This window comes from Enterobacter sp. 241F3, assembly GCF_034106785.1.
Classification (GTDB): Bacteria; Pseudomonadota; Gammaproteobacteria; order Enterobacterales; family Enterobacteriaceae; genus Enterobacter; species Enterobacter vonholyi.
The window spans coordinates 1-330,555 of the sequence record NZ_JAWNDD010000005.1 but is presented as its reverse complement, the minus strand read 5'-3'; the positions used below and the strand labels follow the sequence as shown (position 1 = coordinate 330,555).

Sequence of the window (330,555 nt, the reverse complement as noted above, 5' to 3'; positions counted from 1 at the left end):
TGCCGCTCGACTTGCATGTGTTAGGCCTGCCGCCAGCGTTCAATCTGAGCCATGATCAAACTCTTCAATTTAAGTTTGATGCTCGTGAATTAAACTTCGTAATGAATTACGCATGTTCACTCAGAGACTTGGTATTCATTTATTGTCCGAAGACATTAAGAATCCATGTCACTTTGAGTGCCCACACAGATTGTCTGATAAATTGTTAAAGAGCAGTGCAACGCGGCTTTCGCTCACCGTTGCGAGGTGGCGTATATTACGCTTTCCTCTTTCAGAGTCAACCCGTTATTTCAGGATTTTTTTCTCTTCAACCGACCGGCTGTTTGTGAAGTGATTCACATCCGCCGTGTCGATGGAGGCGCATTATAGGGGGCCGCCGAGGAATGACAAGCGGAAAAATGCATTTTTATTTCAACCGCTCATCTTTTCACCAGAAAGGCTATTTTTGGTGCTTTTTAATCTCTTTTGGCAGATCGGCCAGACTATTAATTACCCAATCCGCAGCATTCTCAGCTTCTGGCGTCACTGGCTTGCCGGTGCGTACTAATATTTTGGTCCCTACACCCGCTGCTGTGGCTGCCTGCATATCTTCCAGTTTATCGCCCACCATATAAGAAGCCGCCATATCAATGTGCAGGAACTCCTGCGCAGAGATGAACATCCCCGGATGCGGCTTACGGCAATCACAGGTCTGACGATACTCTTCTACGGTTCCCTGTGGGTGGTGCGGACAATAATAGATGCCATCGAGATCCACACCGCGGTCGGCCAGCGACCAGTCCATCCATTCCGTCAGCGTTTCGAACTGCGCTTCGGTGAATTTACCGCGTGCAATACCGGACTGGTTCGTCACGACCACCAGCGCATACCCCATCTCTTTCAGCTGGCGCATGGCATCTATTACGCCCTGGATAAACTCGAACTCATCAATCTCATGGACATAACCGTGATCCACATTAATAGTGCCGTCACGATCGAGGAAAATTGCGGGTACTGATTTTGCCACCGGTTTGCTCCTGAAAAAGGCATGTTCGACTAGTATCTCATGAATCGCAGCGCAATAAAGTGCTCATCGTACAGAGTTGGATTGATTTAGACGTCTGGATGCCTTAACATCCGTTTTGTTTACGGTCATCACCCGTATCTGGCAGAAGAAAATGCCACGGCTAACTTACATACGATAAAAATAATCTAATGATTAAACTTTCCAATATCACCAAAGTGTTCCAGCAGGGGAACCGAACCATTCAGGCTCTGAACAATGTCAGCCTGCATGTTCCTGCTGGTCAAATTTATGGCGTCATTGGCGCATCGGGTGCAGGTAAAAGCACGCTGATCCGTTGTGTTAACCTGCTTGAGCGTCCAACCCAGGGCAGCGTAGAAGTTGGCGGTCAGGAACTTACCGCCCTTTCAGAGAAAGAACTCACCAAAGCGCGTCGTCAGATTGGCATGATTTTCCAGCACTTTAACCTGCTGGCTTCCCGCACCGTGTTCGGCAACGTTGCCTTACCGCTTGAGCTGGATAACACGCCGAAAGAAGAAGTGAAGCGTCGCGTCACCGAGCTGCTCGACCTCGTGGGTCTGGGCGACAAACATGATAGCTACCCGGCAAATCTGTCCGGCGGGCAAAAACAACGTGTGGCCATCGCCCGCGCGCTGGCCAGCAATCCTAAGGTACTGCTGTGCGATGAGGCCACCAGCGCACTGGATCCCGCAACCACGCGTTCTATTCTGGAACTGCTAAAAGACATTAATCGTCGTCTGGGCCTGACGATCCTCCTTATTACGCACGAGATGGATGTGGTGAAACGCATCTGCGACTGCGTGGCGGTCATTAGCAACGGTGAACTGATCGAGCAGGACACGGTAAGTGAAGTGTTCTCGCATCCGAAAACCCCGCTGGCGCAGCAGTTCATCCAGTCCACCCTGCATCTGGATATCCCGGAAGACTATCTGGATCGTTTGAAGACCGAACCCGCTGCTGACAGCGTCCCGATGCTGCGCATGGAGTTCACCGGTCAGTCCGTTGATGCTCCCCTGCTTTCCGAAACCGCGCGTCGCTTTAACGTGAACAACAACATCATCAGCGCGCAGATGGATTACGCCGGTGGCGTGAAGTTCGGCATCATGCTGACAGAAATGCACGGCACACAAGAAGAAACCCAGGCAGCCATTGCCTGGCTGCAAGAACATCACGTAAAAGTAGAGGTACTGGGTTATGTCTGAGCCGATGATGTGGCTGCTGGTTCGCGGCGTTTGGGAAACGCTGGCAATGACCTTTGTCTCTGGCTTCTTTGGTTTTGTGATTGGCCTGCCGGTCGGCGTGTTGCTGTACGTGACGCGTCCGGGTCAAATCATTGAGAACGCGAAGCTGTACCGTACGCTCTCTGCGCTGGTGAACATCTTCCGTTCTATCCCGTTCATTATTTTACTGGTGTGGATGATTCCGTTTACCCGCGTGATCGTCGGAACGTCTATCGGTCTGCAGGCGGCGATCGTTCCGCTGACCGTTGGCGCTGCGCCGTTTATCGCCCGTATGGTGGAGAATGCCCTGCTGGAAATCCCAACCGGTTTGATCGAAGCTTCCCGTGCGATGGGTGCCACGCCGATGCAGATCGTCCGCAAGGTTCTGCTGCCTGAGGCGCTGCCAGGGCTGGTGAATGCGGCAACCATTACGCTTATCACCCTGGTCGGTTATTCCGCGATGGGCGGTGCCGTTGGTGCCGGCGGTTTAGGTCAGATTGGTTACCAGTACGGCTATATTGGATATAACGCTACCGTGATGAATACCGTTCTGGTATTGCTGGTTGTTTTGGTTTACTTAATCCAGTTCTCTGGCGATTGCATCGTCCGGGCTGTTACGCATAAATAACGTTACACACAACACAAACTCTACGAGTTAAGGATAAAACATGGCGTTTAAATTAAAGACCTTCGCAGCAGTAGGCGCGCTGATCGGCTCTCTGGCACTGGTGGGTTGCGGTCAAGACGAAAAGGATCCAAACCACATTAAAGTGGGCGTTATCGTAGGTGCAGAACAGCAGGTTGCGGAAGTTGCTCAGAAAGTGGCAAAAGAGAAATATGGCCTGGACGTGGAGCTGGTGACCTTCAACGATTACGTTCTGCCGAACGAAGCGCTGAGCAAAGGCGATATCGACGCGAATGCCTTCCAGCATAAGCCATACCTGGATCAGCAGATTAAAGATCGCGGCTATAAACTGGTGGGTGTCGGTAACACCTTCGTGTATCCGATTGCCGGTTACTCTAAGAAAATTAAATCACTGGACGAACTGCAGCCGGGCTCTCAGGTTGCCGTACCTAACGACCCAACTAACCTTGGTCGTTCCCTGCTGCTGCTGCAGAAAGTGGGCCTGATCAAACTGAAAGACGGTGTTGGCCTGCTGCCAACCGTTCTGGACGTCACCGAGAACCCGAAAAATCTGAAAATCGTTGAACTGGAAGCACCGCAGCTGCCACGTTCTCTGGACGATGCACAGATTGCTCTGGCCGTTATCAACACCACGTACGCCAGCCAGATTGGCCTGACGCCAGCCAAAGACGGTATCTTCGTTGAAGATAAAGACTCCCCGTACGTTAACCTGATCGTGACTCGCGAAGACAACAAGGACGCGGAAAACGTGAAGAAATTCGTTCAGGCCTATCAGTCAGATGAAGTTTACCAGGAAGCCAACAAAGTGTTTAACGGCGGCGCTGTTAAAGGCTGGTAATCTCACCTCAGTGTAATATCATCAGGACGGGCTTATGCCCGTCTTGTCATTTGTGCAGTCAACTGATTCAATATCTGACGTTTTGATTATCCATTGAGGAAATATTATGCGTGCTTTACCGATCTGTCTTTTAGCACTCATGCTGAGCGGCTGTTCTATGCTAAGCAGATCTCCCGTTGAACCTGTTCAAAGCACGGCAACCCCGCCAAAGACCGAGCCTGCGAAACCGAAAGTGGTTCGCCCTGCGCCGGTTCGCATTATCACGAAAGCGGACGAACTCGTCGGTAAACCGTTCCGTGAGCTGGGCGAAGTGAGCGGCGAATCCTGTCAGGCGACCAATCAGGACTCACCACCAAATATTCCGACAGCGCGTAAACGCATGCAGATTAATGCCGCAAAAATGAAAGCTAACGCGGTTCTGCTGCACAGCTGTGAAGTCACCAGCGGCACGCCGGGCTGCTACCGTCAGGCGGTTTGCATCGGTTCTGCGCTGAACATCACGGCGAAATGAGTGCATTTCAGTTCGAGCAGATAGGCGTTATCCACTCTCCTTATAAAGAGAAGTTCGCCGTCCCTCGCCAGCCCGGTCTGGTCACCAGCGGAAGCGGTGAGCTTCACCTGATTGCGCCTTACAATCAGGCCGATGCGGTACGCGGGCTCGAGGCTTTCAGCCATTTATGGGTGGTGTTCGTGTTTCACCAGACGATGGAAGGCGGCTGGCGACCTACCGTGCGTCCTCCTCGTCTTGGCGGCAATGCGAGAATGGGCGTGTTTGCAACGCGCTCGACCTTCCGTCCAAACCCGGTTGGCATGTCGCTGGTTGAACTGAAAGGCATACGCTGCCAGAAAGATCGGGTGATACTGGAGTTAGGTAGCCTGGACCTGGTCGACGGCACGCCGGTTATCGACATCAAGCCCTATTTGCCCTTCGCCGAAGCGCTCCCGAACGCGCGTGCAAGTTATGCTCAGGACGCACCACAGGCGGACATGCCGGTGTATTTTACGCCTGAGATAACCGCACAGCTCGGTCAGCTGGAGAAACGCTATCCTCGCTTACGGGATTTCATCACCGAAGTTCTGGCACAGGACCCGCGCCCGGCCTACCGTAAAGAAGAGGAAGCAGGAAAAACGTACGCCGTCTGGCTGATGGATTTTAACGTTCGCTGGCGCGTCTCCGGGGCAGGTTTTGAAGTGTTTGCCCTTGAACCCAGGTAATTTTGTTCTCCTCTCTTTTGGCATCTTTGCCACACTGGTAAACTAAACCACTTTTTTTGTGTCAGGCTGGTGTTTCAGCCTGTTCCAATCGTCGAAATGGAACCGTAACAACATGCGTACTAGCCAATATCTGCTCTCCACTCTGAAGGAGACGCCTGCCGACGCCGAAGTGATCAGCCATCAGCTGATGCTGCGCGCCGGGATGATCCGCAAGCTGGCCTCCGGGTTATATACCTGGCTGCCGACCGGCGTGCGCGTCCTGAAAAAAGTCGAAAACATCGTGCGTGAAGAGATGAACAACGCCGGTGCTATCGAGGTGTCCATGCCTGTGGTTCAGCCCGCTGACCTGTGGCAGGAGAGTGGCCGTTGGGAACAATATGGTCCTGAACTGCTGCGCTTCGTCGATCGCGGCGAGCGTCCGTTCGTTCTCGGCCCAACGCATGAAGAAGTTATTACCGACCTGATTCGTAATGAGCTGAGCTCTTACAAACAGCTGCCGCTGAACTTCTTCCAGATCCAGACCAAGTTCCGTGACGAAGTTCGCCCGCGTTTCGGCGTCATGCGCTCTCGCGAATTCCTGATGAAAGATGCCTACTCTTTCCATACCTCTCAGGAATCACTGCAAGAGACTTACGACGCAATGTACGCGGCATACAGCAAAATCTTCTCCCGCATGGGTCTGGATTTCCGTGCTGTGCAGGCTGATACCGGCTCCATCGGCGGTAGCGCATCCCATGAGTTCCAGGTACTGGCGCAGAGCGGTGAAGACGATGTGATCTTCTCTGACTCTTCAGACTACGCGGCGAACATCGAATTTGCAGAAGCGCTGGCGCCAAAAGAACCGCGTGCTGCGGCAACGCAAGAGATGACGCTGGTTGATACGCCAAACGCGAAAACCATCGCTGAGCTGGTTGAGCAGTTCAATCTGCCAGTTGAAAAAACCGTGAAAACGCTGCTGGTGAAATCCACCGAAGGCAGCGCTTACCCGCTGGTTGCCCTGCTGGTGCGTGGCGATCACGAGCTGAACGAAGTGAAAGCCGAGAAACTGCCGCAGGTCGCCAGCCCGCTGACGTTTGCCACGGAAGCGGAAATCCGCGCCGTGGTCAATGCGGGTCCAGGTTCACTGGGTCCAGTCAATCTGCCGGTGCCTGTTGTTATTGACCGCACTGTAGCGGCGATGAGCGACTTCTCCGCTGGTGCGAACATCGACGGTAAACACTACTTCGGCATCAACTGGGATCGCGACGTGGCGACGCCGGAAGTGGCTGACATCCGTAACGTGGTCGCAGGCGATCCAAGCCCGGATGGTCAGGGTACCCTGATGATTAAGCGCGGCATCGAGGTCGGTCACATCTTCCAGCTGGGCGATAAATACTCTCGTGCGCTGAACGCCGCCGTTCAGGGCGAAGATGGCCGTAACCAGATCCTGACCATGGGTTGCTACGGTATCGGGGTGACGCGCGTGGTGGCTGCGGCGATTGAGCAGAACTACGACGAGCGCGGCATCGTCTGGCCGGACAATATTGCGCCGTTCCAGGTCGCCATTCTGCCAATGAACATGCACAAGTCTTACCGCGTGCAGGAGCTGGCCGAGAAGCTGTATGCCGAGCTGCGCGCTCAGGGTATCGAAGTGCTGATGGATGACCGTAAAGAGCGTCCGGGCGTGATGTTCGCCGATATGGAACTGATCGGCATCCCACACACCGTCGTTATCGGCGACCGTAACCTCGACAGCGATGAGATTGAATACAAATACCGTCGCAGCGGCGAAAAACAGATGATCAAGACCGGCGACATCCTTGATTTCCTGGTGAAAGCCATTAAAGGCTAAACAAAAAAACCCCGCTCAGGCGGGGTTTTTTAATGGTGCTACGTCAGCTTATTTACTGTTACAGTCTTTACCCGCAATAAATTTCGCGCCTTTATCCGCCACCAGCGTTTTCACCATCTCTCCGCTATCCGGGTTTGGTTCAAGCGTAAAGTGACCGTCAACCGTCAGCAATACCGGCTTGCTGTCATTACCGCGTGCCACGGCGTAATCACGTTCAAGCTGCGCATTGTTTGCCACGCTAACCTTCCTGCCGGTTGCGCAGTCGGTAAAGATCGCCGCATCCGCCATATAGAAGTACATCCCCCGCATTGCCATAGGCGTGGCAGGCAGAGCCGCTTTTACCGGCGCAAGCGTGTAGTTGAACTGGGATTCAATCGGGTTGCCTTCGCGGTCAAGCATCTCCATTCCCTCGCCTTTGGCGCGGAAAAAGGTTTTCTCACCGGAAGTATCCGTCAGAACCAGCTTCTCAGCCGTACGCGCCCATGTTCCGTAAGTTGCAAATGACGAGGGTTCTTTAGCGCCCTGATAGCGCTGGTTCATTACCCAGGTGCCGTCTTTTTGCAGGAACAGAGACGTTTCAATGCCTTCGCAGTCTGCGCAAGGCAATACGCCGCGCCAGCTCTGCTGCATTGGTTTTAACTCTTCCGTTTGCGTGGGTTGTAACATCTGCGTTTCGGAGCGGTTGTTACACCCGAAAAGCGCAAACAGCGTGCTCACTGCCAGCGCTGACCATAATGCTTTTTTCACAATGAATTCCTTATGAAAATTGTGTTCCCTTTCGTCACTCTGTTGGGCGACGAACTTTACCGCGTAGTGCTTTCACTGTGGATTTTTGGGCCTTCGAGGACAGCCGACGCTCTTTCGATGCGCGGGTTGGCCGCGTTGCCCGGCGGCTTTTTTGTACTGCCGTTAATTCTTTGATGACCGCCACCAGCCTGGCTATCGCCGCTTCCCGGTTGAGCTCCTGGCTGCGGTACTCCTGGGCTTTGATCACAATCACACCATCGCTGGTGATCAGGTGATGGCTGGCAGCAAGCAGGCTTTCTTTATAATACTCTGGCAGGCTCGAGGCCCGAATGTCAAAACGCAAATGGATAGCCGTCGACGCCTTGTTGACGTGCTGCCCACCGGCCCCCTGAGCACGGATGGCGGTAATCTCCAGCTCGTTGTCAGGAATGCTGACGTTACGGGACAAGACGATCATGACGCGGGCTGCCACGCCGTCAAATGAATTTCCAGATTATTCTGAGAACCAGAGAGCCAGATGGCGCCATCCTGAATCGTCGCCTGCAACACCATGGTCCGGCTGGCAAACTCGCTCAGCTGAGCCAGCTGCTCATCATCCAGATACCAAACCGTGAGATTTTTAAACTGTCCGCACTTGCTCTTGTTTTGCTGCCACCAAATCTCCGCAGCACGCTGATTATACGCGAATAAGGCCACTTCAGCGGACTGGGTGCAGGCCTTCTTAATTCTGCGCTCGTCAGGCAGGCCGAGTTCGATCCACAAGTCGATACCCAGATGATCGTTGCGCAGCCAGGCTTCAGGCTCGTCTTCTGCGCTTAACCCACGGGTAAACTGCAGACGCTCGTCGGCGTACTTAATCCACGCCAGCAGGCGCAGCATCATGCGCTCCTGGGTTTCGGAGGGATGGCGTGCCAGCGTAAGCGACGCGTCGAGGAACTGGTTGCGATCAAGATCGGCCACATTGACCACTGCTTTATAAATTGTCGCTTTCAGCGCCATGAGAGAACTCCATTCGAATCAGGCGCTCATTGTAGCTAAAACCGCGGCAAAAGGCTGTTATGGGGTGATAAATACACCGCTATCAAGGCGCTGATATTGCTTAAATGAGTATGGTATAGTCACCTTGCTAAACCGAGTTTATCTTCGTAGGCTTAATGATATCTCACAGTAAGTCAGTGCGCTGGCGGGAGGGGATGTGAATAATTATTGTGAGTTAATTCGCAAACGGTATGCGGAAATCGCCAGCGGAGATCTGGGGTATGTCCCGGACGCGTTGGGCTGTGTATTGAAAGTGCTTAATGAAGTGGCCTCTGATGAGAGCCTTTCAGAGTCGGTCAGGGAAAAAGCAGCGTATGCTGCGGCGAATTTACTGGTGAGCGATTATGTCGATGAATGATACTTATCAACCCATCAATTGTGATGACTATGACAACCTCGAACTCGCCTGCCAGCATCATTTATTACTGACGCTGGAGCTAAAAGATGGCGAAGTGTTGAAGGCAAAAGCCAGCGATCTGGTTTCACGCAAGAATGTGGAATACCTGATAGTGGAAGATGCCGGTGCGACGCGTGAGCTGCGCCTGGACAAAATAGCCAGCTTCAGCCACCCGCAAATCGGCACCGTCGTGGTGAGCGAATCCTGATGACACTAACGGGCAGCCTGGCTGCCCGTTACGCTTTCTGCCACTCAAAACGGACACCCTCTTCTGTCCAACCCTCTTCCGTAATGAAAACCCCTGCCGCAGCAATCAACGTTTCACCATAGAACAGCAGCGGCGTGGTGTCGCGCAGCCACGGCGGCACGTTGCACTCCTGCCAGATTTTCTTCAGCTTGCGTCCCCCGTTGCGCCCGACGATATGCAGCATGCCGCCAGCCTTAAAGCGCACGGTGACCGGTTCACCGGGCTTCGGCAGCCGCACATGACCAGACGACAGGAGAGAAACGCGTCCTGCCTCACCGGGCAATACCAGCGGTGCGTCAGGAGAAAGCCAGTCGAGCACCACATCGGTCAGTGAAGGCGTTGATTTTATCCACCAGAGTTCCCCTTTATAGCGTCTAACGTCAAAACCGTTAAGGTGGACGCACGGGGAAGCATCATCCCGCGCCAGGGCAACCTCGTCCCAGATACGGCTCAGCATCGCCCGCGACGGCATCGCAGCGTGATGAGAGGCAAGCCAGCGTCGTAGCAGCGCGGCGCGACGTACCGGGCTCATCGCTGTCAGCGGTACAATGGCTAGCGCTCCGTCTTCAGAAATCAGTTCCGCCAGCTCGTCGCTCAACAGCTCGTCCAGCAACGACTCCTGTTCGGCGCACAGCATGGCACTTCTTGCCGTCGCGTCGGCGAAATGCGGCCAGCGCTCGCTCAATAGCGGGAGGACGCGCAGACGCAGAAAGTTACGATCATACCCGTCATCCTGGTTGCTCTCATCTTCAATCCAGCTCAGCTGATGTTCTCGCGCCCAGGCTTCAAGCGAGGCGCGCGTCTCGCCAAGCAGCGGACGCAGTAACGTTGTGCCGGCAAATGCCGAACGCGCCGGCATGGCAGAAAGCCCCGCCGGTCCGCTTCCCCGCTTAAGCGCCAGCAGAAAGGTTTCACACTGATCGTCCAGATGCTGGGCCGTAACCAGTGCTTCTCCAGCACGTAATGCCCCGGCAAAGGCGGCATAGCGGGCTTTACGTGCCTGCGCCTCGATGCCCAGCCCTTCCTCTACCAGCGTGACGCGCTCGACGAGGAGCGGGATCGCCCATGCCGCACACAAGGCTTCGCAGTGCGCCACCCACTTCTCTGCGTGAGGACTTAATCCGTGATGAATATGTATCGCCCGCAGCTGGACGTCAGGCTCCTGGTCGCGCCAGCGCTTAAGGCGATGGAGCAGAACGGTGGAATCCAGGCCACCGCTAAACCCCACCAGCAGCTGGCGGTACGGTGAAACGGCGTGTGCGATAGCGGGTAAGGTCATAGGGAATTACACATAAAAAATGCCCGAACTGAGCGGGCATTATCACACAGCACGAAGATTACTGCTGATAAAGCTCCAGCGGCAGGCCGTCCGGGTCGTTGAAAAAGGTAAAGCGCTTGTCGGTGAACGGATCGACGCGAATCGCTTCGCACGTCACGCCGTGCGCTTCCAGATGTTTTACTGCGCTATCCAGGTCATCGACGCTGAAGGCGAGATGGCGCAGGCCGCAGGCTTCCGGGCGGGACGGACGCGCAGGCGGAAAAGGAAAAGAGAACAGTTCAATCACATACTGCCCGTTTAACGCCAGGTCGCCCTTCCAGGAGTCGCGATCCTCGCGGTACGCCTCGCTCAACAGCGTAAAGCCGAGAATGTCGCAGTAGAAGGCCTTACTCTTCGCGTAATCGGTCGCAATGATCGCAATATGATGAACCTGTTTTAAACCCAGCATAGCTTCTCCTTTTTATGATGCCTGAACGTTACAACCGAAAACCCGCACCATGCAAGCGGTCACCCTTATTTTAGGACTCGCACCCAGTAAACGCCGTTTTCGTCGCGCTTCGCACCGTGGATATCCGTCTCAAAACCGGGATAGTGACGCCCTACCGAACAGAGCATCAGCAGGAAATCGAGCACGGCCCGACTCTCTTCGGTAATCATCTCTCCCGGCATCAGGAGCGGTACGCCCGGCGGGTAGGGCAGGATCATGTTCGCCGATACGCGCCCGACCAGGTTTTCCAGCTCAACGGTTTCGACCTCCCCTTTCACCTGGCGCTGCCATGCCTTGTGAGGGGTAAACTTCATCTCCGGTAAGACATCGAACGCCTGAAGCATCAGACGCGGCAAATCGTGCTGACGGATCAGCCTGTGGATCCCCTGGGCCAGATCCTGAATGCGCATATTACGGTAGAAGTCAGGATCCTCCGCATAGAGATCCGGCAGCATGTTCTTCACCCGCAGGTTGAGATCGTAGGCTCGCTTAAACTCCATCAGCCCGCGCAGCAATCCCATCGCCCGGGTTTTGTCGATCCCGATGCTGAACAGGAACAGCAGGTTATAGGAACCGGTTTTCTCCACCACCACGCCACGTTCATCAAGGAATTTCGCGACCAGCGCGGCCGGAATACCTTCATCGCTCATCCTGCCCTGCTCGTCCATGCCCGGCGTCAGGATCGTCACTTTTACCGGGTCGAGGAACATATGGTCGCTATCGGCATCCCGGAAGCCATGCCAGTCTTCGCCGGGCGAGACGGGCCAGCATTCTGCCTCATCAATCTCTTCCGGCTGCCAGATATCAAAGAACCAGCCGTCGGCTTCATCTTTCAGCCGCTGCACCTCTTTACGGAAATGCAGCGCGCGGTCCACCGAACGGTTGATGAGACGTTTACCCGGGTTGCCGCGCAGCATCGCCGCGGCCGTTTCGATAGACGCCACCAGCGGATAGCTCGGCGAGGTGGTGGTATGCATCATAAAGGCTTCGTTAAAGGTCTCCTCGTCGTACTCGCCTTTAATGTGAATAAGCGAAGCCTGGGAAAACGCGGCCAGCATTTTGTGCGTCGACTGCGTTTCGAAGAATACTTTACCCGGCACGCGCTCGCCGCTCATGCCGCTTTTACCCGCGTAAATCGGGTGGAAATTAGTGTAAGGCACCCATGCGGAATCGAAGTGGATCGACGGCACGTCCAGCGTCTTTTTGATCCAGTTCGTGTTGTACAGCAGACCGTCATAGGTCGAGTTGGTGATCACCGCATGGACAGGCCAGCTTGCGCCAGGGATCGCCGCGACCTTGCGTTCAATCGCGTCATGCGTGAACTCCCGGCGTGGAATGCCGCCAAGTATACCGAGCGCGTTGCGTGTGGGCGACAGCCAGAGCGGTACGACGTCGCTCATCATCAGCAGGTGCGCCAGCGACTTGTGGCAGTTACGGTCAATCAGCAGGGTACTGCCCGCAGGCGCGGCGTACATCCCGACGATTTTATTCGAGGTCGAGGTGCCGTTGGTCACCATATAGCTCTGCTCGGCCCCAAAGGTGCGGGCGATGTACTCTTCGGCTTCCAGATGAGGGCCGGTGTGATCCAGCAGAGAGCCTAATTCGGTGACTGAAATGGACACGTCCGCTTTCAGCGTGTTGCCACCAAAGAAATCATAGAACAGGCAGCCGACCGGGCTTTTTTGGTAGGCCGTTCCCGCCATATGGCCCGGCGTACAGAAGGTATATTTTCCCTCTTTCACGTAGGTGAAGAGCGCCCGGGTAAACGGTGGCGTAATGTTATCGAGATATTCATTCGTGTACTGCTGAATGCGGGTCGCAATGTCTTCCGCCACGCCGAGTGAATATTCAAAGAACCACAGCGCCATACGCATATCATTGGCGCTGACGTCCATGGTTGAGTGAGTATTAATAAATGCGTACAGCGGGAGGTATTCGTTCAGCTTGTTGATGTCGCTGCACAGTTCGAGATCATATTCGTCCCAGTCGAAGATCACGCCGCAGATACGCGGGTTGTGCTCGATGAACTTCAGCAGGTCGGCGCTGTTGTGCGGCCAGATTAGCTGATACCCACGCGACTGCAGGGCTTGCTCCAGCTCCTTAATCGGCTCATCTTTATAAAAGACGCCGTGTGGCCCCATAATGGCAATGATATTCATGGGCTTCCTCCTTTAAAAACATTAGCTAAGCATAGCCCGGCTAAACCGCAGGTATAAAAAAAGCCGCAACAGTGTGCGGCTTTTCAGATAATTGTGAAGCTTACGCGTAACCGTAGGTCATCAGGCGCTGGTAACGGCGGTTGAGCAGATCTTCTGTGCTCAGCACGTCCAGGTCCGCCAGGTCTGCCAGCAGCTGCGCTTTCAGAGACGCTGCCATCACTTCCGGCTTACGATGTGCACCACCCAGCGGTTCCGGGATGATGGAATCGATCAGCTTCAGCTCTTTCAGGCGTGGCGCAATGATGCCCATTGCTTCTGCAGCCAGCGGCGCTTTGTCGGCGCTTTTCCACAGAATGGACGCACAGCCTTCCGGGGAGATAACGGAATAGGTACTGTACTGCAGCATATTCACTTTATCGCCCACGCCAATTGCCAGCGCACCGCCGGAGCCACCTTCACCGATAACGGTACAGATGACCGGCACCTTCAGACGAGACATCTCGCGCAGGTTGCGCGCGATGGCTTCAGACTGACCGCGCTCTTCCGCGCCCACGCCAGGGTAAGCCCCCGGGGTGTCGATGAAGGTGATGATTGGCATGTTGAAACGCTCAGCCATCTCCATCAGACGCAGGGCTTTACGGTAGCCTTCTGGTGCTGGCATACCGAAGTTACGACGGATTTTCTCTTTGGTTTCACGACCCTTCTGATGACCAATGATCATCACCGGGCGTCCGTCCAGACGCGCGATACCGCCAACGATAGCTTTATCGTCAGCGTATGCGCGATCGCCTGCCAGTTCGTCAAATTCGTCAAACGCCAGGCGGACATAATCCAGGGTGTACGGACGCTGTGGATGGCGAGCCAGCTGGGCCACCTGCCATGCGCCGAGATCGGCAAAGATTTTGCGCGTCAGCTCTACGCTTTTCTCGCGCAGACGATGCACTTCTTCGTCGATGTTAATATCCAGTTTTTCATCCTGACGGCTTACCGCTGTCAGAGAATCGATTTTCGCTTCCAGCTCAGCAATCGGCTGTTCGAAATCAAGGAAATTCAGACTCATAGTATTCCTGTATTAGTCAAACTCCAGTTCCACCTGCTCCGAACCAATGAGGCCACGGAGATCGTTCAGTAAACGATCGCTCGGAGAGACACGCCACGTTGCACCAAAGCGCAACCGCGCACGTGCATCCGCCCTCTGATAGTAGAGATGTACTGGAATTGTCCCCGAGCGGTGGGGTTCCAGAGACTGACGGAGTCGGTTTAAAAGCTGGTCATCAATTTGCCTGTCCGTCAGCGAGATAGCAAGCCCGCGAGCATATTTTTCCCGGGCTTCGTCAATGTCCATCACTTCGCGGGCGGTCATTTTAAGCCCCCCACTGAAGTCATCAAAGCTGACCTGTCCGCTGACGATAAGTATGCGGTCTTTTTCCAGCAATTGCTGGTATTTATCCAACGCGTCGGTGAACAGCATCACCTCCAGACGCCCGGAACGGTCATCCAACGTACAGATGCCGATACGATTGCCGCGCTTGGTGACCATAACCCTTGCAGCAATCACGAGCCCCGCAACCGTGGTGATTTTACCACGTTCTGTCGGATGCATGTCTTTAAGCCTGTGGCCGCCGACATAGCGCTCAATTTCTTTAATGTACTGGTTGATCGGGTGCCCCGTCAGGTACAAGCCTAACGTTTCACGCTCCCCATCCAGTACCACCTGTTCTGGCCACGGCTGGCAGTTGGAATAAGATTGCTCGATCTGCTCTGGCTCTTCCGCCAGCACACCGAACATATCCGCCTGACCAATGGCTTCCGCTTTTGCGTGCTGATCCGCCGCTTTCAGGGCGTCGCCGAGGGAATTCATCAGCGCGGCGCGGTGCGGCCCCAGCCTGTCAAACGCGCCGGACATGATCAGTTTTTCCAGCACGCGACGGTTCAGTTTTTTGGTATCGGTACGGGCGCAAAGATCGAACAGCTCGCGGAAATACCCGCCGTTGTTACGCGCCTCGATGATCGCCTCGATCGGACCTTCACCTACGCCTTTGATCGCGCCGATCCCGTAAACGATCTCTCCGTCATCGTTGACGTGGAAGTGGTAGAGCCCTGAGTTAATATCCGGCGGCAGGATCTTGAGTCCCATGCGCCAGCACTCGTCCACCAGGCCAACCACCTTCTCGGTGTTATCCATATCGGCCGTCATTACCGCCGCCATAAATTCAGCAGGATAGTGCGCCTTCAGCCACAGCGTTTGATACGACACCAAAGCATAGGCAGCGGAGTGAGATTTGTTAAATCCGTACCCGGCGAATTTCTCCACCAGGTCGAAGATTTTCATCGCCAGCTCGCCGTCAACGCCGTTTTTCTTCGCCCCGTCTTCAAAAATGGAGCGCTGCTTGGCCATCTCTTCCGGCTTTTTCTTACCCATCGCACGACGCAGCATGTCCGCGCCGCCGAGCGTATAGCCGGAAAGCACCTGGGCGATCTGCATCACCTGTTCCTGGTACAGGATGATGCCGTAGGTGGGCTCCAGCACCGGCTTCAGGCTTTCGTGCTGCCACTGAACGTCCGGATAGGAAATCTCTTCTCGCCCGTGCTTACGGTCGATAAAGTTATCTACCATCCCTGACTGCAGCGGGCCCGGACGGAACAGGGCGACCAGTGCGATCATATCTTCGAAGCAGTCGGGCTGCAGACGCTTAATCAGATCCTTCATGCCGCGGGATTCAAGCTGGAAGACGGCGGTGGTCTCCGAGCGCTGCAGCATGTCGAAACTTTTCTTGTCATCCAGCGGGATGGCCGCGATATCCAGCGGCGGCTCGCCGTTCTTCTCGCGGCGGGCGTTGATCATCTCCAGCGCCCAGTTAATGATGGTCAACGTGCGCAGGCCAAGGAAGTCGAACTTCACCAGCCCGGCGTATTCTACGTCGTTCTTGTCAAACTGGGTAACCGGGTGTTGGCCCGCTTCATCGCAGTAAAGCGGTGCAAAATCCGTAATTTTAGTCGGGGCGATAACCACGCCCCCCGCATGCTTACCGGCGTTACGCGTGACGCCTTCAAGCTTGCGCGCCATGTCGATCAGCGCTTTGACCTCTTCGTCCGCCTCGTAGATTTCCGGCAGCTGCGGCTCGGCTTCAAACGCTTTTGCCAGCGTCATGCCCGGATCGGGCGGCACCAGCTTAGAAATGCGATCGACAAACCCGTACGGGTGGCCCAGCACACGGCCCACGTCGCGGATAACCGCTTTTGCCGCCATCGTACCGAAGGTAATGATCTGCGATACCGCATCACGGCCGTACATATCGGCGACGTGCTCGATCACCTGGTCGCGTTTCTCCATGCAGAAGTCAACGTCGAAGTCGGGCATGGAAACACGTTCCGGGTTGAGGAAACGTTCGAACAGCAGGTCGAATTCCAGCGGATCGAGGTCGGTAATTTTCAGCGCATACGCCACCAGCGAACCTGCACCGGAGCCACGCCCCGGCCCGACCGGCACGCCGTTATCTTTCGACCACTGGATAAACTCCATAACGATCAGGAAGTAGCCCGGGAAACCCATCTGGTTGATCACCTGGAGTTCAATGTCCAGGCGTTCGTCATACTCAGGACGACGCTTTTTACGCTCTTCTTCATCCGGGAACAGGAATTCCAGACGCTCTTCCAGACCTTCTTTTGATTTCGCGACCAGGAAATCTTCCGTGGTCATGTCACCCGTCGGGAACTGCGGCAGGAAGTATTCGCCGAGGCGAACGGTAACGTTGCAGCGCTTGGCGATCTCTACGCTGTTTTCCAGCGCTTCGGGAATATCGGAGAAGAGTTCACACATCTCCTCCTCGCTGCGCATGTACTGTTGAGCGGAGTAATTACGCGGCCGCTTCGGATCGTCGAGCGTAAAGCCATCGTGGATCGCCACGCGAATTTCGTGCGCGTCAAAATCTCCCGGTTCGAGAAAGCGTACATCGTTTGTCGCGACGACGGGCAGACCGCGTTCTTCCGCAAGTGCGACCGCCGCATGAAGATAGCTCTCTTCGTCCTGGCGACCGGTGCGGATCAACTCCAGATAATAACGATCCGGGAAATACTCTTCGTAGAACGAGACGCATTGATCCACCAGCGCGCTGTTACCGCGCAGCAGTGATTTGCCGACGTCACCCATACGGCCACCGGAGATCAGCAGCAGCCCTTCGTTGAGCTCGGCCAGCCAGTCGCGGTCGATCCACGGGCCCAGCGCACCATATCCGCGCTGATAGGCTTTTGAGATAAGCAGCGTGAGGTTTTGATAACCCGTGTTGTTCATCGCCAGCACGGAGATTTGCGTCAGTTCATCCCCGATGAGGTCGCTCTGCACGTGGAAATCCGCGCCGACGATGGGCTTTATCCCCGCGCCGTGCGCTGTTCCGTAGAACTTCACCAGGCCACACAGGTTGGTAAAATCGGTGATCGCCAGCGCAGGCATGCCAAGGGAGGCCGCCTTTTTTACCAGCGGCCCGGTCTTCGCCAGCCCATCGATCATGGAGTAGTCGCTATGCACCCGCAGGTGTACGAAACGTGGTTCAGCCATCTTCAGATTCCGCGTTACTTAATTGCTTGCGTATTGATTCAGGACACCCGTCCCAGCGCGCGTTTCACCGGGCCGAAACTGCGCCGGTGGTGTTCGGTTGCGCCATGTTCAGCCAGCCTCTCCAGGTGGAAAGGTGTGGGATACCCCTTGTGCTGGGCGAAACCGTACTGAGGGTAAGTGAGGTCCAGCGCGGCCATTTCGGCGTCGCGCGTCACTTTGGCAATAATAGAAGCTGCGCTAATTTCTGCGACCCGGCTATCGCCTTTGACGACCGCCATTGAAGGCATGGGCAATGCCGGACAGCGGTTGCCGTCAATCAGGACATATTCCGGGGAAATTTTCAGGCCCGCTACCGCACGCTGCATCGCCAGCATCGTGGCGTGCAAAATATTCAGTTCATCTATTTCATGCGGTTCAGCGCGCCCCAGGCTCCAGGCCAGCGCCTTCTCCTGAATCTCACTAAACAGCGCCAGCCGGCGCTTTTCAGACAATTTTTTAGAGTCGTTCAGCCCGACGATCGGCCGAGCCGGATCGAGGATCACCGCAGCGGTCACCACTGCCCCGACTAACGGACCACGACCCACTTCGTCCACGCCCGCCACAAGGTGGGTGTGAGGATAAACAAATTCCATCATTTCGCTAGCTCCAGCACCGCATCGGCCGCTTGCTCATCAGCATTACAGCGGATCAGTTGATGCAGTTCGCGGAAGGTATCGTGCATCTGGTGGCTGGTCTTGCCGTTGGCGAGCAGCGGCAGCAGCGCATCGGCAAGCGCCTGCGGCTGGCACTCATCCTGCAGCAGTTCTTTCACCAGCTCGCGCCCGGCAAGCAGGTTCGGCAGGGAGACATAATCCGTTTTCACCAGACGTTTTGCCAGCCAGAAAGTGAACGGCTTCATGCGATAACCGACCACCATCGGACATTTCGCCAGCATGCATTCCAGCGCCGCCGTGCCGGAGGCCAGCAGTGCGGCATCGCTCGCATACATCGCTTCCCGCCCTTTGCCGTCCAGAAGACGGACGTGGAGATCCGGGGCGACGTCAGCTTTGATGCGCTCAAACTGCTCGCGGCGTTTGGCATTCACCAGCGGCACGACAACTTCGAGATCGGGGTACGTCTGGCGAAGAATTTGCGCTGTCTTGAGGAAATCGGCGCTCAGCATCTCCACTTCTGCGCCACGGCTGCCCGGCAGCAAGGCCAGACAGTGCACATCATGGGGAATGCCCAGCACGTCGCGCGCCGCGTTTTTATCCGGATCCAAGGGCATCGCATCAGCCATGGTATGACCGATAAAACGGCACGGAACATTAAATCTGTCGTAAAACGCTTTTTCGAAAGGCAGAAAAGCCAGCACCAGGTTGGTGGACCGTCCGATTTTGAAAACGCGTTTCTGTCGCCACGCCCAGACGGACGGACTGATGTAGTGAATCGTTTTGATACCCTGCTTTTTCAGATTCCCTTCGAGGGTAATGTTGAAATCAGGTGCATCGATACCGACAAACACATCGGGTTTGAGTTCGGTAAAACGACGGGTGAGATCGGCGCGGATGTGCAGCAAACGGCGTAGCCGCCCCAGCACCTCAACGATGCCCATCACGGCGAGCTCTTCCATTTCATACCAGGCTTCACAGCCTTCGGCCTGCATTAGCGGGCCAGCAACGCCGACAAAACGAGCATTGGGTACACGCGCCTTAAGCGCGCGGATGAGACCGGCACCAAGAATATCGCCGGAGGTTTCTCCGGCGACCAGGGCTATCGTAAGCGGACGACTGTCGACCATTAACGAATCAGACCCCTTGTGGAACGGTCAAAGAATTCCATGAACGCGTTCACTTCCGGGTGCTTATTCGCCAGCTCGGCAATTTCCGGCTTCGCCTCTTCCAGCGTTTTACCGCTACGGTACAGCAGTTTGTACGCGTTGCGGATGGCAGTAATCGCTTCGCGACTAAAACCACGACGCTTGAGGCCTTCGATGTTCACGCCAAACGGCGTGGCATGGTTGCCCTGCGCAATCACATACGGTGGGACGTCCTGCGCCACACCGGAGCATCCGCCAACCATCACGTGCGCACCAATGATGCAGAACTGATGGACAGCGGTCATGCCGCCAATAATTGCGAAGTCATCAACCGATACGTGTCCTGCCAGCGTTGCGTTGTTGGCAAGAATACAGCGGTCACCTACGGTACAGTCGTGCGCGATATGCGCATTAACCATAAACAGGTTATCGCTGCCCACCTTCGTCAACCCACCACCCTGTACTGTTCCACGATGAATGGTGACGCTTTCGCGAATACGGTTACGATCGCCAATTTCCAGTCGGGTCGACTCACCAGCATATTTCAGATCCTGGTTAACTTCGCCGATGGAAGCGAACTGATAGATCTCGTTATTGCAGCCAATGGTCGTGTGACCGTTCACGACAACGTGAGATTTCAGTACTGTACCCTCACCAATTTCGACATGGGGTCCAACAATACAAAACGGGCCAATATGGACGTTAGCGCCAATGATGGCACCGGTTTCCACAATAGCGGTAGGATGAATAAAGGCGGATTTATCAATCACGTATCAGGACTCCCGGCTACGAGCACACATCATCGTCGCTTCGCAAACAACTTTGCCGTCAACCAGCGCTACGCCTTTGAAGCGAGTCAGGCCACGACGCGTTTTTTCAAAAGTGACTTCCATGATCATCTGATCACCAGGCACGACAGGGCGCTTAAAGCGCGCTTCATCAATACCCGCGAAGTAATACAGCTCACCTGGCTCCAGTTTACCGACGCTTTTAAACGCCAGAATACCGGTAGCCTGAGCCATCGCTTCCAGAATCAACACACCCGGGAAGATAGGCTTACCAGGGAAGTGCCCCTGGAAGAACGGCTCGTTCACGGAAACATTTTTCACTGCGCGCAGAAAACGACCTTCTTCAAAATCCAGCACACGGTCTACCAGCAGAAACGGGTAGCGGTGCGGCAGAAGTTCTAAAATCTCTTCAATATGCAGAGTATGAGTGTCAGTAGTCAAAATACTCTTCCTGTCAAAATGTACTGATAACAATAATAACACGGCCTGCCGGTTTATTAGAAAGCCGACAGGCCGGGAAAAATAGCGTTAAACGGATGACGCTTAATCTTGTTGATCGATCTTACGCTCAAGAGACTTGAGGCGCTTGTTCATATCATCAATGTTCATCACCAGAGCTGCTGTTTTACGCCATACCTTGTTGGGTTGTAGCGGAATGCCCGAGGAATAAACGCCAGGTTCAGTGATAGGACGCATCACCATGCCCATTCCCGTCACAGTGACCTTGTCGCATATTTCCATATGGCCATTAATCACGCTCGCGCCGCCAATCATGCAATAACGGCCAATTTTCAGGCTGCCTGCCATGATGACGCCACCCGCAACCGCGGTATTGTCGCCAATCACAACGTTATGCGCAATCTGGCACTGGTTATCGATGATAACACCATTGCCAATGATCGTGTCGTCAAGCGCGCCACGGTCAATGGTGGTACAGGCGCCGATCTCTACGCGATCGCCAATAATAACGCGACCAAGCTGCGGGATCTTAACCCAGTTACCGCGATCGTTAGCGTAACCAAAGCCATCAGAACCAATCACGGTGCTGGACTGGACGAGGCAATTTTCGCCAATTTCAACGTCATGATAAACGGACACGTTGGCCCATAAACGGGTCCCGGCGCCGATTTTCGTATTTTTCCCAACGAAGCAACCTGGGCCAATGACGACGTTATCGCCCAGCACAACGCCGGATTCGATAACCGCATTCGCGCCAACGGCGACGTTGTTACCCAGCCTGGCCGTCGCATCAATCGCTGCACTGGCAGCAATGTTCTGGGCCGGCTGCGGCGTAGTATCGAGAATTTGAGCCATGCGTGCATACGTCAGGTAGGGGTTTTTCACTACCAGCGCGCTTACAGTGGCAAATGGAAGATCGTCCTGCGTCAGTACAACAGCTGACGCCTGGCATTGAGCCAGTTGCTCACGGTACTTAGGGCTTACCATGAAGGTAATCGTGCCAGCTTTAGCAGATTGCATGGACGCAACAGCGGTGATGACGATATCGCCATCACCGTGTAATTCTGCATCCAACTGCTGAGCTAAATCAGCCAGTCGAATTGAAGGCATTACTTATTTAACCTGTTTCAGAACATCAGCAGTGATGTCTTTAACATCTTTGCTGTTGAAAGCAACGGCGTTCGCATCAACAACCAGATCGATGCTCTGATCGGCAGCCACTGCTTTAACAGCGGTCTGAATGCGAGTCACCAGCTTGCCGCGTTCTTCGTTAGAACGACGCTGACGATCCTGCTCGAAAGCCTGCGCTTTCTGGGAGAACGTCTGGCGCTGAGCCATTACGTCTTTTTCCAGCTTGCTGCGGTCGCTTGCCTTCATGGTAGAACCATCACGCTGCAGACGCTGCATTTTGGACTGAAGATCGTTTTCCATACCCTGCAGTTCGCTTGCACGGCCTTTGAATTCGTTTTCCAGAGTCGCAGAAACACCCGTTTTCTGTGCAACCTGCTGGAACAAATTACCCATGTTGACGATTGCAATTTTGTCTGCTGCCTGAGCAGAAGTTGCCATCGCTAAACCGAGACCTGCAGCTAATAACCACTTTTTCACAATTAACTCCTTACCATCCCATTGGCACCAGAAGGTACCGTTCTTTGCGTGGCAAGGCGACCGTATTACCGATCGCCAGTTGTCAGCGCTACACTGCCAACGCATTCCTTTGCAGCGGATTATTACCAGGTTTTACCAATGTTAAACTGGAATTGCTCCGCTTTGTCTCCATCGTATTTCTTAAACGGCTGGGCGTAAGAGAAGACCAACGGCCCCAGCGGTGACATCCATTGTAATGCGATACCGGCAGACATGCGAATATTGCTCGGATCGCTGTAGTCAGGTATGCCTTCTGCGCGCATCTGGGCTGTATTCTGCCAGTTGGTATCCCACACGGTACCCGCATCCCAGAAGAAGGACGTACGGACCGAGTTCGCGTATTTATCACTGATAAACGGCGTTGGCGTGATGAACTCCAGGCTGGCAACGGCCATAGCGTTACCGCCCACCGCGTCATTGGAACCACAGACTTCGGAAGAGGAAGACTTATTACAGTTATCTTTGTCGTTTCCGCCGTAGTAAACCGCTTTCGGACCAATGTTGTTGGACTGGAAACCACGAACGGTGCTGGAGCCACCCGCATAGAAGTTTTCATAGAACGGCAGCTCTTTGCCACCCAGGCCATCGCCATAGCCCCAACGGGTACGACCCAGTACCACCCACTTATGATCGTCATCGATCGGGAAGTAGGATGCGGTATCCAGCGTGACCTTATAGAACTCGTTATCGGAACCTGGAACTGTAACTTTACCGTTCAGGTTGACGCGAGAACCTTCCGTTGGGAAGTAACCGCGGTCGAGACGGTTATAGGTCCAACCGTAGTTAAAGGTGAAGTCATCCGCCGCGAAGCCATTGTCATGACCAGTTTTGCTGGTTGACTGGCCGATAGAGTCCAGATAACGCCACATCGCCACCTGAGGTTGCATGTTGGACAGGTCGTTATGCACGTAACCTAAGCCCGCACGCAGGGTGTTGTATTCGTTAACCGGGAAGCCAAGCGTACCGTCTACACCGTAACTCTTGTTGGTGTAAGAAGACAGATCCGCGTCGTCTGCTTTAAAGTCGTTATAGAAAATACGACCGCCCAGGCTCACACCGTCTACGGTGAAGTATGGGTTAGTCACAGAGAACTCAGAGTAGGTCTGGTAGTCGTTTTTGGTGCCGTTAATACCGACAGAGTAACCTGTACCCAGCCAGTTATCCTGCTGCACGCCGACCTGGAAGCTGACGCCGCTTTCAGTACCGTAGCCCACACCGAAGTTGAAGCTACCGGTGTTGCGCTCTTTCACTTTATAAACGACATCAACCTGATCCGGGCTGCCCGGTACGCGCTGGGTATCGGTATCCACCGTTTCAAAATAACCCAGACGGTTCAGACGCTCTTTACCCTGATCAACGAGGTCGCTACCCAACCATGCGCCTTCCATCTGACGCATTTCGCGACGCAGAACGGAATCTTTGGAGGTGTCGTTACCGACGAAGCGGATCTTACGCACGTAGAAACGGTTGCCCGCATCAACATTTACATGCAGCTTAACGGTTTTATCCGCGTCATTGATTTCAGGCTGAGTCTGTACGCGCGGATAGGCATAACCATAGCGGCCGAGCAGCTTCTTAATGCTGTCTTCCATTTTGGTTACTTTGGAACCGCTATACAGGTCGCCTGGCTGAATTTTGGTCAGCGATTCGATTTCAGCAGAATGCCCCGCCAGATTACCACTCACTTCAACACCAGAAAGCTTGTACTGCTCGCCTTCAGTGATGTTAACCGTAATGTAGATACCTTTCTTGTCCGGAGTCAGACTGACCTGAGTCGAGTCGATGTTGAAACGCGCATAGCCACGATCGAGATAGTAGCTGCGCAGGGTTTCAAGGTCGCCCGCCAGTTTCTGTTTCTGGTATTTGCGATCGCCTACCACGTTCCACCATGGCACTTCATCGCGCAGCTGGAAGGTGGAGATCAGTTCGTCGGTGCTGAACGCATGGTTGCCGACAATGTTGATCTGCTGGATCTTCGCAGAAACACCTTCCTGGAAGACCAGCTTCAGGTCAACACGGTTACGTGGCAGCGGAGTAACAACCGCTTTCACGCTGGCGCTGTATTTACCGACGCTGTAGTAGAAGTCTTCCAGACCTTTTTCAATGTCTGAAAGGGTTGTGCGGTCCAGAGATTCACCCACACGAACACCCGATGCTTCAAGGTTTTGCTTGAGCATGTCATCTTTCACCGACTTGTTACCGGAGAAAGTGATACTGGCGATCGTTGGACGTTCTTTTACCTGTACCAGCAGCGTATCACCATCGCGCAGGACGCGAACGTCCTCAAAGTTGCCGGTGGCAAACAGAGCACGGATGGTGTTACTGATATCATCATCATTAACCGTATCGCCGGGGCGTACAGGCATACTGAGGAGGGCCGCACCAACGGCGACACGCTGGAGGCCTTCGAAATGAATGTCTTTCACTACGAACCCGTCAGCACCGTATACGGTGGCGCTGCTAAACAGCAGCGACGCTATGAGCAACTTTTTCATCGCCATCGTTATTATGCGTTCTTCCTAACACTCTCTTACAACCGAGAGAAATCATTGAAAAGTGCAAGCCCCATTAACAGCACCAGCAGAATCGAGCCAATGCGATAACTAAAGTCTTGAACTCGCTCGGATACCGGTCCGCCTTTTAGCTTTTCAATCGCTAAAAACAGCAGATGACCCCCGTCTAAAACGGGAAGCGGGAACAGGTTGATTATCCCAAGGTTCACGCTAATGAGCGCGAGGAACATGAGATAGTAAATCACCCCGAATTCCGCTGACATCCCAGCCCCCTGAGCAATCGAAATTGGCCCACTGAGGTTGTTCAGTTTCACATCACCGGTTATCAATTTCCCCAACATGTTGACCGTCAGCTTCATCAGTTGCCATGTTTTATCCGTGGCTTCAAGGATGGCGCTGAACGGCCCATACTGGCGTATTGTCTTGTACTCATCTGGCAGCGGGATCACTTTTGGCACAACGCCTGCAAACCCTTCTGCCTTTTTGCCGACCGACTTCGTATCCGGAATCAGCGTCAGCGAAAGCGGACTACCCTGCCTTTCAACTTCCAGCGCGAGAGACGTTCCCGGATTATCGCGCACCAGAGTAACAAAGGTCATCCACTCTGTTAATGGTTGACCATCGACTTTAACGATCCTGTCGCCCGCTTGCAAACCCGCTTTGCTCGCTGCCGAATTTGCCTGTACTTCGGCTAATACCGGCTCGATCTGCGGGCCGCGCGGACGAATGCCCAGCGCAGCGACGGGATCCTCTTTGTCTGGCTCGAAACGCCAGTGGCGTAAATCAAGTACTTTGTCCTGACGCGTATCAGAACCAAACGGCGATACGCTGATGGTGGTCTGCGGATCGCCAATTTTGGCTACCAGCTGCAGTCGCACGGCATCCCAATCAGGGGTTTCGATGCCATCAATCGCTTTAAGTTCCATACCGGATGTAATTTGCACACTCGCCGCGATGGAGTTGGGGGCAATTTCACCCACCACAGGACGTACGCCAGGGACGCCGATGATAAACACCAGCCAGTACGCAAAAATCGCAAAGATGAAGTTGGCTACCGGTCCGGCAGCAATGATGGCGGCGCGTTGTCCAACGGTTTTATTGTTGAATGCGCTGTGTCGCAGCTCAGGAGCGACAGGCTCGACGCGTTCGTCGAGCATTTTGACGTAGCCGCCCAGCGGAATAAGGGCGATGACAAATTCTGTGCCATGACGGTCTGTGCGCGTCCAGAGTGATTTACCAAAACCGATGGAAAACCGCTCTACGCGCACGCCACAGCGGCGAGCAACCCAGAAATGGCCAAATTCATGCACGGTAATCAGTACACCCAGTGCAACAATGAACGCCGCCAGATTCCAGAGAATGCTCAGCATAAAACCTTCCGTTAAATCGTCCCGAATACCAGTAAAAGCAAACACGCAAACACTGGAACAGCCGCTGTCAGGCTATCAATGCGATCCAGTATACCGCCATGCCCTGGAATCAGGTGTCCGCTATCCTTAATCCCTGCTTCGCGCTTAAACATACTTTCGGTCAAATCACCGAGCACGGAGGCAAGCGCAGCAAAAATCGAGCACACCAGCAGTATTGACGGTGCCACTTCAAGATTCGCCCAGACGCCGTAGCCCCAGGAGATGATTGCTGCCGTAAACAGGCCGCCGATGAATCCTTGCCAGGTTTTGCCCGGAGAAACCTTCGGTGCCAGCTTATGTTTGCCAAACAGTTTACCAAACATATAGGCCCCGGAGTCAGCACCCCAGACCAGAATCATTACATAAAGCAGCCAGATCGCACCGCTGTAGTGGTTTTCGTCGTAGTGCCAGGCTCGCAGCGCAACCATACCCCAGAAAAAAGGAATAATTGTGAGCAAACCAAAAATCAGTCGCAGCACTTTTGAATTACGCCATAATGCCGCAGAACCTGGATAAAAAAGAACCAGCAACAGCGCGGCAACCCACCAGGCCAACGATATCCACAAGGAACCGGCAACCAGTGGCTGATGAATATCATGGTGATATTCAGGCAACGTAAACAGCATTATGGCCAGGATAAAGCCACAAAGTACCGCAAGCCATACTCGCTGAGTGCGCGAGGTAAAGCCGCTAAACTGTCCCCATTCCCACGCGGCGAGCATACACACCACCAGCGTGACAATAGCGAATCCCACCGGGGGCAGTAAAAACAGCGCCGCAATGACAATGGGTATTAATACAAAAGCGGAAATCAGGCGATACTTCAGCAAAAGCTACCCCCATCAGGCTTTGTCGCCACCAGGCTCGGTGCCGCCGAAACGACGCTCTCGATTGGCAAAGGCATGCAGCGCACCTTCAAAGTCTTGTTCATCGAAATCGGGCCAAAGAACATCCGTAAAGTAAAGTTCGGCATAGGCAATTTGCCATATCAAAAAGTTACTTATGCGATGTTCCCCCCCTGTCCTAATTACCAAATCCACGGGAGCCTGTTCATTCATGCAGATTTGCTTGCTCAGCGCCTCTTCATCAATTTGGTCGGGTCTCAACAGCCCTTCCTGAACCTGTTCGGCTAGATGCCGAACGCCCTGGATAATATCCCAGCGTCCGCCGTAATTCGCCGCAATATTCAGCGTAAGACCGGTATTATTTTCCGTCAGCGCTTCTGCTTTACGAATCCGTTCCTGCAAACGTGAGTTAAAACGACTGGTATCGCCAATGATACGCAGGCGGACGTTGTGGCGGTGCAGGCTTTTTACTTCGCTGTCTAGCGCCCACACAAACAATTCCATCAACGCAGTCACTTCCTGCAGAGGCCGATTCCAGTTTTCACTGCTAAAAGCATAGAGCGTTAACGCATCAATGCCGTTGTTGGCGGCAAAAGAAACGGCGCGGCGAACGGATTTCGCCCCCGCTTTATGCCCAAAGGCTCGTATCTTCCCTTGTCTTTTCGCCCAGCGGCCATTGCCATCCATAATGATTGCTACATGACGGCAGCCATGAGCTGGCAAATTTTCGCTTATTGGTTGATTCGCAGACAACATAACGCGTTTTTTGTCCCTGAAAAGGATTTAACGGTACTCAGGAATACTGAAGCCTATACATAAAAAAGCCGTGTCAAACCACGGCTCACCTGACCACATTAAGTCAAATACCTGCGATCAGGTGGCGCAGACTATATCACTGAAGCCCAACGCTAACAAATAGCACGACGACTAGTGCTTGCTTTATCACCAGCTTGCGAGACGTGTCACCTGTTGGCGCGCAATATTACGCGCAGCTGCATCCACCGCCAGCACCTCTTCCACGCTTTGTGGTTCGCGCAAATCCATCATCTCCAGTACCGATAAATTTAACGACGCGATATCGGTAAAACGAATTTGCTGATTCAGAAATGCCTCAACGGTAATTTCATTGGCTGCATTCAGTGCCGTTGTCGCCGCCTGCCCCTGGTCAAAGGCAGTCATCGCAAGCTTCAGACAAGGATAGCGATCGTAATCTGGTTCACTGAACGTCAGGGAACTTAGCTTGCAGAAATCAAGCGGCTTCACGCCGGATTTCACTCGATTTGGCCACGCCATTGAATGGGCAATCGGCGTACGCATGTCCGGCTCGCCCAACTGCGCCAGCACGCTGCCATCCTGATAACGCACCATCGAATGAATGACCGATTGCGGGTGAATCAGTACTTCCATCTGTTTCGCTGACGCATTAAACAACCAGCGCGCTTCAATGTATTCCAGACCTTTGTTCATCATGGTGGCAGAGTCAACGGAGATTTTACGCCCCATCGACCAGTTCGGATGACGGCACGCCTGATCCGGCGTCATGGCGCGCAGTTCAGACAGTGGCGTTTCACGGAACGGGCCACCAGACCCGGTAAGCAGAATCGACACTACGCCATTCTGCTCCAGGTCAGCGTACCCCAGGTTCTGTTGAAAAGGTTGCGGTAAACTCTGAAAAATCGCGTTGTGCTCGCTGTCGACCGGTAGAAGACGCGCGCCGCGCTGCTTCACCGCGTCCATAAACAGGCGTCCGCAGGTGACTAGCGACTCTTTATTGGCCAGCAGAACGTCCTTACCGGCATCAATCGCGGCAAGCGTCGGCAATAATCCTGCCGCCCCGACGATAGCAGCCATCACCTGATCCACCTCATCCAGCGCCGCCATCTCGCAGGCCGCCTGTTGGCCACTCAGCACCTCGGTTCGACTGCCCTTTTCACGCAACTGTGCTTTCAGCAGGCGTGCGCTCTCTTCGTCATCCATCACCGCATAGCGGGGCGCAAACTCCAGGCACTGTTCGACCATTCGCTGCACATTCTTACCGGCCACCAGCGCTGTCACGGTGTAAAGTTCAGGATTATGGCGAACGACGTCGAGAGTGCTGCAACCGATAGAGCCGGTTGAGCCGAGGAGTGTTAAATGCTTCATGAGATGCCCGAAAAAAGTTAGACCAGATAAAAGCAAAACGCCGCCAGCAAGACCCGAAGTCCCTCTGAACGGCGTTTATCAGTGTACGACAGAAATCAGAACTGCATCAGTTCCGCTTCTTTATCTGCCAGCGCCGCATCAATTTTCTTGATGGCAGCGTCGGTCATTTTCTGAATGTCGTCCTGAGAACGACGATCGTCATCTTCACTGATCTCTTTTTCTTTCAGCAGCGCTTTTACTTTATCGTTCGCGTCGCGACGGACGTTACGCACGGATACACGACCCTGCTCAGCTTCGCCACGAACCACTTTGATCAGATCTTTACGACGCTCTTCGGTCAGCGGTGGCAGTGGAACGCGGATGTCAGCACCCGCAGAGCTTGGGTTCAGACCAAGGTCAGACGCCATGATCGCTTTCTCAACCGCCGGGCCCATAGAACGATCGAACACGTTGATTTTCAGCGTACGGGTATCTTCTACCGTTACGCTCGCCAGCTGACGCAGAGGAGTTGGCGTACCGTAGTACTCAACAATGATGCCATCCAGCAGGCTTGGAGAAGCACGGCCAGTACGGATTTTGCTGATTTGGGTTTTGAACGCTTCTACGCATTTTTCCATGCGTACTTCAGCATCTTTTCTGATGTCGTTAATCACGTTACGAATCCTTGAAAACTTGTCTCAGGCAGACTATCCGCCAGCACAGCGCTACAGGTGTGCTAAGTATAGTCGCGTTTAATTCATGACAACGCCAAAGGCGTGCCCGGGTAAGATACCACTACAAAATAAAGCGGAATCTTACCTGTATTTATCGTCGACGGAAATTATTCCGTGATCAAAGTGCCTTCTTTTTCGCCCATGACCACGCGACGCAGTGCGCCTGGTTTGTTCATGTTGAAGACACGGATCGGCAGTTTGTGGTCGCGAGCAAGCGTGAAGGCGGCAAGATCCATCACTTTCAGCTCTTTATCCAGCACTTCGCTGTAGCTCAGCTGATCGTACATGGTGGCAGAAGGATCTTTTGCCGGGTCGGCAGTAAACACGCCGTCAACTTTGGTCGCTTTCAGTACCACATCGGCTTCGATCTCGATACCGCGCAGACAGGCAGCGGAATCGGTCGTAAAGAACGGGTTACCCGTACCGGCGGAGAGGATCACCACACGGTTGTTGCGCAGCAGGCTGATGGCTTCTGCCCAGCTGTAATTATCGCATACGCCATTCAGTGGAATAGCGGACATCAGGCGGGCGTTCACATAGGCGCGATGGAGCGCATCACGCATCGCCAGGCCATTCATCACGGTTGCCAGCATACCCATGTGGTCGCCCACAACGCGGTTCATCCCCGCTTTCGCCAGACCAGCACCACGGAAAAGGTTGCCACCGCCAATGACCACGCCAACCTGGATACCCAGTTCGACCAGTTCTTTGATTTCCTGTGCCATGCGATCAAGGATGCTTGCGTCAATACCGAAGCCTTCCGATCCCTGCAGCGCTTCGCCACTCAGCTTAAGCAGAATGCGTTTGTACACGGGTTTTGCATTGGTAGCCATGTTTCTTTCCTGAGACTGTCAACGATTAAGATGGGGGTTAATTCTGGCGACATGATATGCCGCAAATCAGTACAGCGATACTGGAGCCTGTCTGATTTCCTGTGACGGGTGACAAAAAGAAGCCGCCCTCAGGCGGCTCCTTTTCAATCATTAAGACTGCTTGGACATTGCAGCAACTTCTGCTGCGAAGTCAGTCTCAACTTTCTCGATGCCTTCGCCCACTTCGAAGCGGATGAAGCCAGTTACGTCAGCGTTGTGCTCTTTCAGCAGCTGAGCAACAGACTTGCTTGGGTCCATTACGAATGGCTGGCCAGTCAGAGAAACTTCACCGGTGAATTTCTTCATGCGGCCTTCAACCATTTTCTCTGCGATTTCTTTTGGTTTACCAGACTGCATCGCGATGTCCAGCTGAACCTGGTACTCTTTCTCAACCACTTCAGCAGACACGTCTTCTGGCTTAACGAATTCTGGCTTGCTTGCAGCGATGTGCATTGCCAGCTGTTTAACCAGCTCTTCGTCAGCGCCTTTAGCCGCAACCAGAACACCGATACGTGCACCGTGCTGGTAAGAGCCCAGAACGTCACCTTCCAGAGAAGATACGCGACGGATGTTGATGTTCTCACCGATTTTAGCAACCAGCGCAACACGTTCTTCTTCGAACTGTGCTTTCAGAACTTCAACGTCAGTGATTTTACCAGCAACAGCTGCGTCCAGAACTTTGTTAGCAAATGCCTGGAAACCGCCATCTTTAGCAACGAAGTCAGTCTGGCAGTTAACTTCCAGAATGATGCCGTAGTTGCCGTCGATCTTAGTGATGATCACGCCGTCAGCAGCAACGTTGCCTGCTTTTTTAGCTGCTTTGATCGCACCGGATTTACGCATGTTTTCGATTGCCAGCTCGATGTCGCCGTTCGCTTCAGTCAGCGCTTTTTTGCAATCCATCATGCCTGCGCCAGTACGTTCGCGCAGCTCTTTTACCAGGGATGCGGTAATTTCAGCCATTCTTAAATCCTCGGGAGATGTGAACTGCCCGGCCGGGGGCCAAACAGTGTAAATTGAAAAAAGGGGCCGGTAATGGGCCCCTATTCATACACGGTACTAATAAGGGGTAAAACCTTATTATTCAGCTTCTACGAAGCTTTCTTCCGCCTGAGAAGCCAGATCCTGGGAACGGCCTTCACGAACGGTAGCAGCTACAGCGCTCAGGTACAGGCTAACAGCACGGATTGCGTCGTCGTTACCCGGGATAACGAAGTCAACACCGTCCGGATCGGAGTTGGTATCAACGATAGCGAATACCGGGATACCCAGGTTGTTAGCTTCTTTGATAGCGATGTGCTCGTGGTCTGCATCGATTACGAACAGCGCGTCTGGCAGGCCGCCCATATCTTTGATACCGCCCAGGCTGTTTTCCAGCTTGTCCAGTTCACGAGTGCGCATCAGCGCTTCTTTCTTAGTCAGCTTGTCGAAAGTACCGTCCTGAGACTGGGTTTCCAGATCTTTCAGGCGCTTGATGGACTGACGAACAGTTTTCCAGTTGGTCAGCATGCCGCCCAACCAGCGATGGTTCACGAAGAACTGGTCGCAGCTGTTAGCAGCATCTTTCACAGCTTCGCTTGCAGCGCGCTTAGTACCAACGAACAGAATCTTACCTTTACGGGAAGAGATCTTGTTCAGCTCAGCCAGGGCTTCGTTGAACATTGGTACAGTTTTCTCAAGGTTGATGATGTGAACTTTGTTACGCGCGCCGAAGATGAAAGGCTTCATTTTCGGGTTCCAGTAACGGGTCTGGTGACCAAAGTGAACACCAGCCTTGAGCATGTCGCGCATGGAAACAGTTGCCATGTTTAAAACCTCTATATTGAAAGTTGGGGTTATGCCTCCACGTATCCCATATTACCGACCCCGAAGGGCACCCCGGAATATGTGCCGATACGTGTGTGTTGTTACACAAAGTGAGATTTGTCGCTTCCGTCCAGCCTGTGTATCTGAGATGGATCGGAAGTCCGGCGCGCTTTATACCACAAAACACGACCAGAAACCAACAGTTGTTGGCGGAGTGTGCTGTTAATGATTCTCAATTTGGCACGGAGCGTGCCTGACTGATACCATTGACGACACTTAGACTAGTATTGTCGAAAAAATCGACACCGATGGACAGATTACATGGCTATCTCTATTAAGACACCTGAAGAAATTGAAAAGATGCGCGTCGCCGGTCGTCTGGCCGCGGAAGTGCTGGAAATGATCGAGCCGTTCGTGAAGCCGGGCGTCAGCACCGGTGAACTGGACCGTATCTGTAACGACTATATCGTGAACGAGCAGCACGCGGTTTCCGCCTGCCTCGGCTACCACGGTTTCCCGAAATCCGTCTGCATCTCTATTAATGAAGTGGTGTGTCACGGTATTCCGGACGATGAAAAACTGCTGAAAGACGGCGACATCGTTAACATCGACGTGACCGTCATTAAAGACGAGTACCACGGTGACACCTCAAAAATGTTCATCGTTGGCAAGCCGACTATTCTTGGCGAGCGTCTGTGCAAAGTGACGCAAGAGAGCCTCTATCTGGCGCTGAAAATGGTTAAACCGGGTATTCGCCTGCGTACCATCGGTGCGGCAATCCAGAAGTTTGTGGAAGCAGAAGGTTTCTCCGTGGTTCGCGAGTACTGCGGTCACGGCATTGGTCGCGTCTTCCATGAAGAGCCGCAGGTTCTGCACTATGATGCAGACGACGGCGGCGTGGTGCTGCAAAAAGGCATGACCTTTACCATTGAGCCGATGGTCAACGCGGGTGATTACCGCATCCGTACCATGAAAGACGGCTGGACGGTGAAAACCAAAGACAGAAGCTTGTCTGCACAGTACGAGCATACTATTGTGGTAACAGACAACGGCTGCGAAATTATGACGTTGCGCAAGGATGACACCATCCCGGCGATACTGACGCACGACGAATGATAAAAAAGCCGGCAAATGCCGGCTTTTTTAATGGCTATAGCTTTTTCTTATGGGTGGCGCACGATGAGTAATCTTTTACCCGAACAGTATGCTAACACAGCACTTCCCACCCTCCCCGACCAGCCCGATAACCCGGGCGTCTGGCCGTCGCACGAGCTGACCTGTGCCGGCATCAAGGCGCACATGGATGTCTTTCACCGCTGGCTGGGCAGCGCATTTGATGCGGGCATATCGGCAGAACAGCTGATTGAGGCGCGCACCGAATTTATCGACCAGCTGCTGCAGCGCCTGTGGATCGATTATGGGTTTGGGCAAATCAGCGATGTTGCGCTGGTTGCCGTCGGGGGCTACGGCCGCGGTGAGCTGCATCCGCTTTCCGATATCGATCTGCTGATCTTGAGCCGCAAAAAGCTGCCGGACGAACAGGCGCAAAAAATTGGCGAACTGCTGACGCTGCTTTGGGACGTGAAGCTGGAGGTGGGCCACAGCGTGCGCACCCTGGAAGAGTGTCTGCTGGAAGGGTTATCGGACCTGACCGTCGCCACCAACCTGATTGAAACCCGCCTGCTGATTGGTGACGTTGCCCTGTTCCTGGAGCTGCAAAAACACATCTTCAGCGACGGCTTCTGGCCGTCAGAAAAGTTCTTCGCCGCGAAGGTCGAGGAGCAAAACCAGCGCCACCAGCGCTATCACGGCACCAGCTATAATCTTGAACCCGATATAAAAAGCAGCCCCGGCGGCCTGCGCGACATCCACACTTTACAGTGGGTCGCCCGCCGCCATTTTGGCGCCACCTCGATGGACGAGATGGTCGGCTTCGGCTTTTTAACCGAGGCCGAGCGTAACGAACTAAACGAGTGCCTGCACCTGCTCTGGCGCATCCGCTTTGCCCTGCATCTGGAAGTTACGCGCTACGATAACCGTCTGCTGTTTGACCGCCAGCTCAGCGTGGCTCAGCGCCTGAATTACCAGGGCGAAGGTAACGAGCCGGTTGAGCAGATGATGAAGGATTTCTTCCGCGTCACCCGCCGGGTGACCGAGCTGAACCAGATGCTGTTGCAGCTGTTCGACGAGGCCATTCTGGCCCTGACGGCCGACGAAAAGCCGCGCCCGATTGATGACGAATTCCAGCTGCGCGGCACGCTTATCGATCTGCGCGACGAAACGCTGTTTATTCGCGAGCCGGAAGCGATCCTGCGGATGTTCTATACCATGGTGCGCAACAGCACCATTACAGGTATCTACTCCACCACCCTGCGCCATCTGCGCCATGCGCGCCGTCATCTGACGCAGCCGCTGTGCTATATCCCGGAAGCGCGTTCGCTGTTCCTGAGCATGCTCCGCCACCCGGGTGCCGTCAGCCGCGGCCTGCTGCCGATGCACCGTCACAGCGTGCTGTGGGCCTATATGCCGCAGTGGTCGCACATCGTCGGGCAGATGCAGTTCGATCTGTTCCACGCCTACACGGTGGATGAACACACCATCCGCGTGATGCTCAAGCTGGAGAGCTTTGCGAAAGAAGAGACGCGCTCCCGCCACCCGCTGTGCGTGGAGCTGTGGCCGCGCCTGACCCATCCGGAACTGATCCTGATTGCCGCCCTGTTCCACGATATCGCCAAAGGTCGCGGCGGTGACCATTCGGTGCTGGGCGCGCAGGACGTACTGAAATTTGCCGAACTGCACGGCCTGAACTCACGTGAAACGCAGCTGGTGGCCTGGCTGGTGCGCCATCACCTGCTGATGTCGGTCACCGCGCAGCGCCGAGACATTCAGGACCCGGAAGTCATTAAGCAGTTCGCCGAAGAGGTTCAGACTGAAAACCGTCTGCGCTATCTGGTCTGCCTGACGGTGGCCGATATCTGCGCCACCAACGAGACCCTGTGGAACAGCTGGAAGCAGAGCCTGCTGCGCGAGCTGTACTTCGCCACAGAAAAACAGCTGCGTCGCGGGATGCAGAACACGCCGGACATGCGCGAGCGCGTGCGTCACCACCAGCTTCAGGCGCTGGCGCTGCTGCGGATGGATAACATTGATGAAGAGGCGCTACATCAGATTTGGGCCCGCTGCCGCGCCAACTATTTTGTCCGCCACAGCCCAAACCAGCTGGCGTGGCACGCGCGGCACCTGCTCAAGCACGATCTGTCCCAGCCGATGATCCTGCTAAGCCCGCAGGCCACGCGCGGCGGAACGGAGATTTTCATCTGGAGCCCGGACCGGCCTTATCTGTTTGCTGCCGTCTGCGCCGAGCTGGACAGACGTAACCTGAGCGTTCACGACGCGCAGATTTTCACCACCCGCGACGGCATGGCCATGGACACCTTTATCGTGCTTGAGCCGGACGGCAGCCCGCTCTCGGCGGACAGGCATGAAGGGATACGTTTTGGCCTGGAGCAGGCGATTACCCAGCGCAGCTGGCAGCCTCCACAGCCGCGTCGCCAGCCTGCGAAATTGCGCCACTTTACCGTCGATACCGAGGTCAATTTCCTGCCGACTCACACCGACCGAAAATCGTTCCTGGAGCTGATCGCGCTCGACCAGCCAGGGCTGCTTGCCCGCGTCGGCCAGGTTTTTGCCGATCTGGGAATTTCGCTTCATGGGGCCCGAATTACAACCATTGGCGAGCGAGTAGAAGATTTATTTATAATCGCCACCGCCGACAGGCGTGCCCTTAATAATGACCTGCAGCTTGAAGTGCAACAACGGTTGACAGCAGCCCTCAATCCAAACGATAAAGGGTGATATGTTTTTTAGTGAAATGGAAAGAGTAAACAATGCAGCAGTTACAGAACGTTATTGAGTCCGCTTTTGAGCGTCGCGCCGAGATTACCCCGGCAAATGTGGATACCGTGACCCGTGAAGCGGTAAACCAGGTGATTTCCCTTCTGGATTCCGGCGCGCTGCGCGTGGCAGAAAAAATCGACGGTCAGTGGGTCACTCATCAATGGCTGAAGAAAGCCGTGCTGCTCTCTTTCCGCATCAACGATAACAAGGTTATCGACGGAGCTGAAAGCCGCTACTTCGATAAAGTGCCAATGAAATTCGCTGACTACGACGAAGCGCGTTTCCAGAAAGAAGGTTTCCGCGTGGTACCGCCTGCAGCAGTACGTCAGGGCGCATTCATCGCACGCAATACCGTGCTGATGCCATCCTACGTGAACATCGGTGCCTACGTTGACGAAGGCACGATGGTTGACACATGGGCGACCGTCGGTTCCTGCGCGCAGATCGGTAAAAACGTTCACCTGTCCGGCGGCGTGGGCATCGGTGGCGTTCTGGAACCACTGCAGGCTAACCCGACCATCATCGAAGACAACTGCTTCATCGGCGCGCGCTCTGAAGTGGTAGAAGGCGTGATCGTTGAAGAAGGCTCCGTGATCTCCATGGGCGTTTACATCGGTCAGAGCACCCGTATTTATGACCGTGAAACCGGCGAAGTTCACTACGGTCGCGTTCCGGCTGGCTCCGTGGTGGTTTCCGGTAACCTGCCGTCAAAAGATGGCAAATACAGCCTCTACTGTGCGGTTATCGTGAAGAAAGTGGATGCGAAAACGCGCGGTAAAGTGGGCATCAATGAATTGCTGCGCACCATCGATTAATCGGGTATAACAAAAAGCGGGGGCAACCCCGCTTTTTTTATATCTGAGGGTGGCGAAAATAGATTTTTTCGTTAATTATTCAAAGGTTATGTTGAGATCAAGGGTACCGCTATGTACGATAATCTGAAAAGTCTGGGCATTACCAATCCTGATGAAATTGATCGTTACAGCCTCCGCCAGGAAGCCAACAACGATATTTTGAAAATCTATTTTCACAAGGACAAAGGAGAGTTTTTCGCCAAAAGCGTGAAGTTTAAATACCCACGCCAGCGTAAAACCGTTGTTGCTGACGGCGTAGGTCAGGGATACAAAGAAGTACAGGAAATCAGCCCTAACCTGCGCTATGTGATCGATGAACTCGATCAGATCTGCCAGCGCGACCGCACCGAAGTCGATCTCAAGCGTAAGATCCTTGACGATCTGCGTCACCTTGAAAGCGTTGTGACTAACAAGATCAGCGAGATTGAAGCGGATCTTGAGAAATTAACCCGGAAATAAAAGCAAAACGGCAATCCTTGATTGCCGTTTTTAGTGTTTGCGCCCTCTCCCCGTGGGAGAGGGATGGGGTGAGGGCACCAGACCACACTCAGTCATCTCTGTTCGTCCAGCTGCAGCGCCACATACAGCAGCAGCCTGTCGTCGAAATTCCCCAGGTCCAGCCCCGTCAGCTCCGAAATCCGGTTTAACCGATACTCCAGTGTATTGCGGTGAATAAACAGCGCCTTCGAGGTCGCCAGCGGCTGCACGTTATGGCGGAACCATGCCTGCAGCGTCCGGCGCAGCAGGCCGTTGTTGTCCATGGCTTTCAGACGCGCTAATGGCCGCGCCAGCTCATTGGCCTGCCAGCCCCCGCGCAGGCTGTCGAGCAGCACCGGCAGCATCAGATCCTGATAGAAATAACTGCGGCTCTCCGGCATCCGCTGCTTGCCCACCATCATGGTGGTTCGCGCGGTACGCCAGGAGCGGGCGATACTGCCCGGCCCGGTAAAGTAGTTGCCCAGCGCAACGCGAAAACGCAGCTGACCATTCTCCTTCATCCGGGAGATCAGCAGCTCCACGCGACGACGATGATCGTCCGCATCCCAGCGGCCAAACGCATTGAGCGCCGGTTTGAGCACCACCATTTCCGTCAGAGAAACGATCGCCACCAGGTTATCGCGCTCCGGCGTCGCCAGCGCATTTTGCAGCTGCTGCAGCTCGGCCATCGCGCTGTCCACGCCAAGCTGGCCGCTATCGACCTCAATCACCGCCACCACGCGCGGCTGGTTTAGATCGATCCCCAGACGCTGGGCCCATTCACTCAGTGCAGGCGTATGCTCTTCCGCCTGAATAAGGTTCATCACCAGCTCTTCGCGCAGGCGGCTGTCCTGAGCGAGCAGGTGCATCAGGCGCGACTGTTCCAGCATCATCTCTGCCGTCATGCAGACCAGCTCACCGTATTTTCGCAGCGACTCCGGCTCGCCGGTCAGGCCAATAACGCCGACTATCTCCCCTTCCAGACGCAGTGGTAAGTTGATCCCCTGACGGACGCCGTGCAGGTGTTTCGCTACCGCATCGTCGATATCCACTACCCGCCCCTGAGAAAGCACGAGCAGCGCACCTTCGTGCAATTCCCCAATACGCTCGCGATCGCCGCTGCCGATAATGCGCCCGCGAGCATCCATCACGTTGATATTGGTATCGATGATGCGCATGGTGCGCGCCACGATATCCTGCGCCATTTTGGTATCAAGATGCCAGCCAGCCATAGAACCCTCCCGTGAGCAGAGCTCAAGCATAGGGAAGTTCAGCGACGGCTGCATTGTGCGAATGCACAAAGAGAGAGGGAGAAGTATGGAGTTGTGGTTACAGTCACAGAAACGAGAAAGCCCCTGCGAACAGGGGCTTCAGAGGATTACTGCATCAGCAGATAAAGAGAGGTATCACCACGCTGGATATTCAGCGCCAGCACGGAAGGCTTGCTGTCGAGAATTTTGCGCAGTTCAGCGATGTTTTTAACCGGCTGCTGGTTAGCGCCCATGATCACATCGCCTTTTTTCAGGCCGATACGGGCTGCCGGTGAATTTGCTTTCACGTTATTCACCACCACGCCTTTGTCTGCGCCTTTATTGCTCATCTCGGCACCTTCAATCCCGCTGAAGATGGTGCTGGAATCCACCTGATTCTGGCTGCTCTGCTGCAGCTCAAGGCTCACGTTAACCGGCTTACCGTCGCGCAGCAGGCCGAGGGTCACTTTGCTGCCAATCGGCATTGAGCCCACTTCGGCACGCAGGGCGGCAAAGCTGCTGATCGGCTTACCGTTCAGGGAGGTGATCACATCCCCTGCTTTAATGCCCGCTTTCGCCGCAGAGGAATTCGGCATCACCTGGCTGACGAATGCCCCGCGCTGAGCGTCAACTTTCATTGCCTTCGCCAGTTCGGAGTTCAGCTCCGTACCGAGGATACCCAGCTCGCCGCGTTTCACCTGGCCATACTGAACCATCTGCGCGGTCAGGTTTTTCACCATGTTACTTGGGATAGCAAAGCCGATCCCAATGTTGCCGCCGTCCGGAGCCAGGATCGCGGTGTTGATACCGATCAGCTCACCGTTCAGGTTCACCAGCGCACCGCCGGAGTTACCGCGGTTGATCGCTGCATCCGTCTGGATGAAGTTTTCGTAGTTTTCCGCGTTAAGGCCGCTACGACCCAGCGCAGAGACGATACCGGATGTCACGGTTTCACCCAGGCCGAACGGGTTACCGATCGCCACGGTGTAGTCACCCACGCGCAGCGCGTCGGAGTCGGCAATTTTAATTGCCGTCAGGTTTTTCGGATCCTGAATCTGGATCAGAGCGATGTCGGAGCGCGGGTCTTTGCCGACCACTTTGGCGTCAAACTTACGGCCATCGCTCAGCTGAACCTTAATGCTGTTAGCGTTATCGACAACGTGGTTGTTGGTAACGACGTAGCCTTTCGCTGCATCAATGATTACCCCCGAGCCAAGCGCCATGAATTTCTGCTGCTGACCGCCGCCCTGGCTGTCATCCCCTGCACCGCCGCCCTGACAGAAAGGAGAGCTCTGGAATGGCGAACCGTCCTGGCAGAACGGCGAATTGTCGCCGAAGAACTGCTGGAAGTTACGCGGCATACGCGGCGTATTGACGGTCGTGCTGCCCTCAACGTTAATACTCACCACCGATGGCATCACTTTTTCGAGCATCGGTGCCAGGCTTGGCATCTGCTGCGCGGTTGCTGCCGACGACGCAGTCTCGGCTGCAGTAGCAGTCAGAGGAGACAGCGCTAAACCTAAACTCAGAGCCAGTGCACTCATTGCTAATGTGGTTTTTTTCATGTTTCTCAATCTCGATTTACAGGTAACGCAAAATTGCTGTGTAACTCAGATTCGTTTTATACCGCTTAGTTCCGGCGATAAGTTTATGGAAAAGGTAAAAATTTATTGGCCGTCTTTACAAAACTCCGGGATTATTCCACCGCCATCAGCTTGCGGTATTCATCCCAGGCATACAAATCCGTCATGCCGCTGATATAGTCCTGGATAAGACGACAGCGATAATAATATTCCATCACCGGCCATTCGGGAGAGTTGCGTTCCAGCTTGCCAATCGCTTCGACATACGCCAGACGATGCCGGGTAGAGAGTTTTTGATAAAGCCGCGATTCGATGGGTATTCTGCGCACGCGCTCGTGTTCCACCAGCTCGCTGAATTCGTCGACCGAAAGCTGGAGCAATGGGGAATAAATTTCCAGTAACCCACTGATTACCCGATAGCCCTGCAGCTCTAGCTGCTCGACATCCGGATGGCTGAATACATGCCGCATCGCAACATGTTTATAAAGCTCAAGGAGCTGGCTGAAACTGCTGTCATCTTCCAGCAGCGCGTGGTTGAATTCACCGCTGAAAATCAGCGGCAAATTATCAATAAAGCGCGACGCCGCGTATGGCACCAGTTTATTTAATGTATTGACCCGCAAATACATAAAGAACTGGTCTTCCGTACTGCGGCTTAATGTATTTGAGCGCGATTTTTCCCAGGCATTTTCGACAACCTGCGCAAACAGCGAACCTTTTTCATGAGTACCCCAGGCCGCATAAAGATGCTGATAAAGCTCCTCGACGCTGAAGATTCTTTTCTCAACGGCATCTTCAAGATCGGCCACGCAATAGGAGATATCATCTGCGGCTTCCATAATCCAGGTCAATGGGAAGCGGCCGTTTGGCGTCAATGAAAGTTCTTTACGTAACCGTTCAATATAGGCCTCTTCGGAAAGGTAATAGCCCGGTTTTTTCATTAAATAACTGTGGGACGCGGGCGTCTCCCCCATCCACCACGCGGGGCGGGTATATTTCAGAATGCAGCCGACCTGTGCCCAGGTCAGGTTCATACGCATCAGTGAATGGACCAGCCGGATGCCCTGGGCATTACCCTCGAAATGACAGAGATCCTGGCGCACTTTACGCCGCAGATCGTTCAACCCCTCTTCACCTTCACGCAGGCGGAGATCGCGTACGATGCAGCGGTCATCACTGAGAGGCTGACTGACCGCATCCGAGGGGTAAAGCCGTTGTTTAAACCAGTCATTAATTGCCGCCTCACCAAAGTGACCGAAAGGCGGATTGCCGATGTCATGCATCAGACAGGCCATCTCAACGATGCTCTCGAAGGGTCCCGTCAGTTCGTCCAGACCATAGGTTTCCAGCAAACGCTGCTCTTTGAGACGGCTCAAAACCTCCTTGGCAATGTAGCGCCCGACCTGCTGCACCTCCATGGAGTGGGTTAAACGCGTGCGCACCGCGGCGTTACGTTCCAGCGGAAAGACCTGGGTCTTTTGCTGCAGACGGCGGATGGCGGGCGAGTTAATGATCCGCCCGCGATCGCTTTCAAAGATACGCAGGATCTCATGTTCGCTCTTGTCGCCCTGCGGCGAACGGAAACGTCGGTGCCAGTTAATTTTGGTGCGAAAATCGATTGGTGACATGTGCTCCCCCGCGTGAGAATGCGTTTCCCCTTAACCGCATGATAGACTATGCATCTTAACAAGGCACATCGCGAGTAAATCTATGAAAATCGGCATTATTGGTGCAATGGAAGAAGAAGTTACGCTCCTGCGTGACAAAATTGAGAACCGTCAGACCCTCTCTCTGGGTGGTTGTGAGATCTATACCGGTCAGCTAAACGGTGTTGACGTGGCTCTGCTGAAATCAGGCATCGGTAAAGTCGCTGCGGCGCTGGGTGCCACCCTGCTGCTTGAGCGCTGCAAGCCGGACGTAATCATTAATACCGGCTCTGCGGGCGGCCTGGCGCCGACGCTGAAGGTGGGTGATATCGTTGTTTCCGACGAAGCGCGCTATCACGATGCGGACGTCACCGCGTTCGGTTACGAGTACGGCCAGCTTCCTGGCTGCCCGGCAGGATTTAAGGCTGACGACAAACTGATTGCGGCGGCAGAGACCTGCATTACAGAGCTCAACCTCAACGCGGTACGCGGTCTGATTGTCAGCGGTGATGCGTTCATCAATGGTTCCGTGGGTCTGGCGAAAATCCGTCATAACTTCCCTCAGGCGGTAGCCGTTGAGATGGAAGCGACCGCGATTGCTCACGTTTGCCATAACTTCAGCGTACCGTTTGTGGTGGTTCGCGCCATCTCTGACGTGGCAGACCAGCAGTCCCACATCAGCTTCGACGAGTTCCTGACCGTTGCGGCAAAACAGTCCACCGTGATGGTGGAACGCCTGGTGCAGAATCTGGCACGTGGCTAAACATACCCTCAGGGCGCTTGCCGCCCTGCTTCTTTTCGCACCGCTGTGGCTCTATGCGCTACCGCGCGTAATTACCCTCTCTCCCGCGAATACGGAACTGGCATTTGCCGCCGGGATCACCCCCGTTGGCGTGAGCAGCTTTTCCGATTATCCGCCGCAGGCCGCGGGGATTGAGCAAGTGGCTACCTGGCAGGGGATGAACCTTGAGCGCATCGTGGCGCTTAAACCGGATCTCGTGCTGGCCTGGCGTGGCGGCAACGCCGAGCGGCAGGTCAACCAGCTCACTTCCCTTGGCATAAAGGTGATGTGGATAGATGCCGTCAGCATTGAGCAGGTCGCTCAGGCGCTCCGCGCCCTGGCACCCTATAGCCCTACGCCCAAAAAAGCAGAGGCTGCGGCGAAACAGATGTTGAGCGACTATGCGGCGCTGAAATCCCGATACGATACCCCTGTTAAAAAGCGCATCTTCCTTCAGTTTGGCAGCCAGCCGCTGTTTACCACCGGAAAAGGGTCGATTCAAAACCAGGTGCTGGAAGTCTGTGGCGGTGAAAACATCTTTGCAGCCAGCCGGGTGCCGTGGCCTCAGGTAAGCCGTGAGCAGGTTCTGGCGCGCCAGCCGCAGGCCATCGTCGTGGTCGGAAATGCGAGCGAAATTCCCAAAATTGAGCAATTCTGGCAAAAGCAGCTAAAAATACCGGTAATACCCCTCAACAGCGACTGGTTTGAACGCGCCAGCCCGCGTATTATCCTCGCCGCAAAACAGCTCTGTGCCGCGCTGGCAGAGAGTCACTAACATAAGACCCTTTTCGAGGATTTAACGATGCTCGTTTATTGGCTGGATATTCTTGGCACAGCCGTTTTTGCTATCTCCGGCGTCCTGCTCGCCGGAAAACTACGCATGGATCCGTTTGGCGTGCTGGTGCTGGGCGTCGTGACCGCCGTCGGCGGCGGGACTATCCGCGATATGGCGCTGGCGAATGGGCCGGTGTTTTGGGTGAAAGATCCGACCGATCTGGTGGTCGCAATGGTCACCTGCCTGTTAACCATTGTGCTGGTTCGCCAGCCCCGCCGATTACCAAAATGGATATTACCGGTACTGGATGCCGTCGGTCTGGCCGTGTTTGTCGGTATTGGCGTCAATAAGGCGTTTAATGCGGGCACCGGTCCGATGGTGGCAATCTGCATGGGCGTATTAACCGGCGTGGGCGGCGGCATCATTCGCGACATTCTGGCGCGTGAAGTGCCGATGATCCTGCGTACTGAAATTTACGCGACGGCCTGTATTGCGGGCGGCATTGTTCACGCGACCGCGTACTACACCTTTGCAATTCCGCTGGAAAACGCCGCAATGCTGGGGATGGTCGTGACGCTGGTGATACGTTTAGCGGCGATACGCTGGCACCTGAAGCTGCCGACGTTTGCGCTGGATGATAATGCAAGATAAAAGCAAAACGGTAACCGTCAGGTTACCGTTTTTAGTATTTCTCCCTCTCCCTGTGAGAGAGGGCCGGAGTGAGGGCATCAGCCCGCACTCTCTTAGATACTGAACGAAGATCCACACCCACAGGTGCTTGTCGCATTCGGGTTAGTGACCACAAAGCGCGAACCTTCCAGACCCTCGGTGTAATCCACCGAACCGCCCACCAGATATTGCAGGCTCATCGGGTCAACCACCAGCGCGACGCCCTGTTTCTCGATAGTCATATCGCCATCGTTAACCTGGTCGTCAAAGGTAAAACCATACTGGAAGCCGCTGCAGCCACCACCGGTAATATAAACACGCAGTTTCAGATCCGGATTGTCTTCGTCGGCAATCAGGGTTTTCACTTTGTTGGCTGCTGCTTCGGTAAATTCCAGCGGCACAGCTACGTCATCACTCATCTTATGCTCCCATGAATACTGCTATTGGGTAAAATTCACCCAATTCTTTTCGTCATTATCTAATACCCTGGTAATTCATTCAAGTATTCTGCGCGGCGGCCCGCTCCGCCTCTTGTTTTGCCAGAGTACGCGCAAGGATGGTGGAGTATAGCGGTTTTCCACCCAGGAACTGGGCTAATAGTGTCGCGCCGAGACAGGTAATGATCATTGGCAAAATGAGCTGGTAATTGTCCGTCATCTCCAGCACCAGCACGATCCCGGTCAACGGCGCACGAAGGGACGCGGCCAGCAGCGCCCCCATTCCGGCGACGGCAAACGTCCCGGCGTCAAGATGATAGGCGGGAAACCCCGCTTCAGCCGCCATACCAAACGCGGTGCCGAGCAGCGTACCCAGCGCCAGCATCGGGGCGAAAATCCCTCCCGGCGCGCCCGAGGAGAAGCACAATACCGTGGTAATGACGCGGGAGATAAACATAAACAGCAGCAGACCCACGCTGAAATTCCCCGCCGCCGCAATGGGAATCAGCCCGAACCCGCCGCCTGCGGCATTCGGCTCGATGAACCCAAGCACGCCGCACATGCCGCCCAGCAGGCCGCCCATCAGCACCCATTTCGTCGTGTTGCCGCCGTGAATGCGCTGAAACATATCCTGAGCGCGCAGGATAAAGGTGTTAAACAGCGGCCCCACCACGCCAAAAATCATGCCGAGGATCAGATAAAGCCACAGGGTGTTGACCGGCGCATTGGTCAGTTTCCCCACTTCAATTACCGCCCCTTCGCCATTAAAAAGGCGGAAGACAATGCTCGACATAATGACGCCGGTAAACACCGCTTTAATGGAGATCAGGTTGTAGCGAAACTGCGCGCGCATCTCTTCGATGATGAACAAAATGCCCGCCAGCGGCGCGTTAAACGCCGCCGACAGCCCCGCCGCCGCGCCGGTCGCCAGCAGCGTATGGCGCGCTTCGGCGCTGCGCATCCGAAAGAGATCGCCCACCATGCGACCGACGTTCCCGCCCAGCTGAACCGTGGGTCCTTCCCGTCCGAGTACCATTCCCGCGCCCAGAGTTCCCATGCCGCCGATGAACTTAACCGGAATCACCCGCCACCAGCGCACCGGACGCAGCTCCTCCAGCGCGCCTTCAATTTCCGGGATGCCCGATCCCCCTGCTTCCGGCGCGAATTTACGCACCAGGAAATACCCCACCATGGCAAACAGCGCAGACAGCCCGAATGCCCACACCCAGACCAGCCATTCGCTATTGGCGAAACCGGCCACGGTGCCCACTCGCCAGTTGAGCACGGCATTAACCGCTTTTTCAAACGCCACGCCCACCAGCCCGGCGAGTGTTCCCACCACGGCAGCAGCCAGAAGGATCGCCAGCGGCGTTTTATCGCGGTTAAGCAGCCGCCGAATGCTGATTCGGTGCTGAGCGCGCGTAAACTGTTGTTCTTCAAAAGACGGAGAATCTGATTTCATGTCCTGCACTTATTCGTCATACAAAAGCCGCGTGGATTTTACCAGAGACTGCCCTACCGTCTCCTGAAAATTACTTAACAAATCTTAAAGCATTACCCGGCTAAAAATTTCATAACCATCCCCGAATCACTTAGAATAGTGGGCTTAACCATTTTATACGAACCAGGAACGACGCCATGAGCAAGTCTGAAAACCTCTACAGTGCAGCCCGCGAGCTTATTCCGGGTGGCGTGAACTCACCTGTGCGCGCCTTCACGGGCGTGGGCGGTACGCCGCTGTTTATCGAACGTGCTGACGGCGCGTATCTGTATGATGTCGATGGCAAAGCCTATATCGATTACGTCGGTTCCTGGGGCCCGATGGTGCTGGGTCACAACCACCCGGCTATTCGTAACGCGGTAATTGAAGCCGCCCAGCGCGGCCTGAGCTTCGGCGCGCCAACCGAAATGGAAGTGAAAATGGCGGAGCTGGTGACTGAACTGGTGCCTACCATGGACATGGTGCGTATGGTGAACTCCGGTACCGAAGCCACCATGAGCGCCATCCGCCTGGCGCGCGGTTTTACCGGTCGCGACAAGATTATCAAGTTTGAGGGTTGCTACCACGGTCATGCGGACTGCCTGCTGGTGAAAGCGGGTTCCGGCGCGCTGACGCTCGGCCAGCCGAACTCCCCGGGCGTACCGGCTGACTTCGCGAAGCATACCCTGACCTGCACCTACAACGATCTGGACACCGTTCGCGCGGCGTTCGAGCAGTATCCGCAGGAGATCGCTTGCATCATCGTTGAGCCGGTTGCGGGCAACATGAACTGCATTCCACCGCAGCCTGACTTCCTGCCGGGCCTGCGTGCCCTGTGCGACGAGTTCGGCGCGCTGCTGATCATCGATGAAGTCATGACCGGCTTCCGCGTGGCGCTGGCGGGTGCCCAGTCTTACTACAACGTCGAGCCGGACCTGACCTGCCTCGGCAAAATCATCGGCGGCGGCATGCCGGTCGGCGCATTCGGTGGGCGTAAGGACGTGATGGAAGCTCTGGCGCCAACCGGCCCGGTTTACCAGGCGGGCACGCTCTCCGGTAACCCAATCGCCATGGCGGCGGGCTTTGCCTGCCTGACCGAAGTGGCTCAGCCAGGCATTCACGAAACCCTGACCGACCGTACCACGCAGCTGGCAAACGGCCTGCTGGAAGCGGCAGAAGAGGCCGGCATTCCGCTGGTGGTTAACCACGTAGGCGGGATGTTCGGGATTTTCTTCACCGACGCGAAAACCGTGACCTGCTATCAGGACGTGGTGAAGTGCGATGTTGAACGCTTCAAGCGATTCTTCCATCTGATGCTGGAAGAAGGCGTCTACCTGGCACCGTCCGCATTCGAGGCGGGCTTTATGTCCGTGGCGCACAGCGAAGAAGATATCAATAATACCATTGACGCGGCGCGTAAGGTGTTTGCGAAACTGTAAGATGTGCGGCTTGATGCCCTCACCCCAACCCTCTCCCACGGGGAGAGGGAGCAAACACTAAAACGGCAATCAAAGGATTGCCGTTTACTTTTATTACCTACTCTGCTTTCTCAACAGATAAATAAAGTACGGCGCACCGATAAAGGTCGACAGCAGACCCGCCGGGAACTGATACGGGAACAGCACCATTCTTCCGCACCAGTCCGCAAACACCAGCATCACCCCGCCCGTCAGGGCCGACATAACAATATGCGGCATCGTCCGGCGGAATCCCATCATTCTGGCAATGTGCGGCGCCATTAACCCGACAAAGCTCAGCGGTCCAATCGTCAGGGTTGCCACAGCCGTCAGGCACGCAGCCAGCAGCAGCAAGGCCACACGCGCTGGCGTCAGCGCCATTCCCACCGCGCGCGCGGTTTCGCCGCCGAGCGGCAGAATGGTCATCCAGCGGCGGCACAGCGGCACAAACGCCAGCAGCACGAGCATCACCATCCCGGACCAGATTACCTGGCTGCCGGTGGCGCCGTACGTTGAGCCGGAAATCCAGGTCAGGATCTTCGCCATACGCGGATCGCCGCTCGCCTGCAGCATCATCAGCAGCATCGTGAACGCGGTGCTGAGCGCCATCCCCGCCAGCAGCATGCGGTGCGGTGAAAACCCGCCGCGACCGGCGGCAATCAGGATAATCATCAGCGTAACTGCCGCACCGAGACTGCCGGCAGGCATCAGCCAGCCAAACGCATTCCCCGGCACAAAGAACAGCATCAGCACCACGCCAAAGGCGGCGCCGGAGCTGATCCCAAGCACTTCCGGGCTCGCCATCGGGTTGCCGGTAAGACGCTGAATAATGCACCCCGCTACCGCCAGCATTACCCCTGCGATCAGCGCAGCAAAGATACGCGGCCAGCGCCACTGCAGCAGGTCGTTGAGTAAATCGCCCGTTGCCCAGTGCCAGCCCGAGGCATCGCGTCCGAATGAGAGCGCCGCGAACGAGGCGATAATCAGCACCGCCAGACCGGCAAGGCTAAACCACAGCACCGACTGACGTTCAGCGTAGACTTTGTCGCCAGCGTCCATCGCCGGTGCGCTCATGCTGCGCAGGCGCGGGAGCAGCCACAGCAGCAGCGGCGCCCCGATAAGCGCGGTCACAGAGCCGGTGGACACTTCCCTCCAGACCTGCGCCAGCCAGAGAATAAGCTGATCGGAAAGCCAGAGGATCAGCGCCCCAATCAGCGGCGCCAGCATCAGACGCGCCAGCAGGCGACGCGCGCCGAGCATTTTCGCCAGCAGCGGCGCAAACAGGCCGATAAACCCGATGATGCCGACCGCGTTCACCAGCAGGGCACTCAATACGATCGCCAGCGTCAGCGCCGCCAGGCGAGCCAGCGACAGGGCCAGACCGAGATTGCGCGCCACGCCATCGTCCAGCCCCATGAGCGTCAGAGGGCGCAGGAGCAGCAGCGTCAGCACGACACCGCCAGCCAGCTGCGGCCACAGGCGCAGCACAACGCTCCAGTCGGTCTGGGTGAGCGTGCCGGTACTCCACAGGAACATGCTTTGCAGCCGATCGTGATGGAACAACACCAGCAGCTGGTTAATCGCCCCGCAGTACAGGCTCACCACCAGCCCGGCCAGGATAAGCGTCACGGGAGAAAGGCGTTTGCCCCAGGCCACGCCAAAGACCAGCGCGCCCACCACGCACGCACCCGCGAGTGCCGCAAACTGCGAGGTTAACGCTCCCGGCAGCGTCCACAGGGTGGTGATGGTGATCCCAAGCTGTGCGCCGGTCGCGACGCCGAGCGTGGTTGGCTCTGCCAGCGGGTTACGTAAAACCTGCTGGAACAGCACGCCCACCAGCCCTAAACCGGCACCGACTAACAGGGAGATTGCCAGACGCGGCAGCAGGCTGTAGTGGAACAGCATCTGCTGAATATTGTCGATATCCGGCGAGGCCAGCGCGGCTCCCCATTGCGCGCGAGGTAACGCGGCAGAGAGGTTGAACCCGGTTAACGCCAGCGCGGCAAGAAAAATCAGCATCAGCAGAAGCGCCGGGAAACGGGCGATACGCGTACTCATGCTTTACCTCCCAGAGCGTTATCAAGCACGCGGGCAAAATGCATGGCCGACAGCGTCGCGCCGTAGAACCAGACCGCTGGAGCGCGCTGGAAGCGCTTCTCGCGCACAAACGGCATCGCCTGCCAGAGCGGAGTCGCCATCAGGGTTTGCATGTCGCGTTCGTTGCCGTGGTCGAAACACAGCACGTCCACGTCGCGAAACGCCGCCAGACGGTCGATACCCACGGCGGTACTGCCCCAGAACGTCATCTCCCCTTCCCAGGCATTACGAATGCCGAAGCTGTCCAGCACCTCCTGGAACAGACAGTTTTTACCGAAGACCAGCATATGGCGGGCATCCAGCAGCGTCACCATCAGCAGCGGACGATCGCCCCGGTGAGCAAAGCGCGGCTTCAGGGAGTCGAGCAGGGCATCAAATTCGTCGAGGTGTTTTTTGGCCTCCACCTCGCGGTTGAGGAAATGCGCCATCTCGTTAATCGAATTTTTCGCTACGGCCAGCGGTTTTTTACCGTCGCTGAAAGCGAATCCGCGCCCGGGCGCAATGCGCGCCATGACCTCCTCTGAGGGACCGTAGCCCGCAGACCAGAACAGGAACGAGGGTTTCATCTGGGTGAGCAGCTCAAGGTTTGGCTCCGTTCGCAGGCCGACGTCGATTACCGAGTCCGGCAGCTTCGGCTCGTTCACCCAGAGGTTATAGTTGGGAATGTCCGCGACGCCGTAGGGCGTGACGCCGAGCGCCATCATCAGTTCGACCGGCAGCCATTCCAGGGCCACAATACGGTGCGGATCGACGGTGGCAGCACGCGCCGTATTCATTTTTAACAGCAGCGGTGAAAGGGCCATCGCCGTCAGCAGGCGACGGCGGCTAATGCGTGTGTTATTCAGCATCAGTAGACAAAGCTCACCGGTGCAGCCCCGGCCGGGTGAGGCAGAATACCCATCGGAATACCGTAAATATGTTCCAGCGTTTCGCTGCGCATCAGCTCGGATGGTGTACCCTGCGCAATCATTTCGCCACCGCGCAGCGCAACAAGGTAGTCACAGTAGCGTGCCGCCATGTTGATATCGTGCAGGACCGCAATGACCGTCAGACCACGTTCCTGGCTTAAGCGGTGCACCAGCGCCAGCACGTCGACCTGATGGGCAATATCCAGCGCGGAGGTTGGCTCATCCAGCAGCAGGCAGCGGCTGTCCTGCGCCACCAGCATCGCAATCCACGCGCGCTGGCGTTCGCCGCCGGACAGGCTATCCACCAGACGGTGCGCCAGCGGTTTCAGCCCGACCAGCGCAATCGCCTCTTCCACTTTCTCTCTGTCAGCAACGCCAAAGCGCCCAAGCGCCCCGTGCCAGGGATAACGCCCAATTGCCACCAGCTCACGCACCGTCATCCCTTCCGCCTGCGGCAGCTGCTGCGGCAGATAGGCCACTTTGCGGGCAAACGCTTTGCTGCTCCAGCTCTCCAGCGGCTGGTCATCCAGCAGAATATCGCCTTCAGAAGGCGGCTGATGGCGCCCCAGCATCTTGAGCAGCGTAGATTTACCGGAACCGTTATGACCAATCAGGCCAGTGACTTTACCTGCGGGAAACGTCAAAGAGAACGGATGCAGCAAGGTGCGCCCGGGTACGCGAAAGGAGAGATGGTTAAGCGTAAAGGTGGTGTCGGGTTGCGTTTGATTATCCTGCATATCAGCCAACTTAAATAAAAAGGGCACGGCGAACCGTGCCCGAAGAGAGATTAGAAGCGGAAGGTCGCGGTGGCAACAACCTGACGTTCAGCACCCCAGAAGCAGCCGTAAGTATTAAAGCAGCTGGCAACGTACTCACGATCGAACAGGTTGTTCACGTGTAGCGCGACGTTTGAGCCAGCCATGCCAACGCGTGCCAGATCGTATCTGACCAGCGCATCGACAACGGTGTAGCTGCCTACTTTAAAGGAGTTCGCCGGATCGCCATAGCTTGAACCCGTGTAACGCACGCCGGTACCCAGCGTCAGGCCAGACAGCGCACCGTCAAACAGCGTGTAATCACCCCACAGCGATGCCATGTGTTTTGGAACCTGAGCAGGCGTGTTGCCTTTATAAGTGGTGTCTGTGGTGTATTCGGCATCGGTATAGGTATAAGAACCTACCAGGTTAACGCTCGCAGACAGGGCCGCTTTCGCTTCCACCTCTACGCCACGCGCGCGGATTTCACCGCCCTGTACCGAGAAGAAGGAGCCCGCCGGGTCCGCCATCAGGTTGTTGGTTTTGGTCAACTGGTACAACGCACCGGTGACGACGATCGGACGATCGTTCGGCACGTATTTCACGCCCGCTTCGTACTGTTTGCCTTTAGACGGTGCAAAGACGTTGCCGTTCGCTCCGGTCTGAGAAGCCGGTTCAAACGACTCGCTATAGCTAAAGTACGGGGTTATACCGTTATCAAACAGGTAGTTAACGCCACCGCGCCAGGTGAACTGGGTATCATCACGTTTGGAGGTGGTGTTCGTCACGCGGTTGTAGGATTCCTGATCGGCCCAGTCATAACGACCGCCCAGGGTTACCAGGACTTTGTCCCACTCAATTTGATCCTGAGCGTAAACGCCGGTCTGTTTTTGCTTGTTCAACACCTGATAGGCACCTGACGGTCCAGGATGTGAAGCGAAATCGAAATCGCTACGATCGAGGTTATAGATATCAGATGGCGCAACGGAACCGGCATAGCCGAACCACGAGTCGATGTCATTACGCATGCGCATGAAATCCACCCCAGTCAGCAGAGTATGATCGAGTGAACCTGTCGCGAACTTGCTCTGCAACTGCGTATCAACAGTGAAGTTTTCCAGCTTCTCGTTATCGATCACATACTGGCGAGTCAGCGTATGACCCCACTGCGACTGAGGAACGCTCGCGCAAGGGCTGGATGCCGGATTACTCGAGTAGAGCGGATCGGAACACATGCCGTAGCCGTAGACGCTGTTTTGGGAAGTTTTATTCTGCGCATAGCGCAGGTTCTGACGCACGGTAAAGGTATCATTGAACTCGTGGTCGAAGCTGTATCCCACCATTTTCTGGTTACGGGAATAGGTATTGTTCTTCGCGCCTTCGTTGAAGTTCGTCGGCAGACGATCGCCGTTCGGCAGCGGATCAACCGTTCCCTCTTTTGGCAGCCAGCCGTAGTAGCCCGTTTCAGGTTCGTTCTGGAAATAGGAGAGGAACGTGAAGGTGGTTTTATCATCCGGACGCCAGGAGAACGATGGCGCGATGGCGTAACGCTGCTCGCCCTTACCTTCCTGCTGGGAATTATTAGAACGCGCAACGCCCGTTAAACGGTAAGAGTAAACGCCGTCATCGTCGATTGCATCGCTAAAGTCGAACCCGGTCTGGAACAGGCTGTCCGTGCCGACTTTGAACTGGATCTCTTTCAGGGGCTCGGTTGTTGGGCGCTTACTGACCATGTTCAGCAACCCGCCAGGGCTGCTTTTACCGTACAAAACGGAAACCGGACCGCGCATGATCTCGGCGCGCTCCAGCATATAAGGATCAATCACCGCGTCGTTATAGAAGTTCCCCTGCATTTTCATGCCGTCGAGGTAGTTATTCTGCGTCTGACCATCGGCTGCGAAGCCGCGAATAATCAGATAGTCATAGGTGTTAGACGCACCGCGCGTGCCTACCGCAACGCCCGGCGTATAGCTCAGGGCTTCTTTCACCGAGCGCGGCTGATGCAGCGCCATCTCTTCGGCAGTGACGACAGAAATAGACTGCGGAACCTTTTGAATAGGGGTATCCGTTTTGGTTCCGGTCGCGGATTGCCTTGCGGCGATGGTAGCAGCAGGGCCCCAGGCACTTTCCTGTGCCGCAGGAGCTGCTGTTACCGTAATGGTTTCTTCTTTTTTCGGGGTTTCGGCAGCATGTGCATAAGTTGACATGCCGGCAACCGCTGTGGCGACGACGACCGCGAGTTTACGCAGCGACGTGTTCATTGGCTGAGCAGTATTGGAAAGCGCCATGTTGAATCTCTGATGTGAAAGTGAATGATAACGTAAACGAGAATTATTATTATGAGCGCCAGAATAATATGCGAAACGCTGGTTGCATAGCAAGCAGTAAGCGGCCCTATGAGAATTAAGGGTTTAAGAAATCATCAAGAGAAAACGAAGGGTTAATCAGAGTTAAAACGAGGGTTAACTAAATGAGGTCTACGGGTAAAAAAAGCCCCCTTCCGGGGAAGAGGGCTTTACAAGGTTAGTTACCGCCGAACATGTCTTTAATCCAGCCCGCAACACCGTCGCTGTCTTTCTTCTCATTCTGCTGCTGCGGCTGTTGCTGCTGCGGCTGCTGTGGCTGAGAAGACTGGTCGAACGGGTTACCGGTCGGCTGTTCAGGCTGGCTCTGCTGGCACAGGGAATCCGGGTTGGTTGTCCAGACCGGCAGAGTACGCATTCCGCCGCCGCAGACGAAGTTACCGGAGCTGTCCACGCCCATATCGACGATATCTTCCGGCGCAACCAGATTCAGCGGCACCGGGGACTGATTTGCCAGATAGCGCTGGTAAATCGACATCGCCCCGCTCGCCCCGTACAGCTTGGTCGGCTGGTTGTTATCGCGGCCTACCCAGGTGATCACCACTTCACGGCCATCAATCCCGGCAAACCAGGTATCGACGTTATTGTTGGTGGTCCCGGTCTTACCTGCCAGATGCAGGCCCGGATACTTCGCACCCAGCTGACGCCCGGTACCACGCTGCACCACCTGCTGCATCGTCCACAGCGTCATGTAGGCGGCCTGAGCAGGAACGGCACGCTCCGCCTGCGGGAAGCTCTGATACAGCACGGAGCCATCTTCGGCAATCACCGAACGCAGGGCGGAGAGCGGCGCGCGGTTACCGCCGCTGGCGATGGTCTGGAACGCCTGCGCCACTTCGATTGGCGTCAGGTTAAGCGCGCCCAGGATCATCGCCGGTACCGGGTGAAGCTGATCTTTCGCCACGCCCAGCTTCTGCCAGGTATCGACAATGGCCGGCAGGCCCAGCGACATGCCCAGGTTCACCGTTGGCACGTTCATAGAACGGGTCAACGCATCCACCAGCATCACCTGCCCGCTGAACTGCTTATCGTCGTTCTGCGGTGACCACACCTGGCCGTTAGGCTGGCGCAGGGAGATAGGCGCATCCGCAATCCAGGTATTCAGACGATACTGGTTTGGCTGACTCAGGGCAGTGAGATAGGTTGCTGGTTTTGCCAGAGAGCCGATCGAGCGACGCGCCTGCATGGCACGGTTGTAGCCTGCAAACTGGGGCTCGGCACCGCCCACCATCGCACGAACTTCGCCGGTGTTACGGTCAACCACCACCATCGCGGTTTCCAGATCGGAGAGCTTACGCTGTTTCTTCAGCGCCGGAATGCCTTCTACCGCCGCTTTTTCTGCCGCATCCTGCGCCACGGAGTCAAAGGTGGTGAAGATCTTCACGCCGGAGAGATCTTTGACCTTATCGCCAAGCTTGCTTTGCAGTTCCTGACGCACCAGCTGCATAAACGCAGGCTGAGGCGAGATCACCCCACCGCGCGGCTGAACGCCAAGCGGACGTGCGCTCAGCATGTCGTACAGCTCCTGGTCAATCACCTGCTGTTGTTGCAGCAGACGCAGCACCAGGTTACGACGCTCCAGGGCCAGTTTCGGGTTACGCCACGGGTTATAAATGGACGCCCCTTTCACCATGCCCACCAGCAGCGCCTGCTGATCCAGGCTCAGCTCTTCCACCGGACGGCCAAAGTAGTACAGGCTCGCCAGCGGGAAGCCGCGGATTTCGTTATCGCCGCTCTGACCGAGATACACCTCGTTCATATACAGCTCAAGGATACGATCCTTACTGTAACGCGCGTCCATCAGCACGGCCATATAGGCTTCGTTCGCTTTACGCCAGTAGGAGCGTTCGCTGGAGAGGAACAGGTTCTTCACCAGCTGCTGGGTCAGCGTACTCGCCCCCTGCACGGTCCGACCGGCAGTCAGGTTCGCCAGCACCGCACGACCAATCGAGTAGAGGCTGATGCCATCGTGCTCGTAGAAGTGACGATCTTCGGTCGCCAGCAGCGTATCGACCAGCAGATCCGGGAAGCCGTTACGCGCCACGAACAGGCGCTGCTCGCCGTTTGCCGACGAAAGCATGGTGATCAGACGCGGATCGAGACGGAAGAAACCGAACTGGCGGTTGTTATCCATGTTCTCGATGGTATCCAGACGATCGCCGTCAAAGGTCAGACGCGCGCGCACCTGCCCTTCTTTGCTGTCCGGGAAATCAAACGGGCGACGGATCATCTCAATGCTGTTGGACTGCACGGTAAATTCGCCAGGCCTCGTCATTTTTGACACCTGACGATACTGGGTGGCTTCCAGCAGTTTTACCATCTCGTTCTTAGTGATGGACATATCTGGCTCAAGGTTCACCATACGGCCATACACTGCCGCAGGTAGCTGCCAGACTTTACCGTCGATACGGCTGCGGATCTTCTGATCCAAATACACGCCGTAAATTGCCATCAGCACGACAAAAACAATAAACAGCTTCAGCAGCAGCCAGAACCAGCCGCGCTTGCCCCGAGGCTTACGCCCTTTGCCTTTCCCTTTACGCGGCATCGGTTCTTCATCCTCATCATCGTCTTCATAGTCATCGTCATAGTCCTCATCTCTGAGGCGACGACGGCTTACTTTTTCTTTCGCCGGACGCGTTGGTTTTCCCTTACGTCCTATTGGCTCGCGGTCATTCCCCGCCATGCTTTTTCTCCGCAACTTTCAGGCGCAAAGGCCAGATTTTCTTTTCTTTCACAGGCCTGTGAAAGAAGAAATCTCTCAAAATTAGTTCTCCCTCTCCCTGTGGGAGAGGGCCGGGGTGAGGGCATCAGGCCGCACATCCCTTTCACGAATATTTCTTCGTTCGCCGCGTCGGCGCCGTATTCGCCGGATCGTCCGGCCAGACGTGTTTGGGGTATCGCCCCTTCATCTCTTTCTGCACGTCACGGTAGCTCCCCGCCCAGAACGCCCCTAAATCTCGGGTGATCTGCAAGGGGCGATGCGCAGGCGACAGCAGTTCAAGCACCAACGGCACGCGCCCTTCCGCAATGGACGGCGTGGTGGCTTCACCAAACATCTCCTGCATCCGAACCGCCAGCGCCGGCGGATTATCCTCATGATAACGGATACTAATCCGGCTTCCGGTCGGCACAGTGTAATGCCCTGGCAGTTCACTATCCAGACGTTGACGTAATGACCAGTCCAGTAAATTCTGTAACGCGGTCTTAACATCAAGCGCCTTAAGGGCTCGCAGAGAGTGTACGCCGCTCATTTGCGGCAGTAGCCAGCGCTCAAGCGTAGCCAGCAGCGTCTCGTCATCCACCGCAGGCCAACTATATTCCGGTAGCCACTTCGCGGCGCAGTGCAGACGAATGCGGTACTGATCCGCTTCCGGCGTCCAGTTCAGGGCACTCAACCCTTTTTCCCGAATGCCGTTCAGCATCGCCTGATGCAGCTCTTCTTCCGACGGCTTCGCCAGCGGCTTCGTTCCAAGCGTCAGCTTTCCAATCTGGCTGCGACGAAACGCCTTAAGCGTGCCCTGGGCGTCATCCCACTCCACGGTATCAGATTGCTGAAGCAGCTGCGGACAGGTAAGCGTCAGAGCGTCAATATCTACGGCTATCGCCTGCAGGATACGCGCATCCGGAGAATGGCTGCCCTGCAGCAGGAGCGGCGCAATCAGCCACTCGTGACGCGTCAGGGCGTCATCGCTGTCCAGCATCGCACCCATGCCGTTTGCCAGCTGGTAGCGACCGTCCAGCCCGCGCCGACGCGCAATCCTGTCCGGGAAGGCCTGGGCCAGCAGGAAGGCAATCTTATCGCTGTCAGGCACTCCTCCCCCGCTATTCAGGCGTTTGCACAACTGCTGCGCCCGCTGCTGCCAGTTTCCCTGATTGCGCGAAAAAGCCTGCCCCAGATCGCTGTTGCCTCCACGCGGCGGCTCCTCAAGAATAGCCGCCAGTTTTGCCGCCGTGGCAATTTCATCTTCCCCTTGCGCAGCCACCAGCATCGCAGCCAGACGCGGATCGTTGCCCAGCGCCGCCATTTTCTGGCCGCGTACCGTCAGACGCTCGCCTTCCAGCGCGCCAAGCTGCGTCAGCAACGTGCGCGCAGCGGCGAGGTTAACGACAGGGGGAGAATCAAGCCAGGTAAGCTGTCCAGGATCCGGACAGCCCCACTGCAGCAGATCCATCACCAGACCCGACAAATCACTTTGTAAAATTTCTGGCGTGCTTTGCTGCGCCGCGCGTTCAGCCTGTTCCGCGCTGGTCAAATGCAGGCAGATACCCGGCTCAAGACGCCCCGCACGGCCCGCGCGCTGCACCATCGACGCCTGGCTGATGCGCTGCGTCAGGAGTTTAGTCAGCCCGGTACGCGGGTCAAAGCTTGCTACCCGCTCCTGCGCGCTATCCACCACCAGGCGAATACCTTCAATGGTCAAACTGGTTTCAGCAATGTTGGTTGCCAGCACCACCTTGCGCTGCCCAACCGGAGCTGGAAGGATAGCTTTACGCTGATCCTGCAGCGACAGCGCGCCGTAAAGCGGGCAAAGCAGCACATCGCCGCCTACGCGGGTAGAAAGCTGCTGCTGCACGCGCTGGATCTCACCGACACCCGGCAAAAACAATAGCAGCGAGCCGGGTTCCTGACGCAGCAGTTCTGCGGTTGCGATGGCGACCGCTTCGTCAAAACGCTGATGGGTCGGAAGCGGTTGATAGCGGCGTTCAACGGGATACGCCCGCCCTTCAGAGCTGATAACAGGCGCATCGGGTAGCGCCTGCCGTAGCCGCTCATTGTCCAGCGTGGCCGACATTATCAAAAGCCGGAGATCGTCGCGCAGCCCCTGCTGAACGTCCAGCAACAGCGCGAGGGCCAGATCCGCCTGCAGGCTGCGCTCGTGGAATTCATCCAGGATCACCAGCCCAATGCCGTTCAGCTCCGGATCGTTTTGCAGCATACGGGTAAGAATGCCCTCGGTGACCACTTCAAGACGCGTGGTCGGGCCAACGCAGGTCTCGGCACGCATCCTGTAACCTACCGTTTCGCCCGGTTTTTCATTCAGCAGCTCCGCCAGGCGCTGCGCCACGTTGCGCGCGGCCAGCCTGCGCGGCTCCAGCAGGATAATTTTCCCGCTGATGTTCCCGTCTTTCAGAATCTGCAGCGGCAGCCAGGTGGACTTACCCGCCCCCGTCGGGGCATTCAGCAAAACCTGCGGGGAGTGGCGTAAGGCAGCGAGAAGGTCAGGAAGAACGGCGGCGACCGGCAATGAGGACACTAACAGCTCCAGAGGGTTAACATTAGTCGGCGTACATTGTAGCATCGGCGCATATCATTACCGAGTCCTCCGTATGCCTGAGTCGAAACGGCTGTTTTTTGCCATTGAATTGCCCACCACGATACAGCGTCAAATTGTTCGCTGGCGTGCCGACAACTTCGCGCCGGAAGCAGGCCGTCCTGTTGCGGCGGCTAACCTGCACCTGACGCTGGCCTTTTTGGGCGACGTCAGCGCCGAAAAACAGCGGGCATTAGCCGCAATGGCCGGGCGTATTGCCCAGCCGGAATTTACGCTGCAACTTGACGACGCGGGTCAGTGGCTGCGTTCGCGCGTGGTCTGGCTGGGAACGCGCCAGCCGCCGCGCGGATTATTGCAGCTAGCGAACATACTGCGCGCGCAGGCGGCGCGCAGCGGCTGTTATCAGAGCCCACAGCCGTTTCATCCACATATCACGCTGCTGCGCGATGCCGGTCAGGCCGTTGCCATCCCGCCGCCGGGTTTTCACTGGGCGTTTCCGGTCAACACATTCGCGCTTTATGAATCCGTCTTTGCACAGGGACGCACCCGTTATACGCCGCTACAGCGCTGGACGCTGGGCAACACCGAAAGGAATTCTGATGAAGTTTAGTCCTCCTCTGCAGCACGCCACGTTAATCCAACGCTACAAACGCTTCCTCGCCGACGTGATTACCCCCGAAGGGGTTCAGCTCACCCTGCACTGCCCCAATACCGGAGCCATGACGGGATGTGCGACGCCGGGTGACAGGGTCTGGTATTCCACATCAGAAAATAGTAAACGGAAATATGCCCATACCTGGGAAATGACCGAAACCCAAAACGGGGCATTTATTTGCGTTAATACCCAGCGCGCCAATCAGCTGGTTAAGGAAGCGCTGACCCTTGGCACAATTCCCGAACTGCTGGGATATGGCACGCATAAAAGTGAAGTGAAATATGGCGATGAGGGCAGCAGAATTGACTTCATGTTACAGGCGGAAGACAGGCCGGAGTGCTATATTGAAGTGAAATCAGTGACGTTAGCGGAACAGGAAAATGGCTACTTCCCGGATGCGGTAACGCTACGTGGCCAGAAGCATCTGCGAGAGCTAATGAGTGTTGCGGCGGCGGGCAAACGCGCCGTATTGCTGTTTGCGGTGTTGCATTCAGCCATTGAACGTTTCTCCCCTGCCCGCCATATTGACCCTAAATACGCGCAATTGTTGAATGAGGCACAAAAGCAGGGGGTAGAGGTTTTCGCTTATAAAGCGGAACTTTCTGCCGATAATATGACTCTGAGATCCTCTCTTCCCATTGTCTTATAAGGGATTAGACGATTGACGAATAAGTGTTCTGGCCGCGTGCGCAAATACGCTTTTCCTCACAGGCTTGTCAAGTGTTACGTTTAGATAATTGCCATACGGAAAAGCATCTGCTATTTATAGCGACCTGATTTTTCCCCCAACACGGGGATCGATAGTGCGTGTTAAGGAGAAGCAACATGCAAGAAGGGCAAAACCGTAAAACATCGTCCCTGAGTATTCTCGCCATCGCTGGGGTGGAGCCGTATCAAGAGAAGCCGGGCGAAGAGTATATGAACGAAGCCCAGCTGTCGCACTTCAAGCGTATTCTTGAAGCATGGCGTAATCAACTCAGGGATGAAGTCGATCGCACCGTTACTCATATGCAGGATGAAGCTGCCAACTTCCCGGATCCGGTAGACCGTGCCGCTCAGGAAGAAGAGTTCAGCCTCGAACTGCGTAACCGTGACCGCGAACGCAAACTGATCAAAAAGATCGAGAAAACGCTGAAAAAAGTCGAAGACGAAGATTTTGGCTACTGCGAATCCTGCGGTGTTGAAATCGGTATTCGTCGCCTGGAAGCGCGTCCAACCGCCGATCTGTGCATCGACTGTAAAACGCTGGCCGAAATCCGCGAAAAACAGATGGCCGGTTAACACCAGCGCTGTTTACACACTCCAAAGGCGGGAGTCTCTCCCGCCTTGTTACTGTTGATATGTCTGAATCACACTATATTGGGCGCTTCGCGCCATCTCCTTCCGGTGAATTACACTTCGGCTCATTAATTGCCGCGCTCGGCAGCTACCTGCAGGCTCGCGCCCGCCTGGGAAAATGGCTTGTCCGCATTGAAGATATTGACCCTCCGCGTGAAGTTCCCGGTGCAGCAGAGACCATTCTGCGTCAGCTGGAACATTACGGTCTTCACTGGGATGACGAGGTGCTCTGGCAGTCAAAACGTCACGATGCTTATCGGGAACGTCTGGCCTGGCTTCGCGATCGGGGGCTTGCCTATAACTGCACCTGCACCCGCGCCCGTATCCAGAGCGTAGGAGGGGTTTATGATGGTCACTGTCGTACGCTCAACCTTCCCCCGGAAAATGCCGCCGTGCGCATCAAGCAGCGCTCCCCGGTGACGCGCTTTAACGATCTCCTCTCCGGTGAGATTCATGCCGATGAACGTCTGGCGCGTGAGGATTTTATTATTCACCGTCGTGACGGCCTTTTCGCCTACAACCTGGCCGTGGTCGTCGACGATCGTTTTCAGGGCGTGACGGAGATTGTGCGCGGGGCGGATCTGGTCGAGCCGACCGTGCGACAAATATCGCTGTATCACCAGTTTGGCTGGACGGCCCCGGATTACATTCATCTGCCGCTGGCGGTTAATCCGCAGGGCTTAAAATTGTCAAAGCAGAACCACGCCCCGGCCCTGCCAGAGGGCGATCCGCGTCCTGTTTTGATCGACGCGCTGCGGTTTCTCAACCAGAATGTAACCAACGAATGGCAGGATCTGCGTATTGACGAACTGCTGAAAATGGCCGTTGCCAACTGGACGCTCGCGGCAGTGCCAAAAATCCAGCATTCTCAAATGCGTTGCGCTGAGCTATGATTAGCCGCTTTTTTCATAACAAAACACACTACGAGGTGTACCATTTTTACCCGAGTCGCTAATTTTTGCCGTAAAGTGCTAAGCCGCGAAGAGAGCATGGCGAACGATGCTATTGCACAGCCACACATGTCGGTTATCCCGCGTGAGCAGCACACAATTTCCCGCAAAGATATCAGTGAAAATGCCCTCAAGGTGCTCTATCGTCTGAATAAAGCGGGCTACGAGGCCTATCTCGTAGGCGGTGGAGTGCGTGATTTACTGCTGGGCAAAAAACCGAAAGATTTCGACGTGACGACCAGCGCCACGCCTGAGCAGGTGCGCAAACTATTCCGTAACTGCCGTCTCGTTGGCCGCCGTTTCCGTCTGGCTCACGTGATGTTTGGGCCAGAAATTATCGAAGTGGCGACCTTCCGCGGACACCACGAAGCGGGCGCGTCCGATCGCACGACGTCACAGCGCGGCCAGAACGGTATGCTGCTGCGTGACAATATCTTCGGATCCATCGAAGAAGATGCCCAGCGTCGCGACTTCACCATCAATAGCCTTTATTACAGCGTGGCGGATTTCACCGTGCGCGATTACGTCGGCGGCATGCAGGACCTGAAAGAAGGTCTGATCCGTCTGATCGGCACGCCGGAAACGCGCTATCGTGAAGATCCCGTGCGTATGCTGCGCGCCGTGCGTTTCGCCGCCAAGCTGAACATGCGCATCAGCCCGGAAACGGCAGAGCCTATTCCGCGTCTGGCGACGCTGATTAACGACGTGCCCCCTGCCCGCCTGTTCGAAGAGGCCCTGAAGCTGCTGCAGGCCGGCCACGGCTTTGAAACCTACAATCTGCTGCGCGAATACAACCTGTTCCAGCCGCTGTTCCCGACCATTACCCGCTACTTCACCGAAAACGGTGACAGCCCAATGGAGCGGATGATTGCGCAGGTGCTGAAAAATACCGATACCCGCATTCGCAACGACATGCGCGTGAACCCGGCGTTCCTGTTTGCCGCGATGTTCTGGTATCCGCTGCTGGAAACGGCCCAGCGCATTACCCAGGAGAGCGGACTCGCCTATTACGATGCGTTCGCGTTGGCCGCCAACGACGTGCTGGACGAAGGCTGCCGCACGCTCGCCATTCCGAAACGGATTACCACTCTGGTGCGCGACATCTGGCAGCTTCAGCTGCGCATGTCCCGTCGTCAGGGCAAACGCGCCTGGAAGCTGATGGAGCATCCTAAATTCCGCGCGGCCTTCGATCTCCTGTCGCTGCGCGCGGAAATTGAACGCAACCAGGAGCTGCAGCGTCTGGCGCAGTGGTGGGCTGAATTCCAGGTCTCCGCCCCGCCAGAGCAGAAAGATATGTTGACCGGGCTGGATGAAGAGCCGGAACCGCGTCGCCGTCATCGTCGCCCGCGCAAACGCGCGCCGCGTCGTGAAGGAACAGCATGACCCTCGCGTATATCGCCATCGGCAGCAATTTAGCCTCTCCGCTGGAGCAGGTGAATGCTGCCGTACAGGCGCTGGGTGAGATCCCGCAAAGCAAGATTGTGGCTGTCTCCTCGTTCTACCGCACTCCGCCGCTGGGTCCGCAGGATCAGCCTGATTATCTGAACGCCGCCGTGATCCTTGAGACTGAACTGAGCCCAGAAGAGCTGCTGGACAACACCCAGCGCATCGAACTGCAGCAGGGCCGCGTTCGCAAAGCCGAGCGCTGGGGACCGCGCACGCTGGACCTCGACATTATGCTGTTTGGTCACGAGACCATTAACACTGAACGTCTCACCGTTCCGCATTACGACATGAAAAATCGCGGGTTTATGCTCTGGCCGCTGTTTGAAGTCGCCCCCGATCTTATCTTCCCGGATGGCACCCCACTTAAGTCCATTCTGGACTGCCTCAATGCGGAAAGACCCGCTCGCTGGTGATCGGGTTCCCCTGCTGATTAGCCTCAAAGTAATTGTGGCTAATCGATTACCTAAAATCATTGTTCCCTCGAATGTTACTGTTAGAATGCGCAAAGATTCGCTTTGGGCTATCAGGAAACAGTATGAAACCAACCACCATCTCCTTACTGCAGAAATGCAAACAGGAAAAAAAACGCTTCGCCACCATCACCGCGTATGACTACAGCTTCGCCAAACTGTTTGCCGAAGAGGGGATCAACGTCATGCTGGTCGGAGATTCGTTAGGGATGACGGTACAAGGACATGATTCCACCCTGCCGGTGACGGTTGAGGATATCGCTTACCATACCCGCGCCGTGCGCCGTGGCGCCCCAGCCTGCCTGCTGCTTTCCGATCTGCCGTTTATGGCCTACGCCACGCCGGAGCAGGCATTTGAAAACGCGGCAGCGGTGATGCGTGCGGGCGCTAATATGGTCAAAGTTGAAGGCGGCGCATGGCTGGTGGATACGGTGAAGATGCTCACCGAGCGTGCCGTGCCGGTGTGCGGCCATTTGGGTTTGACGCCGCAATCCGTCAACATCTTTGGTGGATATAAAGTGCAGGGCCGTGGTGATGCAGCCCAGACGCTGCTGGATGATGCCCTGGCGCTGGAAGCCGCAGGTGCCCAACTGCTGGTGCTGGAGTGCGTGCCGGTTGAGCTGGCGAAGCGCATTACTGAAGCTCTGTCGATTCCGGTGATTGGTATTGGTGCGGGCAACGTGACTGACGGTCAGATTCTGGTGATGCACGACGCCTTTGGCATCACTGGCGGACATATTCCAAAATTTGCCAAAAATTTCCTCACCGAAGCGGGCGACATGCGCGCTGCGGTCAGGCAGTATATTGCCGACGTTGAATCCGGTGTTTACCCGGGTGAAGAACACAGTTTCCATTAAGGAGTCTCGTTGTGCTAATCATTGAAACCCTGCCGCTGCTTCGCCAGCATATCCGTCGTGCGCGTCAGGAAGGTAAACGTATCGCACTGGTCCCGACCATGGGCAACCTGCATGACGGCCATATGAAGCTGGTTGACGAAGCAAGAGCCCGTGCAGATATCGTGGTGGTCAGTATCTTCGTTAACCCAATGCAGTTTGACCGCGCCGACGATCTGGCACGCTATCCGCGCACCCTGCAGGAAGATTGCGAGAAGCTCAAAAAACGCCATGCGGATATCGTCTTCTCACCTGCACCGGCGGATGTTTACCCGCAGGGTACTGAAGAGGCAACCTACGTTGACGTCCCGGGCATTTCCACAATGCTCGAAGGCGCGAGCCGCCCGGGTCATTTCCGCGGCGTTTCCACTATCGTCAGCAAGCTGTTCAACCTTGTGCAGCCGGACGTTGCCTGCTTCGGTGAGAAAGATTTCCAACAGCTGGCGCTGATCCGCAAGATGGTTGCGGATATGGGTTACGATATCGAGATTGTCGGCGTACCGATTGTACGCGCCAAAGACGGTCTGGCGCTCAGCTCGCGAAATGGCTACCTGACCGCCGACCAGCGTAAAATCGCGCCGGGCTTAAGCAAGGTCATGAATACCATGGCAGAACAGCTTCTGGCGAAAGAGTTAACTGCCGAAGAGATTATTGCTCTGGCTGAACAGGCGCTGAACGATAAAGGCTTCCGCGCTGATGATATTCAAATTCGCGATGCCGACACGCTTCTGGAGCTTACACAGACCAGCAAACGTGCGGTCATTCTGGTGGCGGCATGGCTTGGTCAGGCCCGCCTAATCGACAACAAAGTGGTTGAACTGGCGTAGGTTTCTCTACCCGGAAGATGAAAGGTAAACGTAATGATTCGCAAAATGCTGCAAGGTAAGCTTCACCGTGTGAAAGTCACCCAGGCCGACCTGCACTATGAAGGCTCCTGCGCCATCGACCAGGATTTCCTTGATGCCGCGGGCATCCTTGAAAACGAAGCGATTGATATCTGGAACGTTAACAACGGCAAACGTTTCTCAACCTATGCCATCGCCGCCGAGCGCGGGTCTAAAATCATCTCCGTTAACGGCGCGGCAGCGCACTGCGCGGACGTGGGCGATATTGTGATTATCGCCAGCTTCGTGATGATGTCTGATGAAGAGGCACGCCGCTGGCAGCCGAAAGTCGCCTATTTTGAAGGCGACAACGACATGAAACGTACCGCGAAGGCGATTCCGGTTCAGGTTGCTTAAGCATTATCCCTGCGGCTGATTGCTGATCAGCCGCGACATTGTTTCCAGCGAATCCGTTCTTAAGATGTACAGGCGTTTCAGTAAGAACGGATTATCCCCCGGCTTCACCTTCCCTTTCACCGTCGTCACTGCCAGATGGAAACCGGCATCATTTGCCGCCTTTATCGCTTTATTGTCGTAGCCGCCAAACGGATAGGAAAGATAGAGCACGCGCGGGTTAAACTGCGCCAGCGCGCGACGCGAGCGTTCAAAATCAAACAAAATCACGTGATAGCTGCGGCTCAGTAAAATCGGGTGCTTATACCCATCCACGCGGTGCAGGAAGTGGGTATGTGACTGAATATCAAACACATCCTGAATGCCCTTTATCTCCTGCACGCTCATAAACTGCAGCGATTTGGGGTCCCATTTCTGCGGGTGGCCTTTAATGCGGGAAGAGATAATAAATGCGGTAGCCTTGAAGCCGTATTCTTTCAGCACAGGATAGGCATAGCGGCTGACAGATTTCAGGCCGTCGTCAAAAGTTATTACCACCGATTTTGCAGGCAGGTTCATTTTGTTACGCACGTACCCTTCCAGCTGGTACATCGTCAGGGTGGTATAGCCCTGATCGCGTAACCAGGCCATCTGGTTGTTAAACGCACGTACGCTGGTGGTCGTGGACGTATGTCGAAAGCGCGTGTTTTCTTCATCACGCAAAATATGATGGTAGGTCAGAACCGGAAGTCCATTATCTTCCTGCGCATCCAGGCTGCTGATCCACGCCAGACGATTGCCGATGCGGATCTGAAACCAGGTCTGATTCAGGCGGTCTTTCAGTTTGTTTAATATGGGATAGCGAAGATTGGCGCTTAATGTGCCGAACGGCACGCTACCGCTCGACGGCGCGTTATAGACCGGCGTGTCTTTCCAGGTAATGAGATTCTGATTGCTCAGGGGTTTATTGAGATCGCCGAGGCTGTCCTCAACGCGCTGTTTCCCCTGAACCGGCTCCAGGTGCCCTTTATCGATAAAACCCGTGCCAAAACCGAAGCGAAATTCATAGTAGTCCGCCGCCGCGGGCACGACGGCCAGGATCTGCCCGGCGCGCACGTTACCGACGTTGATCACGCTGTTTCCCACCTGCGCCCAGATCGCCGCGTCTTCGGTGGTTTGCATGTACTGGGCAGGCAGCGTTTGCTGGCTGAGTAAACTGGCTGAGCTGACGCCGGAAATGAGCATCAATAGCAGGAAAAGAATGCGCGGTAGCATGGTGTCTTAATCGGTGCGGAAAACTGCCGCTATTGTAACAAATGAGACATCAATACCAACGTTTAATTCTTATACAAATCGTGGAGCAGGACGAAAGGAGGATTTTTTTGCTGCTGATGCCACAAGCTGCTGACGCCCGGAACGCCCTGCGCCACGATGGCCTGGCGAAACTCAGCGCTGCTTAAGGATCCACGCTGCGGATACATTAACGCCAGCAGGGAGAGGTTAATACCCGAGATCACTTCACAGCACGCGTGCTTATGGCTGAGCAAAGCGGCTGCGCGGTAAGGCGCCGCGCCCGATTTATCGGTAAGGAAAATCACACCATCACCGGTGTCGGTTTCATGCAGGGCATCGCACATCATGCGGCTAAGCATGTTGGTGCTCAACCCGCGCCAGTAGTTTACCGCCCGGCATTGCACCAGCGGGCCAAATCTGGCTTCAAGCTTATCCAGCATTTCCTGCGCCTGTTCATCGTGGCAGGTGATAACCCATCCCAGCATAACTCTCTCCTTAGCAGGAAAGTAGTTTAGCGAAGTGAAGGTTAGCTTTCGGTGATAACTGTCAAAGAAAGTGCCCGGCAAACAGAACGTCGCCGGGCAAAAGATTAGCTGCGCAGACCGCGTCCACGCTGGATCAGATACCAGCAGAGCAGGTAGAAGGCGATGATGAACACCACCAGCACCGCAACCGTGGTAAACAGCGGCACATCGGTAATACCGAGGAAGCCAAAACGAAAACCGCTGATCATGTAGACAATAGGGTTCAGGTGCGACAGCGCCTGCCAGAACGGTGGCAACAGCGTCAGGGAGTAGAACACCCCGCCGAGATAGGTCAGCGGCGTCAGCACGAAGGTCGGAATCAGGCTGATATCGTCAAACGTCTTAGCGAACACAGCGTTCAGTAATCCGGCCAGCGAGAAGAGGATTGCCGTCAGGAGCAGCGTCAGCGCGACGAACAGCCACGAGTGGACCTGGAACGGCACGAAGAACAGCGAAATCGCCGTGACCAGGATCCCCACGCACAGCCCGCGCGCTACGCCGCCGCCAACATAGCCCGCGATAATGACGTGCGTCGGCACAGGCGCAACCAGCAGCTCTTCAATATTGCGCTGGAACTTAGCGCTGAAGAATGACGACGCTACATTGGCGTAGGCGTTAGTAATCACCGCCATCATAATCAGTCCCGGCACGATAAACTGCATATAGGTAAAGCCGTGCATTTCACCAATCCGGGAACCAATCAGGTTACCGAAGATGATGAAATAGAGCGTCATCGTGATGACCGGTGGCACCAGGGTTTGCACCCAGATACGCATAAAGCGGTTAATCTCTTTCGCCCAGATACTTTTCAGCGCGACCCAGTATAGATGCGTCATGCCTTGTCTCCTTGTTTGTCCTGTACCAGAGAGACAAACAGCTCTTCCAGTCGGTTCGCTTTGTTACGCATACTTAAGACCTGAATCCCCTGCGCGCTCAGCTGCGAGAACACGCTGTTAATCCCCTGCTCGCGCAACACTTCCACCTCCAGCGTCGAGGTATCGACGAGGCGATACTGATACCCTTCAAGCTTCGGCAGCGGGCTTTTAGCCGCCAGATCGAGGATGAAGGTTTCTGATTTCAGCTTGGAGAGCAGATTCTTCATCGAGGTGTTCTCCACCAGCTCACCGTGCTGGATGATGCCGATGTTGCGGCAGAGCATTTCCGCCTCTTCAAGGTAGTGGGTGGTCAGAATAATGGTGGTGCCTTTGTCGTTGAGATCCTTCAGGAAGCCCCACATGGAGCGTCGCAGCTCGATGTCTACGCCCGCCGTTGGCTCATCAAGAATCAGCAGTTTTGGCTCGTGCATCAGCGCGCGGGCAATCATCAGGCGGCGCTTCATCCCGCCGGATAACATCCGTGCGCGTTCGTTACGCTTTTCCCACAGGTCGAGCTGCTTGAGGTATTTTTCGCTCCGTTCGAGGGCCTCTTTACGCTCGACGCCGTAATAGCCCGCCTGGTTAACGACGATCTGCTGCACCGTCTCAAACGGATTGAAGTTGAACTCCTGCGGCACCAGACCCAGCTGACGCTTGGCGTTCACCACATCTTTTTGCAGGTCATAACCAAAGACGCTCACCCGTCCGGACGTTTTATTGACCAGCGAGCTGATAATCCCAATGGTGGTCGATTTCCCCGCGCCGTTCGGCCCCAGAAGCGCGTAAAAATCACCGGCCTCTACTTTTAGATCTATTCCGCGCAGCGCCTGGACGCCGCCCGGATAGGTTTTTTTAAGCTGCTCAAGCTCCAGTGCAATTGCCATGAAATTAACTTACCTTCAGTTCTGACACACGTTGTGTGGTTTCATTAAAAGTCGGGTTACCCTATAGTAGCGCAACGCAATTACTCGGTTACAGGTCGCTAACCTCCATGAACAACATAGATACACTCATCAGCAACAATGCACTATGGTCAAAAATGCTGGTGGAGGAAGACCCCGGATTTTTTGGAAAACTCGCGCAGGCGCAAAACCCACGCTTTCTCTGGATTGGATGCTCCGACAGCCGCGTACCGGCGGAGCGCCTGACCGGCCTTGAGCCCGGCGAACTGTTCGTTCACCGCAACGTTGCCAATCTGGTGATTCACACCGATCTCAACTGTCTTTCTGTTGTTCAGTATGCCGTTGACGTTCTGCAAGTCGAGCACATCATCATTTGCGGCCATTACGGCTGCGGCGGCGTGCAGGCGGCGGTTGAAAACACGGAGCTGGGGCTCATTGATAACTGGCTACTGCACATCCGCGATATCTGGTTCAAACATAGCTCACTGCTGGGTGAAATGCCGCAGGAGCGTCGCATGGATACCCTTTGCGAACTCAACGTGATGGAGCAGGTGTATAACCTGGGCCACTCAACGATCATGCAATCAGCCTGGAAACGCGGGCAGAAGGTCTCTATCCACGGCTGGGCGTACGGAATTCACGATGGTCTGCTGCGCAATCTGGAAGTGACCGCCACCAACCGCGAAACGCTGGAGCAGCGTTACCGTTCGGGGATTGCCAACCTTCAGCTTAAGCATGTGAATCATAAATAAAGCCGGGGATGTTCTCCCTCTCCCTGCGGGAGAGGGCCGGGGTGAGGGCATCAGCCCGCAATTACTCGTCCAGCAATACCACTTTCCCAACATACGGCAGATGGCGATAACGCTGCGCGTAGTCAATGCCGTAACCGACGACGAATTCGTCAGGAATTGAGAAACCCACGAACTCTACCGGCACCTGTACTTCACGGCGGTCAGGCTTATCCAGCAGGGTGCAAATCGCCAGCGATTTTGGCTCACGCAGGCTCAGGATCTCGCGCACTTTTGACAGCGTATTGCCGGAGTCGATAATGTCCTCAACGATCAACACATCTTTGCCACGAATATCTTCATCCAGGTCTTTCAGGATTTTCACATCACGGGTGGTGGACATGCCGCTGCCGTAGCTGGAGGCGGTCATAAAATCGACTTCGTGGGGCACATGCACTTCACGGCACAGGTCTGCCATGAACATGAAAGAGCCACGCAACAGACCGACCAGCACCATTTCGCTGCCGCTGTCCTTGTAATGTTCGGTGATTTGACGACCCAGTTCGGCGATACGCGCTTTGATCTCGGCTTCCGGGATCATCACTTCAACAGTATGTTTCATATTACTAACCAAATGATTTTAATGAAAATCTCTCAATACGGATGAGTTAATATCCAGCACTGATACGCAAGCCCCTCATTATATCAGCAAATGGATAAGCCTGGCGTATGAGTTATAAAAAGCAAATATTGTGATTCCGATCACACTTGTTAATACCTATAATTAGTTGCTAGCAAATTATTAACAAAAACTGACGAGTACACTTTCTATGGCTGAAACAAACTCTAAACAGCCGCGTCTACTGGTGACATTAACAGCGCTATTCGCCGCCTTCTGCGGCCTGTACCTGTTAATCGGTGGCGTCTGGCTGGTCGCGATCGGCGGCTCCTGGTACTACCCGATTGCGGGCCTGGTTATGCTTGGCGTAACCGTCCTGCTCTGGCGTAGAAAACAATCTGCACTGTGGCTGTATGCCGCACTCCTTCTTGCCACCATGATCTGGGGCGTCTGGGAAGTCGGCTTTGACTTCTGGGCGCTGACGCCGCGCAGTGACATCCTGGTCTTCTTCGGTATCTGGCTGATCCTGCCGTTCGTCTGGCGTCGCCTGATCGTGCCGTCCAGCGGTGCCGTTGCGGCGCTGGTGGTAGCGCTGCTGATCAGCGGGGGTATCCTGACCTGGGCCGGCTTTAACGACCCGCAGGAGATCAACGGTACGCTGAATGCAGAATCGACGCCTGCGGCAGCGATCTCACAGGTCGCTGACGGCGACTGGCCTGCCTATGGTCGTAACCAGGAAGGCCAGCGTTACTCTCCGCTGAAGCAGATCAACGCGGACAACGTTAAGAACCTGAAAGAAGCCTGGGTATTCCGTACCGGCGACCTTAAGATGCCGAACGATCCGGGTGAACTGACCAACGAAGTGACGCCAATTAAAGTCGGCGATATGCTTTATCTGTGTACGGCGCACCAGCGTCTGTTCGCGCTCGACGCGGCCACCGGTAAAGAGAAATGGCACTTCGATCCGCAGCTGAACTCCAACCCGTCCTTCCAGCACGTGACCTGCCGTGGCGTCTCTTATCACGAAGCGCGCGCCGATAACGCGAGCCCGGAAGTCATTGCCGACTGTCCTCGCCGCATCATGCTGCCGGTCAACGATGGTCGCCTGTTCGCCATCAATGCCGAAACGGGCAAGCTGTGTGAAACCTTTGCCAACAAAGGTATCCTGAATCTGCAGACCAATATGCCGGACACCACGCCGGGTCTGTACGAGCCAACCTCGCCGCCAATCATCACCGATAAAACCATCGTGATTGCCGGTTCGGTAACGGATAACTTCTCCACGCGTGAAACCTCCGGCGTTATCCGTGGTTTCGACGTGAATACCGGTAAACTGCTGTGGGCCTTCGACCCGGGCGCGAAAGATCCGAATGCGATCCCGTCGGACGAGCACACCTTTACCTTTAACTCGCCAAACTCCTGGGCACCTGCAGCGTATGACGCGAAGCTGGATCTGGTCTACCTGCCGATGGGCGTTACTACGCCAGATATCTGGGGCGGTAACCGCACGCCGGAGCAGGAACGTTATGCCAGCGCTATCGTGGCATTGAACGCGACCACCGGTAAGCTGGCCTGGAGCTATCAGACCGTTCACCACGATCTGTGGGATATGGATATGCCGTCCCAGCCGACGCTGGCGGACATTACCGTTAACGGCAAAACCGTACCGGTGATTTACGCTCCGGCGAAAACCGGCAACATCTTCGTACTGGATCGCAGCAACGGCAAGCTGGTTGTGCCGGCACCGGAAAAACCGGTTCCGCAGGGTGCGGCGAAAGGCGATTACGTCAGCAAAACCCAGCCGTTCTCCGATCTGAGCTTCCGTCCGAAGAAAGACCTCAGCGGGGCAGACATGTGGGGCGCCACGATGTTTGACCAGCTGGTGTGCCGCGTGATGTTCCATCAGCTGCGCTATGAAGGCATCTTCACGCCGCCTTCTGAGCAGGGCACGCTGGTCTTCCCGGGTAACCTGGGGATGTTCGAGTGGGGCGGGATCTCCGTTGACCCTAACCGTCAGGTCGCTATTGCTAACCCAATGGCGCTACCGTTCGTTTCCCGTCTGATCCCACGCGGTCCGGGCAACCCAATGGAGCAGCCGAAAGACGCGAAAGGCAGCGGTACCGAAGCCGGTATTCAGCCGCAGTATGGCGTACCGTTCGGCGTAACGCTGAACCCGTTCCTGTCTCCGTTTGGTCTGCCGTGTAAACAGCCTGCCTGGGGTTACATCTCCGGTCTGGATCTGAAAACTAACCAGATCGTGTGGAAAAAACGTATTGGTACACCACAGGACAGCATGCCGTTCCCGATGCCGGTTCCGGTGCCGTTCAATATGGGTATGCCAATGCTGGGTGGCCCAATTTCCACCGCCGGTAACGTGCTGTTCATCGCGGCAACCGCAGATAACTACCTGCGCGCGTACAACATGACCAACGGTGAGAAACTGTGGCAAGGCCGTCTGCCAGCGGGTGGACAAGCCACGCCGATGACCTATGAAGTGAATGGCAAGCAGTACGTTGTCATCTCTGCGGGCGGTCACGGTTCGTTTGGCACGAAGATGGGCGACTATATTGTCGCGTATGCGCTGCCTGACGAAAACAAGTAACTGAAAAGCCCGGTGGCGCTTACGCGCTTACCGGGCCTATGGATACGCTATGTAGGCCGGGTAAGGCGAAGCCGCCACCCGGCTTTTTTACACGGTAAAGCCCAGCATCATCCCCGTATCTTCATGTTCCAGCAGATGGCAGTGCGCCATGTAGGCAAACTCCTTCGGCGCGTCGTGGTCAAACTTCACCAACACCTCGCTGACGCCGCCCTCCACCTTCACCGTATCCTTCCAGCCCGCGCGATGCGCGTCCGGCGCTTTACCGTTCTCAGAGAGAATGCGGAACTGGGTGCCGTGGATATGGAACGGATGCAGCATCATGTCCCCTTCGCCTGAAATCACCCAGCGCTCAAACTGGCCCTTTGTCGCAGCAAACATCGGCGTATTCATGTCGAACGCCTTGCCGTTGATCATATTGGCGTTGTGGAAATCAAAGCCATGGTCGCCGTGATTCATGTTCCCCATGCCGCCCATTTTTCCATGGTCCATATTCATATGGCCCATCATCTGCCCGTGATGCATTCCCGCCATCGCCTTATCGCCATATTTCGCCATCAGCGCCTGCATGCCCATCATATCGAGCATCGGGTTCATAGAAAGCTGCAGCTTGCGTTGCGTAAGCCCATCAAGCGACGGAAGTGCTGGCATAGTGGTTAACGTATCAGGGAGCGTGCCGGAAGCGGTCACCAGTAAAGGCTGGATACGCAGCACCGGATGCGGCTTGTCAAACGGCGCGACCGCCATCCCCATCTGGCTAACCGGCAGCGTCACGAGGTCAAACGCCTTGCCGTCGCTGATGTCCACCAGCACCTCAAAGCGTTCGCCCATCAGCATCGGCAGCTCACTCACTTTCACCGGCTCCGGTAGCAGGCCGCCGTCACTGGCGACCACGTACAGCGGACGCTTATCGCTGGTGGCGAAGTTGAGGGAACGCGCGTTACAGCCGTTAAGCAGACGCAGGCGCAGCCAGCCCTTCGGTGCGGCGTGCTGAGGATAAATGGCGCCGTTGGTCAGCAGCGTGTCGCCAAACCAGCCTACCGCCGCGCTCATCACATCCAGCTGGTAGTCAATTTGCCCGTCAGCGGTGAATTTCTTGTCCTGCACAATCACCGGCACATCGTCGATGCCCCACTGCTTCGGCAGGCGCAGCAGGCGGCTTTCGTCGTCTTCAATCAGCACCAGCCCCGCCAGCCCCATCGCCACCTGATGGCCCGTCTTACCATGCTGATGCGGATGGAACCAGCAGGTCGCCGCGCGCTGGTCGGGGGTAAAAGTGACGCTGCGCGAGCCGCCCGCTTTGATGATGCCCTGCGGCCCGCCGTCTACCTCTCCCGGCACTTCCAGCCCGTGCCAGTGCAGCGTCGTCTCTTCGGCGAGCGTGTTGTGGATATCCACCGTCACCGCTTTCCCTTTACGCAGCTGAAGCGCCGGACCGAGCAAATTGCCGTTATAGCCCCACGTCGTGGCGTTGTGCGCACCGAATGTTGTTTTGCCTGCCTGAACCACAAGCTGGATACGGCTGCGGGCGTCAGCGGTCACCAGGTCAGGGATGGGTAAGGCAGGCCTGTCAGCCGCGAAAACCGCGCGGCTCCAGAGGGGTAATGCGCTGGCAGCCCCCAGCACAGCGGAATATTTTAAAAAATCACGACGTTGCATGTTCATTTCCTTATTTCCAGCAGGCGATCTTTTGAGCATAAACCCTCCCCTTACCGGAAGGTCAAGTAAAGCGGCAATAATAAAGATCGTCGCACTGGCATCAAGTATGCTAACGTTAATTTTCCGTGAAGAAGTGGTAGAAGCAATGAAGACGTTTTTCAGGACAATTTTGTTCGGTAGCCTGATGGCAATGTGTGCGAACAGCTATGCGCTAAGTGAAAATGAAGCGGAAGATATGGCCGATTTAACGGCGGTTTTTGTATTCCTGAAAAATGATTGTGGCTACCAGAATTTACCCAACGGGCAGATTCGCCGCGCGCTGGTCTTTTTTGCCCAGCAGAACCAGTGGGATCTCAGCAACTACGACAGCTTCGACATGAAGGCGCTCGGCGAAGACAGCTACCGTGACCTAAGCGGTATTGGCATTCCCACTGCTAAAAAATGCAAAGCGCTGGCTCGCGACTCACTCAGCCTGCTCGCCTACGTTAAATAACCTTCCCGACGCCTCCTGTTGAACCTCTGGCCGTGCAACCACGGTTAGAGTTAGCTATCATGTTTCGCTCATTTTTTGCGAGCGTAACGGATGTTTACACAGGAGGAGTTCGCTATGGCCGACCACACGTTGTGGCATGAAACATTGCATGACCAGTTTGGTCAGTACTTTGCCGTTGATAACGTGCTCTATCATGAGAAAACCGATCACCAGGATCTGATCATCTTCGAGAATGCTGCCTTTGGCCGCGTGATGGCGCTGGACGGCGTTGTGCAAACCACCGAGCGCGACGAGTTTATTTATCATGAAATGATGACCCACGTCCCGCTCCTGGCGCACGGTCACGCGAAGCATGTTCTGATTATTGGCGGCGGCGACGGCGCAATGCTGCGTGAAGTGTCCCGCCATCGTTCCATTGAAACCATCACCATGGTGGAAATCGATGCGGGCGTCGTCTCTTTCTGCCGCCAGTACTTGCCCAACCACAATGCCGGCAGCTATGACGATCCCCGCTTTAGCCTGGTGATTGACGACGGCGTTAACTTTGTTAACCAGACCTCGCAGACCTTTGACGTGATTATCTCCGACTGCACCGACCCTATTGGCCCAGGCGCGTCGTTGTTCACTTCCTCGTTCTACGAAGGCTGCAAGCGCTGCCTGAACCCGGGCGGGATCTTCGTCGCACAAAACGGCGTCTGCTTCCTGCAGCAGGATGAAGCGCTGGACAGCCATCGTAAACTCAGGACCTATTTCGAGGATGTCAGCTTCTATCAGGCGGCCATTCCGACGTACTACGGTGGGATCATGACCTTTGCCTGGGCGACGGATAACGACGTATTACGCCATCTCTCCACCGAAATTATTCAGGCCCGCTTCCATCAGGCAGGTCTTCAGTGCCGATACTACAATCCGGCTATTCATACCGCAGCGTTTGCTCTGCCGCAGTACCTGCAAGACGCATTATCCACTAAGGGGGTGAGCTAATTGAAAAAGCTTAAACTGCATGGCTTTAACAATCTGACCAAAAGCCTGAGTTTTTGTATTTACGATATCTGCTATGCCAAAACAGCGGAAGAACGCGATGGTTACATCGCCTATATCGACGAACTCTACAACGCCAACCGTCTGACCGAGATCCTGTCAGAAACCTGTTCCATTATCGGCGCAAATATCCTGAATATCGCCCGACAGGATTATGAACCCCAGGGCGCGAGCGTGACCATTCTGGTCAGCGAAGAGCCGGTTGACCCGAAGCTTATCGACAAAACGGAACATCCGGGCCCGCTGCCGGAAGTGGTTGTTGCCCACCTGGATAAAAGCCATATCTGCGTCCATACCTACCCGGAGAGTCACCCGGAAGGTGGGCTGTGTACGTTCCGCGCCGATATTGAAGTGTCGACCTGCGGCGTGATTTCCCCGCTGAACGCGCTGAACTATCTCATCCATCAGCTGGAATCAGATATCGTCACGATTGATTACCGCGTGCGCGGTTTTACTCGTGACGTCAACGGCATGAAGCACTTCATCGACCACGAGATCAACTCCATACAGAACTTTATGTCCGAGGACATGAAATCGCTGTACGACATGATGGACGTGAACGTGTATCAGGAGAACATCTTCCATACCAAGATGTTACTTAAGGAGTTCGACCTTAAGCACTATATGTTCCACACGAAGCCGGAAGATTTGAGCGAAGAAGAGCGTAAGGCTATTACTGACCTGCTCTGGAAAGAGATGCGCGAGATTTACTACGGCCGTAATATTCCGGCCGTGTAAGAACAAGCCGGAGCAGGGATGCTCCGGGCTGTTATTTCTGTTTCATGAAATCACGGTATGCGTTCACCACCTGAAGGAAGTCTTCTACGCCACACATCGACAGGCTCTCTTCGTCATAGTAGCTCATTCCCTCTTCCATCTCGTCACCTGAAAACTCGAGCTGGTTGGCACGCACCATGACCTCTTCACCATCCATCCACAGCGTATATTCATGCCCGGCGCGCTGCCAGGATCGTTCACTGCCTTTTACCGTATTTGCCGCCTGTTCAACCTCATCAAGAAGTGCGAGGTTTTCTTTCACCTCTTCGTTAAACCAGTGTCCAACGGCTTCGTGGCCCATCGACATACGCACTTTCACCACTCCGGTGATGTCGCGCAGAAATTCGTAATCCATAGTGTTTTCCTCTGCAAAGCCATTAAGGTAATTATCGCAGCAGCGAGGAAGAAAAAAAGCGTGAGAGGTGGGAGGAATGAAAATAAAAAGGTGAGAGCAAGACCCTGCGGCCTGATGCCCTCACCCCGTCCCTCTCCCACAGGAGAGGGTGCAAACACTAAAAACCGTCTCGTGGAGACGGTTTTGCTGTTTATACTGCCGTCTGGAAGATAACCCCGTCAGCCTTCTCGGTGTACTGAGAGAGCTGATCAAAGTTCAGATAGCGGTAGGTATCAACCGCAGTCTTATCCACCTGAGCCACGAAGGTCTGGTACTCTTCCGGCGTTGGCAGTTTGCCAATCAGCGCCGCAACCGCCGCCAGCTCAGCAGAAGCCAGGAAGACGTTCGCACCGGTACCTAAACGGTTCGGGAAGTTACGGGTCGAGGTGGAGACCACCGTCGCGCCGTCGGCTACGCGCGCCTGGTTACCCATACACAGGGAACAGCCAGGAATTTCGATACGCGCACCGCTCTTACCAAACACGCTGTAGTATCCCTCTTCGGTCAGCTGAGCCGCGTCCATACGGGTCGGCGGAGCCACCCACAGACGGGTTGGCAGCTGTCCTTTGTGGGTATCCAGCAGCTTACCGGCTGCGCGGAAGTGACCGATGTTGGTCATGCAGGATCCGATGAACACTTCGTCGATCTTCTCGCCCTGAACTTCAGACAGCGGACGCGCGTCGTCCGGATCGTTCGGTGCACACAGGATTGGCTCTTTGATATCCGCCAGATCGATGTCGATCACCGCCGCGTACTCTGCGTCGGCATCGGCTTCCAGCAGCTGCGGATCGGCCAGCCATTTCTCCATGCCCTGGATACGACGCTCCAGCGTACGACGATCGCCGTAGCCTTCTGCAATCATCCACTTCAGCAGCACGATGTTAGAGTTCAGATACTCAATAATCGGCTCTTTATTGAGCTTGATGGTACAGCCCGCAGCTGAACGCTCGGCGGAGGCATCGGTCAGCTCGAACGCCTGCTCAACCTTCAGATCCGGCAGACCTTCAATTTCCAGGATACGGCCAGAGAAGATGTTTTTCTTCCCTTTCTTCTCAACGGTCAGCAGACCCTGTTTAATCGCATACAGCGGGATCGCGTGAACCAAGTCGCGCAGGGTGATACCCGGCTGCATTTTACCTTTGAAGCGCACCAGCACCGATTCCGGCATATCCAGCGGCATTACGCCGGTCGCCGCAGCAAACGCCACCAGACCGGAACCCGCCGGGAAGGAGATACCGATTGGGAAACGGGTATGGGAGTCACCGCCGGTACCCACGGTATCCGGCAGCAGCATACGGTTCAGCCAGGAGTGGATTACGCCGTCACCCGGACGCAGGGAAACACCGCCGCGGTTCATGATGAAGTCTGGCAGCGTGTGGTGCGTGGTCACGTCAACCGGCTTCGGATACGCCGCAGTGTGGCAGAAGGACTGCATCACCAGATCGGAAGAGAAGCCCAGGCACGCCAGGTCCTTCAGTTCGTCGCGAGTCATTGGGCCAGTGGTGTCCTGAGAACCTACTGAGGTCATCTTCGGCTCGCAGTATGCGCCAGGACGAACGCCGGCGACGCCGCAGGCGCGACCGACCATTTTCTGTGCCAGAGAGTAACCGCGATTGCTCTCCGCTACGTCTTTCGCGTGACGGAATACATCACTGTGCGGCAGACCCAGCGCTTCACGCGCTTTGGTGGTCAGGCCACGGCCGATGATCAGCGGAATACGACCACCGGCACGCACTTCATCGATCAGCACGTCGGTTTTCAGCTCAAAGCTTGCCAGCAGTTCGTTGGTTTCGTGGTTACGCACTTCACCTTTGTAAGGGTAAACGTCAATCACGTCGCCCATGTTCAGGTTAGAGACGTCCACTTCGATCGGCAGTGCGCCCGCATCTTCCATGGTGTTGAAGAAGATTGGTGCAATTTTGCCGCCGAGGCACAGACCGCCGCCGCGCTTGTTTGGCACGTGCGGAATATCGTCGCCCATGAACCACAGCACGGAGTTGGTCGCGGACTTACGGGAAGAACCGGTACCCACAACGTCACCCACGTAGGCCAGCGGGAACCCTTTTTTCTGCAGGGCTTCGATCTGTTTGATCGGGCCAACGCTGCCAGGCTGATCCGGCTCAATGCCTTCACGGGCGTTTTTCAGCATCGCCAGGGCGTGCAGAGGGATATCCGGGCGAGACCACGCGTCCGGTGCCGGAGAGAGGTCATCGGTGTTGGTTTCACCGGTCACTTTGAAGACGGTAACGGTGATTTTTTCAGCCAGCGCTGGACGGTTCAGGAACCATTCGGCATCAGCCCAGGACTGCATCACCTGTTTCGCATAGACGTTGCCAGCTTTGGCTTTTTCTTCCACATCGTAGAAGTTATCGAACATCAGCAGCGTAGACGAGAGCGCTTTAGCGGCAATCGGTGCCAGCTTGTCGTTATCCAGCGCGTCAATCAGCGGATGAATGTTGTAACCACCCTGCATGGTGCCGAGCAGTTCAATGGCTTTTTCAGGAGTAACCAGTGGGGAGGTGGCTTCGCCTTTGGCGATAGCAGCAAGGAATCCGGCTTTTACGTAGGCAGCTTCATCTACGCCAGGCGGTACGCGGTTGATCAACAGATCTAACAGGAATTCTTCTTCGCCCTTAGGCGGGTTCTTCAGCAGCTCGACGAGCGCGGCCATTTGGGTTGCATCTAAAGGTTTGGGTACAATTCCCTCGGCGGCACGTTCTGCTACGTGCTTACGGTATTCTTCTAGCACGACGGTTCTCCTCGCTCTCATTGTCATATGCGGCGGGCGTTCTCTTCACGCTCCTGTGAGACAGCAGTTTGTAGGGTAAATGCCCGATACCGCGTCGGGCAGCATAGCAGGATTTCTGCACAGTGTTAATCCGTTTACAAAAAAGCAACATTAAAAAATTTGCTGAATCGTTAAGCATGGTGTAGCGGGGATTTAGGCCATGATTTGCGGTTTCTTCTGCACCGTGACGCTTCAGTTTTTCCTTCATCAGATATAATTGTGTAATAAATACTCACACTCTTTATCCGGACGTACCGGACGCTTCCCAATAAAAGTCAAAACGGTAAAAGGCGGGTGAATAATACTCACGCCAACCGTAACGCCTCACGGCACAGCGCTTGTCTCGTTGGAGTCATTTTATGAAGTTGCCCTTTAAGCCACATCTGCTCGTCCTTCTGTGCAGTGCCGGGCTGCTTGCCGCCTCGGGCGTCATGTTTGTCAAAGGTCGCGCAACGGAACCCGTTGCGACAGCCCCCGTCGCCCAACAGCCGGCTGCACCGGCGGTGCCTGCCGCAGCGCAGCCCGCCCCTGCTGTCGCGCCAGCCTACACAGCCGCACAAATCGATCAGTGGGTTGCCCCCATTGCGCTCTACCCTGACGCCCTGCTTTCACAAATTCTGATGGCCTCGACCTATCCGGCCAACGTGATTCAGGCGGCGCAGTGGTCCAAAGACAACCCTAAAATGGAAGGAGACGCCGCGATTCAGGCCGTTGCCAGCCAGCCTTGGGATCCGAGCGTGAAATCGCTGGTCGCGTTTCCTCAGCTTATGTCCCTGATGGGTGAAAACCCGCCGTGGGTACAAAATCTGGGCGATGCGTTTCTCGCGCAGCCGAAAGACGTAATGGATTCCGTTCAGCGCCTGCGCGCGCTGGCACAAAAGACCGGCGCGTTACAATCCACGCCTCAGCAGACGGTTACCACCGTGACTAAACCGGCACCAGCGAAAACCAGCGCCACCGAGGCAACAACAACAACCACGTCTGCGCCCGCCCCTACGGTTATCAAAATTGAATCTGCCGATCCGCAGGTCGTTTACGTCCCCACCTATAACCCCAACACGGTTTACGGTACCTGGCCAAATACCGCCTATCCGCCCACCTATCTCCCGCCCACGCCCGGAGAGCAGTTTGGCAACAGCTTCGTTAACGGCTTAGGTTTCAGCCTGGGCGTTGCCACAACCTATGCCATTTTCAGCAATATCGACTGGGATGACGACGATGACTGGGACCACCATCATGACGGTGACTGGGATAATCACGGCGGCTATAACCGCAACGGTGATAACAACATCAATATCAACGTTGAGAACTTCAATAAAATCAGCGGACAGCGTCTGACGGACGCCAACCGTACCTGGCAGCACAACCCGGCCTATCGGGAAGGCGTGCCCTATCCGACTAACCAACTCAACAGTCGTTTCCACTCCACCAGCACGGCGACAGGGCTCAGTTCAACGCAGCAAAAACCGGTTAATCGCGATAGTCAGCGTCAGGCCGCACTGAGCCAGATGGAGAAATCCACGGGTAAAACCTTCCCCCAAACGGCGCGCACCGGCACGAAAGATGTTCAGCGTCAGGCCTCAAGTGAACAGCTGAAGCAGATTTCCCAGCGCAATAACTACCGTGGCTACGACACCAAACCGCCGACGACGAAGCGCGCCACCACGCAGCAGCGAGAAAATCGCCAGACCACCGCTCAGAGGCAAGAGAAACGGGTTTCGCAGCCCGCGCAGCAACGCACTCTGCAGCAGCGAAACAGCCAGCCCCGGGCCAATGCGCTGAGCGGCAACGACAGCCGCTCCGCGAGCTGGCAGGCGCAGCAGCAGCGCGGTGCGCAAAGCAGACAGTTCGCTGCGCGCCAGCAGCAGCAGCGTCAGGCGTCTGGTGGACGCGCTGAACGCCGTGAAATTCGACATCGCTAAGGGAACCGACATGAAAAGTAAACTACTCAGCGGAATGGTGTTGTTCATGCTTTCGGCCCCGGTAATGGCGCAGCAGTCCTTCAGCACGCCCGATCGGGCGACCGATGCGCTGGCCAACGCCATCAGTGAGCAAAATGAGAGCGCGATGAGCAATCTGCTTGGAGAGAACTGGCGCGATTTTCTGCCCCCTGAAGGCGTTGATCCTGATGCCGTCGATCGCTTCCTGCGCGACTGGAAAGTCCGTCATAAGACCGTTATCGAAGGGGATACGGCGCATCTGGTTGTCGGAGACAGCGGCTGGCAGCTTCCTATCCCGGTGATCAAAACCACTGCAGGCTGGCAGTTCGATATCAAAGAAGGGGCTGAAGAAATCCTGACCCGCGAAATTGGGCGTAACGAGCTCGCCGCCATTGAAGCCTTACATGCCTATGTTGATGCGCAGCAAAGCTACTTTGCGATGAACCAGAAATACGCGCAGAAGATTGTCAGCTCGAAGGGGAAAAAAGACGGTTTGTACTGGCCCGCCTCCCCCGGCGAAGCGCCCAGTCCGCTCGGACCGGCATTTAGCCCAAAAGAGCCAGGTACTGGCTATCACGGCTATCGCTTCCGCATCCTGCCGGATAATAACGGTTTCGCGATGGTGGCCTGGCCGGTCAGCTACGGCCAGACGGGCGTCATGAGCTTTTTGATAAACCAGGACGACAAGGTGTACCAGTCCGATCTCGGCAGCGATTCAGAGCAGAAAGCCCGTGCGCTAGCCGCCTATAGCCCTGATAAAACCTGGCAGCCTGTAGCACCCTGAACGCAGCGCATAAAAAAAGCGGCCATTGGCCGCTTTTTTCATCTGAAGAAACTTATTTCTTCTTCGCTTTCGCGTTTGGCAGGTCGGTGATGCTGCCTTCAAACACTTCTGCCGCCAGGCCCACGGACTCGTGCAGAGTCGGGTGAGCGTGGATGGTCAGCGCGATGTCTTCAGCGTCACAGCCCATTTCGATAGCCAGACCGATTTCACCCAGCAGCTCGCCGCCGTTGGTACCGACAATCGCACCACCGATCACACGGTGAGTCTCTTTGTCGAAGATCAGTTTGGTCATACCGTCTGCGCAATCGGATGCGATAGCACGGCCAGAAGCAGCCCACGGGAAGGTGGCGGTTTCGTAGCTGATGCCTTTCTCTTTCGCTTCTTTCTCAGTCAGACCAACCCATGCCACTTCTGGCTCGGTGTACGCGATAGATGGGATCACTTTCGGATCGAAGTAGTGCTTCATACCGGCGATAACTTCAGCGGCAACGTGACCTTCGTGAACACCTTTGTGCGCCAGCATTGGCTGACCGACGATATCGCCGATAGCAAAGATGTGCGGCACGTTGGTGCGCAGCTGCTTGTCAACGCGGATGAAGCCACGGTCGTCCACTTCCACGCCAGCTTTGCCCGCGTCGAGGTTTTTACCGTTCGGTACACGACCGATAGCCACCAGCACGGCGTCGTAACGCTGTGGTTCGGATGGGGCTTTTTTGCCTTCCATGGAAACGTAAATACCGTCTTCTTTTGCTTCAACGGCAGTCACTTTGGTTTCCAGCATCAGGTTGAATTTCTTGCTAATGCGTTTGGTGAAGACTTTAACGATGTCTTTATCAGCAGCCGGGATAACCTGGTCGAACATTTCAACCACGTCGATCTCTGAACCCAGCGCATGGTACACGGTACCCATTTCCAGACCGATGATACCGCCGCCCATAACCAGCAGACGCTTAGGAACGGTTTTCAGCTCCAGCGCATCGGTGGAATCCCACACGCGTGGATCTTCATGCGGAATGAATGGCAGTTCGATTGGGCGAGAGCCTGCCGCGATGATCGCGTTGTCGAAGTTGATCACGGTTTTGCCGTTTTCGCCTTCCACTTCCAGGGTGTTCGCACCGGTGAATTTACCCAGACCGTTTACCACTTTCACTTTACGGCCTTTGGCCATACCCGCCAGACCGCCGGTCAGCTGAGTGATAACTTTCTCTTTCCAGGTACGAATTTTGTCGATATCGGTTTTCGGCTCGCCGAAGACGATACCGTGTTCAGCCAGCGCTTTGGCTTCTTCGATAACTTTCGCTACGTGCAGCAGCGCTTTAGAAGGGATACAGCCGACGTTCAGACAAACACCGCCGAGGGTGCTGTAACGTTCTACGATGACGGTTTCCAGACCTAAATCCGCGGCGCGGAATGCTGCGGAGTAACCTGCCGGGCCTGCCCCAAGTACTACGACCTGAGTTTTGATTTCTGTGCTCATCATGACCTCTTAATTTATACCCGTCGTCCACCGGGTCGTTCTATCCGCCCGCAGTTTACAAAATTGTTAACAATTTTGAAACAACAAACGGCTCACGAATTGTCGCTTTCGCCAATAACCTCACAAACACCATGAGATTATCAGAAAAAAGCCGGCCGACTGGCCGGCTTTTCGATTACATCACCAGGCGGCGAATGTCGCTCAGCATGTTGTTGATGATGGTGATGAAGCGAGCACCATCAGCACCGTCGATCACGCGGTGGTCGAAGGACAGAGAGATTGGCATCATCAGACGCGGTACGAACTCTTTGCCATTCCACACCGGCTCCATCGCGGACTTAGACACACCGAGGATAGCCACTTCCGGCGCGTTCACAATCGGCGCGAAGTGGGTGGTACCCAGGCCGCCGATGCTGGAGATAGTGAAGCAGCCGCCCTGCATTTCGCCGGCAGTCAGCTTACCATCGCGCGCTTTCTTGGAGATCACGGTCAGTTCACGGGACAGCTCAGTGATGCTCTTCTTGTTCACGTCTTTGAAGACCGGAACAACCAGACCATTTGGCGTATCAACCGCAACACCGATGTTGATGTATTTCTTCAGCGTCAGCTTCTGGCCGTCTTCGGACAGGGAGCTGTTGAAGCGTGGCATCTGTTCCAGAGCCGCAGCAACCGCTTTCATGATGAAGACCACTGGGGTGAATTTCACGTCCAGTTTACGCTTCTCAGCTTCGGCGTTCTGCTGTTTACGGAACGCTTCCAGATCGGTGATATCGGTTTTGTCGAAGTGCGTAACGTGCGGGATCATCACCCAGTTACGGCTCAGGTTCGCACCAGAGATTTTCTGGATACGGCCCAGCTCCACTTCTTCGATCTCGCCGAACTTGCTGAAGTCCACTTTCGGCCATGGCAGCATGCCCGGGATACCGCCGCCAGCGGCTGCAGCTGGTGCAGCTTCGGCGCGTTTCACCGCGTCTTTCACGTAGGTCTGAACGTCTTCGCGCAGGATACGACCCTTACGGCCGGTCCCTTTCACTTTCGCCAGGTTAACACCGAATTCGCGCGCCAGGCGACGAATCAGCGGGGTAGCGTGGACGTAAGCGTCGTTTTCAGCGAACTCTGATTTTTCTGCTTTTGCAGCAGGGGCAGCGGCTGGTTTAGCAGCCTGAGCCGGTGCAGCAGCCGGTGCTGGAGCAGCCGCGGCAGCCGGAGCAGCGGCAGGCGCAGCGCCTTCCACTTCGAAGACCATGATCAGAGAGCCGGTAGACACTTTGTCGCCGGTGCTGATTTTGATCTCTTTAACGGTACCCGCGAATGGCGCAGGGACTTCCATAGAAGCCTTGTCGCCTTCAACGGTGATCAGTGACTGTTCAGCGGCAACTTTGTCGCCCACTTTTACCATCACTTCGGTGACTTCAACTTCGTCACCGCCGATGTCCGGTACGTTAACGTCTTTCGCGCCGCCAGCAGCGGCTGGTGCTGCGGCCGGAGCCGGAGCAGCGGCCTGTGCAGGCGCGGCAGCAGGGGCAGCACCCGCCACTTCGAAGATCATGATCAGGGAGCCGGTAGACACTTTGTCGCCAGTGTTGATCTTGATCTCTTTAACGGTACCCGCGAACGGAGCCGGCACTTCCATAGAGGCTTTGTCACCTTCTACGGTGATCAGTGACTGCTCGGCCGCAACGGTATCGCCCACTTTCACCAGGATCTCAGTGACTTCAACTTCGTCACCGCCGATATCCGGCACGTTCACTTCTTTTGCAGCTGCGGCAGCTGCTGGAGCAGCGGCGGCCGGAGCGGCTTTCTTCTCTTCCTGCGCAGGTGCAGCAGCTGCTGCACCGTCGGCGGAATCGAAAATCATGATCAGTTTGCCAGTCTCGGTTTTATCGCCAACAGAGACTTTGATCTCTTTAACGATGCCAGCCTGAGGAGACGGGACTTCCATAGAGGCTTTGTCGCCTTCTACGGTGATCAGCGACTGTTCAGCTTCAACTTTGTCGCCTACTTTGACCAGGATCTCGGTGATTTCAACTTCATCAGCCCCGATGTCCGGTACATTGATTTCGATAGCCATTATTCTTTTACCTCTTACGCCAGACGCGGGTTAACTTTTTCTGCATCGATGTTGAATTTGGTGATTGCGTCTGCAACCACTTTCTTATCGATTTCGCCACGTTTAGCCAGTTCGCCCAGTGCTGCTACAACCACGTAAGAAGCATCAACTTCGAAGTGGTGACGCAGGTTTTCGCGGCTGTCAGAACGACCGAAGCCGTCAGTACCCAGTACGCGATAATCATCAGCTGGAACGTAAGTACGAACCTGCTCAGCGAACAGTTTCATATAGTCAGTAGACGCCACCGCTGGCGCGTCGTTCATCACCTGAGCGATGTAAGGAACGCGTGGGGTTTCCATTGGGTGCAGCATGTTCCAGCGCTCACAATCCTGGCCATCACGCGCCAGTTCAGTGAAGGAGGTAACAGAGTACACATCGGAACCGACACCGTAGTCTTTCGCCAGGATCTGCGCTGCTTCACGAACGTGACGCAGGATAGAACCGGAGCCCAGCAGCTGAACTTTACCTTTGCTACCTTCGATGGTTTCGAGTTTGTAGATACCTTTACGGATACCTTCCTCGGCACCTGCTGGCATTGCCGGCATGTGGTAGTTTTCGTTCAGGGTGGTGATGTAGTAGTAAATGTTCTCCTGCGCTTCACCGTACATGCGCTGCAGACCGTCATGCATGATGACCGCCACTTCATACGCGTAAGACGGGTCGTAAGAGATACAGTTAGGGATAGTCAGAGACTGAATGTGGCTGTGACCATCTTCGTGCTGCAGACCTTCACCGTTCAGGGTCGTACGACCGGAAGTACCACCGATCAGGAAGCCGCGAGCCTGCTGGTCGCCTGCCTGCCAGCACAGGTCACCGATACGCTGGAACCCGAACATGGAGTAGTAAATGTAGAACGGGATCATCGGCAGGTTGTTGGTGCTGTAAGAGGTCGCAGCAGCCAGCCAGGATGCGCCTGCGCCCAGCTCGTTGATACCTTCCTGCAGGATCTGACCTTTCTCGTCTTCTTTGTAGTATGCAACCTGCTCACGGTCCTGCGGGGTGTACTGCTGGCCGTTCGGGCTGTAGATACCGATCTGACGGAACAGACCTTCCATACCGAAAGTACGCGCTTCGTCGGCGATGATTGGCACCAGGCGATCTTTGATCGACTTGTTCTTCAGCATCACGTTCAGGGCACGAACAAAAGCGATAGTGGTAGAGATCTCTTTGTTCTGCTCTTCCAGCAGCTGAGAGAAGTCTTCCAGCGCTGGCAGTTCCAGCTTCTCGGTGAAGTTTGGCTGACGAGCTGGCAGGTAGCCTTTCAGCGCCTGACGACGTTCGTGCAGGTACTTGTGCTCTTCAGAACCTTCCGGGAAGGTGATGTAAGACAGGTTTTCTACCTGCTCATCGGTGACTGGAACGTTGAAACGGTCGCGGATATAACGCACGCCGTCCATGTTCATTTTCTTAACCTGGTGAGCGATGTTTTTACCTTCTGCGGTATCACCCATGCCGTAACCTTTGATGGTATGGGCCAGGATTACAGTCGCTTTACCTTTGGTTTCACGCGCTTTTTTCAGTGCAGCGTAGATTTTCTTCGGATCGTGACCACCGCGGTTCAGGGCCCAGATCTGCTCATCAGTCCAGTCTGCAACCAGGGCTGCGGTTTCTGGATATTTGCCGAAGAAGTGCTCACGAACGTAGGCACCGTCTTTGGATTTGAAGGTCTGGTAGTCACCGTCAACGGTTTCGTTCATCAGCTGGATCAGTTTACCGCTGGTGTCTTTACGCAGCAGTTCGTCCCAACGGGAACCCCACATCACTTTGATCACGTTCCAGCCAGCACCTGCGAAGATGCCTTCCAGTTCGTTGATGATCTTGCCGTTACCGGTTACCGGACCATCCAGACGCTGCAGGTTACAGTTGATGATGAAGCACAGGTTGTCCAGCTTCTCACGGGTTGCGATGGTGATCGCACCTTTGGATTCTGGCTCATCCATTTCGCCGTCGCCCAGGAAGGCGTATACGGTCTGCTCAGAGGTGTCCTTCAGACCACGGTGTTCCAGATACTTCAGGAATTTAGCCTGGTAGATCGCACCGATTGGGCCCAGACCCATAGATACGGTTGGGAACTGCCAGAATTCAGGCATCAGTTTAGGGTGCGGGTAAGAAGACAGACCTTTACCGTGAACTTCCTGACGGAAGTTGTTCATCTGCTCTTCAGTCAGACGACCTTCCAGGAATGCACGTGCATAGATGCCCGGAGAGATGTGGCCCTGGAAGTACACCAGATCGCCGCCGTCTTTCTCGTTCGCTGCACGGAAGAAGTGGTTGAAGCACACTTCGTAAACGGTCGCAGAAGACTGGAAGGACGCCATGTGGCCACCCAGTTCCAGGTCTTTCTTGGATGCGCGCAGAACGGTCATAATGGCGTTCCAGCGGATTGCAGAACGGATACGACGTTCCAGATCCAGATTGCCCGGGTATTCCGGTTCGTCTTCGACGGCAATCGTGTTTACGTAGTTGCTAGCCCCTGCACCTGAAGCAACCTTCACGCCGCCTTTGCGGGCTTCAGAAAGCAGCTGATCAATCAGATACTGAGCGCGCTCAACACCTTCTTCACGGATGACCGATTCGATCGCCTGTAGCCAGTCGCGAGTTTCGATCGGATCCACGTCATTTTGGAGACGTTCTGACATGGGGGTATTCCTTATCTATCTAATACGTTGATTTGTCTGGAACCTGTCCCATTGTGCTCTTGGGCAAGAACACAATAAGACAGGTTCTGCGTTTAGTTGCCGCGCTCTAAAAGTACCTGGCGCTTAATCCTTTCGTTGCTGTATGCGGCGTAATGAACGTTCGCGACGCGATTGTTCACGGCTGCGGTCCAGCAAGATTTCCTCAATGAAAGCCAGATGGCGGTGCGACGCTTCGCGCGCCTGCTCCGGTTCCCCGGCCATTATCGCCTCGAATACTCGGGTGCGATGGTTGCTTACCAGTGGGAGCATGTCCCGACGGGCATACAACAATTCAAAATTTTGACGAACGTTCTGGGCCAGCATCGGCTCCATGCAGCGTAGCAGATGGAGGAGCACCACGTTGTGGGCCGCTTCGGTGACGGCGATTTGATACTGGACGACGGCGCTGGACTCGGCGTCTAAATCGCCGGACTGCTGTGCCCGTTCAATGGCCTGATGCAGTTCGCGGATACGCACGCGATCTTCATCAGTGCTGCGAAGGGCGGCGTAATAGGCCGCAATACCTTCCAGCGCGTGACGGGTCTCAAGCAGGTCAAACTGGGATTCTGGGTGGTCAGAGAGAAGTTCTACCAGCGGATCGCTGAAGCTCTGCCACAGGCTGTTTTGCACAAAGGTTCCGCCGCCCTGACGACGAAGCAGCAAGCCCTTTGCTTCGAGACGTTGAATCGCCTCACGCAGAGAAGGACGTGAAACGTCGAACTGTTTTGCCAGCTCGCGTTCTGGCGGAAGTTTCTCACCCGGGCGCAGAGTCCCTTCGAGGATTAAAAACTCCAGCTGCTGCTCAATCACATCAGATAGTTTTGGTTGGCGAATTTTGCTGTAGGCCATATTCCCTGTCTTACGCCTTTTTGCCCGGAGTCAATTGGTCTTACCAATTTCTATTTCGTATCGCTAAAGTAACAAAGTATTCACCTTCTGTCCATATTGGTTTTGATTGAAATCAGTAAACCCTGCACATTTTAACAACCTTACAGAAATAACGTTTCAGAAATGTAACTTTGCACAAATGAGTTGATTACTCCCAAAGAGGGAGTTTTAACCATAATGAAACGAGGGTTTTTGCAATCTGAAGCGATTCAACAAGGCAAATAATGAAAATTCGCCCACTTACGGAGCATTTCTATTCTATAGGTTGGGAGAGGAACAACGAGCGGGCCGATTTACAAATGCTTTCTTTTTATTCAAGTCGTCATCACCCCTTCATAAAGCAGGTGCATTCGCAGGCACTTACCACTATTCTGGCGCTTACGGAAGTCACCTCCGCTTTTTTCGGTCTCGTTAACCGTAAAGAAATAAATACAGAATATGGATTTTCATAATTACACACGCTCAGCGTGAACATAACAACCACACACGAGGTTTCAAATGGAAGCTCAACAGCACGGCGATCAGCTAAAGCGCGGGCTTAAAAACCGCCATATACAGCTCATCGCACTGGGCGGTGCGATTGGTACCGGCCTGTTTCTGGGCAGCGCATCCGTTATCCAGTCAGCCGGTCCGGGCATTATTTTGGGTTACGCGATTGCGGGTTTCATTGCTTTTCTGATCATGCGCCAGCTGGGTGAAATGGTGGTTGAAGAGCCGGTCGCCGGCTCCTTCAGCCACTTTGCCTATAAATACTGGGGCAGCTTTGCCGGTTTCGCCTCGGGCTGGAACTACTGGGTGCTGTACGTTCTGGTTGCCATGGCTGAGCTTACCGCCGTCGGGAAGTACATTCAGTTCTGGTACCCAGAAATCCCAACCTGGGCTTCTGCTGCAGCCTTCTTCGTCATTATCAACGCCATTAACCTGACGAACGTTAAAGTGTTCGGGGAGATGGAGTTCTGGTTTGCCATCATCAAGGTCATTGCCGTGGTGGCGATGATTATCTTCGGCGGCTGGCTGCTGTTCAGCGGCAACGGCGGCCCGCAGGCCACCGTGCGCAACCTCTGGGAACAGGGCGGATTCTTGCCTCACGGCATGACCGGTCTGGTGATGATGATGGCCATCATTATGTTCTCCTTCGGCGGTCTGGAACTCGTGGGAATCACCGCCGCTGAAGCCGACAACCCGGAGCAAAGCATTCCGAAAGCCACTAACCAGGTTATCTACCGCATTCTGATCTTCTATGTGGGCTCATTGGCCGTGCTGCTCTCCCTGCTGCCATGGACGCGCGTCACCGCCGACACTAGCCCATTTGTGCTGATCTTCCACGAGCTGGGCGACACCTTTGTCGCCAACGCCCTGAACATCGTGGTACTCACCGCCGCGCTCTCCGTTTACAACAGCTGCGTATACTGCAACAGCCGCATGCTGTTCGGCCTGGCCCAGCAGGGTAACGCGCCAAAAGCGCTGCTCAACGTCGATAAGCGCGGCGTGCCGGTAAACACGATTCTTGTTTCGGCGGTCGTGACCGCGCTGTGTGTGCTCATTAACTACATGGCACCGGAATCGGCGTTTGGCCTGCTGATGGCGCTGGTGGTCTCTGCCCTGGTCATCAACTGGGCGATGATCAGCCTGGCGCACATGAAGTTCCGCCGCGCAAAACAGCAGCAGGGTGTCACCACGCGCTTCCCTGCCCTGCTCTATCCGCTGGGTAACTGGATCTGCCTGCTGTTTATGGCAGCCGTGCTGGTGATTATGCTGATCACCCCGGGTATGGCGATTTCCGTCTACCTGATCCCGGTCTGGATTGCGATCCTGGGCGTGGGCTATCTGTTCAGTCAGAAAAGCCGTAATGCCATGAAGGCACACTAAGCCTCTCTTCGCGGCACCTGCTTTTGCGGGTGCCGCGCGTTGTTACCTCCTTCACACTTTCACGTCCACAGCGCATTTATCCATATCACCGCCCTGATACTGCAACGCATATATTCCTTTGCCAGCAAATAATTCTCTCCATACCGTAAACCGGAGAGCTGTCGATGGATAACAACAAACTGTCAGTAAAAGAAAAGATCGGCTATGGGATGGGCGACGCGGGATGCAACATCATCTTTGGCGCCATCATGTTGTTTGTTAATTATTTTTATACGGATATTTTTGGCCTCGCCCCTGCGCTGGTCGGCGTGCTGCTGCTTTCCGTGCGCGTGATTGACGCCGTAACGGACCCGATCATGGGCGCGATTGCTGACCGTACCCGCAGCAAATATGGCCGGTTTCGTCCATGGCTGCTGTGGATCGCCTTCCCCTACGCGCTGTTCAGCATCCTGATGTTCACCACGCCTGAGTGGAGCTATAACAGCAAAGTTATCTATGCGTTTGTCACCTATTTCCTGCTGTCGCTTACCTATACCGCCATCAATATCCCCTATTGCTCGCTGGGCGGGGTGATCACCAACGATCCAAAAGAACGTGTGGCCTGCCAGTCCTATCGCTTCGTGCTGGTCGGCATCGCCACGCTGCTGCTCTCATTAACGCTGCTGCCGATGGCCGACTGGTTTGGCGGGGACAACAAAGCCAAAGGCTACCAGATGGCGATGACCGTTCTGGCGCTGATTGGCACATGCATGTTCCTGTTCTGCTTCGCCACCGTGCGCGAGCGCGTGCGTCCGGCGGTGCAGACCAATGACCAGCTGAAAAATGACCTGAAAGACGTGTGGAAAAACGACCAGTGGGTGCGCATTCTGCTGCTGACGCTCTGCAACGTCTGCCCGGGCTTTATCCGCATGGCGGCCACCATGTATTACGTGACCTGGGTGATGGGTCAGAGCACTCATTTCGCCACGCTGTTTATCAGCCTGGGCGTCGTCGGCATGATGCTCGGCAGCGTGCTGGCAAAAGTGCTGACCGACCGCTGGTGCAAACTAAAGGTCTTCTTCTGGACCAATATCGTGCTGGCGATTTTCTCCTGCGCCTTTTATTTCTTCGACCCGAAAGCCACCGTCACCATCGTGGTGCTCTACTTCCTGCTGAACATCCTGCACCAGATCCCGTCTCCGCTGCACTGGTCGCTGATGGCCGACGTGGACGACTACGGCGAGTGGAAAACCGGGAAACGCATTACCGGGATCAGCTTCTCCGGCAACATCTTCTTCCTGAAGCTGGGGCTGGCGATTGCCGGGGCGATGGTCGGCTTCCTGCTCTCCTGGTACGGTTATGATGCGGGAGCAAAAGCGCAGAGCGCGGACGCCATTAACGGGATCGTGCTGCTCTTTACCGTCATTCCCGGCATTGGATACTTAATTACCGCGGGTGTAGTACGACTGCTGAAGGTGGATCGTGAAACCATGAAGCAGATCCAGTCCGATCTGGAAAAACGCCGCAACAACTATCAAGAGCTGAACGATTATCAGGAACTGAAAGCTGCTGAGACTAAATAAGGAAAGCCGAATGCAAACCTGGCCAAACCCGTTTATCGAACAACGCGCCGATCCGTACATTTTACATCACGAGGGGCAGTACTATTTTATCGCCTCCGTGCCGGAGTACGACAGGCTGGCGATCCGCCGCGCAGCGTCGCTGGAAGGCTTACGTCATGCCGAAGAAGTGGTGGTCTGGCGTAAACCCGAGACCGGACCAATGAGCCAGCTGATTTGGGCGCCGGAACTGCACCACATTGACGGGAAGTGGTACATCTATTTTGCTGCGGCGCACACCCAGGCGCTCGACGCGCTCGGGATGTTCCAGCACCGCATGTTTGCCATTGAATGTGCCGACAGCGATCCGCTTACCGGCACGTGGGTGGAAAAAGGGCAGATCAAAACGCCTTTCGATACCTTCGCCCTGGACGCCACCACCTTTTTGCATCAGGGGAAACGCTGGTATCTGTGGGCGCAAAAAGCGCCGGATATCACCGGGAACTCCAACCTTTATCTGTGTGAAATGGCGAACCCGTGGACGCTGAAAGGCGAGCCGGTGATGATCAGCAAGCCGGAATACGACTGGGAGTGTCGCGGGTTTTGGGTCAACGAAGGCCCGGCGGTACTGGTTCACGGCGATAAGCTGTTTATCAGCTATTCCGCCAGCGCTACCGACGAGAACTACTGCATGGGGCTGCTGTGGATAGACCTGAACGCGGATCCGCAAAACCCACTGAACTGGCAAAAATCTCCGCACCCCGTATTCGTGACCAGCTACGAAAACCGCCAGTTCGGCCCGGGCCATAACAGCTTTACGCAAATGCCGGAAGGGGGCGATGTGCTGGTGTATCACGCGCGGAATTACACCGAAATTGAGGGCGATCCGCTGTACGATCCGAATCGCCATACCCGCCTGAAGCTTGTCCGCTGGAATGAAAACGGGATGCCTGATTTCGGCATCCCGCCCGCGGATACGCTTTAGACTTTGCGGCGCGCTGGCTTACACCAGCGTGCCGTAGATAGTCAGCAGCGCCACGATAACCACCACCACAAACGACGTTTTCTTCGCCATGGAGACAGCGGCTTTCGGCGTTTCAATCTTGTCGGTATGCGGCTCACGTGCCAGCGAGAACTGCGCCAGACGCGTTAGCACCTGATACTGCGACGTATGGCGATCGGCAAGAGAAGCAAACCACGCGGGCAACGCTTTTTCACCGTGGCCAATTAACGCGTAAACCACGCCCACCAGACGCACCGGGAGCCAGTCTAGCACGTGCAGGATGGCATCGATGCCGGACAGCAGGCGTTCATGCGGGGTCAGATAGCGGGCAAGCCAGGTCTGCCAGGCGCGCAGGAACGCATACCCCATCAGCAGTACCGGCCCCCACGGGCCGCCCACTACGAACCAGAATAGCGGCGCCAGGTAGTAACGGAAGTTAATCCACAGCAGCGCGTTTTGCAGCTCGCGCAGAAACTCGCGCTCGTCGCAGTCAGGCGGCACGCCGTGGATCATGGTCAGTTCGCTCGCCATGGCACTGCGCGCATGGGCATCATCACGGGAGGCGGCTTTCAGGTAGGCGTGATAGTGCAAACGCACCTTGCCCGCACCAATGCACAGCACGCCGAGCAGGATCCACACCACCAGCAGCGGCACGTTGAAAAACAGTCCGTACAGCGAGCGCAGGAGCAGGAACGTAATCACCATCACACCCGCCATCATCAGCAGCGTGCGCAGCATGGAAAAGTGCTTGATACGGCGGAATAACACCTCCAGCCGGTGATCCAGATGCCAGTGCTCACCGAGCTTGAACAGGCGTTCAGCGATGATGACCAGCAGCATGGTAAACAACGTCATGGTATCTCCTTATTCTGACGACGCGGTGAGCATGGCACGAAAGCGGGGCCAGTCGAATGCCGGGCCGGGATCGGTTTTTCTCGCCGGGGCAATATCGCAGTGCCCGGTAATATTGTCGGCGATTGCCGGGTAAAGTCCGATAAGCGTGCGGGTCACAGCCGCTAGCTGTTGATACTGTGAATCGGTGTAGGGCGTGGTATCCGTGCCTTCCAGTTCGATCCCGATAGAAAAATCATTGCACCGCTCGCGCCCGTGATACACCGACACCCCGGCATGCCAGGCGCGCTTATCAAAAGGAACATACTGAACCACTTCACCATCGCGACGAATCAGGCAGTGAGCCGATACGCGCAGATGTGCAATTTCAGCAAAGAAGGGATGAGCATCGGGATCAATCGTTCCCGTGAATAACGCATCAATCCACGGGCCGCCAAATTCACCCGGCGGGAGACTAATATTATGAACCACCAGCAGTGTGGGCTTTTCATCCTCCGGGCGGCAATCGTGGTGCGGCGAGGGCACACGCCGCGCATCCACCAGCCATCCGTTTTCTAACAACATGCTGGAACTCCTTCTGTATGGTGCAATGACTCGGTTCAGAGTAGCATGTTTCAATATTATGATTCGTTACCAATTTGGAGTTTTATCATGCCGCCTCGCCGCTACAACCCCGACCACCGACGTGAAGCGCTTCTGGAACGTATTAATATGGATATTCCGGCAAGCGTCTCCCATGCTTTGAAAGAAGATCTGGGCGGTGATGTTAATGCCGAAAAGGATATTACCGCACAATTGTTGCCGAAAGAGACGCGCTCCCACGCGGTCATTATCACCCGCGAAGAGGGTGTTTTTTGCGGCAAGCGCTGGGTTGAAGAGGTCTTTACTCAACTGGCGGGTGATGATGTGCAGATTATCTGGCACGTTGAAGACGGCGATGCGATTACGGCAAACCAGCCGCTGTTTGAACTGGACGGTCCTTCCCGCGTCTTGCTGACTGGCGAACGTACCGCGCTCAACTTTGTACAAACGCTCTCTGGTGTCGCCAGTGAAGTACGTCGCTACGTTGACCTGCTGGCAGGCACCCGCACCCAGCTGCTGGATACCCGCAAAACGCTGCCGGGCCTGCGCACGGCGCTGAAGTATGCGGTGCTGTGCGGCGGTGGCGCAAACCATCGTCTGGGCCTGTCCGACGCCTTCCTGATTAAAGAAAACCATATTATTGCCTCTGGCTCCGTGCGTCAGGCAGTGGAGAAGGCCTTCTGGCTGCACCCTGATGTGCCGGTTGAAGTGGAAGTGGAAAACCTGGACGAGCTGGAGCAGGCGATTAAGGCCGGGGCCGATATCATCATGCTCGATAACTTCGAAACCGAGCAGATGCGCGAGGCGGTAAAATTGACTAACGGCCGGGCCCAGCTTGAAGTGTCCGGGAACGTCACCTTCGAAACGATCCGTGAATTCGCCGAAACCGGCGTGGATTACATCTCCGTCGGCGCGCTGACCAAACACGTTCGCGCCCTCGACCTCTCAATGCGCTTCAAATAATGCATTCTCCCCTCTCCGCCCGGAGAGGGGAATTTCAGCCCCGCTCGCATATCCGCTGTTCTTCCCTGCAACGCGGCATAAATTCTCTGAATGTGCTTTCCCGTTCACTTTTTTGCCCCTCGTATCTGCCCTTTCGCGCTGACAGAGTAGCTCCACTAAACGTAAGGAGCAGATATGAACAGACAACACGGATTCACTCTCATTGAGCTGATGGTGGTCATCGGCATTATCGCGATTCTGAGCGCCATCGGCGTACCAGCCTATCAGAACTACCTGCGCAAAGCGGCGCTGACCGATATGCTGCAAACCTTCGTTCCTTACCGCACGGCCATTGAGCTTTGCGCACTTGATCACGGAGGCGTGGAGAGCTGCGATGCCGGCAGCAACGGTATCCCTTCCCCCACCACGACACGCTACGTTTCAGGAATGAGCGTGGCAAAAGGGACCGTGACCTTAACAGGACAGGAGAGTCTTAACGGGCTGACGGTAACCATGACGCCACGGTGGAACGACGGCAACGGTATGACGGGCTGGACGCGCGACTGTAAGATCGGTGCTGATAGCGCCCTGAAACAGGCCTGCGAAGACGTTTTCCGCTTCGACAACAACTGAGGAGCGGATAATGAATACCGAGCAACTCGTGGCGCTTTGTCTGCGCCACCGCGCGCTGCTGCTCACCAGCGACAGTGACATGGTCAGCATTGCCGTCGTGGGAAGCCCCGCGGCTGAACTCATGGAGGCGCTGCGCTTCGCCACCCAGAAACGAATTGATATTGAGTGCTGGAGCGCTGAGCGCATGGAAAAACACCGGCAGCTAACGTCCCAATCACATCTGCCCGGCATTACGCAAACATACTCAACAGTTGATGTCCTCAACCACACGCTGCAGCAGGCAATCAACCGACGCGCCTCTGATATTCATATCGAACCGATGGAGCACGCGTGCCAGATTCGTTTACGTATCGACGGCGTACTTTGCCCTCAGCCTCCCCTTGCCGCTGAACTGGCAAGCCTGTTCAGCGCACGTTTAAAGGTGCTGGGTAACCTGGATATTGCAGAACGTCGTTTGCCCCAGGACGGTCAGTTTACGATTGAGCTGGCAAACGAGCCGGTCTCATTTCGGATCGCGACGCTTCCCTGCAGCGGTGGTGAGAAAATTGTGCTGCGTCTCTTGCATCAGGTTCAGCAGGCCCTTGAGCCTGAAGCGCTTGGTATGAGTGCTGAACAACTGGCCCGTTTCAACGAGGTGCTCCACCAGCCGCAGGGGCTGATTCTGGTCACCGGCCCTACCGGCAGCGGCAAAACCGTGACGTTGTACAGCGCGCTGCAGGCGCGTAACACCCCTGACGTCAACATATGCAGCGTGGAGGATCCCATTGAGATCCCCCTTGCGGGTTTAAACCAGACGCAGATTAATCCCCGGGCGGGTTTAACATTCCAGAGCGTGTTAAGGGCGCTGCTACGTCAGGATCCCGACATCATTATGGTCGGCGAAATCCGTGACGGTGAAACGGCAGAAATTGCCATTAATGCCGCCCAGACCGGTCATCTGGTACTGTCAACGCTGCACACCAACTCGACGACAGAAACCCTGATTCGACTGGAGCAGATGGGCGTCGCGCGCTGGATGATATCTTCCGCGCTGTCGATGGTGATTGCCCAGCGACTGGTCCGGCGCCTGTGCCCACATTGTCGTCGGGAAGCCAGCGAGCATGCTGAATTACCGCGCGCCGTATGGTCCAGACCACTTCCTCGCTGGCAGTCCACCGGCTGCGATCGCTGTTATCACGGTTTTTATGGCCGCGTGGCTATTTTTGAAGTACTTGCGGTCGACAATGCGCTGCGACAGGCCATTGCCAGCGGAGCGGGAACAGAATTGATAGAAGCGAGCGCCCGGCAGGCGGGAATGATTTCTCTTTTCGAGCACGGTTGCATGGCCGTCGAACAAGGGCTGACCACGCTCGAAGAACTGGTGCGCGTGCTGGGAATGCCAAATGGCGGCTAATCAACTCTGGCGCTGGCGAGCGCTCACCAAAGAAGGTGAACTCCGAAGCGGGACACTCTGGGCCACAGACCGCAATGCCGCCTTCACCCGGCTAGTGCGGAGCGATCTCCATCCTTTGACGCTGACCCGATGCGCTCAGCAACACCGCTGGCGGCCACATCACTGCTACGAGATGTTTCGCCAGCTTGCAACGCTTCTGCAGGCCGGGCTGACGTTGTCCCACAGCCTGCAGATGCTGGCAGAGCAACATCCGTTAAAACCGTGGCAGGCACTGCTGCAAAGTATTGCCGATGAGCTCGGTGAGGGAGCCCCCTTTTCTGAGTCGCTAAAAAAGTGGCCAGCCGTTTTTAGCCCACTGCATGTCTCGATGGTGAAAACCGGTGAGCTCACAGGGAAACTGGAGGAGTGTTGTCGCCAGCTCGCGCAGCAGCAAAAAGCGCAGCAGGAGCTCAGAGCAAAGGTAAAAAAAGCCCTGCGCTATCCGGCGATTGTCCTGACGCTGGCCGTGCTCGTGGTGCTGGCGATGGTTGTCCTGGTCTTGCCCGAGTTTGCCGCGATCTATAAAACGTTTAACGCTCCGCTTCCCCTGCTGACACAGATGGTCATGGGGATGGCCGCCTTTATCCAGTCCTATGCCCTCGCGTTGTTCGCCGCGTTATTAGCGCCCTTGGCCACTGCCTGGGCTCTGCGGCAGAACCCTCGCTGGCAGCGCATGCTGATGTATACGCCCGTGATGGGCGCGCTGGCAAAAGGGCAAAAACTGGGACACATCTTTACCGTGCTGTCACTCACGCAGCAGTCCGGAATCCCCTTTCTACAGGGCCTGGAGAGTGCAGAGGAGACCGTTGAAAGTCGGTACTGGCAGGGAATACTCCGTGGCGTTCGGGAGGACATTGAAAAAGGTCTCCCCGTCTGGTCATCCTTTAATAAAGCGGGCATCTTTACCCCGCTGTGTATTCAGCTTTTACGAACCGGCGAAATATCAGGTGCGCTGGATATCATGCTGGCAAACCTCGCCCGGCATCACACGGAACAGACCTTTCAACGAGCAGATAGCCTGGCGGCCCTTCTGGAACCGGTGCTTCTGATTGTGACAGGGGTCATCATCGGCACGCTGGTGGTGGCAATGTACCTGCCGATTTTCCATCTGGGGGATGCGTTGAGTGCGGGATAGTACAGCAGGGCTGGCGCACGGGCATGCGCCAGCGAAAGCCATTACAGGCTATTGAATACGCGGTTTTCTTGTTCCTGAACGCGAATAAACGTCGTACGCTTTGTCAGCTCTTTCAGACGGGATGCTCCAACGTAGGTGCAGGCAGAGCGCAGGCCGCCGAGGATATCGCGTGCGGTGTTTTCAACCGGGCCGCGCAGAGGCAGCTTCACGGTTTTGCCTTCTGCCGCACGGTATTTTGCTACGCCACCGACGTGACGGGTCATCGCAGACTCAGAGCTCATACCGTAGAACAGCATGAATTTCTCGCCGTTCTCTTCAACTACGGTACCACCGCTCTCTTCGTGACCTGCCAGCATACCGCCGAGCATCACGAAGTCCGCGCCGCCGCCGAAAGCCTTTGCGACATCACCCGGCATGGTGCAACCGCCGTCGCTGATGATCTGTCCGCCCAGCCCGTGCGCCGCATCGGCACATTCAATGACGGCGGAGAGCTGCGGATAACCGACGCCGGTTTTGACGCGTGTCGTGCATACAGAGCCCGGACCAATGCCCACTTTCACGATATCGGCACCGGAGAGGATCAGCTCTTCACACATTTCACCGGTCACCACGTTGCCCGCGATGATGGTTTTCGTCGGCCAGGCCTCACGCGCCTTGCTGACGAACTGCACGAAGTGCTCGGAGTAACCGTTCGCCACGTCAATACAAACGAAGTTGAGCGCCGGGTTAGCGTTCAGGATCTGTTTGGTCTTCTCGAAATCCGCATCGGAGGTGCCGGTAGAAACCATCACATGCTTCACTACGTCAGCAGATGTGGACGCGACAAACGCATTCCACTCTTCAGGGCTGTAATGTTTGTGCACGGCGGTGAGAATATCAAACTGTGCCAGGGCGGTTGCCATCTCAAAGGTACCCACAGTATCCATGTTGGCAGCGATGATCGGCACGCCAGACCAGGTCTGACCGGAATGCTTAAAGGTGAATTGACGTTCGAGTTCAACGTCTGAGCGACTTTTCAGTGTAGAGCGTTTAGGGCGGATAAGAACGTCTTTGAAACCTAACTTCAGATCTTCTTCGATACGCATGTGCGGATTCCTGGGGTTAGAGGCAAATATGTAAAAAGCACAACTCCAGTGACGCTATCATACGCACTAATACCTGCTCCGCAAGACTGCGAAATTCTCTTTTTTTACGCTACAATCCTATAAATTTACCTGGTCAAAAGCCGGTAAACAGGGCTAAACAGTTGCTGGTGCATCTGAGAGTTTTAATCCACTGATTTTAATAATGAATAATTCCCAGGATTTGATTTAATGGGGTATATCGTTGCATTAACCGGCGGCATCGGTAGTGGTAAAAGTACCGTTGCGGACGCGTTTTCTCGTTTGGGTATCACGATTATCGATGCCGATATCATTGCCCGCCAGGTGGTAGAGCCCAATACACCCGCGCTTAAAGCCATCGCAGAACATTTTGGCAATGCAATCATCAATGCCGATGGCACGCTAAATCGCCGTCAGCTTCGCGAATGCATTTTTTCTGATTCTGCGGAAAAAGCCTGGCTTAATGCCCTGCTCCACCCCATCATCCACCAGGAAACTCAGCGTCAGATAGCCGCAGCCCGCTCGCCCTATGTCCTGTGGGTGGTTCCGCTACTGGTGGAAAATCAGCTGCATCAGAAAGCCGATCGGGTGCTGGTGATTGATGTTGAACCCGAAACGCAAATCCAGAGAACCATGACGCGCGATCGCGTTTCGCGGGAGCATGCTGAACAAATTCTTGCCGCTCAGGCTACGCGCGCTCAGCGTCTTGCCGTCGCGGATGATGTTATTGATAATAACGGCGCACCAGATGCCATTGCATCGGATGTTGCCCGTCTGCACGCGCAGTATCTGACGTTCGCCGCGCAGGCCGTTGCACAGGAAAAACCATAATGTCGACACACATCCTTTTTGAGCATCCGCTCAATGAAAAAATGCGCACCTGGCTGCGTATCGAATTTCTTATTCAACAACTTTCACAACATCTGCCGGTTAACGATCATGCCACCGCATTGCACTTCTTCCGCAACGTAGGCGATCTGCTGGATGTGATTGAACGCGGTGATGTCCGCACAGAATTACTCAAAGAGCTGGAGCGCCAGCAGCGTAAATTGCAGGCATGGACAGAGGTCCCCGGCGTAGATCAGAGCCGTATCGACGCGCTCCGCCAGCAGTTGAAAAGCAGTAGCGCCGTCCTGATGGCCGCGCCACGCGTCGGGCAGTTTTTGCGCGAAGACCGCCTGATTGGTCTGGTGCGCCAGCGTCTGAGCATCCCTGGCGGCTGCTGTAGCTTCGACCTGCCGACGCTGCATATGTGGCTACATATGCCACAGGCTCAGCGTGACGCGCAGGTGAACAGCTGGCTGGCAAGCCTGCAGCCAATGCACCAGACGCTGTCGCTGATCCTCGACCTGATACGTAACTCTGCGCCGTTCCGCAAGCAAACCAGCCTGAATGGTTTCTACCAGGACAACGGTGATGATGCCGATCTTCTGCGTCTCAATCTGTCTCTCGGCGAACAGCTTTACCCACAGATTTCCGGGCATAAGAGCCGTTTTGCGATTCGCTTTATGCCGCTGGACAGTGAAAATGGCACCGTGCCGGAACGTCTCGATTTTGAACTGGCCTGTTGTTAAGGAGTGCCGATGTCTGATGTCACCACCGTAAGCTGCCCAACCTGTGGTAAAACCGTTGTCTGGGGCGAAGTCAGTCCGTTCCGCCCATTCTGCTGCAAGCGCTGTCAGCTCATTGACCTGGGCGAATGGGCGGCGGAAGAGAAACGCATTCCAAGCAAAGGCGATCTCTCGGACAGCGATGACTGGAGTGAAACCCAGCAGTAATCTGTAAAGCCTGCTGGCACTTCGCTCAGCAGGCCTACGGTTGTGCGACTAACCGCAGGATCACGGGCTCATTAGCTGGCGGGAATTTTTCGGCATCACTTGCCTGAAGCTCTACCCAGTTACCCGGCTGTCCCTCTTTTCCCCAGGGTTCACCTTCCCATTTTTCCACCAACCAGAACCACAGCGTGATGTGCCTGTCCGGAAACTGGTACTCAAGCTTATCAAACAGCGTTGCGCCAAGCGGAGTGATCCCCACCTCTTCCTGAAGCTCGCGAACCAGCGCCTCTTCCGGCGTTTCACCTGACTCGATTTTACCGCCTGGAAACTCCCACTTGTTCGCCATATGGGCGTCGGCAGCGCGCTGGGTGATGAAGATTTGGTTTTGCGGGTTGCGAATAATCCCGACGGCAATTTGCAGTATTTTCATATTGTCACTTCCATAAAAAAGGCGCAGATTTCTGCGCCTTTTTGTTTTTTTATGAACTTAGCTCAGGCGGCCGTGGCACGCCTTGTACTTTTTACCGGAACCACACGGGCACGGATCGTTACGACCCACTTTACGATCGCCGGTCTGCGCGGCGATCGCCGCTGCAGCTTCGCTGTCGTCGGCCTGGTGGCTCAGCTGTTGCATTTGTGCCAGACGCTCGGCTTCTTCACGACGCTGCTGCTCCATCGCTTCTACCTCTTCCGGCATGCGCACCTGAACCTTGCTCAGGGTGCTGATCACTTCATACTTCAGCGACTCCAGCATAGACGCAAACATGGAGAAGGATTCACGCTTGTATTCCTGCTTCGGATCTTTCTGCGCATAGCCACGCAGGTGGATACCCTGACGCAGGTAGTCCATAGCCGCCAGGTGCTCTTTCCACAGGGAATCCAGGGTCTGCAGCATCACGCCTTTTTCGAAGTGACGCATCATCTCAGCGCCAACGACCTCTTCCTTACGCTTGTATACGTCCAGCGCGGTTTCAAAGATACGTTCACGCAGGGTCTCTTCGTGTAGCTCAGGCTCTTTATCCAGCCACTCTTTGATTGGCAGATCGAGGTCAAAGTCGTTTTTCAGGCGTTCCTGCAGGCCTTCGATATCCCACATTTCTTCCAGAGACTGCGGTGGAATATGCGCGTCGATGGTGGCTTTAAACACATCTTCACGAATGCTGTTAATGGTTTCGCTCACGTCGGAGACGTCCAGCAGTTCGTTACGCTGGGTGTAGATCGCACGACGCTGATCGTTAGCCACGTCATCATATTCCAGCAGCTGCTTACGAATATCAAAGTTGCGGCTTTCCACTTTACGCTGTGCGTTAGCAATCGCTTTAGTCACCCACGGGTGCTCAATGGCTTCGCCAGGTTTCATCCCCAGCTTACGCATCATGCCGGACACGCGGTCGGAGGCGAAAATACGCATCAGCGCATCTTCCATAGACAGGTAGAAGCGGGATGAACCGGCATCACCCTGACGACCCGCACGGCCACGCAGCTGGTTATCAATACGACGAGATTCATGACGCTCTGTACCGATGATGTGCAGACCGCCGGAAGCCAGAACGGCATCATGACGAACCTGCCAGTCGGCTTTGATCTGCGCAATCTGTTCTGGCGTTGGGTTTTCCAGCTCCGCCACTTCAGCCTGCCAGCTACCGCCCAGCATAATATCGGTACCACGACCCGCCATGTTGGTGGCGATGGTGACGGCAGCCGGATAACCCGCCTGCGCAACAATGTCTGCCTCTTTAGCGTGGAACTTGGCGTTCAGAACGTTGTGCTTGATGCCTGCTTTGGTCAGCTCGTTGGAAACCACTTCAGATTTCTCGATGGAGATGGTCCCCACCAGAACCGGCTGGCCTTTTGCGGTACGTTCGCGAATGTCTTCAATGATTGCCTGGATTTTTTCCGCTTCGGTCATGTACACCAGATCCGGCATATCCTTACGGATCATCGGACGGTTGGTTGGAACGACCACGGTATCCAGCTTGTAGATAGAGCTGAATTCAAACGCTTCGGTATCAGCAGTACCGGTCATGCCCGCCAGCTTCTCGTACAGACGGAAGTAGTTCTGGAAGGTGATAGACGCCAGCGTCTGGTTTTCATTCTGAATATCCACACCTTCTTTGGCTTCCACAGCCTGGTGAAGACCGTCAGACCAGCGACGTCCCTGCATGGTACGGCCGGTGTGTTCATCGACGATGATCACCTCGCCGTCTTTAACGATGTAATCGACGTCGCGGGTGAACAGCGCGTGGGCACGCAGCGCGGCGGTCACGTGGTGCATCAGCATGATGTTGCTCGGGGAGTACAGAGACTCGCCCTCTTCCATAATGCCTTCAGCAACCAGCAGTTCTTCAATTTTCACCAGACCACGTTCGGTCAGGTTCACCTGGCGCGCTTTTTCATCAACGGAGAAGTGGCCTTCACCCTGGAAGGTATCCGAGTCCTCTTTCTCCTGACGCAGCAGGTGTGGAATGATTTTGTCGACTTTACGGTACATCTCGGAGCTGTCTTCAGCCGGGCCGGAGATGATAAGCGGAGTACGCGCTTCATCGATCAGGATGGAGTCCACCTCATCCACCAGCGCGTAGTGCAGCTTACGCTGGACGCGCTCTTCAGGGCTGAACGCCATGTTGTCACGCAGGTAGTCGAAGCCGTATTCGTTGTTGGTGCCGTAGGTAATATCCGCGTTATACGCTTCACGCTTGGCTGGCGCAGGCAGGCCGGACATGTTGATGCCGACAGTCATACCGAGGAATTCGAAAAGTGGACGGTTGTTTTCGGCGTCACGCTGTGCCAGATAGTCGTTGACGGTAACGACGTGAACGCCTTTACCGGTCAGCGCGTTCAGGTAAGCCGGCAGCGTTGCGGTCAGGGTTTTACCTTCACCGGTACGCATTTCCGCGATGCAGCGCTCGTTGAGCACCATACCACCCAGCAGCTGAACGTCGAAGTGACGCATGCCGAATACACGCTTACTCGCTTCGCGCACGACAGCAAACGCTTCCGGGATCAGGCTTTCTAAGGTTTCACCTTTTTCCAGACGCGCACGAAATTCCGCTGTTTTCGCTTTAAGCTCGTCATCAGAGAGCTTCTCCATCGCCGGTTCCATACCGTTGATGACGGCAACTGCTTTGCGCATACGGCGCAGGGTACGATCGTTACGACTACCAAAAACTTTAGTTAACAATTTGATTAGCATAATAAATTCTCAAACGCCCCATTGTGGGCAGATAAATTAAGGTATTGAAAAAGTTAATTTAGCTGAGGCGTTGCGGCCCGGCGCGAATGCCGTGAGCCTGGCTAATCCAGGTTGAAACAGAGAATGAAACAGGTGAAACAAACTCACGTTGCGTCGACTGACGAACTATGACCGGCGGCTGGCTGTCCTGCGTGAGCAGCGCGTTAAGCGTGTCCAGCAGGGCAAGATGCTGAGCCTGCACCGGCAGCGCCTCTTCCGCAACAGGCATGGCCTGCGGTGCCATCGCAAACGACAGATGGCGGATAACCGTGCGGATAGCGTGCTGGTGCCAGTAATCGACGGTGAAGTTTGGACGGCGGCTGGCTTCAAGCCACGCAAGGTTAGTAAAGTTAACCCGCGTGTTGAAATCGTGTTTAGTCGTGGAGGTTTTTGCGGGCGTCGCCGCTTCGGCACTGTTGCTGAGCGCAGGCAAGCCAAAGCTTGCCGCGACCATCCCTAATAAGAGATGCGGCCAGAAGTAACGTCTGCCAAATTGTCGCCAGCGCGTCAGTATTCCGCTCACCTGCTCCACCCAATAAGCCAGCCTTGCAGAGGCTGAGTTCAGTTATTCTTTTAGCGCCCAGATAGTATCACTAAAGCCAATGCACATCAGCAGGAATGAGGTGCCGCTGCGGGGAAAAACGGTCAAGAATGCAGCTAACGCACACATTTTCTGCGAAGGACAAACAAGAGATAACGCTGGGGCAAACTAAGAAGGGTAAAAATAAAAACGACTGGTCTTCCTGGTCGGAGAGAGTACCAGGTTAACCAGTCGATTTTTTTACGAAACGGCGTGAACCGTTACGCCAGAACCATGCTCGGTGCTTTGAAAGCCAGCGGCAGCTCAGCTTCGTCTTCGAAGGTCACATATTCCCAGGCTTCCTGTTTTGCCAGGACGGCCTGCAACAGTTTGTTGTTCAGCGCATGACCGGATTTGAACGCGGTAAATGCACCAATGATGTTGTGACCACACATGAACAGGTCGCCAATAGCATCCAGCATTTTGTGACGAACGAATTCATCTTCGAAACGCAGGCCGTCTTCGTTCAGTACGCGATAATCGTCAACAACGATGGCACAATCGAAGCTGCCGCCCAGGCACAGGCCGCGGGACTGCAGATATTCGATATCACGCATGAAGCCAAACGTACGGGCTCGGCTGATCTGGCGCATAAACGCATCGGCAGAGAAGTTCATCGCATAGCGTTGGGTGCTGGAGTCAATCGCCGGATGGTTAAAGTCGATGGTAAAGTCCAACGAGAAACCATTGTACGGTTTGAATTCAGCCCATTTGTCGCCATCTTCGACGCGAACGGTCTCTTTGATGCGAACAAATTTCTTCGCGCAGTTCAGTTCTTCGATGCCAGCATCCAGCAACAGATAGACGAACGGTGCAGCACTGCCATCCATAATCGGGATTTCTGGCGCATCGACTTCAACAATAATGTTGTCGATACCCAGTCCCGCCAGGGCGGCGTTCAGGTGCTCAACGGTAGAAATCCGCACGTCATGCTCGTTCACCAGACAAGTACAGAGCATAGTATCACGCACAGATTTGGCATCGGCCGGAAAATCTACCGGTGGATTCAAGTCGGTGCGACGATAGATGACCCCGGTATTGGCCGGCGCAGGGCGTAACGTCAGCGTGACTTTCTTGCCGGTATGTAAACCGACACCCGTCGCCTGAACGATACGTTTAAGTGTCCTTTGTTTGATCATCGTATAATCTCGCCAAATTAACTATCCAACCGAGAGTGTACATCACTAACGGTGGGCCAGTTTAGCACAAAGAGCGCAAATCCCCAAATTCCAGCCAATTCTTAGTCAGCTTGCTTACGCAGGAACGCCGGGATATCCAGATAATCTGGCTCTTTCGCCGTTTGCGGCGTTGGGTCGTTCACCACTTTCGCGGCCGGTTTCTGCTCCTGAGTCAGAGGAGACATACCGTGCTGCTGGTAACGATCCATTACCGGTTGCTGAGTCTGCTTGTTAGTCACTAAGGTGATCTCAGGACGTTTGTCCATGCCGATACCGGTAGCAACAACGGTAACACGCAGCTCGTCGTTCATTTCAGGGTCAAGAGAAGTACCGATTACCACGGTAGCGTTGTCAGAGGCGAACGCACGGATAGTGTTACCCACGGTTTCGAACTCATCCAGACGCAGGTCAAAGCCAGCGGTAATGTTGACCAGCACGCCGCGCGCACCAGACAGATCGATATCTTCCAGCAGTGGAGAAGAGATGGCCATTTCAGCCGCTTCTTCTGCACGATCTTCACCGCTCGCCACGCCAGAGCCCATCATCGCGTAGCCCATTTCGGACATCACGGTGCGAACGTCTGCAAAGTCAACGTTCATCAGGCCAGGACGGGTAATCAGTTCAGCGATACCCTGGACCGCGCCTTTCAGCACGTCGTTTGCTGCGCCGAATGCGTCCAGCAGGGAGATACCGCGCCCCAGAACCTTCAACAGCTTGTCGTTAGGGATGGTGATCAGCGAGTCCACATGCTTGGACAGCTCGGTGATACCCTGCTCCGCGAATGCCATACGCTTCTTGCCTTCAAAGTTGAAAGGCTTGGTCACGACAGCAACGGTCAGGATACCTAAATCTTTAGCTACTTCAGCCACAACAGGTGCTGCGCCGGTACCCGTACCGCCACCCATACCTGCTGCGATGAAGACCATGTCCGCACCTTCCAGTGCAGCGCGCAGCGCTTCACGATCTTCTTCAGCCGCATTGCGACCAACTTCCGGGTTAGCCCCTGCTCCCAGCCCTTTGGTGATACCACCGCCGATCTGGATAGTCTGGCCTACAGCCGTCTTACGCAGTGCCTGCGCATCGGTGTTAACTGCGAAGAATTCAACACCTTCAATGCGTTCACGCACCATATGCTCTACGGCGTTACCGCCGCCGCCACCGACGCCGATGACTTTAATCACCGCGTCGTTGGTCAGTTCCATAGGTTCAAACATAATTTCTCTCTCCGTTGTGCCTGTCGCCCGAGACCGCTAATTCTCTCCGGTCTCTTAAAAAAATTAAAACTCTTTTCGCAACCAGTTGTTCAGTCGTTTGACCCACGACCCCACTGAGACGCGTTTTTCCACTTCTGCTTCACCACTGAGATGAGATTCCTTCCCGTAGTGAAGCAGGCCCACAGCCGTTGAATAATACGGCTCCTGAGCATAATCCGTTAAACCGGTGATATTCAGCGGCGCACCAATACGCACCTGCGTATGGAACACGCGCTGAGCACAGGCCGCAAGACCTTCAATTTGCGCTGCACCGCCGGTTAATACAATCCCCGCCGCAAGATGATGCTTAACACCCTGCTGACGAAGCTGTTCCTGCAACTGTAAAATCTCTTCGTTGACCAGGTTGAGCAGCTCGGTATAGCGCGGCTCAATCACCTCTGCCAACGTCTGGCGCTGCAGGCTACGCGGTGGACGACCACCGACGCTCGGCACTTCAACGCTCTCATCTTTGCCAACGATAGACCCCAGCGCACAGCCGTGGCGCACTTTAATCGCTTCTGCATCGCTCGGCGGCGTACCAAAAGCGTAAGCAATATCGCTGGTCACAACGTTCCCGGCATAAGGGATCACTTTAGTGTGGCGCAACGCACCGCCGGTATAGACGGCGATATCCATTGTACCACCACCAATATCGACCACACAGACACCCAGTTCACGTTCATCTTCTGTCAGCACGGAATAACTTGCCGCCAGACCCGCGAAAATAAGTTGGTCAACTTTCAGGCCACAACGTTCAACGGCTTTTACAATGTTCTTCGCCATATCGTTGTGACATGTGATCAGGTGCACTTTTGCCTGCATACGTACGCCAGAAAGACCGACCGGGTTCTTGATCCCTTCCTGGTAGTCAATCGCATATTCCTGCGGGATCACGTGCAATACGCGATGCTCATCGCGGACACGCACGGATTTCGCCGTGTGCACTACGTTTTCAACATCTTCCTGCGTCACTTCTTCTTCGGAAATCGGCACCATACCAATTTCGTTCTGGCAGCTAATATGCTTACCAGAAAGGGCCAGATAGACAGAAGAAATCTGGCAATCTGCCATCAGTTCAGCCTGATCGATGGCGCGCTGAACGCATTTCACCACCGATTCAAGATCGTTTACCCCACCTTTATCCATACCACGGGAAGGGCAACTGCCTACGCCAATGATATTGACCATACCGTCGGGCAGAACTTCCCCTACTAAAGCGGCAACCTTCGCGGTGCCAATCTCCAGTCCAACTACCAGTTTTCTGTCCGTCGCCTTGATCATTGTTGTTCTGCCTGTACCTGTGCCTGATTCTGTTGCTGATTAGGTTCCTCGACCGGAGCCGGTACCCAACCGACTGCTGCGCCTGAGTCATAGCGCAAATCAACGTAGCTTATCCGTTTGCCGTCAGTCTGTGCCTGCTGCTGTAAAACCGGGTAAAGTTCGACAAAACGCGCCAGACGCTTCATGGTGTCCCCGCGTCCCAGGTTGAGCTTAATGCCGTTCGTTAACGTCAGCTGCCAGGAACGGCGCGCCGTCATGGCAGCATCTTTTAACGTAAACCTGTCCTTCGCCAGCACCTGACCCATTTCGCGAAAACCCTGTAACACTTCGTTTTCGCTGCCTTCAGGGCCATACAACATCGGTAAATTTTGCTTGTTGACACGATCGGCCGGGACGCTGAAGGAATTTCCGTCTGCGTCAACCATGTGCTGATCATTCCAACGCGCAATGGGCACAAATTCAACCAGATGAATCTTCAATTCATCAGGCCATTGCTTTCTTACGCTCGCCTGTTTTATCCATGGCAGACGTTCAATCTGACTCTGGATAATATTGACGTCCTGAGTCATGAAAGTGCCAGGCGAGCCCAGCGCCAGTATTGACTGGCGAATATCGTCGTTACGCGTATAGTGACGCTCACCGGTGACCACCAGCTTAGAGAGCGGCAACCGCTGCGCATCTTCCATCCAGCCCAGGACCATCCAGCCGCTGATAAACACGGTGCACAGCACCCCGAGCAGGAAAATGATGCCTGCAAGACGCGTTCCATTACTGCGGCGTGAAGAGGTGTATTCGTCCTCGTCATCGCGGTTGCGCGTGTTCAATGCAGCCTGAGACATATCAGCCCGCCTGGTCCAGAATGCGCACGACTAACTGCGAGAAACTCATCCCCGCCTGACGCGCGGCCATCGGCACAAGGCTGTGGCTCGTCATACCCGGAGAGGTGTTGGCTTCCAGCAGATAAAATTGTCCATCTTTGTCCTGCATCACATCGATGCGTCCCCAGCCCTGGCAACCCAGAACATGCCAGGCTTTAAGCACCAAGGACTGTAAATCGGCTTCACGCTCAGCTTCAAGACCACTTGGGCAGAAATATTGCGTCTCATCAGAGAGATACTTCGCCTCATAATCATAGAAGACTCCAGCGGGTTGGATACGGATTGACGGTAAAATTTCTTCGCCAAGCATCGCGACGGTAAATTCCGGCCCGCTGAGCCATTTCTCTACCAAAACTTCATCATCATGTTGAAATGCCAGCGCTAAAGCGGACGAAAGATCTTCAGCTTTGTCGACTTTGGACATTCCCACGCTGGAGCCTTCCCGGCTTGGCTTTACAATAACCGGTAAGCCCAGTTCAGCAATGCGTGCATTAACGCTATCCGGCAGGCCCAATTCAAATTCGCGACGCGTCAGTGCCACCCATGGCGCGACAGGTAAACCTGCGCCCTGCCACAGCAGCTTGCTGCGCAGTTTATCCATAGAGATAGCAGACGCCATCACGCCGCTGCCGGTGTATGGCAGACCGATCAGATCCAGAAGCCCCTGCAGGGTGCCGTCTTCGCCGCCACGACCGTGTAAAGCGATAAAGACTTTATCGAAGCCCATGGCTTTTAACTGCGTCACGTCGACCTCTTTTGGATCGACCAGGTGCGCATTGACGCCACCTTCACGCAGGCCCGCCAGTACAGCGGCGCCGGAATTCAGGGAAACCTCGCGCTCGGCGGAGGTGCCGCCAGACAGGACAGCAATCTTATCAGCCATGATGCTCATCCTCCTGGGTTTGCGGCTTCAGTTTGATTTCAGCTAAGGTACGGGCGATTTTGCCGATATTTCCCGCGCCCTGAATCAGAATCAAATCGTTACCCGTCAGGACCGGTGCCAGAATTTCCGCCACCTGCGCAGGGTCAGAAACCAGAATAGGGTCAACCTTACCGCGTCCACGGATTGTACGGCACAGGGAGCGGCTGTCAGCCCCTGGAATCGGCGTCTCGCCTGCGGCGTATACGTCCAGCATTAACAGGGTGTCTACCTGTGACAGGACGCTGGCGAAATCGTCATACAGATCGCGCGTACGCGTGAAGCGGTGCGGCTGGAAGATCATCACCAGATTTTTGTCAGGCCAGCCCGCGCGTGCGGCTTTAATGGTGGCGTCCACTTCGGTCGGATGGTGGCCGTAGTCGTCCACCAGCATCGCTGAGCCGGCTTTACCGTTCACGGCATCCAGCGGGAATTCACCGAGGAAGTCGAAACGGCGACCGGTGCCCTGGAAGCTTTCCAGCGCGCGCAGAATTGCATCATCATCAATGCCTTCTTCCGTCGCGACGGCCACTGCCGCTGCGGCATTGAGGGCGTTATGGCGCCCTGGTGCATTCAGCGTGACGTGCAGCAGTTCTTTGTCCTGACGCGCCAGCGTGAAGTGTCCCTGCGCGCCAATCTGTTTGTACTCCTCCACGCGAACGTCAGCGTCTTCGCTGAAGCCGTAGGTGGTGATTTGACGACCCACGCGCGGCAGCAGCTCGCGGATCACCGGATCGTCTACACACATCACCGCACGCCCATAGAACGGCAGGTTATGCAGGAAGTTGATGAAAGTCTGCTTTAAGTTCTCGAAGTCACCCTGGTAGGTATCCATATGGTCAGCTTCGATGTTGGTGACAATCGCCACCATCGGCTGCAGGTGCAGGAACGACGCGTCGCTCTCATCCGCTTCGGCAATCAGATAACGGCTGTGGCCCAGACGCGCATGTACGCCTGCGGCTTTGACCAGACCGCCGTTGACGAACGTCGGATCGAGCCCCGCTTCCGCATAAATACTGGAGACCATCGCCGTGGTCGTGGTTTTACCGTGTGTCCCGGCAATGGCGATGCCGTGACGGAAACGCATCAGTTCCGCCAGCATTTCTGCACGGCGGATCACCGGAATGCGCGCTTCGTGCGCAGCAACGATTTCAGGGTTGTCAGAGGAGATGGCGCTTGAGACCACCACCACGCTCGCATCGCGCACATTTTCCGGACGATGGTTGAAATAGATAGTCGCCCCAAGCGACGCCAGCTGCTGCGTAACAGGGTTTGGCGCCAGGTCAGACCCGCTGATCTGATAGCCTTCGTTAGCTAACACTTCGGCAATACCGCCCATGCCAGCACCACCGATGCCAACAAAGTGAATGTGCCGGACGCGACGCATCTCGGGCACGATTGAACGCAGTTTTGCCAGTTGTTGTGTATTCATTCTCTAAACGCCATCGACTACTTAAAATTCGTGCAGCGCAACACGCGCTGCGAGGGTTAAGCCTGGGCTGCCAGGCTCACTTCTTTTGCCACCCGTTCCGTCGCATCAGGGATAGCGGCCGCGCGCGCGCGTTGTGCCATCTCCAGCAGTGCGTCTCTGTTCCAGCCCGCCAGGGTGGTGGCGACCGCGTCGGCGGTAAATTGTGGCTGCTCAAAAATTTTCGCGGCACCGGCTTTCTCAAGCGGCAGCGCATTCCAGTACTGCTGTCTGTCTTTGTGCTGGAACGGCACAAACAGGGCCGGCAGACCCGCGGCGGCGATCTCACTCACCGTCAGCGCGCCTGAGCGACAGACCACGACATCGGCCCAGGCATACGCTGCCGCCATGTCGTCGATAAACTCAGTGACTTTATGCTGCGGCTGACCTTCGTCTGCATAAGCTTGCTCAACGGTCTGCTGAGCGCCTTTCCCGCTCTGGTGCCAGATGGTCACGGTATCGCCCAGCTTTGCGGCAACCTGCGGCATCGTCTGGTTTAAAATGCGTGCGCCCTGAGAGCCCCCGACGACCAGTACACGAACCGGCCCTTCACGGCCCGTCAGGCGAGCATCCGGCAGCGGCAGCGCCAGCACGTCGACACGCACCGGATTACCCACCACGTCCGCTTTCGGGAACGCGCCGGGAAACGCCTGCATAACTTTGGTAGCGATTTTCGCCAGCCACTTGTTGGTCAGACCGGCAATACCGTTCTGCTCATGCAGCACGACGGGAATACCTAACGACCACGCCGCCAGCCCGCCAGGGCCCGAGACATAGCCGCCCATGCCCAGCACCACATCGGGCTTAAAGCGCTTCATGATGGTGCGCGCCTGACGCCAGGCGTTAAAAATACGCACCGGAGCCAGCAGCATTGCCTTGAGGCCTTTGCCCCGAAGGCCGGAAATACGAATAAAGTCGATCTCGATACCGTGCTTCGGTACCAGATCGGCTTCCATGCGGTCTGCGGTTCCCAGCCAGCGTACCTGCCAGCCCTGATCCATTAAATGGTGCGCAACCGCAAGTCCCGGGAACACGTGTCCGCCGGTACCGCCTGCCATCACCATTAACCGCTTCGGTTGATTCATCGTGAACCTCGTGTAAACGCCTGGGCTTTCTCCAGACGCGTTTCATAATCTATGCGCAACAACAGCATGATGGCCGTCGACATAATCAACAGACTGGAACCACCATAACTGATCAACGGCAACGTCAGACCTTTGGTCGGCAGCATACCCGCTGCGGCCCCGACGTTAACCAATGCCTGGAAGCTAAACCAGATACCAATTGAGCAGGCCAGGAAGCCTGAGAAGCGGTGATCGATCTCCAGCGCTTTCCGGCCGATGGACATGGCGCGGAAAGCGACGAAGAATACCATTAATAGCGCTAATACCACACCGATATAACCCAGTTCTTCCGCAATAATGGAGAAGATGAAGTCAGTATGCGCTTCCGGTAAATACTCGAGTTTCTGTACCGAGTTCCCCAGCCCCTGTCCCCAGACTTCACCGCGACCAAAGGCCATCAGCGACTGCGTCAGCTGATAACCGCTGCCGAACGGATCTTCCCACGGGTTCCAGAACGAGGTCACACGGCGAATACGGTAAGGCTCGGCGAGGATCAGCAGCACAACCGCCGAAATCCCCATCCCGATAATAGCGATGAACTGCCACAGCTTCGCGCCCGCCAGGAACAGCATGGCCAGGGTGGTAACGAACAGCACGACAACGGTACCGAGGTCAGGCTGCGCCAGCAGTAATACCGCCAGCACCAGAATCACGCCCATCGGTTTTAAGAAGCCGCGCAGGTTGTTACGCACCTCATCTACCTTACGCACCAGGTAGTTAGCCAGGTAGCAGAACAGGGAGAGCTTGGTAAATTCCGCAGGCTGAATACGCAGCGGACCGAAGGCGATCCAGCGGGATGCCCCGTTAACGGAGCTGCCCACCACCAGTACGATCAGCAGCATAATAATCGACGCGATCAGCATCGCCGTACTGTGCCGCTGCCAGAACTCCATCGGCAGACGCAAGGTCACCAGCGCCAGACAGAACGCCAGGATGATGTAAAGACCATCACGTTTGGCAAACAGGAAAGGATCGTTCGCCAGACGCTGCCCGACGGGCATTGATGCCGACGTCACCATAATAAAGCCTACCGCCGCCAGCCCCATCGTGAGCCAGAATAGCGTGCGGTCGTACATGATCAGGCTGTCGTTATCTTTTTGACGAGAGCCCATCACCCAGCCTTTGAGCGCCGCAAACAGCCATGCCAGGATCCCAAATCCTGGCAGGCGCGGCATTTTCAGGCGAGGGAGAGATAAACGCATCAGCCTAACTCCTTCGCCAGGCGGGTAAAGACATCACCACGCTGTTCGAAATTCTTGAATTGATCGAGGCTGGCACAGGCCGGAGAGAGCAGCACCATATCGCCTGGCTTCACGCGAGGGGCAATCAGCCGCATCGCCTGTTCCATGGTTTCAGTTTGCTCGGCAACCTCAGGGCGCAGTTCAGCAAGCTCGCTGCCGTCACGGCCGAAGCAGTACAGGCGGATGTTATCGCCGGAGAGATACTGCTTCAGGGACGAGAAATCAGCAGACTTACCGTCGCCGCCCAGCAGCAGATGCAGGGTGCCGTCAACGTGCAGCCCGTTCAGCGCGGCCTCCGTGCTGCCCACATTGGTGGCTTTGGAGTCGTTGATCCAGCGCACGCCGTTGTGCTCCAGCGCCAGCTGGAAACGGTGCGCCAGACCTGAAAACGTGGTTAACGCTTTCAGGCTGGAGGAGCGCGGCAGCCCTACAGCATCCGCCAGCGCCAGCGCCGCCAGGGCATTGGTGTAGTTGTGCTGACCTGTGAGCTTCATCTCTTTCACGTTCAGCACTTTCTCACCCTTCACGCGCAGCCAGGTTTCACCCAGCTGGCGGTTCAGATGATAATCACCCATGGTGATGCCAAAACTAATGCAGCGGTCGTCTGCGCCACGCACCGGCATGGTCAGCGCATCATCGGCGTTCACTACGCAGACTTTGGCATTCTCATAAACGCGCAGCTTGGCGGCACGATACTGCTGCAGGCCAAATGGATACCTGTCCATATGATCTTCAGTCACGTTGAGGATCGTCGCAGCCGCAGCATGCAGGCTGGAAGTCGTTTCCAGCTGGAAGCTGGAGAGTTCCAGCACGAACAGCTCACAGCCTTTGTCCAGCAGCATCAGAGCAGGTAAACCAATGTTACCGCCAACGCCGACGTTCATGCCTGCCGCTTTCGCCATTTCACCCACCAGAGTGGTGACGGTGCTTTTACCGTTAGAACCGGTAATCGCGATAACGGGCGCCTGCACTTCACGGCAGAACAGCTCGATATCGCCGACAATTTCCACACCCGCATCCGCGGCAGCGCTCAGCGAAGGATGCGCCAGCGCCATACCTGGGCTTGCGACAATCAGATCGGCTGCCAGCAGCCAGTCATCATTCAGACCACCAAGGTGGCGTTCAACCTGTTCCGGCAGTTTGTCCAGACCCGGCGGAGAGACACGCGTATCCATCACGCGCGGCGTCACGCCGCGTGCGAGGAAAAAGTCCACGCAGGAGAGCCCCGTAAGGCCCAACCCGATGATAACGACTTTTTTGCCCTGGTAATCTGCCATGATTAACGTACCTTCAGCGTTGCCAGGCCAATCAGCACCAGCATCAGCGAAATAATCCAGAAGCGCACAATAACGCGCGGCTCCGGCCAGCCTTTCAGTTCATAGTGGTGGTGAATCGGCGCCATGCGGAAGATGCGCTGACCGCGCAGCTTGAAGGAACCGACCTGCAAAATCACCGACAGGGTTTCAACCACAAACACGCCGCCCATGATCACCAGCAGGAACTCCTGACGCAGCAGTACGGCGATAATGCCGAGCGCACCGCCCAAAGCCAGAGAACCGACGTCACCCATAAAGACCTGAGCCGGATAGGTGTTGAACCACAGGAAGCCCAGCCCCGCGCCGACAATCGCGGTACAAACGATCACCAGCTCACCCGCATGGCGCAGATAAGGGATGTGCAGATAGTTCGCGAAATTCATGTTACCGGTCGCCCACGCCACCAGCGCAAAACCGGCGGCCACAAAGACGGTTGGCATAATGGCCAGGCCATCCAGACCGTCGGTCAGGTTAACGGCGTTGCCGGTGCCGACAATCACAAAGTAGGCCAGCAGAATGTAGAACAGCCCCAGCTGCGGCATCACGTCTTTGAAGAACGGCACAACCAGCTCGGTGGCCGGTGTGTCTTTGCCTGCCAGATACAGCGCGAAGGCTACGCCAAGCGCGATCACCGACATCCAGAAATATTTCCAGCGCGCGATCAGGCCCTTAGTATCTTTACGAACGACTTTGCGGTAATCATCAACAAAACCGATGATCCCATAACCCACCAGTACCGTCAGAACGCACCAGACGTACGGGTTGGAGGGATACGCCCACAGCAGCACGGAAACGACGATGGCGGTCAGGATCATGATCCCGCCCATGGTCGGGGTACCGCGTTTGCTGAAGTGCGATTCCGGACCGTCGTTACGCACAACCTGGCCGAAAGAGAGTTTTTGCAGACGGGCAATCATGCGCGGGCCCATCCACAACGAGATGAACAGCGCAGTCAGCAGGCTGACGATGGCGCGAAACGTCAGATACGAAAAGACGTTAAAGCCTGAATAATATTTGACCAAATGTTCGGCCAGCCAAACTAACATGTCCCGTTCTCCTGTAATGCGTGCACAACCTCTTCCATGGCGGCACTACGTGAACCTTTAACTAATACAGTCACAATTTGTTTTTCTGTAATTAATGCCTTAAGGCGCTCGATCAATGCCGTTTTATCGGCAAAATGCTCACCAACGCCGCTGGCCTGGCTAATCGCCTGGCTCAGTTTTCCTGCGCTCAGTACACAGTCCAGCCCCGCAGCTTTCGCCGCTTCGCCAACCTGGGTATGACAGGCTTCGCTTTCGTCGCCCAGCTCAGCCATGTCGCCAACCACCATGATGCGGTAGCCCGGCATTTCTGATAACACCTGCACCGCCGCCGTCATTGAACCAACGTTCGCGTTGTAGGAGTCATCCAGCAGCAGTTTGTTTTCCGAAAGCTGAATCGGGAACAGACGACCCGGCACGGCTTTCAGGTTCGCCAGCCCGGCTTTGATCGCCTCATGTGAAGCGCCCACCGCCGTTGACAGCGCCGCCGCCGCAAGGGCATTGGCGATGTTATGGCGACCCGGCAGCGGCAGCAGAACCTCCACGCCCCCCGTTGGGGTCGTGAGGGTGAACTCGGTGCCGTGGGACGTCACATGGATATTGGTCGCCGTAAAATCACTGTTGGCCGCATTTGGCGAGAAGCGCCAGGTTTTACGCGAGCCAATGATGCTCTGCCAGTTCAGCCAGTCGTTGTTATCGGCGTTCAGAATAGCGATACCGTTATCCGGCAGGCCGGTATAAATCTCACCTTTCGCTTTCGCCACGCCTTCCAGCGAGCCAAAACCTTCCAGGTGCGCAGCCGCGAGGTTATTCACCAGCGCCGCTTCCGGGCGAGTCAGGCTCACGGTCCAGGCGATTTCGCCCTGGTGGTTTGCTCCTAACTCGATCACCGCATAGTCATGTTCTTTGGTCAGGCGAAGCAATGTCATCGGCACGCCGATATCATTATTGAGGTTGCCCGCGGTATAAAGCGTATTACCGCACTGGCCGAGGATCGCCGCCGTCATCTCTTTCACTGACGTTTTGCCTGAGGATCCGGTCAGCGCGACGACGCGAGCAGGCACCTGCTGACGCACCCAGGCAGCCAGCTCACCGAACGCGAGGCGCGTATCTTTCACCACAATTTGCGGCAGATCGATATCGAGCCTGCGGCTGACCAGCAGCGCACCGGCGCCGTTCTCTTTGGCCTGTTCAGCAAAATCATGCGCGTCAAAACGTTCGCCTTTCAGCGCCACAAACAAACAGCCTGCAGCGATTTTGCGGGTGTCCGTCGTTACGGCATCAATGGTCAGGTCTTGCCCGTGCAGGTCGCCCTTCAGGATTGCAGCGGCCTGACGTAACGTGATGCTAATCATGCCACGACTCCCAGCAGACGAGCTGCCGTTACGCGGTCCGAGTAGTCCAGACGGCGATTGCCAACGATCTGATAATCTTCATGCCCTTTGCCCGCTAACAGGACAACATCATTCTCCTGCGCCTGCATAATGGTATTGGTCACGGCTTCCGCACGGCCTTCCACCACGCGAGCACGGCCCGCGTCCAGCATGCCCGCCAGAATGTCATTGATGATGGCGCGCGGCTCTTCCGTACGCGGGTTGTCATCGGTTACTACCGGAATATCTGCGAACTGCTCGGCAATAGCCCCCATCAGCGGGCGTTTGCCTTTATCGCGATCGCCGCCGCAGCCAAACACGCACCAGAGCTTCCCGGCGCAGTGCAGGCGCGCCGCTTCGAGCGCTTTTTCCAGCGCATCCGGCGTGTGGGCGTAATCAACCACAACGGTCGGTTTGCCCGGCGCGCTGAACACTTCCATACGGCCGCAAACCGGCTGCAGACGCGCTGAGGTTTTCAGCAGTTCAGCCATCGGATAACCCAGTGCCAGCAGCGTCGCCAGCGCCAGCAGCAGGTTGCTGACGTTGAACGCGCCCATCAGGCGGCTTTCAATTTCGCCTTCACCCCAGGAAGAGGCAAAGCGGATTGTCGCCCCGCTGTCGTGGTAATTCACCTCAACCGCCTTCAGCCAGCGGCCGTGGCAGTTCGGATTGATATGGTCTTCCATCGACACCGCAACCGCATCCGGCAGCTTCGCCAGCCAGCGGCGGCCCACTTCGTCGTCGGCGTTGATGATGGCTTGTCCGTAATGGTGAGTGGAGAACAGCAGCCATTTCGCGGCTTCGTAATGCTCCATATCACCATGATAATCAAGATGATCGCGACTCAGGTTAGTAAACACTGAAGCGGCAAATTTCAGCGCCGCAACCCGATGCTGTACCAGACCGTGCGAAGAGACCTCCATCGCAGCAAAGGTTGCCCCCTGCCCAGCCAGACCTGCAAGCACATGCTGTACGTCTACCGCCGAGCCGGTGGTGTTTTCCGTCGGGCTCACTTTGCCCAGCAGGCCGTTACCTACGGTACCCATCACTGCACCGGTTTCACCCAACAGCTGGGCCCACTGCGCCATCAGCTGCGTGGTGGTGGTTTTACCGTTCGTGCCCGTCACGCCGACCAGACGCAGCTGGTCGGAAGGTTCGTGATAAAAACGTCCCGCCAGCGCGGAGAGACGCTCGTTTAACTGGCTGAGATAGATAACCGGCACCCCGTGCATTTCACGGATCTCACCGTCGGTTGCCTCATCTTTGGCCTCAGCAATAATGGCAGCCACACCTTGCGCAATCGCCTGCGGGATATAACGACGCCCGTCCGCCTGATGACCGACCACCGCCACAAAAAGATCGCCAGAAGCAGCCACGCGGCTGTCCAGTACCATCTCTCGCAGTGCTCGCTCCGGTGCATTTGGCACCCACGGAGCGAGAAGGTCGCGCAAATTACGATCTGCCACCTGTACCCTCGCCTTGATTAATTACAAATTCACTTTTTTCGCCCGTCGCCAGCGCATCCGGTTCAATGTTCATGGTGCGTAACACGCCGCCCATGATAGCCCCGAACACAGGCGCGGAGACGGCGCCGCCGTAGTATTTACCCGCCTGTGGATCGTTTATTACGACCACCAGCGCAAAACGCGGATTGCTTGCAGGCGCAACGCCTGCGGTATAGGCAATATATTTGTTGATGTAGCGGCCGTCTGGCCCCACCTTTTTCGCAGTACCGGTCTTGATGGCAATGCGATAACCTTTGATCGCCGCCTTCACGCCGCCGCCGCCAGGCAGCGCAACGCTTTCCATCATGTGCACCACGGTACGAACGACAGATTCCGGGAAGATACGCTCGCCCGGAACCGGTGGATCAACTTTAGTAATCGACAGCGGACGATAGACGCCATAGCTGCCAATCGTTGCATAGACTCGCGCTAGCTGTAACGGAGTTACCATTAGCCCGTAGCCGAAAGAGAAGGTGGCCCTCTCTATGTCAGACCACCGTTGTTTTTGAGGATATAAGCCACTGCGTTCTCCGACCAACCCCAAATTGGTCGCCTTTCCAAGTCCAAAACGTGAGTAAGTCTCTACTAACGCTGAGGACGGCATCGCTAACGCCAGCTTTGAAACGCCGACGTTACTCGACTTCTGTAATACCCCGGTCAGGGTCAATTCGCTGTAGCGCGCCACGTCTTTGATTTCGTGACCGTTAATTCGGTATGGAATGGTATTCAGTACGGTATTTTCGTTGACGATACCGCGCTGAAGTGCAGTCATGACCACCATCGGCTTAACCGTCGAACCCGGTTCGAACACGTCGGTGATGGTACGGTTACGCATAACATCCTTCTGCGTGCCGGTAAGATTATTAGGGTTGTAGGACGGGCTATTGGCCATCGCCAGCACTTCACCCGTGCTGACATCAACTAACACAGCACTGCCCGATTCCGCTTTGTTGAAGGCCACGGCATTGTTCAGCTCGCGGTAAACCAGCGCCTGTAATCGCTCATCGATACTCAGCGCAAGGTTGTGTGCGGCCTGGCTGTCCGTTGAGGAAATATCCTCGATCACGCGACCATAGCGGTCTTTACGCACAATGCGCTCGCCGGGCTGGCCGGTAAGCCATTTATCAAAGCTTTTTTCAACGCCTTCAATCCCCTGGCTATCAACGTTAGTAAAGCCAATGAGGTGAGCAGTCACTTCGCCGGATGGATAGTAACGACGGGATTCTTCACGCAGATGGATCCCCGGCAGCTTCAATTTTTTGATGTAGTCCGCCATGTCAGGGTTCACCTGACGTGCCAGATAGATAAAGCGCCCTCTCGGGTTCGTATTCACGCGTGAAGCTAACTGGTCCAACGGCATCTTCAGCGCATCCGCAAGGGCCTTCCAGCGGTTATCAAGTGTGATACCGCCAGCATCATGCAGTTCTTTAGGATCGGCCCAAATCGCCTTCACCGGCACGCTCACCGCTAGCGGACGCCCAGAGCGATCGGTAATCATCCCACGGGATGTCGACACTTCCTGAACGCGCAGGGAACGCATGTCACCCTGGCGTACCAGCATGTCAGGAGCGATGATTTGTAGCCAGGCCACGCGTCCAAGCAGAAAACCCAGAGCGAGTAGAATGCAGCCGCAAAGCAACGCAAAACGCCAACTGATAAAGTTGGCCTGTTCTTCCTGACGTTTTGGTTTTAGCGTTTTTGCCGCTGCTTTCATGCGTCGCGTTTTCCCTTATTTTTGTACTACGATATTTTCCTGCGAAGGATCAACATGCTGCAGTTGCAGCTTTTCCGTTGCGATCCGTTCAACCCGGCTGTGATCGCCGAGCGCGTTTTCTTCAAGGATCAGATTTCGCCATTCAATATCCAGCGCATCGCGTTCCAGTACCATCTGCTCGCGTTGCGCAGTCAATAAACGTGTATGGTGTGCGGTGGTCACCACCGTAACAGCCGTGACAATGATGCAAATGAACAGACAGAGTGGCAGTTTCCCAAACCGCAAAAGATCGTCGCCGATCACGCCAGGCAAGGCATGGCGCTCGTTGCTTCCTAACGAATCCTTAACTTTGCTTAGGGTCTCTGTCACTCTGCCGATCATGCGTTCGTCCTCTCTGCAACACGCAGCACTGAACTACGGGCGCGTGGATTCTCTGCCACTTCTTCTTCGCCCGGCATCAACTTGCCTAATGCTCGCAACTGACGGCCACCCAGCTTCCTGAGTTGTTCTTCCGTCATCGGCAGCCCCGCTGGTACCTGTGGACCGCGGCTTTGTTCACGCATAAAGCGTTTCACAATACGGTCTTCCAGCGAATGGAAGCTGATGATGGATAACCGCCCCCCCGGGGCCAGCACGTCGAGCGAGCTTTTTAGCGCCAGCTCTATTTCCTCCAGTTCACTGTTTACCCAGATGCGAACCGCCTGGAAGGTACGGGTCGCGGGATGTTTGTGCTTATCCTTCACCGGTGTCGCCGCCGCGATCACTTCGGCCAACTCTTTGGTGCGGGTCATTGGTTCAATGCGATTACGCTCAACGATGGCGCGCGCGATTCGTTTGCCAAAGCGCTCTTCGCCAAACGTTTTGATGACCCATGCAATATCGGCTTCGTCAGCGGTCTGTAACCACTCAGCGGCAGACTGACCGCGCGTCGGATCCATCCGCATATCCAGCGGACCATCACGCATAAAGGAGAAACCACGTTCGGCATCATCAAGTTGGGGTGAAGAGACGCCAAGATCGAGGAGAATCCCGTCGATCTTGCCCGTCAGGCCGCGCTCAGCAACATAATCTGCGAGCGCAGAGAAAGGTCCATGCACGATGGAAAAGCGTGGGTCATTGATGGTCTGTGCAACCGCAATTGCCTGCGGATCGCGATCGATTGCCAGCAGACGTCCTTCCTCTCCAAGCTGGGAGAGAATCAAACGCGAGTGACCACCGCGACCAAACGTGCCATCAATGTAGATGCCATCCGGACGAATATTCAGACCGTTTACGGCCTCGTCCAGTAACACCGTTTTGTGTTTATAATTTTCCATCATATTTATAGAGACAAGTCCTGCAGCCGTTCCGATAATGTCGCGGAATCAGACTGCTCAGCGTCGATATCTTCCTTGACCTGTTGATACCAGGTCGTTTCATCCCACAGTTCAAATTTGTTGAACTGCCCGACCAGCATCACTTCTTTGGTCAGACCGGCATGTTGCCGTAACACAGGGGCAATCAGTAACCGCCCTGCGTTATCCATCTGACATTCACTGGCATGTCCCAATAACAGCCGCTGCACGCGGCGTTCCTGCGGGTTCATGCTCGACAGTCGCGACAGCTTTTGCTCAATAATTTCCCATTCAGGCAAGGGGTAAAGCAGCAGGCAGGGGGAGTTAATGTCAATGGTGCAAACCATTTGACCCGCAGCGTTCTCAATCAGCTGGTCGCGGTATCGGGTTGGTACCGATAAACGCCCTTTGCTGTCGAGATTGACTAACGTTGCTCCACGGAACATGCCAGTCTCACCCCTCCTCACCACTTTAACCCACAAATTCCCACCTAAAGGAGTTTACGGAGCGAGGGAAAAGCTTGTCAAGCCAGGACTCTCCCTGTAAGGACTCGAAAGCCCTCTATTTACAGAGTTAAACAGTCCTGGTTAATAACTGCACAACTGGCGAGGCAAAATTAACGTTATGAATATTTGTAAGAAAAAAACCGAATATGCACACTAGCGTTAAAGCTCACTCAATATCATCGCAGGTAAATATAAAGTGTCAGTTTGCGACGCGGGCAGCATTTTATGACAGATTCTCAGGGGATAACAGCGCCAGATTCACTCTGGCACCGGGTAAGCGCGGCAGTTGCCACGTAAGCAGCTACAGGAGGAGGAAAAACGTCTGAATATTCATCGGCCGAATAGGGTTTGTAACAAAATAATACAAAGATAGCTGTTTAAAATCGCTGAGATGTTCTTTAAAGGACAATTTAAGAGCCAAAATGAATTAAGAAAAATAGGCGATTATGATCTCACAAGAATTATCCTAATTTCTCTCCGGGAATTATCCGCACGATTTATCGCAGCAAAATGGGGCAGACTTCCCGCCCCGGTCATTTCATTTTTGGCGGCTTAAAATTCCGCGATGATAGAGATTACGTTTGATACGCGTCAGGCCCGGCTTAGGTTTGCGCGGCTCATCCAGGCTTGCCAGCACAATCTCCAGCACGCGTTCAGCCACATCACGGTGACGCTGTGCTACCGCCAGCACCGGACACTGGAGGAAGTCGAGCAGCTCGTTATCCCCAAACGTGGCAATCGCCAGGTCAGAGGGAAGTTTACCTTCACGGCGTAAGGTTACATCCATGACACCCTGCAACAGCGCAAACGACGTGGTGAATAGCGCCTGCGGCATCGGGTGTGTCTCCAGCCATTTTTCGAACAGCTGCGCTGCGGCTTCACGCTCGTAACTGTTGGCATAGAGGTAATGAACCTCGCGCGGATCGTCTTTCCAGGCGGTTCTGAACCCCTGCTCACGCAGGAAGCTAACGGAAAGCTCGGGCAGCGCGCCAAGATACAGCACAGTTTCAGCGGGGAAAGTTCGCAGCTCTGCGGCCAGCATTTCTGCATCGTCCTGATCCGCACCCACGACGCTGGTGAAATGCTCGCGATCGAGCGCACGATCCAGCGCAACGATTGGGAACGGGTCGTTCGCCCAGCGCTGGTAGAACGGATGTTCTGGGGGTAGGGAGGTCGAAACAATAATGGCATCCACCTGGCGCTGGAGAAGATGTTCAATGCAGCGCATCTCGTTGTCGGGCTGATCTTCAGAGCAGGCAATCAGCAGTTGATAACCGCGCTGGCGCGCCTGACGTTCGAGATAGTTGGCGATACGGGTATAGCTGGTGTTTTCCAGGTCAGGGATCACCAGACCAATAGAGCGGGTGCGCCCGGCGCGCAGACCGGCTGCGACAGCATTCGGATGGTAGTTATGCTCACGAACCACCGCCATAACTTTTTCAACGGTCTTGTCGCTGACACGGTACTGCTTTGCTTTACCGTTAATCACATAGCTGGCCGTTGTTCGTGACACGCCGGCTAGCCGGGCGATTTCATCCAGTTTCACAATTGCCCCTTAAAAAAAGAAAAGAGTCCATGGCCCTGTCAAGGTTATGGTTAAATCTTTTAACATCTAAACGCAGAAAAGCCTTCGCGGCAACCGCTTTTATCTGCGTTGTCGGCTGATTACGCAAAAAAAAGCCCGGCTTTGGTGACCGGGCAGAAAGAGGCGAACCTTTTTGACAACTAACGCATGATTTTCTCGCCGCGTGACAGACCCACTACACCCGATCTCGCGACCTCGACAATTTTTGCCACATCCCGCACGGACGTCAGGAAAGCATCCAGCTTGTCACTTGTCCCGACCAGTTGAACCGTATAAAGAGAAGGCGTAACGTCGATAATTTGTCCGCGGAAAATATCCGCATTACGTTTAACTTCTTCGCGCCCGTAGCCGCTGGCCTGGATTTTCACCAGCATGACCTCACGTTCAACATAGGCCCCCTGCCCCAGCTCGCTCACGCGCAGCACATCAACCAGCTTATGCAGCTGTTTTTCAATCTGTTCAAGCACTTTGGCATCGCCGACAGTTTGGATCGTCATGCGTGACAGCGTTGGGTCTTCCGTCGGGGCAACGGTCAGGCTTTCAATGTTATAGCCGCGCTGCGCAAAAAGGCCAATGACGCGCGACAGTGCGCCAGACTCATTTTCCAGTAAAACCGATAATATCCGGCGCATATCAGGTTCTCTCCGTTTTGCTTAACCACATTTCATCCATACCGCCGCCACGAATATGCATCGGATAAACGTGCTCGGTCCCATCAACAATCACATCCATAAAGACGAGGCGGTTGTTTTTAACGTGCTCAAGCGCTTGCGCGAGCTTTGTTTCCAGCTCTGCCGGATCGGTCACCCGCATGCCAACATGGCCGTAAGCTTCAGCAAGGCGAACAAAATCCGGCAGCGATTTCATGTAGGATTGAGAGTGACGGCCAGAGTAGATCATATCCTGCCACTGCTTCACCATACCGAGATACCCGTTATTCAGGTTCAGCACCAGTACCGGCAGTTCATATTGCAGCGCAGTAGACAGCTCCTGAATGTTCATCTGAATACTGCCGTCCCCCGTTACGCAGACGACGGTTTCATTCGGCAGCGCCAGCTTCACGCCCAACGCGGCAGGCAGACCAAAGCCCATTGTTCCTAAACCACCGGAGTTGATCCAGTGTCGCGGTTTATCAAACGGGTAATACAGGGCGGCAAACATCTGATGCTGCCCAACATCTGAGGTTACGTACGCCTCACCTTTCGTCAGTCGCCACACCGCTTCAATGACCGCCTGCGGCTTAATATTTTCACTTTGTGTGTCATATTTCAGGCACTGACGCGCGCGCCACTGTTCAATCTGCTGCCACCAGTCGCGGATCTCATCCAGCGGCTGGGTCGCACTCTCCTGGGCCAGCAGATCCAGCATTTGCTCCAGAACCTGCCGGGCATCACCGACGATAGGCACATCAGCCGATACCGTTTTTGAAATTGACGTTGGATCGATATCAATATGCAGCACGGTGGCGTTAGGGCAATACTTCGCCAGGTTGTTTGTGGTGCGATCGTCAAAACGCACGCCAACGGCAAAAATCACATCGGAATGATGCATCGTCATGTTGGCTTCATAGGTACCGTGCATACCCAGCATACCCAGCGCCTGACGATGGGTTGCGGGGAACGCCCCCAGTCCCATCAGCGACGACGCCACAGGAAGGTTGAGATTTTCAACCAACTCGCGAAGCTGGGCTTCACAGGCAGCGTTGATCGCCCCGCCTCCGACATAGACCACCGGTTTTTTGGCTGCCAGAAGCGTTTGCAACGCTCGCTTGATCTGCCCTTTGTGCCCCTGCGTTGTTGGGTTATAAGAGCGCATGCTGACCGCTTCCGGCCAGACATACGGCAGCTTGTTTGCCGGGTTGAGGATATCTTTAGGCAGATCGACCACCACCGGTCCAGGGCGTCCGCTCGCCGCCAGCCAGAAAGCTTTCTTCAGTACGCCGGGAATGTCTTCCGTTTGCTTGACCAGGAAGCTGTGCTTCACTACGGGACGCGAAATCCCGACCATGTCGCACTCCTGAAACGCATCGTAACCGATCAGTGAGGTTGCCACCTGCCCGGAGAGGATCACCAGCGGGATAGAGTCCATATACGCTGTCGCAATGCCGGTAATGGCGTTTGTCGCGCCGGGGCCGGAAGTGACTAACACCACGCCCACTTCACCCGTCGCCCGCGCCAGACCGTCAGCCATGTGTACCGCCGCCTGCTCGTGACGTACCAGAACATGGTCAATGCCCCCTACCGTGTGCAGCGCATCATAAATATCGAGAACCGCGCCGCCAGGGTAGCCGAACACTTGCTTTACGCCCTGATCGATCAGCGACCGAACGACCATTTCCGCGCCAGACAACATCTCCATGGTTTGCCTCCAGGCATTTTGTTATAGACGGAATGCCGAATTCATTTCCGCACCGTCTTACGATTGGGAGAAACCAATCTTATATTTTGCAGAGTGTTCTTTACCTTAACCGCTCGTTATGAGGCAGGCAATTAGCAAACCTGGAGAGATAAACGGTGCGTAAAGCAGAAAAAGCAGCCGTTAACTGAAGATATGGTTAATTCCTCTGGGAATAGAGGATGGGGTGATAAATCATCACTGAAAAGCGCGACAACGCAGGAAATCATCTATTTTTGCGAGCCGGAGAGCAGCCCAAAAAAAAGAACAACAGAACAAAATATCAATTATCTAAAAAAAATCAGGATAAATCACATAATCCGATGCAATTTATCCTGATGCGTTTACCGACGGCAAATGCCCACCAGCAGCTCTTCCATCCACTGATGTCCTTTATCCCGCCCCGCTGCTTCATGCCAGGAAAGATAACAGGTACGGCTATTTAGTTTGAGTGGCAGAGGTAAAATTTGCAGATTTAGAGAGTCAGAAAACTCTTCTGCCAGCCAGCGCGGCGCAATCGCCACCAGCTGTGTCTGTGAGACCACGTTTAATACGCTGACCATAGCCATGCCCTGATAAGCCACGCTTGCCTGTTTATCCGCAGTGTCATACCACGGCAGGCTAAAGGAAGCATATCTGTCGAGTGCAACAACGGCATGCTGCTCGTTATAAACATCGTTTTCGCGCAGCGGAGAATTCAGGCGTGGGTGTTTTTTACTGGCGACCAGAACCATTTCATCTTTAAACAGCGGCACGCAGGAGAATTCCGGACGACGGAACTCTTCATACCCGAGAACGAACTCGATCTCCTGATAGCGTAACTGATGTTCCGTGTTTTGATTCAGGGATGATTTAAAAACAAGATTGATATTTGGTGCGATCTCTTCAACTTTATTATAAATAATTGACGTTAAATAATTATCTAATGGGCTACAGACACAAAGATGGAATACGCGCTCGCTGCTTAAGGGTTCAAAGCCCGATCCCGGCAGCTCATTTTGAACCAGTTGCAACGCCTGGCGAATAGATCCGAACAGCTGGAACGCGCGAGCCGTAGGCTGGATACCCCTCCCGTATCGAACGAATAATTCGTCGTTAAACATGAGCTTAAGCCTGGCAACGGCATTACTCACGGCGGGTTGTGACATCCCCAACGTTTGGGCCGCTCGGGTGATATTCTGTTCCTGCATGACAGCATCAAACACCGTCAGAAGATTCAGATCCACCGTGCGTAACTGCGGTTTAATCCCATCAGTAGCTTGAGGTTGTTTAATATTATTTTCTGGCACTTCTGACTCCACTGTCACGCTACACTCCCTTTGCCATCGTACGGTAATAATCTCGAAAAATATGATTTATCATGCAAATACGATCAGCGAAAGAGAATTATTTAAAATTCGGAATATATAAAGACTCTATATAAATGAAAATTAATGAGCGCAAATGATATGTTTGACTTTAGGATCTGAATGAAACCATAAACTAAACAAATATACAATTACCATCAGGTTAACGATGACTTAAGTATTATTAAACTGTTAATGCTATCGATCTACAGTTACTTAACATCCTGTTATCTCTTTTCGTTTTTCAACGTTCTGGAATAGATTCACTGCATTTATAACTTAATGATATCCAAACTCTTTAAGCACAAAGCATTCTCTTCAACACATTTCACTCATTTTAAACAATTATATTTATTTGTTTCTGCAACTCTTTTATTAAGTCCAAAATTAGACAATTAGTCGGGCTACGAAAGCTAAAACCAGCACAATTAGCTAAAGTTAATAACCTGTTGATTCCGTCTCTCGGGCCCGTTTTCATCTTCAGGGGTTGACATGAACAGCCGTATCCAGTACCACTAAAAGCATATTGAATTTAACGGAGCACGATTCATGACACGCACCATTCGTTTCACCGGTCTACTACTACTAAACGCATCCACTGTGCGCGGTAGACTGGCGGGCGAAATTCAGCGTTGAATCGTCACCAGTAAGACTAAAAACCCGCGCCACTGCGCGGGTTTTTTTATGCTCGTAGCAAGGCGCCCTAAGACTGACAAGGACCTAACCCATGAGCCAGCAAGTCATTATTTTCGATACTACTTTACGTGACGGTGAACAGGCATTACAGGCAAGCCTGAGTGTTAAAGAGAAACTGCAGATCGCGCTGGCTCTCGAACGTATGGGTGTCGACGTGATGGAGGTCGGTTTCCCTGTCTCGTCTCCGGGTGATTTCGAATCCGTCCAGACTATCGCCCGCACCATTAAAAACAGCCGCGTGTGTGCCCTGGCGCGCTGCGTAGAGAAAGATATCGACGTTGCCGCCGAGTCATTGAAGGTGGCCGAAGCGTTCCGTATCCACACCTTTATTGCGACCTCGCCCATGCACATCGCAACCAAGCTGCGCAGCACGCTGGATGAGGTGATTGAGCGCGCGGTTTACATGGTTAAGCGCGCACGCAACTATACCGATGACGTTGAATTCTCCTGTGAAGATGCGGGCCGTACGCCAATCGAAGACCTGGCGCGCGTCGTCGAAGCCGCCATCAATGCTGGTGCCAAAACCATCAACATTCCGGACACCGTCGGCTACACCATGCCGTTTGAGTTCTCCAACATCATCACCGGCCTGTATGACCGCGTACCAAATATTGATAAGGCAATTATCTCCGTCCACACCCACGATGATTTGGGTCTGGCCGTGGGTAATGCCATCGCCGCCGTCCACGCCGGGGCGCGTCAGGTTGAAGGCGCGATGAACGGCATCGGCGAACGTGCGGGCAACTGTTCGCTGGAAGAAGTGATCATGGCGATCAAAGTACGCAAAGACATCATGAACGTGCACACCCGCATCAATCACAACGAAATCTGGCGCACCAGCCAGACCGTCAGCCAGATTTGCAACATGCCCATTCCGGCCAACAAAGCGATTGTCGGCACTGGCGCCTTCGCACACTCCTCCGGTATTCACCAGGATGGCGTGCTGAAGAACCGTGAAAACTACGAAATCATGACCCCGGAATCCATTGGTCTGAACCAGGTGCAGTTGAACCTGACCTCCCGTTCAGGCCGTGCGGCGGTTAAGCACCGTATGGAAGAGATGGGTTATAAGGACAGCGATTACAACATGGATCAGCTGTATGACGCGTTCCTGAAGCTGGCCGACAAAAAAGGCCAGGTCTTCGACTACGACCTGGAAGCACTGGCCTTTATCAACAAACAGCAGGAAGAGCCGGAGCACTTCCGTCTGGATTACTTCAACGTGCAGTCCGGGTCCAGCGACATCGCTACCGCCTCGGTCAAGCTGGCCTGCGGAGATGAAATTAAAGCAGAGGCAGCTAACGGTAACGGCCCTGTCGATGCGATTTACCAGGCGATTAATCGCGTCACCGAGTACGACGTTGAGCTGGTCAAATATGACCTGACGGCCAAGGGCCACGGCAAAGATGCGCTGGGTCAGGTGGATATCGTGGTCAATTACAATGGCCGCCGCTTCCATGGCGTGGGCCTGGCGACAGATATCGTTGAATCCTCCGCGAAGGCGATGGTGCATGTTCTGAACAACATCTGGCGCGCCGCCGAAGTCGAAAAAGAGTTGCAACGCAAAGCTCAGAATAAAGAGAACAACAAGGAAACCGTGTAATGTCGAAGAATTACCATATTGCTGTGTTGCCGGGTGACGGTATTGGTCCGGAAGTGATGGCACAGGCGCTGAAAGTACTGGAAGCCGTTCGCGCGCGTTTTGCGATGAAAATCACCACCAGCCACTACGACGTGGGTGGTATTGCGATTGATAACCACGGTACACCGCTGCCGAAAGCGACCGTGGAAGGCTGTGAAAATGCCGATGCCGTGCTGTTTGGTTCCGTCGGTGGCCCGAAATGGGAACACCTGCCGCCAGCAGAGCAGCCAGAGCGCGGCGCGCTGCTGCCGCTGCGTAAACACTTCAAGCTGTTCAGCAACCTGCGTCCGGCGAAGCTGTATCAGGGTCTGGAAGAGTTCTGCCCGCTGCGCGCGGATATCGCCGCCAACGGTTTCGACATTCTGTGCGTGCGTGAACTGACCGGCGGGATCTATTTCGGTCAGCCAAAAGGGCGCGAAGGCAGCGGTCAGCATGAAAAAGCGTTCGACACCGAGGTGTATCACCGTTTCGAAATTGAACGTATCGCCCATATCGCCTTTGAGTCTGCGCGCAAACGCCGCCACAAGGTGACCTCCATTGACAAAGCGAACGTGCTGCAGTCTTCTATTCTGTGGCGCGAGATCGTCAGCGAAGTCGCTAAGCAGTACCCGGACGTCACGCTGTCGCACATGTACATCGATAACGCGACCATGCAGCTGATTAAGGATCCGTCCCAGTTTGACGTGCTGCTGTGCTCCAACCTGTTCGGCGATATTCTCTCTGACGAGTGCGCAATGATCACCGGCTCCATGGGAATGCTGCCATCCGCAAGCCTGAATGAAGAAGGTTTTGGCCTGTACGAGCCTGCGGGCGGCTCCGCGCCGGATATCGCCGGCAAGAACATTGCCAACCCGATTGCGCAGATCCTCTCCCTGGCCCTGCTGCTGCGCTACAGCCTGGATGCAGACGATGCAGCAGCCGCAATTGAACACGCCATTAACCGGGCGTTAGAAGAAGGCGTCCGTACCGGCGATTTAGCACGCGGCACGGCGGCAGTCAGTACCGATGAAATGGGCGACATCATTGCCCGCTATGTCGCTGAAGGGGTGTAATCATGGCTAAAACGTTATATGAAAAGTTGTTTGATGCACACGTTGTTTACGAGGCACCAAACGAAACCCCGCTGCTGTACATTGACCGTCATCTGGTACACGAAGTGACCTCTCCTCAGGCATTTGACGGCCTGCGCGCGCACAAGCGTCCGGTACGTCAGCCGGGTAAAACCTTCGCGACGATGGATCACAACGTTTCCACCCAGACCAAAGACATTAATGCCTCGGGTGAGATGGCGCGTATCCAGATGCAGGAGCTGATTAAGAACTGTAAAGAATTTGGCGTTGAGCTGTACGACCTGAACCATCCTTATCAGGGCATCGTCCACGTGATGGGGCCTGAGCAAGGGATCACTCTGCCGGGCATGACCATCGTCTGCGGTGACTCCCATACCGCAACACACGGCGCGTTTGGCGCTCTGGCGTTCGGGATTGGCACCTCAGAGGTTGAACACGTTCTGGCGACGCAGACCCTGAAGCAGGGCCGTGCCAAAACGATGAAGATTGAAGTGAAGGGCAAAGCGGCACCTGGCATTACCGCGAAAGATATCGTGCTGGCGATTATCGGTAAAACCGGCAGCGCAGGCGGTACAGGCCACGTCGTTGAGTTCTGCGGAGACGCTATCCAGGCGCTGAGCATGGAGGGCCGCATGACTCTGTGCAACATGGCCATTGAGATGGGCGCCAAAGCCGGTCTGGTCGCGCCAGATGAAACGACCTTCAACTATGTGAAGGGCCGTCTGCACGCGCCGAAAGGTCACGATTTTGACGACGCGGTAGCGTACTGGAAAACCCTGAAAACCGACGATGGGGCGACGTTTGATACCGTTGTCACGCTGCAGGCAGAAGAGATTGCGCCGCAGGTGACCTGGGGGACCAACCCGGGTCAGGTGATTTCCGTCAACGACGCCATTCCAGATCCTGCTTCCTTCGCCGATCCGGTCGAGCGCGCCAGTGCGGAAAAAGCGCTGGCCTATATGGGGCTGAAGCCCGGCGTGCCGTTGACCGACGTGACCATTGATAAAGTCTTTATCGGTTCTTGCACTAACTCCCGTATCGAAGATTTGCGCGCGGCGGCAGAGATTGCCAAAGGCCGTAAAGTGGCACCGGGCGTGCAGGCGCTGGTGGTACCTGGCTCCGGTCCGGTGAAGGCCCAGGCGGAAGCCGAAGGTCTGGATAAGATCTTTATCGAAGCGGGCTTCGAGTGGCGCCTGCCTGGCTGCTCCATGTGTCTGGCCATGAATAACGATCGCCTGAATCCGGGTGAGCGCTGCGCCTCCACCAGCAACCGTAACTTTGAAGGCCGTCAGGGCCGCGGTGGGCGTACCCATCTGGTAAGCCCGGCAATGGCCGCCGCTGCGGCAGTCACCGGCCATTTCGCCGATATTCGCAGCCTGAAATAAGGAGACAATCATGGCAGAGAAATTTACCCAACATACGGGCCGGGTTGTCCCGCTGGACGCCGCTAACGTCGATACTGACGCTATTATTCCGAAACAATTTCTGCAGAAGGTGACGCGTACCGGCTTTGGCGCGCACCTGTTCAACGACTGGCGTTTCCTGGACGACAAAGGCGAAGTGCCTAATCCGGAATTCGTTCTGAACTTCCCTGAGTACAAAGGCGCCTCCATTTTACTGGCCCGAGAAAACTTTGGCTGCGGCTCATCCCGCGAACACGCCCCGTGGGCGCTCACCGATTACGGCTTCAAAGTGGTCATCGCCCCAAGCTTCGCGGATATTTTTTACGGTAACAGCTTCAACAACCAGCTGCTGCCGGTGACGCTGAGCGATGAACAGGTCGATGAGTTGTTCGCGCTGGTTAAGGCGAATCCGGGTATTTCGTTTGAAGTGGATCTGGAAGCGGAAGTGGTGAAAGCCGGGGATAAAACCTACAGCTTCAGCATTGATGCGTTCCGCCGTCACTGCATGCTGAACGGTCTGGACAGCATAGGTTTAACTCTCCAGCACGAAGCGGCGATTGCCACTTACGAAAACAAACAACCTGCATTTATGAAGTAATCCTCCGGCCTGCAGTGCACTCTGCAGGCCGCGTTTTATCCCAATACCCGCCCTCCTTCTGTAAATATTCCCAAACCCAGCCAATAATGACATTATATTTAACGTCAATTTAATGTTTCCTGCGCAGAATAATCGCTCAATCAGTTGGTAGCGGAAATCATCATGGAAAAGAAAAATGGCAATGAGTCTCACATCCGTTCTCGGGAAATACACAAATGCACATTAGTAAGCGTGATAATAAATATTTTACTCACTTGCTTTCAGATAGTTGCAGGAATATTCTCCGGTTCACAGGGATTAATTGCTGATGGGATTCATTCTCTTTCCGATTTATCTTCTGACTTTGTCGTTCTGATTGCGAATAAAAAGAGTCAGAAAGCCTCTGATATCGATCATCATTACGGTCATCTGCGTTTCGAAAACGGTGCAAAGCTTATTATTGGCGCTATTCTGCTGCTCGTGGGGGTCGGGATGCTCTGGTCCGCTGGCAATAAACTGCTTAATCCCGAGACGCATCAGATAGTAAAAGGGGCCGCTTTGTGGGTGGCGATACTGGCGCTGGTGGTGAAGGAGAGTCTGTTCAGATACATGTTTGCCACGGGAAAACGTATTCAGTCCTCGCTGCTGATAGCCAATGCCTGGCATGCCCGTTCTGACGCAGCGTCGTCAGTGGTTGTCGCCATCGGTATTGCCGGGAATTTAGTGGGTTTTCACGCGATGGACCTGATTGCGGCCCTGATTGTCGGAGTGTTCATCGCCCATATGGGTTACAAATTCTCTGCCGATGCCCTGCACGATCTGATGGACCGTTCGCTTGAACCCGAGCTGGAGCACGATATCAAAACGTGTCTTCTCTCAACCGAAGGCGTCACCGGACTCCATGATTTAAAAACCCGCAAGATGGGCGATTTAGCCCTTGTCGATGTCCATCTGGAAGTGAACGGCGAATTAAGCGTAAAAGAAGGGCATCAGATTGCCGTCAATGCCAGAAACAACGTGATGCAAAAATTCAATGTGCTGAACGTGATGACGCATATTGATCCTGCTCGCTAATCAGAACGCATAAATACAGTGTGACGCTACTCATCGTTAAGGTTTCGTTAATTAATCTGCGTCACACTGCATCGCATCAGCTCTCTCATTATTGAGGTAAAAAGCGATGAACCCAACGCTACGTAATACGCTTCCCCATAAAGAAACGCCTTTTCTTCGCGTACTGCACATTCTTGTAGCCATACTGGTGCTGGCCCAAATTATCAATTCTAATTTCACCGAAAGCGAGGCCCTCCACGAATCCGGACTGAACGGAATTGTCACCTGGATCCATGTTATCTCAGGGTTTGGTTTAATTTTTTGTGGTATTGCCATGATGGCATGGATGTTAACCCAGCGCGGATTTAAGTATTACTACGCCTGGCTGGCGCTGGATTTTCGTGGAATCGTTGAAGATATTCGCACCCTCGCGCAGCGTCAGTTACCTGACGCGCATGCTGGCGGTATGGCGGCAACGGTGCAAGGTCTGGGTGTGCTGGCGCTGCTGGGCGTTGCACTCTGCGGCGCGGCCTGGTTCGTGCTGAACGCCACGCTTGGGCCGGTTTCGTCCGTCACGGAATCCGTCTTAGATTTGCATAAATTCCTGACAGTTTTTATTGAGACATATTTCTGGGCACACGGCTTCATGGGACTCGTTCATATGTACCTGACGCTACGCGCGCAGCGTAAATATCAGTATTCCGAATAAAACGCTTCACAGAGCCCGGTGCTCCCGGGCTCCGTTTCACTCATCCGATTACACGTCTTTTACGCGGCAGGTCAGCAGTAGCGTCACGACAGATAGCGCCGCAATCATCCAGTAGACCGACGCATGACCATAGTTTTGCGCCAGCGCCCCCTGAATCACGCCCGCCAGGATCACGCCGGTTGAAATACTGTTGGTAAAAAGCGTCGTTGCCGAGCCTGCACGGCCGGGCATCAGATCCTGGAACCAGAGCATGCCGATCCCGGCAACAATTCCAATAAACACGGCGTTAAACAGCTGCAGCGCCAGCAACGCTTCACGCGAATGGAAAAGGATCAACCCCGCGTAGAACAGTACCCCGGCCGCCACGGCGACGATCATCATCCGACGCTTTCCAAAGCGCTTAACGTAATAGCCCGCCAGAATCATCGCCGGAATTTCCAGCCCGGCGGCGGTCCCCATTAAGATCCCCGCGAGCTTGTCCGGTAAGCCCAGATCGCTGCTGATCCACAGCGGCATATCAATAATGTACATGGTGTTGCAGGTCCACATCAGCGTCGAGGCAATAAACAACATGCGGACGTTCTTGTCCTGCCAGCCGCTCACCTGGGTAACAGGTTTATCCGTCGCCTGTTCGACGCGGGCCACGGACGGCAGTGCGAAGGCTATCAGCGCCAGGCTGATGACAAAAATCCCTGCCGCAATGGAGAACATGGTGGTAAAGCCATAGTTCAACGCCAGCATAAAGGCCAGCGGCGGACCAATGACCCACGCCAGCGAGAGCTGGGCACGCATCACCGAGCTGAACATCACCACTTCCCGCGCGGAGTTATCCGCATATTCACGGGCCAGGGCGAACAGCTGCGGCATAGCGGTGTTCGCCAGCGACGCCAGCAGCACGCCGCAGGTAATGAGCGTCAGATAATGACGATTGAAGGCAAAGAGCAGCGCGTTGCCCACGGCCATGGCGCAGCAAAAGAGGATTAGCCTGCGGCGATCGCCCTGACTGTCCGATCGTTTCGCCAGCGCGAGGCTGACCAGGATCCCGGCAATGGCGTTGACGGTATAAAACAGGCCGACCCAAAACGGCTGAGCCCCCACCTCGCGGCTGAGAAACAGGCTCAGCGTCGGCGCCTGAAGCGCCCCCGCCACGCCCATCATAAAGGCCACCAGCATAAAAGCGGCATACACGCCGTTCAGGCGTCGCCCCATCGTCATCAACCACAGCATGCGCAAGTCCTTGTGAAAGCGAATCGAAATTGGGTGAATAGTAAACGAAAAAAGCCAGCAAAAACATTTTGCTGGCGGGTGATATGCACCAATACTCAGTCACACATGATCGAGGCGAGTTAGCGGGAAGAGGTCGGTGTCGTAACGTCCCACTGCATCAATTCTTCTAACGTTTTCAGCCGTTGCTCTGCACACCGGCGGGCCAGCCAGGACGATCCTTTTGTCGCTGAAAAGTACTGCTGATAAAACTGACGTGCGGTAGACCTCTTCATAATTTACCTCCTCGCTTCATCGAGGAGAATTATTGGCCTAATATAGGGATAAATAAATTGCTGGTTTTTTGTCAGGAGTTCCCCTTTTATGCCTTCCGGTCGTCTGCAACAACAGTTTATCCGCCTCTGGCAGTGCTGCGAGGGGCAATCGCAGGAGACCACGCTCAACGAGCTGGCGGACCTGCTTAGCTGTTCCCGCCGCCATATGCGCACGCTGCTCAACACCATGCAGCAGCAGGGGTGGTTAAGCTGGGAAGCGGAAGCGGGACGCGGCAAACGCTCGCGACTGACCTTCCTGTATACCGGACTGGCGTTGCAGCAGCAGCGCGCAGAAGATCTGCTCGAACAGGACCGCATCGATCAGCTGGTCCAGCTGGTGGGCGACAAGGCCGCCGTGCGCCAGATGCTGGTTTCCCATCTCGGACGCAGTTTTCGTCAGGGCCGGCACATTCTGCGGGTGCTCTACTATCGGCCAATGAAAAATCTGTTGCCCGGCACGGCGTTACGCCGCTCTGAAACCCACATGGCCCGACAAATCTTCAGCGGCCTGACGCGCATAAATGAGGAAAACGGGGAACTGGAGGCGGATATTGCCCATCACTGGCAGCAGCTTTCCCCGCGCCACTGGCGCTTCTTCTTACGCCCCGGCATCCACTTTCACCACGGCCGCGAGCTGGAAATGCATGACGTCATCGCCTCTCTGGAACGCGCCCGCAGGCTGCCGCTCTACTCGCATATTTCGCGCATCCACTCCCCCACGGCCTGGACGCTAGACATTGAGCTGTCGCAGCAGGACAAGTGGCTTCCCTGGCTGCTGGGCTATGTACCGTCGATGATTTTGCCCGGCGAGTGGGAATCATTGAACAATTTTGCCAGCCTGCCGATTGGCACCGGGCCCTACTCCGTGTCCCGCAATAACAGCAACCAGCTGAAAATCCGCGCGTTCGATGACTACTTTGGCTATCGGGCGCTGATCGACGAAGTGAACGTGTGGGTATTGCCTGATCTCAATGAAGACCTGAGCTGCGGGCTGACGCTTGAAGGCCCCACCACCGGAGAAAAGGCCGTGGAGAGCCGCCTGGAGGAGGGATGCTACTATCTCCTGTTTGACCGCCGCACCCACCGCGGGGCAAACCAGGGCGTCCGCAAGTGGATCAGCCACGTGCTGTCCCCTTCCAATCTGATCTACCATGCGGAAGAGCAGTACCAGACATACTGGTTTCCGGCCTACGGCCTGCTTCCGCGCTGGCACCACGCCCGGCCGTCGCACTGCGACAAACCCGCAGGGCTGGAGTCCATCACCCTGACCTACTACCGCGAGCACGTGGAGCATCGTTTTATCGCGAGGATCATGACCCGCCTGCTGGCAGCCGAGGGGGTCAAGTTAGAGGTAAGAGAAGTGGACTATGACGAATGGCATCAGGGAGAGATCGCCAGCGATATCTGGCTCAACAGCGCTAATTTTACCCTGCCGCTCGATTTTTCATTATTTTCACACCTGTATGAAGTCCCGCTGATCCAGCACTGCATCGACCGTGACTGGCAGCAGGACGCCGCCCTGTGGCGAGCGGGCGAGATGAATCTTGCCGTATGGTGCCAGCAGCTGCTGGCCGAGCAGGCGATCGTCCCGCTGATCCACCACTGGCTGATGATTCAGGGCCAGCGCAGCATGCGCGGCCTGCGGATGAACACCCTGGGCTGGTTTGATTTTAAATCCGCCTGGTTTGCGCCCCCGGAGCCATAACGCTTTCGTAATATTCACCAAATCATTACAATAGCGCCGTTCTCAACGGGGTGCTGCATCACAGATGTGCGCTGAGATAATACCCGTCGAACCTGATCCGGATAACGCCGGCGAAGGGATTTGAGGCTGTCGCTCAAAATCCTTTGCCACTCAACCCTGAGGTGCAAAGTGTTAAAAAAAGTTCTCCCCCTGCTGGCGCTGTTCGCGCTGCCTGCTTTTGCCAAACCCGTCCTGACGGTCTACACCTACGACTCCTTCTCTGCCGACTGGGGCCCTGGCCCGGTCGTCAAAAAAGCCTTTGAAGCCGACTGCAACTGCGAGCTGAAGTTCGTGGCGCTGGAAGATGGCGTTTCGCTGCTCAACCGCCTGCGCATGGAAGGGAAAAATAGCAAAGCCGACGTGGTGCTCGGGCTGGATAACAACCTGCTGGAAGCCGCCTCGCAAACCAAACTCTTTGCCAAAAGCGGCGTCGCGGCAGAGGCCGTTAACGTGCCGGGCGGCTGGAAGAACGACACCTTTGTGCCGTTCGACTACGGCTACTTTGCTTTCGTCTACGATAAAAATAAGCTGAAAAACCCGCCAAAAAGCCTGAAAGAGCTGGTGGAAAGCGATCAGAAGTGGCGCGTAATTTACGAAGATCCACGGACCAGCACGCCGGGCCTGGGCCTGCTGCTGTGGATGCAGAAAGTCTACGGCGATAAGGCGCCGGAAGCGTGGCAGAAGCTGGCCGCCAAAACCGTCACCGTGACCAAAGGCTGGAGCGAAGCCTATGGCCTGTTCCTGAAAGGCGAAAGCGATCTGGTGCTGAGCTACACCACCTCCCCGGCCTACCACATTATCGCCGAGAAGAAAGACAACTATGCTGCGGCTGATTTTGCGGAAGGGCACTATCTGCAGGTGGAAGTGGCCGCGCGTACCGCCGCCAGCAAACAGCCGGAACTGGCCGAGAAGTTCCTGAAGTTTATGGTTTCACCGGCATTCCAGAATGCCATTCCAGCGGGCAACTGGATGTATCCGATCACCAGCGTTGCGCTGCCCACTGGTTTTGAGCAGCTGACCAAGCCGAAAACCTCGCTGGAGTTTACGCCGCAGCAGGTCGCCGCGCAGCGTGCCGCATGGGTAAGTGAATGGCAACGCGCCGTCAGCCGTTAATTCCCGGCTGGTTACTCCCCGGATTGCTCGCCGCCGTCGTGATGGTGGCGGTCAGTCTGGGAGCCTTTCTTGCGCTGTGGTTTAACGCACCGGAGAGCGACCTGCTCGCCCTCTGGCACGACAGCTACCTCTGGCACGTTATCCGGTTCTCCTTCTGGCAGGCGTCTCTTTCTGCCCTGCTGTCGGCGATCCCGGCTATTTTTCTTGCTCGCGCGCTCTATCGGCGGCGTTTCCCCGGCAGGCAGGCCCTGCTGCGCCTGTGCGCCATGACGCTGATCCTGCCCGTGCTGGTTGCGGTATTTGGTATTCTGAGCGTTTACGGTCGTCAGGGCTGGCTGGCCTCGCTGTTCGGCCAGCTTGGTATTGAGTGGTCATTCTCGCCTTACGGACTGCAGGGCATTCTACTGGCGCACGTGTTTTTCAATATGCCGATGGCAACGCGCCTCTTTTTGCAGGCGCTGGAGAACATTCCCGGCGAGCAGCGGCAGATTGCCGCCCAGCTCGGCATGCGCGGCTGGTCGTTCTTCCGTTTTGTCGAATGGCCGTGGCTGCGCCGCCAGCTCCCGCCCGTGGCGGCATTAATCTTTATGCTCTGCTTTGCCAGCTTTGCCACCGTGCTGTCACTTGGCGGCGGGCCGCAGGCCACCACCATTGAGCTGGCGATTTACCAGGCGCTGAGTTACGACTACGATCCCGGTCGCGCCGCGCTGCTGGCGATAGTCCAGATGGCGTGCTGTCTGGTGCTGGTGCTGTTGAGCCAGCGGCTGAGTAAAGCCATTCCCGCAGGTAGTCATCAAATAACCGGCTGGCGCGATCCGCAGGACAGCCTGCACAGCCGCATCAGCGATGTTATCCTGATCGCGCTGGCGCTGCTGCTGCTGCTGCCGCCGCTGCTGGCCGTTATCGTTGACGGCCTGAACCTCAATCTTATGTCCGTCCTACAACAGCCCGTTCTCTGGCAGGCGACCTGGACCTCGGTACGCATAGCGCTGGCTGCCGGACTGCTGTGCGTTATGCTGACCATGATGCTGCTGTGGAGCAGCCGTGAGCTCTACGCCCGCCAGGCGCAAAAAGCCGGACAAATGCTGGAGCTGACGGGCATGCTGATCCTGGCGATGCCGGGCATCGTGCTGGCAACGGGCTTCTTTTTACTGTTTAACAGCACCTTCGGCCTGCCGGAAAGGGCCGATGGCATTGTGATTTTCACCAACGCCTTAATGGCCATCCCCTACGCGCTCAAGGTGCTGGAAAACCCGATGCGCGACGTCAACAGCCGCTACGGTTTACTGTGTCAGTCGCTGGGCATGCAGGGCTGGCAGCGGCTGAAGGTAGTCGAACTGCGCGCGCTAAAACGCCCGCTGGCGCAGGCGCTGGCCTTTGCCTGCGTGCTCTCTATTGGAGACTTTGGCGTCGTGGCGCTGTTCGGCAATGACGATTTCCGCACGCTGCCTTACTGGCTTTATCAGCAAATTGGCTCTTACCGCAGTCAGGATGGCGCGGTTACCGCGCTGTTACTGCTGCTGCTGTGCTTTGCCTTATTTACCGTTATCGAAAAACTCCCGGGGCGTGATGTTAAAACTGACTGATGTAACCTGGCTCTATCAGCATCTGCCGATGCGCTTCACGCTCTCCGTTCAGCAGGGCGAGCGGATTGCGGTGCTTGGCCCAAGCGGTGCCGGGAAAAGCACCTTGCTCAATTTGATCGCCGGCTTTCTGCAACCTGCCAGCGGGTCGATAGCCATCGATAATCGTGATTTCACCAACGCCCCTCCGGCTAAACGTCCTGTGTCGATGCTGTTTCAGGAAAATAACCTCTTCACCCATCTGACGGTGCGGCAAAACATCGCGCTGGGAATGCATCCGGGGCTCAGGCTGAACGATGCCCAACGCGAAAAACTTGAAGTGATTGCCGGACAGATGGGGATCACCGAATTTATCGACAGGCTGCCGGGCGAGCTCTCCGGCGGCCAGCGTCAGCGCGTGGCGCTGGCGCGTTGTCTGGTGCGCGAGCAGCCGCTTCTGCTGCTGGATGAGCCCTTCTCGGCGCTCGATCCCGCGCTGCGTCAGGAGATGCTCGCCCTGGTGCAGGAGGTCTGCCAGCGCCAGCAGCTGACGATGCTGATGGTTTCGCACAGTATTGAGGATGCAGCACGGATTGCGCCGAGATCGGTGGTCGTTGCCGAAGGGCGGATTGCATGGGATGGGAAGACGGAAGAGCTGCTCAGTGGTCAAGCGGGGGCGTCTTCACTGTTGGGCATTCGTGCGGTCTGATGCCCTCACCCTTGCCCTCTCCCACTGGGAGAGGGCAATAGTCCTTAACGACTGACCACTTTTAACAAAATCTCACCGTACACCGGCATCAGCGGGTGACGAATCAGCGCGACCAGGGCTACCGCAGCCACACCCAGCGTCAGCGGAGCCAGCCAGAGCAGGCGAGTACGCGGGAGGTAGCGCGTCAGGCGATCGACACTGGCTTTCGCGCTGCGCCACAGTCGCCAGCAGAGCCAGACCGCCAGCCACAGCAGCAGCGCCGTGCCCAGCAGCAACCACTTAAACTCACCGCTTTGCATCCCGTCAGGAATATCTATCGCCGCCCCTGCGAGGATCCCCGGCAGGAAGTAGAACGGCGGCCAGAAGACGCAGCCGATAATGTTCGGCACCACGAATTTCGCGACGGGCAGATCCAGCATCCCGGCCACCATCGGCACCAGCGGACGCGTTGGCCCGACAAAGCGCCCGACGAGGATAGTAAACATGCTGTGCTGATGCAGCGCATGCTCGGTTTTATCCAGCAAGGCTTTGTTCTTTTTCATGAACGACCAGCGGTGCAGCGGCTTTTTAAAGCGCCAGCCCAGCCAGAAGGAGATCCAGTCGCCAAGCAGGCAGCCGATAATCCCGGCCAGCCACGCCTGCCAGAAATTAACCTCGCCGCTGCCAATCAGCGCACCAAGCCCTGCCATCATTACGGTGCCGGGCAGGATTAACCCGACGAGCGCCAGTGATTCCAGAAACGCCACCAGCGCCACGGCGATGAGCGAGTACATAACGGACTGGGTAATAAAGTGTTCCAGCAATGCCTGCATAACTATTCCGGTCAGAAAACGAATCAGCGATTCTGCTTAGCGCCCCGCACCGCGTCAAGGCAACAATTGTCTGAATAGTTTACAGGTTGCTTCCCGCATTCACCTGCTTGTTTATCTTTTTTTACCGTTTATTCACATCCCGCGCGGAATTCACTCGGGCTGGCACCGGTGCATTTTTTAAATACCCGGGAGAAATAGAGCTGGTCCTCAAAGCCCACGTTGCGCCCCACGGTGGCGATGGGCATCCGGGTGGTGCTGAGCAGCAGCTTCGCCTGGCTGATGCGCTGATCCTCGCGCCAGCTCAGTACGCTGACGCCCAGCTGCTGGCGGAACAGATGCGACAGCCGCGACGGCGACAGGCAGACGTGCTGAGCAACGCTGGCGATATCAAACTGGCTATCGGCCAGGTGGTCGCTGATGTACTGGCAGGCGTCGCGCACGCGGTTATCCAGCGGCGGGTTAAGCGACTCGTTAATCGCCTCCATCCGCCGCAGCAGCAGCTGTTCAAGGAGGTTTATCGCCAGCAGTTCGGCATAGCGACCACCGGCCTGCCCCGCCTCGATAATCTGGGCAAAAAGCTCGCGAAACTGCGCAAGATGAACCTCGTCCGGGCGATAAAAACCGGTGTGCGCAAAAATTGCTGGCCAGGAAAGCCACTCCTGCCAGTAGGCGCGCGGACGGAAGTAAACCCACTGGTGATACCACTCTTTGGCATCCGGATGACGGCCATAGTGGTGGATCTCCCCCGGCGGGAACAGCAGGATATCCCCTGGGCGGCAGACAAACTGCTGGTCACCGTTCTTGATGATTCCTTCCCCTCGCACGGTGAGGTTGAGGATATACCCTTTCATCCCAAGCGGTCGGTCGACGTAAAAATCGAGATATCCCTCAGCCTCGATAGGGGTCAGTCCCGCCACAAGGTGCGCGTTAAACGAGTATCCCGGCAGCAGGGGATCGTTTTGCGTTTCGGCCATAGATTCAGTTCTCCCAAGGGTCCTGAAGGAAACCAATTGTCCATATCACTAAAAGCAGCTTAAAAATGGCCCGCGTAAAGATCTAAAAAGCATCACGCCGCTTTTACGTGCGCCATGTTTCAGCCTTTCCCCCTGATTTCTTCGCCAGAGCAAGCAGATAACCAGTAACAAAAGTGTCTATAAGTGCGGCAGAAATGTCCACATTGAATATTTGCACGGCGTCACACTTTCCGTTGTAACAGCAATTTAGTCCATAAGATTAGCGGATCCTGCCTGACGACTTTTTCCCCCAGTCTCTAATGTTCTTCCATACCTGTTTTTTCGATGGAGCAACACCATGGCAATTGCGATTGGCCTCGATTTTGGCAGCGATTCGGTTCGCGCGCTGGCAGTGGACTGTACGTCCGGCCAGGAGATAGCAACCAGCGTTGAGTGGTACCCGCGCTGGCAAGAGGGGCGCTACTGTGATGCGCCGAACAACCAGTTCCGCCACCACCCGCGTGACTATATCGAGTCGATGGAAGCGGCGATCAAAACCGTCCTGGCCGAACTGACTGACGCCCAGCGAGCTGAGATTGTGGGGATTGGCGTCGACAGCACCGGCTCCACGCCAGCCCCTGTGGATGCCGAAGGACGCGTGCTGGCGCTGCGCCCGGAGTTTGCCGACAACCCGAACGCCATGTTCGTGCTGTGGAAAGACCACACCGCCGTGGAAGAGGCCGAAGCCATTACGCGCTTATGCCATCAGCCCGGCAAAACAGACTACTCGCGCTACATCGGCGGGATTTACTCCAGCGAATGGTTCTGGGCCAAGATCCTCCACGTCACCCGTGCCGACGACTCCGTTGCGCAAGCTGCCGCGTCATGGGTTGAGCTGTGCGACTGGGTGCCTGCCCTGCTCTCCGGCACCACCCGCCCGCAGGATATCCGCCGCGGTCGCTGCAGCGCCGGGCATAAATCCCTGTGGCATGAAAGCTGGGGCGGCCTGCCTCCGGCAGCCTTCTTCGATGAACTCGACCCGATTATCAACAAGAGCCTGACATACCCGCTGTTTACCGACACCTTCACCGCCGATGTTCCCGTCGGCACCCTCTGCGAAGAGTGGGCGACGCGCCTCGGCCTGCCGCGAAACGTGGCGATCTCCGGCGGCGCCTTTGACTGCCATATGGGCGCCGTGGGCGCGGGCGCACAGCCAAACACGCTGGTCAAAGTCATCGGGACTTCCACCTGCGACATCCTGACGGCGGATAAAGCCACCGTCGGCGACCGCGCGGTAAAAGGCATCTGCGGGCAGGTTGACGGCAGCGTGGTGCCGGACTTCATCGGCCTGGAAGCCGGTCAGTCCGCGTTTGGTGATATCTACGCCTGGTTTGGCCGCGTGCTGGGCTGGCCGCTAGACCAGCTGGCGGCGGCGCATCCTGAACTGAAAACACAGATAGCCGAGAGCAAAAAGCAGCTCCTGCCGCAGCTCACCGAAGCCTGGGCAAAAAATCCGTCTCTCGATCACCTCCCGGTGGTGCTGGACTGGTTTAACGGCCGTCGTACGCCGTTCGCCAACCAGCGTCTGAAAGGGGTGATCGCGGATCTCAACCTGGCAACCGACGCGCCTGCGCTGTTCGGCGGCCTGATTGCCGCAACGGCCTTCGGCGCCCGCGCGATTATGGAGTGCTTCACCGGGCAGGGCATCGACGTGAATAACGTGATGGCGCTGGGCGGTATTGCCCGTAAAAACCCGGTGATCATGCAGGCCTGCTGCGACGTGCTGAACCGTCCGCTGCAGATTGTGGCCTCCGATCAGTGCTGCGCGCTGGGCGCGGCGATTTTCGCCGCCGTGGCCGCAGGGGTCCATGCGGATATCCCGACCGCGCAGCAGCATATGGCGAGCGCCGTCGAAAATACGCTCCAGCCGCGTGCCCAGCAGGCACAACGCTTTGAACAGCTTTATCAGCGCTACCAGCAATGGGCAAAAAGCGCCGAACTTCACTATCTCCCTGTCGCCGCCCCGGCCAAAAGCGCCGCGGACACTACGGCAACCCTGACCCATTAAGGACACGATGATGACCATTTTTAATAACTATGAAGTGTGGTTTGTGATTGGCAGCCAGCATCTGTACGGACCGGAAGCGCTGCAGCAGGTGACAAAACACGCGGAACACGTCGTTAACGCGCTGAATGCGGAAGCCAAGCTGCCGTGCAAACTGGTGCTGAAACCCCTGGGCACAACGCCGGACGAAATCACTCACATCTGCCGCGACGCCAACTACGACGATAAATGCGCCGGTCTGGTGGTGTGGCTGCACACCTTCTCCCCCGCAAAAATGTGGATCAACGGCCTGTCTATCCTCAACAAACCGCTGCTGCAGTTCCACACCCAGTTCAACGCCTCCCTGCCGTGGGACAGCATCGACATGGACTTTATGAACCTGAACCAGACCGCGCACGGCGGCCGCGAGTTCGGCTTCATCGGCGCGCGTATGCGTCAGCAGCATGCGGTGGTCACCGGCCACTGGCAGGATGGCAAAGCGCAACAACGTATCGGCTCCTGGATGCGCCAGGCGGTCTCTAAGCAGGATACCCGCCACCTGAAAGTGGTGCGTTTCGGCGACAACATGCGTGAAGTGGCGGTCACCGACGGCGACAAAGTGGCCGCGCAGATCAAGTTCGGCTTCTCCGTGAATACCTGGGCCGTGGGCGACCTGGTGCAGGTGGTGAATGAAATCAGCGATGGCGACGTGAGCGCGCTGGTGGACGAATACGAAAGCAGCTACCGCCTGACGCCTGCGGCACAAATCAACGGCGACAAGCGCCAGAACGTGCTGGACGCGGCGCGCATCGAGCTGGGCATGAAGCGCTTCCTGGAACAGGGCGGTTTCCACGCCTTTACCACCACCTTTGAAGATCTCCACGGTCTGAAACAACTGCCGGGTCTGGCAGTACAACGCCTGATGCAGCAGGGCTACGGCTTTGCGGGCGAAGGCGACTGGAAAACTGCCGCTCTGCTTCGCATCATGAAGGTGATGTCGACCGGTCTGCAGGGCGGCACCTCCTTTATGGAGGACTACACCTACCACTTCGAAAACGGCAACGATCTGGTGCTCGGCTCACACATGCTGGAAGTCTGCCCTTCCATCGCGGTAGAGGAAAAACCGATCCTGGACGTGCAGTACCTCGGTATTGGCGGTAAAGCCGATCCGGCGCGTCTGATCTTCAACACCCGCACGGGCCCGGCCATCAACGCCAGCCTGATCGATCTCGGCGATCGTTTCCGCCTGCTGGTGAACTGCGTCGATGCGGTTGAAACCCCACATTCTCTACCGAAACTGCCGGTCGCCAACGCCCTGTGGAAAGCACAGCCGGATCTGCCGACCGCTTCAGAAGCCTGGATCCTCGCAGGTGGCGCGCATCACACCGTCTTCAGCCACGCGCTGGATCTGAACGACATGCGTCAGTTTGCCGAGCTGCACGATATCGAGCTGACCGTGATTGATAACGATACCCGCCTGCCCGCCTTTAAGGACGCGCTGCGCTGGAATGAAGTCTATTACGGTTCAAAACGCTAAAGCACGGAATGCCCGGTGGCGCCGCGTTTACCGGGCCTACGATCCTGTAGGCCGGATAAGCGAAGCGCCATCCGGCACTGGAGACAACAATGTTAGAAGAGCTCAAACGCCAGGTGCTCGAAGCCAACCTGGCGCTGCCGAAACATAATCTGGTGACCCTGACCTGGGGCAACGTCAGCGCCGTTGACCGCGAAAAAGGCGTGTTCGTGATCAAGCCTTCCGGCGTCGATTACTCGGTAATGACCGCAGACGATATGGTCGTTGTCAGCATCGAAACGGGTGAAGTAGTGGAAGGGAACAAAAAGCCCTCCTCCGATACGCCAACCCACCGCCTGCTGTACCGCTCATTCCCGACCATCGGCGGTATCGTGCATACCCATTCGCGCCACGCCACCATCTGGGCGCAGGCGGGCCAGTCCATCCCGGCGACCGGCACCACCCACGCGGATTACTTTTACGGCACTATTCCCTGCACGCGTCTGATGACCGATGCAGAAATCAACGGCGAGTATGAGTGGGAAACCGGCAACGTGATCGTTGAAACCTTCGAAAAACGGGGAATCGACGCGGCGCAAATGCCCGGCGTGCTGGTGCACTCCCACGGCCCGTTTGCCTGGGGGAAAAACGCAGAAGACGCGGTGCATAACGCCATCGTGCTCGAAGAGATCGCCTATATGGGGATCTTCTGTCGCCAGCTGGCGCCGCAGCTGCCGGATATGCAGCAAACCCTGCTGGATAAGCATTACCTGCGCAAGCACGGCGCGAAGGCCTACTACGGGCAGTAAACTGTATATAAACCCAGCATTAAAATCTTAACCAGGCTATAATCAGGCCTGGTTTTGTTTTCTGGGATAACGGCGTGGCGCAGGCGCAAGAAGGCTTTTTACTGACCCGACACTGGCGGGATACCCCTCAGGGCACCGAGGTCGCGTTCTGGCTGGCGACGGACAACGGTCCGCTGCACGTTACGCTCCCCCCGCAGGAATCCGTGGCTTTTATTCCGGAAGCGCACGTCGAAAAAGTGAAAGAGCTGCTGCGCGGCGAAAACGGCTGGCGCATCACTCCGCTTGAGCTAAAAGATTTCCACCGTCAGCCGGTTTACGGCCTCTACTGTCGCGCCCATCGTCAGCTGATGCGCTATGAAAAACTGCTGCGCGAAGCAGACGTGACGCTCTACGAAGCGGATATCCGCCCACCGGAACGCTTTCTGATGGAGCGGTTTATTACCGCGCCCGTCTGGGTGGACGGCACCGCGCATAACGGCAGCCTCGTTAATGCGCGGCTGAAGCCGAACCCGCACTACCGCCCGCCGCTGAAGTGGGTATCACTGGATATCGAAACCACCCGCCACGGCGAACTGTACTGCATCGGTCTGGAAGGCTGCGGCGATCGGGTTGTCTATATGCTCGGGCCGCCGAATGGTAATGCCTCCGCGCTGGATTTCCGGCTTGAGTACGTCAACAGCCGCCCGCAGCTGCTGGAAAAGCTTAACCAGTGGTTTGCCGACTACGATCCCGACGTCCTGATCGGCTGGAACGTGGTGCAGTTCGACCTGCGCGTGCTGCAAAAGCACGCCGAGCGTTACCGCATTCCGCTGATGCTCGGGCGCGGCAACAGCGAGCTGGAATGGCGCGAGCACGGTTTTAAGAACGGCGTCTTCTTCGCACAGGCGAACGGGCGCCTGATTATCGACGGCATTGAGGCGCTGAAATCCGCCTTCTGGAACTTCTCTTCATTTTCCCTCGAAGCGGTGGCGCAGGAGCTGCTTGGTGAAGGTAAATCCATCGACAACCCCTGGGACAGAATGGACGAGATTGACCGGCGCTTTAACGAAGACAAACCGGCGCTCGCCACCTATAACCTGAAAGACTGCGAGCTGGTCACGCAGATATTCCATAAAACCGAGATTATGCCGTTCCTGCTGGAGCGCGCGACGGTGAACGGCCTGGCAGCTGACAGACACGGCGGTTCCGTGGCGGCTTTCAGCCACCTCTATTTTCCGCGGATGCACCGGGCAGGATACGTCGCCCCCAACCTTGGGGACGTGCCGCCGCAGGCCAGCCCCGGCGGATATGTCATGGACTCCCGGCCAGGATTGTATGACTCCGTTCTGGTGCTGGACTATAAAAGCCTCTACCCGTCGATAATTCGCACCGTCCTGATCGATCCCGTCGGGCTGGTTGAGGGCCTGGCCCAGCCGGATGATGAACACAGCACCGAAGGCTTCCTCGGCGCACGCTTCTCGCGGGAAAAACACTGTCTGCCTGAGATAGTGGGAAACATCTGGCACGGCCGAGATGAGGCCAAGCGCCACGGCAACAAGCCGCTATCGCAGGCGCTGAAAATCATCATGAACGCCTTTTACGGCGTGCTGGGCACCAGCGCCTGCCGCTTCTTTGACCCGCGGCTGGCGTCGTCGATCACCATGCGCGGACACGAGATCATGCGCCAGACTAAAGCGCTGATTGAGTCCCGGGGCTATGACGTCATCTACGGCGACACGGACTCCACCTTTGTATGGCTTAAGGGCACTCATTCAGAAGAAGACGCCGCGCAAATCGGTAAAGGGCTGGTCGCCTTCGTGAACGACTGGTGGCAGGAACATCTGCAGAAAGCGCGCTTAACCAGCGCGCTGGAGCTTGAATTTGAAATCCATTTTGCCCGCTTCTTAATGCCCACCATCCGCGGTACCGATCAGGGCAGCAAGAAGCGCTATGCCGGGCTGATTCAGGAAGGCGACGCGCAGCGGATGGTCTTTAAAGGGCTCGAGACAGTGCGTACCGACTGGACGCCGCTGGCCCAGCAGTTCCAGCAGACGCTTTATCTGCGGGTGTTCCGCAATGAGCCGTATCAGGACTACGTGCGCGAGACGATAGCCAGCCTGATGGCGGGCGAACTTGACGCGCAGCTGGTGTATCGCAAGCGTCTGCGCCGTCCGCTGGCGGAGTACCAGCGTAACGTTCCTCCGCACGTCCGCGCCGCGCGCCTGGCGGATGAAGAAAACGTCCGCCGCGGCCGCGCGCCGCAGTATCAGAATCGGGGGACCATCAAATACGTCTGGACGATTAACGGCCCGGAACCTGTGGATTATCAGCACTCGCCTCTGGATTATGAACACTATTTGACGCGTCAGCTTCAGCCGGTTGCCGACGGAATTTTGCCCTTCATCGACGATGATTTTGCTACACTGGTTACAGGGCAACTTGGCCTATTTTGACGCGTGACGAAATGGCTGCCATCCAGTACCATAGCGCCCTTTCCATTCCCGGACCCATTTTTCGATGACCGTTTTTTCTGACGGTAGTCGAACTATTGCCTGCAATTAAAGATTAGAGCCGAACAACTATGCCTTTTACACTTGGTCAACGCTGGATCAGCGATACAGAAAGCGAACTTGGATTAGGAACCGTCGTAGCAATCGATACGCGTATGGTTACCCTCCTCTTCCCTGCCACCGGTGAAAACCGTCTGTACGCTCGCAATGACTCCCCTGTAACCCGCGTGATGTTTAATCCGGGTGACACCGTGACCAGCCATGACGGCTGGCAGCTCAAGATTGAAGACGTAAAAGAAGAGAATGGACTGCTCGCCTACATCGGGACTCGCCTGGATACCGACGAGTCAAATGTCATCCTGCGTGAAGTGTTGCTCGACAGCAAGCTGGTGTTCAGCAAGCCGCAGGACCGCCTGTTTGCCGGGCAAATCGACCGTATGGATCGCTTCTCCCTGCGCTATCGCGCGCGTAAGTTCCAGAGTGAACAGTACCGCATGCCGTGGAGCGGCCTGCGCGGCCAGCGCACCAGCCTGATCCCCCACCAGCTGAACATCGCCCATGACGTGGGCCGTCGTCACGCGCCGCGCGTGCTGCTGGCAGATGAGGTGGGCCTGGGTAAAACCATTGAAGCGGGCATGATCCTGCATCAACAGCTGCTTTCCGGCGCTGCCGAACGCGTGCTGATTGTGGTGCCAGAAACCCTGCAGCACCAGTGGCTGGTTGAAATGCTGCGCCGCTTTAACCTGCGTTTCTCCCTGTTCGACGACGAACGCTATGCCGAAGCGCAGCATGATGCGGACAACCCTTTTGAAACCGAACAGCTGGTGATCTGTTCCCTGGACTTCGTGCGCCGCAGCAAGCAGCGTCTAGAGCACCTGTGCGATGCCGAGTGGGATTTGATGGTGGTCGACGAAGCGCACCACCTGGTCTGGAGTGAAGACGCGCCGAGCCGCGAATATATGGCTATCGAGCAGCTTGCCGAGCGCGTGCCTGGCGTCCTGCTGCTGACCGCAACGCCGGAACAGCTGGGTCTGGAAAGCCACTTCGCCCGTCTGCGCCTGCTCGATCCAAACCGTTTCCACGACTTCGGGCAGTTTGTGGAAGAACAGAATAACTACCGTCCGGTTGCGGATGCCGTCGCGCTGCTGCTGGCGGGCAAGCGTCTTTCTGATGATGAACTCAACACCCTGAGCGATCTGATTGGCGAGCAGGATATCGAGCCGCTGCTGCAGGCCGCTAACAGCGACAGCGAGAACGCGGAATCCGCGCGTAAAGAACTTATCGACATGCTGATGGATCGCCACGGCACCAGCCGCGTCCTGTTCCGTAACACCCGTAACGGTGTGAAAGGGTTCCCGAAACGCGAGCTGCACACCATCAAGCTGCCGCTGCCGACGCAATATCAGACGGCCATTAAAGTTTCCGGCATTATGGGCGCGCGCAAAACGCAGGAAGAGCGCGCTCGCGACATGCTCTACCCGGAACAAATCTACCAGGAATTTGAAGGCGATACCGGCACCTGGTGGAACTTCGATCCGCGCGTAGAGTGGCTGATGGGCTACCTGACCGCGCACCGTTCCCAGAAGGTGCTGGTGATCTGCGCCAAGGCGGCCACCGCGCTGCAGCTGGAGCAGGTCCTGCGCGAGCGCGAAGGCATTCGCGCCGCCGTGTTCCACGAAGGCATGTCCATCGTTGAACGCGACCGCGCCGCAGCGTGGTTTGCCGAAGAGGACAGCGGCGCTCAGGTTATGCTTTGCTCTGAAATCGGTTCTGAAGGCCGTAACTTCCAGTTCGCCAGCAACCTGGTGATGTTCGATCTGCCGTTTAATCCCGATCTGCTGGAGCAGCGTATCGGCCGTCTGGACCGTATCGGTCAGGCCCATGATATTCAGATCCACGTGCCGTATCTGGAAAAAACGGCCCAGTCCGTGCTGGTGCGCTGGTTCCACGAAGGTCTGGACGCGTTTGAACATACCTGCCCGACGGGCCGCACCATTTACGATCAGGTGCATGGCGATCTGATCGGCTACCTGGCCGCGCCGGAAAACACCGACGGCTTTGACGATCTGATTAAGTCCTGTCGTGAGAAGCACGACGCGCTAAAAGCGCAGCTGGAACAGGGCCGCGACCGCCTGCTTGAGATCCACTCCAACGGCGGTGAAAAAGCGCAGGCGCTTGCCGAAAGTATTGAAGAACAAGATGATGACACCAGTCTGATCAGCTTCTCCATGAACCTGTTCGACATCGTCGGCATCAACCAGGACGACCGCGGCGAGAACCTGATTGTCCTGACCCCGTCCGATCACATGCTGGTTCCGGATTTCCCGGGCTTGCCGGAAGATGGCTGTACCATCACCTTCGAGCGTGATGTGGCGCTGTCCCGCGAAGATGCCCAGTTTATCACCTGGGAACACCCGCTGATCCGTAACGGGCTGGACCTGATCCTCTCCGGCGATACCGGCAGCAGCACCATCTCCCTGTTGAAGAACAAGGCGCTGCCGGTGGGTACCCTGCTGCTAGAGCTGATCTACGTTGTGGAAGCGCAGGCGCCGAAACAGCTTCAGCTCAACCGCTTCCTGCCGCCAACACCTGTCCGCCTGCTGCTGGACAAAAACGGTACGAACCTGGCGGGACAGGTTGAATTCGAGAGCTTCAACCGACAGCTGAGCGCGGTGAACCGCCATACCGGCAGCAAGCTGGTTAACGCGGTCCAGCAGGACGTGCATGCCATTCTCCAGCAGGGTGAAACCCAGATTGAAAAAGCGGCCAGAGCGCTGATTGACGCCGCGCGCAGTGAAGCCGACGAGAAACTGTCTGCAGAGCTGTCGCGTCTGGAGGCGTTGAAGGCCGTGAACCCGAACATCCGTGACGACGAGCTGGCGGCGATTGAAAGCAACCGTCAGCAGGTGCTGGAAAGCCTGGATCAGGCAAGCTGGCGCCTGGATGCCCTGCGTCTTATCGTTGTGACGCATCAGTAAACGGAGCGCAAGATGGTGATGGAGCCGTACAATCCGCCGCAGGATCCCTGGCTGGTCATTCTGTATCAGGATGAACACATTATGGTGGTCAACAAGCCCAGCGGGCTGTTGTCCGTGCCGGGTCGTCTGGACGAGCACAAAGACAGCGTGATGACGCGCATTCAGCGCGATTATCCTCAGGCGGAGTCTGTCCATCGCCTGGACATGGCGACCAGCGGCGTGATTGTGGTGGCGCTGAACAAAGCGGCGGAACGCGAGCTGAAGCGCCAGTTCCGCGAGCGCGAGCCGAAGAAGCAGTATGTCGCCCGCGTCTGGGGTCACCCGGCGCAGGCCGAAGGGCTGGTGGATTTACCGCTGATCTGCGACTGGCCGAACCGGCCAAAGCAGAAGGTGTGTTATGAAAGCGGCAAGGCCGCGCAGACCGAGTATGAAGTGCTTGAGTACGCGCCGGATAATACCGCGCGCGTCCTGCTAAAGCCGATTACCGGACGCTCGCACCAGCTGCGCGTGCATATGCTTGCGCTGGGTCATCCGATTCTGGGCGACAGGTTTTACGCGCCGCCTGAAGCGCTGGCCTTAGCGCCACGTCTGCAGCTGCACGCGCAGACGCTCACCATCACCCATCCGGCCTTCGGTAACGCGATGACGTTTAAAGCCCCGGTGGACTTCTAAGAAAAAGCCCGACATCGTCGGGCTTTTTCTATTTGAAACCTTTCTTCTCTTTAATCAGTTCGTACGCTTTCTGAATTTCCTGCGCTTTTTGCTTTGCCATCTCCATCATTTCTGGCGGTAAGCCTTTCGCGACCAGCTTGTCCGGATGGTGCTCGCTCATAAGCTTACGATAGGCACGTTTGATCGTGGTCTGATCGTCAGAGGGCTTAACGCCAAGCACATTGCAGGCATCTTCCAGCGTTGGACCACGCTGCGCCTGCTGCCAGGCACCGCCGGACGACTGCTGGTGATAGCCACCGCCAAACTGTGCCCCGCCCTGCATCATGCGCAGGAACTGGTCGAACTGCATGCGGGAGATGCCCAGCTCTTCCGCAATGACGTACAGCACGTCACGTTCATTAGGGTGTAGTGAACCGTCCGCGAAGGCCGCCTGGATTTGAATTTCCAGAAACATCCGAATTAAATCAAAACGTCCAAAACAGATGCTGCGGAACTGACGCATTTTTTCGCGAAGCGGATAGTTATCGGATTTCCCGATGCGAAACGCATTTTGCGCTTCCAGACGGGAGTCGCCGTGCAGGTTCATGCGATCCATAAAAACGCTGGCAATCTGAATATCGGCTTCTGTGACACGCCCTTTGGATTTGGTTAAGTGCCCCATGACCTCAAAGGTGGTGGAGAAAAAGAGTGACTGACGCTCGCGCTGATTGGCAAACCAGGCCATTTTGCGGCTGCGCGCCTTATCAAACATATGGCCAATAATAAGCCCCAGCACAATTCCCCAGAACCCGGCACCCATGATGATGGCGAACGCAACGCCGATTATTTTACCCCAATACTGCATATACTCCCCGGATAGTCATATTCCTTGCCGACGCAACGTCATCATCACTGTGTTCAAGTCACGGTCAATTGAAGGACATCGCCTATAATTTGCTTTATCATACTCGTCATTCGATAGCGAGCCTAACACTCTGGCACGCAAACGGGCAGGATTAACGCTGGTACTGCGCAGATGAGTAAGATAGTCTCTGAGCGTTTATAAGCCGTAGCCACTGATGACGGAACAATAAAATACAACGTATGAAAAAACGTATCCCCACCCTCCTGGCCACAATGATTGGCTCAGCCCTGTACAGTCAACAGGGTCTGGCGGCCGATCTCGCCTCGCAGTGTATGCTTGGCGTCCCAAGCTATAATCGCCCACTGGTGAGTGGCGATACAAATAGCTTGCCGGTAACCATTACTGCCGACAGTTCAAAAGGGACTTACCCTGACAATGCCACGTTTACGGGCAATGTCGATATTAACCAGGGCAATAGCCGCCTGCAGGCAGATGAAGTGCAGCTGCACCAGAAACAACCGGAAGGTGCGGCCGAGCCGGTACGAACGGTGGATGCGCTGGGTAATGTGCACTATGACGACAATCAGGTCATCCTGAAAGGTCCGAAAGCCTGGTCAAACCTGAATACGAAAGATACCAACGTCTGGAAAGGTGATTACCAGATGGTGGGTCGCCAGGGGCGCGGTGACGCAGACCTGATGAAACAGCGCGGTGAAAACCGCTATACGATCCTGGAAAACGGTACGTTCACGTCATGTCTGCCGGGTTCAAATACCTGGAGCGTGGTCGGGAGCGAGGTTATCCATGACCGCGAAGAACAGGTCGCAGAGATCTGGAACGCCCGCTTCAAGCTGGGTCCGGTGCCCATATTCTATAGCCCTTATCTGCAGCTTCCCGTGGGTGACAAACGTCGCTCCGGTTTCCTGATCCCGAATGCCAAATACAGCACCACGAACTACTTTGAGTTCTACCTGCCGTATTACTGGAACATCGCGCCAAACATGGATGCGACGATCACGCCGCACTATATCCACAAGCGCGGCAACATCATGTGGGAGAATGAGTTCCGCTATCTGACCCAGGCTGGTGCGGGTCTGATGGAGCTGGATTATCTGCCGTCGGATAAAGTTTTCCAGGACGAGCATCCAACCGAAGGCGATAAGCACCGCTGGATGTATTTCTGGCAGCATTCCGGGGTGATGGACAAGGTCTGGCGTTTCAACGTCAACTACACCAAAGTCAGTGACCCGAACTACTTCAATGATTTCTCATCCAAATACGGTTCGAGTACCGATGGCTATGCCACACAGATTTTCAGCGTTGGCTACGCGGTTCAGAACTTCGATGCGACGGTAACCAACAAACAGTTCCAGGTATTCTCCAGCCAGACGGCAAGTACCTATGGCGCCGAGCCTCAGCTGGACGTTAACTGGTACCAGAATGACGTGGGTCCGTTCGACACTCGTATTTATGGCCAGGCCGTGCATTTTGTGAACACCAATTCCAATATGCCGGAAGCCACCCGTGTTCACCTGGAGCCCGTTATCAACTTGCCATGGTCGAATGACTGGGCAAGCCTGAATACGGAAGCCAAGCTGATGGCGACCCATTATCAGCAAAAAAATATTGATGATTACAATACCAGCAACAACGCCCATCTTGAGGAATCCGTAAACCGTACGCTTCCGCAGTTCAAAATGGACGGTAAGCTGATCTTCGAACGCAATATGGCACTTCTGGCGGATGGCTATACCCAGACGCTGGAGCCACGTATGCAGTACCTGTACGTGCCTTATCGCGACCAGAGCAACATCAATAACTATGACTCCTCTTTACTGCAATCTGACTATAGCGGCCTGTTCCGCGATCGTACCTACGGCGGCCTTGACCGCATCGCCTCAGCGAACCAGTTAACGACCGGGGTCACATCGCGCGTTTATGATGACGCTGCCGTTGAACGTTTTAACGTTTCTGTTGGTCAAATCTACTATTTCACCGAGTCTCGCACGGGCGATGACAATATTAAGTGGGAGAAAGATAACAAGACAGGTTCGCTGATTTGGGCTGGTGACACCTACTGGCGTATGACCGATCGTTGGGGTCTGCGCGGCGGCGTCCAATATGACACCCGTCTCGACAATATCGCCAACAGTACGGCGGCGATTGAGTATCGCCGGGATGAAGATCGTATGGTGCAGTTGACCTATCGTTATGCCAGCCCGGAATATATTCAGGCGACGCTACCGAACTATGGTACTGCCGAGCAGTATAAAGACGGTATTTCGCAGGTGGGTGGCGCAGCGAGTTGGCCAATCGCCGACCGCTGGTCAATCGTAGGCGCGTACTACTTCGACACTAACGCCAATAAAGCTGCTGACCAGATGGTGGGCCTGCAGTATAACTCCTGCTGTTACGCGCTGCGTCTCGGCTACGAACGTAAGCTTAACGGCTGGGAAAACAATCAGAGCAAATACGATAACGTGATTGGCTTTAACTTCGAGTTACGCGGCCTGAGTTCCAACTACGGCCTGGGTACTCAGAAAATGCTGCGCTCGAATATTCTGCCGTACAGTAGCGCCTTGTAATGTGCTTGATTTGCAACGTAATCCGCTTTGCGGTTAATTGAAATGGAAAAAGTATGAAGAACTGGAAAACGCTGCTGCTCGGTGTCGCTATGGTTGCGAATACCAGCTTCGCCGCCCCCCAGGTTGTTGATAAAGTCGCTGCTGTGGTTAACAACGGCGTCGTGCTTGAAAGTGACGTTGACGGTCTGATGAAATCGGTGAAGCTCAATTCGGGTGAAGCCGGTCAACAGCTTCCGGATGACGCCACGCTGCGCCACCAGATCCTGGAGCGTCTGATCATGGATCAGATCGTTCTGCAGATGGGGCAGAAAATGGGTGTGAAGATCACTGACGAGCAGCTCGATCAGGCGATCGCTAACATCGCGAAGCAGAACAATATGTCTTTAGACCAGATGCGCAGCCGTCTGGCCTATGACGGCATCAGCTACGCCACCTACCGTAATCAGATCCGTAAAGAGATGCTGATTTCGGAAGTGCGTAACAACGAAGTGCGTCGCCGCGTGACTATCCTGCCTCAGGAAGTGGACGCGCTGGCAAAACAGGTGGGTAACCAGAACGATGCGAGCACAGAGCTGAACCTGAGCCACATCCTGATCCCACTGCCAGAGAACCCAACTTCCGATCAGGCTGCGGAAGCTGAAAGCCAGGCGCGTTCTATTGTCGAACAGGCGCGTAACGGCGGAGACTTTGGCAAGCTGGCTATCACCTACTCCGCTGACCAACAGGCGCTGAAAGGCGGCCAGATGGGCTGGGGACGTATTCAGGAGCTGCCATCCATCTTTGCTCAGGCGCTGAGCACGGCGAAGAAAGGGGATATAGTGGGTCCAATCCGTTCAGGCGTGGGCTTCCACATTCTGAAGGTGAACGATCTGCGTGGCCAGAGCCAAAATATCTCCGTCACCGAAGTTCACGCTCGCCACATTCTTCTGAAACCGTCACCGATCATGACTGACGATCAGGCGCGTGCGAAGCTGGAACAGATTGCAGCAGACATTAAGAGCGGTAAAACCTCTTTTGAGAAGGCAGCAAAAGAGTTCTCTCAGGATCCAGGCTCTGCTAACCAGGGCGGCGATCTGGGCTGGGCGGCTGCGGATATTTACGATCCTGCCTTCCGCGATGCGTTGATGAAGCTGAACAAAGGCCAGATCAGCGCGCCGGTCCACTCTTCGTTTGGCTGGCATCTGATCGAGCTGATGGACACCCGTAACGTTGATAAAACGGATGCGGCACAGAAAGACAGAGCCTACCGTATGCTGTTTAACCGTAAGTTCTCTGAAGAAGCAGCCACCTGGATGCAGGAACAACGCGCCAGCGCATACGTGAAAATTCTGAGCAACTAATGAAACAGCATCGTGTTGTGATCACGCCCGGCGAACCCGCCGGGATTGGGCCTGACCTCGTTGTCCAGCTCGCCCAGCGCAGCTGGCCTGTAGAACTGGTTGTCTGCGCCGATGCAACACTGTTACAAGACCGGGCAACGCTGCTCGGTCTGCCTTTAACGCTTATCCCTTACGTTGAAGGCCAACAGCCTGCACCGCAGCAAGCCGGTACACTCACCCTTCTTTCTGTTCCGCTTCGTACACCGGTTATTCCGGGACAACTCAGCACGGAAAACGGCCACTATGTCGTGGAAACCCTGGCGCGCGCCTGCGACGGTTGCCTGAAGGGCGAATTTGCCGCCCTGATTACCGGTCCCGTCCATAAAGGCGTCATCAACGAAGCGGGTATACCGTTTACCGGGCATACGGAGTTCTTCGAAGAGCGCTCACGTAGCCCGAAAGTGGTGATGATGCTGGCGACGGAGGAAATGCGCGTTGCGCTGGTGACCACCCATCTGCCGATCAAAGCCATTCCGGATGCGATCACCCCTGAACTCCTGCGCGAGATCATCGGGATTTTGCACCACGATCTGCAGACAAAGTTTGGGATACCGCAGCCGCATGTGCTGGTCTGTGGCCTGAATCCGCACGCCGGCGAAGGCGGGCACATGGGCACCGAAGAGATCGACACCATTATTCCGGTGCTCAACGAAATGCGGGCGAAGGGGATGAACCTCAGCGGGCCGCTCCCTGCAGATACTCTTTTCCAGCCGAAATACCTGGATAATGCCGACGCAGTGCTCGCGATGTACCACGATCAGGGCCTGCCCGTGCTAAAATACCAGGGCTTTGGCCGCGGGGTGAATATCACCCTCGGTTTACCCTTTATTCGAACGTCCGTTGACCATGGTACTGCGCTGGATCTGGCAGGCCAAGGGAAAGCGGATGTCGGCAGTTTTATTACGGCGCTTAATCTCGCCATCAAAATGATTGTTAATACTCAATGACTAATCGAGTCCATCAGGGCCACTTAGCCCGTAAACGTTTCGGGCAAAACTTCCTTAACGATCAGTTCGTGATCGAAAGCATTGTCTCGGCTATTAATCCGCAAAAAGGTCAGGCGATGGTCGAAATCGGCCCGGGCCTTGCCGCGCTGACCGAGCCGGTAGGCGAACGCCTTGACGAGCTGACCGTCATCGAACTGGACCGCGATCTGGCCGCTCGCCTGCAAACGCACCCGTTCCTCGGGCCGAAGCTGACCATCTATCAGCAGGACGCCATGACCATGAACTTTGGCGAACTGTCGGAAAAAATGGGCCAGCCGCTGCGCGTCTTCGGCAACCTGCCGTACAACATCTCCACGCCACTCATGTTCCACCTCTTTAGCTATACTGATGCCATTGCCGACATGCACTTCATGTTGCAAAAAGAGGTTGTTAACCGTCTGGTTGCAGGCCCGAACAGTAAAGCGTATGGTCGTTTAAGCGTGATGGCACAATATTACTGCAACGTGATCCCGGTACTCGAAGTACCGCCGTCAGCGTTCACACCACCACCGAAAGTGGATTCAGCGGTTGTGCGCCTTGTACCGCACAAAACGAAACCGTATCCGGTTAAAGATCTGCGTGTACTGAGCCGCATTACCACTGAAGCCTTTAACCAGCGTCGTAAAACGATCCGTAACAGCCTCAGCAATTCCTTTACCGTTGAGGTGTTAGCCGAACTGGGAATCGACCCGGCAATGCGTGCGGAGAACATTTCCGTAGAGCAATACTGCAAGCTGGCTAATTACATCAGCGATAATGCGCCGCCGAAGGAGAGTTAAGCCATGATTGATTCGCCCCGCGTATGTGTCCATGTACAAAGCGTCTATGTTGAATCACAGTCATCACCGGACGAAGAACGTTTTGTCTTTGCTTACACCGTGACCATTCGCAATCTGGGGCGGACGCCCGTGCAGCTGCGCGGACGCTACTGGCTTATCACCAACGGCAATGGCCGCGAAATCGAAGTTCAGGGTGAAGGTGTGGTCGGTGAACAGCCCCACATCGCCCCTGGCGAAGAGTACCAGTACACCAGCGGCGCGGTGATTGAAACGCCGATGGGTACGATGCAGGGCCATTATGAAATGGTCGATGTCGATGGCAATGATTTCCGCGTTGCCATTCCCGTGTTCCGTCTCGCCGTAACCACACTTATTCATTAATCTAATGTCTACATATCTGATTGGCGACGTTCACGGTTGCTACGATGAACTGATCGCATTATTAAAACAGGTCGACTTTACGCCAGGACAGGACACGCTCTGGCTTACGGGCGATTTAGTCGCGCGTGGCCCCGGCTCCCTTGAAGTATTACGTTTCGTCAAATCGCTGGGCGACAGCGTCCGCATGGTGCTGGGCAATCACGATCTGCATCTGCTGGCGGTGTTCGCCGGGATCAGCCGCAACAAACCTAAAGATCGCCTCACTCCGCTGCTGGATGCGCCGGACGCGGACGATCTGATTAACTGGCTTCGCCGTCAGCCGCTGCTGCAGGTCGACGAGGAGAAAAAGCTGGTCATGGCGCATGCCGGGATCACCCCGCAATGGGATCTTGAGACGGCGAAAACCTGCGCGCGCGACGTTGAGGCGGTGCTGGCAAGCGACTCGTATCCTTTCTTCCTCGATGCCATGTACGGCGATATGCCGAACCACTGGAGCGAGGATCTCAGCGGTCTGGCCCGTCTACGCTTTATCACCAACGCCTTTACCCGCATGCGCTTCTGCTTCCCGAACGGACAGCTGGACATGTATTCCAAAGAGACGCCGGAAAGTGCGCCCGCTCCGCTGAAACCGTGGTTTGCCATTCCGGGGCCGGTGACAAGCGAGTACAGCGTGGTATTTGGTCACTGGGCGGCACTGGAAGGAAAAGGAACGCCGGGAGGGATTTACGGTCTGGATACCGGATGCTGCTGGGGCGGAGAGTTAACCTGTTTACGCTGGGAAGATAAAGCTTACTTTGTGCAGCCGTCCAACCGACAGCTGGACTTAGGAGAAGGCGAGGCAGTCGCCTCCTGATACGCTATTCCCTCTCCCGGCCGGGAGAGGGAAAATCACTTAACGACGTTCCAGAATCTCGAAGCAGTAGCTGTGGGAGTTCTGTGCATCCGCGTCGTGGAATTCACTGAATACCGATTCCCACTCGTCCGGATCGTAGTCCGGGAAATGAGTATCCCCTTCCACTTCTGCATCAATGTGGGTCAGATACAGCTTCTGCGCTTTTGGCAGGAACTGCTCGTACACGCGCCCACCGCCGATCACCATGATCTCTTCGGCATTGCCGCATGCAGCAATCGCCTCGTCGACTGATTTTACCCATTCGACGCGATCGTCAGTGCCCGGCTGGCTGCTGATAACAATATTCTTACGGCCCGGCAATGGACGACCAATCGACTCCCAGGTCAGGCGGCCCATCACTACCGGCTTGTTTAACGTAGTACGTTTAAACCATGCGAGATCGGCAGGCAGGTTCCACGGCATGGCATTTTCCATACCGATAACGCGGTCCACCGCCAGCGCTGCAATCAGACTGATCATTGAAAATTTCCCGGATGCAAAAAATTGCCGCCACTATACGGAAAGCTTAATCTTTCGTCGACTGGCGGCAGAGTAAAGATAAAGAAATTTTTTAATATTGCTGGCAACTCCACTTCACGCGGAAGGTTTACTCTCCGGTTCGTCAGACGGATCGCCGGTATGCTTGCCCTCTTCCGTGCCCTGCCAGCCGTGACGCTGGATCAGCGACAGGTGATTACGGTCCTCGTTAATGATTTCCGTCAGCATGGCGCTGGTGCGTTTAAACACCGCCGCGCGCTCGGTGGCCGTACTCCCGGCCATCGCCGCCATCTCTTCGACCATCTCGGTGTTAAAGCGGCGGAACAGGTCCGCCCGCTCGCGCGCTTCATACGCGCCGAGCCCCAGATTTTCCAGCGCCATACGGCCAGATTTCAGCGCGCCTTCGAAGGTTTCACGCTCAGGGGCTTCTACGCCCGCTTGCCTGAGACGGATATAATGATCCACATCGCGGGCACGGGAAATAATGGTCAGATCCGGGAAATGTTCTTTCGCCATTTCCACCATCTGCATGCTGGTCTCCGGATCGTCAATCGCGTTAATCAATACCTCCGCTTTGGCCGCACCGGCGGATTTCAATAGATCGACGCGGGTCGCATCGCCGTAAAATACCTTCATATCAAATTTACGCAGAGTATCGACATGGTCGGGGTCGTGATCGAGGATAACCATCTTCACCCCGCTGGACAGCAGCAGACGGCCAACGATCTGCCCGTAGCGGCCAAATCCGGCAATAATGACGCGCGGCTGTTCTTCGTCAATTTCATCGGCTTCGCGCTCCTGCTCGCTACCCGATTTTTCCAGACGCGTCAGCACCACCAGCAGAACGGGCGTTGCGGCCATCGAGAGCGCGACCGCCAGCGTCAGCGCTTTCGCCCACTCGGGATCGAGCACGTTTGCCATCTGCGCAGCGCCAAAAACCACAAACGCAAATTCGCTCCCCTGCCCCAGCAGAACCGCAAACCAGCTGCGCTGCTTATTTGGAACCTTCAGCGGACGCGCAATCAGCCACAGCATTACCATTTTAATGATCAGGAAGCCGACGAGCAGGATGACGATCCGCAGCGGGTGCGTCACCAGCGTGCCGAAGTCGACGGACATCCCCACGCCGATGAAAAACAGCCCCAGCAGCAACCCTTTGAACGGCTCGATATCGCTTTCCAGCGCGTGACGGTATTCCGAGCTCGCCAGCAGGACGCCTGCGAGGAACGCCCCCATCGCCATCGACAGCCCGGCTTCTTCCAGCAGCAGACCAAAGCCAAACACCAGGAACAGCGCCACGGCGCTGAACACTTCGCGCAGGCCTGAACGGGCAACAAACCGCAGCAGCGGGCGGGTCACGTAACGGCCAAGCAGCACCACCAGCGCCAGCGCGCCCGCCACCTTCAGTGCCGACAGCGCGAAAGCGCCCAGCGTGGTAGAGGAACCGCTGGCTGCCAGCAGCGGGATCATCGCCACCAGCGGAATAGCGGCAATATCCTGGAACAGCAGCACCGAGAACGCGCTACGTCCCATCTGGGATACCGTCAGATTTCGCTCGTTCATCGCCTGCATGGCAATAGCCGTTGAGGAGAGCGCCAGCGTCATGCCGATGAGCTCTGCCACTTTCCAGTCCATACCCAGCAGGATGCAGAACCCACCCAGCAGCAGGCCGCAGGCCACCATCTGCAGTGCCCCTCCGCCAAATACCGAGGCGCGAAGCTTCCACAACCTCTGGGGATCGAGCTCCAGGCCAATCACAAACAGCATCAGCACAACGCCGATTTCAGCAAAATGGAGAATCGCCTCGGCATCCGTGACCAGTCGAAAGCCCCACGGCCCAATGACGCAGCCCGCAATCAGATAGCCGAGAACAGAGCCCAGCCCCAGGCGTACCGCCACGGGCACAATCAGCGCCGCCGCGCCGAGGTAAATCAGCGCCTGTATCAGCGTATGGCTATCCATGGTGCGTCTCCTGCCACTCAAGTAAGCGTTGTTTATAATGGCGAGCCTGCGCCTGCAGCGTTTCATCGTCGCAAACAAACGTGCAGTGCATCGCAAAAGGCGGGAGCCAGTTCAGACCGCAATAGAGCGCTGTCGCCTGCAGCGGCTGCGCCAGGACGTCAAAACCCGGGAAGGAACCGATATCAAAATGGCTTTCCCCACCGCCGGTGGTGACCGCCCACATCAGGCTTTTCCCTTTTAGCGCATGGCCGTTGTGTCCATACGCCCAGCCGTGGGAGAAGACTTTATCAATCCACAGTTTCAGCAGCGGGGGCGTGCTGTACCACTGCATGGGGTGCTGCCAGATAATCAGATCGGCACGGGAGAGCGCCTCCTGTTCGGCGGCGATATCGATATTAAAATCGGGATAAAGTTGATAGAGGGAACGTATCTCTACGTTATCAAGCGTCCTTACCTGCTCAAGCATCCGCTTATTCGCATGCGAGTGCTGCGGATAAGGATGGGCATAAATTATCAGAATCATTGATTAGCCTGTTGTTACTGCTTTCTTTTAACAAAAGAGTGTAGTCAGTAATTCAACAGGCTAATAGTGAATATTATTGACGGGCTTACGTCAGAATTCTGAATTAGTTATCCAGCTCGCCCATGGATTTCACCTGGTCACGGTTAATCTGCTCGGTTTGGCCGGTTTCGGCGTTTTTGTACGACACCAGACCGGTATCGTCATCCACCTGCGGTTTGCCGTCGGTGACGATGGTTTTGCCATCGGTGGTTTTTACGGCCTGATTAGACGAACAGCCCGCAACGGTAAACATTGCCGTAGCAGCCAGAACGGAAGCGATCAGTAATTTATTTTGCATGGTGTTTTCCCCTGCTCTCAGTTGAATTTCGTTATCGACCTAACCATTTTAGGCTAACTGACTGAAACCGGATGAAAAACCAGAAGGTTCTGAAGATGGGGAGAATGCCCGGCAGCCGAACGGCACCGGGCATTTTTACTTACTTGCTAATCTGCGCGTGCATTTCCTGCACTGAAATCACCTTCTCGGTGGCATCCGCGTTCAGCGCCATAGCCGTTGCGAAACCGCCGTTCAGGGTGGTGTCGTAGTGCACCTTGTACTGCAGCGCGCTGCGGCGAATCAGCTTGGAGTCTTCAATCGCCTGGCGGCCTGCGGTAGTGTTGATGATGTAGGTGTATTCGCCATTCTTGATACGGTCCTGAATGTGCGGACGACCTTCATGCACCTTGTTCACCAGACGCGGATTGATGCCGGCTTCACCCAGCACAATCGCCGTACCGTGGGTTGCGTCCAGCTCGAAGCCCTGTTTCAGCAGCTTGGCGGCCAGGTCAACCACGCGCTCTTTGTCGCCTTCGCGAACGGAGAGCAGCGCACGGCCTGATTTTCTCATGGTAGAGCTACTGCCCAGCTGCGCCTTCGCGAACGCTTCGGCAAAGGTGCGGCCCACGCCCATCACTTCACCGGTAGAGCGCATTTCTGGCCCTAACAGCGGGTCAACGCCCGGGAATTTGTTGAACGGCAGCACCACTTCTTTCACCGAGTAGTACGGTGGAATGATCTCTTTGGTCACACCCTGCTGCGCCAGCGTCTGGCCCGCCATCACGCGCGCCGCCACTTTCGCCAGCGGTACGCCGGTGGCTTTGGAGACGAACGGTACGGTACGTGCCGCACGCGGGTTGACTTCAATCAGGTAGACTTCGTTGTCTTTCACCGCGAACTGGACGTTCATCAGGCCGCGAACCTGCAGCTCGAAGGCCAGCTTCTGCACCTGCTGGCGCATCACGTCCTGAATCTCCTGGCTCAGGGTGTACGCTGGCAGAGAACAGGCGGAGTCGCCGGAGTGCACGCCTGCCTGCTCGATATGCTCCATGATGCCGCCAATCAGCACCATTTCGCCGTCGCAGATGGCGTCAACGTCTACTTCCACCGCGTCGTCGAGGAAGCGGTCGAGCAGCACTGGCGCATCGTTGGAAACGCTCACTGCGGTCTGGAAGTAGCGACGCAGGTCGGCTTCGTCATAAACGATTTCCATCGCGCGGCCGCCCAGCACGTAGGAAGGACGCACCACCAGCGGGTAGCCAATCTCTTTCGCCTTCTCAACGGCCTGCTCGATAGCGGTCACGGTGGCGTTCGCCGGCTGTTTCAGCTTCAGACGGTCAACCGCCTGCTGGAAACGCTCGCGGTCTTCCGCGCGGTCAATCGCATCCGGGCTGGTACCGATAACCGGTACGCCCGCCGCTTCCAGCGCGCGCGCCAGCTTCAGCGGGGTCTGGCCACCGTACTGCACGATAACGCCTTTTGGCTTCTCGATGCGCACGATTTCCAGCACGTCTTCCAGGGTAACCGGCTCGAAGTAGAGGCGGTCAGAGGTGTCGTAGTCGGTAGAAACCGTTTCAGGGTTACAGTTGACCATGATGGTCTCGTAACCGTCTTCGCGCAGCGCCAGCGAGGCGTGTACGCAGCAGTAGTCGAACTCGATGCCCTGGCCGATACGGTTTGGACCGCCGCCCAGCACCATAATCTTGTCGCGGTCGACTGACGGGTTCGCTTCGCACTCGTCTTCATAGGTGGAGTACATGTACGCGGTGTCGGTCGAGAATTCAGCCGCACAGGTGTCCACGCGCTTGTAGACCGGGTGCAGGTTGTACTGGTCGCGCAGCTTGCGGATTTCTGCTTCACGCACGCCCGCCAGCTTAGCCAGACGCGCGTCGGCGAAGCCTTTACGCTTCAGCACGCGCAGGAAGTCAGCGTCCAGACCGGTGATGCCCAGCTCGGCAACCTGTTCTTCCAGACGGACCAGCTCTTCAATCTGCACCAGGAACCAGCGGTCGATGTTGGTCAGGTTGAACACGCCGTCCACGGACAGGCCCGCACGGAAGGCATCGGCGATGTACCAGATACGCTCTGCGCCCGCGTCTTTCAGCTCGCGGCGGATTTTAGTCAGCGCTTCCGGGTCATCCAGGCTCACTTTCGGGTCAAAGCCGGTCGCGCCCACTTCCAGGCCGCGCAGCGCTTTTTGCAGGGATTCCTGCTGGGTGCGGCCAATCGCCATCACTTCACCGACAGATTTCATCTGGGTGGTCAGACGGTCGTTCGCGCCCGCGAATTTCTCGAAGTTGAAGCGAGGAATTTTTGTCACAACGTAGTCGATGGACGGCTCGAAGGACGCAGGCGTGCGGCCACCGGTGATGTCGTTCATCAGCTCGTCGAGGGTGTAACCCACCGCCAGTTTCGCCGCCACTTTCGCAATCGGGAAGCCGGTCGCTTTAGAGGCCAGCGCGGAGGAACGGGACACGCGCGGGTTCATTTCGATAACAATCAGGCGGCCGGTTTTCGGGTTCACCGAGAACTGCACGTTAGAACCGCCGGTTTCCACGCCGATTTCACGCAGTACCGCCATCGAGGCGTTACGCATGATTTGATACTCTTTGTCGGTCAGCGTCTGGGCTGGCGCAACGGTGATGGAGTCGCCGGTGTGGATACCCATCGCATCGAAGTTTTCGATGGAGCAGACGATGATGCAGTTGTCGTTTTTATCACGCACCACTTCCATCTCGTACTCTTTCCAGCCAATCAGCGATTCATCAATCAGCAGCTCTTTGGTTGGGGAGAGATCAAGACCGCGCTCACAAATCTCTTCGAACTCTTCACGGTTGTAGGCGATACCGCCGCCGGTGCCGCCCATGGTGAACGATGGACGGATGATGCACGGATAACCCACTTCTGCGGCAACGGCCAGCGCTTCTTCCATATTGTGTGCGATACCGGAACGCGCGGTGTCGAGGCCGATTTTCTTCATTGCCACGTCGAAGCGGCGACGGTCTTCTGCTTTATCAATGGCGTCGGCGGTCGCACCGATCATGGTCACGCCGAACTCTTCCAGCACGCCCTGACGCTCCAGCTCCAGCGCACAGTTCAGCGCCGTCTGGCCGCCCATGGTTGGCAGCACCGCGTCCGGACGCTCTTTCTCGATGATTTTACGCACCACTTCCCAGTGAATCGGCTCGATGTAGGTTGCATCTGCCATTTCCGGGTCGGTCATGATGGTTGCCGGGTTGGAGTTCACCAGGATAACGCGGTAACCCTCTTCGCGCAGGGCTTTACACGCCTGCGCGCCGGAGTAGTCGAATTCGCAGGCCTGGCCGATCACGATCGGGCCAGCGCCAAGGATCAGGATGCTTTTTATGTCTGTACGTTTTGGCATTGTCTTCTCGGCTCCTGATTATTTAGCTGTCTTACGGTATTGCTCGATAAGTTCGATGAAGTGATCGAACAGCGGCGCGGCGTCGTGTGGACCCGGGCTGGCTTCAGGGTGGCCCTGGAAGCTGAATGCTGGCTTATCGGTACGGTGGATACCCTGCAGGGTGCCATCGAACAGCGACTTATGGGTCACGCGCAGGTTAGCCGGCATTGAGGCTTCATCGACGGCAAAGCCGTGGTTCTGCGCGGTGATCATCACCGTGTTGTTATCGATGTCTTTCACCGGGTGGTTACCACCGTGGTGGCCGAACTTCATCTTAACGGTGTTCGCACCGCTAGCCAGCGCCAGCAGCTGATGGCCGAGGCAGATGCCGAATACCGGGATGTCGGTTTCCAGGAAGGACTTGATGGCGGCGATGGCGTAATCACACGGCGCCGGGTCGCCAGGACCGTTGGACAGGAAAATACCGTCCGGATTCATCTTCAGCACGTCTTCGGCAGACGTTTGTGCAGGAACCACCGTCAGGCGGCAGCCGCGGTCAACCAGCATGCGCAGGATGTTGCGCTTGGCGCCGAAATCGTAGGCCACCACGTGGAACGGCAGCTCGCTCTCTTTTTTCGCTTCCGGCAGGTCGCCTTCCAGCGTCCAGCTACCCTGAGTCCAGCTGTAGGCTCCAGCAGTAGTCACTTCTTTCGCCAGGTCCATGCCGTTCAGGCCAGGGAAGGCTTTCGCTTTTTCCAGCGCCAGCGTCGCATCGAGGTTATCACCCGCGATGATGCAGCCGTTCTGTGCACCCTTCTCGCGCAGCAGACGCGTTAGCTTACGGGTATCGATATCGGCAATCGCCACTATGTTATGGCGCTTCAGGTAAGAAGAAAGATCTTCGGTATTGCGGAAGTTGCTGGCAATCAGCGGCAGGTCGCGGATGACCAGGCCTTGCGCATGTACCTGAGAGGATTCTTCGTCAGCCGCATTGGTGCCGACATTGCCGATATGAGGATAAGTAAGAGTAACGATTTGGCGAGAATAGGAAGGATCAGTGAGGATTTCTTGATAACCGGTCATTGAAGTATTGAAAACGACTTCCCCAACCGCCGAACCCGTTGCCCCTATGGCCCGACCGATAAACTGGGTTCCGTCTTCCAGAACCAATAGCGCTGACTTAATCAAAACACCCTCCAGAGAATATTCACTCACTTTATTTGCATATTAATTCATAACCGTGTCATGAATCAATGCAAATGTGTTGCCAGCGGATTTTTGGCAAACGGCGGCATTCTGGAGATTTGGTGGGTAAAAGTCAACTTAAAACGGATATTTTGTTTAGTGTTTTGCAGCCCTGGTGAGAGTAATGCGGCTTAAGCGACAAAAAGATCAGGTAAATCACCGCGGAAAACGCTTGCGCGCCTGGTTTAATAAAAAATGTCGTGTTGGAGCATGAAAAAGTGGACCGGATGGTCAAAATTTACATTTCAGTAACGTTAAAACGCTACAAGATAAAGAAATTTAGATGCTTAATTAAAAATAGCGCATGTAACAGATAAAATAAAAGGGCAATAAAATATTGCCCTATGCAATCAAACAATTACGACTGCAATAACCACATCACGATGGGTAATAATGCTTACAAATTGTTGAGATCGAGCACATCTCGCATATCAAAAAGACCGCTTTTCTTGCTTTTAAGCCACAAAGCGGAACGTACGGCGCCGTTGGCGAACGTCATTCGGCTTGAGGCTTTATGCGTAATTTCGACACGTTCGCCAATATCGGCGAACATCGCCGTGTGTTCGCCGACGATGTCACCCGCTCGCACGGTTGCGAAACCGATGGTGCCAGGTACGCGTTCGCCGGTGTAGCCTTCGCGGGTATAGACCGCGCAGTCTTTTAAATCTTTATCAAGTGCATGAGCAATCGCTTCGCCCATCGCCAGCGCCGTGCCAGATGGCGCATCAACCTTGTAACGGTGGTGAGCTTCTACAATCTCGATATCGGTATAATTGCCCATCACCTTCGCGGCCTTCTCCAGCAGCTTCAGCATGACGTTAACGCCCACGCTGAAGTTTGCCGCGAAGACAATCGCAATCTCTTTTGATGCATCCTGGATAGCCTGTTTGCCCGCATCGTCAAAACCGGTGGTGCCGATCACCATCCCCTTGCCGTGTTGACGACAAAACGCCAGATGCGTGAGCGTCCCTTCCGGGCGGGTAAAATCGATGAATACATCGAAGTCCTCTTTTACCGCTTCCAGACTGCTTTGCACGGTAACACCCGTGTGGCCAGCGCCCGCCAGCTCACCGGCATCGGTCCCCAGAAGCGAAGAACCTTCTCGCTCCAGTGCCGCGCCAAGCGCTACGCCATCCATCTGAAGTGCCGCCTGAATAAGCTGACGGCCCATACGTCCACCCGCGCCCGCAATGGCGACACGGATCTGTGCATCATGCATAGTTATTCTCTTACGTTAAAATGATGTAAACCGTTTTCAGATTAACCAGCCTTGAGAAGCACTGCCAACTGAAAACACCGATAATTAGAATTTAACGTGAAACCGACTTAAATATCAGTAAAAGACATGATTTTGTCGTCACGATAAAGTAACGGGTAAAAAAAAGGCCAGCACAGGAGGTGCTGGCCTTTCATCAGAAAAAGGACTATTCAACTTCGCGGGCGTCGATGCGCAGTTCTTTCGGGACTTCGAAAACGATGTTCTCTTCACGACCTTCCAGCGGCACCGCTTCGCCACCGCCCAGCTCCTGCAGACGGGAAATGACGTTCTGAACCAGAATATCTGGCGCAGACGCCCCGGCCGTCACGCCGACACAGGCCGCGTCTTTAACCCACGCTTCCTGAATATCCGACGCGTCATCAATCAGGAAAGCCATTTTCCCCATGCGTTGCGCCAGTTCGGCCAGACGGTTGGAGTTAGATGAGTTTTTGGAGCCGACCACGAGCACCACATCCGCCTGTTCAGCCAGCGCGCGCACCGCTTCCTGACGGTTAGTGGTTGCGTAGCAGATATCATCCTTACGCGGGCCGACGATTTTCGGGAAGCGCTGACGCAGGGCGTCAATCACGTCTGAGGTATCGTCTACGGAGAGCGTCGTCTGGGTCATAAACGACAGACGCGCTTCGTTTTTCACGTTCAGCGTAAGGACATCTTCAGGCGACTCAACCAGATACATTCCCCCTTCCGGGTTGCTGTACTGGCCCATGGTGCCTTCAACTTCCGGATGACCGGCATGGCCAATCAAAATCGACTCTTCACCACGACGGCTGGCGCGCGCCACTTCCATATGCACTTTTGTCACCAGCGGACAGGTGGCATCGAAGACGGTCAGGTCGCGGCTTTTCGCTTCGTTACGGACCGCCTGCGAGACGCCGTGCGCGGAGAAGATCAGGATCGCACCGTCCGGCACTTCGCTGATCTGCTCAATGAAGATGGCGCCGCGCTCGCGCAGGCTGTCGACCACGTAGCGGTTGTGCACCACTTCGTGACGCACATAAATCGGCGCGCCGTAAATCTCCAGCGCGTTTTCAACAATGCTGATAGCGCGGTCTACACCGGCGCAGAAGCCGCGCGGGTTAGCCAACAGGATCTGCATTTCAGGCCTCCAGTGCAGGATCGATTTCCAGCACTTCAACATCAAAATGAACGGTACGCCCGGCAAGCGGATGGTTGAAGTCAACGGTAATGGAGTCGCCGTTGATTTCGCGGATCACGCCAGGCATTTCGCTGCCGTCCATAGCGGTAAAGAGCATAATCGCGCCGATTTCCGGTTCACCCGCATCCATAAACTCGCGGCGCGAGAAATACTGGATCAGGTCCGGACTCGGCACGCCAAACGCGGCATCCGGCTCCAGCGAAAAGGCTTTTTTCTCTCCCTCTTTCAGGCCCAGAAGCTGCTGCTCAAGACCTTCAGACAGGGAGGTATCGCCAAGACGAAACAGGGCCGGTTTGCCGTTATTGCGGGTGGATTCGGCCGTAGAGCCGTCATCCAGCTTCAGCGTGAAGTGAACGAGAACCGCGCTGTTGCTCTGTACGGATTTAGACATGCAAATTGCTCGCTTGTTTTGCCCGGTGGCATTACACCACCGGGCGAGTGTGTTACGCCTGCTCTTTCGCAGCCGGTTTAGGCAAGAAGCCTTCCAGCACGATTAACGCCGCACCGATACAAATTGCCGTATCGGCCAGGTTAAAGGTCGCGAAATGCCAGTCGCCGACGTAGAAGTCAATCATATCGACCACAAAGCCGTGCCACAGGCGGTCAAACAGGTTGCCCAGCGCGCCGCCAATGATCAGCGCGTAGGCGATGTTATTCAGCTTTTGCGTGGCCTTCGAGCGGTACATCAGCACCGCCAGGATCACGCAGATACCGAGAGCGATACCTGCAAAGAACCAGCGCTGCCAGCCACCGCTGTCGGCAAGGAAACTAAACGCTGCGCCGTAGTTACGCGCGTAGTGCAGGTTAAGCGACGGGAACAGCGGGACCGTCTCCCCCAGAGAAAAATTCTGGAGGATCAGGAATTTGCTGCCCAGATCGATAATCAGCACCACCACAACCAGCCACAGCCAGCGCAGTCCTGTTGAACAGAGAGTTTTACTCATCAGGCAAACTTACGTTTTTCGCCGTCACCGGCGACGTTGCTTACACAGCGTCCGCAGATGTCTGCGTGTTCCGCCACCTGACCGACATCGGTAGTGTAATGCCAGCAACGCGGGCATTTCTCACCGTCGGCTTTGCTCAGCGCGACTTTCAGTCCTTTGAGCAATTCGCTCTGCTGAGCATCAGCAGAAGCCTCGGCATAATCCGCAACTTTCGCACCGGAGGTCAACAGGACAAATCGTAATTCATCGCCCAGCGCGATCAGCTTCGCCGCCAGCTCCGGTTCAGCGTACAGCGTGACTGCCGCTTCCAGAGAGCCGCCGACTTTCTTGTCTGCACGCGCCTGCTCGATAACCTTGTTCACTTCGCCACGCACCTTCAGCAGCTCGTCCCAGAAGGCATCGTTCATCGCTTCGGTGCTGGAGAGATCGAACAGACCTTCGTACCACTCACCCGTGAAGACATACTTCTCACGGTCGCCAGGCAGATAGCCCCAGATTTCATCCGCGGTGAAGGACATGATCGGCGCCATCCAGCGTACCAGCGCTTCTGCGATGTGGAACAGCGCGGTCTGGCAGCTACGACGCGCCACGCTGTCCGCTTTCGCGGTGTACTGGCGGTCTTTGATGATGTCGAGGTAGAACGAGCCCATCTCGATGGAGCAGAAGCGCATCAGGCGCTGCACCACTTCGTGGAAGTCGTAAGACTCATAGGCTTTCAGGATATCGTCCTGCGCCGCTTTCGCGCAGCCTACCGCCCAGCGGTCCAGCACCACCATCTCTTCCGGTTTCACCATGTCTTTTGCCGGATCGAACCCGTTCAGGTTCGCCAGCAGGAAGCGCGCGGTGTTACGGATACGACGATAGCTGTCGGCAGCACGCTTCAGGATCTCGTCAGACACCGCCATTTCGCCGGTGTAGTCGGTCGACGCCACCCACAGACGCAGGATGTCTGCGCCCAGTTTGTTCATCACATCCTGCGGAGAAACGGTGTTACCGATAGATTTGGACATCTTACGGCCCTGTCCATCCACGGTGAAGCCGTGAGTCAGTACCTGACGGTAAGGTGCTTTACCCTTCATGGCGGTGGAGATCATCAGAGATGACATGAACCAGCCGCGGTGTTGGTCCGACCCTTCCAGATACATATCGGCAGCGTGACCGGCGAATTCCGGACGCACGTCAACCACGGAGGAGTGGGTAGACCCGGAGTCGAACCACACGTCCAGGGTATCCGGCACTTTCTCGTAGTTATCTGCATCAGCGCCCAGGATGTCGCGGGCGTCGAGATCCCACCACGCCTGAATGCCGTCAACTTCGACGCGCTTCGCCACTTCTTCCATCAGTTCCAGGGTGTTCGGGTGCAGTTCCTGCGTCTCTTTGTGCACGAACAGAGACATCGGTACACCCCAGGTACGCTGACGGGAGATACACCAGTCAGGACGGTTAGCTACCATGGATTCGATACGCGCCTGGCCCCAGTCAGGGATCCACTGCACGCCTTTGATCTCTTTCAGAGACTGCTCACGCAGGCCTTTCTGATCCATACTGACGAACCACTGCGGGGTCGCACGGAAGATGATCGGGGTCTTGTGACGCCAGCAGCACGGATAGCTGTGCTGCATTTTTTCTACGTGCAGCAGCGCGCCGCTGGTACGCAGCATGTCGACGATAATGTCGTTCGCTTTGAAGACGTTGATACCATCCAGCGCCGGGTAGGTGCCAGGCAGATAAGAACCGTCCGGGCCGACCGGGTTAGCGATTTCCAGACCGTACTTCAGGCTGATGTTGTAGTCGTCAGGACCGTGGCCACCGGCGGTATGCACCGCACCGGTACCCGCTTCCAGCGTCACGTGATCGCCCAGGATCGCCGGAACGTCGAAGTCCAGGAACGGGTGCTTGAAGCGCATCAGCTCCAGGGCGTCACCTTTCACGGTGCCCAGCACGGTGTAGTCACTGATATGCGCGCGCTTCAGCACGCTCTCAACCAGATCTTTCGCCAGGATAACCGCCTGACCGTCAATCTGCACCAGTGCGTATTCGAACTCACCGGACAGGGAGATCGCACGGTTGGCAGGCAGAGTCCACGGAGTGGTGGTCCAGATCACCAGAGAGATCGGGCCGTTTACCGAGGAGACGCCAAATTTAGCCTTCACCGCATCCTGATCGACGGCATGGAACGCCACGTCGATAGATGGGGAAGTTTTGTCGTAATATTCCACTTCCGCTTCTGCCAGCGCAGAGCGGCAGTCCACGCACCAGTGCACCGGCTTAGCGCCTTTGTGCAGGTGACCGTTACCGATGATTTTGCCCAGCGCACGGATGATGTTGGCTTCAGTTTTGAAATCCATGGTCAGGTACGGGTGCGACCAGTCGCCCAGCACGCCCAGACGGATGAAGTCAGCGCGCTGACCGTCGACCTGCGTGGCTGCATATTCGCGACACTTCGCACGGAACTCGGCGGCGGTGAACTTCTCACCCGGCTTGCCAAACTCTTGCTCCACTTTCAGCTCGATTGGCAGACCGTGGCAGTCCCAGCCTGGAACGTAAGGCGAGTCATAGCCCGTGAGCCCTTTGGACTTCACGATAATGTCTTTCAGAATCTTGTTAACCGAGTGACCAATATGAATGCTGCCATTCGCATATGGAGGGCCATCATGCAGAATGAAGGTTTTTTTGCCTTTTTTGGCTGCACGAATGATGCCGTACAGGTCATCATCGGTCCAACGCGCCAGCATTCCCGGTTCGCGCTTGGCGAGATCGCCGCGCATCGGGAACCCTGTTTCCGGCAAATTCAGGGTTGATTTATAGTCACTCATCAGATTCTCGGTTCCGTATTTATCACGTAGGCAGTTAAGCCGGGTTCAAAGCCCAAAAAACTCGCGGGCCGTCAATTCATCTCGCGCAATTTGCGCTTTTAGTTCATCCAGCGAACCAAATCGCTGCTCGTTGCGTATTTTTTTACGCAGTATCACATCTATATGGCGACCATACAGGTCCATTACAACGTCCAGCAGGTGCACTTCTAGCTGTTGACGCACACCCGCGACGGTCGGACGCGTGCCAATGTTGGCGACGCCGTAGAACGGCTTATCGCCCAGTCCTGCCACTTCCACCGCATAAACCCCTTTAACCGGGGAAACCTGACGACGCAGCGGTATATTCGCCGTCGGGAAGCCTATCGTGCGGCCCAGCGCATCGCCATGGACCACGCGGCCAGAGATAGTAAACGGATGCCCCAGCAGGGTTTCAGCCGTATCCAGTTCATCATCGGCCAGTGCCCGGCGAACCGCCGTGCTGCTGACGCGCACGCCGCCTTCGCAGAAGGTCATCGCGCTGGTGACGTCAAAACCGTACTCCAGACCAGCCTTCTGTAATAGCAAGAAATCGCCCTGACGACCAGCGCCAAAGCGGAAATCATCGCCCACGGCGAGAAACTGCACGCCAAGGCGCTTAACCAGCAGGTCGCTGACGAAATTTTGTGCTGTCAGCGCGGCAAAGCGGCGATCGAAACGTACACACAATACATAGTCCACGCCGGACTCCGCCAGATAGCGCAACTTCTCGCGCAGGCGAGTGAGGCGGGCGGGAGATTTATCGCCCGCGAACAGCTCCAGCGGCTGCGGCTCGAAAATCATCACTACAACAGGCAGGCCGCGGGCCTCCCCTTCTTTACGCAATCCCTGCAACAGCGCCTGATGACCACGATGCACGCCGTCGAAATTACCAATAGTCAGCACGCACCCGTGCGGTGCGCTGCTGAGATTATGTATGCCGCGTATCAGCTTCATGTCTGGCTCAAAACAGTGAAAATCGCCAAAGTATACCTTGTACAGCGGTTAAGGTTAACCGGCGATTGTTCGCGCAAAACAGAAAGCCGTAATGATTTCATCAGGCTGACCTTTCGCAGCGAAAAAATCTGCTCGTGAACTGCGATTTTTATGCCGAAAGGCTGTATTCAGGGAAGACAAGCTGGTAGAATCCTGCGCCATCACTACGTAACGTAGCGTCGCTAATTAACGGCGCTTATTTGCACAAATCCATTGACAAAAGAAGGCAAAGAGGGCATATTCCTCGGCCTTTGAATTGTCCACATAGAACATATTTGGGAGTTGGACTTGGCTAATATCAAATCAGCTAAGAAACGTGCCGTTCAGTCTGAAAAGGCTCGTAAGCACAACGCAAGCCGTCGCTCTATGATGCGTACTTTCATCAAGAAAGTATACGCAGCAATCGAAGCAGGCGACAAAGCTGCAGCGCAGAACGCATTTAACGAAATGCAACCAATCGTGGATCGTCAGGCTGCTAAAGGTCTGATCCACAAAAACAAAGCAGCGCGTCATAAAGCAAACCTGACCGCGCAGATCAACAAACTGGCTTAATCGCTACTTGTTGTTGCTTGTTTAAAGAACCCGCTTAACGCGGGTTTTTTTATGCCTTCAGATTGCCGGTGGCGTAAACAGCGCCGAGTAGTCACGGTTACAGATTCGCTGCACCGCCGGGTGCTGAATCATCCTTTCGGCAAATATGGCGTGATACTCCTCCATCACGTTATCCACTCTGCCTATCTCCGTAATCTTATCGTCCGAATAGAGATCGTGCGCGTACAGCGTCGGCGCAACGAAGATGGCGTTATGCGCTTCGCCAAAGGCTTTCATCAGCGCCGCATCGTCAAACTCGCCGAGGATTTCTACCTTTAGCCCCTGCGAGTTAAACCAGTTCAGCAGCTTGCGTCCCAGCATTGAGCGTCTTCCCGGCACCAGCAGGCGGCGCTCTTCAAGGCACGCGGGGAACGGTTTTTCCGGCGGCGGATTAATGCACCAGAAGCTCACGCCGCATTCGCCAATTTTTACCGAGAACAGCCCTTCCTGCTGGGTGGAATCAATCGGACAATCCGAGATAATCATATCCAGCTTGTGCTGGCTCAGCTGTTCGAGCAGCATCTCGTGGGTGGATTCAAAGCAGCGCAGATGAATTTGTTCATCTTCAACCACCGCCGCGTCCAGCACGCCGCTCACCAGCCGTTTGGACAGCGCATCCGCCACGCCCACGTCAAAGAGCAGGTTCGACTCTTTGCGGTAGTTGACAATATCCAGCATCTCCTGGCTCAGGGTGAACATCTTGTCCGCGTAGCGAAACACCAGCTCGCCCAGTTCGCTGGGTTCAATCCCACGCCCCTTACGCTTGAACAGCTTGCCCTGCAAACGCTCTTCCAGCGCCTTGATTTGCCCAGTGATGGTTTGCGGCGTCAGGTAGAGCGCCTCTGCCGCTCCCACCACCGAGCCCTGCTTATAGACGTGCCAGAAGTAGTACAGATGGTTGTAATTTAAATGAGACATCTCGTCTTCTCTCCCTGAGTGTGTATCGGGAGAAGGATCGCCTCCTCCCGGTGTTCCGTTATGCCCGGACGGCCTGTCCGGACAATTTTACCTTCAGCAAGGTATAACCGATTACCGCGGCCAGTAATGACCCGATAAGAATGCCGAGTTTCGCCCAGACGATAAGCTCAGGCGCATGCGTACCAAACGCCAGCGTCGAAATAAAGATCGACATCGTAAACCCGATTCCACACAGCACGCCGACGGCCATAATCTGCTTAAACGTGGTGCCGTGCGGCAATGACGCCAGCTTCAGCTTCGTCGCCAGCCAGCAGAAGAGGCTAATGCCCAGCGGCTTACCGATAAACAGCCCGGCAATGATGCCCAGCGGCAGTACGGACGTCAGCCCGTCCAGCGTCACGCCGCCGAGGGAAACGCCCGCGTTGGCAAACGCAAATAGGGGCAGGATCATAAAGGCGACCCACGGGTGCAGCACATGCTCCAGCTGCTTAGCGGGCGACTTGCCGTCCTGCGGCTTAAGCGGCACGAGGAAGCCGACGATTACCCCAGCCAGCGTGGCATGCACGCCGGATTTCAGCACCGCCGTCCACAGCACCATCCCCACCAGGATATAGATTCCAATACGGCGCACATTAAAGATGTTCAGCAGCGCCAGCACCGCAATCGCCCCGGCAGCCACGCTCAGGGACAGGATCGACAGATCGCTGGTGTAGAACAGCGCGATAATCACAATGGCGCCCAGGTCATCAATGATCGCCAGCGCCATCAGGAAAATTTTCAGGGCCACCGGCACGCGGCTTCCCAGCAATGCCAGCACCCCGAGCGCAAAGGCGATATCCGTTGCGGCCGGGATCGCCCAGCCGTGACGTGCAATCGGATCCTGCCAGGTGAATGCCATGAAGAGCAGCGCCGGCACCACCATCCCACCGAGCGCGGCAATGACCGGGAACGCCGCGCGCTGGCGGCTGGCAAGCGAGCCCAGTACCAGCTCACGCTTGACCTCAAGCCCCACCAGCAGGAAGAACACCGCCATTAGCGCATCGTTGATCCACAGCAGCATGTTCTTGTTAATTTCCAGCGCCCCGACCTTCAGCTCAACGGGCGTTTCCAGAAATGCATGGTAGAGATCCTGCGTGATGCCAAGGTTAGCCAGCACCATCGCGGCCGCTGCGGCAATAATCAGGATCACGCCACCGGACGCCTCACTGCTAAAGAAACGGTGTAGTAATTTCATTTAAGTTCTCTCTTTTACAACAATACCTCGATAAAACCATAATACCAAGCCTAATAGCTCGGCAAAAACAGATTAATATTGAGTATAAACTCAGTTTAACCGAGCTATACGCGCAAATAAAAAAGCCCGGAATCGCTTCCGGGCTTTTGCGGATGAAAACCAGCTGATCGATTAGCGGGTTAAATCATCGAAGAATTTTTTGACGCCATCGAAGAAGCTTTTGGAGCGCGGGCTGTTTTTCTCACCCGTCGGGCCGCCGAAGCTCTCCTGCAGCTCTTTCAGCAGCTGTTTCTGCTTGTCGTTCAGGCCAACCGGCGTTTCCACGACGACGCGGCAAAGCAGGTCGCCCTGCGCACCACCACGAACGGATTTAACGCCTTTCCCGCGCATGCGGAACAGCTTACCGGTCTGGGTCTCGCCCGGGATCTTCAGATTGACGCGACCATCCAGCGTCGGTACTTCGATTTCACCGCCCAGTGCCGCCATCGCAAAGTTGATCGGCACTTCGCAGTACAGGTTGTTCCCTTCACGCTCAAAGATAGCGTGCTGTTTCACCTGCACCTGGACGTACAGATCGCCTGCCGGTGCGCCGTGCTCGCCTGCTTCGCCCTCACCTGCCAGACGGATGCGGTCGCCCGTATCCACGCCGGCCGGGATCTTAACGGACAGGGTCTTGGTTTTCTCAACGCGACCGTGGCCGTGGCATTTGGTGCACGGATCTTTGATCAGCGTACCGCGACCGTGACAGTGCGGACAGGCCTGCTGCACCGCAAAGAAGCCCTGACGCATCTGTACCTGACCCGAACCGTGACAGGTTGGACAGGTTTGTGGCTGCGTACCCGCTTTCGCACCGCTGCCGTGGCAAACGTCACACTCTTCCAGCGTTGGAATACGGATCTCTTTGGTTACGCCGCGAACGGCCTCTTCCAGCGTCAGTTCCATGTTGTAGCGCAGGTCCGCGCCGCGCGCCGCGCGCTGACGACCACGGCCGCCGCCGAAGATATCGCCGAACACATCGCCAAAGATATCGCTGAAGTCAGCACCGCCGCCAAAGCCGCCACCGCCGAATCCACCGCCGCCCATGCCGCCCTGTTCAAAGGCTGCGTGACCGTACTGGTCATAGGCCGCACGTTTTTGTGCATCGGTCAGGACTTCGTAGGCTTCTTTGATCTCTTTAAATTTGGCTTCAGCCTCTTTGTCACCCTGGTTACGGTCCGGGTGGAATTTCATGGCCAGGCGCTTATACGCCTTTTTGATTTCACGCTCTTCCGCAGTTTTCGGAACGCCTAAAATCTCGTAATAGTCTTGCTTTGCCATTGGTTTTTTTAAGCCCCTTAACATGCGAGCACGGGCGTGGAGAGTTCTCCTACGCCCGTGCCGATTAATTACCCTGCATCAGGGCGATTATTTTTTATCTTTAACTTCTTCGAACTCAGCGTCGACAACGTCGTCGTCTTTCGCGTTGTTCGCCGAAGCGTCAGCGCCCGCCTGCTGTTGAGCGTGCTGCTGCTGAGCGATTTCCATCAGCTTCTGAGAAGCCTGTGCCAGTTCCTGCATCTTCGCTTCAATGTCCGCTTTATCTTCACCTTTCAGTGAGGATTCCAGCGCACTCAGTGCAGCTTCGATAGCAGTCTTGTCTTCCGCTGGCAGTTTATCGCCTGCTTCTTCAACCTGCTTACGGGTGCTGTGCAGCAGATGGTCACCCTGGTTACGGGTCTGAACCAGCTCTTCGAACTTACGGTCGGATTCCGCGTTAGCTTCGGCATCGCGAACCATTTTTTCGATTTCAGCTTCGTTCAGGCCAGAAGATGCCTTGATGGTGATCTTCTGCTCTTTACCGCTGTTTTTGTCTTTCGCAGACACGTGCAGGATACCGTCAGCATCGATATCGAAGGTGACTTCGATCTGCGGCATGCCGCGCGGTGCCGGGTTAATACCGTCCAGGTTGAACTGACCCAGAGATTTGTTATCCGCCGCACGCTTACGCTCACCCTGCAGCACATGGATGGTTACCGCAGACTGGTTGTCTTCAGCGGTAGAGAACACCTGGCTGTGCTTGGTTGGGATGGTGGTGTTTTTGTTGATGAGCGCAGTCATCACACCGCCCATGGTTTCGATACCCAGAGACAGCGGGGTAACGTCCAGCAGCAGTACGTCTTTAACTTCACCGGTCAGTACGCCACCCTGAACCGCAGCACCGATAGCCACTGCTTCGTCCGGGTTAACGTCTTTACGTGGCTCTTTACCAAAGAACTCAGCCACTTTCTTCTGCACCATTGGCATACGGGTCTGGCCACCAACGAGGATAACGTCGTTGATATCAGACACGGACAGGCCAGCGTCCTGCAGAGCAACTTTCAGCGGCTCGATAGAACGGTTCACCAGGTCTTCTACCAGGCTTTCCAGTTTCGCACGGGTCACTTTGATGTTCATGTGTTTAGGACCGGTCGCGTCTGCAGTGATGTACGGCAGGTTAACGTCGGTCTGCTGAGCAGAAGACAGCTCGATCTTCGCTTTCTCAGCGGCTTCTTTCAGGCGCTGCATAGCCAGCGGGTCGTTACGCAGGTCAATGCCCTGATCTTTCTTGAACTCGTCAACGAGGTAGTTGATCAGACGGGTATCGAAGTCTTCACCACCCAGGTGGGTATCACCGTTGGTTGCCAGAACTTCGAAGGTTTTTTCGCCGTCAACTTCGTCGATTTCGATAATAGAGATATCGAAGGTACCACCACCCAGGTCGTAAACCGCGATAGTACGGTTGCCGACTTCTTTATCCAGACCGTAAGCCAGTGCAGCCGCGGTTGGTTCGTTGATGATACGTTTTACTTCCAGACCTGCGATACGGCCAGCATCTTTGGTTGCCTGACGCTGAGCATCGTTGAAGTAGGCTGGTACGGTGATAACAGCTTCAGTTACCGGCTCACCCAGGTAATCTTCAGCGGTTTTCTTCATTTTTTTCAGCACTTCAGCAGAAATCTGCGGTGGTGCAGTTTTGGTGCCTTTCACATCAAGCCATGCATCGCCGTTATCTGCCGCGATGATTTTGTAAGGCATGATGGAAACGTCACGCTGAACTTCTTCATCCTGGAAGCGGCGACCGATCAGGCGTTTAATCGCAAACAGGGTGTTTTGCGGGTTTGTCACTGCCTGACGTTTAGCCGGCTGACCAACCAGAGTTTCACCATCCTGGGTATAAGCAATGATAGAAGGCGTGGTGCGATCGCCCTCGGCGTTCTCCAGCACGCGTGCAGTAGTGCCATCCATAATCGCTACACAAGAGTTGGTAGTACCCAGGTCGATACCAATAATTTTACCCATCTAAACGTCTCCACTAAAAATTCAGTCAACATGTGGTTGTGTACCTGTAATAAGGGCAGAACGTGCTTTTTCAACTGCCCAGATTTGATTTTTTTCAGGTCCACACACTGCGGTTGACTACAAGATGGGGTCGCGACGGCATCCATCAAGGGGCAAGCATAAAAAAAATTTTAATTTAACCCTGATGAGATCATAGACGCCATTGATTGCGCCCATTATGATGCCGCGCCCAGTCAGGGAGAACTGACGCGGGTTTAACCATTTCACCATGTTAATGATGATTTTTTTGAGGACTTATGGGCAACACTAAGTTGGCTAATCCGGCTCCGCTGGGCCTGATGGGTTTTGGCATGACCACTATTCTGCTGAACCTGCACAATATCGGGATGTTCCCGATGGATGGCATCATCCTGGCGATGGGCATTTTTTACGGCGGTATCGCACAAATCTTCGCGGGCCTGCTGGAATATAAGAAAGGCAATACCTTCGGCTTAACCGCATTCACCTCTTACGGTTCTTTCTGGCTGACCCTGGTTGCCATTCTGCTGCTGCCTAAAATGGGCATGGCAGACGCGGCAAACGCCCACTTCCTGGGCGTTTACCTGGGTCTGTGGGGCGTTTTCACCCTGTTTATGTTCTTCGGTACCCTGAAGGGCAACCGCATGCTGCAGTTCGTTTTCCTGAGCCTGACCGTCCTGTTCGCCCTGCTGGCGATCGGTCACCTGGTGGATAACGAAGGCATCGTTCATGTTGCAGGCTGGATTGGTCTGGTTTGCGGCGCAAGCGCTATCTACCTTGCAATGGGTGAAGTGCTGAACGAGCAGTTTGACCGCACCGTTTTACCGATTGGTGAAAAACACTGATCCTTCTGTCGTGTCCGCCTCGCGGGCACGACATCCCCGCTTCTGCCCCAGCCAAATCCCTAATCCCAGCCCCATCATCGACAGCGCCAGCACGTACCAGGCCGGAGCCATGGGAGACACGCCCATCAACACCGTCACCGCAATCGGCGTCAGCCCACCGAAAATGGCATACGACACGTTGTAGGAAAACGAAATTCCGGTGAAGCGTACCTCTGGCGGGAACGCGCGCACCATCACGTACGGTACAGCCCCGACAACGCCCACGCACAGGCCTACCACGCCGTACAGCAGGAACAGCTGTTCAGGATGGCTGCCAGCCAGATGGTAAAACGCCCAGCTTGATGCGGCCAGTAACAGGCTCCCGACAACAAAGGTAACGCTGGCACCGAAACGATCCGCCGCCAGCCCGGCGGCAAGACAGCCAAAGCAGAGCATGATTGTCGCGATACTGTTCGCCTGTAACGTCACGGCAGGAGCGAAACCATACTGCTTTTGCAGCCACACCGGGGACATCAATATCACCACCACGATGCCCGCCGAGAGCAGCCAGGTAAGCAGCATCGACACCACTACCGCTTTTTTATGGCGTACCACGACCGCCTTCACCGGCAGCTCCTGCGCCAGCGCCTTGCGCTGCTGCATTTCGAGGAAAATCGGGGTCTCCTGCAGCCAGCGACGCAGGTACATCGCGACCAGGCCAAACGCTCCGCCCAGCAGGAATGGAATACGCCAGCCCCAGTCGTGCACGGCCTGCTGCGTCATGCTGGTATTAACGATCGTTGCGACGACGGACCCGAGCAAAATCCCTACCGTTAAGCCCGCGGTTAAGGTTCCGCAGGCGATACCAATGCGGCGCGCCGGAACATGTTCCGCGACAAACACCCACGCGCCCGGCACTTCACCGCCAATCGCCGCGCCCTGAAGAACGCGCATCAGCAACAGCAGCAACGGCGCAAGGATACCCATCGAGGCATAGGTGGGCAGCAGACCAATGGCCAGCGTCGGCACGGCCATCAGCAGGATGCTAAGGGTAAACATCTTCTTACGCCCGACCAGATCGCCAAAGTGGGCCATGATGATGCCGCCCAGCGGACGCGCCAGATACCCGGCGGCAAAAATGCCGAAGGTTTGCACCTGACGCAGCCATTCCGGAATATCCGCCGGGAAGAAGAGCTCTCCCACCACGGCGGCGAAGAAGACGAAGATAATGAAGTCGTAAAACTCCAGCGCGCCGCCTAAGGCCGCAAGCGTGAGGGTTTTGTAATCCTGTCGATTCAGAGGTCGGGCGTTATGTGACATAGCGAACCATTATGCGTGTGTTGTGGATTTATTTTTACAGCAATCGTAAAGAAAAAATTACTATACCGTAAAACCTTGCCCACGCTATCGCCGCTTCAGCTTATGTCACACATTGATTAATTTCAGGAGATTGTTTCGCGACGCGCGTTTTTAGGACGAAAAGCTGCTACCACTTTCTCATCGGTTTCGACATACGGGCCGTCAAGAAGCTGTATACAATACGGTACACTTGCAAAGATACCGTGAACGATGACGCTGCCGTCTTCCGCTTTAAGCCCTTCCAGGGTCTCTTTGATCGACTTCGGCTGACCCGGCAGGTTCAGAATCAACGCCTGCTTGCGGATCACCCCCACCTGGCGGGAAAGAATGGCCGTCGGAACAAAGTGTAGACCGATCTGGCGCATCTGTTCACCGAAGCCCGGCATTTCGCGATCGGCGATAGCCAGCGTCGCGTCCGGCGTCACGTCACGGCGGGCGGGGCCGGTTCCGCCCGTCGTCAGAACAAGGTGGCAGCTCATCTCATCCACCAGCTCGCAGAGCGTCTGCTCGATGATCGGTTGTTCGTCAGGAATCAGGCGTGTCTGAATCTCAAAAGGGGTGGTCAGCGCGCTGCTCAACCATTCTTCCAGAGCGGGGATTCCTTTATCCTGGTAAACACCGCTGGAGGCGCGGTCAGAAATCGACACTAAGCCGATGCGTAAGGTATTCATATCCATTCCATTCAAAGAGTACTGATTAAAGGGAATGATACACGCAGAGAGGAGATTCAGACAGGGGACGAAAGAAGTCGCGTGACCGGGAGCCCGGTCACGCAGAATGATTACAGCAGGTCGCCGATCATTTTTTCCAGTTTGCCCTGGTCAACAGCAAACTTACGGATACCATCCGCCAGCTTGTCTACCGCCATTGGATCCTGGTTGTGCTGCCACAGGAACTCGGATTCAGTGATGCGCTCTGGACGTGCTTTTACTTCACCGGTGTAAGACAGTTTACGCTCAATGGTACCTTCGCTTTCTGCCAGCTCTTTCAGCAGCGCAGGAGCGATGGTCAGGCGGTCACAGCCAGCCAGCTCGATGATTTCACCGACGTTACGGAAGCTTGCGCCCATAACCACAGTCTCATAACCGTGCTGCTTGTAGTATTCGTAGATTTCAGTAACAGAAACTACGCCTGGATCTTCAGCCGGTGCGTACTCTTTCTTATCAGTGTTGGCTTTGTACCAGTCCAGAATACGGCCCACGAACGGAGAAATCAGGTATACGCCCGCTTCTGCACAAGCACGCGCCTGCGCGAAGGAGAACAGCAGGGTCAGGTTACAGTTGATACCGTCTTTTTCCAGCTGCTCTGCCGCGCGGATACCCTGCCAGGTGGAAGCCAGTTTGATCAGGATACGGTCGTTGCTGATGCCCGCGTCGTTGTACATTTTGATCAGACGTTTCGCTTTGGCGATAGACGCTTCGGTGTCGTAGGAAAGACGCGCATCTACTTCGGTAGAGATACGGCCAGGAACCAGTTTCAGGATTTCCAGACCGATGTTCACTGCCAGTTTGTCGGTGGCATCCACAACCTGCTGCGCGCGGTCGTTGCTCTGTGCTTTCGCCCAGGTCACTGCGTCGTCAATCAGTTTGCGATACTCAGGGATCTGTGCGGCGTTAAGGATCAGAGAAGGGTTAGTTGTGGCATCCTGCGGCTGGTACAGCTTCATTGCCGCGATATCTCCGGTGTCAGCTACGACAGTGGTGAACTGACGAAGGGAGGTCAATTTATCCGTCATGATAGTGTTTCTCTTTTAACGTGCCCTGGATAATTCACGCTACCGACAGCATGCCTGCAGCGGAAAAATGACAGGTTTACTTGTTAGGGGGATGTAACCGGTCTGCCCTGATGATAACACGACGGAGGGGTAGCGCAACCGCAGACAGTGCGCTTAGGTAGAGTATGGTAAACTCGGAATATTAACAGGCTGCTAAGCAACAGCATGCCCAATCAGTGGTAGCGCTTACATATTCACTTTGGCATCAACAAGAGGGACGTTAATGCCTGATTTCTTTTTCTTTATTAACGAAGTCCTGTGGGGTTCGATAATGATTTACCTGCTTCTGGGAGCAGGTATTTGGTTTACGCTACGCAGTGGGTTCATCCAGTTTCGTTATATTCGCAAGTTTGGCAGAAGTCTGAAAAACAGCGTCACGCCTCAGCCGGGCGGATTAACGTCGTTTCAGGCACTTTGTACCAGCCTGGCGGCACGCCTCGGCAGCGGGAATCTTGCAGGCGTTGCGCTGGCCATCAGCGCCGGTGGGCCAGGCGCAGTCTTCTGGATGTGGGTGACGGCGCTTCTCGGGATGGCCACCTCCTTTGCCGAAAGTTCGCTCGCCCAGCTTTATAAAGAGAAAGATAAAAACGGCCAGTTTCGCGGCGGTCCTGCCTGGTACATGGCGCGTGGCTTAGGGATGCGCTGGATGGGCGTCCTGTTCTCGCTTTTTTTACTGCTCGCGTACGGCCTTATTTTTAATACCGTCCAGGCGAACTCGGTCGCCAACGCCCTGCGCTATGCCTTCTCCTGCCCCGAGTGGCTCGCGGGTCTCGCTTTAGCCATCGTCGTTCTGCTTACCATCTCGGTCGGTCTCAAGGGCATCGCCCGTCTGATGCAGTGGCTGGTGCCCATTATGGCGCTGCTCTGGGTTGCCGCGAGCCTGTTCGTTGCCGCCCAGCATCTCGACCAGGTGCCGGGCGTGATTGCGACCATCGTCAAAAGCGCCTTTGGCTGGCGCGAAGTGGCCTCCGGGGCGCTGGGCTATACCTTCAGCCAGGCGCTGATGGCGGGTTTTCAGCGGGGCATGTTCTCTAATGAGGCCGGTATGGGGTCAACCCCCAACGCGGCAGCCGCCGCCTCTTCCTGGCCGCCGCACCCGGCCGCGCAAGGCATTGTGCAGATGATTGGCGTCTTTACAGATACCATTATTATCTGTTCCGCCAGCGCCATGATTTTGCTGCTGGCAGGCCCCGTACCGCACGCGTCGGGCACCGTCGGAATACAGCTTCTCCAGCAGGCGCTGGTGAACCTGACCGGCGGCTGGGGTGCAGGGTTTGTCTCGCTAATCCTGGTTTTGTTTGCCTTCAGCTCGATAGTGGTGAATTACCTTTACGCCGAAAATAACCTTATATTCCTGAAGCTCGACTCCCGCGCCGCAATCGGAACCCTGCGTCTGGGGGTCATCCTGATGGTGATCGCTGGCTCCCTGCTCAGTATGCCGCTGGTCTGGCAGCTGGCCGATATCATTATGGCGCTGATGGCGATCACTAACCTCACGGCGATCCTGCTGCTCTCGCCCGTTGTGACCCTGATTGCCAGAGACTATCTGCGCCAGCGCAAACTCGGCGTTCCGCCGGTATTTGATCCCGCCCGTTATCCCGATATTAAGGCGCAGCTTGCCCCCGGCACGTGGGATGATTTGCCGCGGCAATAACAGCTATCGATCAATTCAGGGCGATTTTTTGCTAAAGTCGCTCTAAATTTCCTGCAAGGACTGGATATGCTGATTCTGATTTCACCTGCAAAGACGCTCGACTACCAGAGCCCGCTCGCTACAGAGCGCTATACTCAGCCTGAACTGCTGGACTACTCGCAACAGCTGATCCGCGAAGCGCGTAAGCTCTCTGCGCCGCAAATCGCCTCGCTGATGAGCATCAGCGACAAGCTGGCAGACCTTAACGTGACCCGCTTTCATGAATGGCACCCGGATTTCACCCCGGCTAACGCTCGCCAGGCGATTCTGGCATTTAAAGGCGATGTCTATACCGGCCTGCAGGCGGAAGATTTTAGCGAAGCCGACTTCGATTTTGCCCAGCAGCATCTGCGCATGCTGTCGGGTCTGTACGGCGTACTGAGACCGCTGGACCTCATGCAGCCGTATCGTCTGGAGATGGGGATTCGTCTGGAGAATGCCAAAGGCAAAGACCTGTACCATTTCTGGGGTGATATCATCACCGATAAGCTGAATGCGGCGCTGCGCGCGCAGGGCGATAACGTGGTGATTAACCTGGCATCCGATGAATACTACAAGTCGGTGAAGCCGAAAAAGCTGGATGCGGAGATTATCAAACCGGTGTTCCTCGACGAGAAGAACGGTAAGTTCAAAGTGATCAGCTTCTACGCCAAGAAAGCGCGCGGTCTGATGAGCCGCTACATTATCCAGAACCGCCTGACGAAGCCGGAGCAGCTAACCGCCTTCAACAGCGAAGGCTATTTCTTTGACGAAGAAGCGTCAGGGAAAGGCGAGCTGGTGTTTAAGCGCCACGAGCAGTAAAAACAAACCCCGCCGGCTGGCGGGGTTTTGCATTAGTGGTGTTTCCAGTCCGGGCCCGGACGATGATCGTCATGGCGACGGTCGTCATGATGGTGGTCACGCTCGCGATGCTCATCATGTGGACGCCAGTGGTTATCGCGCCAGTCATAATGCGCCTTCCACCAGTCGTGGTCGCGCCAGCGGCCACCGTCCCAGTAGTGCCCGTTATTATCCCGGTCGCCAATCTGCAGTTTTACCGCAGGTACGAGGGTGATTTCGGATGCCTGTACCGCCATGGGAGCGACCAGCATCAGTGAAAGCGCAATCAGCACAGGTTTCAGTGTAGACATCGGTGACTCCTTATTATCTTTGCCCTACGTGGGCCGATGTAAGGAGATTACGCGAGGGAAACGGGGGATGTTATTCTCTGCAATCCTAATCGCTAAGTGACCGCATTTATTGGGAATTTCTGCTTTTTCCCTGCTATTTTCCTCCTTAATTTCTCCATAAAAAAAGCCGGGTAGCGGCTACGCCTTACCCGGCCTACGTTCTGAGCCGTTGTAGGTCGGGTAAGGCGAAGCCGCACCCGACAAAAATTATGCTAGGGACATCATCAGCTTACGCAGCGCGGCAAAGTCTGCCGGCAGTTCATGGGACAACAGCGGCAGGTCGGCACGCTCGGCCAGCTCTTTCGGCAGCGGCAGCGTTTCGCCCAAGATTTCTTCCACGCTCTCTTTGAACTTCGCCGGATGCGCGGTGCCCAGGAACAGGCCATATTCACCCGGGTTAAGCTGGTCGCGCAGCGCGCGGTAGGCAATCGCCGCGTGCGGTTCAGAGGTATACCCGACCGCCTTCAGCTCGCGCATGGTGGATTTGGTAGTTTCATCCGTCACAGCGGCATAGCCCAGGTCGCCCAGACGCCAGATCTTACGGCGGAACAGCTCTTCCACGCGCGGCCAGTTGTTCGGCTGAGACACATCCATCGCATTGGAGAGGGTCGCCTGCGTGGCGTTCGGCGCCCACTTCCCGTCTTTCAGGAAGCGCGGCACGGTGTCGTTGGCGTTGGTCGCGGCGATAAAGCGTTTCACCGGCAGACCCAGGGATTTTGCCAGCAGGCCCGCCGTCAGGTCACCGAAGTTACCGCTCGGCACGGAGATCACCAGCTGGTTGCGCGCTTCCTGCGGCAGCTGCGCCACCGCTTCGAAGTAGTAGCAGATCTGCGCCAGCAGACGGCTGATATTGATGGAGTTCGCAGAGTTAAGACCCAGAGCTACCTTCAGCTCTTCGTCGTCGAAGGCCTGCTTGACCAGCGCCTGGCAGGCATCGAAATCACCGTCAATTGCCACGGTTTCAATGTTGCCGCCGAGGGTGCAGAACAGTTTCTCCTGCAGCGGGCTGATTTTGCCTTTTGGATAGAGGATCACCACGCGGACGTTTTTCAGGCCGTAGAACGCGTGTGCCACCGCCGCGCCGGTATCGCCGGAGGTTGCGGTCAGGATGGTCACCGGCTTGTCGCCGCTGATGTGGGTCAGCATCTGCGCCATAAAGCGGCCGCCGAAGTCTTTAAACGCCAGGGTTGGGCCGTGGAACAGCTCCAGACAGCCCACGTCAGGCTCAACCTGCTGAACCGGCGCCGGGAACGCGAATGCCGCACGCACGCGCTCTTCCAGCAGCTCCTGCGGAATTTCATCGCCGATAAACGCGGACAGAATTTTGGTGCTGCGGGTGACAAAATCCTGCTTCAGCAGGTCATCAATCTCGGTCAGCTGGAATTCCGGCAGGTCATGCGGGAAAAACAGCCCCTGATTTTTGCCCAGTCCCTGAGTCACCGCCTGCGCGAAGCTGACCTGCTCGTTATGATCTTTAAGGTTGTAGAGTTTCATTAATTATCCCAGTACTCGTGCGCCAGCCGTGTCCAGACGGCAAATATGAACAAAGCCTTCCTGATTTTGCAGGTAGTGTTTAGAGAGCCAGTCCGCCACGCGCTGCGCAGTGTCTGCCTTGTCGCACAGGGCGAACAGCGTCGGGCCGGAGCCGGAGATGCCGCACGCCTGCGCGCCGATATCCATTGATGCCTGTCGCGCCTCGTTAAAGCCGGGTAGCAGCTTCGTGCGATACGGCTCGGCAATGACGTCCTTCATCAGTTTTGCTGCCAGCTGCGGCTGACGGGTGTAGCAGGCGTGGATAAAGCCCGCCAGATGACGCCCGTGGGCGATACAGTCCTGACGACGATATTGCGCGGGCAGGATCGCACGCGCTTCCGCGGTAGAGACCTTAATGCCCGGATAGGCCAGCACCCACAGCCACTCATCAAACCCTGGCACCTGCTGGCTGATGATGCCATTTTCTTCGATCATCAGCTGCATGCCGCCGAGGAAGCACGGCGCCACGTTGTCATAGTGAATGCTGCCGGAGATACGCCCTTCCAGCTCGCCCATTAAGCCCAGCAGGCGGTTGTTGTTCAGCGGCTTGCCGCAGTGCTCATTCATTGCCACCAGAGCGGCGACCACCGAACAGGCGCTGGAACCCAGCCCCGAGCCAATCGGCATACTTTTTTCCAGCGTCATAGTGACCGGCACGTTTTTACCGATCTCCTGACAGAAGCGTTCCCAGCACTGATAGACGATGTTCTCGCGCGGGTCGGACGGTAGCTTGCTGGCGAAGCGGCCCACGTTATTCAGGCTGAAGCTGTCTGCCGCTTCCACCGTAACCGTATCGCCCAGCAGCGAACCATCCACCGGCGTCACCGCCGCACCCAGCACGTCAAATCCGACGCTCATATTCGCGCTGGAAGCCGGGGCATAAACTTTGACCATGTTAAACTCCTAACTTCCATGACAGGGTACGCAGCAGATCGGCAAACACACCCGCCGCCGTAACATCGTTCCCTGCGCCATAGCCGCGAAGCACCAGCGGCAGTGGCTGATAATAGTGGCTGTAAAACGCGAGGGCGTTTTCGCCGTTTTTGACTTTGTACAGCGGGTCGTTGCCATCCACTTCGGCAATCTTCACCCGGCACACGCCATCTTCTTCAATGTTGCCAACATAGCGCAATACCTTACCTTCATCACGGGCTTTCGCAACGCGCGCGGCAAACGCGTCGTCAAGCTGCGGCAGTCTGGCCATAAAGGTGCTGACGTCACCGCTGCTGTCAAATTCTGCCGGCAGGACCGGTTCAATCACGATATCGGAAAGCTCAAGCTCACGGCCCGTTTCGCGCGCGAGGATCAGCAGCTTACGCGCCACGTCCATACCGGAGAGATCGTCACGCGGATCCGGCTCGGTGTAGCCCAGCTCGCGCGCGGCGCGGGTGGCTTCGGAGAGGCTCATCCCTTCATCCAGCTTGCCGAAGATAAACGACAGCGAGCCGGAGAGAATGCCGGAGAAACGCTGCAGTTCATCACCCGCGTTAAGCAGGTTCTGCAGGTTTTCGATAACCGGCAGACCAGCCCCAACGTTGGTGTCGTACAGAAACTTGCGGCGCGACTTGCTCGCCGCCAGACGCAGCTGGTGATAGTAATCCATCGACGAGGTGTTGGCCTTTTTGTTCGGCGTCACCACGTGGAAACCTTCGCGCAGGAAATCGGCGTACTGGTCCGCCACCGCCTGGTTCGAAGTGCAGTCGACGATGACCGGGTTAAGCAGATGGTACTCTTTCACCAGACGGATCAGGCGGCCCAGGTTGAACGGCTCTTTCGCCTCGTTCATCTCTGCCTGCCAGTTTTCCAGGTTAAGGCCGTGGACGTTGGTAAGCAGCGCTTTGGAATTCGCAATCCCGCAGACGCGCAGGTCGATGTGTTTCTTCTTAAGCCACGCCTGCTGACGCTTCACCTGCTCCAGCAGCGCGCCGCCTACGCCACCCACGCCAATCAGGAACAGCTCGATGACCTGATCGGTGTTGAACAGCATCTGGTGAACCACGCGAACGCCGGTGGTCGTATCATCATTGTCCACGACAACAGAAATTGAACGCTCCGACGAGCCCTGAGCAATCGCCACGATGTTGATATTGGCGCGCGCCAGCGCGGCAAAGAACTTGGCTGAGATACCGCGCAGCGTGCGCATGCCGTCGCCAACCACGGAGATAATCGCCAGACGCTCCTGAATGGAGAGCGGCTCGAGCAATTCTTCTTTGAGCTCCAGATAGAACTCTTCTTCCAGCGCGCGACGGGCGCGCAGGCAGTCGCCCTGCGGCACGCAGAAGCTAATGCTGTATTCGGAAGAGGACTGGGTAATCAGCACCACCGAGATACCGTTGCGGGACATGGCCGCAAATACGCGCGCTGCCATGCCGACCATCCCTTTCATCCCAGGGCCGGAGACGCTGAACATCGCCATATTGTTCAGGTTGGAGATGCCTTTCACCGGCAGACCGTCCTCATCGGTACTCGCGCCAATCAGCGTACCCGGCGCCTGCGGGTTACCGGTGTTTTTAATCAGGCAAGGGATCTGGAACTGGGCAATCGGGGAGATGGTACGAGGGTGAAGCACTTTGGCGCCGAAGTAGGAAAGCTCCATCGCTTCCTGGTACGACATCGATTTCAGCAGCCTGGCGTCCGGAACCTGGCGCGGGTCGCAGGTATAGACGCCGTCGACGTCAGTCCAGATCTCACAACAGTCCGCGCGTAAGCAGGCAGCCAGCACGGCGGCGGAGTAGTCGGAACCGTTACGGCCCAGCACCACCAGCTCGCCCTTCTCGTTACCGGCGGTAAAGCCTGCCATCAGGATCATGTGGTCAGCGGGAATTTTGCTGGCGGCGATACGGCGGGTTGATTCGGCAATATCAACGGTGGATTCGAGGTAGTGGCCCACCGCAAGCAGTTTTTCAACGGGATCGATCACGGTCACGCTATGGCCGCGCGCTTCCAGCACGCCGGCCATAATGGCGATAGAGAGTTTTTCACCGCGACAAATCAGCGCCGCGTTGATGCTGTCCGGGCACTGGCCGAGGAGGCTGATACCGTGCAGAACGTGTTTGATTTGCGCAAATTCCTGCTCAACGAAGGACTTCAGCTGAGCGTGCGGGAAGCCAGGCAGCGCCTCTGCCAGCCCTTGCAATAAGTCAGCGAATATACGCTCTGCGTCGCTGATGTTCGGGAGTGCGTCCTGGCCACCGATGGTTTTTTCGATCATCGCCACCAGATGGTTCGTGATTTTTGCCGGGGCAGAGAGCACGGTCGCAACCTGCCCCTGCCTGGCGTTGCTTTCCAGGATATCGGCAACTCGCAGAAAACGTTCTGCATTTGCCACTGATGTACCGCCGAACTTCAACACTCGCATGGTTCTACCTCGTTTCCTTTAGCCGAAAAAAAAGCCCGCACTGTCTAGGTGCGGGCTTTTTTTTGTTTTTCCTGTACGCGTCAGCCCGCATCGTTACCAGTGGTAATGATGATGGTTGTGGTAATGGTGGTGATGCTGATGCGTTTCATGGATGTTGTGTACTCTGTCATTATTATCTGTCTGTGCTGTATTCTTTTAGGGTTAAAGGATCGGGCTCGTTAAGTCAACGAATTTTTAATTTGATCACAATTCGGAAGACTCTCACGTCCCGCTGCGTGCAGATTTATTTTCATCCGATTCCCCCAGATGCAACCCATACAGACAGACTTATTCGCTATAGTAAAAACTTATGGCAGTATTTTACTCGGCCAATTTTTTTTCAATATCATGCAGCAAACGGTGCAGCATTGCGGTGTCCCGTTGCTCAAGACGTCCCAAACGCTGCTGCAGCCAGTCAGCCATTTTTTGATCGTCCGCTACTTCCAACTGAGATAACAGCTGCTCAACGCGTGCGCGCAGCGCAGCCAGCTGATTTTCATCAGCCCTTTCAGCCTGAGGCTGGGGGATTTGTATTAGGGAGGCTAATTGATAGCAGTACACCATGACCGCCTGGCCCAAATTCAGGGAAGGATAATCGGCCACCATCGGCGCACCGGTGAGCACGTCCGCCAGTTCCAGCTCCTCGTTGGTTAATCCGGAATCTTCACGACCAAATACCAGCGCCGCTTTCTCCAGCCACTGGCTTTTCTCTTCCAGCATCGGCACCAGCTCCGCTGGCGTCGCATAGTAGTGGAACTTAGCGCGACTACGCGCCGTGGTTGCAACGGTAAACGAAATGTCGTGCAGCGCGTCGGCAAGTGTAGCGTAAGTGGTTATATTATCGAGAATATCTCCCGATCCGTGCGCCACCCAACGCGCGGCTGGCTCCAGATGGGCCGTGCTGTCCACAATGCGCAAATCGGTAAAACCCATGGTCTTCATGGCACGCGCCGCTGCGCCTATATTTTCTGCTCTGGCTGGGGCAACCAGTACAATCGACAGATGCATTTATGCTCTCTTTTTAATCAGTTAGCCGGTAAAAATGTGATGCACTTCAACATATTACGCAGCGCGAATTTACAAAATTGCAACACAAATTACCGAAATAGCGTTTCATAACAAATTAAAAACGCTAAACTATTCTGTGTCTGAACAATCAGTTAGAATGTTAATAGAACACCATTATCCCTATGTTTTATAATGATAATGGCAGCATGAATACCCTATTCTGATTGGATTCGCTTCGTTTATAAATCAATGTCCGCAACTAGTTGGTTTATTGAAAAATTGTGACAAAGGCTAGCATTCAGCTACGATGATTTCATCAAACTGTTAACGTGCTACAATTGAACTTGATATATGTCAACGAAGCGTAGTTTTATTGGGTGTCTGGTGTCACTTAGCCTGTTATGTTGCTGTTAAAATGGTTAGGATGACAGCCGTTTTTGACACTGTCGGGTCCAAAGGGAAAGTACCCAAGACCAAGCTAATGATGTTGTTGACGTTGATGGAAAGTGCATCAAGAACGCAATTACGTACTTTAGTCACGTTAAGCCGATCATGTTAATTTGCGACATGCATCAGGCAGGTCAGGGACTTTTGTACTTCCTGTTTCGATTTAGTTGGCAATTTAGGTAGCAAACATGCAGACCCCGCACATTCTTATCGTTGAAGACGAGTTGGTAACACGCAACACGTTAAAGAGCATTTTCGAAGCAGAAGGCTACGATGTCTTTGAAGCGACCGATGGCGCAGAGATGCATCAGATCCTTTCTGAAAATGATATCAACCTGGTGATCATGGATATTAACCTGCCGGGCAAAAACGGTCTTCTTCTGGCGCGCGAACTGCGCGAGCAGGCGAACGTCGCGTTAATGTTCCTGACGGGCCGTGATAACGAAGTTGATAAAATTCTTGGCCTGGAAATCGGTGCGGATGACTACATCACCAAGCCATTCAACCCTCGCGAGTTAACCATTCGTGCACGCAACCTGCTGTCCCGCACCATGAACCTGGGTACTGTCAGCGAAGAGCGTCGTAGCGTAGATAGCTACAAATTCAACGGCTGGGAACTTGATATTAATAGCCGCTCGCTGATTAGCCCGAACGGTGAGCAGTATAAACTGCCGCGCAGTGAATTCCGCGCGATGCTGCACTTCTGCGAAAACCCGGGAAAAATTCAGTCCCGTGCAGAACTGCTAAAGAAAATGACCGGCCGTGAGCTGAAGCCGCACGACCGTACCGTAGACGTCACCATCCGTCGTATTCGTAAACATTTCGAATCTACGCCAGATACGCCGGAAATCATCGCCACCATTCACGGCGAAGGGTACCGTTTCTGCGGCGATTTGCAGGAATAATCCCGCAGTTAATGCATTAAAAAACGGCGCTTATGCGCCGTTTTTTTTATTCCCGCCAGGGCATAATCGGCACCGCGCTGATCGCGTTTTTCGGTGACCCTTCCACCACTTTGTCAGAATAGGCCAGGTAGGCCAGCGTATTGCGTTTGGCATCGTAGAAACGCACAACCTGCAGCTTTTTGAACACCAGCGAGGTCCGTTTCTGGAATACCACGTCGCCCTGCGCTTTGCCGTTTTTAATTTTGTCGCTCAATTCAACCGGGCCCACCTGCTGACATGAGATCGCCGCATCGGAGGTATCTTCCGCCAGCCCCAGTCCGCCTTTGATGCCGCCCGTTTTCGCGCGGCTGACATAGCAGGTGACGTTTTTCACGTCCGGATCGTCAAACGCCTCCACCACGATTTTGTGGTCCGGGCCAAACATTTTGAACACGGTATCGACGGAACCAATCTGTTCCGCCTGTGCAGCGCGCCCGACCATCAACATCAGCGCGGTGAAGAGCAAAGTCTTGTATTTCATATTGTTACCATTCTTTAAAATTACACTGAGCAATTATTCAACACTTTAGACAAAAATGTAGCAAGATCACAGGATTAGAATATATCTGCCTGTAATGTGCTAGAAAAAGCATGAATGCGCAAAAAAAACACTGAATGCTAAAACATCAAAAAATGCTATTATCCGCTAACCTGTTATCAGGCACCTGCTGTTTTAAGGATGAGGATAGTATATGGATCAGGCTGGAATTATTCGCGACCTGCTCACCTGGCTGGAAGGTCATCTCGACCAGCCTTTGTCACTGGATCATGTGGCGGCTAAAGCAGGCTATTCCAAGTGGCATCTGCAAAGGATGTTCAAGGATGTCACCGGTCATGCTATCGGGGCCTATATTCGCGCACGTCGTTTATCAAAATCTGCTGTAGCATTGCGCCTCACCGCGCGGCCGATTCTGGATATTGCCCTGCAATATCGTTTCGATTCACAGCAGACATTCACCCGCGCCTTTAAAAAACAGTTCTTGTTGACGCCAGCGCTTTATCGTCGCTCGCCTGACTGGAGCTCGTTTGGCATGCGTCCGCCGCTGCGTCTGGGCGAGTTCGCAATGCCGAAGTACGACATTATTACACTGCCGGAAACCCATCTGATCGGCACAACGCAGAGCTACTCCTGTTCACTGGAGCAGATTTCCGAGTTCCGACATCAGATGCGCGTCCAGTTCTGGCGCGACTTCCTGAGCCACGCGCCGGCGATCCCGCCTATCCTGTATGGCCTCAACGAAACGCATCCAAGCCAGGAAAAAGACGACGAGCAGGAGGTGTTCTACACCACCGCGCTGACGCCAGAGATGGCCAACGGGTATATTCAGGGTTCGAAGCCTGTCGTGCTGGAAGGGGGCGAATACGTGATGTTCGCCTATGAAGGGCTGGGAACGGGGGTACAGGAGTTTATCCTGACCGTTTACGGTACCTGCATGCCAATGCTGAATCTTAATCGCCGTAAAGGTCAGGACATTGAGCGCTACTACCCGGCGCAGGATGCCAAACCGGAAGAAGGCCCAATCAATCTGCGTATGGAATTTTTGATTCCAATACGTCGTTAACGCTGCAGTTCGTCAAGCGCAGGGGCATCGAGATGCGAAATGTCCCCTGCCATCTCCACGACCCATCCTGACGCCAGCCACGCGCTTTCCTGATAATCAATTCGGGAAATGGAGCAGTTACGCAGACGCAAACGGCGCTCAGCGTAAGCCGGTAATCCCAGAATGGTGCTCACCAGGCATCCCAACGCAATCCCATGACTCACCAGCAGCGGACGGCTTCCCGCCGGAAGCTTCAGGCATTCCGCCAGTGCGGCATGCATACGGACGCTGAGCTCCTGCATGGATTCGCCCTCAGGAATACGGCCATCTTCGGTACCGTTCACCAGCGTGCGGCGCCAGCCCTCTTCCGTTTCCGTCAGCGTATCGATATGGCGTTTTTCCAGCACGCCCATATCCAGCTCGCGCAGGCGCGGCTCAAGCATGACGTCACAGCCGCAGGCGTCTGCAATGATGCGCGCCGTCTGCTGTGTGCGACCTAAATCGCTGGTAATGACGTGGGTAATGCCCAGCGTTCGGGCGCGTTCTGCCACCTGCCACGCTTGCTGCACGCCCTTCTCTGTAAGAGGACTGTCTGACTGGCCTTGAATACGTCGCTCGGCGTTCCACTGCGTTTCACCGTGGCGAACAAGGTATACCTGTAACATGCTTTTTTTCCGTTATACTGCGATGAGTTTTTTTTGAATCGAGCTTAATTATGCACCATGTTGTCTCTGCTACCACTAATCCTGCCAAAATTCAGGCAATTCTAAGGGCATTTGAAGAGATCTTCGGCGCAGGATCCTGCCATATTGAAGCCATCGGCGTCGAGAGTGGCGTTCCTGAACAGCCGTTTGGCAGTGAGGAAACGCGCGCTGGCGCACGAAACCGCGTGGCAAATGCCAGGGCTGCGGCACCGGATGCGGACTTTTGGGTGGCAATTGAAGCCGGTATCGACGAAGGCGCAACCTTTAGCTGGGTGGTGATCGAAAGCCGTGAACAGCGCGGTGAAGCGCGTTCAGCCACCCTGCCGCTGCCGGAGATTATTCTGGAAAAAGTCCGCGCGGGTGAAGCGCTTGGGCCGGTGATGTCGCAGTACACCGGCATTGATGAGATTGGCCGTAAAGAAGGGGCGATTGGCGTCTTTACCGCAGGCGCGCTGACGCGTTCAGGCGTTTATCATCAGGCGGTGATCCTGGCGTTAAGCCCGTTCCATAACGCGATTTATCGTTAGGTATTTTTCAGCAATACCGCTTCCAGCCACTGGCGCAGCTCAACGGGTGCCGACTTCAGGCTGTTCGATCCGCGGGTAATCGTTGCGATGCCCGCGCCGAGCTCATTTTTCAGCTCGCGCTGGCTCATCTCGCCGCGCAGCAACTCTTCAATGATGCGCACGCGCGTGCCCAGCGCCTCACGCTCGTCCGGCGTGAGCATCAGCTGCATAAGGGGTAAGTGCAAATCCTGCTCGTAAGACTGGCGAAGCAGCTCCACAAAACGAAGCCACTCCTGATGACGTTGTTCGGCCATTGCCGAGGAATACGGGGAATGCTGGGTCATGTTATGCTGCCTCTTGTACTCATTAGCGAGTACAGCATAACACAACCCGCGCCGATCAGTAACGTCTCTGCCACTCGGCATCACTCATCAGGGTATCTTTCTGCCCCATGAAGTAGCGATAGTAGGCGTCATAGGCCAGCACGTTCTTCACATAGCCGCGCGTTTCCGAGAACGGGATGCTCTCGACAAACGCCACGGCGTCAATGCGTCCGGCGCTGTTGCCGAGCCAGGTACGCACGCGACCCGGCCCCGCGTTATACGCCGCCGACGCGAAGATGCGGTTATTGCCGAACTGCTGATACACGTACTGCAGGTAGCTGGTACCGATGTTGATGTTGGTATCCGGATCCAGAAGCTGTGACGGGCTGCTGTAGCCAGGAATATTAAACATCTTCACCGTGTGCGTCGCCGTGCCCGGCATAATCTGCATCAGGCCGCTGGCGCCCACCGGGGAACGGACTTTCGGGTTCCATGCGCTCTCCTGACGGGCAATTGCCATCGCGTAGCTTTGCGGGATATCTTTGCCGCTGGTGTAGCGATCGAACAGATCCTTGTAAGCCAACGGGAAACGCTCTTCGAGATGATCCCAAAGCTTACCGGCGATCGTCGCCTGCACGCTCAGATCCCACCAGTGGTTATCAAAAGCATAGCGGGCAAGCTGGGCTTTCTCGTCGGTGCTGCGGCTGGTCACCAGATTCGCCCACTCGCTGCGCGCGGTATTATCCATATTCCAGTACATCAGCTCGCGCACGCGCGCCATTTCTGGCCCCTGCGTCAGCGCCGGGTTCGCGTTGGCTGGCGCTTTATCAATGCGGAAGGTGTACTCCTCGCCCAGGCGCTGCGCGGCTGCCATCGGGTAGAACCCGCGCTGCTGCATCAGCGTATGGAGAATTTCTTTGGCCTCGTCATCACGACCGCGCTCCATCAGCAGATCGGCCTGCCAGTAGCGCCATTCGTCCTTCTCTTTGGCCTCCATAGGCAACCGCGCAAGCCAGGTATTCAGCCCACGGCGATCGCCCGTACCCAGCGCCATGCGCACGCGACGTTCCACCAGAGACGTGGAGTTCGAACGCATAATGGCATCGTCACGCCAGCGCGCCTGTTCATCGGTCACATCCGTGCCCATCAGTCGCCACGCCACGATATCGCGCAGCTCTTGGGTTTGTTCCTCATTAAGCTGCTGCGCCTGCACCAGCTGCGGGATCATCAGCCGCGCGTTTTCCACATCGTCACGCGCCACGCTGGCAAAGGCCACCGCCGCCATCTGGCGGGTAAAATCGGTCGCGCCCGTACTGCGGGCAAAGGTCAGCACGCTGTTGGGATCGTTTGCCAGCGAGATAACCGCGGTGGAGATCGTCTGGTAATCAGACGGCATCTGTCCTGCCAGCGTGGTCACCAGACGCGTGTTGCCGGCTTTCATCGCCAGACGGATGCGCTCAAGGTAGGACAGCGGATCCTGCTTGCCGGATGCTCGCCACGCGCCGAACAGGGAATCACAGGCGTTCGGCTGGTTTTTCCCGGTCAGCCAGAGCTCTTTCGCCCCGGCCCAGGCCTCTTCCTGCTGGCCGGTCGCCCATTTCGCGTAGTAGTAGTTACACTGCGCTTCGGTGGTATTCGGCTTTTCAGGGCTAAACGCCAGCAGTCCGCGCCAGTCTTCGCGTCGCGCCAGCTCATTCACAAAACGAGACTGAAGATTCCGGGCTGGCGGCAGGGTCGGGTTCGCCTGAATGAAGTTATTCACAGTAACGGTGGGTTGATTCATGAGATCGTCCGTAATTTGACGATACTCGAGATACGGATACAGCGGATAATCCTTTAGCGTCGGCATCAGCGCCTGCACGGTATCCATCTGCTTGTTGTCCCACGCCTGTTTAATCTGGGCGTAGCGGTTGCGTTGTTCATCCAGTGAATCGGCATGCACCGCCTGGCTTACCGCCATTACGCATACGCTGGCAGCCAGCAGACGCCAGACCACCCGTTTGGCTTTTTCCACAAGCTCTTCCTCATTGTTTTTTCGTCAATTGCAGCGTCTTGCCACGTCAAAGTCTAATTAACTTATGCTAACCAGGCATCCTTCAACGCGCCACGTCGTGGACACTTTTTTACCTTTCTTGCGCGTTTTAACACTCCCGACGTTCCTGGCTGGGATTAGGACGTGAAAAAGGCTACACTTCGAGGCTGAAATTCCTTCTCATTACGATAAAAGAGGCGAAGTCCAACGTGGCTCAATTCGTTTATACCATGCATCGTGTCGGCAAAGTTGTCCCGCCGAAACGTCATATTCTTAAAAATATCTCGCTGAGCTTCTTCCCGGGCGCAAAAATCGGTGTTCTGGGTCTCAACGGTGCCGGTAAGTCTACCTTGCTGCGCATCATGGCCGGCATTGATACAGACATCGAAGGTGAAGCCCGTCCGCAGCCTGGCATCAAGATTGGTTACCTGCCGCAGGAACCTCAGCTGAACCCGGAACACACCGTGCGTGAGTCTGTCGAAGAAGCCGTTTCCGAAGTGGTTAACGCCCTGAAAGGTCTCGATGAAGTGTATGCCAAATACGCCGAGCCGGATGCGGACTTCGACAAGCTGGCTGCACAGCAGGGCAAGTATGAAGAGATTATCCAGGCGCACGACGGTCACAACCTGAACGTGCAGCTGGAGCGCGCGGCGGATGCCCTGCGTCTGCCGGACTGGGATGCGAAAATCGCGAACCTCTCCGGTGGTGAACGTCGCCGCGTGGCGCTGTGCCGCCTGCTGCTGGAAAAACCAGATATGCTGTTGCTCGACGAACCAACCAACCACCTGGATGCGGAATCCGTGGCGTGGCTGGAGCGCTTCCTGCACGACTTCGAAGGCACCGTTGTGGCGATTACCCACGACCGTTACTTCCTCGACAACGTCGCTGGCTGGATCCTGGAGCTGGACCGCGGTGAAGGTATTCCGTGGGAAGGCAACTACTCCTCCTGGCTGGAGCAAAAAGATCAGCGTCTGGCTCAGGAAGCGTCTCAGGAAGCGGCCCGTCGTAAGTCTATCGAGAAAGAGCTGGAGTGGGTGCGTCAGGGCGCGAAAGGCCGTCAGTCTAAAGGCAAAGCCCGTCTGGCACGCTTCGAAGAGCTGAACAACACCGAATACCAGAAACGTAACGAAACCAACGAACTGTTTATTCCACCTGGAGCACGTCTGGGGGATAAAGTGGTTGAAGTGACCAACCTGCGTAAGTCTTACGGCGACCGTGTGCTGATCGACGACCTGACCTTCTCCGTACCGAAAGGCGCTATCGTCGGCATCATCGGTCCGAACGGCGCGGGTAAATCGACCCTGTTCCGCATGATGTCCGGTCAGGAACAGCCTGACAGCGGCTCTATCACCCTGGGTGAGACCGTGAAGCTGGCCTCCGTTGACCAGTTCCGTGACGCGATGGACAACAGCAAAACCGTGTGGGAAGAAGTGTCCGGCGGCCTGGATATCATGCGCATCGGCAACACCGAGATGCCAAGCCGCGCCTACGTTGGTCGCTTTAACTTCAAAGGCACCGATCAGGGCAAACGCGTGGGCGAGCTGTCCGGCGGTGAGCGCGGTCGTCTGCACCTGGCGAAGCTGCTGCAGGTGGGCGGTAACGTTCTGCTGCTCGATGAACCAACAAACGACCTGGATATCGAAACCCTGCGCGCGCTGGAAAACGCCCTGCTGGAGTTCCCGGGCTGCGCGATGGTTATCTCGCACGACCGCTGGTTCCTCGACCGTATCGCGACCCACATTCTGGACTACCAGGACGAAGGTAAGGTGGAGTTCTTCGAAGGTAACTTCACCGAATACGAAGAGTACAAGAAACGCACGCTGGGCGCCGACGCGCTGGAGCCGAAGCGTATTAAGTACAAGCGTATTGCGAAATAAAAGCAAAACGGCAACTTCGGTTGCCGTTTTTTATGGTTGTTCCCTCTCCCTGTGGGAGAGGGCCAGGGTGAGGGCATCAGGCCGCACAGTGTGTAGGCCGGGTAAGGCGAAGCCGCCACCCGGCTTTTTTATTTGCCCACGTAATACCGCTTCACCTCGTCAAACTGCATCGCAAACTCGATATAGCTCATCAGCGCGGGCGAATTCAGCTTGCGGCTCGGGTAGGCCAGCCAGAGGTCGTTGCCTTCAACGTTCCACTCCGGCAGCACCTGCACCAGCGCGCCCTTTTCAACCTTATCTCCCAGCAGAAATGCAGGAAGCAGCGTGATCCCCGCCCCGGCCATCGCGCACTCGCGGGCGTACACCAGATTATCGGTCATGTGCGCGTTATCCGGCAGGTAGCGGTAATCCTCATTCTCGCTTCGCAGAAGCCACTCCGACCAGGCTCTGTGCGTAATGCTGCGGTGCTCCACCAGCTGACGGGGATGCGTTAGCGGCGCCCGGCGCGCCAGATAGTCCGGCGAGGCCAGCATGTAGCGCGGACAGTGCCCGATCATTCGGCCAATCAGAGAGGAGTCCTGCGGCTTGCCGGTACGCAGCGCCACGTCAAAGCCGGACTCGACCAGATCCACCACATCATCAGAGATCGACACGTCCAGCGAAACCTCAGGATAGCGAAGCTGGAACTCGGCATTCATATGCGCCAGCAGCGTCGCGCCAATCCCAGCCGGACAGGTGATGCGCAGCCGCCCGCTCGGGTTTTCGCGCAGGCGCTGAATGGCATACTCCGCCCGCTCGCTGGCCGCCAGCATTTCGCGGCAGTGCACCAGATAGTGCTCGCCCGCAAACGTCAGGTTCAGCCTGCGCGTGGTGCGGTTAAGCAGGCGGATACCCACCTGCTGCTCCAGCTGGCTAATTCGCTGGCTGACGCTGGATTTCGGCAGTTCGGCTTTCTGGGCTGCCGCGGTAAAGCTGCCCATCTCCGCCACCAGCGCGAAAAGCGCCATATCCTGCAGCTGTTTAAACATGATTGTTCATCCTGTACGAACGCTGAGTTCTTGATTGTCCATCTTATCATGCAGCTGGCCACTTAATAGACTAGCCTCAACAAAACGCACGCCATTGAGGAGCACACCATGTCAGTTAAAGCGATTGCCGTTAACCCAGAAAATCCCGCAACGTTCATTGAAATCACCCCGCCGATGCCGCATCCCGGCGAGCACGATCTGCTGGTGGAGGTGAAAGCCGTCTCCGTTAACCCGGTCGATACCAAAGTCCACGCGGGCATTGCCAAAAACGGACTGAACGAGCCGCGCATTCTCGGGTGGGACGCCAGCGGGATCGTCAAAGCCGTTGGGACGGACGTCACCGGATTCAAACCGGGAGATGAAGTGTGGTACGCGGGCGACATCACCCGCCCGGGCAGCAACACCACGCATCAGCTGATTGATGCGCGCATTGTCGGGCGCAAGCCTACAAGCCTCGGCTGGGCGGCTGCCGCTGCACTGCCGTTGACCGCACTCACCGCGTGGGAAGGCCTGTTTGAACGACTGAACATTCAGGATGCCGGCGCGGACAAAACCCTGCTGATCATTGGCGGCGCGGGCGGGGTGGGATCGCTGGCGATCCCGTTTGCGAAGCACAACAGCAAGGTGAAGATCGTCGCAACCGCGTCCCGCGAAGATTCCGCCCGGTGGTGCCGCGATCGCGGTGCAGATGTGGTGGTGAACTACCGCGATCTGAAAGGCGAACTGGCGAAACACGGGCTCAAATTTGTGGATTACATTTTCATCCTCAACGACACCGACGGGCACTGGGATGCGGTCAGCGAACTGATTGCCCCACAGGGGCATATCTGTTCCATCGTGGAGAATGAACACCCGCTGAACCAGGACAAGCTGAAGTCGAAATCCGCCGCCCTGCACTGGGAATTTATGTACACCCGCAGCATGTACCAGACCGCGGATATGGCGCGTCAGGGTGAGATCCTCAATGAGGTGGCGAAGCTGGTAGATAATGGCGTGGTGGAAAGCTCACTGAGTGAAACGCTGCACGGGCTGAGCGTGGAGAGCATTACCGAGGCGCACCGTAAGGTGCTGGACGGGCATATGCGCGGAAAAGTGGTGGTTGAGTTCTGAGTGGCTTGATGCCCTCAACCCGGCCCTCTCCCGCAGGGAGAGGGTTAGGGTGAGGGGTAAGTTTTTACCCCTGCTCCCCCATCATCTCCTTCACCAGCTCTACGCAGCGCAGGAAACGGGAGTCGTAGTCCGACTCTTCCACGTGCACAAACTCAACGTTGTTTTCGTTGAGCATCTCCACCAGCATGGACTGGAATTCACGCCTGTCAACGGAGCTGCCGAGGCTGCGCATGCCGTCGGCCACCCACGGGGTGTTGTTTTCCAGCAGGATCACCAGGTCAAAGCGATATTCGTCAATCAGCGCCTGCACGAACGGGTGCTCGCGCCCTTCGTATTTTTTACAGAACGCCTGAGTGGTGACGAAATCGGTATCGATAAACGCCACCTTGTTGGCATATTTCACTGCGAAATCAATGTACTGAGCGTGGCCGAGCGCGATTTTGTCATAGTCGGAATACTGCAGCGCCATCTCGTCGCCGCCCAGGTGCGAGAAGACATAATCGCGGCCGTACTCCCATGCGCTGGTGGTATTGAAGATATTCGCCAGCTTGTTGACCAGCGTTGATTTACCGCTCGACTCGCCGCCCAGGATCGCGACGGTGCGCACAAAGAACGGCTTCACCTCGGTCGGGATGTAATCCCAGTAGCGGAACGGGTTTTCGCGGATCTGCGCTCCGCTGATGTTCATGAAGGTGCGTTTCGGATCGATCAGCACCGTCTCGATGCCCAGATGCTCGCGGAACTGCGGCGCATCGGACTCTTCAGAGGTGTAGATCCAGTTAGGCGCAATGCCCTTCTCTTCCATAAACGCTTTGATGCCGTTGCTCCACACGTCCCAGCCGTGCGGATACGGCTCCATGCCCTCTTCGTTAAAGGCATGAATGCGAATGTTTTTCTGGTACTTGAAGGTCTGAAGCAGCCAGCGCAGGCGGTCCGGCACGGTCGGCTGCTGCGACATGGCGCTGTCCTCAAACAGCTGGCGATCGCGGGTTTCATCGTAGCCCATGATGATGTGCAGCTCGTCAACCTGGCTACAGGCTCGCTGGATCAGATAGATATGCCCGGTATGCAGCGGGTAAAACTTGCCGAACACCACGCCGATGTTCTTTTGCATACGCGGGAATTCCAGCCCCAGAAAGCGGTGCAGCGCTTCCAGCTTCTGCGCGCTGGGGCTTTTGATTTTGGCGTTCAGCAGCTGGCTCAGGTAGCCCTTAGTCATGCCGCTGGCGTCCGCCACCTGCTGCAGCGTGCAGCCCTTCTGGCGGATAGCGGTCTTGATGTAGTCAAATGATGACATAAATTACGGTGCCTCCTGCAAAATCGAATACGTAATTATAAGTCGTCAAAGACATTTAACGCATCTGCGAGTTTCTTCACGCCGAAAACCTGCATCCCTTCCGGGATTTTTTTCGGCACGTTAGCAGCGGGAACGATAGCCCGGCGGAAACCGTGTTTTGCCGCCTCGGAGATACGCTCCTGGCCGCTAGGCACCGGACGGATTTCCCCGGCGAGGCCCACCTCACCGAAGACGACCAGATCCTGCGGCAGCGGCCTGTCGCGCAGGCTTGAGACCATCGCCAGCAGCAGCGCCAGGTCTGCGCTGGTCTCAGTGACTTTCACGCCACCCACCACGTTAACGAAAACGTCCTGATCCGCCATCTGCAGCCCACCGTGACGGTGCAGCACCGCCAGCAGGATCGCCAGACGGTTCTGTTCCAGACCGACCGCCACGCGCCGCGGGTTGCCCATCATCGACACGTCCACCAGCGCCTGAATTTCGACGAGCAGCGGGCGCGTGCCTTCCCACAGCACCATTACTGAACTTCCGGAGGTGATTTCATCTCCCCGACTCAGGAAGATCGCCGACGGGTTGCTGACTTCGCGCAGCCCCTGCTCGGTCATGGCAAACACGCCTAACTCGTTCACCGCCCCAAAGCGGTTTTTATGGCTGCGCAGGGTACGGAAGCGGGAGTCCGCGTCGCCGTCGAGCATCACGGAGCAGTCGATACAGTGTTCGAGCACTTTAGGTCCGGCCAGCGAGCCGTCTTTGGTCACGTGGCCGACCATCACAATCGCCACGCCGCGCGTTTTGGCAAAGCGCGTCAGGTAGGCCGCCGTTTCACGCACCTGCGCCACGCTGCCCGGCGAGGACTGAATGTCCGCCATGTGCATCACCTGGATGGAGTCGATCACCATCAGCTTCGGCTGCTCTTCTTCGGCAATCATGCAGATCTGCTCGATGCTGGTTTCGGAGAGCATGTTCAGATTGCCGGTCGGCAGGCCCAGACGGTGCGCGCGCATCGCCACCTGCTGCAGTGATTCTTCGCCCGTGACGTACAGGGTTTTCATCTGTTCGGCGAGCTTGCAGAGCGTTTGCAGCAGCAGGGTCGATTTACCCGCGCCCGGGTTACCGCCGATCAAAATGGCGCTCCCCGGCACCACGCCGCCGCCGAGCACGCGGTCAAACTCTTTGAACCCGGTGGAGAAGCGCGGCAGCTCTTCGAGGCTGATGTCCGAAAGTTTTTGCACCTTCGCCACGCCCGCATTGCCCGCGTAGCCGCTCAGGCGTTCATTGCGCGCCACGCTCGGCGAAGCCGCCACACCACGCACTTCGGTGATGGTGTTCCAGGCATGACAGGCGCTGCATTGCCCCTGCCAGCGCGGATAATCCGCACCACATTCATTACAGACAAATGCGCGTTTTGGAGCTTTCGCCACGGTTTACCTCTTTATTTCTGATTAAGGCTGCCGGAGAGAATGCAGAACACCCCCATCAGGTCAGCGTGACGGATAGTGACTTCCGTCTTTTCATTCACTTTTGGCTTGGCGTGGTAGGCAATGCCCAGGCCGGCCGCTTTGATCATCGGCAGATCGTTCGCGCCGTCCCCGATAGCGACGGTCTGGATAACCGGAATTTCATATTTTTCCGCCAGACGCGTCAGCGTATTGGCTTTGTACTGGGCATCAACAATATCGCCGATCACCTGGCCGGTCAGCTTGCCGTCCATGATCTCCAGCTCGTTGGCCACCACGGTGGTCAGATGCAGTTTCTCCCGCAGATAATCCGCGAAGAAGGTGAAGCCACCTGAGGCGATTGCCACCTTCCAGCCGAGGGACTGCAGCTTCAGCACCAGCTGCGTCAGCCCAGGCATCAGCGGCAGTACGTCGCGTACCTGGCGCAGAATGTTGGCATCGGCCCCTTTCAGGGTCGCCACGCGCTGGCGCAGGCTGGCGGTGAAGTCCAGCTCGCCGCGCATCGCACGTTCGGTGACTTCCGCCACCAGCTCGCCGCTGCCCGCCAGCTTCGCAATCTCGTCAATACACTCGATCTGAATGGCGGTTGAGTCCATGTCCATCACCAGCAGGCCCGGGGTTTTCAGGTGCGGAATTTTGCCCAGCGGCGCGACGTCCAGCCCGGCGTCATGCGCCAGACGCGTTGCGCGCTGCGTCAGGGAACCCGCCAGGCGAATAACCTGGTAGTCTTCCACGCACCAGGCGGCGACGATGACCATTGCCGCACCGAGCTTGCTTTGATACTGGGTCAGGCGTTGCTTATCCAGACCGCGTCCGTAGAGGAGCCAGCCGCTACGACCGGCGTGGTAATCCAGAGGCATCACCTCATCGCCACTTAAAGAGAGCGGCAATCCTGGCCATAAAGAGACATCCGTTGGCAGGTCACACCAGGTAATGTTCGGCATTAAAGCTCCTGTAATTTCGTTCGCGCCGGAAGGTTGCAGAGGGAAAATAACGCATGAGGCTACCCTGTAACCATCACTTCTGGCAACATTAAGCCGTAAATTTTCAGCAGGTGGAATATGGCTCGCGCAAAACTGAAATTCCGGCTTCATCGCGCCGTGATTGTCCTTTCCTGTCTCGCACTCTTAGTGGTGCTGATGCAGGGGGCATCGTGGTTTAGCCAGAATCATCAACGGCAACGCAACCCGCAGTTTGAGGAGTTGGCCCGCACGCTGGCGCGCCAGGTGACGCTCAACGTCGCACCGTCCATGCGTACCGAAACGCCGGACGATAAGCGGATAGGCCAGGTTTTACGCCTGCTCACGGAGAACAGCCGCATTCTTGATGCTGGCGTCTATGATGAGCAAGGCAACCTGATTGCCCGCGCGGGCGAGCACGTCGACGTGCGCGACAGGCTGGCGCTGGACGGGAAAAAAGCCGGGGGCTACTTTAACCAGCAGCTTGTTGAACCTATTCAGGGGAAGAATGGCCCGCTGGGCTATCTGCGCCTGACCCTCGATACCCACACCCTGCCTACTGAAGCCAAACAGGTCGATAATACCACCAATATTCTGCGCCTGATGCTGCTGCTTTCACTCGCCATCGGCGTTGTGCTGGCGCGCACCCTGCTTCGCGGCAAGCGCTCGCGATGGCAGCAATCACCGTTCCTGCTGACCGCCAGCAGATCCGTTCCCGAAGACGAAGAGAGCGAGAAGAAAGAATAGTGATAAAGTAGGCGAACGATTCGGAAAAGGAACTTTGCCATGACGACGTTACGCCTGCTTATCTCTGACTCTTACGATCCCTGGTTTAATCTCGCGGTAGAAGAGTGCATTTTCCGCCAGATGCCTGCTACCCAGCGCGTCCTGTTTCTCTGGCGTAACGCCGATACGGTGGTCATTGGCCGTGCGCAAAACCCGTGGAAAGAGTGCAATACGCGGCGTATGGAAGAGGATAACGTCCGCCTCGCGCGCCGGAGCAGCGGCGGTGGCGCGGTCTTTCACGATCTGGGCAATACCTGCTTTACCTTTATGGCGGGAAAACCGGAATACGACAAAACCATCTCGACGTCCATCGTCCTAAACGCCCTTAACGCGCTCGGCGTGACGGCTGAAGCCTCCGGACGTAACGATCTGGTGGTCAAAACGCCCGACGGGGATCGCAAGGTGTCCGGCTCCGCCTACCGCGAAACGATGGATCGCGGGTTCCACCACGGCACCCTGCTGCTGAATGCCGATCTCAGCCGTCTGGCGAACTACCTTAATCCTGATAAGAAAAAGTTACAGGCCAAGGGCATTACGTCCGTACGCGGGCGCGTGGCAAATCTGGTGGAGCTGCTGCCGGGGATTACGCACGAGCAGATTTGCGACGCGATCCGTGAAGCGTTCTTTGAACATTACGGCGAGCGCGTGGAAGCAGAAGTGATCTCCCCAGACAAAACCCCGGATCTGCCCAACTTCGCCGACACCTTCGCCCGCCAGAGCAGCTGGGAGTGGAACTTCGGTCAGGCACCTGCGTTTTCCCATCTACTGGATGAGCGTTTTACCTGGGGCGGCGTGGAATTGCACTTTGACGTGGAGAAGGGCCACATTACCCGTACGCAGGTCTTTACGGATAGTCTCAATCCGGCACCGTTAGAGGCGCTGGCCGCTCGTCTGCAGGGCTGTTTGTATCGGGCGGATATGCTGCAGCAGGAGAGTGACGCGTTGATTGGGGATTTCCCTGAGCAGGAGAAAGAGTTAAGGGATTTGTCAGCATGGATTGCGCAGGCCGTGCGCTAGGTGCGGTCTGGTGCCCTCACCCCAGCCCTCTCCCACAGGGAGAGGGAGGGAAGAGACAGAATTACGCTTTATCGCCCAGCAGAACGGATTCCAGCGCGATTTTGATCATGTCGTTGAAGGTAGTCTGACGCTCGGCAGCGGTGGTCTGCTCGTGGGTACGGATGTGGTCAGACACGGTACAGATGGTCAGCGCTTTCGCACCAAACTCAGCCGCGACGCCGTAGATACCCGCCGCTTCCATTTCCACGCCCAGGATGCCGTATTTTTCCATCACGTCGAACATCTCGCCGCCGTCCGGGGCATAGAACAGGTCAGCAGAGAAGATGTTACCCACGCGCGCTTCAACGCCCAGCGCTTTTGCTGCGTCAACCGCATCGCGCACCATGCCGAAGTCAGCAATCGCTGCGAAGTCATGGTCTTTGAAACGCATACGGTTAACTTTGGAATCGGTGCAGGCCCCCATACCGATAACGATGTCGCGCAGCTTAACGTCCATGCGCACCGCGCCGCAGGAGCCAACGCGGATGATTTTCTTCACGCCGAAATCGGTGATCAGCTCTTTAGTGTAGATAGAGCAGGATGGGATACCCATACCGTGGCCCATAACGGAAATTTTGCGGCCTTTATAGGTACCGGTGAAGCCCAGCATGCCGCGAACGTTGTTCACTTCACGCACGTCTTCCAGGAAGGTTTCTGCAATGTGCTTCGCGCGCAGCGGGTCGCCCGGCATCAATACGACGTCAGCGAAATCACCCATTTCTGCGTTAATGTGAGGAGTTGCCATCTTCAGTTCCTTTAACATTGTTTATTCTTTTCACCCTCTCCCTGCGGGAGAGGGTCGGGGTGAGGGCATCAGACCTCACCCAACATGATTCAGAACATGGCCTTGCCATATTCCATGTCAGACGTACCAAAGTATTTGGCGATAGTCTGGCCGATGTCCGCGAAGGTTTCACGGTGCCCCAGCGAGCCCGGCTTCACTTTCGGGCCGTACACCAGCACCGGAATGTGCTCACGGGTGTGGTCGGTACCGGTCCAGGTTGGGTCACAGCCGTGGTCCGCGGTCAGGATCAGAATGTCATCTTCACCCACCAGTTCCATCAGCTCCGGCAGACGGCGGTCGAACAGTTCCAGACCGGCCGCATAGCCTGCGACGTCGCGACGGTGACCCCAGGAGGAGTCGAAGTCCACGAAGTTGGTGAAGACAATGGTCTTGTCGCCCGCTTCTTTCATCTCTTTGATGGTGGCATCGAACAGCGCATCCAGACCGGTCGCTTTGACCTTTTTGGTGATGCCGCAGTTAGCGTAGATATCCGCGATTTTACCCACGGACACCACGTGACCGTCCTTCTCTTCAACCAGCTTCTGCAGCACGGTTGGCGCCGGCGGCTCAACGGCCAGATCGTGACGGTTACCGGTACGCTGGAAGTTACCCGCTTTGTCGCCGATAAACGGACGCGCGATCACGCGCCCAATGTTGTAGCCGCCTTCGGTCAGCTCTTCACGGGCGATTTCGCACAGCTCGTAGAGTTTATCCAGGCCATACGTTTCTTCATGGCACGCAATCTGGAACACGGAGTCAGCAGAAGTGTAGAAAATCGGCTTGCCGGTTTTCATATGCTCTTCGCCGAGCTGATCCAGAATCACGGTACCGGAAGAGTGGCAGTTACCCAGGTAACCCGGCAGGTTGGCACGCTTCACCAGCTTATCGAGCAGCTCCTGCGGGAAGCTGTTCTCGTGATCGGAGAAATAGCCCCAGTCGAACAGCACCGGCACACCGGCGATTTCCCAGTGGCCAGACGGGGTGTCTTTACCGGAGGAGAGCTCGTGAGCCCAGCCGTAGGCGCCCACGACTTCCGCGTTGCCGTCCATACCGGCTGCGATTTTACCGGTAGAGCCTTCATGCGCTTTCACCAGCCCGAGGCGGGTCAGGTTAGGTAGAGTCAGAGGGCCTTTACGACCGTTGTCCGCTTCGCCTTTCGCACAGGCTTCCGCGATGTGACCCATGGTATCGGAACCCACGTCACCAAAACGTTCTGCATCTTCGGTTGCGCCGATGCCGAATGAGTCCAGCACCATAATAAATGCACGTTTCATAATTGTTCTCCGTACGTAGTGCTTCAAAAATTATCGATCAGATCAGTATACCGCTATTCGGTGATACGGCGATAGACAGTCGGTGTGGTTTCCGGTGCTTTATCGTCAAGCGTAATAGCCGCTTTCACCGCTTTAGCCGCTTCCTGCCAGCTGGCTTCATCTTTGGCGTGGATCACCGCCAGCGGACGTTGACCGTCAACGCTGTCGCCCAGACGGGCCATATCGGTAAAGCCGACGCTGTAATCAATGGTGTCCGATGCCTGACGGCGACCGCCGCCCATCGAGACCACCGCCATACCCAGCGCACGGGTGTCCATCGCAGAGACAAACCCTTCGCTATCGGCATACACCGCTTTGCTGAGCGTCGCGGTCGGCAGGTACTTCGCATAGTTTTCGACGAAATCGGTCGGGCCTTTCTGGGCTGCTACCATGCGGCCGAAAATGTCCGCCGCTTTGCCGTTATCCAGCACCGCCTGCAGTTTCGCGCGCGCTTCCGCATCGTCTTTGGCCAGCTTGCCGGAGATTAACATCTCAACGCACAGCGCCATGGTGACGTCGAACAGGCGCGGGTTACGGTATTCCCCGGTGAGGAACTGGACGGCTTCACGCACTTCGACGGCGTTACCGGCGCTGGAGGCCAGTACCTGGTTCATATCGGTGAGCAGTGCGGTAGTGCGCACGCCTGCGCCGTTGGAGACGCCAACGATCGCTTCGGCCAGCGCCTCAGAGAGTTCATAGGTTGGCATAAACGCGCCGCTGCCTACCTTCACGTCCATCACCAGCGCGTCCAGCCCTTCTGCCAGCTTCTTCGCCAGGATAGAGGCGGTGATCAGCGGGATGGAGTCAACGGTCGCGGTGATGTCGCGGGTCGCGTAGAAACGCTTGTCTGCCGGAGCAAGAGAGCTGGTCTGGCCGATAATCGCCACACCAACGTCTTTAATAATGTCGCGGAAGCGGTTGTCGTCCGGGAAGATATCGAAACCCGGGATGGCTTCCAGTTTGTCGAGCGTACCGCCGGTGTGGCCCAGGCCGCGTCCGGAGATCATCGGGATGTAACCACCACAGGCTGCCACCATTGGGCCAAGCATCAGGGAGGTCACGTCGCCCACGCCGCCGGTGGAGTGTTTATCCACAATCGGGCCGTTAAGATTGAGGCTTTTCCAGTCCAGAACGGTTCCTGAATCTCGCATCGCCATGGTCAGCGACACGCGCTCAGGCATCGACATATCGTGGAAGAAAATGGTCATCGCCAGAGCCGCAATCTGCCCTTCTGAGACGGTGTTATCACGAATGCCGTTGATGAAGAAGCGGATCTCTTCGTCGCTTAATGCATGACCATCACGTTTTTTACGAATAATTTCTTGTGCGAGAAACACGGTAACCTCCATGCGGAATCGGGGGAGTTGTGGCGGGTGGCGTTACGCTTACCCGCCCTACGATCCTGTAGGCCGGATAAGCGAAGCGTCATCCGGCGTTGTATGGCAATCAGTAGCTGCTTGCGCTCTTACCGTCGCCGTGACCCAGCGCTTTCAGCAGGCTGGCCAGCAGGCTGGAGGCGCCGAAGCGGTAGTGACGGGAATCGGCCCAGTCGGCGCCAAACAGCTCGTCGGCAATCGCCAGGAACTGCTGCGCGTCTTCCGCGGTACGCACGCCGCCCGCAGGTTTGAAACCGACGGTTTTGGACACGCCCATGTCGCGGATAACTTCCATCATGATGCGCGCGCTTTCCGGGGTCGCATTTACCGGCACTTTACCGGTAGAGGTTTTAATGAAATCCGCACCGGCTTTGATGGAGATTTCAGACGCTTTACGAATCAGCGCCTCTTCTTTCAGCTCGCCGGTTTCGATGATCACTTTAAGCAGCACGTTTGCCGCCGCACACGCGTCTTTACAGGCCTTCACCAGGTCAAAACCGACCTGCTCGTTACCGGCGATCAGCGCGCGGTAAGGGAACACTACGTCAACTTCGTCTGCACCGTAGGCAATCGCCGCGCGGGTTTCTGCCAGCGCAATCTCGATATCGTCGTTGCCGTGCGGGAAGTTAGTCACGGTTGCAATGCGCACGTCCGGGGTGCCCTGCTCTTTCAGCGTTTTACGGGCAATCGGGATAAAGCGCGGGTAGATACAAACGGCTGCGGTATTACCCACCGGCGTTTTCGCCTGATGGCACAGGGCGATGACTTTCTCATTGGTGTCGTCATCGTTCAGGGTAGTCAGGTCCATCAGTTTCAACGCGCGCAGGCTGCTTGCAGTTAAATCGGTCATAACATTCTCCAACGGCAGTGCCGTATAAATTTTACCTTGCGGGTCTGTGAGTATTCTAACATTCACCCGCATCCACACTTCGACATTCATCACAGTTAATGAAAACTGCGTACAAATTTGCATTACTGTAATGAGATCTTCTTCAAACTTTAGTGCGCAAATTGCCGACTAAAGCAGCAATACCCCCTGTGGGATCAAAAGCGCCAACAGGCAGGCTTTCTACAATCCGTTCATCATCCGCAGAACATTCAAGGAAGCGAATATGCCCCACTCCAGCCCCGACGCCCTGCAGCAACGTTGCCAGCAGATTGTGACAAGCCCGGTGTTAACCCCGGAACAAAAACGTCATTTTCTGGCGCTGGAAGCGGAAAACAACCTGCCGTATCCGGCACTTCCTGAAGCTGCGCGCGCCGCGCTGGACGAGGGGTTTATCTGTGACATGTTCGAAGGCCATGCGCCTTACAAACCCCGTTACGTTCTGCCGGATTACGCAAAATTTCTGGCTAACGGTTCAGAATGGCTGGAGCTGGAAGGGGCAAAAGATCTCGACGATGCCCTCTCGCTGTTAACCATCCTCTACCATCATGTTCCGTCCGTCACATCGATGCCGGTCTATCTCGGTCAGCTTGATGCGTTGCTGCAACCTTATGTTAGAATTCTAACACAAGAAGAGATCGATAGCCGAATAAAACGTTTCTGGCGCTATCTCGACCGTACGCTGCCGGATGCGTTTATGCACGCAAACATCGGGCCTGCTGACGGCCCCATCACCCGTGCCATTTTGCGGGCCGATGCAGAGCTGAAGCAGGTCGCGCCAAACCTGACCTTTATCTACGATCCCGATATCACCGCGGACGACTTGCTGCTTGAGGTAGCAAAAAACATATGTGAATGCAGCAAACCGCATATTTCTTATGGCCCGGTGAATGATAAAATTTTCACAAAAGGCCGTTACGGCGTGGTGAGCTGTTACAACTCCCTGCCGCTTGCAGGCGGTGGCAGCACCCTGGTGCGCCTTAACCTCAAAGCCATTGCTGAACGCAGCACATCCATTGAAGACTTCTTCACCCGCACGCTCCCGCACTACTGCCAGCAGCAAATGGCCATCATCGATGCACGCTGCGGTTTCCTGTACGAGCAATCTGGCTTCTTTGAGAATAGCTTCCTGGTGAAAGAGGGGCTGATTGATGCCGATCGGTTTGTGCCGATGTTTGGCATGTACGGCCTGGCGGAAGCGGTAAACTCGCTTTGTGAGAAAGCAGGAATAGCGGGACGCTACGGAAAAGATGAGCAGGCCAACGCGCTGGGCTATCGCATCAGCGAACAGCTTGCGGCGTTTGTCGAAAACACGCCGGTGAAGCACGCCTGGAAGCAGCGCGCGATGCTTCATGCCCAGTCGGGGATCAGCTCCGATTCGGGTACCACGCCAGGCGCGCGCCTGCCCTACGGCGACGAGCCGGATCCCATCAGCCACCTGCTGGCGGTGGCTCCCCATCACAAGCACTACTCTTCCGGGATAAGCGATATTCTGACGCTGGATGAAACGGTAAAACGCAACCCTCAGGCGGTGGTTCAGCTTTGCCTGGGCGCGTTCAGGGCCGGTATGCGTGAATTTACCGCCAACGTAGCGGGTAACGATCTGGTCCGCGTGACCGGCTATATGGTTCGCTTGTCGGATCTGGAGAAATACCGGGAAGCCGGATCGCGCACCAATACCACGTGGCTGGGGGAAGAAGCCGCACGCAATACCCGTATTCTGGAACGTCAGCCGCGCGTGATAAGCCATGAACAGCAGATGCGCTTTAGTTAGTCAGGTCATCCCTTTTTCCTGCGTGGACGGGCCGGGCAGCCGCCTGGCCCTGTTCCTGCAGGGCTGCAACCTGCGCTGTAAAACCTGCCACAACCCGTGGACGATCGGCCGCTGCAATGACTGCGGGGACTGCGTGCCCCACTGCCCGCACGACGCGCTGACCATTCAGGCCGGGCGCGTCTGGTGGCAGGAGAGCGACTGCCAGCAGTGCGACACCTGCCTGCACCTGTGCCAGCAGCAGGCCACGCCCATGGCGCACCGCTTCAGCGTGGAGGAGATCCTCACCCAGGTCCGCAAATCCGCACCGTTTATCGAAGGGATCACCGTAAGCGGCGGGGAAGCCACAACTCAATTGCCGTTTTTAGTGACGCTATTCTCTGCGATCAAAGCCGATCCCGCCCTGAATCATCTGACCTGCCTGGTCGACAGCAACGGCTTGTTAAGCGAAACCGGCTGGCAAAAGCTGCTGCCGGTACTGGATGGCGCGATGCTGGACCTGAAGGCGTGGGGGAACGAACACCACCGCTTCCTGACCGGGCGCGAAAACCCGCAGATTAAGCAGAGCATCCGCTGGCTGGCAGATCGTCGCCGTTTGACGGAGCTCCGCATGCTGGTGATTCCGGGGCAGTGTGACTATCTGGAAAACCTCAAACCGCTAACGACCTTTATCCACGGGCTTGGAAACGTGCCGGTACGCCTTAACGCGTTTCATGCGCACGGCGTATACGGTGAGGCAGCGTCATGGCGCAGCGCCACGCCGGAAGACGTTGAACCGCTGGCGCGGGCGCTGGAAAAACAGAAAATAACGGTGATCCGCCCGGCGCTTTATCTATAGCGTGATGCCAAATACCGAACGCGTATTTTCCAGCAGCGCATCGGCAATCACCTCTTCCGGCTCTTGTCGCAGTTCACACAGGGTGGTGAACACACGCGCCGCCTGTTCCGGGCGATTCGGCTGTCCCTGAAAACCGTTCAGCGGCATATCCGGCGCGTCAGTTTCCAGCAGAAGCGCCGACAGCGGCAGCTGTGCCATCACGTCACGGGTTTTACTGGCGCGCGGATAGGTGATGGTGCCACCCACACCAATTTTATAGCCCAGTTCAATGAAACGCTGCGCCTGCTGCAGGCTGCCGGAGAAACCGTGCACGACGCCCCTGCGCGGCAGATCGATGCGTTTCAGGTGCATCGCCAGCTTATCGTGCGTGCGTCTTGAGTGGAGGATCACCGGCAGATCGTGGCGCTTCGCCAGCCTGAGCTGCGCGTCGAGGATCGTCTGCTGGCGCTCAAACTGCGGATCCTCGCGATAAAGATCGAGGCCGATCTCACCGATGGCGACAAGCTTGTCGACTGCGGTCTGCACGATCTCATCAAGCCTCTCAATGTGCTCATCCCGATGCCGCTCAATCACAATCGGATGCAGGCCGAGCGCGGCATAGAGCGCGGAGTGCCGCATGGAAAGATCCAGCACGCGGGAAAAATAGGCCGCTTCCACTGAAGGAACAATGATGGCCTGAACGCCTGCCTCGGCCGCTTTCGCAATACTGTGTTCTTCATCTCCCGTAAACGGCGGGAAATCGAAGTGGCAGTGGGTATCAATAAAGCGGTGCGTCACGCCAGATCCTCGTTATCCAGTAAAGCGTCATTCGCCTGCGGAATATCCACAAGCGGCATCGTCAGGGCATCGTTAGCGACAATCGCAGGCGGCGTAATAATGCGTTTATGGCGATGAAGAGGCGGTTGCTCTGCCAGCATTTTACCCACCGTCGCCAGGAAGTAGCGTCCGCACAGCCGCCCCGTTTTGTAATCCATGCGCAGCGCAGGGACGCGGCTGCCCAGCGCCATGCTCAGCAGCGGCTTAGGCGGATAAATTTCAAAAATACGCAGCTTACCCGGCGGCTTTTCAATGAATCGCTGCATCGCGCCGTAGGTTGTTTCATGCTGCTTCGCGATGTTCACCAGCGGCTGAAGGCTGCTGTCGCCCAGCCAGCGCTCCATCCGCTTAAACCACTGCGGGGTGTAATACATTTGCGACGGCACGGTGCGGATCACCACGATGGTTTTCGCCCCGCGCCGTGCGGCTTCCTGCACCGGCACCGCATCACTGATCCCGCCGTCAAGATAGCTAATACCGTCCAGCAGGGCGCCGGTACGATAAAAGCCGGGGATCGCGCTGGAGGCGCGGATGATGTCCAGCCAGTTCTCTTTCTGAGGCGAAAAATAGCCCGGCGAATAGTCATCGCCCCGGCTGGCGCACATCCAGAACTCTTTGCCGCTATCAAACAGACGCGCGGCGGTGTCCATGGCCAGCGGCATCTGGCTGGAGGTCGACTCCAGCAGCCAGTCGAGATCGATCAGGTTGCCGCCGCGCACAAAGCGCACCGGATTAAAAAATTCTTTCGCCGTGGTATAGCGCATGATGACCTTTCGCGCGTAGCCGGGCTGGTTGCAGACATAGGCAGAGAGGTTCTGCGCCCCGGCAGACGTGCCGAAATAGAGGTCAAACGGGTTGAACTGCGCGCGCATAAATTCGTCGAGCACGCCAGCGGTGAAAATGCCGCGCTGTCCGCCACCCTCGCAGACCAGCGCGAGTTGACCTGCGCGGAACGGTTTTAACGTCAGCGGCGCAATATTGCCGAGCGTAACGGGAATTCGTTGCCCCACCTCTGCTTTCCTGTTTTGATTATTTTATAACACCACAGTAACGCACCCGACCTGTTCCGCAAATAAGAAAAAGCCAGTCACAGTGACTGGCTTTATTTTGTTGAAGGAATATTGCGTTTGCTACGGACGTCGACGTCCCGTAAACAGGCTGACCAGGAACAGAATAATACCCACAACGAAGACAATTTTAGCTGCCCATGCCGCTGTACCTGCCAGTCCACCAAAGCCCAATGCGGCGGCAATTAACGCGATAACCAGAAATATAATGCCCCAACGAAACATAAGCTTCTCCTTTACCATAGTTAATGTCGGCCGCTAAACGTGAGCGCTCAGGTCACTCACCGGCGTTTTTCCAGAGTCGTTCTTATTTCGCCCGCTGGTGTTAGCCAGACGGGCGAATGGTCGAGATTTACTTCGTTTTCAGATCGTTTTTAACGCTTTTCACACCATCAATCGCTTTCGCGATAGACTCGGCACGTTCACTTTGCGCCTGCGAATCTACCGTACCGGAAAGCTGAACCACGCCATCGGTGGTTTCCACTTTCACCTTACGGGACGGCACGATGTCATCTGCTAAAAGTTTAGCTTTGATTTCGCTGGTGGTGGCTGCATCACCGGCATAACCTTTCACCGACGCGTTTTTGCCGTCACGGACGTGCAGCTTATCGCTGACGGAGGCAACGCCTTCGACGCCTTTCGCCACTTTTACCGCCTGTTCAGCCTGAGCCTGGCTTTCGACAAAGCCGCTCAGCGTGACCACTTTCTTGTCGGTCTTAACGGAAATGTCGGTGCTCTTAATGGCTTCATCATCCACCAGTGCGGCTTTCACTTTTGCTGTGATTGAGCTGTCATCCATGAAGTTGCCGACTTTATTCATAGAGCTATCGATTTTTTGCCCTGCGTTATCGGCCGTGGATTGTGCTTTATCCATGGTGCTGCTTTCCGCCAGGGCGGAGCCGCTCACCAGAACGCTACCCAGAGTTACAGCCAGCAGAGTTTTAGAAATCTTCAGTCTTGTCATATTCATCGATCTATTCCTGTGTTGACCCGTTATTCGGGCTGCATACTTCCTTAGTAGTTTTATATATTGCGAATAAACACGCGGGCAAAATGGATAACCTAAAGTCATGCATTGAACAGTTAATTTATCCACGCCCGGTGTTAAACACTGAGTTAAATATAGATCACTCTCACAGAGCCGCTTTCAGAATTGGGCAAAAAACGCGCGAATAGCGTGAAATTGCGTTGAATTAAGAACATTCCGCAAGGGATTAATAAGACAGGAATTAAAGAAGAGCACGGCGGGAGCCGTGCTCAGAGAGGGGATTAGTGCTCGCGGGTTTTACGGAACTGAACGTCAGGGTAACGTTCCTGCGTCAGGTTCAGGTTCACCATCGTTGGCGCGATATAGGTCAGGTTATCGCCACCATCCAGCGCCAGCTGAACTTCATTCTTACGCTTAAATTCTTCGAATTTCTTCACGTCAGAACACTCAACCCAGCGCGCAGTCGCGACGTTCACTGATTCGTAAATCGCCTCCACGTTGTACTCGCTCTTCAGACGCGCAACGACCACGTCAAACTGCAGCACGCCGACCGCGCCAACGATCAGATCGTTGTTCGCGATTGGGCGGAAGACCTGCACGGCGCCCTCTTCGGAAAGCTGGACCAGGCCTTTCAGCAGCTGTTTCTGCTTCAGCGGATCGCGCAGACGAATACGACGGAACAGCTCCGGCGCGAAGTTCGGAATACCGGTGAACTTCATCATTTCGCCCTGGGTGAAGGTATCACCGATCTGGATGGTGCCGTGGTTGTGCAGCCCGATGATGTCGCCCGGATAGGCCTCTTCAACGTGCGAACGGTCACCCGCCATAAAGGTCAGCGCGTCGGAGATGACAACGTCTTTCCCGATACGCACCTGGCGCAGCTTCATGCCCTTTTCATACTTACCGGACACCACGCGCATAAAGGCCACGCGGTCACGGTGTTTCGGATCCATGTTGGCCTGAATCTTAAAGACGAAGCCGGTGAACTTCTCTTCTTTTGCTTCCACTTCACGGGTGTCGGTTTTGCGCGGCATCGGCTGCGGCGCCCACTCCACCAGGCCGTCGAGCATGTGGTCAACGCCGAAGTTACCCAGTGCGGTACCGAAGAAGACCGGGGTAATTTCGCCGCTCAGGAACAGCTCTTTGTCGAATTCGTGAGACGCGCCCTTGACCAGCTCCAGCTCGTCGCGCAGCTGCGCGGCCAGCTCTTCGCCAACCGCCGCGTCCAGATCCGGGTTGTCCAGACCTTTAACAATGCGCACTTCCTGAATGGTGTGGCCTTTACCGGTCTGGTACAGGTAAGTTTCGTCTTTATAAAGGTGATACACCCCTTTGAACAGCTTACCGCAGCCAATTGGCCAGGTGATTGGCGCACAGGCGATCTTCAGCTCGTTTTCTACTTCATCCATCAGCTCCATCGGATCGCGGATGTCACGGTCGAGCTTGTTCATAAAGGTGAGGATCGGCGTATCGCGCAGACGGGTGACTTCCATCAGCTTACGGGTCCTGTCTTCTACACCTTTCGCGGCGTCGATCACCATCAGACAGCAGTCCACTGCCGTCAGGGTACGGTAGGTATCTTCGGAGAAGTCTTCGTGGCCCGGGGTGTCCAGCAGGTTCACCAGGCAGTCGTGATACGGGAACTGCATCACGGAGGTGGTAATCGAAATACCACGCTGCTTTTCCATCTCCATCCAGTCGGATTTTGCATGCTGGCTGGAGCCACGGCCTTTCACTGTACCCGCAGTCTGGATCGCCTGTCCAAACAGCAACACCTTCTCGGTGATGGTCGTTTTACCGGCATCCGGGTGAGAGATAATGGCAAAAGTGCGGCGCTTGGCCACCTCTTGCAGATAAGGAGACAACGTCATAATTAAATCTTCTTTTATAAGCGCGGCAGCACGCCACGCATCATGGAATACAAAATTGCGGCTATTTTACCCATCAACGGGGGGCAGGCAATCATTGTTTACACAGGAGTTGCTCCAGTTCGTTCAACGACGTCACGGTCCAGGTCGGCTCGATGCCTTCAGGCTTCACGCGGCCATGCGCGTTGAGCCACACGGTCGACAGACCTGACTTGATGCCGCCCAGGATATCTGACTCTGCCGTATCACCCACCATAAGGACGCGATCGCGGTCGGGATTTCCGGCCTGCGCCAGCGCATAATCGAAAATACGCGGATCCGGCTTCGGCACGCCAACCTCTTCCGAGATCACCAGCGCGTCGAAATGATCGCGCAGGCCGGTGCGCTCAAGGCGGATCTGCTGCAGGGCGGTAAAACCGTTGGTGATGATCCCCAGTTTCACCTTGCCTTTCAACGCATTCAGCAGGGAAACCGCGCCCGGCAGCGGCGCACAGATATCGGCCATCGCGTTCAGGAACGCATCGTTCAGCGTCCCCGGACTGACCTTTAAGCGTTCCGCCCAGACGTCAAAGCGCTGGTGCTGAAGCTGTAACGCGGTGATGGCACCGTTCTGGTAATCCACCCACAGCGGCTTATTTACCGCCTGATAGTCCTGAAAATCTTCAGCGGTGAAGGTCACGCTATAGTCGAGAAACATCCGCTGCAGGCCGCCGAACGAATCAAACGTAAACAGCGTTTCGTCGGCATCAAAGAAAATCCAGTCCCATTTCATCGTTACAACCTTATATTCGTTATCCAATCGGCAGAGCCATGATAATGGCGTCTTCACGTCCCTCTGCGGTGGGGTAGTAGTTACGGCGGATTGTCGCCTCGTTAAAGCCTAAGCTTTGATAGAGCGCGATGGCGGCGACATTCGACGCGCGCACCTCCAGCCACAGGGTGAAAACGTCACGGGTTTCGAGCTCACGGATGAGGTGCTCAAGCAGTTCTCTTCCCAGCCCACGGCGCTGAAACGCGGGATCAACCGCGATATTAAACAGCGTCGCTTCATCAAGAACAACCTGCGTGATCGCGAAAGCGGCCATGGTGCCGTCAACGTCCAGGCGGTAGTTCAGATACCGTTCGCCCTGATTGCTGGCGAAAGTTTTTTCGCTCCACGGAAACGCGTGGGCGCGTGTTTCAATCGCGAACGCGGTGGACAGGTCAGGCGTCGTGAGGGAAGAAATCGTGTTCATATTCGCAGATTTGTTGCCATAGCGCGCTGCGCGCTTTTGGGTTGGCTTTCAGTTCGTCCAGCGCTGGCGAGCAGATCTGGCTCCCCTGAAGAGAGATCTCATTTGCCTCTCCGATACGCCAGCTGTTACAGCGGCTATCAGGAGGCAGCATCGCGACACGCTCTGGCGTCAGCGGTAAAACCTGGTCGGCCGTCAGCTTCAGGCTGCGAAGGACATCACCGATCAGGGGGTCATTCAGGGCAGGCAGTTCTTCTGCCACCATCACCAGACGAACGTGCGCCGGGATGGAGATGGCGATTTCGCCCTGCAACGCCGTCGGGCGACGCAAAGCCCACTGGGTAATGCCCAGCTGCTGCAACTGCCAGTCTCGTCGGGATGTCATAGGGAAAACTCCTGTCTCTCAGGCGCGCAAATATAGCAAATGTGTCGAAAGTGCGCCATCTACCTACTATAATCCCCGCCTGAGTTTATTGAGGAACAATTCATGTCTGCATTTACCCCGGCAAGTGAAGTCTTGCTGCGTCACAGTGATGATTTCGAAGAAAGCCGTATTCTGTTTGCCGGAGATATGCAGGATGACCTGCCTGCGCGTTTCGACTGTGCTGAAAGCCGTGCCCATACCCAATACTACCACCACTGGCAGGTGCTGAGCCGCCAGATGGGCGAGCGCGCGCGCTTTAGCCTGGTGGCAGAGCAGAGCGATATTGCCGAATGCGATACGCTGATCTACTACTGGCCGAAGAATAAACCTGAGGCCCAGTTCCAGCTGATGAACCTGCTCTCCCTGCTGCCGGTCGGCTGCGATATTTTCGTGGTCGGTGAAAACCGCAGCGGCGTGCGTAGCGCTGAACAGATGCTGGAAGGCTACGCGCCGTTGAATAAAGTCGACAGCGCTCGCCGCTGTGGTCTCTACCATGGCCGTCTGGAAAAACAGACAACGTTTGATGCGCAGGCTTACTGGGACGAGTACCAGCTTGACGGCCTGACCATCAAAACCCTGCCGGGCGTGTTCAGCCGCGACGCGCTGGATACGGGTAGCAAGCTGTTGCTCTCCACCCTGACGCCGCACACCAAAGGCAAAGTGCTGGACGTAGGATGCGGTGCGGGCGTGCTCTCTACCGTGCTCGCCAGCCATTCACCAAAAGTGCGCTTAACCCTGTGTGACGTGAGCGCTCCGGCGGTAGAAGCCAGCCGCGCAACGCTTGCCGCAAACGGTATTGAAGGCGAGGTGATTGCCAGCAACGTCTTCTCCGACGTCACCGGTCGCTTCGACATGATCATCTCTAACCCGCCGTTCCACGACGGTATGGAGACCAGCCTGGAAGCCGCGCAAACGCTGATCCGTGGCGCGGTCCGTCACCTCAACAGCGGCGGTGAGCTGCGTATTGTCGCGAACGCCTTCCTGGCGTACCCGAAAGTGCTTGACGAAACCTTCGGTTTCCACGAAGTGATCGCCCAGACCGGCCGCTTTAAGGTCTACCGTACCGTGATGACGCGTCAGGCCAAAAAGTAATCTCCACTCATGCAGGCCGGATAAGTGCAAGCACCATCCGGCTCCGCATGGCGCCTGCATCGGCCATTTTTGCAGCAATCAAGGCGTCGCGCGCACTTTTCTGTTGACGTAAAGCTGAAAACATCTAGAATGCGCCTCCGTGGTTACGATACTTTTACAGTATCGATGGTATGCGAAGGTGGCGGAATTGGTAGACGCGCTAGCTTCAGGTGTTAGTGTCCTTACGGATGTGGGGGTTCGAGTCCCCCCCCTCGCACCATAAATCACAATGATATTGCTCGCACTGGGCGAAGGTGGCGGAATTGGTAGACGCGCTAGCTTCAGGTGTTAGTGTCCTTACGGATGTGGGGGTTCGAGTCCCCCCCCTCGCACCAACGAGGCGATATCAACAATAGTAAGATGACTGTGCGAAGGTGGCGGAATTGGTAGACGCGCTAGCTTCAGGTGTTAGTGTCCTTAGGATGTGGGGGTTCGAGTCCCCCCCCTCGCACCAATTATCTTACATCCCTTCTGTAGTTCCTCTTCTTTTCCCTGTTATTTCAAGCTCATCAGTATCACCAGAATTCCACTGACCAGTGCTACACATGATGGTAGTAAAACAAAGTGGCGCAGTTGCTTATGCCAGATCATGCCTGACGTGACTAACAGTCCTGACACAATGATCGCTTTCCATGTATCAAGGGAGAGATCGGCAAACGTCAACCCGCCGAGAATGGCTCCCGGTAGCAATACCCCCCAACCACTGCCAAGCGCCCTGTTCAACATGCTCTGCCCTCTCAAAGCGATAATGATAACCAATATCATATGACACGGATTATCATTTGTCAGCTGAATGAATCAAAATCCATCGTCCTTTACCTTTCCCGTAATGACAGGAATTGCCTAAGGTGATAAATTGCACACCTGTTAACAACATCTAAAGATTTTCTGATAATTACTCTTTGAGTTTTTTTCATATTTTATTGCGATACAGCACCTACTTATTTGTTTTAATTAAATTTTAATAAAAACGCACGACTATGACATCACAATCCTGGCGGTCTTTGGTTCACAGAAAATATCAATTGTCGTTACGTTTATTTTTATTTCTGAACGCAACCTCGGCAGTGTTCTCGGTAACAAATCCGCTCAATTCTGTACGCCTGTTATCAGCCCCACTTATTGCTATTTTCTCCATCAGCACCGGCCTGTTCGTCTGGCACTGGAGAAAGCGCGCGCGGAAGATAAATATTCCTGTTGTTTCAGGGATATTCGGTATTTTGTGGGCCTGGCAAATTGTGTCTAAATTCGCCTTAATTACCCACGATCACGCGACGTATTTGTTAATCGCCCTATTAACGGTGCTTTTTATCGGAACGCTGGCATTCGCCAGTAATATCAAAGCCTTTACGCTGCACTCACTGCCTACGTTTATTGTCTGCCTGTGGTTAAGCGATCACGATATATGGCTGAGAATGACCTATTCTTTCGCACTTCCTGTGGTGGCAATTGCTATTCATAACATTTTGCAAACACGTAACGACCGTTTTGCTCAGGAGCTGCTCTCACGTCTTCTGGAAGAGCGAGAAACCCTTACCGATCTCAGCATGATGGACCCGCTTACCGGGCTTTATAATCGTCGCGGTCTGCAAAGCCGTCTGGAGAATCTGCCGACGGTTGAAAATGGCGAGCATTTTGTCCTGCTGATGGATATCGATCACTTCAAAGCCTATAACGACCATTATGGCCACATGATGGGCGACCAGGCGCTGAAGCGTGTCTCTGCGGCAATCCGCGACGCCGTGCGTTCTCGCGATATTGTGGCGCGTTTTGGCGGGGAAGAGTTTATGGTGCTGTTGACGAATATTTCTCTCGAACATGCTCGCCAGACGGCCGAGCGGATCCGTCAGAAAGTCTACGATTTGAAAATCCCGCATCTGTTTAACGAGAGCGTAGCGACAAACGTCACCATCAGCATTGGTATTGCCATTTTCGAGGATGAAGACGTAGAAGGCGCGCTGGAAAAAGCGGACAAAGCCCTCTATGAAGCCAAGCATATGGGGCGCAATAACATTCTGCTGAGTGAAGAGCTGCAGACGGCTTAAACATCACGACGATGTCACCCGGACAAAAGTCTTGCCATTGGTATAAGCAATAGTTAGGATTGGCAATCATTATCATTTAGATTTCTATCTATACTATGGCTACGCATACCGCACACATCGTCGAACCACTCCTCTGGCGAGCGCCCCTCACCAGCGGGAATGTTTCGCTTGCGGATGCCGTACGGGATAAGATTGCGGAGACGCGCGCCCACCTGCTGGACTTCATCCGGCTTGATGAAGCGCACCCGAATCACGCCATGACGCTCTCAGAGTGGCGTCACCCGACAAAACTGCAGTCTCTGCTGGCTACCTATTCCGACCATATCTATCGCAATCAGCCCACCCTTACGCGGGAAAATAAACCCCTGCTCTCTCTATGGGCGCAGTGGTATATCGGGCTGATGGTGCCCCCCCTCATGCTGGCGCTGTTAACCCAGAAGAGCATGCTGGAACTCTCGCCGGATAATTTCCACGTCGAGTTCCACGAAACCGGGCGTGCGGCCTGTTTCTGGATTGATCTCCACGAAGACCAGAACGCTGAACGCCTGACGGCTCAGGAACGTATGGAGCAGCTTATCATCCAGGCCCTGATCCCGGTGGTGGAAGTGCTTGAAGCGACGGGAGAGATTAACGCAAAGCTTATCTGGAGCAATACGGGCTATTTAATCCACTGGTATTTAACGGAAATGAAGCCTCTGCTTGGTGATGAGAATGTTGATGCCCTGCGTCAGTCCTGTTTCTTTGCAAAACAGCTTTCCGATGGCCGTGACAACCCGCTATTCCGCACCGTCGTGCTCCGTGATGGGCTTCTGGTTCGCCGCACCTGCTGCCAGCGCTATCGCCTGCCGGACGTTAAGCAGTGTGGGGACTGTACGCTGAAGTAGAGCAGTGAATTGCCCGGTGGCGCTTTGCTTACCGGGCCTACAAAACCGGGCCCGGCCTAAACCCTCTCACACAAGGAGAGGGAATAACCACTAAAAACGGCAACATGCGTTGCCGTTTTGTTTTTACCTATGCCACCTGCTGATTGTCCTCTTCCGCGTTACGCTGCGCTTCTTCCGCTTCCTGCTCCAGCAGCTGTTTCTCGTATACTTTGAAGAACGGGAAGTAGATGATTGCCGATACGCAGGCAAGAACCACAACCAGAATAGCCGCGCGGAAATCCCAGCCCAGAGCCCACGCTGCACCTATTGGCGCCGGTGCTGTCCAGGGGACTACTGAGATGACGCGTCCAATCAGGTCAAACGTCATCGCCGCCCAGGCCAGCACGGCATTTACCATCGGTGCCAGCAGGAACGGAATAAAGAACACCGGGTTCATCACAATCGGCGTACCGAAAATGACAGGTTCATTGATGTTAAAGAAGCTGGGTACCACGCTCAAACGCCCGATAGAGCGTAAATGCGCTGAACGGCTACGCAGATAGCAAATCACCAGCCCCATCGTGGCGCCCGACCCGCCAATCACGATAAAGAACGTCCAGAACGCCTCCATAAAAATATGCGGCAGAGGCTGGCTGGCGGCCAGAGCGGTCTGGTTCGCGCCGAGGTTCGTGAGCCAGAACATCTGAAGCATCCCGGAGACGATGGCGGCTCCGTGGATCCCGGCGAACCACAGCAGATGACCAATCAACACGGCCAGCAGGATCGCAGGCAGGGAATCCGCTGCGGAAACAAGAGGTTTAAAGACCGACATAATGGCCTGCGGGATCAGCATGCCGAACTGAGACTGAATGACCAGGCTCAGAGGGTAAAGCGTCAAGACTACCACCAGCACAGGGATGAGCAGATCAAAAGAGTTTTTGATCATCGGAGGTACTTGGTCTGGCAGGCGAATACCGATGTTGTGCGCCTTGAGGAAACGCATCATCTCAACGCAGTAGATCGCCACCAGAATCGCGGTAAAAATCCCCGTTCCACCCAGGCTGTCGACAGGCAGCGTGCCTTTGGTTTTCGGTGCCGCGACCAGCAGAAATGCCATCAGCGACAGCATGGCGCACATAAACGGGTCTAACTGGTGCGATTTGACATAGTGTTTGCCAAGGTTATAGGCAATGGCCGCACAGATATAAATGGACATAATGCCCATCGTCATATCAAACGGCGTCAGGATCTGACCTTCAAACTGCTTCGCCATATCCAGCCAGGCGCGGGCGAAACTCCAGGTGGTATCAGGCGAAAATGGCGGGTATGCGAACACTAACAAAAATGAACCCACAATCATGAATGGCATCGCGGAGATGAACCCATCACGAATGGCCATCACATGACGCTGGGAAGAGATCCGCCCGGCAATCGGGCTGACGTAATTTTCAACAAAACGGAATATTAGGTTAAACGCAGCATGGTTGGCAGACATGGCAGATCTCCTGTCAGACGTTTGTTACGGGCACATTTGCGCCGCACGTTGTTCCATAAATCACCTTCACAACCTTGCTGGCTTGTGTACCAGTAGTACTGCTAAGACGGAATGGTTTCATAATTTGCTCTTATTATTAGATACAGGGGACGTTACGTACTCAGTATTAATCGACGCATCACGCTCTGCAACCGGTTACTGTAACCGGTTTCCGTGATTGTGAAGAGGATCCAGAAATCAGCCGTTCGGTATATTTGTTACTGAAGAGATATTTACAGAGCATAAATTCTTATGACAGATTACGCAGGATATTTGTCAGGAGGAAACAATGAGTTTGCAGTCTGTACAGCAGTTTTTTGCCGACAACGCGCCGGATATAGACGTCATTGAACTTAGCCAGAGTACCGCTACCGTTGCGTTGGCTGCTGCCGCCCACCGTGTGGAACCGGGACAAATCGCCAAGACCTTGTCACTAAAGGTGAAAAATGAGGTGATTCTGGTGGTAGCGAAAGGCGATGCGCGTCTGGATAACAAAAAGCTGAAAGACACCTTTGGTGCAAAAGCGCGCATGCTCAGCAGTGATGAAGTGGTGACCATAACCGGTCACCCCGTTGGGGGCGTGTGCCCGTTTGGCCTGGAAAACCCGCTCGCGGTTTACTGCGATGTCTCGTTAAAGCAGTACGCCGAAGTGCTGCCCGCCGCAGGCGCAATTCACAGCGCTGTGCGTATCTCACCTGACAGAATGGCAGAGCTGACTTCCGCAAAATGGGTGGATGTTTGCATCTGATTGATGCGCCAGAGCCTGTCTGGCGCGCAACAGGCAGGTTATAAAAAGGTCGGCTTGCTAAGCGTCGGACTTCGCGGTTCTCTTGCCGAAAGGTGGGTAATAATATCTGCCGCATCGAGCAACCCTACGTCAGAGTTCACCCCCAGCTTCACCATCGCATTAAACTTATGCGCCCGGATGGTCTTAATATTGCGTTCAAGCCGTGCCGCGATTTGAGGAATGGAATACCCGCAAGACATATAACGCAATATTGCCCTTTCCGTTGGGCTTAACATTCTGCTTTGACTCCGGTACCAGTGATTCATCATATTGTCATTGATGCACAAGGTTTCACTCAACAACACCATGAGTTCCTTCTGCAGGAGCTCAAGCGTCAGCGATTTACTAACCACACCGTGAAGGCGTGACGGGGAAAGATAGCTAATTAATCTTGCTTCCATCTCGTCAGCGACCAGGATGATGCGCTGGATATGACCATGCGTAAACGCAAAATCCCACAGGTGCGCCAGGCAGCTACGACGCTCTTCCCGCGCATCGGAATATGAATAGATCAGCGAGAAAAAATTGACGTGCTGAAGTGCTTTCTTAAAACTGTCAAATTCACTAAACAGATGCAGTTGGTAATGATTCAGGCCGGGCATCGCAAAAAGATGCTTTAGCCCAACAGCACTCATCGTGCAATTTTCGACGATGGCAATATGGCTTGTTGAATCGGTTTTTTCCATTCTTCGAACTCTCCATAGGCTGACATCAAACTCAGCTCTCGCATTCCCTGTGTACTGTTTATCCAGGCGTACATATCGGCGTTACTGCGTAATGAAAGTCGTCGCATCGCACTGTTTTTCTGCGCACTGATGGTTTTATTGCTCTTCTTGAGCAATGTGGCGATTTGGTTGATCCCCCATCCTTTACCTAACAGTCTCAATACCTTGCGTTCGGAGTGCGTGAGCGCGATAACATGTTCGTTTTCCTCCTCTGAACTTAGAGGTTCCGGGGTTAACAACATCTGGCTTACTCGCTCTGCGCGTTCGCGACCTGCCCGTACAGCGTTAACCAGGCCTTCAATGGGTTCCATATCAGAAAGCAACGTACTTTCAGGGCGCACAAGTAACTCAACGGCAATAGGGTTAAGTGGCCGCGAAACTAAAAAGATCCAGTGAATATTCCGGTATTGATTCAATAAACTGAAATACTCTTCAAGCGCCCCTCGAGGATTCCAGTATTCGCCTGAAATGTCGGCAATGATGACGTCAGCGCGGCGTAGCTGGAGCAGCGTTAACTCCTGCAATGAGTTGCAATAGGTCAATTCAAAATCGGGGAAATGGCGAGTCATCACGCCCCCTAACCCGTTTTGCATCACAGGTATCCGGCTGATGATAACGCTATGCTTACCGTGCAAAGACAACATAGACCCTCCGTGTCCATTCTTCATTTGATGAGTAACGTTAAAACGCATCAACGTATGAGTATTTTTGTCCCTGAGTGTAATGCAGGTTAATACAAGTAGAAGATGAGATGTATTCTTAGTATAAGAAATGCCTAAACAGCACTAATATCTCACAAAGCGAAACAAAATTTAATTGCAGTGCCATTAAAATAACTACAATATAAAATTAGAATAACTAAATATAAATAACTTATCTTTCAATATTAATTATTCATGAAAATGATAAATTAATCCCAAGCTCTTCCGCACTAAGGGACGGCAACTGTTTGCATAAACCTTGATCTGGCCCACAGCAAGAGACACTGCACTTTGTGTTAAAAATAATTGCTATGGCCCAACCGGCAACTTTCACCCTTTTTCAGGACAATACATGCAGGCAGATCGGTCAACGCAGCGTGCTATCACGCGGCTATGTATCCAGTGCGGTCTTTTTCTGCTCCAGCATGGCGCGGAAAGCGCGCTGGTTGAGGAGCTTTCCACCCGACTGGGACTGGCGCTGGGTATGGATAGCGTTGAAAGCGCTATTTCATCCAACGCCATTGTGCTGACCACGATTAAAGATGGTCAGTGCCTGACCTCCACCCGCAAAAACCATGACCGTGGCATTAACATGCACGTCGTGACCGAAGTGCAGCACATCGTCATCCTTGCTGAACATAAGCTTCTCGAACTTCGGGAGATTGAAAAAAGGTTCAGCCAAATTAAGCCATTACGTTATCCGCGCTGGCTTGTCGTGTTGATGGTAGGGCTGTCGTGCGCCTGCTTTTGTAAGCTCAATAAAGGCGGCTGGGACGGTGCGATCGTCACCTTTTTCGCCAGCAGTATCGCCATGTATGTTCGTCAGTTGCTGACGCACCGACAGCTGCATCCGCAAATTAACTTCTGTATTACCGCGTTTGTCGCCACCACGGTTTCCGGTCTGCTGCTGCGCCTGCCGCAGTTTGCCAGCACCCCGACGATTGCTATGGCCGCCAGCGTGCTTCTGTTGGTCCCGGGCTTTCCGTTGATAAACGCCGTCGCCGACATGTTTAAAGGGCACATCAATACAGGTCTGGCACGCTGGGCTATTGCCAGCCTGCTGACGCTGGCGACCTGCATCGGCGTGGTCATGGCCATGACACTCTGGGGGTTACGCGGATGGGCGTGATAGATTTTCTGCTGGCGCTGGCACAGGACATGCTTCTGGCCGCCATTCCTGCCGTCGGCTTTGCGATGGTATTTAACGTTCCGCAACGCGCGTTGCCATGGTGTGCACTGCTGGGCGCGATTGGTCATGGCTCGCGAATGGTGATGATGACGGCGGGTTTTAACATCGAATGGTCAACATTTATGGCTTCCATGCTGGTTGGCAGTATCGGCATCCAGTGGTCGCGCTGGTATCTGGCGCATCCAAAAGTGTTCACCGTCGCCGCCGTTATCCCGATGTTCCCGGGCATATCTGCGTACACAGCGATGATTTCCGCGGTGAAAATCAGCCATTTTGGCTACACCGAACCTCAGATGATCCTCCTCCTGAGCAACTTTCTTAAGGCGTCGTCCATCGTTGGCGCGCTCTCTATCGGGCTGTCGATCCCCGGGCTGTGGCTGTACCGCAAACGCCCACGCGTTTGATATTTGTGTTATTTCGCTGCCGTGGAGATAATCCTTCTGGTCCGTTTGGTGAAAATAAGGAAAGGATGTGGCTAACCCTGGCAGCGAACACCCCGAGCACAGCGAAGAATCTAGCCTGAAAGAGAAAATCTTTCAGAGCGCCATCGCGCTTTTTGCCGAGTATGGATTGAACGGTGCCCGCATGGAGCAGATCGCGGAGAAAGCGGGTACGACCAAACGCATGGTGGTTTACCATTTTAAGAATAAAGAGAACCTCTATCTCCTGGTCCTGGAACATGTTTACACTCAGATTCGCGCCAGTGAAAAAGCGCTAAGCCTGGCGGGAATGCCTCCCGTCGAAGCGCTGGTCAATCTGGTTGAAGCTACCTTTGACTATCATGCCGACCATCCGGATTACATCCGTATTATCTGCATGGAAAACATGCAGCGCGGCCGCTTTATGCAGCAGTCGAACTATCTTCGTCAGGTCAACCGTAGCGCGCTCGACCTGCTGGAGGGCATCCTGCACCGGGGCAAAGAAAAACAGCTATTCAGCCAGACCGTTGACGCCCGCGATCTTCACCGCCTGATAAGCAGCTTCAGCTTTCACTACGTTGCCAACAGCTACACCTTTACGCTGTTGTTTGAAGATGGCGCAGACGAACAGGCTCAGCGCGAGCACTACCGCAAAATGGCCGTTCAGGTAGCGCTCCGTTACACCTGCCCATAAAATTGCTTGCAATTAAATTGCACACTATCTATATTCATCTCATGAACGCGAAAACGAACGACGCAACCGCTGCGCTCAAGCTGGATAACCAGCTCTGCTTTGCCCTCTATTCGGCAAATCTGGCGCTTAATAAGCTGTACCGGCAGCTGCTGGCACCGCTGAACCTGACTTACCCGCAATATCTGGTGATGCTGGTGCTGTGGGAGCAGGATGACATAACGGTGTCGGACATCGGCGAACGGCTGTTTCTGGACTCTGCGACGCTGACGCCGCTGTTGAAGCGGCTGGAAAGTGCCGGCCTAATCAACCGTCACCGTTCGCGTAAAGACGAACGTCAGGTCGCCGTCACCCTGAGTGAAACGGGACGTGAACTTCAGCAGCAGGCACGGGGTATCCCCGATGCGGTGGGTTGCGCAGCGCAGTGTGATACTGACACTCTGGTGACGCTCAAACAGGAGCTCGAACTTTTGCGACAACAGCTACACCGCGCGTAACGCTATACTTTAGGCGTTATTATTTGCCCATATATATCGCACGCTATTTAATAGCACATATCAAAACAAGATGAGGAACCTGCCATGTCTTTAGAAAAAGTTGTTTATACCGCCAAAGCAAAAGCCACCGGTGGCCGTGACGGCCGTGCCACCTCCTCCGATGGCGTACTGGACGTCAAACTGGGTGTGCCAAAAGAGATGGGCGGCATGGGCGGAGAAGTGACTAACCCTGAGCAGCTGTTTGCTGCGGGCTACTCTGCCTGCTTCCTCGGCGCGATGAAGTTCGTGGCCGCACGCGACAAATTCACCCTGCCAAAAGATGCCTTTATTGAAGGCGAAGTGGGGATTGGCCCGCTGCCAACCGGTTTTGGTATCGAAGCAAAGCTGAACATCCATGTTGAAGGTATGGATCCTGCGGAAGCTAAAAAGCTGGTCGATGCAGCACACATTGTTTGCCCGTACTCTAACGCGACCCGCGGCAACATCGACGTCACGCTGAACATCATTGCGTGATAACTGCCTGATGGCGCTGCGCTTATTCGGCCTACGACTGTAGCCTCGGTAAGCGCAGCACCACCGGGGAAATCCCCTCCTTCCCTTTCCCCTCTCTGTGCTACCATAAGCCCATATCACGCCCGTAGTAATCAGTAGAGTAAGCGTTATGTCCTCCAGAATTCTGACCACCAGCATTGCTGGCATTGATGCCTTTATGCGCGACCCACGCGGTGTGTTGACCCACGCTGAAGGCGGCACGGTTGCCGTTTTTGCCGACAACGCGCCGGCGTTTTACGCAATCACACCGGAACGTCTGGCACAGCTTCTGGAGATTGAAGCGCAACTGTCACGCCCGGCGAGCGATGTCACGCTGGACAACCAGTTCTTTGATGAGCCGGTCAACGTTCCCGTGACCGTTCCAATGGGAAAATTTGCTCTTTACACGGGCTGGCAGCCGGATGCGGATTTTCAGCGGCAGGCCGCGCTGTGGGGGATTGCGTTAACCCAACCGGCCACCGCGGAAGAGCTTGCCGCGTTTACTGCCTGGTGGCAGGCGGAAGGTAAAGTCTTCACCCATATTCAGTGGCAGCAAAAGCTCGCGCGTCATCTGCAAATTACTCGCGCCGGCAACAATGGCCAGCCAAAACGCGACATCAACGCGTTTTCAGAACCGGATAAACAGATCCCCAGCGGATTCCGAGGTGCGAAATGAAGAACGTCGGCGACCTGATGAAACGTCTGCAAAAAATGATGCCTGCCAACGTGAAGCCTGCTTTCACCACCGGTGAAGAGCTGCTGGCGTGGCAAAAAGAGCAAGGCAAGATCCGCGCCGCCGCGCTTGCCCGCGAAAATCGGGCAATGAAAATGCAGCGCACCTTTAACCGTTCCGGTATCCGTCCCCTGCACCAGAACTGCTCGTTCGATAACTATAAAATTGAGACCAACGGGCAGATGAACGCCCTTGCCGCCGCCCGTCAGTACGTGGATGAATTCGACGGCAATATCGCCAGCTTCATTTTTAGCGGCAAGCCGGGCACCGGCAAAAATCACCTTGCTGCCGCCATCTGCAACGAGCTGCTTCTGCGCGGTAAATCGGTCCTCATCATCACCGTGGCCGATATCATGTCCGCGATGAAAGACACCTTCAGCAACCGCGAAACCAGTGAAGAGCAATTGCTTAATGATTTAAGCAATGTCGATTTACTGGTCATCGACGAGATTGGCGTTCAGACGGAATCCCGCTATGAAAAAGTGATCATCAACCAGATTGTCGATCGCCGCTCTTCGTCCAAACGCCCCACCGGCATGCTGACGAACCACAACATCGACGAAATGACCCGCTTATTAGGTGAACGCGTCATGGACCGCATGAAGCTGGGTAACAGCCTGTATGTCATTTTCGACTGGGAAAGCTACCGCAGCCGCGTTACCGGCAAAGAGTATTAAGACAGTTCCAGGAATCGCCGACAGGGCATAGGTATATACTGGAACCCCTCGGCCCAAAACGGACCTTTTTGAGAGAGCCATAATGAAAAAACAGATTCTAATCAGCACCTTTTTAGGCGCGCTGCTGGTGACCGGCGCAGCGCAAGCGGCGTCCTGGCAGGAGTCCCTGTCAAGCGCAGCAAATGAGCTGACCAAAGAGAGCGGCAGCTCTCAGGGTGGACTCTCCGCCTCTTCTCTTACCAGCCTGCTGGGCAACAGCTCCCAGAGTCTGAGTGCGGGCACGATGAACAACGCGGCGGGGATTCTGGAATATTGCGCGAAGCAAAAGCTGGCCTCCGTGACCGACGCGCAAAACGTGAAAAACCAGGTGTTGGGTAAACTGGGTCTGGATACCCAGGAGCAAAAAGCGGACACCAACTATATGGACGGCATTCAGGGCCTGCTTAACGCACAAAACGGGCAGCAGCTGAATCTGAGCACCCTCGGCAACTCTTCTCTGGCAAAACAGGTGAAAACCAAAGCCTGCGATCTGGTGCTGAAACAAGGCGTTAATTTCATCTCCTGATCCATCCCATTTTCTGCCACAACACGCCGCGTTTAATGCGATAGTCTTGCAGCGCGGCGCTAAACGAGCGTTTTCCCCACCTGCCACCGCCTCAGCGTCCGTTTGTCAGGATGTGCACGTCTTCATAAAAACGATTTTCTAAACCAAATCCTAACAACAGCACACTTTCGTGACACTAAAATTGCAGCTTAACGACATCGCAATTACATTGTATGACCCAAAAAATAAACAGTTAGCCAGCGAATTATCTGGCATCACGAGGATATGCTGTTGTCTGAATTCATGTCTCTTATCCTTTTTCTGGCTTCTGTCGGCGTTTACGCGTGGAAAGCCGGCCGTAACACCTGGTGGTTTATCGCCACGCTGGTGGTGCTCGGCATTTTTATTATTTTAAACATTACCTTATACGCCAGCGATTACTTTACCGGTGACGGTATTAACGATGCGGTACTCTACACGCTGACGAACAGCCTGACGGGCGCGGGTGTGGGCAAGTACATTCTGCCTGGGCTCGGCCTTATCGTCGCGCTGGTGACGATATTTGGCGCGCTGGCCTGGGTGCTGCGTCGACGTCGCCATCATCCGCACCATCATGGCTACAGCCTGCTGGCGTTATTCCTGGCGCTGGCCTCCGTCGACGCCAGCCCGGCGTTCCATCAGATCACCGAGCTGGTGAAATCGCAGTCGCGCGACGGCGATCCGGATTTCGTGGCTTACTACAAAGAACCGTCGAAAACGATCGCCAACCCGAAGCTCAACCTGGTCTACATCTACGGTGAAAGCCTGGAACGCACGTACTTTGATAACGATGCATTCCCGAACCTGACGCCGGACCTGGGTGCGCTGAAAAATGAAGGGCTCGATTTCAGCCACACCATGCAGCTGCCCGGTACGGATTATACGATTGCCGGGATGGTTGCCTCCCAGTGCGGTATTCCGCTGTTCGCGCCTTTTGAAGGTAACGCCTCAGCCTCCATGTCGACCTTCTTCCCGCAGAATATTTGCCTCGGCGATATCCTGAAAAACTCCGGCTACGAAAACTATTTTGTGCAGGGGGCAAACCTGCGCTTTGCCGGAAAAGATGTGTTCCTGAAATCCCACGGTTTTGACCACCTGTATGGCTCAGAAGAGTTAAAAACGACGGTTGCCGATCCGAACTATCGCAACGACTGGGGCTTCTATGACGATACGGTACTCGACGAAACCTGGAAGAAATTCGAGGAGCTGTCCCGCGCGGGCAAGCGTTTCTCTCTCTTTGCGCTGACGGTGGACACACACCATCCGGACGGGTTCGTCTCGCGCAGCTGCAAGCGCAAAAGCTATGACGTGGACGGCAAAAACAACAAATCTTTCAGCGCCGTCACCTGCAGTCAGGAGCACATTGCCGCGCTGGTCGAGAAAATCAAAGCCTCGCCCTGGTTTAAAAACACCGTCATCGTCGTTTCGTCTGACCATCTGGCGATGAAAAACAGCGCATGGGATCAGCTCAATAAGCAGGATCGCAGCAACCTGTTCTTCGTCCTGCGCGGCGACCAGCCGCAGCAGGAGGTCATTGCCACCAAACGCAACTCCATGGATAACGGCGCAACCGTGCTGGACATTCTGGGCGGCGACAACTTTATTGGCCTTGGCCGCAGCACGCTGTCGGGGCAGTCCCTGTCGGAAGTGTTCCTCAACATGAAGGATAAAATCCTCGCCTGGAAGCCAGACATTATCCGCCTGTGGAACTTCCCGAAAGAGATGAAGGACTTCACCGTCGATCGGGATAAAAACACGATTGCCTTCTCGGGCAGCAGCTTCCGTCTGCCGCTGCTGGTGCGCGTGTCGGAAGGGCGCGTTGAGCCGCTGCCGGAAAGCGAATATTCCGCGCCGCTGCGCTATCAGCTGGCCGATTTCGCGCCACGCGATAATTTTGTCTGGGTCGACCGATGCTACAAAATGGGCCAGCTCTGGTCGCAGCCGCTGGCGCTTTCTACCGACTGGTGCGTCTCTCAGGGTCAGCTCGGCGGGGAGCAAACCGTGCAGCACGTTGATAAGGCGCAGTGGAAGGGCAAAACCGCGTTCAACGATACGGTGATTGATACCGCGCGCTATCAGCACAACATCGACATGCTGAAAATCAACGATAACGATATTCGTTACAAAGCGGATAGCTTTATCTTTAACGTGGCCGGCGCACCGGAAGAAGTGAAGCAGTTTAGCGGCATCTCGCGTCCGGAGTCCTGGGGGCGCTGGTCCAACGCGCAGCTGGGCAATGAGGTGAAAATTGAATACGCCCATCCGCTGCCGGAACAGTTCGACCTGGTGATCACCGCCAGAGCGTATGGCCCCAATGCTAACAAGCCCGTACCCGTGCGCGTGGGGGATCGGGAGCAGACGTTAACGCTTGGATACGACGTGAGCACACAAACGCTGCATTTTGAGAACCCTTCGCGCAGCAATACCCTGGTGATCGTGCCGCCGGACCCGCAGTCCACGAATGAGGGAAATATCCTTGGGCATTCACCGCGCGAGATCGGAATTGGCATGGTCGAAATCAAAATCATCAGCAAAGCGGGTTAATGCGCGTCGCGCCCGGCGTTCCGCTGGGCGCTTGTGAAAATAAATAATCCTTTATAAGCCTTATAAATTAGATAAAAACACTTTATATAAGCCTTTTTTATCTATAAATATCCCGCCAAAAACCAAATAAATAAAATGTGCAGCTCCTGAAATCACCACGGAGCGTTACGCACTTTTATCATGCTAACCGGCTATAAGTTCGAATCCATCCGGGCACTGTGCAGCGAAAATGTGATTGCCTGGGAGGTATTGTCCACGGCAAAGCCCCACGTCGATCTTGAAGACTACTTTGGCTCGATGTCCTCGACGCTGCGTAAGGCGCACTTCTTTGCGCAGCTTCGTCATGCCATGTTTTGCGAAGAGGGCGACAAGTTTTACCTCAATGCGACATCGGATTTACTGCTGGAAACGGATTTCCTCGACAGGCTCAAAGAAGAAACACCCTGCCCGGAGAGACTTGCTATCGAGGTCACCGATCTCCATACGATGGTACAACTCGACGATACGCAAAGCCGGGCGCTGAGGAAATGCATCGCAACGCTCCATCAGTGGGGAATAGAAGTGTGGGCAGACGATGTTTGCGAAGACCTTCTTCCCGAACTTTTGACCAGCCAGATCCGCTTCTGCGGCATCAAAATTGACAAACATACCTTCTGGAACGGACGGATCGAGCAGGCAAAGTTTCTGCATCTCACCCGCCAGTGCAAGCGCATCGCCAGCAAGGTACTGATCGAAGGCATCGAAACCGCGGGTGATTTCGCGCTGGCCCGCGCCAGTGCGGCCGATTACGGCCAGGGCTATCTGTGGGGTAGAAAATGACCCCTTTCATTCTGAATGCTGGCTATCAGGTTATCGTTCTGAGCGGGAATACGTTTTTATGGCTTGGCCTCACTTCGATGATCTCGACGGCCGTTACCCCTCGCCCGGAGATGTATTGGATCCATGACGTTAATCCGGAAGGGCTTTTTCGCCTGCAGGAACGGCTGCTCAATACACACGCTGGAGAGAACTGGCTGGTATTTACGGATGCAGCGCGGGTCTGCGACGTTCACGCCTTCCTGCGCAACGAGCGGGTCCGAGTGGTCGCGGACAACCTCTCTTTTGCGCAGCTAAGCCACTGTTTTAGCGACACGACATTCGCCTTCGAAAACGCCGCCATGCTCTCGTATCAGGAGAGACGGGTTTGCATGTTGCTCCATAAAGGATTCAGTCCGGTTCGCATCGCAAAAATCATGAATAAGTCCCCTAAAACGATCTACACCCACAAGCGTAACGCGATGAACAAATTTTGCTGCCACAGCCTGGCGGAATTCCATCGAAAACTCTGCCTGCTGGACGCTCAGTCATTCGCTTTGTAATTCCACTGTTACTCACGTCAGGAAATAAAATCATGAAAATTATTCCCACCGTTGCATGTTGTTCCGTTCTCCTGCTTCCTGCTGCTGCGATCGCCGCAGACAGTAGCGCAAGCGCGACGATGCACGTATCACTTGAGGTCGTAAAGTCGTGCACCCTCAAAGCCAACGACCTCAACTTCTCGCGTCACGGCTCCGATGAGTCGAGCGAAATCCAGGCCAAAACGCAGGTCGATATCGTCTGTACCAACGGCACGCCTTTCACCCTCACCGCCACCAGCAACGACGGCGAAAACGGAACCTTCTGGCTGAAACCGGAAAACGGCGAAACGGGCGCACAGAAGATTGCGTGGAAACTCTTTGCCGACGAAGGCAAACAGACGCAAATCACCGGCACGAATGGCCTGGACGATACCGGCAACGGTGTGGAACAGGAGGAAACGCTGTATGGCGTCATTGAAGCCGGGGCGCTGACAACCGCCCAGGCAGGTACCTACAGCGACGATATCACGTTAAAACTGGAGTACTGATCGTGCGTCGCTACCTTCCCTGCTTCATTCTATGGCTCATGATGCTGGCGCTGCTGTCACGCTACGCGCTGGCCGCCACGCTTCAGGTGGCCCCGGTAACGCTCGATCTGCAGAGCGACCAGCGGGCAGCGGCGGTCTATCTCACTAACAGTGGGAAAGCGGCCATCCATGCGCAGATTCGGGTGTACGAATGGACGCAAAAAAACGGTAAAGATGTTCTGGTGAACACCGGGGAGGTGGTCACCAGCCCGGCGATGACATCACTGGCACCGGGCCAGCAGCAGCTGGTGCGCATTATCGTCATGCAGCCAGGCAACCGTGCACAGGAGCAAAGTTACCGGCTGGTCATCGACGAACTGCCGGACGCCACGTCCCGCGCCGCCAATCCCACCGCGGTGCACTTCCTGCTGCGCTACTCGATTCCGGTGTTTATTGCCGGGAACCAGAGCGCGCCCGTCAGCCACGATGCCCTGAGCTGTGAGCAGGCAGACATACCGGCCACTCTCCGCTGCTTTAACGCCGGAAACCGCCATATCCGCCTGAGCCACCTTGAGGCCCTGACGGCCGATAGGCAGGTTGTAGGGTCGATTAAAGGCCTGGCGGGCTATGTGCTCCCGGGACAAACCGCTCTTCTACCGCTTAAACATGCTTCACGTCACGCGCTCAGCTCGCTGCGCGTCTATCTCAATGATGACCATCATGCCAGCCAGATACCCCTGCGCCCGCTCGCTTCTCGCGCTCCTGTTTTGGCTACCGCTCATGCTGTCAGCCCGGGCTGAACCCGCCGACACCGTACAATGGCTGGCCATTACCGTGAACCACGCCCCGCGAGGCGAGCTGTGGGCCTGCCGGGTGGTGGATAATGCGCTATGGATAAGCCGCAGCGACATAAAAAAGCTGGGGCTTCACGCCCCGGACGATCGCGCAGAGTGGGTTGAGCTAACCTCCCTGCCGGGCCTGAAGGTCAATCTCGACGTGCTGTCCCAGCAGGTGTCAATTACCGCAGAAGCAGACGCGCTCGAGGGCCAGCAGCATCTGACCGTCTCAAGGCCCACGCCGATGTACCGCTATCCTGATGCGCAGCCCGTCAACGCCTATACGCTCGGATACGCGCTTTACGCCAGCGACGTGCAGGGGAAGCGCCAGCTTAACGCCCAGACCATGCTGACCGCGTCCGGTGGGCTACCCGGAACGTTCAGCAGCAGTTTTTCAAGCCATGCCGGGGAGGAAAACAGCGCCGGTCGGCCTACCCACACGCGTCTCGAAACCCGCTGGCAGTGGGACAACACCGACTCGCTGACCACGCTGGCGCTGGGCGACAGCATCACCACCGGCACCCGCTGGAGCCGGCAGGTACGCTTTGGCGGTCTGCACTGGGCACGTAACTTTGAGCTTAATCCCCAGCTCAATACCGAACCGCGCAGCCGCTACAGCGACACGGCCGTGCTGCCTTCCACGGTCGATTTGTATATCGACGGCCTTAAGCAGAGCAGCCAGCGCGTCACGCCGGGAGACTTTCTGCTGGATACCCTGCCCTCCTTCACCGGCAGCGGGCAGGCGGAGGTGGTGATTACCGATATCAACGGCCAGCGTCGCACCGTACAGCTCGATCTCTACGGCGCGCCGGGCATGCTGGCGGAAGGGCTCAGCAGCGGTTCGCTGGACATCGGCTGGATGCGGGAAAACTACGCCCTGCACTCCGACGACTATGCCGCCTCGCCGCTGCTGGACGCGGGCTGGCGCTATGGGGTGAATAATCACCTGACGCTGGCGCTGCATACGGAGCAGCAGCGCAGGCTGCACAACGTGGGTACGGGCGCTGACTGGCTGGTCTCCCCCGCCGTAGGGGTGGTCAGCCAGCACGTTGCCGTGAGCGACAGCCCTTACGGGCAGGGCGTTCAGTGGGGCCTCGGCTGGCAGTGGAACGGCAGAGGAACGGGCATTTCTGCCAGCACCGTCCGTACCGGGGCGGATTTCGCCGACAACGCCCGCATGAGCGGTGCCGCGCCCGTCAGACGCAGCGACAGCGTGTGGGTAAGCCAGTCCATCCCCCACTTCGGCACCGTGGGTGCGGGCTGGGTACAGCAGAACATTCAGGGCAGCACAGAGCGCTACCTCAACGCCTCCTGGTCGGTGTCGCTGCCGGCACACATCTCCACCACGCTGAGCTATACCCGCTCGTTTACGGACGCGTCGAGCCACGTTCAGCTGCTGCTTTCCGTCCCATTGGGTCGCGAGGACACGCTCTCCGCTCAGGCCAGCCGGGATACGTCGCGCATGGATTACCGCCACCAGCCAGACGATGAGGCCGGCGGCTGGTCATGGGAGCTGGGCCAGGGCTTTGGCGAACGACGTGAAAGATATGCGGACGTAGGCTATCTGGGCCGAGCGGGCGAATGGCACGTTGGGCTGCAGCAGGGTGCCAGCCAGGGCAACCAGTACGCCTCCGCCGAAGGTAGCCTGACGCTGCTGGACGGCAGCCTGCACGCGCTGCGCTACATCCAGCAGGGCATGGCGCTGGTGTCCACGCACGGCATTGGGCACGTACCGGTGATGCTGGAAAACCGCCCGGCCGGTGAAACGGATGAGGACGGTTATCTTCTGCTGACCGACCTGCCGCGCTACCACAACAGCAAAGTCAGCATTAACCCGCTCGATCTGCCCGCCGATGTGATCGCCCCCGTCACCGACATGCATGCCAGACCGGGCAACAGCAGCGCGGTCAAAGTCGATTTTAACGTCCATCATGCCGTCACGGTTCAGGCCCGGCTGGTCGACAGCCGCCGCAGGCCGCTCCCGCTGGGCAGCGTCGTGTCAACGCCGCAGGGTGCCACCATCGTGGGACGCGATGGCTTTATCTGGCTTGAAGATCCGCCCCTGCCGGGTGAACTGGTGGTGAAAACCGGTGAGGAAGAGTGCCGGGTCACGCTTCCGGCGCCGCGCACCGGGTCATCTATACAGAACATCGGAGAACAACTGTGTCATTAAGAGCACCGTTATTATTGCTGCTCGTCCTGTCCGTGAAGGCGATGGCGGCAGCCTGCTGGATAACCTCCATGCCCGCCATTAACTTTGGCAACGTCGTGGCGGGCAATACCACCTCCGTCAACACCGAGGTCAAATTTAGCTGCCAGGCCGACAACGAGGGCAGGACGGAATATCTTAACGTCTGCCTGAGCAGCGTAGACGCCCCGCCCTTTGAGATGATCTCGCCGGGGGACCAGGAGGGAAAACAGTACACCCTCCTCTTCCGCCTGCTGAACGGCGCAGCGCGCTCTCAGGAGCTGGGGCCTGCCAGCAGCGGGAACCTGATTCAGCAGACTCTGGCCGCGCAAAGCAATGCCAACGTCAGCGGTACCTTTCCGCTTATCGCTACCATTCCGGCAGGGCAAAGCCAGCTTCCGGCCTACCACTATTACAACTACAACATGAATCTGCGTATCGCCTGGCACAGCGCCCTGCGTCAGGATGCCCTGCAAAACTGCTCGGACGGTTCCGCAGAGGGGGAGCAGGTGCAGGGCGGCACCAGCGCACAGGCCGAAATCAGCCAGGGATGCTACATCGAGCGCGTGACGCCCCTTAACTTCGGCACCCTGACCAGCACCGCAACCCTGCGTCCGACACGTTCCACCGCCACCCTCACCACGCGCTGTCCGGCCGGAACCGCGTTCACCCTTGCCATGGGCAAAGGCAACCATGCCAGCGGTAACCAGCGGCAGCTCTGCAACAGCGAGGGCCAGTGCCTGCGCTACGGGCTCTGGCAGGATGAGGCGGCCACGCAACGCTGGGGAGATCGAAGCAGCGGCGATGCGCTGCAGGTCACCAATCCCGCAGGCGGCACCCAGAACTACACCGTTTATGGCGAGGTTCCGGCACAGCCGCTAACCGGTACCGGGGAATTTATTGATGACGTGATTATCACGCTAACTTATTAAACCACCCAAAATCCTGTCTGGATCAATGTTATCGGTAACAGTGGCGTTAAAATAGCCAGCAATGCAGCCCGGAAGGCGTAGACCTTCTCTTTTATTTTTATCTCTGTTTTTATTACAACAACTTATGAAATACCTGCTTGCTGACGCCATCGTCTATAACGACGAGGACGGTTCTGTTTCTCTTATCAATGCGCCGGATGAGGATGCGCAGCTCCTCACCTGTACGGCCAATACCATCATGAAGCTGCTGGTTCAGCATCATGGGAACGTGGTTGAACGGGAAACCTTTCTCCAGGAAGTCTGGGATCGGCGAGGGCTCCAGGGCTCTAACAACTCCTTAAACCAGTACATCAGCATTCTGCGCAAGATGCTGGCGGCCCTGCTTCCCGACGCGCTGCTTATCGTTACCGTACCGAAAACGGGCTTTATGCTCAGCGCGGACGTCACGGTCACCCCGCTGGAGGAGGCCCCGCCGGCCGCCGAAACGGCAAAACCTGCATGGCGCGTTCGCCCGGAATGGCTGTTCTGCGGCGCGCTCACGCTGATCGTCGTTGCGCTATGCCTCTGGATCGCGCTGATCAAGCCAGAAAATTCACAAAGGGAGATCCATCTGCTGACGCATATCGGCACCTGCCCGGTCTACACCTTTACGCCGCTGGCGGATGTATTTCACGGGAAGGCAATAACGCTGGCGCAAACGCTTCAGAAGGACGGCCATCTTCCGTGCCTGAAAAATTCAATTTTCTACATGCACATTCAGAGAACGCTTTTCTACGGCCACGAAGGGCGGCTGGTGCTCTCCCAATGTTCCCTCACGCGGGGTAAAGCCAGCGCCTGTCGTACGCTTTACTATTACGAGTGGTGATATGAGACACAAAAAAGTTTGGCTAATCCTGTTCCTCAACCTGCTGCTGCTGGGCGCCGTGACGGCGTGGTACTTTCACACGCCCCCGCTGTCGGTGGCCTGCGATGGAAACCTGACCTTCTCCGACCGGCGCGACAGCCACGATTTCACCTTTGACGGTGAGATCATTATGCGTTTTCATCCCGACAAAACGGGGTACATCACGGTTAACGGCAGCGTAGTGAATGCCCCGCGCAGCTGGGAGGTTTCCCGCCAGGAGATGTTTAAATGGCGTCACGTGGAGGGCGAACTGTATGAGATTGCTATTCAAAAAGTGGAGCGTTTTAGCCATGACGCCATGCCGCCCGGGGTCTTTGAAAAATACGTTGCCGGCCTGACGCTGGGCAATAAAAGGCTCCTGACAATAGAGCGCACGCCGGAAGACGCGCTGGTGATCAGCAATTTCTATTCGCCGGTGCTGATCTGCTCGGAATAATGTCGACGGGTCAGGCTATACTTGCCGCCATGACTATTCGCATTCGCCCTACCACCCGCAACGACGTTGCCGCCCTGCCCGCCATTGAACGCGCGGCGGGGGAGCGCTTTCGGGAAGACCCGGAACTCGCCTGGCTTGCCGATGGCGAGGTCATTTCAACTGACCAACACCTCGGCTATGTCGAACGCGGGCTAAGCTGGCTGGCGCTGGCAAACGACCACCCCGTCGGGTTTATCCTCGCCGAAGCCCATTCGTCATCACTGTTTATTGTCGAACTCTCGGTCGATCTGCACTCGCAGGGAAAAGGGATCGGCAGGCAGCTCATCGCCTGCGCGGCAGACCATGCACGTAACAGGGGGCTGACAGCGCTGACGTTGACGACGTTCAGGAACGTACCGTGGAATGCGCCGTTCTATGCTCGGCTGGGGTTTGAAAAAATGACGACGCTGACGCCTGAACTGCGTCGGAAAAGGGAAGAAGAGACAGCGCACGGCTTCGCGTATAAAACGCGCTGCGCCATGCGCCTGCCTCTGTAATATCGCCCGGTGGCGCTGCGCTTACCGGGCCTACAAAACCCTGAACCGTAGGCCGGGTAAGGCGTAGCCGCCACCCGGCACAACATACGGCGTTAGAAGGTTTCCCAGTTATCACCTGCGTCAGCGGTAACCGCTTTACGCGTCATCGCCGGTGCTGCAACGGTTTTCGCAGAAGCGAATTCGCGAGCTTTCATCTGCTCCTGCTGAATGCGGAACACCGCCACGGCCTGCGTCAGACGGCTTGCCTGCTCTTCAAGGGCGGCCGCCGCTGCGGCAGATTCCTCAACCAGCGAGGCGTTCTGCTGGGTCACGCGATCCATCTCTGCTACCGCCAGGCCCACCTGGTCGATACCGCGGCTCTGCTCGTCAGACGCAGAGGCGATTTCACCCATGATGTCCGTGACGCGTGTTACCGCATTCACGATCTCACCCATGGTTTCACCGGCGCTCTCGACAAGCGTTGAGCCTACTTCCACGCGGCCCACGGAGTCTTCAATCAGGCTCTTGATCTCGCGTGCCGCCTGGGCGCTGCGCTGGGCCAGGTTACGCACTTCACCTGCCACCACCGCAAAACCACGACCCTGCTCGCCCGCACGCGCCGCTTCTACCGCCGCGTTCAGTGCCAGAATGTTGGTCTGGAAAGCAATGCCGTCGATCACGCTGATAATGTCGGCAATTTTCTGCGAACTACCCGCGATATCGCGCATGGTCTGCACCACGTTGTCCACCACTTTGCCGCCTTTCTGAGCGGTTTCAGAGGCGCTCAGGGCAAGATGGCTTGCCTGACGGGCGTTTTCGGCGTTCTGCTTAACGGTCGCCGTCAGCTGCTCCATGCTGGCAGCGGTCTCTTCCAGGGAAGCGGCCTGCTGCTCAGTACGGGAGGAGAGGTCGTTGTTGCCCATCGCAATTTCGCTCGCGCCGCTGTAGATCGCATTCGCGCCGTTACGCACGTCGCCAACGGTACGCACCAGTTCGCCCTGCATATGACGCAGCGAGTCGGCCAGTTCACCCATCTCGTTGGTGCCCTGAACCTCAATACGCTTCACCAGGTCGCCGCTGGCGATATGGCGAATGTTGTCGATCAGACGATTCAGCGGAGAGATCAGCGTCTGCTTAATGTTCAGCCAGACGGCCACGATCACCACCAGCACGGCAATCAGGACGCTAATCAGCACCCAGATAGCCTGGCTGTAGGAGCTGTTGCTGTCTTCGACCGCCGTCTGATACAGCTTGTCGTTCTGCTGCAGGTAGCTCACGTACTGCTTCTCAAAACCGTCCTGATAGCTCTGGGTCGGCTGGTCGAAGAAGGCGTTGATTTTGCCCGCGCCCAGCAGCTGAATCAGCTCCGCCAGCGCGCCGTGGTAAATATCATAGTTACGCTTGATCTCCATGGCATCCGCATCGCTTTGACGCGGATCGCGCGGCAGGGCTTCATAGGCAGCCCAGTTTTTTTCCGCCTGTTTCAGAGACGTAGACGCGATTTGCATCAAATCGTTAACGGTCGCGCCGCTGCCGATATTGCTCTGATCCATCATGTAGCGGATACCCGCACGGTTCAGGGTATTACGGGTTTGCAGCAATGCTACCCAGCTGGCGTTCAGCGTGGATTGTTGCTGGCGAATGGTTTGCAGGACGGTGAAATTCTCTTTGTCATTCTTAAGGGCATTAAAGAAAAGACCACCGGACGTGAGTTGTAAAAGGCCAAATATCGCTAAAACCAGCATTAAGCTGGTGACAATCTTGATACGGTTTAACATGTTTTCTCTTTCCTCAGACAGATACAGAATTTTCGGCCTGGAAAGGGAAAACTTTACGAAAATCATCCTGGAATTTGTGGTTTTTACTCTTCTTCCCGCGCTGCGTTATGCCGGTTTCCGAGTTCAATAAACTCTTCCAGCAGCGCCGTCAGCTGTTTCATCTTCTCCGGCGTGTATTCCGCCTCGATCTGCTGATACGCCTCTTCGACCTGCGCCTGGGCGTGTTCATACAGCGCATTTCCCTCTTTGGTCAGCGATACGTACAGCTTGCGCTGGTCGTTCACCGGCTTCAAGCGCAGCACCAGGCCGTCGCGCTCCATCCGCGTCAGGATGCCGGTCAGGCTGGGACGCAGGATGCAGGTGCGAAACGCCAGATCGTGAAAATCCATCGACGGATGTTCAGCCAGCACGCGCACAATGCGCCACTGCTGCTCGGTCAGGTTATGGCGCTTCACGATTGGGCGGAAATAGGACATCGCCGCTTCCCGCGCCTGCAGCAGCGCGATGGTTAATGAATCATGCATAGCGTCTCCCCTTCACATCATTAACAAGTAAACAATCACTAAAAGATGTTTTTATAAACAACGCGTTTTCCGTCAAAAAGTCTAACAGAAACCCGTCAATTTTATTAACTCTATGATTTAAATATTAATAAAATCCAACATGTAAATTTATTGTTATTCATATCACAAATTTTTCACTTCTGATTGCGAAATAAACAGCAAAAGCATAAAACCAAATCATTAACATATTAATGAAATCCAAACCGGACATCCGGCCTGAGGAGTATGTGAATGAAAGGTACCGTTTTTGCCGTCGCCCTCAACCATCAAAGCCAGCGTGAAGCCTGGCGTGAGGCCTTTGAAAAAGCCCCCTACAACACGCCGCCGAAAACAGCGGTGTGGTTTATCAAACCGCATAACACGGTGATCCGCGCGGGCGAGCCCATTTCGTTCCCGCAGGGGGAAACGGTGCTGAGCGGCGCGACGGTGGCGCTGGTCGTGGGCAAAACCGCCAGCAAGGTGCGCGTGGAGGACGCCGCGGAGTACATCGCCGGATATGCGCTCGCCAACGAGGTGAGCCTGCCGGAAGAGAGCTTCTACCGCCCTGCCATCAAGGCGAAATGCCGTGACGGATTTTGCCCGCTCGGTGAAATGGTCGCCGTTGGTAACGTGGATAACCTGACCATCATCACCGAGATCAACGGCCGCGAAGCGGACCACTGGAACACGGCCGACCTTCAGCGTAACGCAGCCGAACTGCTGAGCGCCCTGAGCGAGTTCGCTACCCTCAATCCCGGCGATGCGATATTGCTCGGTACCCCGCAAAGCCGCGTTGAGATCCGTCCGGGCGATCGGGTGCGTATTCTGGCGGCAGGTTTTCCGCCGCTGGAAAACCCGGTGGTAGATGAACGCGACGTCGCTCACACGCACCGCACGCCGCCGCACGCCACGCTGTTTGCCCTCGGTCTGAACTATGCCGATCACGCCAGCGAGCTGGACTTCAAGCCGCCCACCGAGCCGCTGGTATTTATCAAAGCGCCAAACACCTTCAACGGCGACAACCAGACGTCGGTGCGCCCGAACAATATCGAGTACATGCACTATGAAGCGGAGCTGGTGGTGGTCATCAGCAAAACGGCGCGTAAGGTGAGCGAAGCCGAGGCGATGGACTATGTTGCGGGCTATACGGTCTGCAACGACTACGCCATCCGCGACTACCTGGAAAACTACTACCGCCCGAACCTGCGGGTGAAAAGCCGCGACGGGCTGACCCCCATTTCCCCAAACGTCGTGCTAAAAGAAGCCATTCCCGACCCGCACAGCCTCGCCCTGCGCACCTTCGTCAACGGCGAGCTGCGTCAGGAAGGCACCACGGCGGATCTGATCTTCAGCATCCCGTACCTGATCGCCTACCTGAGCGACTTTATGACCCTGCAGCCGGGCGACATGATTGCCACCGGCACGCCGAAGGGGCTGTCCGACGTGGTGCCGGGCGATGAGGTGGTGGTTGAAGTGGAAGGCGTGGGACGCCTGGTGAACCGAATTGTGAGTGAGGAGACGGCAAAATGAAAAAGATTAACCACTGGATCAACGGTAAAAACGTCGCGGGCAGCGACTACTTCCACACCACTAACCCGGCCTCCGGCGAGGTCCTGGCAGAAGTGGCCTCAGGCGGAGAAGCCGAAATCCATCAGGCCGTTGCCGCCGCCAAAGAGGCGTTTCCGAAGTGGGCTAATCTGCCGATGAAGGAGCGCGCGCGCCTGATGCGTCGTCTGGGCGATCTGATCGACCAGAACGTGCCGGAGATCGCCGCCATGGAAACCGCCGATACCGGGCTGCCGATCCACCAGACCAAAAACGTGCTCATTCCGCGCGCCTCGCACAACTTCGAGTTCTTCGCCGAGGTGTGCCAGCAGATGAACGGTAAAACCTACCCGGTCGACGACAAGATGCTCAACTACACCCTGGTGCAGCCGGTGGGCGTCTGCGCGCTGGTGTCGCCGTGGAACGTGCCGTTTATGACCGCCACCTGGAAGGTCGCGCCGTGCCTCGCCTTAGGTAATACCGCGGTGCTGAAAATGTCTGAACTCTCCCCGCTAACCGCCGACCGTCTGGGCGAACTGGCCCTCGAAGCGGGTATTCCGGCGGGCGTGCTGAACGTCGTTCAGGGCTATGGCGCCACGGCAGGCGACGCGCTGGTGCGTCATCACGACGTGCGCGCGGTCTCCTTCACCGGCGGCACCGCCACCGGGCGCAACATCATGAAAAACGCCGGGCTGAAGAAGTACTCCATGGAGCTGGGCGGCAAATCCCCGGTGCTGATTTTTGAAGACGCCGACATCGAGCGCGCGCTGGACGCCGCCCTGTTCACCATCTTCTCCATCAACGGCGAGCGCTGCACCGCGGGCTCTCGCATCTTTATCCAGCAGAGCATCTACCCGGAATTCGTCAAGCGCTTTGCCGAACGCGCCAACCGCCTGCGCGTGGGCGACCCGACCGATCCGAACACCCAGATTGGCGCGCTGATTAGCCAGCAGCACTGGGAAAAAGTCTCCGGCTACATCCGCCTCGGCATCGAGGAAGGCGCAACCCTGCTGGCGGGCGGCCCGGACAAACCGACCGACCTGCCTGCGCACCTGAAGGGCGGCAATTTCCTGCGCCCGACCGTGCTGGCGGACGTCGACAACCGCATGCGCGTGGCGCAGGAGGAGATCTTCGGGCCGGTGGCCTGCCTGCTGCCGTTCAAGGACGAAGCGGAAGGGCTGCGCCTGGCCAACGACGTGGAGTACGGCCTGGCGTCGTACATCTGGACCCAGGACGTCAGCAAGGTGCTGCGTCTGGCGCGCAATATCGAAGCGGGCATGGTGTTCGTCAACACCCAGAACGTGCGCGACCTGCGCCAGCCGTTTGGCGGCGTGAAGGCCTCCGGCACCGGCCGCGAGGGCGGCGAGTACAGCTTCGAGGTATTCGCGGAGATGAAGAACGTCTGCATCTCCATGGGCGACCATCCGATTCCAAAGTGGGGGATCTGAGCATGGGTAAATTAGCGTTAGCGGCGAAAATCACCCACGTACCGTCGATGTATCTCTCCGAACTGCCGGGCAAAAACCACGGCTGCCGCCAGGGCGCTATCGATGGGCATAAAGAAATTAGCAAGCGCTGCCGGGAGCTAGGCGTCGATACCATTATCGTCTTCGACACCCACTGGCTGGTGAACAGCGCGTACCACATCAACTGTGCGGACCATTTTTCGGGCGTCTACACCAGCAACGAGCTGCCGCACTTTATCCGCGACATGACCTACGACTACGACGGCAATCCGGAACTCGGCCAGCTCATCGCCGACGAGGCGGTGAAGCTCGGCGTGCGCGCCAAAGCGCACAACATCCCGAGCCTGAAGCTGGAGTATGGCACGCTGGTGCCGATGCGCTACATGAACGCGGATAAGCACTTCAGGGTGGTCTCCATCTCGGCGTTTTGCACGGTTCACGACTTCGCCGACAGCCGCAGGCTGGGCGAGGCCATCGTCAGCGCCATCGAAAAATATGACGGCACCGTGGCGGTGCTCGCCAGCGGCTCGCTGTCGCACCGCTTTATCGACGACCAGCGCGCCGAGGAAGGGATGAACAGCTACACCCGCGAGTTCGACCGCCAGATGGACGAACGCGTGGTGAAGCTGTGGCGCGAGGGTCAGTTCAAAGAATTCTGCAGCATGCTGCCGGAGTACGCCGACTACTGCTACGGCGAGGGCAACATGCACGACACGGTGATGCTCCTGGGCATGCTCGGCTGGGACAAATACGACGGCAAGGTGGAGTTTCTCACCGAGCTGTTCGCCAGCTCCGGCACCGGCCAGGTCAACGCCGTTTTCCCCCTGCCCGCGTAAGGAGCCACCATGCCGCACTTTATTGCTGAATGTACCGACAACATCCGCGAGCAGGCCGACCTGCCGGGGCTGTTCGCCAAAGTGAACGAGGCGCTCGCCGCCACGGGCATCTTCCCGCTCGGCGGTATCCGCAGCCGCGCCCACTGGCTGGACACCTGGCAGATGGCCGACGGCAGGCACGATTACGCCTTTGTCCATATGACGCTGAAGATTGGTTCCGGGCGCAGCCTGGAGAGCCGGGAAGCCGTGGGGGAGATGCTGTTTGGGCTTATCAAAGCGCACTTCGCGGAGCTGATGGCGAGCCGCTACCTGGCGCTGTCGTTTGAGCTTGACGAGCTGCACCCGACCCTTAATTACAAACAGAACAACGTGCACGCGTTGTTTAAGTAATACCGGCACGGCCAGTCCCCTCGCCCCTTTGGGGAGAGGGAGAAAACAAACATAAGACAGGATATCGCCATGCTCGACAAACATACCCATACCCTGATCGCCCATCGTCTGCATCAGGCGGAACTGTCCCGGGAGCAGATCCGCGCGATCTCGCTGGACTATCCGGAGATTACGATTGAAGACGCCTACGCCGTCCAGCGCGAATGGGTCAGCCTGAAGATTGCCGAAGGCCGCGTGCTGAAGGGCCACAAGATCGGTCTCACCTCCAAAGCGATGCAGGCCAGCTCGCAGATTAGCGAGCCGGACTACGGCGCGCTGCTGGACGACATGTTCTTCCACGACGGCAGCGACATTCCCGTCGACCGCTTCATCGTCCCGCGCATTGAAGTGGAGCTAGCCTTCGTGCTGGCAAAACCGCTGCGCGGCCCGAACTGCACTATCTTCGACGTCTACAACGCCACGGACTACGTCATCCCCGCGCTGGAGCTGATCGACGCCCGCTGCCACAACGTCGACCCGGAGACCCAGCGCCCGCGCAAGGTGTTCGACACCATCTCCGATAACGCCGCCAACGCGGGCGTTATCCTCGGCGGCCGTCCGATTAAGCCCGACGAACTGGACCTGCGCTGGATCTCCGCCCTGCTCTACCGCAACGGCGTGATCGAAGAGACCGGCGTGGCCGCAGGCGTGCTTAACCACCCGGCCAACGGCGTGGCGTGGCTGGCCAACAAGCTTGCGCCGTACGACGTGCAGCTTGAGCCGGGGCAAATCATCCTCGGCGGCTCGTTTACCCGCCCGGTGCCCGCCAGCAGGGGCGATACCTTCCACGTCGATTACGGCAACATGGGCTCCATCAGCTGCCGCTTTGTCTAGGAGAGCACGATGCAAAACGCATTTAAAGCGGCGCTGCAGGCAGGCCGTCCGCAAATTGGGTTATGGCTGGGGCTGACCAGCAGCTACAGCGCCGAGCTGCTGGCCGGAGCAGGATTCGACTGGCTGCTGATCGACGGCGAGCACGCGCCGAACAGCGTGCAGACCGTCTTAACCCAGCTGCAGGCTATCGCCCCTTATCCCAGCCAGCCGGTGGTCCGCCCGTCGTGGAACGACCCGGTGCAGATCAAACAGCTGCTGGACGTGGGCGCGCAAACCCTGCTGGTGCCGATGGTGCAAAACGCCGACGAAGCGCGGCTGGCGGTACGTGCCACCCGCTACCCGCCTGCAGGCATTCGCGGGGTGGGCAGCGCACTGGCGCGCGCGTCGCGCTGGAACCGCATTCCCGATTACCTGCAGCAGGCCAACGACGCCATGTGCGTGCTGGTGCAGATTGAAACCCGCGAGGCGCTGAAAAACCTGCCGCAGATCCTGGACGTGGAAGGCGTCGACGGCGTGTTTATCGGCCCGGCGGATCTGAGCGCCGACATGGGCTTTGCCGGCAATCCGCAGCACCCGGAGGTGCAGGCCGCCATCGAGCAGGCGATCGCACAGATACGCGCTGCCGGTAAAGCACCCGGCATCCTGATGGCGAACGAGCAGCTGGCAAAACGCTATCTTGAACTCGGCGCGCTGTTTGTTGCCGTCGGCGTCGACACCACTCTGCTCGCCCGCGGCGCGGAAGCGCTGGCGGCACGTTTTATCGAAAAACCGGTTACGTCAGTTAATAACAATAAATCCGTCTACTAAACGTAAGATCTGGAGCGCACCATGACGACCTCTACCCTGCAAACCCATGATAATAAAGCTGTTGAACATCGCGTCATTCACAAGCTGTTCCGTCGCCTGATCGTTTTTCTTTTTATCCTGTTTGTCTTCTCGTTTCTCGATCGCATCAACATCGGCTTCGCCGGGCTGACGATGGGTAAAGATCTTGGCCTCACGTCAACCATGTTTGGCCTGGCCGCGACGCTGTTTTACGTCACCTACGTGCTGTGCGGCATTCCGAGCAACATCATGCTGGCGAAGATCGGCGCACGCCGCTGGATCGCCGGGATCATGGTGGTGTGGGGAGTTGCCTCTACCTGCACCATGTTCGCCACCAGCCCCGAAACCCTCTACGTACTGCGCATGCTGGTGGGCATTGCCGAAGCCGGTTTCCTGCCGGGTATTCTGGTCTACCTCACCTGGTGGTTCCCGGCCTATCACCGCGCCCGCGCCAACGCGCTGTTTATGATTGCCATGCCGGTCACCATGATGCTCGGCTCGATCCTCTCCGGGTACATTCTGGCGATGGACGGACTGTGGAACCTCAAGGGCTGGCAGTGGCTATTCCTGCTGGAAGGGCTGCCGTCGGTGGTGCTCGGCGTAGTGACCTGGTTTTACCTCAACGACACGCCGGACCAGGCCACCTGGCTGGATGAGGACGAAAAGCAGGCGCTCAAAACGATGATCGCCCGCGAGCAGGAGGGTGCGATTGCCCAATCCGTCACGCCGCGTTCGACGCTGCGCGAGGTGCTGACCCCGGCGGTGCTGCTCTACACGCTGGCCTACTTCTGCCTGACCAATACGCTGAGTGCGATCAACATCTGGACGCCGCAGATCCTGCAAAGCTTTAACACGGGAAGCAGCAACATCGTCATCGGTCTGCTGGCGGCGATCCCGCAGTTTTGCACCATCCTCGGGATGATCTGGTGGAGCCGCCGCTCCGACAGGCTGAAAGAGCGAAAAAAGCACACCATCCTGCCGTACCTGTTCGCTGCGGCGGGATGGATGCTGGCCTCCGCGACGGATCACAGCCTGATCCAGCTGCTTGGCATCATCATGGCCTCAACCGGATCGTTTACCGCCATGGCCATATTCTGGACCACGCCGGATCGGGTTATTAGCCTGCAGTCCCGCGCGGTGGCGCTGGCGGTAATCAACGCCATCGGCAACGTCGGCTCCGCCGTCAGCCCGCTGCTGATTGGGATCCTGCGCGACGCGACCGGCAGCTTCAGCTCGGGGCTGTGGTTTGTGGCCGGGCTGCTGGTGGTCGGCGCGCTGGTGCTGACGCGCATCCCGATGACGCAGCGGGATCAACAGAGGAACGATCGTGTGCCAGAACCCTATCGCCAACATTGATATCAGCAAGGAGTACGACGAAAGTCTGGGCACCGACGATGTGCACTACCAGTCATTTGCCCGCATGGCGGCCTTTTTTGGCCGCGACATGCAGGCGCATCGTCACGACCAGTACTTTCAGATGCACTTTCTCGATACCGGGCAGATTGAGCTCCAGCTCGACGATCACCGCTATTCGGTGCAGGCCCCGCTGTTCGTCCTCACGCCGCCGTCGGTGCCGCACGCGTTTATCACCGAATCCGACAGCGACGGACACGTTCTGACGGTCCGTGAGGATCTGATCTGGCCGCTGCTGGAGGTGCTCTACCCCGGCACGCGGGAGGCGTTTGGCCTGCCGGGGATCTGCCTCTCGCTGGCGGATAAGCCGGACGAGCTGGCGGCGCTGAAGCACTACTGGCAGCTGATCGCCCGCGAATCCACGGAACAGCTGCCCGGGCGCGAGCATACTCTGGTCCTGCTGGCGCAGGCGGTGTTTACCCTGCTGCTGCGCAACGCGAAGCTCGACGACCACGCCTCAGGCGGCATGCGCGGCGAGCTGAAGCTGTTCCAGCGCTTTACCCAGCTGATCGACACCCACTACCACCAGCACTGGACGGTGCCGGAATACGCCAGCGAGCTGCACCTGACCGAATCCCGCCTGACCGATATCTGCCGCCGCTTCGCCAACCGCCCGCCAAAACGCCTGATCTTCGACCGCCAGCTGCGGGAGGCCAGACGCCTGCTGCTCTTCTCCGACAGCACGGTCAGCGAGATTGCCTGGCAGCTGGGGTTCAAAGATCCGGCCTATTTCGCCCGCTTTTTTAACCGCTTAGTGGGATGCTCGCCCAGCGCGTATCGGGCGCAGAAAGTACCGGTTTCCTGAACGCATCACGGTTCGTAGGGCGGGTAAGCGCAGCGCCACCCGCCGAAAAGCCGCACAGATCACAAAACCACATCCCACCCGAAAAGTACCCGTCGTTGTCCCAATCGTCCCTTCACGTTACGCCCCTCTCAGGCTTCAATTAAACAACAAAAACAAAACATAAATTTAACAACACTATTCCGATACGAGGTCCCTATGAAGCCTGAAGAGTTCCGCGCAGACGCCAAACGCCCGTTAACCGGTGAAGAGTATTTAAAAAGCCTGCAGGACGGCCGTGAGATTTACATCTACGGCGAGCGCGTCAAAGACGTCACTACCCATCCGGCGTTTCGCAACGCGGCGGCCTCCATCGCACAGATGTACGACGCGCTGCACAAGCCGGACATGCAGGACACGCTGTGCTGGGGCACCGACACAGGCAGCGGCGGCTATACCCACAAGTTCTTCCGCGTGGCGAAAAGCGCCGACGACCTGCGCCAGCAGCGCGGTGCCATCGCCGAGTGGTCGCGACTGAGCTACGGCTGGATGGGCCGCACGCCGGACTACAAAGCCGCTTTCGGCTGCGCGCTCGGCGCTAACCCGGCCTTCTACGGCCAGTTCGAGCAGAACGCCCGGAACTGGTACACCCGCATTCAGGAAACCGGCCTGTACTTCAACCACGCCATCGTTAACCCGCCGATCGATCGCCACAAGCCGGCGGACGAGGTGAAAGACGTCTACATCAAGCTGGAGAAAGAGACCGACGCCGGGATTATCGTCAGCGGCGCGAAAGTGGTAGCCACCAACTCGGCGCTGACCCACTACAACATGATCGGCTTCGGCTCCGCGCAGGTGATGGGCGAAAACCCTGACTTCGCGCTGATGTTCGTCGCGCCGATGGATGCCGAGGGCGTGAAGCTGATCTCCCGCGCCTCCTACGAGATGGTGGCAGGCGCGACCGGCTCCCCTTACGACTACCCGCTCTCCAGCCGCTTTGACGAGAACGACGCGATCCTGGTGATGGATCACGTGCTTATCCCGTGGGAAAACGTACTGATCTACCGCGATTTCGACCGCTGCCGTCGCTGGACGATGGAAGGCGGTTTCGCCCGCATGTACCCGCTGCAGGCCTGCGTGCGTCTGGCGGTAAAACTCGATTTCATCACCGCCCTGCTGAAGAAATCCCTGGAATGTACCGGTACCCTTGAGTTCCGCGGCGTGCAGGCAGATCTCGGCGAAGTGGTGGCCTGGCGCAACATGTTCTGGGCGCTGAGCGACTCCATGTGTTCCGAAGCCACCCCGTGGGTTAACGGCGCGTATCTGCCGGATCATGCCGCGCTGCAAACCTACCGCGTGATGGCGCCGATGGCCTACGCCAAAATCAAGAACATCATCGAGCGTAACGTGACGTCCGGCCTGATTTACCTGCCGTCCAGCGCCCGGGATCTGAACAATCCGCAGATCGACCAGTATCTGGCGAAATACGTGCGCGGCTCCAACGGCATGGATCACGTCGAACGCATCAAGATTTTGAAACTGATGTGGGACGCCATCGGCAGCGAGTTCGGCGGTCGTCACGAGCTGTACGAAATTAACTACTCCGGCAGCCAGGATGAAATTCGCCTGCAGTGTCTGCGCCAGGCGCAGAGCTCCGGCAACATGGACAAGATGATGGCGATGGTCGACCGCTGCATGTCCGAATACGACCAGCACGGCTGGACCGTACCGCACCTGCACAACAACAGCGATATCAACATGCTCGACAAGCTGCTGAAATAGCGCAGCGGGAGGTTGCAATGCATTCAGATGAACAACGCCTGCGTTTTCGCGACGCAATGAGTAGCCTGTCGGCGGCGGTAAACGTGGTCACCACCGAGGGCGAGGCGGGCCGCTGCGGCATTACCGCCACCGCCGTCTGTTCGGTCACGGACACCCCGCCGTCGGTCATGGTGTGCATCAACGCCAACAGCGCCATGAACCCGGTATTCCAGGGCAACGGCAGGCTGTGCGTTAACGTGCTGAACCACGAGCAGGAGATCATGGCTCGCCATTTCGCCGGGATGACCGGTATGACGATGGAAGAGCGCTTTGCACTCTCCTGCTGGCAGAAAGGGCCGCTGGCGCAGCCTGTGCTCAAGGGTGCGCTCGCCAGCCTTGAAGGTGAGATTAGCCAGGTGCAAACCATCGGCACGCATCTTGTCTACCTTGTTGAAGTTAAAAACATTATCCTGAGTGACGCGGGACACGGCCTGATCTACTTCAGGCGCCGTTTCCACCCGGTCATGCTGGAGGCAGAAGCCGCCTTGTGATGCCCCCTCGCGCTGGCCTTTTTTTCCGGCCAGCGCCGCTTTCTACAAAAACTCCTAAGGTTTCCCCTAAAACACGCCGTTATATAGCCATAAGAGAAATTTTCTGTGACTGAATACTGACACTACCTGTCAGTGCATCCGCATCATTCAGCGCATACCTAAATATACAGGATGACCTTATGGCTAAAACGACGCGTAGCCGCTCGGCTGAACGTCTGGTCGATATTCTGGTTGAGCTACATTTAAACGGTGTGGTAAACCGCAGTGCGCTAATGGAGAAATTTAAAATTACCGAGCGTACCGTCTACCGGGATTTAAATGCCCTCTCTCCCATTGTTGAACATTTCGGTAACGGCCTATATCGGCTGATCCATTCTGCACAATCGCCCGGCGGACAAGGCTTACATCACACCCTTGCTAACTTCCTGAATGCTGACAGCTTTTTCCCTGAAAGAAATACGGAATTCTGGCAGAAGCTTGAAACGCGCGTTGACGAAAACCATATTCTTATTCTTGGCAATGAAGCAGAACACACGGTAGAGCGTGATATTCGCCGTCATTTAACGAAAATCGAGAAATCGATTAAAAACCATAATGTTTGTCAGATCGTTTATAAGGGTAAAACCCGTCTGATTAATCCCTATAAACTCATTAACAAAAAAAATATATGGTATTTACAAGCCACCGAAAATAGCCGCCTGAAATCCTTCTCCTTGAGCCAGATTAGCTGGTTTGATATTCAGAAAACGACCTTCACTCCTGAAGAAAATGTCCTTGAGCTGCTGGAGAAAAGCCTCGACCCTTGGGTATCTGAAGATACTTTCGCAGTGAAAATATTTATTAAAGATAATATTTCACATTACTTCCTGCGCCGCGATCTTCTGCCGGAACAGGAGCTGCTGGAGGAGCACCAGGGCGGCGTCACGCTGCGCTGCCAGGCGGCACACGAGAACCAGATCCTGCCGCTGCTGTTCTACTGGCTCCCCCATATTCAGATACTGGAACCGAGCTGGCTGAAGGAGAAGCTCATCAGAACGCTGGAGAACTATCTGGCAGTGGAACGCAACCCGAATAATCAAGTGATCTCAATCACATAATTTCGCCCACTGGCGGCGAGCCGAAACCGCTCGTCGCCGCCTTTGACCGCTCACCCGGCACTTTCAACCACTCATTCATTTACCGTCCTTTACGCGCGCGTTGATCTGGCACGATCGCTTCAGCATTAATCAATACCTCCTCACAACGAACCCTGACCCTTTTTTCTTTACATAAAAAACCAGGTCTTACTATGGATACTAAAAAACTACTGAAGCACGTGCCCTGGGCCTTACTCGGGATCCTCGGCGCTTTTTGTCTGGCGGTTGTCGCATTGCGCCGGGGCGAACACGTAAGCGCCCTGTGGATCGTGGTCGCGTCCGTTTCCGTCTATCTTGTGGCTTATCGCTACTACAGCTTATACATCGCGCAGAAGGTCATGAAGCTCGACCCGACGCGCGCCACGCCGGCGGTCATTAACAATGACGGCCTGAACTACGTGCCAACCAACCGCTACGTGCTGTTTGGTCACCACTTTGCCGCTATCGCCGGTGCTGGCCCGCTGGTCGGCCCGGTACTGGCCGCGCAGATGGGCTACCTGCCGGGTACGCTCTGGCTGCTGGCGGGCGTGGTGCTGGCCGGTGCGGTGCAGGACTTTATGGTGCTGTTTATCTCTTCTCGCCGTAACGGCGCCTCTCTGGGTGAGATGGTCAAAGAGGAGATGGGTCGCGTGCCGGGGACTATTGCCCTCTTTGGCTGCTTCCTGATCATGATCATCATCCTCGCGGTGCTGGCCCTGATCGTGGTGAAAGCCCTGGCTGAAAGTCCGTGGGGCGTCTTCACCGTCTGCTCAACCGTGCCGATTGCGCTGTTCATGGGGATCTACATGCGCTTCCTGAGACCGGGACGCGTAGGTGAGGTGTCGGTCATTGGTATCGTGCTGCTGGTGGCCTCTATCTACTTCGGCGGCGTGATTGCGCACGACCCTTACTGGGGCCCGGCGCTGACCTTCAAGGACACCACCATCACCTTCGCGCTGATTGGCTATGCGTTTATCTCCGCGCTGCTGCCGGTCTGGCTGATTCTGGCCCCGCGCGACTACCTGGCGACCTTCCTGAAAATCGGCGTGATCGTCGGGCTGGCAATCGGGATTGTGATCATCAACCCTGAACTGAAAATGCCGGCGGTGACCCAGTACATCGACGGTACCGGTCCGCTGTGGAAAGGCGCCCTGTTCCCGTTCCTGTTCATCACCATCGCCTGCGGTGCGGTCTCCGGCTTCCACGCCCTGATCTCCTCCGGTACCACGCCTAAGCTGCTGGCAAACGAGAAAGACGCACGCCTGATCGGCTACGGCGCCATGCTGATGGAGTCCTTCGTGGCGATCATGGCGCTGGTTGCCGCGTCCATCATCGAACCGGGTCTGTACTTCGCAATGAACACCCCTCCGGCGGGTCTCGGTATTACCATGCCGAACCTGCACGAGATGGGCGGCGACAACGCGGCGCTGATTATGGCGCAGCTGAAAGACGCCAGCGCACACGCGGCGGCGACCGTCAGCTCCTGGGGCTTCGTGATTTCGCCTGAGCAGATCATGCAGACCGCGAAGGACATCGGCGAACCGTCCGTGCTGAACCGCGCCGGTGGCGCACCGACGCTGGCTGTCGGTATCGCACACGTGTTCCACAAAGTGCTGCCGTGGGCGGACATGGGCTTCTGGTACCACTTCGGTATTCTGTTCGAAGCGCTGTTTATCCTCACCGCGCTGGACGCCGGTACCCGTGCGGGCCGCTTCATGCTGCAGGATCTGCTGGGTAACTTCGTGCCGTTCCTGAAGAAAACCGACTCTCTGGTAGCAGGCATTCTGGGTACGGCGGGCTGCGTAGGCCTGTGGGGCTACCTGCTGTATCAGGGCGTTGTCGACCCGCTCGGCGGCGTGAAGAGCCTGTGGCCGCTGTTCGGTATCTCTAACCAGATGCTGGCGGCTGTAGCTCTGGTGCTCGGTACCGTTGTCCTCGTGAAGATGAAACGCACCAAATACATCTGGGTTACCGTAGTCCCTGCGCTGTGGCTGCTGCTCTGCACCACCTGGGCGCTTGGCCTGAAGCTGTTCAGCGCCAACCCGCAGCTGGAAGGCTTCTTCTTCATGGCTAACCAGTACAAAGAGAAGATTGCCGCAGGCGGCGCGGATCTGACCGCCCAGCAGATTGCCAACATGAACCATATCGTGGTGAACAACTACACCAACGCGGGTCTGAGCATTCTGTTCCTGGTGGTGGTGTACAGCATCATCTTCTATGGCATCAAAACCTGGCTGAAAGTGCGTAACGCCGACGGCCGTACAGACAAAGAAACCCCGTACGTGCCGGTGCCTGAAGGCGGCGTGAAGACCTCTTCACACCATTAATCCGCAATCCTCACCCTCTCCCTTGGGAGAGGGCTGGGGTGAGGGAAACACAAGCCCAGCGGACTCACATCGCCGGGCTTTTTCTGTCTGGAACCCACAATGTTTGGTAACTTAGGCGAAGCAAAAAAATACCTCGGTCAGGCGGCGAAAATGCTGATTGGCATTCCGGACTATGACAACTACGTTGAGCATATGAAGACCAACCATCCGGATCAGCCGTACATGACCTACACTGAATTCTTCCGCGAGCGTCAGGAAGCGCGCTACGGCGGAAGTGGAGAAGGCGGCGTCCGCTGCTGCTAAAGGAGAGACCATGACCCCGATTGCCGTTACCCTGCTGACCGGTTTCCTCGGCGCCGGTAAAACCACCCTGCTGCGCCACATTCTGAACGAGCAGCACGGCTTCAAAATCGCCGTCATCGAAAACGAATTTGGCGAAGCCTCCGTAGACGACCAGCTGATTGGCGATCGCGCCACGCAGATCAAAACCCTGACCAACGGCTGCATCTGCTGCACCCGCTCTAACGAATTAGAAGATGCCCTGCTGGACCTGCTCGACAGCCGCGATCGCGGGGAAATCGACTTTGACCGCCTGGTGATCGAGTGCACCGGCATGGCCGATCCCGGCCCGATTATTCAGACCTTTTTCTCCCATGAGATCCTTTGTCAGCGCTATCTGCTGGACGGCGTGATTGCCCTGGTTGATGCGGTCCACGCCGACGAACAGATGAACCAGTTCACCATCGCCCAGTCTCAGGTGGGCTACGCCGACCGCATCCTGCTGACCAAAACCGACGTGGCGGGCGAAAGCGAAAAGCTTAGCGAGCGCCTGACCCGCATTAACTCCCGCGCGCCGATTTACACGGTGACGCACGGCGATATCGACCTGTCCCAGCTGTTCAACACCAACGGCTTTATGCTGGAGGAGAACGTCACCGCGAAACCGCGCTTCCACTTTATGGGGGATAAGCAAAACGACGTGGCGTCGATTGTGGTGGAGCTGGACTACCCGGTGGACATCGGCGAGGTTTCGCGCGTAATGGAAAACCTGCTGCTGTCGTTTGCCGACAGGCTGCTGCGCTACAAAGGAATGCTGTGGATTGACGGCGAGCCCAACCGCCTGCTGTTCCAGGGCGTGCAGCGCCTGTACAGCGCCGACTGGGAACGACCGTGGGGCGATGAAGCGCCGCACAGCGTGATGGTGTTTATCGGCATACAACTGCCGGAGGAAGAAATTCGGGCGGCGTTTGCGGGGCTGAAGAAATAACCGCACCGAACATCCCCTCTCCCCTATGGGGAGAGGGCTAGGGTGAAGGGTAAGCCCTGGTATTATTTCACCGCCTCCGGAAGCGTCACAATCCACAGCTCGCTGTCGGACTCCGGCTTCTTCAGCGGCTTCACGCTGAGCGTGGTTTCAACCGGTTTATCATCCAGCGTCAGCTTGCCTTCCGCATTTACCCGGTAATCCTTGAGCTTCTTGCCCTCGACCGGGTTTTGCATCGCTACCTTTACGCCAAAGTCGTTATCGTTCGCCACCGCAAGCGTTTTGCTGTCGATAAGCGCCAGCCCTTCGGCCTTCTCCTGCTGCCAGCCCAACGCGCGCAAATCGACGACCTGCGTTTTAGCCGCAAGGGTAATGCCGCGCTGCGCCAGGGTTTTCTCATCATCAAACTCAGGGTACTCGCCCGGCTTGTCAAAGGCGGAAAGATCGCTCGCCTTGCTGAGGTCCACCTTGTAAATCAGGTTACGCATCCCGTCGTTTTTATCGCTTCCCTGCTCAATCAGCAGGATGTGCTGATTATCGAGCGCCACGATATCGCCGATTTTGGCATCGCTGTTTTTGTCGTAGGCCGCGCTGTCGATAGGGTAACCGTACATCGCGGTTTTGCCGGTTGCCGGATCGAAGCTCACCAGACGCGTAAACAGCGCCTGCTTTTTGCTCTTACCGTCGATGTCCAGCGTGCTCTGCACGGCGGCGATAATGCGTCCGTCCGGCATCCGGGTCAGGCCTTCGAAGCCCCGGTTCGGCTGGCGCCATTTGATGATGTTTGGCAGACCGCCCGCGATGGATTTTTCCCCTTCCGCCGCCTGCGGCCCGTGGATCGCAAGGATTTTGCCTTTGCTGTCGACGTTAATCAGGAACGGGCCGTACTCGTCGCACAGCCAGTAGCCGCCTTTGCCGTCCGGCGTGATGCCTTCCGTATCCAGTCCGCGGTTGTCACCCCTGAGCGTCTTTAAGGTGTCGCTGAACGCCACTTCATTGGTGGAGCCAATCACGCCGCTTTGCAGCGGCAGACCGTTAATCTCGCCTTTATCGTCATGCAGCGGGCGGGCATCAACCGCCTCCGCTTTGCCGTTCTGGACGCGGATAGTCATCAGCAGCGGTGCGAAATTTGGCGTGACAAATATTTTGGCTTCGTTTTTACCCATTTTTGGCGCATCGGCGTTGGGACCGCGATCGGTCACGGTCGCAAACGTCAGGGCATCGCCCTGCTTGCCCGTAAACAGCAGGCCGGAGCCAATGCCCACAGGGAGTCCGTTTGGAAACGCGCTGGCAAACGCGCCGCTGTAGCTCACGTGGGAGCCGTCAGGGAAGCTGACGACATAGCGCTCAGCAGTGGGCTGCGCCGCCAGGCCAGAGAAAGAGAGCGCACAGCCGATTAGCACAGGAATAATTTTTCTTTTCATATTGTTAGCATCCAGTTAGTGAAGCCAACAACGTAAAGAATAAACGTGTCAGAAAAATGACATGGAAGGGAAACCGGCCTGCGCGATTGAACGTATATTCATCGCTCGAAATGTAAGGCTTTGTTGTTTTGTGTGACAGGCGAAACATTTTTGGAAATTATTAGAAACCCAATTAATTCATCTCAAATCACTATCCCCGCCTCGTTCAGTTTATGTTTAGTCAAAAAACTAAACGGTTCCTAAACGCTAAAAACATCCCCTGTTGACACCCCGACAATCAAACATCATTGCAACAACTTCAATAAAAAAGTTAACAATATCAGTATAAAACCGCGATTTATATCACATTTGCAGTCATTAACATCGCTTGTTAAGGTGCGCCCAGATGAATTTAATGACGAGGCATAAAACATGAAAAAACTGAATATCCTTCTTCTTTCTGCTCTGGCCGCCGTATCGGGTTCCGCACTGGCGATGGGCGGCACCGTTGAGCAGGGTAAAAACTTTACCAACCTCAATCTCGAAATGGGGAAATCCTCATCCGGCCTGTATGCAGAAAGCAACTGGCTTAAAAACATCGACGACGGTACCCAGACCGGCGGCGTGGGCGCAGGTTACAACCTGGAAGTGGGCCCGGTGATGCTGAATGCGGGTGCCAAAGCCATCTATATCGGCCCGAAAAAAGGCGATAACGGCGTGGCGTTCCCTATCGGTGGTGGCGTAAACGTTGCCCTGACCGACAGCATCCACGTGTACGGTGAAGGCTATGTGGCGCCAGAAGGGCTGAACAACAGCGTGAAAAACTACGTCGAAGCCAACGGCGGCGTAAGCTGGACGCCAATTACGCCAGTGACCCTGAAAGTGGGCTACCGCCACGTGAGCGTTGATGGTAAAGACGGCCGTCCGAACCACACGCTTATTGACGGCGCATATGTAGGCGGTGGAGTCACCTTCTGATGAAACACCGCATGACCGCGCTTTGCGTTCTGAGCCTCACGCTGATGCTCACCGGCTGCGTCCAGTACAAATGGGTGAAACCGGGCGTCAGCGATACGGAAATGAATAAAAAGCTCACGGAATGCGAAGCGCAGGCGCTGATCGATCTTCCCCCGGATAACGTGGTGACAGGTTCCAGCTCGGAAAAAACGGACAAAAAGAACAAGAAAAAGGATATTTCCACGAGCTACACGGTTGAAGACGCGAATGAATATCGCCGGGATACGTTAGTCGACAGCTGTATGTTTAAAAGCGGCTGGGACAAGATCGAAGTGCAATAATCCCCTTAAAAAAACCTGCCGGCCGGCAGGTTTTTTTATGACCCCTTACTGACGCACCACCACCAGCTTCTGGTTCACAAACTCTTTGATCCCCAGATCCGACAGCTCGCGTCCGTAGCCGGAGCGCTTCACGCCGCCGAACGGCAGCTCTGGCGCGGTATCGGTAAGCCAGTTGATGTACACCATCCCGGTCTCGATCCGGGACGCCATTTTCTTCGCGCGCTCGATATCCTGGCTGAATACCGCCCCGCCCAGGCCGTAGTGGGAGTCGTTCGCCAGCGCGACCGCCTCGTCGTCGTTTTTCACCACGTACATCTGCGCCACCGGGCCGAAGAACTCTTCGAAATACGCCGGGTTGTCGCGCGAGATGTTCGTCAGGATCGTCGGTTCAAAAAAGCTCCCGTCGCGCTGCACCGGCTTGCCGCCATAGTGCAGCGTCGCACCGTTTTTCACCGCCTCGTTAACCTGTTTGGTCAACGTCTCCAGAGCATCTTTCGACGACAGCGGCCCCAGCGTGGTGCTTTCGTCCAGCGGATCGCCAATCTTCACCTGCTTAAACGCCTCGGTGAATTTGCTCAGGAAGGCATCCGCAATCTTTTCATGCAGGATAAAGCGCTTTGCCGCGGTGCAGACCTGCCCGGCGTTGTTGAGCCGTGCATTCACGCCAGTCTTGACGGCTTTGTCCAGGTCCGCGTCGTCCAGCACCACGAAGACGTCGTTACCGCCCAGCTCCAGCGTGGATTTCTTAATGTGCTTCGCCGCCTGTGCGGCCACCACGCTGCCGGCTTTTTCAGAGCCGGTTAATGCGGCGCCCTGCACGCGATCGTCGGCAATGATGTTCGCCACCTGCTCGGACGAAATAAACAGGTTAGTCCATGCGCCTTCCGGCGCGCCCGCCTCGCGGACCAGATGGGCAAAGGCTTCGGCGCAGTGCGGCACGATGCTGGCATGTTTGGCGATGACGGGGTTACCCGCCGCCAGGTTTGGCGCCAGAACGCGCATCAGCTGGTAATACGGGAAGTTCCACGGCTCAACGGCCATCAGCACGCCGATGGGATGATGCTCCACCCACGCTTCCCCGAGTTCGGATTGATACTTCACCGGAGCCAGAAACTGCTTCGCGTTGTCGGCGTAGTAGCGGGCGATCTGCGCGCACAGCTTCACCTCGCCGCGGCTCTGTTCGATGAGCTTACCCATCTCCTGGCTGGCGATTTTCGCCAGCTCCTCGGTACGCTCGTCGATCAGGTCGGCAAGCTTATGCAGCACCGGCAGGCGCTGGCTGATGTCGCCTTTCGCCCAGTCCGAATGGTAAAGCGCATCGGCCGCCTTCAGCGCCGCTTCGATATCCGCGTCGGTATGCGAGGGGTATTCTTTGATGAGCTGGTTAGTGGCAGGGTTTACTGTCTGATAAGCCATGTCGAATCTCCTTGTTTTACCGCTTAGGGTATTAAGGGTAGTCAACATGACTGGCTGTGGGCGTAAAGTTGGGTATATCCGGAAGGTTCTTAATGAAGCGCTGCCAGAGGGTTCGCTGACGTGGTATAAAAAACCTTCAGAAGGAGCGCCCATGACCGATACCCGACACGTCCGTCAGACATTTCACCGCGCCTCAGGCCTTGAGCTGCGCAGCACCTGGCAGAGCACGCAGGCGTACAAACGCCATAGTCACCCTCAGCTTTCCATCGGCGCGATTGTGGAGGGCCAGACCTGCTGCGTATGTCACGACAGAGAGTACATCCTTCATCCCGGGGATCTCATCGTGATCCCGGCCTGTGCGCCGCACAGCGGCAACCCCGTCGCCGGGCAACCGCGCAGCTACCATATGCTCTATATCGACACCGATCTTCCTCTGGCGCTCCAGGTGATTCGCGACCCTACGCTCTTTAAGCGCTACCTTGATATTGTTGAGACGATGTCGCCTGCATCCGTGGATACGCTGCTTTCAGCCCTTCCCCGATGCGAGAAAAACGCAGATGCGCTTCGCTCAACCAGCCAGCACGTGCAGCAGGCGTTTCTTGCCGACCTGGCCGCTCCGCCTTCCCTCGATGAACTTGCCCAACGATTCTCGCTGCGCAAGGAGACGCTGATCCGCACCTTCCGGCAGGATACCGGCCTGACGCCGGGCAGCTTCCTCAACATCTCCCGCGTGGAGTTCGCCAAAGCGCGGCTACGTGCCGGGGACGACATCGCCGACGTTGGCTACCAGAGCGGCTTTGCCGATCAGAGCCATTTTCATAAGATCTTCGTCAGCTATACCGCCGCCACGCCGCGCCAGTACGCGACGGGCCGATCAATATCCGACAATAAATAGGTTCTTCAGCGCTGTAGCCTGACCTCGGATTGTTAACCGAGGTTGCTATGGAACTGTTATTCCCTTCCGCTTTTCTCGCCCTGGCGCTGGCGCACTTTGTTGCCCTGCTAAGCCCTGGCCCGGACTTCTTCCTGCTCGTGGGCTACGCCGCGCGCTATCGGCTGCGCGGCAGCGCCGGATTGTGCGTCGGCATCGCCGCGGGCAACGGGCTGTATATCTTACTGGTGATAATCGGCTGGAGCGCGCTGCGCCAGTTTGCCTGGCTGTTTACGCTTATCGAGCTTTGCGGGGCGCTGTACCTGCTGTGGATAGGCTCGCATCTGGTGCGCAGCCAACCGCAGGCGCTGAGGCTGAATGAAACCCGCCAAAGCTGCCCCTCGCTGCGCAAGCAGATCCTGCTGGGGCTCGGCTCGGCGCTGCTAAATCCGAAGAACGCGCTGTTCTATCTGGCCCTGATGACGGCGCTACTGGGGCCGGACGTCACGCTGCTTCAGCAGGCTACATGCGGCATCTGGATGGTGATGGTGGTGCTGGCATGGGATCTGGCGCTGGTGTCCCTGATGGGATTATCGTCAGTTCAACAGAAGCTCAGCCGTGCGCTGTGGCTGATAGAGCGCACGGCGGGCGTGGTGCTGATGGGGTTTGGCGGGTGGGTGCTGTGGCGGTTTTTGCACTTTCCCCCCGCTTACCTCTATCCTTAACCCATGGAAAAAATAGCTGAACTCAAACGCGCCAAGCTGCTGGCGCTGTCGCTGCTGCTGGTTGCCGCCGCGGCCTTTATCACCACCCTGTTCCTACCGCAGACCTTCTGGGTGCGCGGCGTCAAGGCCATTGCCGAGGCGGCAATGGTCGGCGCGCTGGCTGACTGGTTTGCGGTCGTCGCGCTGTTCCGCCGGGTGCCGATTCCCTTTATCTCGCGCCATACGGCGATCATCCCGCGCAATAAGGACCGAATCGGCGACAATCTCGGCCAGTTTGTTCAGGAGAAGTTTCTGGATACCCAGTCGCTGGTGGCGTTGATCCGTCGCTATGAACCTGCGCAGATGATCGGCGCCTGGTTCAGCAAGCCCGACAACGCTCAGCGCGTCGGGCTGCACTTGATGCAGGTGATGAGCGGTTTTCTCGAACTGACCGACGACGGGCGCATTCAGCGCCTGCTCAAACGCGCTGTGCATAAGGCCATTGATAAGGTCGATTTCACTGAAACCAGCGCCGTGATGCTGGAGAGCATGACCAAAAACAACCGCCATCAGGTGCTGCTGGACGCCATCATCAACCGTCTGATTACCCTGATTCAGCGGGAAAGCACGCGGGACTTTATCGCCGACCAGATTGTCCACTGGCTGAAGACCGAGCACCCGCGCAAGGCGATGGTGCTGCCCACCGAGTGGCTGGGCGACCAAAGCGCGGAGATGGTGTCGAACGCGGTGAACACGCTGCTGGACGATATCAGCCACGACCGCACGCACCAGATCCGTCAGGCGTTCGACCGCGCCACGCTGAAGCTTATCGACAACCTGAAAAACGATCCGGAGATGGCGGCAAAAGCCGACAACATCAAGCACTACCTGAAAAACGATGAGGCGTTTAACCGCTATCTGGGCGAGATGTGGGCCGATCTGCGCCAGTGGCTGAAGGCAGATATGCAGAGTGAAGATTCGCGCGTGAAGCAGCGCATCGCCAACGCCGGGCTGTGGTTTGGCGAAACGCTGTCTAACGACGCCAGCCTGCGGGCATCGCTGAACGAGCATCTGGAGCAGGCCGCGCACCGCCTCGCGCCGGACTTCGCGGCGTTTCTGACCCGCCACATCAGCGACACGGTGAAAAGCTGGGACGCCAAAGACATGTCACGCCAGATTGAGCTGAACATTGGCAAGGATCTGCAGTTTATCCGCGTCAACGGAACCCTGGTGGGCGGGACGATTGGCCTGATCCTGTTTTTACTCTCGCAGCTGCCTGCCGTGCTGGGGCATTAATCCGTTTTTGGCGGCGCGATGACGTAGCGGGTCGCCTCGAAGCGGTTCAGGATCAGGTGCACCAGAAAGACCATCGTCAGCGTCGCCACCAGCGAAAAGGTGACAGAGGTGATGCGGTACAGATCGCTGAACACCAGGTCAGTGTCGGGGTGCATGTTCTGCCCGAACATAATGCCGATAGTGGTGATGCTGGAAAAGCCCACGCCCGCCCCCACCTTTTCCATCACGTGGAGTCGCGCGCCAAACGCCAGGCCGAGGCCAATCAGCGGCATCATCAGCAGCATATGGCTGCTGTGATCGTAGAGTATTAGCTGCACCACCAGAATGTAGAGACAGCCCAGCACCACGCCGACCACGCGCCAGATGGAGCTCATCACCGCGCCGCGATAGTGCATCGGGAACAGGATCAAAATCCCTGCCATCAGCGCCGAAAGCGAATCGCTTAAGTCGCTAATCTGAAACACCACGAATATCAGCGTCGCGACGGTGCCGGAGAGCAGCGACTCGTGGCGCACGCGGGCGTCGTCTTTCTCAATCAGCGGCGGCGGCTTGCGCGGCTCCACGTCCGGCAGCAGGTAGTTCATCAGCGCGCTCAGGCACACCGCCATTACGCTGGCTTCGATGTTGGAGAACAAAAGCGTGTGCCAGTTGGTGGTGGGGTAGCTCATAAAGTTGAGCATCACGCTCTGGCACACCACGCCCATTGAGCCAAACAGGAACAGCGGTCCCGTGCTCATAAAGCGAAAACGCATCACGTACAGGGCGAACACCACCAGCGTCATGATCGCCGGCCATTGCGACAGATAGCCGATGATAATCACCATTTCAACGCAGTTGAGCGATGCGCTGAAGATAAACTGCTTCGCCACGTGGCGGTTAAACACCGGCACCAGCGAGAGCAGCATGATCGGATAGACCACGAAAAAGACGCCGTAGCTGGTGTTGTAGAAACTGGAGATGCTGAGCGCAATCATTCCGGCAAAGACGATGCGCAGGGTCTGGCGAAAGTCGTTTGCCGTGTAGACGATGTTGCCGTGCGGGGTAAATACCCGCGCCAGGGTACTAATAGACATAGTGAAGCAGGCTCACCAGGTGGATCTGCATCCCGGAGAAAAAGCGCGCAAACGGCCCTTCGCTATTGTAGAGCTGCACGGTCGCGCGGGCGCCGGTCGGCAGATGCTTCGGCAGCGGCTCGTCCAGCGTCACGTGAATGCGCATGCGCTGGGCGTCGCGCACCCAGCGGTTGGAGGTTTCCGGCTCGGAGAGCTGGCCGTTAACGGCCTCCTGCCCCGCCAGGATCCCCGCGTCGCTGCTGGTGACGTGGGCGCGGAAAACGTGTCCCGGGAAGGCGTCAAACACCACGGCCGCATCGGTGCCCTGATGGGTATGGCGCAGGCTTTTTTCACGGAAATCGGCCACGATATCGGTCTGGTTGTTCACCAGCGCCAGCGCGGCGGAACCGGATGAAGCGTAGAAGCCGGGGCTCAGCTGCAAATTACTGACCGTGCCGTCCGCCAGGGCATAGACCTTCGTCCAGCCGAGGTTCAGCTCAGCTTCATCGAGCGCGTTGCGGTATTTTTGCAGCGTCACGTTGCGGTGTTCTTCGCGCTCACCACGCTGGATGCGCAGGTTCCGGATGTTGGCCTGAATCGTGCTGACGGACTGCTCGCTGCTCTGCCAGGTCGTGCGAACCTTATCCAGATCCGCCTGCGAGACGTTCTGCAGCGTGCTCAGCTTCTGGTAGCGGTCAAAGGTCACTTTGTCGTTACGCGCGGTCAGCACGGCGGTTTTCAGGCTGGCCTGCGCGGCGGCGATCTGCGCATCCAGCTGTTCGTTGGACAGGCGTGCCTGCTCGAGCGCGATTTGCGCCGCTTCCACCTTATTGCGAAACGGCGTGTCATCGAGCTCAAACAGCAAATCGCCTCTCTTCACCTGGCTGTTGTTGTGCACATGCACCGCCGCCACGTAGCCGGAGACGCGCGGAGACACCGGCGTCACCACGCGCATCACGGTGGAGTCCGGCGTCAGCGGGATCCAGATATCCGCGACGATAAAGTAGACAAACATCAGCAGGAAAGAGGCAATACTCACCCTTACCCAGCGGGCAAACTTTTGTTCAGGGGTCATTATTTTTCGGTCTTGTTATCTTCTTCGCGGATTGTCCGCAAATTGCAGGCGATTTGATTCAACGTGGCGCTGAAAATGTCGAGATGTTCCGGCGCGATATTTTGCGATACGCGCGCCTGATACGTCTCAATGACCTGAGTGAGCCTTTGTAACAGGGCTTTTCCCTCAGGCGTCAGCGTCAGAAGCCGGATGCGCTTGTCATAAGGCGATACGGCGCGCAGCAGGTAACCCTGCTTTTCCAGCTGTGTCAGGGTGCGCATCAGCGGCGGCAGTTCAATGCCCTGCACCTCCGCCAGCTCACTCATTGAGACGTTATCCCCGAGCTGATGAAGCTGCATCATCACCGTCCAGCTCGACTGGGTTAACCCGGTATCGAGAATGGCCTCGTCGATGACGGCACGCCACTGGCGCACGATCATCGCCATCCGCATGCCCATCGGTCTGCGGCAGAACAGTTCTTCTTCACTCATGGGGAAACCTCTCGTCACACGCGGTCAAGATAATAGTTATCAGGGTAACTATCAAGAAACGAGAGGTAAAAGCGCAGGAATTGCGAAAGGTGTTACTGGAGGCGATGTACGCGTAGGCCCGGTAAGCGCAGCGCCACCGGGCGTTTTTAGCGGCTAAAAAGCCTCTTTACAGCGGCATTCCCCGACGCCGTCACCACCACCTCCCGATACCCCGCCACCCGCTGGATCCAGCCTTTACTTTCCAGATGGTCGAGCAGCAACGCGCCGGCTTCTCCGCCCAGGTGAAACCGCCGCTCGCTCCAGTCCAGGCAGGCGCAGCAGGCCTTCCGGCGCGGATGCGCGCTTAACGAAATGCCGAGCGTCAGGAACTGCTCCCGGCCATAGAGTGTCAACGCTGAACCGTCAGCCTCCAGCCAGCCTTCCGCCTGCATGAAATCATAAATCTGCACCGCCACCGCGCCTGCGAGATGGTCGTAGCAGGTCCGGGCTTCACGCATGGCTTTCGGCGCGCTGGTTTCCGGCGGGGTAATGCGGCTCCACGAAAGCCCCATCATCTGCTCCACCAGCGCCGCCACGTCGTGCCCGGCAAGACGATAATAGCGATGCCGCCCTTGCGACAGGCAGATTATTAGCTGCCCTTCAACCAGCCGGGCAAGATGCCCGCTGGCGGTCGACGGGGCGACGTCTGCCGCGGCGCTCAGTTCGGTAGCGGTCCACGCCCGTCCGTCCATTAGCGCACAGAGCATCTTCACGCGCGACGGATCGGCCATTGCAGCCGCTACAGCGGCAATCGCCTTTTCCAGCATCGCGCTGTTATCAGGGAGTAAACTCGTCTTAAGCATGGGCCGCCCAGGGTTCGGTGATCTCTGCGGCCAGCTTATCATCATCCGTCAGCAGAATAAGGTGATTCGCATGGTCGCTGTACTGAGTCAGGATAGACACGCCGCATGCCGCCAGCGCCGCCGCGATTTCACCCAGCTCACCGGGGCGTTCCTGCTTAAGCTTTCTGATAACCGGCTTTCGCACCGCCTGCACGGTAAACCCGGCCTCCATCAGTACGCGTCGCGCTTTTTCCCCGTCTTCCACCAGGAAATGGGCATCTGCACCAAATACGCCGCCGCCCTCCAGCCCCACGCCGTTACTGCCCAGCAGCTGTCCAAACCGCGCCAGTTCACCGGGGGTATCGCGAAAAATGACATGAACGTCATACATCGGCATGCCCTCCGGTTTCAGAGGTATATTCCCGCACGACCTGCGCCACCCGAATGCGGTAGTACGCAAAAATTGACTCACGCCCTTCGGCCTGCGCCGCCTGATGAAAGACGTTCTGCTTCCAGCGGCGGACAGCCTCTTCATCCCGCCACCAGGAAAGGGACAGGATTTTGCCGTCGGTGGTCAGGCTCTGGAACCGTTCGATATCAATAAAGCCGTCGATGTCCGCCAGCAGCGGCTTAAGCTCTGCGGCAAGCTGAAGATAGCGCGCCTGATGGGCAGGCGCGGCTTTAGCTTCAAAAATGACTGCGATCATGAGTGTCTCTCCGTGGTGATGTTGAGGAGAGCATGCGGGATGGAAAAGCACAATGCTTCGGTAAATAGCGAAGTTTTAGCCCACCATCGACCTCGGCTCCATAAACGCCCGAATTCCCCACTCGCCCATCTCGCGCCCCAAACCGGAGTGCTTGAAGCCACCGAATGGTGCTTTCGGTTCATGAGCCAGGGTGTTCACCAGCACGCGACCGGAAACAATCTGCTGCGCCACGCGTCGCGCGCGGTTTACATCACCACCCAGCACCATCGCGCTCAGGCCGTAGTCGGTGTCGTTGGCAATGGCGATCGCCTCCGCCTCGTCATGATAGGGGATCACGCACAGCACCGGGCCGAAAATCTCGTCGCGGGCAATGGTCATCCGGTTGTTCACGTCGGCAAACAGCGTCGGACGCACGAACCAGCCGTCCCGCGTGCCTTCCGGTCGCCCTTCACCGCCCGCCAGCAGGCGTGCCCCCTCTTCGATACCTTTCCGGATATAGCCCTGCACCCGCAGCCACTGCTTTTCGCTGACCATGGGGCCGACGTCCGTTGCGCTATCGCGCGGGCCGCCGGATTTCACCGCCGCCACGGCCTGCGCCAGCGCGGTTTCGATCTCTGCCTTGCGCGCCTGCGGCACCAGAATGCGCGTTCCGGCCACGCACGCCTGCCCGCTGTTCATAAACCCGGCCTGGATCGCCAGCGGGATCGCCTGCGCGAGATCCACATCATCCAGCAGGATCGTCGGCGATTTACCGCCCAACTCCAGCGTCACGCGCTTAAAGCTTTCCGCCGCGTTACGCAGGATCGCCTTGCCGGTATTCGTGGAGCCGGTGAACGAGATTTTCGCCACGTCCGGATGACGGCTAATCGTTTCGCCTACCGTCTCGCCGCGTCCGGTGACGATATTAAATACCCCTGGCGGTAATTCAGCATCGCGCAGCGCTTCGGTGACAATCTGCGTTTGCAGGGCGCTCATTTCGCTCGGCTTGATCACCGCCGTGCAGCCCGCAGCCAGCGCGGCCGCCAGCTTGCCGCAGATAAACCCCGCGTCGCTGTTCCAGGGCGTAATCAACCCGGCCACCCCAAGCGGCGTCATCTGCACCGTCGCTGCACCTGCGGGGGTGACAAACTCAAACGCCTCCAGCGCCTCAATTGCCTGAGCAATCACCTCCGCCGGATAGCTAGCCATCCACGCCGAGCGCGAGGCGGGCGCGCCGTACTCTTCAATGACCGCTTCCAGCAGATCGTCGTGGCGAGCGGCCACGGCGGCATGCATGCGCTTCAGCGCGGTGATGCGTTCCTGTTTTGTGGTCTGCGACCACGCCGGAAACGCCGCTTTTGCCGCCGCGATAGCGCGTTCAGCGTCAACCTCATCCGCCAGACGAACCTGGCCGATGACCTGCGCCGTCGCCGGATTGTACAAATCAAACCACTCGGTACCGTGCGGGGTAACAAACTCGCCGTTAATAAAGATCTGTTCGATGGTGTGCATATAAACCTCCTCAGGCTGTGTGAGCCCAGTCTGTCACGGCTTCTCCGTTGCGATAATCCACGCTATGCTGCAAGGGTTGTTTCGATTTTCAGGATAATCTATGCATCGTTCAGGTCTGACAGAGCTGGAAGTGGTGATGGCGGTGGTGCGGCGCGGCAGTTTTCGCGGTGCGGCGCAGGAGCTGGGGATGTCCGCCACGGCGGTAAGTAATGCCGTCGCCGGGCTGGAGAGCCGCCTTGAGACGCGACTTTTCAACCGCACCACCCGCAGCGTGGCGCTCACCGACGCCGGGCAGCGCTACGTGGCGCGTATCGGCCCCGCCCTGCAGGAGATCCGTCTCGCCAGCGAGGAGATCCACAGCGACACCGGGGAACCCGCCGGTACGCTACGGCTGAACGTGCCGAACCATATCGGCACGCTTTTTCTGGACCAGCTGCTGATCGACTACATGATCCGCTACCCGAAAATGCGCGTGGAAACGGTGAGTGAAGCAAGGATGATCGACATCGTTGCCGAAGGCTATGACGCGGGGATCCGCCTCGAAGAGTCCGTTCCGCAGGACATGATCGCCGTGCCGCTGACCGGTGAGATCCGCCAGCTCGTCACCGCCACGCCGGACTATTTCGCCCGTCACGGCATACCCGAGACGCCGGACGATCTGCTTTCACATCAGGGGATCGGTATGCGTATGGCTCACGGCGGGATCTACCGCTGGGAGCTGGCGCGTCGGGGGGAAACGTACGCCCTTGCCGTGCCGCCGCGCTTTGCGACGTCCGATCTTTTTGCCTCGATCCGCGCCGTGAAAGCGGGATTAGGGGTGGGATTTTTACCGGAACTCTATATTCGGGACGAGCTGAAAAGCGGGGAACTGGTGAGCGTCTTAAACGACTGGGCGCAGCCGTTTGCCGGGCTGCGCCTGTACTACCCCGGCCATCGCCACGTCCCGCCGGGACTGCGGGCGCTGGTGGCGATGATCCGCGAGCGCGGAATTATTCCAGGTTAGCCTTGTTCAGCCCGTACGCCGCGTCCAGCGCGCCGGGCGCCATGCGGGAGGTGATCCCCAGACGGTTCCAGGCGTTGATCGCCACGATGGCGAAGTTCAGCTCTGAAATCTCGACGTCCGAAAAGTGCTCCGCCACGCTGCGGTACAACGCATCGCTTACGCCGTGAACGCTAATCTGGGTTAGCGCTTCGGTGAAGGCCAGCGCCGCTTTTTCACGGGCGCTAAACAGCGGGGACTCGCGCCAGGCCGCCAGATGATACAGGCGCAGCTCGCGCTCGCCGGCGATTTTCGCCTCTTTTGAGTGCATATCCAGACAGAACGTACAGCCGTTCAGCTGCGACACGCGAATGTCGATCAGGTGCTTCAGCGCCGGGTCGATGGAGGTTTTTGCTACCTCCATGCTCAGGGCAGACAGCGCGTTGGCGAGGGCAGGTGTAACTTTATGGTGGTTAACGCGAGTGCTCATGGTCTTTCCTCTTTTTGTGCGGCATGTGCCGTGCGATGAGGCAAATCTACGCCGTTCATGACATAGTAAAAAGATACAAAAAGCGTGAAATGAGGTAGGACATGAAGCCGGGCTATCACGAGATTTATTCCCGCTACCGCGATAACATCATGCGCGGCGTGCTGAAGCCAGGCGACAGGGTGCCTGCCATCCGCGTGCTGGCGGAAGAGCTGAAGGTGGCGCGTAAAACCGTCGAAACGGCGTACGCCATTCTGACGGGCGAAGGGTATCTGGTGAGCCAGGGGGCGCGCGGCACGCGGGTTAACCCGGACTTACTGCTGCCGGATAAGACTGCCCCTGCGGAGCAGCCCACCGGGGCGCTTCCGGCCTCGCTCATTAGCCAGCGCGAGCGGGCCGGGTTTCTGCGTCCCGGCATCCCCGCCCTCGACAGCTTCCCGTATAAAAAATGGCTGCTGCTGGCGGGCCAGGCGACGCGGGCTATGCGACAGGAGGAGATGCTCAACCCGCCCGTTCTGGGCTGGTATCCGCTGCGCCAGGCCATCGCCAGCTACCTCAATATTTCACGCGGTTTATCCTGCACCGCTGAACAGGTGCTGATCACCAGTGGCTACAGCGGCAGCCTGCGGCTGATCCTCGACACCCTCGCCAGCCGCAGCGACAAGGTATTGTTTGAAGATCCGGGCTATTTTATGGGCCAGCAGCTGCTCAAGCGGATCGTGCCGCGCCTGCACACCGTGCCGGTCGATCGCTGCGGCATCGATACGGACTACCTGCTCCGTTACCATCGCGACGCACGTTTTGCCATCGTCACCCCGTCGCATCAGAGCCCGCTGGCGGTAACGCTCTCCCTGCCGCGCAAGCAGCAGCTGCTCGACTGGGCCAGCCAGAACGAGGCGTGGATTATCGAAGACGATTACGACGGGGAATTCCACTACACCCGCAAGGTGCTGCCGTCGCTGAAAAGCCTCGACCAGCACGACCGGGTGATTTTTATGGGCACCTTCAGTAAAACCATCATGCCGTCGCTGCGCATGGGCTACGTGGTGATGCCCGCCAGCACCGTTGGAGCCTTTACCGACTGCGCGGACATCACCACCAGCGGCCAGCCGGTGCTGACGCAAAAGATCCTCACCGCGTTTCTCAACGAAGGGCATTTTTTCCGTCATCTGAAAAAGATGCGCGCGCTGTATCAGACCCGCCGCGACTGGATGATTGCCGCCCTGCAGGAGGTGTATGGCGATCTGTTTTTCACCGAGCAAAACGACGGTGGGATGCATATCGTGGCGTTCCTGACCAAAGGAAGCCGTGACCGGGAAGTGGCGCGCTGCTGGCAGGAGCAGCAGCTGCAGGTCAATGCGCTCTCGGAGTGGTATCGCGGGTCGGGCAAACGCTACGGGCTGGTGATGGGCTATAACAACGTGCGCTCGTATGAAGAGGCGGTTGAGCTGCTGGAAAGGCCGAAGCGGCAGACGCTTGAGCTGTTGCGCTAAACATCGCCGGGTGCGGCTGCGCCTTACCCGGCCTGGGGTTTAAATATCATTGCGGGATAAACCAACGTCCTTCAGCTGCTCGTCGCTCATCTGGCTCAGGATGCGGCGGGTACGGTTGATGCGATACCAGTTGCAGATCGTTTTTCCGATCCAGACAAACACGACGAACGGACGTTTTGAACGATTCTCGTAAAATTCCATGATGCTCTCCTCACTGTGCCAGTGGGGTTATCATCCCTGAAATCCACCCGTGCAATACAGATGCAAAAACAGCTTTTGTTTAACATACAGATCCGCTAAAACAGTATCTGCATGCCAATTTTCGCAGCAATCTGTACTGGTTTTATAATCTGTATGGTGAAAACAAAGGATACAGCATGACGCGCTATCAACATCTCGCCAACCTTCTGGCAGAACGCATTCAACAAGGTCTGTATCGCAGCGGTGAACGTTTGCCGTCGGTGCGTGCGCTGAGCCAGGAGCACGGCGTGAGCATCAGCACCATACAGCAGGCCTACCAGATCCTCGAAAACCTCCAGTTGATAACCCCTCAGCCGCGCTCCGGCTATTTTGTCTCACCGCGAAAAGCCCAGCCGCCCGTCCCGGCGATGACGCGCCCGGTGCAGCGCCCCGTGGACGTTACCCAGTGGGATGAGGTGATGATGCTGCTGGACGCCCGCGCCGACAAAGAGATGATCTCCTTTGGCGGCGGTTCGCCGGACATTAACCAGCCGAGCCTGAAGCCCCTGTGGCGCGAGATGAGCCGCATCGCGCAGCATAACCCCGGCGAGATGCTGAGCTATGACGTGCTCGACGGACGCCTGGAGCTGCGCGAGCAGATCGCGCGCCTGATGCTGGACGGCGGCTCCACCGTCTCGGCAAGCGACATTGTGATTACCAACGGCTGCCACGGTGCGCTATCAATCGCCCTGCTCTCGGTATGCAAACCTGGAGATATCGTGGCGGTGGAATCGCCATCGTTTCACGGCACCATGCAGATGCTGCGCGGGTTTGATATCAAGGCGATTGAAATTCCTACCGACTCTGAAACCGGGATCAGCATCGAAGCGTTAGAGCTGGCGCTGGAGCAGTGGCCGATCAAAGCAGTGATTCTGGTGCCCAACTGCAATAACCCGCTCGGGTTTATCATGCCGGAGGCGCGGAAAAAACAGGTGCTGGCCCTCGCCCAGCGGCACGATATCGTGATTGTTGAGGATGACATTTACGGCGAGCTGGCGGCGGAGTACCCGCGCCCGCGCACCATTCATTCGATGGATATCGACGGACGCGTGATCCTCTGCAGCTCGTTTACCAAAACCGTGGCGCCGGGCCTGCGCGTCGGCTGGATTGTACCGGGACGCTACTACGACCGGGTGATGCACATGAAATACGCCGCCGGCGGGTTTAACGTGCCGGGCACGCAGATGGCGGTGGCGGCGTTTATTCGCGACGGTCATTACCATCGCCACGTGCGCCGCATGCGCCAGATTTATCAGCAGAATATGGAAACTTACACCTGCTGGGTACGGCAGTACTTTCCAGCAGAGATTTGCGTCACGCGCCCACAGGGCAGCTTCCTGCTGTGGATTGAGCTGCCGGAGAAGGTCGACATGGTGTGCGTCAGCAAGCAGCTGTGCCGGCTGAAGATCCAGGCCGCGGCCGGGTCGCTGTTTTCCGCCTCCGGGAAGTACCGCAACTGCCTGCGGATCAACGTGGCGCTGCCGCCGACGGAGAAAAATCGCGAGGCGCTGAAGAAGCTGGGTGAAGCGATTGTGATTGCGATGGAGGAGGGCTAGTGCGGCCTGATGCCCTCACCCCGCCCCTCTCCCACAGGGAGAGGGAGAAAATCGTGCCGCATTACTCGTCGAAGTACCAGTATCCCTGATTAATCAGCCCGGTGAGCTCTTCAACAAATGCCGGGTTTTTCAGCGCATCGCCCAGCTCGGCCTGGCCGAGTTCCGTATAGCGGCACAGCGCATCCGCCGCCTTCGCGTCTACCGTCTCCAGCTGTTCGCTGTTGATAAAGAAGCTGCCGTTGACGTTCAGCACGCGCAGGCCGCTCAGGCGGGACAGCGTTTCGCCGCCCTGCAGCGCGTCCAGCACCTCTTCCGGCGCGTACGGCGGCTCGGCGGCGGCGATATCCAGCTCGTGGCGCGGCGTGGAGACAAAGCTGCCGAACCATTTTGTGAAATCATCCGGCTTGCTGATCATCTCGATCATCATCTGGCGAATGCGATCGAGCTCGTACTGCTCAACGCGGCCCGGGTGTTCGCGGCAGGTCAGATCCGGATCGCTGTAGTGCTCGCCGCCCAGATCGTTCTCCAGCGTGTAATCGGCGAAGCTGCTGATCAGATCGCGGCCGTTTGGCCCGCGGAAGCCGACGGAGTAGTTAAGCGCCGTTTCATGGGTAAAGCCGTCGTGCGGGAATCCTGGCGGGATGTAGAGGATATCGCCCGGGGCCAGATCTTCGTCGATGATCGGCTCGAACGGATCGACATGCAGCAGCGCCGGATGCGGGCAGAACTGACGCATCGGCAGCTTGTCGCCCACGCGCCAGCGGCGGCTGCCCATCCCCTGAATGATGAAAACATCGTACTGATCGATATGCGGACCCACGCCGCCGCCGGGCACGGAGAAGGAGATCATCAGGTCGTCCAGACGCCAGTCCGGCAGAACGCGGAACGGACGCACCAGCTCCGCGGCGGGCATATGCCAGTGGTTCACCGCCTGCGCCAGCAGCGACCAGCCGGTTTCGCCCAGATCGTCGAAGTGCTCAAACGGACCGTTGCTGGCCTGCCATTTACCGTTGAAATGGCTTACCAGACGGCTATCGACCTCCGGCTCCATCGCCAGACCCGCCAGCTCGTCCGGTGTAATCGGATCGGCAAAATTCGGGAAGGCATTTTTCAGCACAACGGGTTGTTTTTGCCAGTATTTCTCAAGAAATTCCGGCCAGTTCAGGTTCAATTGATACGCCATGGGTAGCACCAGTGAGAAGGGAAACAGGCGCGATTATGGTGGAGGGCGTGGAGGGCTGCTTTGTCGTGGGTCAAGCGCAGATGATTTGCCTGCCACGCGCGTGTTGGCAATGATAAACCTAGTCATTAGGTGAAGTGGTATTAAAGTAAAACTTAAATGATAATTTTTCCTGAACCTTTTCCCCTGTCCGATGTTTACTTTTACTCAAAACATCTTACCTCTTAAAACTGGTAGTTTTTTAATTTTAAGAACAAGATTAGTATTAGAGATTGTCATTTTTTATATTTAGCTCTAAGCTATTTTCTTTTGCATACTTGGCTCATTAAAGGCAATGATTAGAATCACAAGGACCGTTGAGAGCGAACATTGCTTACAAGAATATATTTCAACGTTTTCTGTCGTAAATAATCTTATTGACCGACACCTTTCTAAAACTTATCTAAATCTTTTTGCCCGCCCTCAGCAGGCTGAAGATGGTGCGGTTGAATGGTATAGCGAAATAAATGGTAAACCCCAACGCTTTAACGCTTTAAACGTCGTTGAGCGAGACAAAATCGCCATACTCCTCTCACAAAAGCTGGCGGCACTCACTCAACTTCATCAAACACTCTCGACTAGCGCGCAGACTTCTCCCGAAACACTGCAGTTACTGGCAAAAATAGCCAGACAGCCCTCACCAGAAAGAATATGGATCGTTGACGGTCAGCCTGTAATCACAGGCTGGGACATCATGCCGGCAACTAAGTTGCCGGCAGAACAGCTGCCTAAAAAGCGTGGGTGGTTATGGCTGGGGCTTTTAGCGCTGGCTCTGCTTCTGGCTCTTGTTCTCCTGCGCGGCTGCTGGCCGACTGTCAAAGTAGTCACTCCTGCCGTTTCTCCCGTCCAGCCAGCCCCTGAGCATCAGGTCAAAATGCTCTGCCCGGCACAGCGGACAAAACAGCAGGCACCTGAAATGGTTATTATTTTTGATGCTTCTGGCTCTATGGCCATGAGCATGGATGCCACACCAGAAGAGATAATGCGGTGGATGCAGGATAAACCTGTACCCGGTATCGATCGTGAACCTCGCCGCATTACGCTCGCGCATCAATCCGCTAAACACATTATCGATGACGTGCCAAATGACATGGACATTAGCCTTATTGCCGCAGCTAACTGCCACCAGGTGAGCGCAACTCCGGCTTTCCTGCCGGAACAACGCGCTGAGCTAAAAAAGTTAATTGATAAAATCCAGCCGGTGGGTAAAACCGCTCTGGCAGAGGCGTTAGAAGAGGCGGGGAAACGAGTTAATGGCGTTGACCGTGATGCCATAATTCTACTGGTGACGGATGGGGAAGAGACATGCGGAGGCTCGCCTTGCGATGTCGCGCTTGAGCTAAAAAAACGTAAGCCCCGATTACAGGTCAATGTTGTCGATATCATGAATACCGGCGCCGGAAACTGTATTGCCAGCAATACAGGTGGAAAGGTATTTGCTGTCAATAATACGCAGGAATTTAATAAGATGATGAACAACGCCGTGAAGGAATATATACCGCAGGGTTGTGACTAACACATTAGAGAAAATGAATACATTGCCAGAAATATAGTTTCACAGCGAAACTTTTTTTGCGGTAATCGGATATGCGCACGTCCCAATAATAAGTTTAGTTTAGGTCTAAACGTTTTCGGCCACTTGCCGATAATACTCAATATTTTGTTGCCACAAACAAATGACGCAGATTACCAGGCGTATTTGCGGCGTCCTTTTCCACAGTGGAACCAGCTTTCACTTGTTCGTTTAACAGCAAAGGCATGCAGCGTGAAAGAAATTTTTCTATGCAGTGACAAGCTCGATAAATATCAGTCGATGGGTGAGAATGGACAGGCAGTATATATTTCCGCATTACAGCTGCGTGAAACCCTACGACTTAGAAAACAAACGGCGGTTGCTGACACTTTAGCCATCCCGCAAATCAGCGAGCATGGCGATCGAATCGACTGGTATGCCCCGCTGGCCGGTGACGTTATTCCATGGACGGCCGCAACGGAAGCTGAGCGCCAGGCCGCGCTCGCGCAACTCGAAACAACCCATGCAGCGTTTCGCCAGATAAGTAATGAATTTGCCCAAAGCCAGCAGCCGGAACGCCGGCTCTTTGGGAAATTACTTGAAAAAGCGATGCAATTCCCCGATCAGCAGCACGTGTGGCTGGTAGGTGGAAAGCCGGTCATCAGTTTTTGGGGATTTGTGAACGCCACTAACCAGGCCCGCATCGAGCCGCTAGACTGTTTGCGTCCAATATCTACAGCCTTGCCTCCGCAATCAGCAAGTATTGAACCGGTGATACCAGAACGCACCTTTACGCATCAAAGGCCCGCCAAAAGACGCTGGTGGTTGCTCTTACCCGCATGGTTGCGTTGGCTACTGCCGCTACTTCTGTTACTCCTTTTAGCGCTACTGTTCTTACGGGGTTGCATGCCAGGCATAACGATCCCTGGTATTTCATCTTCTGTATCCGCTTTGCCCGCGCCCCACCTTCCAACAGCCGAATCTCTTGCGCCGTCGTCAAGGGCCATCATCAGCACAACAACGTCTAAGGCGAACCTGCATTCGACAACGGGCAGTGAGATTTTAAGCGCCACGGGCACTTCACTCACAACGTCACAAGAGCAATCAGCATTACAAACGCCGTCACAAAGTGCAGCAGCAACGGCATCTGCTGTGGATCCTGCGTCAGCCACGAATAGCCCTCATCCCGGCGGAACAGCACCTGCTCTCGAAGCGCCATCAGCCAATACCTCAGCTGGTGCTAAAGTCCCGTTGACCCTGCCCGCATCTTCACTGGCACAAGGAAATACCCGTTTTCTGGACGGGAACTGGCACGCAGGGGCTGGTATTCAGGATCAACGCACAGGAAAGCCCCTTAGTCTGAGTTACCAAATCAATGACGGTAAGGGCGAAGTACAGATGATCCGTGGCGACGGTGTGACCTGTCGTGGCGCGGTCAATGCGGCCATTCAGTCAGGTCATCTCGCCATTAACAATCAGGGAGAAGCACAGTGCTCCGATGGCTCACGCTACCAAATGCCAGAAATTCTGTGTGCTCCCGGCGCGCAAAACATTGCGAATTGCAAAGGCCGTTACGACGCCAAAACACTTTTCCCTATTTCGATGAAGCAGGAGGCAAGTCAGTAAATGCTCGCTGAACTCACTGATTTTAAAAAACAGGTCAAACTTATTCGCGACAGCGGGATCCAGTTCCTTGATTTCGCCTTTACCCTGCCAACGCGTAAAGAATATGGGGAATTTCTTCGTCAACAGGGTGACGAGGCTATTATGCGGCTTATCTATAATGAGAGGGAAGATAAGCTGCAGCTCCCTCTGCCTGACAGCGAACCTCCTCGCTACGCAGACTCCGACTACACATTGACGACCGAAGAGTCGCTACGCCTCTATCGCGGCCTCTGGTTACCGCTGCCATTTTTCCGCTTCAACCCGCCACGAGCCTTTGCTCACGGGCCCTATAACTGGTCACGCGTCCAGTTCCATGAGCTGCCTGAGCCGGATGAAAAGGGTAATACCTGGCGCGCTACTCTGATTTTTGATACCAAAATTTTCCCGGATCGCGAGAATACGCAGTATCTCGCACCGGGCGAGGATGATATCCGTTCAGGTGCGGGATTTGCTCTGGCACGCCATCCTCACGAGATGAGGGAGTTTCTCTCACTGCCATGGGTGGATGAATGGCTACGGGAAGTTTTCAGTACTCAGGCTCGCGAAGTATTACGCCAACATATTGATGACATTGATGAAAAACTGCTGCAGAAGGAACATCAGGCGCATTATCTTAACCTGCTGCATGTCCTGGCGACGACGATTGTCGTTCCTGAAGTACAGGTCAATGACGTAAAAATCCGGGACTCAGCGATACCTGTAGACCTCGTGCTGGACATTGGTAACTCACGTAGCTGCGGCATCTTGATCGAAGAACATCGTGACGACAATAAAGGGCTTTCTCAACTTTATCAGCTTCAGCTCCGCGATTTGAGCCAACCGCAATTTGTTTATAACGAGCCTTTTGACAGCCGTCTCGAGTTTGCCCAGGCCGAATTCGGCAAGCAGGATTTCTCGCTAAAAAGCGGGCGCAGCGATGCCTTCACATGGCCAACCATTGGACGCGTCGGCGGAGAAGCCTTCAGAATGGCGGCTCAACGCCTGGGTACCGAGGGCTCAACAGGGATCTCCAGCCCTAAACGCTACCTCTGGGACGATCAACCCTATTCACCGGGATGGCGCTTTAGCCAGGCCTTCGTGAAAAGTGACAGAGAGCCGTTAGCCACTGCAGCACCGCTGCTGTATATGGTCAACGATCAGGGGAAATTGCTCATTCGCCTGAAAAATGAAGAAGACCGTATGCCCGTCTTCACGCCGGTATACAGTCGTAGCTCGCTGATGACGATGATGTTGTCAGAGGTATTAAGCCAGGCTCTCATGCAAATCAACAGCCCTTCACAGCGGCTGAAGATGAACCACGCCAGTACACCGCGTCGTTTACGAAATGTCATTATGACTGTCCCTCCGGCGATGCCAAAGCCTGAGCGCGCTATCTTTGAGGAGAGCATGCATGACGCTATCCGCATGGTCTGGAAAGCGCTCGGCTGGGAAGAGATGGATTATGAAGGCGATGACCCGCAGTGCTTGAAGTACGCCCATCCTGGCGTACACGTGAAGTGGGACGAAGCCACCTGTGGGCAGTTGGTATATCTCTATAACGAAACGCAGAACTACTTTGGCGGTCGCACGGACGAATTTTTTGCAGCTACTCGCCGTCCCGATACTCAAAAAGACACCAGCGATACACGCTCATTAAAAATCGCGTCGATTGACATTGGCGGAGGAACGACCGACCTCGTCATTTCTCGCTACACGCTGGATGAAGGCCAGGGCATTAACGTCCGAATTACCCCGAAACAGCTTTTCCGTGAAGGGTTTAAGGTAGCAGGCGACGACATACTGCTGGATGTTATACGGCTTTTCCTCCAGCCAGCAGTAAAAGCGGCCATGACCAAAGTCGGCCACAGCGATCTTGCAGCCGAATCAATGATGTCACAACTCTTCGGTAGTGAATCTATCGAAGCCGGAAAACAGGTATTACGTCAGCAGCTTACATTGCAGATCTTCGCGCCTCTGGCGTTATCTATTTTGCATCGCTATGAAGAGTACTCCCCGGAAAATGGGCGGGAGATACTGAATTACACCTTCCGTGAGCTACTTGCCGATAATCTTCCAACCGAGAAAGTACAGGATTACGTAAACGACGTTGCCCGTTCCGGACAGCTTGCGAGCGAAGTACCGTTCTCCATTCTGGATGTACCGCTGGAATTGGATCTTGCGCGTCTGCACAATGAATTTATCGACCCTCGCAGCGGGCGAATGAACATTTGCCACAGCCTGCGCGCGTTGTGCGAAGTGCTTTGGCACTACAACTGCGATGTATTACTTTTAACCGGTCGTCCATCTCGCCTGCCGGGAATTCAAGCGCTCATTCGCCAGCTTCAACCTGTTCCCCCTTTTCGCGTACTGCCACTCCACGGTTATGAAACCGGTGGCTGGTATCCGTTTAACAAGAAAGGATGCATTGACGATCCGAAATCGACAGCCGTTGTGGGGGCGATGCTCTGCCTGTTAGCGGAGAAATCCAGACTCAACAACTTCTTCTTCCGCACTGCGAACTTTAAGCCTTATTCAACCATCCGCTATGTCGGGATGCTTGATGGAAACAATGTGATTAAAGACAGCAATGTCGCCTATCGAGATGTTGATTTGGACTCCGCTGATTTCCAGTTACCCGAAGGGAAAGGCTTTGAAGCACGGGGGGAAGTGCGTATCGGTTTCCGCCAGCTTGATAACGAACGCTGGCCATCGACCGCACTTTATACCCTAAAAATTACCAGTGCGAACCTGGCAAGCGAGCTGTCGGGTGATGCTGTAATAAGCATCGGTTTAACCGCAGAACAGGGACGTGGACGTAGTAGCGAAGAACCGGTCAGTCCGGAGCGCTTCCAGATTGGCTCGATGGAAATGGAAAACGCACAGCGCGGTTATGGCCGTAGAGATGTTGCATTCCAGTTGAACACAATGGTCGGTAACGGGCTGAGTGAAACCCATTACTGGCTGGATAGCGGGAGTATTAAAAGCTAATGAGCACTATTCATCCCAACACCATTATCCAGGGCTGGAATGGCGTCGAACAAGGTGCAGGCCGGGCCATTGATTGGATCGCTAGCGTTCGTCAGGACGCGCCGCGCCTGAACACTGAAGCCGATCGCCTGACCATGAACTTGCGCCGCAGCCGTAACAAAGCACGCAGGCTGGCGCAGGCCGCAGCGAAACCGATGACAATCGGCTTCTTTGGCTTGTCGCAGGCAGGCAAATCGTATCTCATTTCCGCGCTGGCTGCGGGTGAAAACGGAAAGCTGGAAACACGCCTCGGCGGCAATCAGCTCGATTTTCTGACCCACATCAACCCGCCTGGCGGCGGCAAAGAGGCGACGGGTCTTGTTACCCGGTTTAGCCGCAGTGATCAGAGCACGGACGAACGCTGGCCTGTCACTTTACAGCTCTTCAACGAAGTGGAAATGGGGAAGATCCTCGCCAACGCATTCATCCATGACTTCAACCAGGAAAAATTTGACTGGCAGTTCGATGAAAAACGTATCAGCGATCTGTTAACGTCCCTGTCGAAACGACGCCTGACCTCCCGCAGCCCTGGCGTGACCGAAGATGACGTAGTTTCTTTTTGGGATTACCTCATCCGCCATTCTGAGAAAACGCAAAGCCGTTTTGCCCTGACCTACTGGCCACAGGCAGTAAGCCTCGCACCATGGCTTTCTGTTGAAGATCGCGGCCAGCTTTTCTCCGTTTTATGGGGCGAAGTACCAGAACTAACCAATGCCTATATCCGTTTTGCCAACACGCTACAGCGTCTCGGTGGAGTGCAGGAGCTGCGTGCCCCACTGAGCACGCTGGTTCGTAACGAAAACGGCATGCTTCTCCAGCGGGATAGCATCATGAACGTCGATATGCTGGAGCGGCTGAATACCCCGTCAGATCAGACTATTGAAGTCTGTCCTGTGGTAAATGGGCAAACGGGTGCGTCTATTTCGCTATCGCTGGCAGAGCTCACCGCGCTTACCGTTGAATTGCATATCCCGTTAATGGCTCCGCCTCGCGAAACAATCTTCGAAGCCGTCGACTTGCTTGACTTCCCGGGTTATCGCGGCCGTCTGGCGGTGGAGTCCATGGGTGATGTCACCCGCGAGGTTAAAAATGCAGAGAGCAACCCGCTAGCGCAGTTAATTTTGCGCGGAAAAGTGGCCTATCTTTTTGAACGTTATACCGAAAACCAGGAGATGAATGTCCTGGTGGTGTGTACGGCCTCAACAAAACAGTCTGATGTCAAAGAAGTGGGCGGCGTGCTGGACGAGTGGATCCGTTACACCCAGGGCGCCGATGCCGACGCGCGTGGTCGTCGCTTACCTGGCCTTGTCTGGGCATTAACCATGTTTGATCTGCGCATTAGCCAAAACCTTTCCCATGACGAAGCACTTCTTCGCCAGTCCTGGGGGCTTGGCGGGATGATCAAAATGGCGATGACAGAGCGTTTTGGCCAGTACAAATGGATGCAGGAATGGAGCCAGGGTCAGGCGTTCAATAACACGTTCCTGGTGCGCAAACCGCGCCAGCAAACGCCCTTTATCCGCATGAACGCAGGTAGTGAAGCGGCTTTCAACGACGACAATGGCGGGCAGCTTGCACTGATGCGGAAAACCTTCCTTGAAGATGAAGCTGTCGCTCGCTACATCGCGAACCCTGCTGAAGCCTGGGATGCGATGCTCACCCTCAACGACGGTGGTATGCGCCGAATGGCCGATTATCTGGCCCGCGTCGCCCGCCCTGAACTGAAACTGGAGCGGATCGCAGAACAGCTCGACGAGATCCGCCACGAACTGGTCGAAGGGGGACTGGGGAACTGGTACCAACCGGACGGCGAAGAAGAGCTGTCCAGAAAATCCCGAATTGCGCAAGAGATCCTTGCCACCCTGAAAAAACGCAGCGGCATGCACGGCGAACTGCTGGCGCGGTTGGTTCCGGCACGCCGCGATCTCCATGCACTTTACATGCAGCAAACGACCCTGTCTGCGCCTGAAGCAGAAGAAGATGCAGGATTCTTTGATATCGGTGTGGAAGATGCTTTCGAAAGCAGCGCAACTGCGGTGACGACGCACAGCCATGAGGTCGCTTTCGCGCACCAGAGCGTTCAGCTCTGGATTAACCATCTGCGCGGCCTGCCTGAAACCGCCGCCATGCTCAACTACATCAGTCTTCCGCGCCCGATTGCCGAAGCGCTGGTAGACGAATTGATCACGGGGTTATTGCGTTCACGTGTCGAGGACGCGCTGGTCAATGCAATGAAAAATACCGAGCAGGCTGGCGTTCGTCGTGAACGTATGGTCGAGCGTCAGGTTTCACGCGTGCTTCACGTGATGAGCGATTTCATCACCTGGCTGGGCTATCAAAATATGCCGGAATCGAAACGCCCGGCCCGTCTCAACCAGCCCGAACAGCCGATCTTTACCCGTCCACCAACGTGCGACAGTGTGGTCTGGAAAGGTGATGAACGCCTGGCACGCCTGACGCCGCAACAGCTGAACTACAGTGCCTTCTTTATCATCGACTGGCTGGTTGGCCTGGAAGCACTCATTACCGAAAACGCAGGTCATTCTGCCGGACGCGAGATTAGCGTCGCGCAGAACGAAAATCTGGGCGTCATTCTCCGCCAGATTAAATCGGCAAAGGAGTAACTGGACGTGATCAAACCTGAACTTAAGACGCTGACCCCTATACAACCAGGATTCGCATTACTCTTGTTGAAAGGCTGGAAAGGCGATGCCGAGGGCGTCACAATCTCGGTAGTACGTAATCAGGATCGTCTGTATCTGGACAGCCACGGTGATTGGGTCAGTGGCGAGATTTTTCTCGCCCTCCCTCCACTGATACAAAATGAGGAGACGCCCTGCGTTCAGGTCGGCCCTTCTCTGATCGATCCACTACTCGCTAACCGCCAGGCGGCCTATCGCATCACCATCAAAGATGGAAGTAATAAGGATATGGGGATTCTGACCATCGCTGAAGGGCTACTTAGCTCCCAGGCCGGTGGTGAAAACCCACTTCCGGAAAATATACAGACGCTGAATGATACCCCCATCGTGCAGCCGATGTCCGTTCAAGAACCGGAACCTGTCGTTTTAGAACCTGTCGCAGAAAAGCCTGTATCTCAACAGCCGCAGAAGCCGAAAAGCAAGCTGCCGTTATTTGCGGGATTAGCCATTCTATTGCTCCTGCTGGCCGCTGCTGGGTGGTGGTTTACCCGTAAGCCAGAGCCTGCAATTCCAGCGGCACCTCCCGCACCCGTCGCGAAAACTACCGGGCCGTGTGGTGATGAACAAATGGCGAGCGGCAATGAAATGGCGTTCGTTAAAGGGTGCCTGCGTAGCCAGCCAAGTAGTGCACAACTGCTGGACGTCATCGCAAAAGCGAAAGCGGCAAAACATTGCGATATCGCTCAGCGCCTTTACGCCTATAAAGCCCAGTCCGGCGATACGCAGATGGCCGTTCGTTATGCACAAGAATATGACCCTAAAACCGCAAAACCAGGGGGATGCTTCAATCCTGACGCAGAGACAGCGGCGTATTGGTATGAGTCGGTTGTAAATCAGGATCCGCAGAATAACGAGGCCAAAGCCCGTTTAGCTGAGCTGAAGAAATAGGATAAATAATGAAATACATGCATTGGTTCAGTAGCCTGGTGTGTGCCGCAACGCTGGCATCCCCCGTCTGTGCCGCGGGTAAACAGCCGCTTTTGCAGGAAGGTAAACATGCGTTATTCCAGCGGGTACTGACTTACCCAGGCTGCCAGCTGTCCGCCAAAGCAGGTGAAGCAGGTAAAGAGCAGCCGGCCTTTAGTCGATTCTATGTTTACCAAAGGACAACGCAGGGTCAGGACACGTGGCTGCAGGTTGGGCCGGACAGCTTTGGTCATACCGCTGGCTGGATGAAATCCTCCTGCACCGTTGACTGGAAAATGCAGCTGACGCTGGCGTTTACCAATCCTGCTGGCCGTCACCCGATGCTGTTCTTTAAAGAGAAATCCGACGTTGAGTCTCTTCTGAACAGCAAAAACCCTGCGGCAACATTGCAACCAATGCTCAACAGTTTGAGCAGCCATAAACCGGTCCCGCAGGTTCTGGCACGCGAGCCTGATTACATGGTGGATCAGTTAAAAAACTTTTATCTCTTACCTGTTCTTGGCTCAGATGATGTGTTTACCGATACCGGCTTCCAGGTACGTGTACTCAACGTTGCCTCCGTCAGCGAAAAGTCGCCCGCAAAAAAGGCCGCGTCCGCTGCTGATGAAAAGAACATGATGAAAGGGTTCTCCGCCTCGGTTGTCTTTGTGATCGACTCCACCATCTCGATGGGGCCGTATATCGATCGCACCAAAGAGGCGATCGATAAGATCTACAAAAGGATCGAGAAGGAACACTTACAGGATCAGGTCAAGTTTGGCCTGGTAGCTTTTCGCTCCAGCGTGAAAGCGGTTCCGGGTCTTGAATACGACAGCAAGATGTATGTCGACCCCAATACCGTTAAAGATGGTAAAGACTTCCTCGCTAAAGTACATGACCTGAAGCAGGCTACCGTTTCCAGCAGCAAGGTTGATGAAGATGCTTACGGCGGGGTCATGACAGCGCTGGACAAAGTGGACTGGACGCAGTTTGGCGCCCGCTACGTTGTACTGATTACTGACGCAGGCGCGCTTGATGGCACAGATAAGCTCTCGTCAACCCATCTGGATGCCGCCCAGGTGCGTCAGGAAGCCGCCTATCGTGGCGTTGCGCTGTATGCGTTACATCTGAAAACCTCTGATGGTAAGAAAAATCACAGTTCTGCTGAAGCCCAGTATCAGGAGCTGACGTTAAATCCATTCCTGCATAAACCGCTCTACTATCCTATTGATTCAGGTGATGTAAATAGCTTCGGTAGTATGGTCGATAAGCTGGCGAATGCCATTACCGGCCAGATTAAAACAGCCTGGAGCGGCGAAGAAACGGCGGGGAGTGCGCTGGGGGCAAGCCCTAAATATGCCGGTAAGAAAGAAGATCCCCTGCTCAGTGATGCCGACAAGTTAAGTAAGGCAATGCGTCTTGCCTATCTGGGTGAAAAGCAAGGCACCACGGCACCACCGGTATTCAAGTCATGGATAAGCGACCGCGATCTGATTGACCAAAACATCCCGGCGACCGAGGTGCGCGTACTGCTCACGAAAAGCGAGCTCAGCGATCTGAGCGATGTCATGAAGAAGATCGTCAATGCCGCCAATGAGGGGATGATTTCTCCGGATGACATGTTTGCCAGCCTGCGTTCTCTGGCGGCAACCATGGGCAACGATCCAAACCAGGCGAAAGGGAAAAATGCGACCCGCCTCGGAGAGATGGGACTGCTCGGTGAATATATCGAGAGCTTACCTTACCTCAGTGAAGTATTGAGCCTGGATGAAGAAACCTGGAAAAGCTGGGATGGCCTTGAGCAGGAGCGTTTTATCCGCAGGCTGAACACCAAGCTTAATTACTATCAACGCTACAACCAGGATGTAGACCGTTGGGTGGCATTAGCGCCCGATAGCGACCCACGCGATAACGTTTATCCGGTACCTCTGGAGAACCTGCCCTGATGTTGAGGATCCGCGATATGGAGATCAGCCGGGGCGGGACGCATGGCTATAGCGTCGCCCTCCCGCACCTCTCGTTGAAAAAGGGAGAGGTGGTCGCTCTAACCGGGCCTAGCGGGTGCGGTAAAAGCACGCTTCTGGAGATGATAGGGGCGATCCTCCGCCCAGCGCATCTTGCCGAGTACCGGCTCGCCGGTCGCGATATTTCAATACCGCTCATGGCTGAAAACGAGCCTGCCCTGGCCGCGCTTCGCGCACGCGAGCTTGGGTTTATGCTACAGCACGGCGGCTTGTTGCCCTGGTTATCCGTGATAGAAAACATCACTCTGGTTCGCAGGCTGGCAGGACTTAGCCTACAGTCAGCCTGGCTCGATAAGGCCATCGACACCCTGGGCGTGCGGCCGCTGCTGACAAGAATGCCTTCCCGGCTTTCTATCGGCGAGCGCCAGCGCGTTGCCTTCATCCGTGCGATTGCCCACCAGCCACGCTTACTCCTTGCCGATGAACCGACTGCGGCGCTGGATCCTGATAATGCAGACCGGCTGTTTGACCTGATGATCGGTTTGGTGCGCTCACTGGATATGGCAGCCATTATTGTGAGCCACGACTGGCAGCGCGTGACGCATTTTGGGATTGACCGATATCAGGCCGTGACCGGAGAGGGAAAAAGTGTCTTCTTACCCAGCTGATATGCCAGCGTCAGGCACCCTGCTGTGCCGTATGGCTCTGCGCGATCTCATTCACGATCGCAAGGTCGCGCTGTGCATCATCTTCTCTTTGATTGCCGTTATCGCACCGTTATTGCTGCTGTTCGGATTGAAGAATGGCATTGTCAGCCAGCTTCGCCATCAGCTTCTCGACGACCCTCGCACCCGGGAAGTACGTATGACGGGTAATGGTAATTATGATTTTGCCTGGCTTGATAAGCTCGCCCGCCGTTCAGAAGTCGGATTTTCGATTCCGTTGACTCGTTCGCTGAACACTCAGGCCGATCTGGTCCGAGACGGGCAACACTTTGTCCCGGGTGCTGAAGTGATCCCGACGGCCAAAGGCGATCCTCTTTTGCAGGATGTCAGAGCACCGGTCAAAGACAGCGATACCGTACTCAGCGCCAGTGCGGCACGCCGCCTTGGCGTGCAGACAGGAGATATCCTGCGCCTGATGGTGAGCCGAAAAAGCGAAGGGAAAAACCAACGCGCCACGTTCGCTTTAACCGTTACCGGCGTGCTGGATGACGCAAAATTTTCACGTCAAGGTGCCTTTATTACATTGCCTTTGCTTGTTGCTCTGGAAGACTACCGCGATGGCTTTCAGGTTCCCTTGCTGGGGGTCAGCGATGGCAAGCCGTTCAGAGAGAGAACCCGCTATTCAAGAGCACGTATCTATGCCAGTTCGATAGATGACGTTTCACTCCTCGCGCGGTGGCTGGAGACGCAGAACATTGAGGCTATCACTCAGTCAGCTCAAATTGAGTCTGTGCGTGCCATCGACCGTGTGCTGGGTATTATCTTTGGCGTGATTGCCTGGATCTCTGCATCAGGGTGCATCGCCTCGTTAGTCGGTGCCTTCATCGCCAACATTGATCGTAAGCGCAAAGATATGGCCGTGCTGCGCCTTCTGGGTTTTCGCCGTCGCTCTGTGACGCTTTTTATTATTATTCAGGCGCTGTGTTTGACCGGCGTCTCATACGGACTGGGTGTGATCATCTACCTGCTGGGCAGTGCATTGTTCAACCATGTGTTGGGCAGTTCTTTACCGGACCAGGCATTCGTCTGTCACCTTGACCCCCTTCATTTTATCGCAGCATTGCTCTGTGTCCTTGCCGTGGCGTTAGGCGTGGCCGCTATCGGAGCACTGCGCGCACTGAAAATCGAACCTGCGGAGAGTTTACGTGAAATCTAAACTGGCGATGAGCCTGGCTATCATTGGACTCGGGTACGCCTGGGCGGCTAATGCCACCTGGGATGAAAAGTTCTGGAACCCAAAACCTCTGGCCGATGACGTGATATTGCCTATGCCGTGCGACGGTGCCATGGCATTTCGCAAAGTCGCTATCCCGCTGAATAAACCGCTGGAAGATTACAACATCACGCTGGGGCAAGAAGGCGACGACTGGGGATACGTTGAACAATCTCGCCAGGAACACATTGCAGGCAGTTTCCCGGAGAAGGGTGGTAAGGGCCGTTATTACCTGATGGCCAAATATGAACTGAGCGACCTGCAGTATCGCGCGCTTTCTGGGGAATGCCCGACGACGGATATGAAAGGACGTTTACCGAAGGTGAGTATTGGCTGGATGGATGCCATGGTATTCGCAAATCAATACAACCTGTGGTTACGAAAAGAAAAACTTTCTGCACTGCCTGAAGATGATGGTCAGGCGGGATTTTTACGGCTTCCGACAGAAACCGAGTGGGAGTTTGCCGCACGCGGCGGGCTCGCGGTTTCCCCCGCAGAGTTCCGCGATCGCCACTTCCCGATGCCTGAAGGATTAAACGGTTATGTCTGGTTTGCGGGGGCACAGTCTGCAAATGGAAAACTTCAGCTTACCGGCCTGCTGAAACCTAACCCGCTCGGATTGCACGACATACTGGGCAACGCAGCAGAGATGATGTTTGACCCGTTCCGCCTGAACAAGCTCGATCGCCTGCATGGTAAGGCTGGGGGCTATGTCGTTCGGGGGGGCAGTTATATGACTCCTCAGGCGGATATCCGCAGTTCACTGCGTGGAGAGGAGCCGTACTATGCCAATGCAGGCGAGAATACAACCAAAAGCACCGGTGTTCGTCTGGTTTTAGTTTCCACAACCCTGACATCACGCGAGCGGGTGAAAGAGATTGAAAAAGAGTGGCAATCATTAGGCACGGGTAAAAAGGAAACACCTGCAGGCAAAGCTGATGATTCTCTAAAAAACCTGAATGCTATCTCGGCAAAAGTCCAGGATGACGCACTGAAGAAACAACTTGAGCAACTGCGCGGTGAGCTGCGCGCAAATAGCCAGCTTCGGGATGAACAACGGGATCAGGCAATACGCACATCGTTACAGTTGGGCGCCTTTTTGTGCACAAAAATGAAAGATGACGGCGAGTTTTACGATCGTCTCAACCAGCTCTTCACCAAAACCTGTGCCGCAGGCAGCCAGCTTGATGCTAATTGCTCCCGCCGTCAGGAACAGCTTGGTCAACATCAAAAAGCCCTTGATTTTATTACCAGTTATTACGCTGACACACTGGTAGACATGGGCACAACCTATGACAAACCCCTCATCGAACCGCAGGTCGCTGTCGTATTGCAACAGATGGCTGCACGCGGAAAAACCAACCTTAACGGTTATCTCGATACCTACTGGAAGAACCTTCAGGGGTACTGGAAAGATGGAAAAGTTGCGCGCGAGGCGTGGCTTAGTTCATGTAAAAAAAATAATTAAATAGTTCAGGAGATTGGAATGTTAAAGGTTATTCGCACAGCAGTGATAGCAGGAATGATGGTATTTCTGGCGGGGTGCCAGAATGGCAGTACGGGAAGTAGTGGCGGCGTCGACCCGCGCCTTGCCAATAATCAGGATGTTGAGTTTTTCAATAAATCAGGCTGGCAGGCCTGTGCTGGCGGCGCGGTAATCGGCGCACTGGCCTGCGCTGTCAGTAACTCCAGCAACAAAGCAGTATGTATGGCCGCCGCCGCTATCGCCGGTTGCGGTGTGGGTATGGGGGCTAACGCCTATCTGGATAATCAGCGCAAAAAATACGCCTCCAAAGAGCTGCAGTTAAACGCAACGATTAAGGATGTTGAAGCCGAAAACAAACGCATTCAGAACGCAACCAGCGTTGCAAAATCGGTTATCGACTCTGATAAAAAGACCCTCGCTCAAATAGAAAAAGATATGGCTGCAAACACGGTGAAAAAAGACGCAGTACAGAAGCAAATTAAAGGAGTGGATGCCAACATTGCTTACCTTCGTGGCACCATCACCGACATGAAAAAACATGAGAAGCAGTGGCAGGACGTTTCTGCAGACATGAGCAAATCCGGCAGTGATACCCAAAATCTGGATAGCGAGATTGCGTTGATGCGCGACAAAATTGGCTCTCTGCAGGGCGAGCTCGATAGCCTCTATACCCAGCGCACCGCGCTGAAAGTCGGTTGAGGGGAATAGCAATGCGTTATATTTTTCTTGCACTCAGCGCCCTCATATTAGCCGGCTGTGCCACTAACGCGCGAGATTGTGACCCGACAACCGGTGATGTCAGCATTATTACCAAATTTAACTGCAACTACTCCGGCACCTGGGATAAGCGCGTTGAAGATAAACAAAAAACGCTGCAATACGATCAGGAACTGAATAAAGAGTTCAAAGCGGTGAATGATGCGATTGAAAAAGAGAAAGCACTGAGCAATGCCAACGTAGCCAGTAAACAAAAATCGCAGCAAGAACTGCAAAAGTCGATGAACAATCTGCTCGCCCAGTTGAAGAAAAAAACAGCTGGCCGGGCTGATGCTCAAAAGCAAGTTGCAGACCTGGAAAAAAATATGAAGGAGGCGCAAAACAAACCAAGCGCTTCCGAATTGCAAAAACAGATGGAACTGCAGAAGCTGCAGGGACAGCTGAATGAATTACAAGAAACACTGGCTTCACAATAATAAAATAGCAGCCGGGTTACCGGCTGCTTTACCTGCTAAGGAAAAATAACGTTGAAATCTCAATTACTCTCTGCTGGATTATTGACCCTTCTGGCGACAATTCCAAGCGTTCATGCTGCACCGCCTGAGCCTGAGCTTATTTTCAACTGCGAACTCACGAACGAAAAATACGTTATCGTCCGTCTAGAGCACGATGTTCCTACTTATTATTACGGCTCACTTGAAAAAGTAGAAATGACTCTCCCCCAAAATGAGGGAGACAAAACGCAGGTTCGCCTGGGTGAAATGACGTTCTCGGGTGGAGGCGCTTATTATTATCGTTTCATCAATGGCAACTACAGCTATGTTGTTTATAGCGGTACGGGAAAAGGATGGGATTATACCGGCCTGAAAGTATATAAAAACCAAAAGCTCATCATGAAAAAAGAGTGCACTAATGGGGGGTTTTTACCTAATGAATATCGCGGTCAAGGCCTCGTAAAAGAAGCGGACACCGGTGATGATGCAACATACGGTTATGTTGATTAATACATCATTTTCAGGATGGTAAAATATGATGAGCCGTTACTTACACTGTAGCATAGTATTCGCATGTCTTTTATTCGCTGCTCCATCTCATGCGATTGAGATCTGGCACTCAAACACCGTCTGGGCAAATCAAGGGATGTGCAGCGCCACTTTCACGCTGGACAGTGGCATGGAAAGCGTTGGTTCGTTAGAGATAGGCTTTGACCTCGTTGATGCAAAAAATAACCTTGTAGCTCATGATACTTTGCAGGTAGAGCCATTCGGCGATTCTGATGCCACGCGATACCAAACGGCTTTCGCCGAAGGCGAGCATTATTGCGAAAGCAATCTCACGCTGCGCCTGACGTCACTGGCGTTAGTTAACGGAAAGACCAAACAGCCTTTACCTCTCAGTTTGCTTACACCAAGGCCATTTATTCCATTCCCTATCATTAACCCGCAGGCAGATCACTAATATGTCTATAGACGCTGAAGCAAACTCAACACCTGACAATAATGGGCCTGGCCTTTGCTTTTTGTTATTACTTATCTTTGGCGGGTTCGTTTTCTTTATACCTGCAAGCGTTGTGGTCGCCTTCCCGGCCGTTCTCGCCGGTTCCTTCCTGTATTTTATCTGGTATCTTATTTCGGAAGGGCATTTAGGCAATATTCTTGGCAGTATGATCGTCAGCATGATACTTATGGCTATCGCCGCAGCTATTCCTGTCATTGGCTGGATATTGTTACTTCTGTGGATCTTCTACAATATTGCAAAAGCCTTTGAGACGATAAAAACATTACTTCCCGATGCGCTCTTTAGCGCTGTTCTCTATGGATGTTTGCTCTTTCCCGTTATCCAGGAAATGGCAATGGACGGGGAGAGCAACATGGCTGCCACTATCGCTTGTGGTGTCGTGTACGTGATAACTGCAGGGCTTTATTGTTCCAGGTTAACGCAGCTGGCAACCAACACTAAGCAAAGTATTTTCTATTTTTCAATTATGTGGCTTTCGGTCCCACTTATCGCACTTCTGATCGTCTCGATTGTGGCATCCCTACGCGCGGCATTCAGAACCGTGCTGACCCCGGTGCAGACCGTGGTCAAAACCCCGCAAAACGTATCAGCGCATATGCGAGGCGGGAGCCATGTCAACGCTTACACCCGAACTGTGACCACCATTCAACATAGCGTGACCTCCCAGACACTTCCGGGGATGGGAGCTGTTGGTGCCTCTATGGTTGGTTCCGTATCGGAGGCAACGATAACAACACCACAACAGCCACAGCAAACCTTGCCAGCACTGGAGCACAAACCAGCCGGGGGTGAATTAACACAGTATGCGACGAACAAAGACCACAATTTTTACCGCTACGACAATCTCAACGCGAAAAAAATAAGCAATTTCGTCCAGGCGGCCAGTCATCGTCAATCGCTGCCTCCTCTCACGGAAGATGCGATCCTGTTCTACTACGACGAAACGGTTTTCGGCCAAGGAGATCGTGGTGTGGTATTAACTGATGACGGTGTTTATTGCGTGTTGGGAAAATTGTATGAAACTTTCTACGCCCGCTTCAGAGAAGTCAGTAGCGTAGTCATAAAAGGATCCATTAATAAAAAAATTGTCCTGCATATGAAGAATGGCCAGAAACATAATATTGAACTGACTCAATCAAATGCCGGGGCAAAAAAAATCTACGAACTTATCAGCATCGCAGCCCAGAATTAAGTAATCCTCCAGGCACCCGCTCAACGGGTGCCTTTCAGACTTCCGCATGACACATTCTGACAGTTTCACGCTTTATCGTGATCGCCATATTTACAGCGGCTTATATCGCTACGTTAAGAGAGAACTGTCATGAGGTCTAAAATGAGCGATTTCACTGAACTGCCGGTCACTGGCTCTGTTAAGACCACAACAGCGGTCTACACGCGTAAACAGAGCCCCTCGGTATTCTCGCCCGTGGCGTGTGAACTCTCTGCGGGAAGCCAACTGACGGTGCAGGCTGCGGTGATGGGGGATGCGGTGGAAGGCAACGCGCACTGGTATCGCATTGGTGAGGATACATACATCTGGGCGGGGGCATGCACACGGCTCGATCCTTACCCGGCGTTTCCGCCAGGCACGCGAACGAACTGGATGGTGGTGGTGTTCGAGGTACGATAGGTCCGGCGTAGGTCGGGTAAGGCGAAGCCGCCACCCGACACGTACACGGCGATAAAACCTTAATCCAGCTTCAGCTCGTCATAATGGGCGATCAGCTTGCCCACGATGCCGTAGTCCAGCGCTTCTGCCGGAGACATCCAGAAGTTGCGGTCGGTGTCTTTTTTCACTTTTTCCAGCGGCTGGCCGGTGGCGTCAGCGATCAGCTTGTTCACGCGATCCAGCATGCGGATGATCTCGCGCGCTTCGATCTCAATATCCGTTGCCTGACCGCGCACGCCGCCCAGCGGCTGGTGGATCATAAAGCGGGTATTCGGCAGCGAGTAGCGGTGCTCTTTTTTCGCTGCCAGGAAGATGGTTATCCCGGCGCTCGCCACCCAGCCGGTGCCGATGACGTGCACTTCCGGGCGAATGAATTTGATGAAGTCGTGAATGGTGTCGCCCGCTTCCACGTGGCCGCCCTGGCTGTTGATGTACAGCTTGATCGGATCGTTGCTGACGCTTTGCAGCAGGATCATCTGGGTGATCACTTTCTGCGCCAGCTCCTGATTGATCTCACCGGAGATCACAATCGAACGAGACTCCAGCAGTTTTTGCTGCAGAGCGCCCGCGCCGTTTGACCCTTCAGCTTTATCCTTGTCGCTCTCTTTCAGTGTGTAGTGCATTGTTATGTCCTCAGCATTTAGCGCTCAAAACCAGAGTGTAGCCTGTTTTACCGATCAAAGTCCTCACCGACAAATAACGAGGGCGCTGAGGCATACTGCCCATGTTGCACGCGTTTCGTTCCTTCACCACTCCCGCCCCGGCTCGCTATACTTCATACGGTTATCATATTGTTAAATGATAATGATAGTTAATGTGTTAAGATGAAAGTCAGCATAAACAGTCCCTTACGTAACCGACGGGATTGTTTGCATCCTCGACATGTCAATCAGCACCGGGGCGGTGAATGGAACACATTGTGTATGTTGTAGATGACGATGACGCAGTCAGGCAGTCCGTGATTGGGCTGCTGGAATCGGCAGACCTAAACGCCGTCGGCTTTTCATCGGCAGAAGCGTTTCTTCAGTACCGCTTTGAAGAGCTCCCGTCGTGCGTGGTTCTTGATATGCAAATGCCCACCATCTCGGGTTTTGAGGTGGCTGACGCCCTTAAGGACAGCGGGCGCGAGATCCCGATTATTTTTCTCACCGGCCACGGCACCATCCCGATGTCGGTGCGTGCCATTAAAGGCGGCGCGTACGAATTCCTCACCAAGCCCGTCGAATCTAACGCGCTTATCAACGCCATTGAATCCGCGCTTCAGCTGGCGGAACACAACGCCGTGCGCAATAAAGAGCACTACGCCCTGAAGCAGCGCCATATGTCCCTCACCCCGCGCGAACACGAGGTGCTGACGCTGGCGATAAGCGGCATGCTGAACAAGCAAATTGCCGCCGAGCTGGGCGTTAGCGAGATCACGGTGAAGGTGCACCGCCGCCGCGTGATGGAGAAAATGCAGGTGCGTTCCGTGGCCGAGCTGGTCAGGGCCGTTGAGCGCCTGACCAAAAGCCAGCCTGCGGAGTAACGTTTACCCTTCCTGCGCCGCCAGCGGCAGCGCAAACGCAAACACAGTGCCGTACGGCTCCCGGCGGCGCGCGCTCAGCTTCCCGCAGTGGCGCTCGATGATGCTGGCGCTGATGGTCAGCCCCATCCCCATTCCCTGTGGCTTGGTGGAATAGAACGAGTCAAAAATCTGCTCCAGCCGCTCGGGCTCAATGCCGCTGCCGGTATCGGCAATCTCGACGATCGCTTTCCCGTCCGCGTTGGCGGTGCTAAGGGTAATGGTGCTGGCGCGATCCTTCACCTCGGCCATCGCCTCTACCGCGTTCATCACCAGATTCAACAGCACCTGCTGGATCTGCACGCTATCGCCGGTGATAAAGCTGTCGCTGGCGTTCAACAGATAATCAACGCTTATGTGTCGCTGCTCCAGCTCGCTGCGCGAAAGCGCGATGATATGGTGGATCAGATAGTGCAGATCGATGCGCGAGAAGGTGGGATCCTGCTTGCGCGTCAGGGACTGAATGCTGCGAATGATCTCCCCCGCCCGCGCGCCTTCCGCGGCGATCTCCTCCAGCCCTTCCCGCACTTTATCCAGCCGGGCGGGCTCGCGGCTGAGCCAGCGCAGGCTCGCTCCGGCGTTCGAGACGATCGACATCAGCGGCTGGTTGATCTCGTGGGCGATGGAGGAGGTCAGCTGTCCGACGGTGGTGGCCCGGGACACCCGCGCCAGATCCGCCTGCGCCACCCGCATGGCATCCTCCGCGGCGCGCTGGCTGGTGATATCGGTGATGATGCCGTAGTACTCGTTCACCTCGCTGCCCACGCCCACCGGATCGCCAATTCCGAGGATGTAGCGCGTCGAGCCATCGGGACGCTTGACGCGAAACTCCGCGCGCATGGAGAGACCTTCGCGCACGCTTTGGGTGACGATGGCGCTGATGCGGGCGTAATCGTCCTCATGGACGAAGGTCAAAAACTCCGCCATGGAGATCATCTTTTGCTGCTCGGGCAGGCCGAGAATGCGGGCGTACTCTTCCGAGACATACATCAGATCCTGCTCCAGCTCCCAGCGCCAGCTGCCGGTGTGGCTGATCTGCTCGCCCAGCATTAGCGAGGTCTGGCTGGATCGCAGCTCTTTCTCCACCCGGCGGCGCTGGATGTTCTCCGCCAGCAGCTCGGCGTACAGCCGCGCCGTCTCCAGGGATACCGCTGCCTGCGCGCCCAACAGGCTCACCACGCGCGAGTGCTCGGCGGTGAAGACCTCCGGCATCAGGCGGTTTTCGAGATAGAGCACGCCCACCAGCCGCGCCTGTTTGAACATCGGAACGCACATAACCGCCGCCCCCGACGTCACAAGATAAGGGTCCTGGCTGAAGGGATGGAACTCCTCCGGCCTGCCGGTGCGGATCTCCTGCCCGGTGCGGATCACCGCCGCCAGCACCGACAGCGGCAGGTCGGTCGCCGTCGGCACGTCTTTCAGGATCCGCACCCGCACGCCCTCGGTGCTGGTCCAGGCGCTGGCCTCGATCTCAGGAATAAGGTTATCGCTCACGCGCAGCAGCAGGCCACGCTGCGCCCCGGCGCGTTCGAGCAGGATAGTCATCAGGTTTTCGATCAGGCGCTCAAGATTAATCTCTTCCGACAGCGCGCGGGATGCTTTGATCACGCTCTGGAGATCGCGGATGGTCTCGTTCTGGGCGAACGCCACCGTGTCGTAGGCGCTGGCCTGCCCGGAGGCCAGCAGGTGCGGGAAATCCTGCTCCAGCTGGCGCACCTTGGCCTGCGCGCCCGCGCGACCCCAGGCGGCAATAGAGCCGCGGAAGTGGGCGTCCGAGGCGGTCGGGTAGCCGCAGGCCAGCGCAAAGCGCCCCGCCAGCTCGTGGGCCAGGGCATTGATCGGATTAAAGCCGCCCTCGCGGGAGAGCCGGACCGCCTTCTCATACTGCTCAAGCGCAATGCTGTTCATCCCGTCCAGACGCACGATTTCGGCGTAGATCAGCGCCTCTTTATCCGCGAACGTGCCGGGATTAACGCGCGCCCAGAAGGCGATTTTGTCATAGTGGGCGTGAATGCTGCGACGGTGGTTCGCCGAGAAGGTCTCCGGCATCAGCTGACGGGAAAGCGCCAGCGCGCTGTAAAGATGGTAATCCAGCAGATGGATGTGCCCCGGCGCAGACCAGGCGTACCACCCCGCCATCTCCAGATCCGCCTGCGCGTCGGCATACTCCCCGCAGGTAAAGTGCGCCATGCCGCGATAGAGCCAATACCAGAACAGCATGGTGGAGGTCTGCTCCGGCGCCTGCTCCGGCGACGCGGGCAGCAGCGCCTCCGGCAATACCTGCGACGCGGTCCAGGTGCCGATAACCGGCGTGCGCAGGAACTCAACGTACCCGCGCTGAACCATCAAAATGGTTTCCACGTCCTGGAAGTGGGTTTTACGCACAAACGCCAGGCCGCGATCGATGCTGGTCAGCACCCCGTCCAGGTGATCGCCCCGCGAGAGGAAGTTAATCACCTGGTGGCAGGCCGCAAAGCAGGCCATCGTCATATCCCCGTGGGTCACCGCTGAGGTAAAACAGGCTTTCGCGCACTCGATGGTGAACGACAAAGGCTGGGTCCAGACGCTGAGCTGGTCGAGCGGCAGCAGGGTTTTGGCTTCGAACGCATCGTAGCCGTGGCGATTCACCAGCTCGCGGGCCAGCGTGCCGTACTGGAACCCGAGGCGGTACTCGGCGTAGCGGTGGCCAATCAGCACGCCAAACCAGGCCATCGCCGTGGTGGACGCGCCGGTAATGCCGTGGTCGAGGGTCAGGTGCATCATGCGGCAGAGCAGTAAAAAGTGCAGGCGCGGGCAGATGAAGCTGGCGCAAATGCTGGCGCTGTAGAGCAGGTTCATCACCGCTTCGGTTTCAGGGTTATCCATCCGCGACAGCTGGGCAAACAGGTTTTGCGGCGCGTCTGCCGTGCGGTTGCAAAAAAGCGCCCAGGCCTCGTCGCAGTCGGCATCTTCCGGATAACGGCCGATCTGAATACCAAATACACCCAGCCAGCAGAGCGCCGCCTCCAGCGCCAGACGGCTGTCCGACTGGCGAATGTACACCTCCACCAGCAGGTTGGCCGCCAGCGCCTTTTCGGTCAGCCCGCCGGGGCAGCCGAGGATCGCGTCACACAGCTCGCGGGTGCGCTCCAGGTGCCCCAGCGCAAACTCGCAGCCCGCCTCTTCAATATCGAGCATAAAGTCCGACACCGTCCCGGCGTTGCCCAGCGCTCTGGCGGTCTGGATATAGCTGAGTGCCGACGGGTAATCCCCCGAGCGCTTCGCGCGTCGCGCGGCCAGCAGGCTCAGCTCGCGGAACATCTGGCGCTGCGGGGCGGGCTGGATGCTGTCCAGCGCGGCCGTGACGTGATGTACGGCGCGGAACAGCAGCTCGTTCCCCGCCGCCTGCCGCGCGGCGTCGGCCAGCAGGCTGGCGGTAGTCAGATGAAGATGGCTTTTCTCATGCCGATCCAGCAGCGCAAAGGCGGCCTCCTGCACCCGGTCGTGGGTGAAGGAGTACGCTTTTTCCGTCAGCACGATCAGCTGCGCCATGACCGCCGGATGCAGCGCGTAGCGCATTTCCGCCATCGATATACCGACCACGCGGCAGACCATCTCCATCTCGCCCGTGCCGCCAAGGCAGGCGATGCTGCCCAGCAGGCGACGCGTCTCGTCGGGCAGTTCTTCGAGCTGCTCCAGCACCAGGGTGACCACGTTTTCGGTGTAATGCCGGGCGCGGATCGCCTGCAGATCGTAATGCCACTTGTCCTGATATTTGTTGTGTACCACCAGCCCGTCATCAACGATACGGCGGAAAAACTCGTGCACAAAAAGCGGGTTACCCCCGGTCTTCTCGTGGATCAGCGTGGCGAGATCGGCCGTCGCCGCGCTGCGGGTGCGAAATACCGTCGCCAGCCAGCGCGCCACCGCTTTCACGGAAAGCGCCTGCGGAACAATCTCGCTCGCGTTTTGCGCCGCTTCCGGCAGGCTTGCCAGCAGCGCCTGCAGGGAGGCGTCGGTCACAGAGCCGATATCCCGGTGGGCCGCGACCACCAGCAGCGGGATAGCGCCGCAGTTCATCAGCAGATATTTGAGCGTGTGCAGGCTGGCAGCGTCGCTCCACTGGAGATCGTCGAGCACCAGCACCAGCGGGCAGCCCTGCGAGGCAAAGGTCTTCACCAGTGCCAGCACCATATGGCTGAAGCGCGCCCGGGCATCAATGGAAAACGTATCCGTCGAGAAGCGCGGCTTGCTCTCAAGCAGCAGTCCCAGCTCGGGCACCAGGCTGACGGCCAGCGCCTCGTGTCCCTCCAGGGCGCGAGACAGGCGGATTTTCCACTTCGCCACGTCGTTTGCGGGCAGCCCCAGCAGGTGCAGCGTCAGGGCGCGGAACGCAGAGCTTAATACGCCGTAAGGCAACGACGGTGAAAACTGATCGACTTTGCCCACCGCCAGCAGCACCGTACGCTGCTGCAGCGTTTTAAGCGCCGTCGCGATAATGGAGGATTTGCCGATCCCGGACGGCCCGCCGATCGTCACCAGCTCCGGGACCAGGCTCTGCCCCACCCGCTCAAACGCGGCAACGACATCATTCGCCTGCGGATGCGTCGCGAACAGGGAGTCCGCCAGATGGATCGCCGGAGTGCGATCCTGCTGACCGGGGGTAAAGGCGACGATCTCGCCCTCGCAGGTCAACGTCGCCTGGCAGCGGCGGAGATCGGCAATCAGCCCGTCAACCGTCTGGTAGCGGTTATCGGGGTGCTTTTCCAGCAGCTTCAGGATGATGGTCGACAGCATTCCCGGCACGTCCGGGCGGATCGCATCCGGGGCCAGCGGCGCCGAGGCAATATGGTAGTGCGCCCAGTTGGTCTGCTCGTCCTCTCCCAGTTCAAACGGCAGGCGTCCGGTCAGGAGTTCATACAGCACCATGCCGAGGCTGTAGAGATCGCTGCGGCTGTCGACGGGGCGCTGGGTGCGGGTGGTATGCTCTGGAGACATATAGGCGGGAGTACCGCCGGACACGGCAAGCCGGGTCTGGGTGAAGGCTCCGGAGAGGCTACAGGAGAGGCCAAAGCTGCCCAGACGGCAGGTGGCATCATGATGAACAAAAATCGTGCCGGGCTTGATATCGCCGTGGATCAGGTTTTGCAGATGCATCTGGCGCAGGGGAACGCAGATCTGAATCGCCATCTCGATAAAGCGCGTGATACCCGAGATCGCCCTGCCCGCGCGCCGCGCCAGCAGCTCAAACGCAAACGGCGCATACACCAGCGCGAAGCGCCCCCGGTACTGGGTGGACGCGACGGCGCGAATGGCCCAGCTGTCCTGCAGCGCGTCACGCAGCGCAAACTCGTTTTTCAGCAGCCGGGTGGCCCGCTCTTCCTCTTCGTCGCTGACCGCGGTGGCGATAATAAATGAGCCGCCGGAATGAGGATGTCGCGCGTGCATCCAGGCGATTCCGCCCTCCTGCGCCAGCACGGTAAAAATCACATCCTCTTTAAGGACAAAAACCCGCCCCTGGTGAAGATTCCCCTGGGCGGGCCAGAATGCAGGCTGCTCGTGTTCGTTCATCCGCGATCCTTATTGTCGGCGGGCCAGCTCCCGCTGAATATGATCCAGCAGAATATCGATGTTAATGGGCTTACGCAAAAAAGCAGCGGCGCCCAGACCGAGAGCGTACCGCTGCATATTTTCATCAGCATGACCGGAGATAAAGAGCACGGGCGGAGGCGGTACGGCCAGCAGGCGCAGCTTTTCAAACAGCTCCAGGCCGCTCATGCCCCGCAGCTTGATGTCGGTGATCACCAGCGCCGCGCCGGACAGGGCAAGCGGATGGCTCAGAAATACCTCTGCCGAATCAAACGTATCGGTCGAATACCCTTCCGACTCCAGGAGATTACTCAGCCCGCTGCGGACGGAACGTTCGTCATCAATGATGGCAATGCGCCACGGCAGCGTCATGCTGTCTTTCCTCTAAAAAATCATTATACGTCGCGATCGTCCTTCGCGGGCGCAGGGGGCGCCGAGCCGCTGATTTTCGGTACGCATTCGTGACGAAACCAGGCGAGGGTGAGCGGTTCGCGACTCAGTAAACGTCGTCCCACCGGGATGAGCTGTTCGCCCACCAGCATGCCGAACAGGCCAAGCAGGGCGACAACCGGCGGTGCCGGGGAATGAACGTCGAGCAGGGCGTAAATTACCCCAGCAACCACGCCGCACACCAGCGAAATTATCCATGCCTTCATGAGGACGCTCCCGTCTGCGATTTAGCCTGCGGCACGGTCACCTGAGGAGGAGGCGCGCCGTCCCGGGATAACAGATGGCGCGTCGCCTGTTCACCCGCCAGCATCCCCAGCAGGCCAATCAACGCCAGCGCGGGCGGCGCGGGGGAGCGCACCTTCAGCACGGCATACATCAGGCCAATCAACACGCCTGCCGCAAGGGATATCAGCCCAGTACTCATCGTGAACTCCAGAGAAAGAGGCAGCGGCGAGCCGGATGAGGGACCAGCCCGCCAGCGGAACTTAGCGAGCCGGGACCGGCGCTAAGGTGCGGTGCTCGCTCTTCTGGCGAGACGGCGCTTTGTGCACCATGGTGTAGGCGTAATCCACGCCCATGCCGTACGCGCCGGAGTGCTCGCGCACGATGTCCATCACCGCGGTATAGGTCTCTTTACGCGCCCAGTCGCGCTGCCACTCCAGCATCACCTGCTGCCAGGTCACCGGGATCACGCCCGCCTGGATCATGCGCTGCATCGCGTAGTCGTGGGCTTCTTTGGAGGTGCCGCCGGACGCGTCCGCCACCATATAAATTTCGTAGTCGCCTTCGAGCATCGCGCAGAGGGCGAAGCTGTTATTGCACACTTCGGTCCACAGACCGGCAACCACCACCTTCTTCTTGCCGTTGGCCTTCAGCGCGTCGCGCACCTTCTGGTCGTCCCAGGAGTTCATGGAGGTACGCTCCAGAATGTCCTGACCCGGGAACACGTCCAGCAGCTCAGGATAGGTGTTACCGGAGAAGCTTTCGGTCTCAACGGTGGTGATGATGGTCGGGATGTTGAACACCTTAGCCGCTTTCGCCAGCGCCACGGTGTTGTTTTTCAGCACCTGGCGGTCAATCGACTGCACGCCAAACGCCATCTGTGGCTGGTGATCGATAAAGATGATCTGACAGTTCGCAGGGGTTAACACTTCGAGCTTTGAAGAGGTCATAGCATTTTCCAGTGGTTAAGGGTAGAAATCGCCGCGAGTGCCACGGCGATAAAGTCACCCTCATCCTGCGGTTTTCCTTCTCCGCGCGTAATTATCTCTTCGTATAGTTAACCTTAGGTATAGTTATACTTTGGTATACCTATCCTATTGTATAACTGGATCTTTGCCGAAACCGGTTCCCATAATCCTGACCATTCCCCTCTCAGTCAGGAGCAGTTATGGTTACCCTCGGTAAAGCCGATCTCATTCTGGTTAACGGCCAGTTTCACACCGTCGATCGCGAGAATCCTGTCGCGGAAGCCGTTGCCGTGCGCGACGGAAAATTTCTGGAAGTGGGTACCGTCGCCGAGGTGATGCAGCACCACGGCGACGGCACCAAAGTGGTCGACTTAAAAGGCCACACCGCCATCCCCGGCCTCAACGACTCGCACCTGCACCTGATCCGCGGCGGGCTGAACTACAACCTCGAGCTGCGCTGGGAAGGCGTGCCCTCCCTGGCCGACGCCCTGCGGATGCTGAAAGAGCAGGCCCTGCGCACGCCGTCGCCCCAGTGGGTGCGCGTGGTGGGCGGCTGGACCGAGTTCCAGTTTGCCGAGCGCCGCATGCCAACTCTGGACGAAATTAACGACGCCGCGCCGGATACCCCGGTCTTCCTCCTGCACCTGTACGACCGCGCCCTGCTCAACCGCGCCGCGCTGAAGGTGGTCGGCTACACCAAAGACACGCCAAACCCGCCGGGCGGCGAGATCCAGCGCGACGCCAACGGCAACCCGACCGGGATGCTGATTGCCCGTCCAAACGCCATGATCCTCTACGCCACGCTGGCCAAAGGGCCGAAGCTGCCGCTGGAGCAGCAGGTCAACTCCACCCGCCAGTTCATGCGTGAGCTGAACCGTCTGGGGCTGACCAGCGCCATCGACGCGGGCGGCGGCTTCCAGAACTACCCGGAAGATTACGAGGTGATCGCCGAGCTGCACGAGAAAAAGCAGATGACCATCCGCATCGCCTACAACCTGTTTACCCAGCGTCCGGGCCACGAGCTGGAAGACTTTGAAAAATGGACCGACATGCTCACGCCGGGCCAGGGCAGCGACTTCTTCCGCCACAACGGCGCGGGCGAGATGCTGGTCTTTTCCGCCGCCGATTTTGAAGACTTCCTCGAGCCGCGCCCGGACCTCGCGCCGGGCATGGAGGACGAGCTGGAGCGCGTGGTGCGCCATCTGGTGGAGCACCGCTGGCCGTTCCGCCTGCACGCCACCTATAACGAATCCATCAGCCGCATGCTGGACGTGTTCGAGAAGGTGAACCGCGACATTCCGTTCAACGGGCTGCACTGGTTCTTCGACCACGCGGAAACCGTTACCCAGGCCAACATCGACCGCATCAAAGCGCTGGGCGGCGGCATTGCCGTCCAGCACCGCATGGCCTTCCAGGGGGAGTACTTCGCCGAGCGATACGGCATCGAAGCCACCCGCCACACGCCGCCGGTGGCGAAAATGCTCGAGACCGGCGTGCCGGTGGGCTTAGGAACGGACGCCACCCGCGTGGCAAGCTACAACCCGTGGACCGCGCTCTACTGGCTGGTCTCCGGCCGCACCGTCGGCGGGATGCAGATGTACGACCACAGCGCCCGTCTGGACCGCGATACCGCCCTGATGCTCTGGACCCAGGGCAGCGCGTGGTTCTCCAGCGAGCAGAACCAGAAGGGGCAGATCAAGGTCGGCCAGCTCGCCGACCTGGCGGTGCTCAGCAAAGACTACTTCCGCGTGCCGGAAGAGGAGATCAAGGGCATCGAGTCCGTCCTGACGGTGGTGAACGGCGACATCGTCTACGCCGCGGGCAGCTTTGGCCCGCTCGCGCCGCCTGCTATTCCGGTTCTGCCCGAGTGGTCCCCTGTGGTGAAGGTGCCGGGCCACTACCGCAGCGCGCCGCCGCAGGCCGCACGCGTGGGCATGAGCGCCGTCCACCACTGCAGCGGCCCGTGCGGGGTTCACAGCCACCAGCATGATTTCGCCCGCACGTCAGCGATGCCGGTGTCCGACGATAACGCTTTCTGGGGGGCGCTGGGCTGCAGCTGCTTTGCATTCTGATGAAAAACACCACTATGCCGCCCCGGATCGACCTGGGGCTGTTCTTTCTGCGCCTGACCGGCAGCCTGCTGCTGCTGTACGTCCACGGCCTGCCGAAGGTGCTGCACTTCAGCGAAGAGCTGACGCGCATTGAAGATCCGTTTGGCTTCGGGCCTTACGCGAGCCTGATCCCGGCAATATTCGCGGAGGTGATTTGCCCGCTGTTTATCATTGCGGGCGTCTACACCCGCCTGGCGTGCCTGCCGATTATCGCCGTGCTGCTGGTGGCGATGCTGGCGGTCCACCCGAACTGGTCGATTGCCGAAGGGCAGTTTGGCTGGCTGCTGCTGATTATCTTCACCACTCTCGCCCTCACCGGGCCGGGCCAGTGGCGGCTGCAGCGTAAGGCAGCGGAGAGGTTCGCATGACCCAGGTTAACGACGTTCGCGACGCACACGTCGAGACGACGCCCGCATCGACGGTTTCTCCCTGGCAGCCGCTGAGCCAGCCGGTGTTCCGCATGCTGTGGATCGCCACGGTGGTCTCTAACGTCGGCTCATGGATGAGCGACGTCGGCATCAACTGGAGCATGCTGACCCTGAGCGCCGACCCGCTGGATATCGCGCTGGTGCAGGCGGCCAGCAGCCTGCCGATGTTCCTCTTCGCCCTGCCGTCCGGGGTGATGGCGGACATCGTTGACCGGCGTAAATACCTGCTCTTCTCCCAGCTGTGGGTGTTCATCGCCGCCGCCGGGCTGACGGTGCTTTCCTTCACCGGACACGTCACCCCCGCCGTTCTGCTGGTGGCGACGTTTTTGCTGAGCGTGGGGGCGGCGATGAGCTCGCCGCCGTTCCAGGCCGTGGTGCCCGATCTGGTGAGCAAGCCGGAGCTGGGCGCCGCCGTGGCGCTGAACTCGCTCGGGGTGAACATCAGCCGGGCGATTGGCCCCGCGCTGGGGGGCTTCCTGCTGTCGCTCGCCGGGCCGTGGATGGTGTTTGCCCTCAACGCGCTGTCCGTGATTGGCGTGGCGTGGGTGCTGTGGCGCTGGCGTCCGGCCCCGTCCATTCAGCGTCTGCCGCCGGAGCACTTCTTCTCTGCGGTGCGTACCGGCATCCGCTACGTCCACGCCGCCCCGGTGCTGCGCAACGTGCTGGTGCGCACCGTGGCCTTCTTCGTTTTCGGCAGCGCGGGCTGGGCGCTGCTGCCGCTGGTGGCGCGCCGCGAGCTGGGCTTAGGCCCGGCGGGCTACGGCGTGATGCTGGCGTGCATTGGCCTGGGGGCGATTGCCGGGGCCATCCTGCTGCCGCGCCTGCGCCAGCGGCTGAACGCCGACCGGCTGATGGTGGCCGCGAGCCTGGTCTTTGCCCTCACCATGCTGGCGCTGGCGTTCGTGCGCCACGTCTGGCTGCTCAACCTGTTTGAGTTCTTCACCGGCTTCGCGTGGATTGCGGTGCTCTCGACGCTGAACCTCGGCGCGCAGCGCAGCGCCGCCCGCTGGGTGAAGGCCCGCGCGCTCGCGGTCTACCTGACGGTGTTCTTCGGCTCGATGACCACGGGCAGCGCCATCTGGGGGCAGATCGCCTCGCAGTTCGGCACCCCGACCGCGCTGGTTGTCGCCACGCTGGGGATGGTGCTGGCAAGCGCCACCGTATTGCGCTGGAAGCTGGAGAAAGACCCGGAATTAAACCTCGACCTGAGCGGCCAACCGCTGGACGGCGTGGAGATCGACCTGCCGAACGAGCGCGGCCCGGTGCTGGTCTCGCACGAGTACATCATCGACCCGCACAACGCGAAAGCCTTCCTGGAGGCGGTACACGAGCTGCGCCGGGTGCGACGCCGCGCCGGGGCGATGAGCTGGGCGGTGTACGAGGATATTGAGCGTCCCGGCCTGTTTATTGAGACCTTCCTGATGGGCTCGTGGATTGAGCATCTGCGCCAGCAGGAGCGCCACACCATGAATGACCTCCTGCTGCAGAGCCGCGTTCTGGCTTTTCATCAGGGCACAACATCACCGGCAATTCGTTATCTGGTCGCGCCGGTATAACCCTAACCATCACCTGCACAGGAACACACTATGGCAACGTTTAAGGCAAAAAACGGCACGCAGATTTACTACAAAGAAGGCGGCGCGGGCAAACCGGTTCTCTTCAGCCACGGCTGGCCGCTGGACGGCGACATGTGGGACAGCCAGCTGAACTACCTGGCCGAGCGCGGCTTCCGCGCCATCGCCTTTGACCGTCGCGGGTTTGGCCGCTCGGATCAGCCGTGGAACGGCTACGACTATGACACCTTTGCGTCCGACATTAACGACCTGATCACCACCCTGGACCTGCAGGACGTGACGCTGGTGGGCTTCTCCATGGGCGGCGGCGACGTGACCCGCTACATCAACAACTACGGCAGCGCGCGCGTGGCCGGTCTGGCGCTGCTGGGCGCGGTCACGCCAATCTTTGGTAAATCCGACTCTTTCCCGCAGGGTGTGGATCAGAGCGTGTTCGACGGCATTCGCGACGGACTGCGTAAAGATCGCGCCCAGTTCATCAGCGACTTCGCCACGCCGTTCTACGGCACCAACGCCGGGCAGACCGTTTCCGCCGGTGCCCTGACCCAGACGCTGAACATCGCCCTGCTGGCGTCCCTGAAGGGCACCATCGACTGCGTGACCGCGTTCGGCGAAACGGACTTCCGCCCGGATATGGCGAAAATCGACGTGCCGACGCTGGTGATCCACGGCAGCAACGACCAGATCGTGCCGTTTGAAAGCACCGGCAAGCTGGCGGCAGAGATGATCAAAAACGCCACGCTGAAGGTGTACGACAACGCGCCGCACGGCTTCGCGTTGACCCACCAGGACCAGCTCAACGAAGATCTGCTGGCGTTTGTGAAGTCGCTGTAATTTTTTCCAGGCCGGGTAAGGCGCAGCCGCCACCCGGCGCTTTCGCTCCGCCAGCGGCACGTAGCCAGTGATTGCTGAGACAGGACCTGCAGGCTGAAGGTGCGCGCCTCAAGCCTCGTCTGAGGTAAACACCATGCCCGCGTAGGGTTTCTCGCGACACGCCGCCAGCCGCGCGGCGAGGCTGCCCACGTGCAGCTCCAGCTTGTGCCCGTCCGGATCGAGAAAGTAGAACGACGCCCCCTCGCTTTTGTTCTGCTTCCAGACGGTGACGCCCGCCTGCTCGAGCCTTTGCGAGAACGGTTCAAAATCCGCTTCCGCCACGGTAAACGCGTAGTGGGTGTAGTCGCTCTCCTGCGGCGGCACGTACTGGCGCGCCTCGTAGTACGACAGGCAGACCCACAGATCGCCACAGGTGAGATAGGCCCCGGTATTCCAGCGGGCGTGGAGCGCTAGCCCCAGCAGTTCGTGCCAGAAGGTGACGCTTTTTTGCAGGTCGCTGACCGCGAGGGTCAGATGGTTGAGAGATTGCAGCATGACGTGCCCTTTTGTTTTTCGCGCCGGACGTGATACGGTAAAGAGATGAACATAAACCACGCCGTCCTCACCGTAAACCGCTGGTGGCTGCCTTCTTAAAGGCGGCACGGAGTAGTTTTCCCCATTTTCAGATAGCCGCCGAAAGGCGGCTTTCTCACATCTAAGACCCCTTTCGGCAACTGCCCATTAAGGAGTCTTTATGAACGCACCAACTATCCTCACCGGCGATCGCCCAACCGGCCCGCTGCATCTTGGCCACTTCGTCGGATCGCTGCGCCAGCGCGTGGCGCTCCAGCAGACGCACAACCAGTTTGTGCTGATTGCCGATCTGCAGGGGTTGACCGATAACGGCAGCAACCCGCAAAAAATCCGCGACAACATCCCCGAAGTCCTGGCCGACTACCTCGCCGCCGGCATCGACCCGAACCTGACCACGATCTGCCTGCAGTCCGCCCTGCCCGCCCTCGCCGAGCTGACGATGCTGTATATGAACATCGTCACCGTCGCCCGCGTGGAGCGTAACCCGACGGTGAAAAACGAGATTGCGCAGAAGGGTTTCGCCCGCTCGCTGCCGGTCGGGTTTATGGCCTACCCCATCAGCCAGGCGGCGGACATCACCGCGTTCAAGGCCGAGTGCGTGCCCGTCGGCGACGACCAGCTGCCGATGATTGAGCAGACCAACGAGATTGTGCACAAGATGAACAGCCTGCTGCCCGCCCCGGTGCTGCGCCACTGCAAGGCGATGCTGAGCGACACCAGCCGCCTGCCCGGCATCGACGGCAGCGCCAAGATGTCGAAATCGCTGGGCAACACGCTGCACCTTTCGGCCAGCGAAGAGACCATTCATCGTGCGGTCAGCGCCATGTACACCGATCCGAACCACCTGAAGGTAAGCGACCCGGGGCAGATTGAGGGGAACGTGGTGTTTACGTATCTCGACGCGTTTCATCCGGACAAGGAGAAAGTGGCGGCGATGAAGGTGCACTATCAGGCGGGCGGGCTGGGTGACCGGGCGTGCAAGAACGAGCTTGAAGCGTGCCTGCAGGAGCTGATTGCGCCGATGCGGGAACGGAGGGCGATGTATATGCGGGATAAGGGGGAACTGATTGCGATGATGAAGCACGGGACGGAACGGGCGCAGGGGGTGACGCAGGAGACGTTGAGGGAGGTGAAGGTGGGGCTGGGAGTGCCGGTGTTTTAAAACACAGCTTAAATAATAATCCCGGCGCAAGGCCGGGATATTTATCAGGCGTTACGCTTAATCACCGGAATATCACCGGTGTCATTTAACGCACCCGGAAACGTTTTTAACCACTGCGCGACTTTCTGTTTATTTATATTCACTACGCTCATACCTTCCAGGCATCCCCATAATTCTCTTGTATGTTGTGGCGTAATCACAATACAGTCTTTCATGGCGCGGATTTTTACCGGCATGCCGTTGATAAAGCCTGCACGGGTTAACCAGTCACCGCCCAGCAGAAGGTATTTCATGTCTATGCGGGCATACAGTTCGCAGCAAGCGGCACTGTCCTGCGGCGTCTCCGCGCGGGGATGGACGGGCGCCGCGTTGGGCTGGTTGCCGTGTAAACGGCGGGCGCTGTTTTTGCGTACCAGCTCGCGGTTTTCAATCATGCCGGTGAAAGCGTCTGATTCTGTTTTGCAAACAGTAAACTCTGGCTTAAAATTCGTCGCAGCCATATACAACTCCTATCAAGTTGGTTGTGGTTAGCGGTATGGGGGTGTTGCAGCACCTTCATATCGCGAATTCTCTCTTTAAATATTCCTTGATACTTCCTTTGCCGTTCGGCGTAATTTCTGATGCTCATTATACAGGGCTGAATATAAATACAGCTGTTTGGTGTGGGGTAAATTTGGAATTTGCGAGGGGGATTCAGGAAATTACGGTAGGTATTTTAAATTCGAGAAACGACAACGCTTTGGCCTGAAAATCATTTCATCTCGTCTCCTCCAGATATCTTTTCGTTTGCGAACCTGACACTATTGCCGCATCGGTTGCCTCAACACCCTCCTCTCAGACCTCTCAAAAATTCATCAAACCTATAGATTAACGATTTACATCACCCTGATTTTGTTATGTGATCCCGTTACAGGCTTTAGTAACGCCCTGCCCAGCCAACCGTAACAGGACTTCATCGATGGAATTTTATCAGGCCGATCCGACGCTTGAGAACTACTGGCGTGGTGTGATCCTCTTTGGAAGAAACGTCGCATCTTACAAATTTGCACTGGCATCGACATTGTATGAAGTGGATAAGACGGGCAGCGATTTGATTACGCTCGACCAGCTTGCCGTGCCGTTCAGTCGCTATCTTTGCGAGCACCTGAAGCATGCGCCAAAACAGATCACCTCCCGCAGCAGTCAATTTCTGGAAACCTGCCTGAAGTTCAACAGAGGTGAAATCACCCACGCTCAACTCATTGAAGCGACGGTGCGCCTTGGCTTTAACAACGTGATTGATGCCTTTCATTACGTGAACCAGGGCGAGATCGATAAACGTTTTTTCCTTGATGAGCGCAAAACCAACAACGGGATCCGCCTGACGGATAACTTCTTTTTACTGGGCGAACGCTTGCAGTATAAAAACCTCGCCTTTGAAACCAATGCTCGCTGGAACCTGGTAGAACAGGCCTGGTCGATGGGGATTTCACGTAACCTTGTGGGCGTGGAGTTCGACGAAGATAATCAGTTGCTGTTCACGCAGATGAACGCGCGTCGCGTAAACATCACCAGCTGTCGCGACAGCCTGAATGGTTACCAGAAAGGACGGTGTTTTTATTGCTTCAAGCCCATCAGTCTGGTACCAGGAGACGCAGATCTGGCGGACGTCGACCACTTTGTTCCATGGGCTGCCCGCAACGAGATTACCAATGTTAACGGCGTATGGAACTTAGTGTTGGCCTGCAGGTGTTGTAATCGTGGTAAATTAGCGCACCTGCCCGCTCTCAGGTACCTGCAGAGGTTACACACCCGCAATGAATATTTTATTCAAAGCAAACTGCCGTTACATGAGACGATTGTTCTACAGACAGGGCAACGTCCTGAAGCACGGAAAAGCTTTCTTCAGCGTAACTGGCAGGCCGCGCTGGGCAAACTTATCCATACCTGGAAACCCAACGCGGAAGGCGAGGCAACGTTTTAATGACACTTCACTACTATCAGAACCACGCACAGGATTTCTTCGATGGCACGGTCAATGTCGATATGACTCCGCTATACGAAGCCTTCACGCAACATCTGCCTCATGGTGCCCGGGTTCTGGATGCAGGCTGCGGTTCAGGCCGGGACGCAAAAGCCTTTCATGAGATGGGTTATCAGGTGGATGCTTTTGATGCCTCTTCCGCGATGGTGGAGCTGGCGAAGCAACATACCGGGTTACCCGTGCAGTTGATGACGTTTTCAGAGATCGACGGTAAAGCGCAGTACGATGGGATCTGGTGCTGTGCCTCTTTGCTGCATGTCCCCTCTTCTGAGCTGCCTGCGGTGATGCAAAAGCTTGCGGATGCGCTTAAGCCTGGCGGCGTCTGGTACGTGTCCTTTAAGTATGGCAACGGTGAACGCGTGCAGGGTGAAAGACTGTTTACGGATCTGGATGAAGAGGGGTTGCGGGCGTTGGTGAAGGCGGTTCAGGGGATGGAGATAGCTTCGCTTTGGTCGACTCAGGATAACCGCCCGGACAGGGATGAGACATGGCTGAATGGGATATTACGAAAAACCGCCGCTTGATCATCAGGCGGTGCTAATCGACAGGGAGTAGGTTAACTCAGTAATTCATCACTTTAGTCAGCTCAACACACGATTAGTTAGTCTGTGATCGCATGACCTGCGAACCACTGAGCTTGAAAAGCTCTTAGCCGAGATATCAGAAACGGTCAGAAATGGTTTATAAGGTTTTCCGGAATCTGAGCTAAATCCGGGAGGATGAATAAAATAACAACATCAAATAAAACGGCATAGTGAGTATTCACTAAAGCAGAGCTGTGGCAGGATAACCGTTTAAAAATCAGCGATATTTTTACAGCGAGGAAGTGATGATGTCGGGGCTACATTCATGGCTGTTAAATAAATCAACCAGTGACACCTATATGTTCATCAAGCGTTTGTCAGCCAACGACACCGGCGCGACGGGCGGACATCAGGTTGGTATTTACATACCCTCTGGCATTGTTGGACATCTTTTCCCTTCAATTAATCATACAAGGGATCCTAACCCGTCCGTAAGGCTGAATGCGCATACCTCCTCGCACAGCTGCCCGGACAGCGAGGCTAGGGCCATTTATTACAATGGTCGTTTCTTTGGTAAGACCCGAAATGAAAAGCGTATCACTCGATGGGGGGGAGGAAAGAATCCTCTGCAAGACCCGGAGAATACGGGAGCGCTGGCATTATTGGCGTTTGATCACCATCAGGGATCTGATAGCCAATTTGTTGATATTTGGGTGTGTCATGACGCAGAAGAAGAAGATATCGTTGAGTCATCGCTCGGAGAAATTGTTCCTGGATCGTTGGTCTATGGCCCCGCAAATGAGATTCTGGGCGGCCTGGCCTTAAAAGAACCAGTTTCCAATGGGTATAGTCTTCCTGAGGAGTGGAGAACAAATTTCCCCTCAGGTAAGGAAATTATCCAGTATGCAGCAGCTCACTATTCCCCAAATGTCGTAGGTCCGGATAAGCAACTCATTGAACGTCGTCGTGTTGAGTATGAAATTTTCCTACTGGTGGAGGAAATGCATGTGCTGGGCATAGTTCAGTCTGGGTTTGGTTCCGTTAATGAATTTATTGCACTGGCGAATTCCGTGAGCAACAGACGAAAATCACGAGCCGGTAAATCACTTGAGCTGCATCTTGAACAACTTTTTAATGAGCATGGGCTGAAAACTTTTGAGACTCAGGCCGTTACAGAAGGAAATAAGAAGCCAGATTTTTTATTCCCCTCTGCGCAAGCTTATCACGATGAGACGTTCCCTGAGCAGAAGCTTCGCATGTTGGCAGTAAAAACGACCTGTAAAGATCGCTGGCGGCAAATATTAAATGAAGCGGATAGAATTCAGGACATTTACCTCTTTACCCTTCAGGAAGGTGTTTCCGTTGCTCAATTTCAGGAGATGCAGCAGGAAAGAGTCAGGTTGGTTGTACCCATTAGTCTTCATGATAAGTACCCGAAAGCTATCCGGGAATATCTTATTTCTTTAGATACATTTATCAATGAAACTAAATCATTGTATGTCGATTAAATAATTTTATACTGTTATCCCCCGGATAAATTCCGGGGGATATGTTTATATTATTTATTTGTCGCCTTGTTTGCTGCGGCTTTAATAATATAAGGTTGAAGCAGTTTCGCCACGGCTTCAAAAACGGGAACGACCACTGAATTCCCAAACTGGCGATAGGCCTGGGTATCGGAAACGGGGATCCGGAATGGCTTGCCTCCGGGTTGCTCAAAACCCATCAATCTGGCGCATTCATGAGGCGTCAGTCTTCTTGGTCTTTGTTCCTGATTCACTGGATTTGAGAAATCGATTTCGCCGAGTTCTTTATCCCATCCTCTGTCGATGAGAATTTCAGATCCATCTTTATGGTAACGAGCGGATAATGTTCTCGCAACGCTATTTTCATTATTCGGATCAACCAGACCAAAACCAAACCCATTACCTTTGGCAGCATGCTTTTTAGCATAGTTATAGAGATACTCCCATAACTTAGGGCTCAGGATATATTTACTGTCAACCGCAGGGTCCAGAAGCTGACCAAATGTTGGTCTTTTCGCAGGGTAGAATTTATGAATATCCTTTAAAGTGAATCCCTGATGGATATTGAGGTCACGGCGGAATCCGACCAGAACAATACGCTCACGATGTTGTGGCAGGAAATTTTTACCATCAATAATTTTAGGATCATCTTTCCCTGTAATATTGGCATCAGCGACTTCATAGCCTAATTCATCAAGGGTATCCATAATAACTTTAAACGTTTTGCCTTTGTCATGGCTCTTAAGGTTTTTCACGTTTTCCAGCACAAAAATGGCTGGTTGCTTAGCCTTGATTATGCGGGCAACATCGAAAAACAGAGTGCCCTGCGCTTCACATTCGAACCCATGTGCACGTCCGAGAGAGTTTTTCTTACTTACACCCGCCAGACTGAATGGCTGGCAGGGAAAACCGGCCAGCAGGACGTCATGATCCGGGATGTGTTGATCGATATGGGCGTAGGCTTTCTCTTCTGAGATGCCTTCTTCTCCGCTTAGCGTGACTTCGCGGATATCCAGATTGAATGTATGAGCGTCTTCATCGTTGTACCAGTTTGCTTTGTAGGTACGTACCGCTTCTTTATTCCATTCGCTGGTAAAAACGCATTGCCCGCCGATGGCCTCGAATCCTTTACGTATACCACCAATACCGGCAAACAGATCAATAAAGCGGAAATCATAGTTAGGATGATGAGCGGGTTGCTCCGGCAGCATTTTCCGTAACAGCGCTTCTTCTGCCATGGTAAGCGATTTTGGCTCACACTTGCCATTTATCCAGCGGTTAAGAGTTTCGCGACTCCACTCGTTTTTACCTATTTTTCTTAGCAGTTCTGCGACATACTTCTGGTCGTAAATTTCAAGTACCCGATCAATCAGCTTCCTGTCGCGTTCTTGTTGTTGTTTTTCTTCAGCTTCTGCTTTTTCGAGCAGTTCCTGAGCAAATAAATCGAATTCAGACATAACGCCTCCTAGGGGGTTTATGGGTGAAAATATATCACTCATTTGACCCAGATGAAACGATTTATTCTGGATATTTGATCAGTATATGGACTCAACAGAGAGTAGTAATTATGAGATTTAGCTAATGATGCTTCCAAGTGGTATACATGCGGCATGCGTAGTGAATATCACGGTATAGCGCATAATAAATAATACAAAAATCAATTAGTTAAGCTTTAAAACCCGGTAGCTCCATCCAACTTCCCTAAAGAAATACCGGTAAGAGGCTTATAAAATCGCTGTCCTAAACCTGACTCTTCTCAAGGCTATTCAATCTCGCCCTTCAGCTCATCATCGCTCTAAACCATCGATGGATCGTATCGTTCATTTCGTCATTTACATGGCGCACTAAACCAGTTGAGCGACCCGACGCACAGCAAACCATATCACCAATAACAATTTTGTATAAACACGATCGACTAGTTTTGTAGCAATACCAAGGGCATTCGGTTTCTCGAACGCAGCCATTGCTTGTACCATAATGCTGATGTTTCTACCTACCGCCTTATGGTTTGGATGACGGTCTGGATGGCTGCAAGAAGTTATAAACGGTGATTATAAGTTATTAACATCCCCTGTTGTATTGTGAGTTTTTTATCGAAAAGGAACTGCCATAAAGATGTCTTATATTTAGTTTATAATATTCATATGTATGAACCATTCTAGAAACTTTTAACTTATTTATTTTTATCCATAAATATTTCCCATCTTTCTTCTAATGCATCTTGTGACAGTTTGTGGGAAATACTAAGAATACTACCTTCATAAATCGAATACTCACTTTTTTTAAGATTTTCATTAATGTGAACAGTGAAGTTCTTAGGCTCAATAGCTATTAAATCAAGATCAAAAAGTGTATGTATATCAGCCCTAAGTAAAATACCGTTACTTATATGGTTATGTGATTTATTTCTATATGGATAGATATGAGCGGCTTCAAGAATATCTAAAACCGCGCATTTAGTTATAGCGCAATGATTATTTTTTTTGAGAAGTTTTTCCCTAAACGAACGTTGTCCTCGTCTTTGTTTAATAGAACGATTAACTACCTCTCTTAAATCCTCCTTATTGAATAGGGCTTCAGGTTCACTAGCCTCCATGCTTTCTAAATTATCGATATAACGCCCATTTCCTTCCCATAGATCTTTTGCCCATTCAAATTTTACTTCCTGGATAGATAGTTGTTTGTTATGGTTTATTATTTTACCCTCCAGCTCAAGATAATTCATTTTTAGTATTTTAAAGTTATTAGAATAGAATGCCGTAGATTTTATTACAGGTATGGTTTTTTTTAATGGTTTTTCGAATTCATGGCCATTACTACATCTCCATTCGGGTTTTTTGCTAGTTCTGGTTCTTATTTTCTCTGCCTTACAGTTGTTTATAGGGCATTGATTTATTTCTTTTTGAGAGTCTTCTTTGATAAGAGAGGTTATTACCGCCACACCAATAACATGCTTTCTATTATATATTACAACAATATCCCCAGATTCAACTTGCTTATGATTAGCAACCAAATCATCATAAGAATACAACTCAAATGGATTATCATCATAACCATCATTACCACGATAAACTAGTTCTTTTTTACTGATTGTTTTAAAGGCCCAAGCCCTTTTATTTTTCATACCTATATCCTATTTGAATATTTCACAATCTCGACCCATTATAACAAATTAATTTATACAATAAAAACAATTCACAATCCCACACATAAATATAATTACATTATTTTTACAATTTAGCGCAGAAATTGATACATTTCCTCCCTCTCAAAATAGATAGTATAAAACCAGGCCAACTGGAGAAAATATTTTTATTCACAAACGAATACTTAGCAAAATATTGACCTGCCCTTGTTCTACCCTGCCCTGAACAAGCTTGTTTAGACTATTATCATGAGTTAAAGCTCACCATTTTTGTTACTGGCTTTGCTCACAGTACCGCAAGCCTTAGCCACTCCAAAATCCACCTAGCTCGCCCTAGCAAGGAAACAACACGACGACGTGAGAACGTTATGGAACACGCCCGGATCACCGTCAGTCCATGAGCATCAAGTGTTCGGCAACCTTCCGTACGCTTGAATCCATCGATGTGGTGATTCGTTCACCGGCGACAGAGCCGGTCATCCCTGTACCTGTACCCGCAACCGCGGTCACCGTTAACCATGCCGGTGCGTAAGCGCGGCCAGTCATCGGAGAAACTTACGTGACCACACTGACACTACAGGAACCCTTTGAGGCCTGTCAGGCAAATAAATCCGCCTGACCGCCGCACTTGCCCCTGAACAAATGAATTATTCCGGGCAACATACCGCCGTTCAGCGCTACGCTATGCAGCATTCAATAGATTATCTGCGCGAGGCGCTACAGCTCTGGCTGGTCGCCGGTAAAAAAATTAATTATTCGGCGCAGGATAATAACATTTTAACTGCCATCGGATTCAAGCCTGACGCGGTTTCGCGCGATGATAGTCGTGAAAAATTCATGCCTGCACAGAATCTCACTTATACCCTCCGCCGTGCAGAACAGCCTTGCAGTATTCCTTTCAAAAATTCCCGCAAAACCCGCTGTTTTCTTGTAAAAAAGCCATGCATGCATAAGGTGCATGGTTTTGCATGCGTTTTAACGACACCGAATCCCCGCCAGCATTGGCGCGCCCTGAGGCCGGTCATGCACCTGCATTAAAAACGCCCCTTAAGCGGGCAGGCGGGGCGG

300 protein-coding genes, 3 tRNA genes, 1 rRNA gene, 2 pseudogenes, 1 riboswitch and 1 other annotated feature are annotated in these 330,555 nt (G+C 55.8%); of the genes and pseudogenes, 152 read left to right on the top strand and 154 right to left on the bottom strand.

Annotation, left to right across the window (positions count from 1 at the left end):
- Both UR504_RS15820 and gmhB read right to left on the bottom strand, forming a co-directional pair.
- Positions 1 to 71, bottom strand: a 16S ribosomal RNA gene (locus UR504_RS15820); the annotation flags it as partial.
- A gap of 368 nt (positions 72 to 439) precedes the next feature.
- Complete coding sequence (gmhB, locus tag UR504_RS15815; RefSeq protein ID WP_274242130.1) at positions 440 to 1,006, bottom strand: D-glycero-beta-D-manno-heptose 1,7-bisphosphate 7-phosphatase; 567 nt, start codon at positions 1,004 to 1,006, stop codon at positions 440 to 442.
- 188 nt (positions 1,007 to 1,194) lie between these two features.
- Here gmhB and metN point away from each other — a divergent pair, with 188 nt between their 5' ends.
- The 6 genes from metN to proS all read left to right on the top strand — a co-directional run bounded on the left by metN (position 1,195) and on the right by proS (position 6,774).
- Positions 1,195 to 2,226 carry a methionine ABC transporter ATP-binding protein MetN gene (gene metN, locus UR504_RS15810; protein ID WP_302235871.1) on the top strand — a complete coding sequence of 344 codons (1,032 nt, stop codon included), beginning with the start codon at positions 1,195 to 1,197 and terminating at the stop codon, positions 2,224 to 2,226.
- The gene (locus UR504_RS15805) at positions 2,219 to 2,872 is read left to right on the top strand and encodes a methionine ABC transporter permease MetI (protein ID WP_271368680.1); all 654 of its coding nucleotides are present in this window, start codon (positions 2,219 to 2,221) and stop codon (positions 2,870 to 2,872) included. The genes metN and UR504_RS15805 overlap by 8 nt, the downstream gene beginning before the upstream one ends.
- A gap of 40 nt (positions 2,873 to 2,912) precedes the next feature.
- Entirely contained in the window at positions 2,913 to 3,728 is an 816-nt protein-coding gene (gene metQ / locus UR504_RS15800) for a methionine ABC transporter substrate-binding lipoprotein MetQ (protein WP_014168729.1), read from the top strand.
- A 106-nt stretch (positions 3,729 to 3,834) separates the two neighbouring features.
- The gene (gene rcsF / locus UR504_RS15795) at positions 3,835 to 4,239 is read left to right on the top strand and encodes an Rcs stress response system protein RcsF (protein WP_008501883.1); all 405 of its coding nucleotides are present in this window, start codon (positions 3,835 to 3,837) and stop codon (positions 4,237 to 4,239) included.
- Positions 4,236 to 4,943 carry a tRNA (N6-threonylcarbamoyladenosine(37)-N6)-methyltransferase TrmO gene (gene tsaA, locus UR504_RS15790; RefSeq protein ID WP_271368681.1) on the top strand — a complete coding sequence of 236 codons (708 nt, stop codon included), beginning with the start codon at positions 4,236 to 4,238 and terminating at the stop codon, positions 4,941 to 4,943. Before rcsF ends, tsaA begins: the two co-directional genes overlap by 4 nt.
- A gap of 112 nt (positions 4,944 to 5,055) precedes the next feature.
- A complete protein-coding gene (proS, locus tag UR504_RS15785) occupies positions 5,056 to 6,774 on the top strand; it encodes a proline--tRNA ligase (protein ID WP_302235868.1) in 1,719 nt (572 codons plus the stop codon).
- 48 nt (positions 6,775 to 6,822) lie between these two features.
- Here the strand turns inward: proS and nlpE are convergent, their stop codons facing one another.
- Genes nlpE through UR504_RS15770 form a run of 3 tightly spaced genes read right to left on the bottom strand, consistent with a single transcriptional unit; the run spans position 6,823 to position 8,520 of the window.
- Positions 6,823 to 7,521: an envelope stress response activation lipoprotein NlpE gene (nlpE, locus tag UR504_RS15780; protein WP_302235865.1), complete on the bottom strand. Its 699-nt coding sequence runs from the start codon at positions 7,519 to 7,521 to the stop codon at positions 6,823 to 6,825.
- Between the two features lie 34 nt (positions 7,522 to 7,555).
- Positions 7,556 to 7,978 carry an alternative ribosome rescue aminoacyl-tRNA hydrolase ArfB gene (gene arfB / locus UR504_RS15775; RefSeq protein ID WP_032649720.1) on the bottom strand — a complete coding sequence of 141 codons (423 nt, stop codon included), beginning with the start codon at positions 7,976 to 7,978 and terminating at the stop codon, positions 7,556 to 7,558.
- Positions 7,975 to 8,520, bottom strand: a complete 546-nt coding sequence (locus UR504_RS15770) for a YaeQ family protein (protein ID WP_115876397.1) — start codon at positions 8,518 to 8,520, stop codon at positions 7,975 to 7,977. Before UR504_RS15770 ends, arfB begins: the two co-directional genes overlap by 4 nt.
- 196 nt (positions 8,521 to 8,716) lie before the next feature.
- On the opposite strand from UR504_RS15770, the gene UR504_RS15765 reads away from it, so the two are divergent.
- Complete coding sequence (locus tag UR504_RS15765) at positions 8,717 to 8,917, top strand: YaeP family protein (RefSeq protein ID WP_008501889.1); 201 nt, start codon at positions 8,717 to 8,719, stop codon at positions 8,915 to 8,917.
- Entirely contained in the window at positions 8,904 to 9,164 is a 261-nt protein-coding gene (rof, locus tag UR504_RS15760) for a Rho-binding antiterminator (protein ID WP_008501890.1), read from the top strand. The genes UR504_RS15765 and rof overlap by 14 nt, the downstream gene beginning before the upstream one ends.
- A 28-nt stretch (positions 9,165 to 9,192) precedes the next feature.
- Here rof and tilS read toward each other — a convergent pair whose 3' ends face one another.
- From tilS to rpsB, 20 genes are all read right to left on the bottom strand, one after another.
- A complete protein-coding gene (gene tilS, locus UR504_RS15755; RefSeq protein ID WP_302235861.1) occupies positions 9,193 to 10,482 on the bottom strand; it encodes a tRNA lysidine(34) synthetase TilS in 1,290 nt (429 codons plus the stop codon).
- 58 nt (positions 10,483 to 10,540) lie between these two features.
- The gene (locus UR504_RS15750) at positions 10,541 to 10,930 is read right to left on the bottom strand and encodes a VOC family protein (protein ID WP_271368685.1); all 390 of its coding nucleotides are present in this window, start codon (positions 10,928 to 10,930) and stop codon (positions 10,541 to 10,543) included.
- A gap of 65 nt (positions 10,931 to 10,995) precedes the next feature.
- The gene (locus UR504_RS15745; RefSeq protein ID WP_302235859.1) at positions 10,996 to 13,128 is read right to left on the bottom strand and encodes a lysine decarboxylase LdcC; all 2,133 of its coding nucleotides are present in this window, start codon (positions 13,126 to 13,128) and stop codon (positions 10,996 to 10,998) included.
- A 100-nt stretch (positions 13,129 to 13,228) separates the two neighbouring features.
- Positions 13,229 to 14,188: an acetyl-CoA carboxylase carboxyl transferase subunit alpha gene (accA, locus tag UR504_RS15740; protein WP_111963988.1), complete on the bottom strand. Its 960-nt coding sequence runs from the start codon at positions 14,186 to 14,188 to the stop codon at positions 13,229 to 13,231.
- Between the two features lie 12 nt (positions 14,189 to 14,200).
- On the bottom strand, positions 14,201 to 17,683 hold the full coding sequence (gene dnaE, locus UR504_RS15735) for a DNA polymerase III subunit alpha (RefSeq protein ID WP_302235856.1): 3,483 nt from the start codon (positions 17,681 to 17,683) through the stop codon (positions 14,201 to 14,203).
- A 38-nt stretch (positions 17,684 to 17,721) separates the two neighbouring features.
- Positions 17,722 to 18,318, bottom strand: a complete 597-nt coding sequence (gene rnhB, locus UR504_RS15730) for a ribonuclease HII (RefSeq protein ID WP_008501897.1) — start codon at positions 18,316 to 18,318, stop codon at positions 17,722 to 17,724.
- Positions 18,315 to 19,463, bottom strand: coding sequence for a lipid-A-disaccharide synthase (gene lpxB, locus UR504_RS15725; protein ID WP_302235853.1), 1,149 nt, complete (start codon positions 19,461 to 19,463; stop codon positions 18,315 to 18,317). Before lpxB ends, rnhB begins: the two co-directional genes overlap by 4 nt.
- A complete protein-coding gene (gene lpxA / locus UR504_RS15720; RefSeq protein WP_023310462.1) occupies positions 19,463 to 20,251 on the bottom strand; it encodes an acyl-ACP--UDP-N-acetylglucosamine O-acyltransferase in 789 nt (262 codons plus the stop codon). Before lpxA ends, lpxB begins: the two co-directional genes overlap by 1 nt.
- Before the next feature lie 3 nt (positions 20,252 to 20,254).
- Positions 20,255 to 20,710: a 3-hydroxyacyl-ACP dehydratase FabZ gene (gene fabZ, locus UR504_RS15715; protein WP_010426706.1), complete on the bottom strand. Its 456-nt coding sequence runs from the start codon at positions 20,708 to 20,710 to the stop codon at positions 20,255 to 20,257.
- Positions 20,711 to 20,812: 102 nt separating this feature from the next.
- Complete coding sequence (gene lpxD, locus UR504_RS15710) at positions 20,813 to 21,838, bottom strand: UDP-3-O-(3-hydroxymyristoyl)glucosamine N-acyltransferase (RefSeq protein ID WP_111963991.1); 1,026 nt, start codon at positions 21,836 to 21,838, stop codon at positions 20,813 to 20,815.
- Positions 21,839 to 21,841: 3 nt separating this feature from the next.
- Entirely contained in the window at positions 21,842 to 22,336 is a 495-nt protein-coding gene (gene skp, locus UR504_RS15705) for a molecular chaperone Skp (protein ID WP_045907838.1), read from the bottom strand.
- 122 nt (positions 22,337 to 22,458) lie between these two features.
- Entirely contained in the window at positions 22,459 to 24,876 is a 2,418-nt protein-coding gene (gene bamA / locus UR504_RS15700; RefSeq protein WP_115876403.1) for an outer membrane protein assembly factor BamA, read from the bottom strand.
- A gap of 29 nt (positions 24,877 to 24,905) precedes the next feature.
- Positions 24,906 to 26,258: a sigma E protease regulator RseP gene (gene rseP / locus UR504_RS15695; protein WP_302235848.1), complete on the bottom strand. Its 1,353-nt coding sequence runs from the start codon at positions 26,256 to 26,258 to the stop codon at positions 24,906 to 24,908.
- 11 nt (positions 26,259 to 26,269) lie between these two features.
- Positions 26,270 to 27,127 carry a phosphatidate cytidylyltransferase gene (gene cdsA, locus UR504_RS15690; protein ID WP_023310457.1) on the bottom strand — a complete coding sequence of 286 codons (858 nt, stop codon included), beginning with the start codon at positions 27,125 to 27,127 and terminating at the stop codon, positions 26,270 to 26,272.
- A 12-nt stretch (positions 27,128 to 27,139) separates the two neighbouring features.
- Positions 27,140 to 27,898 (bottom strand): (2E,6E)-farnesyl-diphosphate-specific ditrans,polycis-undecaprenyl-diphosphate synthase, encoded by a 759-nt coding sequence (ispU, locus tag UR504_RS15685; protein WP_024907522.1) that lies wholly within the window; start codon positions 27,896 to 27,898, stop codon positions 27,140 to 27,142.
- A gap of 186 nt (positions 27,899 to 28,084) precedes the next feature.
- Positions 28,085 to 29,284, bottom strand: a complete 1,200-nt coding sequence (ispC, locus tag UR504_RS15680) for a 1-deoxy-D-xylulose-5-phosphate reductoisomerase (RefSeq protein ID WP_302235846.1) — start codon at positions 29,282 to 29,284, stop codon at positions 28,085 to 28,087.
- Between the two features lie 95 nt (positions 29,285 to 29,379).
- The gene (frr, locus tag UR504_RS15675; RefSeq protein ID WP_008501909.1) at positions 29,380 to 29,937 is read right to left on the bottom strand and encodes a ribosome recycling factor; all 558 of its coding nucleotides are present in this window, start codon (positions 29,935 to 29,937) and stop codon (positions 29,380 to 29,382) included.
- A 167-nt stretch (positions 29,938 to 30,104) separates the two neighbouring features.
- On the bottom strand, positions 30,105 to 30,830 hold the full coding sequence (gene pyrH / locus UR504_RS15670) for a UMP kinase (RefSeq protein WP_008501910.1): 726 nt from the start codon (positions 30,828 to 30,830) through the stop codon (positions 30,105 to 30,107).
- 150 nt (positions 30,831 to 30,980) lie between these two features.
- Positions 30,981 to 31,832 carry a translation elongation factor Ts gene (tsf, locus tag UR504_RS15665; protein WP_014882627.1) on the bottom strand — a complete coding sequence of 284 codons (852 nt, stop codon included), beginning with the start codon at positions 31,830 to 31,832 and terminating at the stop codon, positions 30,981 to 30,983.
- Between the two features lie 117 nt (positions 31,833 to 31,949).
- Positions 31,950 to 32,675: a 30S ribosomal protein S2 gene (gene rpsB / locus UR504_RS15660; RefSeq protein ID WP_003856207.1), complete on the bottom strand. Its 726-nt coding sequence runs from the start codon at positions 32,673 to 32,675 to the stop codon at positions 31,950 to 31,952.
- Positions 32,676 to 32,996: 321 nt separating this feature from the next.
- On the opposite strand from rpsB, the gene map reads away from it, so the two are divergent.
- The 4 genes from map (at position 32,997) to UR504_RS15640 (ending at position 37,885) form a co-directional block, all read left to right on the top strand.
- Positions 32,997 to 33,791 carry a type I methionyl aminopeptidase gene (map, locus tag UR504_RS15655; protein ID WP_023310454.1) on the top strand — a complete coding sequence of 265 codons (795 nt, stop codon included), beginning with the start codon at positions 32,997 to 32,999 and terminating at the stop codon, positions 33,789 to 33,791.
- A 63-nt stretch (positions 33,792 to 33,854) separates the two neighbouring features.
- Positions 33,855 to 36,530 (top strand): bifunctional uridylyltransferase/uridylyl-removing protein GlnD, encoded by a 2,676-nt coding sequence (gene glnD, locus UR504_RS15650; protein ID WP_274242095.1) that lies wholly within the window; start codon positions 33,855 to 33,857, stop codon positions 36,528 to 36,530.
- A gap of 32 nt (positions 36,531 to 36,562) precedes the next feature.
- Positions 36,563 to 37,387: a 2,3,4,5-tetrahydropyridine-2,6-dicarboxylate N-succinyltransferase gene (gene dapD / locus UR504_RS15645; protein WP_115876406.1), complete on the top strand. Its 825-nt coding sequence runs from the start codon at positions 36,563 to 36,565 to the stop codon at positions 37,385 to 37,387.
- Between the two features lie 111 nt (positions 37,388 to 37,498).
- The gene (locus UR504_RS15640) at positions 37,499 to 37,885 is read left to right on the top strand and encodes a DUF3461 family protein (protein WP_014168696.1); all 387 of its coding nucleotides are present in this window, start codon (positions 37,499 to 37,501) and stop codon (positions 37,883 to 37,885) included.
- 92 nt (positions 37,886 to 37,977) lie between these two features.
- Here the strand turns inward: UR504_RS15640 and cdaR are convergent, their stop codons facing one another.
- The 3 genes from cdaR to dgt all read right to left on the bottom strand — a co-directional run bounded on the left by cdaR (position 37,978) and on the right by dgt (position 42,364).
- Positions 37,978 to 39,135 (bottom strand): DNA-binding transcriptional regulator CdaR, encoded by a 1,158-nt coding sequence (gene cdaR / locus UR504_RS15635; protein ID WP_045327810.1) that lies wholly within the window; start codon positions 39,133 to 39,135, stop codon positions 37,978 to 37,980.
- 146 nt (positions 39,136 to 39,281) lie between these two features.
- Positions 39,282 to 40,718 carry a serine endoprotease DegP gene (degP, locus tag UR504_RS15630; RefSeq protein WP_024907518.1) on the bottom strand — a complete coding sequence of 479 codons (1,437 nt, stop codon included), beginning with the start codon at positions 40,716 to 40,718 and terminating at the stop codon, positions 39,282 to 39,284.
- Positions 40,719 to 40,849: 131 nt separating this feature from the next.
- The gene (gene dgt, locus UR504_RS15625) at positions 40,850 to 42,364 is read right to left on the bottom strand and encodes a dGTPase (protein WP_302235840.1); all 1,515 of its coding nucleotides are present in this window, start codon (positions 42,362 to 42,364) and stop codon (positions 40,850 to 40,852) included.
- Between the two features lie 82 nt (positions 42,365 to 42,446).
- On the opposite strand from dgt, the gene mtnN reads away from it, so the two are divergent.
- Genes mtnN through UR504_RS15610 form a run of 3 tightly spaced genes read left to right on the top strand, consistent with a single transcriptional unit; the run spans position 42,447 to position 44,589 of the window.
- A complete protein-coding gene (gene mtnN / locus UR504_RS15620) occupies positions 42,447 to 43,145 on the top strand; it encodes a 5'-methylthioadenosine/S-adenosylhomocysteine nucleosidase (protein WP_111963998.1) in 699 nt (232 codons plus the stop codon).
- A complete protein-coding gene (btuF, locus tag UR504_RS15615; protein WP_133293812.1) occupies positions 43,138 to 43,938 on the top strand; it encodes a vitamin B12 ABC transporter substrate-binding protein BtuF in 801 nt (266 codons plus the stop codon). Before mtnN ends, btuF begins: the two co-directional genes overlap by 8 nt.
- A 27-nt stretch (positions 43,939 to 43,965) precedes the next feature.
- Positions 43,966 to 44,589, top strand: a complete 624-nt coding sequence (locus UR504_RS15610) for a TRIC cation channel family protein (RefSeq protein WP_115876409.1) — start codon at positions 43,966 to 43,968, stop codon at positions 44,587 to 44,589.
- Positions 44,590 to 44,681: 92 nt separating this feature from the next.
- Here UR504_RS15610 and erpA read toward each other — a convergent pair whose 3' ends face one another.
- Both erpA and clcA read right to left on the bottom strand, forming a co-directional pair.
- Positions 44,682 to 45,026, bottom strand: a complete 345-nt coding sequence (gene erpA / locus UR504_RS15605) for an iron-sulfur cluster insertion protein ErpA (RefSeq protein WP_008501923.1) — start codon at positions 45,024 to 45,026, stop codon at positions 44,682 to 44,684.
- A 79-nt stretch (positions 45,027 to 45,105) separates the two neighbouring features.
- Positions 45,106 to 46,506, bottom strand: coding sequence for a H(+)/Cl(-) exchange transporter ClcA (gene clcA / locus UR504_RS15600; protein WP_302235837.1), 1,401 nt, complete (start codon positions 46,504 to 46,506; stop codon positions 45,106 to 45,108).
- Between the two features lie 176 nt (positions 46,507 to 46,682).
- On the opposite strand from clcA, the gene hemL reads away from it, so the two are divergent.
- Entirely contained in the window at positions 46,683 to 47,963 is a 1,281-nt protein-coding gene (gene hemL, locus UR504_RS15595; RefSeq protein WP_248175390.1) for a glutamate-1-semialdehyde 2,1-aminomutase, read from the top strand.
- A 93-nt stretch (positions 47,964 to 48,056) separates the two neighbouring features.
- On the opposite strand, the gene fhuB is transcribed toward hemL, so the two are convergent.
- From fhuB to hrpB, 6 genes are all read right to left on the bottom strand, one after another.
- Entirely contained in the window at positions 48,057 to 50,039 is a 1,983-nt protein-coding gene (fhuB, locus tag UR504_RS15590) for a Fe(3+)-hydroxamate ABC transporter permease FhuB (protein WP_302235834.1), read from the bottom strand.
- The gene (gene fhuD, locus UR504_RS15585; RefSeq protein WP_127729652.1) at positions 50,036 to 50,926 is read right to left on the bottom strand and encodes a Fe(3+)-hydroxamate ABC transporter substrate-binding protein FhuD; all 891 of its coding nucleotides are present in this window, start codon (positions 50,924 to 50,926) and stop codon (positions 50,036 to 50,038) included. The genes fhuB and fhuD overlap by 4 nt, the downstream gene beginning before the upstream one ends.
- Positions 50,926 to 51,723, bottom strand: coding sequence for a Fe3+-hydroxamate ABC transporter ATP-binding protein FhuC (gene fhuC, locus UR504_RS15580; RefSeq protein ID WP_133293806.1), 798 nt, complete (start codon positions 51,721 to 51,723; stop codon positions 50,926 to 50,928). The genes fhuD and fhuC overlap by 1 nt, the downstream gene beginning before the upstream one ends.
- A gap of 50 nt (positions 51,724 to 51,773) precedes the next feature.
- Complete coding sequence (gene fhuA / locus UR504_RS15575) at positions 51,774 to 54,029, bottom strand: ferrichrome porin FhuA (protein ID WP_302235830.1); 2,256 nt, start codon at positions 54,027 to 54,029, stop codon at positions 51,774 to 51,776.
- A 235-nt stretch (positions 54,030 to 54,264) separates the two neighbouring features.
- Positions 54,265 to 56,790 (bottom strand): bifunctional glycosyl transferase/transpeptidase, encoded by a 2,526-nt coding sequence (gene mrcB, locus UR504_RS15570; protein WP_104949358.1) that lies wholly within the window; start codon positions 56,788 to 56,790, stop codon positions 54,265 to 54,267.
- A gap of 142 nt (positions 56,791 to 56,932) precedes the next feature.
- Positions 56,933 to 59,362: an ATP-dependent helicase HrpB gene (hrpB, locus tag UR504_RS15565; protein ID WP_302235828.1), complete on the bottom strand. Its 2,430-nt coding sequence runs from the start codon at positions 59,360 to 59,362 to the stop codon at positions 56,933 to 56,935.
- A gap of 73 nt (positions 59,363 to 59,435) precedes the next feature.
- Here hrpB and thpR point away from each other — a divergent pair, with 73 nt between their 5' ends.
- The 9 genes from thpR (at position 59,436) to panD (ending at position 66,373) form a co-directional block, all read left to right on the top strand.
- Positions 59,436 to 59,990, top strand: a complete 555-nt coding sequence (gene thpR, locus UR504_RS15560; RefSeq protein ID WP_320739874.1) for an RNA 2',3'-cyclic phosphodiesterase — start codon at positions 59,436 to 59,438, stop codon at positions 59,988 to 59,990.
- Entirely contained in the window at positions 59,980 to 60,684 is a 705-nt protein-coding gene (gene sfsA, locus UR504_RS15555) for a DNA/RNA nuclease SfsA (RefSeq protein WP_320739872.1), read from the top strand. The genes thpR and sfsA overlap by 11 nt, the downstream gene beginning before the upstream one ends.
- A gap of 176 nt (positions 60,685 to 60,860) precedes the next feature.
- On the top strand, positions 60,861 to 61,316 hold the full coding sequence (gene dksA / locus UR504_RS15550; protein ID WP_001155232.1) for an RNA polymerase-binding protein DksA: 456 nt from the start codon (positions 60,861 to 60,863) through the stop codon (positions 61,314 to 61,316).
- Between the two features lie 59 nt (positions 61,317 to 61,375).
- Positions 61,376 to 62,266 carry a tRNA glutamyl-Q(34) synthetase GluQRS gene (gene gluQRS, locus UR504_RS15545; RefSeq protein ID WP_302235825.1) on the top strand — a complete coding sequence of 297 codons (891 nt, stop codon included), beginning with the start codon at positions 61,376 to 61,378 and terminating at the stop codon, positions 62,264 to 62,266.
- Between the two features lie 42 nt (positions 62,267 to 62,308).
- Positions 62,309 to 63,706 (top strand): polynucleotide adenylyltransferase PcnB, encoded by a 1,398-nt coding sequence (gene pcnB / locus UR504_RS15540; protein ID WP_072254544.1) that lies wholly within the window; start codon positions 62,309 to 62,311, stop codon positions 63,704 to 63,706.
- Positions 63,703 to 64,182: a 2-amino-4-hydroxy-6-hydroxymethyldihydropteridine diphosphokinase gene (gene folK, locus UR504_RS15535; protein ID WP_302235823.1), complete on the top strand. Its 480-nt coding sequence runs from the start codon at positions 63,703 to 63,705 to the stop codon at positions 64,180 to 64,182. Before pcnB ends, folK begins: the two co-directional genes overlap by 4 nt.
- A gap of 122 nt (positions 64,183 to 64,304) precedes the next feature.
- Positions 64,305 to 65,096, top strand: coding sequence for a 3-methyl-2-oxobutanoate hydroxymethyltransferase (gene panB / locus UR504_RS15530; protein WP_045401071.1), 792 nt, complete (start codon positions 64,305 to 64,307; stop codon positions 65,094 to 65,096).
- A gap of 11 nt (positions 65,097 to 65,107) precedes the next feature.
- Positions 65,108 to 65,959: a pantoate--beta-alanine ligase gene (gene panC / locus UR504_RS15525; protein ID WP_111964013.1), complete on the top strand. Its 852-nt coding sequence runs from the start codon at positions 65,108 to 65,110 to the stop codon at positions 65,957 to 65,959.
- A 33-nt stretch (positions 65,960 to 65,992) separates the two neighbouring features.
- Positions 65,993 to 66,373 (top strand): aspartate 1-decarboxylase, encoded by a 381-nt coding sequence (panD, locus tag UR504_RS15520; RefSeq protein ID WP_006810068.1) that lies wholly within the window; start codon positions 65,993 to 65,995, stop codon positions 66,371 to 66,373.
- Positions 66,374 to 66,376: 3 nt separating this feature from the next.
- Here panD and UR504_RS15515 read toward each other — a convergent pair whose 3' ends face one another.
- From UR504_RS15515 to UR504_RS15500, 4 genes are all read right to left on the bottom strand, one after another.
- Positions 66,377 to 67,624, bottom strand: a complete 1,248-nt coding sequence (locus UR504_RS15515; protein WP_302235820.1) for a polysaccharide deacetylase family protein — start codon at positions 67,622 to 67,624, stop codon at positions 66,377 to 66,379.
- A gap of 62 nt (positions 67,625 to 67,686) precedes the next feature.
- Entirely contained in the window at positions 67,687 to 68,127 is a 441-nt protein-coding gene (locus UR504_RS15510; protein WP_023310429.1) for a PTS sugar transporter subunit IIA, read from the bottom strand.
- Between the two features lie 104 nt (positions 68,128 to 68,231).
- Complete coding sequence (locus UR504_RS15505; RefSeq protein ID WP_023334536.1) at positions 68,232 to 69,002, bottom strand: ABC transporter permease; 771 nt, start codon at positions 69,000 to 69,002, stop codon at positions 68,232 to 68,234.
- The gene (locus UR504_RS15500) at positions 68,999 to 69,925 is read right to left on the bottom strand and encodes an ABC transporter ATP-binding protein (protein WP_008501946.1); all 927 of its coding nucleotides are present in this window, start codon (positions 69,923 to 69,925) and stop codon (positions 68,999 to 69,001) included. The genes UR504_RS15505 and UR504_RS15500 overlap by 4 nt, the downstream gene beginning before the upstream one ends.
- Before the next feature lie 107 nt (positions 69,926 to 70,032).
- On the opposite strand from UR504_RS15500, the gene can reads away from it, so the two are divergent.
- The gene (gene can / locus UR504_RS15495) at positions 70,033 to 70,695 is read left to right on the top strand and encodes a carbonate dehydratase (protein WP_008501947.1); all 663 of its coding nucleotides are present in this window, start codon (positions 70,033 to 70,035) and stop codon (positions 70,693 to 70,695) included.
- Between the two features lie 61 nt (positions 70,696 to 70,756).
- Here the strand turns inward: can and hpt are convergent, their stop codons facing one another.
- Positions 70,757 to 71,293 (bottom strand): hypoxanthine phosphoribosyltransferase, encoded by a 537-nt coding sequence (hpt, locus tag UR504_RS15490; RefSeq protein WP_008501948.1) that lies wholly within the window; start codon positions 71,291 to 71,293, stop codon positions 70,757 to 70,759.
- A 208-nt stretch (positions 71,294 to 71,501) separates the two neighbouring features.
- Between hpt and UR504_RS15485 the strand changes: the two genes are divergently transcribed.
- Complete coding sequence (locus tag UR504_RS15485) at positions 71,502 to 73,892, top strand: glucose/quinate/shikimate family membrane-bound PQQ-dependent dehydrogenase (protein WP_274242066.1); 2,391 nt, start codon at positions 71,502 to 71,504, stop codon at positions 73,890 to 73,892.
- Positions 73,893 to 73,979: 87 nt separating this feature from the next.
- Here the strand turns inward: UR504_RS15485 and cueO are convergent, their stop codons facing one another.
- The gene (gene cueO, locus UR504_RS15480; protein WP_111964017.1) at positions 73,980 to 75,548 is read right to left on the bottom strand and encodes a multicopper oxidase CueO; all 1,569 of its coding nucleotides are present in this window, start codon (positions 75,546 to 75,548) and stop codon (positions 73,980 to 73,982) included.
- 145 nt (positions 75,549 to 75,693) lie between these two features.
- Here cueO and UR504_RS15475 point away from each other — a divergent pair, with 145 nt between their 5' ends.
- The 3 genes from UR504_RS15475 (at position 75,694) to speD (ending at position 77,820) form a co-directional block, all read left to right on the top strand.
- Positions 75,694 to 76,041 (top strand): YacC family pilotin-like protein, encoded by a 348-nt coding sequence (locus UR504_RS15475; protein ID WP_014882582.1) that lies wholly within the window; start codon positions 75,694 to 75,696, stop codon positions 76,039 to 76,041.
- Positions 76,042 to 76,155: 114 nt separating this feature from the next.
- Positions 76,156 to 77,025: a polyamine aminopropyltransferase gene (gene speE / locus UR504_RS15470; protein ID WP_111964018.1), complete on the top strand. Its 870-nt coding sequence runs from the start codon at positions 76,156 to 76,158 to the stop codon at positions 77,023 to 77,025.
- Entirely contained in the window at positions 77,026 to 77,820 is a 795-nt protein-coding gene (speD, locus tag UR504_RS15465; protein ID WP_008501953.1) for an adenosylmethionine decarboxylase, read from the top strand.
- Positions 77,821 to 77,851: 31 nt separating this feature from the next.
- Here speD and yacL read toward each other — a convergent pair whose 3' ends face one another.
- Positions 77,852 to 78,214 carry a protein YacL gene (gene yacL / locus UR504_RS15460; RefSeq protein WP_023310423.1) on the bottom strand — a complete coding sequence of 121 codons (363 nt, stop codon included), beginning with the start codon at positions 78,212 to 78,214 and terminating at the stop codon, positions 77,852 to 77,854.
- Positions 78,215 to 78,404: 190 nt separating this feature from the next.
- Positions 78,405 to 81,002 carry a bifunctional aconitate hydratase 2/2-methylisocitrate dehydratase gene (gene acnB / locus UR504_RS15455; protein WP_032645211.1) on the bottom strand — a complete coding sequence of 866 codons (2,598 nt, stop codon included), beginning with the start codon at positions 81,000 to 81,002 and terminating at the stop codon, positions 78,405 to 78,407.
- Positions 81,003 to 81,400: 398 nt separating this feature from the next.
- Between acnB and UR504_RS15450 the strand changes: the two genes are divergently transcribed.
- Both UR504_RS15450 and UR504_RS15445 read left to right on the top strand, forming a co-directional pair.
- Positions 81,401 to 82,963: a DUF3300 domain-containing protein gene (locus UR504_RS15450; RefSeq protein WP_302235814.1), complete on the top strand. Its 1,563-nt coding sequence runs from the start codon at positions 81,401 to 81,403 to the stop codon at positions 82,961 to 82,963.
- 10 nt (positions 82,964 to 82,973) lie between these two features.
- On the top strand, positions 82,974 to 83,765 hold the full coding sequence (locus UR504_RS15445) for a DUF2950 family protein (protein WP_045401139.1): 792 nt from the start codon (positions 82,974 to 82,976) through the stop codon (positions 83,763 to 83,765).
- A 52-nt stretch (positions 83,766 to 83,817) separates the two neighbouring features.
- On the opposite strand, the gene lpdA is transcribed toward UR504_RS15445, so the two are convergent.
- The 4 genes from lpdA to pdhR all read right to left on the bottom strand — a co-directional run bounded on the left by lpdA (position 83,818) and on the right by pdhR (position 90,879).
- A complete protein-coding gene (lpdA, locus tag UR504_RS15440) occupies positions 83,818 to 85,242 on the bottom strand; it encodes a dihydrolipoyl dehydrogenase (RefSeq protein WP_003856313.1) in 1,425 nt (474 codons plus the stop codon).
- Between the two features lie 175 nt (positions 85,243 to 85,417).
- Positions 85,418 to 87,313 carry a pyruvate dehydrogenase complex dihydrolipoyllysine-residue acetyltransferase gene (gene aceF, locus UR504_RS15435; protein ID WP_111964021.1) on the bottom strand — a complete coding sequence of 632 codons (1,896 nt, stop codon included), beginning with the start codon at positions 87,311 to 87,313 and terminating at the stop codon, positions 85,418 to 85,420.
- A gap of 14 nt (positions 87,314 to 87,327) precedes the next feature.
- Positions 87,328 to 89,991 carry a pyruvate dehydrogenase (acetyl-transferring), homodimeric type gene (gene aceE, locus UR504_RS15430; protein ID WP_028015529.1) on the bottom strand — a complete coding sequence of 888 codons (2,664 nt, stop codon included), beginning with the start codon at positions 89,989 to 89,991 and terminating at the stop codon, positions 87,328 to 87,330.
- A 123-nt stretch (positions 89,992 to 90,114) separates the two neighbouring features.
- On the bottom strand, positions 90,115 to 90,879 hold the full coding sequence (pdhR, locus tag UR504_RS15425) for a pyruvate dehydrogenase complex transcriptional repressor PdhR (RefSeq protein WP_008501960.1): 765 nt from the start codon (positions 90,877 to 90,879) through the stop codon (positions 90,115 to 90,117).
- Between the two features lie 263 nt (positions 90,880 to 91,142).
- Between pdhR and UR504_RS15420 the strand changes: the two genes are divergently transcribed.
- The 4 genes from UR504_RS15420 to UR504_RS15405 all read left to right on the top strand — a co-directional run bounded on the left by UR504_RS15420 (position 91,143) and on the right by UR504_RS15405 (position 95,310).
- Positions 91,143 to 91,370, top strand: coding sequence for a hypothetical protein (locus UR504_RS15420; protein WP_127729634.1), 228 nt, complete (start codon positions 91,143 to 91,145; stop codon positions 91,368 to 91,370).
- A 46-nt stretch (positions 91,371 to 91,416) separates the two neighbouring features.
- On the top strand, positions 91,417 to 92,787 hold the full coding sequence (gene aroP, locus UR504_RS15415; protein WP_045355157.1) for an aromatic amino acid transporter AroP: 1,371 nt from the start codon (positions 91,417 to 91,419) through the stop codon (positions 92,785 to 92,787).
- 164 nt (positions 92,788 to 92,951) lie between these two features.
- Positions 92,952 to 94,349: a glycoside-pentoside-hexuronide (GPH):cation symporter gene (locus UR504_RS15410; protein ID WP_115876428.1), complete on the top strand. Its 1,398-nt coding sequence runs from the start codon at positions 92,952 to 92,954 to the stop codon at positions 94,347 to 94,349.
- A 10-nt stretch (positions 94,350 to 94,359) separates the two neighbouring features.
- On the top strand, positions 94,360 to 95,310 hold the full coding sequence (locus UR504_RS15405) for a family 43 glycosylhydrolase (RefSeq protein WP_302235807.1): 951 nt from the start codon (positions 94,360 to 94,362) through the stop codon (positions 95,308 to 95,310).
- Positions 95,311 to 95,328: 18 nt separating this feature from the next.
- Here UR504_RS15405 and ampE read toward each other — a convergent pair whose 3' ends face one another.
- A complete protein-coding gene (ampE, locus tag UR504_RS15400) occupies positions 95,329 to 96,183 on the bottom strand; it encodes a beta-lactamase regulator AmpE (RefSeq protein WP_111964025.1) in 855 nt (284 codons plus the stop codon).
- A gap of 9 nt (positions 96,184 to 96,192) precedes the next feature.
- Positions 96,193 to 96,744, bottom strand: a complete 552-nt coding sequence (ampD, locus tag UR504_RS15395; RefSeq protein WP_115876430.1) for a 1,6-anhydro-N-acetylmuramyl-L-alanine amidase AmpD — start codon at positions 96,742 to 96,744, stop codon at positions 96,193 to 96,195.
- A gap of 87 nt (positions 96,745 to 96,831) precedes the next feature.
- Here ampD and nadC point away from each other — a divergent pair, with 87 nt between their 5' ends.
- The 4 genes from nadC (at position 96,832) to hofC (ending at position 100,904) form a co-directional block, all read left to right on the top strand.
- Entirely contained in the window at positions 96,832 to 97,725 is an 894-nt protein-coding gene (nadC, locus tag UR504_RS15390; RefSeq protein WP_115876431.1) for a carboxylating nicotinate-nucleotide diphosphorylase, read from the top strand.
- Between the two features lie 174 nt (positions 97,726 to 97,899).
- Positions 97,900 to 98,337, top strand: a complete 438-nt coding sequence (gene ppdD, locus UR504_RS15385; RefSeq protein ID WP_111964028.1) for a prepilin peptidase-dependent pilin — start codon at positions 97,900 to 97,902, stop codon at positions 98,335 to 98,337.
- A gap of 10 nt (positions 98,338 to 98,347) precedes the next feature.
- Complete coding sequence (gspE, locus tag UR504_RS15380) at positions 98,348 to 99,730, top strand: type II secretion system protein GspE (protein WP_252093403.1); 1,383 nt, start codon at positions 98,348 to 98,350, stop codon at positions 99,728 to 99,730.
- Positions 99,720 to 100,904, top strand: a complete 1,185-nt coding sequence (gene hofC, locus UR504_RS15375; protein WP_115876433.1) for a protein transport protein HofC — start codon at positions 99,720 to 99,722, stop codon at positions 100,902 to 100,904. The genes gspE and hofC overlap by 11 nt, the downstream gene beginning before the upstream one ends.
- A 41-nt stretch (positions 100,905 to 100,945) precedes the next feature.
- Here hofC and UR504_RS15370 read toward each other — a convergent pair whose 3' ends face one another.
- Entirely contained in the window at positions 100,946 to 101,989 is a 1,044-nt protein-coding gene (locus UR504_RS15370) for a GMP reductase (protein WP_127729618.1), read from the bottom strand.
- A 228-nt stretch (positions 101,990 to 102,217) separates the two neighbouring features.
- On the opposite strand from UR504_RS15370, the gene coaE reads away from it, so the two are divergent.
- Genes coaE through yacG form a run of 3 tightly spaced genes read left to right on the top strand, consistent with a single transcriptional unit; the run spans position 102,218 to position 103,785 of the window.
- Complete coding sequence (gene coaE / locus UR504_RS15365; protein ID WP_115876434.1) at positions 102,218 to 102,838, top strand: dephospho-CoA kinase; 621 nt, start codon at positions 102,218 to 102,220, stop codon at positions 102,836 to 102,838.
- Positions 102,838 to 103,581 carry a cell division protein ZapD gene (gene zapD, locus UR504_RS15360; protein ID WP_302235802.1) on the top strand — a complete coding sequence of 248 codons (744 nt, stop codon included), beginning with the start codon at positions 102,838 to 102,840 and terminating at the stop codon, positions 103,579 to 103,581. The genes coaE and zapD overlap by 1 nt, the downstream gene beginning before the upstream one ends.
- A gap of 9 nt (positions 103,582 to 103,590) precedes the next feature.
- On the top strand, positions 103,591 to 103,785 hold the full coding sequence (gene yacG / locus UR504_RS15355) for a DNA gyrase inhibitor YacG (protein ID WP_045401034.1): 195 nt from the start codon (positions 103,591 to 103,593) through the stop codon (positions 103,783 to 103,785).
- Positions 103,786 to 103,819: 34 nt separating this feature from the next.
- On the opposite strand, the gene mutT is transcribed toward yacG, so the two are convergent.
- The 23 genes from mutT to leuO all read right to left on the bottom strand — a co-directional run bounded on the left by mutT (position 103,820) and on the right by leuO (position 131,013).
- On the bottom strand, positions 103,820 to 104,212 hold the full coding sequence (mutT, locus tag UR504_RS15350) for an 8-oxo-dGTP diphosphatase MutT (protein ID WP_302235799.1): 393 nt from the start codon (positions 104,210 to 104,212) through the stop codon (positions 103,820 to 103,822).
- A 57-nt stretch (positions 104,213 to 104,269) separates the two neighbouring features.
- Positions 104,270 to 106,975, bottom strand: a complete 2,706-nt coding sequence (gene secA / locus UR504_RS15345) for a preprotein translocase subunit SecA (protein WP_302235797.1) — start codon at positions 106,973 to 106,975, stop codon at positions 104,270 to 104,272.
- 58 nt (positions 106,976 to 107,033) lie between these two features.
- A complete protein-coding gene (gene secM, locus UR504_RS15340) occupies positions 107,034 to 107,537 on the bottom strand; it encodes a secA translation cis-regulator SecM (RefSeq protein ID WP_164850615.1) in 504 nt (167 codons plus the stop codon).
- Positions 107,538 to 107,815: 278 nt separating this feature from the next.
- Complete coding sequence (lpxC, locus tag UR504_RS15335) at positions 107,816 to 108,733, bottom strand: UDP-3-O-acyl-N-acetylglucosamine deacetylase (protein WP_008501977.1); 918 nt, start codon at positions 108,731 to 108,733, stop codon at positions 107,816 to 107,818.
- A 101-nt stretch (positions 108,734 to 108,834) separates the two neighbouring features.
- A complete protein-coding gene (gene ftsZ / locus UR504_RS15330) occupies positions 108,835 to 109,986 on the bottom strand; it encodes a cell division protein FtsZ (protein WP_008501978.1) in 1,152 nt (383 codons plus the stop codon).
- A gap of 63 nt (positions 109,987 to 110,049) precedes the next feature.
- Entirely contained in the window at positions 110,050 to 111,306 is a 1,257-nt protein-coding gene (gene ftsA, locus UR504_RS15325; protein ID WP_023334508.1) for a cell division protein FtsA, read from the bottom strand.
- Positions 111,303 to 112,145 (bottom strand): cell division protein FtsQ, encoded by an 843-nt coding sequence (gene ftsQ / locus UR504_RS15320; RefSeq protein WP_133293781.1) that lies wholly within the window; start codon positions 112,143 to 112,145, stop codon positions 111,303 to 111,305. Before ftsQ ends, ftsA begins: the two co-directional genes overlap by 4 nt.
- Position 112,146: 1 nt before the next feature.
- Positions 112,147 to 113,067, bottom strand: a complete 921-nt coding sequence (locus UR504_RS15315) for a D-alanine--D-alanine ligase (RefSeq protein WP_302235792.1) — start codon at positions 113,065 to 113,067, stop codon at positions 112,147 to 112,149.
- Complete coding sequence (murC, locus tag UR504_RS15310) at positions 113,060 to 114,535, bottom strand: UDP-N-acetylmuramate--L-alanine ligase (protein WP_115876437.1); 1,476 nt, start codon at positions 114,533 to 114,535, stop codon at positions 113,060 to 113,062. Before murC ends, UR504_RS15315 begins: the two co-directional genes overlap by 8 nt.
- A 56-nt stretch (positions 114,536 to 114,591) precedes the next feature.
- Entirely contained in the window at positions 114,592 to 115,656 is a 1,065-nt protein-coding gene (gene murG / locus UR504_RS15305) for an undecaprenyldiphospho-muramoylpentapeptide beta-N-acetylglucosaminyltransferase (RefSeq protein WP_039260813.1), read from the bottom strand.
- Positions 115,653 to 116,897, bottom strand: coding sequence for a cell division protein FtsW (gene ftsW, locus UR504_RS15300; protein ID WP_115876438.1), 1,245 nt, complete (start codon positions 116,895 to 116,897; stop codon positions 115,653 to 115,655). Before ftsW ends, murG begins: the two co-directional genes overlap by 4 nt.
- Entirely contained in the window at positions 116,897 to 118,213 is a 1,317-nt protein-coding gene (murD, locus tag UR504_RS15295; RefSeq protein ID WP_115876439.1) for a UDP-N-acetylmuramoyl-L-alanine--D-glutamate ligase, read from the bottom strand. Before murD ends, ftsW begins: the two co-directional genes overlap by 1 nt.
- Positions 118,214 to 118,215: 2 nt before the next feature.
- On the bottom strand, positions 118,216 to 119,298 hold the full coding sequence (mraY, locus tag UR504_RS15290) for a phospho-N-acetylmuramoyl-pentapeptide-transferase (protein ID WP_008501985.1): 1,083 nt from the start codon (positions 119,296 to 119,298) through the stop codon (positions 118,216 to 118,218).
- A complete protein-coding gene (gene murF, locus UR504_RS15285) occupies positions 119,292 to 120,650 on the bottom strand; it encodes a UDP-N-acetylmuramoyl-tripeptide--D-alanyl-D-alanine ligase (RefSeq protein ID WP_302235787.1) in 1,359 nt (452 codons plus the stop codon). Before murF ends, mraY begins: the two co-directional genes overlap by 7 nt.
- Entirely contained in the window at positions 120,647 to 122,134 is a 1,488-nt protein-coding gene (murE, locus tag UR504_RS15280; RefSeq protein WP_048979011.1) for a UDP-N-acetylmuramoyl-L-alanyl-D-glutamate--2,6-diaminopimelate ligase, read from the bottom strand. The genes murF and murE overlap by 4 nt, the downstream gene beginning before the upstream one ends.
- Positions 122,121 to 123,887, bottom strand: a complete 1,767-nt coding sequence (locus tag UR504_RS15275; RefSeq protein WP_111964042.1) for a peptidoglycan glycosyltransferase FtsI — start codon at positions 123,885 to 123,887, stop codon at positions 122,121 to 122,123. The genes murE and UR504_RS15275 overlap by 14 nt, the downstream gene beginning before the upstream one ends.
- Positions 123,888 to 123,902: 15 nt before the next feature.
- Positions 123,903 to 124,268, bottom strand: coding sequence for a cell division protein FtsL (gene ftsL / locus UR504_RS15270; protein WP_008501989.1), 366 nt, complete (start codon positions 124,266 to 124,268; stop codon positions 123,903 to 123,905).
- Positions 124,265 to 125,206 carry a 16S rRNA (cytosine(1402)-N(4))-methyltransferase RsmH gene (gene rsmH / locus UR504_RS15265; RefSeq protein ID WP_021240527.1) on the bottom strand — a complete coding sequence of 314 codons (942 nt, stop codon included), beginning with the start codon at positions 125,204 to 125,206 and terminating at the stop codon, positions 124,265 to 124,267. Before rsmH ends, ftsL begins: the two co-directional genes overlap by 4 nt.
- Positions 125,207 to 125,208: 2 nt before the next feature.
- Entirely contained in the window at positions 125,209 to 125,667 is a 459-nt protein-coding gene (gene mraZ, locus UR504_RS15260; protein ID WP_021240528.1) for a division/cell wall cluster transcriptional repressor MraZ, read from the bottom strand.
- 598 nt (positions 125,668 to 126,265) lie between these two features.
- Positions 126,266 to 127,273, bottom strand: coding sequence for a catabolite repressor/activator (gene cra / locus UR504_RS15255; RefSeq protein WP_008501993.1), 1,008 nt, complete (start codon positions 127,271 to 127,273; stop codon positions 126,266 to 126,268).
- A 179-nt stretch (positions 127,274 to 127,452) separates the two neighbouring features.
- A complete protein-coding gene (gene ilvN / locus UR504_RS15250; protein WP_045907792.1) occupies positions 127,453 to 127,944 on the bottom strand; it encodes an acetolactate synthase small subunit in 492 nt (163 codons plus the stop codon).
- A 1-nt stretch (position 127,945) separates the two neighbouring features.
- On the bottom strand, positions 127,946 to 129,670 hold the full coding sequence (gene ilvI, locus UR504_RS15245) for an acetolactate synthase 3 large subunit (RefSeq protein WP_271368840.1): 1,725 nt from the start codon (positions 129,668 to 129,670) through the stop codon (positions 127,946 to 127,948).
- Between the two features lie 380 nt (positions 129,671 to 130,050).
- Positions 130,051 to 131,013 carry a transcriptional regulator LeuO gene (gene leuO, locus UR504_RS15240; protein ID WP_274242016.1) on the bottom strand — a complete coding sequence of 321 codons (963 nt, stop codon included), beginning with the start codon at positions 131,011 to 131,013 and terminating at the stop codon, positions 130,051 to 130,053.
- Positions 131,014 to 131,601: 588 nt separating this feature from the next.
- Between leuO and leuL the strand changes: the two genes are divergently transcribed.
- From leuL to UR504_RS15210, 7 genes are all read left to right on the top strand, one after another.
- Positions 131,602 to 131,688: a leu operon leader peptide gene (gene leuL / locus UR504_RS21575; protein WP_071786497.1), complete on the top strand. Its 87-nt coding sequence runs from the start codon at positions 131,602 to 131,604 to the stop codon at positions 131,686 to 131,688.
- Positions 131,689 to 131,779: 91 nt separating this feature from the next.
- Positions 131,780 to 133,351 (top strand): 2-isopropylmalate synthase, encoded by a 1,572-nt coding sequence (leuA, locus tag UR504_RS15235; protein WP_133293776.1) that lies wholly within the window; start codon positions 131,780 to 131,782, stop codon positions 133,349 to 133,351.
- Positions 133,351 to 134,442: a 3-isopropylmalate dehydrogenase gene (leuB, locus tag UR504_RS15230; protein ID WP_143344647.1), complete on the top strand. Its 1,092-nt coding sequence runs from the start codon at positions 133,351 to 133,353 to the stop codon at positions 134,440 to 134,442. The genes leuA and leuB overlap by 1 nt, the downstream gene beginning before the upstream one ends.
- A 2-nt stretch (positions 134,443 to 134,444) precedes the next feature.
- Complete coding sequence (leuC, locus tag UR504_RS15225; RefSeq protein WP_115876447.1) at positions 134,445 to 135,845, top strand: 3-isopropylmalate dehydratase large subunit; 1,401 nt, start codon at positions 134,445 to 134,447, stop codon at positions 135,843 to 135,845.
- A gap of 10 nt (positions 135,846 to 135,855) precedes the next feature.
- On the top strand, positions 135,856 to 136,461 hold the full coding sequence (gene leuD, locus UR504_RS15220) for a 3-isopropylmalate dehydratase small subunit (protein ID WP_029741219.1): 606 nt from the start codon (positions 135,856 to 135,858) through the stop codon (positions 136,459 to 136,461).
- Positions 136,462 to 136,623: 162 nt separating this feature from the next.
- Positions 136,624 to 137,514, top strand: coding sequence for a cation diffusion facilitator family transporter (locus UR504_RS15215; RefSeq protein WP_143344645.1), 891 nt, complete (start codon positions 136,624 to 136,626; stop codon positions 137,512 to 137,514).
- Positions 137,515 to 137,620: 106 nt separating this feature from the next.
- A complete protein-coding gene (locus tag UR504_RS15210; RefSeq protein WP_111964050.1) occupies positions 137,621 to 138,202 on the top strand; it encodes a cytochrome b/b6 domain-containing protein in 582 nt (193 codons plus the stop codon).
- Between the two features lie 48 nt (positions 138,203 to 138,250).
- On the opposite strand, the gene UR504_RS15205 is transcribed toward UR504_RS15210, so the two are convergent.
- A complete protein-coding gene (locus tag UR504_RS15205) occupies positions 138,251 to 139,429 on the bottom strand; it encodes a sugar efflux transporter (protein WP_302235752.1) in 1,179 nt (392 codons plus the stop codon).
- 119 nt (positions 139,430 to 139,548) lie between these two features.
- The gene (sgrT, locus tag UR504_RS15200; RefSeq protein ID WP_023334488.1) at positions 139,549 to 139,701 is read right to left on the bottom strand and encodes a glucose uptake inhibitor SgrT; all 153 of its coding nucleotides are present in this window, start codon (positions 139,699 to 139,701) and stop codon (positions 139,549 to 139,551) included.
- 88 nt (positions 139,702 to 139,789) lie between these two features.
- Between sgrT and sgrR the strand changes: the two genes are divergently transcribed.
- The 4 genes from sgrR (at position 139,790) to thiQ (ending at position 144,868) form a co-directional block, all read left to right on the top strand.
- On the top strand, positions 139,790 to 141,445 hold the full coding sequence (gene sgrR, locus UR504_RS15195) for an HTH-type transcriptional regulator SgrR (RefSeq protein WP_115876450.1): 1,656 nt from the start codon (positions 139,790 to 139,792) through the stop codon (positions 141,443 to 141,445).
- A gap of 36 nt (positions 141,446 to 141,481) precedes the next feature.
- Positions 141,482 to 141,582, top strand: a riboswitch (TPP riboswitch).
- A gap of 31 nt (positions 141,583 to 141,613) precedes the next feature.
- Positions 141,614 to 142,597, top strand: coding sequence for a thiamine ABC transporter substrate binding subunit (gene thiB / locus UR504_RS15190; protein WP_302235750.1), 984 nt, complete (start codon positions 141,614 to 141,616; stop codon positions 142,595 to 142,597).
- A complete protein-coding gene (thiP, locus tag UR504_RS15185; RefSeq protein WP_302235748.1) occupies positions 142,573 to 144,183 on the top strand; it encodes a thiamine/thiamine pyrophosphate ABC transporter permease ThiP in 1,611 nt (536 codons plus the stop codon). Before thiB ends, thiP begins: the two co-directional genes overlap by 25 nt.
- Positions 144,167 to 144,868, top strand: coding sequence for a thiamine ABC transporter ATP-binding protein ThiQ (gene thiQ, locus UR504_RS15180; RefSeq protein ID WP_111964055.1), 702 nt, complete (start codon positions 144,167 to 144,169; stop codon positions 144,866 to 144,868). Before thiP ends, thiQ begins: the two co-directional genes overlap by 17 nt.
- Positions 144,869 to 144,912: 44 nt before the next feature.
- Here the strand turns inward: thiQ and UR504_RS15175 are convergent, their stop codons facing one another.
- Together UR504_RS15175 and araC are read right to left on the bottom strand one after the other, a co-directional pair.
- Positions 144,913 to 145,680 (bottom strand): DedA family protein, encoded by a 768-nt coding sequence (locus tag UR504_RS15175; RefSeq protein WP_111964056.1) that lies wholly within the window; start codon positions 145,678 to 145,680, stop codon positions 144,913 to 144,915.
- A gap of 128 nt (positions 145,681 to 145,808) precedes the next feature.
- Positions 145,809 to 146,654 carry an arabinose operon transcriptional regulator AraC gene (gene araC / locus UR504_RS15170; protein ID WP_023310373.1) on the bottom strand — a complete coding sequence of 282 codons (846 nt, stop codon included), beginning with the start codon at positions 146,652 to 146,654 and terminating at the stop codon, positions 145,809 to 145,811.
- Positions 146,655 to 146,991: 337 nt separating this feature from the next.
- On the opposite strand from araC, the gene araB reads away from it, so the two are divergent.
- The 6 genes from araB (at position 146,992) to rluA (ending at position 157,138) form a co-directional block, all read left to right on the top strand.
- The gene (gene araB / locus UR504_RS15165) at positions 146,992 to 148,701 is read left to right on the top strand and encodes a ribulokinase (protein ID WP_274242011.1); all 1,710 of its coding nucleotides are present in this window, start codon (positions 146,992 to 146,994) and stop codon (positions 148,699 to 148,701) included.
- Between the two features lie 10 nt (positions 148,702 to 148,711).
- Complete coding sequence (gene araA, locus UR504_RS15160) at positions 148,712 to 150,214, top strand: L-arabinose isomerase (protein WP_032649842.1); 1,503 nt, start codon at positions 148,712 to 148,714, stop codon at positions 150,212 to 150,214.
- Between the two features lie 89 nt (positions 150,215 to 150,303).
- Positions 150,304 to 150,999: an L-ribulose-5-phosphate 4-epimerase gene (gene araD / locus UR504_RS15155; RefSeq protein ID WP_133293763.1), complete on the top strand. Its 696-nt coding sequence runs from the start codon at positions 150,304 to 150,306 to the stop codon at positions 150,997 to 150,999.
- Between the two features lie 74 nt (positions 151,000 to 151,073).
- Positions 151,074 to 153,431 carry a DNA polymerase II gene (gene polB / locus UR504_RS15150; RefSeq protein WP_320739861.1) on the top strand — a complete coding sequence of 786 codons (2,358 nt, stop codon included), beginning with the start codon at positions 151,074 to 151,076 and terminating at the stop codon, positions 153,429 to 153,431.
- Positions 153,432 to 153,559: 128 nt separating this feature from the next.
- Positions 153,560 to 156,466 (top strand): RNA polymerase-associated protein RapA, encoded by a 2,907-nt coding sequence (gene rapA / locus UR504_RS15145; RefSeq protein WP_115876456.1) that lies wholly within the window; start codon positions 153,560 to 153,562, stop codon positions 156,464 to 156,466.
- A gap of 12 nt (positions 156,467 to 156,478) precedes the next feature.
- Complete coding sequence (gene rluA, locus UR504_RS15140; protein ID WP_271368858.1) at positions 156,479 to 157,138, top strand: bifunctional tRNA pseudouridine(32) synthase/23S rRNA pseudouridine(746) synthase RluA; 660 nt, start codon at positions 156,479 to 156,481, stop codon at positions 157,136 to 157,138.
- A 28-nt stretch (positions 157,139 to 157,166) separates the two neighbouring features.
- Here the strand turns inward: rluA and djlA are convergent, their stop codons facing one another.
- Entirely contained in the window at positions 157,167 to 157,982 is an 816-nt protein-coding gene (djlA, locus tag UR504_RS15135) for a co-chaperone DjlA (RefSeq protein WP_008502016.1), read from the bottom strand.
- 239 nt (positions 157,983 to 158,221) lie between these two features.
- On the opposite strand from djlA, the gene lptD reads away from it, so the two are divergent.
- The 6 genes from lptD to apaH are packed head-to-tail and all read left to right on the top strand — an operon-like array spanning position 158,222 to position 164,945.
- Positions 158,222 to 160,567 carry an LPS assembly protein LptD gene (gene lptD, locus UR504_RS15130; protein ID WP_271368860.1) on the top strand — a complete coding sequence of 782 codons (2,346 nt, stop codon included), beginning with the start codon at positions 158,222 to 158,224 and terminating at the stop codon, positions 160,565 to 160,567.
- A 53-nt stretch (positions 160,568 to 160,620) separates the two neighbouring features.
- Positions 160,621 to 161,907, top strand: coding sequence for a peptidylprolyl isomerase SurA (gene surA, locus UR504_RS15125; protein ID WP_115876459.1), 1,287 nt, complete (start codon positions 160,621 to 160,623; stop codon positions 161,905 to 161,907).
- Entirely contained in the window at positions 161,907 to 162,893 is a 987-nt protein-coding gene (pdxA, locus tag UR504_RS15120; RefSeq protein WP_032660737.1) for a 4-hydroxythreonine-4-phosphate dehydrogenase PdxA, read from the top strand. The genes surA and pdxA overlap by 1 nt, the downstream gene beginning before the upstream one ends.
- Positions 162,890 to 163,711, top strand: a complete 822-nt coding sequence (gene rsmA / locus UR504_RS15115; RefSeq protein ID WP_023310362.1) for a 16S rRNA (adenine(1518)-N(6)/adenine(1519)-N(6))-dimethyltransferase RsmA — start codon at positions 162,890 to 162,892, stop codon at positions 163,709 to 163,711. Before pdxA ends, rsmA begins: the two co-directional genes overlap by 4 nt.
- 3 nt (positions 163,712 to 163,714) lie before the next feature.
- The gene (apaG, locus tag UR504_RS15110; RefSeq protein ID WP_008502021.1) at positions 163,715 to 164,092 is read left to right on the top strand and encodes a Co2+/Mg2+ efflux protein ApaG; all 378 of its coding nucleotides are present in this window, start codon (positions 163,715 to 163,717) and stop codon (positions 164,090 to 164,092) included.
- A gap of 4 nt (positions 164,093 to 164,096) precedes the next feature.
- Positions 164,097 to 164,945 (top strand): bis(5'-nucleosyl)-tetraphosphatase (symmetrical) ApaH, encoded by an 849-nt coding sequence (gene apaH / locus UR504_RS15105; RefSeq protein WP_320739860.1) that lies wholly within the window; start codon positions 164,097 to 164,099, stop codon positions 164,943 to 164,945.
- Between the two features lie 39 nt (positions 164,946 to 164,984).
- Here the strand turns inward: apaH and folA are convergent, their stop codons facing one another.
- From folA to UR504_RS15040, 13 genes and pseudogenes are all read right to left on the bottom strand, one after another.
- Positions 164,985 to 165,464, bottom strand: a complete 480-nt coding sequence (gene folA, locus UR504_RS15100; protein ID WP_008502023.1) for a type 3 dihydrofolate reductase — start codon at positions 165,462 to 165,464, stop codon at positions 164,985 to 164,987.
- Positions 165,465 to 165,578: 114 nt separating this feature from the next.
- Positions 165,579 to 167,444, bottom strand: a complete 1,866-nt coding sequence (gene kefC, locus UR504_RS15095; RefSeq protein WP_302235738.1) for a glutathione-regulated potassium-efflux system protein KefC — start codon at positions 167,442 to 167,444, stop codon at positions 165,579 to 165,581.
- On the bottom strand, positions 167,437 to 167,967 hold the full coding sequence (kefF, locus tag UR504_RS15090) for a glutathione-regulated potassium-efflux system oxidoreductase KefF (RefSeq protein ID WP_047173708.1): 531 nt from the start codon (positions 167,965 to 167,967) through the stop codon (positions 167,437 to 167,439). Before kefF ends, kefC begins: the two co-directional genes overlap by 8 nt.
- Positions 167,968 to 168,070: 103 nt before the next feature.
- Positions 168,071 to 168,304 carry a YgdI/YgdR family lipoprotein gene (locus UR504_RS15085; RefSeq protein ID WP_003856439.1) on the bottom strand — a complete coding sequence of 78 codons (234 nt, stop codon included), beginning with the start codon at positions 168,302 to 168,304 and terminating at the stop codon, positions 168,071 to 168,073.
- A 139-nt stretch (positions 168,305 to 168,443) separates the two neighbouring features.
- On the bottom strand, positions 168,444 to 171,668 hold the full coding sequence (carB, locus tag UR504_RS15080; RefSeq protein ID WP_111964067.1) for a carbamoyl-phosphate synthase large subunit: 3,225 nt from the start codon (positions 171,666 to 171,668) through the stop codon (positions 168,444 to 168,446).
- Positions 171,669 to 171,686: 18 nt separating this feature from the next.
- Positions 171,687 to 172,835 (bottom strand): glutamine-hydrolyzing carbamoyl-phosphate synthase small subunit, encoded by a 1,149-nt coding sequence (gene carA, locus UR504_RS15075; protein WP_302235736.1) that lies wholly within the window; start codon positions 172,833 to 172,835, stop codon positions 171,687 to 171,689.
- Between the two features lie 454 nt (positions 172,836 to 173,289).
- On the bottom strand, positions 173,290 to 174,111 hold the full coding sequence (gene dapB / locus UR504_RS15070; protein ID WP_127729578.1) for a 4-hydroxy-tetrahydrodipicolinate reductase: 822 nt from the start codon (positions 174,109 to 174,111) through the stop codon (positions 173,290 to 173,292).
- Between the two features lie 205 nt (positions 174,112 to 174,316).
- On the bottom strand, positions 174,317 to 175,267 hold the full coding sequence (ispH, locus tag UR504_RS15065; RefSeq protein WP_115876464.1) for a 4-hydroxy-3-methylbut-2-enyl diphosphate reductase: 951 nt from the start codon (positions 175,265 to 175,267) through the stop codon (positions 174,317 to 174,319).
- 1 nt (position 175,268) lies between these two features.
- The gene (fkpB, locus tag UR504_RS15060) at positions 175,269 to 175,718 is read right to left on the bottom strand and encodes an FKBP-type peptidyl-prolyl cis-trans isomerase (protein WP_003856450.1); all 450 of its coding nucleotides are present in this window, start codon (positions 175,716 to 175,718) and stop codon (positions 175,269 to 175,271) included.
- 52 nt (positions 175,719 to 175,770) lie between these two features.
- Positions 175,771 to 176,271, bottom strand: a complete 501-nt coding sequence (gene lspA, locus UR504_RS15055; RefSeq protein WP_127729576.1) for a signal peptidase II — start codon at positions 176,269 to 176,271, stop codon at positions 175,771 to 175,773.
- The gene (gene ileS / locus UR504_RS15050; RefSeq protein ID WP_115876466.1) at positions 176,271 to 179,087 is read right to left on the bottom strand and encodes an isoleucine--tRNA ligase; all 2,817 of its coding nucleotides are present in this window, start codon (positions 179,085 to 179,087) and stop codon (positions 176,271 to 176,273) included. Before ileS ends, lspA begins: the two co-directional genes overlap by 1 nt.
- Before the next feature lie 45 nt (positions 179,088 to 179,132).
- Entirely contained in the window at positions 179,133 to 180,059 is a 927-nt protein-coding gene (ribF, locus tag UR504_RS15045; protein ID WP_032644021.1) for a bifunctional riboflavin kinase/FAD synthetase, read from the bottom strand.
- 7 nt (positions 180,060 to 180,066) lie between these two features.
- Positions 180,067 to 180,285 (bottom strand): annotated as a pseudogene (locus tag UR504_RS15040) (DUF2575 domain-containing protein).
- A 101-nt stretch (positions 180,286 to 180,386) separates the two neighbouring features.
- Between UR504_RS15040 and rpsT the strand changes: the two are divergent.
- Entirely contained in the window at positions 180,387 to 180,650 is a 264-nt protein-coding gene (gene rpsT, locus UR504_RS15035) for a 30S ribosomal protein S20 (protein ID WP_003856458.1), read from the top strand.
- A gap of 57 nt (positions 180,651 to 180,707) precedes the next feature.
- Here rpsT and nhaR read toward each other — a convergent pair whose 3' ends face one another.
- The 4 genes from nhaR to dnaK form a co-directional block, all read right to left on the bottom strand.
- Entirely contained in the window at positions 180,708 to 181,607 is a 900-nt protein-coding gene (gene nhaR, locus UR504_RS15030) for a transcriptional activator NhaR (protein WP_032660752.1), read from the bottom strand.
- A gap of 58 nt (positions 181,608 to 181,665) precedes the next feature.
- The gene (nhaA, locus tag UR504_RS15025) at positions 181,666 to 182,841 is read right to left on the bottom strand and encodes a Na+/H+ antiporter NhaA (RefSeq protein ID WP_320718516.1); all 1,176 of its coding nucleotides are present in this window, start codon (positions 182,839 to 182,841) and stop codon (positions 181,666 to 181,668) included.
- Positions 182,842 to 183,012: 171 nt separating this feature from the next.
- The gene (gene dnaJ / locus UR504_RS15020; RefSeq protein WP_014830600.1) at positions 183,013 to 184,158 is read right to left on the bottom strand and encodes a molecular chaperone DnaJ; all 1,146 of its coding nucleotides are present in this window, start codon (positions 184,156 to 184,158) and stop codon (positions 183,013 to 183,015) included.
- Positions 184,159 to 184,245: 87 nt separating this feature from the next.
- The gene (gene dnaK, locus UR504_RS15015) at positions 184,246 to 186,159 is read right to left on the bottom strand and encodes a molecular chaperone DnaK (protein ID WP_008502041.1); all 1,914 of its coding nucleotides are present in this window, start codon (positions 186,157 to 186,159) and stop codon (positions 184,246 to 184,248) included.
- A 296-nt stretch (positions 186,160 to 186,455) separates the two neighbouring features.
- Between dnaK and satP the strand changes: the two genes are divergently transcribed.
- Positions 186,456 to 187,022: an acetate uptake transporter gene (gene satP / locus UR504_RS15010; RefSeq protein WP_008502042.1), complete on the top strand. Its 567-nt coding sequence runs from the start codon at positions 186,456 to 186,458 to the stop codon at positions 187,020 to 187,022.
- Here the strand turns inward: satP and UR504_RS15005 are convergent.
- From UR504_RS15005 to tal, 3 genes are all read right to left on the bottom strand, one after another.
- A complete protein-coding gene (locus UR504_RS15005; protein ID WP_127729574.1) occupies positions 186,999 to 188,321 on the bottom strand; it encodes an MFS transporter in 1,323 nt (440 codons plus the stop codon). The genes satP and UR504_RS15005 overlap by 24 nt on opposite strands.
- A 122-nt stretch (positions 188,322 to 188,443) precedes the next feature.
- Entirely contained in the window at positions 188,444 to 189,031 is a 588-nt protein-coding gene (gene mog, locus UR504_RS15000; RefSeq protein WP_111964074.1) for a molybdopterin adenylyltransferase, read from the bottom strand.
- A gap of 110 nt (positions 189,032 to 189,141) precedes the next feature.
- Entirely contained in the window at positions 189,142 to 190,095 is a 954-nt protein-coding gene (gene tal / locus UR504_RS14995; RefSeq protein WP_023310342.1) for a transaldolase, read from the bottom strand.
- Positions 190,096 to 190,357: 262 nt separating this feature from the next.
- Between tal and UR504_RS14990 the strand changes: the two genes are divergently transcribed.
- Both UR504_RS14990 and yaaA read left to right on the top strand, forming a co-directional pair.
- Positions 190,358 to 191,788, top strand: a complete 1,431-nt coding sequence (locus UR504_RS14990; protein WP_302235719.1) for an alanine/glycine:cation symporter family protein — start codon at positions 190,358 to 190,360, stop codon at positions 191,786 to 191,788.
- A gap of 66 nt (positions 191,789 to 191,854) precedes the next feature.
- Positions 191,855 to 192,628 carry a peroxide stress protein YaaA gene (gene yaaA / locus UR504_RS14985; RefSeq protein ID WP_302235717.1) on the top strand — a complete coding sequence of 258 codons (774 nt, stop codon included), beginning with the start codon at positions 191,855 to 191,857 and terminating at the stop codon, positions 192,626 to 192,628.
- A 32-nt stretch (positions 192,629 to 192,660) separates the two neighbouring features.
- Here yaaA and UR504_RS14980 read toward each other — a convergent pair whose 3' ends face one another.
- The 7 genes from UR504_RS14980 to yjjY form a co-directional block, all read right to left on the bottom strand.
- Complete coding sequence (locus UR504_RS14980) at positions 192,661 to 192,957, bottom strand: DUF2502 domain-containing protein (RefSeq protein WP_115876475.1); 297 nt, start codon at positions 192,955 to 192,957, stop codon at positions 192,661 to 192,663.
- Between the two features lie 246 nt (positions 192,958 to 193,203).
- Complete coding sequence (thrC, locus tag UR504_RS14975; RefSeq protein ID WP_302235716.1) at positions 193,204 to 194,490, bottom strand: threonine synthase; 1,287 nt, start codon at positions 194,488 to 194,490, stop codon at positions 193,204 to 193,206.
- Between the two features lie 3 nt (positions 194,491 to 194,493).
- The gene (thrB, locus tag UR504_RS14970) at positions 194,494 to 195,423 is read right to left on the bottom strand and encodes a homoserine kinase (protein ID WP_302235715.1); all 930 of its coding nucleotides are present in this window, start codon (positions 195,421 to 195,423) and stop codon (positions 194,494 to 194,496) included.
- Between the two features lies 1 nt (position 195,424).
- A complete protein-coding gene (gene thrA / locus UR504_RS14965; RefSeq protein ID WP_302235714.1) occupies positions 195,425 to 197,887 on the bottom strand; it encodes a bifunctional aspartate kinase/homoserine dehydrogenase I in 2,463 nt (820 codons plus the stop codon).
- A gap of 24 nt (positions 197,888 to 197,911) precedes the next feature.
- Positions 197,912 to 198,029, bottom strand: a sequence feature (Thr leader region).
- Positions 197,968 to 198,036 carry a thr operon leader peptide gene (gene thrL, locus UR504_RS14960; RefSeq protein ID WP_015572623.1) on the bottom strand — a complete coding sequence of 23 codons (69 nt, stop codon included), beginning with the start codon at positions 198,034 to 198,036 and terminating at the stop codon, positions 197,968 to 197,970. Its footprint overlaps the feature before it by 62 nt.
- Before the next feature lie 211 nt (positions 198,037 to 198,247).
- Positions 198,248 to 198,934 (bottom strand): tRNA/rRNA methyltransferase, encoded by a 687-nt coding sequence (locus UR504_RS14955; RefSeq protein ID WP_274241971.1) that lies wholly within the window; start codon positions 198,932 to 198,934, stop codon positions 198,248 to 198,250.
- A gap of 399 nt (positions 198,935 to 199,333) precedes the next feature.
- Entirely contained in the window at positions 199,334 to 199,474 is a 141-nt protein-coding gene (gene yjjY, locus UR504_RS14950; protein ID WP_085928893.1) for a protein YjjY, read from the bottom strand.
- A 95-nt stretch (positions 199,475 to 199,569) separates the two neighbouring features.
- Here yjjY and arcA point away from each other — a divergent pair, with 95 nt between their 5' ends.
- Complete coding sequence (gene arcA, locus UR504_RS14945; RefSeq protein ID WP_003856501.1) at positions 199,570 to 200,286, top strand: two-component system response regulator ArcA; 717 nt, start codon at positions 199,570 to 199,572, stop codon at positions 200,284 to 200,286.
- A 46-nt stretch (positions 200,287 to 200,332) separates the two neighbouring features.
- On the opposite strand, the gene creA is transcribed toward arcA, so the two are convergent.
- Complete coding sequence (gene creA / locus UR504_RS14940; protein ID WP_045907753.1) at positions 200,333 to 200,806, bottom strand: protein CreA; 474 nt, start codon at positions 200,804 to 200,806, stop codon at positions 200,333 to 200,335.
- A gap of 211 nt (positions 200,807 to 201,017) precedes the next feature.
- On the opposite strand from creA, the gene robA reads away from it, so the two are divergent.
- Complete coding sequence (robA, locus tag UR504_RS14935) at positions 201,018 to 201,887, top strand: MDR efflux pump AcrAB transcriptional activator RobA (protein WP_111964082.1); 870 nt, start codon at positions 201,018 to 201,020, stop codon at positions 201,885 to 201,887.
- Here the strand turns inward: robA and gpmB are convergent.
- Positions 201,884 to 202,531, bottom strand: a complete 648-nt coding sequence (gene gpmB, locus UR504_RS14930) for a 2,3-diphosphoglycerate-dependent phosphoglycerate mutase GpmB (protein ID WP_008502057.1) — start codon at positions 202,529 to 202,531, stop codon at positions 201,884 to 201,886. The two genes, robA and gpmB, sit on opposite strands and share 4 nt — an antisense overlap.
- Positions 202,532 to 202,581: 50 nt before the next feature.
- On the opposite strand from gpmB, the gene yjjX reads away from it, so the two are divergent.
- On the top strand, positions 202,582 to 203,097 hold the full coding sequence (yjjX, locus tag UR504_RS14925) for an inosine/xanthosine triphosphatase (protein WP_048961786.1): 516 nt from the start codon (positions 202,582 to 202,584) through the stop codon (positions 203,095 to 203,097).
- Here yjjX and trpR read toward each other — a convergent pair.
- Both trpR and sltY read right to left on the bottom strand, forming a co-directional pair.
- A complete protein-coding gene (gene trpR, locus UR504_RS14920) occupies positions 203,094 to 203,420 on the bottom strand; it encodes a trp operon repressor (RefSeq protein ID WP_047747961.1) in 327 nt (108 codons plus the stop codon). The two genes, yjjX and trpR, sit on opposite strands and share 4 nt — an antisense overlap.
- A gap of 55 nt (positions 203,421 to 203,475) precedes the next feature.
- Positions 203,476 to 205,413 (bottom strand): murein transglycosylase, encoded by a 1,938-nt coding sequence (gene sltY, locus UR504_RS14915; protein WP_115876482.1) that lies wholly within the window; start codon positions 205,411 to 205,413, stop codon positions 203,476 to 203,478.
- Positions 205,414 to 205,640: 227 nt separating this feature from the next.
- Between sltY and ettA the strand changes: the two genes are divergently transcribed.
- Positions 205,641 to 207,308 carry an energy-dependent translational throttle protein EttA gene (ettA, locus tag UR504_RS14910; RefSeq protein WP_003856515.1) on the top strand — a complete coding sequence of 556 codons (1,668 nt, stop codon included), beginning with the start codon at positions 205,641 to 205,643 and terminating at the stop codon, positions 207,306 to 207,308.
- A gap of 128 nt (positions 207,309 to 207,436) precedes the next feature.
- Here the strand turns inward: ettA and UR504_RS14905 are convergent, their stop codons facing one another.
- A complete protein-coding gene (locus UR504_RS14905; protein ID WP_115876484.1) occupies positions 207,437 to 208,336 on the bottom strand; it encodes a LysR family transcriptional regulator in 900 nt (299 codons plus the stop codon).
- 108 nt (positions 208,337 to 208,444) lie between these two features.
- Here UR504_RS14905 and UR504_RS14900 point away from each other — a divergent pair, with 108 nt between their 5' ends.
- Positions 208,445 to 209,446: a zinc-binding alcohol dehydrogenase family protein gene (locus UR504_RS14900; RefSeq protein ID WP_302235709.1), complete on the top strand. Its 1,002-nt coding sequence runs from the start codon at positions 208,445 to 208,447 to the stop codon at positions 209,444 to 209,446.
- Between the two features lie 64 nt (positions 209,447 to 209,510).
- On the opposite strand, the gene nadR is transcribed toward UR504_RS14900, so the two are convergent.
- Genes nadR through serB form a run of 3 tightly spaced genes read right to left on the bottom strand, consistent with a single transcriptional unit; the run spans position 209,511 to position 213,144 of the window.
- The gene (nadR, locus tag UR504_RS14895) at positions 209,511 to 210,743 is read right to left on the bottom strand and encodes a multifunctional transcriptional regulator/nicotinamide-nucleotide adenylyltransferase/ribosylnicotinamide kinase NadR (RefSeq protein ID WP_006810194.1); all 1,233 of its coding nucleotides are present in this window, start codon (positions 210,741 to 210,743) and stop codon (positions 209,511 to 209,513) included.
- Positions 210,744 to 210,778: 35 nt separating this feature from the next.
- Positions 210,779 to 212,164 (bottom strand): DNA repair protein RadA, encoded by a 1,386-nt coding sequence (radA, locus tag UR504_RS14890; protein WP_014068810.1) that lies wholly within the window; start codon positions 212,162 to 212,164, stop codon positions 210,779 to 210,781.
- Between the two features lie 11 nt (positions 212,165 to 212,175).
- Positions 212,176 to 213,144: a phosphoserine phosphatase gene (gene serB / locus UR504_RS14885; RefSeq protein ID WP_111964087.1), complete on the bottom strand. Its 969-nt coding sequence runs from the start codon at positions 213,142 to 213,144 to the stop codon at positions 212,176 to 212,178.
- Between the two features lie 117 nt (positions 213,145 to 213,261).
- Between serB and UR504_RS14880 the strand changes: the two genes are divergently transcribed.
- Positions 213,262 to 213,906 carry a YtjB family periplasmic protein gene (locus tag UR504_RS14880; RefSeq protein WP_115876488.1) on the top strand — a complete coding sequence of 215 codons (645 nt, stop codon included), beginning with the start codon at positions 213,262 to 213,264 and terminating at the stop codon, positions 213,904 to 213,906.
- Between the two features lie 39 nt (positions 213,907 to 213,945).
- Complete coding sequence (gene lplA, locus UR504_RS14875) at positions 213,946 to 214,962, top strand: lipoate--protein ligase LplA (RefSeq protein ID WP_127729562.1); 1,017 nt, start codon at positions 213,946 to 213,948, stop codon at positions 214,960 to 214,962.
- Positions 214,963 to 215,023: 61 nt separating this feature from the next.
- On the opposite strand, the gene deoD is transcribed toward lplA, so the two are convergent.
- From deoD to deoC, 4 genes are all read right to left on the bottom strand, one after another.
- Positions 215,024 to 215,746: a purine-nucleoside phosphorylase gene (gene deoD / locus UR504_RS14870; protein ID WP_032643987.1), complete on the bottom strand. Its 723-nt coding sequence runs from the start codon at positions 215,744 to 215,746 to the stop codon at positions 215,024 to 215,026.
- An 89-nt stretch (positions 215,747 to 215,835) separates the two neighbouring features.
- Positions 215,836 to 217,059: a phosphopentomutase gene (gene deoB / locus UR504_RS14865; RefSeq protein WP_032660800.1), complete on the bottom strand. Its 1,224-nt coding sequence runs from the start codon at positions 217,057 to 217,059 to the stop codon at positions 215,836 to 215,838.
- Between the two features lie 53 nt (positions 217,060 to 217,112).
- Positions 217,113 to 218,435 carry a thymidine phosphorylase gene (deoA, locus tag UR504_RS14860; protein ID WP_047651601.1) on the bottom strand — a complete coding sequence of 441 codons (1,323 nt, stop codon included), beginning with the start codon at positions 218,433 to 218,435 and terminating at the stop codon, positions 217,113 to 217,115.
- A 109-nt stretch (positions 218,436 to 218,544) separates the two neighbouring features.
- Positions 218,545 to 219,324 (bottom strand): deoxyribose-phosphate aldolase, encoded by a 780-nt coding sequence (gene deoC, locus UR504_RS14855; protein WP_003856543.1) that lies wholly within the window; start codon positions 219,322 to 219,324, stop codon positions 218,545 to 218,547.
- A 262-nt stretch (positions 219,325 to 219,586) separates the two neighbouring features.
- On the opposite strand from deoC, the gene UR504_RS14850 reads away from it, so the two are divergent.
- Together UR504_RS14850 and UR504_RS14845 are read left to right on the top strand one after the other, a co-directional pair.
- The gene (locus UR504_RS14850) at positions 219,587 to 221,134 is read left to right on the top strand and encodes a YjjI family glycine radical enzyme (RefSeq protein WP_302235701.1); all 1,548 of its coding nucleotides are present in this window, start codon (positions 219,587 to 219,589) and stop codon (positions 221,132 to 221,134) included.
- Positions 221,109 to 221,969, top strand: a complete 861-nt coding sequence (locus tag UR504_RS14845; RefSeq protein ID WP_302235700.1) for a YjjW family glycine radical enzyme activase — start codon at positions 221,109 to 221,111, stop codon at positions 221,967 to 221,969. The genes UR504_RS14850 and UR504_RS14845 overlap by 26 nt, the downstream gene beginning before the upstream one ends.
- On the opposite strand, the gene UR504_RS14840 is transcribed toward UR504_RS14845, so the two are convergent.
- From UR504_RS14840 to UR504_RS14805, 8 genes are all read right to left on the bottom strand, one after another.
- Positions 221,964 to 222,746 carry a TatD family hydrolase gene (locus UR504_RS14840; RefSeq protein WP_115876499.1) on the bottom strand — a complete coding sequence of 261 codons (783 nt, stop codon included), beginning with the start codon at positions 222,744 to 222,746 and terminating at the stop codon, positions 221,964 to 221,966. The genes UR504_RS14845 and UR504_RS14840 overlap by 6 nt on opposite strands.
- On the bottom strand, positions 222,743 to 223,795 hold the full coding sequence (locus tag UR504_RS14835) for a patatin family protein (protein ID WP_024908268.1): 1,053 nt from the start codon (positions 223,793 to 223,795) through the stop codon (positions 222,743 to 222,745). The genes UR504_RS14840 and UR504_RS14835 overlap by 4 nt, the downstream gene beginning before the upstream one ends.
- Before the next feature lie 120 nt (positions 223,796 to 223,915).
- On the bottom strand, positions 223,916 to 224,077 hold the full coding sequence (locus UR504_RS14830; protein WP_003856556.1) for a DUF1328 domain-containing protein: 162 nt from the start codon (positions 224,075 to 224,077) through the stop codon (positions 223,916 to 223,918).
- 127 nt (positions 224,078 to 224,204) lie between these two features.
- Entirely contained in the window at positions 224,205 to 224,822 is a 618-nt protein-coding gene (gene osmY / locus UR504_RS14825) for a molecular chaperone OsmY (RefSeq protein ID WP_039260909.1), read from the bottom strand.
- 299 nt (positions 224,823 to 225,121) lie between these two features.
- Entirely contained in the window at positions 225,122 to 226,711 is a 1,590-nt protein-coding gene (prfC, locus tag UR504_RS14820) for a peptide chain release factor 3 (protein WP_008502076.1), read from the bottom strand.
- Between the two features lie 91 nt (positions 226,712 to 226,802).
- Positions 226,803 to 227,480 (bottom strand): pyrimidine 5'-nucleotidase, encoded by a 678-nt coding sequence (gene yjjG, locus UR504_RS14815; protein ID WP_271368903.1) that lies wholly within the window; start codon positions 227,478 to 227,480, stop codon positions 226,803 to 226,805.
- A 19-nt stretch (positions 227,481 to 227,499) separates the two neighbouring features.
- Positions 227,500 to 227,943 (bottom strand): ribosomal protein S18-alanine N-acetyltransferase, encoded by a 444-nt coding sequence (gene rimI / locus UR504_RS14810; RefSeq protein WP_111964094.1) that lies wholly within the window; start codon positions 227,941 to 227,943, stop codon positions 227,500 to 227,502.
- Positions 227,912 to 228,325, bottom strand: coding sequence for a DNA polymerase III subunit psi (locus UR504_RS14805; protein WP_008502079.1), 414 nt, complete (start codon positions 228,323 to 228,325; stop codon positions 227,912 to 227,914). Before UR504_RS14805 ends, rimI begins: the two co-directional genes overlap by 32 nt.
- Before the next feature lie 102 nt (positions 228,326 to 228,427).
- Here UR504_RS14805 and rsmC point away from each other — a divergent pair, with 102 nt between their 5' ends.
- The 4 genes from rsmC (at position 228,428) to UR504_RS14785 (ending at position 229,949) form a co-directional block, all read left to right on the top strand.
- Complete coding sequence (gene rsmC, locus UR504_RS14800) at positions 228,428 to 229,456, top strand: 16S rRNA (guanine(1207)-N(2))-methyltransferase RsmC (RefSeq protein ID WP_271368906.1); 1,029 nt, start codon at positions 228,428 to 228,430, stop codon at positions 229,454 to 229,456.
- A gap of 172 nt (positions 229,457 to 229,628) precedes the next feature.
- A tRNA-Leu gene (locus UR504_RS14795) sits at positions 229,629 to 229,715 on the top strand.
- A gap of 28 nt (positions 229,716 to 229,743) precedes the next feature.
- Positions 229,744 to 229,830, top strand: a tRNA-Leu gene (locus UR504_RS14790).
- Positions 229,831 to 229,863: 33 nt separating this feature from the next.
- Positions 229,864 to 229,949 (top strand) — tRNA-Leu (locus UR504_RS14785).
- A 41-nt stretch (positions 229,950 to 229,990) separates the two neighbouring features.
- On the opposite strand, the gene UR504_RS14780 is transcribed toward UR504_RS14785, so the two are convergent.
- Positions 229,991 to 230,260 carry a DUF1435 domain-containing protein gene (locus UR504_RS14780; RefSeq protein WP_206529377.1) on the bottom strand — a complete coding sequence of 90 codons (270 nt, stop codon included), beginning with the start codon at positions 230,258 to 230,260 and terminating at the stop codon, positions 229,991 to 229,993.
- Between the two features lie 215 nt (positions 230,261 to 230,475).
- Between UR504_RS14780 and UR504_RS14775 the strand changes: the two genes are divergently transcribed.
- Positions 230,476 to 231,540 carry a GGDEF domain-containing protein gene (locus UR504_RS14775; RefSeq protein ID WP_029740020.1) on the top strand — a complete coding sequence of 355 codons (1,065 nt, stop codon included), beginning with the start codon at positions 230,476 to 230,478 and terminating at the stop codon, positions 231,538 to 231,540.
- Between the two features lie 95 nt (positions 231,541 to 231,635).
- Positions 231,636 to 232,424 (top strand): siderophore-iron reductase FhuF, encoded by a 789-nt coding sequence (gene fhuF, locus UR504_RS14770; RefSeq protein ID WP_127729542.1) that lies wholly within the window; start codon positions 231,636 to 231,638, stop codon positions 232,422 to 232,424.
- Between the two features lie 127 nt (positions 232,425 to 232,551).
- Here fhuF and UR504_RS14765 read toward each other — a convergent pair whose 3' ends face one another.
- Positions 232,552 to 233,898, bottom strand: coding sequence for a PTS sugar transporter subunit IIC (locus UR504_RS14765; RefSeq protein WP_115876505.1), 1,347 nt, complete (start codon positions 233,896 to 233,898; stop codon positions 232,552 to 232,554).
- A gap of 328 nt (positions 233,899 to 234,226) precedes the next feature.
- On the opposite strand from UR504_RS14765, the gene UR504_RS14760 reads away from it, so the two are divergent.
- On the top strand, positions 234,227 to 234,685 hold the full coding sequence (locus UR504_RS14760; protein WP_115876508.1) for a YbaK/EbsC family protein: 459 nt from the start codon (positions 234,227 to 234,229) through the stop codon (positions 234,683 to 234,685).
- A gap of 38 nt (positions 234,686 to 234,723) precedes the next feature.
- Here UR504_RS14760 and bglJ read toward each other — a convergent pair whose 3' ends face one another.
- The gene (gene bglJ / locus UR504_RS14755; RefSeq protein ID WP_302235880.1) at positions 234,724 to 235,359 is read right to left on the bottom strand and encodes a DNA-binding transcriptional activator BglJ; all 636 of its coding nucleotides are present in this window, start codon (positions 235,357 to 235,359) and stop codon (positions 234,724 to 234,726) included.
- A complete protein-coding gene (locus UR504_RS14750) occupies positions 235,356 to 236,093 on the bottom strand; it encodes a helix-turn-helix transcriptional regulator (RefSeq protein ID WP_115876514.1) in 738 nt (245 codons plus the stop codon). The genes bglJ and UR504_RS14750 overlap by 4 nt, the downstream gene beginning before the upstream one ends.
- 409 nt (positions 236,094 to 236,502) lie before the next feature.
- Here UR504_RS14750 and UR504_RS14745 point away from each other — a divergent pair, with 409 nt between their 5' ends.
- The 18 genes from UR504_RS14745 to UR504_RS14660 all read left to right on the top strand — a co-directional run bounded on the left by UR504_RS14745 (position 236,503) and on the right by UR504_RS14660 (position 251,710).
- Positions 236,503 to 237,279, top strand: a complete 777-nt coding sequence (locus tag UR504_RS14745) for a threonine/serine ThrE exporter family protein (RefSeq protein ID WP_115876516.1) — start codon at positions 236,503 to 236,505, stop codon at positions 237,277 to 237,279.
- Positions 237,270 to 237,743: a threonine/serine exporter gene (locus tag UR504_RS14740; RefSeq protein ID WP_020885295.1), complete on the top strand. Its 474-nt coding sequence runs from the start codon at positions 237,270 to 237,272 to the stop codon at positions 237,741 to 237,743. Before UR504_RS14745 ends, UR504_RS14740 begins: the two co-directional genes overlap by 10 nt.
- 67 nt (positions 237,744 to 237,810) lie before the next feature.
- Positions 237,811 to 238,452 (top strand): TetR family transcriptional regulator, encoded by a 642-nt coding sequence (locus UR504_RS14735; protein ID WP_111964103.1) that lies wholly within the window; start codon positions 237,811 to 237,813, stop codon positions 238,450 to 238,452.
- Between the two features lie 41 nt (positions 238,453 to 238,493).
- On the top strand, positions 238,494 to 238,946 hold the full coding sequence (locus UR504_RS14730; protein ID WP_127729540.1) for a MarR family winged helix-turn-helix transcriptional regulator: 453 nt from the start codon (positions 238,494 to 238,496) through the stop codon (positions 238,944 to 238,946).
- An 84-nt stretch (positions 238,947 to 239,030) separates the two neighbouring features.
- The gene (locus tag UR504_RS14725) at positions 239,031 to 239,459 is read left to right on the top strand and encodes an organic hydroperoxide resistance protein (RefSeq protein ID WP_023310299.1); all 429 of its coding nucleotides are present in this window, start codon (positions 239,031 to 239,033) and stop codon (positions 239,457 to 239,459) included.
- A gap of 148 nt (positions 239,460 to 239,607) precedes the next feature.
- Positions 239,608 to 240,153 (top strand): primosomal protein DnaT, encoded by a 546-nt coding sequence (dnaT, locus tag UR504_RS14720; RefSeq protein ID WP_127729538.1) that lies wholly within the window; start codon positions 239,608 to 239,610, stop codon positions 240,151 to 240,153.
- Positions 240,150 to 240,887 (top strand): DNA replication protein DnaC, encoded by a 738-nt coding sequence (gene dnaC / locus UR504_RS14715; protein WP_014168503.1) that lies wholly within the window; start codon positions 240,150 to 240,152, stop codon positions 240,885 to 240,887. Before dnaT ends, dnaC begins: the two co-directional genes overlap by 4 nt.
- An 82-nt stretch (positions 240,888 to 240,969) precedes the next feature.
- Positions 240,970 to 241,452: a DUF2501 domain-containing protein gene (locus UR504_RS14710; protein WP_232960158.1), complete on the top strand. Its 483-nt coding sequence runs from the start codon at positions 240,970 to 240,972 to the stop codon at positions 241,450 to 241,452.
- A gap of 270 nt (positions 241,453 to 241,722) precedes the next feature.
- Entirely contained in the window at positions 241,723 to 244,014 is a 2,292-nt protein-coding gene (gene opgB, locus UR504_RS14705) for a phosphatidylglycerol--membrane-oligosaccharide glycerophosphotransferase (protein WP_302235682.1), read from the top strand.
- A 180-nt stretch (positions 244,015 to 244,194) separates the two neighbouring features.
- Positions 244,195 to 244,833, top strand: a complete 639-nt coding sequence (locus UR504_RS14700) for an EAL domain-containing protein (RefSeq protein ID WP_302235679.1) — start codon at positions 244,195 to 244,197, stop codon at positions 244,831 to 244,833.
- Entirely contained in the window at positions 244,830 to 245,372 is a 543-nt protein-coding gene (locus UR504_RS14695; RefSeq protein ID WP_127729532.1) for a helix-turn-helix transcriptional regulator, read from the top strand. Before UR504_RS14700 ends, UR504_RS14695 begins: the two co-directional genes overlap by 4 nt.
- A gap of 32 nt (positions 245,373 to 245,404) precedes the next feature.
- Positions 245,405 to 245,899, top strand: coding sequence for a spore coat U domain-containing protein (locus UR504_RS14690; protein ID WP_143344621.1), 495 nt, complete (start codon positions 245,405 to 245,407; stop codon positions 245,897 to 245,899).
- A gap of 2 nt (positions 245,900 to 245,901) precedes the next feature.
- On the top strand, positions 245,902 to 246,678 hold the full coding sequence (locus UR504_RS14685; RefSeq protein WP_302235675.1) for a molecular chaperone: 777 nt from the start codon (positions 245,902 to 245,904) through the stop codon (positions 246,676 to 246,678).
- A complete protein-coding gene (locus UR504_RS14680; protein ID WP_302235673.1) occupies positions 246,599 to 248,887 on the top strand; it encodes a fimbria/pilus outer membrane usher protein in 2,289 nt (762 codons plus the stop codon). The genes UR504_RS14685 and UR504_RS14680 overlap by 80 nt, the downstream gene beginning before the upstream one ends.
- The gene (locus tag UR504_RS14675) at positions 248,878 to 249,834 is read left to right on the top strand and encodes a spore coat U domain-containing protein (protein WP_274241911.1); all 957 of its coding nucleotides are present in this window, start codon (positions 248,878 to 248,880) and stop codon (positions 249,832 to 249,834) included. The genes UR504_RS14680 and UR504_RS14675 overlap by 10 nt, the downstream gene beginning before the upstream one ends.
- Positions 249,835 to 249,958: 124 nt before the next feature.
- On the top strand, positions 249,959 to 250,699 hold the full coding sequence (locus UR504_RS14670; protein ID WP_302235670.1) for a winged helix-turn-helix domain-containing protein: 741 nt from the start codon (positions 249,959 to 249,961) through the stop codon (positions 250,697 to 250,699).
- A gap of 1 nt (position 250,700) precedes the next feature.
- Complete coding sequence (locus UR504_RS14665; protein WP_023615762.1) at positions 250,701 to 251,174, top strand: hypothetical protein; 474 nt, start codon at positions 250,701 to 250,703, stop codon at positions 251,172 to 251,174.
- A gap of 29 nt (positions 251,175 to 251,203) precedes the next feature.
- The gene (locus tag UR504_RS14660; RefSeq protein ID WP_302235667.1) at positions 251,204 to 251,710 is read left to right on the top strand and encodes a GNAT family N-acetyltransferase; all 507 of its coding nucleotides are present in this window, start codon (positions 251,204 to 251,206) and stop codon (positions 251,708 to 251,710) included.
- A 92-nt stretch (positions 251,711 to 251,802) separates the two neighbouring features.
- Here UR504_RS14660 and tsr read toward each other — a convergent pair whose 3' ends face one another.
- Both tsr and hpaR read right to left on the bottom strand, forming a co-directional pair.
- Positions 251,803 to 253,467, bottom strand: coding sequence for a methyl-accepting chemotaxis protein (gene tsr, locus UR504_RS14655; RefSeq protein WP_302235665.1), 1,665 nt, complete (start codon positions 253,465 to 253,467; stop codon positions 251,803 to 251,805).
- 83 nt (positions 253,468 to 253,550) lie between these two features.
- On the bottom strand, positions 253,551 to 253,991 hold the full coding sequence (hpaR, locus tag UR504_RS14650; protein ID WP_023334396.1) for a homoprotocatechuate degradation operon regulator HpaR: 441 nt from the start codon (positions 253,989 to 253,991) through the stop codon (positions 253,551 to 253,553).
- Positions 253,992 to 254,261: 270 nt separating this feature from the next.
- Here hpaR and hpaG point away from each other — a divergent pair, with 270 nt between their 5' ends.
- From hpaG to yjiA, 14 genes are all read left to right on the top strand, one after another.
- Positions 254,262 to 255,539 carry a 4-hydroxyphenylacetate degradation bifunctional isomerase/decarboxylase gene (hpaG, locus tag UR504_RS14645; protein ID WP_302235663.1) on the top strand — a complete coding sequence of 426 codons (1,278 nt, stop codon included), beginning with the start codon at positions 254,262 to 254,264 and terminating at the stop codon, positions 255,537 to 255,539.
- Positions 255,536 to 257,002 (top strand): 5-carboxymethyl-2-hydroxymuconate semialdehyde dehydrogenase, encoded by a 1,467-nt coding sequence (gene hpaE / locus UR504_RS14640; RefSeq protein WP_025912116.1) that lies wholly within the window; start codon positions 255,536 to 255,538, stop codon positions 257,000 to 257,002. The genes hpaG and hpaE overlap by 4 nt, the downstream gene beginning before the upstream one ends.
- A 2-nt stretch (positions 257,003 to 257,004) precedes the next feature.
- Positions 257,005 to 257,856: a 3,4-dihydroxyphenylacetate 2,3-dioxygenase gene (hpaD, locus tag UR504_RS14635; RefSeq protein WP_133293729.1), complete on the top strand. Its 852-nt coding sequence runs from the start codon at positions 257,005 to 257,007 to the stop codon at positions 257,854 to 257,856.
- Positions 257,857 to 257,865: 9 nt separating this feature from the next.
- Positions 257,866 to 258,246: a 5-carboxymethyl-2-hydroxymuconate Delta-isomerase gene (locus UR504_RS14630; protein ID WP_271368925.1), complete on the top strand. Its 381-nt coding sequence runs from the start codon at positions 257,866 to 257,868 to the stop codon at positions 258,244 to 258,246.
- A gap of 69 nt (positions 258,247 to 258,315) precedes the next feature.
- Complete coding sequence (gene hpaH / locus UR504_RS14625; protein ID WP_302235657.1) at positions 258,316 to 259,119, top strand: 2-oxo-hept-4-ene-1,7-dioate hydratase; 804 nt, start codon at positions 258,316 to 258,318, stop codon at positions 259,117 to 259,119.
- Between the two features lie 9 nt (positions 259,120 to 259,128).
- A complete protein-coding gene (gene hpaI / locus UR504_RS14620; protein ID WP_302235654.1) occupies positions 259,129 to 259,926 on the top strand; it encodes a 4-hydroxy-2-oxoheptanedioate aldolase in 798 nt (265 codons plus the stop codon).
- A gap of 21 nt (positions 259,927 to 259,947) precedes the next feature.
- Positions 259,948 to 261,300 carry a 4-hydroxyphenylacetate permease gene (hpaX, locus tag UR504_RS14615; protein ID WP_302235652.1) on the top strand — a complete coding sequence of 451 codons (1,353 nt, stop codon included), beginning with the start codon at positions 259,948 to 259,950 and terminating at the stop codon, positions 261,298 to 261,300.
- The gene (gene hpaA / locus UR504_RS14610; RefSeq protein ID WP_048028628.1) at positions 261,272 to 262,162 is read left to right on the top strand and encodes a 4-hydroxyphenylacetate catabolism regulatory protein HpaA; all 891 of its coding nucleotides are present in this window, start codon (positions 261,272 to 261,274) and stop codon (positions 262,160 to 262,162) included. Before hpaX ends, hpaA begins: the two co-directional genes overlap by 29 nt.
- Before the next feature lie 195 nt (positions 262,163 to 262,357).
- Positions 262,358 to 263,920 (top strand): 4-hydroxyphenylacetate 3-monooxygenase, oxygenase component, encoded by a 1,563-nt coding sequence (hpaB, locus tag UR504_RS14605; protein WP_302235646.1) that lies wholly within the window; start codon positions 262,358 to 262,360, stop codon positions 263,918 to 263,920.
- A 17-nt stretch (positions 263,921 to 263,937) separates the two neighbouring features.
- Positions 263,938 to 264,450 carry a 4-hydroxyphenylacetate 3-monooxygenase reductase subunit gene (locus UR504_RS14600; RefSeq protein WP_111964122.1) on the top strand — a complete coding sequence of 171 codons (513 nt, stop codon included), beginning with the start codon at positions 263,938 to 263,940 and terminating at the stop codon, positions 264,448 to 264,450.
- A 179-nt stretch (positions 264,451 to 264,629) separates the two neighbouring features.
- Positions 264,630 to 265,547 carry a helix-turn-helix transcriptional regulator gene (locus tag UR504_RS14595; RefSeq protein ID WP_302235644.1) on the top strand — a complete coding sequence of 306 codons (918 nt, stop codon included), beginning with the start codon at positions 264,630 to 264,632 and terminating at the stop codon, positions 265,545 to 265,547.
- Between the two features lie 191 nt (positions 265,548 to 265,738).
- Positions 265,739 to 267,892, top strand: coding sequence for a carbon starvation CstA family protein (locus tag UR504_RS14590; RefSeq protein ID WP_111964124.1), 2,154 nt, complete (start codon positions 265,739 to 265,741; stop codon positions 267,890 to 267,892).
- Between the two features lie 99 nt (positions 267,893 to 267,991).
- Entirely contained in the window at positions 267,992 to 268,195 is a 204-nt protein-coding gene (locus UR504_RS14585; protein WP_320739849.1) for a YbdD/YjiX family protein, read from the top strand.
- A 10-nt stretch (positions 268,196 to 268,205) separates the two neighbouring features.
- Positions 268,206 to 269,159, top strand: coding sequence for a GTPase (gene yjiA, locus UR504_RS14580; protein ID WP_302235641.1), 954 nt, complete (start codon positions 268,206 to 268,208; stop codon positions 269,157 to 269,159).
- Between the two features lie 62 nt (positions 269,160 to 269,221).
- On the opposite strand, the gene UR504_RS14575 is transcribed toward yjiA, so the two are convergent.
- A complete protein-coding gene (locus UR504_RS14575) occupies positions 269,222 to 270,580 on the bottom strand; it encodes an esterase-like activity of phytase family protein (RefSeq protein WP_302235638.1) in 1,359 nt (452 codons plus the stop codon).
- A gap of 411 nt (positions 270,581 to 270,991) precedes the next feature.
- On the opposite strand from UR504_RS14575, the gene UR504_RS14570 reads away from it, so the two are divergent.
- Positions 270,992 to 271,537, top strand: a complete 546-nt coding sequence (locus UR504_RS14570; protein WP_302235636.1) for a YfaZ family outer membrane protein — start codon at positions 270,992 to 270,994, stop codon at positions 271,535 to 271,537.
- Complete coding sequence (locus UR504_RS14565; protein ID WP_111964128.1) at positions 271,537 to 271,857, top strand: hypothetical protein; 321 nt, start codon at positions 271,537 to 271,539, stop codon at positions 271,855 to 271,857. The genes UR504_RS14570 and UR504_RS14565 overlap by 1 nt, the downstream gene beginning before the upstream one ends.
- A 45-nt stretch (positions 271,858 to 271,902) precedes the next feature.
- Here the strand turns inward: UR504_RS14565 and UR504_RS14560 are convergent, their stop codons facing one another.
- Positions 271,903 to 273,273 carry an NAD-dependent succinate-semialdehyde dehydrogenase gene (locus tag UR504_RS14560; protein ID WP_111964129.1) on the bottom strand — a complete coding sequence of 457 codons (1,371 nt, stop codon included), beginning with the start codon at positions 273,271 to 273,273 and terminating at the stop codon, positions 271,903 to 271,905.
- A 151-nt stretch (positions 273,274 to 273,424) separates the two neighbouring features.
- Here UR504_RS14560 and UR504_RS14555 point away from each other — a divergent pair, with 151 nt between their 5' ends.
- From UR504_RS14555 to UR504_RS14545, 3 genes are read left to right on the top strand one after another with little or no spacing between them, the layout of a single operon-like run.
- A complete protein-coding gene (locus tag UR504_RS14555; protein ID WP_302235631.1) occupies positions 273,425 to 274,168 on the top strand; it encodes an AraC family transcriptional regulator in 744 nt (247 codons plus the stop codon).
- Positions 274,169 to 274,215: 47 nt separating this feature from the next.
- On the top strand, positions 274,216 to 274,869 hold the full coding sequence (locus UR504_RS14550; protein WP_302235630.1) for a LysE family translocator: 654 nt from the start codon (positions 274,216 to 274,218) through the stop codon (positions 274,867 to 274,869).
- Positions 274,870 to 274,872: 3 nt separating this feature from the next.
- On the top strand, positions 274,873 to 276,144 hold the full coding sequence (locus UR504_RS14545; RefSeq protein ID WP_032660921.1) for a DUF445 domain-containing protein: 1,272 nt from the start codon (positions 274,873 to 274,875) through the stop codon (positions 276,142 to 276,144).
- Here UR504_RS14545 and UR504_RS14540 read toward each other — a convergent pair.
- The 7 genes from UR504_RS14540 to UR504_RS14510 form a co-directional block, all read right to left on the bottom strand.
- Positions 276,141 to 277,217, bottom strand: a complete 1,077-nt coding sequence (locus tag UR504_RS14540; RefSeq protein WP_320739846.1) for a DUF2955 domain-containing protein — start codon at positions 277,215 to 277,217, stop codon at positions 276,141 to 276,143. The genes UR504_RS14545 and UR504_RS14540 overlap by 4 nt on opposite strands.
- Positions 277,207 to 278,274: an HlyD family secretion protein gene (locus tag UR504_RS14535; RefSeq protein WP_320739881.1), complete on the bottom strand. Its 1,068-nt coding sequence runs from the start codon at positions 278,272 to 278,274 to the stop codon at positions 277,207 to 277,209. Before UR504_RS14535 ends, UR504_RS14540 begins: the two co-directional genes overlap by 11 nt.
- Positions 278,271 to 278,741, bottom strand: a complete 471-nt coding sequence (locus tag UR504_RS14530) for a MarR family winged helix-turn-helix transcriptional regulator (protein ID WP_024908312.1) — start codon at positions 278,739 to 278,741, stop codon at positions 278,271 to 278,273. Before UR504_RS14530 ends, UR504_RS14535 begins: the two co-directional genes overlap by 4 nt.
- 146 nt (positions 278,742 to 278,887) lie before the next feature.
- Positions 278,888 to 279,583 carry a winged helix-turn-helix domain-containing protein gene (locus tag UR504_RS14525; RefSeq protein ID WP_320739844.1) on the bottom strand — a complete coding sequence of 232 codons (696 nt, stop codon included), beginning with the start codon at positions 279,581 to 279,583 and terminating at the stop codon, positions 278,888 to 278,890.
- Positions 279,576 to 279,953, bottom strand: a complete 378-nt coding sequence (locus UR504_RS14520; RefSeq protein WP_320739842.1) for an amino acid-binding protein — start codon at positions 279,951 to 279,953, stop codon at positions 279,576 to 279,578. The genes UR504_RS14525 and UR504_RS14520 overlap by 8 nt, the downstream gene beginning before the upstream one ends.
- The gene (locus UR504_RS14515; protein WP_302235623.1) at positions 279,946 to 280,269 is read right to left on the bottom strand and encodes an antibiotic biosynthesis monooxygenase family protein; all 324 of its coding nucleotides are present in this window, start codon (positions 280,267 to 280,269) and stop codon (positions 279,946 to 279,948) included. The genes UR504_RS14520 and UR504_RS14515 overlap by 8 nt, the downstream gene beginning before the upstream one ends.
- 75 nt (positions 280,270 to 280,344) lie before the next feature.
- Complete coding sequence (locus tag UR504_RS14510; RefSeq protein ID WP_302235622.1) at positions 280,345 to 281,760, bottom strand: aldehyde dehydrogenase family protein; 1,416 nt, start codon at positions 281,758 to 281,760, stop codon at positions 280,345 to 280,347.
- A gap of 100 nt (positions 281,761 to 281,860) precedes the next feature.
- Between UR504_RS14510 and UR504_RS14505 the strand changes: the two genes are divergently transcribed.
- Positions 281,861 to 282,763, top strand: coding sequence for a LysR family transcriptional regulator (locus tag UR504_RS14505; RefSeq protein WP_115876554.1), 903 nt, complete (start codon positions 281,861 to 281,863; stop codon positions 282,761 to 282,763).
- Here UR504_RS14505 and UR504_RS14500 read toward each other — a convergent pair.
- A complete protein-coding gene (locus tag UR504_RS14500; protein ID WP_127729473.1) occupies positions 282,750 to 283,229 on the bottom strand; it encodes a carboxymuconolactone decarboxylase family protein in 480 nt (159 codons plus the stop codon). The two genes, UR504_RS14505 and UR504_RS14500, sit on opposite strands and share 14 nt — an antisense overlap.
- A gap of 101 nt (positions 283,230 to 283,330) precedes the next feature.
- On the opposite strand from UR504_RS14500, the gene UR504_RS14495 reads away from it, so the two are divergent.
- Positions 283,331 to 284,719, top strand: a complete 1,389-nt coding sequence (locus tag UR504_RS14495) for a PLP-dependent aminotransferase family protein (RefSeq protein WP_274241895.1) — start codon at positions 283,331 to 283,333, stop codon at positions 284,717 to 284,719.
- Between the two features lie 39 nt (positions 284,720 to 284,758).
- On the opposite strand, the gene UR504_RS14490 is transcribed toward UR504_RS14495, so the two are convergent.
- Positions 284,759 to 284,920: a DUF1127 domain-containing protein gene (locus UR504_RS14490; RefSeq protein ID WP_045357378.1), complete on the bottom strand. Its 162-nt coding sequence runs from the start codon at positions 284,918 to 284,920 to the stop codon at positions 284,759 to 284,761.
- A 176-nt stretch (positions 284,921 to 285,096) separates the two neighbouring features.
- Between UR504_RS14490 and UR504_RS14485 the strand changes: the two genes are divergently transcribed.
- The gene (locus tag UR504_RS14485) at positions 285,097 to 286,515 is read left to right on the top strand and encodes a PLP-dependent aminotransferase family protein (protein WP_133293710.1); all 1,419 of its coding nucleotides are present in this window, start codon (positions 285,097 to 285,099) and stop codon (positions 286,513 to 286,515) included.
- A gap of 61 nt (positions 286,516 to 286,576) precedes the next feature.
- Here UR504_RS14485 and UR504_RS14480 read toward each other — a convergent pair whose 3' ends face one another.
- Positions 286,577 to 287,698 carry a cupin domain-containing protein gene (locus UR504_RS14480; protein ID WP_274241894.1) on the bottom strand — a complete coding sequence of 374 codons (1,122 nt, stop codon included), beginning with the start codon at positions 287,696 to 287,698 and terminating at the stop codon, positions 286,577 to 286,579.
- A gap of 331 nt (positions 287,699 to 288,029) precedes the next feature.
- Here UR504_RS14480 and UR504_RS14475 point away from each other — a divergent pair, with 331 nt between their 5' ends.
- The 15 genes from UR504_RS14475 (at position 288,030) to UR504_RS14405 (ending at position 306,779) form a co-directional block, all read left to right on the top strand.
- Positions 288,030 to 289,250 (top strand): VWA domain-containing protein, encoded by a 1,221-nt coding sequence (locus tag UR504_RS14475; protein WP_127729467.1) that lies wholly within the window; start codon positions 288,030 to 288,032, stop codon positions 289,248 to 289,250.
- Between the two features lie 249 nt (positions 289,251 to 289,499).
- Positions 289,500 to 290,873, top strand: coding sequence for an SrfA family protein (locus UR504_RS14470; RefSeq protein WP_274241893.1), 1,374 nt, complete (start codon positions 289,500 to 289,502; stop codon positions 290,871 to 290,873).
- On the top strand, positions 290,874 to 293,879 hold the full coding sequence (locus tag UR504_RS14465) for a virulence factor SrfB (protein ID WP_320739839.1): 3,006 nt from the start codon (positions 290,874 to 290,876) through the stop codon (positions 293,877 to 293,879).
- Complete coding sequence (locus tag UR504_RS14460) at positions 293,879 to 296,542, top strand: putative virulence factor (RefSeq protein ID WP_133293706.1); 2,664 nt, start codon at positions 293,879 to 293,881, stop codon at positions 296,540 to 296,542. The genes UR504_RS14465 and UR504_RS14460 overlap by 1 nt, the downstream gene beginning before the upstream one ends.
- Positions 296,543 to 296,548: 6 nt before the next feature.
- Entirely contained in the window at positions 296,549 to 297,508 is a 960-nt protein-coding gene (locus UR504_RS14455) for a hypothetical protein (RefSeq protein ID WP_127729462.1), read from the top strand.
- Positions 297,509 to 297,516: 8 nt separating this feature from the next.
- Entirely contained in the window at positions 297,517 to 299,472 is a 1,956-nt protein-coding gene (locus UR504_RS14450) for a vWA domain-containing protein (protein ID WP_133293705.1), read from the top strand.
- Positions 299,472 to 300,158 (top strand): ABC transporter ATP-binding protein, encoded by a 687-nt coding sequence (locus UR504_RS14445; protein WP_274241891.1) that lies wholly within the window; start codon positions 299,472 to 299,474, stop codon positions 300,156 to 300,158. Before UR504_RS14450 ends, UR504_RS14445 begins: the two co-directional genes overlap by 1 nt.
- Positions 300,159 to 300,189: 31 nt before the next feature.
- Complete coding sequence (locus UR504_RS14440) at positions 300,190 to 301,371, top strand: ABC transporter permease (RefSeq protein ID WP_232057367.1); 1,182 nt, start codon at positions 300,190 to 300,192, stop codon at positions 301,369 to 301,371.
- Positions 301,361 to 302,896: an SUMF1/EgtB/PvdO family nonheme iron enzyme gene (locus UR504_RS14435; protein WP_248175315.1), complete on the top strand. Its 1,536-nt coding sequence runs from the start codon at positions 301,361 to 301,363 to the stop codon at positions 302,894 to 302,896. Before UR504_RS14440 ends, UR504_RS14435 begins: the two co-directional genes overlap by 11 nt.
- A gap of 18 nt (positions 302,897 to 302,914) precedes the next feature.
- Positions 302,915 to 303,613, top strand: coding sequence for a hypothetical protein (locus tag UR504_RS14430; RefSeq protein WP_133293703.1), 699 nt, complete (start codon positions 302,915 to 302,917; stop codon positions 303,611 to 303,613).
- Between the two features lie 11 nt (positions 303,614 to 303,624).
- Positions 303,625 to 304,107 carry a hypothetical protein gene (locus UR504_RS14425; protein ID WP_115876568.1) on the top strand — a complete coding sequence of 161 codons (483 nt, stop codon included), beginning with the start codon at positions 303,625 to 303,627 and terminating at the stop codon, positions 304,105 to 304,107.
- A 51-nt stretch (positions 304,108 to 304,158) separates the two neighbouring features.
- Positions 304,159 to 304,635, top strand: a complete 477-nt coding sequence (locus UR504_RS14420; RefSeq protein WP_181899772.1) for a hypothetical protein — start codon at positions 304,159 to 304,161, stop codon at positions 304,633 to 304,635.
- Between the two features lie 25 nt (positions 304,636 to 304,660).
- A complete protein-coding gene (locus tag UR504_RS14415; protein WP_320739837.1) occupies positions 304,661 to 305,089 on the top strand; it encodes an IrmA family protein in 429 nt (142 codons plus the stop codon).
- Between the two features lies 1 nt (position 305,090).
- On the top strand, positions 305,091 to 306,341 hold the full coding sequence (locus UR504_RS14410; RefSeq protein WP_271368953.1) for a hypothetical protein: 1,251 nt from the start codon (positions 305,091 to 305,093) through the stop codon (positions 306,339 to 306,341).
- 129 nt (positions 306,342 to 306,470) lie between these two features.
- A complete protein-coding gene (locus UR504_RS14405) occupies positions 306,471 to 306,779 on the top strand; it encodes an SH3 domain-containing protein (RefSeq protein WP_248175312.1) in 309 nt (102 codons plus the stop codon).
- A 59-nt stretch (positions 306,780 to 306,838) separates the two neighbouring features.
- Here UR504_RS14405 and UR504_RS14400 read toward each other — a convergent pair whose 3' ends face one another.
- Positions 306,839 to 307,441: an ATP-dependent Clp protease proteolytic subunit gene (locus UR504_RS14400; RefSeq protein ID WP_274241888.1), complete on the bottom strand. Its 603-nt coding sequence runs from the start codon at positions 307,439 to 307,441 to the stop codon at positions 306,839 to 306,841.
- A 284-nt stretch (positions 307,442 to 307,725) separates the two neighbouring features.
- Between UR504_RS14400 and UR504_RS14395 the strand changes: the two genes are divergently transcribed.
- Complete coding sequence (locus UR504_RS14395; RefSeq protein WP_302235616.1) at positions 307,726 to 308,343, top strand: response regulator transcription factor; 618 nt, start codon at positions 307,726 to 307,728, stop codon at positions 308,341 to 308,343.
- 3 nt (positions 308,344 to 308,346) lie between these two features.
- On the opposite strand, the gene UR504_RS14390 is transcribed toward UR504_RS14395, so the two are convergent.
- The 5 genes from UR504_RS14390 to UR504_RS14370 all read right to left on the bottom strand — a co-directional run bounded on the left by UR504_RS14390 (position 308,347) and on the right by UR504_RS14370 (position 315,569).
- Positions 308,347 to 313,929 carry an ATP-binding protein gene (locus UR504_RS14390; RefSeq protein WP_302235615.1) on the bottom strand — a complete coding sequence of 1,861 codons (5,583 nt, stop codon included), beginning with the start codon at positions 313,927 to 313,929 and terminating at the stop codon, positions 308,347 to 308,349.
- Positions 313,930 to 313,938: 9 nt separating this feature from the next.
- Positions 313,939 to 314,319 (bottom strand): response regulator transcription factor, encoded by a 381-nt coding sequence (locus tag UR504_RS14385; protein ID WP_111964145.1) that lies wholly within the window; start codon positions 314,317 to 314,319, stop codon positions 313,939 to 313,941.
- Positions 314,320 to 314,342: 23 nt separating this feature from the next.
- Positions 314,343 to 314,603: a XapX domain-containing protein gene (locus tag UR504_RS14380; protein ID WP_111964146.1), complete on the bottom strand. Its 261-nt coding sequence runs from the start codon at positions 314,601 to 314,603 to the stop codon at positions 314,343 to 314,345.
- The gene (locus tag UR504_RS14375; protein ID WP_032660957.1) at positions 314,600 to 314,821 is read right to left on the bottom strand and encodes a DUF1427 family protein; all 222 of its coding nucleotides are present in this window, start codon (positions 314,819 to 314,821) and stop codon (positions 314,600 to 314,602) included. The genes UR504_RS14380 and UR504_RS14375 overlap by 4 nt, the downstream gene beginning before the upstream one ends.
- Positions 314,822 to 314,882: 61 nt before the next feature.
- Positions 314,883 to 315,569: a hydrolase gene (locus UR504_RS14370; protein ID WP_008501349.1), complete on the bottom strand. Its 687-nt coding sequence runs from the start codon at positions 315,567 to 315,569 to the stop codon at positions 314,883 to 314,885.
- Positions 315,570 to 315,787: 218 nt separating this feature from the next.
- Between UR504_RS14370 and UR504_RS14365 the strand changes: the two genes are divergently transcribed.
- Genes UR504_RS14365 through UR504_RS14350 form a run of 4 tightly spaced genes read left to right on the top strand, consistent with a single transcriptional unit; the run spans position 315,788 to position 320,534 of the window.
- A complete protein-coding gene (locus UR504_RS14365; protein ID WP_302235614.1) occupies positions 315,788 to 317,659 on the top strand; it encodes an amidohydrolase in 1,872 nt (623 codons plus the stop codon).
- Complete coding sequence (locus tag UR504_RS14360) at positions 317,659 to 318,066, top strand: DoxX family protein (RefSeq protein WP_302235613.1); 408 nt, start codon at positions 317,659 to 317,661, stop codon at positions 318,064 to 318,066. Before UR504_RS14365 ends, UR504_RS14360 begins: the two co-directional genes overlap by 1 nt.
- Complete coding sequence (locus UR504_RS14355) at positions 318,063 to 319,682, top strand: MFS transporter (RefSeq protein ID WP_320739832.1); 1,620 nt, start codon at positions 318,063 to 318,065, stop codon at positions 319,680 to 319,682. Before UR504_RS14360 ends, UR504_RS14355 begins: the two co-directional genes overlap by 4 nt.
- A gap of 30 nt (positions 319,683 to 319,712) precedes the next feature.
- A complete protein-coding gene (locus UR504_RS14350) occupies positions 319,713 to 320,534 on the top strand; it encodes an alpha/beta fold hydrolase (protein WP_302235611.1) in 822 nt (273 codons plus the stop codon).
- Between the two features lie 108 nt (positions 320,535 to 320,642).
- Here UR504_RS14350 and fosA read toward each other — a convergent pair whose 3' ends face one another.
- On the bottom strand, positions 320,643 to 321,068 hold the full coding sequence (fosA, locus tag UR504_RS14345) for a FosA/FosA2 family fosfomycin resistance glutathione transferase (RefSeq protein ID WP_320739831.1): 426 nt from the start codon (positions 321,066 to 321,068) through the stop codon (positions 320,643 to 320,645).
- A gap of 199 nt (positions 321,069 to 321,267) precedes the next feature.
- Between fosA and trpS the strand changes: the two genes are divergently transcribed.
- Complete coding sequence (gene trpS, locus UR504_RS14340) at positions 321,268 to 322,269, top strand: tryptophan--tRNA ligase (RefSeq protein WP_302235610.1); 1,002 nt, start codon at positions 321,268 to 321,270, stop codon at positions 322,267 to 322,269.
- Positions 322,270 to 322,313: 44 nt separating this feature from the next.
- Here trpS and UR504_RS14335 read toward each other — a convergent pair whose 3' ends face one another.
- Entirely contained in the window at positions 322,314 to 322,769 is a 456-nt protein-coding gene (locus tag UR504_RS14335; RefSeq protein WP_198886550.1) for a SymE family type I addiction module toxin, read from the bottom strand.
- Between the two features lie 458 nt (positions 322,770 to 323,227).
- Here UR504_RS14335 and UR504_RS14330 point away from each other — a divergent pair, with 458 nt between their 5' ends.
- The 3 genes from UR504_RS14330 to UR504_RS14320 all read left to right on the top strand — a co-directional run bounded on the left by UR504_RS14330 (position 323,228) and on the right by UR504_RS14320 (position 326,324).
- Positions 323,228 to 324,232 carry an HNH endonuclease domain-containing protein gene (locus UR504_RS14330; protein WP_302235609.1) on the top strand — a complete coding sequence of 335 codons (1,005 nt, stop codon included), beginning with the start codon at positions 323,228 to 323,230 and terminating at the stop codon, positions 324,230 to 324,232.
- Positions 324,232 to 324,816 (top strand): class I SAM-dependent methyltransferase, encoded by a 585-nt coding sequence (locus UR504_RS14325; RefSeq protein WP_048962752.1) that lies wholly within the window; start codon positions 324,232 to 324,234, stop codon positions 324,814 to 324,816. Before UR504_RS14330 ends, UR504_RS14325 begins: the two co-directional genes overlap by 1 nt.
- A gap of 308 nt (positions 324,817 to 325,124) precedes the next feature.
- Positions 325,125 to 326,324, top strand: coding sequence for a type II restriction endonuclease (locus UR504_RS14320; protein WP_302235876.1), 1,200 nt, complete (start codon positions 325,125 to 325,127; stop codon positions 326,322 to 326,324).
- A gap of 50 nt (positions 326,325 to 326,374) precedes the next feature.
- Here UR504_RS14320 and UR504_RS14315 read toward each other — a convergent pair whose 3' ends face one another.
- Together UR504_RS14315 and UR504_RS14310 are read right to left on the bottom strand one after the other, a co-directional pair.
- The gene (locus tag UR504_RS14315; protein ID WP_302235607.1) at positions 326,375 to 327,799 is read right to left on the bottom strand and encodes a DNA cytosine methyltransferase; all 1,425 of its coding nucleotides are present in this window, start codon (positions 327,797 to 327,799) and stop codon (positions 326,375 to 326,377) included.
- 716 nt (positions 327,800 to 328,515) lie between these two features.
- Positions 328,516 to 329,466, bottom strand: a complete 951-nt coding sequence (locus tag UR504_RS14310; RefSeq protein WP_302235605.1) for an HNH endonuclease — start codon at positions 329,464 to 329,466, stop codon at positions 328,516 to 328,518.
- A gap of 418 nt (positions 329,467 to 329,884) precedes the next feature.
- Here UR504_RS14310 and UR504_RS14305 point away from each other — a divergent pair, with 418 nt between their 5' ends.
- Entirely contained in the window at positions 329,885 to 330,019 is a 135-nt protein-coding gene (locus UR504_RS14305) for a hypothetical protein (protein ID WP_265349536.1), read from the top strand.
- Positions 330,020 to 330,102: 83 nt separating this feature from the next.
- A pseudogene (locus UR504_RS14300) lies at positions 330,103 to 330,366 on the top strand (phage polarity suppression protein); the annotation flags it as partial.
- Positions 330,367 to 330,555: the final 189 nt, after the last annotated feature.

What these genes read in the sequence shown, in the direction of transcription:
- murG (WP_039260813.1), bottom strand. Translation starts at nt 115,656, where the DNA reads ATGAATCAACCGAAGCGGTTAATGGTGATGGCAGGCGGTACCGGCGGA.
- thrB (WP_302235715.1), bottom strand. Translation starts at nt 195,423, where the DNA reads ATGGTCAAAGTTTATGCCCCGGCTTCCAGCGCGAATATGAGCGTCGGA.
- UR504_RS15420 (WP_127729634.1), top strand. Translation starts at nt 91,143, where the DNA reads ATGAAAATTCGCCCACTTACGGAGCATTTCTATTCTATAGGTTGGGAG.
- UR504_RS14355 (WP_320739832.1), top strand. Translation starts at nt 318,063, where the DNA reads ATGACCCAGGTTAACGACGTTCGCGACGCACACGTCGAGACGACGCCC.
- rof (WP_008501890.1), top strand. Translation starts at nt 8,904, where the DNA reads ATGTCGATGAATGATACTTATCAACCCATCAATTGTGATGACTATGAC.
- hpaX (WP_302235652.1), top strand. Translation starts at nt 259,948, where the DNA reads ATGACGACCTCTACCCTGCAAACCCATGATAATAAAGCTGTTGAACAT.
- ppdD (WP_111964028.1), top strand. Translation starts at nt 97,900, where the DNA reads ATGAACAGACAACACGGATTCACTCTCATTGAGCTGATGGTGGTCATC.
- UR504_RS14630 (WP_271368925.1), top strand. Translation starts at nt 257,866, where the DNA reads ATGCCGCACTTTATTGCTGAATGTACCGACAACATCCGCGAGCAGGCC.
- UR504_RS14425 (WP_115876568.1), top strand. Translation starts at nt 303,625, where the DNA reads ATGCGTTATATTTTTCTTGCACTCAGCGCCCTCATATTAGCCGGCTGT.
- dnaT (WP_127729538.1), top strand. Translation starts at nt 239,608, where the DNA reads ATGTCCTCCAGAATTCTGACCACCAGCATTGCTGGCATTGATGCCTTT.
- UR504_RS15410 (WP_115876428.1), top strand. Translation starts at nt 92,952, where the DNA reads ATGGATAACAACAAACTGTCAGTAAAAGAAAAGATCGGCTATGGGATG.
- UR504_RS14395 (WP_302235616.1), top strand. Translation starts at nt 307,726, where the DNA reads ATGGAACACATTGTGTATGTTGTAGATGACGATGACGCAGTCAGGCAG.
- apaH (WP_320739860.1), top strand. Translation starts at nt 164,097, where the DNA reads ATGTCTACATATCTGATTGGCGACGTTCACGGTTGCTACGATGAACTG.
- UR504_RS14670 (WP_302235670.1), top strand. Translation starts at nt 249,959, where the DNA reads ATGAAATACCTGCTTGCTGACGCCATCGTCTATAACGACGAGGACGGT.
- fhuA (WP_302235830.1), bottom strand. Translation starts at nt 54,029, where the DNA reads ATGGCGCTTTCCAATACTGCTCAGCCAATGAACACGTCGCTGCGTAAA.
- UR504_RS14385 (WP_111964145.1), bottom strand. Translation starts at nt 314,319, where the DNA reads ATGACGCTGCCGTGGCGCATTGCCATCATTGATGACGAACGTTCCGTC.
- panD (WP_006810068.1), top strand. Translation starts at nt 65,993, where the DNA reads ATGATTCGCAAAATGCTGCAAGGTAAGCTTCACCGTGTGAAAGTCACC.
- UR504_RS14315 (WP_302235607.1), bottom strand. Translation starts at nt 327,799, where the DNA reads ATGTCTGAATTCGATTTATTTGCTCAGGAACTGCTCGAAAAAGCAGAA.
- sgrT (WP_023334488.1), bottom strand. Translation starts at nt 139,701, where the DNA reads ATGAAGAGGTCTACCGCACGTCAGTTTTATCAGCAGTACTTTTCAGCG.
- trpS (WP_302235610.1), top strand. Translation starts at nt 321,268, where the DNA reads ATGAACGCACCAACTATCCTCACCGGCGATCGCCCAACCGGCCCGCTG.
- leuC (WP_115876447.1), top strand. Translation starts at nt 134,445, where the DNA reads ATGGCTAAAACGTTATATGAAAAGTTGTTTGATGCACACGTTGTTTAC.
- ftsL (WP_008501989.1), bottom strand. Translation starts at nt 124,268, where the DNA reads ATGATCGGCAGAGTGACAGAGACCCTAAGCAAAGTTAAGGATTCGTTA.
- hpaI (WP_302235654.1), top strand. Translation starts at nt 259,129, where the DNA reads ATGCAAAACGCATTTAAAGCGGCGCTGCAGGCAGGCCGTCCGCAAATT.
- dapD (WP_115876406.1), top strand. Translation starts at nt 36,563, where the DNA reads ATGCAGCAGTTACAGAACGTTATTGAGTCCGCTTTTGAGCGTCGCGCC.
- tsr (WP_302235665.1), bottom strand. Translation starts at nt 253,467, where the DNA reads ATGTTAAACCGTATCAAGATTGTCACCAGCTTAATGCTGGTTTTAGCG.
- mraY (WP_008501985.1), bottom strand. Translation starts at nt 119,298, where the DNA reads ATGTTAGTTTGGCTGGCCGAACATTTGGTCAAATATTATTCAGGCTTT.
- leuA (WP_133293776.1), top strand. Translation starts at nt 131,780, where the DNA reads ATGAGCCAGCAAGTCATTATTTTCGATACTACTTTACGTGACGGTGAA.
- bamA (WP_115876403.1), bottom strand. Translation starts at nt 24,876, where the DNA reads ATGGCGATGAAAAAGTTGCTCATAGCGTCGCTGCTGTTTAGCAGCGCC.
- hpaR (WP_023334396.1), bottom strand. Translation starts at nt 253,991, where the DNA reads ATGCATGATTCATTAACCATCGCGCTGCTGCAGGCGCGGGAAGCGGCG.
- UR504_RS15405 (WP_302235807.1), top strand. Translation starts at nt 94,360, where the DNA reads ATGCAAACCTGGCCAAACCCGTTTATCGAACAACGCGCCGATCCGTAC.
- UR504_RS14590 (WP_111964124.1), top strand. Translation starts at nt 265,739, where the DNA reads ATGGATACTAAAAAACTACTGAAGCACGTGCCCTGGGCCTTACTCGGG.
- UR504_RS14555 (WP_302235631.1), top strand. Translation starts at nt 273,425, where the DNA reads ATGACCGATACCCGACACGTCCGTCAGACATTTCACCGCGCCTCAGGC.
- lpdA (WP_003856313.1), bottom strand. Translation starts at nt 85,242, where the DNA reads ATGAGCACAGAAATCAAAACTCAGGTCGTAGTACTTGGGGCAGGCCCG.
- thrC (WP_302235716.1), bottom strand. Translation starts at nt 194,490, where the DNA reads ATGAAACTCTACAACCTTAAAGATCATAACGAGCAGGTCAGCTTCGCG.
- UR504_RS14330 (WP_302235609.1), top strand. Translation starts at nt 323,228, where the DNA reads ATGGAATTTTATCAGGCCGATCCGACGCTTGAGAACTACTGGCGTGGT.
- UR504_RS14665 (WP_023615762.1), top strand. Translation starts at nt 250,701, where the DNA reads ATGAGACACAAAAAAGTTTGGCTAATCCTGTTCCTCAACCTGCTGCTG.
- kefF (WP_047173708.1), bottom strand. Translation starts at nt 167,967, where the DNA reads ATGATTCTGATAATTTATGCCCATCCTTATCCGCAGCACTCGCATGCG.
- UR504_RS15500 (WP_008501946.1), bottom strand. Translation starts at nt 69,925, where the DNA reads ATGGCAATTGCACTGGAGCTTGAGCAGCTTAAAAAAACCTATCCGGGC.
- robA (WP_111964082.1), top strand. Translation starts at nt 201,018, where the DNA reads ATGGATCAGGCTGGAATTATTCGCGACCTGCTCACCTGGCTGGAAGGT.
- UR504_RS14525 (WP_320739844.1), bottom strand. Translation starts at nt 279,583, where the DNA reads ATGCTTAAGACGAGTTTACTCCCTGATAACAGCGCGATGCTGGAAAAG.
- rsmH (WP_021240527.1), bottom strand. Translation starts at nt 125,206, where the DNA reads ATGATGGAAAATTATAAACACAAAACGGTGTTACTGGACGAGGCCGTA.
- nadR (WP_006810194.1), bottom strand. Translation starts at nt 210,743, where the DNA reads ATGTCATCATTTGACTACATCAAGACCGCTATCCGCCAGAAGGGCTGC.
- UR504_RS14660 (WP_302235667.1), top strand. Translation starts at nt 251,204, where the DNA reads ATGACTATTCGCATTCGCCCTACCACCCGCAACGACGTTGCCGCCCTG.
- rapA (WP_115876456.1), top strand. Translation starts at nt 153,560, where the DNA reads ATGCCTTTTACACTTGGTCAACGCTGGATCAGCGATACAGAAAGCGAA.
- UR504_RS15005 (WP_127729574.1), bottom strand. Translation starts at nt 188,321, where the DNA reads ATGTCACATAACGCCCGACCTCTGAATCGACAGGATTACAAAACCCTC.
- zapD (WP_302235802.1), top strand. Translation starts at nt 102,838, where the DNA reads ATGTCGACACACATCCTTTTTGAGCATCCGCTCAATGAAAAAATGCGC.
- araA (WP_032649842.1), top strand. Translation starts at nt 148,712, where the DNA reads ATGACCATTTTTAATAACTATGAAGTGTGGTTTGTGATTGGCAGCCAG.
- carB (WP_111964067.1), bottom strand. Translation starts at nt 171,668, where the DNA reads ATGCCAAAACGTACAGACATAAAAAGCATCCTGATCCTTGGCGCTGGC.
- creA (WP_045907753.1), bottom strand. Translation starts at nt 200,806, where the DNA reads ATGAAATACAAGACTTTGCTCTTCACCGCGCTGATGTTGATGGTCGGG.
- UR504_RS14900 (WP_302235709.1), top strand. Translation starts at nt 208,445, where the DNA reads ATGTCAGTTAAAGCGATTGCCGTTAACCCAGAAAATCCCGCAACGTTC.
- cdaR (WP_045327810.1), bottom strand. Translation starts at nt 39,135, where the DNA reads ATGGCTGGCTGGCATCTTGATACCAAAATGGCGCAGGATATCGTGGCG.
- leuL (WP_071786497.1), top strand. Translation starts at nt 131,602, where the DNA reads ATGACACGCACCATTCGTTTCACCGGTCTACTACTACTAAACGCATCC.
- UR504_RS14370 (WP_008501349.1), bottom strand. Translation starts at nt 315,569, where the DNA reads ATGACCTCTTCAAAGCTCGAAGTGTTAACCCCTGCGAACTGTCAGATC.
- UR504_RS15445 (WP_045401139.1), top strand. Translation starts at nt 82,974, where the DNA reads ATGAAAAGTAAACTACTCAGCGGAATGGTGTTGTTCATGCTTTCGGCC.
- ftsQ (WP_133293781.1), bottom strand. Translation starts at nt 112,145, where the DNA reads ATGTCTCAGGCTGCATTGAACACGCGCAACCGCGATGACGAGGACGAA.
- UR504_RS15745 (WP_302235859.1), bottom strand. Translation starts at nt 13,128, where the DNA reads ATGAATATCATTGCCATTATGGGGCCACACGGCGTCTTTTATAAAGAT.
- UR504_RS14500 (WP_127729473.1), bottom strand. Translation starts at nt 283,229, where the DNA reads ATGAGCACTCGCGTTAACCACCATAAAGTTACACCTGCCCTCGCCAAC.
- metN (WP_302235871.1), top strand. Translation starts at nt 1,195, where the DNA reads ATGATTAAACTTTCCAATATCACCAAAGTGTTCCAGCAGGGGAACCGA.
- ftsW (WP_115876438.1), bottom strand. Translation starts at nt 116,897, where the DNA reads ATGCGTTTATCTCTCCCTCGCCTGAAAATGCCGCGCCTGCCAGGATTT.
- UR504_RS14740 (WP_020885295.1), top strand. Translation starts at nt 237,270, where the DNA reads ATGGGCGTGATAGATTTTCTGCTGGCGCTGGCACAGGACATGCTTCTG.
- murC (WP_115876437.1), bottom strand. Translation starts at nt 114,535, where the DNA reads ATGAATACACAACAACTGGCAAAACTGCGTTCAATCGTGCCCGAGATG.
- UR504_RS15370 (WP_127729618.1), bottom strand. Translation starts at nt 101,989, where the DNA reads ATGCGTATCGAAGAAGATCTGAAGTTAGGTTTCAAAGACGTTCTTATC.
- UR504_RS14375 (WP_032660957.1), bottom strand. Translation starts at nt 314,821, where the DNA reads ATGAGTACTGGGCTGATATCCCTTGCGGCAGGCGTGTTGATTGGCCTG.
- glnD (WP_274242095.1), top strand. Translation starts at nt 33,855, where the DNA reads ATGAGTAATCTTTTACCCGAACAGTATGCTAACACAGCACTTCCCACC.
- UR504_RS14530 (WP_024908312.1), bottom strand. Translation starts at nt 278,741, where the DNA reads ATGAGTGAAGAAGAACTGTTCTGCCGCAGACCGATGGGCATGCGGATG.
- UR504_RS14350 (WP_302235611.1), top strand. Translation starts at nt 319,713, where the DNA reads ATGGCAACGTTTAAGGCAAAAAACGGCACGCAGATTTACTACAAAGAA.
- UR504_RS15805 (WP_271368680.1), top strand. Translation starts at nt 2,219, where the DNA reads ATGTCTGAGCCGATGATGTGGCTGCTGGTTCGCGGCGTTTGGGAAACG.
- UR504_RS14360 (WP_302235613.1), top strand. Translation starts at nt 317,659, where the DNA reads ATGAAAAACACCACTATGCCGCCCCGGATCGACCTGGGGCTGTTCTTT.
- hpaG (WP_302235663.1), top strand. Translation starts at nt 254,262, where the DNA reads ATGAAAGGTACCGTTTTTGCCGTCGCCCTCAACCATCAAAGCCAGCGT.
- UR504_RS14575 (WP_302235638.1), bottom strand. Translation starts at nt 270,580, where the DNA reads ATGAAAAGAAAAATTATTCCTGTGCTAATCGGCTGTGCGCTCTCTTTC.
- UR504_RS14905 (WP_115876484.1), bottom strand. Translation starts at nt 208,336, where the DNA reads ATGTTTAAACAGCTGCAGGATATGGCGCTTTTCGCGCTGGTGGCGGAG.
- yacG (WP_045401034.1), top strand. Translation starts at nt 103,591, where the DNA reads ATGTCTGATGTCACCACCGTAAGCTGCCCAACCTGTGGTAAAACCGTT.
- UR504_RS14570 (WP_302235636.1), top strand. Translation starts at nt 270,992, where the DNA reads ATGAAAAAACTGAATATCCTTCTTCTTTCTGCTCTGGCCGCCGTATCG.
- UR504_RS14830 (WP_003856556.1), bottom strand. Translation starts at nt 224,077, where the DNA reads ATGTTTCGTTGGGGCATTATATTTCTGGTTATCGCGTTAATTGCCGCC.
- yjjX (WP_048961786.1), top strand. Translation starts at nt 202,582, where the DNA reads ATGCACCATGTTGTCTCTGCTACCACTAATCCTGCCAAAATTCAGGCA.
- UR504_RS15085 (WP_003856439.1), bottom strand. Translation starts at nt 168,304, where the DNA reads ATGCAAAATAAATTACTGATCGCTTCCGTTCTGGCTGCTACGGCAATG.
- ispU (WP_024907522.1), bottom strand. Translation starts at nt 27,898, where the DNA reads ATGTTGTCTGCGAATCAACCAATAAGCGAAAATTTGCCAGCTCATGGC.
- hpaB (WP_302235646.1), top strand. Translation starts at nt 262,358, where the DNA reads ATGAAGCCTGAAGAGTTCCGCGCAGACGCCAAACGCCCGTTAACCGGT.
- leuB (WP_143344647.1), top strand. Translation starts at nt 133,351, where the DNA reads ATGTCGAAGAATTACCATATTGCTGTGTTGCCGGGTGACGGTATTGGT.
- thiP (WP_302235748.1), top strand. Translation starts at nt 142,573, where the DNA reads ATGGCAACGCGCCGTCAGCCGTTAATTCCCGGCTGGTTACTCCCCGGA.
- mrcB (WP_104949358.1), bottom strand. Translation starts at nt 56,790, where the DNA reads ATGGCGGGGAATGACCGCGAGCCAATAGGACGTAAGGGAAAACCAACG.
- UR504_RS14775 (WP_029740020.1), top strand. Translation starts at nt 230,476, where the DNA reads ATGACATCACAATCCTGGCGGTCTTTGGTTCACAGAAAATATCAATTG.
- UR504_RS15205 (WP_302235752.1), bottom strand. Translation starts at nt 139,429, where the DNA reads ATGCTGTGGTTGATGACGATGGGGCGACGCCTGAACGGCGTGTATGCC.
- UR504_RS15750 (WP_271368685.1), bottom strand. Translation starts at nt 10,930, where the DNA reads ATGCTGGGTTTAAAACAGGTTCATCATATTGCGATCATTGCGACCGAT.
- UR504_RS14450 (WP_133293705.1), top strand. Translation starts at nt 297,517, where the DNA reads ATGAAATACATGCATTGGTTCAGTAGCCTGGTGTGTGCCGCAACGCTG.
- dnaK (WP_008502041.1), bottom strand. Translation starts at nt 186,159, where the DNA reads ATGGGTAAAATTATTGGTATCGACCTGGGTACTACCAACTCTTGTGTA.
- lptD (WP_271368860.1), top strand. Translation starts at nt 158,222, where the DNA reads ATGAAAAAACGTATCCCCACCCTCCTGGCCACAATGATTGGCTCAGCC.
- degP (WP_024907518.1), bottom strand. Translation starts at nt 40,718, where the DNA reads ATGAAAAAAACCACATTAGCAATGAGTGCACTGGCTCTGAGTTTAGGT.
- UR504_RS14695 (WP_127729532.1), top strand. Translation starts at nt 244,830, where the DNA reads ATGACCCCTTTCATTCTGAATGCTGGCTATCAGGTTATCGTTCTGAGC.
- UR504_RS15770 (WP_115876397.1), bottom strand. Translation starts at nt 8,520, where the DNA reads ATGGCGCTGAAAGCGACAATTTATAAAGCAGTGGTCAATGTGGCCGAT.
- serB (WP_111964087.1), bottom strand. Translation starts at nt 213,144, where the DNA reads ATGCCGAACATTACCTGGTGTGACCTGCCAACGGATGTCTCTTTATGG.
- dnaE (WP_302235856.1), bottom strand. Translation starts at nt 17,683, where the DNA reads ATGGCTGAACCACGTTTCGTACACCTGCGGGTGCATAGCGACTACTCC.
- mutT (WP_302235799.1), bottom strand. Translation starts at nt 104,212, where the DNA reads ATGAAAATACTGCAAATTGCCGTCGGGATTATTCGCAACCCGCAAAAC.
- UR504_RS15510 (WP_023310429.1), bottom strand. Translation starts at nt 68,127, where the DNA reads ATGCTGGGATGGGTTATCACCTGCCACGATGAACAGGCGCAGGAAATG.
- UR504_RS14955 (WP_274241971.1), bottom strand. Translation starts at nt 198,934, where the DNA reads ATGCATCTGTCGATTGTACTGGTTGCCCCAGCCAGAGCAGAAAATATA.
- UR504_RS14545 (WP_032660921.1), top strand. Translation starts at nt 274,873, where the DNA reads ATGGAAAAAATAGCTGAACTCAAACGCGCCAAGCTGCTGGCGCTGTCG.
- UR504_RS14335 (WP_198886550.1), bottom strand. Translation starts at nt 322,769, where the DNA reads ATGGCTGCGACGAATTTTAAGCCAGAGTTTACTGTTTGCAAAACAGAA.
- nhaA (WP_320718516.1), bottom strand. Translation starts at nt 182,841, where the DNA reads ATGAAATTACTACACCGTTTCTTTAGCAGTGAGGCGTCCGGTGGCGTG.
- pyrH (WP_008501910.1), bottom strand. Translation starts at nt 30,830, where the DNA reads ATGGCTACCAATGCAAAACCCGTGTACAAACGCATTCTGCTTAAGCTG.
- rnhB (WP_008501897.1), bottom strand. Translation starts at nt 18,318, where the DNA reads ATGATGGAATTTGTTTATCCTCACACCCACCTTGTGGCGGGCGTGGAC.
- UR504_RS15210 (WP_111964050.1), top strand. Translation starts at nt 137,621, where the DNA reads ATGAACCCAACGCTACGTAATACGCTTCCCCATAAAGAAACGCCTTTT.
- UR504_RS14730 (WP_127729540.1), top strand. Translation starts at nt 238,494, where the DNA reads ATGAACGCGAAAACGAACGACGCAACCGCTGCGCTCAAGCTGGATAAC.
- speE (WP_111964018.1), top strand. Translation starts at nt 76,156, where the DNA reads ATGGCCGACCACACGTTGTGGCATGAAACATTGCATGACCAGTTTGGT.
- UR504_RS15450 (WP_302235814.1), top strand. Translation starts at nt 81,401, where the DNA reads ATGAAGTTGCCCTTTAAGCCACATCTGCTCGTCCTTCTGTGCAGTGCC.
- fhuF (WP_127729542.1), top strand. Translation starts at nt 231,636, where the DNA reads ATGGCTACGCATACCGCACACATCGTCGAACCACTCCTCTGGCGAGCG.
- osmY (WP_039260909.1), bottom strand. Translation starts at nt 224,822, where the DNA reads ATGAATATGACAAGACTGAAGATTTCTAAAACTCTGCTGGCTGTAACT.
- UR504_RS15315 (WP_302235792.1), bottom strand. Translation starts at nt 113,067, where the DNA reads ATGGCTGATAAGATTGCTGTCCTGTCTGGCGGCACCTCCGCCGAGCGC.
- rsmC (WP_271368906.1), top strand. Translation starts at nt 228,428, where the DNA reads ATGTCTGCATTTACCCCGGCAAGTGAAGTCTTGCTGCGTCACAGTGAT.
- tilS (WP_302235861.1), bottom strand. Translation starts at nt 10,482, where the DNA reads ATGACCTTACCCGCTATCGCACACGCCGTTTCACCGTACCGCCAGCTG.
- gpmB (WP_008502057.1), bottom strand. Translation starts at nt 202,531, where the DNA reads ATGTTACAGGTATACCTTGTTCGCCACGGTGAAACGCAGTGGAACGCC.
- UR504_RS15175 (WP_111964056.1), bottom strand. Translation starts at nt 145,680, where the DNA reads ATGCAGGCATTGCTGGAACACTTTATTACCCAGTCCGTTATGTACTCG.
- coaE (WP_115876434.1), top strand. Translation starts at nt 102,218, where the DNA reads ATGGGGTATATCGTTGCATTAACCGGCGGCATCGGTAGTGGTAAAAGT.
- ftsA (WP_023334508.1), bottom strand. Translation starts at nt 111,306, where the DNA reads ATGATCAAGGCGACGGACAGAAAACTGGTAGTTGGACTGGAGATTGGC.
- hpaH (WP_302235657.1), top strand. Translation starts at nt 258,316, where the DNA reads ATGCTCGACAAACATACCCATACCCTGATCGCCCATCGTCTGCATCAG.
- clcA (WP_302235837.1), bottom strand. Translation starts at nt 46,506, where the DNA reads ATGAAATCAGATTCTCCGTCTTTTGAAGAACAACAGTTTACGCGCGCT.
- surA (WP_115876459.1), top strand. Translation starts at nt 160,621, where the DNA reads ATGAAGAACTGGAAAACGCTGCTGCTCGGTGTCGCTATGGTTGCGAAT.
- UR504_RS14380 (WP_111964146.1), bottom strand. Translation starts at nt 314,603, where the DNA reads ATGAAGGCATGGATAATTTCGCTGGTGTGCGGCGTGGTTGCTGGGGTA.
- UR504_RS14585 (WP_320739849.1), top strand. Translation starts at nt 267,992, where the DNA reads ATGTTTGGTAACTTAGGCGAAGCAAAAAAATACCTCGGTCAGGCGGCG.
- proS (WP_302235868.1), top strand. Translation starts at nt 5,056, where the DNA reads ATGCGTACTAGCCAATATCTGCTCTCCACTCTGAAGGAGACGCCTGCC.
- rpsB (WP_003856207.1), bottom strand. Translation starts at nt 32,675, where the DNA reads ATGGCAACTGTTTCCATGCGCGACATGCTCAAGGCTGGTGTTCACTTT.
- UR504_RS14400 (WP_274241888.1), bottom strand. Translation starts at nt 307,441, where the DNA reads ATGCACTACACACTGAAAGAGAGCGACAAGGATAAAGCTGAAGGGTCA.
- UR504_RS14485 (WP_133293710.1), top strand. Translation starts at nt 285,097, where the DNA reads ATGACGCGCTATCAACATCTCGCCAACCTTCTGGCAGAACGCATTCAA.
- hpt (WP_008501948.1), bottom strand. Translation starts at nt 71,293, where the DNA reads ATGAAACATACTGTTGAAGTGATGATCCCGGAAGCCGAGATCAAAGCG.
- deoC (WP_003856543.1), bottom strand. Translation starts at nt 219,324, where the DNA reads ATGACCGATTTAACTGCAAGCAGCCTGCGCGCGTTGAAACTGATGGAC.
- fosA (WP_320739831.1), bottom strand. Translation starts at nt 321,068, where the DNA reads ATGCTGCAATCTCTCAACCATCTGACCCTCGCGGTCAGCGACCTGCAA.
- erpA (WP_008501923.1), bottom strand. Translation starts at nt 45,026, where the DNA reads ATGAGTGATGACGTAGCTGTGCCGCTGGAATTTACCGAAGCAGCAGCC.
- murD (WP_115876439.1), bottom strand. Translation starts at nt 118,213, where the DNA reads ATGGCAGATTACCAGGGCAAAAAAGTCGTTATCATCGGGTTGGGCCTT.
- rimI (WP_111964094.1), bottom strand. Translation starts at nt 227,943, where the DNA reads ATGAACACGATTTCTTCCCTCACGACGCCTGACCTGTCCACCGCGTTC.
- rsmA (WP_023310362.1), top strand. Translation starts at nt 162,890, where the DNA reads ATGACTAATCGAGTCCATCAGGGCCACTTAGCCCGTAAACGTTTCGGG.
- thpR (WP_320739874.1), top strand. Translation starts at nt 59,436, where the DNA reads ATGCCTGAGTCGAAACGGCTGTTTTTTGCCATTGAATTGCCCACCACG.
- prfC (WP_008502076.1), bottom strand. Translation starts at nt 226,711, where the DNA reads ATGACGTTGTCTCCTTATCTGCAAGAGGTGGCCAAGCGCCGCACTTTT.
- lpxC (WP_008501977.1), bottom strand. Translation starts at nt 108,733, where the DNA reads ATGATCAAACAAAGGACACTTAAACGTATCGTTCAGGCGACGGGTGTC.
- lspA (WP_127729576.1), bottom strand. Translation starts at nt 176,271, where the DNA reads ATGAGTAAAACTCTCTGTTCAACAGGACTGCGCTGGCTGTGGCTGGTT.
- UR504_RS14475 (WP_127729467.1), top strand. Translation starts at nt 288,030, where the DNA reads ATGATTAGAATCACAAGGACCGTTGAGAGCGAACATTGCTTACAAGAA.
- UR504_RS14390 (WP_302235615.1), bottom strand. Translation starts at nt 313,929, where the DNA reads ATGAACGAACACGAGCAGCCTGCATTCTGGCCCGCCCAGGGGAATCTT.
- UR504_RS14745 (WP_115876516.1), top strand. Translation starts at nt 236,503, where the DNA reads ATGCAGGCAGATCGGTCAACGCAGCGTGCTATCACGCGGCTATGTATC.
- ileS (WP_115876466.1), bottom strand. Translation starts at nt 179,087, where the DNA reads ATGAGTGACTATAAATCAACCCTGAATTTGCCGGAAACAGGGTTCCCG.
- UR504_RS14980 (WP_115876475.1), bottom strand. Translation starts at nt 192,957, where the DNA reads ATGTCTACACTGAAACCTGTGCTGATTGCGCTTTCACTGATGCTGGTC.
- UR504_RS14780 (WP_206529377.1), bottom strand. Translation starts at nt 230,260, where the DNA reads ATGATATTGGTTATCATTATCGCTTTGAGAGGGCAGAGCATGTTGAAC.
- aceE (WP_028015529.1), bottom strand. Translation starts at nt 89,991, where the DNA reads ATGTCAGAACGTCTCCAAAATGACGTGGATCCGATCGAAACTCGCGAC.
- fhuB (WP_302235834.1), bottom strand. Translation starts at nt 50,039, where the DNA reads ATGAGTACGCGTATCGCCCGTTTCCCGGCGCTTCTGCTGATGCTGATT.
- ampE (WP_111964025.1), bottom strand. Translation starts at nt 96,183, where the DNA reads ATGACGTTGTTTACCATGCTGCTGGTCATCATCGCTGAACGCCTGTTC.
- dksA (WP_001155232.1), top strand. Translation starts at nt 60,861, where the DNA reads ATGCAAGAAGGGCAAAACCGTAAAACATCGTCCCTGAGTATTCTCGCC.
- UR504_RS14505 (WP_115876554.1), top strand. Translation starts at nt 281,861, where the DNA reads ATGCATCGTTCAGGTCTGACAGAGCTGGAAGTGGTGATGGCGGTGGTG.
- apaG (WP_008502021.1), top strand. Translation starts at nt 163,715, where the DNA reads ATGATTGATTCGCCCCGCGTATGTGTCCATGTACAAAGCGTCTATGTT.
- UR504_RS14565 (WP_111964128.1), top strand. Translation starts at nt 271,537, where the DNA reads ATGAAACACCGCATGACCGCGCTTTGCGTTCTGAGCCTCACGCTGATG.
- yaaA (WP_302235717.1), top strand. Translation starts at nt 191,855, where the DNA reads ATGCTGATTCTGATTTCACCTGCAAAGACGCTCGACTACCAGAGCCCG.
- ilvN (WP_045907792.1), bottom strand. Translation starts at nt 127,944, where the DNA reads ATGCGCCGGATATTATCGGTTTTACTGGAAAATGAGTCTGGCGCACTG.
- cueO (WP_111964017.1), bottom strand. Translation starts at nt 75,548, where the DNA reads ATGCAACGTCGTGATTTTTTAAAATATTCCGCTGTGCTGGGGGCTGCC.
- UR504_RS14680 (WP_302235673.1), top strand. Translation starts at nt 246,599, where the DNA reads ATGCCAGCCAGATACCCCTGCGCCCGCTCGCTTCTCGCGCTCCTGTTT.
- UR504_RS14560 (WP_111964129.1), bottom strand. Translation starts at nt 273,273, where the DNA reads ATGGCTTATCAGACAGTAAACCCTGCCACTAACCAGCTCATCAAAGAA.
- UR504_RS14990 (WP_302235719.1), top strand. Translation starts at nt 190,358, where the DNA reads ATGCCTGATTTCTTTTTCTTTATTAACGAAGTCCTGTGGGGTTCGATA.
- UR504_RS14490 (WP_045357378.1), bottom strand. Translation starts at nt 284,920, where the DNA reads ATGGAATTTTACGAGAATCGTTCAAAACGTCCGTTCGTCGTGTTTGTC.
- djlA (WP_008502016.1), bottom strand. Translation starts at nt 157,982, where the DNA reads ATGCAGTATTGGGGTAAAATAATCGGCGTTGCGTTCGCCATCATCATG.
- fkpB (WP_003856450.1), bottom strand. Translation starts at nt 175,718, where the DNA reads ATGTCTAAATCCGTACAGAGCAACAGCGCGGTTCTCGTTCACTTCACG.
- arcA (WP_003856501.1), top strand. Translation starts at nt 199,570, where the DNA reads ATGCAGACCCCGCACATTCTTATCGTTGAAGACGAGTTGGTAACACGC.
- fhuD (WP_127729652.1), bottom strand. Translation starts at nt 50,926, where the DNA reads ATGCTGAATAACACACGCATTAGCCGCCGTCGCCTGCTGACGGCGATG.
- bglJ (WP_302235880.1), bottom strand. Translation starts at nt 235,359, where the DNA reads ATGAGTGCTGTTGGGCTAAAGCATCTTTTTGCGATGCCCGGCCTGAAT.
- folK (WP_302235823.1), top strand. Translation starts at nt 63,703, where the DNA reads ATGACCCTCGCGTATATCGCCATCGGCAGCAATTTAGCCTCTCCGCTG.
- ampD (WP_115876430.1), bottom strand. Translation starts at nt 96,744, where the DNA reads ATGTTGTTAGAAAACGGATGGCTGGTGGATGCGCGGCGTGTGCCCTCG.
- UR504_RS14305 (WP_265349536.1), top strand. Translation starts at nt 329,885, where the DNA reads ATGAGCATCAAGTGTTCGGCAACCTTCCGTACGCTTGAATCCATCGAT.
- UR504_RS14480 (WP_274241894.1), bottom strand. Translation starts at nt 287,698, where the DNA reads ATGGCGTATCAATTGAACCTGAACTGGCCGGAATTTCTTGAGAAATAC.
- folA (WP_008502023.1), bottom strand. Translation starts at nt 165,464, where the DNA reads ATGATCAGTCTGATTGCAGCGCTGGCGGTGGACCGCGTTATCGGTATG.
- yjjG (WP_271368903.1), bottom strand. Translation starts at nt 227,480, where the DNA reads ATGAAATGGGACTGGATTTTCTTTGATGCCGACGAAACGCTGTTTACG.
- UR504_RS14690 (WP_143344621.1), top strand. Translation starts at nt 245,405, where the DNA reads ATGAAAATTATTCCCACCGTTGCATGTTGTTCCGTTCTCCTGCTTCCT.
- UR504_RS15275 (WP_111964042.1), bottom strand. Translation starts at nt 123,887, where the DNA reads ATGAAAGCAGCGGCAAAAACGCTAAAACCAAAACGTCAGGAAGAACAG.
- UR504_RS14880 (WP_115876488.1), top strand. Translation starts at nt 213,262, where the DNA reads ATGGCTCGCGCAAAACTGAAATTCCGGCTTCATCGCGCCGTGATTGTC.
- sfsA (WP_320739872.1), top strand. Translation starts at nt 59,980, where the DNA reads ATGAAGTTTAGTCCTCCTCTGCAGCACGCCACGTTAATCCAACGCTAC.
- UR504_RS14760 (WP_115876508.1), top strand. Translation starts at nt 234,227, where the DNA reads ATGAGTTTGCAGTCTGTACAGCAGTTTTTTGCCGACAACGCGCCGGAT.
- rluA (WP_271368858.1), top strand. Translation starts at nt 156,479, where the DNA reads ATGGTGATGGAGCCGTACAATCCGCCGCAGGATCCCTGGCTGGTCATT.
- ribF (WP_032644021.1), bottom strand. Translation starts at nt 180,059, where the DNA reads ATGAAGCTGATACGCGGCATACATAATCTCAGCAGCGCACCGCACGGG.
- thrA (WP_302235714.1), bottom strand. Translation starts at nt 197,887, where the DNA reads ATGCGAGTGTTGAAGTTCGGCGGTACATCAGTGGCAAATGCAGAACGT.
- lplA (WP_127729562.1), top strand. Translation starts at nt 213,946, where the DNA reads ATGACGACGTTACGCCTGCTTATCTCTGACTCTTACGATCCCTGGTTT.
- UR504_RS14540 (WP_320739846.1), bottom strand. Translation starts at nt 277,217, where the DNA reads ATGTCTATTAGTACCCTGGCGCGGGTATTTACCCCGCACGGCAACATC.
- lpxB (WP_302235853.1), bottom strand. Translation starts at nt 19,463, where the DNA reads ATGGTCGACAGTCGTCCGCTTACGATAGCCCTGGTCGCCGGAGAAACC.
- aceF (WP_111964021.1), bottom strand. Translation starts at nt 87,313, where the DNA reads ATGGCTATCGAAATCAATGTACCGGACATCGGGGCTGATGAAGTTGAA.
- rseP (WP_302235848.1), bottom strand. Translation starts at nt 26,258, where the DNA reads ATGCTGAGCATTCTCTGGAATCTGGCGGCGTTCATTGTTGCACTGGGT.
- ispH (WP_115876464.1), bottom strand. Translation starts at nt 175,267, where the DNA reads ATGCAGATCCTGTTGGCTAACCCGCGCGGCTTCTGCGCCGGTGTAGAC.
- dnaC (WP_014168503.1), top strand. Translation starts at nt 240,150, where the DNA reads ATGAAGAACGTCGGCGACCTGATGAAACGTCTGCAAAAAATGATGCCT.
- thiQ (WP_111964055.1), top strand. Translation starts at nt 144,167, where the DNA reads ATGTTAAAACTGACTGATGTAACCTGGCTCTATCAGCATCTGCCGATG.
- aroP (WP_045355157.1), top strand. Translation starts at nt 91,417, where the DNA reads ATGGAAGCTCAACAGCACGGCGATCAGCTAAAGCGCGGGCTTAAAAAC.
- UR504_RS15515 (WP_302235820.1), bottom strand. Translation starts at nt 67,624, where the DNA reads ATGCTACCGCGCATTCTTTTCCTGCTATTGATGCTCATTTCCGGCGTC.
- UR504_RS14430 (WP_133293703.1), top strand. Translation starts at nt 302,915, where the DNA reads ATGTTAAAGGTTATTCGCACAGCAGTGATAGCAGGAATGATGGTATTT.
- UR504_RS14805 (WP_008502079.1), bottom strand. Translation starts at nt 228,325, where the DNA reads ATGACATCCCGACGAGACTGGCAGTTGCAGCAGCTGGGCATTACCCAG.
- mog (WP_111964074.1), bottom strand. Translation starts at nt 189,031, where the DNA reads ATGAATACCTTACGCATCGGCTTAGTGTCGATTTCTGACCGCGCCTCC.
- deoB (WP_032660800.1), bottom strand. Translation starts at nt 217,059, where the DNA reads ATGAAACGTGCATTTATTATGGTGCTGGACTCATTCGGCATCGGCGCA.
- UR504_RS14725 (WP_023310299.1), top strand. Translation starts at nt 239,031, where the DNA reads ATGTCTTTAGAAAAAGTTGTTTATACCGCCAAAGCAAAAGCCACCGGT.
- accA (WP_111963988.1), bottom strand. Translation starts at nt 14,188, where the DNA reads ATGAGTCTGAATTTCCTTGATTTCGAACAGCCGATTGCTGAGCTGGAA.
- map (WP_023310454.1), top strand. Translation starts at nt 32,997, where the DNA reads ATGGCTATCTCTATTAAGACACCTGAAGAAATTGAAAAGATGCGCGTC.
- UR504_RS14445 (WP_274241891.1), top strand. Translation starts at nt 299,472, where the DNA reads ATGTTGAGGATCCGCGATATGGAGATCAGCCGGGGCGGGACGCATGGC.
- UR504_RS15610 (WP_115876409.1), top strand. Translation starts at nt 43,966, where the DNA reads ATGCTCGTTTATTGGCTGGATATTCTTGGCACAGCCGTTTTTGCTATC.
- hpaD (WP_133293729.1), top strand. Translation starts at nt 257,005, where the DNA reads ATGGGTAAATTAGCGTTAGCGGCGAAAATCACCCACGTACCGTCGATG.
- araD (WP_133293763.1), top strand. Translation starts at nt 150,304, where the DNA reads ATGTTAGAAGAGCTCAAACGCCAGGTGCTCGAAGCCAACCTGGCGCTG.
- UR504_RS15475 (WP_014882582.1), top strand. Translation starts at nt 75,694, where the DNA reads ATGAAGACGTTTTTCAGGACAATTTTGTTCGGTAGCCTGATGGCAATG.
- ftsZ (WP_008501978.1), bottom strand. Translation starts at nt 109,986, where the DNA reads ATGTTTGAACCTATGGAACTGACCAACGACGCGGTGATTAAAGTCATC.
- trpR (WP_047747961.1), bottom strand. Translation starts at nt 203,420, where the DNA reads ATGACCCAGCATTCCCCGTATTCCTCGGCAATGGCCGAACAACGTCAT.
- hpaE (WP_025912116.1), top strand. Translation starts at nt 255,536, where the DNA reads ATGAAAAAGATTAACCACTGGATCAACGGTAAAAACGTCGCGGGCAGC.
- yacL (WP_023310423.1), bottom strand. Translation starts at nt 78,214, where the DNA reads ATGGATTACGAATTTCTGCGCGACATCACCGGAGTGGTGAAAGTGCGT.
- mraZ (WP_021240528.1), bottom strand. Translation starts at nt 125,667, where the DNA reads ATGTTCCGTGGAGCAACGTTAGTCAATCTCGACAGCAAAGGGCGTTTA.
- araC (WP_023310373.1), bottom strand. Translation starts at nt 146,654, where the DNA reads ATGGCCGAAACGCAAAACGATCCCCTGCTGCCGGGATACTCGTTTAAC.
- UR504_RS14595 (WP_302235644.1), top strand. Translation starts at nt 264,630, where the DNA reads ATGGCTAAAACGACGCGTAGCCGCTCGGCTGAACGTCTGGTCGATATT.
- dgt (WP_302235840.1), bottom strand. Translation starts at nt 42,364, where the DNA reads ATGTCACCAATCGATTTTCGCACCAAAATTAACTGGCACCGACGTTTC.
- UR504_RS14460 (WP_133293706.1), top strand. Translation starts at nt 293,879, where the DNA reads ATGAGCACTATTCATCCCAACACCATTATCCAGGGCTGGAATGGCGTC.
- tsf (WP_014882627.1), bottom strand. Translation starts at nt 31,832, where the DNA reads ATGGCTGAAATTACCGCATCCCTGGTAAAAGAGCTGCGCGAACGTACT.
- UR504_RS14845 (WP_302235700.1), top strand. Translation starts at nt 221,109, where the DNA reads ATGAACAGCAGATGCGCTTTAGTTAGTCAGGTCATCCCTTTTTCCTGC.
- nhaR (WP_032660752.1), bottom strand. Translation starts at nt 181,607, where the DNA reads ATGTCTCATTTAAATTACAACCATCTGTACTACTTCTGGCACGTCTAT.
- UR504_RS14320 (WP_302235876.1), top strand. Translation starts at nt 325,125, where the DNA reads ATGTCGGGGCTACATTCATGGCTGTTAAATAAATCAACCAGTGACACC.
- pdxA (WP_032660737.1), top strand. Translation starts at nt 161,907, where the DNA reads ATGAAACAGCATCGTGTTGTGATCACGCCCGGCGAACCCGCCGGGATT.
- UR504_RS14510 (WP_302235622.1), bottom strand. Translation starts at nt 281,760, where the DNA reads ATGCACACCATCGAACAGATCTTTATTAACGGCGAGTTTGTTACCCCG.
- hemL (WP_248175390.1), top strand. Translation starts at nt 46,683, where the DNA reads ATGAGCAAGTCTGAAAACCTCTACAGTGCAGCCCGCGAGCTTATTCCG.
- UR504_RS14440 (WP_232057367.1), top strand. Translation starts at nt 300,190, where the DNA reads ATGGCTCTGCGCGATCTCATTCACGATCGCAAGGTCGCGCTGTGCATC.
- dnaJ (WP_014830600.1), bottom strand. Translation starts at nt 184,158, where the DNA reads ATGGCAAAGCAAGACTATTACGAGATTTTAGGCGTTCCGAAAACTGCG.
- satP (WP_008502042.1), top strand. Translation starts at nt 186,456, where the DNA reads ATGGGCAACACTAAGTTGGCTAATCCGGCTCCGCTGGGCCTGATGGGT.
- gspE (WP_252093403.1), top strand. Translation starts at nt 98,348, where the DNA reads ATGAATACCGAGCAACTCGTGGCGCTTTGTCTGCGCCACCGCGCGCTG.
- UR504_RS14700 (WP_302235679.1), top strand. Translation starts at nt 244,195, where the DNA reads ATGCTAACCGGCTATAAGTTCGAATCCATCCGGGCACTGTGCAGCGAA.
- UR504_RS15485 (WP_274242066.1), top strand. Translation starts at nt 71,502, where the DNA reads ATGGCTGAAACAAACTCTAAACAGCCGCGTCTACTGGTGACATTAACA.
- UR504_RS14410 (WP_271368953.1), top strand. Translation starts at nt 305,091, where the DNA reads ATGTCTATAGACGCTGAAGCAAACTCAACACCTGACAATAATGGGCCT.
- can (WP_008501947.1), top strand. Translation starts at nt 70,033, where the DNA reads ATGAACAACATAGATACACTCATCAGCAACAATGCACTATGGTCAAAA.
- UR504_RS14765 (WP_115876505.1), bottom strand. Translation starts at nt 233,898, where the DNA reads ATGTCTGCCAACCATGCTGCGTTTAACCTAATATTCCGTTTTGTTGAA.
- dapB (WP_127729578.1), bottom strand. Translation starts at nt 174,111, where the DNA reads ATGCATGATGCACAGATCCGTGTCGCCATTGCGGGCGCGGGTGGACGT.
- araB (WP_274242011.1), top strand. Translation starts at nt 146,992, where the DNA reads ATGGCAATTGCGATTGGCCTCGATTTTGGCAGCGATTCGGTTCGCGCG.
- UR504_RS15215 (WP_143344645.1), top strand. Translation starts at nt 136,624, where the DNA reads ATGGAAAAGAAAAATGGCAATGAGTCTCACATCCGTTCTCGGGAAATA.
- UR504_RS14515 (WP_302235623.1), bottom strand. Translation starts at nt 280,269, where the DNA reads ATGATCGCAGTCATTTTTGAAGCTAAAGCCGCGCCTGCCCATCAGGCG.
- UR504_RS14405 (WP_248175312.1), top strand. Translation starts at nt 306,471, where the DNA reads ATGAGGTCTAAAATGAGCGATTTCACTGAACTGCCGGTCACTGGCTCT.
- UR504_RS14750 (WP_115876514.1), bottom strand. Translation starts at nt 236,093, where the DNA reads ATGTTGTCTTTGCACGGTAAGCATAGCGTTATCATCAGCCGGATACCT.
- UR504_RS14850 (WP_302235701.1), top strand. Translation starts at nt 219,587, where the DNA reads ATGCCCCACTCCAGCCCCGACGCCCTGCAGCAACGTTGCCAGCAGATT.
- ispC (WP_302235846.1), bottom strand. Translation starts at nt 29,284, where the DNA reads ATGAAGCATTTAACACTCCTCGGCTCAACCGGCTCTATCGGTTGCAGC.
- arfB (WP_032649720.1), bottom strand. Translation starts at nt 7,978, where the DNA reads ATGATCGTCTTGTCCCGTAACGTCAGCATTCCTGACAACGAGCTGGAG.
- lpxD (WP_111963991.1), bottom strand. Translation starts at nt 21,838, where the DNA reads ATGCCTTCAATTCGACTGGCTGATTTAGCTCAGCAGTTGGATGCAGAA.
- deoD (WP_032643987.1), bottom strand. Translation starts at nt 215,746, where the DNA reads ATGGCAACTCCTCACATTAACGCAGAAATGGGTGATTTCGCTGACGTC.
- secA (WP_302235797.1), bottom strand. Translation starts at nt 106,975, where the DNA reads ATGCTAATCAAATTGTTAACTAAAGTTTTTGGTAGTCGTAACGATCGT.
- murF (WP_302235787.1), bottom strand. Translation starts at nt 120,650, where the DNA reads ATGATTAGCATCACGTTACGTCAGGCCGCTGCAATCCTGAAGGGCGAC.
- UR504_RS14550 (WP_302235630.1), top strand. Translation starts at nt 274,216, where the DNA reads ATGGAACTGTTATTCCCTTCCGCTTTTCTCGCCCTGGCGCTGGCGCAC.
- panB (WP_045401071.1), top strand. Translation starts at nt 64,305, where the DNA reads ATGAAACCAACCACCATCTCCTTACTGCAGAAATGCAAACAGGAAAAA.
- tsaA (WP_271368681.1), top strand. Translation starts at nt 4,236, where the DNA reads ATGAGTGCATTTCAGTTCGAGCAGATAGGCGTTATCCACTCTCCTTAT.
- hofC (WP_115876433.1), top strand. Translation starts at nt 99,720, where the DNA reads ATGGCGGCTAATCAACTCTGGCGCTGGCGAGCGCTCACCAAAGAAGGT.
- pdhR (WP_008501960.1), bottom strand. Translation starts at nt 90,879, where the DNA reads ATGGCCTACAGCAAAATTCGCCAACCAAAACTATCTGATGTGATTGAG.
- tal (WP_023310342.1), bottom strand. Translation starts at nt 190,095, where the DNA reads ATGACGGATAAATTGACCTCCCTTCGTCAGTTCACCACTGTCGTAGCT.
- ilvI (WP_271368840.1), bottom strand. Translation starts at nt 129,670, where the DNA reads ATGGAGATGTTGTCTGGCGCGGAAATGGTCGTTCGGTCGCTGATCGAT.
- sgrR (WP_115876450.1), top strand. Translation starts at nt 139,790, where the DNA reads ATGCCTTCCGGTCGTCTGCAACAACAGTTTATCCGCCTCTGGCAGTGC.
- UR504_RS14465 (WP_320739839.1), top strand. Translation starts at nt 290,874, where the DNA reads ATGCTCGCTGAACTCACTGATTTTAAAAAACAGGTCAAACTTATTCGC.
- kefC (WP_302235738.1), bottom strand. Translation starts at nt 167,444, where the DNA reads ATGGATAGCCATACGCTGATACAGGCGCTGATTTACCTCGGCGCGGCG.
- gluQRS (WP_302235825.1), top strand. Translation starts at nt 61,376, where the DNA reads ATGTCTGAATCACACTATATTGGGCGCTTCGCGCCATCTCCTTCCGGT.
- UR504_RS14710 (WP_232960158.1), top strand. Translation starts at nt 240,970, where the DNA reads ATGAAAAAACAGATTCTAATCAGCACCTTTTTAGGCGCGCTGCTGGTG.
- UR504_RS14520 (WP_320739842.1), bottom strand. Translation starts at nt 279,953, where the DNA reads ATGTATGACGTTCATGTCATTTTTCGCGATACCCCCGGTGAACTGGCG.
- leuD (WP_029741219.1), top strand. Translation starts at nt 135,856, where the DNA reads ATGGCAGAGAAATTTACCCAACATACGGGCCGGGTTGTCCCGCTGGAC.
- UR504_RS14310 (WP_302235605.1), bottom strand. Translation starts at nt 329,466, where the DNA reads ATGAAAAATAAAAGGGCTTGGGCCTTTAAAACAATCAGTAAAAAAGAA.
- UR504_RS15640 (WP_014168696.1), top strand. Translation starts at nt 37,499, where the DNA reads ATGTACGATAATCTGAAAAGTCTGGGCATTACCAATCCTGATGAAATT.
- UR504_RS14415 (WP_320739837.1), top strand. Translation starts at nt 304,661, where the DNA reads ATGATGAGCCGTTACTTACACTGTAGCATAGTATTCGCATGTCTTTTA.
- yjiA (WP_302235641.1), top strand. Translation starts at nt 268,206, where the DNA reads ATGACCCCGATTGCCGTTACCCTGCTGACCGGTTTCCTCGGCGCCGGT.
- fhuC (WP_133293806.1), bottom strand. Translation starts at nt 51,723, where the DNA reads ATGCAGGATAATCAAACGCAACCCGACACCACCTTTACGCTTAACCAT.
- UR504_RS14325 (WP_048962752.1), top strand. Translation starts at nt 324,232, where the DNA reads ATGACACTTCACTACTATCAGAACCACGCACAGGATTTCTTCGATGGC.
- nadC (WP_115876431.1), top strand. Translation starts at nt 96,832, where the DNA reads ATGCCGCCTCGCCGCTACAACCCCGACCACCGACGTGAAGCGCTTCTG.
- metQ (WP_014168729.1), top strand. Translation starts at nt 2,913, where the DNA reads ATGGCGTTTAAATTAAAGACCTTCGCAGCAGTAGGCGCGCTGATCGGC.
- UR504_RS14365 (WP_302235614.1), top strand. Translation starts at nt 315,788, where the DNA reads ATGGTTACCCTCGGTAAAGCCGATCTCATTCTGGTTAACGGCCAGTTT.
- UR504_RS14495 (WP_274241895.1), top strand. Translation starts at nt 283,331, where the DNA reads ATGAAGCCGGGCTATCACGAGATTTATTCCCGCTACCGCGATAACATC.
- UR504_RS15505 (WP_023334536.1), bottom strand. Translation starts at nt 69,002, where the DNA reads ATGACGCATCTATACTGGGTCGCGCTGAAAAGTATCTGGGCGAAAGAG.
- rcsF (WP_008501883.1), top strand. Translation starts at nt 3,835, where the DNA reads ATGCGTGCTTTACCGATCTGTCTTTTAGCACTCATGCTGAGCGGCTGT.
- UR504_RS14600 (WP_111964122.1), top strand. Translation starts at nt 263,938, where the DNA reads ATGCATTCAGATGAACAACGCCTGCGTTTTCGCGACGCAATGAGTAGC.
- mtnN (WP_111963998.1), top strand. Translation starts at nt 42,447, where the DNA reads ATGAAAATCGGCATTATTGGTGCAATGGAAGAAGAAGTTACGCTCCTG.